Here is a 430228-nt window from a genome sequence, read left to right as displayed (position 1 = left end):
CATCAATGATCTTTTGCTCCTTACTTCTTTTCATCGTTTACTCCTTTTACCGTGTAAACTCATTCCAGGACAAGTCAATACACCTAATTATTCCAAAGTAGAGGATTCTCAACGCTCCATTCTGCCAATTCCGAAATCCCTAAATTCGAGTTCCAGACAAGTTTCAGACCCAATCATTCTGCCCATTCCCAAATTCCCCAAAACGGCGGAGCCCTCTTGAACGCCAAAGAATAAACCATCCTGAAATTCGAGTTCAGACATCCTGAAAATTCTCTAATTCTGTAAATTCTGATCTTACTGACAAAACACTGTCAGCACTTTACTGCAGAGTGTTGGGTATCTTTGTATATAATCCCAACACTTTTATTATGACACAATACAATAGCTACCTTCCGGGTGGCGAGCGCCCCTATGAAATTGAATTACTGCGCTCAATGATCCGTGGCGAAATTACCGAAGATGAAGCCTTTAAGCTGAAACGCGAACATGATGACGACCTGCACCCCAACACCGACGATGCTTTTATCAGTAAAACCGCTGCCGAGTGGCTAATACAACCTAAGGACCAGCCGCGCTACCAACGCCTGTTTGGCGAGTTTTGGCGCAAGGACGAACTATGCATTATGTTTGCCGATACCAACGTAGGCAAATCTATCCTGGCCGTACAAATAGGCGATGCCATTAGCGCCGGCAGGCACATAGGCAATTACACAACCACCAGGCAAGACGAAGCCGTGTTGTACTTCGACTTTGAACTTACCGCCCAGCAGTTTGCCGAACGCTACACCTACATTAACAATCGCTACGGTTTTGCACCCAACTTTCACCGCCTCATGATCAATCCCGATGCCGGGCGCGAACGCAAGTTTGCCAGCTTTCATGATTATATTATTAACGCCTTCGAGAACGTGCTGGTAAGCACCAACGCCAGCACCATTATTATTGATAACATTACCTGCCTGCGCACCAGTACCGAATCGGCAGCCGGGGCCGTAAAGCTGATGCAGAGCCTCAAGATGCTCCGGAGCAAATACAAACTATCCGTACTGGTGCTGGCCCATACGCCAAAGCGCAACGTGGCCCGGCCCATTACCCGTAACGATTTGCAGGGAAGCAAAATGCTGCTCAACTTTGCCGACAGCGCCTTTGCCATAGGCGAGAGCCAAACCACGCCCGGCCTGCGTTACCTCAAGCAAATAAAGCAGCGTACCGGCACACTTACCCACGGTGCCGATAACGTATGCCTGTGCCGCATACAAAAACACGACAACTTTTTAAAATTTGAATTTACCGGCGAAGGCACCGAAGCCGAACACCTGCTGCACTACACCGAGCAGCAGCGCAAAGCCACCGAAGACCGGATTATGCAACTGCACAACTCCGGCGTAACGCTCAGGAAGATAGCGGCACAAACCGGGCTATCGCATGCGTCGGTGGCAAGGATAGTGAGGAAGTTGGGGGAAACGGCGGGCGTTGCCAACTGATACCAATAAAGTTAAGCTAAAGTAGCTGATAACATCGTACGCAGCATACTTCTTCTTTGCCGAAAACTCAATCTGCATTACCAAAATTTATTTACTGATATTTACTCAGCTAGAATAGAGAGCGAATTATGTCGTTAAGTCAAATCCCTTTATATAATTTTTTCAACAAAGAGTTTTGTTCTGATCTGGAACATCATCTATCAAGAACGTTTGCAAGGTCTTCTGATAAAAGTGTCAGGTGGCTGTGGTGCGACGGGATCAAAATGCCCGAAGAAAACCAACTGTTTATGCAAAGGTTGATTAAAACGAAACAGGTAGAAACGGAAGCTTGGATAGGAATTACAGGGCAAGATATGTACAAAATGACCATAATACTGGGGCCATGTTCAGTTGCTAATATTATTGATGGACTTTCTTTTCATGATTGCATCCCAAGCGAAAAAACTTCGGACTGGATACAGGTTAGCATTACAGATAAGGAAATCGTTTTGCAACTAAATTAAACCAATTCATAACTTGCTAGCGCAAGTATGTAGCGTTGCTTAAAACGCGGCCTACTTGTATATCTTGATGTTTAAATTGTAAAAACACTATTTAGTTGATGGTATTACATTTACGCACAAGTACTCAACCCACATTCCTACGCTGCATACTTGCGCCAGCTAGGTATCTAGCACGTGCACCGCAAGCATGGCTCCTTACGGTAGTATACGCTACTTACCAGCCGTACCAAGACTAATACGCTTGCTGCAGCAAGTGTGCCCACATTGCTTCATTTTATATGCTAGGGGAAAAGAAACGTGTTGAATCCGGTAAAAAAAACTGAAGTTCGCGTCTGGGTTTTGAATAGCCGATATTGATGTAATTAGTCTTTTTAAAAACATATACAAATGAAGTGTCTTTCCCGTCTGCTGAAAAATGGATTTTGATCCTATCTTTTTTATAGCAGAAGGGTCCTCGTCTCGCCTCGATATATACACTTTGACTTGCATTACTTCTTCTATAATATACGATATCTTCATCAAATTGAAGCATTGTTTCTCCCTTAAAATCCCCATAAACGTTGACATAAATGGAACTTTCGTATGATTGCTTCGTGCTACACGAAACAATGAAAACCAACAATAGACTAATTAGCATTATTATCGTCTTTTGGTCGTACCCTGGGTAGTCCATATTGTTTATTTAGTTGATGATTGATAAGACTGTTAAGATGCCGCTACCGCAAGCGTCTCCGCTTGTAAGCCGCTGACAAGTGGCAAACACACGGGCTTACTAATTGCTATTTTGGCCAATTCTTTTGTTCGCTGTCTCGCTCTTTAAATGTACCAATCATTCGCTAATTTACAAGCGGCTACTTAGCACATGCACCACAAGCGAGGACGCTTGCGGGAAGGGACATAGGAATTGGTTTAATTACACGATAGGCAATTTTCACCTATATAGTTACAGATATTATGCAACGCCTCTTAAAATTCAGCGCTGATCAATCAAAAAGAGTCTTGTTCTTTCGCCTTGGGCTATTTTTAACTATGCTCCTATTTGGAATTACCGCGATTTATTTTGGGGATAGTGAATTCAACAAACGGGAACAATTTCTTGTTGATTTAGATCTTACCTTAAAACTTCAGGTTTCTAAAGTAACGCCTACAAATAATCATGGCTTCGGTGTTATGTACGGAAGCTTGCTGTCTTCAAACAAGCCGGGTTCATTTAACGTGATCTATAATAAAAGAGACACTTTCTGCAAAATCGAAGGAAAACGGATACTCATGATCACCGCTTTTGAACTGGTGCAACCAAATGATATATTGACCATAGATTCAAAAAAACTCAGATATCGAATATATCGAAACAACAAACTATATCTTGAAAATAAGCTAATCCTACCGGATAACTTTATGTTGTATCGTGATATTAAAACCAATGGATTGTTTGATCTTAATATTTACAAGAAACCTTATACATCAACATCCAAAAGCTTCAAACAAAGTGTAGAATGGTATAAAGCTGTATTATAAGATGAGAATAATTAGCTTACTTATATGTATTTGTTCAATATGGAGCTGCAGGTTTGACAGAGCTACAGATAAAAACCTGAAAGAAGCTCAGCACGAGATGAACATTTCGTTAGCAAAAAATAAAAGCCATTGCAAACTAAAAATAAGTTTCAACCTTAAAAAAATCAAGAGTGTTTACTACGATCCTAATGCACTAATTGCCCTCAATAAAGATGATCTTAGACATGACGGCTCTTTGATTACTCGATCAAAAAACCTCCAATCAATAAGTGGTCATCTGAAAAAAAATCACTTTGTAATAGAAAATGAAAATCTTCAAAGAAAAATCTTAGTTGTAGATTACGATATAGTTAAAGATAAAAAAAGAAGAAAATTTGAAGATAATTTTTTCGATACATTAGTTCATTTACGTTATCCTCCGCTTAAAAATTTCGTACTGGAAAACAATATTTTTAGTTTGGACGAATTAAGGGTTACAAAGCTGGACAGGAAGATTAGGATTATTTATGTCAGCAATGAAAATGAAGTAGGTCTTAAGAAATTATTGACATCTAACTGGATTTCACTTCCCTGATATATCGGTGATAAAACTTCATATTACAATATAAAGTACACAAGCCGGCACCGGTGCGCTAGCTAAGGGTGCCTCAACCATATATAATATTTCTGGCCTTTGTATTGTTTACCTATCACCATGAAAATAGATATCGAAGCAACTCCTGAACAAATCAGGAAAGTTATTGCACTGGCGGGAAACGATGAGTCTTTAACCTTAATAGTTCGCCAGCTTAATAACTTCCTGTTGAAAAGCGATGACAGCCAGGTTGATGAAGTGCCGCAAGAAGGAGATAACGAAATTATAAAGCGGGATGAGTAGGCAGATAAACACTGTCTACTCATTTTTTATGTAATTACCGTATACCGCGCTGTTGTAACCGGTCGGCAGGACCATAGTTTTCCTTACATCGGCTCGAAAATAGCCACCATCCCGTCACCGGATTTTAGCGTAACCTTGATCGTTTTATTCGAGGGCTGCCCTCCACCGTTTATTTTGCCTGCCAGCGTAGTATTCCCAAGCGACTTACAGCTGTAAGTTTTATTACCAAGAAAAGACAGTGGTACTGTTATATCTTTTGCCCGCTTGTTGTTTAGTATAGCCAAAAACCATTTTGTGCCACTTCGGCGGGTCAGTACGCACACTTCGCCAATGGCGCTTGGCTGCAACACTATTGTTTGGTCCCATACACTGGGTATAGCACGTACAAAGGGCAATGCTTCGCTTTTTAGCAAGTCGGCCGGGTCAACACCCAAACACAAAAAAGGCGATGTAAATGTCACCACTGAAGCAACCTGGTGCGCAAGCGTGGTATTCGATACAAACGTAGCCGTACTAAGCGGCGTATAATCACCGGGCCCGGCCAGGTAGCGGGTAAACGGGATAATGGTATTGTGGGTAGGCCAGTCGGTTTCGTCGCTGTACTCCAACCCTCGTACGGCTTCTCTTGTAAGCTCGTTAGGCCAGGTACGGCTTTGGCCAGACGGTTTACCTGCACCGTGAAAATCAATCATGAGTTTAAGCGTGGCGGCTTCTCTGCAAGCACGCTCGTAAAAAGCCATAACATCTTGGGATTCGCTGCTCATGAAATCAATCTTTACCCCAGCTACACCCATCTCGTGGCATTTGGTTAAGAATGTCTTAAGGTAAACCGAGTCCCTAAGTCCCGGTAAGCCATTGTTGTCCGGGTAGGCAGCCCAAACCCAGATCTTTACGTTTTTAGCCGCAGAGTAATCAACCAGATCTTTCAATATCTGCCATTGGTCTTTGCCTGGCTCGCGCCACTTTCCCCAGCCATCATCAACAAGATTGTAAGGGATGCCGCATTGTGCCGCCAGGTCAGAAAACTTGCGCATGTTCTCCGGGGTAACAGCGCGATTAGCCGTCATCCATGACCATACACTTTTACCAGGTTTTATCCAGCTCGTATTAAAACCCTGAGGGAACAATGTCGCGTCGGGCTTAGCAGATAAGCTGGCCACAATATCAGCGTTAACCAGCTCATTAAGGTTTTGCCCTATGCTGATCACCCGCCACGGTGTTTTGATATCGCCCTTTAGCGTTACGTTTCCGTCAAGAGCAGTATAAAACGAATTGGAACCACCAGCTACAAGGTGTGCGCCAGCAAAGTTGTTAATACCAGCCTCTGTAACGGATGCATAGCCGAGCTTTGAAGGCAGCACTAAAGTAAGCGGCATACCTATAGGTTGTCCTTTTTTGATGGCAGATGGTAGGCTCCTGATATACTCACCTTCATAGTTATGGATATCTCCCTGCCACCACACTGCAGACTGCGCAGGAACAGTAAACTCCGTTAAATCCCGGCTAACTTCTGCAATGCTGTTATGAGGAATATTGTACCGGAAAGCGACGCCATTATTAAACACCTGAACATCAACGGCCCAGTCAGCTTTGCTTTTATCATCGGACACAATCTTAATTGTTGATGAGTTTGCGTGGTGTTGAGCCAAGCTGTGTACACCCCGCCAGGCAAAGCTGTTTTTTATCAGGGTTATTTTTGACGGATACATCGCCTTGCTCTTTGTGTAAACACTACTATCTACCACCAAACCCATGGCGGATGGTTCAATAACAGCTTGTCCTTTAAACTGCACCTGGTAATACAATGCGCCACTACTGTTAAAAAACGTTGCAGTTACGTTATTATCGGGGCTCTTAATAGTAAAACGGGCCACCTGGGCGTGTATGTTGTATCCAGCTAAAGTGAAAGCAGCAATGAGTAGAGCGCGTTGCAGAAATGAGATCATAGTTATGTATAATGGCCCGTAAGATAAGTAAACGGGGGCTTGCTTGCTACATTTTTTAAAACCGAGAATTGATGTAGATATAGATTATTAAGTTGTATTAACAAGTACTATAATTGTGTATAAACCTGGCATCAATGGATAACGCAAAAGTTTTTAAAATGTCCTTTGCGGGAGTGTACCCGCACTACATTAACAAAGTAGAGAAGAAAGGCCGCACAAAGGAAGAGGCAGATGCGGTTATCTGCTGGCTAACGGGTTACAGCCAGCAACAGCTACAGCAGCAAATTGATGATAAATGCAGCTTGGAAGCCTTTTTTGCCGAGGCGCCTCAGCTACACCCAAATGCCTCAAAAATAACCGGCGTGATCTGCGGTTACCGTGTAGAAGGCATCGAAGATGAGCTGATGCAGAAGATACGCTATATGGATAAGCTGATAGACGAACTGGCAAAAGGTAAAGCTATGGACAAAATACTACGCAAATAAGCTGGCATCGCTTAATCCCAAATACCGTTCTGCTCGGTAAAAATAATCGGCTGGCCACCAGTCACCATTATAGTGTGCTCGTGCTGTGCAACAAACCCGCCGCGGTTGCCAATAAGTGTCCATCCATCGGCCTGTGTTTCAGCAATGGTCGACTTTGTTGAGATAAAAGTCTCAATTGCCACCACAGAATTCTTTTTGAAACGCGTAGTGTTATACCTGTCGCAGTAATTAGCAATCTCGTGTGGCTCTTCATGAAGGCTGCGGCCTACGCCGTGTCCTGTTAAGTTCTTTAATACGGTATATCCTGCCTTTTTAGCTTCGGTCTCTATAAGCTTGCCAATATCAGATATCCTTACCCCACCCTTAATGTTGCTGATGGCTTTTTTCAGTATCTCTTTAGATGCTTCTACCAGCTTGCCGTGACCATAAAGATCCTCACCTATCACAAATGAGCCACCGTTATCGGCCCAATAGCCGTTTAGCTCTGCAGATACGTCTATGTTCACCAGGTCACCTTCTTTGAGTATCCTATTGGCCGATGGTATGCCGTGCGCGGCTACTTCGTTAACGCTTATGCAGGTATACCCGGGAAAGTTGTAGGTAAGCAACGGTGCCGATGATGCGCCAAGTTCTGCCAGTAGTTTGCCGCCGTAGTCGTCAAGTTCCTTTGTAGACGTACCGGGTTTTGCATACTCCCGCATCTTTTTAAGCGTAATGGCAACCGCATCGCTGGCCTGCTGCATCCCGGTTCTTTCGTTTTCGGTGGATATAGACATGGTGAAACTTTTATCTGCCGTAAAATTAAGAATTTATACATCGGACTGCGTTTGCCGCATGTCAGATTCATCAGAAATGATATATTTGAAACAAACAACATCAACAATGGAAAGCAGTGCAAAACTTTTAGAGGACAGCCTTTTAGTAATATGGAACGACCGTGATCCGGAAAAAAGGCTTAAGGCAATGGCAGAGGTTTACGCTACAGACATTGTTTTCTATGAATCGAACGAAGGACCGGCAATTGAGGGCTGTGAGGCTATAAACGCACTAATAACTAAACTGCAGGAGCAATGGCCATTGGAGTTTAAATTTGAGCTGAGCAGGCCATCGCATGTTAACCACCAGGTGCAGCACATTACCTGGACGCTGGGCATCCCCGGCCAAACACCTGTAGCAACGGGTATGGACATCGCCATTGTCGAAAATTACCTGATAAAATCTTTACACTTATTGCTTGACGCTCCTGCTCAATAAGGCACCCTTAACTTTACTGCAATGCTTTCAGCGGCTTACCACCATTTTAAGGGCAGCTCTATTTCATTTACAGCCTTTACTACCAGGTTTGGTTTATAGGCGTAGGTAGAAAGAGTTTCTTCATCTGCCATGCCTGATAATACCAGGACAGTTTTAAAGCCCATATAAATACCACCTTTTATATCGGTCTCCATTGTGTCGCCAATTATGGTGGTCTGCGAGGGTGACAGTTGCATGTAAGCACTTGCAGAGCGCATCATTACCGGGCTTGGTTTACCTATAACAAAGGCTTCGCGGCCACTAGCCTCCTCTATCATGGCAGCGGTAGCTGCTATACCCAGGTTGTTCCACCCGGCTTTCCTTGGAGACGGATCGCGGTTAGTGGCAATAAATTTTGCACCCGCCAGGATCATATCAACAGCAGTATGCACCATCTGCAAAGTAAATTCGTGCCCTTCACCAAGAATAACAAAGTCCGGGTCTTTATCCACCAGCACTACTCCATTTTCTTCCAGGCTGGTTAGCAAGCCGCCTTCGCCCAGTACGTAAGCACTGCACCCTGGGTACTGATCTTTAAGAAAAGTACTGGTAGCCATAGCACTGTTGTAAATATGTTCTTCAGTTACCTCAATACCCAGCTTGCCCAGTTTCTCAACAGACTCTGTCCGCGTGCGCTGGCTATTATTAGACAGGAAAGTAAAAAGTACATCCTCCTCAAGCAGGCGTTTAATAAATTTATCCGCTCCTTCAATCAGCGTATCCCCGGCATATATAACGCCATCCATGTCAATCATTAACCCGTGTTTCATTCTTTGCTGATTTTGGCACAGCACTATAAAATGCTGTAGAAGTTACAACCAAAAGCTTTATTTATGGTTTTAGGTTTGGGCAGAAAGAAAGACTGTGGGAATGATCAGCAAGGCAATGCTAACAAAGTATAACCCGTCAAATCAGCTACTGAGTAAAAATTACATTACAATATGGCACACCTACATATAAAGCGCTTGTAAGTATTTAAGAACAATTTTTTTAAGATACCTTAGCTGTTACAATTTAAAGCTTTATATTTATTGCGTATAATGTACACAATGAATTATACCCAATTTAGAATTACCAATTAAACACTTTATATGAGATTGAAAATTACCCTTCTGCTTGCGCTATGCGTTGTGCTGTTCAACTTCAGCAAGATACCTGTTAAGCCGAGGATACTTGTTTTTACCAAAACTTCGGGTTACCACCACGAGTCTATTGCTGTTGGTGCCCCTGCTATTATGAAACTGGGCACCGAAAATGGCTTCCTGGTAGATACCACTTCTGACGCCGCTAAGATCACCGAGAGCAATCTGAGCAAATACAGCGCGTTGGTGTTCCTGAACACGACCGGTTCTATGCTCAACAACTACCAGCAGGCCGACTTGGAGCGCTACATGCAGGCGGGCGGCAACTTTGTTGGCGTACATGCCGCTGCAGATGCAGAGTACGACTGGAAGTATTATGGCCGCCTTGTTGGTGCTTACTTCCTGAGCCACCCGGAACAACAGGAAGCCAATTTAAAGATTGTAGACAAGAACCATCCGTCCACCAAAGGTATGCCTGATGTTTGGCGCCGTAAGGATGAGTGGTACAATTACAAAATGATCAGCAACAAAATACACGTGCTGGTTAAAATTGACGAGAGCAGCTACAAAGGCGGCGCTAACGGCGATAATCACCCGATGGCCTGGTACCAGAATTTTGAGAACGGTCGCTCTTTCTACACCGAAATGGGTCACACTAACGAATCATACAGCGACCCGGTTTATTTAAAGCACTTGCTGGGTGGCATACAATACGCTATTGGCGATAACAAAAAGCTGGACTACAGCAAAGCCACTACTGTACGTGTACCCGAGGAGAACCGTTTTGTAAAAACTCAACTAAACGAAGGTACCCTGTTCGAGCCGACCGAAATGTCAATACTGCCAAACCTGGACATATTGGTTGCCCAGCGCCGCGGCGAGCTTATGCTGTACAAGCACGATACTAAGAAGATGAAACAGGCCGGTTTCCTGGATGTATACTGGAAAACGCATACTAAAGGTGTTAACGCCGAAGAAGGTGTACTTGGCCTTAAAACAGACCCTGACTTTGCTAAAAACCACTGGGTTTATGTTTTCTACAGCCCATCAGACACATCAGTTAATCGCCTTTCACGCTTTACCATGACCGGCGACACCATTGATAATAAATCTGAGAAGGTGATCCTGCAGTTTTACTCACAACGCGAGATCTGCTGCCATACAGGTGGTTCTATAGCCTTTGGCCCAGACCGGACCCTGTTCCTATCTGCCGGAGATAATAGCACACCTTTTGACGAACCTGGTAAAAAAGCTTATAACACACACGCTTTTGCGCCGCTTGACGATCGTCCTGAATTCCTTAACCATGATGCACGCCGTTCTGCAGGTAATACTAATGACCTGCGAGGTAAAATTCTGAGGATAAAAGTAAAGGATGATGGAACATACAGCATCCCTGAAGGCAACTTATTTAAACCAGGTACTGAGAAAACCCGCCCGGAAATTTATGTAATGGGCGACCGTAATCCTTACCGTATATCTGTAGACCAAAAGAATGGTTTCCTGTACTGGGGTGAAGTTGGCCCCGATGCGCAGAACGACAGCCTGGAGACCCGCGGTCCACGCGGTTACGACGAGTTTAACCAGGCCCGTAAAGCTGGTTTCTTCGGCTGGCCATTGTTTGTGGGTAATAACTACCCTTATCGCCCGTATGATTATGCGACTGGCAAATCAGGTGCACCGTTTGACCCGATGCACCCTATTAATGATTCAAAAAACAATACTGGCTTAAGAGAACTGCCGCCAGCACAGCCGGCATTTATCTGGTACCCTTATGCTGCTTCTCCTGATTTTCCTCAGGTAGGTTCAGGTGGCCGTAATGCAATGGCAGGCCCGGCATATTATACAGACATGTTCCCGAAAGCAACACGCATGCCTGATTACTTCGACAAAAAAGTGGTTTTCTACGATTGGATACGCGGTTTCATTAAACTGCTTACCCTGCAGCCAAACGGCGATCTGGATAAAATGGAACCATTTATGGCCAACACTAAGTTCCATAATCCTATTGATATGGAGACTGGTCCGGATGGTAAAATATATGTACTGGAGTATGGCTCGGGCTGGTTTGCCAAAAACAAGGACGCCGGTATACTGCGTATAGATTACAATAGCGGAAACCGTGCGCCGGTTGTAGCTGCTGTAACATCGAGCAAAGGTTACGGCGCTGTACCACTTACTACCGTGCTTACCGTAAAGGCTACCGATCCTGAAAAGAACAAGATGAGCTACGTTTGGAACCTTGGTAACGGAGTAACTAAAACCACCACTTTACCAAAGCTTACTTATACTTTCACCAAAAAAGGCAACTATAATATATCTGTGGTAGCTAAGGACGAAGAAGGCGCTACAAGCGAATCAAAAACCGCTTCAATCCTTGCCGGCCAGGACTCTCCGGACATGAAAGCTAAAGTGGCCAACATTGCAGCTAACGCCGCAGGTAAAGCGCTGGTTATGTCGCTTGATTGCGCGGCATGCCATAAGGTAAACGAAAAATCTGTTGGGCCTGCTTTTACAGATGTTGCTAAAAAGTACCCTAACAACGCTGCTTCTACCGCTCACCTGATGAGGAAGATAGTAACCGGCGGACACGGTGTTTGGGGCGATGTTGATATGCCTGCACACCCTAACCTGAAACCTGCCGATACCAAAAAGATTGTGAACTGGATTTATTCACTTAAATAATAAAACTGTTTTCTTTGCAGCGGATATGACTAAACTCATATCCGCTTTTTATTTTTATGAAGAAAAAGATATTAGTGCTGTTTGCCCTATTGGCATCAATTAACCAGGCCTTCGCTCAACCCCGGATAAACTTTTCCGGCATTGTAACCGACACCCACGCAGCCCCCATCCAGGGAGCAAACGTAAACCTGCTGAATACCAATTACAGTACAGTTACCAATGTTAATGGCGCATTCCATTTCAATAACGTACCTGCAGGCACCTATACCTTGCATGTAAGCAGCGTAGCTTTTGCAGCGGTAAACCAAGCTGTAACCATTGCTGATGGAAGGCAATATACCAATATACAACTTGCTGAAGCCAGTAACCGCCTGGATGAAGTGGTAGTTACCGCGCAAAAGCGTGAGGAAGAAGTGCAGCAAGTACCATTTAGCATATCAACCCTTTCCGCCAAGCAGATTCAAGATTACCGTGTTTGGAATTTGAGGGATATAACAGCTATAGTGCCTAACCTGTACTCCTCAAACCCTGGCGATAACCGCAACGTTACCAGCATCAGGGGTGTGGCTACAACCTCCTATGATCCCGCCGTAGCTACTTATATCGACGGGGTTAACCAGTTTAGCCTGGACACTTATATACCGCAGTTGTTTGATGTGGAACGCATAGAAGTATTGCGCGGCCCGCAGGGGACATTATACGGGCGAAACGCAATGGGTGGTGTTATTAACGTTATCACCAAACAGCCAACCAATGAAACTACCGGCTTTGCCGAACTCAACTATGGTAGCTACGACCAGAAGCGCATCAGCCTTGGTATACGCACCCCTTTAGTCAAAGACAAACTGTACCTGGGTGTAGCGGGCTTGTACACCGGCTTTGATGGCTTTTACAACAACCTGTACAACAATACCAAACTGGACAAGCAGCACACCTTTATGGGTAATTATTACTTGAAGTACCTGGCCACGCAAAACTTCTCGCTAACGCTGAACGTGAAGAACTATGCTAACCGCAACAATGGCCCATTTGCATTGGCGTCTTCCCCTGCTGATGCATTAGCTACCCCGTTCCAGGTGAGCCAAAATGCAACCACTAAAATGGTTGACAACATCCTGAATGCGGCGTTAACTGCAAGCTACGCCGGTAAAGGATTTAACTTTACATCCAGCAGTGCTTACCAAAAAAACTACCGTTACTATACCGTTCCAATTGATGGTGATTTCTCTCCTGCTGATGCAGTCACTATCAACAATAATTACGGCCCTAAATTTAATAAGGTAGAAGTTGGCACGCAGGAATTCAGGTTTACCTCGCCTGCATCCGCTTCGAAAATTAGATGGACCACAGGACTATATGGATTTTATCGCTATGCGCCAACTAAGTCGGCCACGGGTTTTGGCGGCGATGCGGCTGTTAATACCAACATCGAACGAAATTACGGCTGGGCTGCTTACGCGCAGGCTACCTTTGTTATTGATCCAGAATGGGACGTCACTGCCGGCCTACGTTACGATTATGAGCACAAAAAGAGCCGTGTTGCAGGCCTATATATACCCGGTGGTTCAGACCCAATCGTATCACAAAACGATAGCTCGGCAGCGGCACACTTTAATGCTTTTTCGCCAAAGGTGAGCCTGGCTTATCATGCGTCTGAATCGAACAACGTATATGCCACTTACAGCAGGGGCTTCCGCGCGGGTGGCTTAAGCCAGTTAGGGGCAGATCAAACACAGCCACCATTATATGCCTTCAAACCAGAGTATAGCAACAACTTTGAAGTGGGGTCTAAGAACTCGTTGTTCAACAACAAATTGCGGGTTAATGTATCCCTGTTTTATATAGACATCAACAACGCGCAGGTGCCTACACTGATACTTCCGCAAGGCCTTACCGTTACGCGTAACGCAGGTAAACTGCATAGCAAAGGTGCGGAGGCTGAAGTTGCCGCAACTTTACTTAAGGGTTTAGACTTGTCCTATAACTTCGGCTACACTCACGCCCGCTACACCAACCTAAAAGTACCAAGCAATGGCGCTGTAGTGAACCTGAATGGTAACCACCAGGTTTACACTCCTGATATCACCAGCATGCTGGCTGCACAATATGCTTATGCTTTGGATAACAAGCAAACCAGGCTGATCCTCCGCGGCGAATGGCGCTACCTTGGCGATCAATACTTTGATTTGGCTAATCAGATAAAACAGGATGGCTATAGCACTTTCAATGCGCGTGTTGGCGTAAGTACAACGCGTTTTGACCTGTTTGTTTGGGGAAGCAACTTAAGCAACAAACACTATATTGATTATGCTTACGATTTCGGTGCCGCGCACCTGGGTAACCCAAGGGTATATGGTGCTACATTATCTACCAGGTTCTAAACCGGATTACAGTTAATAATAAGCAGATTTATAATCCCCATTGATAGCAATCGCCCCGGCTGTTTAGCCGGGGCGATTTGCGTTTGTTGCAAGACATTAATCCGTGCGTTAAATTAATTGTAAGGTATTTGCCACTTGCTGTACTAAGCGGTAAAACATCACAATAATGAAACTTACAAAAACAGGCTACACGCTGGGCGTAGTGGCAACCTCACTCATCCTGCTGTGGATTGGCATTTTTAAATTTACCGTTACGGAGGCAAACGCTATAATGCCTTTAGTTGAACACAGCTTTTTAATGAGCTGGTTGTATAAGGTGGCAACCGTACAAGCAGTATCTAACTTCATTGGGAGTTTTGAAATAGTCACAGGTGCTTTGCTCATCGCATCATTTTGGAATGATAAGCTGGGCAGCATTGCAGGATACCTTACGATAATAATCTTCGCGACAACTCTGAGCTTTTTATTTACCACTCCCGGTGTGTGGAAGATAGTTGAAGGCGTACCAACAACCGAGTTTTTCATTTTGAAAGACCTTGGCTACCTCGCTATGGGACTAATGGTCCTGGGGAAACATTCTGCTCATAGTAAAACCATTACCATTGCTTAAACGTAATTGAATCAAAGCCCTACATCCATTATGATAAAAACCGGATTACTAGTAAAGCTCGTGGCCAAGCCTGGTCATGAGTACGATCTGGCGCAGTTTTTAAAAAGTGCCCAGCCCCTTGCCGAAGATGAACCTGAAACCATTAACTGGTATGCCTACCGCGTTAGTGAAAGCGTATTTGGCATATTTGATACTTTCCCGGGCGACGAAGGCCGGCAGGCCCACCTGGCAGGTAAAATTGCCGCGGCCTTAATGGCCAAAGCTCCAGAACTGCTGGCACTGGAACCCTTGATAGAACATGTTGAGATACTGGCAAGTAAGTAACTTAATCACAAATGTTTTGAAAAGCCCTGTTTGTTGTGCAACCAGGGCTTTTTACGTAAAGAAAATTTAAATTTATCTTTTAAAATATCTTCCAAACTGATTATCAATACTTTGAAAGTTTTGCCCTTTTTACTTAATTTTACAAGTGAAAATAAACACCGAATCTTTATCACATGAAAAGAAAATTACTCTCTTGTATTCTTGCTATTGTTGCCGTCTCATTTCTTTATACTTCTTGTACAAAGGACCCAGTAGATTATGGCACCAGTAGTGTATCTTCCAAAGAAGTAAGTCAGCAAATTGCATTAAATCTGGCGCAAAGCCTTTACGGTGGCCTTGGCGGCTTTAGCTTAAACGATGGCTTAAGTCCGCAAATAAATGCAACTCCACCCAACCGTCCTAAAATACGAATCAATTCTGTAAACCCAGAGTGCGGCATGCAGGTGGATACTACGATGAGTTTTGATTTAAGTGTGGATACTCTTAAGATGACCGTTGGAGGCCGCTTTAAATACAGTACTATTTGCACCAATGATGAGCCAAGTGGGTTAAGTGCTTACGACAGCCTGCTGGTAGCCATGACCACTCCAAGCATGGAAGCAAAGTACAACTTACTGCAAAACGTCAATATGAGCAGTGTAAATCCTCAAAACCCGGATGCGAAACTAAGATTTAGCGGGATATTGAATACCAAAGCTAGTCTTCAGTATAAAACAGGATCAAAGCAAAAATTAACGACTTTGTTTAATTACAAGCTTGTTTCGTTGATTATAGACCCAACAAAAGACGGTGATGTCGAAAGCGGAACCGCAACATTTGAAACTACAGGCGATACCCCTCAAGGTAAATGGAACTACAAAGGCAGCATTGTGTTTTTAGGCAATCATAAGGTGAAGATCACTATTAACGGAATTGTTTACACTGTAGACATACAAACAGGCCAGATAGTGTAGTACAACAATAGAATATACATTGGCCTTTAAAGGCTGAGATCATATCTGGAGGCATTAAACTAAAAACGCCCCGCGAAAACCGCGGGGCGTTTTATCTGAACTAATGCTCATCCATCATTATTTCCAACCGCCCCCAAGGGAGCGATAAAGTTCAGACACAGCACTCAACTGTTCTCTTTTTACCGATGCAAGTTCCAGTTCGCTTTGCAGCACGTTGCCTTGCGCGGTTATTACTTCCAGGTAATTTGCCATACCGTTCCTGAATAAAAGGTTTGCATTGGTAGTTGCCTGCTGTAGTGTTTTCACACGATTTGCGGCAATTGCCTGCTGCTGCTTTAACTTTTCTATACGTACAAGCGCATCGCTCACTTCACCTACGGCGTTCAATACCGACTGGCGGAACTGCAATACTGTTCTCTCACGTTCAACCTTGGCAACCTCATACTGGGTGCGAAGCTGCTTGCGTGCAAATAGCGGCTGGGCAACACCGCCCACAACAGTACCGAACAAAGATGCCGGCACATTAAACCAGTTACTTGCCCGGAAAGAGTTTACACCACCCTGTGCTGTAATTGTAAGTGCCGGGTACATCTGCGCTTTGGTAATACCTACCTGTGCGTTGGCAATGGTAAGGGCCAGTTCAGAGCTTTTTACATCGGGCCTGCGGCTCACAATAGCCGATGGTAACCCTGCAGAAATGTTATCCGGAACCTGCTGATCGTTAAGCCTTGCAGTGCGTTCTACCTTATCTGGAAGCGCACCTGTGAGTATGCGTATGGCATTCTCCTGTATAGCTATGTTCTGCTCAAACTGCGGCACCAGCTGCTCTGCTGCCTGGCGCTGCGCCTCGGCTTGTTGTACAGCCAGTGAAGTTACTTGCCCAGCATCAAACTGCAGGCGTATGATACGCAGTGTACTGTCGTTTAAGGTAACATTCCTTTGTGCAATGTTTAGCTGCTCGTCCAGCATCAGCAGGTTGTAATAACCCTGTGATACGCTGGCAACAATATTTGTTTGTATTGCCTTTTTAGCTTCCGCGGTTTGCAGATAGGTTGCTAAGGCCGCGCGCTGTCGGTTTTTTATCTTACCCCAAATGTCAGCTTCCCATGAAAGAGCAAGGTTAGCATTGTAATCTTCAATATGCTTTGTGCCTACAAACTGGTTTAGGCTAAGGCCATTGAGGCTATTATCGCTGGGGCGGTTTGTTGATGCGGTAACATTAAGACCTACTGATGGCAAATAATTCCATTTTACCTGTTTAAAAAGCAGTTGTGCAGATTCAATATTCTTGACAGCGATCTGCATGTCGTAGTTCCTTGTAATGGCGCTATCTATAAGCTTTTGCAGGGTAGCATCAGCAAAAAAATTCTTCCATTCTATATCCGCAATGCTGGTGGTGTCTGCCGAGGTAGTAGCCGCAGCGTTCCTGAAGGAAGCAGGCAACTCTGGTTTAGGCGTATTGACATCTTTCGATACCGAACAGCCGGTAAGTACCACCAGTATTACTGCCAGCCTGTTTATTAACGTTTTCATTATTTTATACTTTTTCTGGTTATTACCAGCCCGCTTCAAGGAAGCACTTATACTGGATAACTGAGTTGTTTTAAATTGTTATGAATCCCTTGGTCCCGGCCCTCCCCTTTGCAGGGGCGAGCCGGAATCAGAGTCTTAAGCTAATTCTCCTTCTAATTGCTGTTGTTTCACGCCATGCTCGTCGCGGTGCCTGTCAAACGGGACACCGCTGATCTTCTCCTGCAAGTGCTGGAATATTACAAACAGAACCGGGATGATGAACAAGCCCAACAGTACCCCGGACACCATGCCGCCCGCAGCACCTATACTAATAGAGTGGTTACCCTGTGCAGACGGGCCAGTTGCAATACTCATTGGAAATAACCCGAACACGAATGCAAGCGATGTCATGATAATAGGGCGAAGCCTTAACCGGGCCGCTTCAATTGCTGCATTCACCAGGCTTAAACCTGAGCGCCTTTTCTGAACGGCAAACTCCACAATAAGGATGGCGTTCTTCGCCAGCAACCCGATAAGCATGATAAGCGCTACCTGTACGTATATGTTATTCTCGATACCGGTTAAGCCCAGTACAGCAAACACACCGAATATACCTGTAGGGATAGACAGGATAACCGCCAGTGGCAGGATGTAGCTTTCGTATTGTGCAGATAGTAAGAAGTACACAAATACCAAACACAACAAGAACACTACAGCTGATTGCCCGCCTGATGATATCTCTTCGCGGGTTTGGCCGGAAAATTCGTAAGTAAACCCGTCAGGTAATTGTTCCTTAGCAGTTTCCTCAATTGCCTTGATAGCATCACCAGAGCTGTACCCTGGTTTAGGAATAGCATTTACTTCGATAGAGTTAAACAGGTTATAACGTGAGGCGGTTTCGGAACCATATACACGGGTCAGTTTAACCAGTGTGTTGATCGGCACGCTTTCGCCTGCATTATTTTTAACAAAAACACGGTCGATTGTTGTAGGGTCGGTGCGGTCGGCAACGTCAGCCTGAACCACTACGCGGTAGTATTTACCAAAGCGGTTAAAGTCTGATGCTTGTGCCGTACCAAAGTAAGCCTGCATGGTAGAGAGGATGTCCTTCACGTTAACACCCAGCTGACTTGCCTTTTCATCATCAATCTGCAATTCCAGTTGCGGATAGTCTGCTTTGTACGACGTGAAAGCGTAGGCTACAGCAGGTTTCTGCATTAACTTTGCAATAAAGTTATTGGTGATACCGCTGAATTTATCCAGCTTTCCGTTTGTTTTATCCTGCAGTACCACATCAAGTGCTTCCACGTTGCTAAAGCCCGGAACAGTTGGAAAACTGAACACGAAGAACGTACCGCCGGGTACAGCGCCTAACTTTCCTCTAACAATATTCTGTATCTCGTCGATATTTTTAACATCTCCCCTTTCATCAGTAGGTTTTAACAAAAGGAATATAACACCTGCAGACGGGCTGCTTGATTGTGTTAGAAAGTTAAAGCCGGAAAGGGCGGTAACAAATCGTGCTGAAGGCAACGTTTTCAGCTGATCTTCTGCCTGTTTAAATATCTTGTTTGTACCGCTTAACGAAGTACCTGATGGTGTTGACACTGCAATAGCCACAAAACCTTGGTCTTCTGTAGGTATAAAGCCTGTTTTGGTTTTGTTAACCATAAATACGGTAGCAACAATTACCAGCGCCAGGCCTGCCATACTCACCCACTTATTGCGGATAAGCAGCTTTATACCATCTACATACTTGTTGGTCATGTAGTTAAAGCTCCCGTTAAAGCCAGCGTAGAACTTGTCTGCGAAGCCTTTCTTAGGTGCATCGTGTCCGTCAGCGGTGTGCTTGTTCTTCAAGAATAAAGCTGCAAGTGCAGGGCTTAAGGTTAAAGCATTAACAGCCGAAATAATGATGGCTATGGCCATAGTTAATGCGAACTGCCTGTAGAATATACCTGTAGAGCCGGTCATGAAGCTTACAGGCAAGAACACCGCCGCCATAACTAAGGTAATAGATATGATAGCGCCTGTAATCTCGTGCATAGCCTCTGTTGTAGCAGTTTTAGGGCTCAGGCTGGGATCATGTTCCATTTTGGCGTGTACGGCCTCGACCACCACAATGGCGTCATCCACCACAATACCAATAGCGAGTACGAGTGCAAACAACGTTAACAAGTTAACGGAGAACCCAAAAAGGTTCATGAAAAAGAACGTACCCACAATTGCCACCGGAACCGCAATGGCAGGAATAAGCGTGGAACGGAAATCCTGCAAGAAGATGAACACTACTATAAACACCAGGATAAAGGCTTCTACAAGTGTGTGTTCAACCTGGTTTATAGATTCGTCAAGATCCGTTTTTGTGCGATAGAACTGATTGTATTTGATGCCGGCAGGAAAGCTCTTTGAAGCTTTTTCCATCAGCTTATCAATTTGTATCTGGATTTCGTTGGCGTTTGAACCTGATAGCTGTATGATACCGATAATTACACCGTCGTGCCCGTTAAGGTTGCTATAGCTATTATATGAATAAGCGCCTAATTCAACACGAGCAACATCCTTTAGGTGCAGCACGCTTCCGTCTGCGTTAGCACGTATAGCAATGTTCTGGTATTCCTCAGGCTTGGTAAGTTTACCTTTATATTTAATAATGTATTCAAACGATTGATCGCTGCGTTCGCCAAAACGGCCCGGAGCTGCTTCCAGGTTTTTGTCCTGTATAGCGGCCATTACTTCTGCGGGAGTGATTTTGTATGCAGCCATCTGCGCCGGGCTAAGCCAAACACGCATGCTGTAATCCTTAACGCCGCCAAATACCTGTGCCGAACCAACGCCCGGGATACGTTTGATCTCCGGAACGATGTTGATCTGCGCGTAGTTGGCAACAAACGTTGCATCATATTTTTTAGGATCATCAGTATAGATAGCTAATGCACCAATAAAGCTATTTTGCTGTTTGGTGGTGGTAATACCATACTGTACAACTTCGGCAGGTAACTGGCTTGTTGCTTGTGATACACGGTTTTGCACGTTTACAGCGGCCTGATCCGGGTTGGTACCTTGTTTAAAGTACACCGTAATGGCCAGCGAGCCGTCGTTACTTGCCGTAGAAGTCATGTAGGTCATGTTCTCTACACCGTTAATAGCTTCTTCAAGAGAAGGTGTTACCGAACGTAATATCGTTTCGGCATTAGCGCCCGGGTATACAGCGGTAACTAACACAGCCGGAGGGGCGATGTTTGGAAAACGCTCCAGGGGCAACTTGGTTAGGCCGAGTATACCTACTATCACCAACAGGATAGAGATAACGGTTGATAGTACCGGCCTTTCTATGAATTTCTTAAACATGATTTTTGATATTGTAGAGCCAAGAATTAAGATGTAAGAACGAGGACGAGAGCTTATACCTCGTTATCTCCCCTCCTTATCCTGATCCTTGATTCCCTTTTTAAAGATTTCTGTTGTAGATCAAAGTTGCGAGTGTGTACTGTTAACTTTTATCCAAGCTTAGTTACTTGCAATGGCTTTTTCAGCTGCTACCGGCTCCGGTTTGATAACAGCACCTTCCTGCAGTTTGTCAATGCCGCTAAGTACTATCCGGTCACCTACTTTTATGCCGTCTTTAACCAAATAGTTGTTGCCGCTTTTGCCTTCAATAGTGATAGGTAATTTCTTCACCTTATTGCTATCTGCAACTGCCCAAACAAATACTTTGTCCTGCATTTCCACAGTAGCCGACTCAGGTACTATTAGTGCATTGGTGTGCTGAAGGCCTAACCTAACTTTGCCGGTGTTGCCACTGCGAAGTAAACCCTGCGGATTAGCAAAACTTGCGCGAACAGTTATTGCACCAGTAGTTTTATCAAACTGACCGTCAACAACATCAATCCGGCCTTCTTTAGCGTACTCGCTATTGTCAGACAACAGCAGTGTTACAGGAGGCAGGCGCTTAAGTTTAGCTGCTATAGTTTCGCCCGGATATTGGTCTTTAAAGTTTACAAAGTCCTTCTCTCCCAGCGAGAAATAAACGTGCACATCGTGAACGTCAGACAATTGGGTTAATGCCTCAACATCCTGAGGAGCAACAAGACTGCCCTGCTTTTTAATAAGACGACCAATGTAACCGCTTACAGGTGCTTTTATTAAGGTATACCCTAAGTTAATCTGCGCGGTAGATACATTTGCTCTTGCAGATTCAATGTTTGCCTTTGCTACCTGGTAAGCAGCTTTAGCGGTTTTAAGCTGATAGTCGGACACTACTTTATTAGCAACAAGCGGGGTAAGTTTATCAACCTCAAGCTGTGCATTAACAGCTGCAGCTTCTGCCGCGTGCAGGCTTGCTAATGCGTTGTTTAAAGCAGCGCGGTATGGCTGTTCGTTTATCTTAAATAATGATTGCCCGGCGTGTACAAATGCACCTTCGTCAACAAATACGCGGTCTAATGTGCCGCTTACCTGTGGGCGAACTTCTACGTTAACAGTTCCTTCGATAGATGCAGGGTACTCCTGGTAAGTAGTTTGGGTACCGGCTGTAATGCTGGTAACCGGTAATGATGGCGGAGGCGGGGCCTGCGCCGTTTCTGGCTTTGGCGAACAGCTAAATAAAGCTATCGCTATAATTGCAATTAAGATACTTTTCATGATGAGTAGTTTTGATGGTGAGCTAATAGGGTCTAGTGCTGCCCGAAGGCTGTTTATATATATAGAGTCGGTTGTTTTCATTTCAGTAGTGTTGCATTTATTACAGTGTCATTTATCGGCGCTGAATAACCCGGCTAATGACATTTACTGTATTTAAATGTTACAACATCGTTAAAGTATTTAACAGTGTTAGATTTGTTGACATTAATAAGGTAATAGTCTTCATTTTGTAATACATTCAAATATTAATCACTTTTATTATCAAATTTTGATTAACACTGTTAAATAATCTAACTGCGTTAATAATTTGATAAAAAAACTTACGGAGTGATAGACCGGATAATTCCGGTTATCGCATCGCGAAGTACTTGTTTGTTTATATCGTCACCGGAGTCGCGGTTCAGCAGGTTAATAGAAACCAACCCATGTACCACCGACCAAAAGGTGTAATATTTAGTACAGATGATGTCGGAGTCGAGATCATCAATCTTCATCAGTTCACCTATAGAACTGCTTATCAAATCCCACGGTAAAGAGGCTTCTTCAAGCTTGTTCACCATTTCGCAACTACAGGTAGTTGTAATGCCAAACATTACCTGGTACAACTCTTTATTAGCGAAAGCATAGTTCCAATAGGCAAGCCACATATCTTCCAGCTGTTTAGCCGGAGAGGTGTGCTTATCTTTAGCCTCCTGTAATTCACGAGCCAGTTTCAGATAACCCATTCGGGTTAGTTCTAACAGTATAGCTTCTTTACTAGCAAAGTACTCGTAAATAATAGGTGCGGTATATTCAATCAGATCAGCAATCTTACGCATGCTGAGTGCCTGCCAACCTTCCTCCTTCACAATACGTAAAGCAGCAGTCAGGATGTTACACCTGGTCTCTTCTTTTAAACGTAATATCCTGTCTTTACTTCCCATTGCTAAAACGCCGATAACTTATTTAACAGCGTTAAGCAAATGTACAGTGATAAATCAACGAGCGTATCATTAATTTGTCATTAACAGTAATAAATTGATTATTAATTGCTTATTGTGACTTCACAAGCTACATTCCAGCTGTAACTACTGGAAAGCATAGCTTTTACAAGCTAAAATCATGATAGAACCTGGCTTTAAAACTCCGGTAAATGTTATTTACGCATGAGCGGCAGCACAATTCTGCTTACAATAAGGTGTGCTACCAGCGATAAGGCAAACGTAAAAAGTAATATCATCCCTAATTTGGTAGCAGTGTTAAAGTAGTCCAGGAACCCCGAAATACCATGGCCGCTGTATAAAAAGGCCAGCAAAAACACACAGCCGCCAGTGAGCCACAGTGTAAGATGCGAATAGAAGTACCTGCGGGTGAGCAGTGCACCGCCTTTAAAAGAGATCAGTAAAAAAACCACATGCAGTACAAACAGTAATACCGCGGCAAATACAAGAACATACAACATAACTAAATCTTAAATGATCAACAACATAAGCTGAGCGTCAAAAACGCCGCTACGTGCATAAAAAAGGCTTCAGGTTAACTAATCAGATCAACAAATTTATAAAACTCATTCGTTTTTTGCCTGTTAGTTTATCATATTATACCGTTACCATTATGCCCGACATTGCCAAGCGCTTCCCGCAAAACCCTCTGTTATCGCCTTCGCACCTGAAACCCAGCCAGCAAGGCTTACATATTGCCTGTTTGCTAAACCCGGGCGTGTTTAGATATGAAGGTAAAACATGGTTACTGGTACGGGTTGCTGAACGGCCAGAGCAAACAGAGGTGCATGTATCCTTCCCTATATTAACAGACACCGGCGAAACTAAAATTATGGAGATCGCCTTGAACGATGCCGACCTTATTGCTACTGATGTACGGGTGGTACGTTATAAAGGTGTAGATTACCTGACTACTTTATCGCACTTGCGCTTGTTATGTAGCGACGATGGCGTAAACTTTCACGAGCCGGAGGGTTATAAATACCTGTACGGATTCGGGCCACTACAAACCTTTGGAATAGAGGATTGCCGTGTAACCACTATTGAAGGAAAGTTTTACCTGACCTTTACAGCCGTTAGCGACAGTGGTGTTGGTGTAGGGATGCGGACCACCACCGACTGGAAAGCGTTTGAAAGCCACGGCATGATACTGCCACCCCATAACAAAGACGTAGCAATATTCGAAGAAAAGATAAATGGTAAGTATTACGCCTTACACCGCCCAAGCAGTGTAGATATAGGTGGTAACTACATATGGCTGGCCGAATCTCCTGATGGTGTACATTGGGGAAATCATAAATGTATTGTAAAAACTCGCGAAGGTATGTGGGACCGTGCGCGGGTAGGCGGCGGATGTTCGCCTATAAAAACGGAAAAAGGCTGGCTGGAAATCTACCATGGTGCAAACTTTGAACACCAATACTGCCTTGGTGCTTTCCTGCTTGACCTTAATGATCCATCAAAGGTAATTGCCCGTACACAGGACCCGATTATGATCCCTTCGGAGCCGTACGAACTTACCGGATTTTTCGGCCATGTGGTATTTACCAATGGCCATATTGTGGAAGATGATGGCGATACCATTACCATGTACTATGGCGCAGCAGACGAGCATGTTTGCGGAGCACATCTTTCCATAAAGGAAATATTCACCGCTTTGGGTGTATAGCAAAAATCAAACAATTTTATAGCATGTGTGGTTAGCTATCTGAAACAAGAATAAATCACAATTATTATGAAAGGAATTTCTCCATGGGCTACCGTGGCCAGCAATATCTTTTCCGATACCAATTTAACTTTTATAGATACTAAGGCTTACGGGGAAACAGAATTTAGCATTTATTGCTCTACCGACTCGCTATGGTGTATTGCTACCTGGCCTAAAGGCGGCAAGATCGCTTTCCGCATGGCCTATGCACCTGATGGTGGAATTGAACTACGGGACAGCAAAGTTGATGGCAGTACTATTACTTATCACTTAAACTCGCTGATAGGCAGTTATAAAGTAACGGTGTCCTTCCCTACCCTGGCAACCGGTGGGGTCTTACACTATCAAACCAAACTTACACCAAAAACCGATTTGCTTATCCCCTACTGGCCAAGGGACATTGTTATTCCCGGTAAAGACGGCAAGCCTGAAAACACAGCTGGAAAAATACACATGAGCCAGGAAGGTACCCGTTCCGGCATGGTGTTCTTTAGCATGACGAAGCCAAAGGCAGGTTCGGTACTTTACCTACAAAATCTTACAGCGCTGGCAGATTACTGCCAGCAAACTGAAACATCTGCAGGCAACGTTGTTGGCGGCAACTGGCCCGAACTGGGTTTTGCGTTACCCCCCAGTACTGATAAGCAGCTTGCCAAGGGCAAAGAGGTTATATTATCCGACGCGTTTATAGCATTTAATCCTGATGTACCCGATGACGAGCCTGCTATGGTACGCTTGTTTTTGGACACACTTGCATTGGTGTATCTGCAATTACCAAAGCCGGGTACAGAATACCATAACTGGCCGGAAATACTGGACTTTGGCTTACGCGATCTGCTGCACAGCCCGGGATGTTGGTCGCAGGCTGACGGTCACCACTACTTTAACGCTTACGTAAGCGACTACACCACTCCGCCCGAAATAATGGTTCAGCTTGCCGTGTTGTTGCCGTTAATGGATTACGTAGAGTGGAGCGGTAAAACACTGGATGCAATAAAGGTAATCAAAGACGGCTTGCCTGCTTTTTATGACGATAAGCTTAAAACCATAATGAGGTGGCTGCCTGCCAACGTAGATCAGCTGGAAGGTGAAGAAGAGCAGAAAAAGCCTTTGGTGATGGATTCGTGGTACCTACATCACCCGCTTTTAAACCTTTCGCGGCTAGCGCTGACGGGTGACAAGGAAGCCGAACGCCTGTTTATGGGTTCAATAGATTATGCTATTAAGGTTGCTCACCATTTTAAATACCAGTGGCCGGTGTTTTACAAGATGGACACGCTGGAAGTATTAAAACCTGAAACCGAACCCGGCAAGGGCGGCGAAAAAGATGTACCGGGGCTTTATTGCCATGTGATGTTGCAGGCTTATGAACTAACTAAAGATAAAAATTACTTAAAAGAGGCCGAAACTGCCGTTAAAAAACTCCAGGGTCTTGGTTTCGAACTGTTCTACCAGGCCAACAATACCTCTTTTGGTGCCGGTGCCCTGCTTCGCTTATATAAAATAACAAAGGACAAAACATACCTCGACCTCAGTTACTTGTGCATTGCCAATGTATTACGCAACGTACAGCTATGGGATTGCAGTTACGGCAACGGCAAGTTCTTTTCATCGTTCTTTGCCATGTTCCCGTTACAAAATGCGCCATACACTGCGGTTTACGAAGAACAGGAGGTTTTCTGCGCTTTACATGATTTTCTCCGGCACGCCGAAGACGTGGAAGAACTATTACCTTCTATAAGACTCCTACTTGCAGAATACATTCGCTACCTGGTATCGCGGGCGGTGTATTATTATCCGCCAATGTTGCCCAAAGAGGTGCTTGCAGACAAGCCCAAAATAGGCGAACTGGCGCCTCACCTATGGATAGCGCTGGAGGATATGCAGGATGGATGGGAGAAATGCGGGCAGGTGGGCCAGGAGGTTTATGGTGCAGGTAATGCTTTCGGCATATTACCAAGGCATTACATAAGAGTGAAGGATGAAGATTTTATGATCTGTGTAGACTATCCTACTTCCGGTTTCTCGCCTGTTAAAAAGAACCCTGTTTCATTTACGGTTCTTGGTGATGAGCGGCTTACCTGCAGATTGATGATCATCAAAGGCGAAAAGAAGCTCCCTAAGTTAAGTGTCACCATCAAAGGTAAGAACCACGCGTTTGAAGGTAAACCAACTAAAGACGGCAACATAGAGTACCAAATACCGGGGAATACATCCTTAAAGATCTCCTGGTAGTAATTGCGTTATCAATTAACCTGCTCTGCATCAACAAGAGCAGGATTTTTTTTAATCCTTTGCGTAACCGAATGGTTTCATTAAATTTGAAACCATTCGGTTACGATATGAGAAGAGATGTTTTCCAGGCAATTGCCGACCCTACCCGGCGCGAGATTATAAATATGCTTGCAAACCAGCAACTTAACCTGAATGCTGTAGCAGAAAATTTTGATATCAGCAGGCCTGCTGTATCTAAGCATATCCGAATACTGACCGAATGCGGGCTTATCACCATTCAGCAGCAAGGCCGTGAACGCTATTGTAAAGCCAATCTAAAAAAATTGAAGCAGGTGGCTGACTGGGCCGGGCAGTATCGTAGCTTTTGGAACAGCAAACTTGACGCTCTTGAGAACTTTCTTAACGAAGAACAAACCAATAACCTATAACATGGAAACACAACCGTTAATTGTAGAACGCACCTTAGCTGCACCGATAAGCAAGGTATGGCAGGCACTTACCGATAATGAAAAAATGAAGAAGTGGTACTTTCAACTGGAAAACTTTGAGGCCCGTGTTGGTTTTGAGTTTGAGTTTGTGGGCCAGGGCCACAAGGGCGAAAAGTATTTACACAAGTGCAGGGTTACAGCAGTTGAGTTCGAGAAGAAGCTGAGTTATACCTGGGCATATGAAAATTATCCCGGTAATAGCGAGGTGAGCTTTGAGTTGTTTGCGGAGGGCGATAGCACGCTGGTGCGCATTACGCATACAGGTTTAGAAACTATGCCAGACAGCCCTGACTTTGCAATTTCAAGCTTTACTGAAGGTTGGACATACATTTTAGGAACAAGCCTGAAGAAATTTGTAGAAGAAGTTTAACTTGATTAGAAACAAAAAAGGCCCGCGCATTAAGCGCGGGCCTTTTTATATTTAATTAGTCGGCTAATTAGAACGGCCTTGTTGGCGGAGTTGACGGCGCTGTAGGGCTGCTCGGAGTAGTCGGACTCATTGGTGTTGTAGGTGTAGTCGGGCTAGTTGGTGAAGTTGGACTTGTAGGCAACGTCGGACTAGTAGGACTTGTTGGCGATGTTGGTGTCATCGGCCTGGTTGGTGTTGTTGGATTAGTAGGTGTTGTTGGATAGCTCGGGTTAGTAGGATTTGTCGGGCTATTCGGTATTGTTGGCGATGTTGGTGTAGTTGGCACCGGCGTACTTGGCATTGTAGGGCTTGTTGGAGACGTAGGCGTGGTTGGAGTAGTTGTACGCGTACGTTGTCTTGGTTTAACAGATGTATCACGTCTTGTTTGGGCTTCGGCTGCAGTTGCAAATGCTAATGCGAATACTGCTGCTACAATTATCTTTTTCATAATAGATGTGTTTTGGTGAATATTTATTAACTATAGGTATAAATACTGTGCCAAAAAACCACATCAATAAACTTATAATAAATTAAACACAAAGCGCCCGAACAAAGTCCAGGCGCTTCTTAGTTTTAAGTACGGCAATAATTTCTTACAGTGTAACTATAATTTCACCGTTAAAGGTTTGCCTTTATACACTACACTTTTTTCGTAAGTACGGGTTTCCCCGGCGTCTGAACCATGCGCACCCTTCACCATTACTATGTTAAAAGTATGCTGCTTAAGCATTCCCGAATAACTGCCGTTGGTAGCCGATATCCTTAACTGACGAAGCTTATCATTCCAGTTTAATGTAAAGGTAGCCCTGGCACCTTTTTCATAATTGTAATTTTCATTCTCGTCCTCGTACATCTTAAACTGGCCGTTCGCGCCAGGGTAAATACGCAGTTCAATTTTATCTGCAGGCTTCTCCGTCGCGTATTCCATAACCGGGCCCATCGGGATTATTGATCCTGCCCTTACATACAATGGCATGGTTGCCATAGGTACGTCAACGGTAAGTTTCTTGCCACCGTTAAGCACCTCTCCTGTCCAGAAATTGTACCAGCTGGCTCCAGCAGGCAGGTATACGTCACGCGTTTTTGCTTTTCCTGCCGCTCCTGTACCTGTATATAGCTGAGACGTTACCGGGTTCACCAGGAAAGCCGGGCCAAACATATATTGGTCTGGTATGCTGTACACGTTTGCATCCTTTTGAAAATCAAATGCCAGTGAACGCATCATGGTGTAGTTCTCCGTGTTCACCCTGCCGGCAAGAGAATAAATGTAAGGAAGCAAGCGGTAGCGCAGTTTATCGTATTTTAAAAGTATAGCACGTGTGTCTTCGTCCCAGTTCTTAGAGAAGATAGCGCGCTCGCCTTTGCCATGGATGCGGAAGATAGGTGAAAAAGCTCCAAACTGGAACCAACGGGTAAACAACTCGCGAAACTCTGGTTTTGACCAATCTGGCGCTGTCCAATGCCAATGGTAGCCACCAATGTCCGATGTCCAATACGGTATGCCCGATGCACAGGCGTTAATACCCTGCGGCACCTGGTTCTTCAAATTAGCAAAGGTACACTCAATATCTGACGACCACAGTGTAGAGGCATTGCGCTGTTCTCCGGCAAACGATTGCCTAACCAGGAAGAACGCCCTTTTACCGGGTATATCCCTGCGCCACCCCTCGTAAACACCTTTTGTATGCTGTAATGAGTAAGTGTTAAAGTAGTCAATGCCTTTGCCCGTGTAAAAGTTTGCTTTACGTCTCTCATCAAGCAAAGCGCCATTATCTGGTTCACACTGGTCAATCCACCATGCATCCCAGCCATAACGCTTAACAAGGCTGTCACGTGCCTGCTGCCAGTACAGTTCACGTGCTTTTGGATTATGCGCATCGTAGTAGGTATCAAAGGTATGTGTCACCACGTTGTCCCAGGTAATGCTGGTGAGTCCGCCTATCTTTTCCAACGCATCATAATTAGGTGTGCCCTTACCAAACACCGGCCAGATGGAGATCATGGCGTGCAAATTGGCTTTATGTAAAGAATCTACCAGCTGCTTTGGGTGTGGATAACGCTCCGGTTTCATTATGTGCGAGCCAATTGGCAATGGGTCCCAATAGTACCAATCCTGCACCAGTACATCTACCGGGATATGGTTTTTACGATAGTTATCTTTAACCGTTAGTATCTCCGCCTCGCTGAGGTACCTGTCCTGAGATTGAAATAAACCGTACGCCCATTTACCAAACATTGGGGCGCGACCGGTTGCCGTACGATAAAGATCGATAATGGTGTCGAATGAAGGGCCGTAAAAAAAGTAATAATTTACCTCTTTACCGCTTTCCGATACATATTTATACTGCGTGTTATTCGCTTCTGCCCCGTAGAAATTCGATGCCGAGTAATTATCCCACATCAGCCCGTACCCCTTAGTAGAAAGCATAACAGGGATAGCACCTGTAAGATATTTTATTGCCATATCCTGGTTGCGCCCCTTGTAGTTTATAGACAGGGAGTCCAGCGGGTGGCAACCCATTCCAAATAATGCCTCATCCGCCGGTGAGGTAAACTGGCTGGTACAGTTGTATGTGTTAATGCCTGCAATAGTTGCAGCGGCCATGCTCTTGTTGGTACCGGCTTCGGCGGCTATTACATTTCCTGCAGCATTGCAATAGGTTATGGCATTTGTAGTTTTATCAACCTTAATTTTGAGCCTGCTTGTACTAATAACAACCTGGTTGCCCATATCTGTGCTAGTAAATGCTCCGGGCTGATCCCATTTGTTATTCACCACCAGCGACTCCTTGTTTTCAAAGGCGTTCAGGATAGTATACTTCACCTGCACAATGTCGGCTTTGCAGATGTTAAGCTGCATTAACCCTTTGTCGAGTTTAAAGGTTATCCCTTTTGAAGTTTTTGTGTAAGAGAGCACTTTGGCCTTGCTCATAGCGGCCGTAAAAATGCAAAGGAGAAGGATAAAGGCTGTCTTTATCCCCCGGGCATGTAAACGCATAATTTAGTCTGTTTATAATTTCGTCTAAAGTTAAAAACCGCCGTTGTGGGACTAATGTGTCAAATGTACATTTTTATAAAAATAATGTTAACTATGTGTATTTAGCCGTAACTTTTACCGGCATTTTCTTGCCCCTCGTTATTGTTATGAGAAAAACGTTTACTCTTGTTCTTGTTGTTATTACTACAGCCTTCGCGCACGCGCAGGTTAAAATAACGTCCCTTTTGTGCGAAAACCGCGCTAATCCTATTGGCCTTGATAATACTGCTCCCCGATTCACCTGGGAGCTGGCGTCAGATAAACGGAACGTTACGCAAACTGCCTACCAGATACGGGTAAGCACGCATCCAAATTTTAGTAAAGCCGTTTGGAACTCCGGCAAGATCACCTCAGATTCATCTGTGCACGTTGCCTACAAAGGCAAGCCGCTAATGTCTCATACAAAGTATTACTGGCAGGTACGGGTGTGGGATAATCAAAAAAAAGCATCAGCCTGGAGCACCCCTGCTTATTGGATAACCGCGCTATTTAATAATAATGAATGGAAAGCTAAATGGATAGGTCCGGGTTTTAAAGAAGATACGTTAAGGGCTTCACCTATATTTAGAAAAACCTTTAACTCCAACAAAAAGGTGAGCTCGGCAATTGCCTTTATAACTGCACATGGGTTGTATGAAGCGCAGATCAATGGCAAGCGGGTTGGTGACGCTTACCTAACCCCGGGCTGGACTACCTACAACAAAAGATTGCAATACCAGGCTTATGACGTAACTAATATGCTGAACGAAGGAAACAATGTAATTGGCGTTACTTTGGGCAGTGGTTGGTACAGGGGAATAATTGGCTTTACTAATCACCTGAACATCTACGGGAAAGATATCGCTTTGCTGATGCAGCTGCACATTACCTATACTGATGGCTCGACAGAAATGGTAGTAAGCGACGAAAGCTGGAAATCATCTACAGGTGAGATTACTTATGCAGAAATTTACAACGGTGAGACCATAGATGCGCGAAAAGTAAAGAAAGGATGGACCACCGGCGGCTATCTGGATGCTGCCTGGAGCGGCGTGCAGGTGATGGATTTTGGTGTGAGCAACCTGCTGGCTACTTACAATGAGCCTGTACGTAAGCACGAGGTGTTTAAACCTGTCCGGGTCATAAAAACCAAAAAGAATGAGCACCTGGTTGATTTCGGACAGAACTTGGTGGGCTGGGTAAAAATTAAATTACATGGCAAAAAAGGGCAAACAGTAACCATATCTCATGCCGAAGTACTGGATAAAGATGGTGACTTCTACACTGAGAACCTGCGCTCGGCCAAAGCACAGGACACCTATATACTGAGCGGGCAGGGTGTAGAGGTATTCGAGCCGCATTTTACCTTTCATGGCTTCCAATACATAAAAGTAGAAGGCTATAATGGCGAACTTAACCCCGACGATTTTGAGGCAATCGCTCTGTACTCTGATATGCCTGCAACAGGAACGTTCACATCATCAAACGCGCTCATAAACCAATTACAGCATAACATCCAGTGGGGGCAAAAAGGCAATTTCCTGGATGTGCCTACTGACTGCCCGCAACGGGACGAGCGCCTTGGCTGGACAGGTGATGCCCAGGTATTTTCACGCACAGCATCGTTCAACATGAACGTGGACAACTTCTTTTCAAAATGGCTGAAGGATGTTGCCGCCGAGCAGGACAGCAAGGGCTCTGTGCCTTATGTAATTCCAAACGTACTAGGTGCTGGTGCTACCGGCAGCGCGGGATGGGGAGAAGCTGCTACCGTGGTTCCCTGGAATATGTATGTAGCCTACGGCGATAAACGCATCCTTAAAGATCAATATGCCAGTATGAAGGCTTGGGTAGATTACATGAAGAACCAGGCTAAGGACGACCTATGGAACACCGGCTCGCACTTTGGCGACTGGCTGTTCTACAGCCTGAATGACGATACCGATGGCTCTTCTGCAGTAACAGATAAATACCTGATAGCACAATGTTTTTACGCGTATTCCACGCAACTGCTTATTAACGCCGCACAGGTACTGGGCAAACAAGAAGACTACGAAAGCTATGGCAAGCTACTAAAGCGCGTTAAAGACGCTTTTGTAAAAGAGTACATTACCGCCAATGGTCGTATGGTATCGGGTACGCAAACAGCGTACGTGCTGGCACTGAATTTTGATATGCTGCCCGAAGAAATGCGCCCCCAGGCGGCTAAAAGGCTGGTGGACAATGTAAAGGCCTACGACAACCACTTAACTACCGGTTTCCTGGGTACGCCATACTTATGCCATGTACTAAGCAGGTTTGGCTATACCAGCGTAGCTTACCGCCTGCTGCTGCAGGATACCTATCCGTCATGGCTTTACCCTGTTAAGATGGGCGCCACAACCATCTGGGAAAGGTGGGATGGCATTAAGCCGGATAAAAGTTTTGAAACGCCAAGCATGAACTCTTTTAACCATTACTCCTACGGTGCAATTGGCGACTGGATGTACCGGGTAATGGTTGGACTGGACACATATAACGACGGACCAGGTTACCGGCATATAAAAATTATGCCTTACCCGGGCGGCGGCTTTATCAGCGCGAGCGCCAGTTTACAAACCTACTATGGAAAAGTAAGTTCCGGGTGGAAGATTGACTCGGGTACGCTGAGCCTTGATGTGGCAATACCGGTTAATACTACAGCCTCGGTGTATATACCTGCTAAAGATGCAACGGGTATCATAGCCGACGGCAAGCCGCTGCAAAATGGCAAGTCGTTTCAGCCAACCTACGGGAAGGAAAGCTATATTATGGTAGAACTAGGATCGGGCACGTACCATTTTGAGGCACCCGTGGCGGACCGTAAGCTGGCAGCAAATTGACAAGCTCCTGCTATAACCTTGCGCTGAATGATAAACCCACCATGCCGTTGCCAACTTGTGGCATAATTAGCGTGGTGCTTTTTGATTTATCGTCATGGAACAGCTTGTTTCTGAATAGCGGATAAAGGAAGTAAGCAGCCTTTGTGGACAGTATACCAAAACCGGCACCGGCTACGATATCGCTAAACCAGTGTTTGTGGTTGTATACACGCAGGATAGCCGTAGCGGAGGCAAACGTATAAGCGGTAATACCGTACCATGGAGATTTCTCTGCAAATTCCTGCGCCATAAACTCGGCTGCCACAAAGGCGCTGCCGGCGTGCCCGGACGGGAATGAAAGCCTGTCTGACCCATTCGGACGCAAACGGTCCGAGGAGCTTTTCAGGCCGAAAGTTGTTAAAGCAAATATCCCTTCAGACATGCCGAGTAATATTGACCTGTCTATAAAAGTATTCTTACCCTGTACACCTGCAAAGTTCAATCCGTAAGTAAGCACAATTGGCGCATACTGAAGAAAGTTTTCTACCGGGTACAATTTCCCCGGGTGATCCAGCTCCGCGTCACGATCAATACTGAAGTCGAGGTTACGTATTGGCTTCACGTAAAATGACAGCGCGCCGTAAGTAACAAACACGGCCGGCGGAATGTATGATTGCCAGGTGCTCTCCAGGTGGCGCACCGTATCCGGCAGTGCCGTTATCTTAGATGAATCGAGTTTGGCTGTATCTCTCTTTAGGGTGTCGGTAACCTGCGCGTTTACCGTTATCGAAATAAAACTTAGTAGTATTAATAGTATCCTTTTCAAAATATCTCCAGTTTACAAATTATTAACAGTACGATAATACAATTTTTTTGTTTGTCCCAATTGCTATTTAAAACCATTCTTGTTCAACAGCTTAGAGGCATTGGTTGTGCCTTTGCTTAAACCACAAGGCCGCTTTAACGCAATGAGAACGCACTTTCTTGCGTTTAAAAAGAAATAATACTAAACATTTCTTTACTGGTAAAGTTATTTACCCGGAGAGCAATCAAACCAACTATGCAGAAAACTATACTTATTTGTTAACCCTTTTAAATAAAACAGTAAATAAGCATTAGTATGAAAAGATCCATTGTAATGGCGTCAGCCTTATTCGTTTTAAGTTTAACGGCAAGCCAGGTATTTGCACAAACCACACAAGACACCACCAAGAAAACCACCACTACTACTACAACCACCACCACTACAGAAGGTGCGAGTGACGTAGTTGGCGCGCTTGCAAGTAATGCTGATTACAGTACAGCGCTGTCGCTGGTAAAAGCCGCAAAACTGGACTCCGTGCTTAAAGTAGGCGGCCCGTACACCATATTTGCACCTAATAATATCGCCTTCAGCAATTTGCCTGCAGGTAAGCTGGATAGTTTAGGTAAAGACCCTGCAAAACTTGCCACCCTGCTAAAGGGCCACGTAGTTACAGGTAAATACAGTAAAGCAGATATTATTAAAGCATTAACCGCCGGCAAGGGTAAGTTTACGCTCACTACGTTAGACGGGCAGCCGCTCACACTTTCACTTGCCGGCAGCAAACTGCAGCTTACCAACGCAGCTGGCAGTTCGGCCCAGGTAACCCTGTTTGACCTTATAGGCGCCAACGGCGTGGTAAACGGCCTTAACGGTATATTAATGCCGAAAGCCAAATAAAACCTTTTCTTTTAATTTCTGAAAATAGCGGTGGGTGTTAAACTCATCGCTATTTTTATGCTTTATCATTTCTTATGCCCGAAACTGAAGCTTTATATTGGATAGAACACCTAAACATGCAATCTCATCCCGAAGGAGGCTTTTATAAAGAAGTATTTCGCTCCCGGGAACAAGTTAACCGTATAGGGTCAACAGAAGTAAGACGGGCGTGTACTTCTATTTACTATCTTTTAGAAGGTGCGGACTTTTCAGGCTTTCACCATATCCAGTCCGATGAGGTCTGGTATTTCCACAAAGGTGTTCCCCTGGTAGTTCATGTGCTAACAGAAGATGGACGGCACCTACCAATGGAGCTATCCGATCTTCCGTCAGGGAACCTCTCGCTTGTTGTGCCCGCCGGGCGTTGGTTTGCCGCAGAAATACCATCAAAAACAGCTTATACATTAGTAAGCTGCGCCGTAGCGCCCGGATTTGAATTTAGCGAATTTGAAATGGCTGATAAAGCAACCATGCTGGCAACCTATCCCAATCATAGCGCTTTACTAAACCAACTTTGCCGTTAGTCCACGCGCATTTGTTGCTGCACATTTGCACTTCAAATGTTTATGATTAATTTGCCCCAATAAATCTATCTATAGTAACATTCATGAAAAGAAGGCAGTTTTTAAGTAACACAGCCATTGTAGGCGCAGGTGTTTTAACAAGTAAGTTTTCGTTTGCAGCAGCTCCGTTCCCTGTTGTGAGAGAAGCTGCGTCTAAACGCAACTTTACCAGCAAGTCGGTAGAACTGGCAATTTCCGAATTCTCCGCCAAGGTGAAAAATCCTGAACTGGCGTGGTTGTTTAACAACTGCTTCCCAAATACCCTGGATACTACCGTTACCTATAAAATGAACAATGGCCGGCCGGATACTTATGTTATCACCGGCGATATTGATGCGATGTGGCTGCGTGACAGTACCGCGCAGGTTTGGCCATACATAACTTTTATAAATAAAGACCCGGAATTAAAACAGTTGGTGGCAGGTGTAATTAACCGCCAGACAACCTGCATACTGCGCGACCCTTACGCCAACGCTTTTTATGACGACCCTAACAAAACAGGTGAGTGGAAGGACGATGTTACCGATATGAAACCAGGCCTTCATGAGCGCAAATGGGAGATTGATTCCCTCTGCTACCCTATTCGCCTGGCTTATCGCTACTGGAAGCTTACCGGCGATACTGCACCTTTTGACGCCAAATGGAAGAGCGCTATCCAAAGCACATTAAAAACTTTCAAAGAGCAGCAACGCAAAACCAACGATGGCCCCTACTCTTTTCAGCGAAAGACCTCATGGGCTACTGATGGTGTTCCAATGAATGGGTTTGGTTATCCTGTTAAGCCGGTTGGCCTTATTTGCTCATCATTCCGCCCGAGCGATGATGCTACCGTATACTCCTTCCTGGTACCATCAAACTTTTTTGCGGTTAGCAGCCTGAAGCAGGCATCTGAAATGGTAAAAACCATTCATAAAGATGCAGCCCTTGCTACACAATTATGGAACCTTGCTGCCGAAGTAAGTGCCGCGTTGCAAAAACATGCCATTATAAACCACCCTGAATACGGCCGTATATACGCCTACGAAGTAAACGGCTTTGGCAGCTTTAACCTTATGGATGATGCAAACGTACCCAGCTTGCTGGCAATGCCGTATCTCGGATCCGTAAAGAACACCGACCCGGTATATTTAAATACCCGTAAAATGCTGTTGTCGCTTAATAACCCTTTCTTCTTTAAGGGCAAGGCCGGCGAAGGTATTGGTGGCCCGCACGCGGGTAAAGATATGATATGGCCGATAAGCATTACCGTACGTGCATTAACCAGCACCAGCGATGCAGAGATTAAAGAATGTATAGAGTTGCTGCGTAAAACACATGCCGGAACCGGCTTTATGCATGAGTCGTTCCATAAAGACGACGCGAGCAAATTTACCCGCAAGTGGTTTGCCTGGGCCAATACGCTGTTTGGCGAATTGCTGTGGGAAACCTACAAAACCAAACCGGCGCTTTTAACATAAGGTGATAAGAAGAAATGAAAGAAAGCCGCTCCTCATGGAGCGGCTTTCTTTATGTTAGGCGTTACCGTACAACCAAAAAATCAAGCCCGATATAACGAGGGCTGCTATTATCAGCGTTATCATTGTATCCAGAAAAAGGCGCAACGTTTTCTTAGGCTGAGTTTCCCGCCGGTTTATAACAGGTAACACTTTGTACTTTATTACAAACAGTAGTAGTAAAGTTATTATGCTGATGAGGTAAAAATATTGCCGGAAATGTATAGAGCGGAACAGATCGTCCATAATAAAAATATGTTGCTGCTTTTTTTAACGTTTTGAGGCTACGTTTGTGTGTTCTAAGAAAACTCATGGAGCAGTTACTACCTAAACTAAGCTTTTTTTGATTTTTATAGTTTATTTAAACACAACGGCATAGGGTTTGTTACCTTATATGAAATCATCTACTAAAAAGTAACAGATATGAAAGATCAAGCAAAAATTATAGCAGCACTTTTAGTGGGTGCTGCGGCAGGTGCCGCTTTAGGCTTATTGTTGGCGCCAGAAAAAGGCGAAGAGTTAAGAGGCGACATCGCTGATTACGTTAACGACCTTATTGACGGTGCTAAAACAAAAGCGCAATCAACTGCAGACAACGTTAAAGAGTACAGCAGCACAGTTGTTGATTCTGTAAAGAATAAATACAACAGCCTGGTTGGCGAAGCTGGTAACGCTATTGACAGCGTACAGGGCAAAGCAGAAGATGCTGTAGCCGGTGCTAAAGAAAATGCAACTAACAAAGCAAAATCAACAGCTAACGACTGGAACAATTCTATCCAAAACGCTTAAGCTGATAGCTATACATAAAAAAGCCGCTCTATTTAGAGCGGCTTTTTTTATGTGCTGAATTTTACTTTTTAACCGACCACGTGTTATCGGCAGTGTTTGCGTCAACAAAGATGCCGGTATCAAGCTTTACCGATTTCAAGCTTTTGCCAGTGACAGCTTTAAAGGTAACCAATGTTTGTTTTTGGTTGGCCTCCCAAACTGCTGATGTCTGGTGGATTGTTTTGGTGCTGCCGTCAGTAAAAGTAAGTACCACATCAAACGGGATAGCAAAACCACCCGGATTGGTAACCGTTAGCGTATACCCATCTTTACCTGTTACGCCGCTTGCAATGGCAACATCGTTATAGTAGTTGGTAAAGAACCAGTTATTAAAAAACCAATTAAGGTTACGGCCTGAGATGTTGCTCATAGAGTTGAAGTAATCCCATGGGATTGGGTGCTTGCCGTGCCAGCGGTCCATGTAGCCGTGCAATGCTTTCTTAAACAAATCATCGCCAAGCATATCTTTTAACGCCAGGTAACTTAATGATGGTTTGCCATAAGCATTATTGCCGTAACCGGCTATTTGCTCGTTAGATGGCGTAATAACCGGAAGGTCTTCGGCAGTAGCCTTATCTCCTATCCAGCCGTTTATACGGAATTGCTTGTAGAAAGCCGACGCCTTTTCAGGGCCGTTTTCGGCAATACCGATCAAATACTCAAATGTGGTAGCCCAGCCTTCGTCCATAAATGCGTAGCGGCTTTCGTTTATACCCATGTAGAACGGGAACCAGGTGTGTGCTATCTCGTGATCCTGAACCAGTTGCGCAAAAGTAGCATCACCAAATTGGCTATCATTAACCATCATTGGGTACTCCATATCGGCAAAGCCTTTAAAGGCGGTCATCTTAGGGAAAGGGTAAGGTACGCCCGGCCAGTTGTTACTGAACCAGCCCAAGGCATTGCGGCCATATTGTACAGACTTTTTAAAATCTGTTGCTGCCAGTGGGTAAGCAGCCTGCATGCTAGAACGGCGACCGGTGTTTTTATCAACCACTACGCTGCCCGCATCCCAAATGTAGTGGTTGCTTATACCAACAGCCATATCGGTAATGTTCTCGGCCTTCCATATCCAGGTATTAGTAGCACCCTGTGCGGTAACCTTATTGGCGTTCAATTCGTCTAGCGTAGCTACATGTATGGTAGAGTCGCTGGTCATAGATGTTTGCAGGCGTTTAGCAAACTCCGGCTGTAAAACCTGTGTTGGGTTCTGTAACGTACCTGTGGCCCAAACAACAAAGTTTTTTGGTACGGTTACGCTTAAGGTATAATCATTAAAGTCGTTGTAAAATTCTTTTGAGTCTACAAAGTTCAGCCTATCCCAGCCGTTATAGTCGTCATAAACAGAAACGCGCGGGTAAAAATAAGCCAGGTAGAATGAAGTAGAATCTATCACGCCCTCACGGCCACTTTCCTTACTCAGGTCGTAGTGCCATGCAATGTTCATCGCTAATGATTCGTGCGGCATCAGCGGCTTAGGCAGGTTCACCATTTGGTTGGTAAGCGCATTAGTTTTGTTATTCCATGCCTTGTTCTGCCCACCAACTACAAAACTATCTATCTGTATACCTTCAGTAAGGTAATCAAGGCTGGCTGAACCATCACGCGGGGCACCAGGGCGGTGAATGTTCAGGATCAGTTTAAGATTGATACGTTTAAGTGTATCCGGGCTATTGTTTACGTAGGTGATCTGTTCGCTGCCTGTAACCCTGCGGTTGGGTGGCGCTACCGAAACTGATATATTGTAGCGGCCAGAGTTTTGCCAGTACTTGCTGCCCGGCTTGCCATCGGCAGAACGGGTGCCCTTTGCATACGCTTGTTTAATGTCTCTGGGCATGTAAAGGCTTTGTGCCTGTGTTTGCAGTAAGAATAAGGCGCTTAACGCTGTAAGCGCTATTTTTCTGATCATGTTAGCTAAGTTTTAGTGTGATACCTGGATGATTGAACGACAAATTTAACATTTTTGCCGAGCGTACATATGACCCTACAGGTAAACGAATTGTTACAAAAACCAATTGACATTAATTTGCTTACCACCGTTTTAATGGTGTTCTTTGTTTAAAGTTATTTTAGTAGGGGTATTAAATAACTGTACAAAGCCGGGCATTTTGCCTGGCTTTTGTTGTTTAAAATAATGGCTGCAGCTCTTGCTAACAACGCTGTAACAGGCATTTAAAATCTGTATTATCAGCCCAAAAATGGCGATTAAACTGTAACATGGTTTCTAAAAGTGTAACACGGTTTTATTCAAATAATTATCTATCAATAACTTAACTGTTTTTCGACCGAAAAAGTGTATCAGGTGTAACACGTTGTCGTGTTACAGTGTTACGGATATGCTTACCATTCTTTTGACAATACCCGGCAGCTATACCAGCCGGATATTGGTACCTTTGTTGCAGGTATATTACTATGAAATACAAGTTAGGCGACTTTGTGCGCTTTATAGATGAGAAGATGGAGGGTTACGTAACCCGCATTATTGATGAGCAGATGATTGGCGTTACCGGCGAGGATGATTTTGAGATCCCGGTGCTGGCAAGTAAGGTAACCTACATACACGGTCAAAAAACCGAAGTCGGCGATGAAGAACCAACCACCGATGTTCCGGTTGTGCCGGGTGAGTTCAAAAACAAAGGCGTATACCTTGCTGTAGTGGCAGATGCCAAAGCATCGTCGGTTGTGCACTTGTTCATCGTGAATGAAACATCGTATCAGTTGTTAACGTCGGTAAGTACGCAGCAACAGAAGCAATTTAAAGGTGAATTTGCGGGCATACTGGAGCCACGTTCGTTTGCTAAAGTATACTCCAACAAACTTGCAGACCTGCAGCTTTGGCCCAAGCTAATCTTCCAGGTGCTGTTTCATACTAAACAAGATCAGCCGGTGCTGGAGCCGCTCAACATCACAGAGCAATTTAAGGCTAAAGACTTTGCAGGTGCAAAAAAGACAGTTCCTTTTCTTAACCAGCAGGGGTGGCTTATACAGTTGGACGAGCCTGAGTTGGTGCTTGACGCTCAAAAGTTAAAGGAAAGCTTTTTTAAACCTGCAGAAGAAAAGCAGGAGGTTGCCAAACCTTCAGGAGAGATAGACCTTCATATTGAACGTCTGCGCGATGATCACCAATTCCTGAGCAGCAGTGAGATACTGAACATACAGGTAAGCCACTTTAAAAAGTCTTTAGAAGCGGCTGTAGTTCACCAAATGCCCGAGATCACTTTTATACACGGCACCGGCAATGGCATACTTAAGCACGAGCTGCACAAATTGCTTAGCAAGAACCAAAAGGTGCAAACCTTTCTAGATGCCCGCAAAGAGAAGTTTGGCTACGGCGCAACTAAGGTGATGCTTAAATAGTAACAGTTACAGGGTTTTGTACTGTTTGGAGGCATCATCCAGCACCAATATCCAGTCCTGCCCGTAACCGGTTGATGGCGGCACAAATTTGTTGTCCTTCTTATTGGATACCGGATCAAGTGCAATTACCTTTCCGCTGCGCGGATCGAACCAGCGCGCGTTTAGCTTGTCGCCTGAAACCTTGCCGGCAGAAACGGTAAACGGCTGCCCTGCTGCAGTATAAACATATATGTAGTCTTTGCCTCTTGTAGCTTGTATGCGATCTGCAGGACCCTTGTTGTTTTCTTTGATGGCGGATTGATCCGGCATTCTATCCAACATCGGGTGCGATTCCATCAGTTTTCGCACTAATTGCATTTGTTTTGCTCCGGGTAAATCCAACGCGTCGTACCAGTACAGGTGCGGTCCGTTAAGTGGAGCTACTTTAGAGTTATACATTTGCCACACATCATGACAGCCGTAAGTATGCCCGAATGCACCCGAGAACAGGTCCAGGTAAGCATACTTACGTACGTCATAAGCGCTGGAAGTACCCAGGTCTGCAACGTTAAAGCAGACAGGATGATCTTCATAAATAGGTTCGCCATCAAGTACCGGCCGTGCAGGTGTGGAATTGTATGACGCAAATATCCTGTCGTAAACCGGTGTATCACGGCAATGCCCGTTCTGGAACATGTTAAAGGCAAACCAGCTCTCAATACGGAACCATTCGGCTGAGCCCAGCTGATTCGGCTGGCAATGGTAGGTGATTATGGCTTTACCAGACGTTGCCTTCATAATAGCCTCTCCCATTGCACGCCAAACAGCCACGTCCGCTTTGCCGCGGGGCTGCCGATCTCCGCCTAGCACCCAAATGATATTACTATAACTCTTATACCTGTTAGCTAACCAGGTTGCATATACTTCGGCGTTGCCGGCTGTGAACACCTCCGGCCCTACTCCCCAACTGCTCTTGAATAGCTTATCGCCCCAGGTGGGCAGCAATGCTATGTTGATGCCGTATTCTTTTGCTTTGTTGATGATATAGTCGACATGCCCAAAATACTTTTTATTAGGCTTGGCAGGGTCGTTGTCGATCAGCGGTTTCTCACCATAAACATTTGGCGTATTCAGCCCGTCTAACTCGGCTAGTGCTACAGCCTGTACTACCGTAAATCCCTGCTCACTGCGGTGTTTCAGGTATTTGTCTGCCTCTTCCCTACTTAAACGGTGAAATAGCTCCCAAGCGGTATCTCCCAACCAAAAAAAGGGTTTGCCATCCTTCAATAAGTAATGTTTGTTTTCGCTGACTGTAAATTGAGCCCTTGATGAAACAACAAAAGCTAAAGCAAGGATCAACAACAAATATTTTTTCATAATCTACTTCTTATCAGGCAAGGCAAAAGCAACATAACTGTCACCAGAACGTGTACCCATTTTTCCGCCACCGCAGGCTATCACAATATATTGCTTATGGTTTACTTCGTATACAGATGGTGTTGCAAAGCCGGGTGCAGGTAAGGTTACCTCCCACAAAAGTTTCCCATTACGTTTATTAAAAGCCCTGAACTTGCCATCCTTGGTGGCGGCTATAAACAACAGCCCGCCTTTGGTAATTACCGATGCGCCATAGTTTTCTGTCCCTGATTGGATTTTCCCATGCGGAAACTCGGGGTCGTCCCCCAGTGGTTGCTGCCAAATGTACTTACCCGTATTCAGGTTAACCGCGCTCAAGGTGCCCCATGGTGGTGCAATTGCAGGCTTACCATCGGTAGTTACAAACTTATTGTAGCCCACAATAGAGTACGGCATTTTGTAAACATCGTCTGCTTTGTTCTCGTGATTCACGAAAGTTTTTGGCTGATCTTCTTTTATATTGAGCACAAAAGATGCAAGCGCCTTTCTTTCCTCGGGTTTCAACTGCCGAAAAGCAGGCATCATCCTCCTGCCCGATTGTACCAAGGTATCAAACCTGGCTGCGGTGTACTTCCTGTTTATACTGACCAGCGACGGAAACGTGCCCGAACCTTTCCGGTCTGCGCCGTGACAAGTCATACAATTAGCTCTGAATATCCGTTCGCCTGCCTGCAGGTTTGTTTCTTGCGCCGCGGCTTCATTTACTTTAGTTGCCTGTATTATCCATGCCATTTGGTTGGCATTCACATATAGCACACTGGTTTCCGGGTCATAAGAGGGACCGCCCCACTCGGCCCCGCCATCAAGACCGGGGAACACGATAGTTCCATTGAGAGATATAGAGTTAAATACGTTGCCATGATGATACTCCGCCAACGCTTTCTTTACTTTTTGCAAAGAACTATCCGGCAGGTACGGGTTTATGTCTTTTTCCGTCATGTTCTGCCTCATGAAAGATACAGGAATGGTAGGGATAGGCTGTGTTGGAGATAGTTTCTCGCCTACAAGATCTGTAGCTGTTGGCACCGGCGTTTCTTTTATTTCATAGACAGGCTTACCGGTAACCCTGTCAAAGGCAAAGATGAACCCGGTCTTGGTGGTTACCGCTACAGCATCTTGTCCTTTTATCTTAACCAGCATTGGCGGTGCAGGTATATCCTTATCCCATACATCATGATGTATATCCTGAAAGTGCCACTTTAATTTACCAGTATTGGCATCCAGCGCTAAAATGCAATCGGCGTACAGGTTATTGCCTAACCGTTTCCCACCGTAAAAATCGTAACTGGCAGATCCGGTGCAGCCGTACACAATACCCCTATCCTTATCCAGGCTAAAGCCTCCCCACGCATTCGCGCCACCTATAAACTTGTAGGCATTCTTGTCTTCCCAAGTCTCGAAACCAGGTTCGCCAGGGTAAGGTATGGTGTGGAATATCCACTTACGTTTACCGGTACGCACATCAAATCCGCGTATATGTCCCGGGGCCGCATGGGCGCCTTCGTCTACCCTTGTACCGGCAATCATTATGTCATTATAGATAATGGGCGGAGATGTGGCGGTTACAAAGAAGTCTTTTACATCCCTGTCCAGCCCGTCATGCAGGTCTATTTTCCCATTATCTCCAAAGCTTTTCACGGGTTTGCCGTTGAGAGCGCGAATTGCATATAGATAAGGGCCGGCTGTATAGAGTATTCGCTTATCGTCTCCATCTGCCCAGTAGGCTACACCACGGCAGTTATTCATAATAAAGAAGCTACGTTTATTGCTTTCCAGCGAATCGAAAGGGTTAAACTTCCATTTCTCCCGACCCGTTGCCGCATCAATAGCAAAAAGTTTCATTTGAGGTGTGGTGCCGTAAAGCACGCCATCAATGATAATAGGGTTACATTGTATTTGAGACTTATTTACTGTATCCGCATCCCTGGTGTGGTACTCCCATGCTATTGTAAGTTGCTTTACATTGGCGGTATCTACTTGCTTTAAGGATGTATAATGGATATTCTCGTTAGATCCGCGGTATTGCTGCCAGGTGGAATACTTATCCTCCCCTGAACAACCGGCAACTAACAGAACAACTGAGAATAGGCCATAGCTGATATACTTTTTCATGAGTTGTAATAATTGGTGCGGAAGCTTATAGCGTAAGCAAAATGCAAAAAAATCAGCAGTAATCAACCCTATGTTATAAAGTATAGCAGGCCGAAGTACTAAACCTTCAGCTCGTTAACATCACTTAATATAAAACAGTGTTCGTGTTTAGTCATGCCTGTTTTGGGGTAGTAATCAACAGCCTTGGGCGCGGCAAGCAGTATTAGCTTGGCAACGGGTGTATGAAGCTTCGTTTCTTTTATTAGCCTTATGCCAATCCCCTTGCGCTGGTAAAATTCATCAACCGCCAGATCGCTTAGATAAGTACAAAAAGAAAAATCAGTCAGCGAACGCGCTATTCCTACCAGCTTACCATCTATTCTAGCGGTGATGATCATGTTGGCGGTATCACACATCTGCTGTATGCGGGTTAAGTCATGCACAGGCCGCCGTTCCGCCAGGGTACTGCGTTGCAATACATCAATAAACTCCAGGGGGTCAAGGGTATGTTCGCGCTGGTAAACAATTTCGCCTGCAGCCATAACGATAGGTTATTTAGAGTTAAACGGTATAAATTCAGGGTAAACATAGAAAATTGTACAACATATAGTTAAAGTGAATGAAATAATATATAAAAATCTATTTTTTTGCAGGAGCTTGTATTTAGCTGTATTGTTTGCTTAATTTACCCTCGCAATGGCACAAATGCTTTCAAAACAGCTTTATGTTATTGTAATGCTTAACTGCGTACTTATTAATTAACCTAACCTTTAACACTTAATTCCCCCGAAATGAGCGAAGCAAATTACCCAACCGATGGACCTGATGGTACCATTCCTGTACAAGATGGTGTAAACTGGACAACAAACTGGAGAACTTACCTGGATCAATCAGACAATGATTTCCACATCCAGTACTTTAACATTCCTATTGTAGACTTCCAGAACATTTTAACGTTTAACCCTGGTGCGGAATCAGTAAGAGCGTACATTGGACTAACAGACCCAACCAACCCAATGACAGCAAAGCTTATTCTTGTACCTGTTGTCGACGGCCATGACGTTGTTGTTGTACATCCTTATTTGGGTGGTGGAGACGGACAAAGCAACATTTACGATATGACGCAGGCTTGCCCTCCTAATTGCCCGGCAAACGACAGCATTATGTATGCTTAATTTGCAAATTAACCGGTTTAAATTTATGAGCTTTAATATCTTTAAGGCTCATAAATTTCCATGCTACAAACAATTGAATTTTACACAGCTCCCTTTTATGTTTTTGCAGCGATAATACCCGGCATCACAACCTACAAACATCTGTTGCGCCCATATCGCATCATTTTTTGGTTTGCCCTTTTTAGCTTTGTAATTAATGGTACATCAATAATATGCTCGCAAGGTTTTCACCTGCGTACTACAGGCTTTATCCATTTATATACCGTTTTTGAGTTTATATTTCTGTCGGTTTACTTTGCAGAAATTTATGATCCAAAAAAACGGAATATCATTTATAGTCTGGCTACGCTTTTTGTATTGTTCTGCATTGCTAATACCCTTTTTTGGCAAAGCACCATGATCATGAATTCGTATACAAGGTCTGTAGGTGCTATCATTCTTATTGGGTATAGCCTTGTGTATTTTTTTAAACAGGATGTGCATGAGGAAACTACCGAATGGAGCAGCGAGGGGCTTAACTGGATTACAGCTGGCCTATTGCTCTACTATTCATGTTCCTTATTCATGTTCATCTTTTTTAACTACCTGCTTGTACCGAGTACTATCGTATCTATTATTTGGGATGTTCATAACCTTATTCTCTTGATCGAATATATTTTGTTCGCCATTAGTTTTTATAAATGCAGATCACGACAGATAACGCTTACATACTGATAGTACTTGGAATGTGCGGAACCTTTTTACTGGTTACTGCTTTCATTCTCTTCTCTGTACGCAATCAGAACCGTTTGTTAAAGCAGCGCCAGCGTTTTCAGCACGCCGAACTGGTGCATCAAAAAGAGCTGCTACGCGCTATTATTGAGTCGCAGGAAACAGAACGTAAACGCATAGGCCAAGACCTTCATGATGATGTAGGCACCACACTCTCCGGACTCCGATTGCTTATTGAAATGTTTAAGCCAACCGATAAAACGGACAACCATTACCTGGAATTTATAAGGTCAAGTAAAGCTACTATAGACAAGATAGTAACCGATGTGCGCAACATATCGCATAATTTATCCCCCGCAACTTTAGGGTACTATGGGCTTGCTGCAGCCATTGAAGAGCATATCGACGTTATCAATCAATCGGGAAAATTAGAAGTCATTGTAACTGATAATTCGGGAGAACTGCTTAACAATCTTGAACTAACAACAGCTACGGCACTATACCGTGTATTAGAAGAGCTGCTGAACAACACCATTAAACATTCGGGCGCCAGCAGGGCCGAAATAGAATTTACGAACGATGAAAATGGCTTGAGCATCAATTATACTGATGACGGTAAAGGTATAGCGCAGGCACAATCAACCTTAAAAAAGGGAATGGGGCTGCAAAATATAGAAAGCCGCTTACTAAATATTAATGCAGCATACTTGATAAGTACTGAACCCGGACAGGGATTTAACGTGCTGATGAAATGCCCGATAACACAGATTGACAAATGAACAAGATAAATGTTGCCATAGTTGATGATCAGAACCTTTTCCGGCAAAGCCTGGCATTGCTCATAAACTCGGTAGATGAGTTTAACCTGGTAAATGACAGTGCCGGCGGTCAGGACTTTTTAAATATACTTGCGTCAAAAACCATCCAGGTAGATGTAGCGATCATTGACATGGACATGCCGGGCATGAATGGCATACAGCTGAACAAAGCACTGCACGAATTGCATCCGGAAATAAGAGTGATTATCTTATCCGTACATGTTAGCGAGGCCTTAATATCACAAATGATAAATGCGGGGGCTGCGTCTTACCTTGCAAAAAACTGTGATAAAGATGAACTAATAACCGCTGTTACGCAGGTATATCAAAAGGGTTATTACTTTAACAACGAAGCACTAAAAGCCATAAGCAAAAGTGTGCATTACAGAAACACCCAAACCCTAATAAGTAACTTACCTGTTGAGCTCACTAAACGCGAAACAGAGATCTTGTTACTTATTTGCAATGAATACAGCAACGCAGAGATAGCTGACAAACTTTTTTTAAGCATACGTACTGTTGAAGGTCATCGTAATAATCTGTTAGCGAAAACAAACTGCCGAAACACTGCTGGTCTGGTGCTATTTGCAATAAAATACAACTTGCTAGACGTGCCGTTATGATAAGTGTACTTGTTCTTAAAACCACTAATAACGCGACACAATTACACATTGATTGCTGAACATTGCGGGTAAATACTGGTCGTTGATACATTGAGGATATAGATTTATCTGTCAAAAGTTATAACCATTTTTTAAAGCTGAACGTACAAATGGTTAAACTCCGTAGATATTGTATTTGCGTAAGCTTAAATGTAAGGCTCAAATGGACATCGTTTACATCAGCAATCAGGTAAAGTACGACGTACTTTCTGTCAGCGGGCAATCTGCTGCAAGAGCCTATAATTTAATGACCGATACCCCGCTTTATGCAATTGGTTACGAGAACAATGATGAACTGTGCAGGACGCTTGAAGTTAAACTGAGGCTTATTGCGGAAGAGTACCAGACCGGTAAAGACATAATGCCGGGAGCTGTTTCAAAAGATCTTACCGTAAAGCAGTGCATACAACTGGTAATTGTTTAGGCAATTTACCATATTCCACTAGACACGAAAACGAACTAGAATTTAAATACAACAACTACTACCTGGAGAAGTATATTACCATAAACACCTGCCAGCACATCGTCCATCATCACTCCGGTTCCGCCGGGAAGTGCTTCCATACGCCTTATAAATAGTGGTTTTACAATATCAAAAAAACGAAACAGTATTAACCCACCTAATAGCAAGTACAAGTTTGCAGGTATAAAAAGCATGGTGACCATCATGCCTGCTACTTCATCTATAACAACACGGTAGCTGTCTTTACCCCATTCAGGCTCAACCTTGTCACCAACATATATACCTAATAGCGTGACCAATAAAGTAGCTACAGGTAACGCCCAGGAAACGTTAAGCTGCCAAATGGCCCATATTAACGGGCAAGTAACAATGGCAGCGAGAGTGCCCCCACCCTTAATGTACCCAATGCCGAATATAGAAGCAATGATCTTGTTCACGATGCAATGTTAGCTTTTATCCAGAACATCTTCTGCCGCTTCGGCAACTTCAGGCTCGATAGTATGCTTTTTAGGAAAGTTAAATAGTACTGATGTTATAACCGGTATCAGGAATATGGCTACGGTAAATACCGATACGATAATGTCTGCGGTCTCACCTTCCATAAACTTAGCAACAGGGCTTTCCGGGAAAAAGTGCGTGTATAATGATGCGGTAAGCTTTATACCCAACACGCCTATTACAATGAAGGCAACAGTTTCCAGAAACGTAAACTTTTCCATTAGTTTGACAAAGGCCTGTGCAACAAAGCGCATCGCCAATATACCAATGAAAACGCCGGTGTAAATAAGAAACACATGATCTGTAAAGGCGACGGCTGCGAACACGTTGTCTATTGAAAAAGCCAGGTCCATCAACTCTACTAATGCAACAGTAGCCCAAAAAGTACCGAAAGTGCCCACCGTTGCTTTATAAAGCCAGTTCTTGCTTTTATCTATTTCCTCCTCTTCGCCTGCTGCTTTATCGGCCTTTCCTTTAAAATAATCAAAAGCCAGATAGATAAGGTATAGGCCTCCCAAGGGTTTAAGCCACCAAATTTTTACCAGCCATGCAGCTAAAAAGAGGCAGACGCCTCTTAGTACGTATGCACCTACTATACCATACTTAAGCGCCCTGCTCCGTTGTTCCTTAGGGAGATCTATCACCATTGTGGCAAGCACGGCTGCGTTGTCTACAGACAGCAGGCTTTCGATAACGATCAGGTTTAAGATTACCAGTAACCCGGCTTTAATATCCTCGCCCAATAGGGTATGTAAAATATCCATAACAGTTGCACTTGTTGTACCTGCAATTATAACAGAAAATAACTGATACAGTTGCTGGCAGTCGTATTTCTTTGATTAATAATATGGCCGTATGTTACAATCGTTCTTATTCCGGAAGTAGTTAAATGATATCCGTGTTCAACATTGCCTTAAGGATGTTGGCCTGCACATCAAAATTATTCATGTGCTGCAGAAAGTCTACATCGCTTATTTTCTTGTAATCTTCTTCCAGCAGCTGTAGTATTTCTGTAGGTAAATGGCTTTTTATAACCCCTGCGCTGCTTTGCAGGCGAACGTTTTTATCCAGCAGCTCCTGCATTATACGCTCCTTTTTAGATAGGGTGCTTTCCACTGAGATATTGCCTATTTTACTTAAATCGCAAAACAAGAAAATGTTGTTGGCCGGAGAATACAAGAATTGCTGGTCTACTGCTGCGAACTTGTATACTTCCAGCGTGATGTCGGCTGTGCGTAAACCTGCAAAAAACTCAATCTTGAAGTCGTACTTGCATAGGCGGCCAATCAGCTTTCGCTGTATGGTAGCATATTTATTCGCGTACAGCTCTGCAGGGTTGTATTGCAGAAGTTCCGCCAAGATTTCAGGAGATATCTCGGCGAAGTAATCCGCGGCGTAGCGGGAGCTAAACAAGTTAATGTTCTTAGCGAAAGGATAGTTATCCAGATTATTGGATAGAGATTCGTATAAGCTCCGTAACGACTGGCTCATTTTAAGTGCCTGCCGTTGCTTGTCGTTCTTAAAGCTGCTTTCGGTGAATGCCGTATCGTCCATCTGGTTGATCAGCTCATTATTAAGCCGAACCTCATCCATTAGCAGATCGGCATTCACCTCGTTGTGCTTCTTTACCCTTTTTAATAGCTCAATAAGCGAAGCTGTAAACTGTACGTGAAACAGCTCCAGCTTGTTTATGTCTAACTCCGGGTTGGTCGCAAACAGCTGATGTATAACCTGGGTGCGCAGGTAAATTTTGTAAATGATATCGTTATTAAAGAATACGGTAAGCAATTGCAGCTTGCTTATTACCCGGGTCGATTCATTTAGAATATTTACTCTGCTCTCATCCATCATTCACTTAACGCGTATTCGTCACATTTTTCTTTAACTCCGTTTCCAACGTTTGCAGTTCGGTGTTAAGTGTGCGGCGGTTTTGCGTACCCTCGTCATGTATACGCTTCACTTCTGTAAGTGTTTCTATTAGCGACTGCGTGGTACGTTTTAAAGTTTCTATCGAAACTACGGTTTTTTCGTTTTCGCGTGCCACGTCAATGCTGTTTTGTTTAAGCAGTTCAGCATTTTTTTGCAAAATGGTGTTTGTGGTTTCAGATATCTTCTTCTGCATTTCCACATTCTCCTTTTGCCTATGCAGCGCTACGGCAATGGTAAGCTGGTTTTTCCAGACAGGTATAGTAGTAGTAACTATAGACTGCGCTTTTTCAGCGATAGTTGTGTTGTTGTTCTGTACCACACGTATCTGCGCCAGCGATTGCAGCATTATAAATCTTACCACTTTCAGGTCGGCAAGGCGTTTGTCCAAACGGTTAACAAAATCGCGCAGGTCGGCAATTTCGTAATCCTGGTAGTCGTCCGGCTTGCCATCCATTACTGCCAGCTGTTCATTAAGCTCATTGTATTTAAGCTGACCCGAAATAATAAGCTCCTCCATCTGATGGATGTAAGTAACGTTACTATCAAACATAGTTTGCAGTGAAGCATTGTCCTTAAGGGAGTTTACCCGCCCGGCTTTTATCTTGGTAGTAATCTTATCAATGTTGTTTACCACAGTGTCGTACTTGGCAAACAACTTTTTAGTGTCCATTACTATTTTTTTCAGGAACGGAATACTTGATATGAAACGGGTGAACCCATTTTGGTTCAGCTCGTCTACATCAATATAGTTTAGCTCATTCAGCAGATCTGTTATTAATACACCAACCTCGCCCGAATTGTAAGTACGCACCGATGTTAGGAAAGTATTGCTATACCGCTCCATTGATGCCTGCACTTCTGTACCGAAGTTTAATACCGAGTTTACATCCTTAGGGTCAATAGCCTTCGCTATCTCTTTAAACTTTTGCTCCTCTTCGGGCTTTATATTAGTAAGGTCAACATTGCCCTGCTTATCTAATTTAACAGGAGCAGTGTTGCTTACCTCAGGTATATTAGCCATTATATCCGGAGAGTTCAGGCTCAGCTCGTTATTGCTTGGGTTGGTTTCCATTGCTTCGTTGTTTAATAACTATTAAAGATAGTTTTGTGTAACCGTGCGTACTGTTTCTTCCAGCTTACGGTCTTTGGTTGGCTCGCCAATTGCGTTAAACTTCCACTCGCCGTTCTTTTTATAGAACACGCCCATCACCATGCTTACGTGACCGGCAAAACCTGCACCATGCGCAATGTCGTACTTTGCAAATACTTCGTTCACGCGCTTAGGTGTACCTTCGTAAATGCGGATGGATGCAAATGGGATAGCACCAAAATCCTGTCCGCGAAAGCTGTTTAACACAAAGGCTACATAGCTTATTGATGGGTTGAGCCTTGCAAGATCAACAGTAATCACTTCATTATCCAATCCGTCGTCACCGCCCATGTCGCCGGTAAGGTCGTCACCACTATGGCGTACCGACTGATCCTTGGATTTAAGATTACCAAAATATACAACTTCCACCAACTTTTTATCCTGATCGTACAACGCGCAGCTTGCGTCAAGGTCTACTGCTTCTTTACTGCTGCCAAAGCCGAACAAGCCTTTCTTTTCGATAGCGCCCCAGTTAATGCCTACGCAAATATTTTGGAGCTTACTGCCATTTTCCTTTTCCAGGCTAATGCGCTGCCCTTTTTGAAGATTAATTGCCATTGTGTATAGTTTAGTTGTATTTGTTTAAATAATCCTGTAAACCACCCTTCATACCCGCACCTACTGCTTCAAATTTCCATTTACCGTCACGTTTGTAAATACGACCAAATTCCACAGCGGTCTCAATTGAAAAATCCTCTTCCAACTCGTATTTAAGCAGATCGGCACCTGTACCGCTATCAAATATGCGGATGAAAGAATTACGAACCTGCCCAAAGTTCTGGCGGCGGTTCTCGGCTTCATGAATAGTAACCACTACGGTAAGCTCTGTTACACGCGGATCAATTTTAGACAGATCTATCTTTATCTGCTCGTCGTCTCCGTCACCGGCACCGGTAAGGTTATCGCCAGTATGTTCAACAGCACCGTCAGGTGACACTGTATTGTTATAAAACACAAAAAATTCGTCGGCAACCAGTTTACGGTTATCGCCCATAACAAAAACAGAAGCATCAAGGTCAAATGCCGCACCTGTTGATGATGAGTTGGTGTCCCAACCTAGGCCTATAGTAAATTTAGGTGCGTCGATTGCTTCGCGTTGCCCTTTTTGAAGATTAATTGCCATATTGTATAAGTTTGTAATTGTCTAAAAATAAAAGTTTTTTAACAAAGTTGAGGTTTTGCTGATAAGCCGGAATGGTATGGTAACTGTTACCCAATGCCATGTTATAAAGTTCCTCCATAAAACTAACCGACTGCCCTTCAATAAATATGCAGAACTGGTCGTGATCATAATTTAGTATATATTTCACCAGCCTGGTATTAATACAAAACGCTGCGCTTTGTACAATATCCTCCAGGCTAAAAATGTTTTTTACAAAGTGGTAGTTAAGAAAATTCTCTACGTTTGGATGAATTGCTTTGTTAACAAGTTCGGCAAAGTAAAGCATGTAGATGTCATTATCTAAACCGTACTCTCCTACCATCTTCATGATCATCCGCTCGTGGCTACCCGTGATTTTGATGTCGTCTAGAAATATCAACGTTTTGCCAGTCAGGAAATGCTTATCGATATGGAACTGGTCGTTCCCAATCAGCTTTATCCGCTGTTCGGCATCCAGTTCGCCGTAATCTTCTTTGTAAGTAATTGTACGGTGTACCTTGGCCTCTTGCACCACAGGCAAATTATGCGCTGCGAGCCATTGGTTTACACGATACACAAACCAGGTTTTCATAGCAAAGGTAGCGGTGGGTATAAAAGAGTAAGGACTGGAAATAACTACAATTTGTTGATTGATGTGTCCTTTACCTAAGTGTTCTTTTATAAAGCCGTCGGCAAGCTGAGTGCCGAATGTTCTGGAAACAACGCCATCGCCGAATTTAAACCGGCTGTAGTCGTCAGCATTAAAGCCAAACGCCGCAGTATTGCTAATGTGGTGTAACGAATATGTAATTGTCATATTAGCTAAGCAGGTGTAGGATTGTTTTGTTATTTGAGTTGATGAGCAAGCTGTTAATGCCAAGCAAATCAGCAGGCTTTACGTCGTTCTTCGGGTTATCTCCGATATGAATTATACTTGTTAATGGCACCGACTTTCCGGCATTGCATATGTCAATATTCTTGAGCATTACAGTAAAAAACTCCGGATTTGGTTTGGAGAGCCCAGCCTCATCCGAGTACAACTGAAAGTCAAAAAAATCATTTAACCCGTACAAAGCCAATACTTTTCTCAATGTTTTACCGGTGATGTAACCTGTGTTGCTGAGCAAACTAAAAGTTGCCCCGCTATTTTGTTTTAGATGCAATAACGTGTCAATTGTTACATCGGAATACATCACGGGCGGATGGCTGAACAGCAGGTCGTCCATATCGGCCAGAACCTTTAATAGGTCCACATCATCCAAATCCAAATTACTATCATTAATAAAGTTGATAACCATCAGATACATCTCGTCGGCATCAATATTCTTTCCTGTCTTCTCGTTTACAGCGTTACACATCAGGTCCACTTGACGGAAGATGCCGGCTATTTCCTCCTCTGATTTATTATAACTATTGTAATGCTGATGAAAATACCTTGCACGGGCTGGCTTAAAAGCAGGGCTAGATTTAATAAGGGTCAGCCACAAATCGAAAGAATAATGCTGAAAATAAGGCATTGGCAATTAGTTGTTAATAGTTGTGATGTGATGGTAAAGTACTAACAAATAAGCGGAAAACGCCTTTAAGAGTGTTATTTGGAGATGAAGATATTGCAACCTGGCAATTAAGCCTTTTTGCTGCTGCAGCTTGGGCACAAGCCTGAAGCATAAATTGTAAAACCATCGGCTTGGAAACCGGCAGGTAACGTAATGCCGGGCAAGCTCATATCATTAAGGCAAAACACGCCTTTGCATACCTTGCAATTAAAATGAAGATGCTCATCGTGATGATGGTGTTCCTGGCAGCCTGAAGAGCAAACAGCGTAATTTGCTGTTCCGTTCAGGTCAAAAACTTTGTGAATAATGCCTTTCTCTTCGAACACGTTTAAGATACGGTAAAGCGTTACGCGGTCGATATCCTGCAGAACGCTTTCCAGCTCTGGTTGAGATGTTGCAGATTTTTTCCCATACATAGTGGACAGCACGTTTAGGCGGGCAGTTGTCTTCTTTAGCTGGTGCTTTTCCAGTAACTCTTCAAAGCGAGTTGTAGTACTTTTCCCTGCCATTAATGTGTATGTTTAACGTGAAGAAAGCTATCACTTGCCTGACAGGTACCCGCATACTTATAATTAATAAAGTGAGCAACTGCAATAGTAATTCCTCCCAGGGGTACAATAATGGCCTCCAGCGTACCCTTTGTAAAAAGGTGCCCTAAAATAATAACAACAAAGCCGGCAATTAACAATAAGACAGGAAGAATTTTATGATGTGAGCGGGAATAAGAACCGCCAATTGCCCATACACCCACTACCAATGCAAGCAAGATCATAGTCCATTCTACAACCGGATTAGCTAAGAACTCCATACCCATTAACGGTAAACTGGTAAATAATACCGGTACAGCAGCACAATGTATAGCGCAGAGTGTAGAAGCAGTCATCCCGATATGGTCGAGCTTACGGGAGGGTTTTGGCGGATTCATGAAACAAATATACAGCTAATGCAACTTTATTGCATTTAAGAAATGTAAAATAAACTGTTATTTGATGAGTTTAAATGCATCCTCTTCATTAATCCGGCTAAGAACCTCAAATTTCTTACCAGCCTGATCATTATAATTTTTAAAGAAATGTTCAATCTGATTCATAACTGCTTCAGACAAATGAAGAATGGATGTAACCTCTGCGAAAAGCTGTGACACTACTGGTACAGCCAAAAAACGATCGTTCCGTGTGGTTTTTCCGTCGCGCTCAGTCTGCTCCGCTTTAAGCGCGCCAATAATGCGGCAATCCATAGCACAACCCGGGAACCCGGTTATCTCAGATATCACAACAACATCAAGCGGATCACCGTCGCCACCTTTGGTGCCCGGGATAAATCCAAAATCAAACGGAAACACCATGCCCGCAGGCAGAATTTTCGCTAGCTTAAAACGATTCTCTTTAGGATCGTAATTAAATTTATGATTAGCCCCTCTCGGGCTTTCTACTATAACGGTAACTGGTTCCATTTTTTTAGCTTAATTTTTCTAGTAATAGTGTTGCAACTCTGTCTACCGTTTGCAATACAATATCTTCCTGGCTTCCCTCATAAAGCTCCCGCAACGCGTACGGTTGTCCATTTACAACAGCATGTATAAACATGGTACCTACCGGTTTCTCGTCGGTTTCGCTACCTCCCGGCATAGTAAGGCCGGTCACCCCTACCGTAACATCTACATCAAATAACCTGGGTAAACGCTCAGCTAGTTCTTTCGTAACTTCGGCCGACTCGGGGGTAAACTGCTCTACTACATCAGCAGGTACGCCTAACACCTTTTGCTTTATATCCGCATCGTAACACACGAGTCCTCCCTTCAGCATTTTTCCACAATCAGGCACCAGGGAAAACTCGGCAGATAAGCGCCCGGCGGTTGCGCTCTCGGCAAAAGCCATAGTAAGGCCTTTTTCTAACAATAATTTACTGCATTTAACTACAACGTCTGATGGCATATGTATAAGTTAATTAGTTCTACCCTTATTGTCCCAATGATCTTTTACTACTTCTCCACTTGAATTAAACACTAATCGTCTTGCAAAACGATCGCCCTTTATTTTACCGTTCTCATCCATTTTGCCAATAAACAACAGTATAGGCCGCCCGGCATCATCCGTTTTAAATCCGAGATCGTATCTTTTAAAAGAGGTTTGTACAAAGGTGTCCGGCTCGTAGTTTTTATTAAGGATTTTAAGTAATTGTTCACCTAATGTCATGTCGGGTCGCATTGATATTTATACAACCTATCCATTCTGTTTTTGTTTAAGATAAAAATATGTCTTATAATTTAACATCAACGCTAATCTTGGCTCCATTTAAAATAGGTGAACACAAAAAAAGCCGGAAATGACTTTCCGGCTTTTCGTTTGCGCTTGTAAAAATTAAAGCTGACTTGGGGCAAGCTCCAGGTGAAATTTCACTAAGTTATCTATAGGAGAACGAATGATGTTACCTACAGTCATGCCATTTTCGGTAACTACCTCTTCTAATACATTACGGAAATTGTAGCCAACAGAACCAATACAGTTGAAGGTATATTTTTTATAATCCGGGTAATGCGTAACCAGGTTTTTGAAGAAGTCTTCGAAAGATGTACGAACCAAGTTGCGTGAGTACTCTATGTTCACATTGTTATCATAAACAAACTTACTAAAGCTTGCGCAGAAGCGGTTTGCACGTGGTTGTGTATAAACAATTTCGTTGATATCATCCGGAGTGTATTTAAACTCTTCCCAAAACGCCTTACGTACAGCTTCGGGCATATATCCGCGTAGATAATCGATCAATAACTTTTTACCAATATAGCAACCGCTACCTTCATCACCTAAAATGTAAGCGCCGGAATCAATATTGTTAATTACCTCTTTACCATTATAAAGGCAAGTATTGGTGCCAGTGCCTAAAATAGCAGCAAAGCCTTCGGTGTTGCCAAGCAGTGCACGTGCAGCTGCAAGCAAGTCATGGCCAATGTTAACTTTAGACTTGGTGAATACAGCTTCCATCGCCTCTTTAACCAGCTGTCGCATTTCATCTGTACTGCAACCTGCACCGTAATAGTTAACTTCTGTTATTTTATCTTTCTCCAGGTCTGTCGGCAAGCTTTCCTTTAACGATTGTATTATATAGTCCTTAGGGGCGAAATACGGATTGTAACCTTCGGTGTTGAAATACACTTTCTTACCATCTTCAGTAACCAGGCACCAATTTGTTTTAGTTGAGCCACCGTCAGCAATTATGATCATATTTTTTTGTGAGATTTTAAAATTGGTTAAAAGTAGGATTAACTTATTGTAAAAAAAACACTTTGAAGTTCCAACCTTCTTTTTTGCAAATCAAATAGCAAAAGATGGTTTTAAATATGAGAACCAAAATGTTTTCCGATTTTTTATAAAATTTTCAAATCTGCAGTGTAGCATTTTTTTACTCACCTTTAATCAAGTGACTGCTTAAGCTCCTTAGGGAAACTAACACTACTATTATAAATAATTATTTTCAAGATATTAGCTGGGCATTATCGCAGCATAAAGTTTATTGTACTTGATAAAAAACTATTGGCGCTAAAACCTTATTTCCTATATTTGCGACGCAATTTATAAATGGTCTCATAGCTCAGCTGGATAGAGCAACAGATTTCTAATCTGTCGGTCTCAGGTTCGAATCCTGATGAGATCACCAACCAGGAAGTACCTGGACTCAAAGTCCTCTTAAATACAATTTAAGAGGACTTTTTTATTAATTATCTTTAAACAAGACTTCCTTCCCTTATAATTGAGTTTGAGCAATACCGCAATTACTAAACGGGATGCCCATTATGGTCAGACGCTTGTACCTACGAAAGAGAATAATTAACAAGTAACAGCGTGCGCTATTGTTCAGTTAGCGCCTTCCATATTACATCATAAACATCAACGGCAGTGACCATCTCCTGGTTAATTTTATTAGATGTAACCAGCACAGCTTTAAATTTGTCTTCAATATTCACTCTGCCATGCGATCCTTTGATCAGCGTAGCATCCAGCGGGATAACATCCATCACATAGCGGAAACCTAATTTTTTACGCAGCAATTTATAAGCCGCACGGCCTTTAGAGGTCATGAACATTTCTACAGGATCGTACCCAGGTTTTTTATGAATATCAACCATGCGGGCGTAGTCGGGTGCTACCGCATCGTCCAGCCAAAAATAGTAAGTGAACCAGCCGTCTTTATCGGCCATAACAACTAAGTCGCCGGCGCGTTCGTGGTCGATGTTGTAGTGTTTTTGTTCAGCACGGTCAAGCACCAGCTCCACTCCTTTTACCGACTTGATCAGGCCCTTCACCTTTTCAGTAACCGACGGATCATTGATATAGATATGGGCTATTTGGTGATCAGCTACAGCAAATGCTTTTGATGCGCCGGGATCCAATAGCTCCAAACCATTCTCCACACGGATGCCCAGCATATCGTTCTGACGCAAAAGACGATTCAAATGGATAGGGTTGCTTACCGGGGCGATGCCATATTCGGACAGCAGGATAATCTTTGCACCTTTACGCTCGTAAAAGGTCACCAGGTCTTTTACCACCTCATCTATCTGTTTCAGTTCAGGTGCGATCTTGGTCAGATCCGGACCAAATTTTTGAAGGCAATAATCGAGGTGCGGCAGGTAGATCAGCGTCAAGGTTGGGTTATGCTGATCATCAGTATACATGCCTGCATTAGCTATCCATCGCGTCGACTTGATATTTGCACCCGGTCCCCAAAACTGGAACAGCGGAAACTGGCCTAATTTATTTTGCAGTTCGTCACGCAATTCAGGCGGTTGCGAGTAGCAATCAGGCTGTTTACGCCCATCAGCCAGGTATTGCGGGCGTGGTGTTACCGAATAATCGGCCGTTGAATACATATTGTACCACCAGAACATTTTTGATGTAGTGAACGACGGATCCAGCGCTTTGGCTTTATCCCATATCTTATCGCCCTGAACCAGCTTGTTAGATTGCTTCCAGAACTTGATCTCGCTATCCGCGCGGTCATACCAACCATTGCCAACGATACCGTTCTCTGACGGCCACTTACCCGTTACGTAGGTCGATTGTACCGAAGTGGTCACGGCAGGTAATACCGGCTCAATAACGTTCAGGTTATTTTTGGCGATGTACGCGCTCAAAAAAGGAGTATGCTCGCCGATCACCGAGGTTGACAGGCCAACAATATCAATAACGACCGTTTTATTCATAGGTAGTAGATTTTATAGATTAAGCTGACCGATCACCCAGTTCAACTCGCGACTGATGGAGTTGGCCATCGGGATCTTCAGTTCTGCAGGTAATACGCCCCAGGTATAGGTTTCAGCCTCTAAATGGTTGGTAAATGGGTGCTCCTTCCAGATCGCCAATACCTCGCGGATATCGCTTTGGGTTGAATTAAGCAGTCCAAAGCTTTCTAAAAATATCGGCACGTGGAAGTGGGCGCGCCACTCCGCAGCATAGTCTTTCAATAACAGTGCATCCGGCAAATCTGGATAACGGGCTAACTGACCGTCAGGCAACCTTGCGATCACCTGGTGCAGGTAGGTCGGCTCGTCAAACTTAGCAAACTCGTCCAGTATGACCTGTTTGTTATCAGCATCAAAAGAAGCTTTTAAGGCCGCGCTGATCTGGATCTTACCTGTTTTGATACCTTTTGAAGCTAATTCGGCCACCACTTCCCTGTGCGGTTCGTAACCGATGGCAAAGTGGCAAACATCATAACACAGTTGGATGTGGCGTTTGATGATAGCCTCTGCGCCATCACCAAAATGCTCAGCACCTAATGGCAATAACACCTGCTCGTACCAATCGATAAACTCACGGCCGGTCTCTAAAATACCATCCGGTTCCGGTTCTATATCAAGATGCAGGGTGATACCGCTTTTTATGTAAATATCAATCAGTTGCTCGGCTATTGCCAGGATATTTTTTGTAGCGATCACCGTCGCCTCCTGCATTTCATCCGCGGTAGCGAACCAATGTTTGTAGCTCAGCGGCGAAGTGGATATACCACCCTCCATACCTTCAGGCAACAGCGCCGCTAATATGCCAAAGATGCGCTGGGTATAAGCCACACGGTCTACGGTCATCCAGTCCGGGGCATGTACCTGGTCTTTCACCACCGTATCGTGAAACCCGCCGTAGGGAAAACCATTCATGGTAAAGACATAAGCATCATTATCTACCAACCATCGTTTAAACTCCTGCAGGTTATCGCCCAGCAATATCTCAATACTTGCCTGGTTAGATAAACGTAGACCAATACCCATTGGCGCATCAGGTGAAACCTCGGATTTCGCTTGTGGAAAATTCTGTTTCAACGACCCGAAGTGAGCCGCCCAGCTCTCGCCCGGGTGGATATTGGTACAGTATGTTAGATGTGCATTATGAATCTGCATAGGCTTATTGTATTGGCTGATGCGTAGTGTTAGCTAATATGTGACCCGCTTCCTCTAATAAAATGGCATTCATCTCATGAACTTCTTCGCCTTTACCGATGGCACTTAGCAACATGATAGTCAACTGACCACCAAGGTGCTCTCTAAATTCTTCCAGACCTGCAAGTAAAGGGCTTCTGCCTTCGTTAACCTGCATCAATGGATGTGTCACCTCAAAACCTAGGGTGATCAACACGTCGATAACACGCTGACTATCTGCAGGTGTTAATCTACCTGATAATTGTGAGTAGACCGTATCCAATGCAATACCCATCGCAACAGCTTCGCCGTGTCTAACTTCGAAGTTGCTTAGGTATTCCAGCTTATGGGCACTCCAATGGCCGAAATCCAGAGGACGGGATGAGCCGCTCTCAAATGGGTCGGCGCCGGCAATGTGCTCCATGTGCAGTTTAGCGCAACGCCAGATCAGCTGGGCCATTACCATCATATCGCGCTGGGCCAATGCCAAGGCATGCTTTTCTATCCAGTTGAAAAAGTCAGCATCTTTAATCAGGGCTACCTTGATGGCTTCGGATATGCCCGAGCGCCAGTCGCGATCGTTTAATGTATGCAGGAATAACTCATCGTTAAACACCGCTACCGGTGGCGCGAAGGTACCCAGGAAATTCTTTTTATTAAAATAGTTGATACCGTTCTTAACGCCGATGCCGGAGTCATTCTGCGACAGCACGGTAGTCGGGATGCGGATGTGTTTGATACCGCGATGCGATACTGCGGCGGCATAACCCACCATGTCCAGCACCGATCCACCGCCAATAGCTGCAATGTATGAGTGGCGGTCAATACCGTAGGTATTTACAGCTTCAACCACTTTTTCAAAATATTGAATATCGTTCTTGACCTGTTCGCCACCGGCAACAATCAGAAAATCAGGTACTAATTTAACAGTTGTATGCGTGTCAAAATAGGTCTTGATATGCGATTTTAGTTGCGGGTGCGCCTCAGCCACACCGGCGTCGATCACAAAAAAGATCTTGCGCTGCGCGGCACTTTTTGCCTGCGATAAAAAATTGGCCAAGATGTTATTACCTACCTTAAAAAGGCCGGCTGTGAAAAACACGTTATATTTAAACTTTACAGTGAACGACTGTTGTAAATGCTCCATGAGGGGTAAGAAAACAAAAAATTAAAAGATCATGTGACGGCAAATATACGCGACAACCACATCGATAAAGGTAACAAACAGGCTATCAGCAGCGCCACATAAATGGTGCTGAAGGTAGCCGCCCAAGCCGAGTCCATCAATATCAATGATATCACCCCGGCCTTCACCGCGCCGCCGATATTCTTACCAATAGGCTCTTTAATGGCCTTTAGCAGCGGCTTGAAAATCATATATAAAAACGGAATAACGAATATGGCCGTCATTAACAAAGTATGATTTCGGAACCCAAAGTAGATGATAGTACCGGCTACTATGGCGTACAGCCCCGCGCCGATATACAGGTTTCGCCTGCTACCACCGTGCACCTCTCCCCTGCTTATCATCGTAATGCAGAAGATGTAGATAATAGGCACGATGGCCAACGGACACCATGTAAACAATAAGGACGGCATGATGCTGATACCAAGCATCAAATTAAATCCCCGGCAAAAGCCCATATTAAGCGGACCAAAGAATGGGTGATGCTTGCTGCTTTTGTTGTACAGTAAAGCAAAGAACGCAACGCCTACGGCAACGGCACCTGAAATATTGTTGCACACGAATGCTGCTGTGATACCCGCTACCAGCAACACCATACCTAAGGTGGATGCTTGCTTAACGGTGATAATACCGCTTGGGATAGCGCGCTCGGGACGCTCTACCTTATCCAGGTCGGCGTCAAATACATCATTAAAAACAATGCCACCCGCGTATAGGCAAGCGGTAGATAAACTCAATAATAAGACCTGCGGCAGATAGCCCTGCATGGTCAGCGTTCCCGGCTGAGTAAATACACCGGTGATGGCTATACCCGCCAGTACGTCGGCTACCGAGGTAACCACGTTGGCTGGGCGCATCATACGTAAATAACTAATCGCTTTCCCCAAAACTTAGCTTATGATGATGGACGACTTATCTATACGCGGTTGCTGACCACCACGCAAAATGCTGTTACCCGCAAACTTGGCACTCTGATCGATATTGACTCCGAAATCGGCCTCGTCTATCTGCCCGCTTTGTGCGAAGGCAGTGATGGCGTTATGGTAGGTCACCAGTTCGATATCGGCTTTGCTGATACCTTGTTGCTGCATCAGGGCGGCGGTTTTTGGTACGGCAAGCGGGTCGCTGATGCCCCAATCGGCCGCAGAGTTGATTATAATACGTTCTGAACCATATTGCTTCACGATCTCTACCATTCGTTGGTTTCCCATTTTAGTGAACGGATAAATAGTAAACGCAGCCCAAAAACCACGGTCCAGTACCTCTTTCACAGTCTCTTCGTTATTATGGTCAATGATCACCGAGTAAGCATCCATGCCTTGTTCTAAGGCGATATCCATACTGCGCTGGGTACCCCGTTTTTTATCGCGATGCGGAGTGTGTACCTGCACAGGTAACCCGGCCTCTTTAGCCAGGTCCAGTTGGGCACGGTAATATTTTTCTTCGGCAGCGGTTTGGTCGTCAAAGCCTATCTCACCCACACCAACTACGCCTTCTTTGTAGATAAATAAAGGTAACAGATCCATCACCTGCTCGGCAAGGGCTTCATTATTAGCCTCACGCGAGTTCAGTCCGATGGTGCAATAATGTTTGATGCCGAACTGCGACGAACGGAAACGCTCCCAACCGATCAGGCTGCTATAATAATCGCGGAAACTATCCAAGCCTGTACGCGGCTGACCTAACCAAAAGGCGGGCTCTATCAAAGCCACCACACCGGCATCGGCCATGGCCTGATAATCGTCGGTAGTGCGCGATGTCATGTGCACATGCGGGTCAAAAAACTTCATGCCTTTTACGGCGCTAATATCAAAGATCTCCGGCTTAGCGTCGGATGGGTAAGGCGGGTTCTCAAAAGAATGGCTGCAGCACATATCGTTCGGTATTTAAGAATTATCTCGGTTCTAATTTAAACTATATTGTTGTTTCAATTCGGCAATGGCAGCGGCACCAACTATGGGCTCGGAAAGTTGCCACAGTTCAGGTACTACGGTCCGGCCGGCAGCGCCACGTTCGCGGGCGTGGTCAAGCAAAATGCGCACCAATTCGACATTGTTGCGTTCGTGCAAACCGGTGATGTTTTCAAGGTTCTTCTCGGTAAAGATCGCTTTCATCACCAATTGGTTCCACGCCTCTTGTGATAGTTGTTCTGCTGGATACGGATTGCGATACATGATTGCTTCCAACACAAGGCCGATGTTACTACGGACACCTTCGGCACAACGCTTACCCCATAATTCGGGATAAGCCAATACCGGCAAGACAGAGTACAAGGCCACTAACTCGTTCATCTCGCCTGCTAAGAACAGGTTCTCTATCAATTTAATGTAACGGCCCTGATTAGTTGGGTCGGCTTGCGTCAGCAGATATACTCTACCTAAACGTTCAGCCGTCCACCCTTGGATATCAAAACCCGGGCGAATGGCATTTAACTCAGCGGCTTGTTCTGTACTAACCGACACAACAGCTTTACCTGTTTTACGCGGCATCATTACAAACGCAACGTTAAAAGCATTCGTGTTTTCGATATCGCCCTGCTTGTTTAACCATGCCCAAGCATCACCGGTAATATTTTGTTGTAAGATGACGCCAACCAATTCCTTTAACGCCTGTACATCGTATGCGAACATGTTTGCCTATGGTTTATCTATCACTCACTACAGTTGCCCTTAAGACATGTAGCGGTGTAAATGTAAACAATGCGCTTTATTCTGGCAGATTCGCAACAAGGAAATTACGATAACATTCATCGTTATTTTGTTTTCTTACTAACCGTCAACAAAAGTGTGACTACATCCTTTCCACTTTTTCTTATAGCCCGTCATCATCTCGCGGCGCAATGCTTTAGACAAGATTTACTAACTGTTGATGATTTTCCTGCTAACAAAGGAAAGATAATTCCTTTGTATCATAAAATTTACTTCATAAGCATAAATATTAATAACAAATGACACTCCGGAGTTTTTAAATAGATGTTTTTATGGATTTTTGCACGTTAATAGAATGTAAAGTTTGTTTGCATTTGTACTGAAGAAATGACTGGTTTAAATACGCTAGATGATAAAGACTTATTTGCCTTGCTGCAGCAAGGACGACTAGGCGCGTTTAAGGAAATTTATACCAGGTACTGGAAACAACTTTACTCAGAAGCTTACAAACGACTCCAGAACAGAGAATCAGCAGAGGAAATTGCACAGGAAATATTCACTACCTTGTGGCATAAACGTACTACTCTAAACATCAATCAAAATCTTGCCGGATATCTGTTCACATCGGTGACCAACATGGTAATTGATTATCATCGTAAAGAACTGGTGAGAGAGCGCTATAAATCGTCATTTCAACTAGCTTACAGTCAGGCTGATACATCAATGGAGGATGCATTGTTAGCTAAAGAACTACAGCAATCTATTGACCAGGAAGTAAACTCCCTGCCCGACAAATGCCGTTCGGTTTTCCAGCTTAGCCGGATAGAGCACAAAAGCAATAAAGAGATTGCCTCTGAACTGGGCATCTCGGAAAAAACGGTTGAAAACCATATCACCAAAGCCTTAAAGCACATTCGGCTGGGGTTGGGCCACTATGCATCGCTGCTGGCGATTTTCCTTTTAAAATAATTTGTAACTTTTTTTTCATATCAACGTAGGGGGAACGCCCTTCCTGTACGTCATTGTTTTTATAAGCCAAATTATACTCTATTCTTTTCATGAAGAAACCCATACCCATTGAGTTACTGGAAAAGTATTTGCGTGGCGACTGTTCCGAAGAGGAAACAGCGTTAGTTAAGCAATGGTACGCCTCTTTTGATAATGAATCAGGGTACCTGGATACGCTTGCTGCTACGGAACTGCAAAACTTAGAAGATAAGATTTACAGCCGCATACTGGCTAACATAGAAGTTCCTGATGCAGATAATGTTGTTGACTTACCAGCAAGACGCCCTGGCAAGTGGTATAAAGTAGCAGGTGCCGCGGCCGTATTGTTAATGATAAGTACCGCCGCACTACTTTACTTTAGGACGAACAGCAACATACCAACCACGCTGAATACTACTGCGGTGGAAACTATAGCTGTTACTAATAATTCTGACCATATATATAGATCTGTTCTGCCAGATAGCTCAACCGTTTGGTTAAACCCACACGCTACTTTACACTACCCTAAGGTTTTCAGTGCTAATGCACGCATGGTTAGCATGAGCGGCGAATGCTTTTTTGAGGTAACAAAGAACCCGGCCCGGCCCTTTATTATTACCGGTAACACAATAGTAACTAAGGTTTGGGGCACAAGCTTCCTGATAAGGGATAATGGCACCGGCGAAAAAGCAAATGTTTCTGTTGTTACAGGTAAGGTGTCGGTGAGCATTAAAGATCAGAACACAGGGAATTTGCTGAGCCTGAACAAAGGTGAGGTTATGTTATACCCACAGCAAAAAGCTACGTACCTGGCCAACACTCATGTACTAAGCCAGGAAAAAATGGTTGATAATTCAACGTTGAAAATATGGCAGCACGTAAGCCTCAACTTTGATAATAAGCCATTAAAAGACATCGTTAAAGTATTGAATAGCACCTTTGACGTGAGTATAAAAGTTACAAATGGTGAAATTAACAAGTACAAGCTCAATGCAGATCTATCGGGTCTTAACCTCCCTGAAATACTGGAAGCGTTAAGCAAATCGATGAATATAGATTACGCTGTAAAGAATAGCACAATAGAACTTAGCAAACCAATCAATTAGAACATTAAAACCAGTTATGATGACCAAAAATCCTACTTAAAAGAAAAAGTCCTAAATAAAAAAGCTTAGAAGTGTTGCGAGCACTCCTAAGCCTAAAATTCAGCCCGTTAGCAATCGACACCACCAAGTGGTGAAGGGGCGTTAATTGTTCCATTTTTTCAAAAGAAACAAATCAAATATAATGAAATTTCATTTACGAAACCCTATTCCCTGGTACCAAATCATGCGGATAACATTTATTCAAATCTTTCTCATGGCAGTATTGAGCAGCATGGCTTACTCAAACACCATCAATGCACAGAACGTGCTTGATAAGAAAGTGACGCTATCGTTAAGCAACATGACATTACAGGATGTGCTTAATTACTTGCAAAAAAACGACAATGTTAAATTTATATACAGCAACAACGCCATTAATGTAAACCAGCAGGTTACCGTTAACGCAGTTAATCAGCCGCTGAAAACCGTTTTAGACCAGGTATTAAAAACCAACGGCATCTCTTACGAAGTTTTAAAAGACCGTATAGTGCTGGGCAAAATGGCGGCGGCGGAAACAGTTGTTAACTATGCAGATGTTAAAGCTGCCACCCCGATTACTGGTAAAGTTGTTGATCAAAACGGGCAGGCTATTATCGGTGCCAGCGTTTTAGAAAAAGGCACTACCAACGGTATAACCACCGACATTAATGGTAACTTCAAACTTAACGTTGCCGGTCCTTCATCGGTGTTGGTTATTGCTTATATTGGTTTCAACAGCCAGGAGGTTGCAGTTGGCGATCAAACTGCTTTAACTATAACCCTTGTTGAAAATGTAAAAAGCCTAAACGAAGTAGTTGTAGTGGGTTACGGAACGCAAAAACGCGGCAGTGTAACCGGTGCTATCAGCAGCGTAAAAGCTGCCGACCTGCAAGACCAGCAGTTAACCCGTATTGATGATGCGCTTAAAGGCCGTACTGCAGGTGTAAACGTAGTACAAAGCTCAGGCGCTCCGGGCTCGGCCCCAACAGTACGTGTACGTGGTGTAACCTCTATAAACAATAGTAATCCGTTATACGTGATTGATGGTGTGGTAGTGGACGGTGGCCTGGACTTGGTGAACCCTAACGATGTGGAATCTATTGACGTGTTAAAAGACGCAGCTGCATCTATCTACGGTTCACGCGGATCGAACGGTGTTATTTTCATCACCACTAAAAAAGGTAAACAAGGCCCGCCGAAAGTATCTTATAACGGCTACGTAGGCTGGCAAGGCCCGGTAAGTAAACCTGAACTGGTTAATGCTACTCAATATGCTACCCTGAGGAATCAATCGCTAACTAACGATGGCAAGGCTGCCTTATTTGCCAACCCTTCGGCTTTCGGCACAGGTACAAACTGGCAAGACGAGATCTTCAGCAACAGTGCGATGATCCAAAACCATAACCTGGCGTTGAATGGTGCTAACGACAAGGCAAACTACTACACCTCATTTGGTTATTTAGACCAGAAAGGTATTGTAATGCCCGAGATATCAAATTACAAAAAATTCACCTTTACTGTTAACACCAGCTACAAGGCAAAAAAATGGTTAACCGTTGGCGAAAACTTTACCTACTCTTACGTAAGAAGCAGGAACAACCTGAATACCAACAGTGTATTCGGCGGTCCGTTAAGTTCAGCACTTAACCTTGATCCTATTACCCCTGTTACCATTAATGATATAAATGCACAGCCTAATGCCAGCACTTATATCAACAACTCTGCAAACATCATCCGGAACGCACAGGGTTTACCTTACGGTATATCCAACTACGTATCACAGGAGATCACCAATCCGTTAGCATACACACAAACCCAAAACGGAAATTATGGTTATGCAACCAACCTGTTGGGTAACGCTTTTGTTGAGGTTGAGCCGATTGCAGGCTTGAAACTCCGTTCACAGATAAGCGCTAAACAGGCTTACTATGGTAATGAGTCGTTCACGCCTATCTATTACCTGAACTCCAGCACAAGTAACTTGTCTAATACCTCTTTTTACCGCGAAAACGACAGGAACCTTTCATGGAATATTGATAACACTGCTACCTATTCGCGTGCTTTCGGCAAACACAACTTCACTGCCTTAATTGGTACAAGTGCCCAAAAACAAAGCGGATCGGGCATTGCAGGTACCTTCATAGGCTTGCCGGTAAATACTTTTGCAGAAGCATCTGCAAACTATACTTTAGCAAACGTTAATAAAATAGCAAATGGCTTTGATAACCAGCCTTATACACTGGCATCAACCTTTGCTAGGTTAACTTACGATTATGATGGCAAATGGCTGTTTACCGGTATTATACGTCGTGATGGTTCATCTAAATTCGGCAGCAACAACGTTTACGGCGTGTTCCCATCAGGACAGGTTGGTTATGTAATGTCGAAAGAAAGCTGGTTCCCACAAAACTCTTTCGTAAACTACTTTAAACTGCGTGGGTCTTACGGTGTAGTGGGTAATGAAATGTCGTTAAATCCGTTTCAATACACCGCGACTATTGGAAGCGGACGCAATTACATTTTTGGTAATCCTGAGACGGTGTATGTTGGCTACAGCCCTAATGCACCATCAAACCCGGATCTGCAATGGGAAGAAACCCGTTCTGCTAACATCGGTTTTGATGCAACCTTCCTTAACAATTTAACGGTAACCTTTGATATCTATCGTAAGCTAACAAAAGGCATGCTGCAAACTGTACAGCTACCTGCTTATGCTGGTTTTGCCGGTCAGCCTTCAGCGAACATTGGCGATATGGAGAACAAAGGTGTTGAGTTAAACCTGGGCTACAACAACAAAATTGGTCAGTTTAGCTACAACATCGGCGGTAACATCTCTTACAACCATAACGAAGTAACTTACCTGGGCAGCCAGATCAACTTCTTCACAGTAGGAAGCGTTCAGAGCTCAAACTATGAGATTGGACGTACGGCTGTTGGTCAGCCTGTTGGTGCTTTCTACGGTTTCCAGGAACTGGGCACATTTAAATCACAGGCAGAAGTTAATGCTTACACCTCATCAACAGGCGCTTTAATACAGCCAAATGCTAAAGCCGGTGATTTTAAATGGCAGGACGTTAACAATGACGGTAAAATTGACGCATCTGACCGTAAATACCTGGGTAATCCACTGCCTACTTTTACTTACGGTGTTAATTTAAGTGCTAACTACAAGAGCTTCGACCTAAGATTATTTGGCCAGGGTGTTTGGGGAAATAAAATTTACCAGGCATACCGCAGGTTAGATATCGCTTCCGCAAACTACCCGGTTGCTGCTTTAAATGCATGGTCTACAGAAAACCCTACCAGCAACTACCCTAGGCTGAGCGATGCAGACCCGAACAACAACTTCAAAAACCCATCAAACTTTTACCTGCAAAGCGGCGCTTACTTCCGTATTAAAACCCTGCAGGTAGGTTATTCTTTACCAAACACGTTTTTAAAGAAAGCTGATATACAAAGAGCAAGGATATTCCTGAGCAGCAACAACCTGGCTACTATAACCGGTTACAAAGGTTATGATCCCGAGATCAGCGGCGGTATAGACATGGGCATCTATCCTCAGGCACGCACATTTATGGTTGGTTTAGATATTACATTATAAACGGTACAATTATCATGAAGAAGAAACATTACATCATATCAGGAGCAGTATTGCTGGCAATAGGCATTACCGCATCCTGCAAAAAATCTTTCCTGGAACTTACGCCTAATGGCCAGTTCCTGGAAAGCAACTACTACGCAAATCCACAACAGGCATTAACTGCCCTGGTAGCGGCATACGACCCTATGGTCACTGAAACCGGTGGCTTGGACAATACTTATATAGACCCGCTTGGACCATTAAACTCTGCATCTGACGATTGTTTTGCAGGTGGCGGCGGCTCGTCGGATATACCCGCATGGCAGGCTATAAACAATTACACTATGGGGCCTTCCGTTGGTCCGCAGGGTGGGTTTTGGGCTACCAACTTTCAGGGTGTTAACCGTGCAGATGTGTTACTGGAGAAACTAGCTAAAGTACCCGGCCTTGACGAGTCTACCTTAAAAAGGTATACTGCAGAAGCACACTTCTTACGTGCGCATTATTATTTTGATCTGGTTCGTTTGTTTAAAAACGTGCCTTTGATATTAACATCGCTACAGGTAAATGACGTATACAAACAGCCGCAGGCCACTCCTGAAGCGGTGTACGCACAAATTGAAGCAGACCTTACAGCTGCTGTGAACGACTTACCAACCACGGTACCCGCAAGCGAAAATGGCCGCGTTACACAAGGTGCCGCAACTGCTTTGCTGGGTAAGGTTTACCTTTACGAAAAGAAATGGGCTCAGGCTGCTTCTACACTTGAAAAGGTGAACGGCACACCAGGTGGCACAAGCACCTACGGCTACAAGTTACAAACCAACTTTGGCGACATCTTTAGCCCTAAGAACAAATTTAATAGCGAGTCGATATTTGAGTTAGTACACTCTGGTATGCAAAACTACACTTGGAGCAACTGGAACCAATTTAAATCTAACGTTTACGTGCAGATGGTTGGTCCGCGTAGCTTTAACGGGCCGATTTACTATGCAGGTGGTTACGGATTTAATCCAATAACCCCACAGCTGGTTACTGCTATGAAAGGCGACCCACGTTACCCGTACACTATAGCTAATATTGATAGCTTAACAAAAGCTACCAAAACAAGCTATAACGAAAGCTACCAGGGTACAGGTTACTACATCGAGAAATATGCACCAAAGGTGGCTAACATTGTTACCACGGGTGTTACCGACCTTAACTGGCCAAACGATTACATTGAGATACGCCTTGCAGATACTTACCTGATGGAAGCTGAAGCTTTAGTACAGGCAGGTACCAACACCGGCCGTGCTGCTGACTTGTTGAATGCTGTACGAGCACGTGTTAAGCTTGCTCCGGTTGCCGCTACGCTGGATAACATTTATAAAGAGCGCCGCCTGGAACTTGCTACTGAAGGTCACCGCTGGTTTGACCTGGTTAGAACTGGTCAGGCGCCAACTGCCCTGGCATTTAAAGGTTTCAAAGCTGGTACAAACGAGATTTTACCTATTCCATTAACTGAAACACTTAACGGCACCCAGGTTAAACAAAACCCTGGTTACTAATTTAGAAAAGGGCTGCCGACATGTCCGGCAGCCCTTTTATTTCCCTTATCACACTAACACTGCTTGAATTAAATGGTATCTAAAAGAACATTACTTTTCCTGATGTTTTTGGCGGTGCCAGTTTGTGCAATATTAATCCAATGTTTAAGCAGCAAAGAGCAAAACGATCCAAGAGACCAGGTTTTCGCAGGATCTAAAACTTGTGAGAGCTGCCATAAGGCACAATACAACTCTTACCTGCATACTGCGCACTACCTCACCTCCCGACCTGCAGATATCAATAGCATACACGGTAGTTTTGCTGCCGGAAAAAACGTCTTCAGCTTTGGAAATGGCATGACGGTAGCTATGGAGCAGCGCAAAAACGGCTTATACCAGGCGGGTTACATTAACGGTAAACTTGCAGGTGCCGAAAGGTTTGATATTACCATTGGTGGTGTCAAAGCCGAAACTTATTTATACTGGAAAGGTAATCAACTCTTTCAATTGCCTATGTCTTACTTCAGCGCTTTGCACAGTTGGACGAACAGCCCTGGTTACGATACCGGCCGGATTAACTTTACCAGGCCTATTATCACCCGTTGTATGGAATGCCATAGTTCATACATAAAAGAAATACCTAATCAAAACCTCAGCCTCACTAATCGTGCGGTTGAGTATGATAAGGCCTCCTTAATAAGTGGAATAGACTGCGAACGCTGCCACGGGCCGGCGGCTAACCATGTAAATTTCCACACAGAATACCCGGAAGTTAAAGAAGGAAGGTACATTACTACTTATCAAAAATTAACTAGGCAACAAAAACTTGACGCCTGCGCGGTTTGCCACTCGGGTAATAAAGATGTTTTTACACGCTCCACCTTTACCTTTAAAATGGGCGACACGCTTGCTAAGTTTAAAGAACATAACTTCGGGCCTAAAAACACCAACCCGGCAACGCTGGATGTGCATGGCAATCAAAGCGATCTACTTGCTTCCAGCAAGTGCTTTGTGGCCAGCAATATGGATTGTAATACCTGCCACAACGTACACACAAAGGAAAGCGGCAACACACAAGTGTTTGTACAGCGCTGCCTTAGCTGCCATACATCGGCTAATCATAACGTGTGTAAGCTGGCACCAAAACTTGGTGATGCTTTGAAAACTAAATGCATCGACTGCCATATGCCGGCAAAGCCATCAAACCTGATACAGGTTGAAGGTAACAGCAAAAAACTGCAGGTACCGTACCTCGTGCGTACACACAGGATAGCCGTTTACCCTGAGGAAATAAAAAAGATTATGGCTTTTATAAACGGCCATTAAAGGTATCAGGTCTTATTGGTCCCTTGAGAAAGGACCAGCATGAGATTGACCTGATTTAGTTGAGCGCTCCGGGATGAGATCCGGAGCGTTTTTTTTAGCAAACTTTGCGCTTCAGGATAATTGAAGTTCCTTTTTTGTAGATACTTTTCCCCGCTTCCTGGGTTTCCGCCGTTTACCCAACCATATCATAAAGCCTGTGACAGGCAAACTGGTGCAAACAAGGCTTGCTATAAAAGCAAGTATCTGCGTGCCCAGGCCGTATATTCTCCCGGTGTGGATATCCTTATTAGAGTTGCGCCACTTTAAGCCTAACGGCTTTTGATTGTGTTCAAGCTGATCAAATTTTTTGCCTGTGCGGCTATCGTAATAGTAATAGCTGAGATTGCGCCGGCCGTCGCCAGGGTTCTTCAGGTAAACAAAGGACATTATTGTGGCTTCGCCTTTCTCTGGTAAACTGAGCCCGATAGTTTTGTAATTTCCTTTAACTTGCTGTTGTATATCGCTTATTATTGCGTCAAGGTGATTAGCACTTGTATCTGCGACGGTAAGCGCGGGTGCTTTGCGTATTAACTGAACAGGCTTTGCTGATCCAAGCACCTGGTATATCCCCTTCTCCCACCATTTAAAAGACCAGGTAAGGCCGGTAACGGCGATGATGATGGCAATAGGCAACACATAAAAGCCAAGGCTGTTGTGTAAGTCATAATTAACGCGCTTCCATTTGGCACCCCACTTTACTGACAAGTTCTTCTTGAGTTGGCGGTAGTTCTTTGGCAACCAAAGCATGAAACCTGTTATCATCATCAGCAAAAACAGCAATATGCACGAGCCTACTATTACACTGCCAACAGGCTTAACCAATAACAGCTGCCTGTGCAATTGCTCCACCACATTAAAGAACTCGTACCTAACGTCTATTGCTCCAAGCACCTTACCCGTGTAGGGATTCACGTAAATATCTGTACGATATTTAAACTGGCTAAAGTAGCTGAGATTAATATCCTTACGCTTGTTGATTTTTGTTGCCGAAAACACATAACTATTCCCTTCTTCATTAATCCGGATATCTGTTATGAGTCTACTTTCACCAACAGCCTGCTGAGCTGTTAATAACAATTGAGAAACCGGCCTTAAAGGGCCGGTTTCTTTAACATGGACAAGGTTATGGTGGAAAAGATCAAAAAGTTCATCTTCAAAAACAAGCACACATCCTGTAGCACCAACTATTACTACAACAATCCCGGTTACGAGCCCCACCCAAAGGTGGAGCCAGGCGGCTATTGCTTTTACCCGTTTCCAGATCATCTTGTTAGAAGTTATGGGTTAAGGTAATCAGGTAGTTTGACGGTGTACCGGGGAACAGCCTGATATAATCATATCCGCCCACCCACTGTTTCTTATTGGTGATATTGTTAGCGTTGAACTGGATCTGCGACCTGCCCCAGTTGTAATACAGTGCCGCATTCATCAGCGTATAAGATGGGATAGTCTGCGTTAAGCTGATGGATAAATTTCGTTTCTCCACGTAATTTGCTCCGAACCCTACCCCTAGCCCCGTTAGTGCGCCGTTGGGAAAATTATACCTGGTCCAAACGTTGGCTGAGTTTTTTGGTGCATTCGGTTTCTGCCTGCCAACCTCCGCAGGTGTGCCGCTTTCGGTAATTTTAGCATCATTATAGGCGTAAGATGCCAGGATGCTCCAGTTTGGTAATACTCGGCCGGTGATGTCAAACTCAAAGCCCCGTGAACGCTCCTTGCCCACAGGCCTTAGCAGATCGGGGTTGTTAGGATCATTTGCATTGTACAAGGTGTTCTTTTGCTCAATCTGGTAAATGGCAGTAGTAATACTCAACCTGTCATCAAACCAGCTGCTTTTTGCCCCGAACTCAACCATATTGCTGGTTACCGGGTCAAAAGGGCCACCTGCGTTAGGGTTGGCCAAATTTGCAGCAGTCTGTGGGTTGTAGCCCATTACGTACGAACTATATAGGTTAATGTTTTTGGTAGCCGTATAAACCAGGCCAAAACGCGGCAGCCGTGCACTTGAGTGGGTTTTTTTTTCGGTGGCAGTAGCATAGTTTACAAAATCGGTATAGTACTCGTACCGTACGCCTAATAAGGCCTGAAACCTGCCTAATTTTATTTGATCCTGTACATAACCGGCATTCAGATAATAATAGGTAGGCCCCAGCGTCGTCGGCGCAAAAAATGCTTTACTATCGTCCTGCAACCGCTGGGAATTTAAAGGATTACTCAGGTCAAAAGATGGTATGTTCGGTACAGGGTTGCCTTTGCTATCCCTCATGTACTTCAAGCTGTCTTTAACAACATAATTTGCAATGGTGCCCGTGTTTGCAGCATTTCGGTATCCTGACGCGGTGAGCTGCGAGGCGCCAACCGGCATTTTTTCGCTGCCGTAGTCATAGCCTGCAACAATCTTATGCTCCGCGGCACCTGTTTTCACCTGGTAGTTAAGATAGCCGCTCAGGTTATCTATATAACGCTTCCTTTTTCGTTGAAAAACCTGCATTGCCACCAGGTTGTGGATATCTGCACCTATTCTGTTCTTTGCATACGCGTTGGCGCTTCTGTGCTCATATAAATCTTCGGTATACCCGGTTTTTGAATAGGCCAGGTTAAAGCTCAGGTTATCATTAAACCGGTGATTTGCAGAAAGGGTGATGATGTATGTTTGCTCGTTTAAAAAGTCATTTGCAGTAGAGAGTGCCAGCGACTGCGGAGTTGAATAAAGGTCGTCGCCTATAACAGACTGCCCCCTGTCTAACCGAGAGCGGGAACTGTTGTACACCATATCAAAGTTGATGCGCGTCTTTTCAGATGCAACAAACGAAAGAGAAGGTGCAACAACAATATTTTTGTCAAACTGCAGATCGCGGAAAGAATTGGCATCTTCATAACCCAGGTTAAGACGATAAAGCAGTGAGCTGTCTTTAGATGCCGGACCGGTAAAATCTGCCAATCCGCGGAAGGTGTTAAAACTTCCTAACGACATGCTGATTGAACGCCGGGTCTCGTTCAATGGCTTTTTTGTTACCCTGTTTACTACGCCGCCCGGGCTCGCATTGCCGTACAAGGCTGATGACGGGCCTTTAAGAACCTCAACACGCTCGAGATAATTGGTAAGTGGCTGTTTCCAGAACCCGGTGCTGGTGCGCAAGCCGTTAACCAGTTGCGTATTGCTCTGGCCGTTAACCCTGAAGCCGCGGATGGTAAGATCATCATAAAATGTAAATTGGTTAACGCCGCTAAAATTTTTCACAACGTCTCCTACCCTGATGGCACCCTGGTCTGCCATTAGTTCTTTACTGGCGTAGGATACAGATTGCGGGAGGTCCTTAATGTCTGTTTCTGTTTTATTGCCGATAAAGGTTGATTTCGTTTTATAGGTCTTTTGCTTCCGGCCGGTAATTTCTACCTGTTGTAGCGAGGATGAATTTGCGGTGAGCGATGTGTTAAACTTAGCCGTACCGCCAGCCACAACAGTAATTTGCCTGGTAGCAGGGAGATAGCCTGTGAAAGTAACACGGATGCTGTAATTACCAGGGGTAACCTGCAAATGGTAAAAACCTTTAAGATTAGTAGCTGCGCTTATTGTTGTGCCTTCTACCAGCACGGTGCTGCCGGGCAGCGGTTCGCCCTTTTCGTCGGTTATGGTTCCACTGATAGTGGCTGTAGATTGTGAGAAAACCTTAAAGGAGATTAGACTAAAGATGAAAATAAGTAGAGATAAACGGATCATGGTATTGTATAGGGGTTAGATGATGTTATTGTCACCGCAAATCTATGTTTATTTAGACTAATTACAAATAATAATGAAAAGTAGCCCGTATGGCCTTTAAACCTAGATTTAAACAACAAAGGCGCCTTGCAAGGCGCCTTTGTAAAAATGTGAGTTATTACTTGTTGGTATAGTAAGTAATACCCGGGGCGTTGTAGTATATTTCCGGTGCACGGGTATTTGGATCGCTAAGCGGCAACTTAGGCCGGTCGCTTGCCTTTAGTACAATGCTGGTACCCGGTACAGCGTAGTCCGCAGCAAGACCACGGGCTATAACGGTATAATACCTGCCGGGTGCCAGAGGAATATCAGCAGTAATTGCTCCCAGCGTTGTAGTAGTTCCGCCTAAATACAGTTGTAATTTGTAGTTGGTAGTACTTGCTGCATTTACATCTACAGGTGTAAAATCGGTAACGGTGGTGTAGGTACCTGCACTAACAAGCTTTTTAGTTGTGGCAGTACCGCCCGAAAGAGTGAAAGTGCCATATACATCAAGTGCCGAGCCGTTAGGTATCATGTGCGCAAAGCGGATAAAAGCCTTGCTGGCAACAGGCGCCGGAAATTTGTCTTCTACTACCTTAACTGAAGTAGTACTACCTGTAGCACTTGGCAAGCCAATTAGGAAAGCCGAATAAGCCCCTCCGTCTGAAGTAGTTTGGTTCACCTCGCCTACTACTGTAGCGGGAGATACTGTTTGCCTGCTTTTTAATACAGGCGACGGGGTAGCGGTAGCAAATACAATATTGGTATTACCAGAGCTTACATTAAGGTAATTACTCCCGGGAAAAACAGATAAGTAAGGAAAACCCGTAGTGATTGAGGTGGGTACTTCTGCATCTGTAACCGAGTAAGTTGTTGAAGCCGAAACTTTGACGCCATTAATGCGCCCCTCAACCGCTGGTACGCCCGGTGCAACGTGTATTAACTTTATCTGTGCGCCGGTAACAGGTTCGCCGGGCTGTTTAATTGTTGTTTTGGTACAGCCTGTGATGGCCAAAAGCAAGCCGCAGGCAATATATAGTGTACTTTTCATTTAGATTGTTTTAAGGTAAAATAAACCACGGTTTTTTGGTGTGATAGTCCGGGTTAAGGGCCCCTATTTGTTGAAGAGCTGGTACGTTCCAGATGTATTCAGAGTTGTAACGCGGCCTTAACAGGTAAACCTGTTTGCCTGCATTATCGGGGTAAATAGTAGTAGGCTTTACATACCCCTGGAACACAGATGTATTGTATTCATACCTCCGCAGATCAGCCCACGCCTCTGGTGCGCCCCACACAAATAGCGAAATAAACTTTTGCTGCATTATATCACTAATTTGCAGCTGTCCGGCACTTTGACGAACAGATGGGCCAGCCATATATTTATCTATATTAGCCTGAGAGATATACTTTTGTGTACCTGTTAATGAGCTTGCAATTGGCGGGTTGCTCACAAAGTCTAAACTGGCGGCAATCCCCTTCTTGTAAGCTGCATAAGCACCTTCCGCATCTCCCTTTTTATATAATGCTTCTGCCACAAAAAACTGTACTTCAGGATAGGTCATCAGCACTCCGCGAGAGTTGTCGTTAAAGATGTACTTAGCAGCAGCTGTTGCGGCGTTTGCCGTAGTAGCCCCGGCCATTGCAGGTATAGAGGTGTTCGCGTCGGCTGTATTAGGGTCACCCAGCGGTGCTACAACGCCCCGGTAAGCACGGTCTTTACTCCTGCTCAGCAATAATGGTAGCCGCGGGTCGGCAAGTGTGTCCTGTGTTGCAGAACCTGCCAGAATACGACCGTCCAGCAGCTTAACCATAAAGTCCGACTGGCGAAAGCTAGGCAGGTTTGCACGTGTTGGTCCCCAAAAGTTAGCATCCCCGGATTGCGATCCGGTACATTGTACGCTTGCGTTATCGGCGTTGCTGGTAAATGAACTATCGGCATACATCTTAACCATATCCGGCTTAAAAGAGCTCTTATTGCTGATATGAAGCATGTTTTGCGCCAGTATAGCGTATACAAACTTTATCCACTTTTTGCGGTCACCATAGTACATATAATCACCTTTGGCCAGATCGGCACCTACGGTTTGCCCGTCGGTTTTTACTGCGAGGTTAAGGTAATTGAGTGCTAACTGGCAATCTTTAACCACTTCGGCGTATACAGCCTCAGGCGCATCATAGTTAAAGGTTAATTTGGTGGGGTCGTAAGCTTCTTTCACGATCATGTAATCATACTCATCCGATCCGTTCTGCCATCCCCATGCACGGAGGGCCCAGGCTACGCCAATGTAGTCGTACTTGTTTTTGGCTGTGGCATCCTGCAGCATAAGGCCAACGTTTTGACCAAGGCTAAAGTAAACAGTACGCCACATTTCGCCACCTGAGTCGCTGCCGGGAGCATATCCCTCCTGGTCCCATATGTTGTTAGCTGTAGGCGCCCCCCATATTTGCGAATATTGCCCAATGTAGCGGCTGTCATACCAGTTACCCCTTGCCATACCAGCAAGCATAGGCGGCAGTAAAGTGCTTGCATCTACACTGGTTGGCGCGTTAGGGTTATTATTTATATCGATATATTTTTTACAACTGCTTGCAAGGCTAAGCCCAATTAAAGCAGTGAAGGTGTATATTATTTTTTTCATGAGTTATAAGCTTATAGTTTCACCCTTAAACCAACAGAAATGGTGCGGGGCGTGGCTAGTGTACCATAATCAAAGCCGGCAGAGCCGGAACCCCTTGTGGAAGAGTTGTTACCGTTTACATCCGGGTCGGCGCCTGAATAGTTGGTGATAAGAAATACGTCCGTAGCTGTTAAGAATAAGCTTGCAGATTTAAATACCTTTTGACGGGACAGCACGTTTTGCGGCAGGTTATAGTTTAAAGTGACGTCACGCAGCCGTATCCAGTTAATATCATGTTCCACAAAGTCAGATTCGATAGCACCTGAGTAATAGGTATTTTGATAGTATGGTGTCACCTGTATAGTATTTACCGTAGGATTGTCGGTGTTCTCGTTACCATCTTTCAGCACCCCCGGTATAATGCGGGCCTGCATCCTGTCTTGCGTACGTGTACTTAAACCATAACGTGTCAGGAACAATTCATTACCGTTAAACACGTCCCCGCCTTTACGTATGTCCAACAGGAATGAAAGGCTCAAAGATTTATAATTGAATGTATTCCCCAAACCAATAGTAAAATCTGGCTGGCGGTCGCCAACGGTGACAAAGGCGTTGTTTGATACAGGCAACCCGCTGGATGGATCTACCAATATCTGTCCTTTGTTGTTGCGGGCATAGCTATAAGCGGCAATATTGGTAAGGCTGCTGCCCGGGAACAAACTGGCGCGTGCGTTGGCATACATCCACGTGTCGGAATTGTAATATTCCGGCAGGTTACCCAAGTTGATCACTTTGCCGCGATTAAGCGTAAAGTTTAAAAATGTATTCCAGGTGAAATTTGTGGTTTTAACGGGTATACCGGTTATTTGCGCTTCCACGCCACGGTTGCGGATCTCGCCGCCGTTAACCAGCTCCAGTATATAGCCCGATGCATAACTTATCCGCGGATCAAATATCTGGTCGGTTGCGCGGTATTGGTAAAAGCTAAAGTCGGTACCTAAACGGCCACCGAAGAACTGTAGTTCCGCGCCAAAATCAAGCTGATAATCTTTTTCAGGACGCAAGTTAGGGTTGTTACCGGTAACATCATATGCGAAACCGCCGCCTGTAGTTGCCTGCTGTATAACGCTGGACTTGATCTTGTAAGGCGCGTATGGGTCTTTACCTACACCTGCGTAGGAAAACCTTAACTTACCATAAGACAGCACCTTGTTGTTTTTAAGCCCCGGCAATTCGGTAAAGATGAAACCCGCGCCGAAGGAAGGATAAAAGAAGGTATTGTTATTAGTGCCTGACAGTCGTGAGGAGTAATCATTACGACCGGTAGCATTAATGGTGATCATCTCTTTATACACCACACCCAAACGGGCTATTTCTCCAATACGCCTGGTCTCAAAAAAGTTGCTTGAATTTCTTTGCGTAGTTGGTGTAGTATTATTAATAGTGTTAAAGTCCGGCTGCAGGAACTTCTCACCGTAGAAACCGTTTATTTGGTCGCGGTTGTCGTAAACCTCAGCACCCAGCGCAAGCGTTGTACGGAAATCGCCGAAATTCTTTTTCAACGTGGCGAATAACGACCCATTGGTAAGCAGATTGTTATCGTTGTAGTTATCTATAATACCACCTGTTGCTATACCGTTAGTAGACGCAAAGCTATTAAGCGGAGAGTTTTGGTACGACGAACTATACTGACTCAGCAGGTTGTTACCATTGGTGGTATAAAAATCCACGCCGACTAAAGCTCTTAAATTAATCCAACTAGCTGGATCGTAAGACAGATCTACATTGGCAACCATCCTGTTGGTTTTGTCGCGGCTGATGTTTTTGTTGGCATCCCACAGCGGATTGTCAAAATCTATTGTACCATCGGCAGTAACATTGGTAAGCTTTGGCGGCAACAAAGTACGGCGGCTACCATCCGGGTTGAGGTAGTTGCGCACATCATCATTAGTGGGCCAGGCCAGCGCGTTAATGTAAGTACCCGAGTTACCCTTGTTAAGCTTGCGGTTATCGATATTAAAATAGTTAAAACTGGCGCTGCTGGTTAGTTTTGGTGCCAGCTTTGCAGAACCGGCAAAGCGCAGGGATATCTTATCGTTGTAAGCTACCGGCAGCACACCACCTGTATGGCGATATTCGGCAGAAATGCGATAAGTTGCAGTTTCGTTACCGCCCTCCATTGCCAGGTTATGCTGTTGCGAAAAACCTGTTTGAAAAATGTTCTGCAAGTTATCATAGGTCTGTGTTCCCGGTGCGTATGCCGGTCCAAAGGCTGTTCTCACCAATGGATCCAGGTTACCCGACGATCCTGGCCCATAAATCTTCTGCACTGCCGGGAAACGGTAAGCATTAGAGAAACTAAAGTTATTATCGTATGTGAGCGCCCCGTTGCCGCTACGGCCCTTTTTGGTGGTAATAACAATAGCACCGCCTGCTGCATCTGAACCGTATACAGCGGCTGCATCAGCACCCTTTAGAACGGTAATAGTTTCAATGTCATCAGAGTTAATATCCGCTATGCGATTGGTGAAGTCCTGACGGCGGTTATCGCCGTTTGATGCCAGTGAGCTTTGACTTAAGGCGTCGTTGTTAACCCGTATACCATCTATTACAAACAAGGGCTGATTACTGTTGCCTATTGAGGTAATACCCCTCAACACAATAGAAGACGATGCACCCGGCTGGCCGCTGGTACTGGTGATGGTGGCACCCGCCACCCTGCCTTGTAAAGCGTTCACAAAGTTTTCACGTTGGGTAGCCTGCACGGCCGAACCCTTAATCACCTGTACCGATGATGTAAGGTCGCGTTTTTCCTGCTTTACACCAAAACCTGTGGTAATGACTACTTCCTGCAGGGTACGGGTATCAGCCTGCAACACCACGTTGATAACGCTTTCTGCGCCTACCACACGTTCTGCTGCTACTGTACCTAAAAAGGTGTATACCAGTGTTTGCCCTGTTGTGGCATTAATGCTGTACTTACCGTTGGCATCAGTTGCTACAGCGGTTGTTGTCCCCTTGATCTTAACCGTTGCGCCGGGGATAGTCTCGTTGTCGGCGGCAGAGGTTACTGTACCGGTTATTGTTTTGGTTTGCGCCATTACCTGCAGGGCACAACAATTAACCAACAGTAGAAGGATAAGTAGATGTTTCCTCATACAATTATTTTAAAATGTAAAATGATATAATTTGAAATATCAGGAAACTAATTTTAATTAGCAAATCACCAAACGCAAATTATTTTCATCACACTAAGATAAAGGCAAATAACATAGCAATGTATTAGGATTGTTACCGACGAGAACTGAGATTACATTTCGCGTCAAAATCAACAGCGGGAAGTAAATAAATATAGGTTGCAAGATTCTTGGTGCTCTGGGAATCATTATTAAAGGTGCCGAATAACACCGTCAAGTATGTTTTGCTTAACCGCAAAATCCTCCTTTTCTTTGTGATAATATTGTTCATGAAGTATTATATTTAGCTCTTCAATGCAAACGATATATCAAAAATCAACGCTGTTTCAACCTTATTTATCCCTTTTACGTAAGTACCCTGTAATTACCCGTTGATGATTAAAACCTTTACAAAACCTTTTATTTTCCGGCTGAGTATTTTTATGATTGTTGTCGCAGCTGTCGTCAGCTGCAATACTGACAGTGCCGACCATACCCGCAACCGCACTGTTTATATAAAAAAGGAAAACAACAAATACACGATGTACCGTAATGGTAAACCGTTCTTTGTAAAGGGAGCTTCGGGATTTACTAACCTAAAGGCGCTTTACGAAAGTGGCGGCAACACCATCCGCACATGGGATACGGCTAACCTAAAGCCTATATTGGATTCGGCACAAGCCAATCATCTTGCGGTAGTTGTTGGGCTCCCTTTGCCGCCCAGCGATGACATTTCGGGTTTTTATGGTGATGGCGCTAAGGTTAAGGCCAACTTACTAGCACTTACCAAGTTTGTAAACCGTTACAAAAATCATCCAGCTGTACTGGCCTGGTGCCTGGGCAACGAATTGGCTTTTCCGTTGAAACCAAATTATAATGCATTTTATACCACGTTTGGTGACCTGGTGAACACCTTTCACCGGATTGATCCTAACCACCCGGTTACTACTACGGTAATGTCGTTCCAAAAAAAGAATCTTACCAACATCAAGCTCAGGACCAATATCGACTTTGTTTCCTTTAACATTTTCGGGGCTATCGCTACCCTTAAGAAAAATCTGGATGATTTTAACTGGTTTTGGGACGGGCCGTTCCTGATTACCGAGTGGGGCGTTGAAGGACCGTGGGTATACCAAAGCCAAAACATCTGGGGTTCATACGTAGAAGATGCCAGTTCAAAGAAAGCGGAGCAGTACATGTCTATTTACAAAAATTACATGCCTGCAAATAATTCCAGGTTTTTGGGCTCCATGGTGTTTTACTGGGGCCAAAAGCAGGAGTTTACCCCAACCTGGTTCAGCTTATTTGACGAGCTTGGGTACAAAACTGAAGCTGTTAACGTAATGCAGAATATTTGGACGGGTAAAAAAGCTACAGCTCACGCACCCGACATTAAGTTTACGCTGGTAAATTATAAAGGCGCGCACGACAATATTCTTTTAAAAACAAATACCGAATATCCTGCCGCCGTTTATATAAATGGCACCAACAACGGCCACCTGAGCTACAAATGGAAACTGTACAAAGAAGACTGGTATAAGCCCAATAGAACTTTCAGAGAGGATAAGCCGATTGAGATAACGAACTCCATAAAAGGCTCTGGAGACGAGATCAGGTTCACCGCTCCATCGCAGGAAGGCCCTTACCGCTTATTTGTTTACGTTTATAATGAACGCGGCTATGTTGCTACATCAAATACCCCTTTTTACGTGCTGTCCAATCCATGAGTGTAAAGCCAGTTAAAAACCCGACGCGCCAGCAGCAAATTACATTACGGTTGATGATCGTGATGGGTTTTATATGCATGGGCTTTTTCATGGATAGCTTACTCAGGAATAAAGTTGTAGGTTATCGTCCGCTGTATTGGTTACTGATAACCACATTCGTTTATACCTTTTTTAAGATCCTTTACGAGTGGTATCACTACTGGGCAATTAAAGTACCGGTAACACCTCCAACCACCAGGCAATACACGGTAGACATTTTCACTACTTTTTTTAAGGGCGAACCTTATGAAATGATTATTGAAACGCTAACCGCTATACAAGCCATTACCTATCCGCACGAAACTTACTTATGCGATGAGGCTGACGACCAGTACCTAAAAGGCATTTGTAAAGAGCTGGGTGTTCACCACGTTACACGTACTATTAAGGTTGATGCTAAAGCAGGCAATATTAATAACGCTCTGCGCCAGTCTAAAGGTGAGTTGTGCGTTGTGCTGGATCCTGACCACGTACCGTTCCCGAACTTCCTTGACCCTATTGTGTCTCATTTTGACAACCCCGAGGTAGGGTATGTACAGGTGGTACAAGCTTACTATAACCAGGATACCGGCTGGATTGCTAAAGGCTCTGCACAGCAAACCTATCAGTTTTACGGGCCTATGATGATGTGCATGAACAGCTACGGTACCGTGCAGGCAATAGGTGCAAATTGTACCTTCAGGCGTACCGCGCTGGAATCAATTGGCGGGCACGCAGCAGGCTTGGCGGAAGATATGCACACCGCAATGCAGATGCACGCCAAAAACTGGAAATCTGTTTATGTACCCCAGGTACTTGCACGCGGCCTGGTGCCGGCCACTCTTTCCGCCTATTATAAACAGCAGATCAAATGGTCGCGCGGTGTGTTTGAGTTACTGGTGACATCTTATGTAAAGCTTTTCACCAAGTTTACCTGGCGGCAAAAGCTCCATTACGGGTTATTGCCGTTGTTCTACCTTTCCGGCTTCGTGTTTCTTATTAACTTCTGCATTCCGGTTATATCCCTCTTTGCCGATGTTTATCCGCTTAAGATAGATTTTTCTGATTTCCTTGTGATCAGCATACCCTTTATCACGTCGGTTGTGTTGATAAGGCACTACGTGCAGCAATGGGTGATGGAAGACGAAGAACGTGGCTTCCACATTGTTGGGGGGCTGCTGCTTATCGGTTCGTGGTGGGTGTTCATACTCGGTTTCCTCTATACCATCATCAGGAAAAATGTACCCTACATACCTACGCCCAAGGACATACGGGAAGAAAAGAACCTGGGTATTAACATGCCGAACATTGCTGTTATAGTAATATCAGTAGCGGCGATTTTCTACGGCCTGTATAACGATTGGAATCCTTTTACCTTTTTTATGGCCGGCATTGCCAGCCTTAACTGCCTGTTTATGGCTTTTATGCTCATGGCCAGTTCAGAGCTCAAGTTTAAGGAATACTCTAAGAACCACTACGTGGTATCAAGTACCTACAGCTACGTAAAGTACTTTAAAAAACGTTTCTGGTTATTGCGCAGGCAAATATACGCCGGTATAAGGCGGGTAAGCCTGTTGGTTACCGTGTTGGTTATATGCACCTGTATTTACATTGCAAAGCAGTCAGACGAGAACACCGTGCAGGTTTCTGCAACGCCGCCGGGCATCAAAATAAGCAAATCCTCCCCGGCGGACGGTAATACACTGCTCAATTACACCCACGTTGATAAAGCCGGAGTGCTGCGTGTTATGGGCCAGCAAAACAGCAAACCCGTTAACGCAACAGATACTCTTGCGGCAGACAACATTAATGTAGATTCGCTTATACAGGTAAACGCTGCAGCACGTACGCCTAAGTATTACCCCGAAACTAAGGGCGTAATTTATACCAAAGGGCAGTTCTGGTTTAAAAACCTTTTCCCCCTTAACAAGCAAACTATAGAGCGTGATTTTGACGAGATGAAGGTTGTAGGCGTAAATACGGTTAAAATTTACGGACCAAACATTTACGACCACATTACTTTTGATGTAGCACGGCAAAAAGGGGTAAAAATTGACTACAGTTTTTGGATCCCCTACCCTTCGGCATTTATATATGACACCAGCGTACTTGACGATCTGGAAAAAACAATAGTTAAGACCGTAAAGGATAACAAGGGTAATAAAGCCATTCACGCTTGGAACATAGGTAATAATGCTTTACAGCAGTTGACTGATTACTATGCAGCATCGCAATTGCCTTACGCCCAGTACAACTACATACTATGGGTTAAAAAACTGGTAAAATCCATTAAAGCGGCGGATAGCAGCCGGCCGGTTACTATAGATCTTACCGCTGGCCCTACCGTTGATGAATCTATGGCGGTAATGCATGCACAGGTGCCGGAGCTTGACGCGTTTGGTTTAATTGTAGGCGACAGGGCAGCTTTAACAAAGGTTAATACAAACTTAAAAGCACCGTATTTCTACAGCAGTTTAAACCCCAAAGCCATGCAAAGCCTTCCGCTACCTGCTGGTGGTGTGTTCTATGCCAACTGGCAGGACCAAAAAACAGCATCTATAGTAACGTTTGACGGGCTGAAGGACATTTGGGGGCGCAACAAGCCTTACTTAGGCCTGATAAGCGCCAGCTGGCACGGCGGTGTTGCCTACAAAGCCCTGCCACCTGTTAAAATACTGAGGCCGGCATTAACAGCAAAAGGCGGCAACAGCTTGCCGTACAACGCTATGGTTTATAGCGGAGATAAATGGAACTTAGCGGTAGACTCTGCCAGGAGTATGACCTTTGAGTGGTACCTGGTACGTACTAACGGCTGGGGTAAACCTGTGGACATACAGGAAGTGGGCAAAGGCCCGAGAGTATACGTAACCATACCATGGAATATGCAGTCGTACAGGCTTTACCTTATAGCAGCAAAAGGCAATGATATTGTTGATGCAAGCTCTATTCTGAACCTTCCGCTTAACGACGATATAAAAGCAGATAAGAAAAGTGAAAAATAAGGCAACCAGGTTTTACATTATTCTTGGCACCATTGCGGTTATTTTGATAGCAGCGTTTGTATTTGCAAGACCGTTAATTGGCTCTTACCTGGTTAACGATTGTTACAAAACTACGCAACCGGTAGTAGCCCTGTTTGACAGGAACAAGCCCGGTGAAAACCGGACGCTTGGTAATATTGAGCATTACGACGTAGTTTTAAAAAATACCGCATTTTGGTTTGACGACAAGCTGCTTAAAGAGGCTTTGACTAACCATGATGTGTTGATCACCATTGAAACCTGGCTTAAAGGCCCATCAGGCGACCGCAGTGTGCTTGACGCTGTGAACGAAGGAGATTTTGATGGTAAATTTACAAAGCTGGCCAGGCTGGTAGCAAAAAGCGGTCACCAGGTATACATACGCTGGGCGCCTGATATGGAAGTGAACGCGTATATCTATCCCTGGCAGCTCCATTCTTCTACCGACTATATTGCTGCCTTTAACCATGTAGCTAAGTTAATGAAGCAAGATGCTCCCAAAGTAAAAATTGTTTGGGGCCCATCCGGCTATCCGGGAGATACAGAATACTGGCCGGGCCTTGCTCATGTTGATTACGCGAGCATAACCCTTGGCAGCCCGTCGGAGTACAGCACAACCTCTTACCCCTTTGCTAAAACCATACCTGATATGCTAAAGGCAAAACTGCACAGGCTAAGGTTTTTAAATGTTCCGGTTTTAATAATTGGTGCCGATGATGGTGCAAAGGGGTATTTTAGGCAAGAATGGCTAACCAACCAGCTTGCGTATATGAACGAGTACGCTAATACGGTTTATTCGCCTGTAAACTACATCACCAAAGACCGCCCCAAGCCTAAGCGTACAACTTTGCAGATAGGAGCTTTTGACCCAAACCGCAAGCTCATTCATCAGAAGCAAATAACTATTGAGCACATTTTTGTAGACTTGGGTGATGTGCAACGGGGTACTTTCGAAAAAACCTTTATGGAGATTGTGAACCGCCACCGTGATGTAATAGTTACCATGGAGCCATGGCGAGACACTACCGGCAGAACAGATAGCGTGGTTACCAGCAGCATTCTGGCAGGCAAGTACGATAAGGTGATAAGGGAGCTGTTCAGGGTGCTGGCATTAACAAACCAGAAAGTATTACTACGGTGGATGCACGAAATGGAGATACCTATACACCGTTACGCCTGGCAAAGCCAGGATCCTGCTGAATATATAGAAGCCTACCGCTACTTTATGCTGTTTGAAGGAGGCCCGCCAAAAAATGTTAAGAAAGTTTGGGGCCCGGCAGGTGACAGGGGCTCAATAGATTTTTGGCCAGGAGATGACGTGGTAGACTTCATCAGCGTTGCTATCTACGGCCTGCCAGACAAGAACATTACCGACCCAAACAAACAGGAATCGTTCAGCAGCGCGTTCAACCGTAAATACTACCGGATGCGGTTTTCAGATAAGCCAATCTTCATTACTGAATTTGGTGTAAAAGGCCCCGAAGCATACCAGGACAAATGGCTGGCCGGTGCTGCTAAAACCATAAACGATAATCCTCATGTTTTTGGGGCATGCTACTTTAACCTGTATGACAACCCAAAAGCATGGGGTAAAATAAAGGCACCGGACTGGAGCATCTCAGCTCGTTCTATGGCTAAGTTTACAGCGCAGTTAAAAAATGTAGAGGTACGTTAATAAATAGCTTAATGTTATTTAACCTGCACTGTAGCAAACTGTTGTTATCTAACGTAATATCAGGAAAACCACTATTATGACGCGCACTGTTACAACCTTCCTTAAAGCTTTTACTGTGTTATGCATCTGCCTGTTTGCAGCATCCTGTAAAAAAGAAAACAGCAACCCGGTAAAATCCAGCGCCACTACGCTTGAAGGAACCTGGCTGAAAATTGATGAATTACCCGGGTCTACGATCACTAATCTGCAGTTTTACAGGGGTAATCAGTTTCAGATGATCTTTGTACAACTGGATGCAACACAACAGAGCAATACCCCAAAGTATCAGCTCAATTTAAGAGGAACCTACAAATTAGATGGTAATAAACTGGCTATAACAATTTCCCAAAAGATAGAAACTAACGGTACCAACACCCCTGTTGTAACTCCCTCAAGCGAGAAGGTTTTTGAGAACGCCACCTATAATGTAAGCGACTATACGCTCACCCTTAATTACACCACCTATCCTGCAGATGCTCCCGTAGCAACGCAAGCTAAGTTCAGGTTATTTATGCTGGATTGAAGTGGCGTAACACACACGTAGTTACAACTTCGTTCCCTTGATGAGCAGCACCGCCTTGATAGATTCTTCTTTCAGGTGCAGGAACTGTTTGCGTTCTTCATCACGCATAAAGTTTTCAAAGTCTGCTTCGGCAGGAAACTCTACCAGGTGGACTTCATAAGGCTTATCGATGCTTGTCTCGATGTACGATGCATGGTTTGGCCGTAAACGCATCAGCAGAGTGCCGTTATACTTTGCGATGATCGGGATGGCAACATCCTCAAACCGGTGAAAAACTTCCTCCTGCCCCGGCTTGATGTAAATGAGTTGAGTAATGTAGATCATGATTATCGTCCTAAAGCCTTATATTTGTATAAACTTTAGCGTGCTGACAAAGTTTCTTAAACCTCCTGAATAGATACAGCAATTACAGGTGATATCTTCCTAAATAGGTTGTATAATCTGCTTTAATAAAGATAGCGATGTTAATCCCGTTACACAAATTCCAAAAGGTAAACCACCTACTTAGTGTTCCGGAAAACGGCAAGAATGCAAAAAAATGTAATAGGTTGCTCTAATTAAAGTTTGTGCTTGCACAATCTTTATAACCTGCCGAAAAAAATGTGGTTTTTGAAGGTTTTTGCTCATGAAAACTTAAAGAGTTATCCTCTGTTGTTCCCGTATATTTATCACCATGAAAAGAATTCTCTTTACTATAATCATACTGGCTGGCCTTGCCGGCAAGGCATCCGCGCAAAACAGCTTTAATGCCGAAGAGTTCCAGGCTAACTTGGGTAAGACCAAGACCCTCTGTGATGTTGTATCATCCATTAAGATATTTAGCGACACCCTCACGCTTATTAACATGGGCGGCGACTACCCGCGCCAGAAGTACACAATAGCTGTAAAAGGCAACAAAATTGTGCTTGACTGGGCAAATCTAAAGGGAAAGCAGATGTGCGTTACCGGCGTATTAGAGATGCATAAAGGCAGGCCCGAGATAGTTGCTGCCCAACCCGGACAAATTGAATTTGGCGATTTGCCCAAGAAAACCAACAAGTAAATAGCTAATTATAAGCATTTTACTACTCAGTTGATCCGTTTGGATCTTCAATGGGCTTTAAAGGCTCCTGTGGGCCACCCTTCATTTTTCTAATGGTTTGCAGCGCCAGGATTACTTTATCGCCGTCTTTTACTTTCTTGCGGGCCAATGCTGATGTATCGGCGTTCTTATAGTAACTAACTATGCTCTTCTGCAGTTCAGGGGTGATATTCCTGTACTTTTGCTCCTGAAGCTTCACCAGCAAACGGTCGAAAGTATTGTCGGCAAGCGGGTACTCTCCTAAAGCAGTATTGTGACCTGTATCAAAGTCGATGTCAGGCAGCACAAGCGACTTACTATCTACTTTCTTCAATGCCAGATTATAGTTAACTATTATAGAATCAAAGCTTTGCGCGAATAACTTCTCGCCTTCTTTGCCAGGTGATACATATTTAAGCGTTTTGAGGGGGCCAATTTTAGGCAATATCCTAATGAAAAAGACAGCCAAACGGGCGAAGAATTTTGGCTGCTGCATATTCTTTCCATACTCCAGCCTGAAGCTCTTTTTGCTCATTTTATACTGAAACTTCTTCGCTGTCATGTCGGGGTTCATTTTCAATATCTCATCTTTATGCGATTTGAAAGCTGATTTTGTGAGCTTTGGAAAAAGGTTACGCACGCCCCATCTCAGGTTGTTTATACTGCCGTTTATATTCGAAAATATAGAGGTAAGTTCTTGTCCGTAAGTCTCGTAAAAAGCCCTTTCCAGCACCGGAACAGCAATATTGAAACCTACAAAGTCGTGATAGCCTTCACTTGTATAACTACCACGGCCGGTTTGCAGTACGTCATAAGAGAATTCCATACGACTATGTGATGTGTGATCTTCTGCGTAAGTTACCTCATTGCCAAACTTCTGCTTCAACTTAGGATATATTAGCGGGACATTGCGGTTTGTTGCCAGTGAATGTCCATATTTATCAGCCATATAGTGCGACATAGCACCCAACGCAAATGCATATTCATTAACATTTTGGGCATCTCGGATCAGCGCTTGTACAAAGTCACCGCTCCTTACGTAATGCAGCAGATCGGTAAAGAACGCGTTACCAAACGGCATATAGCCCATATCAGCAACCATTGCACCGCCGTAAGCATAAGAGTGAGCTTTCTTGATATCTGCATCTGTTATGTTGGGATACCTCTGCTTTAGCATAGGTACCATCGACGGCTGCCAAGAAGCATCTATAATCGCTTCATGAGCGAGTATCGAATAAGCCCCGGCGCTTAATGAGGTAAACATAAGTACCAGTGCAACAACAAGATTTCTAATAAGTGCGTATCGGCTCAATGGTTGGTTTTTAGAATTAAAGCATAAAACGACTATGTCCGCTAAAAGTTTTTGCAACTCTATAGCGGACCGGAGTAGCCGCTTGCCTACTAACGACGCTCGTTGTAAACGCCAAGTTCCGCTATAGATACCTGGTGGTCTGCTTTGTCAATCCAAACACGCACTTTATCCCCATACACCCTATCAAAGCGGTTCACCTTTACTCTGCTGCCGTTTTCTGCAGTTGGTACAGGCTTCCAAACACCATTTTGCAAGTACTCTATACGATAATTGGTTATGTTAGGTTTCTCTTCGGATATGACTACCGCGTTAAAGTCGGTGTTCTTACCAAAATCAACCTCGTACCATGGCTTTTCAACAGCAGAATTAGACGTCCAGGATGATTTAAAATCATCATCGTTAGCAAAATCCATAATGTTCATATCGTCGCTCCAACTAGAGTTTGTCGGCTTGTTTTTAGCCAGGTTGGTAGATGTAATGGGGGCTCCTGTAGGTGCAAGTTTAGGAGCCGGTCCGTCGTTCTTCCACAAGGCACCTATTTGTTTTAACGCTGTTAGAGCATTATCATCTATCAGGCCGTCTTTATTTGGCGCTACATTCAGTATAAAATTACAATCAACCTTGTTTAACGGGATTATGTCTTCACTAACCAGCTTGGCAGCGTCCTTTACAGGAGTAGTTGGGAAATCTGTCTTCCAAAACCAGGCGCTATTTATAGGCAGGCAGGCGAGTGCCGGCATCCTGTTGGTTTCTTTAGCAATCCGCTGCCCCGCACCCATCTCGTAGGTTTTAATATCGGTGTAAAACAAGCCTTCAGCCGGATATTTTGCACCGTTAAGGTCCATTATAACACATTCAGGCTGCAGCGACTTTACCAGGTGATATACATCTTCAAAGTTGATATCGTCATAAGAGATCCTTGACCACGGCGCATCCCAGCCATCAATTATCAATGCTTCTATTTTGCCGTATTTGGTAAGCAGCTCTGTTAATTGTGCTTTTACCATCTCGAAGTGTTTTGGCGTGATGCTGTTTGGCCTGAGCTTATGGTGAGTATCTAAGATACTGTAGTACAGCATAACCTTCAATCCATTAGCTCTGAACGCGTCGGTAAATTGTTTTACCACATCCTTTTTGTAAGGGCTATTCATCACGCTATAATCAGTTGTTTTCGTATCCCAAATACAAAAACCGCTATGGTGCTTTGTAGTAAGGCAACCATAACTCATGTTAGCAGATTTGGCTGCTTTAGCCCATTGGTTACAATCCAGCTTCTTAGGATTAAACAACGCAGGAGATGCTTCAGGATCAGGCCAGTCGGCATTGTTGTACGTAGGCATGTTAAAGTGGATAAACATACCAAAACGAAGGTCGACAAACCTTTGCTGCAGCTCTGTTAACGATTTGGTTTGTGCCCTAGCTGCTAAAGCAAAAACAAAGTAAAAGGAAATAATAGATAAAACGCGTCTCATGGTAAAAGGAAGTATATTAAACAAAAAAGGGCTTTTAAAGCCCCTGTTTATCGGTTTACTGAACCAAGTTCAGCTCATTTTGAAAAATCTTTGCGTACTTGCGCCGGTCGAATTTATAGAGCTTAGCCGCTCTGTATGATACGCCTTTCTGCTTCTCATCAAGTTCTTTAAGGAAACCATAGCTCAGCATCTTTTTACGAAAATTACGCTTATCCAGCTTTTTGTTGAGTACAGCCTCGTATAAAGATTGTAGTTGGGTTAGTGTAAACTTCTCAGGCAATAGCTCAAATGCAATTGGCTGATAATTTAACCTGCGGCGGATTTTATTGAACCCTGTATTAAATATCTCACTATGGTCGAAGGCTAATTTGGGCAGATCATTTACCGGGTGCCAAAACGCCGATTTTGCGTATTGCGTAACCGGCTTTAATTCTTTCTGGCCGTTTATGCGTATTAGTGCGTAGTAAGCAACGGTAATAACCCGGCCCTGTGGGTGCCTTTTTACTTCTCCAAACGTGTGAAATTGCTGCATATGCAAGTCCCGCAAGCCGGTAAGTTCGTAAAGTATACGCTCGGCTGCATCATCAATGCTTTCATCCTGCTCAACAATATAGCCCGGCAAGGCCAGCCAGTCCTTAAATGGTTCCTCATTACGTTCAATGAGTAATATTTTTAATTCTCCGGCCTCAAAGCCAAAAATTACGCAGTCGATAGAGAAAACCGAGTCAAATGTAGGTAACTTTACTTCCACCCTTAGTGTATTAAGTTAAAGGTTTAAATATATAGTCTTAAATCTTAATCCAAAAAAAAATAAAATAATTAATGGTGTGTAATTTTGACACCTTATATTCGTGCCACTAATTTTAATGTATACATATGCATAAAATTTCAAAGATCGGGGTGCTTACTTCGGGCGGCGACGCACCGGGAATGAACCCTTGCATCAGAGCGGTAGTTCGTACTGCCATTTATAACGGCCTGGACGTTGTTGGTATCAGGCAGGGTTACCAGGGCCTGATTGACAACAACATGTATGATATGAACACCCGTTCGGTAAGTAATATCCTGAACCTGGGTGGCACTATTTTAAAAACCGCACGTTGCCTTCCGTTCCGCAGTGATGAAGGAATGGAGTTGGCCTATAAAAACGCTAAAGAACGCGGCATTGATGCTCTTGTAGTAATTGGTGGCGATGGTACCTTTACCGGTGCGCTCCGCTTTTCTAAGAGATTCCCGGATATGGCTGTAATAGGTGTGCCCGGTACTATAGATAATGACCTGTACGGTTCCACTTACACCCTTGGTTTTGATACAGCCACAAATACGGTAATAGAAGCTATAGATAAGATACGTGATACCGCTGATGCGCACGATCGCTTATTTTTTATCGAAGTAATGGGCCGGGACTCAGGTGCTATCGCGTTACGTGCAGGTATTTCCTGCGGTGCAGAAGCAATACTACTGCCTGAGAGAGCTACGGCGATAGATGAACTTATAGAAAATCTAAAAGCAGGTCAGTTCAACAAAAAGTCTTCCAGTATAGTTATTGTTGCCGAAGGTGATAAAACCGGCGGTGTATATGACCTTGCCGAACGTGTTCGCGCTCAGGTTAAATTCTACGATATTAAGGTAACCATCCTCGGGCATTTACAGCGTGGTGGCAGCCCATCTGCGTTCGACAGGATATTAGGTAGCCGCTTAGGTTTTGCAGCAGTGAACGCTCTGCTTGCAGGTAAATCACAAATGATGGTTGGCCTGGAGGCAAACCACATTAAACTTACCAGCCTGGAGGAAGCGCTAAATCAACATACTTTTAAACTGGAAGAGGATTTGATGCAGATGTCAGAAATCCTATCAATATAAATGCTGGCAGTTGTATATAGCGGCTCTAACAATGCAGGTTGGCGATTAGCCGACAAGGAACGGACAATTGCATCTTTTAATACCAATGCAATAAACCCGTACTTTAACGACGAAAAGTACATACTGCAACTCCTTAACCGCAATATAACGCTCATTCATCATGCAGAGGAAATAAGGCGTATATACTTTTTTGGTGCAGGTGCATCTTCGCCCGAGCGGCAGCGGGTAGTTCATAACGCGCTTTCTTCATTTTTCAAATTTGCTAAGGTATCTGTAGAGCATGATATAGCCGCGGCAGCAATTGCCTGTTGTAAAAACAATCCGGGTATTGTAAGCATTTGCGCAAGTGGCAGCAACGCTGCATGGTACGACGGCAAAAAAGTAAAACCAAACAACTACGGATTGGGTTATATTTTAGCAGATGAAGGATCGGGCAACTGGCTCGGCCGGCAACTGATCAAAAGTTTTATGAACGAAACCCTTCCATCAAATCTCCGCAAGAAATTTGAACATAGTTACGATGCCGACCGTAAGACCTTACTGGAAAAAGTATACCGCCAAAAACAGCCCGCATTGTATTTAAGCTCGTTTTCTGAGTTTTACTTGCAAAATAAGGACGATGTTTATCTGCGCAATATCATTAAAACAGGTTTCACTAAGCTGATTAACACGTATTTGTTACCTTTGCAGAAAGAACATCTAGGGGCGCCTCTTCATTTCGCAGGATCGGTGGCGTTTAACTTTCAAGAGTACTTGAATGAATCTGCCGAAGCCGCCGGTATAACAATAGCAGGCATCATAAAAGAACCCATAAACAATTTGCTGACGTATTATTCAAATAAAAATTAATAAAATCATGAAAATAGGAATTAACGGCTTTGGCCGTATTGGCCGTTTAGCTTTCCGCGCTGCCATTGAAAGAGAAGGCGTTGAAGTAGTAGGTATTAACGACCTTGTTGAGCCGGATTACATGGCTTACATGCTAAAATACGATTCGACCCACGGTCAGTTCAAAGGCACTGTTGCTGTAGAAGGCGGCCACTTGGTAGTAAACGGTAAAACTATCCGTGTAACTGCTGAAAAGGACCCTGCGAACCTTAAATGGAGTGAAGTAGGTGCTGAAGTTATTATTGAATCAACCGGCTTGTTCCTTACTCAGGAAACAGCTCAAAAACATATTGATGCTGGTGCCAAGAAAGTAGTAATGAGCGCGCCTGCAAAAGATGATACCCCTACCTTTGTAATGGGTGTTAATCACAAACAATTAAAAGCAGATCAGAACATTGTTTCTAATGCTTCATGTACTACCAACTGTTTGGCACCTATTGCTAAAGTACTAAATGACAAGTTTGGTATTGAAGAAGGTTTAATGAGCACTATCCACGCGGTAACTGCTACTCAAAAAACAGTTGATGGCCCGTCTGCTAAAGATTGGAGAGGCGGCCGTGGTGCTTACCAGAACATCATCCCTTCATCTACCGGCGCTGCTAAAGCTGTTGGCTTGGTTCTTCCGGAACTTAAAGGCAAACTTACCGGTATGTCATTCCGTGTTCCGGTTGCTGACGTATCTGTAGTTGACTTAACAGTACGCCTTAAAACTGCAACTTCATATGATGCTGTTAAAGCTGCTATGAAAGAAGCTTCTGAAGGCGAATTAAAAGGTATTCTAGGTTATACCGAAGATGAAGTAGTATCAGAAGACTTTAAAGGCGATTCCCGCACTTCTATCTTCGATGCAAAAGCAGGTATCGCGCTGAACGAAAACTTTGTTAAGGTTGTATCTTGGTACGACAACGAATGGGGTTACTCAAACAAACTGATTGACCTTGTTCAGGAAATTGGTAAGTTGTAAATTGTACTAATGATAGATATCAAAGCCCTGCGGTGAACGCAGGGCTTTTTTGTTTTAGGCAAAACATCAATATTCTGAAAACATATAAGCTGCACATCTATTACTCATTTAAGCATACCGGAATGGCTCTTTACAATGCGCTGCTTACCAACGGATGTATGTTACGTGAAACAAGTGAATAAAAGAATTAAAATGAAGGAAATTGCCGACCGGTTTAGAATAGTAAACACCGAAAAGTTTTCGTTAGATAAGCTGGAAACTGACGAAACCGCAGGATTCAAAAAAGAAGAGTCTAAGGAGTTGCTAAGCGATCTGATTAAGCAAACTGCCATGCTTCAAACGGAGCTGTATGCGGCTAATAGCTATTCATTACTGGTGATTTTTCAGGCGATGGACGCTGCGGGTAAGGACAGTGCTATAGCACACACCATGTCTGGCTTAAATCCTCAAGGATGCCAGGTTTACAGTTTTAAACAGCCAACCAGCGAAGATTATGAGCATGATTTTTTGTGGCGGCATTACAAGGCCCTGCCCGAGCGCGGCCGTATAGGCATACACAACCGCTCGCATTACGAAAATGTGTTAGTTACAAAAGTGCACCCGGAGTTTATTCTGAAAGAGAACATCCCAGGTATTACAGATGTAAAAGATATTAAGAAAAGGTTTTGGGAGCAGCGATACGAAAGCATAAGAAACTTTGAAAAACACCTTAATGCAGAAGGCACAGTAATAATCAAGTTCTTTCTGCACCTTTCTAAAAAAGAACAAAAGAAACGTTTTCTAGCACGGATAGAAGATCCTGAAAAGAACTGGAAGTTTGCATTTGGCGACCTTTCGGAACGTAAGCACTGGGATGATTACATGGACGCTTATGAAAAAGCAATTAAAGAGACGAGCACAACTGACAGCCCCTGGTATGTGGTACCGGCAGATAAAAAGTGGTTTACACGGATAGCTGTCTCCTCTATTATCCTCGAGACACTAAAAGGATTAAAAATGCAATATCCTGAGCTGCCTAAAGAAGAAGCTGATAAAATTGCACAAGCTAAAGCTCAATTAGAAGCAGAGTAACGATCAGGAGCTTACATTAACTCCTGGTCGTTTTTTACATGCCACGTTTTATAAGCCATGTAAAACAACAGCACTGTTGGAATAATATAGAACAGCACACCTCTGCCATTTACGTCTCCAGAAGCGGTTATTAGCTCGTAAATAAGCAGTGAAAGTGCTGCAAAGCCACCTATCAGGTATAAATAAAAAAACTTTCCACTCATACGTTTATTCCGCTTTAATTGCTGCTTGTGTTTTCTTGAAGATAGAAACTGCCAATGGGGGAACATTTACATGCATAGAGTTTTCTTTTCCGTGCCACGCTTGAGCTTCAGAAACTATTGGCTCTGTATTGAGCGAACCACTGCCCCAGTAAGCTGTAGCATCTGAATTGAATATCTCGCTCCATGTGCCGCCTGCGGGCAGACCTATGCGGTAATTGCTTCGCGTTACAGGTGTCATATTCAGCACCACTACCAGGTCGTTTGCAGCGTCTACTCCTTTTCGTAAGTAAACAATTATTGAGTCTGCTAGATTACTGGCATCAATCCATTCAAAGCCTGTCCAGTCAAAAGCCCGTTCGTATAACGCCGGCTCAGACTTATAAAGGTGATTGATAGCTTTTACAGCTTCTTTAATACCATTGTGACTATCATACTGTAGTAAGTGCCAATCAAGCGATTGCTGGAAGTTCCACTCCGCGGTCTGACCAAACTCGCTGCCCATAAACAGTAATTTAGTGCCGGGATGTGTATACATAAAACTGTACATCAGCCGCAGGTTAGCGAAACGCTGCCAGTCGTCACCAGGCATCTTGCCCAGCATCGAGCCTTTACCGTATACTACCTCATCATGAGAGAAGGGCAACATAAAGTTTTCGGTAAATGCGTATACCAGGCTAAAGGTAAGCTTGTCCTGATGGTACTTGCGGTTAATAGGATCTTCCGCGAAGTAGTTGATGGTATCATGCATCCAGCCCATCATCCATTTCATACCGAAACCAAGCCCGCCGGTATAAACCGGCCTGCTAACGCCGCTGAAGGACGTCGATTCTTCAGCGATGGTTTGCACATCTGGGAAATTGCTGAATACTGTTGAATTAAGCTCCTTTAAAAAGGATATCGCTTCCAGATTTTCGTTGCCCCCAAATACGTTCGGTTCCCACTCACCATGCTTGCGGGAGTAATCCAGGTAAAGCATTGATGCCACTGCATCTACCCTTAAGCCATCCACATGGTAACGGTCCAGCCAGAATAATGCATTGCTGATGAGAAACGCTCTTACCTCATTACGGCCATAGTTGAAAATATATGACTTCCAGTCCGGGTGAAAACCTTTTCTTACATCTGCATGCTCATAAAGATGCGTGCCGTCAAAATTATATAGTGCATGGGCATCACCGGGGAAATGGGACGGAACCCAGTCTAGTATCACACCGATATCTGCTTTGTGTAGTTCCTCTATCAGGTACATCAGATCCTGTGGTGAACCGTAGCGGGATGATGCCGCAAAAAATCCGCTGATCTGGTAACCCCAACTTGGGTAGTACGGATGCTCCATTATTGGCATGAACTCTACATGTGTAAAGCCCATCTCTTTTATGTATGGCACCAGTTTTTCTGCAAGCTGCCGGTAGCTTAGGAACTCATCCGGACTTTCGGGACTACGCGCCCACGAGCCTACATGCATCTCGTAAACAGACCATGGTTTATCCAGCGCATTGTATTGGTAACGCTTAGCCATCCAATCCTGATCACTCCATTCGTAATAAGTATTTGAAACTATGGAAGCTGTATGCGGTGGTAATTCCCAACGAAGTGCGAAAGGGTCGCTCTTCTCCAGGTTCTCCCCTGTTGATGATTTTATAAAGTATTTGTATGTTTCGCCATTACCTACATTTGGGATCCAGCCCTCCCATATACCGGAAGCATCCCAACGGTAGTTAAGCGGATGTGATTCCCGGTTCCACCCGTTAAAGTTGCCAATTACCGATACATGCTGCGCGTTAGGTGCCCATACGGCAAAGTAAGTACCTGTGATGCCATTATGCTGCACTACATGCGATCCCAGCTTTTCATAAAGCTTAAAGTGCTTTCCCGACTTGAACAGGTCGATGTCGAAGTCAGTAAACCGGCTGTAGGGTTCAACAGAATTTAACCCTATTTGAGGCGATTCCGCAACAACATTCTCTGGTGCAGCCTTCGCCTTGCCGGTTGTTGCTTTCTTTGCAGGCTTTTTCACCTTTACTTCTTCAGATTCCGGCCAGCTCTCTTTCTCACTCTTCGGCTTTGGTTCTTTCTTAACCTTAATCGGCATCGATTCTTTCAATTCGTCGGAGGGTTTCTTAGTTTGCTTTGCCATGATCAGATGTAGCGGGCTGCGCCAGGTTAGTTGGTTGCAGGAAACGGTTCCTGTTTGTCAAATATATAATTATTGAACATACATTGGCTGTAGATGTTTCTGGTTATACAAAAAACCAAACGCTATAAGCCAAAGGCTCCTAAGCAAAAAGGTGCCGCAGGTGTCCCGCTTTGAGAGTGGGACACCCGGGACACCTAAAATAGATATAGTATTAAATGTCAGCTATTTACGCCAACAAAGCGGGACACCCCGGGACAGTACAAAAAGTTTAGATAAATCCCTCAAGCAATTGTCAACCAAACCAATAAACCTTTTTTAAGGGTTTTGAATTTTGAGAGCGGGTCACCCAAAGTGGGACACCCCCAGATAGTCATTCACTAATTTAAGTATATAATCAAGCTTTGTGTTTTGTAACAAGCATAATAACCTGATATTCAGTAAAGAAGCTTATATTAGTATAACTAAAACCTTACATATCATGACACAAAACACCAACAACAGGCAAAAGGAGAACAACAACGGCCTTGTTATCTCTTACCTCACTCAACGCAACCTTATCGGCCTTACTGGCATGCTTTTACCACTTGCATTGGCTATCGCACCCAAAAGAACTACGGCTTATTACGGCCTGGAACCATCCATCAGCGATTATTACTATACAGACCGCGGCGATATCCTTGTAGTTATCTTATGTGTCATCGGCGTGTTCCTGCTCACTTACAAAGGTTATAACAAGGTAGAGCGTGCGCTCACTATTTTGGCGGCCATATCCGGTATTGGTGTGGCATTTGTACCAACCCGGAAAACCTGTGCCGATTGCCTGCTTTCGGTGCATACCGATAACGGCGGCGTGTTCCCGACCATTGCTGGTACAGGCTGGCATTTCGCGTGTGCAGCTGTCTTCCTGCTATCACTTGCAGCTATGTCGTTATTCTTTTTCCGGCAAACAGATAGCCCCGAACAATTAAGAACATCGATTGGCCGGCGTACGCCAAAAGCGAACCGAAATCGCGTGTATATGGTTTGCGGCATTGTTATGGTGGTGAGTGTTGTTCTTTTGGGAGTTTATTTTGTTATTAAACCCGATGTAAATAACTTCCCCATAGTGTACACGTTTGAGACCATCGCCGTTGAGGCTTTTGGTATCTCCTGGATAACCAAAGGCGAAACATTGTGGCCGGATAAAGCATGAGCTTAGTACAAAGCTATAAGCCTTAGAAACAATAAGGCCCCTTACGGGGCCTTATATTATTTAAATATTTCTATCTGCTTGAAATTTTTGCTGAACTTAAACTCGTAAGTTTTATCAGCATTCACAGCTATCTCGGTTATCTCCTTATCATCTGCTATTATTTTGGTTGGAACAAATGGCAGGCCGTTCAGCTTAAAGTGATAGCCTTCGTACCGCGGCGTATACAAACCTTCCATGCTTTGCTTAATGGTAAGGGTATTGGCCGAACCTTTTACAATAAACTTCTTCTCCAGGTAGATGTCCTGCTCATAAGCAAATGTTTCGCCGTAATCTTCAAAAAGGAACGAGTTCACCTCATAATCGCTGTAATAAATATTCAGCTTAACTTCTTCTATCGGCCGTTCGGCGGTATGCTGCATTACAGGATATTCGGGTATAACTGATCCTGCTTTCACAAACAGCGGCATGATGTCTATTGGTGTAGCAACACTAACTTCCTGCCCACCTTCTACAGGTTCCAGGCTCCAGAAGTTGTACCAGGTACCTTTAGGCAGGTACACCTTGCGGCTTTGCTGACCAGGCTCTAATACGGGGCACACTAATATCTTATCGCCAAAGGAGAACTCATCCTGGCGGAAGTGGTTAGACACGGTTGCCTGATCATGCATTACAACCGGCCTCAGTATAGGGAAGCCGTAGCGATGATGCTCCCAAAATGCCGAATAAAGATAAGGCAGCAATCGATAACGTAATTCTATAAACTTGCGGTTTATGCTGGTAAACGGCTCGCCAAAGCTCCATGGCTCGCGTTCTTTTGTATCACCGGCAGAGTGTGCGCGCATAAAGGGCGAAAAAGTACCCATTTGTATCCAGCGGGTGAAAAGTTCACCATCGGGCTCGCCGCTAAAACCGCCGATATCCGTTCCGCAAAAAGAGATACCCGACACCGACAAACGCTGCAACTGAACGTTACCTATTTTAAGGTGTTCCCATGACGCCACGTTATCACCCGTCCATACAGATGAGTAACGCTGTACACCAGCGTATCCTGCACGGGTAATGGTGAATGGGCGCTTGTTCTTCATTTGCTTGCGTAGGCCCTCGTATGTGGCGCGCACCATTTGCATACCGTAAACGTTGTGCGCCTTACGATGGCTACCGCGATAGCCGTCATATTGATGGCGCACGTCGTCGGGGAAAGTGCCCGAACCAAACACCGCAGGCTCGTTCATATCGTTCCAAACGCCGGCTACACCAAGGTCTACCAGTTCATCAAACAGGTCTCCCCACCAGGCACGCACCTCGGGGTTCGTGAAATCAGGAAACTGGCAGCGGCCAGGCCATACATGGCCTTCCATAAAGTAATCATCGCTGCGGCGGCAGAAGTATTTCTTTTCCTTGCCTTCTTTAAACACCCAGTAATTGTCGTCGACACGAATTCCCGGATCTATGATCACTACCGTTTTAAAGCCATTAGCAGAAAGATCTTCCAGCAGCTTGCGCGGGTCAGGGAAATATTTTTTATTCCAGGTAAAGCAACGGTACCCGTCCATATAATCTATGTCGAGGTAAATGCTGTCACACGGGATCTTGTTTTTACGGAAGCCGTTGGCAATAACCCTAACTTTATTTTCCGGGTAATAGCTCCAGCGGCACTGGTGGTAACCCAACGCCCATAAAGGGGGCATGGGGTGTGTACCGGTAAGTATATGGTAGTTTTTTACCACGTCCATCATGTGCGGGCCGTGGATGTAGTAGTATTGTAACTCGCCGCCATCTGCCCAAAAGCTGGTTTTAGTAGTGTCTTCACCGCCAAAATCAAAATGCGCCTTAAATGTATTGTCGAAGAAAATACCATGGGCAATCCCCTCATTTACGCTGATGTAGAACGGTATAGAGCGGTAAAGGGGATCCTGGTTCCAGCTGTAAGAGTAAGCATCAGTATTCCAATTCTTAAGTCTTTTACCTCGCAAATTAAACTCCGTGGCTTTATCACCAAGGCCAAAAAAGCTTTCGTTAGTATCGCACTTTTTGGTGCAGAACACATAATAGCCCCCAAACTTGGTGTTCTCTTCCCAATGCATCGGCACAGCATCGGTACTGGTGACGTGATCATCCTTATCTGAGAAAGAGATAAAAAAGTCTTGTTTGCGTATGTGGCAGTTTATAGCTTCGGTAGATACCCTAAACTCTAAATCGCTCTCTGAAAGCTCAAATTTGACGGCTTTAGAAGGCAGTTCGGGCACAGCGTAAGAGAACTCCTCCAGGAAAACGCTGTGCGGTGCAAGACGAACCCTGATAATGTCTTTGGTAACAATAGTTACCTCAACACTTGCATCACCATCAGTAAATATAAACTTGTTGCCTTTTTGTTCGGCGTGATTGGGTACGCCAAGATATTTTTTAACGATGGGTTTAATGCCATCGGCAGGGTTATTAAGGTGGTGAAATTCTTCCTCGTCAACAACAATATCCTCAGTTACAAGAAGGCGCGCTGTTAACAACTCGGGATTAGGTACTTTTTCTTCCATGTGAAACTTCTATATCTGTGCTGCCTTGTTAATTATACTCAACAAAGCTCAAAATTCTTTTATCTGCAATAGTAATCAGCTAAATAACGATTTCTAAACCAATATTCAAGCGATAATTAAGCCAAAGTAGTTATACGGATGATTGTGCAAGAAGATTTACAATATTGATAATTGTTAAGGCGGGTGATATCCAGATTCATATTTGCTAAACCCGGCAAGACGATAGTATTCGGCATCGACTCTGCCCCATCCTTTAAAAATTTAACAGTAATGCAGAGGAAGCAGCAATGGAGACATTTATCCCCATAAATACGTTAGTTGTAGTAAAAGTTGCCCCGGTAAGCAGGTCCGTAAATACCTGATGGCCGCTAATGTTAATTTGTTCGAGCAAGTCATGAGGTAGTTGCACATCCAATTGGCGATCCTCCCTGTTAAAGTTGGCAACAACCATCACCCGCTGATTGCCGGTATACCTTAAATAGATGTAAAGCTTTGTATCAAACCTGGGCTGGCGTTCGTTAGCTATCATCAGCTCATAAAAATTACCTTTTGCAAAAACGCGGTTGTCTTTTACAGTATTAAGGAGCTTGCTGTAAAATGCCCGTAAGGATTTTTGATTTTCAGAAAGTCCCCTGCCATCAAATTTATCACCGTTTACCCATTTTTGAAGTTCCGGCATTCCCCAGTAGTCGAATATGGTGGTGCGGCCATCATCGCCGCTAAAACCACTTGCACCTTCCGCAGGTTCGCCTACCTCCTGGCCTGCATACACCATTAACGGCCCGGTTGATAAGGTGGCGCTCACCACCATCCCCGGTACTGCAAGCCACGGGTCGCCGCCAAAAAAGCGACTGGCAATTCGCTGCTCGTCGTGATTCTCCATAAAGCGGAGCATGTGCTCATCAATTCCCTTGGTATGGTTGTTCCAAACGTTGTTTATTTGCCAAGTGCTCGCGTCCCATTCATTGCAGGTCAAGCTCCGTATTGTATCATAGAGGCCAACTTTATCATACAGGTAATCAAAATGCCCGTTATGGATGTAATTGTAATATTGTCCTTTGTCGTAAGCTTCGCCAATGAATATTAAGTGTGGATATTCTTCCTTTAGCTTGGGGATGATCCACGACCAAAACTCAACCGGGACCATTTCAATCATATCGCACCGGAAACCATCTACACCCATTTGAACCCAATAGCTAAGAATATGGTGCATTTTGAGCCACAACGGGGTTGGCGCGGTAATATTGGTGCGAATACCGTCTGGGGTATACACGCCATAGTTTAACTTAACAGTCTCGAACCAATCGTTTATTCCTGGCGATGCGCTGAACACATCATTACCCGTGGCTTTTGCCGGGAATTCATCAAACTTGCCATCCTTTAAAGGCGAAATCAACTCATCTCCGCCGGGGTTATAACCCGCGGGTACATTAAAATGCTGACCAGGCAGGTAATAAAAATCATTCTCCGGCGAAAAGGCGATCGTTGTATCATCGTCTTCCCCGATGTCACGAACGCCATCGGGTTTCACATCAGATGCATAGGTGCGTGCTACGTGGTTAGGCACAAAGTCAATAATCACCTTAAGCCCGGCAGCATGCGTACGGCCTACCAACTCTTTAAATTCAGAAATGCGGAACTCCGGATCAACAGACAAATCAGTTGCTATATCATAATAGTCTTTGATTGCGTAAGGCGAACCTGCACGGCCTTTTACCACATCAGGATCGTCTGGGGTAATACCAAGCGCCGAATGATCCGTCATGGTGGCATGTTCAATTACGCCGGTATACCATACATGACTGAAACCCATTGCGGCAATTTCCTGCAATGCTTTATCGTTAATGTCGTTCAGTTTACCAACGCCGTTCTCCTCTACCGAACCGTAAAATTTATTGGTGGTATTGGTATTTGCAAACAGCCTTGGCAGTAACTGATAGATAATGAGTTTATGATGGGCAACCGAACTTTCCATTGGAAATTAATGCTTTTTAGGACTTATTTATTACAGAAGCATTTAGCGTGCAATGCTCATCTCTTTACCTGCCTCAATCATAACTTCTTTATTGTTCACTATCAGCTTCAATTGTTCTCCTGAAGCTTTAATGACTATAGCCTCCTCAGTTATGCGCACCTTCAACAACGCTCCCCTAAAACCAATTTGAAACGATAATGCTTTCCACTCAGCCGGAAGCAGCGGGTTAAAATGAAGCTGACCATCCTTCACCCGCATGCCACCAAAACCTTGTACAACCGACATCCAGGTGCCAGCCATTGAGGTGATATGGCAGCCATCTTCAGTATCGTTATTGTAATCGTCTATATCGAGCCTGGACGTACGAAGGTAAAACTGGTAGGCGCGCTCTACATCTCCAAGTTTTGCGGCCAATATAGAGTGTACACAAGGTGAAAGGGAGGACTCATGTACGGTCCTCGGTTCGTAAAAGTCGTAGTTGCGGCGGATGGTCTCCAGGTCGTAATCATTTTCAAAAAAGTAGAGCCCCTGCAATACGTCTGCCTGCTTTATAAATACAGAACGCAGGATCCGGTCCCAGCTCCATTTTTGCACCAGCGGGCGGTCGGCTGCGGGCAGGTCCTTAACCAGTATCTGCTCCTTATCTAAATACCCATCCTGCTGAAGGAATATGCCTAATTTATCATCTTTAGGAAAATACATTTTGGCTACAATGTCAGTGAATTTAGCTGACTCACTCTTCTCATTAAAGCTGATCCTATTGGCTAAGGCCTGGTATTTGGTGCCATCGGCTTGTTTTACTTTTCTGATAACCTCCAGTGTATACTTCATACACCAAACTGCAATGGTGCTGGTGTACCAGTTGTTGTTTACATTGTTCTCGTACTCATTTGGCCCGGTAACGCCCAGCATAACATACTGCTGCCTGCTTTCCGACCAGTTTACCCGCTGAGCCCAAAACCGGGATATAGCTATCAGAACTTCCAATCCGTAATCGGCCAGGTAAGCTTCGTCACCCGTGTACCGAACGTAGTCGTAAATGGCATAAGCTATAGCGCCATTTCGGTGTATTTCCTCGAAAGTTATTTCCCACTCGTTATGGCACTCAGTACCGTCCATGGTAACCATAGGGTACAGTGCCGCTCCATCTTTAAAGCCCAAAAGTTTAGCATTCTCAATAGCTTTGCCCAACTGCTTATACCGGTACAGCAGCAGGTTACGGGCCACCTTTTGCTCGGCTGTTGCCAGGTAAAACGGCACGCAATACGCTTCGGTATCCCAGTAAGTAGAGCCTCCATATTTTTCACCGGTAAAACCCTTAGGGCCAATATTCAGGCGGTCGTCCTCACCTGTATAGGTTTGGTTCAATTGGAATATGTTAAACCGGATGCCTTGTTGTGCAGCGGCATCACCTTCTATAACTATATCATTGTGCTTCCATTTCTCGGCCCATGCAGCTGCCTGCTCTTCAAGCATTTGATCGAAGCCTTTCGCGGCGATTGTATTCAGGCGTTCGTGAGCTTTAGATATTAGCTCTTCCGCCGGGTAATTCTGAGACGACACGTTGGTGGCGTACTTAATGAGCGAAATAGCCTCCCCTTGTTTAGCATCCAGGGTGATTTGTACTGCGGCGTACTTCTCTTTTAGGAGAGCTTCTGACTTAAAATTGGCAGGACTGCCATCCATCAACACGGTCACCTTCATTGCGGTGGCAACTTCAAAGCCGGTCTTTTTTGTGCGCAGCTGTACACAGGCCACATCATTTTCAGCTTGCTTGCTCACTTCATCCCAGAACTTCTCATCGTAGTTAGAGTCCTTATTTACAACATTTCCATCTATATACGGGGTAAAGGATACTTTTCCTTCAAAGTTAAGCGGGGTAATATTGTATTTAATGGCACCACATTCATCGTCGACCATGCTGCAAAAGCGAATAGCCTCTACCTGCACCTCTTTACCTAATGCTGTGCGAATTGTAAAATTGCGCTTCAGGTAACCTTCCCGCATATTCAATTCACGCGTAAAGCTAATCACCTCACATTTGGCAAGATCCAGTTGCTCTTCCTCGATAACCACATCTATTCCTATCCAATTTGCAGCGTTAAGCACCTTGGCGAAATATTCCGGGTAGCCATTTTTCCACCAGCCTACGCGGGTTTTATCCGGATAATAAACGCCTGCTACATAATTACCCTGCAGGGTTTTGCCGCTATAAGCCTCTTCGAAGTTGGCGCGCTGGCCCATACGGCCGTTACCTAAGCTAAATACACTCTCGGCAACTTCATTATATTTTGGATCGAAGCCATCTTCGATGATCTTCCACTCGTCTATCTTAAAATACTGTTTCATAACGCACGTTTATGCTAGCCTGCTAAATTAACAAAGGGGATTGTAATACCTGAACAGGAAAAGCTTTATTTATCCACGTCCGGGCTTGCAGCAAGGCGTTGATCTCTGTAGTTTGCTTGGCGCTTACATGAATCTTGCACTTTACAACTAATCGTTTTACCTTGCGGCACCTGCTATGAAAAATGATGTTCTTATAATTGGCGCTGGTGCCGCCGGGCTTATGGCTGCTCGTTTGCTGGCAGATGCCGGCAAAAAGGTAACGGTACTGGAAGCCAGAAACCGAACTGGTGGCCGCATCCATACGCTCGGAGATGAATCTTTTTTCAGGAATACGGAACTTGGTGCGGAGTTTATCCACGGGGACCTGCCTGTTACGCTAAGGCTGCTGAGAGAAGCTGTTATACCTTACCGCAGCGCTAATGCGGAGATGTGGCGTTCTGAGAACGGCGAGTTCCACAAAAACATCATGGTTATTGAAGACTGGGACCCATTAATAAACAAGTTGAACCAACTTCAAGAGGATACCAACATAGATGCCTTTCTACAAAAAGAATTTCCCACTGATAATTATCAAGAACTACGGGATGCCGTTTGGCAGTTCGTTTCCGGCTACGACACAGCTGATCCGCGTGATGCCAGCGCCTTTGCCCTCCGCAATGAGTGGCAAAATGAAAGTGAAAACGCACAACACCGCATAGAAGGTGGCTATTGCCACATGATAAGTTGGCTTGCGTCACAATGCAAAGCAAAAGGAGGCGAGGTTTTCCTAAATGCCGTTGTACACACCATTGAGTGGAGCGAAGGAAGTGTTAAAGCTACCACTACAACGGGCGAGACGTACGAAGCAGAAAAGGTCTTAATAGCTATGCCGCTCGGCGTGCTAAAAGCCTCAGCAGGGGAAACCGGAGCCGTGTCCTTTTCACCCGAAATACCTGATTATAGCCAGGCCATTCAACAGATAGGGTTCGGTTCAGTTATCAAGATATTATTTGAATTTAGCGAGCCGTTTTGGCTGGATAATAAATCAGCCCACCTTAATGGAAAAGAAGACGAGAAGATGGGCTACCTGTTCAGCAATGAAGAGATACCAACCTGGTGGACACAAGCACCAGATACATCTAACGTACTTACCGGATGGATTGGTGGCCCTGCTGCTGCCGAAAAGCTGCATCTTACAGATGATATGATCGCGGCTGAAGGCCTTCAATCGTTAGCAAACATCTTTAAACGTGACGTTACTGAACTGAAGAGCAAACTTGTTGCCCGGCGTATTATGAACTGGACGGCCGATCCTTTCACACGCGGGTCATACGCTTATGATACTGTTGAGACGCCAAATGCCCGTAAACTCCTTAATACACCAATAAGTGACACCGTGTATTTTTGCGGAGAATACCTGTATAGTGGCCCTGCGATGGGAACTGTAGAGGCAGCATTAAGCAGCGCAACACAGGCGGTGAAGGCGATGTTAACTCAATAATCAGACCGCTGCCTTCTTTTCTTCAGCAATTTCCAGATCATCTGCATCAGGTGTCATAGATTCCTGCTGCTGCACAGCCTTTGCTTCATACTGCAGATTGATATAGATGGGAAAATGATCTGAATTGAAATTGGAAAGCCTGCGCATTTTCTTCAGTTTAAGATCCGTAGAGATAAAGGCGTGATCTAACGGGAAACGCAGGAACGGGTAGTGCGCATGAAAAGAATTATAAAAGCCTCTGCCCCGTCTTGGGTCTATCAAACCGCTCATTTTTAAGAACAGTTCCGTGGTATAGCTCCAGGCTACATCATTCAGGTCACCGACCACAATAACCGGCAGTTGAGATGCCTTAGCCATGTCCGCAACTAATAGCAGCTCTTTATCCCGTTCGGTAGAGCGTGGATTTTCGTTAGGTACAGGTGGTGTTGGGTGCACGCAAAACAATTTGATTTTTTGTCCGCTTTTTAAAACTATTGTCGTGTGAATTGATGGTATATCATCCTCTACCAAAAACTTTACTTCAGGACTTTCCAAAGGCAGTTTAGAATACAATAACATTCCATAGGTATTTTCCAACGGCACTTTTACGTTGTACGGGTAAGTTTCGCCAAGTGTGGATGTTTGATTATCCCACCGCGCGTTGGTCTCCAGCAATAAAACCACGTCCGGATCATGCTTCGTTATTTCCAGCAGGCATCCAGTAGTATTTGTATTGTCCTCATAAACATTGGCAATCATTACACATACCGACTGATCGGGCACATCAGTTACAGCAGTTAGCACCTGCTTTTTGCCCAACGGTGTAAAAGGAAGTACCTGCAAGGCCAGATAAAGTATGTTGGCTCCCATCAGTATGACAACAATCAAGAAAACAACATCATTCCCATCGTAAAAGCCAACAATAAGAAGTAAGCAGATTACAGATAATACCAGTTTCTGTATGCGGGGATAATCAAAAATGCGGAAGATCCAGTATTGATGCTTGATTATAGACAATAACGTAAAAGACAATAACAACACTGCAAAAACAACCAAAAAGGCATTCATAAAGGCAAGGTATTAGAGCAATAAGGTACTTGTGTAGCTAACATGCATAAAGCAATTATACACACAATGGTTTTGAGAAAAGCACTTTAGTTAATATCTGTTCAGGTTAAGTGGATCTGTAAGCCTATGAAAGCGATGCTGATTTCTTTGATATCTCACTGCGTAAATTAGCACACCTGTAACATACGGTATGATTAAACAAACTAGCGCAAGTGGGTACATTAATGCTTTAAAGTATTCCGCATCAGCAGAAAAGAAAACAAGAAATACAAATAACAGTAACGAAAGTGGAAATATGATGAGCCCAATAGACAAACCTCCCTGCAAAAAGCAATATTTAAGCGGCCCTACTCTGCGCGCTACTTCCCAATTTTTTACGAAATCAATATTGCTCAGGTCTTCGTGAGTCAGCCCTTTTTGCTTTAAACCCTGTTGCGCCAATAACCTGTCTCTGTATTTAGAGCGAGTAGCGATAATGAAAATCACTATCCCAAAAAACTGTGTTGCATAAAAATCTCCCGGCGGCAATATAAGTCCTTCATATATGAACGACACAACGCCAAAGCCTATAAATACACCCAGCAAATTTGCCTTTAAATACCTTACTAACTTACCAAGCATTCTATCATGCCCCCTGTCCAGCTAACAAATACAATACTGCCATACGCACAGCCACTCCATTCTCCACCTGATCCAGGATAATAGACTGTTTGCTGTCTGCCACATCACTCGTGATCTCCACTCCTCTGTTGATAGGGCCAGGATGCATTACGGTTATTTCTTTGTCAAGGTTATCCAGTATCTGTTTGTTTAACCCGTAGAGCATGGTATATTCCCTTATTGTAGGAAAGTACTTGATGTCCTGGCGTTCCAGCTGTATACGGAGCATGTTGGCAACATCGCACCAGTTGAGTGCTTTCAGCAGATTATGTTCCACTTTAACACCCAAAGAACTAATGTACTTTGGGATAAGGGTTGTTGGCCCGCAAACCATTACTTCGGCACCAAGTTGCTTTAGACAAAGGATGTTAGATAAAGCAACCCGCGAGTGCAGTATATCACCAACAATAACCACCTTTTTGCCTTCAACATTCCCATAACGCTCGCGTATAGAGAAAGCGTCCAGTAACGCTTGGGTAGGATGCTCATGAGCACCATCACCTGCGTTTACTATTTGCGCTTTTACATGTTTTGACAGGAAAACACCGGCACCGGCATACGGGTGGCGCATCACCACCATATCCACCTTCATGGCCAGGATGTTGTTTACCGTATCCACCAGCGTTTCGCCTTTGCTTACTGATGACGAGGAAGCTGCAAAGTTTACAACGTCGGCAGAAAGTCTTTTCTCCGCTAGCTCAAAAGATAAGCGGGTGCGGGTAGAGTTCTCAAAAAAGATATTGGCAATGGTTACGTCCCTTAACGATGGAACCTTTTTTATAGGACGGTTAAGCACCGTTTTAAAGTTATCCGCGGTTTCAAATATCTCTTCAATATCTGCGCGGTTTAAATCTTTTATGCCAAGTAAATGCCGTGTGCTTAATGCCATTTTCTATTTCGCCTCTGATACTAATACAATCTTATCCTCGCCATCCGTCTCCTTCCAGCTTACTACTACTTTCTGCGATGCTATACTATCCACTTCTATACCCACATAGTTTGCAGATACGGGTATATGGCGCGAGTATCGCCTGTCTACCAGTGCAAGCAACTCCACTTTCTCGGGCCGACCAAAGGCTTGCATGGCGTCCATAGCGGCACGAATGGTACGGCCTGTCCACAGCACGTCGTCCATCATTATGACTCTTTTCCCTTCAATTATAAAGTCAATTTTGGTTTGATTGGGAACCAGTTGCTCACGGCGGCGAAAGTCGTCCCGATAAAAGGTAATGTCCAGGTCGCCCTGCTCTATTTTACTTTCGGGAAGTATCTTTCTTAACTCTTCGGCAACGCGGCGTGCAAGGTAAATGCCCCGTGGCTGTATGCCTATAAGTACAGAGCCAGAAAAGTCGTTATGATTTTCTATTAATTGACGACATAAACGCTGAATAGTGATCTGAAATTTTTGTCCGTCGAGCAGCGTCAGATTTTGCATCGTATGGGTGGATTTGGGCAAAGGTAATAATTTTGGCGGTTTGTTTAAATGAGCATTTGCAATACTAAAGCATAAGATTAAACTACTATAATATTTATAATTATCTTGAGCCTGTATTAACCATCACAATTTATAGTACCGATGAAAGTTTTTAGCAAACTATTTTTTACAGCAGCCTTTGCCTTAATAATATCATCACCTTCATTCGCCCAAACTGGTAATCAGGAGAGTTTACCAACAGATTACCTTCCGGCATCGTTCCATGCCGGCCGTCGACAGGCATTGAACGATGCCGCCGAACTCAGTTGCGGTTGTTTTTGCGTATCCCGAGCAGGTCTTTTCAAATGATGTGAACTACGTTTTTCACCAAAACCCGGACATGTACTATTTCTCGGGTTATAATGAGCCGAACTCTGTACTGCTTATTTTTAAAGATATGCAGACCGCCGGAGATAGCAGTTATAACGAATTGCTGTTTGTGCGCCGCCGCGATGCAGCCCGCGAACAATGGACGGGCAAACGCCTGGGTATTGAAGGCGCTAAAAGCAAGCTCGGCTTCAAACGCGCTTACGACAGCGAGACATTCTCATCATTCCCGCTTGATTTCAAAAAATACACTACCATTTTGTACGATGGATTACCGGACGACCTAGGTGCAGATGTATCAAAGGGGAGCTTGCGTGAGTTGGTAACAACGTTTAAAAATAAAGCCGGATTGAAAGACGTGGATAAAGCTTTGTCTGCAGATTTATCTTTTATTAACCAGCGTGCTAATCCGAAAAATATTGACCGGCTCGTAGCTTACTTAAAGAGCAAGCTTACACTCGACGCCTACAAGAACAACGAGCTTATACAGGAAATTTTGGCCAAGCCAGATTCGGCAACACTTATGGCCGTTAAAGCTAAAATTAGCGCAAACCTGGGTGGCATGAGTTTATTCGAAGCACTTACCACTGACCTTCGGGGTGTAAAAACGCCTGAAGAGCTGGCGCTGTTAAAAAAGTCGGTTGTGTTATCCAGCCTTGCTCATTTAGAAGCAATGCGCGCTGTAACACCAAAGACCAGTGAGCGTGAACTGGAAGGCATTATGCTGTATGTGCACAAACGTTATGGTGCTGAGGATGAAGGTTACCCGCCAATTGTAGGTGCTGGTGGTAACGGTTGTATACTGCACTATGAAGAGAATGCTGCAACAGAAGTAAAAAACCAGTTGGTGTTGATGGATGTAGGATCTGAATACCATGGCTACTCTGCTGATGTTACCAGAACCTTCCCTGCAAACGGCAAGTTTACAGAAGAGCAAAAAGCCATTTACCAGATAGTTTATGATGCACAGGAAGCAGTGTTTAAACTTTGCAAAGAAGGTGTGACGTATAGCAAATTAGAAGACGCAACGGTTGAGGTACTTACCGCCGGGCTAATAAAACTGGGTATTATAAAAGATGCTAAAGAACTGCGCAAGTACTACCCGCACGGAGTATCGCACCACCTGGGGCTTGATGTGCACGATAAAGGAGCTTACGGCGGCGACCTGATATCAGGAATGGTTATTACGGTGGAACCCGGCATCTACATCCCAGCCGGTAGCCCATGCGATAAGAAATGGTGGAACATTGGCGTACGAATTGAAGACGATGTACAAATAGGTAAAACTGGTGGCATAAATCTTTCTGCAGATGCGCCACGCAAATGGCAGGATGTGGAAAAAGCATGTGCGGAAAAGAGTATCTTCGACGCCGGCAAATTCCCTGCCTTAAAGTAATCTAACAACACTTAAAATAGTACTGTAATATTAAAGGCAGATGAGCTACATTTACGTAACTATCTGCCTAAATTATGCCTTGTTATAATTACAAGTATTTAAAAGCGCTTACCTTATGCCTGCTTTTATCCGTTAATCTTTTGTTCTGTAATTATTCCATTGCTCAAGACACTACCGGTCTGAAGCAAATTCTCAACCGTGCAGAGCAATATAGAGAGGCGTTCCCTTTTGAAAAGCTTTACCTCCAAACAGACCGGGAGCAATACACCGTTGGAGACACAGTATGGCTAAAGGCTTATTTATTCAACGCTGCAACTTACACCCCCTCGGCATTAAGCAGTAAGATCTATGTCGAATTAATAAACGATAGCAGTAACGTAGTTAACCGGTTTGCTCTCCCGTTAGCGTCAGGGTTTGGGTATGGACAGCTTATTTTAAATGATAAGCTGAAGGACGGCAACTATACTATCCGTGCTTATACCAATTGGTTGCAAAACTTCAGCTCCGAAGTATTTGCAAATAAACATATCGTTGTTCGTAATGTATATGCAACCGACCATTGGCTTATCAGCGAGGAGCATACAACTAAATCACAAAATGGCGAGAACATAGCTAATCTCGCCTTACACCTTACGGACCTTTCGAAAATGGCAGTTGCCTACCGCGATGTGGAATTACAGGTTACTAATGGTAAACGAAATTTATTTAAGTCAACGTTTACTACAAGCGACGGCGGCAACCTTAAAGCCACTATACTTCTGCCTGATGCGAAGGATGTGTCAAACCTGTCAATCATCCTTACCGATAAGATAACAAAAAAGAAACTTTCACTTCCTTTCAGCCCTGGTGGCCAATATCAGAAAATAGACCTGCAGTTTATGCCGGAAGGGGGCACAATCATCAGCGGTTTGCCTGTCCGTGTGGGGTTTAAAGCTGTTGCTGAAAACGGCTTGGGAATTGATATTCGCGGAAGTATTATAGATAACTTGGGGCAAGAAGTAAATACCTTTGCTGCTACCCATTTAGGAATGGGTTCTTTTATTTTAATACCTGAAGCAGGAAAAACATATTCAGCAAAATACAACCTTGGTGGTGTAAGCCATACCGTGCCATTACCGGTTGCTCAAACATCAGGTATCTCGTTGCGCGCAGACGCGCTTTCTTCTACTGATACGGTCTTTGTCGTAATGCGTGCCACTCCTGACATTGCTGCCGCTGACAAAAAATATAATCTGGTAGTGCATAGTGCAGATTTGGTTTACTACGGCTCGTTAATAAAGCTCAGCAATGGTTTTGCGCGTACTGCAATATCGAAAAAACTACTAAACTCGGGCATTGTAAGTATATCACTTTTGGACGGCAGCAAGCCTGTTGGTTCACGGCGGATATTTATTGATCATAACGATCGCCTGCAACTAAGCATTACCCCAGGTACACCTACTCCCGGCTTAAGGGATAGTGTGTCATTAACCGTAAACGTGTGCGATGCTGAAGGTAGGCCAGTGGTAGGCAGTTTTGGTGTGGCTGTAATTGACAACGCTCTTAATAAAACCAGCAACGGTGTAGACGATATCACCAGCAGGTTGCTGCTGTCGTCAGATCTATCGGGTTATGTTGAAGAAAGCAGCTGGTATTTTGCTAAAAATGATCCGGAACGAACGAAAGCATTAGATATACTAATGCTTTGCCAGGGCTGGCGTGGCTTTGATTGGTCGCTCGTTAACGCACCAATTGTGAAGCCACGCTTTGCTCCTGAAACCAGCGAGCAGCTTTCAGGTAATCTACGCGGATTATTTAAAAAGCCAATTAAAAAGGCCAAGGTAAAACTCTTCTCAATGAGTAAGAAATATGGGCTTATCCTGCAAGACACCACGAGTGACGACAAAGGTGAATTTCGATTTGACAACTTACCTGTACTTGATACCATTAATTACACTCTGCGGGTTGTAAAGGAAAAAGGCGGTGAATCTATTCCAAATATTAACTTAAATGAGTTTATCCCCGCAAAAATTGACAAGCAGTTTATCACATATGCTCCCTGGTATACAGTAGCAAATGACACCTCGCTCGCTGCTTATTTGAAAGGGCCTAAACCCGTCAGAACGTTACCCGGTATTAGCCCAGCAGATGTAAAAGGCCGATTACTTAACGAAGTGACCATAAAGGGTAAAAAAGCTTACATCAAATCGGGTAGATATTCTGGAAGCGAAATAAAACAGATCACTGAGGAAGAGTTGATCCAAGCCCAAAAAAGCACATTGTACGATATCCTGCTCTCAAAGGTAAAAAGATTAGGCGTAAGCAACCTTTACAGCGAAGGACCTTTTGGGCGCGCAGCTTTCCATCCTGATCCGGCTTTAGTTATCGGCTTACAACGAGTCGCCGACATTATTGTTGACGGACAAAGTAGTTTGGCAATGATGGGTTTATCTGAGGGGTTAGGGTTAGCAAATGAAATGCTTGATTTTTTAAAGTATATGAGTGCCGATGAAGTTAAAGACATTAGAGTTGCCGGTGACTTTGAATACTTTATTACTGTTACAACCCGCAGCGGCAATGGATATTTTACCCGCACTAACAACAACATTGTGCGGTACACGCCGGTACCATACTGCTTCCCTGCACAATTTTATCGCCCCCGTTATAAGCCAGCCGATACCGCTCCTCTTATAGCGCGCCCCACATTGCACTGGGAGCCGAACCTGATCACAGATAAAGATGGCAGTGCAACACTATCCTTTTACACTGCTGATAGGCCGGGTAAATACACCATCACAGTTGAAGGTGCAGATATGAATGGCAACTTCGGCAGCAAAACAAGCGAGATCGTTATCAAACGACAATAAGAATTAGAATCGCGCCGACCCTCTAAGTTGGCTAAAAGCCGAAGGCGTAAACAAAAAAAGCCGTAAAACTTGTCGCAATCATAATCTTCATAACATCATTAAATATGTTTAAGGGCGTTTGTTGCTTAAAGCGACTTATTTTAAAACACAAATAAGCGAAGCTACCCAATAGCGACATACACTCAGCGGCTTACCTTCGTTAGCAAGAGTTTGCGATAAAGCATAATTTCTTTCTTCAAAAAATATCGCGATCATAAAAACAAATATTGGTGATAACACCAATACTAAACATAAACGCCTAAGGATGTTTACAGTTACTCTATCATTCATAGCGATAAGATAGCACGTGAGCAATAAAAAAGCCCTTCCGGAAACCGGAAGGGCTTTGTATTAATTAAAATTCAGCTTAGTTAGCTTCTTCTTCAGTTTCTGATTTAGCAGCAGGTTTCTTACCTGCGGCTTTGCTTTCAGCACCTTCCATCTGCTCTTTTAACTGAGCAAGAACGCTAAGGTCGCCTAAAGTTGATTTCTCAACCGAATCTTTAACTTTCTTAACCGCATTTACAGCAGATTTTGCTTCTTTCTTACGGTTTTCGAAGTCCTGCATGCGGGCATCAGCGCGAGCCTCTTCCCAAATGCGTGAGTGTGAAATAACTATACGCTTGCTGTCTTTGTTAAATTCAATGATCTTGAACTCAGCAGTTTCTTCAGCTTTTACAGACTTGCCGTCCTCTTTAACCAGGTGTTTGGTTGGCGCAAAGCCTTCAACACCGTACGGTAAAGCAACGATAGCACCTTTGTCAGTTACTTTCAACACGGTACCTTCATGTATCGAATCAATAGTGAAGATAGTTTCGAAAGTATCCCAAGGGTTTTCTTCCAGCTGTTTGTGGCCTAAGCTTAATTTGCGGTTGTCGATATCAAGTTCCAGAACTACCACGTCTAACTTCTCACCTACTTTAGTGAACTCGTTAGGGTGGTTAACTTTCTTAGACCATGACAGATCAGATATGTGGATCAAACCATCAATTCCGTCTTCCAATTCAACAAACACACCAAAGTTGGTCATGTTTTTAACTGTAGCAACGTGCTTGGTGCCTATAGCGTATTTCTCGCCAGCGTTCTGCCATGGATCTGGAGTAAGCTGTTTAATACCTAAAGACATTTTACGCTCGTCACGGTCAAGTGTTAATACCTGAGCCTCAACTTCGTCACCAACTTTTAGGAATTCCTGTGGATTGCGAAGGTTTTGTGACCAAGACATTTCTGAAACGTGGATCAAACCTTCAACACCAGGGATGATTTCAAGGAACGCGCCGTAATCAGCAACAGTAACAATTTTACCTTTAACCTTGCTACCAACCTGAATGTCTTCAGAAAGGCTCTGCCAAGGATGTGGAGTAAGTTGTTTCAAGCCTAAAGCAATACGTTTTTTCTCGTCATCAAAATCAAGAACAACAACGTTGATCTTCTGATCTAATGCCAATACTTCACGTGGATGCTCTATGCGGCCCCAAGATATATCGGTAATGTGAAGTAAGCCGTCAACGCCACCAAGGTCGATGAATACACCAAAGTCGGTGATGTTTTTAACGGTACCTTCCAATACCTGGCCTTTTTCAAGTTTGGCCACAATTTCTGTTTTCTGGTTTTCAAGATCGTCTTCAATAAGCACTTTGTGCGATACCACAACGTTTTTAAACTCGTGGTTTATCTTAACAACTTTAAATTCCATTGTTTTACCAACGTACACATCGTAATCACGGATTGGCTTGATGTCTATCTGTGAACCTGGTAAGAAGGCTTCAACGCCCATAATATCAACAATAAGACCACCTTTGGTACGGCTTTTAACAAAGCCGGTAATGATCTCATCGTTATCCAGAGCTGAATTAATGCGCTCCCATGATTTTTGAGTTTTTGCACGTTTGCGTGAAAGCACCAACTGTCCGTTAGCATCTTCCTGCGACTCTACAAATACTTCAACAGTGTCACCGATCTTCAGATCTGGTGTATCACGGAATTCAGAAACTGATACTAAACCATCAGACTTAAAGCCAATGTTCAATACCACATCTTTGTTGTTGATGTTTACTACAGTACCGGTGATGATTTCGCCTTTAGTGATTGAGCTAAAAGTTCCATCATACATTTTTTCTAATTGCTCACGGTCGCTGTCGCTGTAGTTACCAAATTTTTTATCGTCAGCATCCCAGTCGAAATCTTCGCTTGGTGTAGCCGCAATTTTAGATTTGATCTCTTCAATAGAAATTGAATCAGCTTCTGATTCAACAGTTTCCTTTGAGGTTGCTTCAACTGTACCCAGTTCAGCTTCCTTCGCCTTTAATTCTTTTTCTGCTTCTTGTTTTTTTGCCATTAAATAATTTTACTCCTTTTTCCCAACACTTAATTGGGATTGCAAAGGTACGGATATAATTTTTATAGATAAAAATTAATTTACTGTTAATTATTGACTTTTAAGCTGTTTTGGAAACCAAACTGCCTGGTAAAAGCATTTTTAAATAAAAAGTTTCAGGATCATTCAGCACAGTATTAAACAAGCTTCATCTTTCTCTCTATCTCTTCATAAATACTCATAAAGCTGTTTAGTATGAACTCCCTATAAGCTAATATTACCTCTGTCATTGCTAACTCGTGTTCTGGCTTAAAAGGGTCGTGCCAAACACGCATGCAAATGCGCTTAAGTGCGTAGGTAACCTTGTCCAGGTGGACATAGGTACTAAGATAGCGGCTGCTTTTAAAGCTTTCGTAGAATTTAGAAAACACTGGCGGGTTTTTCATTCCGGCAAAGTCCAGAAACTCTGATATAACGCCCTTGTGACAATTATTCAGATGTCCATAAAAATCATCTACGTCAACCTCACCTGTTGTAAGCAGCAAATTATCCAGTATCAACTCTATAGCTATATGGCCCAGGAAAAACGGTTTAACCGGAGAACCCGACACTGCCGACGTTAACAGGTTTTTTAATGTATGTGAATGGTAAAGAAAGAATTCCGATGAGTGGAAAAACTTATCTACCAGCAAATGTTTGTTCCATCCGGCTATTATAGAATTTACTGCACCATCAGCATGCACTAATTTTTCCGGATGTAAAACAATGGACTTGTCAGCATTTTTTAACAAGTCTGGCAATACAGTACCCAGAGTAAAGTAGCAATCAGTTGTATCCCGGTCAAAATAATAATGCGACAGAAAATTCATAGATGCAGTTGTAATTACCTGTTTTCACAATAAACAAAAAAAATCCGATAAACTACAGCCATAAGCTAAGATATAACCACAATATCACGCTCTGTTTACATTTACAAAGCCATTTACTTGCCCGTACTCAACCAATTATTATTATATATTTGCCGTTTTAAGCAATACAAAGATGAATTTTGTAGAAGAACTACGCTGGCGCGGCATGCTGCACGACATAATGCCGGGCACCGAAGATATGTTGAATAAAGGTATGGCTTCGGGGTACATCGGCTTCGATCCAACCGCCGATTCGCTCCACGTGGGCAGCCTTGCCCAGATCATGACGCTTATACATTTTCAGCGTGCCGGGCACAAGCCATTTGCTCTAGTTGGCGGTGCTACCGGGATGGTTGGCGATCCATCGGGAAAATCTACAGAGCGTAACTTACTTTCTGAAGAAGATCTTCAACGTAATTTAGAGGGCATTCGGAATCAGTTGAAAAAGTTTTTGGACTTCAACAGCGGTGCGAATAGCGCAGAGATGGTAAATAACTACGATTGGTTCAAGAACTTTAACTTTCTGGAGTTCATTCGCGATGTGGGTAAACACATCACCGTGAATTACATGATGGCTAAAGATTCGGTAAAGAACCGCTTGAATGGCGAGACTGGTCAAGGGATGTCGTTCACTGAATTTTCTTACCAGCTAGTACAGGGTTACGATTTTTACTACTTGTGGAAGAACCATAATTGCTCGCTGCAAATGGGTGGTAGCGACCAATGGGGAAATATTGTTACAGGGACAGAGCTTATTCGCCGTAAAAGTACAGGCGGCGAAGCTTTTGCTTTAACCACCCAATTGATAAAAAAAGCAGATGGCACCAAGTTTGGTAAATCTGAAGGCGGCAATATTTGGTTGAATGCTGAAAAGACCTCTCCATACAAGTTTTACCAGTTTTGGCTAAACACCACCGACGACGATGCCAAAAGCTACATCAGGATATTTACTCTTTTCGAAAGAGACACCATAGAAACCATTGAAACAGAACATAACGCAGCTCCACACCTGCGCGTATTACAAAAGGCTTTAGCGAAAGATATTACTATACGTGTGCATGGCGAAACAGAGTTTATAAAAGCTATAAAGTCCACCGAGTTTTTCTTTGGCGGAACCGGAATAGAATTCCTGAACGAGCTAAGCCACAACGAGGTAATTGGCCTGTTTAGTGGCGTGCCTAATTGCACTATCAGCAAAGATGAATTGGCCGCCGGCATCAACGCTACCGATTTACTAGGTGGAAAAACCACAGTATTCCCATCTAAAACTGCAGCAAAGAAAGAAATTCAGGGTGGCGGGGTATCTATTAATCGTGAAAAGGTCGGCACGCCGGAAGATGTAATAACAACCGCACAACTCCTTAACAATAAATACTTGGTAGCACAAAAAGGTAAGAAAAATTACTTTTTGATAATTGCCGAATAATGTTGATGATGTGATAAAAAAGAAAGGCCCTTCAATATTGAAGGGCCTTTCTTTTTTATCAAGTTGTCGCGTTCTTAAACTTCTCAGAAGTCGCTTAATAACTCCAGCTTTTTGGAATTATATTCCTCCTGCGAGATTAAGCCGTTCTCGAACAACGTTTTCAAACGTTTTAGCTTTTCTGTCAACTCATCCTTTTTAGGTTCCTCTTGCACTACCGGCGCGGGAGTTGGTGTTGGTGCAACTACCGGATCTGGCGCGGCTACAGGCGGCTGTACGATTGGAGCTGTTGGCTGGTATGGCGCAGACGTAGTATGTGCTAAATCAAATGAACCAGATTCGGCACGCTTTTCTTCCAGTTCACGCTGACGTCGAAGTTCACGCTCGTTTTCCTTACGTTCCTGCGCATATTGGTAAAGTTTACGAGCCTGAACCTTTGGCAAGTAATCTACGCCCATTTCGGCACCGTTAACCGTTTTCGCACTGAATACTGCGCCTATAATTTCTTCTTTAGTGTAAACATCAACAATATCTTTCCATACGAAGTCTACAAACTTTATAGACAGACCGAGGTTTGCTGGGGTAAAGAAAAGTATACGTTTGTTGGTGAGCGCGATGCAATCCGGGAATAGATTTACAATCGGTTTTTTTTGTACTGCTATATACAATATCTCCTCGCCTGTTGTAAGCAGGTCAACCAAACGGCCGTAAATACGTTCAACAGCTTTGGGATCTTGTTCTTCTTTCAAAAATTTATCAATCATATCGTTGATGTTGTGATGGTTGCAAAATTAAAAATTTTTGCCATTGTAAATTAAAAAATAAGCAGCCCTGGTGTAACGTTATCCTACCAATAAATTACATCCCCTGATATCCGAATTGTCGAAACGGCCCAGCACTTCAAAAGAACCATCGGCGTAAACACGTCCTAAGTCCTGAGTGGCGATAAATGAGCAAGAGTTGATGTTGGCCAGGTCAATAATATTTATACCACCAGTTTTTTCACCTTCAATAAGCGTTAACGGGTCGTTAGTATCACGGGGTATAATCTTCATCCAGGGTGGACAATTGAATACTCCCTCGCCTTTTGAGTATGCCTGAGAAAGCAACTCGGTCATACCATATTCAGAATGTATGGTTTTTACCCCGAAGCCGCTGCAAAGAATTGTGTGAAGTTCTTCACGGATCATCTCTTTCCGCCTGCCCTTCATTCCGCCTGTTTCCATAACTATGAGTTCAGGAAAGTTAATGCTATGCTGTTCCACAAAATCAAGTAAGGCAAAGGTTACCCCTATTAACAGAGTTGGTTTTCCATCTGCTTGTTGCTTCTTTAAAATACTGTAAAGCTTATCATGATCATACAGGAAAAAGCCACTGTCCGGATTGCCTGATTGCTCTATAAGGTCTTTAGCCATGTAAATAAGCGAAGAGCCTTCACGCTCAAGGTATGAAGGCAGCAAGGCCAGAACAGTGTAGTTTTTCACATCACCATAAAATAACTTGAAGGCCCGACGAAAACTATCCTCATACCAGCTTACATCTGTTACCAGATGGGTACTGGTGATCATACCCGTTGTTCCGGAACTGGTAAACACAACTTCTTCTGTATTACTTCCCGTAACCACCCGTTGCGATTTAAAAAACTCTACCGGCACAAAAGGTATCTGTTCAACAGATGTTACACTAGCTGCGCTTCGGCCAATAGCTTTTACAAAGGTGTTGTAAATAGCATTATTAGTAAATTGATAATTAAACACCTGCAAGGCGGCAGCGTTAAACTGATCCTGATTTGTAATGGAGAATACCTGCTCTTTGGTTGGCTTTGTCATGCAGGGTCAAAGATAGCTTAATCACAAACTTCAGGATAACGCAGCTGTAAAATTTGGCCGCCATACGGCTGTTTTGAGGCTGCGGCAATAACATTATCTCTTTTTTTTAGTTATTTACTCATACTTACAACAAAATACATAACCCTAACTATTATGAAGATTACCAAATTTTTAAGCTTAACATTTCTGTTGAGCGCGTTTCTAATACTTACATCAGCAAAATCTACAGACGAGAAAGGCATTGAGAAACTACACGATGCAACCAACGTCCTTAAAGAATTTGGCAAAATGAAAGAGAGCATTCCCCGCCAGTTACTAGAGGAATATGAGGGTGTTGTTATTATTCCTAAACTAATTAATGCAGGCTTTGGTATCGGCGGCAAACGTGGTAACGGCGTAGCTATGGTGAAACTACCTGACGGTAAATGGAGTGACCCTGTATTTGTTACGTTAACTGGTGGCAGTATTGGTTTCCAGATAGGTGTGCAGTCGGTTGATCTGGTGCTGGTGTTCCGTAATAAGGGAGTACTTACAAAAGTTAAGAACGGCGACTTCACTATCGGTGGAGACATTTCCGCAGCCGCCGGCCCGGTTGGACGTAGTTCTACAGCCAGCACGGATTACAAACTACAAGCCGAGGTTTACTCTTACTCGCGCAGCAAAGGCCTTTTCGCAGGCGTCAGCGTGAACGGCTCAAACCTTGCAATTAATAAAAGTGCTAACTCTAAATTTTACGGCGAAGGCACCACATCCGGTGCAATATTCGAAAGATCAACAAGTAACGTACCGGCAGTATTGCAGTTGAAAGAAACGTTAACAGCATTTTAGTAGCATTCAAAACAAATGAAAAATGGCGCCGTTTGGCGCCATTTTCATTTGTTCAGGCTATTGATATTTGCTGCCTTTCTAACCAAAAAGCCCGACATCGCAGACATACCACCTGCCAAGCCTCCAATTAGGGCCGTTATTGCAAATAGCGCAACCACACTATAAGCGTGGAATAGTTGCGCCACCCTTACCGCTAATATGTGCTGATTAGGAAAGCTCGCCAGCATAGCCATCGCGAGCCAGGCTAATCCCATACCACAGAAACCCATCCAAAATGAATGGGAAGTATTCCTGCTTATAAACAATGCCACAATAAATGCCAGTATACAAGCAGTCCACCAAGGTAGTAAATAAGTAAGAATAAGCGTTGCCAGCAATATGATAGAGAACAGCATAACTATTTTTTTAAGATTAAAGTTGATTTGATACGGGATGATTTTTGTTTAGGCGACTGCAGGAAAAGCAATTCATTTAGTTTTCCATCCTTCCAGGTTTGCAGCATATCGTCATAGTAAAAGCTACCAGGGTTGCCTGATTGCCCGCCCGGAATAATACCGTAACCCTTTACTTCCGGCCCCATTTGTACAACCATACGCCAGGATGGGCCGTGCCCTTCTGTTAACGCATTTACGGTAGAACCGGTGCCCCCAATAGCGAAATTACCGGAGCCAAAGCCGGGCAGATTAGCTAAATGGCTTACTTCAAAGTGCTTAACTTTGCCCCACTGCCAATTACCCGGTGCACCATGTTGCTTCAGCAGTTCGTTAACCGTTGTGTTGAAGGTGCGGCTTAGCAGATCGGCCGCATTCTCTTTTATGGGTGTTCTGGTGTCATCAAACCAAACGGAATTAGGTGATTTTATCAGCAGCTCTTCAGTTTTGTCCATAGAAGGTAGTTGCATAACGCCTCCAAAGCTATCGCCCCATGTTTCTGAGTAAAACTTTGTCCACCAGACAGAAAACATTGATGCTCCTTCCGATCCAACATCAAAAAACTTATTCCAGCTTTTTAAAATATTGTAAGCTTTAAGTTGGTTGGCGTCAAGCTTTGTTATATCAAGCTGCCGTAACATGGCCGGAAGTATATCCTGTGCACGTATGCTATAGGTATCTGTTTGAAGTACCCGCATGCTGTCTATGGTAGCTTTCTGCATAACACTAAGACGGTCGTTGATGCGCTTGCCACGTTCGTAAGGTGCAAACTGCCAATTGATATAATACGGATAAGTAGGATCGGTAGAGGATTGGTTGGCCGAACTTACAAAACCCCTTGGCGGGTTCTTTACAGTTGGATTCTGATCATTAGGTATCCAACCATGCCATTCATTAGCTGGGTCACTACCGTCCATTATAAACTTGCCCTGGTCTTTATACTTCAACGGTAGTTTTCCGTTCGGAGTGATCGCTATGTCGTTATCCGCAGAAGCAAAAACAAAATTTTGTGCAGGTGCTGCATAGTAAGTCAGCGCTTCGCGATAGTCATTATAGTTCTTGCCGCGGTTAAGCAGGTAAAAAGCTTTAAGATCATCCGACTCGTCGTGCGCTATCCAACGTAGCGCATTGCCTACCGGGATGTTGTCACGACCTTTCTTTGCCATTGCTGCATTGTCATAAACAACAGGTCCAAACCTAGTGTAACGTACGGTGTCGACTACATCTGGTTGACCTTTTACTTTGATAACTTCTATCCTGTGGGCAACTTTGCTCCATTTGTTGTTATACCAGTATTCGCTACGCGATTCATCTTTAAACCTAAGCTGGTACCAGTCCAGTATATCAGCATCTACATTAGTTACCCCCCAGCTTATTTGCTGATTATAGCCGATAATTACGCCTGGTGCGCCTGGCAGGGTAGCTCCGTACACGTTTATACCTGGTGCAGATAGCTGCATTTGGTACCATATAGATGGAAAGGTTAAATTAAGATGCGGGTCATTAGCAAGAATAGGATAGCCGGATGCAGTTTTACTACCGCTAATAGCCCAATTGTTACTGCCAATTCCTTCAATTTTTTCTTTGACATGCATACCCTCAAGCATCTGCGCCTTGGACGCGGCTGGGGGCTGTGGAATGGGTAGCGGCTTAAAGTCCCACTTTGTACCTACAGGTATTATTGGACTTTCATGCATTGGAAAATCAGGAAAAAGATCGTTGGTTATTTTAGCGCCGAACTTATTTAGCACGTTGGTCATCGCAAGCTCGTTAGTGCCGCCTGCCAGTGTTTCAGACATCAGCTTGAGCAAAAATGCACAGTTTATCGGCTTCCAATCCTCGGGTTTATAATCAAGAAGTTTGTATTCTATTGGATAGTTCTTAGGAGACAAACTGTGCACGTAAGCGTTTATGCCGTCGGTGTAAGCTGTTATAACTTTACTAATCACCGGATCTTTCATCATGGCGTCAACGGCGTGCTCTGCACCATATACCATTCCCATGCGCCGGTGGTATCTGTCCACCTCCAGTGCTTTTGGCCCTACTACCTCAGACAGTCGGCCAGACGCACTGCGGGTTTGTATATCCAATTGCCACAACCTGTCTCGAGCGGTTAAGTAACCCTGCACAAAATAAAGGTCGTGATCGTTAGCAGCAAAAACGTGTGGGATGCGGTTTTCATCAAACTTTACGGTAACCTCCTCTTGTAATCCTTTCAGCTTAAGCTGTTTCGGAGCATCTGAATCTTTACTTTCAGCATTTGCCCAAAAGCCGCTGCCTGGGTTTAAAAAGTTCCCAATAGGTGGTACATCACCAAACTTGTGCTGTAGTGCCCATATTAGCGCAACTGTAATTATGCAGGAAAATACGGCCTTAAATATCTTCATAGAAAGGTTTATCTGGCACCAAGTTACCAAATCCACGGATATTATAAAGCAGGCTAAGGCTGGTAATGTTTTCGGCGTTTTTTGTAATGCCGTTTGGGTCTGTTGTGTCTTTGCGCACCGCTTTCTCATTTTTACGAAAGTTCCATGGCGGGGTAGGATTAGCGTCCTGCCACAGGCCTAGGCGGTTTTGCCGGGCAGACTGTTCCAACATGGCAAGCTCCATACTTTTAGAGTACGCACGGTACTGCCAGGCATAACCATTCTTCACAATGGAATAGTTAACGTTTGTTCCATCTTCCAACAACACTTGCCCTACTGTACGCCCGTAACGATCTTTGTTGTTTTCGACGAGTTTGACGTACTTTCCAAAGCAAAGATCGGACGTGAATTGCCTTGCCGCCTGACCAAATGCCTGGCTTTTTTCGGGGCAATCTATTTCCGCTAGCCGTACGGTTATGTTCTGATGGTCGGGAGACAGCAGCTCCATTGTATCACCGTCTTTTATCTTAACTACTTTATAAAGTGTTTCCTCCCGGCGGTTGCAAGCTGTAATTAGCAAAACAAGAAAAAGGCAGGAGATGAAGGCTTTCTTAAGCATGCCGCTAAAGTAAAAACTTGGATGGGAAATAAGTTAGCCCAACATCGATTAGTGTGTTACTTAAGTTACCTTGCAATTGAAACTAAACCCGATATTCGATAGTTATTAATGAAATTCAAATGAGCAAGTTCCCTATACCCGATAAAGTTTTATATGTGTGTACCGGCAGTAAGTGCGCTAAACGCGGCGGCAAGGATATGTTTAAAACTGCAAAGAAGTTTGCCAAGTACCACGGGCAGGATGTGGAAGTAATCCGTATAGAATGCACAGACCGGTGCGATTGGGCACCGGTCTGTAGTATATCTCCAGGTAATATCTGGTTAAAAGAATATTCCGAAAAGGATGTTTTAAAGCTATTAGAGAGATAATTAAGCTTCGCTGTCGTATTTTATCTTACCAACATGCTTATCAATTTCCCAACGGCCTGTACCTTCTTCGCCAATCACTTCAAATAATTCCAGAGCACGGCGGGCTTTGTATTCCTCCTCACGCTGCTCCTTTAAAAACCAGTTCAGGAATTCATTAGTTACAAAGTCCTGCTCTTTTAAGCAGCGTGCGTAGATGTTCTTAATGGACTGAGTAACACTAATCTCCTGATCTAAAGCATCCTCAAAAACCTCGCGGAAAGAGTTGTATTCTTGCTTTATGCCGCTAACATCCGGAGAGATAGCGTTGCCACCCATATCCAGGATGTATTTATAAAACTTAAGCTGATGCTCACGTTCTTCTTCAGATTGCTTAAAAAAGTATTCGGCAGAATAATCGAAACCATTACGGTTGCACCATGAAGCCATAGCCAGGTAAGCTGATGATGAATAGGCTTCTTTTTTAACTTGCTGATTTAGTAAAGCCTCAACTTCAGTAGAAATAAGGCTTTTTATGCGGATAAGATCTCTCATTACTGTTGCAATTATATGTTAATACTACGGCAACAAGCATGCCGATTTGTTAGGTACACAAGTATAACGTTATAAGTGCCGGGAAAGATTAAATAAAGACAATATGAATTCAGTCTAAATATCAGGCAACGCGATAAAGCACGTCGTGAATAATGTTGTTGAGCTGCAACATTACAAAGGTACCCTCAAGTATCTCCTTCAATGCGATAATCTGCAATAGCGAAAGCACATAGCAGTGATCACAAGCACAAATAAAGATAATCTCGACATCAGGGTCTTTACCGCTGTTGAGCAGACGGTCTTCTATATCTACGTGATAAACTGCTTTTTTTAGTTTAAGCAAGCAGCGATAATCAAACCTGGCAACCTTACCTGCAAAATCTACATACCAGCAGCGTTCTTCGTCGCACTGATATATAGCTCCTTTGGCTGTGCTGAACACATTGGCCCATGTAGGGGTAGCAGAAGTTTGTGTCGTTGTAACCATTAACAATGCAAATATGCTACTATTTATAATTAATCCAAATAGAAATGCGAAACTATTTAGAATAATTATTAACAAGTGAAGCAATACCTTTGTTGCCGTAAACTTTATAAACAGATGAAAGCCTGCATATTTGACCTCGACGGCGTGATAGTAGACACCGCCATATACCATTACCAAGCCTGGAAACGTCTTGCAAACGAAATGGGGTTCGACTTTACCGAAGAACAAAATGAACATCTAAAAGGTGTAAGCCGGATGGCTTCTCTTGAATACATTTTAAGCTGGGGCAATATTATTGATAAGACCGATGCTGAAAAAGTGGAAATGGCCACTCGTAAAAACGAGTGGTACAACGAAATGATAAACCAAATGACGCCTGCTGAAATATTACCAGGCGCACGGGAATTTGTACAAAGCTGCCGTGATGCCGGAATTAAAACAGCCATAGGCTCGGCAAGTAAAAATACCCCAACCATATTGAACAAACTACAGTTAGCGCAATTATTCGATGCAGTGGTTGACGGAAACAGTGTTACCAATCCTAAACCTGACCCTGAGGTGTTTCTAAAAGGTGCAATAGCACTTGGAGTTACGCCTGAAGATTGTGTGGTGTTTGAAGACGCTGTAGCCGGAGTGGAAGCTGCAAAGAATGGAGGAATGAAAGCTGTAGGTATCGGCTCAAAAGAGACTTTGAGCAAAGCCGACCTTGTAGTAAGCGGATTGGATAAGTTTTCACTCGAAATGCTTAACAACCTATAATATCAAAAATGTTTTGCTTGTGCTATTCTCAACATTTAGAATATTAAAACGAATTTGAAGCAATTTGATGATTAATTGTAAACTTGGATATAAATGCAGGGCACTTAAATGCTCACATTTATATCCAAGTTCTTTTTCTAGTGTCTTCTGTTTGCTTTTTCTATAGCCTTTACCGCATTTGCAACAAGCCTTTTCTGATCGGCGTCAAGCACGTTAATTTCGCTATCTCCATTAAAGCGGTAATAGATTCCGCCTACCGTGTGCTGCTTCGCTTCAAACTTTTTGTCGTTATCTTCAAACTCAAGGTACCCGCCCGGCGAAATGTGCTCTATGCCATCGTTTGTGGGATTAAATACAATTGTGCCGCTGTATTTAATTTTTTGATGATGGTTGTCATCATGTTCAACAATGGTGGTAGTGTGCCCATTTTTACAAGCAGCCACTGCAATCAGCATTATGCTGACTGTTATCATTTTAAGGTTTTTTACTACAGTTTTCATCTCTGATAAAATTATATTGAGACAAAAATAAACATTACATGGTATTATGCAATACATAGTACTATTTTTTATTTAATATTTCGCAAATATCCTCAATTACGCAGCTGTAAACATTAATTAACCTTTTTACCTTTATTCTCCAAAACCACTAACGGCCGGTACATGTCCCAGTTGGGCTTAAAGTTTTTTTGGTTGATAAGCCTGTCCGCATAAATAGAGAAATTACCTAGTACAATATCCTGGTCGCCGTCGTGATCTATGTCTGCCACTTCCATTGCTATCCACCGCCCGTATCTGTTTATAGGTATTTCATGTGCTTTAAACTTCCAGGTCGCTGTTTGTTCAAGATAAGTAAACCCCTCCTGAGGATGGTTTACAAAATCAGGGAAAAATGCAATTACTGCCATATCGCAATCACCATCGCCATCAAAGTCTGCCGACATCACCTTAGATGCACCATTAATGTGGTGGAAGTAGCTTTGTTTAAACTTCCAGTTGCCAAGGTTATTGAAGACGTAAACCCCATGATACGGTTTTAATATATTGGAGTAGTCATTGTTATCGCCGCAGGTATAAACAATGTCCTTCAATCCATCTTTATTCATATCAACCAACTGAAAGCTGTTGGTACCGTAAACCGGCGGAAAGTGAAGCAAATTTTGGGTAATAAATCCTCCTTTTTTGTTGTTCAGGAACATCCAAACACCTTCGTCTGCCTGAGCGAATAAACACATTACATCCGGCCAACCGTCATTATTAAAGTCCCCTACTTCAGCCTGTATTGCGCCGGGTACAGCTCTTATTACTATTTTTTTATAGCTGCTATTTCCCTTTTGTTGTAGCAAAAATAAAGCGCCCGTTGTATTACCGTATCCGCAAACAATATAATCCTGAAGTCCATCTTTGTTAAAGTCTGCTGATGCCGTAAATACCGGTCTAGGCAAGCTATCCATAAGTGTTTTCATTACAGGTTTGCTAGTTTTCAGATCGACACTCTCCAAGCTGCCTTTTAAATAATCATTAGGCGGTAGTACCCCCAAGCAGCTGAAAATTCCGGTATTCTCACCTTTCGGCAATCGATTAAATATCGCATCAGATACCGGGGACGGCATCTTTTTAACCAATTTAGCATTTAGCCCTGCATCCCACTTTAGCAGGTTATTGCCTGCATCGGCCGTGTAGATGAAACCATCATAAGGGTTCAGCTTTACCATCGTAGTCATCGCAGTAGCGCCTTTCCGGTTTGTTACAGGGGATAGTTTAAGCTTAAAATTCGCCCAATCAGTAACTGCGTCACGTGCAGGCATTGTGAGTTTGGTAGGCGCTACTTTCTGGTAATAAGTCATTATCCGCTGCCAATCGGCCATGCTTAATGCTGAGTGTTCGTCAGCATAATAGCCGCCCATTTCGCTTTGTATGCCTAGTTGTTTAGCCATTTGCGGCATTATACCCCTTTCCCAGGTAGATTTGTCAAGTAGTTGTGGGTCAGGATAGCGGTGGCAGCTGCCGCAGTACTTTTGCGAAAGCTGCTTGCCGGCAGTAATGTCTTCCGCAGGTGTATTAACATGTGGGTGGTTATCACAGCCGTTTAAAACAAATATAGCCGCCGTTACAACAGCGACTATACCCATAGCTAGTTTATTTGAAGTTAACTTTATACGCCCCATCCTTCAGTCCCGCCTGTTATTTATACAGGATTATTTTTTAATGTGATTCTCGAGTACAATAAACGGAGTATTCTCATCCCAATTGGGTGAAAAGTTTGGCTGAAATAAAAAACCACTTGCATAATTCCCCAGTAAAATATCCGGCTTACCATCACCATTCACGTCATTAACGTCCATAGCCATCCAACGCCCGTTCTTATTTACCGGTATAGCATGTGGCTTGAAATGCAGTCCTTTATCCTGCTCAAAATAAATAAACTCTTCGGCAGGATTATTTTTCATATCTGCAAAAAACGCTATAGTAGCAATGTCCAAATCTCCGTCGCCGTCAAAGTCGGCTGCTATTGCTTTGCTGCAGCCGTTTATAGGATAGAACCACTCTTGTTTAAAGTTAAAGCTACCAGTATTTTTATAAATGTAAACTCCATGATAAGGCTTTAAAATGCGAGAATCTCGAAAGTTATAACCACAGGTGTAAACCAGGTCAAGATCACCATCGTGGTCCAAATCCGCCAACTGGAAACTTGTCGAACCATTCACTGGCGGAAATTTAAGCAGCTCATGAGTATCAAACCCACGTTTTTTGTTGTTTAGGTACATGGCTAACCCTTCATCGTTTACACCATAAAGCACCATTAAATCTGTAAAACCGTCGTTGTTAAAGTCACCAGTAACTGCCTGCACCGCTCCCGGCCTTTCTGTTATTGCTGTTTGCTTATAGCTTTTTGTTTTTGGATCCTGCTTTAACACATATACGCCGCCTTTGAGATTACCCGGCGAGCATATGATGGTTTCTGCATTGCCATCCTTGTCGAGGTCGGCTGACAAAGTTTGTACCGGCCTTGGCAGTTCCGATTGCATTTGTGATGTTGTAAGTTTAGGGCCAAGATTTATTTTAAAAATACGCCCGTTGGGGAAGTCTATTGGGTCCAGCCTGCCAATACAGGAAGCAATAGCCTGCTTTACGCCCGCAGAGTCTGGAAGAAAGTTGAGGTTAACTGCCGCGGAGGGTAGGTTTATGCTCTTTGAAATTTTAAGCTGACTGTCCCACTCAGTTAACATGCCAGATACCACATCCCCACTGTAAATTTTGCCAGTTGCAGGATTAGCGGTGATCATGGTTGTAAAGCTGATATCGTTGCTACGTGCGGCTTTCCTAAGCGTAAAACCTGCCCAATCTTTAGAAAGGGCTACAGGTGCTTTTGCCGGCAGCAATGTGTCTGGCGCTAATTTCTTGTAATAACTTGCAATAGCTTGCCACTCCAATAAGGAAAGGCCGGTGGTGTCTCCTTCTTCCTTATAATAGTCCGCGCCGTAAGTTTTGATTGAAAAGTAACCTGCCATAGCTGGAAGGGTGTGCACGGTCCAAACATCTTTAGTTAGCGCATCTACCGGCACTAATGAGTGACAGCGGGTGCAATGCCGCTGAACTAAATGTTTGCCATCAGCTATTGTATCACCGGTAAGTTGAGTGGTATTGCTTGTTTTACCCCCGCAACCATAAATTAATGTACTTGCAGCAAGCGCCGCTCCGCCTAATAGTATAAAAGAAGAGTATAAGAACGCTTTTCTCATTTTTGATAAAAATATAACTGATTAGTTTTGCAGTTTCAGGGTATTCCAGATGTATTCGCCTATCTGCCGGCCTTGAGTGGCACCGGCATCTACACTAACTTTATAATGTATACCGCCGTAAAATCTACTGATAGACGTTTCATCAGATGCTTTTAAAAATGATTTAAAATGCCGCTGAAGGCCAATATAACGCAGGTCACTGGTGTCATCATACTCAAAGTTGTCACCAAATAGATGTGTAAGTATTACTGCTGAAGCAGCGCTGATGTCGCTGTGTCCGCTAGGATATTCCGGGAATGGCGGTGTTTGTAACAGTGGCAACCATTTTTGATCTATCTTGTCATTGATTACCGTTACTGGCCTAATGTATTGCGTGGTATACTTCACCTGCCATCCGCAAATAAATGCGTCAAACAAAGCTATAGAAGTTAGAGCATATGCCTGTGCGGTCTTAACCGCGTCAGCCTTGGTTTTTTTGCATGCAATAGCGGTAATTCCTATCCAGTGTCCACCAGGAGTTATCTTTTTGTTTACAAACATCATATGCCCGTTATGCTGTATAACAAAAGGATTATCATCCCAAAACTTGGCTATTTGTAGCTGATCGGCAGTAAGGTTCTTGCTTTGTTCGTAAACTTCCACATTTTGTTTAAAGTAAACGCTGTTACGATCTTCGCTGTATGCAGGGGGCGGAGGTAAAGCGAAGTCAGATGATGATTTTACAACAAATGTGTGCATTGTGCCCCAGCAATATTCTACGCCGTCCAAGTAGTCAGGCGCTGTTGGGCGCCATTTGCCATTATCGCTTGTACCCAAAAAACGGGGCTTACCGCGTGTTTGCGGATAATTATCTACTGCCGCACGTGCTAGTATTGCTTTTCCTATCTTTTCACCAAAATCTGCAGAACGGGCGTAAGTAGAGTCGTCCAAATTATCCTGGTACATCGCATATACTTTATCCTCGTACTTTTTTAGCGTATCAACAGAAAATGTAACCTTACGGGCCACTGTAAAAAAGGCCTTTGTAGCAGCTAACGTATAGTTGTACTTTTTCCCTTTTTGGGGCTGAGGCATTTTTTTGAAATTGTGTAGTTGGTCAGTTATCGAGTTGTATTTAGGATCAGCAAAACGCATTGCCTCATAAGCCGCTAAAGATGTATAGCCGTATATACGGGCCGCCACAGGCGGAGTAAAAACGTCGTAAATGATTACTTGCGTAAGCTGATCTACATTCTCGTGCAATACATCAGCATCTTTCTTTAATTTTATTTTGTCCTTTTTAACACAACTAAAAGAAAACAAACAAAGGGCAGCGGCAAATAATACTTTATAGAACTTCATCATCTCAACAGTTACAATTAATTGGTGGGTATATTTCTTTTATGACCGGCAATGTCTGTAATAATCACCTGAGCCATAGAACTGTCAATATTAAAAAATCTGCCCGACTGTGACAAGAAAGATTGACCGTTATAAAACTCTTGTTTGAACGTTTTGCCATTATTGTACCTTATTGTAGCGAACATATCACCCGGCTGCAAGGCAACGGCGCGTATTGTCCTCCTTAGCTGGAACAGCTTCATAGCATCTTTATATTGTGTGGCTGCAAGTAAATACCGCCCATTAGTGCCGCGAAGTTTTACGAGACCCTTACCGTTATTAGGAATGAACAAACCGCTTTGCTGTATAGTTAGAGGGTTAAAACCACCCTTGCCATCGCCTTTTAATATCAAACCGTTAAACGCATCGTACCTGCCAGTGGCTACTTCGGTACCATAGTCGTTACCGCTAAGGGCCGCATCCAAATTACCATCTCCATCAAAATCATCTATCACAATACCGCTTAACTGCGATAATTGTGCTTGCGCGGGCAAAGGCATCATTGTAAACTTACCTTTACCATCATTACGCATGTAGACAGATCTCAGCTCATTAGCTTTTAACCTCAAGGCGCCTTTCCGCATCTCCGGTGTAAGCACAGAATCCATAGTAGAAACTGCAAAGGACTTGTAGTTTTGATATTTCACACGCATGCTTATCATTTGCTTAACGATATCGTCCCGGGTAAGTGCCGGGTACTCCTGCATCTTTCCTTCTTTATCTTTCAGGAACAATGATGGGAAAGCGTCATAGCTATTGTTATTGTCAAAATCTTTAGCAGTGATATACACAGGATATTGGTCTGTAGCCTTGTAGAAAGTATTTGTACCTGTATTACCTACAATGTAGTCAATGTCTCCGTCATGGTCGAAATCACCACCGGCAATAGTGTTCCACCATCCCAGCTTACCAGCTACACCGGTTGCCTGAGTTTCATTTTTAAAAACACCACGATTGTTCTTCAGGAAAGTAACAGGCATCCATTCTCCGGTAAGTATTAGGTCGGGCCAACCATCATTGTCATAATCAGTAAATGTGGCATCGCAAACAAGCCCAATATTTTTTAGGTCTTTTGCCGCAGTTGGTGTAACGTCAGTAAATTTAATCTGACCGTTCTTACTATCGTTCCGCAGCACAAAGCTGGACACCGGCTTAGGATAGTTCCAAGGATCCACCCTGCCCGACACGAACAAGTCTGGTGAACCATCTTTGTTATAGTCTACTGATTTTACGCAAAGTTTGCTGGTAAAATTGGCCGGTAACGCATTTGGCTGTAGTATAAAGTTACCCTTTCCATCATTAGCATAAATCCTGTCCTGATAGGCTGACGAGTTAGGCTCATACTCGTACCCTCCGCTCGCCGCATAAAGATCAAGATCGCCGTCGCCGTCGGCATCAAATAGCAGCAGTCCTTCGTCCTTATATTTTATGGTTGATGCCGCTGTTGACGTTAAATTACGCTGTAGAAATTTGCCGGTAGCTTGCTGTAAAAACAGCTGAGCAGGATACTTTGATGTACCACCTACTACCATATCGTCAAACCCATTGCCATCCACATCACCTACTGCCACGGCAGGTGCATACTCGGACAGTTTATGAGGAATAAGTTTCTGTATGTTAAAATCAATGAAATCCTCTGACTGGTGAACATAGTTAATGCCGAGGGATTTAGTTACTTCCTCAAACAAAGACGTCTTGTTAACGCTTTGGCCTTCCAAAACATAGCTATCCTTTGCATCGTTAATATACACCTTAAGCAAGCTATTTGCTTTAACTTCTTTAAGAGTTTGCTTTCTTCCGTTCTGCCACCTGATAACCACAGAATCAAGAGTAGTAACATTACCCAGTCCAAAATGAGCAACATTTTGGATAGTGGAAAGATAGCCCCTGTATGGTGTATTTTCATATACCTGGTGCTTGCCATGGTCATAGTAAATATCTGCCCATGCACCTATGCCGTCACGATTTTGGGCACCACCGGTAAATTTTATTTGCAGATAATTGTTGTTGGGTTTGTCGCTATCGCGTGAAGTGTTACGATAAACAAACGCCTCATCATCAATATTATTAATGACCATGTCCATTGCACCATCATTATTTAAATCAGCGTAAGCAGCTCCATTTGAAAAAGATGGGATATCTAATCCCCAGTTTTTGGTTACATCTTCAAACCCAAGTTTACCGGTATTGTGGAACGCGTAATTCGCAATTTTTACAACTGGTATCTGATCCAAAACTTGTTTCTTGCTGGCTACTGCATACGATTCTTCCCGAAATGCAATAAAGTCGTGATCAGTAACGTCACGTGGGTAACCATTAGTTACTACAATATCTCTAAAACCGTCATTATCAAAATCGGTAATCATCGGCCCCCAACTCCAATCGGTTTGTGCCACCCCGCTAAAAAAAGACACCTCACTGAAGATCGGCGCGCCTATACTGTCGTTTTGACCCAAACGCGGACCCTGATTTAGCTGCAAGGTGTTATGATTATATTGATACTGGTAGTCGTAGCGATCAAAGTTTTGATAAAGCTGATACTGTAAAGGCGGCGAGAACATCTTTTTGCGGTAATTATCCTCGGGATCCATGTCCAGTTCAAATACATCTGCAAGGCCATCATTATTGATGTCCTGTATGTCTTGACCCATTGCACTCGTTGCAGTGTGCTTAAAATATTCTTTAGAACGATCAGTAAATGTGCCGTCGTGGTTGTTTATGTAGAGGATGTTGTTGGGCAGAAAATCGTTTGTAACGTAAATGTCTTTATAGCCGTCGCGGTTTATATCTACCGTACTGGCTGCGTGGCCATATCCTTCTATCAGGATACCTGCCTGTTGTGAAACGTCTTTGTAAACCGGGTGTTTCAATACCGGATTGTACTCATTTTGATAAAGCTTACCGGTGCTGCGCGCAGAGCCATCTTTAGCAAGCGTACGAAACGCACTTGTGTTATCAGTCGATTGTGCCTCGTTAACAGTAAGGTACATATCTAAATCGCCATCGTTGTCATAATCAAAAAACGATGCCATGGTAGAATGAACATTTATATTCAAACCGTAAGCTTCGGCGTCCTCTTTAAAGTGAGGAACACCCTGTTTATCTGGCCCCTGGTTAATGTAAAGCAGGTTCATTCGCTTTACAGGACTATTAAGTAACGTATTGCAGACGTAAATATCGGCTAGTCCATCGTTGTTAATGTCCACTATTGCAACTCCGCGACCCCATCCGCCTTTGCCACCTACACCGGCTTTAACCGTAACATCATCAAACTTCATATCGCCTTTATTAAGGTAAAGCTTGTTTGATACTGCATTGCCAATAAAATAAATATCCTGTTTACCGTCATTATTAAAATCGCCGATACCTACACCGCCACCGTTGTAGATATTTAACATATCAAGCGGATTTATCGAATCGTTTTCTACGATGAGGTTATTAAATTTTATCCCCGAATGGGAAGAGTCTACCCGTTGGAAGAGGGTATTTTTTTTACAGGAAATAAAAGCGAGTGGTAATACAAATAGCAACAGCAGCCTGCACGTTTTCATCAGATCAATACTACACAAATGTTGAATAAATAAAAAGAGGAGGAGGTAAAAACCCCCTCCTCTTCAAAGTAGCGTATTAGCTATTAATAGCCAGGATTTTGCTTGATAGCACCCTGGGTAACGTCGATCTGACCCTGTGGTATAGGGAACAACTCATTTTTACCTGCGGTGAATTTAGCTTGTTTAATAAGTTCGATAGGGAAATTTGGTACATGATTTTCGTGATCAAGATAAGCATTGATTTGGGCGGCCATAAAACCGTTACCCATTTGCCCACCAGTGATACCATCCCAACGTTGTAAGTCGAAGAAACGGTGACCTTCCATACCAAATTCTAACCTGCGCTCGAACTGAACATATTTACGTGCAGTAGCTTTGTCAGTGAAAGAACCTGCAGGATACAAACCTACCTTATAGTTAGCAGCAGGAGTGCTGGTGTAACCGCCTGTTGGCTTTGTATCGTCTACATAAGTATGTACCCAACCGGTAGCATCAGCTGCACGGGTGCGTATTTGGTTTACGTAAGCACGGGCGTTTTCTAACGATCCCACTTCCACTTCGCACTCTGCAGCCCACAGGATAACATCAGCAAAACGAATGATGTTGTAGCTGTTAGCAGTAGACTGGTTTGCAGCCCAACCGCCGTAAGTGTCGGAAGTTGATGCTTGTGCTGCTTGATAGTACACGTTTTTGATAGGGCTGTAAGGGCCACCGTCTTCTTGGTCACGAGCCCAGGCTTTTCCAGGGTGAATACCCCAGTCAAGATAAGGGATACCACGACGACCAATAGTCCAATCTATACGAGAGTCAAGCGTTTCAGTAGATGGTGTAAATGCAGCTGATGCATCTATACCCTGATCGTTTTTAAGATCAGTATTATTGTAAGTATCTACTAATGGCAAACCAGTTACCGGATCAGTTTTAAATGCGTTTGCAAGGCTGAATGACGGCTGGAAGAAACCGCAGCAAGTAGCAGGGCCACCTGATGGGAAGTTCAGCGTAGAACCAGCATTACCATTTAAGCCGTTAGCACCGTCTTTAACAGAAGTTTGTGCGACAAACACACCTTCAGGACCATTTTTTGTAGATGGGTTAAAGTTGTTTGCATACTTACCTAAAGCGTATTTGGCGCCACCGGCAGTTTTACCGTTTGCTATAACATCTTTCAAGATAGCGAGAGCCTCAGTATATTTATGATCATACATTAGCGCTTTCGCCTGGAAAGCTTTCGCAGCCCATTTGTTAGCACGGCCAACCTGTGGCTGTGTTTCTGGCAATACTGCTGCCGCTGCTGCAAAGTCCGCAGCTATTTTGTCCCATATAGGGCCCGGGTTGCCAATGTTATAATTACCATTATCATAAGTAACGGTTTCATCAGCATAAGGCACGTTGCGCCAAATTTTAGCCATTTCAAAGTGAAACATGGCACGTAAGAACTTTGCTTCGGCAGTAACTTGTGCAATATTGTCTGCAGATAATGAACCATCTTTCACCAATGGAATTTCGCGCAAAACGTCATTCGCACGCTGTACTCCGTTGAACATTACACGCCATTTTGGATCAAGGTAACCATTTGTGGCTGTAGGTGTGCGGCTTTCAATAGCAGCAGCATCTGGCTGGTCACCCGGAGTCGAGCCTTTGTGAGCGTCGTCAGCAGCAACACTACCATATATCCAGTTATCAGTACCTGTGCTCCAGGTTGCCCCTGGCTGACCGTTGTAGCTACCATCAACAAGCGCGTAAGCACCAATTAACAATCCATCAACACCGGCCTTATTTGCTAACACTGTGCTGTTCAGCGTGTTAGTAGGCGTCTTATCGAGAAACTTCTTGCACGACATAGAGAAGGCAAGGGTTGCAACAGACCCTATAATGATCAGTTTGTGATTAAATCTTTTCATCTTATAATGTTTTTACTTTCCGATAATTAAAATGTTAAACGAGCACCCAAAATAAATTTACGCTCGTTGTTAGGGTAGTTACCCTGGTCAATACCAGGAGCACTGCCACCATTAGCCTGTAATTCAGGATCCATGCCACTGTATTTAGTTACAGTGAACAAGTTGGTACCTTGTACATAAACATTTAGTTTGTCAACACCGATTGCTTTTAATTTAGCAGCACCGAAAGTATAACCTAACTGCATAACGCGGCATTTCAGGAATGAAGCATTTTCTACGTAGTAAGAGTTAGCTACACCGCTGGTGCTAAAATTGTTAACAGCCTCAGCTTTTGGAGCTGCAGGATTAAGGTTAGTTGGTGTCCAGGCGTTGTATAACAGATCGTTGCTTTTGTTACCTGTAAGTGAAGAGTAGAAGTTAGTCCAGTATTTAACATAGTTGAACGCTTCGTTACCTTGTGAACCGTAGAATACAGTGCTGAAATCGAAGCCTTTATAGTTAAGGCCCAAGTTCAAACCATATATGAAATCGGGGTTACCGCTACCATAGAAAGTACGGTCGTTATCGGTGATTTTTCCATCGCCGTCAACATCCTGATACTTGAAGCGGCCTGGGCCTGCACCGTCCTGAGTTGGAGATGATGTTACGTCGGCTGCATCTTTAAAGTAACCCACAACTTTATAGCCGTAGAACGAACCAATTGGCATGCCAACCTGTTGTTTAACTACTGCACCAAAACGTAGGAATACGTCTGTATAGTTGTTCTTCAGAGAAGTAATCTTGTTCTTAACAGAAGTGAAGTTAAGGCCAACGTTGAAAGAAAGATCGCTGGTGATTTTATCGCGATAGTTTACTGATATGTCTAAACCTTTGTTTTGAACTTCGCCTATGTTAACGAACGGAGCAGAACCACCACCTACAGTTGCAGGTAAGGTAACAGCAAATAACAAGTCAGAAGATGTTTTTTTGTAATACTCTGCTGTAACATCTAATTTATTAAAGAAAGTTGCATCAAAACCAAAGTTCATGATTTTGTCGGTTTCCCATGTTGTTGCAGTGTTACCCAATTGGCTGTTGAAGAAACCTTGAGTAATATTACTGTTTGAACCGTCAATAGCGTAAAATGAAGACGCCCTGTCTAAACCGAATAATGTAGCGGCGTTAGATCCAGGTACGTTTGCCTGAAAACCAGCTTCGCCATAGCTACCACGTAGTTTCAAATCATTAAGCCAGTTGATACCTTTCATGAAATCTTCCTGGCTGATTCTCCAGCCTAATGACACTGAAGGGAAGTAACCAACTCTTCTTCCTGGCGCAAATACAGAAGAAGCATCACGACGAAGAGTAGCACCTAAGATGTATTTAGAGTTATAAATATAATCTAAACGACCGAAGAATGATTGACCTGATGTTGGCTGCGCAAAGTAGCTGTAACGGTTGTTAACGTCGCTACCTGCACCAATATTTACGAAGTTAGGGTCAAGTGAAGGCAGTGTTGATACAGATGTACCAATGCCACGTCCTGAATATTGTTTCTGCTCGTAACCCACAAACAATTTCACATCGTGCTTGCCGAAAATCTGGCCATACTGGATAGTATTTGTCCAGTTGTAATAGTTGTTGTAACCCGCATTTTCAGAATAGCCGTTCTTATTTGCATGACCTTCGCCACTATCATAAGGCGTGTAGGTGATAGCGAAATTGTAGAAGTTGTCAATGTGTCCGCTAAATGCGGTACGTGCAGTAAAGTGTTTAAGGAAATCAGCCTCGGCAAACACTGTACCTTCAATGTTCCAGGTACGGTTTTCATTGTTACGCTGGCGGTACTGAGTTGCAACAGGGTTGGTTGCGTTACCCAAAGCAGTTGGACCTGCCCATGTACCGGCATATTGTACCCCTGAAATATCGTAAATAGGAATTTGCGGTTGCAGACGATAGCTCATAGAGATAGCGTTGCCTTCGTTTTGGTTGCCGCCTGGAATACCACCCTGACCATTAGGGCTTAGTGTGTAGAATAAAGTAGCATTTTCTCCTACCCGGATATGATCCTTGATGTTGAAGGTAGTGTTGATACGTGCCTGAGCGCGTTTAAAATAAGTGTAAATTAATGTACCCTGTTGGTTAAGATAGCCAAAAGATGCATAATAAGAGTTCTTGTCGTTTGCACCACTTGCAGAAATGGTGTGCGATTGAATAGGAGCGTTCTTGAAAATAGCGTGGAACCAATCGGTACCTTCGTTATTGTTGTATTGTTGTATTAAGTAGTCGTTACCAGGGTTAAACTCATCGTATTTATAACGAGAAGGGTCAACTGCCGGATTACCTGCCGCATAGTTGCCTTTTGTAACGCCGGGGCCTTGCACACCAAAGTCTGCGATTGCGCCGTTTGCAAGGAATAGCGGACTGTTTGGCTCAACTTGTTTAACTAAAGCAAGGTAATCTCTACCGTTTAATACGTTAAAAGGATTACCGCCTAGTGGCCTTTGAGTACCATAATAGCCATCGTAAGAAAAGGTTGACTTGCCAGCTTTACCTTTCTTAGTAGTAACCACAACAACACCGTTACCACCGCTTACACCGTAGATAGCTGCCGCGCCGGCATCTTTTAGTACGCTGATAGACTCGATATCATTTGGGTTTACGTTAGACAAGTTACCGCCTTGCACACCGTCGATAACGATAAGAGGCGATGAATTGCCGAAGTTTGATGTACCACGCACGGTGATTTGCGCGCCCGCGCCCGGAGAACCCTGAGTTAATACAGTAACACCAGAAGCCTGGCCCTGTAATAACTGATCAGAACTGGAAGCGGGTACTTTAATAGCGCTGGAAACATCTACTGTAGCTACCGAGCCCGAGATGTCCTTTTTACGCTGGGAGGTGTAGCCCGTTACAACAACTTCGTTCAGCGTGTTGTTACCTGCCACAAGCGTAACGTTAATGTTGTCGCTGGCACCAACGGCAACTTCCTGTGTTTGATATCCCAGATAAGAGATAACAAGCACGTCGCCCGACTTAACGCTTAATGTGAATTGTCCATTAACGTCGGTTTGCGTTCCGGTAGTTGTGCCCTTTACACGCACGGTGGCGCCAACTACGGGCAGCTTGTCATCGCTGCCTATAACACGGCCAGTGTGCTTTGTTTGAGCTGTAACTACCAATGAAGAAACCATGCAGCATAGTAGCAGACACAGTGCTCTTCCCTTTAGGAGTAAACTTTTAAACATGAGATTGAGATTTAGTTGATTAATATATTTGATTTAAGATCGTGTGGTCACTCCAGGAGCTGATTTTGGCAGCAAGGCACAGCAAGGCAAGAAAACTTTGCAGAATTTTCCTTCGAAAAAGGGGTGAGATGCCCTTTGATTGAAATGTAATCGAGAAAAGAAAATCGTAAAAGTTTTATCATATATCGTAAAACTGTTCTAAGCCTTTTATTCTGTACGTTTCTTGATAATCCGGTCAGGGTTATCTATTGTTTATAAAAAATCTAATACTTTTCTGTATCTGGAAAAGTTTATAATTGGTAATGCTCTAATATAAAGAGAGTGTACAGGTTACACAAGAATGATTTATAGAATTGTGAATTATTTATTTTTTTTCGACGTTCTACAACAATTTAATAATTTTTAAAAAGTTTGTTAAACCTATGGTAATCAATGATCGATTTATGTGAAAAATTCACAATGTAAAAATGTTGTTATAATAACACTTTTTAACTCCTCTAATCAAGTTTTTAGAAAACACCCATCACAAAATTGCAGTTTCCACTCGTTTTTTTTACTTCAAGCACTTTTTAGAAGCAACAACTATGTACACAAGATTATCATTTTGATAAGTTATTGTTAACATTTTTATTACTGCCATTCTCCAATATTTGGAGTGTATGATCGGATCATTAGGAGAAGCCAATCTAACAGTTATATAAATAAAATGTGCCACAGATTAGCTCAGCGGCACATAATTAACAATTTTGTATAACAAATATTTAGCTAATAAGCAGCTATTTCATCCACTGAATTTTTGCAGATTGTGTATCAGAAGAATTTGTACCCACCTCAATAGTAAACTCGCCAGGCTCCCAATCATATTTTAATTGTGTATTATAAAACTTAAGTAGTTCAGGGGTGATATTAAAGCTGACCTCTTTTTGTTGACCAGGTTGTAACATTATTTTCGAGAAGCCTTTAAGTTCTTTCACCGACCTTGAAATACTTGCCACAGGATCACCAATGTATAGTTGCACGGTTTCTTCTCCCGCATATTTACCTGTATTAGTCACTGTCACTGTTGCTTTCAAAGTCTCGTTGCCTTTCAACTTGGTTTTAGAAAGCTTAATACCACTATACTTAAAAGTTGTATAACTTAACCCATATCCAAACGGGTAGAGTGGATCGTTAGAAATATCAAGGTAGTTAGACTTAAATTTAGTGGGACCATCAGTATATGGACGACCGGTATTTTTATGGTTATAATATATAGGTATCTGTCCTACGCTGCGAGGGAACGTTGCGGTGATTTTACCCGAAGGATTGTAGTTGCCAAATAATACTTCACCAATGGCGTTACCTGCTTCAGTACCTGGTGCCCAAACATCCAGTATCGCGGCGGCATTCTCATTTTCCCAGGTAAGTGATAACGGTCGTCCGTTGAAAAGAATTATAACCATTGGCTTACCTGTTTTGGCCAAAGCTTTCAACATGTTTTTCTGGCTCTCAGGAATGTCGATATCAGAACGGCTTGATGATTCGCCGCTCATGCTTTGCGATTCGCCAACTACAGCAACAATGATATCTGATTTTTTTGCGGCCTTTACAGCTTCGTCTATCATATACTCCGGCGACCGGCTATCAAGGCTTACCATGCCCGGGCCAAAGTTAAGGCGTTTCATAAATGTTGTATCATCCGTAATATTTGAACCTTTTGCATAATTAATTTTTACGTTATCGCCAACGATGTGCTTGATGCCTTCCATTACACTTACAGATTTCTCCCACTCACCTGCAATCACCCATGTTCCGAGCATATCGCGTTTGTTATCGGCCAGCGGACCAACCAGCGCTATGCTACCGCCAGATTTTTTAAGCGGCAATACCTGATTAGTGTTCTTAAGCAACACAAAGGAATGTTCTGCAGCAATGCGGGCGGCTTTGCGGTTTTCTTCAGTAAATACATCACGTTTCTCACGTTCGGCATCTATTGATTTATATGGATTATCAAACAATCCCAACTTATACTTTGCCTCTAATACCCGGCGGCAGGCAAGGTCTATCTCCGCCTGTGTAACTTTACCCTGTTGAAGCGATTTCTTAAGCGTTGTAAGAAACCCCTCTCCTACCATATCCATGTCCAGACCAGCTTTAAGAGATAATGCCGAAACTGTTTGCAAATCACCCAGCCCATGGTTGCTAACTTCATTCACTGCAGTGTAGTCGCTCACAACGAAACCTTTAAAACCCCACTCCTTACGCAGCAAATCAGTAAGCAGCCACTTATTTGCTGTGGCGGGTACTCCATCTACTGTATTGAACGAGCTCATGAAACTGCCTGCGCCCGCATCAAGCGCTGCTTTATAAGGAGGCAAATAATCCTGGTACATACGAATGCGGCTCATGTCAACCGTATTGTATTCGCGGCCGGCCTCTGCACCGCCATAAAGTGCGAAGTGCTTTACGCAGGCCATTACAGCATCTGCATTTTTCATACTTGTACCCTGGTAACCTTTCACCATAGCAGCTGCAATTTTTCCGCCTAGGAAAGGGTCTTCTCCACTACCCTCAGATATACGTCCCCACCTTGCGTCGCGTGCAATATCAACCATAGGCGAAAATACCCAGTTTAAACCTTCGGCAGTGGCTTCTTTCGCTGCGATTTTTGCAGAATTCTGTATAAGGTCCATATCCCACGTGGCCGACATACCCAAGGGTATAGGGAATATGGTACGATGCCCATGTATCACGTCCAAGCCGAATATCAATGGTATATGCAACCGTGTTTTCTTAACAGCTTCATCTTGTGCCTTACGCACGTTGTCGGCACCGTACAAACCAAATATGCCACCTATGGATCCACTCACAATACCTTTATCTATACCATTGTTTGTTACGGAACCAGTGATAGCCATTCCACCTGTTACCAGGTTAAGCTGACCTATTTTTTCATCAATGGTCATCTTCTTCATCAGGCTAGTGACAAACGCATTCATTTTAGCGTCGTTTGCAGCAGTCTGCGCATTAGCTTTGCCCAATGGTAACATGAACAGTGTTACCGCCGAAATTTTAATGGATAGCCTTTTTATAGAGTTTTTCTTCATTGAGGATAACAAATTTGTACTGTTGCTAAACAGAAATTGAAAGCGTAATTTTTCGATGTCCTTGCCTAATGTTAAACTTATTAACTATAATTGGATATTAAACCAATGTAAACAAGGGTGTAATTGGCACACAATTGTAGATATTAAATTCAAACAATCAAAAGATTTTTTTGAACACTGTAAATGCTTACTAAAGAGGAACTGGAAGATTTTTCGGCACGTGCGAAGGAGATTTATTTAGACCACATATCTATTGATTGTGTAGTGTTTGGCTTTCATGAGGGACAAATGAAAGTTTTAATGCTAAAAAGCAAAAACGAAGAAGGTTGGCAACTTCCCGGAGGCTTTGTTGAACTGGACGAACATATAGATGTTGCTGCTACGCGTATTTTAGAAACACGTACCGGCCTACAAGACATATTCCTGAAACAGTTTCATGTATTTGGTGCAAACGACCGTAATAAACAGCATAATGAAATGTACGCTGACATTGTTCCTAAAGAAAGCAATTTTTTTGCCCACCGTTTTATTTCTATCGGCTATTACGCGTTGGTAGATTTCATGAACGTAAACCCTACGCCTGACGAGTTCTCTGACCTTTGCACCTGGCGCGACCTTAACGACCTACCCGTATTCCTGCTTGATCATGAACTGATATTTCGTACCGCTCTTGATACACTGCGGCTGCAACTCAGTTACCAGCCTATAGGGTATAACCTGATGCCTAAAGAGTTTACTATGCCCGAGCTGCAGAAATTGTACGAAACCATCCTTGATCAAAAGCTAGACAGACGCAACTTTCAGCGGCGTATGCTTGGCTTTGGCATCCTCAATAAGTTGGAACAAACCCGTAAAGGTGGCGCGCACAAAGCACCTTACCTATATTCTTTCGACTTAGAAAAGTACAAAGAAGCCTTGAAAGAAGGGCTGAAAAGCGGCTGGTGATAACGATTTTTTGCAATTACAACGTTTTAAATACCAACTACAAAGCAACAGAACGGCATAATTTGCCCCAAGCTTTAAAATGTTTTCGCTATCTTAACACCCATACATGCTACTGAACTATGAAATACAGGGGTGCTCTTATAGATACGTTGCTCATTGTACTGGGTATACTTTCGGCAGGGATGGGGTTGAAAGGGTTTCTGCTGCCCAGCCATTTTATTGATGGCGGCGTTACCGGGATCTCCATCCTACTATCCGACACTACTCACGTGCCGCTCTCCATTTTGATATTCGTGATAAACGTTCCTTTCCTTTTTCTTGGATATCGTAAGCTGGGTGCAGCATTTGCTATCAGGAGCGGGTTGGCGATAGCTGGCTTGTCCTTAGCCCTGGCATTTATGAAGTTCCCGGATGTAACACCAGACAAGCTCCTTACTGCAGTATTTGGTGGTCTGTTCATTGGCGCAGGTATAGGGATGGCCATTAGAGGTGGTGCGGTATTGGATGGTACCGAAATAGCAGCATTATTAGTAAGCAAGAAAGCTCAGATTGTCCGCGTTAGTGACGTTATCCTGATCTTGAACGTGGTGATATTTACTACTGCTGTTTTTATTTTGGGGGTTGAGGAAGGGCTATATTCCATCCTTACTTATTTATCAGCTTCTAAAATGATCGACTTTATATTGAACGGCTTAGAACAGTACACTGGTATTACCGTAGTATCCATTAAGGGCGGTCAGATCCGCGAAGCGATCACCCAAAATCTTGGTCGCGGCGTAACAGTTTACGAAGGCAGAAGTGGGTATGGAAAAGATGGGCATATTAACGAGCCCCGGGAAATAATTTTTACTGTAGCTACCCGGTTAGAAATCCCTCTTATTAAAAAAGAAATACTGCGGATAGATCCGGCTGCGTTTATAGTACAACAAAGCGTTGATGATACTACCGGCGGCTTGCTTAAGAAGAAAAAGCACTAACAAGGCCTGCAAAACATTTATTCCCCGGATTGTTCTCAATTCATATTTATTCGAGACACAATGCCGGAAGGACCGAGTATACTCATATTAAAAGAAGCTGTACAGCAGTTTAAAGGACGAAAGATTGTAGACGCCAGTTGCAATAATCGCATGCTAGATGCTACATTATTAAAAAATCAGACCATTACTGACCTCAAAAGCTGGGGCAAGCATTTTCTGATTTGCTTTCCAAACTTTACCGTTCGAATACACATGATGATGTTCGGCTCTTACCGTATCAATTCGCATACAGCAAAGCCTGCCCGTTTGCATCTGGAATTTGAGAACGGCACAGAATTAAACTTCTATGCCAGTCAGCTTAAGTTAATAGAGGAGCCGCTTGATGATGTTTACGACTGGCATGCCGACATCATGAGCCCCAAATGGAGCAGCAAAAAAGCCATTGCAAAAATGAGAGCGCTTCCGGAACTATTAATTTGCGATGCTCTGATGGACCAGCAGATATTTTCGGGTGTAGGTAATATCATAAAGAACGAAGTGCTGTTTACGGTTAAGGTACACCCAGAAAGTTTGGTAAGTTCTATTCCGGCTAAAAAGTTAAATGATATAATTAACGAAGCTATAAAGTACAGCTTTGAATTCTTTGAGCAAAGAAAGGCGGGAACGCTAAAAAAACATTGGCAAGCCTATAACAAAAAGGAGTGTCCGCGGGATAAAGTTCCGCTGCAAAAGCGAGATACCGGCCGTTCGCATCGTACAAGCTTCTTCTGTGACTTATGTATGAAGCAGTATCATTAACAAACCATAAAATCAAATTCCGTTGCTGATTGTTATCTAATAAAACAACTACTATGAAAACAATAACCATTGCAGGTGACCCTGCATCACTCGGTGCTGTATGGGTTCCTAAATCTGATATATTCCATGATCATGATGTGGTGAGAGTCGAATCATCGGACGGGCACGCTGCTGTAGAAAAAACCATTTTCAGGATTGTGGACGGTGGCGAAGACAAGTGGGAACTTCAGTTCGAATAATTATTAAACATCCTTTTTGCTAAAAATTTGTGCAATAAGTGGGGCAATTACTAAATTGTCCCATGCTTTTCACAGAAGACTTCTTGCACTACGTTTGGAAATTCCGACTGTTTAACAGGATCGGACTGTATACAACTGATGGTGAAGAAATTCAAATTTACTCTGCCGGATTGCACAACAAGCATGCAGGCGCTGATTTTCAGAACGCGCGTATACGCGTAGGAGATGAAACGTGGGCTGGAACAGTTGAAATACACATTAACTCTTCGGACTGGCACAAGCACGGCCACTCGACGGACGGAGCTTACGACAACGTTATTTTACATGTTGTATATAATCACGACACGCCCATAATACTACCTAATGGCAGGTTACTACCTACTTTAGAACTCAAAGACAGAATTCCTGGTGAACTTCATCATAGTTATCATAACCTGGTTTTTGGCAACAACATTGTTATACCTTGTGAGGGAAGCATCAAGCGGGTCGACCCGCTTACAATGCAAAACTGGTTAACCAGAATACTTGTTGAACGGTTAGAAAAGCGCGCTGAAGCAGTGACAGCCGCATTAGAAAAAAACCGGGGGGATTGGGAAGAAACATTCTACCAGTTCCTGGCTGCCAACTTTGGTTTTAAAACAAATGCATTACCGTTTGAACTTTTAGCCAAATCCCTCCCTCAAAATATACTGGCCAAGCACAAGAACAACCCAATGCAAATTGAGGCGCTGGTATTTGGCCAAGCGGGGTTATTAAAGGATGACCTTACCGATGGATACCCGGTAAAGCTTAGAACGGAATACGCCTATCTCCGCAAGAAATTTAATCTCACACCAATTGAAAGTCATCTATGGAAGTTTATGCGCATGCGACCGCAGAACTTCCCCACCATACGGCTTGCACAATTTGCCGTGCTGATAGTACGCAGCACCCATCTCTTTTCGCAGATACTGGAAACCAAAGAGGTAAAGAACCTCCGAGAGTTGTTCTTAGGGTTAGAAATTCATCAATACTGGACAGATCATTATCGGTTTGATAAACTCTCGCCACCTGCCACCAAACATTTGGGCAAGTCCACTGTTGATACATTGTTACTGAATACAGTTGCTTTGTTTTTGTTTGCTTACGGCAAATACACGCAACAGCAATTTTTTGTGAGCCGCGCCTTGAAGTTGCTGGAAAATATTCCGGCTGAGAATAACCACATTACAGCGGATTTTGCTAACTTAGGAGTGAACATTTTTACAGCTTTCGAGTCCCAGGCGCTACTCGAACTAAAAAATAGCTATTGTGATCATAAGAAATGCCTGCAATGCGGCGTTGGAATTAAAATCTTAAAACCCAGCTGATATGTTACAACGGATTATCACCTTTTTTGAGCGTTACTCTTTTGGAGTATGCACTTACCTGGGCGAGCGTTTTAACGTTTCTATCGCTAAGATTAGATTGTTTTTTATCTACTCGTCTTTTTTGGCGGTAGGTTTTCCACTTATGTTTTATTTCTTTGCAGGTATCGTTCTGGATATTCGCAACTATGTAAAGCGCAAAAGAAAACGTGCTTTAGACTGGTAGTTGCTACTCAAACAGGCCTTTATCTCTGTTTATGAACTGTGGCCGTGGCAAACTCAAGCCTAGTCGCTGATTTAGCTTATCTACTACATAGTCGCACAGCTCAGGACTGTACCTTTCATCGTGCTGGTGCATAAAGAACCACACAGAACGCAGGCCTTGCTCCTTCCATTGTATTATCCTTTCTACCCAATCATCACATCTTGCGTAATCTGTTGGATCCAGGCTGTTTCCTACGAAGCGGATAAAAGCATGAGGTGTAGGCAGCATCATGTGCACACAATCACGCCGACCGGACGCGTCTGTTATAACCGCACCAATGTTCAGTCTTTTAAATAAGCTAAATACCGCCTCTTTGTTGGCATCAACAGCAAACCAGTCTTTGTGCCTTAACTCTACAAACACTGGTATATCTGTAGGTAGTTGCTCCAGGTAGGCAGTAAGTTCTGGTAAGCTCTTCGGTGTATAGTTGTCGCTCAACTGCAAAAACAAAGGCCCTAGTTTATCACCAAAGGCCATTATGCCTTCGTAGTAGGCGGTGGTAACTTCTTCCGCGTTTTTTAAACGACGTATGTGGCTAATGCTTTGAGAGAACTTTGGACAGAAACGAAAGTCTGGATTAGTATCTGCTTTCTGTTTCCACTTGGTTATCGTTTCAGCAGGATAAACATTGTAAAATGTGGCATTTAGCTCTATACAGTTAAAATGCTTAACGTACTCATCTAAAAAGTTCGCGTCTTTAGTTTTGGGTGGGTATATTTTCCCTACCCACTCCTTGCGGCCCCATTTGGCACAACCGGCACGCACCTGTAAGGGTTCGACAGTACCAGTCTGTTGCAAAGTATCTGTTGTAAATTGCGGGTCAGGTGGCAGCGTAAAATCTACCAACTTTAGTTCATCGTCTGTAACACGGCCAAATTCCATTACTTTTCCTCTTCTTCTATTTTACGAATTATCTTTCGGGTGCTATCGAGAGTGATGTGATACTTATAGATAATCGCATTTATATAACCATCCCTATTAAGGAAATTATAGGTAAGCGGCATCTCCATTAACTGCTGAATGTTGTCCTTACCGTTTTTGATAACAAAATTATGATCAACATGATCCGCCAACTTTGCTTTAAAATCACCAAACAGATTAGTTGACGCAACAAGGCTCGGAATAGTTTGCTGATAAAGATTCACAATTTCAACTTGTAGGTCTTTATTTTCAATAACATCCAATTTGCCGGAAGCCTTGAGAGCTTCAAATCGCCCGCTTGATGGAACAAACCCTACAACATTGTACATGTAGTCAATCATGCGCGAAGCTGTGTCGGGGTTAAGTTGTTTGCCGCTATAAGCAGCGCGATAATAGGCGAAGGCATTTTTCATGTTTACGTAAGAGGCAGAATCTTCCTCAAGTTGCTTTTGATCTTCTTTCAGATCAGTTACAAGATTAGAAAGAAAATTATGCTCCAGCGTTTTTTCAGCGCTGTTTTCACGCCAGCGTTCCACTATTAAAGAAAGCGTTATTGCAAAAACAATAATTGCTATCTCCAGCAGGATGTCTTTAATTTTATGTTTGATATCATCATGCCCACGTGCAACCGTAATTATCTTCTTGGTATGTTTTGTTATTTCGTGCTCTGCCATAACGAGCTAAAATTAACAATAGTCGGCAATAAAAATGCGCGAACGTATAAACATTCACGCATTTAGATATTAGTGCATTCGGTTACAAGAACATACCGCCCGATGCTTCTATACGCTGGGCATTAATCCAGCGCGCATCCTCTGTGCACAGGAATGCTATTACAGGGCCAATATCATCTGGCTGACCCGGGCGGCCCAACGAGGTGATTGACGATATAAAATCGTGCATACCAGGGTGACTTCCAAAAGCCTCCTTGGTAAAGTCAGTTTCTACAATACCGGGTGCTACCAGGTTAGCTGCAATACCACGACTACCCAGTTCTTTGGCCAGGTACTTGGTAAATACTTCAATAGCGCCCTTCATAGAGGCATAAGCTGCATAGCCCGGAGTTGCAAAACGGGTAAGACCTGTAGAGATGTTTATAATGCGCCCGCCATCAGCTATAGTAGTAACCAGAGTTTGGGTTAAGAAGTAAACGCCTTTAAAATGGACATTAAACAAATTATCAAAATCCTCTTCGGTTGTTTTTGCAAAAGGTGATGCGGCATCTATGCCTGCGTTATTCACCAGAAAGTCGAACGTGTCCCTGCCCCATTTCTCTTGAAGCACCGCAGTCAGCCGCTTTTTAAAATCGGCGAAGGTTGCTACCTTTGATGTATCCAGCTGAAGCGCTGCCGCTGTCTGCCCGTTTGCAGATATCTGGTTTACCACTTCTTCTGCTTCTTCCTGCTTGCTGCGGTAAGTAAGTATTACGTCGATACCTTTAGCTGCCAAGTGCAAAGCAGCGTTTTTACCAAGGCCCCTGCTGCCGCCTGTTATCAATGCAATTTTTGTTGTAGTCATTTTTTATAATTTTAGATGTTGATACAAAGGTGCAACAAACTAAAACCAAAAAAATGGTGATAAGTTCCGATAAAATGGTGACAGTTTCAGTATTTTTTGCCGTATGGATGTGATGCATGTAATGAAGACCAGCAAGCTAAGGTTCACATCACCTCGGTAACTTCCGCCTCTAACACTTGCTCGCGGTATTGCTTAGGTGTGATGCCCGAAAAACGCTTGAAGAACTTGGTAAAGTTTGATGGATCGAACGTAAGCTTATATGCTACTTCTTTTATTGGGGTATGATTACGCAGCATTTCGCGGGCAATCTCCATTATGCGCTCTTCAATAAAAAAGCATGGATGCTTACCGGTAGCCAGCTTTATGGTATTACTAAGATGGGTTGGATGGATATGTAGCAGTTCCGCAAAGTCCCTTATCTCTAACATATCTGTCACCCGCTCATTCAGCACATCGTCCAGATGCTTGTCAATAGCTTTTAAATACTCCTGCGTTATTTCATGCTGGCGTGCAAATATCTTTTTTGGTAGCGGCTGCGGCATTATCAAATATAGTTAATTAGCCGTGTAGAGATGGCCGTATTAATATCTAAAATGTATTTACTCAAATAGTCCGGGTTTAAATTCAGGTTTCTTTCTTTTTTTGGAGGCTTGCTCATACGCGTATGCCATTGAGATCAGCTCGCCCTCTTTCCACGCAGTACTGAAGAACGATAAACCCATCGGCAGATCATGCCAGGCACCCATAGGCACCGTTATATGCGGATAACCCGCCATAGCTGCCGGGGTAGAAAAGGAGAACCCATTATCATAGTCGCCGTTCACCAAGTCAATACATACTGCAAAGCCATTGGTAGCCCCACATATAGCATCCAGCTTATTGTCAGCTAAAATGCTATCTATTGCATTGCGGCTTACACCGGTTGACTTCTTAAGCGCTTCCACGTATTCTTTACTGGTAAGATCGCCTTTAGCCTGAGCCATCTCCAGTGTTTCCTGTTGGAAAAATGGCATCGCCTTACCTTTGTTGGTGTTATTGTAAGCTATTACATCAGCAAGGTTTTTAACCGAAGCACCTGCTGTAGAAAGGTATTTGTTTAATCCGTCCTTAAACTCATAAAGCAGCACCTGGAACTCGGCACCATCTGCTGCTTTAAGTTTTTGGTAAAGCTCTACTTCTACCACCTCCGCACCTAATTTTTTCAATGTAGCTATTGCATCGTTAAGCAAAAATTCTAACCCCGGGTTTGCAGGGTGCTTTATTTTCTCTATGCCTATTCGTTTTCCCTTCAACCCGTTTACATCTAAATACTTTGTGTAATCCTTCTCTGGCTTGCTCTTTAAAGTGTAGCTGTCGTTGGGGTCAGCTCCTGCCATTATCCCAAGCAAAATAGCGGCATCCTTAACGGTACGGGTCATGGGTCCAGCTGTATCTTGCGTAATTGATATGGGGATAATACCGGTACGGCTAAGCAACCCAACTGTGGGCTTTATACCTACTAGTCCGTTTACTGAAGACGGGGATACCACAGATCCATCGGTTTCGGTACCTACTGCAACTGTACATAAGTTTGCGGAAGCGGCAGCACCCGAACCAGCGCTTGACCCGCTTGGGTTCCGGTCCAGCACATACGGATTTTTAGTTTGCCGTCCGCGGCTGCTCCAGCCACTGGTAGAATGTGTAGACCGGAAGTTTGCCCATTCGCTCAGGTTGGTCTTTCCAAGCAAAACCGCGCCTGCCTCTCTTAATTTATGCGCGATAAAAGCATCCTGCTTAGCGAAATGATCGCCCAATGCAAGCGAGCCTGCAGTGGTGTGCATATTATCCCCGGTATCAATATTGTCTTTAATCAGCACGGGTATGCCGTGTAGTGGCCCGCGCACTTTCCCGTTTTTACGTTCCTTGTCCATGGCATCGGCCATGTCTAATGCATTTTTGTTGACTTCAATTACTGCGTTCAGCTTCGGCCCGCTTTTATCTATCGCTTCAATCCTTTTCAGGTACAATTCGGTTATAGAGCGTGATGTATGACTGCCGCTCTGCATTTTATGCTGAAGATCATCGATGGTAGCTTCGTTCAGCTCAAAATCATCCGTGGTTGCAGCACCTGTTCCAGCCTGTTCTTTCGAGTCTTTAACAGTACTTGTGCATGATGCAGTTACCAGTGTACCTAAGGTGAGACCAGCCAATGATCCGGTCTTTAAGAAATTTCTTCGTTGCATAGAGTAAGGGGAGTAAATCCATCCTAATTTAGGAAAAGATTGAATTACATAGCAGATGCTAATGCTAATTAGCAGAAAATTCCATTTTTACAGGCGGAGGAATAACAAGGGCATTGTTATAGCTTGGAAGTAGCTTGAGCAGCACGTTATGGGGCATAGCGCCAACATCCATAAACGTCCACGATTTGCCATCGTTACCGCTAATGCCCAACAGCCATGTACGGCCGGTATATTTTCCTGCGGATGTGATAATAACAAGCTCTTCGGGCAGCAGGCAGTGCAGTTCATCACCCGCCTGGTAAAACTTACCCGGCATCCCTACCGACCCTTCAAAACTAAGCGCACCTTGCTTTTTCAGCGTCTCTATGCGGTCGGTAATAAGCTGCTGCATCTTCTCTTCCCCTCCTGATAGTGCAACTAAACGGGGATATGTGTACCTGATTACCGTTTGGTAATCTCCTTTAAAAGTGGCTTGAGCAAAAAGGTCCGCCTGTTGTTTAACAAGTGGATTGTCCTGGGCAAAAACCCACCCGGGCAACAATAAAAACAAAAGTAGTTGTAAATATAACCTCATGTAAGTTACTGCACAAACGGTTGTGTAGGCTCAGGTATTTTAAGGTTCTTATTAAAGTTTGGAAAAAGTTTGGGGATCGCAGCTATAGTATTTTTGTTGAGGTCTAGAAAAGTCCAGGTTTTACCGCGATTTTTACTAATTGCCAACAAGTTACTTTTAGTACGAATAGTACTTGCCCCAGCCTTCATGGTGATGTACTCGGGCACGAGGCAGTGTATTTCTGTACCTGCTTTGTAAAACGGCCCCGGTGAACCTACGCTCGCATCGCTAAAGCTTACGCCCTGCGCTTTCATCTGGCTCATACCTTTAGTCATCATTTGCAGCAACTTGGCCTTGCCGCCGCTCATTTGTACAACCTTAGGGTACATATAGTCAATCACGGTGCCATAGTTGCCATCAAGCACAGCTTTGGCTACAACTGCAGCTTGTTTCTTCACTACCGTTGTGTCCTGCGCGTAAAGCGTTGCCGGCAATAGCAGCAGCAACAATATCCTGAACTTCAGCTTCATCTCTTTTTGATCAATATTTCGTTTGCAAGTGTACCGGTACCATCAACCTTCCCGGTTATTTTAAGGCCAAGTATACGGCTTATCATGTTGTAAGCATCAACATTGGCAAAGGGTTGTATCTTAAGGTGCTTTTTAAATGCGGGGCCCCATGCGTAAAAGGTAGCATGCATATCCTTAACAACCGTTGGGTCGTAACCGTGCCAACCCGGGTTAATGGTTTTCTTATTATAAAGGTTAAACACCTTCGGCCAGTTAGGTATCAGCAAAATATCGCCTATGCGGTTATGCCAATCGTCTGTTGCACCGTAGTGAAACTTCGCAGGCATGTTAGTCTTTAAGTAAACTTTATAATCCTTTGCTTCTTTGGTAAGTTCATCAAAAGTACTTTTTATGGCTGTCTTATCTTTAGCGTAAAGCTCTACCAAAATACCATCGCCAGATACCTTAAACTTTGCGGTATCTATTGCGGCTGGTATGCCTATAGGGTTCTGATTGTCCACTTTGGTCATGCCATGGTCGGCAACAAAAACAAAGTTCACATCCAGCCCTGTTGTTTTTACCGCCTTGTACAACTCATTCACTGCTGAATCTACAAAATGCACCTCGTGCGCTGTTTCTGGGTCATCAGGACCTTTCAGGTGTGCGGCATGATCTACCTGCGGGAAGTAAAAAGTTATAAAATGCGGGCGTTCTGCAGGCGGTAGTTTAAGCCAGTTCACTAAAGCCTGTATACGGTTGTTTATATCTATTTTCTCGTTATAGATGTAATAGTAAGTAGGACGCGTATTTTTTATGGCTGATTCCGACGCTACCCAATAAAAACTTGCAGACAACATTTTTTGCTGCTCGGCTAATACCCACAGTGGTGTACCGCCGTACCAGCTCCCGTCAGCAACCTTTACTTTGTTGCTCATACTATAGCTATCATTACGATTGCGGTCGTAAAAGGTATTATTTACCAGGCCGGAGTGCGAAGGGTATAGTCCGCTTACCATGGCGTAGTGGTTAGGAAATGTCACCGAGGGATACGATGGAATCATAGAAGCTGCTTGCACGCCTTCAGCACGGAAACGTTTTAGGTTTACTGCATTATGTTTGTCCGTATAATCCCAACGAAAGCCGTCGGCAGAAATCAGGATAACGTAAGGTTTCTTTTGCTGAGCTGGACTGTTCTTACGCCCCGGAATGATCTTTTGAACGGTATCAACAATCGCAATAGATTGGCTAAATGCAATGCTGTAAAGGCAAATAAATGCGAATAAAAAGCTGAGTCTTTTCATGTACATGAGTATAGCTCCAAAATTAGGCAAACTGCATTAACATAATTGTACTATAACATTAATGTTGCTTAACGCCGAGAAAGGTGGGGCGCTGTTCACATTTTACCAATCTCTTGTACATTTCATACAATAACAGGTTGTTCTTATAAAGATGCCTTAAATTGGCTCTACTATGAAGAAGTGTGCGTTAATTGTATTCTGCTATATCACTATGTTAACTGCAGCTTGGGCTCAACCCAAGGCTTCGCCGGTCGCCTTAAACGGTTTCTTATCTGTTAAAGACGGCATTATAGTTAATAAGAATGGCCTGCCACCACAACTACGCGGTGTAAGCATGTCGTGGAGCCTTTGGCAAGGGGAAAAATACTATAACCCCGAGGTTGTTAACTGGCTGGCAAAAGATTTCAAAATATCCATCCTTAGAGCCGCAATGGGCGTACAACCGGCACATGGTTACCTCCAGGAGCCCGAGCGTCAAAAGAAAATGATAGTGGCGGTAATTGACGAAGCCATTAAAAAGGGCATATACGTGCTGATTGACTGGCACGATCATAATAGTCACCTGCACATTCCGCAGTCAAAAGCATTTTTTGCGGAGATGGCTAAGAAGTACGCAGGGGTACCAAATGTAATCTATGAGATATGGAACGAACCAGAGCGCATTGGCTGGGATACCGTTAAGAAATATGCCTTGCAAGTAATTCCTGAAATAAGAAAATACGACAAAAAGAACCTCATTATTGTCGGCAGCCCGCATTGGGACCAGGATGTGGATATTGCAGCAGCAGACCCCGTGACAGGATTTGATAATATTGCTTACTCCTTCCACTTCTACGCTTCGGACAAGAACCACCAGCAATTGCTGCGCGATAAGGCTGACAACGCGCTTAAAATGAAAATGCCCTTATTAGTTACCGAATGGGGTGTTGGTGAGGCGACCGGCAACGGACAGTTCAGCAAAAGTAAAACTAAGGTTTGGGTAGACTGGCTAGAGGCAAACAAATTAAGCTGGGCCAACTGGAACTTGACAGATAAGGATGAAACAACTGCTATACTAGAACCGGGCGCAACCGTTAATGGTGGCTGGAAAGAAGAGCAGCTTACCAATGCCGGCGCATATATTCGCTATAGATTAAGATTGCTCAACAAATAACATCTAAATACAATATATGTGTATCTTGTAAGTGCATGTATCAGCACGAAAACAGCTCATTTATATCCCTGCTCACAGCATTATTATTGCTTTGCACCAGCTGCTCGCATACCACTAAAGTATATACAAGCGATTGTAACGAAGAAGCTAAATTCAGGAAGGTAAAATTTGCCGACCTACTTCGCAACCCAATAGCGTACGACGGGCAGTATATCCAGATCTCCGGCCGCTTTGTTGGCACTCAACATATATCTGCACTACAGGCTGAAAATAGCGCAGAAGCTACAGAAAAGCAGGAATTATGGATCAATTTTACGCCTGATTGCCCGCTGGTACAAAAAGGCACCCATACTGGCTTTTTTGATAATGAGGAAGGCCACTACGCTTCAGTAAATAACCATTTGATGACCATCAAATGCCGGGTAGACGCGCATAAACGCGGATTACACAACGGCTTTGCGGCTATACTCAACAATATTAGCTATCTCGAACTTAAATAATAGCTAATAAAATTAGCATTTCTTAAAACAGCTTACGCTCTTTGCTTGTTGATATAATAAATTACAAGTTATGGCTACAGCAAACGATAATAAACAAAACGATGCAGCTAACGCATCAGCACCTAACAACGATCATTTAAAAGGTACAAACGCTATTAAGGATCCAGATGAATGGACTACCGGAGATGAGCCGATGACCGGTGCACAACAATCTTACCTGAAAACATTAAGCGACCAGGCAGGTGAAGAGATGGACGAGACGTTAAGTAAAGCAGACGCATCTAAAAAGATAGATGAGCTTCAGCACAAAACAGGTCGCGGTATTGAAGATTAGAACTCAAGTTTGAGGCCGTCATAAGCTAATTTGATGTTAGGCGGTAGTTCCTGCGAAACATCCTGATGACGACCAAGGCGGTGGCTAATGTGGGTAAAGTAAGTGGTCTCAGCACCCATTTCTTTCGCAAAAGCCACCGCTTCATCAAATGTAAAGTGCGAAATATGCCTTTCTTTCTGCAAGGCGTTAACCACTAGTATTTTAGCTCCTCTGATCTTTTTCCGCTCAGGTTCGGAAACTGTTTTGGCATCTGTGATGTACACCAGATCCTTTATCCTGAAGCCAAGTACCGGCAATTTATAGTGCATTACACGTATAGGCAACAGGTTAACGGATCCCACGCTGAAAGGCTCCATCCCAATCTGGTGCATATTAACCTGTGGTATTCCAGGATATCCTTTATTATCAAAGATGTACGGGAACTCCCTTGTTAATGCTTCCTGAACACGCGCTTCCGCATAAATATCTACAGCAGTGTTTTGCTTATAGTTAAACGCCCTGATATCATCCATACCGGCAACGTGGTCTTTATGCTCATGGGTGAAAACTATCGCATCCAGGTGTTTTACCCCGGCGCGCAGCATCTGGTACCTGAAATCAGGCCCGGAATCTATCGCGATTGTCTTATCCTCAGCCTCTATCAGTACGGACGTTCGCAGGCGTTTATCTTGCGTGTCAACAGAAGTACATACCTCGCATTCGCAGGCAATTACAGGTACGCCCTGCGAGGTTCCGGTGCCAAGGAAGGTAAATATCACAGTTGTAAAGTTGTTTGCTTTAGCTGGTGCAAGAATGCTGCCTGTTTTTCGTCCAGCAGGTGAATGTCGATTTCAAGGGTACGGGCCAGTTCAGCAACGGCAGCTATCCTGCTCTCCAGGTTGGCAAATTTATTTACCACCACCACCCTGCTGTTTTGTAACAGGCAGGCACCTGTTTTAAAATTCCCTTTTTCATAACGCACCCTGTACCCTGCCGTTTTTAGCAACAGTTCCAATTTTTCGAGCGTATGATTAGTAATGGTCAGCATCAGAGTTTTCAAAAATAGCATAACGCAAGCCTAATCAAACAGGTTTTTCAAAATACTATATCAAACCATATTCACTTACATCGGATTTTTAAAACCTTTACCATCTTTAATCAAGAGACACTTTTAGAAATAATTATTTTCTATCTTGCCTTTATAAACCACAACTACAAGCCTATTTTATTATGGATGCAAAAGCCGAGCGGTTCCTTTCCCTGGATGTGTTCCGCGGACTTACCATTTGTTTCATGATCATTGTTAACACGCCCGGCAGTGGCTCGGCGCCTTTTTCGCCGTTAGAACATGCTGCATGGTTCGGTTTCACGCCTACTGACCTGGTTTTTCCGTCATTTCTTTTTGCGGTAGGTAATGCCATGAGCTTTACATCAAAAAGGTTTGCGCAAATGACAACAAGCGCAGTGTTGGGCAGAATATTTAAACGTGCGGTTATCATTTTCCTGCTAGGCTACTTAATGTACTGGTTCCCGTTTTTTGAGCAGCACAATGGTGTTTGGGGCTTTAAGCCGTTTAGCCATACGCGTGTAATGGGTGTGCTGCAGCGAATTGCCTTGTGTTATCTGTTCGCCTCCATTATCGTTTACTTCGTTAAATCTTTCAGAACAGTTGTAGTAATCAGCATTTTATTATTGGTAGGCTACCAGGTTATTCTTCTTGCCTTCGGCGATCATGATGCTCCATATGGGATGCTTACCAATGCAGGCACCTATCTGGATAAATTTATCTTGGGCGACAATCACCTTTATCACGGCGAAGGGATGCCATTTGATCCTGAAGGGATACTCAGCACGCTGCCGGCGATAGTAAACGTTATTTGCGGCTATTACACTGGCAAATTCATTCAGCAAAAAGGAAAAGAGTACGAAGCACTTGCAAAAATGTTGTTAGTAGGCTGCTTGTTCATATTCATTGCTGTATGTTGGAACATGAGCTTCCCGATAGGAAAAAAACTTTGGACCAGCCCCTTCACCCTTCTTACCGTTGGGCTTGACCTGGTGATTATTTCCGCGCTTATTTACGCTGTTGAAGTTCGCAGTTGGAGGGCAGCCAATTGGCCTGCATTCTTTACCACGGTAGGTAAAAATCCGCTGGCCATTTATATTCTGTCAGAAATACTTATTATCGCTTTCTGGATGATTCCACTTGGCGGCAAAAGTTTTTTTGATACCGTAAACCATTCGTTTTATCAAGCTATAGCGCCAGGCCCGGTAGGTTCTTTATTGTTTGCTGTAAGCTATATGCTGGTTTGTTGGCTGGTTGGTAAATTGCTCGAGAAAAGGAATATTTATATAAGGGTTTAATATTACAGGAGCAATGCGAAAGGCCTTCATTTTACTAATAGCCGTTTTCTTAAGTGCTAAGGAAGCGCTGGCCCAAACGGATTCTGAGACATCAAATTTCTTGCGAACTATTGTCACTCAAAAAGATTTCCTTTATAGTGATGCTATAACTTCTTTTGAAGTGGGTGAGCTTAAAAGTGTGTTAGGTGAAAAGACTGGCAACCAGTCAGCGAATACAAATAAAATTCAGTTTACTAAAGCAGAACGAGCCTACATATTGTCAAAAGCTGAAGAACAAAAGTTGCTTAGATGGAAAAAAGACACCTTTAAAAAAGGTACAGCAATCAATGGTGATACGATCAATAAGATTTTCAATGATCAGAAACGAGGCTGGCCATATTTTTATAAAAAATATGGGAATCACTTTCTAACATTTTCAAAACCTATTTTTCTGCGCGGCAACACAGTATGTTTATTTTACTCATCAAACAATTGTGGAGACCTGTGCGGATCTGGAGGCTGGGGGGTTTACAAAAAAGAGAACGGTTCGTGGGTGAGGAAAGTGGTATTAAGTTTTTGGATTAGCTAAAAGCCACTAAAGAATCATTCACACTTTGGCATGCAATAACCAACGCCATGCCCATCGTGTTAGGCGGTTAAAACCGCCCCAACTGTCTACAAACTCAATAATGTGGCTTAGGCAGTTCTGAGTAAATTTGCTGCGGTAGTTGCGGGTTGCTTCTTTAAATACTGCATCAGCGTTGTTGATGCCTATACGTTCATATATCTCCTTACGAACGTACATCGTACGCACGAAGTAAATGTTCATCAATATTACAAAACTGTATAGCGTCTTCCGGATGTACCCGGCTTTTGCTGTATAGGTTTGCAGCAGGCCTTTTGTGAAGTGGATATGCCGGCCCTCCTCAATGTTATGCAACTCGAACACTTTCCGTAACACAACATAAATTTCCGGCGCTCGCCTGCTGTAATTGCCGTACATGTCGGTTATTAGTTCAACCGCCAGGCTACCCATAAAAAGGAAATCGGCAGGCAGGTAGTTGGTGCTGATTTTGCCAACAAACTGATGCATTTTTGTTGGCGGCAATGCTTTACCATTAAGCTGTATAATAGCTTGGGAAAACATCTCCTGGTGGCGATATTCTTCAATGATCTCACGAATGAGAAACCGGTGCTCAGGGCTATCTGGCGGCAACTGAAGCAGGTACCGTGTCATGAATACGCAAAACAATGCCTCTCCCCAACCATAGGAGTATAGTACCTGCACCGCCTCATGCCGGCCTAGGTCGATTTTCTGTTCCTGAGTTAAGATATTGTAAACAGGCAAGCCTTCTAAAGAGGTAAGCTTTTCGGGCAGGTACAGGTCAGTGGCTTTTGGCTGCTCCTTCCAGGGCACATAAGTCTCGGGCATTAACTGCCGTTCCTTGCTTATCCGTATCAGCCGCTCTATTTCTTCTGCCTGCATATATGTTTTCGTATCGTATAAATGAGCTGTTTAGCACACTGATAAGAAGGGCATGACTCTTGTACCTCGCTGCTGCTTTATCGTTATGCGGTAGCAAACAACTTTAATCCCCTTATCTAAGATCTACCAGCTCTGCACCCGGATGAGCTTTCTTGTCATAAGTAAAAGTTGCGTCTGTAACTTTTACCGGCGCGAAGGTTTTTAAAGTGTAAGTGTACCGGCTGCCGTTCTTATCAAAAATCATGGCGCTGTATAGTTGATTTTTCACTTTATCTATCATCAGCCTTACTTTAAAGAACGAGGCCTTTGCATCTTCCGGCGTAAGGTCTACCACCTGGTAAGTTTTACCGCCTGCTTTTTGTAAACCGGTATAAATGTATTTATACCCCTTCTCGTACATGGTAAATATCTTGGCGGGGTTAAAGCCTTCGTCGCTGTTGTCTGCGTTTGCCAGCTGTACTTCATTGGCATCTTTCAGGTATGTCCACTGGCTTTTACCATCACTTATGATCTCCTGAGTTACAGCATTTGTTTTGCCGGGCTGGTATATGATAACTTTGTACTTATTAGCTTTTGACCGCGCCACCAATGTACCGGTTTGCGTTTCTTTAACGTTTGCCTGCTGGTTGTCTACAAGCAAACTAAAGTCGGTTTTAACCGCGTCGTAGCTACGGTATTGCTTGCTTAGTTTATTCAGGATGGTTTTTGCGTCGCTGTCCTTTTGGGCGAAAACGGCAGTTGCCGAAAACAATAAGGCGAATATAAATAGTGCTGCTTTTTTCATAATTACTGCTTTACAAACCCGTAAATAGCCAATGGGTTTTATAATAGTTTAGATGACGGCCGCTCTAATTGGTTTAATCGCGAGGCTTCTGTAGTTCTTCCAGGTGGCGTTCTAGGCTGTATTCATCGGGGAAAAGCACATCACGAGCTTTGCTGCCTTCAAATGCTCCAACAATACCTGCTGCTTCCAGCTGATCTATAATGCGGCCGGCACGGTTGTAACCCAATTTCATTTTACGCTGTATAAGGGACGTAGAGCCTTGCTGGTGCAGCACAATAAGACGGGCTGCGTCTTCAAACATCGGGTCACGGTCATCTGGATCAAACTCTTTAGCGCTGCTTCCTGCTTCCCCGTCGCCAACATATTCAGGCAGGTACATTGCAGTTGCATAACCACGCTGATTACCTATGAATTCAGATATTTTTTCTACCTCGGGAGTATCCACAAAGGCGCACTGAAGACGTATAAGATCGCTTCCTGTAGACAGCAACATGTCCCCCCGTCCTATCAACTGATCTGCACCACCGGCATCTAAAATAGTACGGGAGTCGATCTTAGACAATACCCTAAAGGCAAGCCTTGCCGGGAAGTTGGCCTTGATGGTACCCGTGATAACGTTTACCGACGGACGCTGCGTAGCAATAACAAGGTGAATACCCACGGCACGTGCCAGCTGCGCTATACGTGCTATTGGCTGTTCTACCTCTTTACCGGCGGTCATCATCAAGTCGGCGAACTCATCTATTACCAATACTATAAACGGCAGGTAACGGTGCTTTTCAGGGTCGCTTATCTTACGGTTTACGAACTTGGTATTGTATTCGCGCAAGTTACGTACCTGGGCATCTTTCAGCAGGTCATAGCGCTGATCCATCTCGATACAGAGTGAATTTAGCGTATTTACCACCTTTTTAGTGTCGGTTATAATGGCATCTCCATCATCAGGCAGTTTGGCCAGAAAGTGTCTTTCTATTTTTCGGAACAGCGTAAGCTCCACCTTTTTGGGATCAACGAGTACAAATTTAAGTTCCGCAGGGTGTTTTTTGTAGAGCAGCGACACCAGTATCGCGTTTATACCAACAGATTTACCCTGACCTGTAGCACCGGCTACCAGCAAGTGCGGCATTTTGGCAAGGTCGGCAATAAATACTTCATTGGAAATGGTTTTACCCATTGCAATAGGCAGATCCATGGTATTGTTCTGCCATTTCTCGGTCGCGAGTACCGAACGCATAGACACCATCTCCGGATGTGAATTTGGAACCTCTATACCTATAGTTCCTTTTCCAGGCATTGGCGCAATAATACGGATACCCAAAGCGGCAAGACTCAACGCAATATCATCCTCCAGGTTCTTTATCTTAGAGATACGCACGCCCGGCGCCGGTATGATCTCGTATAAAGTAACTGTTGGACCAATGGTCGCCTTAATTTTATCAATCTCGATATTGTAATGATTAAGCGTCTCAACAATTTTGTTCTTGTTGGCCTCTAACTCATCAGTATTAACAGCGATCTTGTTAGAGCCGTAATTCTCCAGCAGGTCAAGCGTAGGGTATTTATAAGATGCTAATTCAAGCGTGTGATCATATGTGCCGAACTCATCAACCAGCGCCTTCGCTTTATCATCGTCGCTTTTCTCGATGTTCATTACTGGTGTGGGCCGTGCCACATCAATAGTAAGCGGTATCTCAGTTTCTTCTTCAGGTTCGCTTGGTGCGTATGGTTCAGGGGTGAGCACAACAGGCTCATGAATTATGGCATTTTGCACCAACGGTGCGGCAACAACCGGCTCTAAAGTCACGCTTTTCACGGCGTTTTCTGCGGCAACCTCGTTACGGGTGCGGCCATTACGTGGCCATTCTACCGGTAAAGATATCTCCTCCTCAACTAATTCAACAGGCTCCGGAGCAACACGATCGACATGATCCTCGTTGGTGCGTTCGCGGCGAGTGGGTAGTTTAAAATCTATGTTATAGGCGATGATAAGCACTGTTAAACCAGCAAATGCGAGTATGCCGCCGGTACCAGCGTGGCCAACCTGGGCACTAAGCAAACGATTGCTCCAATAACCAAATTCGCCTTCCAAGAAGTGCGGATAATCAATGATCATCCCGTGAATAAAGCCGATTGTTATAGATATAAAAACAATACCGAATAAGCAGTAAGCCAGCATTTTGGCAAGGGAGAACAAACGTATTTTAAACAGCAGCCTGAAACCAACTATAAAGAAAATAAATACAAAAATGAATGATGCTACGCCAAACCACTCAAAGATAAATTGATTTGCCAGCAGGGCGCCAAACTTACCCAGCCAATTATCTACTACGGGGCTGTTTACCCCGCTTTCCATTAGCTCTTTGGTGGTTTTAAACAAGTTGTGCCAGCCGCCGTTTGCAGGCGACACATAGCTTTGATCCTGCTCCCAGGTAAATAGGTAAGAGGTAAACGCGATAAGGAAAAACGCCGAAAGAACGATAAAGAATAAGCCAGTGATCTTTAAAACCCGTTCATCACGCAGCTGTCTGAAGGAAAACGCCTCCCGCTGAAGCCGCGAGGGCTTTGCTTTTTCGGCTTTACCGCCCTTAGTACGCGGTGCCTCTTCGTCTCTAAAACTATTTGTCCTGAACTGGTTTCCTTTTACTGGCATCCTTGCTGTATCTCCGGCTAATTTGCAAATATAAAGTTATCAAATAAAAGGTTTAATTTTTAATTTATATCTCGGTGTACATCAGTGTTTATCAATTTATTTGTGTGTTTTATTTCAACAAAACGAGCGTATAACTGCCGCCGTTGCAGGTTTATAAACCGGCAAAATGTTTATACCTTGCCAACCTATAAGCCATTATGAATACCTCAATCCCTCATCAGCACCTTACTACGGCAGCACGCATACGTTCTATTGTGGGCGGATCGCTGGGTAACCTGGTGGAGTGGTATGACTGGTATGTTTATTCCGCGTTCTCCCTTTATTTTGCAGATGCTTTTTTCCCATCAAGCAGCCAAACTGCCAAATTGCTTAATACAGCAGGCATATTCGCTATTGGTTTCCTGATGCGGCCAATAGGTGGCTGGCTGATGGGCACCTTTGCTGATAAAAAAGGCCGTAAAGCCGCGCTTACCTGGAGTGTACTGCTCATGAGCGCAGGATCGCTTATTATCGCAATAACACCTAACTTCAGCACTATTGGTGTTGCAGCACCACTACTGCTTGTACTTGCCCGCATAATACAGGGGCTTAGCGTTGGTGGCGAATACGGTACAAGCGCCACTTACCTGAGCGAAATGGCCGACAAAAAGCATCGCGGATTTTACTCCAGCTTTCAGTATGTAACACTTATTATGGGGCAGTTGCTGGCGCTTGGTGTGCTGGTATTGCTGCAGCGCGTGTTCATGACCGAAGAACAACTGCATACCTGGGGCTGGCGCATCCCATTTGCTATTGGTGCGGGTTTGGCGATCATTACCATGTACCTGCGCCGCAGCCTGCACGAGCCTGCCAGCTTTACTAACAAAGAGAATAAAGAAAAGCACGACCGAGGTACCATCAAGGCCTTACTGCAGCACCCTCGTGCTGTACTTACAGTTATAGGCCTAACACTTGGCGGCACCATTGCCTTTTACACTTTTACCACTTACATGCAAAAGTTCCTGGTGAATACCAGTGGTTTCAGCAAGAATACCGCTACCCTTATATCAACAATTACCCTCTTTGTATTTATGCTACTACAGCCGGTGTTTGGTATGCTGTCTGACAGGATTGGCCGCAAGCCGCTGCTTAATGCCTTTGGTATTTTAGGGACACTTACCACCGTACCCATTATGATGGCGCTGAGCCATACTAAAGACGAATGGACGGCCTTCTGGCTGATTATGCTGGCACTGCTGATTGTAAGTAATTACACCTCTATAAACGCTGTGGTTAAAGCCGAGCTATTCCCGGCGCATGTACGTGCACTGGGTGTGGGGCTGCCCTATGCCATAGCTGTTTCGGCATTTGGTGGTTCGGCGGAATATGTGGCATTACAGCTGAAGATATGGGGTCACCCCGAATGGTTTTACTGGTATGTTACGGTATGCATATTTGTATCACTGATCGTGTACATTACCATGCGCGACACGCATAAACATTCTAAGATAGAGGAGCACCCCAGTACAAACCCCCTCTAAATCTCCCCCTGAAAGGGGAGACTTGTTGTTTTGCATATAAAATTTTTAAAGCTCTCCCCTTCAGGGGAGGGTTGGGTGGGGTTATCTCCCCTTCAGGGCAGGGTTACGCGAGGTTTGTTACTTGGATACAAGTCCTGAAATCACATTAATGCTTAACGCCACAATTGCGGTGTTAAAGGCAAAGGATATAAGCCCGTGTGCCCACACCAGCCTGCGCAAACGGCGGGAGCTGATCTCGACGTCTGACACCTGGAACGTCATGCCTATTACAAAGGAAAAATACACAAAGTCGAGGTAGTCAGGCTCTTTTATATCACCGGGGAAGTCCAATCCGCCTGCAAGCGTTTTTTTGCCTTCTTCTGTAGAATAATACAGGTGCGCATACCGCATTGTATATACCGTGTGTACCAGCCACCAGGATACTACAACGGCACCCATGGCCAAAAAGATGTAAGCACCTACCGTCTCTTCCGACTGGCCTTTGGTCGACTTCAGTAAAAGGTACATAGCCACCAGGCTTACAAGCGAGGCACACATTACAAACAGGAAGATGAAATAACGGCTATTGTCTTCTATACTTGCCAGCTTACGAATATCCTTAGGGTGCGCCCACAGGATAACTATCCAATCGAGTACAATGATGCTTAATGCTATCGAGATCCAAACAATGAGGGTAACTGCCGGAACCGATGGTATATGCCTGGCAAGCAGGAATGCAATAACGCCGATTAGTAAGGACAGGTATAAACGATAATGCGCATCCAGGCGCAGCATAACATATTTTTTAGGATCGGAAACGGGTTTCATCTGATAAGTCTATGGTCTATAGACGAGGGAAAGGTCGGGAACTTATTTGAAGTATATACTATGCTGGCTGAGATTAAAAATCTTCTTCCACAATGTTGGCTACACGGCCCACTTGTCCGTCTTCCAACCGCACCTTAATGCCGCGGGAATGATACGTTGCGCTGGTGAGCAGGTCTTTTACCACGCCGCGTGTCAACTTTCCGCTCCGCTGATCTTTCTTGAGTATGATGTCTACCTCTAGTCCGGGATATATGTCTGCTCTGTTACGTCCGTGCATAATAATATTTTAGTCCGGAAGTCCGATAAGACCGATAGTCCGGAAGATGTTTTTTTGCTGGAAGTCCGGTTTACTTTTACTCTTTCGGACTTTCTGACTCACTAATCAACTTTGCAATAGCCTCATCAACCCTGGCAAAACCAAAGCTGCTGAGTACAACCCCCATTGCCGCGGTAATCTGCTCATTTTGCAAGTTACCTATGCTTCCTTCATGAGTATGGTTAACAGCTTTTTCAGGGTCGAAATTTCCCTGTTCAATATCAAGCCCTATTTGCTTGTAGGCATCGCGAAATGGAACACCGTTCAATACTGACTTATTCACCTCTTCTACGCTGAAAAGGTAAGCATACTTAGGATCGTCCAGGATATTCTTATTGACGCTGATGTTCTGCAGCATAAAGGTGGCCATCTCCAGACAGCTGAGCAGGTCGGTAAAGGCGGGGAACAATAGTTCTTTAAGCAATTGCAGTTCGCGATGGTAGCCCGATGGCAGGTTGGTGGTCATCAACGCAACATCATTTGGCAAAGCCTGCAGGCGGTTGCACTTGCCGCGCATAATTTCCCACACGTCCGGGTTCTTTTTATGTGGCATGATGCTGCTGCCCGTGGTCAGGTGCTCAGGGTAGCTTACAAAGGCAAAGTTCTGGCTTAGGTATAAGCACTGGTCCATAGCCATTTTAGCCAGCGTAGCCGCTATAGATGATAGCGCCTGCGCTATAATACGCTCCGTTTTACCCCTGCCCATCTGCGCGTAAACCACGTTGTGGTTCAGGCTCTCGAAGCCCAAAAGCTCTGTAGTAAGCGTCCTGTTCAGCGGGAACGACGAGCCGTATCCCGCGGCAGAACCCAACGGGTTTTTATTAGTGATCTTCCATGCGGCAAGCATCATCTCCAGGTCGTCCGCAAGGCTTTCGGCATAAGCGCCAAACCACAAACCAAATGAGGATGGCATAGCTACCTGCAAATGCGTGTAGCCAGGCAGCAACACTTTTTTATGCTCTTCGCTCAGGGCGATCAGCTGGCGAAACAATGTATCTGTTGCTTCTACCACGTCTTTTATCCTGCTGCGGAAGAAGAGTTTAAGGTCTACCAGAACCTGGTCATTACGGGACCGTCCGCTATGGATCTTCTTACCGGCATCTCCTATACGGCGGGTGAGCAGCATTTCTACCTGCGAGTGTACATCTTCTACCCCATCCTCAATGGTGAAGTTGTTATTTTGGATGTCGGCATAAATGGCTTTGAGCTCTTTTTGCACCAAGGCGAGGTCATCTGCGCTCATCAGGCCTATGCTCTCCAGCATGGTGGTATGAGCAAGTGAACCCAGCACATCAAAAGCGGCCATTTCACGATCAAGTTCGCGGTCGCGACCGACGGTGAAGGTTTCTACCAGTTGATTAACGTTGGTGGTTTTTTGCCAAAGCTTGCTCATGGTGCAAATATAGAATTAAATGGAATGTGGTAAGAACTATGTTACCTGAAGGCTCATTATCAAAGTCAGTAGTGATCGTTTGGCTTGTGCTTTTACTTTCTTTTTTTCCGCAAAAAAGAAAGTAACAAAGAAAAAACTCGCGGCTGTATAACAGGCTGTGCAAGGTAGTGTTTACCCGTTGCTTGTGCCACCCGCCTGTTCTAAGGCCGCAATATTCGGACTTCGATGGTCCTTCAGGCTCTGCAACTTAAGTACATTCATCACCACAATCATCCGTATAAAGCGCAGGGAACGACGAAAAACCGGGCCGGGGTAAAGGCCTGAGGGATGAAGGTTTTTTTCGTCTTGAACTTTTGCTTCTTTTCTTTCAAGAGAAAAGAAGTAGCCTCTGCGGCAATGAGCAGACAAGCAGTCAAGTCAGCACCTACTTTAAATTAAGAACAACCCGGTAGCCAATACCGTAACTAAACTGCTCAGATCAAACAATCTTTGAAAGCATGTTTATATACAACGCAATTCCCTCACCTATTTCATGAACATAGATAAACTCATCTGCCATGTGAGAGCGGGCGCTATCGCCGGGACCGATCTTGATTGAAGGAATGTCCAGCAGGGATTGATCTGAAGTTGTTGGTGAGCCATAAGTTTTGCGGCCCAGAGCTACACCTGCTTGTACAAACGGGTGATTCTTATCTATTGAAGATGGCTTAAGCCTGATGGAGCGTGGCTTTACATCGCATTGCACATGCTGACGGATGATCTCCAGTACTTCTTCATTACGGTAAGCGTCGGTAACGCGCACATCAACGGTAAAGGTGCAGGTGGCAGGTACTACATTGTGCTGAGAACCTGCGTTAATGATGGTGACCGACATCTTTATCGGACCAAAAACTTCCGACTCCTTAGGGAACCTGAAGTTGCGGAACCACTCGATGTCCGCCAAGGCTTTGTATATAGCATTCTCGCCTTCTTCGCGGGCAGCGTGTCCGGCTTTGCCGTGGGCGGTGCAATCCAGCACCATTAGTCCACGTTCGGCAATTGCAAGGTCCATCAATGTGGGTTCGCCTACTATACCAAACTCCAGCTTACCAAGTTCGGGAATAATCAGTTCCAATCCGTTAACACCTGATATTTCTTCCTCGGCAGTTGTTGCCAGGCAAAAGTTGTATTTAAGCCCTTCCTGCTCGTAATAGTACAGGAATACCGCGATGAGCGATACCAGGCAACCGCCTGCATCGTTACTGCCCAAACCATAAAGTTTGCCGTCTTCGGTTTTTGCGTCGTAAGGGTCGCGGGTGTAGCCGGAGTTGGGCTTTACGGTATCGTGGTGAGAGTTAAGCAGTATGGTTGGTTTTGCTGCATCAAAATGCTTGTTCCAGGCCCATATATTGTTGAGCTTACGATGGGTTTGCACATCATGCTGCTGCAGTACCTCTTCAATAAGATCAGCTGTGCGGTCTTCCTCTTTACTAAACGAGGGTATAGATATGAGTTGCTGAAGCAGCGTTATTGCCTGCTGCTGCAAAGTGGTTATATCGGCCATGATGTTTTGCACACGTTGCGGTGTCTGGCAAAATTACCTATTTTATGGCAGGTAGCAAATTAACCCGGTTTAGCTTAGTGTTAAATTATGCTGTTAAAACACACCAACGGCTACTAAATAGCCTCTATCCTACTAACACTAATTTCGACATCATACCGTTTTACATGCTGGTCATCTACAAACGAAATGGTATGCAGTTTCCCCTCCACGTAAACTGTTTGCCCTTGTTGCAACCTGATGTTTTTTAAAGCCTCGGGTATGTGTATGGTGTGGTACTCGTGATGCGGTATATTACCATCGCCGCGTTTTACATTTTCATGCGTAACCAGCGTAAAGTAAAGTTGTTCCTCGCCGCTCTTCTTCTGTTTATAAGGCTCCTTATATACCTCACCCAGCAGTATTGCCTTATTAACTCCGGTATTGCTCAGCATTGTGCGTTTGGGTGTCCCGTTTTCCTGTACTGCAGTGTTAACCATAACGGCAGGTATTAAATAAAACTTACGCTACCGCGATAGCGCTCTATATCTGTATCATGAAGGTTTATTAAGACTTCGGTATCATCTATACCGTCGGCCATTTGAAGCGGCTCGTGCATGATGCTAAAATAGGTATCGTACCCTGGCGGGAGCAGACGGGTAGTGGGCCGGGAACGCGTTGGCGTAAGCGTTATTTGTACTGAAGCGTTTTGCTTTTGAATGTTAATTGTTTTAGAAAGGCAGTATTTATAACCCTGCAGTACCAAATGCCTAACCAACGATCGGTTTAAGACAGCTTTCATAGAAGTAGTGTTTACTCCAAAGTTGCTTAAAAGAATATTGGACGAATGGGTATTAATACGTCTGAGCCAGCTGTATTAATACCCATTTAATTATTAATTACAGTAATTACGCCATGACTACAACAAATGGTGATTACCTTTTCTGCAATTTAATCAAGCAGAATAGGGTCCTCTTCATCACCTAAACTAAGATGTATCATGTCGCTGCCGGCAATACCCTCAATTGACCCTTTTATATGCGCTGCGTTAAGCAATACCTTTTCCAATTGCTTTTCACGGGCCTTCCACATCTTTTCCATAGCGTCACGCTCTTTTTGTATGGACAGACGCATGCCCATGTAACCTTCGCGTATGGCTTTCCATTGTTCAGAAAACTCGCTGCTGGTAAGGTAATCATATAGCAGGTGCATTTTGTCGCCCTTGTTGTGCTGCGCCTTAGCCATGTTGGCCAGCTTTACCACCCCATCCCTAAGGATGTATGATACCGCCTTCACTTCATCAAAGCTGCATATCCAAACCCCGTCGCGCTCGCCAAAACACTCCATACCTTTGGGGTAGCATTGGGTAACTATTACGGCAACATCCACATTCATGGCGCGCATGTCTTTCTTCAGCTTGTCTATCCAATCTCCGCCAAACGCGGTAGTACGTTTACTTTCATAAATAATCCTGCCGCACTCCTGCCCAAACTGGTTACGCACAGTTTGCACACAATCGGCTCCTCGCACGCCCTTACCAACCTCACTGATCACATCAAACGGAAAGTACTGTCGCAGCAGCTCTTCCAGTATTAATTCCTGCGCCTCGCCCTGCAACTGCATGGAGCCCTGTTCGGCACGGCGCTTCATTTCGTCAACCAGCCGCTTCTGGTCTTCCAGCTGCTTTTCCATTTCTTTCACCTTCAGCTGGTGCTCGGTATCTTTAATGGCGTAGCGCTCTGTTTCCTGTTTGCGTATCTGCTCGGCAAGTTCCGCACGCTGTTCTGCAAGTTTGCGCTGCAGGGCAAGTTCAAGTTCCTGCTCTTTTTGCTTCAGCACCTCTTCCCGCTGCATGTACTCCAGTTCTTTCTGGCGCGATTCCTTTAACTTTTCGGCACTGGCGTTAACCGAGTTCTGGAGCATGGTTATTTGGTTCTCAAAGTCGGTCGCTATGTTCTTACGCAGGTTTTCTTCTAATGAAGCCTGCAATTGTTTTTTTTCTTCTGTTATACGCTGTTCAAACAGTAACTGCTGTTGTTTTTCGCGGCTGGCAAATTCATCTTCCTTGCGGCGGTACTCGTCCTCCTTTTGCTTTTTAAAGTCGGCCATTTGTACACGCAACTGCTGCTTGTATTCTTCTGCCATCACCTCCTCTATCGGGAACCCATGCCCGCAGCTTGGGCACTTTACTTCTGTTGCCATAATTAATTTTAGTGGTACGAATTTCAGGATTTAGCGTGAATTTACGAATTATTACTTTGTCGCCTTCTCCACCATTGGCGTTATACCCTGACTTTATACAGTAAAACATTATTGCAGCACAGCACGTTAACAAGCAGGGAAACGCGGGAACGATAAGGGTCGGCCATAACCAAGGTTTTTTATTTGTTAATGTTTACAAACAAATTAGAATAGTAACGCTAGATTTGTCGCCCCTGGTTATCAGAAACATCTATCCAGATACTTTAATATATGATACAGCAGACATTATTTGAAGAGCTTTACAAGGATGCGTTTGATACCTTTAAGGCATTTGACGGGTTGATTGCGGTTGAAAGCGGCAGGGAACTGCACAAAGCTAAAATGCCTACTACCATATGGCAGATTATAAATCACCTAATAGCCTGGCACACTCACCAGATAAAAGTTTTGAAAGATCCTGCGCATAAAGCCGAGATTGACGAACTGGAGACCTGGATTGATGAAGAGCAAGCCAACAGCCAAAAAGAACTGGATAAAACCGTAGTTCTTTTTTACGACCTGCTGGATCAGGTAAAAAAACAAGCTAAAAAATTGAACCCCGAGGAAGAGCATTTTACCAGCAAAGTAAAGTTACTGCAGGAAATATCTACCCACCTGGCCTACCATGTTGGCGAGGTTGTACTCATCCGCCGCATGACCGGGAACTACCCAATGCCCCACCAAATGAAAGAGTTTTTAAACGGACACCACTACGCTAACGTTAACGCGTAGCAGGGAGTTGAAAACTCGTTGGCATTGCCTTTTTTTTGATGCCTTACTGCAATCAGCAGCTCCTTTTGCATTGAGTTGCATATGCTTCTGCGCAAATTTAAATTCACCTCCAAAAAATGTGGTTTTTGAAGGTTTTTGCTCGCGGCAAAATACCAAATTACGCGTAACAAAAGTAGCAGTGACAGCATCTTGTCACTAAAACTTCATCACCCGGCACTTTAACCAGGTGACAAAGTCTTCTTGTTAGTTATTGTATAGAGCTAAGTACTGATGCAAATTTAGTCTCGTAATCCTTCAGTTCGGCAGATAATTTTTTGGCTACAGCATCCTGGTGGGCGCGTATACTGGCCTCTACCAAACCGTTAAGTGCTTGTAAGCCAATATACACATCACGCTGATTAACCTTGTTGGCATCTGCAGTCATATTGTAGGCGTTATAATCCAGTTGATCGGTCAGGAAACTGTTAATATCATTAGTGATTTTATTAGCTAAACTAATGTCTCCCAGCCGATAAGCTAGTTCTACCATATACATTTTACGCTTGGCTATATCAATGTACGGATAAAGGTTTGGCAGTTCATCATCGCACTTATGCAATACTTTAATGGCCAAATCGCCGTGACCTTCCTTCTCCAATCCACGGGCCAGGTCAAGGAACGTTGTAAGCAGCACCGGGTAGAACATGTTACGCGATTCGTGATCTAAGTACCTGGCTGTCTTAAAATTACCATACTTAAATTTGGTCATCATATTATTGTACATCACCATAGTATTGGTTTTGCTTAATTGATCATGATTTGCAGTATCTGCTTTTAATGGCAGCAACCTATAGGTGAAGCCTTCCTTGTAAAGATATGGTTGTAAGCCGATTAGGTTTTCGCTACCCATGGTGGTAGTAAAGCATATCGGCCGTTTCCAGTTGTTGTGTGCAAGCATATCAAAAATGGCAAGGTTCTCCTTGGTAACATAATTGGAGGTGTACTTCCACTTCATTGTATCGGCGAGCAGCCCGCGTTGGTCAGGTGTTATTACCTTGTTTTTAAGTACATCATCCGGGTTAATACTCAGGCTGAAGTTCTTAGTTGGCAAATAGTTAACGTAATCTCCACCCTGGCTTTGGCCCTGCATGTTCCTGTCATCTGATGTCAGGAACTCAAATATGTCCTTTATTGGTGTGTAACCCGCTATTTTGCTGTCGCTATAATAGATTACGTCGCGTACGCCTTCTTTATACTTGTCATAAGGCATGGTGATAGGCAGCGGCGCGCTTTGGTTCATTGGCTTTTGCATCTGGCGGATGTACCAGTCGCCGGTGAACAGGCTCAGGTTAACTATTCTAACATCAGGCCGTATACCTTCAACTTCCTGGTCATACCACAACGAATAGGTATCATTGTCGCCATAGGTAAACAGTATAGCATTAGGCGGACAAGACATCAGGTAGTTATACGCCATATCATGCGGGGTAAGCTTGGTAGAACGGTCATGGCCGCGCCACTCTTTAAAGCCTATCAGCACAGGTGCTATCAGCAGGCAAATAATGGTGGCAACCAGCGCGGAAGTACGCGCATTTACCTTCTTTTTCATTAGATCGGCAATAGCAATTACCGACAGACCTATCCAAACTGCAAAGGCATAAAAGGAGCCCACATAAGAGTAATCGCGCTCACGGGGCTGTACACTTGGCTGATTAACATACAATACGACAGCTAATCCTGTAAAGAACCACAGTAAAGCTATTACCAGTGCATCGCGTTTTTTGCGGTTAACGTGGTATATCAAACCAACAATACCCAGCACGAACGGAATACCGTAAAGTGGGGTATAGCTTGGATCCTCAATAACAGATTTAGGCAGATGCCTCCCACCATCAAGCAAGCCGGTAGTCCAGTTACCGTCAATCGCTTCAGTGCTGGTTTGTCCGTCCTGGTCGTTATAGCGGCCTACAAAGTTCCACAGGAAATACCTGAAATACATCTGGTAAACTTGCCAGCTGGCCATCCACGCGAGATTATCCTTAAAGGTTGGCTTCTGAGTGTCGGCCATCTGCAACCAGCCGCGGTAAAATCCCACGTCGTTAGCATCGGTGCTGTACATGCGGGGGAATATGGTGGTATGGTCGTAAACATAGTTCGGGCGCTTACCGGCAACTTCGTACTTCTTCTCGCCTTTGCGATAAATAGTATTACCTTCTTTTTGGTCGACCACCTGGGCATCAAAATATGGCCCTGTAAGCAACGGGTTCTCTCCGTACTGGATACGATTGAGATAACCGTACATAATAAAAGGGTTATCCGGGTGCGAGTTGTTCAGGTTAGGATTTGCTGCCGCGCGGATAGGGATGTAAGCAAAACAACCGTAGCCAAAATAAATGAAAGCTACACATAGTAAAATAAGATTGAGTGCCGGTTTGCGCTTACGGATGCTGTATTGTATGCTGAATACAAGCGCTGCTACCAGCAATATTAGAAAGAAAATGGCGCCGACACCGAAACCCATTCCTAACGAATTCACAAAGAAAAAGTCGAAATAGGCAGCAAACTTAACTGTATAGCCACGGATGCCGTATTGCACCAGGCCGAGTATAACAACCCCTGTAAGAAAAGCCAAGATGGCACTTTTAGTATTGATATTTTTATACCTGCGGAAGTAATATACCAAAGCAATTGCTGGTATGGTAAGCAGGTTAAGCAAGTGAATACCTATGGATAAGCCGATTACATAAGCGATAAAAATGATCCACCTGTCGGCACCGGGCTCGTCTGCATGAGCTTCCCATTTCAATATTGCCCAGAAAACCACAGCTATACACAGCGAAGAAAGCGCGAAAACGATGGTTTCTACTGCAGAGAACCAAAAAGTATCTGTAAAAGCAAATGCCAATGCCCCTACCAAACCACTACCCATAATGGCAATGGTGTAAGCGTCGCCAAATTCATTCTTGCGCCCGGCCAATAGCTTTTTCGCCATAGCCGTAATAGTCCAGAAAAGGAACATTACCGTTGCAGCACTGGCTATTGCCGACATCATGTTGGTATAGAAAGGCACTTTAGCATTGTTTCCAAAGGATAGCAACGAAAACACCTTACCCAGCATGGCAAACATTGGATAACCCGGCTGGTGAGAAACCTGCAGGCGGAACGCGCAGGAAATAAACTCGCCACAGTCCCAAAAACTAACTGATGGCTCTAGTGTTAATGTGTAGGTGATTAAGGCTATAACAAAGCAAAGCCATCCTAAAAGGTTATTGATCTTATTGTACTGCATGAAATGATGAGGTGCTGATGAGCGGCGCAAATATCAGTAATTTTTATAACTTGTTTTGATTACCGCATGATGCGGGCCATCAATTTAACACAAATTAACTGTTAAAAGGTGCTTGTTATTAATCACCTTATTTCAATGTTACAATAAATTAGCTTTATTTTGTTGCGTATGCAAAAATACTTACCACAGGCTCCCGGCAGAGTTTTTATGATAGCCGTGTTGCTTATAAGCTTCGCAACTATCTCTAAAGCGCAATCGGTATACCTTCCACAGTCTTATCAGTTTTACCAGAAGTTTAATGGACAAGTATATTCTAAAAGTAACAAGCTGCATACATCTTTGCGCCCCTTTTTAATTGACAGCTCCCTTACCGGCAGGTATAATGAGTTAATGAGCATAGGGGTTGACAGCAGCAGAACCAGCTGGGTTGCACGAAAACTTTTTAATGAACACTTATTGGAAGTAAACACAAAGGATTACACCTTTTATGCCGACCTACTTACGGAGAATATCGGTGGCAAGGACTTTAAAGATAAAGCCCTTGGCTCAACGTTTAAACCAATCGGCTTTGGGCTTAAAACTCAATTGGGCATAAATACCCGCGGTTTCCAGGTTGGCGGTACCATCGGAACAAAATTCTCTTTTTATACAAGCGGGTACGAAAATCAGGGGGTGTTTGCCAATTACTACAGCAACTATGTTAATAGCACCGGCATGGTACCTGGACAGGCTTATGACCGTAGTTTCGGTAAAACACAAAAGGACTGGTCATACGCCACCGCTGTTTTATCGTACTCCCCAACTAATTACCTCAACATCACGCTAGGACAGGATAAAACCTTTATTGGCGATGGTTACCGTTCCCTCCTGCTGTCTGATTACTCGGCAAATCACCCGCTTTTGCGTGTAACTGCCGATTTAGGCCCAGTGCGCTACATGATGATGTGGACCTATCTGCAAGACATTAAAGCAACCAAGTTTGATGACCTGGGCAGCAACCGTCGCAAGTACGCCCTATATCATTATTTCGACTGGAATATCACCAACAGTGTATCAATGGGCTTGTTCCATGCGGTAGTAATGCCTGAAGCTGATGATCAGGGCAACCGTGTTGGCTTCTCCCCTAACTTCATCAATCCGTTGTTCTTCACGAGCAGTAATGAAAGAAGCTTGCCGACCAACTCACTGGTAGGCTATACCGTAAAATATAAATTCATTGATAAGAATGCCATTTACGGTCAGGCATTGCTTGATAATGTTAATGGGCAAAACACAAAGGCAAATAAAACCTATGGTTTGCAGGCAGGTATTCGTGGCGGCGATGTTGGTGGAATTAAAAACTTGAGCTACCTTTTTGAATATAACAGGGTAAAGCCATATACTTACAGCAGCTCTTACTCATTAAGCAGCTATACGTTTTATGGCGAGCCGTTGGCACACCCCCTTGGTGCAAACTTCCGTGAAGTAGTAGGTATTTTAAATTACTCAGTTGGAAGACTTGATTTCCAGGGACAGCTTAATTACGCTAAGTACGGCTTGGATGCAAATGGCGAGAACAACGGTAAGGATGTAAATTTCCCGTTCGCGGTAACTAACCCGAGTGGCAATGTTGGGCAGGGATTAGCTACCGATCTTTACTATGCCGAAGGCACAGTTTCATTGCTTATCAATCCCAAGTACAACTTACGTTTTGAACTTGGTGGTCTTTACCGCAATGAAAAAAATGCGCTTAGTGCCAACAAGAACGTATTGTTAACTTTTGGTTTGAGGAGCACCTTCAGGAACCTTTATCACGACTTTTAACGCTTCGCTAAACTAAAGCCTTTTGTAAGTGTTGATTGATAAACTACCACCATGCCCGAACTTCCAGACCTGCAAGCCTTCAGCCATAATCTTGAGAAAAAACTCTCCGGAAAGACGGTTAAAAACGTCATCGTTCACGTTTCACAGAAGCTAAACGTGAGTGAAAAAGAACTACACTCTGCACTTGCCAGCCATAAGTTGAACAAAGTTTACCGGGAGGGCAAAGAACTTCATCTTAAGTTTTCAAGCGGAGATGTTTTAGCGTTGCACCTTATGCTGCACGGCAAGCTGTTTTTGTTTGACGGCGAAAACGCAAACAAGTACCCGATACTGGAACTGCAATTTACTGATGGAAGCGGCCTTGTACTTACCGATTTCCAAAAAGCGGCAACCCCTACCCTAAACCCAGAAGAGAAAACAGCTCCTGATGCAATGGATGAAGCTGCCGGTTACAAGTACCTGAAGGAGAAACTGGGTAAAACAAAGACCATTGTTAAGACGGTACTGTTGGATCAAAAGGTCATTCGCGGTATTGGTAATGCCTATGCAGATGAAATTTTGTGGGATGCGCGTATATCCCCTTTTTCCCCGTCTAATAAAATACCTGATGTGAAGGTAAAAGATCTTGCAGCATCCATACGCAGTGTACTCACAAATGCCGAAAAGCAGATCATCCATTCAAACCCCGACATTATTAATGGCGAGGTCCGCGATTTTCTGAATATTCATAATCCCAAAAAGAAAGAAAGCCCCACTGGTGAACCCATTCACATAAAAGATGCCGCCAGAAAAACGTACTACACCGACGAACAGGAGCTTTATCAGTAATCTTGTACTTAAAAGCCTACATCAACTTAGCTTCAGTTAAACGGATACGCCATCTTTCATGCTTAATTCATTCTTTGTAGGTTAAATCAACCCAAGTTCACTATCGGGCATAGCTATTGCGTTTACCATGTAGTATATAATTATCAACACATATATTTTCACTACCATGGGAACTCTACAGCATATCCAGCACCAAATATCAGCTCTTAATGATCTGATCAAAACCAATAATGACCGTATCACAGGATACCAGAAAGCGGCCGAAGGCACCGAAGACGCAAGTCTTAAATCTGTTTTTGCAGGTTATGCCGATCAAAGCAGAGGCTACGTTAACGAGCTAAACGACTACGTTCATCAATTAGGCGGCGCCCCTACAGATGGCACCACGCTTTCAGGTAAGTTTTACCACACCTGGATAGATGTTAAGTCTGCCTTTACCAAAAAGGACAACTATTCTGTACTTTCTGATTGTGAATACGGCGAGGACGTTGCCAAAAGCTCGTACCGTAAAGCACTGGATGATAAAGAACTTATTTGGGAAGACGAAAAAGTTTTAACACTGCTTACCAGCCACATGGATGGGCTTAAGATAGCTCACGACGCAATTAAGGCGCTCCGCGATTCTGTTAAAGAACAAGAGGCATAACCACTTGATTGATATATAAAAAGAAAAGCCGGGCATTACTGTCCGGCTTTTCTTTTTGATGCTAAGGCTAAATATTATGGGGTTGGCGTAGCGACGGGAGTAGCCGACATTACGCTATCTACCACAAAAACGCTTACTCCCCTCCAGGGCAGGGTATGGTTATACTCTTTATAATGCAGCTCCAGCATGGCGCCGGCACTGTGGTTAAGTTTATCAGCAACTTTTTCATCAGTAACAGAAAACATAAATTCGTTCGATTGGATGTTTCCTTGTGTTTGCGTACGTATACCTGTTTGTATCAGGCGGCCTTCGTAAGTCTTAAATAGGTAGCCTTTCTTTACAAAATAATTCATGGTGCCGGCTTTAACGCCTTCGCCAAACACAAAGTAGTAGCGGTAGTATCCCACTACGGCAAGTACTGCTACTAACAACACTACTATAATTGTAATTACACGGCCTTTCATATATCCTGTCTTCAGTTGTTATGCTAACAAGGTGTATCGCTATAAGTTTATAAAATAATTGGTTAGGGACGGGAAGTCGTCAAACTTGAGATCGTAATCATCCGTTTCGCCGAAGCCATAACTTACAAATACGTAAGGTATTCCTGCAATACGGCTCTGCTCACCGTCGCCGGCTGTATCGCCCACGTAGTATGGGTTTTTTAGATCGTATTTGTCAACCAGCAACTTTATGTTGTGGTTTTTAGGCATGTAGTTAATACCATAGGCAATCTCATCAGTTATGTGTTGGTCGATACCGCTCCAGTCAATAAACTGGCGGATAACCCCTTTAGCACAGTTGCTCAATATAAATAGCTGGTACTTTTTAGCAAGTGCCTCCAGTCCTTCTATAACACCATCATAAAGAATACCACCCATCTGCGGAATAAGTATCTTCCGTTTTTCGTTTACCTGTGCATATATCTCCAACCTCTTTTCCGGCTCAAACTCAGGCATCATTACTTCTATCACCTTTTTACCTTCCCAGCCTACCATGCCGGCAAGTTGCTCACGGTTAATGGATTTATTTATACCTAGTTCTTCAAACATCACGTTCCACGAGTGCGCGTAGGTATCCACGGCATCCCAAAGGGTGCCGTCCATGTCAAAAATTAAGCTGTCAGGTTTCTGCATAATAATGGTGAATTTAAACAACATTGTGTGATATCCACTAAATTATTGCAATCAGTAAAAAATACCATAAATACACTATAAGCTACCATAGAAGAAGGTAAATGATGGGTATCTTTGTTTTATGAAGAAAGGCTTCCCGGTTGTTGATATTTGCACCCTGTCTGATCAGCAGCAGGATGATCTGCTTATCAGCCGGTTTGCGCCTTACCTTGAAAAACATCATAATCTGAGCCTGGCACACAAGCACAGCTTTTATCACGTGGTATTGTTTACCAAAGGCGGCGGTACACATGCCATAGATTTCAAAACCTTTTCAGTACAACCCTTTCAGATCTACTTTATGGTGCCTGGACAGGTGCATAGCTGGAGCTTTAAAGGTGCTGTAGATGGTTACATTATCAACTTTTCGGCATTGTTTTTTCAATCGTTTTTACTGCGGCCCGATTATCTGGATAGCCTGCCGTTCTTCAGCGGAAACCTTGATGATGAGGTAATAAACATACCTGCAGAACAACAACCTGCAGTAGAACGGATTTTTGAGCAGTTGATCACAGAAAACGAAAATGGAAGCAGGATGGGAAAAGATATGGTAAGAGCGCTTATGATGCAGTTGTTTATACTTGTTGCCCGCCAAAGCCAGCAGCAGAACAACTTACCCGCTCCTGGTTATAACTACACACTACTGCAAAGCTTTCGAAAGTTAATAGATCAGAATTACGCTACCTTAAAGCTGCCGAAAGACTATGCCGCGCTATTGTATATCACGCCCAATCATTTAAATGCATTGTGTAATGATATACTCGGAATATCGGCCGGTGAGGTAATACGCAACCGTGTAATACTCGAAGCAAAGCGCCTGCTGATTAACCTTGAACTGAATATCACGGCGATTGCAAATCAGCTAAACTTTGCCGATAACTCTTACTTCACAAAATTCTTTAAAAAATATACCGGTGTAACACCGGACGAATTCAGAAAAAACACCATCAATCATGGCAATCAATAATAATACCCCCGCAAGGCCGGAACCAGTTCTAAGTGCGTTTATTAAAGCTAAATGCCCAAGGTGCCGCAGAGGTGACATATTCTCCAGCCCCACCTACAGCTTGTCTGGCCAAAAAATGCATGAAACCTGCTCTCATTGCGGTTTACATTACGAGCGGGAGCCGGGATACTGGTATGTAGCCATGTTTGTAAGCTATGCATTTAACGTTGCCGAAATGGTTACTGTAGCTGTGGGCACTTACATTCTTACCGGCTCAAACTCCCCCTGGCTGTACGTGGGCCTGCTTTTAGGCATTATCTTTTTGCTATCGCCCTTTAACTACCGCTATTCAAGGGTTGCCCTGTTATATTGGCTTACTCCGGGCCTCAATTTCGAACCATGGAGAAGTGCCGACAAGCCGGAGAACGCGCAGCAGCATTAATCTTCGTCGGCAACTAAGCCGAACTGCGCAAAGTGATGGGTGAAGTGCTTGCTGTGCCAGTTTATCCATTCGGCATAGTTCATGGCACCAAATCCGCCGTGTATTTCTGTTATGCCTGGTGTACTAAAATGGTGGTGAAAATCTGTGAGTTCAATCAGCAGCTGTTTTTTTGCAGTTGCCAGGTCAGCATAACAGTATTCTCCAAGGGATGGTACTAACACCAAACCTTTGGGGATACGCAAAGGTGTAAAAATCCACTGCTGCTTGGCTGCTGCCGCGTCGGCTTCGGGTACATCCAGGGTAGGCGTCTTCTTGCCATTGGTATATTCCAGCTGGTCTACCAAATGTTCCACCATTTGTTGCGGAGTCATTTTACCCCATTGTGGTTTGCAATTTTCATTAAGGGAATTCAGCAACGCGCTTACCTGCGCGTAATCAGCAATATTTACACATGGAAACATCCCGGAATTTTTATACTGCCAAGTTAGTACTTAAAGTGGAGTTGCCGGTAAGCGCCTCTATTTTTTGCAGCAGGTCATTCATCTCAAAAGGCTTAGCCAGAAAATCGTCGGCACCGGCAGCAAAAGCGGATTCTTTTATACCGCGGCTGGCTGATATCATCAATATGGGGATGTTTTTTGTAACGTCCCTACTCTTCAACTGCTTGCATATTTCCCGCCCGTCTTCTCCGCTCATCCAAATATCCAACAGGAGTAGATCAGGCAAGTCATCTTTCAGATCGAGCACCGCTGCCCCATCTAACGTACTGGTAACTTTATATCCTTCAAATTCTAGCAGCATTTCCACAGCATCCACAATCCCCGGATCATCATCCGCTATCATTATATTCTTTTGCTTCATTATGTAATTTTGACCGGCTAAGTTCACTCTGGTTTAACTAATATCAGAACAATTTTCTAGTTTTTAAACAGCCTTGCCTTTTTAAACAATATCAAAAAGCAAGCCTTTCGTTATAGATAATGTAATCGCTTCATTTGGTGCACTTTCGGGCAGGTTAACTTACAAACCAGTGTATAATACCAGCCCCAAATCGGGGAAGCTCTAAACCTGTCTATCAAAATTTCTAAGCGAGTCAGCAGCTTTAATGTGGTCAAATTAAACGCGTAAATACACGTGCAATTTAAACCATGGTACCAGAAACCGTTCTATAATAAATACATCATCACCGGAAATTACACAAGTGACAACTTTTGAGTAATAGTTTTTTTACAGAGAAATAAATTATCCAACAATGGTTTATTTTTTAACTGTAGGCATACATTCAGCTAATTATCAAACATTTATAAAATATAGTGGTTTACAAGATTTAAAAATCGGTTGCCGATGGCCGCTTGTTGTCATAAGTTGGCTTTTGCCGAAGTATACTTCAGGTAAATTTTTATACTTTTATGAAAAACTATCTGATTAACCCCTCAATAAAATGAGTGATAAAAGAAATACAACAACAAGGTCTTATCCTACATTACCCAAATCACTCACCGGTATAACAGGATTGGACGAGATAACCGAAGGCGGTTTACCTACAGGCAGGCCCACACTAATATGCGGACAGGCCGGCTGTGGTAAAACGTTAATGTCCATAGAATTTATTGTAAGAGGCGCTGTGCAGTTTAATGAACCCGGCGTGTTCGTAGCCTTTGAAGAAAAAAGTGACGAATTAGCTATGAACGTGGCCTCGCTTGGGTTCGACTTAAAGAAGCTGCAGGACGAAAAAATGCTGCGCATAGACCATGTACATATTGACCGGGGCGAAATAGAGGAAACGGGAGAATATGACCTTGAAGGATTATTCATCCGCTTGGGTTACGCTATTGACAGCATTGGTGCAAAACGCGTAGTGCTGGATACATTGGAAAACCTTTTCTCGGGACTTACTAACCAGGGTGTGCTGCGTGCAGAAATACGCAGGCTTTTTACCTGGCTTAAAGATAAAGGTGTTACTGCCATTATCACCGGCGAACGCGGTGAGGGTGCCGCACTTACCCGCCAGGGGCTGGAAGAGTATGTAAGTGATTGCGTTATACTGCTGGATCATAGGGTTATTAACCAAATTTCTACCCGGCGGTTACGGATCATTAAATATCGTGGTACGGTACACGGCACCAACGAATATCCGTTTTTAATAGATGAAGAGGGCATATCTGTACTGCCGGTTACCTCGTTAACCTTATCTAAGCAGGTATCTACAGAACGGTTGTCAACGGGCATTCCGGCGCTGGATGAGATGCTTGGCGGCAAAGGTTTTTACAGGGGAGGCAGTACGCTGGTATCCGGTACAGCAGGCACTGGTAAAACCAGTATAGCAGGGTCATTTGCTAACGCAGCCTGCCAGCGCGGCGAAACATGCATTTACTTTGCCATGGAGGAGTCGCCTAACCAGATCATACGTAACCTGCAATCTATAGGTATAGACCTGCAAAAGCACGTCGAAAGTGGTATGCTGCACTTTAACGCATCGCGGCCAAACTTGTATGGGCTGGAGATGCATTTGGTTGCTATGCACAAGACAATCAAGAAGCTAAAGCCCGAAGTGGTGATAATAGATCCTATAACCAATTTTATTAATATAGGCTCTGTAAGCGAAGTTAAAAACATGCTGGTAAGGTTGATAGACTTTTTGCAGGACGAACAGATATCGGTAATGTTCACTGCACTGTCCTTAAACACTATAGTTAATGAACAAACCGACGAAGGCGTATCGTCGCTTGTTGATGCCTGGTTGCTGGTGCGTGATATAGAATTTAACGGGGAGCGCAACCGTGGTTTATATGTAATGAAATCGCGCGGGATGAAGCATTCTAACCAGGTGCGCGAATTTGTTATAACTGATAAAGGCCTCAACCTTATAGACGTTTACCTTGGACCGGATGGTGTACTTACAGGCTCGGCCCGCGCGCAGCAAATGCTGCTGGAACAAACCGGTGAAGCTATTCATTCGCAGGCCATGGGCCGTAAGGACAGGGAGATATTACGCAAACGAAAGGTATTAGAAGCTAAAATAGCCAGCCTGAATACAGAGTACGAGTCCGTTGAGGAAGAACTGAACAAGGTTTACCTGGAAGAAGCATTGAAGAAAGAGATTATTGAAAAAAACCGCGAAGAATTAACAAGGCTGAGAAGAGGTGACAGTGCTGAAGGGAAAAGCCCTGAGCAAAAATAACAACATGGAAGAACCACAAGTTGATAAAAAATGGGAATTAAGGCTTTATGTAGCCGGAAAGACCCCAAAATCTGTTACTGCGTTAACTAACCTTAAAAAATATTGCGAAGAGCATTTAAAAGATCAGTACCGCATTGAAGTGATTGACCTTCTAGAGCAACCGCAACTGGCTGAAGGAGACCAGATACTGGCTATACCAACCCTGGTAAGAAAGGTACCCGAGCCGATAAGAAAGATAATAGGTGACCTTAGTAACGAAGAAAAGGTACTTGTAGGATTAAACATTAGGCCGGCTTAATTGTATCATTAGTACATTATGGCCGGTCTGGATGAGTTTTTAGAGAATACCCCGTACGATAAGGACAATCCCGCCTATGTTTTACGGCTGTTTATTATTGGCGCATCGCCAAACTCTATTCGCGCTGTAGAAAATCTGACCGCCATTTGCGAAAAGCACCTCCAAAATAATTACCAGTTAGAGATAATAGATGTGCATCAGCAGCCCGAACTTGCTGTTGATGAAGATATAATAGCGTTACCTTTGCTTGTGAAAAAAGCACCCGGCACCGTTAGGCGCCTCATTGGTGATATGAGCAATACCAACAGAGTTTTAAAAGGCTTAGGCCTGCCGGAGATAAGCTAGCTATGCAGTCAACAGATCAAAATATTAGCTTGTTAAGCGAAATTGAGGAGCTGCGCCAGCAACTGGAAGAGGCTAATGACACCATTAATGCCATCCGGTCTGGCCAGGTGGATGCGCTGGTTATTAAAGACGATGAAGGCCACCAGCTGTATACGCTTAAAACGGCAGATCAAACCTATCGCGTGTTTATCGAAAAGATGAGCGAAGGCGCGGTTACGGTAAGCCGCGAAGGTATTATACTATATTGCAACACCCGTTTTGCGGAAATGATAAGCGTGCCGCTCGAAAAAACGATGGGGCTTGAGTTGCTATCTTTTGTACCTGAGGAATCTAAAGAGAAGCTTACCCAGGTACTTGAGAGTAGCTGGAAAGAAGATTGCCGGGAAGAAATTATCCTTAAAGATAACCGTGGTAAGGATATGCACTGCCTTTTTAGCTGTAACAATATTGAGCTGGACACCGGCCCGGCATTAAGTCTCATCATTACAGACCTGACCATACTTAAGAATACGGAGCACCAGCTTAAACAGCGAAACGATGAACTAGAGGAAGCGCGTGCAGTAACTGAAAAACTGAACGACTCCCTGGAAAGTACGGTAAAAGAACGCACCCACGATCTGCTAATAAGCCGCGAACACTTTAAGGTACTTACCAACAACATAACCCAGATGACATGGACAAACCTGCCTGACGGTAGCGTAAACTCCTATAATCAGCAATGGTATAAATATACAGGCACCAACTTTGAAACTGCCGGCGATTTTGGCTGGAAAGCTGTTATACATCCAGATGATCTTGCGGCTGTGCTGGCAAGGTTTGATTTTTCGCTGCAAACCGGTGTGCCTTACGAGCATGAGAACAGATACCGCAGGCATGATGGCGTTTACCGCTGGCACCTGAACAGGGCCAACCCGCTAAGGAACGATGAAGGAGAGATTATTTATTGGGTAGGTACTGCTACTGATATTGACGACCAGAAACAGGAAATGGAGCGTAAGGACGAGTTTATAGGTATTGCCAGCCATGAACTTAAAACCCCGCTTACCAGCCTCAAAGGGTACCTGCAATTGATTAGCGGCTATAAAAAAGATGAGTTGCCGGCGATTGTTAAAAACCATTTATCAAAAGCTACTGTTGCCGTAAATAAGCTACAAACGCTGGTAAGCGATCTGCTTGACGTAAGTAAGATAAAAGCAGGGAAACTGGAATATGCCAAAACAGCTGTCAGTATAAACGACATGGTGGCGCAATGCGTGGAGAATGCAAAGCACATTTACAGCACCTATGACTTCCAGACGGAGATAAGCGAGGATTATATTATTCAAGGTAATCAGGAGCGTCTGGAACAGGTTTTAATGAACCTGTTGAACAATGCCGTGAAGTATTCTCATGTTAACAAGCATATTGTAGTAAATACAAGCAGGCACCAGGGCATGGTACGTGTATCTGTTACCGATAACGGCATTGGCCTTTCGGCAGACCAAAAAGACCGCATCTTTGAACGATTTTATCGAGTGGAAGACAAAAAGAACATGACCAGCGGGTTGGGTATGGGCCTTTACATCTCAAAAGAAATAATTGCCAACCATGATGGCATTATAAGCGTAGAGAGCGAACCCAACCAGGGTGCAACCTTTTACTTTGAGTTGCCCATTGTTTCTGTTCCAAAGCAATAAGTTTGCTTATACCACCTTTTTTCGGATATTGCCAAAAGCGAAGAAGCTTAACTTCGTACCATCACAATGACGGAAGGACATGTATCATTAACTGTTAACAACGGAATTGCAACCGCAAGTTTCTACCACGTTGCGCAAAATTCGTTACCATCGGCTTTGTTAAGCCAGCTTACTGATGCTATAAACACAGCTGGCGCCAGCAAAGATGCCCGGGTAATAGTACTGAAAAGCGAAGGCGACCGCACTTTTTGCGCGGGAGCAAGTTTTGACGAATTGCTGCAGATAAAAGATAAACAAGCCGGTGCCAGGTTTTTTTCGGGCTTTTCCAACGTGATTAATGCCTGCCGTAAATCTCCCAAAATAGTAATTGCCCGTGTACAGGGGAAAGCTGTTGGTGGCGGAGTAGGCCTGACTGCTGCTGCAGATTATTGCCTGGCTACCGAAGCTGCAGCGGTAAAGCTGAGCGAATTGGCAATAGGCATAGGCCCGTTTGTTATATCACCTGCTGTACAGCGTAAAATAGGTTTGCAGGCGTTCTCGCAGCTAACCATCCGCGCCAGCGATTTCCAGTCGGCTGAATGGGCTATGCAGAAGGGATTGTACAATGAGCTATATGAGGATATTCCTACGCTGGACCAGGCGGTACTTGAGCTTGCACAAAAACTGGCATTGTACCACCCTGACGCGCTCACCGGGTTAAAAAAGATATTGTGGGAAGGCACAGAAGACTGGGATACATTGCTGGCAGAGCGGGCTGCAATAAGCGGAGAACTGGTGTTATCGGAGTTTACACAAGCAGCTCTTAACAGCTTTCTAAAAAAGTAGAAATTGGTAAACGATCATCAATCAACATACTCGATTACACCTGTATTAAAACAACACCTTCCAAATTTATTTTTATTTAGCACATAAAAACAGTGTGATTTTTGAAGGTTTATGAATGGTATTTATGCAAAAAACGGCCCTGATCATGCGATCAGGGCCGTTTTTTATTGAGGTATGTGTACTGATCTTTTAACTGTTCAAAAGCGTGTTAGTCAAAAAAAGCTGAACACTTTTGAACACCGGTAACAAATTACCACCTCCTGCCATAAGCGTGCCCACGACCCCTACCAGGGTGTCCGCGGAAGTAGCCTGGCCCATAAAAGCCCCTGCGGTAAGCCGGACGGTAATAAACCCTACGGTAAGCGGGACGATAATAAACCCTACGGTAAGCAGGGCGGGCATAGTATACCGGGCGTTCGTAAACTGGTGCAGGGTAATAATCTGGTTCATAAACCGGGTAACTGTTACCAATATGGATACTCGCACCCACCCTCACCTGAGCTGTTGCAAATTGTGCCGAAACGGTTAGCACCAGTGCGACAATCGAAAATTTAATTAGTTTCATGACTGAAATTTTAGTTACTAATTCTTGTTCGTTTGTAAGTATGACTAATTACTAACGCAAGGGTTTAAAAAAACATGCCAAAAGAAGCTTCAAATTTCCTCGTAAAGACGTAACTTACTGCGTAACAGCGAAATTTCCTGCTGCATTGAATCTAACTTTTCCAGCAGACTATCAATAGCTACCACACCCTGCGGGTTAATGTCCAGTTGAGTATGCAATCTTACCAACCGTTCAACCCGCTGAATTTGTACAGTTGGTATAAACGCGGTTTGGTCTACTAAAGTCACCTCAATTAAGCCTGCATCCATTAGGTGATCTATAAAGGTGTATTCAACTTTGTTATACACACAGAAATCTTGTATGCTTATCAAATCTCTTGTTTCCATAACAGTAATTATGATTGTGATAGCTCCTCAAACAGTTTTCTTTGCTGGTCGGTAAGGTTGGTTGGTATCTTTATATTATATGTCAGATATAAATCCCCGTATACTCCATCCTTCTTGTAAACAGGCATACCTTTGCCCTTCAGCTTTACTTTAGTGCCATTTTGCGTACCTGCAGCAACTTTCAACTTAACCTTACCTGTCAACGTATCTGCTGTAATTTCCCCACCCAGCACCGCTTTATAAAGATCGATGTCAATGGTGCGGTAAAGGTCGGCACCAACACGTTTGAAATCCGTGTCGTCTGCTACTGAGAAAGTAATATAAAGATCGCCTGCAGGTGCGCCGTTTGCACCCGGGCCACCATGTCCCGCAATTTTTATGGTTTGGCCATTCTCTATTCCGGCAGGGATGGTCAGCCTGATATTTTTTCCGTTTACGGTTAAGGTTTGTTTTTGAGATTCAAGCACATCCCGCATGTTGAGGTGTAACTCCGCATTAAGGTCCTGTCCGCGGTAAGCCGTTTGCCTCCTCCCGCCGGCTCCCCCAAACATCGATTGAAAGAAATCGGAGAAGTCACCGCCATCTCCTCCGCTAAAATCAAACCCGCTATAGTCGTTGCCTGCGGCACTTCCGTACCCGCCTCCTGAATTTCTGCGCTGACCGGCCTGCTGCTGCGCTTGCTCGTAAGCCTCGCCGTGCTGCCAGTTCTCGCCATACTTATCGTATTTTTTGCGCTTTTCAGGATCGCTAAGTACCTCGTTAGCTTCGTTTAGTTGCTGGAAGAGTTTGTTAGCCTCCGGGTTATCCGGATTTAGATCGGGATGGTTTTTACGGGCAAGTTTACGGTAGGCTTTCTTAATGTCCTCTTCGGATGCATTTTTTTCTACACCTAAAACTTTATAATAATCAATAAACGCCATGGAAGTGAAAATTATAAAATATTAAACCTTAGAATGCACAGTAAGTTTTTCACCGGATATATTAATCTGATGAAAACACTTACTCACACTATCTTATACTACTTATCCTGCGGTAACACAACCTCGAAATTGGCACCCTGGCCCGGCTGAGAGTAAATATGCATAGTACCTTTCAATGAATCAACAAGGTGCTTTACCAAAGCCAAACCGAAGCCATAACCGTGCTCGCCGCTTGTGCCATCGGTCGAAGTGGCCTTTCCGCTTAATATATTATCGATACCATCCTGGGTAAGTCCAATGCCTGTATCAGTTACGTTAACCTGCAAAAGGTTCTTGGTTTCCTCTATTTTAAGGCTGAGATCGACGGTTATTTTGCCGTTTGCAGGAGTAAACTTCATCGCGTTGGATATCATGTTACCTGTTATCTGCAACAATTTGTTTTTGCTAAAGGGTATAGTAGAGGAGTTTACCGATGTGTTAATTACAAAGTCGATGTTTTTAGTTATTGCTTGCGGAGTATAGAGTTTCTCTAACTTCTCTTTAAAAACCAGTAAATTAAACTGATCTGCCTGCAATGCGGCAGCCTTCGGCAGGTCTGTGCTCAGTATCTCGTCTGCTAGTTCCAGTAGAGATCGGCCGCTGCGCTGTATCAGGTTTATAAACTCCAGCACTTCGTCTATCTCGTTTTCCTGCCCTTGCTCACTTATTACCTGGGCAAGACCGATTATGCCACCCAACGGCCCACGGATATCATGCGCAACTTTCTTTTTGGTTTCGTTAGCCTCGTGCAGCTTGCTTTTAAGGCCTGAAATAACCTTATGGGCATTTAAGCGGCTCACAATTTCGCCGGCAATTATCTTAAGCAGTTCTATCTTTTCTGGCGATAGTGTTTTAAGATCCCTGTCCAGCACGCAAAGTGCACCAAGGTTATGGCCATCACTTGTTTTTAAAGGAATACCGAAGTAGTACCTTAACAAAGGGCCGTCTGTAACATAAAACTTATCGTTAAAACGCTCATCAGCCTTAAGATCCGGCACCTCAAACTGACCTTCGGGCACGGCTATAGTATACTGGCAAACTGAGTCCTCACGCGGCATCTGATCAATATCGAGCCCGTGATTAGTAACAGTCCATTGTGTAAAAGAGTCAATTAAGTTAACCAGCGAAATGGATGTTCCCGCGACCTTTGCTGCTAAAGTGGCGAGGTCTTTAAAGGTATCCTGAAAGCTGGTGTAATCAAGATCATAGTCGGACAGGCTTATAATCCTGTCCATTTCGTTGCTTGGGATCGGCGTAGCAGGCATTTGGTGTAAATTGGTATACGTACTAAGTACGTATTTTAATTGTTTATGGTTCAAGTTTTTTCGTCGAAAATTTAAATAAAGTGCTTTAATTTGGTTTAAAAGCAAGCGCTTCAAATTTTCAAAACCAATGGATAAAACTTTCAGTCTCGGGTATAAGCTTGTAAACGGCATCAAGATGTACTACGAGATACATGGTAGCGGGGGAGCACCGCTTGTGTTGGTACATGGCGGCGGGTCAACCATCTACACGACATTTGGGCGAATACTGCCGTTGCTAGCAATAAAAAGGCAGATTATAGCTGTGGAATTACAAGCTCACGGCCACACAAGTGACCGAGACGCACCCGAAACATTTGAGCAGGACGCTGATGATGTTGCCGAATTACTTAGAGAACTGGCCATTACCAAAGCAGACCTTTTTGGATTTAGCAACGGTGGCAGTACTGTTTTGCAAGTAGCTATACGACACCCGGAAGTGGTTAACAAAATTGTAGTTGCTTCAGCGTTTTACAAAAAGGACGGGATGTACCCCTGGTTTTGGGAGTTCATGAAAGACGCCAGTCTCGAATACATGCCTCAGCAGCTTCAGGAGGCATTTTTAGCTATAAATCCAAGCAGGGAAGCACTACTTAACATGCATGATAAGGATGCTAACCGCATGCGTAATTTTACCGATTGGCCGGACGAATACCTCCAAAACATACAAGTGCCTGCCCTGCTGTTGGCAGGTGATAAGGACGTGATGACACCCGAACACACCGTAGCTATGCACCGGCTGATACCTAACTCGCGACTGGTAATTTTACCAAGCGACCATGGCACCTACATAGGCGAAGTGATGACAGCCAATCCCGACAGCCCGCTGCCAAAGATAACAGCCGATCTTGTACTTGATTTTTTAGATTATTAATAATCAATAATATAGCTCAATAATACCTTCAGAAATCTTCACTTTCCACACTAAATTATAAAACGTAAAGGTGCAAAACGCTGGAGTAATTTAATTACAACTGAGTTTTGCACCTTCATTGTTTTTGCGGAATAATTACGATAAAAGCGCGGGTGTTAAACGGCCAGCTGCGGCTGTAGTCCGGTGGTAATGGCTAAGCGGTTCCAGCTATTGATGATAATAGCCGCCATGATCACTTGGGCAAGGTAACTTTCGCCCAGCACTTCTGCCGCTTTGTTATAAACTTCATCTTTAACGTGATTACTGATTAGCGTCACCTGTTCGGTGATGGCCAGGATAGTCTGCTCCTGCTCGTCGAAGAACGGGGTGTCTCTCCAGGCATTAAGCGCGTAGATGCGCTGCTCGGTCTCGCCTTCTTTGCGGGCATCACGAGTGTGCATGTCTATACAAAAAGCGCAGCCGTTTATTTGTGACGCGCGGATCTTTATCAACTCGCGGTGTTTACGGCTTATAGGGGTACTTTCTATATACTTTTCAAGCATTATCAGTGCCCGGTATCCTGCCGGCTCCACCTTGTCCATTTTTAATCTTTCCATTGTCTTAATGTTTTTTGTTAAGACAAAGTTGCGCATCAAACACCCCTTGAAAAATGAACTGAGTTTAAGAAAACACCAGGTTGGTTAATAATTTTAAACGGGCGGGATTAGACCTTCTTCGCCCTCAGCCTGCTTAAAAATTGAGGGGTAAAACCAAGGTATGATGCCAGCATGTACTGCGGGATGCGCTGTATAAAAGTGGGAAACAAATCAGAAAAATAGCGGTAACGCTCTTCATCCGTTTGATTAAAGATGAAACCTATACGCCGCTGTGCAGCCACAAACGACTTTTGCATCATCAGCCTAAAATAGGTTTCCAAAGCAGGCACCTCTTTAAATAGCTGCTCCCGATTGCGTTCTGGCAAAAGCAGCACTTCCGAGGGCTCTATGGTTTGTATATAGGTAGCAGAAGGCGTTTTGTTCAGCAGGCTTTCCTGGTCGGCTATCCACCAGCTTTCTAGTGCAAACTGTACTATTTGCTCGTTCAGTTTCGTATTTACATAGTATTGCCTCAGCAATCCGCTCAAGACAAAATAGTTTCCCTGGCAGTGTCTGCCGGGCTCCAGTATCATCGCCTTCTTTTTAAACTTCTTTAGCTCCAGTCTGCTGCATATCAGCGCCTCCTCATCGGGAGTGAGCTTAATGTAGCGTTTCATGTGGGCAATCAGTTCGGGGTACATGTAAGAGCTTTAACCGTTTACGGCAGTTTAAATGCAAACTTATAAACCACTTTATTTTTACCAGTTTGTACCTGCTCGTTAACTACAACGCCGTCAACTGCTTCGGAGGTTACCAGTTTACCAGTCGGATCAGATTTTGGCAATATTGCATTTACATGCATTTCTACAGCTTGTCCAGATGGTAGCTGTACAACTTTCTCCCATCTGCCGCTTGCGCTTTTTACGGTTTGGGTAGTGTTGTTCACGTCGGTATAACTTACATCTGCAGTAGCTCCCGGCGGAATTATAGTGGTATATGTTACGGTGTAGCTGCTCTTCCTGGCAATTTTAAGTTCGCCTTTGTTCATATCGTAAACGCTATAAGAGCAGCTGCTGATGAGCAAAGCAATTATGCTAAAGCAAAGAATGTTTTTCATAGCACTAAGTTAATATGGTACCTATTAAATTAAATACAGCTATTATAAAATAGCAATACGTCGCGGACCTGACAGATTATCTAGTAAGTACCGGCTTGGTTAAATTCCGCTTTCTCCTCATAAGTAAGAGAGGCGGCCTCCGCTACCTTTTCTTTAGTAGGACGTAAATAGATGAAGTATCCCATAATGAAAACAGATATAATGAGATAATATAACTCGCCTGTTAAGAAGAACACAACTATGGCAAATAAGGAAGGGCCTTCCAGCAAGGCGCACCTCACGATGTGCGCGCTTTGATAGATGCTCAGCTTTGGACCCAGCCCTTTTTTATCGCTTATGTTCTTCAGCATAGAGGTATACAGAAAATTGCTCATGAGAACACCAATCAATGCAAGTGCCGGAGCCAGGTACACAAAGGGGCTCTGCGTATCACGCACATTGATGATAATCTTAGGAGTGATAAGCACACACACCGCCGCAAATAGTACCTGTCCTGCAAGTAGCGCAAGGTGTATAATAACGAGTAGTTTGAATGACGTGGCGGGCGAATTACCGAAGTTTGTGTTAGCAGGCATGGCTAGGCTTAAGGTGCAAGATTAAAGATAAGAAAAAAATTGAAGAATTACCAGGACTTGCTAAGTAAGCAACGCCTGGTGATCTTTTAAATTCACTCCGGATAACTTAAGACGATAAGCCTCCTGTATCAGGTAAAAAATTTTGTCGGCGGCGGCCGCAATGGGAAGTCCCCGTTTACGAATATTAGACACACAATTGCGCGCATCATCTGTAAGCCCCGGTTTAGGGCTATATGTCAGATAAGCGCCCATGCTGTCCGCAGCGCTTAAGCCGGGCCGTTCGCCTATTAAAATTACGGACAACGTTGCACCCAGTTCTGCAGCAATGGTGTCTGCAATAGCTACCCTGGCCTGTTCAGCCAAGCACACCGGCGCTATTTTGTGACCTGCGGAAATTAGCTTAGGGATAAGCAACCCAAGCAGTGCTACCGCATTTTGATTGACAGCAGCGGCCGATAACCCGTCAGCTATGATAAAAACTATCCCGTTACCAGTTACCTGATCGGCAAGCCTGTTCATAGACGCTTCATCAGGCAGGCGGCCAAGATCCGGGCGTTGCAGGTATTGCTCCCTGTTGCCTGCAAGGCTGTGCAGTGGTAATACGGGCAGGTTAAGCTGAAGTAATTCATCATACAACCGCTCTGTTTCCAGTGCCGAGTACACCGCGTCGCGTGCATGCGCGTGCGCCAGCTTAAAGCGCAGGTATTGGTTGGTAGGGATACCGGCACCAACCAGGCCTAAGCCTATTCGTGCTTGTGTTAAGTGTTTCAAAGGCTCATCTTGATTACTTAACAGTTCATTTAAGTCAGCCATGGCACCTCCATTCTGTTTAAAAACTCCGTCCTGCCGCGGGTGGAAGGCCGGCCTTTATCATCTGTAATCCCCTGTTGCATCAACCATCCTCCAAATTCCGGTGCAGGCTTTAAGCCAAGCACCTGCCTCAGGTATAAAGCATCGTGAAATGATGTGGACTGATAATTCAGCATAATATCGTCGCTGCCGGGGATACCCATCACAAAGTTGCAGCCTGCAACACCCAATAAGGTGAGCAAGTTGTCCATATCGTCCTGGTCGGCCTCAGCGTGGTTGGTATAGCAAATATCTATTCCCATAGGCAGGCCCAGCAACTTGCCGCAAAGGTGGTCTTCCAATGCAGCGCGGGTTATCTGTTTACCATCGTACAGATACTCGGGGCCAATAAAACCTACAACTGAGTTTACCAGCAGCGGGCTAAACTGCTTGGCTACCGCATAGGCCCGGGCCTCGCAGGTTTGCTGATCTACCCCGTAGTGGGCATTTGCAGATAAGACGCTGCCCTGCCCTGTTTCAAAGTACATTACATTATTGCCAACAGCACCACGTTTAAGCGACAGCGTGGCTTCTTGAGCTTCACGAAGCAAGGCCAGAGAGACACCAAACGATGCGTTGGCTTTTTGCGTACCTGCTATGGATTGAAAGCAAAGGTCTACCGGTGCACCGCTATTGGCCAGTTGCAATGTGGTAGTTACATGACTTAAAACGCAGGATTGTGTGGGTATACTAAATTGCTGCCGCAGTCGATCCACCAGTTCCAGTATCTTTAAAACCGCTACAGGACTATCCGTTGCCGGGTTTATGCCGATACAGGCATCGCCACTACCCAGCAGCAGGCCGTCAATCAGGCTGGCGGCAATACCACGGGGGTTATCTGTAGGGTGGTTAGGCTGCAAGCGGGTTGCGAAACGGCCGTGAAGGCCTATGGTGTTGTTAAAACGGGTAACCACTTCGCATTTACGGGCTACGGCTATTAAGTCCTGGTTGCGCATGATCTTACTTACCGCCGCTACCATTTCCGGCGTGAGCGCGTTAGCTACACTTGCAAGCACCTTTGTGTCTGTCTCGTTAAGCAGGAGCCAATCGCGTAGGCTGCCGACAGTTAAGTGGCTAATTAAACTGAAAGCTTCTGCATCATGGCTGTCTACTATTAGCCGGGTTACATCATCCTCCTCGTAAGGAATTAACAACTCGGTAAGAAAATCTCTAAGTGGAACATCAGCCAGGGTTATTTGCGCGGCCACACGTTCTTCGTAACTCTGCGCTGCAAGGCCGGCCAAAACATCACCCGCACGGTACGGGGATGCTTTTGCCAGCAGTTCCCTTAAGCTGTTAAAGCTGTAAACCCGTCCTGATATGGTGTGCCGATACATTCCGGTGATTTGTTTGTTGTTAGTTATAGATGGGCGTGTTTAACATATCGTCATCTATTATTCTCGCCTTATGCTTGCCAGTAAGCATGAATAAACCTATAGTAACAGCAAGACCGGCAAAGAATAAAAGACTGATGAAAAAAGAATAATACATAATAGCTACCAGGCAAACTGCAGAAATAACCAGCGCTATGGCCGGGAAAGCGGGGTAAAATACAGCTGCAAAAGGCCGTTCCAGTTTTGGCTCGTTTTTACGGAGGATAAAAAGGCTGATCATGCTCATCATGTACATTACAATTGCACCCAGTACAGAAAGTATAATTATTTGCCCGGTAGTACCTGTGTACAAAGCCAAAAAGCTGATAGCACCGCCTGCGATTATTGCCCAGTGCGGCGTTTTAAACCTGTTGTTCACCGCCGCTAATCCTCGTGGCAGGTAGCCGCTGCGTGCCATGGCAAACACCTGCCTTGAAGATGCCAGTATAGTACCGTGTATAGATGCCACCAGGCCAAACAGACCAATGCTGGCAAAAATTTTGGTAAGCCCGCTGCCTTTGCCTAATACAATGCTGATGGCTTCCGGCAGTGGGTAGTCCAGTTTGCTTAGCCTGCGCCAGTCGGTAACGCCGCCCGTAAGTATCATCACACCTAAAGCTAAAAATACAAGCGTAGCCAGCGCGTATATGTAACCGCGCGGGATGTTGCGCCTGGGATCTTTTACCTCTTCGGCCACCATGGCAACACCTTCTATGGCCAGGTAAAACCACACGGCAAAAGGCAATGCGGCAAAAACCCCGCTCCATCCAAAAGGCATTGGGTTGCTTAAATAATTGTCCAATTTAAAATGCGGTCCAACCACTCCCATAAACAGCAGCAGCTCGGCCACAGCAAGAATTGTAATAAAAACAGAGAACACAGCCGATTCTTTAACCCCCGATATATTGAGCAGTATAAAAGCAACATTAAACGCTATAGCAGCCTGAAGTACACCGATATCCGGGTGCAGAAAATGAACATAGCTGCCCAGCGAAAACGCAATTGCCGGAGTAGCAAAAAGGAAATCGACGAGCGTAGCATAGCCGGCTATTAATCCCCCAAATGGCCCCATGGCCCTGTAGGCGTAAGCAAATGCACCGCCCGCGTGTGGTATAGATGTGGTAAGTTCGGTATAACTAAAGATGAAAGTAACGTACATTACCGTCACTACCAGCGTTGCTATCAAAAAGCCGATAGTGCCGGATACCTCCCAGCCCAGGTTCCAGCCGAAATACTCGCCGGAGATAACCAGCCCCACTGCAATAGCCCATAAGTGCACGGGCTTAAGTACCCGCTTAAGCTGTTTTGAATGTGTGTTTTCCAATACCGGCGTTTAGTGCCTTTAAGATAGCTATTAAGTTTGATTTTCAGGAAGTGCTTTTGAACCTCACGATCATTTTACAGCTGATGTTATCGTAATCTAATATTTAAATAACCATTACTTAATACTGTACGATTTTTTAACTTTGCACCCCTGATTAGTTACAGACAGATAGTGCCCCAACAACAAAAGCAGAGCATAAAAGAAAGATGGGTTGAAGCCATTCAATCGCCCGTAACCCGGCCAAAGCTGCTGGTGTCATCTGTAATCACCATTATAATACTGGCACTTATGCCGGTATTCTTTAATCATATTGAAAAACGGGATGGTACAGTATTGAACGACTGGTTGCTCGATTACCTGCCCGCGTACAATGTATCGTACTTCATCTTTGCTATTATATGGGGAATGGGCGCCCTTATTTTATACAGGGCCTTATACAATCCGCATATTTACATTCAGTATTCCTGGACGCTGATTTTTGTTAACCTGGCCCGCTTATTTACCATAACCGTATTCGCGCTAGACCCGCCTAAAGGCATGGTTCACCTTATAGATCCTATTACGGGTATATTCTACGGGAATAAAGTAATTACCAAGGATCTCTTCTTTAGCGGGCACACCTCTACTATGGTGCTCATCTTCCTATGTCTGCGTAAACGTACCGATAAGATAATTGCTTTTGCCGGCCTTATCGCCGTAATGGTGCTGCTGCTGATACAGCACATCCATTACACTATAGACGTGCTTGCCGCACCAATATTTGTGTATGCTATTTTCCTGGCAACCACACACATTCTCAAGCCGGATGAGGTTTAAAAATTTACAATAGCACTATTATCCATTATAGTGTTTAAAGCTTAAATTTATAGCCATATAAATCTGTAACCTGCTTACACAAACGGCTACTTTCATGATCAAAAAGCTAATACTTATTGCTGCGCTGTTCTTTGCCGCGCGAGCTAATGCCCAGCAGCAAACCCCACGGCAGCAGTTCCCGGGCTTGTTTGAGGCGGTACAATCGTCAGACATCTTTCCGGATAATAAAACCTTTGTGGATTGCACGCCTAAGTTCGAGCCATCGCAGATCATGAAATCGTATAACGAGCAAAAGGGAAAAGGCGGATTTAACCTGCGCGACTTTGTTTTGGCTAACTTTACCCCTCCTGCTTCTGCTACCCACGCCTTCCAAACCAATGTAGAAGAAGGCATCCGTAAACATATAGACACCCTGTGGCAGGTACTACAGCGGCAGCCCGATGCGGGTAAAAAGTTCTCCTCGCTGGCGGCGCTGCCTAACCCATACATTGTGCCAGGCGGCCGTTTCCGCGAGGTATACTATTGGGATTCGTACTTTACCATGCTGGGGCTGCAGCAAAGCCACCAGGAAAAGGTAATAAGCAATATGATAGAAAACTTTGCCTACCTGATAGATACCTACGGTTTTATCCCCAACGGCAACCGGGCCTACTACCTTACCCGCTCGCAGCCGCCGTTCTTCCCCATGATGGTGAGTTTGCTCGCCAAAAGCCAGGGCAATAAGGTGCTTGCAAAATATCAACCGCAGCTGGTAAAAGAATATAACTATTGGATGCAGGGTGGTGCCACACTGGCTAAAGGACAAGCCGTTCACCGCGCGGTGCGCATGCCGGATGGTACATTGCTTAACCGTTACTGGGATGAAAGCGACGAGCCGCGCGAAGAATCGTACATGAAAGACGTAAATGCAGCCAAGGAGACCCAACAGCAACTACCCGTGTTTTACCACCACATCCGCGCTGCCGCAGCTTCCGGTTGGGACTTCAGCAGCCGTTGGTTTGATGGATCGGCTAAGCTGAGCACTATACACACAACCGACCTGGTACCGGTAGACCTTAACTGTCTCATGTACAATATGGAGCTTACCATTGCGCGCGCTTACCAGGTAAAAGGCAATGGTGCCCTGTACAGGCTGTATACCGCAAAGGCACTTGCCCGCAAAAAGGCGATACTGAAATATTGCTGGGATGCAAAAGCCGGTTGGTTTGGCGATTATAACTGGACCAACAACACGCTAAGCACCATACCTACCCTGGCAGCGGTTTTCCCTCTGGAGTTTAAGATTGCCACGCCTGCGCAAGCACAAAAAATAGCCGACGGATTAAAGGCAAACTTTCTAAAACCTGGCGGACTGGTAACCACGCTAAACTTTAGCGGCCAGCAATGGGATGCACCTAACGGCTGGGCGCCTTTACAGTACATGGCTATAGACGGGCTGGAGAACTACAACTATCATGCGCTTGCAAAGGATATTGCCACCCGCTGGATGAACCTGAACGTGCGCGTGTTTAAACAAACAGGCAAACTGCTGGAAAAATACAACGTGGTTGACACCAGCCTTACCGCCGGTGGCGGCGAATACCCCTTACAGGACGGCTTCGGCTGGACCAACGGCGTATTGCTAAAACTGATGAACAGGTACGATTTTGAGGAGAAAAAAGGGGAATAAAACTAAGCAGAAAGGCAAAATTGACTTACCAAGGATTTAAATGAAAAGCTACGACCTGGTGATTTATAGCGAGTACAGCGCGTCCATCATGATGGATGGAGATATTTTTGCACTTAATCAACCTTTATGGGATAAGTTGTTTGCTAACTTGACATATGTGTTTGATCAGGCTTTATTTAGTGGTTATCTGGAGAACTTTATTACGGAAGACTTTGATAAAAACGTAAATTTTGTTGCGGAACACGTGTTTGTAAATGAACCTGGCCCCCGTCGCAAGCTCTTGTTCTAATTTAAGGAATCCAACTTAATGTTCAATAGAAACATCTTGCAAGATATCTGGGACTCGATTGAATTTCCCAGCATAATTTTTCTAGGTGATGCCGAAGATCAAGAAAATCTTGTAAGCGCTGTAGTTAAATATCAATGGACGGATTTGATTTTGGAAGCCGTGGACAACGTAATAATAATCTCGCGTATATACGAGCAGAATGTATTATGGATAAAAGGCAATGTGCCGTTGTTACCGTTTTTAAATGGCTATTTGGAAAGCGGTTATTTTGGGGAGAAAAAGGGTGAGTAAGATCTCAAAGAACACTAATAATTAAATAAGTACTAACAGAAGTGTAGTATGGAGGTGGTTAAATTAAAGCTTTTCGTAACGCATGTTTACACATTCACCGGCATAAAGTACCTCTATGCCCTAGGTGATATGTCATATGGAGAATGGTTGATTTACAAAAACAACAAACCGAGATACTACTTAGACGCCTTTGAAGACAATCTGTTGAATTTGGTAGAAGAAAGCAAAATGGCGCTCCCCGATTTCATAACGAGTAAGTTAAAGTTGATCGATAGGGAACTTAGTTTAAAGCCGCAAATCTTTGGTATAAGGTCAAGCCGAACCAAGGTCGAATGGGTTGAATTGGAAAAAATAAGATTGTAGCATTTTTTTATTTACTTAGATACAAGTTGCAAGTCCTGCTTCTGTGAGAACAACAGGGTTAAGTTGAGCATATTAAACCTCCAACTTGGGTATATACTAGCTATAAACCTGTTTTAGATAACACAATTAACATGGCTTTGGATTTTTACGAAATAAACGATACTAATAGAAAAAGTTTATTGTTTCAGATTAGCAATAAACAATTGGACTTGATTAACGATGTTTTTTGGGAGCTTAAAAAACTTATTGGTAATACATTCGATATCTATGTTTCCAACAGAATATACAAAAGCCATGCAGAGCTGTTGATATCGATAATTAAAAGGAAGATGAATAACACCAACGACGCAAGTCAGAAACAAACACTTATGTATATAATCACAGAGCTTTCGAAAGTAAAAGAGGGGTTCCTAGCTTTCGGAGATTGATTGCAAAATCGATTATCTTACTCAACAATGTGACCTTAGTGCTTATTACTTAGAGGACTTGCTTTTGACAAACAGTATAAATCACCAAAACAATTGATGTACATGTGAAGTACGATAATGCAGACTACTCTTTTTCGAATAAAAGTTGTATTAACAATAGAGAACCCAGCTTAACCTGCCCATGAGTTACAAGCTGATAGTAAAAGTTTATAACTTTGTGGCACCGCTCTAAGCGCGGGCAAACTAAATTGCCCGCAGCCGCGCTTATAATAAAACATAATGGCAGATCAGCTACAGAATAACAATACCGAAAAAACTAATCTGCACCCGCGCAACCTTCATCGCGGCAGGTACGATTTTAAAGAGCTGGTTAAAGCCCTCCCTGCATTACGTAATTTCATTATCGAGAACGAGCAAGGTGAGCCTACTGTTAACTTTACCAATCCCGAAGCGGTAAAAACCATTAACCAGGCGTTGTTGAAACAAAGCTATGGCATTGCTTCATGGGATATCCCCGAAGGATTTTTATGTCCCCCTATCCCGGGCCGCGCCGATTATATTCACTACATAGCCGATGTTTTAGCCGAAGATAACCAGGGCACAATACCAACAGGCAATAGTGTTAGAGTGCTGGATATTGGCGTTGGGGCAAATTGCATCTACCCGCTTATTGGTCACAAGGCTTATGGCTGGAGCTTTGTTGGCAGCGAAGCCGATTATATTGCCGCAGCATCGGCCAAAAAGATAGTTGAAACTAACGGCCTTAACAAGGCTATTGATATTCGCAAGCAAACATCGTACGCTCATATTTTTGAGGGCATTATACAACCCGGCGAAAAGTTCGACATCACCATATGTAATCCACCCTTCCATTCGTCTTCTAAAGAGGTGCAGGCAAAATCGCAACGTAAATGGGAGAAACTTGGACAGGATGCCGGCGCCGGCTTAAACTTTGGCGGCCGTAATAACGAGCTTTGGTGCGAGGGTGGCGAACCGCGTTTTCTGAACAAGATGATGAGCGAAAGCAAGCAGTTCTCCAAGTCATGTAAATGGTTCTCATCGCTAATATCCCAGAAGACAACACTCCCGGGCTGCTATAAGTCGCTAGACTATTTAGGTGCTGCAGAGGTAAAAACCATCAACATGTCGCAAGGGCAAAAAACCAGCCGTATATTGGTGTGGCGCTTTTAAACAGCTAAACTATCTCTGTTCATTTACAGTTTGTGACCAGCGGCCTGCAAATACATGGCACCGGTCTAAAGCATGCCATTGGACAAGAAAACCGGGAACGAACAAACCATTTCTTTTTTGTTAAAGATTGATAAGGCAAACGTTTTACCTTTAGGCTATAGCCCCGTTTAATGAACATCAAAAAAATTATTCCCAATTCAATTAAGCAGGAAAGTAAGTATTTACTTTACCGACTGCTTAAAATACCCTACAATAGATCCGAAGTTCCTGTTGAGATAACAGCGTTCTTACCCGCCGATAAACCTATTGACGTAATAGACGTAGGTGCATCAAAGGGGATTTTCATGCAGGCTATTGCTAACCATTACAAAATTAATAAAGCTGTTTTAGTTGAACCGCTTACCGACCTCAAAGTAATTTTAAACGATAAGTTTCGGGATAAGTCCCGTTTTGTGGTTGAAAGTGTTGCAGTATCTGATAAGTCCGGAAGTGTCGACTTTTATTTCTCAAAGGATGCGGATGTTTTAAGTTCGATACTCAAGATAAAAGACGAATATCATAATGATCAATACCTAACCAAGCCTACATTAATTACTGTTGAAACTGAAACACTGGATACGATTGCCAACCGGAACAACTTAAACGTTATAGACCTTCTTAAAATTGATGTGCAGGGCGTAGAACATTTAGTATTGATGTCGGGATTAAACACACTTAAAAGGACTAAACTGGTATATACCGAAATATCCTACAAGCCAATGTACGAGGGCTCTTCCACTTTCTTTGACTTGTTTAAGATTCTTACGGAATGCAATTTCAGGCTGGTAAATACTTCAAAGGGCTGGGTAAACCCCGATGGTGAAATAATACAGGGAGATGCGCTATTTGTCAATAACGCACTGTTATAAGTAGCTATTTACTTAAGAATCGTACCTTTTATTAAGCACTAAAAACCTATCTACTCTGCCAACTTGTTAAGGTTAATGCAGCGTTACTCAAACTAAATCTTGCATCAAATTTAACGGTAACACAAAGCTTAATTAACCATAGCAATCTAATTTGGCTTCTATGAATGCTATAAAGGTCGGCGTTACTTTTCTTATCTATTTAGTTAATGCACTACATGCAAATGCGCAGCCAAATCCCTTACCCAAACCAAGGCACCGTTTCACCGTAATTGCTCATCGCGGCGATCACGTTAAATACCCCGAGAATACACTGGCTGCGTACCAGGAGGCGATCAGGAACGGCGCGGATTACGTGGAGATAGACCTGCGCACCACTAAGGATAGCGCCCTGGTGAGCATGCACGATGGCAGCATCACCCGCATGACAGGTAAACCGGGGAACATAAAAGACCTTACATTAGATCAGGTAAAGGACCTGGCAATACGAAGTAAAGACTCTACCGACACTAACATCTATCGTGTACCAACATTTGAGGAGATCCTGAAAGCGTGTAAGAACAAAATTTACATTTACCTTGATTTTAAAGATGCATCCGCTGCCGCTACCTACAAGGATTTGCGCAAGTATGGTATGGAAAAGCAGGTGATTGTTTATATAAACAGCGCAAGTCAGTTTAAAGACTGGAGAACAGTTGCACCCACAATGCCACTGATGCTCAGCCTGCCTGGTAACGCCAAAGACGTAAATGCTGTTAAAACCTTTGTAGACCGATATCATCCTGACCTACTGGATGGGAACTGGAAAAGCTATAATGCTGACATTTTAAAATATCTCTCAGAAAGTAAATTACCTGCCTGGCCGGATATACAAAGTGCCGACGAGGACAAGCATTGGGATGAAGCATTGCCACTGGGCTTTACCGGCCTGCAAACTGACCATCCAGCGGCGCTTATTGCACATCTGAAAGAACTAGGCTTGCGTTAAAACGCGCAAGAACTTATTTGAATGCGGCAATACTATAGTAGTGTCTCACATCGACTACTTAAAACTGTATCACATCTGTTTTTTTCAAAAAAACTGTAACATGGTTTCAAAAACTGTAACATGAATTTTCGTTAATTAAAAGACATACAGCAATTTAAGTGTTTTTAGCACCAAAAAACTGTAACAGGTGTAACACCTTATCGTGTTACAGTGCACAGTGTCAAAAATTACTTTACCGAATACGTAGCTTTATTTACACCCACACCGGTGATCTTTAACGATTTCCAGTTGGATGGCAGCTTGCTCTTGATCTGTGTTATGCCCTGCGGTGTTATATCCAGTCCGCCAAAGCCCATCAGCATAGCTTGAATAATGCCGCCTGCACCTGTAGCAAAGTACGGGTTGGTACCACCCTTTGTTTCCGCTATTACCCGGAACGGTGGGTTAAGGTTAGGCTCGTAAGCATCTTTAAACCAATGGTAAGCCTTCTCTCCATTGCCCAGCCTTGCATACAACAGCGCAAACACCCCTTGCGTCATAGCAGGAGTACCTTCGTTAGGCACACGGCTTTCGTAGTACTCCAGGTCTTTCTTAATTTGCGCAGGATCGGTAATGGCCTTTAAAGGATAAGCCAGCAGGTTTACGTCTGCCTGTTTAATGCCTTCGCCTTTATACTGCGCGTGCTCCTGCGTTACACCGTTACTCATCTTAAGAATAGGAATGTTTTGCGCCACATGAGCCCAATCCGGATCGGCCTTTACGCCTAATATATTTGCAGCCGCAGTAGCATTCGTCAGGTTTGCTTTAGCAGCAGCATTTGTAAAAGCGTTATTGTCGATGTTCTCCGCCCATTCGTCTGCTGCTACCACATTCTTGATGTCGTAATGGCCGGCACCGTTACGCTCTACCCGGCTTGCCCAAAAATCCGCAGTGGCAGATAATAAAGGCCAACCCTTTTCACGTAACCACTGCTTGTCCTGCGTGACACAGTAGTAAGCCCATGCGGCGTTCGCCACGTCGGCACTTATATGGTGCTCAAACGGGCCGCTTAGTGCCCATACGGGCGTCTCCTCTACCCCGCTGTCAGCACTCTCCCAAGGGAACATCGCTCCTTTGTATCCATGCGAAAAGGCGTTCTTGCGGGCACTCTCCAGGCGCTCGAACCGGTACTCCACCATTGATTTCGCAATCTCCGGATGCAGCACCAGCATAGCCGGGAACATCCATAAGTCAGTATCCCAAAATACGTGTCCGTTGTAGCCCAGGCCCGACAAACCCATAGGCGACGGCGACAAGGCTGTTCCCTCGCGAGAGAACGAGTACAAGTGATATAGCATACTATGTACGTCCTGTTGTGCCTGGTCGTCACCTTCTATCTGTATGTCGCTTTTCCATAGCTCGTCCCAAGCTTTATTATGGAACTTAATCAACCGGTCTTTACCTTCCAGCAAAGCAAATATGGTCAGGCGCTCAGCTTCGTTCAGCGGATCAGGATGATGTGCCGAGGTGATGGAAGAACCGGTAACTCCGTAAGAGTAAGTCTGCCCTGCTCCTATCTGGTGGCTAAACTTCATCAGGTGCATGTTATTATCCCACATCTCGTGGATCACTCTTGGTTCCTGTCCGTGCGGTTCGTTAAACAGGAAAGATGTCGACGCACACAACTGCAGCTTACCGGTCGGGCTTTTAGCCGTTGAAGTAAGCAGACTGATGGTAACATGCGGACGATCTATCTCATTGTAATAATTCTCTACTTGTTTTAACGCGTCAGGAGCTTCCATCACGCTGGCTGCAGTAATGTTAATAGGCTTCTTAGCGGTTACCGCAACATCCATCAATACCGTAAAAGGTAGCTGCCGCAGTGAGTAATAGGTGTATTTGATTGTCGCTTTATCAGCATAATCAAAGCTGGTGGTCATGGCGGCGTGCTGCATGTCCAATTCCTGCTTAAAGTTGCTGACCATTTTTGCATCGAGCCGTCTGCCGTCTACCTCTAAATACATGTTTAGCAGGTTAAAGCTATTAAGGAAGTTGCTTACTCTACCCCGTCCATATAAATCATAAGCGCCTGCAAGCACCACATTTTTTACCTTGAACGGCTCCGGTGAGGATACAATGCCTATCATCCCGTTAGCTACCGTGATGCCGTAGTAATTCGCAGGATCTATCTTATCGGCCTTTATAATCCATGGACTAACATTTTGTGCAAACGTGTTTACAATTGAAACCATTGCAACCGTTAGCAGGAAAAGGGTTCTTTTCATCTATATGTCTTATTTGATCTTAAGCTTAAGTTTTTCTGTGACCAGGTCTCCTATTTTGCGACCTTGCATAGTGCCTACTATACAAGCATTTTTATAGTGAATACCGCCATAAACGCGCGACATAGCAGCTTCCTGCGCAGCATCTCTAAAAGATTTAAAGGTGCGAGGCGCGATCCCAAATTCCGATTCCGAAGAATCGCTGTAAATAATATTGTCGCCGAAGGTGCGGGTTAGCACCTCTGCAGCTGCAGCAGATATCACCGCGTGACCGCTAATGTATTCCGGAAAGGGCGGCGTTTGTATATACGGGCGCCACTCAGGGTCAAGCACTCTTGTTATTACCGTCTCCGGGCGAACGCTATTTGCCTTGTATTTAACGTACCAGCAATTTATAAAAGCGTCAAACAGGGCAATAGATGTTTCGGTGTAGGCAGCTACCGTGGTACCAAAATCGGCTTTCTTTATTTGCGAACCAATACCTGCAATGTTCATCCAGTGCCCTCCGGGCGAAAACTTCTTAGTGGCAAAAGACGCATGACCTATTACATTCAACTTAAAGGCGTTATCATCCCAAAAATCAGCCATGTGCTTTTGTTCCTCCGTAAGGCTGTCTCCCATGGCTTTTACCTCAATTACAGCTTTGTAAAAGGCGCTATTCTTATCAGCCATGTTATACGGTGGCGGCTCGGGCGAGGGTATTTGTGCAGCAGAATCAAGCACAAGCGGCCGTATCTCTCCCCAATGCGGTTCTAAAGCCTGAGCATACATAGGCGGAGTGGGTATCCAGCGCCCGTCTTTACGGGTAACCGTATACTTGCTGGCGCTACGGGTTTGGGCGTAATTGTCCTTTTTGCTCCAAGCCAAAATGTGCTTGGCTACTAGGTTTGAATATTCCACCGAATTATCGAATACATCAGACGGCATGCCGGCATCTTCCGCTTTTTTCTTTAGCTCATCTACGTAAGTCTCCATACTTCCTTCGGGGAAAGTAACGGCGTTTCCCACTACGCAAAAAGAGAGCAGCGAAGCAAACTGAAAATCAATTTCTTTATCGTTACCGGGTTTTGGTACTGTGGTAAGGTGCTTTATTTGGCCCGCCAGTGATCTGTAATGTTTAGGGTCACCAGCCGCTATCACTTCGTAGGCAGCTATATTGGCGTAAGCGTAATTTCGGGACGCTATTACCGGTGGAAAGTTATTTTCGAGAACAATATCGTTAAGCTTTTTTACAGTGGTACGGTAAAGCTCCGGATTGTGGGTGATTTTTTGATAATCGGCTTTTTTGCAAGAAGAAAAACAAATTACAGCAACTGCAAAAATCAACAGGAAACGGTTCATAGTCTAAATCAGTTTAAGAAAATACGCTGCTTCGGGAGGCTTGCGCTTATATTGGCTTTCTTTATTTCTGTATGCTAAGATAGGTTTTTTACCACATCTGCCTGCTAAAAACAGTTTGAATTTAACACAAACTAATATTTATTTTGCACAACATTTAAGAACGCGCTACTTGCGTCCAGGCTTTATAAAACCTTTTATGAAAAGACCCGCACTGTTGGTATTTGGTACGCTGTTAATTATCGTCGTTAGTATCTATTTTATCATACCTCAGTATATAACTGCCACTTCGGTAGTAAGCGTTGATGCCACAGACGTTAACGTTGCTCGTTTTTTGGTTGATCAGCACCAATGGCCAAAGTGGTGGCCGGGGAAAGTAGTGGCAGGAGACTCTGTTTATGAATTTAACGGCAACAAGATAACCATAACCAATGCCGCTGCCGGCTATGTTGATTGCGACGTAAACACCGGCAATGATGTGCTAAAGGGGAAAGTGAGCTACCAGGCTTCCGGCGAAGGTGCAACAAACATTACCTGGGAGGCTGCTAAGCAGAGCAGTTTGAATCCTATTACCCGTATTTCAGAATATTTCAGGATTAAAAAGGAGAATACTGAGTTAGAGAAGATACTTGAATCCTTTAAAAAATTTATCCAAACTGATGTGAATGTTTATGGCTTAAAAATTAAGTTGAGCAAAGTCAAAGACGGTACTATGCTCGCGACAAGTACATCTACAACAACCTACCCCAACATGGAGGTTATTTACAACTTAATAGACGGATTGCGCAAGCAAATCAGCGCAGCAGGTGCAAATGAGTCCAACAAACCGATGCTCAATATCAATCAGGTTGACGAGAAAGAGTACCATATAATGGTAGCGGTACCAATAAATAAAGAAATACAGCCTGACCAAAAATCAGTAATCAATAAAATGGTGGTTGGCGGCAACTTATTAGAGACCGAAGCAAAAGGTGGTCGCGGAGCGATAAACAATGCTTTTGCACAGCTAAAACGTTACCAGAAAGATCACGGGTTGATATCACCAGCAATGCCTTACGAAGTGATGATGAACAACCGCTTAATGGATAAAGACACTGCTAAGTGGGTTACAAAGGTTTATTGGCCAATATTTTAAGCTACTTGTTTATTATAACTATCCTGCCTTCGTAAGTTACCGTTATAAAAGCTTCACCCTTGCTGATTCTGATCTTTTGCGGAGCTGTGCATTCCTCAAAGTTACACAGAGGATTGACCCAATACTCCGGCTGTGAAAACTGCTTATCGGCCTTGTTGTAACGCGCTGTTACCAAACCTAACGCATCGTACTTACCTTCGTAAGGTACTACGCCCCAGAAGTTACCGTTTAATAATACCTCACCGGTTTTATCTAAAGAAGTAATAGAACGAACAGGTGCCTGCTGATATAGGTAAGGCAACTCTGCAGCAGTTTTAGCATGCATTACATCGCTTATGAAAACGCTGTTGAACTGGTTGGCTACAAGTTTCGAGTTCTCACTAAGTTTGTCCTTAAATACCTCATCTGTTGTTTTATCAGCCATTTTTTGAAAGCTTAGAAATTCTTTTTTCAAGTATGGCAGTTCCTGTTCCAAATCGTTCTTTGGTCGGAAAGGATAGTACTTTTCCTTATAGAAGTAAGATATAAGCAAATCATTTCTGCCATCGGCATCTACATCATCGTTGTAAGCATATACCGGATGATCTGGAGTTACATTGTACTTGCTGTTGTCGCCCCAGTTGCCACCGATAAAATCCATCTTGCCATCGCCGTCAACATCTGCAATGGCAGCACTTTGCCACCACCCCTTCATACCATCCAGCAAAGCAGATGAGAACTTCACCAGCTTTTTGTTCTTATTTAAGAATATCTGAACCGGGTTCCACTCAGAAGATACCACAATGTCCTGCCTGCCGTCCTTATCTACGTCAGCAGCTGTGACGCTGGTTATGTAGGGGATACGTGTAAGTTCCGGATAGTCCTTTTTTCCTGCAGGTGTAAAGTTTCCCTCTCCTTTACTTAACAACACAGCCGATTGTGCGGGCATGTTGTAATTATAAAAAGGTACTGCAGATGTAAGCAACAGGTCCTGCTTTCCATCGCCATTAAAGTCGTAGATAAATATCTTCGATACCAGTTGCTCTACCAACGGAAGTGCCTTATATTCAAACTTGAAGTTTCCCCGGTTGATGTATAAACGGGGCTGCATACGTTTGCCAGCCTCTGCAAAAGGATGATTGGCACTAAGCACCACCAGATCGGGCATGCCGTCTCCATTTACATCAGTCCACTGCGCCTGTGTATCGCCGTAAGCTTTGTGTGCGGTAAAGGCATCAACCATTACCTTAGTAAAGCCACCTGATTTATTGCCGCTTAAAATATACTTCTCCTCTCCTGCTATACTGCCGGTATAAATATCATCGTAGCCATCGTTATTTACGTCTGCCACTGCAACAGCAGGTGTATGTGGAAGGTAAGCATGAGGTATCAGGCCATAATAGTTAAAGTCAGGCGTCTCAAAGGGGGCAACCATAGCTACTGTGGCTGCTTTCACCGGTTTAAAGGTGAACTGTGCATTGCCTTTTATAAAACTATCTGTTACGGAAGCGATATCTGTCGGCGGGAAAACAGCAGCAGCATCGTACTTGATAATAGTTTTTTTATTAAGATTGAAGTTTTTAATGATTTGGTGATTGTTATTCGGCCACACAATGAGCAACTCTAATGCCTTGTCGCCCGGTGCAAAGGTAAAAGTAACATTATCGCCCTGTGTGCTTTCGTATGCGGTACTGGTTTGTATCTCCTGGTGATCTATTCCTTTAGCGGTTCGCAGGAAAAATTTGGTGCCGATACCATCCGGGTTTTGATTGGTAAAGTGAACGCTGACGTTAAGATACGCTGGCTTTTTGTCCTTTGCGTTTTCCATAGTCATGTTCTGATAAATAAATGCCGGAACATCCATGTTATTGGTCACCATATCCAGATCTCCGTCATTATCCAGATCTATCGCTACTGCGCCGGATGATATCGAAGTATCGCGCATATTATTACCTTCAGATATGTCGGTAAATTTCAATTTATCGCTGCCGCGGTAGAGGTAATTATGTACCTGGCCATTGGGCATCAGGTTTATCTTTTCCCTATCAAAGAAACGGCTGGTCTTAAAGTCTTTTACTACGTTGGGATCACCCAGGTACTTAAGGTAATCCATGTCGTTTAAACGTTTTTTTATGCCATTGCTAAAAAACATGTCCTTATGGCCGTCCATATCAAAATCCTGCACAAGCGGCGACCATGTCCAATCGGTAGCAGATACACCGGAGTAAAGGCTCAGGTCCACAAACTTAGTCCCATTACCAACATTCAGCTGCAAACAGTTTTTGGAATACTGATAATAATACCCTGCGCTTACTTCCTGGTTGTAAATGTCCAGCGGCTCATCGTTAATGGTAGATTTAAGCACCTTCATATCCTCCGGAAGCATATCGGTACTTATCACATCCAGATGCCCGTCTTTATTAACATCTACCAACGTATTTCCCATCGAGAATAAACTGGCGTGCCCAAACGCGCTCTTCATCTCTTCTTTAAAGGTGCCGTTCTTTTGATTTACGTAGTAATAGTCTTGTTCAAAAAAGTCGTTACTTACGTATATGTCGTCCCACCCATCGTTGTTCAGATCGCCAACGCTTAAGCCAAGGCCATAACCTATTGGTGCCGAGTAGATACCTGAACCTTCCGTAACATCTGTGAACCTCCCATTGTCGTTCCTGAACAGGTGATCGCCGGCATCATGATTGGTCTTAACTCTGAGTGTAGAGTCGCCATAAGTATCGTTGCTGTGTACCGATGATGTAAGCAGGAACATATCCAGGTCGCCATCCTTATCATAATCTAAAAAGCTTGCCTGTGTGCTAAACCCCGAAAAGTCTAACCCGTACTTTGCAGCAGATTCCGTAAAAGTAAGATCGTGATTATTTATGTATAACTGGTTCTTACCTTTAAATCCTTTGTAGTTTGATACAACGCAAACGTAAATATCTTTCCAGCCGTCGCCGTTGATATCTACAACGGTAACGCCGGTCTTCCAGTTGCCTTTACCTTGCAAGCCGGCTTTGTTTGTAATATCTTCAAATTTTAAATGGCCTTTATTAAGATATAGTTTGTTGTTTTCCTGGTTAGAAGAAAAGTAAAGGTCGGGTAAGCCGTCATTATTAAAATCAGCCGAAGCTACGCCTGCACCATTATAAAAGTAGAGGTAGTCCAGTATATTTACAGAATCGGTAGCAATGTTGCGATTTACAAAATCAACATGGCTGTCTTCTGTAGGTATAAGCCGAAATATCCCGTCGCCCGGCTTTTTCTTCTCGCATGAATTAAATAAAGCTATCCCAACCAGAACAGCCAGAAAAATCAGGGTGAAGCTTTTGTAAGTGGTAGTCCTAGGCATGGCAGCTTAACGTAATTTATAGGCTTTAAGCTTATCATCGTTTAAACCAAAAAGGAAATTCTTCTCGCCCCTACTGTTCTTTATCATGATTGATGACCGCACCTGACCGGAAAGATCCATCCCACTTTGCGATGGCGAAATATACGTAAATCCGCTTTTACTGTACTTATAAATTTGTCCGCGGCTGGCATCTAAACGGCCTACTTCAGGCTTAAAGCCATAAAAGTTGCCGCCCAGTATAATAGCGGGTATACCGCTCTTGTCAATATCATCACAAAGAATGGTGTTCACACTAGAAAGCTGGGCGTTATAAGGTAAGGGTTTAGCTGTAAAGTTATTCCCGTCGTTAAGGAATACTGTAGACGCCAGGTAATTCATTTCGTGAACTTCCGCACCTTGAAGGTCTTCATTTGTAAAGATTTCGTCAAACGGCTTACCGGCATAATCGGTGTACTTCAAGTATTTCTTTTTTAGTAACGGCATTTGCCCAACCAAGTCAGGCTTCATATGGAACACATAGTTTACGTGATCGCTTTTGTAAACTGAGGTGATGCACTCTTTAGTGCCGTTGTTATCAAAGTCCTTTACGTACACCTTCATAGGTTCCTTGGTAGTGGCTTTGAACTTTATATTAAGGCCAATGTTACCTGCAATAATGTCGGGCTTGCCATCGCCATTTACATCGGCAACCTGCAAACTGCTCCACCAGCCTTTGTATCTGTCAAGTTGTTTATCTTCAGTAAAGCTACCTCTGTTGTTCTTAAATATCTTTATACCCATCCAGTTGCCCGCAACCACCAGATCAGGGTACCCATTACCGTCTATATCGGCCCACTGCGCAGCCGTTACCATCCCCAATTTGGTGTCGGCACCTAACACTTTTGATGAAACATCCGTAAAGCGCCCAGTACCATCGTTATGGAAAACATATGATTTTGGATAAGCACCGTATGTTCCGGGTACACTCCTGCCGCCAACAAAAAGATCAGGGTGGCCGTCTTTATCATAATCACAGGCCATTATAACCGACGCGTTTACCGCGGCTGGTGTCATTTTTTGCCGGTTAAGCCGCAAATTACCTTTACCGTCGTTTTCGTAGAAGCGAGGGAAGTACACGGGCGTGCCGGCCTCATCTTCATTTCCGCCAACGCCTATAATCAGGTCCTGATCTCCGTCGCCGTCAAAATCTCCAAAGGCTGCACCTGCATTTTCCAGGTAGCTTTGTCTGCCAAGGTCATCGGGTATATACTGTTTGAATTTGCCTGTAGGCTGCTGCACGTAAATTGCTGCCGGACTATCTTTTGAAGAACCAAAATAAAAATCATCCAGGCCGTCGTTATTTATATCACCTTTGGCCATGTAGGGGTTTTCGGTCGACAGCATCTGGAGCATCAAACGCTCGTTGTCGAAATCGATAAATCCATTTTCCGTATGCGTAGGTACTGAATCGAAGAGTGTATTCTCATCGGCAACCATTAAGGTTTTAACTGGCTTTTTTGAATAGTTGTACTGTAAAGCAGCGTTCTTAATATTGTATGTAAGTACTTTATTAACTGCTACATTTTTATCCACCTGGTATTTGCCTCCAGGCCAAATTACTTGCACTGAATCGATTTTCTGCACTTTACCGAGCCCTATGGTAATCAAATTTGGCGAAGTGCTGCTCTGAAACCCGCGGGTAGGCTGCTGGTAATAAACTATCGACTGGTCTTTTGCAAATACTTTTACTGTCGCGCCAACTCCAAACCGGTTAAGTTGGTCGCCTTGCAACTTTAATTGTATGAAGTTGTTTTTCAACCCTTCGGCGTTGTTTTTATAGATATAAAGCGGGGAGTTTACATTATTAACAATTAAATCATTATCGCCATCGCCATCCAGATCGCCGTAAGCTGCGCCATTACTAAACGACGGTTTGTCAAGCCCGAACGCGGCTGTTTTGTTGGCAAATGTTAGGTTATGGTTGTTGCTGAAAGCGTAGTTCTCCAGAGGAGTTGATATCATTTTATTGGTGAAGTCTTTGTAGTCGAACTTCTTTTTCTCGGCTATTTTATCCATGTTCTCCCGATTGCCCAAAAACTCAATGTAATCCTGGTCGGTAAGGTCTTTATAAATGCCATTAGATACAAAAATGTCCTTCCAGCCATCGTTGTCCATATCAAAGAACAACGCACCCCAACTCCAATCGGTAGCTGCTACCCCGGCATTAAAAGCGATTTCGGAAAATGTACCATCACCATTGTTCAGCTGCAAGCAATTTTGCATGTACTGGTTAAAGTAGCCATCATGTTGCTTAAGTTTAATAACGTCGAAAGACTCAAACGAGGTCATCTGCTTAAGCCGCTTGTCACCCTCCGGCAACATTTCGGTTGTGAAAATATCCAAGTTACCATCGTTATTTATATCAGCAATGTCCGAGCCCATAGAGGCGAGGCTTAAATGCCCGGTTTCGTTCTGTATATCTTCCTTGTAAGTACCGTCCTTTTGATTGATGTATAAATAATCTCTCTCAAAAAAGTCGTTAGATACGTATATATCAGGGTAACCATCGTTGTTTACATCAGCTACAGACACCCCTAATCCAAACCCTATGTCACTAGAAAATATACCTGCATCTTTGGTAACATTGGTGAAGTGGCTATTATCATTCCGGTATAAATGGGCACCCCCAAGCGGGTCAACAACGGCTCGTAAATTTTTACTGAAGTCAAATGATCCTATCGGCCGGAAAGAATTGTTTAACACAAAGCAGTCCAGGTCCCCATCATTATCATAATCAAAAAATATGGCCTGGGTAGACAATCCATTATCAACTAAGCCGTACTTTTCAGCCTCTTCTTTAAATGTGCCGTTGTGTTGATTTATAAAAAGCTCGTTTCCCTTTCTATCTATAATGTTACCGCTGTGGCAAACATAAATATCCAGCCAACCGTCGCCATTAATGTCTACCATGGTTACACCCGTGCTCCAGTACTTTGTTCCTTTTACACCAGCTTTGTTGGTGATATCTTCAAACTTCCAGTTGCCTTTGTTGAGGTAAAGTTGGTTGCCGCCCTGGTTGGAAGTGAGGTATACGTCGTTTAAACCGTCATTGTTAATATCGCCGATAGCTACACCGCCTCCATTGTAATAGTTGCGAAAGGTAAATACGTTGGTCTTGTCCTGCTCATTGAGTTGATTAATAAAGTTTACGCCAAGCGAACTATTATCTTGTAAGGTAAACAAGGGATTATCGACACCATTTTTGTGGCATGAAAGGACAAAAAAGCTGCAAAGAAAAGCTACAATCAGGGGTATTCTCTTAAACATCACACGTTCAGAAAAAACAAACGTAGCGAATTTTACTTCGCTACGTTCAAAATCAAATATAACTAATTGTAAACTGTTTTAGTTATTAGTAACCTGGGTTTTGTTTCAGGTTAGGGTTAGTATCAACAGCACGCTGTGGTATAGGGTACAAAGTACGGGTTTTATCCGTTGCGTTAGGACGCTGATCTACCGGGTCGTTAAATTTCTCGAAACGGATAAGGTCATTCCTTCTCCAACCTTCCCAATACAACTCACGGCCGCGTTCTGCTAGCATTGCAGTAAGATCTACATTTGCCAGAGGTGTAGCACCACGAGGAGTACGTATAGCATTTACAATAGTTAAAGCAGTTTGACCATTTGGATCAGTTCCGCCGCGCAGGATCGCTTCTGCTTTCTCAAGTAATACATCAGCATAACGTAAAATCACATAGTCATTTGCTGAGTTATCATCGTTAACTGTGTTGTTTGCAGATGGCTGCGGGAAGTATTTAAATACACGGATACCCTGTGCTTCTGTAGAGAAGTTAAGATTAACCTCCGGTGTAAAAACAAGTGGTTTACCGCTGCGTTGTGTCAACGCCTTACCACCAGGACCAAATTGCTGACCTACGGCAAAACCTGCACGCAAACCAATTTTGTCTGTTAAGCCCGGATATGCAACACCACGGCGTTCGTCAGTTGCTTCAAATGAATTGTAGAAATCAGCAAGCGTTGTAAACCCGTTCCAGCCATCTGGTGTTTGGTTGTAATGCAAGCCCATTCTCCAACGGTTTTTAGCTGAAGCAGGTGCTGATGTTGTAGTGTTATTAAACCCAAAGATGTTGCCGTGAGATTGCTCAGTGTTGTCCCAGGCAAAATCCTGAAAATACTTACCGGCAGGCTCAAGCGTATAACCCGCTGCTGTAACTTTATTAGCATACTCAATAACCTTATCCATATCTGCCTTAGCAAATGTGAACGGTCCACCTACTGTAGATGAAGTATACACAGCCTTGTTTAGATAAACTTTGGCGAGTAATGCCTGAGCTGCAGCTTTGTTAGCAACGCCAATATTGGCAGATGTAGCAGGTAAGTTAGCTTCAGCAAACTCCAGATCCTTAATGATGAACGCGGTTGCTTCTGCGCGGTTCATTACTTTAGGGATATCTGATGTTGGCGCATTAGGGTCGCGGAATGGCTGTTGTCCATACAAGTCTACTACCTGGAACATAAAGTAAGCGCGAAGAAAACTTGCCTGACCTTTTATGTTCGGATCTGTAGCTTTGTCTACAACCTGTGTTGCACGAAATACACCAATATTTAACTGATCCCACGTATCGTTCACCTGGTTGTGTGTAGGTGTCCATGTATGGGTGTGCAGTTTACGCCAGGTACCAAAGTCACCCCAGTCGGTACCGCGGGTTGGTCCCATCATTTCGTCTGTTGGATGCTCTTGCAGTGCATAAGTATTTGCCTGGTCAGTCTGTCCGTATAATTGTGAATAAACACCACCCAGATCTGTCGATCCGGCAGCACCATCTGGTACTAGAGACTTTGAGCCATATAGCTTCTCGTCCAGTTTTGCGCAACCCGCGGCGGCTAAACAAACCAAACCGCAAATAGCTGCCTTTGAGATAATATTTTTAGTTTTCATAATGTTAGAAACTTGCGTTTAAGCCTAATGTGAATATGCGCGCTTTAGGGTATGATGTATAATCAATTCCTCTTGATGCTACGTCGTTCCTTTGTTTATCTGTGTTAATTTCAGGATCTAAACCGCTGTAGTTAGTAATCAGGAATAGATTTTGGCCAGTTACTGATATACGAAGGGTTTTAATCTTGCTTTCTTTCAGCGGGAAAGTATAACCAACACTTGCGTTGCTTAACCTCAAGAAATCACCTTTTTCCAGGAAGCGAGTTGAAACCTCACCTGAGTTTAACGGATTCTCGTTAGTTGCAGCTACATCCCTGGTTACGTTACGACCACTAACAAGGTTGCCTTTGTAGAAGAATGCATTTGCTGTGTTGTTGTATACATAGAAACCGGTTGCAGCATTCAGGAAGAAGCTCAGTGTCCAGTTCTTGTAAGCAAAGTTGTTTGTTAAACCCGCTGTAAATTTAGGGTTAGGGCTTCCCTGTAATGAAGAAACATCTAAACCTTGTGGATAAATACCGAAGCCGTTTGCATCAAGACCAGCGTAGTTAGGAACGTTAAAGGTGTAAAGTGGAACACCATTAGTAATTAGCTGTGCATAAGCACCTGAAAGACCCTGACCATCAATATTACCTGTTACGATATAGTTCTTGAAATTTTCAAGTGTGTTTTTGATGAAGGTCATGTTGTAAGATATATCCCAGGTAAAGTCTTTACCCTGGATAGCAGAATAGTTCAAGCCAACTTCGACACCTTCGTTGATTACGTTACCGTCAAGGTTTCTGTAAATTCTTGAAGAAAGAGCAGGTTGTGCAATATCCTGGAAGAACAACAAATCAGATACAGATTTGTGGAAATAATCAACAGATCCGTTTAAGCGGCCTTTAAGGATAGCAAAATCAATACCGGCGCCGTAGCTTGTATTTGCCTGCCATTTCAAGTCAGGGTTTGGCAAATATTGTTGCGGATTAGAGTTACCGTTGTAGTTAATTTGCCTGATTGCAAGTGATGCATAAGATGGGATTTCCTGGTTACCGGTTTTACCATAGTTTAATCTAAGGCTCAGGTCATCAAAGAAACCACCTTTAGGCATGAATGACTCGTTACTGATGCGCCATTTAGCAGCTAAGGCCGGGAAGTTACCATACTTGTGGTTAGGGCCAAAGCGGGTTGAACCGTCACGACGGATAGTACCTGTCAAGATGTAACGATCTTTATAAGAGTAGTTAACACGTGCAAAGTATGATTGCAGCCTGTAGCTTGAGCTATCACCTACCGGGTAAGCGAGGTGAGTTTTAAAATCATCATAATCTTTAACTAATACACCTGGTTGAGATGTACCAAAACCAAATTCGTTACGGTTAAAGTTTTTAAATGTTTGGTATGAGTAACCTACCAACGCAGTTAACGAGCTATTGTCTTTCCACTTTTTATCATAGTTAAGAGTGTGCTCTGTTGTATAGTTGGTTAACTCATTGTATTGATAAATAGCAGTACCATTGCCGGTTGGAGATGGGAAGTTTTGTTCCCTGATTCCAATTGCATCAGTATAGCCTACAACTTTAGGGTCATAGAAAGTTTTACGTAAACCTCTTGATATATCAGCTCCAAAATTGCCTTTGTAAGATAGGCCGTCAAATAATCTTAATGTAAGTGTAAGGTTATTTAAGTACCTGTTGATATTGTCTCTGTCGTCAATTTGGTCTAATAACGATACCGGGTTACGGAAGCTATTGCCATTTGGGTAACCATCGGTGTTGTAACCATTAAGGTTAAAATAACGGCCCTGATCATCGAATACAGGCGCAGTTGGGTTAAGTTGGATAGCTGCACCAATCAGGCTACCATTAAAGCCTGCGTTGTTGGTGATAGGCGCAAACTGGTCTTTCACATTAGAGTACGTTGATTGCAAATCAAATTTTAAACGCTCATGGAAGAAAGACTGAGATGCGTTGATACGAGCATTCAGACGTTTCAGAGCGGAGTTTTTAACAGTACCTTGTTGGTTATCATAACCTAACGACGCACGATAGTTGCCTGTATTGCTTGCACCACCAAAGCCAAGGTTATAGTTCTGTGATACCGCGCTACGGAATATTTGATCTTGCCAATCAGTGTTACCGCCGTAATCTACACCACCAGCGGCAACTGTACCTGCGTTAGCACCTACACTTGCAACTGCTGCAAGAAACTCATCACGGTTTAGCACATCATAACGCTTAGCTGTCGAAGCAACGCTTGTAGTGGCTGAAAATTGGATGCCCTGACCTTTACGACCTTTACGGGTTGTAATTAAAATTACACCATTTGCACCACGAGCACCATAAATAGCTGCTGAAGACGCATCTTTTAATACCGAAATATTCTCAATATCAGAAGGATTGATGAATGCAAGTGGGTTACGTGCAGATGAGTTACCAGCACCAACACCATAACCACCGCTTGTACCGCCGTTATCCAACGGGATTCCGTCAACTACGTACAATGGGTTATCGTTAGCACGAATTGAACCCGCACCCCTGATGTTGATTGTAGCACCTGCACCAGGCTCACCGCTTGATGGCGTTACTTGTACACCTGCTATACGGCCTTGTAATAATTGGTCTGGAGTAGCGATAACGCCCTTGTTAAAATCCTTAGGACTTAATGTTGCAACAGATCCGGTTGCATCCTTAACGCGCTGTGTACCGTAACCTATTACTACAACCTCATTAAGGGAAGTACTTGTAGATTCAAGGCTTACAGCTATTGACGTTTGTCCATCAATACTAACGGTTGCTTGCTTGTAGCCGATGTAAGAAAAAGTTAATGATGTAGTGCTTGCCGGTACTGATAATCGGAAAGTACCATCTACACTGGTTAAGGTGCCGCTGCCGCCGGCAGCGCCTACAGATACCCCTATCAAAGGCGACCCGTCCTTTTTGTCGGTTACTTTACCTGTTAGCACTTTGTTTTGAGCAAACGCGGGCTCAAAGAAGAGGCAGGTAAAAGCAAAAAAACATAGTGTGAGTAAGTGTTTAAATTGCATACTGTGTGGTTTAATTAAGATTGGTTATATAAGCTTTTATGCAGAATCTTTTTGCTGTCAAATGCAATGCATGTAGTGCACTACTATATGTACATAAAACAGATCCTGAACGTTGTTTAAAATTGGTTTATACGGCTAAAATGCCATTTGTGTAATGTACATCAACACCTCTCATTTGCTGAACTACCTTTACACCTATACAAATATGTGTGTACTAATTGTCAATCCCTACTCAATTACATCATTTTAGAAAAAATATAGAGTATATAAAAATGTAACCATTGTAAATCAGCAATTTAACTATTAAATACATGTTAAAAATATAACTGTTTTTTGGCTATAATTAGCATACTAAACCTCTGATAATTTAAATAGATCACTAAATTTCGCCCTACTAATTATTCAACCATATCCACAGCCTTGATATCCATTATATGTTGTTCAAATTGCTCAGGATTTTTAGACTTTGCTTTAATACGCATTTTATACACGTATATAGTATTTACAGAGTACTCAAGTATTTTGGCTATAGTTTCATTGTCATTGATCCCCATGCGGATAAGTGCAAAAATTCTAAGATCAGTATTGAGCACTTCATTTTCCTGCGGCCAAATCTGATCTTTCTCAGCAAATTGAGAATTAAATACCGACACAAAATTCGGGAATATCTTTAAGAAGATATGGTCAAAGCTGTGGTACAGCACCTGACGTTCATTCTTGATGTTTATATTGTTGATTATGGTTCTTATATCCTCGTACTTTTTTATCGACAACTTTGTGTCTACAGACATTTTTAGCTTTTCCAACTTCAGAATATACCCTGAAATAATTTTAAAGAACTGTCCTATATACTCTTCTTTGATGTGCGCATCTTCTGTTAGCTGGTAGTTTACTTGCTTCAACTGCACATTCTTATCTTCGATTATTTTTTCTTTATGTTTAAGCTTGGCTAGTTGCTTGTAAATCATTATCAGGAAAAGTATAACCAACGATGCCAATGCGGTTATAGCCAACAACAACATCAATATTCTTTGCTTTTCATGTTCCGAATGATCCAACTCTTCAGCAGCTACCAGCGGTAAAATTGCACCTATCTGTATCTTTCGTTGCCGGGCACCATAGAAGTCTGCATCTGCTTTAGCAAGTTTTACAAAAGCATACGCGTCTTTGGTATTACCTACTTTGTAAAGTTGTTCGGCAAGCGTAAACAAGGCTACCGTTTCTTTAGTAGAAGACTTTATATCAGCAATAGCAGAGCGTATCAGCAGACTAATTGCTTCATCTCGCCGGTTGATATTTAGGTAAGATATCGCCAACGAGCAATTTACCATTGCCCTCAAGTGCATTGATATAGGTTTACCGGAACTCAGCAAAAGTTTCAATTCGTTGTCGTGCGTTAGCGGTGCGCCGGATTGCGCACTTTTAAGCCCTGAAAAGTGGTACCAATCTACACTGCCTTTTTTAGTAAGCATTATAGCTGAGTCGATAAAGGCGTTACTGGCCTTCATATACCCTTGCATAAAATATTTATCGTTGTTATACTTAGCCAGATCACTATTACACCGATACATAATGAAATAGTACTCCATTTTGGCGCTATCACTTAACAGTTTCGGTTTTACTTTACTCATGCAGTCGAAAGTTTCCTTGAACATTCCGGACGAAAGCAAAATAAATCCAAGTTTAATCTGGCTGTAATAAGCGCGGGCCATGTCATTCATTTGCACGCTCAAGTTCTTCAGCTTATTTACATACACGTAAGCAGAATCGTACTGGTAAGACTTGTACTCATCATAAAGCTTAAGGCAGAGATCGTACTGACGGGTGTAATTAGTAGAGGCAGTAGCAACGCGCAATTGCTTTAGCTGCTGTATACGCTGGCGTTTTGCACCATCATAAACATCTTTTTTGCTTATTTCTGATTTGAGCTCCTCAAGCAAGTTTGCATTGTCTGCCGAGAAAACAGGCAGGGCAAAGCATACTAAAAAGATTGAAAGTAAAAGTAACTTCATAAATGTCTATGACGGCGATTAAAGTTAAGAAGTAAATCCTGATGAATAAATAGAGTAAACGGTGTTTGATCGTTTTTATCAAAGTGATGCTATCAAGCTCTTTTTATTCAAAGAGTAGTAAAATGGTATTAACCATTAATTCAAAATTGATAATTTAAAGTTCATTTGTATGCAAGCACAAAAGGCCTGCAGTAACCTGCAGGCCTTTTGTGCTCATAATTTAATATTTAATAGGCGACTGTAAAAAGTTCAGTTGAGTTTTTAATTGACATGATCTTAACCTTCTCCCCTTCTACCGGATTGGATAAACCTGTTGGATCGAAGCGTGAAATCGGCACCATAAGTATCGAAAGATCATCTGTAACCTTGCTATTCTTACCATTAAACTTAAAGGCGGTACTGCTAAAGCCATGCAGTACCAGCTTGATATTGCTAAACTTAGATTTAGCAGTACCTTCAACTTTACCGAAAGCAATTTCTCTTTTTGCGGCGTTATAGGTGATGTTGCGTTTATAAAAATCACCCTTTTCATAATCGTAACTCTCACCATCATCTTCGTAGTAAACAAACTTATTGTTTACAGCACCCTGGTAAACATGAATCGTCAAGGTATCAGTTGGCCGCTCAGCTGTTGTTTGTACCAGCGATTGCATAGGTACTATACTGCTTTCCTTAACAAAAACAGGCAGCTTGCTCATAGCTAATTCCGTTTTGACATAAGCATTTCCGTTTTGGATAGTACCGTTGTATAAATCATACCATTTACCTGCCGGAAAGTACATTCGCCCTATCTGCGTCTGGCTGTCAAAAGGGAATACCAAGAAGGCGTTGCCAAACATGTATTGGTTTTCGTAAGTGCTGTTATATACATTTTCATCATGCGTGTAATCGATAGCTAAGGAACGCATAACGGGCTGTCCACTCTCCTTTGCTTCGTAAAAAGTAGAATACAGGTACGGCAGCAACTTATAACGCAGGTTAATGTAGTTGCGGGTTATCTCCAGTACCTCCTCTCCGTAAGCCCACGGTTCTGAAGACTTAGTGTTAATTTGAGTATGGTTGCGCATATATGGGTTAAACGCCCCGATTTGCATCCAGCGGGCATAAAGATAAGGTGAGGCACCTCCCGTGAAACCACCTACATCCATCCCGGTGTAAGGCACTCCACTAAGCCCAAGGCTGTTCATCAGTCTGATGCCCGCCATCATGTGGCTGTCTTCTGCGCGATTGTCACCCGTCCATAATGCAGCATAACGTTGTAGTCCGGCATAACCAGACCGTGTAAGCACAAACGGACGTTTGTTCCCACCAAGGGCGGCTCGGTATCCCTCATAACTGCTGCGGATCATCTCCAGACCATAAACATTATGTATCTGCATGTGCGATGCTCCTTTCCCTTCAAAGTCGAAAAGAATATTGTCCGGCGCTTTTTGTCCCCAGGTAGAGAACTCGTTCATATCATTCCATATTCCGCTAATTCCATCTCCAGCGTAAACTTTCATCTCATTTGCCCACCAACTGCGTCCCTTTGCACTGGTAAAGTCGGGAAAGTGACACCATCCAGGCCACACCTGTCCTGTGTAGTAAGTACTATCAGGATATTTGGCAAATATATCTTCCTTAACCCCGCGGTCGTAAACACCATAGCCTTTCTCCTCCTTTACACCGGGATCAACAATTAGCGTCACTTTAAAGCCCATGTCCTTTAACTTTTTGGTCATGGCGGGCGGATCAGGAAAGCGGCTTTTGTCCCATGTGAACACCTTATATTTATCCATATAATGGATGTCCAGCGTTATACCATCAGCAGGAATCTTTTTTTCGCGTAAGGTATTGGCAATACGGAAAACTTCAGTGTCAGGATAGTAGCTGTATCGGTTTTGCTGATAACCCAAGCTCCAAAGTGGCGGCATTTTAATACGGCCTGTAAGCCACGTATAAGAAGTTATAATGTCACGTAAATGGGAGTTGTATATGAAATAATAATTCATCTCGCCACCTTTGGCCCCAAAAGATGAAAAACGATTATTGCTGGCACCGAAGTTAAAGTCGCTTTGATAAGTGTTATCAAAAAACAACCCATACTGTACATTGTGGTGAACGCCTATATAAAATGGAATGGTGGAGTACAACGGGTCCTGTCCAGCTGAATAACCAAATACGTCGCTGTTCCAGTTGGTATAAGCGTTGCCCTTTCGATCCAAGCCCCCGGTTTTTTCACCCAAGCCTATAAAGTGCTCTCCATCCTGCATTTTCTTGTAAGTGGCAACACTTTCACTCACCCATGCCGTTGTTAAGCCAGGCTCGTCCTGGTTAATAACTTCTCCTGTAGTGGTCATAAAGGTAATTTGCCAAGGATTTTTCTTAATATTTACTTTAAGGGAATCAGTGACGAGATTTATCTCGGCATCGTTTTGTGTTATTGATACTTTGGTAACCTGCGGCTTACTAATCACAGCGTAGGAGAAATCCTCTGCAAGTTGCTGTTTATCTACACGTACTCTAATGACACCGGGACTGTAAGCTGTAACTTTAACAAAAGCATTCTCTGTTCTTATGTCAAGCTCCTGATTGTTTATGGTAACGCCTGTAACTTTTCCAATTTTCTTTACCGGATTTTGAGAAAAGGTAAGTTGTGTTAATATAGAAAAGCATAACACCAGGTAAAGGCAACGTAGAGATATCTTCATTTATATGGTAAATAATTGTTTATAAAAGCAGTTGATCAGATGAGACAACATTAAAGCAATGAAAGTATAACACATACTTTGCTCCTGAAAGAAATCTAAGCTTATGAAGATTTTTTATAAACTAAAAACGCCCAAAACAAGCTGCTTTGGGCGTTTTTTCTATTCTATTCTAATGAAAAATATAGCTTGCTGATTTAATTATACAACTGAGAAAAGAGCTAATATTTGGCGAGCACAATAACCTTGTTGTTTATTGGCGCTATTCTTTCGTGCCCGTTTAAAAAACCAAGCCCTACTACAAACATAAAACCTGCAACCTTTCCGCCCATTTCTTGTATTAATTCGCTTGTAGCAGCAACAGTACCACCGGTAGCAAGCAAATCGTCGTGTATCAATATATGATCCCCGGCTTTAAAAGCATCCGTATGCAATTCGATAGTGGCAGTGCCATATTCTAACTCATACACCTTTTGCTTAACTGTATGAGGTAGTTTACCAGCCTTACGTACCGGCACAAAAGGTACACCTAATTTTTGAGCCAGATTAAGGCCAAACAAAAATCCACGGCTCTCAACACCAGCTACAGCATCAATGCGAATGCCTTTAACTTCTCTGACAAATGCATCAACTATATCACCGCACAAGCCGGGATCCTTTAAAATTGGGGTAATATCTTTGAAGACTATACCTGGCTTAGGAAAATCAGGAATATCACGAATTGCGGATTTAATTTGCTGCTCTATCATCAATAACTTAAATAAGGCTCAATTTTACGCAAAATTTCTTCAGTGAGAATAGGTATGTCTTTGAGGTCGTTAATAGATGCATAAGCTCCATGCTGATTGCGGTACTCTATTATCGCATTTACTTGCTTGTAATTCAGATAAGGCATTAGCCTAAGCTTATCAAAAGCTATTGTGTTGATGTTTATTTTACGAACCCGCGCAGCGTTCACAGTAAGTTGATCTTTAATTTCCAAGTACTTCAATTCGTCTATGCCTGTCACTTCCTTTAGCTGATTCTTATCAACAAATCCGCCTAAACGCTCACGATAGTAAACGATCCTCCTTGCAAATGCAGGTCCGATGCCACTTACGGCCGTAAGATGTGCGGAATCTGCTGAATTCAGTTCAAGAACTTTCACTCTGGCAGATTTATAGGAAGGAAGAACTATGTAAGGAGCTAAACGTTTAAAGTCTGCGTCGCTCAAACCGTAGATCTTCTTGAGGTCGTCGGCCTTGTAAAACCTGCCACCCTTTGCTTCATAGTTAGTTATGGTATTTACCTGCTTTTCGCTCAACCCCAGCGCCCGCCATTTTTCCGTAGAAAGGTGATTTGGGTTAAACTTGAAAAGTGTACCGGCACTATGCGTAGTTCCTTTAGTTACTTCAAAATTGTTTGCCTTGCTATTCTCTAATGCCGCAAGTGCTGCTTTAAATTCATTAGGGTTTATTGTGCTATCTTTGTGAAACCACTGATAAGTATACGGAGCGGCTAACACCAATATGATTAGTACAATTAGTACTATCATTCCGTTCCATTCTTTTTTGGTAAGTGACAACTGATCTTTTACCCGGGCTTTCATCGTTGGTTAATCACCGTTAAGGTAATAATTTTGATAACATTTAATCCGTTAAAAACAGGATGAAAATAATAACTACCGAAGAATTTGCAAAAGCAACTAAGCTAGATAAGCTGAAGATGCCTGGTTTAGCAGCACTGCTGATGGAGTTGATGAAAATTAACCAGGTTAATGATCTTTTTGCTCAAGCGCAGCCTAAACAAGGTCCCGAATTTGTAGATGCAATTTTAGAAGGCTGTGGTATTGAAATTGACTTTGACCAAAGTGAATTGAAACATATACCCAAAGAAGGGAGCTTTATTGCAATAGCTAACCACCCTTACGGCGGAATAGAAGGAATGGTACTACTAAAGATTCTTACCATGGCCCGACCAGACGCCAAGTTGATGGCTAATTTTCTTCTAAAAAAGATTCCTAATCTGGCCGACTACTTTATTGCTGTAAATCCGTTTGAAAACGTTGAACATTCATCAAGCATTAGTGGCCTAAAAAACACTTTAGAGTTGCTTGCAAACGGAACACCTATCGGCATTTTCCCGGCCGGCGAAGTTTCTACATTTAAGTTAGAGAAAAAGGAAGTAACAGACAGGTTGTGGCATCCTGTAGTGGGCAAGATCATCACAAAATCTAAAGTACCGGTAGTTCCTATTTACTTTCATGGCAACAACGGGTTGTTATTCAATCTGCTCAGCCTCATACACCCCGCCCTCCGCACTGCAAAATTGCCGTCGGAGTTATTTAATAAGCAAGGGCACACTATTAAACTGCGCATAGGTAAGCCAATTAAGGTTGAGGATATCCCAGATAATAACAACAGCGCTAAGGTGCTCAATTACCTGCGTGCAAAAACTTACGCTTTAGGTGCCGGCCTTGATGAAGAAAAACGGCTATTCAACCCGCGCAATATTTTTAAAATTAAGAAGCAGCCGCAGGAGATAGTACCCGAAACGGCAGCTGAGAAACTGGAGAAAGAAGTAGAGCCGTTACGGGAAAACTACCGTGTTTGGGTAGAGAAGAACTATGAGGTATTTATTACTCCTACGTCGCAAATTCCCTGTATTATCCGTGAGATTGGACGCCTAAGAGAAATCACTTTTCGTGAAGTAGGTGAAGGAACCAATAAAGAAACCGACCTGGACGAATACGATATCTACTATCACCACCTCTTTATTTGGGATACTGAAGCAAAGATGATAGTGGGAGCTTATAGAATTGGCTTGGGGGATGAAATCTTTTATAGCGTAGGCAAAAAGGGTTTCTATGTAAATGAGCTGTTCAAGTTGAAAGAACAGTTTACGCCTGTGCTGAAGAAAAGCCTGGAGCTTGGCCGTTCGTGGATACGCAAGGAATATCAGCTAAAACCACTGCCATTGTTCCTTCTTTGGAAGGCCATTCTGAAGTACGTAATTGATAACCCGAGATACCGTTATTTAATAGGTCCGGTTAGTATCAGCAATACATTCTCTAATTTTTCGAAGTCGCTAATTGTAGATTACATCAACCGTAACCACTTTGATCATGAAATGGCGCAATATGTAAAGCCAAGGAAGAAGTTTAAGGTCAATTTTGAGAATATTGATACCGATGTACTGCTTGCAGGCGGTGATAGCTTTAAAGGATTAGACAACCTGATATCAGAGGTGGAGACCCGAAACATGAAAGTTCCTGTATTGCTGCGGCAGTACATGCAATTGAACGCTAAGATCATCAGCTTTAATATCGACCCGAAGTTTGCCGATTGCTTAGATGGCTTTTTGGTGCTGGATCTTGAAAAGGTTCCTCAGGATATGTTGGAAAAGCTTGGCAAAAACCTTTAAGCTTTCAGCCGGGTAGTTAATATTTGCTTACACCAACCCGCGACATTAACTGATGTAGCACCCATAATGGTGCTATTAGGAATAGCTTTTTGTCTATTTGCCAGGAAGCCCGGCCTTCCTTTATACTACCCAAGTATTGGCCGAGTGCAGCCATAGCTATAATTACTGTTCCTGTCCAAATTAGTGGTAAGCCACCACTTTTATCCCAGTTTTGCAGCTGCATAACCAAGTAGCTAAATGCGAACATAATAAACAGCATGATATATGACAGCAGCGGAGATTGCTTTAGCACATAGTAAATCCAAAAGGCAATAACAAAGGATGCCCAATTAAAGTAGCCGTTGTAAGCCTTAAGAAAAGCAAGCTGCGGGAACGGGAACGCCCAGGTAAGTGTCAATACACCAAACACCATCAGAGGCACGCAAATAAAATGCAGTAGTCGGTTAGCTCTTTGCTTATGTGTAACATCAAACTGTCCAAAGTATGTTGTTAATGAGCGTTCATCAGCATTTTTGTCAACAAACGCTTGTTGCTTGTCGTGTTGTTTTCCCATAGAAACAAAAAAAGCCCCCTCCTGATTAAGAAGAGGGCTTATAGTATTAGTTAGTTATTTAGCAAATGCAACAGAGCGGGTTTCCCTTATAACGGTAACCTTTATCTGACCTGGATAGGTCATTTCTGTTTGTATACGATTAGATATGTCTGCAGCAAGCACTTCGCTTTGTGCATCGCTTATCTTTTCGCTTTCTACTACCACACGTAGTTCACGACCGGCCTGGATAGCAAAGGTCTTCTCAACGCCTGGGTATGATAATGCAAGCTCCTCAAGCTCTTTTAAGCGCTTGATGTAACTTTCTACCACTTCGCGGCGAGCACCCGGCCTTGCGCCTGATATAGCGTCACAAACCTGTATAATTGGCGACAACATAGAGGTCATCTCCACTTCATCGTGGTGAGCGCCTATCGCGTTACAAACCTCAGGATGTTCTTTATACTTTTCTGCAAGTTGCATACCCAGTATAGCGTGTGGAAGTTCCGGATTGTCATCAGGTACTTTACCTATATCATGCAGTAAGCCTGCGCGTTTTGCCAGTTTTACATTCAGTCCAAGTTCTGCAGCCATAGTAGCGCAGAAGTTTGCAACCTCGCGCGAGTGCTGTAGCAGGTTTTGTCCGTAAGATGACCGGTAACGCATACGGCCCACCATACGGATTAGTTCAGGATGAAGACCATTGATCCCCAGATCAATTACCGTACGCTCGCCTATTTCAACAATCTCTTCTTCTATCTGCTTTTTAGTTTTGGCAACTACCTCTTCAATACGCGCCGGGTGAATACGCCCGTCTGTTACCAAACGGTGCATAGCCAAACGGGCAATCTCACGACGAACCGGATCAAAGCCCGAAAGGATAATAGCCTCCGGGGTATCATCCACAATGATCTCGATACCTGTAGCAGCTTCAAGTGCACGAATGTTACGCCCTTCACGACCTATAATACGCCCTTTAATCTCGTCATTTTCTATGTTGAAGATTGATACAGTATTTTCAATAGCCGCTTCTGTAGCGGTCCGCTGAATAGTTTGAATTACTATCTTCTTAGCTTCTTTAGTAGCAGTAAGCTTAGCCTCGTCTACAATATCTTTAATTTGCGCCATGGCTTTGCTTCGTGCCTCTTCGCGCAAATTATCAATAAGCTGATTTTTCGCCTCCTCCGCAGATAAACCTGCAATAGTTTCTAACTCATGCACGTGCTGGTTTTTCAGGTGATCAACTTCTTCCTGCTTTTTAAGCAGTATGTCTGTTTGTGCTTCCAGCTTTTTACGCGCATTCTCCAGCTCATTCTCCTTGCGGTTCATGTTCTCGAGCTTTTGGTTGTAAGATTGCTCTTTTTGTTTGATGCCGTTCTCGCGTTGGTTAAGGGTATTGTTTTTTGAATTTACTTCCTGCTCATGCTCGGCTTTTAACTGCAGAAACTTTTCTTTAGCCTCTAGTAAACGGTTCTTTTTGAGTATTTCGGCGTTATTTTCGGCATCTTTAAGTATCTTCTTTACTTTGTTCTGAGCGTTTATCTCCTGATCTTTAAACAGCTTCCGTAGCAGGAACCGACCGATGACTATCCCCGTAGGGATGCCGACCAGCAGCCCGATAATAATGTACAATATGTTATTCATTCCTTTAGGTTATATAATAAAAAAACCGCAACTAAACTTCTAAGTGTTCATGTATTGTTAAAACTTCTGTAGGATTGTCGGGATCACGGGTTACCGTAAATACACGATCAACGCATGCCTCTTTGATCCTAAGATATTGAAGCGTTAAGTTTTTAATAGTGAAAACTTAAAATTTAACTGCGGTTAAATCTTAATGGCTCTGTTATGAACTTATAGCGAACAGACCAAAGCGAAAAGCATATTTAGGAGCTTTTGCTTTAAGCTTTCTGCTTTAAGCTTTGTTTTAAAGAACGTTATTGTTTAGAAAAAAAATCGTCCAGCATATGATCTAACTGATAAACCTTCTCTGCCACTTCAGTATCTTCTGTAGTGACTTTGCGGTCTGCCTTTAATGAGGATGTTGCATAATGCAACACACACATCGATAGCAGATCTTGTTTATCGCGAACCGCATAGTTCTCCTGATACTCCTTTATGCGGTCGTTAATCAGCTTTGCTGCCCGTCTTATAATCTCTTCCTCTTCCATGTTTACCTTTAAGGGGTAAACTCTGTCAGCAATATTTATTTTTATTGAGATTTCTCCCATTTGAGCTTTTCACTTTTTGTATTACTTCTTTAGCAATACAATACACTTATCTATTTCCTGCACAAAGTCGTTAATTTTTTGCTTAATGTCAACACTTTTTTCATTTGTTTCTGAAAACGACTTTGCCAGCTTCAATACACGAAGCTTCTCTTCCAGTTCTTTTGTTTTGTTTGTACTTACGTTTAGCGCAGTAGTAAGGGCTTCGCTCTCAAGTTTAAGCAGGTCATTTTCCTCCTGCAGCGCAGCACAAAGCTCAATTAACCTCTCGGTTTTATATACAACTTTACTTAATTGTTCTGCTGTTGAAGGCATCTTTTATTTAATTAATGAATTAGTGAGTTAGTGGGTCTAAACTAACTACTTCCTTATCTCCGCTCCTGCTTCTTTGCCTAAATTAAATATTAATTTTTGCATTGTTGAGTCAATAGCTTTATCGGTTAACGTTTTTTCGGTATCCTGCAAAATAAAGCTTAACGCGTAAGACTTCTTACCAGCGGGTAGTTTGTCACCCTGGTATACATCAAACACATTTACTTCTTTTATCAGCTTTTTGTCTGCTCGCCCCGCTATCTGTTTTAACTGGCCGAAGGTTACCGCAGCATCCACCAGCATGCTTAAGTCACGGCGTACGGCCGGGAACTTTGATACCTCCTGGTACACTATGTTGTTCTTTCGCACAAAGTTAAGCACCAGATCAAAGTTGAACTCGGCATAAAAAACTTCGTTGTTTACATCTGCCTTTTTAAGTGCCGATTGTGCTACCGAACCAAAACTTACCAGCACTTTGTTACCTCTGCTGTACTGCAAGCCATACGCAAAATTACCACTTGCATCCTCTACAGTGTAGTATGTAATGTTTAACTTCTTGAGCAAGCCATCAACAATCGCCTTAAGATTATAAAACGTTGCAGCTGTTGTTTTCTGGTTCCACTGCTCGGGCTTAGACGCCCCGGTCAGGAAAACCGAAAAACGTTGCGCTTCGTTGTATTTCTCTTCCGCGTAGCTGTAAATTTTACCGAACTCGTAAAGTTTTAAGTCTGCACTGCGGCGGTTCTGGTTATAAGCTATAGCTTCCAGTCCAGAGAACAGCATGGTTTGACGCATCGCGTCCAGGTCGCTGCTTAGCGGGTTAACGATCTTCACCGCACGATCAGGATCATCGGAATAGCTTAGTTTAGTAAGCGAGTTGTTCAGTATCTCGTTAAAACCATTGGCACTTAATATGTCAGATATATGGTTTTGAACAGTGTCCTTTTCTGGTCTTACCGAATTATTTAGCGATGCGCGGATTTGCGTAGGTATCTCGATATTGTTATAACCGTATAGGCGCAGAACTTCTTCTACAATATCAACCTCACGGGTAACATCTACACGGTATGGCGGTACCTGCAACGACAAACCTTTTTCGGTTTCGTTCTCAATTTTAATATCCAGACCGGTAAGAATACTTTTGATAGTATCGTTCCCGATAGCTTTACCAATTAGCCTGTCAATATTCTTGTAACTAACTTCTATATCGAACGGCAAGACCGGATTGGGGTAATGATCAAAAATGCTCGACGATACCACACCGCCTGCAACCTGCTGTATAAGCAAAGCGGCGCGTTTAAGTGCAAACACCGGCATATCCGGATCGGTACCGCGCTCAAAGCGGAAGGATGCATCAGTTTTCAAGCCGTGCCTTTTGGCTGTTTTACGTACCGACACTGCGTTGAAGTAGGCGCTTTCTAAAAATATGCTTGTGGTTGATGACGTAACACCGCTTTTGGCTCCGCCAAAAACACCTGCTATACACATTGCTTCTTCTACATTGCATATCATCAAATCGTCTGCGCTCAGCTTACGGTCAACGTCTTCCAGTGTTTTAAATACTGTGCCTTCGGCTACATTCTTAACAACTATCTTATTACCCGTTATAGCAGCTGCGTCAAATGCGTGTAGTGGCTGGCCGAGTTCATGTAAAACATAATTGGTGACATCCACCACGTTGTTAATGCTGCGCACACCAATAACAGCCAGGCGCTCCTTTAACCATTGCGGCGATTCTGCTACCTGCAAACCACTTAGCACCAAGCCAGCATAGCGGGGACTTGCCTGCTCGTTTTCTACAATCACCTGAATCGGACTATCGGTATTGTCTACCTTAAATGCCGACACATCCGGCTTTATCACGGGATGTCTAAGGAAAGCCGCAATATCGCGGGCAGTGCCCAAATGCGATGCAGCATCAGCACGGTTAGGCGTCAAACCTATCTCGTACATGTAATCATCATTCAGCTTAAAGTATTCTTTGGCAGCAGTGCCTACCGGCGCATCAGCATCCAGCACCATAATGCCAGCATGATCGATACCTAAGCCTATCTCATCCTCGGCACATATCATGCCTTCAGATACTTCACCGCGTATTTTGCTCTTGTTTATCTTGAACGGCTGGCCTACAGTAGGGTATACTGTGGTACCCACCGTAGCGACTACTACTTTTTGCCCGGCAGCCACGTTAGTGGCACCGCATACTATGCTAAGGGGTTCTACTCCGCCTACATCAACTTTGGTAAGGTGCAGGTGATCGCTGTTAGGATGGTCGGTACACTCCAGCACATAGCCAATTACAAGACCCTCTAAGCCGCCCGGTACAGCCTGAACTTTCTCCAGGTTTTCTACCTCAAGGCCGGTACCTGTAAGTATCTGCGATATTTCTTCAGGCGTTTTATCGGTATCAATAAATTCTTTTAGCCAGTTGTATGATATCTTCATTATCCGGCAAAGATAGGATTTGCCAGTGAGAGGTGAAAGGGCAAACAGGCTACGTTTGGGTGGAAAGCAAAAAGATGAAAGCATAGAGCGGAAAGCTTAAACACTTTCCCTGAAGGAGATTTGACAGGATCTTAGAATTACAGAATACCCACTCTTAAATCTTAATGTAATGATAAAGGCCCCAATAGGGGCCTGAATACTGCACTGCTTAACTAATTCTGACAATATTATTCGTCGTCGCTATTGTTACCATTTTCGCCCAAATTAAGGGTGTAAGATGGCTCGGCAGCGTCATAAGCCTGACTTGCTTGTGAAGTTTCATCTATTTCGCCAATTTCGTCGTTAGTTTCGTCGAAGCCGTTGCCATGCACATCCTGCTGGCTTGGTTGCTCATCGTTCTGGCCTAATTGGTCGTCCTGTTGTAACAGGTTATCGTCTTGTTCGTCTGGAGTTGCCATGGTAGTATGGTTTATGTTTATAGTGATAGAACGTTGTGAACATGCTGTTGTTTGAATTGATTAAATAATCATGCCTCTATGCAGCTAATCGCAATCTAACGTCAAAGCATTCCTTCATCGCCAAAGCTAAAGTAGCCATTATCAGTAATAATGAGATGGTCAAGCACATTTATATCCAGCAGTTTACCGGCTTCGGCTATTTTCTTTGTAAGGATGATATCTTCCCTGCTTGGCTTAATATTCCCTGATGGGTGGTTATGAATGAGTATCAAGCTGCTGGCCTGGTGCTGGATAGCAATGTGGTATATCACCCTCGGATCGGCCACGGTGCCGCTTAATCCGCCCTTACTAATCAGCTCCTTTGCAATAACCTTGGCAGATCGGCTGAGCAGCATAATCCAAAACTCTTCGTGATTGAGATCCATTAAGTGGCGACGCATGATATTGTAACCATCACGACTGCAGGTAACCTGGTCTGTGACTTTTATTTCCGTCTCGCCACGTCGCCGCCCTATTTCGAGGGCTGCAATAATGGAGATAGCCTTTGCCTCCCCCACTCCTTTAAACTTGCAAAGCTCGGCTATAGATGCCTTCCCAAGTTTGTTGAGGTCGTTGTCGTAATGGTGCAGTATTCGTTTGCTCAATTCAACCGCGGTTTCGTCACGGCTACCGCTGCCTATCAGTATAGCAATTAGTTCTGCATCAGTGAGCGCACGGCGTCCTTGCCCGCTTAGCTTCTCGCGGGGACGGTCTTCTTCGGCCCAGGACTTAATGCTTATTTTTTGCGTGTAGTCTTCCAACTGTCAGGCGTTTGGTTCGCCAATGTAGCAATTATCCCTAAAGAAGTAACTTAAATTAATGATCATCTGGTAGAAACAAACTGTTTCGGTTAAAGCGAAACACCCCGAAACAGCAAAACTAATTAAGTAATTGTAAATCAATAGATTATCTACTGAAGGTGAAACAGCCTGAAACAGCTCTAATTTAATACAACTACTTGTTATTTAACTGTTTACGATAAATTAGCGTTAGGTTGATTTTGCATTGAAGCACCCTGAAGTAATCCCAGGTGAAACACTTTTAAGGAAACGTAGCCGTTAAAAAATTAAACAAAAAAAGGGATAATGCGCTACATTATCCCTTCTAATATGGTGTATAAGCTATTAGCTTAAGCCGTTTACAAATTTTGTAAGCTTGCTCTTGTTGTTAGAAGCTTTGTTTTTGTGAATAACGTTCTTTTTAGCTAAACGATCCAGCATAGAGATCACTTTAGACAAAAGCGGAGTCGCGTCAGCCTTAGTAGTTGTGCCTCTTAATTTTTTTATTGCGTTCCTGGTGGTTTTAGCCTGGTACCTGTTGCGCAGACGCTTCGCAGCGTTTGCCCTAATCCTTTTAATTGATGATTTATGATTTGCCATCGTTACAGCTTGTTATTCTTTTTCTTGTATTTTTGAGGTTGCAAATATAGTGTTGTTTATTTTATTATGCAATAGTTTATGAAACTTTTAACAACACTTACAACATTATAAAACGCCTTGAACACCAGATACAAGCACCTGCTGCAAATATTGTATTAATTTAGCACTATAATCTTTCTCCCTTAACACTGACCTGAACGATGCGCCGCTTTCTTCCGTCCTTTTTCTTCGGCATTGGCATAATTGTACTTTGCAGTTCGTGGGGGTTCTATGCTCACAAACGCATCCACCGCACTGCAGTTTTCATGCTTCCTAAAGGTATGGCAGCATTTTACCGGGCGAACATCAACTACATAACCGAACATGCCATCAGCGCTGATAAAAAGCGCTATGTAGACAGCACCGAAGCGCCTCACCACTTTTTTGATGCCGACCATTATGGCAAGCGCCCATTTGGTTACGTCCCCCAGCATTGGATAGATGCCGCTGCAAAGTATTCGACAGATACGCTGAACAAGTACGGTACACTACCATGGGCCATAGCATCTAACTACTATTGGCTGGTAAAGGCTTTTAAACGGCACGATACAACAGCTATACTCACGCTATCTGCTAACCTTGGCCATTACGTGTCCGACGCGTACACGCCACTGCACCTAACCGAAAACTACGACGGGCAACTTACCGGACAAACCGGCCTGCATGGGCTATGGGAAAGCCGCCTGCCGGAATTATTTAGCGAGAGCTACAATTATAATGCAGGTAAAGCCAGGTACATCAATAACCCACTTTCCGAAGCTTTCAGGATCTGCCGTAGTTCTTATGTCAGCATAGATACCGTACTCCGGGTAGAACGGCTGTTGAGCAAGCAATTTACCGATGCAACCAAATACGCCAAGGAACAGCGCGGCACACGTATAGTGAAGGTATATTCGGTAGCTTACAGCAGCGCTTACCACAAATTGCTAAAAGGCATGGTGCAGCGCAAAATGCGGGCGTCGATAGCTAGTGTAGGCAGCTTCTGGTTTTCGGCCTGGGTAGACGCAGGGCAGCCGGACCTGAACAAACTTATTGCAACGCCTCTTTCGCTAGAACAAAAGCGAAAGCTGAATGAAGAGGATGCCCTGTATCGTAAGGGCAAAGTTGTTGCGTTGAGCAAATAACTACAATTGCGCCTCGTCCGGTTTTTTAGAGACCTTACTCTTAATGAAAGCTATTATTGGTGGCAATAATGATACTACAACAATGCCGATAGCTACTAAAGAGAAATTCTTCTTGAAAAAGGGCACATTGCCGAAAAGGTAGCCACCATAAAGGAAAAGTACTATCCAGGAAAGCCCGCCTATTACATTATAAACTGTATACCTGCCAAACGGCATTTTACCTATACCAGCAACAAACGGGGCTATAGTACGAATGATCGGCATGAAACGGCTAAAGATTACCGCCTTACCTCCATGCTTATCAAAGAAAGCTTTGGTTTGCAGATAATAGCTAAGCTTTAGGATCTTATTTTCTTCTTTGAACACTTTTGGCCCTAGGTAATTACCAAGCGCATAGTTTACACTGTTACCTGCAACGGCAGCAACAATTAATAACAGAGCAAGCAGGTGGATGTCCAGCCCTGACTGACCTCCTGCTATAAGCGCACCTGCCGCAAAAAGCAGCGAATCCCCGGGTAAAAAAGGAGTAACAACAAATCCAGTCTCGGCAAAAATGATGAAGAACAAGATGAGGTAAGTCCAGCTTTGGTATTGGCTGGTTATCTCTACCAGATGCTTATCAATATGTAGAATAAAGTCGATGAGGCTGTGTATCAGTTCCAAGGCTTGCGTGTTTTTGCCTCAAAAATAGCCAAATAAAGCGTATTTACAGCCGACTACTGATTTTTGTCGGGGATGGTGTTCAGGATTATACCCGCATTAAAGGTAGCGGTATCTGTTCTGTTGGGTAAGCCATAAGCATAAATCGTGTAAAGCTTGCCGTCCAACACTGTTGTGTTTCTCAATGTTGTAAGTACAGTTCCCGGTGTTGATGTAGCGGTTATTTTGAAGTTGTATGAACCCGCGGTAATTTCCTTGTAATCCGACACTTTCTTATAAGTGATGTTTTTGAAAGCCAACGTGTCATTGGCTGTTAAAGTTAGCCCTGCACTGCCTGGTGAAGCATTTACTAACCTTATTTTACTTCGACCAACCGCAGGTATAGCACCCGAATCGACCGTAAAAATGTAGGTGAGTGAGCTATCATTACGCAAGCCCGTTAAGAACCACGTATAGCGCACGTTTCGGTTCATGCGCTCTGCCAGGGTTAGCAAATTGCTTTGTATGGTATTGTTACTTACAGCAGGACGAATTTGCAAAGGCGTATCTGCAATATTCATCAGGAAGTAATTTGAAGCTGAAGGATACCTGTAAGTAGTGTTACCCTGCCTGATGAATTCTGCATATAAATACACAGGATTAATATTAGGGCTTACGTTAACAATATTCAAATAGGCGTTTGCAGTACCTACAGATGTGGTATTATCCTTCCCGCAAGACATTAATTGCGGCACTGCCAGTAAAGCACATATTGCCATACACAGATACTTAAAAATGCTACTATTTTTACTTGCCATGTTGCTCGTTATCTGTTCACTATCAGCCCGGTGCCAAATTTACGACCACCCGCACCCGTTATCGATCCCTTTGAAAATAAGGTATATACCCTGCTGCCAACAAGTGTTCGCGTGGTATCAGACAACGGCGTTGTAGAACCGCTTTTAAATACACGAATGCGCTTTAAACCTGTACTTACGGGCAAAAATACCGATGCTGATTGATACCCCCTAATCTTGAAATTTACCGTATCACCAATAAGTACATCAAGGTTTCCTGCGTCCGGGGAGGCATTAACAAACCTGATCTTTGCCCTTCCGGAGGTATCTGCCACCAGGGTATCCAGGGTAGTAAATATTGGCTTATCTGCTTGATTTGTAATAAATAACGAATAAACCTTTGAGGTATCCAGCGTTAAAGTTTGGGTAAATAGCACTTCAGATTTTCCGTACTTTTTAAACTGGTACTCCCGCTCGCCAAACTTCACCGTTAGGTACCCGGCTGAACCCAAAGGGTAAATAGATGATGTGGTATTTATACGGCTGCCGTTAGAGTACAGGTTCAACGTGTCAGCCGAGGCATTTATAACATTTACACTGGTCGTCAGCGATGATTCCTGGGATGGCGCGTCATCGTTCTTCTTGCAGGAAGCAATGACAAAAACCATCAAAAACCACACTAAAAAAACAGGCGCTTTAAAATTCATAGAATAAACAGATGCAATAATAACTGCTTTTTACGACGTTTGTTATAGTACCGGATATTTTATGACCCGGTGCCATTATCTCCCAACAAAAAACCGCCGGCTTTGAGGCCGGCGGTCGATATAATTTGTTGAATATCTTTATGCGTAGCTGTTCAGCATTACCGGCATCACCAGCATCAGCACATCTTCGTTCTCGTCGCCGCCTTGCGGTAATAATAAACCCGCGCGGTTTGGTGTAGACATTTCCAGTGACACCTCTTCTCCGCTCAGGTTCTTAAGCATCTCTATTAGGAAACGTGCATTGAAACCAATCTCCAGATCGTCTCCCTCATACTGGCAGCTTAAGCGCTCGTGCGCCTCGTTTGCAAAGTCAATGTCTTCTGATGATATGTTAAGCTCACTGCCGCTTATTTTCAGGCGTACCTGGTGAGTGGTCTTGTTAGCATAGATAGCTACGCGGTTCAGCGATCCCAGGAACGCCAATCGGTCGATGCTCAGCTTGTTCGGGTTTTCTTTAGGGATAACCGCTTCGTAATCCGGGTAGCGCTCGTCTATCAGGCGGCAAACAAGGTTAATATTGCCAAATTTAAAAAACGCACTGGTGTTGTTATATTCCACAGATACGTTCACATCATCAGCAGGCAATGCCGACTTCAGCAAGGTCAACGCTTTCTTTGGCAGTATGAAAGATGTTGTGCTTTCGGCCTTCGCATCTTTACGACGGTAGCGCACCAACTTATGTGCATCGGTAGCTACAAAAGTAAGGTGCTGGCTGCTTAGCTGGCAATAAACACCTGTCATGGCAGGGCGCAACTCATCGTTGCTAACCGCGAAAATGGTTTTGTTGATAGCCTCGCCTAGCACAGAAGCCGGCAGGTTAACAGATGATGCATTTTCTACCACAGGTATCTTTGGAAAATCTTCACCGTTCTCACCGCTGAGCTTGTATTTACCGTCTCCCGCGCTTATTTCTATCGCAAACGTTTTATCGTCTACCGAAAATGCCACCGGCTGTTCAGGTAACGATTTCAAGGTGTCCAGTAATATACGGGATGGTATGGCAATGCGGCCATTCTCCTTAGCTTCCACCTGTAAAGATGTGGTCATGCTGGTTTGGAGGTCGGTTGCAGAAATGGTTAAGTTACCGTCCTTTATCTCGAATAGAAAGTTTTCCAGTATAGGCAATACTGTGCTATTGCTTAAAGCGCCGCTAACCGACTGCAATTGCTTTAGTAATGTTGTGGTGGAAACTATAAATCTCATAATGGTTGTCTAGTTTATTCAACCAAAAGTATAAAATTTAATGGGCATACTTTCGCCTGCGGATATAATGTTGAAAAATAGCGAATATCAACACCAGGGCTATAGGAACAATATTATTGATGAGCTGCCACTGCAGTTTCTCACTCCTGATCCGTGCCCTGTCAAGCAATCTTATTTGTATCTCTTTGTTCCGTAACGATATCAGGCCCGAGTCGTCGGCCATAAAGTCGGCCATATTCAGCAGCAGGTTTTTATTACCGTAGGTTTGCCGGGTGTAATGGTCATAACCCAGCGGGTATGGCGAACCGTCTGCCCCTACCTGGTTGCGCAAAATATCACCATCGCTCAGCACAATCATTTTTGTAGGCTTGCTTTTATCCAGCACCTGTATCTTTTCGGTAATTCCCGCCGGCACTGGGCGGTTCAAAAAGTCAGATTTAAATTCGCCTTCTAAAAGTACGCCTGTAATTTTCTGCGGGCTCTGGAATTCTTTCGGATCTGGCTCCTGCTCCAGCGCGCGCAGAGACAACATGTGCGGCGTGCTTATTTTTTTGTTGTAGGGAGAAGTGTTGAGCAATACGGTCTTGTTAACGTCTTTTATATCCAAGACATCAATGGTGCTTGCAAACTGGCTGGTAATACCGTCCAGGTTTTTCACTATAGGATGCTTGCTTAGCGGCAGATACACCGGATTAAACAACCAATTTAACAACTGTATTTGCGGTTGACCGCCTGCGTTGCCTGTTGTAACCGGTATTTGCGATGAGTTTATATCGGCTATCAGGTCGTAGTTGATCCGGATACCGTAACTAAACAATTGATCATCCAGATTAAGCTGTTTATTAAACGCTAATTGTTCCCCGCCTTTTCCACGCAGGCTATCCAGCTCGGCACTTACCTGGTCTATGGCCCAAAGCACTTTACCACCATGCATAATGTACTGGTCTACCTTAAACTTTTCCAGTTCCGTGAAAGCTTTGTCGGGCTTGGCAATCACCAGCATGCCCAGTTTACGAAGGCTATCAAACGGTATAGTAGTCAGATTTACACGACCAACCAAATACCCATCAGCCAGTGAACGCATAGCGTCATTCAGCTGAAGGTCGTTCAATTCGTTATGTCCTTCGGTAAAACCTATCCGCTGCTTGCCGCCTGTTGTTACTTTTTTTATGGCTGATGTAAACGCGTATTCTAAATTCTGGATAGAGTTATTCAGTATCTCGTCTGGCGAAAGGTTCATGTTCGCCTGCGACTCAAGTAGCTTTACCGGCAGGCTTTTGCCATTGTAATTCACCAATGCAAACGGGAACATTATTTTTTGCTGTATCCCATCATCAGTTTTCACGCTCAGGTTTTGTGCCTCTATACCTTTTGCCTCAAGGTCCTCGTAAGTTTGTTTTTGCTGCTCCTGCGACTGCCCCTTCATAGGATCAACGAAGGCAAACTGGAGCCGGTCATGACTGTAAGCCTGCAGGTCGCTCAGCATGTCCCTTACTGATGTTTGGAGCCGCTTGATTCCTCCTGGAAAATTATCGCCCTGTAAGTAAACGGTGACATTAACATCAGCCGGCAAACTATCCAGCACCTTGCGGCTGATGGGTGATATGGTGAAGCGCTTTTCTTTAGTAAAATCAAATCGTGTAAAAAGCTTTCCGGATGAAAGTGCCAATGCAAACAGTACACCAAACGAACTGATAAACAAGGCGTTCGTAAGCTTCTTTTGCTGTTGCCTGTGCAATGCAACCAGCGTAAGCAACAAGAAAAAGCCAGACAGCACCAGGAAATAAACCAGGTCGCGGGTATCTAATACCCCACGACTTACCGACTCATAATGCTGTGTTATTCCCAAGGCTTGTATTCCCAGGTTCTGTAGAGACAATAACCCGCTAAGTGAATCGAAACCACTGTAAATAAAAAAACAAAGAAATACGGCTATAGTAAAGGCTATAACCTGGTTACGGGTTACGGAAGATGCGAACAACCCTATTGCTGTAAAGCAACACCCCAGCAGGAACAAGCCTATGTAAGACCCAATAACTGCACCGGTATCTATATTCCCCTGTGGTGCACCTAATGTTGATACACTGAAGTAATAAGTAAACGTGGGCAATAGCGCAAACAAAACTATGGCAACACCGGCAAGGTATTTACCAAGTACGATTTGCACAGCGGTAAGCGGGCGGGTAAGTAACAGCTCGAAGGTGCCCTCCCTGCGTTCCTCTGCCAGTGAGCGCATGGTAATTGCCGGAACCAGGAACATGAAAAGATACGGGGCTGTGCTAAAAAGGCTATCGAGCCCGGCATAGCCATAGGCAAGGATGCTGGTATCCGGAAAAACCCAAAGTAAAAGCCCGAGAACGAGCAGGAAAACACCAATGGTAACATAGGCTACCAGCGAGCTTAAATAAGTTGTGAGCTCTTTTTTAAATATTGGGAACACGTTTGTTTATAATAGCAAGCCGTAAAGTTACGCAGTTGCGGCTTATTAACGGCAGGCTTTTTTATTTACGGTGTGGTGTTTACTGGCGGAAAGAAGCAGGAATTACAACCAGTCGAAACGATAAGCAGCCCTTATGCCCAGTACCTTTATACGTGAGCTGCCCCAGTCTTCGTAACGCAGCGCAAAATCTATACTGCTGCGATTTTTCATAGGCATCATTAAACCAGGCCCAAGCGCTATAACTGCATATTTGCGTTTGGCGTAATTGGTTTCTATAGATATACCGCCTTCACCTTCAAAGTATAGGCCATCTCCAAGGAAGTATTTTACCCCGGCCTTTACAGGTATAAAAGCACCAGCTTTATTAGGGCCTTCCTCAGTACGATAAGCATCTCTAACACGAAGTATTTGGTATCCGCCGGTTGCTGTAACACTCAGGTTTTCACCTACAGGGTATTCTCCCTTGATAGAGGCACCTGCACCAACAGTAAAAAACTCGTTCCGGATAGCTACGGGCATGTCCAGGCCAATGCTGAAAGCTTTATTGTTGTCCTGTTGATACGTATAGTTTTGCGCTTGCACCGAGAAGCAAAAACAAAAACATGTAAAAAGAAGGGCTAAGATTTTTTTCATATTGACAACAAAGGGCTTATTTGGACGTAAACTTACGAAAATGATTGCATTGCTTTTATGATAATCAAAAAAAACGTCACCAGGCCAGGCGGTAGGCTACCCTCAGGGCAGTTTGTTTAAGCCGGCCGCTACCCCAGTTCTCGTATTTAAGGCCAACATCAAACCCTGTATGCTTACCGGTGGAGAACAGAAAACCGGGACCAACAGAAAAGGCAAAGAGTTTATCCTTGTTGTAATTGGTCTCTATCGCGGTTCCCGCCTCGCCTTCTAAATAAAAGCCTTCGGAAAGGTAATATTTTGCGCCCGCTTTTAATGGTATATAGCCGGAAGGGTCCTGCGATCTGGTGCTGCCTATAAGTGCACTTTTGTAGTAAAAGCTGGTGTAGCCGGCAGTAACAGTAAGGCTAACAGATTCGCTCAAAGGAACTTCGGCTTTACCGGAGCCGCCAAAACCAATGTTGTAAATACTGTTTGAAGGGAAACCTAAGTCAACCCCTACCCCAAACGCATTGGATGTAACCTTTTGCCCAAATACGGCAACGGAAAAGAAAATTAATATTAAGGGTAGACAGTACTTCATAGCTTACAAAAGATAATGAGCCAAAGTAATACTTTGCCGATACATCTTAAATATAAATTGAAGTAAAACAAACAGGCCGCCCTTTGAGGAGCGGCCTGTTTATATTGTATTTGGCTTAACTTAGAAGCTGATACCTAAACGAAGCGCAACCTGGCTGGTTGTACCGTTTTTTGACCAACCTTCATAACGAACGCCAACGTCAAAGCCGCCGTCGAAAGTGTAACCTAGACCGGGTGCGTAGGCAAAGCCTGTACCGCCGCCACTTTGTGTACTGAACACAGCGCCTAACTGACCTTCGCCATAAAAGCCCTGGTCGAAGTAATGTTTAATACCGGCTTTCAATGGAACAAAACCTGCGCCTTTTTCTCCTGATACAGCTTTTCCGAAATCATTATAAAAGAACCTTGTATAACCACCAGAAATGGTGAAGAAGGTACCTGTTGCAATTGGCAGATCATATTTCAGATCAAGGCCGCCTGCAAATGAGGAAACATCGTGCGCGCTACCAACAGGTAAACCCGCGTTTAAGCCTAAGCTAAATTTACCGGTTTCGCTGCTTGATTGTGCAAAACATGTGCCTGCTGCGCCTACTACAAACAGGATAGCAAATAGAATTTTTTTCATGATAATGGTTTTATGAATAATAAATATTTGTTCTGAAACAGCTTTATTAATCAATTGTTTTTTTACCGATTAATAAATAAACGACAGGGTACCGCTGTCAAACTGCATTCGGACCAATTGACGCAGAGGGGCACCATCATGTTACAGTACTCAACAAAAAACTTGAAATTAAAGTGCTAAATAACTGATTTTAAGACTTAATTATTCATCGCTATAGGGTTAGTAAGCTCTATAAAGATACTTTCCAGCGATTTATTTTGATTACCTGACCTGATATTACTTAAATTATCATCGGCGACTATTTGCCCCCTATTAATAATTATCACATGGCTGCACACTGCTTCCACCTCCTGCATGATATGGGTAGATAGTACTACTGTTTTGGTTTTACCCAAGTCGGTTATTAATTGCCGGATGCCTATAAGCTGGTTAGGATCTAGTCCGGAGGTGGGCTCATCTAATATTAGCACTTTAGGGTCATGCAATATAGCTTGTGCAAGGCCTACACGCTGCCGGTAGCCTTTTGATAGCTGTGCTATTTTCTTGTGCTGCTCCGGCCCCAGCCCGGTAAGCTCTATAACTTCGGCAATACGCTTTTGAGGATTGTGCAGCTGATGTATGCCTGCTGTAAATCCCAGTGCTTCCTTAACATACATCTCAGTATATAAAGGGTTACTTTCGGGTAAATAACCAATGTTCCTCTTCACCTCTAAAGGCTGTTGGCCAATGTCAAACCCGCATACAGATGCAGTGCCACTTGTTGGCGGTATAAAGCAGGTAAGCATTTTCATGGTGGTAGATTTTCCTGCACCATTCGGCCCTAAAAAACCAAGTACACCTGTATTGGCAGAAAACGACACGCCATTTACAGCTTTCTGATGTCCATAAATTTTAGTGAGTGTATCTACCTTAATGCTCATGACTTCAAAGTTAGCTTTTTAAACTAAACAGCATTCAGGGTTTTACCACATAAAACAGCTGATCAAACCTTGTACTTTTTTTTGTTACCGTAGAATTGGTGCCGCTTATAACTGTTGTTACCGAAGCCTTTTTGCCGTCTTTATACCTGTAAGTTAGCAATAAGGGCTGGTTGTGGTCTGCTGTTAGCTTTACATCGGTCAGCACAACTTCTTTCCTGTTGGACTTAAGCCAAAGCGATTTGTTTATCAGCGCTTTAGCTTGCATGTACTCGTTCAATGGCATAAAATAAAGCAGTTCCTCAGCCCCAGCTTTAAAGTATTGTACATAAACCGCACCCTGCTGATCAACGAGGCGGGCGTAGCTACCCGGCGTAATTGATTGTAAGGTAACAATGGTTTTCCCACCTTCTGTAGCTTTAACAAATGTTTCCGCTGTGGGATTGGCCCACAAATGCAGATAACTCCCAAAATCGCTCTTATTACTGTCTACAGGTAAGAGGATATACTTTTCACCTATTGTAGCCGAAAGTTCCCTTGGGTGGTAATTGGTAGCAACTTCTTTAACGCTTTGTGCACTCGCACCCGTCAGTGTAAATGCAAAAAGCATAACAGCAATCAATTTCTTCCACATATCTATTTTATAAAGCCGCATAAACATACCACATTAATAGTTATTTCATAAAAAACGCAGCTTTTAGCTTTGTGCCTAAATTGTATCTTTGCCGCACTATGAGTAATACCACCGAAGACATTTTTAAGAATGTTATTGCACATGCCAAGGAATATGGCTTTGTTTTTCCGTCCAGCGAGATCTATGATGGCCTCAGCGCCGTTTACGATTACGGCCAAAATGGTTCGGAATTAAAGAACAACCTGAAAACCTATTGGTGGAAGGCCATGGTGCAGATGAACGATAATATTGTTGGTATAGACTCCGCCATATTTATGCACCCTACCATCTGGAAAGCAAGCGGCCACGTAGACGGCTTTAGCGACCCGATGATTGATAATAAAGACAGCAAAAAACGTTACCGGGCAGACCAGTTACTGGAAGACCGCATAGCCAGTTTAGACGAAGAAGGCAAAACCAGTGAAGCAGAAGAGCTACAATTGGAAATGGACAACGCTTTAAAGGCCGAGAACCTTCCCCGTTTACGCGAACTTATAATTGAGCAGAATATCAAATGCCCTGTTAGCGGCACTGCCAACTGGACCGATGTACGCCAGTTTAACCTGATGTTCAGCACGCAGGTGGGCGCCATTGCTGATGAATCGGATACTATATACCTGCGCCCGGAAACGGCACAGGGTATTTTTGTTAATTACCTTAACGTTCAAAAATCCGGCAGGATGAAAATTCCGTTTGGTATTGCCCAAATTGGTAAGGCTTTCCGTAATGAGGTGATCGCTCGTCAGTTCATCATCCGTATGCGTGAGTTTGAGCAAATGGAGATGCAGTTTTTTGTTCGTCCGGGTACACAGCGCGAGTGGTTCGAAAAATGGAAAGAAACACGCCTGAAATGGCACCTTTCCCTTGGCACAGCTCCTGAAAAGTACCGCTACCACGAACATACCAAGCTGGCTCACTATGCCGATGCCGCGTATGATATAGAATTTAACTTTCCGTTTGGCTTTAAAGAGGTTGAAGGCATACACAGCCGTACTGACTTTGATTTGAGCCAGCACGAGAAGTTCTCACGCAAGAAGATGCAATACTTTGACCCGGAAGTTGACCCGGAAACAGGCAAACCTTACGGTAACTACGTGCCATACGTGATAGAGACCTCGATAGGCCTTGACCGTATGTTCCTGCTAACGCTGATCAACGCTTACGAAGAAGAAGATCTGAGCACCGAGGAAAGACAAGACAGCCGTACCGTGCTGCGCCTGCACCCTTGCCTTGCCCCTGTTAAGGCAGCCATTTTCCCGTTAACAAAGAAAGATGGCCTGCCGGAAAAAGCGCGCGAGATAATGGATAGCCTTAAACTCGATTTTAATTTGCAATACGAAGAAAAGGATGCTATCGGCAAGCGTTACCGCCGACAGGATGCAATCGGCACGCCTTTCTGTATTACGGTTGACCATCAAACATTAGAAGATAATACCGTTACCATCCGCCACCGCGATACCATGGCACAGGAACGTGTGCCTGCCGACCAGCTGGATAAGATTATCGGCGATCTGGTAAGCTGGAAGAACGTTTTATAGCAGCAGCTTTACTCCTGATATATTAAGGGCTTCCATTGGGGAGCCCTTTTTGTTTGTTCCGCATTTTCTTGAAAAGATGTATCTTTCGGCACCTAATTAATTTTATGAACAAAACCTTACTTATTACAATTTCCATTGTATTGAACTGCCTTTGGGCAACCGCTCAGGACGAACGCCCGGTAATAGAAGATTTCGCCAAAGGAATAAAGGATGTTAACACCATAGTGGTTAATGAAACCCTTAACGTACTACAAATAAACCTCGACAATGAAAAATTTGACCTCGTTGGCATTGACAATAAAATGCAGGAGAAATGGCGGGTCACCCTGGAAGGTTACGCGTTGGGAGCCGGCAAGTTCAAGAACAAAATAGTAGCCCTCGCATCAACCGACCACACTTTTTTCAAAGGCAGCAACAACATATTCAAAGCTTATTCGGTAGATCCTGCTAGTGGTAAGCTCCTGGTAGAAAAGGTGGTTTACGCCGGGAATAACGATTACATGAGCTATCCGCAAATGTCTACCGGTAAGGGCGACTTCTTTAAGATTGCGGTACGGCAAAGCGCTTTAAAACGAAAGTTGCACGTGGGCCTACCCGGTCCATTGGCTTTGTTTTCATTCAACTCTTTCGCCAAAGATTTTAATACCACTACAGACCTGCAGGTAGTAGACCTTGACGAACATCTGGAGCCGCTTAACAGCTTTAAACCTGCAATTTCAAACGGCAGCTTTGTAAGCTCTACCTGGAACAGCAAAGGCGATATGTTTATAGGTTGGTTTAATGGCCCTAGTATTGAAGTTTACAAATACGAAGCAGGCCAAACCTCACCATCTGCCCAGCTAACAGCAAGCGTATCATTTGAGGAAAGCAAAACCGCGGATTTGAGTAATACTATGAAATTTCTGCCATCAGAAAAGAGTGATATTCTTTACTATGCTACGTTGTATAAAAATGATGACAGCAAGGTTGAACTGGGTGTAGGCAAGCTGGACTTCAAAACAAACAAGAACTTGTTTGAGCCGGAAGTGTATGATAAGACTACCCTGAAAACAATAAAAAAGAACTTTATACCCGTAAATAAAGAACTAGACGATGTTGACATGGGGTATCCAAGTGGCCTGCGGTTAAGATTTATGGAAGAGGTAGAAGGAGAACTGGTGGTGGCACTATCCTCGCAATCGGCACTTGCAAGCCAAAACTCAACCTACCTTACAGAGAATGCACTTATTTTAAACGGTTACAATCCCGAACTCAGGTACACTTACCAGACAGTTTTACCAGCAGGCTATACGGTACACGTAAACTGGCTGCAAACCGGCCGCCATATTGTTAAGAATAAATTACACCTGGTGGCTAATAACCTTACGGGCATGCGTACTATGAAAGGGATGTATGGTGTACTTGATGTTAAGACAGGTAAATGGGACAAGATGGAAGCCCTATCTAAAAAGCACATTGACAAAACCGATTTTGTAGATGGCAGCTCGATATTGTGGTTTGGTAATGGATACGTAGTTCCCTATCTATCTTACAAAGGGCTTATGAGTGCAAAGCTTAATGTTAGTCTTCAACAAAACGAATATTGATAACTACTATTAATAATAAGCTTACAAATAGCTTATCTGCCGCTATGTAAACTCATTATAAACAGCAAAATATTAAGTATATTAATCTTTAACGATATATCTTTATCCCTCAAGTTTAATAATTGTTTGATATTGAAGCCGGCACTGATATTAGTTGTTGTTATAAACATAATTAGCACGCATGCGCTTGCCTACCAACCGGCTCAATCTGTTAATAAGCTTAAGGCCAAGTTGCTTGCTAAAGAACAGCAAACTGATACCGCTGCTGTAAACATCCTTAATACCATTGCTGAAGAGTTTTACGAAAGCGCGCCCGATAGTACAGTGCACTATGCAGAAAACGCACTTACAATTGCAAACAAACTCAACTATACCCGTGGTAAGGCTGATGCGTTTGTGCAGCTAGCTTCCGTTAACAACTTCCGGGGCCAATATGCTGCAGGTACAGGAAATTACAACAAAGCACTCCAACTTTACCTCTCGGATAAAAACCAACTTGGGGTAAGTAAAGCGTACATGGGCCTGGGCAGTATACAGGATTATCTTGGAAACTATACTGTGGCGCTGAATCTTTATGAAAAGGCTCTTGCCATACGCAAGCAGTTGGGCAATCAGCAGGAAGTTGCCAATAGCTATGCTATTATAGGCATTACTTATGATAATAAGGGGCAGTTCACAAAAGCGCTGGATAGTTATTTTAAGTCGTTGAGTATTGATCTAAAACTTAATAATCATCTCGCAGCTGCGGACAACTATTGCAATATAGGTGTGGTAATGCAGCACCTGGAGCTTTGGCAAAAAGCAATGGATTACTTCAACAAAGCAAATGCTTTGTGGCTGCGCCTGGAGGATAAACAGGGTATAAGTACCATTAGCCAGAACATTGGCGAGGTGCTCATGTCGCAAAAGAAGTATAATGAGGCAAATAGTTACTTTCAAAAGGCGCTTAAAGATTACCTGATCCTGGGCGACCAGGACGGCATAAGCCTGGTGTATTATGATCTCGGAATAGTGAATTATCATCTGCAAAAAACCGATTCGGCTATATTTTATCTCAAGAAGTCACTCGAGTCGGCAACTGCAAACAACATTCAGTATAACATGGCCTATGCTTACGGAGGTTTGGCGCTTGTTTACAACTTAGAAAAGAGATATTCCGAAGCATACGCTCATGCTGTTTCGGCTCAGAAACTTGCCGGCAAACTACAAAGCCTGAATACACAAGCTGATGCTACACTGCAGGTAAGCAACGCATTGGCCGGTTTAAAGCGATTTGATAAAGCTTACGAGCAGCACCGCCTTTATACAAGCCTGCGAGACAGCTTAAAAAACGATGAAACGCTGCAGAAATTCGCTTCTTACAACATGGCCATAGACTTTGAGAACAATCAAAGGAAAGCCGTGGCTAAAGAAGCTCAACTGGTAAAGAAAATAGAGCAGCAACGGGTTGCAAACACCATTTACGCAATAGTAATCGTGATTATTACCATTATGATGATCATCTATTATAATGCCAAACGTAAACAGCTAAAAGCAAATGCCATGCTCGCCGAAAAAAACAGGGAAGTGCTTGAGCAAGCAGAAGAACTTAACGGACTAAATACGCTTAAAGACAGGCTGATTAGCATACTGGCACATGACCTGCGTGCACCGCTTAGTACGCTAAGAGGAATGTTCGCGCTGCTTACCCAACATGATATTACCCCGGAGGAATTTGCCGAGATGGTCCCTTTAGTATCCGGCAAACTGGAACATACCTCCGATTTCCTGGACACCCTCCTATTTTGGATAAACAGCCAGGTGGATAACATTACGGATACAACCAAAAGCTTCTGTCTAAGCGATGTAGTGAAAGTTGAATTAGAGACTTTACAAGATCAGTTAAAGCAAAAAAACATAACCGCTATCAACTCTGTAACAACCGGGCACGTGGTTATGGCAGACCCTAATTCTATAAGGATAGTGGTACACAATTTTCTTACTAATTCTATCAAGTTCTCGCATGAGAACAGCTTAATAGAAATCAAGGCTCAGGTTGTAAACGGTGAGGTACTCTTTATGGTTAAGGACCATGGCATTGGAATGAGTAATGAGCAGTTAGGTAAACTGTTTAAGCGCAAAGTAGAAAGCCAACCCGGTACAAAAAATGAACGGGGTACCGGTATGGGCCTTATCTTCTGTAAGGATCTAGTCGAGAAGTATAACGGCCGGATATGGGCCAAAAGCGATCTGAATGCCGGCACTGAGTTGGGTTTTGCGCTCGCCTCTGCATCATTGGTGGTAGAGAGTTCACCTAAGCTCGTGTAAGTTACCCTTTTATAAACTTGCATTCGTACCAAAACAATTTTAGCCCTTATAGCCTTGTGTGTTAAGCTACCAGGCTACTCAAAATGGGAATTAAAATAAAGGATCAGCCTTTTTATATACAAAGCACAGCCGTACTATTTGGGCTCGTATTAGTTGTTTACGCATTAGCAACACTCAGCGAGATACTTATACCACTTGCATTTGCCGCATTCCTGGCGATACTGCTTAACCCACTTGCAAACCGTATGCAGAAATGGGGTGTTCCAAGGGTACTTTCAATTGTACTGGCATTGTCTGTAGCGTTTATTACTGTAGCTTTAGTATTTTATTTCCTATCTACCCAGATCATCCAGTTTGGAGATTCACTGCCTATGCTTAAGCAAAAGCTTGGCGAGGTCACCATTACTGTAAAGCAATGGGTAAATACCACCTTTGGCGTCCCTATAACCAAACAGGACCAAATGGTAAAGGAAGCACTAAACAACAGCCAGGCTATGTTAGGCAAAACTTTGGGCGGCTTGCTGGGAACACTTGCTATCGTATTCCTGTTGCCTGTTTACATCTTCTTCATGTTATTGTACAAAACCCTTATCCTTAATTTCCTATACGAGGTGTTTGCGGAAGAAAATTCTACAAAGGTGAGCGAAGTGCTTAAAGAAACAAAGGGCGCCATTCAAAGCTATATAGTTGGTCTGTTAATAGAAATGATAATTGTAGCTGCGATGAACTCGCTGGCACTGGTACTATTAGGTGTAAAGTATGGTATCCTGATAGGATGCATTGGTGCTATACTTAACCTTATCCCCTATTTGGGCGGGATCATAGCAATAGCATTACCGGTGTTAATGGCCACTGTTACCAAGGATGGCTTTTCAACACAGTTGGGTGTAATAGGTGCGTATATAGTTATTCAATTTATTGATAATAATATACTGGTACCGCGTATTGTATCATCTAAAGTGCAGATAAACGCGCTGATGTCTATTGTTGTAGTGCTGCTGGGCAATCAGCTATGGGGACTGTCGGGCATGTTCTTGTCAATTCCCTTTGTGGCTGTACTGAAAATAATATTCGACCGTATAGAGGAACTGAAACCATGGGGTAAACTTCTTGGTGATAACATCCCTACGCGGCACATGGGAGAAATGCTCAGAAACAGGTTAAAAAGAAAAGCTGTATTGCCACAAAATCAGCAGCCTTAAACAAAGATTAATAAAAAAGGCCCATAACATTATGGGCCTTTTTTATTAATGATAATAGTAATTAGTGACTGACAGGATTGTCTCCTTTGTTTAGCGTACCGTTGGTAAACAATAAAGGGTTCACCTTCTTAGTATCTCCCTGGTATACCCAAACAATATTACCTATGTACTTGCGAAAAGCATCACTCACCTGTGCCGTGGTGAGTTTTTTTACTTCATCAACAAGCGTTATCGAACGCATCCAGTTATTGTGCAGCACCTCGTTAGAAATAAGCGATGCAGCCTGTGCTTCGTTAGTTTCATTCTTATAATAAAAACCTGTCAGGTAAGTAACCTTCATATTTGCTACTTCATCATTAGCAAAGCCTTTTGATTTTATGCCATCTACCAGTTTATCAAATACGGCTATGTATTTGTCGGGCTGCGTAGTTGATACGGAAAATCTTGCTGTAGCGGTGGTGCCGGTACTGAACCAGGCCTGAGGAGCATACGACAGGCCATTGTTGGTGCGTATATCCAAAAAATGTTTATCAGCAAAAATGCGCATTGCTACATTAAAGGCGTTATAATCCGGTGTACCAGGTGCCGGGCCACTGGTAATACCTTCTACATAATTGGTTGCCAAATCACGTTTTTCAGACGAGAAGGTGTTTTTATAAACACGGAAAAACTCCTTCTTAGGTGTAAAAGGAGTGCCTTGTTTAACACCGGCCAGCATTGCAGCTACTTTAGCCTCTATATCTGCTTTTGGCAGGTCGGCCACAACAACAATCACCATTCTTGACCTGGTGAGTATTTTATTGTAATATGCCTTTGTTTCAGCAGCGGTAAGCGCCTGTAAGATAGCCACGGTACCGTCCGGGTCCTTAGCGTAGTCGCGTCCTTTAAATGCCACCTTATCGGCGTATTTATCTATAGCTGCATCAGGCTGCGCATCGTTAGATTTCAGGTTGTTTATGGCGTCCTGTTTTATCCGCTCAAACTCTTTGGGGTTAAAGGCCGGCTGTGTAATAGCTTCGGCATAAAGCGGCCAAACTGTATCAAAATCGCTTTTAATACAGTTCATACTAATCAAGGCATAATCTTTAGTATCATAACCATATACCTGTGCGCTTACTTTATCAAGCGCATTCTTAAAGGTATTTTTATCATGTTTTAGTGTTCCGCATTCGGTAAGTGCATTAATGGCCATAGATTCAATACCCATCTTTTCGGCAGGATAATTTTGCACGCCCCCCTTTATAGCGGTTTGTACCACCACAATATCGTTACCGCTTGGCTGTACAATAACCTTAACACCGCTGACTATGGTTTCATAAGGCTTATTTTGCGCCTTAGCAGTACCGGCGCCAATCATAGCTGCCATTGCCAGCAGCCCTAATAATTTTATCTTTTTCATGTCGTGTGTACTGTTAAGGGTTATTTAGCTTTAAAAAATGCATTTACATTGCTGGCTTTTGCCATTTCAGGATTGATAACCATACCTGCTACAAAAGGCTTGTTGGTTATGTAACCGTTAACATACTTAGCTATGTCAGCGCGGGTAACTTTCTGGTAATTATCAGTTAGGTTGGTACCATAATCAAGCGATGTACTGCACCACATAAAACTCAATTGACTTGGCAGGCTTGATGGCTTTTCCATTTCGCGGCTATGGTTACGCAGCAATATGGCTTTTGCATCAGTTAATTGTTCATCGGTATAGTAATCGGGTTTATTCCACTGGCTCACCTGGTTTGTAACTTCGGCATAACATTCTTTTAGCTTATTTGGGTTTGGCACCACAAATAAGGTTATAGCTCCTGTATAATGGCTGGTGGTATAGCTTACGCTGGCACTGGAAGCCAAACCTTTATCTACAAGGGCTTGCTGCAATTTTGAGGAGTTTAGTCCTAAAATGGTCGAGAATACATCCGCAGCTACAGTCGATGCCGAATCGGTAACGTAAGCTGGCCCTTGCCAGGCAACTTCCATGTAGGGTGTTTGCGCTATTGTGGTTTCTTTTACTATCCACTGGCTTTTATCGAGTGGTTTAAAGGGCGGTATTGGGTACTTTTCATGAGGGTTAAAGCCGCTGCTAGCCCAGTTGCCAAAAATGTCCTCCGCTTTCTTAAATGCGTCGTCATGCTTTACGTCGCCGCAGATGGTAAGCAAGCTATTATTGGGGAAGTAGTACTTGTCTTTGATAATCATCATCTTTTCAGGCGTAGCTGTGTTAATGATCTCGTGTACACCAATGGGCATTTTACGGGTGATCAGATCGCCCCAAAGGCCTTTGCTTACTTCATAGTACAGTTGAAAATACGGGCTGCTTTCTGCACGCTGAAACTCACCGTCAACCACGGGCCTCTCCTTTTTCATATCTTCTTCCCGGTATATAGGAAACCGGATTGCAGCGTTCATAAACTTAAGGCCTGCGTTCAGGCTGTCTTTATCGAAAGTAAAAAAATAGTTTACCCTCTCTACATCGGTAGTGCCGTTCCAAATGGCGCCAAGTTCCTGCGTACGCTTCAGGAACTTCTCCTGGTCAGGATAATCTTTATTGGCCTTAAAGAACATGTGCTCAAAAAGGTGAGAGAGGCCGCTATATTCAGGACCTTCGGTGTAAGCACCGTTCTTTACAGCAATTTCAATAGTAGCCAGTGGCACTTTGCTGTTCTCGATAACGACAACTTCAAGTCCGTTCGGCAATTTTTTCCAGAAATATCCCTGGGGGAGCTTCGGCTGGGCAACGGCACACACGGAACATAGGATTCCAACTGCGCCAGCGGTTAATAATTTGATAAGTTTGGCCATCATATCTATGGTTTGGTTTTCACCATAAATATAATTAGAAATATTTCAAAACGATGATTATAGTTGTTATTTGAACTGTATGACCACCTTTTTGTTGGACACGTTTTCCAGAAAGGGCTGGAAAATAAGCGAGGCATTTTTTTGAGCCTGTCCCAGCAGGTTCATCTGCCCGGCAGTTGTAAGCATCTTTTTCTCGGCTATTTTATATACGTCCTCTACCATATTCTTGGCTTTATTGGGGAACCAAACACCCGAAACATCATACACCCTTGATTTCTGATGATCAAGTTTTACATAGCAAATTTCCGGTTTTGGCAGTGTAACAGAAACACTGTCCTGGCCGTGCTGTACAATGTCAGCCTTTTTGACTTTTGTAAGATCTATACATGCGGTAACCTCGCCTACTGCAACAAACAATACACGCGAGTCTGGAAGGATGGTATGCAGTTCTTTTTTCTCTACTACATCTTTCATGGCGTATTTTACAAGTTCAAGTTTCCCCATTGATACTATGCGGGATACCATAATGTCTTCGGTCACTTCTGTCCTTGTTGTGGTAAACTGATGTTTGATGTAGAAAAACAGGAACACCAGGAAGCCGGTAATCACAAGGGCTACCAGCAAAGTAAGCGAAATGCGTGAACGGGAAGTGTTTAGCATGTTGATGGGTGTAATATAGCTACAACCAAAAACAGCAATGGTTTGTACCATTGCTGTTTACCGCTATATTATAGCTTTGTTCTTATTCAGAAGTTCTTTGAACTTACGCGTATGTAACGTTTAAAGTAATTGGCACGCTTAAAGCTTTAGACACTATACAGCCTGCTTTAGCACCTTCTGCTACTTCTTTAAATTTAGCTTCGTCAACACCGTCTATTACTGATGCTTTAAGCTCCAGGTGAATGCCTTTAATTTCCAGCGCTTGCATATCCAGATCAAGGATAGCATCAGTAGTAAGGTCGCCCGGTGTAATGCCTTGCTGTGTAAGCGCAGCGCCAACTGCCATTGTAAAGCAACCTGCATGAGCTGCAGCTATCAGTTCTTCGGGGTTAGTGCCAATGCCGTCGGCAAAGCGGGTTTTGAAAGAATATTGTGTTTTGTTAAGGATAGTGCTTTGAGTGGTTATCTCGCCCTTGCCTTCTTGCAGGGTGCCGTTCCAATGTGCATTTGCTGTACGTTTCATGGTATGTATTGTTATGAGTTTATGCTAAGTTAGTTATCTGCTTAAATAATTAAACAGGTAAGCTGATATTTAATCTGAAGTTTACATTCAGATGCAGTGCCGCATATAAGCTGACGATGTGATTACCATTTAGCCCGCTCGTATTGCAACGGCCACTTAATTTCCTGACCCAGTTGATGCGCAGCACGTAGAGGAAAATGCGGATCGCGAAGCAGTTCGCGTGCTAGAAATACCAGATCGGCCTGGCCGGTCGTGATAATGGCATCAGCCTGTTCAGGTGTTGTGATAAGCCCAACAGCGCCTGTTGGGATGCCTGCCTGCTCTTTAACAGCCTGTGCAAACCCTACTTGATAGCCTGGCTTTAAGGGGATACGAACCCCGGATACATTGCCACCGCTGGAGCAGTCGATAAGGTCTACGCCTTTATCTTTCAATATTTTGGCAAGCGCTACGGAATCGTCGATTGTCCACCCTCCTTCTGTCCACTCACTGGCAGAAATCCTTACAAACAGCGGGTATTCCTCCGGCCAAACTTCCTGCACTGCTTCAACTGTCTCCAACACAAAGCGTATCCTGTTCTCGAATGAGCCGCCATACTCATCTGTACGAAGGTTGCTTAGTGGCGACAAGAAGGCGTTTAACAAATAGCCATGTGCACCATGTAGTTCAATCACCTTAAACCCGGCTGCAAGCGCACGCACTGTTGCTGATTTAAAATCGTCTATTATCCTTGCTATTTCACGCTTGTCCAGTTCAACCGGCGGCTGCTCCGATGCAGAAAAAGCAATAGGGCTTGGGCCAAGTGTTTGCCAGCCATTTTCATGCTCTGCAGATATTTGTGCTCCGCCTGTCCACGGTTGCGCGTGGCTTGCTTTACGGCCGGCATGCGCCAGTTGAATGCCTGCTACTGCACCTTGATCCTCAATAAAATTGGTTATCTCTTTAAGCTTTGCAATGTGTTCGTCTTTCCATATTCCAAGATCGGCATAGGAAATACGCCCTTCGGGAGATACAGCTGTAGCTTCAGTAATAATTAACCCGGCTCCCCCAATTGCGCGGCTGCCCAGATGTACCAGGTGCCAGTTATTAGCAAAGCCATCAATGCTGGAGTACTGGCACATTGGCGACACTACTATCCGGTTACGCAATTCAATACTTTTGATTTTTAAGGGAGAGAAAAGATGCGGCATGTCAGATTGTTTTTTTTGCAAATATGAGAAGTAACAACCACAGCAGTCTCACGGTTTTGTAAAATAGGCCTGTGCAGCAGATTGCCGCATAAATGAACATTTTTTGGGTAATTTACTTACCTTGCCAACGCAGTTAATTCTTGTGTTCACCCCTGACAACCCAATAATTTGACTACTTACACTACACTTATTATACTCAGCGGCCTGGTAATCTTCAGCTACCTGTTTGACCTGATCGCAGGAAAAACCAAGATTCCATCAGTGATATTGCTGCTATTCCTGGGCATTGGCATTCGGCTGGTGGTAGATTATTTCCAATTGTTAAAGTTCAATTTTACACCGCTGCTACCTGCTTTAGGTACACTGGGGCTTATACTTATTGTATTTGAAGGGGCGCTAGAGCTTAAGTACACCAAAGATAAAAATGCTGTCATCAAACGATCTTTTATATCCGCGTTAAGCATACTGCTATTTACGGCACTGCTAATAACCGGGGCATTTTACTACATCACCGGCGAGAGCGTTTACAAATGTTTTATTAACGCTATACCCTTTTGCGTAGTTAGCTCAGCAATTGCAATTCCATCGGCTTCAGGGTTGGATAAAGACAAAAAGGAGTTTATCATTTACGAGTCCTCCTTCTCAGATATTCTTACGGTAGTATTGTTTAATTTCATGATCAGCAATACTCACATAAACTTTGGATCATTTGCCAAGTTGGGTGTAGAACTTACGCTGATATTGTTTGTCGCTGCGGGCTCGTGTCTGCTTTTGCTTTATCTGATTGGCAGGTTGAGCCATCATATCAAATCGTTCCTGGTTATCTCAATACTGATAATGGTTTACAGTATCGGGCAGTCGTTCCATTTGTCTTCCCTTATCATAGTGCTGGCACTGGGCTTATTCCTGAATAATGCGCGTCAGATAAACTTTAGCTGGTTTAACAGATTTTTCATCTATCCTAAGCTCGGATACGACATTAAGCAGCTGTTCCAATTATCCGCAGAAAGTGCATTTCTTATTCGCACCTTCTTCTTTATCATATTCGGCTATACTATGGATATCCTCCAATTACAGAACTGGACGGTACTGGTCAACGGAGGTATCGTACTACTATCTATCTACCTGGTGAGATTTTTATACATCAAACTGGCTTTAAAAACAAGCTTGATCCCGGAGCTGGTACTCATCCCCCGCGGATTGATAAGTGTATTGCTGTTCTATAATATCCCTGCTGATATTAAGCTACCTGAAATTGGTACAGGGTTACTATTCGTAGTGATATTAGGCACCAGCGTTATCATGAGCCTTGGGCTACTTGGCACCAGTCGGCCACCAAACACACAGGAGTTTCACGACGTTTAATTACCGGGGGTATTGTACTATCACGGGGTACCTAAAGCGACAGGCAGTATTTTCCCATTGAAAAAGCGTTGGCCCGTAAGCGCGAAATCGGCAATGTATTTACCCATTTCGAAAGCCATTACCGGCGACTCGTAACCCGGGAAAGCCTGCTCGAGCATTTCCGTTTGAGCTGAACCAAGCGCCAGGCAGTTCACCTTAATACCCTGGTCTGCTAACTCAAGCGCCAAACATTCGGTTAAGGTATGCAACGCGGCTTTACTGGCCGAGTAAGCAGCAAGCCCGGCGAACTTTGCGCTTCCCTGGAAACCGCCCATGCTGCCTATGTTCAAAATATGCGACCCATTTACCATCTGCGGCAATAAGCTTTGTATAATACGCACGTGGCCCAGATAGTTGCTTTGCAGCATTTCTACAAAGTCCATCTCCAGCAACTCGGCAAAAGGTTTATTGATGAGTACTCCCGCATTGTTGATGAGCGCATCAACACGCCCATCTAGGTTAGATGTGATGAACTGTATAAGGCCAGCGTAATCGTCATGCACAATGTCAAATGCTATTGCATACAATTCACAGTCGGGGTTCAGCCCTTTTGCAATCTCCAGCAAGCGCTCCAGCTTGTCCTGCGAACGGGCAAGCGCTATAACCTTGTGTTTGCCGGAGAGTACAAGCTCCAACACTGCTTCAAAACCAACACCACTGCTGGCACCTGTTATAATAATGTTCATCAGACTTAGTTCAAGACGAAAATATAATTTGTCAATCAAACCACCAACTTCTCTTCCACCGGATGTTTAATAAGGTATAACCCATCGGTGATCAGCTTTTTGTATTCCGGCTCGTTGGCTGCCTTATTTTCAAGAAACTGCCGGATTTCTGCTGCCAGCGCCGGTTCAACATCCTCATGATCTAAAAGCTCCAGTATTTCCAAAGCGCACAGCCAATCGTCGTGATGGTTCTTTTGCAACATGCGCCAAACATTACCCAGGTAACCCAGATCGCCACCCTTGTGCCTGCGGTTACGCACCTGCTGATAAAGGTTGTGCAACTCAATAGTACGTTGGTCATACATTGGATGGTGCGTGCTGGTGGCTGATTTGTAAACCACTTCCAGGAAAGCGTCTTTATCGGCAGCGCCGCAAAATACTGAGGTAATTTTATCGCCAACGGCCATATCATATATTCCCCATGATGGATCAAATAGTACATTACCAACGCTGTCTGTCACCGTACAATCGGTAAAGCTGATCAAGACAGTTTTTTGTTTTTCTGACAATATATCCTTTACGTTGCCTGTTACCGTAATACCGCTTTCAAATAACAATTGCGTTGATTCGCCTTTAATTAGCCCAAGCTTTTGAAGTTCTTCCCCACTTAAATCTTCTAAAGGCTTTTTATAACCTTTTAGCTTGCCTACAGGAGAACTAAAGCCATCCTTATGATAGCTTTTTCCATGGCCTTTTAGTTGTTTATTGTTTACTGACAATGCCGACGGACCAGCCGTCTTTGCAAAAAACACATCTCCGCTCCCATTCTCTTTAAACTCTTGGAAAGTTCCTGAAACCTGCAGGCCAGAGCTGTACACTGCCGTACAGGTATTCTTACTTTCAACCGCTTTGCTAAGCCCGTATGCACCACCGCGACGAAACGACATGGTATCGGCAAAGGTTTCCAGCACATCTATCAGGTTTTGAAAGGTTGGTGTTACAAAAAGCTGTGGCTGAGGTTTGGTGATGTCGTAAGCGTATTTTACCGCGTCGATAGTATAAGGGATCTTTTTCACTTCGGCCATCATGCAACTGGCACTTTCCCCTATGGATGACAGTAACCCTGCCCCGTATATCTTAGGATCATTCAGAGTACCTATTAAGCCGTACTCCACCGTCCACCAGTGCAACCGGCTCAGCAGCGCCATCTCAGATGGCTGGCCCATGTTTTCCTGCTGCCAGGCAACCCGCTCTTCCGCCCTTTTAAGTTCTTCGGCATCAGCATCAGGCATTTCTTTTAATATCGACAGTGCACGGATAGCTTCGTAAAGCTCAAAATCCTGCGCGCTAAACATCGCTTTTGCACCTATTGATCCAAAATAGCTCAGATACTCGTGGTAATCTTTATCGGCAATAATTGGCGCATGGCCTGCAGATTCATGAATGATGTCCGGCGCTGGGGTATACTCTATGTGATGAAGCTGTCTTATATCTGCCGCTATAACCAACACCCGGTAAGCCTGATACTCCATAAACGCAGCCGGGGGAATAAAACCATCTACTGTTACTGCACCCCAGCCTATTTTGCTTAAGGCGTTGTTCATTTCCTGCAGATCCGGGATCTTTTCTATGGTAAGCCCGGCTTTCTGCAAACCGGGAATGTATGGGTAATAAGCAACATCTTTTAAATAGCTGTAGTTCTGACGCATTACATAACGCCATACGGCGTGATCTACAGGCGTATAATGCTCATAATGCTGATCTACAATAAACTGCTTTAAATGCGCCGGAAGCGCTGCTACCTGCGGATTACCAAAATCGTTAAACCGGCTCATAAAAGAGGTATTAATTGGTGTTTAATAGAAAAACAACAAATAACCGATTATGATTTGATAGAATAAACTTTTAGAATATTATTCTATTTTCTTAATCCCCAACGGAATTAAATTCTGATTTTGGCAAACCCTCTTCAAGCCGGCTTGGCCTGATAACATAATAAACACCAAAAACAGCAACAATAATAGAAATAAGATAAAATGCCATAGGCAGGAACACTGCCAGGTCCATATCCATCGGGAAAACATGGCTAAGCTGTGCGAAAACAGTCTCTCGGATGCCGGCGCCGCCGACGCTTATAGGAATGATAGTGGCAAGCGCTGAGATAAGGAAAGACAATAAATAAGGCGAAAACTTACCGGTAAAACCCTGGCCAAAAAGGATGCATATAATTGCAATAACCTGTAGCGATTGTACACCTATAGCTTTTAAATGCCCTTCAAAAAAGTAGTGCGTATACTCCCTAAAAAATTTATAAGCAACAAAATAATATATAGCAGAAGCTGCAACAAAAATCCCTAACGGTATGCCTATATGGATGTCTATCTGCGGTATTAAAAAAATAAGTGCTACAGTAATAAGCCCTATTGCCCATAAGCCGCTTAACCTATCAAACATTATAGCCCAAAAAACTTTTTTCGCGGGCAATTTATAGGTTTTGTTGAGCAAATATATCTTGTAGCCGTCGCCGCCGATGCCGCCGGGCAGCAGGAAGTTGTAAAACAATCCCAACAGATAGAGCCTGAAATTAAACCGGGGATCAAGGTTGAGCTTAATAGATTTGAAGTAGCTGGAAAGCCGCCACGAAGAGATTACCATAGATGCAAAAAAGCTTACCAAGGCAGCAAGCATCCACCAATAATTGGCATGGAACAGGCGATATTTTACTTGCTTCAGCGGAACCTTACTGAACACATAATACAACAATACGGAAGTAACAGCAAATTTAAGTACCACTTTGGTCACGCTCCAGGCAGTGTCTTTCCAGGTTTTTGGTTGCAGCGCTTTCTCTGTTTCCTCAACCTCTGTTTCAGCTAGATCTTTCATGCGGCGCAAAGGTAATCATTAACGGCATCTACCGCAATGTGCTGTTTAATGTATGCTTTTCAATAAGCTATCTTGCTTAAGATCGTGCGCTAACTTTTTTGAAAAAAGCTGTGAACCGCGCAAATTCAGATGTTCGGCGTTGTAAAAATATTGCTTGTCAAAACTAATTTCATCAGCCGAGTAATCGTATAACGGTATATTATATTTAGCGCTAAAGCGCTTTATTAACTTAAACAACTCCGGCCTGTTAGCCAGATAGCGCTGTCCGCTAATGTATTCGGGAGTATAAACAAATATAACCTTGATACCATTCCGTTTACATTCCTGCAGGTACCTGTCAAACAAGTTTATGGCTTGTTTATCAAACTTAATATTGTACGTGCCTTTTATTGAGCCACCCTCGGCAAAGGCATCAACATATTCTGCTTCTATTCCCTGGTATCCGTTAATGCGGTCGGCTTTATTTGGGTACTTACCCGTTGATAAAGAAACAGCCAGGTGAATAGGAGCTGTTTTACCGTAGTAGCGTGCAAGCGGCAAATAATAATCAGCCTTGGTATAGCCCGCATAATTCATTGTGTGCTTAGCAACCAAGGTGTCCCATAACATAAAAGGCAGGAACTGATCCGGATCAAATAGATCGTCTCGCTTTTGAAAAGTCATAAAGTCGAGCGAGTGTATGATCACTTTAGGTTTCTTATTATATTTAAGCAAAAGGCGGTGGCGCAAGTATTGAATGTCGATTGGATAAGCGTTCAGACCGAAATTGTATGCCGATTGGTGCAATGAATCAGAAAGAATTGCAGGATCAATATGTACGAACGCGCGTGATGCACCGTATATCCAAACATTAGCGTTAATCCTACCCGCATATATTTCCTGCCATACCTGGCTTTCTCCTCTTTTAAGTTTGCGTAAGTTGGTTGATAAATAGATATCTACGGCGTAACACAGTAAAACAATGGGAGCTATAAACAACAAAAACTTTAATAGAAACCTCTTCATTAGAATTGAAAATAGATAAAGTTCTGCGCTAAGCCGGCAAACAGAAAGATAAGCACCAACGACCCATAATAAAAAGCCCATCGCACCGGTGCCGACCACCTGGGCACAAGTTTAGAAAGTGCATGTTCACCATCTTTACCTAGCCATTCCATTACAAGCAGGTAGCCGATGAATATAAAAGTATGCTGAACCAGGTTCATCTTATCGAATACGGGCGACGCAAACATACTTGCTGAGAATAACGACCGGTAAATGTCTCCAGCCTGCGCTACCGACTCACTACGAAAAAGCACAAAGCTTAGCATGACCAGGATAAAGGTTCCTGACATCGAAACAAACTCTTTAAACGTTGGCAGTAGCCTGCCTTTTGTAAGCTTTTTCTTTTTGTTAAAGCTACCCTTTAAGATAAGCGGGATGTAAAAGCACCCGTGTAAAAACCCGAACAGTACAAAGGTCCAGTTTGGGCCGTGCCAAATACCTATTAAGGTAAAGTTGATGAGTATGGCCAGGATAACGCCGGCTTTATCATAATCGCGCAGCCAGATGTTCAGTGGTGTAAAAACATATTCGGTAAGCCAGGTAGTGAGGGAGATGTGCCACTTCCTCCAAAATTCACCAATGTTCTGCGAAAAGAAAGGATAATCGAAATTACGGGTAATATTTATACCAAGCAGTTTAGCCAAGCCCATAGCCATATCTGAATAACCCGAAAAATCAGCATAGATCTGGATGGTATACAGGAATAAACTGATGATTATAGAACTTGCAGGTAGCGTATGGTACTTTGCAAAAACGCTGTCGGTAATCAGCGCGCAGTTATCCGCCACTACGGTCTTTTTAAACAATCCCCATAGTATCTGCCGCAAGCCATCTGTTGCCAACCCTGCGTCAAACACACGCTTCTTTTGTAATTGAGGTAACAAAAATCCGGCTTTATCTATCGGGCCAGACACCAGGCTAGGAAAAAAAGCGGCGAATGTAAAAAATGAAAGCCAATCTGTAGTAGGCTGTATTTTACGCTTATTTACATCAAAAAGATAACTTAATAACCGGAAGGTGTAAAAACTGATACCCAGTGGAAGGATGATATTAAGCGTATGCGTACTCCACTTAGAGTTAAAACCAGAAAATAAACTAGAAAACGAGCCAACAAAGAAGTTAGCATACTTAAAATACGCCAGCAAGCCTATAGAAGCAATAATGCCTAGATCAACAAGCAAGCGTCGCCTTTTTGGATCTTCTGTATTGCCGACGTAATAGCCAAGTGTATAATGCAACGCCGTAGAAAATATTAGCAGCCATAGTAACCGCCAGTCCCAATAACAATAGAACGCGTAGCTGGCCGTTAACAACACAACATTCTGCAAGCGGCCGCTTGTTTTAAATACAAACCAATAGAGCGTAAAAACAATAATAAAAAACGCCGCGAAGGCTTGTGAATTAAAAAGCATGTCTGCTGTAATTATACAAAGTTTTTAGCCGGGCAAATATGCCTTTGTTCATCTAAATAACATATCTTAAATGAGTGCCCCTAATCTCTGAAAATAACGGTATTTTTGCGGCAAATTTCTTAAACTATGGGAAAGGTAAAAGTAGGATTAGTGCAGATGAGTTGCACAGCAAACAAGCAGGAGAACCTGGACAAGGCTATTGCAAAGGTGCGTGAAGCTGCTGCACAAGGCGCGCAGATAGTTTGCCTGCAGGAGCTTTTTACGTCGTTATACTTTTGCGATGTAGAAGATTATAATAACTTTAAACTGGCTGAGCCTATTCCTGGCCCGTCGACCGACGCCTTGTCTGCCGTTGCTGCGGAATTGGGCGTGGTGATCATTGGTTCGCTGTTCGAGAAACGTGCTCAGGGTGTATATCATAACACCACCGCTGTACTTGACGCTGACGGTACCTACCTTGGCAAATACCGCAAGATGCACATCCCGGACGATCCTGGCTTTTACGAAAAATTCTACTTTACTCCCGGCGACCTTGGCTACAAGGTGTTTAAAACCAAATTTGCCACTATAGGTGTGCTTATTTGCTGGGACCAATGGTACCCGGAAGCTGCGCGTATTACTGCATTAATGGGTGCTGAAATATTGTTCTACCCTACAGCTATCGGCTGGGCATCCAGCCAGGACGATATTACCAATACCGAGCAATATAACGCATGGCAAACCATCCAGCGTTCGCATGCTGTTGCAAATGGCGTACACGTAGTAAGTGTGAACCGTTCAGGTGAAGAAGCAGGGCTGCACTTCTGGGGTGGATCGTTCGTTTCCAACCCGTTTGGTACGGTAATGTACCAGGCACCGCATCATGAAGAAGACATAAAGGTATTGGAACTGGATACTGATAAAAGCGATTACTACCGCAGTCACTGGCCGTTCCTTCGCGATCGTCGTATTGATTCTTATCAACCGATTACGAAACGACTACTCGACAACGACTAATTACCCTACGCGTCATTGCGAGGTACGAAGCAATCTCCCTCTAGAATACTGAAGAGCGTGATCTTGAGATTGCTTCGTACCTCGCAATGACGCATTTATATACCGTTCATGACTAACACTTCATCAAACATAAGCATGCCCGCTACTGACAGTCTTCACTTTCCTGCCGAATGGGCTCCACATACGGCTACCTGGCTTAGCTGGCCGCATAAAGAAGCATCATGGCCGGGCAAACTGGGCATGATCTACGGTAAGTATGCCGAATTTATCAAAGTGCTTACCGAAGGTGAGATCGTGCGAATTAACGTGATTGATGAGCAAATGGCCGCCTTTGCCAAACAGCAATTGCAGCTTGTCGGCGCAGACTTAAACAAAGTAGAGTTCTTTGAATTTCCTACCAATGATGCCTGGTGCCGCGATCACGGGCCTGCATTCCTGGTAAATTACGAAACTAAAGAAAAAGCCATAGTTGACTGGGGATACAATGCCTGGGGTGACAAGTATCCTCCGTATGATCTGGATGATGTGATCCCTACCCGTATAGCGCACCACTTTAACCTACCGGTATATAACCCGGGTATTGTTATGGAAGGCGGATCTGTCGACTTTAATGGAGCTGGAACCGTGCTTACTACAACGGCCTGCCTGCTTAACCCTAACCGCAACCCGCATCTTAACCAGGAGCAAATAGAAGGCTACCTGCGTAACTATTACGGCGTGGAGCAAGTACTTTGGCTGGGCGACGGCATCATCGGTGACGATACCGACGGCCATATAGACGATATTACCCGCTTTGTGAACCAGGACACTGTAGTTACTGTTGTGGAAGAGAATAAAAACGACGAAAACTATCACATACTGCAGGAAAACCTGCAAACGCTAAAGACAATGCGCTTGCTTAACGGCAAACAGCTAAATATTGTCGAGCTGCCAATGCCTGATCCTGTTATATACGATGACCAGCGTTTACCGGCATCATACGCCAACTTCTACATTGGCAATGCTGCGGTTGTTGTGCCTACCTACCGTTCTAAAAACGACGACAAAGCGCTGGACATCATCCAAAGCTGCTTTCCGGATAGGAAAGTTGTGGGGATTGACTCAACAGATATTATCTGGGGTTTGGGTAGCTTTCACTGCCTTAGCCAGCAGGAACCAGCGGTGTAAACCAGCTTCAAATTCCTCTTATAAATGGCGGCTGTTGCAAATGCAATAGCCGCCTTGTTTTTTCACCGACGTTTTCTCCCCCCTTACCGACTTCTTTAATTACATTGCCAGTAATCCGTTTGAGGATGCGTTAACTTACAATAGATTTGGTTAACAATAAAATTTACAAACATCATGTCCAACAATATAGATATCAAACCTAACAAAGCCAATGGCAAAGTTATGTTCGGAGCAATACTGCTCCTCGTAGGCGGCTTCCTTCTGCTTAAACAATTAGGCCTGTTCTTCCTGCCCGATTCATTAGATCTTTGGCCGCTGTGGCTTATATTCTGGGGCTTGGTAATTGGCGCCCGCAATAATTGGCAAAAAACATCATGGCTGGTATTAACTGGCTTGGGTACTATCTTCCTGTTAACCGAGAACCTGCACAACTCAAGCGGCGTTGTTTGGCCTTTAGCTTTCATCGGCCTGGGTATATGGATCATCATGAGGAAAAAGCATGATCACACCATTGTTAAAGATGCAGATTACTGGGACCGCAAGTACCGCACCGGCCCTTACGCTGAGAAACCGCTTGCTGATTTCGGCGACGCTACAACTGCAGAAGGCCCTGCGGCAGATGTTCCGCCGGTAGAGCCTGTAACAGGCGGCAGTGTGCCCCCACCATCATACGACGACGTACTGGATGCTACAGCCATATTTGGCGGGGTGAACAAAACCATATTCTCTAAGAACTTCCGCGGAGGTGATATCACCAACATCTTCGGTGGCAGCGAACTGGACTTTACCCATGCCGACATCAACGGCATGGTGTACATAGACATCACTCAGGTATTCGGTGGTACCAAGATCATCGTTCCGGCTAACTGGCAGGTAGTGTCAGACATCTCGGCCATCTTCGCCGGTACAGACGACAAACGCATTAAAAGCATGCGCCCTATCAATGCCGATAAGGTATTGGTGTTAAAAGGTGTATCGCTATTTGCAGGTGTAGAAATACGCAGTTATTAACTAAGCATAAACTATCAGTCACATAAAATTCTCGCTATTATGAATTGGTACGTAGCAAAATTAGTTTTCAGGGTGATAAGCGGCAGCGGTAACCACAACGCGCAGTTTGACGAGCAGTTGCGCCTGATAAATGCCGACACCGAATACCAGGCGTTTGAAAAAGCCAGCAACATTGGCCATGCCAATGAGGACAGCTTCCTGAACGCCCAAAAACAAACCGTGACGTGGCAGTTTATTGATGTTGCCGAACTCAACGCTATTGGTACACCAACAGATGGCGCCGAACTATACTACAATATACACGAAACACCCGACCCTGAACTGTACATTGCCTGGGCACACCATAAGTCGGCTTTGCTGGGCGTAAAAAATTAATACTTTAGTAAATACGTTTTGGCATCTACACAGCTATCACCAGGAAAACTATTCGGAGCGTTCGCCATCAGCGGGATTGTTTGGGCAGCCCTGCAAGCCTACATTCTGCATAGTTTTGGCTTTTTCTGGGTGGTTTCGGCCGCAGATGCCGGCCTTAGCGCTGTGCTGCTGTCTGTGGCTTGCTGGTTGATAAACAACAACCTGCGCTACTACCAGCCGGATAAGGGCAGCTACATTTACCTGCTGGTTTGGTGCGGTGCTCTCGCGTTTGGCTGTGCTACAGGCTGCCGTTATATTTTGCCGCTGTTTAACTTTGGCGGCGTTTATGATAATTTTTTGAAGCAGTCGCTGGTGATCCGTGTGTTTACTGATTTCCTGGCAATTGGCTGGATGGCCATGATCAGCGCGCTGTTCTACTCCCAACTCGACCAGAAAAGAACCGAGCAGCGCAAAACCGAAGCCGAAAAGCTTGCCCGCGATGCCGAATTGTATAATTTGCGCCAGCAACTGCAACCCCACTTTTTATTCAATAGTCTTAACTCCATTAACGCGCTTATCGGCTTTAAGCCCGAACTTGCCCGTAAAATGGTTCAGCAACTGTCAGACTTTCTTCGCGGTACCTTAAAGAAAGACGATAACCTGCTGGTGCCTTTGAGCGACGAACTTGCACACCTTAACTTATACCTTGACATTGAAAAGGTAAGGTTTGGCCACCGCCTGCAAACAGAGATCAGCTGCGACGGCAACTGCGAAGCTGCCCTGCTACCCTCCTTATTATTGCAGCCGCTGGTAGAGAACGCCATTAAGTTTGGCTTGTATGACACAACCGGTGAGGTAACCATTAGCCTGCGTGCCGAAATGGAAGATCAGTATCTGATGATCATGATACAAAACCCTTACGATGCCAAAACATCAAGGCCGCGCAAAGGCACCGGATTCGGCCTTAGCGGGGTGCAGAGGCGATTATATTTGATATTTGCGCGTAACGATTTGATGGAAACACACGCGAATGATGATATATTTACAACCATAATAAAAATACCGCAGCAATGACACGCGTTTTGATCATAGATGATGAGCCTCTGGCCCGGATGGTTGTACTGGAATACCTGCAGGACTTTAAAGATAAGATAGAAGTATTACAGGAATGCGGCGACGGCTTTGAAGGCCTAAAAGCTATACAGCAGCTACAGCCCGATCTCATCTTCCTGGACGTGCAGATGCCCAAAATAAATGGTTTTGAGATGCTGGAGCTGGTAGAGAACCCACCGGCAGTAATATTTGCCACAGCTTTTGATGAATACGCCATTAAAGCTTTTGAGGCACATGCGGTAGACTACCTGTTAAAGCCTTTCAGCAAGGAACGTTTTAACAAAGCCATAGAAAAGTTCCTGTCACAGGTAGCGGCAACACCGGGCGTTGTAAAACCAACGGCAAGCCTGCTTGAAGAAGCGGGTCAATCCCCTGCGCAGAACGAGCGTATTGTTGTAAAAACCGGCACCAAAGTGAAAATTATAGCCGTGCAGGATGTAGAGTACCTGCAGGCCGACGACGACTATGTAAGCGTAATAACAGCCGAGGGCGCCTTTCTTAAGAACAAAACCATGGCGTTTTTCGAAAAGACGCTCGACCCAAGGCAGTTTGTTCGTGTGCACCGCTCCTACATTATCGCTATACAGCAAATCACCCGTTTAGACCCTTACGAGAAAGACAGCCACCTGGCTATTCTTAAATCGGGCGCTAAGATCCCGGTGAGTAAAACGGGCTATGTTAAGCTGAAGCAGGTATTGGGAATATAGTTTTATGATCCGTGCCATTGTTGGTGTTGTCACCAACAATCTTCCGCAATGGATTGACACTAGCATCCCTGCATAAACACCAAGCCCGTTAAAGTTCACCCATATTGTAATTTTATTAAACGCAACTTTTGCAAAATAAAATTTGGATTAAAGCTTTCTGTGTAACTATCTTTATAGTTATAATGAAAGCCCGATGATTAAGCATTTAATCCTGTTTCTGTTTATAGTTGCTACCCCATTTTTTGAAAACATCCCTGATAGTAAACGCGCCAGCGATGCACGTGCTGCGGTGTGGCCCCGGCTGCAAAATCAGCTTAAGCTGCAAGGGTTCAACAGCAAGTACCGCGTTTACGTCCGCATTATTAAACAAATAGATTTATTGGAAGTATGGGTGAAGAAAGGCGACAAGTACGAGATGTTTAAACGCTACGATATTTGCTATTACTCCGGCGGACTGGGTACTAAAACAAAGGATAGGGATGGCAAAAGCCCCGAAGGGTTTTACACCATTAGTAAAAAGCAACTTAACCCTGTTAGTAACTACCACTTGTCCATTAATATTGGTTACCCAAATAAACTGGAACAGCAAAAAGGATATACCGGCAATGCTATTATGGTGCATGGCAGCTGCGCATCAATTGGCTGCTACGCCATGACCAACCCCTACATAGAGGAGATTTATACAATGGTTTACAAAGCACTGGAAGCCGGGCAGGACAAAGTACGGCTGGACATATTTCCTTTCAGAATGGACGAACAGCATATGAAATCCTTTGCTACGTCGCCCAATATACCTTTTTGGAAGACGATGAAACCCGGTTATGAAGCATTCGAAAAGAACCATATTTCACCGGAGTTTGATGTAGTGAACAAAGAATATAAATTTAAGAATTAGGAAGAGCTTATTACCTATAGCTGGTTTGTTGGTGACAACACCAACAAAGGCGGTAGAAATTCGTCATCCCGAACTCGTTTAGAAAACCCATCTAGTAAGCATTAGCCAGGCATATGAGATGCTGAAACAGCATGACGGTCGTGTCAAATATATCATCCCAAACTTTCGTTCTGCCATTGTTGGTGTTGTCACCAACAATTTAACTAGTAGCGGCAAATTATAGTTTAGTTCCGCAAAGCCAATATGGAGTAATCACTATTGCTTTTCGTTATCATATTGCCTAGTACGCCCAAACCGGTTACCTCCATTTCTACCAAATCGCCGGGTTGTAGCCATTGTGGCTGATAGTTGGGGTCGTTAAGCTTGCCTGTGCCATTCAGTTCCAAAAAGCAGCCGGTGCCTACCGTGCCAGATCCTATTACATCGCCGGGCAACACATCGCACCCGTAAGCGCAACGTTCAATTATTTCGGCAAAGGTCCAGTTCATATCAGCCATGCTCCCGCGGCTTACTTCTTTACCATTTACATGGCAAAGCATTTGCAAGTTGTAGGCATTGCCGGTATGGCCGGCAGGTGCGTCAATCTTGTAGGGCTCCAGTTCGTCCGGTGTTACCAGCCATGGCCCTATTACTGTTGCGAAATCCTTGCCTTTTGCGGGGCCAAGGTTCAGCTTCATTTCGTCCATCTGCAGCCTGCGCGCACTCATATCATTCATGATCATAAACCCGGCTATGTAGCTATCGGCATCTGCGGCCTTAATATTCCGCCCTTTTTTGTTGAGCACCACGGCAACTTCCAGTTCAAAATCAAGCTGCTCAAAGTGATCAGGCATACACTCCACCTCGCCCGGCCCTTGTACGCTGTTGTGATTGGTAAAATAAAAAACCGGGAACTGGTCAAACTCGGGTGCCATCTCCACGCCACGGTTACGGCGGGCAGTTTCTACATGCTGGCGAAAGGCGTAAGCATCCCTGCAGGAGGTTGGGTGCGGCACAGGTGCCAGCAATTCATAAAAAAGCTCCTCTTTTGCCTGCATCTTACCGGACCGTATATCCTCATTCACCCGTTTAGCATGTTCCATTAGTTCATCCCCACCCCACAAAAACTCACTCATACTATCCGGAACTAGTTTATCGCAGGAGTTAAGATTATAGATGTGCCCGTTGATGTACACACCTAAATGCTCTCGGTCTTCAGTTTTGTAGGATACCAGTTTCATAGATGAATTATTTAAGTTGCTTGCGTGTAATTCAAACATAAACATTTTACACTTGTTCAGGTAAATATTATGCTTGCATACTATTGTTATTCAGCATAGATTTGTTAAACCAATTATGAGCATCCGTAAAGAATTCTATTTCTCGCTTGGCCTTACGTCAATGAGTAATGCTTCATCGTTCCGCAATGCGGTGCTTGCCAAAATAGTGCTGGCACAGTATTAAGCTGCACGTCTTAAAGCGTTGCTAAGGCGGTGCGCCTAACGCTATTCCCCTGATTGTTTTTGCCGGGCTGCAGCAGATAATGCAGCAAACATTTTAGTCTTTTTATTTAAAATACAAGAGCTATGCCTATTTACCACAGCTTAGGTACTATTCCGCACAAACGGCATACCCAGTTTCGTAAGCCCGATGGCACGCTGTACGCCGAAGAACTGGTATCTACCGAAGGTTTCTCCAGCCTGTACTCGCTGGTGTACCACGCCTATCCGCCTACTATTGTAAAAGCGTTGGGCGAGCCGTACTCGGTAGAGCCAAAAATAGCACGCGAAAAGCACCTTAAACATACCAGCCTTATAGGCTTTAATATTGCACCGGCAGACGACTATCTGCAAAGCCGCAAACCCGTTTTAGTGAACAGCGATCTGCATATATCCCTTGCAGCGCCCCGCCAAAGCATGACGGACTACTTCTACAAGAACAGCCAGGCAGATGAGATAATATTCATCCACGTAGGATCGGGCACGTTAAAAACGGGCTTTGGTAAAATAAGGTTCCAGTATGGCGACTACCTGGTGGTGCCGCGCGGCACTATCTATCAGCTGGAATTTGACACGCCGGATAACCGCCTGTTCATAGTAGAAAGTTTTAGCCCTATACGTTCGCCCAAACGATATCGCAACCAGTATGGGCAGCTAATGGAGCACTCGCCTTACTGCGAGCGCGATATAAAACGGCCGACCGATCTGGAAACCCGCGACGAAAAGGGAGATTTTAAGATCCTGATAAAAAAGCAGGGGCTTATTTACCCGTATGTATACGGTACTCATCCGTTCGACTTTATAGGCTGGGACGGCTTTCATTACCCCTGGGCTTTTTCCATACATGATTTTGAGCCGATAACCGGCCGCGTTCACCAACCGCCGCCGGTACACCAAACTTTCGAAGGAAACAATTTTGTGATCTGCTCCTTTGTACCCCGCAAGTTCGATTACCATCCGTTATCTATACCGGCGCCTTACAACCATAGTAACGTAGACAGCGATGAGGTGCTATATTATGTTGATGGCGACTTTATGAGCCGCAAAAGCGTGGTTAAAGGCCAGATAACGCTGCACCCGGGCGGCATACCACACGGGCCTGCTCCGGGCTCTGTAGAGAAATCTATCGGCAAGGAATTCACCGACGAACTTGCCGTGATGATAGACCCCTTCCGCCCCCTGATGTTGACGGAAGACGCAATAAACATAGAGGACAACAATTATTATAAAAGCTGGATGGTTTAGGAGGAGAGAGTCAGGAATCAAGAAAGCAAGAGTCAGGAATCAGGAACCAAGAATCAAGACGAAAATGTCAGTCTGAGCTTGTCGAAGACTTAAAGTTGTGCTATCTCAAAACGGACATGTCAGTCTGAGCCTGTCGAAGACTTTAGAAGTGTGCTATAAAGACAAACATGTCAGTCTGAGCTTGTTGAAGACTTAGAAGCGTGCTACTAAGACAAACATGTCAGTCTGAGCTTGTCGAAGACCTTAAAATCCTGCTTACTAACTCAATGCTTCGACAAGCTCAGCATAACATATTGAAGCATATAACCCTAATAAAATGGAAACACTAACATTAGATAAAAAAGAAATAACAAGCGATTTTCTGCCACTTAACGGTACAGATTACGTAGAGTTTTACGTAGGCAACGCCAAGCAGGCGGCACACTATTACAAAACCGCGTTTGGTTACCAGGACCTTGCTTACGCAGGTCCGGAGACCGGCGTACGCGACCGTGCATCATATGTGCTGCAGCAGGGTAAGATACGCCTGGTGCTTACCACCCCGCTCCACTCGGACCATCCGATAGCCGACCACATTAAGAAACATGGCGATGGTGTGAAAGTACTTGCACTTTGGGTTGACGATGCGTTCGACGCCTTTCATCAGACCACCTCGCGCGGTGCCGAACCTTACCAGCACCCGCAGATAATACACGATGAGTATGGCGAAGTACGCACCAGCGGTATAAAACTTTACGGCGAAACGGTGCACCTGTTTATCGAACGTAAGAACTACAGCGGTGCATTTTTGCCCGGCTACAAGGAGCTAAAAACGAGCTATCATCCAACAGATACCGGCCTGCTTTATGTAGACCACTGCGTGGGCAACGTGGGATGGCATAAAATGAACCAATGGGTAAACTTCTACGAGGACATTATGGGTTTCCGTAACATCCTTACGTTTGATGATAAGACCATCTCTACCGAGTACTCTGCCCTGATGAGCAAGGTAATGAGCAATGGCAACGGGTATGTAAAGTTCCCGATAAACGAACCTGCGGAGGGTAAAAAGAAATCGCAGATAGAGGAATACCTGGAGTTTTACGAAGGCGAGGGTGTACAGCACCTGGCGCTGGCCACGCACGACATTGTTAAGACGGTGACTGATCTGCAGAGCCGCGGAGTTGAGTTCCTGACCGTGCCTACCACGTATTACGACGATCTGCTGGACCGCGTTGGCCACATAGATGAGGACCTGGAGCCGCTTAAGAAATTAGGCATACTGGTAGACCGCGACGAAGAAGGCTACCTGTTACAGATATTTACCAAACCCGTAGAAGACAGGCCAACACTTTTCTTCGAAATTATACAACGTAAGGGTGCCCGTTCATTTGGAGCAGGCAACTTCAAAGCCTTGTTCGAGGCGATAGAAAGAGAGCAGGAGATGAGGGGAAATCTCTAAGCACTCGTCTGTCAAAACCGGACAATTTGAACAGGCTGCTCCCCAAAGGACAGCCTGTTTCTTTTGGCATATTCAGCCAAACAACTATTTTCATTACTTCCAAAAAAACTTTTATTTTGTTGTTTTTTTAGTGTGGTTTTTGAAGATTGCTGCACAGATTTTCTGTCAAAAACAGCCTTTTTGATGCGATTAGCATAAGTTTATGACCAATTGCCGGGTTTAGGTGCAAGGGTGTTCAATAACGTTCGGGTCAAAAAAAGCTGAACACTTTTGAACACTTTAGCGCCTTGTAAACACTTTTACTATGCAACTGTTGTGAGGTGATATGAGCAACAAAGCTAACAGCAGATTTCAGCTTTTCCCTTACCTGGTGAGCCTTGCAATAACACTTGGTATAGGCATAGTAGCGTCCCTATTCACCAGGCCGGAGATCAAGGGCTGGTATGTAACGCTGGGCAAACCCGGCTTTACACCACCAAACTGGCTGTTCCCAGTAGCCTGGACAATACTGTACATACTTATTGCAACTGCCGCTTACCTGGTATGGAAAAGGCGCGATGCATCAAGTACTTACCGTACCGCAGCTGTGATATACACCGTACAGCTGGCACTTAACTTTTCATGGTCGTTAGTGTTCTTTGGCATGCACGAGATAGTAGGCGGCCTGGTAATAATCGCTTTATTGCTGATATTCATACTATTAAACACAACATGGTTTGCTAAGTTTAGCAAAACAGCTGCATGGCTGCTTGTACCTTATTTATTGTGGGTATGCTACGCAACCTTGTTAAACGCCAGCATACTAACGCTCAACAAGTGATTTAAAAATATTACTTTTATTGCACGCTCTTGTAATATGAAAAAACTGATACTTACCTGCTGCATTTGTTTATTCAGCATTGTTGCTGCGCTGGCAGATACTATTGCTATAAATCACTTTGTGGTTAAAGAGAACCCTTTTGCTAAGGACGAAATAGCCTTTGTTGCTGTAGATACTGCCACAAATATTCAGGAGAATGTTAATGGGGTTTTTAGCTTTACCATTAACGGCTTTGTTGAGCAGCTTAAGTTTGATAAAGGCACGGCGTTTTATCGCCACAAGCTGGAGAAATCAAGCTTTATTTACGCCCGCCACCAAAATGACAACGGCACCCACTCAATGCTCTACTATGTTTACCGCCACGACAGCAAGCTTACTCCTGTAAAAATAAGCTGGTTGGTATTAATAGGAATACCAGTAGGGTTGGTATTAATAGGCTATCTGTTCAAGCGGTTTATTATTATCGCTGTAATCATATTCCTGATCTTCCTGTACTTTAACTATCACAATAGCCTCCACCTTGGAACATACTTCCAAAGCATTATTGACGGTTTAAAAGGGATGTTTAGCAGTTAATTACCCGATTGTCGAACTAAAACGGCAGTCCTATGCCGAAATTAAGTTGCATGAAGTTGTAGCCCTCGCCGTTAGTTTGCTGATACGTTTTCTTGAAGTCGCCAGCCTTAAATAGCTCATTAGCATGCTTAATTAGCACCCATTGATCAGATCCGCGGAACTGCGGGTCCTTGAACTTGAACGCTGCATCTAACCGGAATATAAAGAAGCTAAGATCGAACCTTAATCCTGTACCAATACCAATAGCGGTTGATTGGAAAATGTTGTTGAATCTAAATTCGCCGTTAGGGTTTTCTTCTTCTTTATGCAGCCTCCAAACGTTTCCGGCATCCATAAATAAAGCTCCTTTTAGCTTTGTTCCGAAAAAGTTATCCAGCAATTTGTAGCGATATTCGGCATTAGCAATAATCTTTATTTCTCCAAACTGGTCGAGGTATTTTAGTCGCGTACGTGTGGTATCAGCGGCTCCGCCTACCCCATAGCTGGCGCGGTTAAACTGCCCAGGACCGAGCGTACGCGGCAACCATGCTCTAATATCATTAGCTCCGCCTGTATAAAAGTTCTTTTCAAAGATCAGTTGTTTACTGTTGCCGTATGGTACACCTATCCCAGGGTTTAACCTAAATACAAACTGGCGTTCGCCGCCCAGGCTTTTGTAAATGCGGAGATCTACCTCTGTTTTGATGTATTGCGAAAACGCATAGCCAAACATGGTACGCTGGCCCAGAGTATCCCGAGGTGTATTTAAAATTTTGCTAAGCAAATTGAGCGTGCCGCCACCCAAATCTAAACTTCCACGGAAATACAAGAAGTTCTCATAGCTGTTAAGCTTGATTGTGTTATACTGATAAGTATACTGGCTACCGGATGTAAAAGTGGTGCGACCAATAAGATAAACATATGAGTATCTATTTTGCCTCAACAACTCAGATTTTGCAACAGGGTCTATGCTACCGCTGGAGAATTCAATATTAATTGGAGTAATAGAATGTTGCTTTTTAGGCGTATCAAAAAAGTCGTAAGTAATCGAATTTATCCAGCTGTTACGCTTCACCAAGCCCTTTTGATAGAACAAGGAATAGTTAGTAGAGAATGTAGTATGGGGTACGGCAAATTTGGCCAGGTTCGGGAACTTAAACGGGGAAACAATCCTTGGGTAGCTCAAACTAACACCTGCCTTAAACTCCTGGTTTTGTATGCCTTGGTTATCACCGGCACTTCTGCCGCTGTCAAATAATACGCTCCAGTTAAGTTTTACCTGTAAAGCTGCTGCTTGCTTAAATAAGTTACGGTTGATAAAGGTATTACCAAGGTTGTAGCCGTATCGCCCGCCGCTGAACAGAAACTCCGCTTCTACACGGTCGCTCATCTTTTTTAGCGGTACAATGTTCAGCCTGGTGTCCAGGCGATTGGTGCTGTCAGGCAGTTTTTCGTAAGTAGGACTGGGCACATTCCTGAAAACATTAAGTTCCGACAGCCTTGTTGTGGTAAGTGTTTGCATGTCGATGTCAAACAACTTCCCTTTGAGCTGAAATATATAATCGGTAACGGTTTTCGGCTTGAATCTCCCGGAGTAGTCCACAAACCTAAATTGGGAATCCACCTGTATGGTATCAGCCTTCCCGTTTGTACGCCCGTTGCTACGTGCAATTGTAATAAGTGTATTGTTAATGGTATAGGTAGGATGTGCGGCCTTCCCTTCCGGATTATCTATAATCATTACCAGGTCTACAATGCTCTTACGGAAACTTGAGTCAGGCGTGTAGTTAATATACTGCCGATAAAAATCAAAGTATCCATTACGCTTCATCACCTGGAAGAACTGGTCACGGTCATACGCCAGGCTATCAGTGTCAAACCTGCTTCCGGCTTTCACATGCGAATAAGCACCTTTTGTGTTCCGGTATAGCTCACGAACTTTCGGATCTGCTATACTATCCTTATAGTTACGGATATGGAACAGCGGCCCTTCCGTAGCCGTAAATACCAGTTCGGCCTTTTGCCTTTTGATAATTATGGAGTCGGCAACTTTTGCCTGTAAATATCCCTTGTTTTGCAAAAAACGTTGCATCTGCACTCGGGAAAACTCAACCAGGTTACTATCTAAAATTGCGGGTGCCTCTCCTATGTTGCGCTTACCTTTCTTGCTAAAAGTGTAATAAAATTGGAGGTTAAGCCAGTTATTGGGCTGCTGTTCCTTGTCTACGTAGTTAAACGCTTCCTCTTTAAACTGGTAGTCTATACCGTTTAACGTAACCTTCCTAACAATAGATTGATTAGGTTTAATGCCACGGGTAACGCTACAACTTGAGATTATACCCACAAGAATACTTAATATTGCAACGCGGCAGCTTATGGATGATAAATATGCTTTCAAAATCTCAGATCAGTTTAGTAACGTCGTTACAACATAAAAAGTTTCGCAGGGAGCAGGGATTGTTTCTGGTGGAGGGCTACAAATCAATAATTGAATTTGCCGGCTCACCCTACCAAATCCACACTATCTACCATACGCCCGATGTTGGCCCAAAATTGCTCAATTTATCCCAAAATATAAACTTTCAGGAAATTTCAATAAACGAGCTGCAAAAAATAAGTGCACTGAAAACTCCTGCGGATGCACTTGCTACTGTTTATATGCCGCAAGATACAGATTTACATCAGGCTGATTTAAAAAACAAATTCACGCTTGTACTTGATGGCGTACAGGATCCGGGCAACATGGGCACCATTATTCGCACGGCGGATTGGTTCGGAATAAGTAGATTAATTTGCAGTGAAGATACGGTAGATGTTTATAACCCTAAGGTGGTACAAGCTACTATGGGTTCGCTTGCCAGGATGACGGTTAACTATACTGATCTAAGCACAATATTAACCAATAGCTTATTACCAGTCTATGGTGCATTATTGAACGGACAGAATATTTACCAGACGGATTTTGGCAGCGAAGGATTGATTGTAATGGGCAACGAAGGCAACGGTATACGGCCGGAGATTGAAAAACTAATCACCAAAGCGGTGACGATACCAAGGTTGGGTGGTGCCGAATCGCTTAACGTGGCAATAGCCTCCGCAATATTCTGTTCGGAAACAGCAGGAAAACTATCGAAATAAAAAATTGATTGGCAAATAATAATTACTATTTTTGCATTCCAAAAAAATGGTCGAATGGCCGAGTGGCTAGGCAGAGGTCTGCAAAACCTCCTACAGCGGTTCGAATCCGCTTTCGACCTCAGGGATAAAATTTTTAATATAAAAGACAATGGGCGTTACTCGTTTAAAAAGAAAAGATAGAAGGAATAAAACTTTCTCACGTTTAGAAGTTCAGTTTTTGAAATTAGCTACTAACATAGAGTTGGGCAGCCGTTCTGCTGAGAAAAAAGGCAACCAGATTGCCAAAAATAACGAAGCTTTAGCTAAAGCTGCTGCAGCTAACAACTAATATCCGTTTTACAATATTTCCAACGAAGGTGTTTCGCAAAGCGGGACGCCTTTTTTTGTTTGATCTGATTTGTACAACCTAACTTACATAACATGTGCTAACTACCTCTTACAGCCTGGCTTGGGTGTTCAAACGCTAGTTTAGGACTATTTGGCTTTCAGCAATGCTTTCAATATGCGTTTAATCAACCCCGGCCCTTCATAAATAAACCCGGTGTACAATTGCACTAATGATGCCCCTGCATTTAATTTCTCAATCGCATCCTCGGGTGAGTGAATGCCGCCTACTCCAATAATAGGAAACGCCCCGCCTGAAACTTTGTGCAGGTACGCAATTACTTCCGTAGACCGTTGGGTGAGCGGCTTACCGCTGAGGCCGCCGGTTTCATCTTTGTGGAGAGAAGTTAACCCTTCCCGTCTTATGGTGGTGTTGGTGGCAATTATACCAGCTATGCCGGTTTGTTTCACTATGTCGGCAATATCATCCAGTTGCGAATCGGTAAGGTCGGGAGCTATTTTCAGGAGGATGGGCCGGCTTATGCCATTTCTATTGTTTTTCTCCTGAAGGGTGTTGAGGATATGCATCAGCGGCTCTTTTTCCTGCAATTCGCGCAAGCCTGGGGTATTAGGCGAGCTTACGTTCACTACAAAGTAATCTACAACATCAAAAAGCCGGTCAAAGCATTTAATGTAATCGCGTACCGCATCTTCATTAGGTGTAACTTTGTTTTTGCCAATGTTACCACCAACTATCAAAGGTTGTTCCGTAGGTTTAAGGCTATTGCGATAAGCTGCAATACGTTGTGCTGCTACATCTACACCATGGTTGTTAAAGCCCATCCTGTTTATCAAAGCGGCATCGGTAGGCAAGCGAAACATGCGTGGTTTAGAATTGCCAGGCTGAGGAAGAGGTGTCACCGTACCAACCTCTATAAAGCCAAAACCCAGTGATCCCATTTCGGCTATCATTTCGGCATTCTTATCAAAACCTGCGGCTAACCCAACCGGGTTCTTAAATTTTAATCCGATGACCTCGCGCTCCAACCGAGCATCTTCAACGCTCCAAATACCTTTGCTAAGCGCTGTGCCACCGAGCATTTTGTTAAAGCGCTTTAAATTTCGAGTAACAAAATAATGAATGTTCTCCGGATCAAATTGAAACAATAACGGCTTTAGCAACTGGTACATGCCGCGAAATTACCGTTTTAATTTAAAGCTTTACATCGCTAAAAGAATATTGTATTTTGGGCTGCCAATACATCTTTAGCCAAATGAAAAACTTTATAGAGAACTCCCGCCGGAAATTTTTAAAGAACGCCACGTTAGGCACCATAGCCACGCTTACTATTCCGCAGATTGTAAGTGCTGCTACCGCTGCTGCGTCAATAAACAAAATTAAGATCAACGATAATGATGTTATTCTCTTCCAGGGAGATTCCATTACTGATTGGGGCCGGGACCACAACGCAACAGAACCAAATACCACTGGCATGCTGGGTACCAGTTATGCACTGCACGCTGCCGGCGAGTTGTTGCTGAAACACCCTCAAAAAAACCTTAAATTTTACAACCGCGGCGTAAGTGGCAATAAAGTGTTCCAAATGGCCGAGCGTTGGGAGGCCGAAGCACTCAACTTTAAGCCCAATATTGTGAGCATTCACATTGGGGTGAACGATTTTTGGCATACACTTACCAGCGGTTACAAAGGTACCATTGATACTTATGTTACCGACTATAAGGCACTGCTTGACCGTACACAAAAAGCTTTACCGGGTGTAAAATTCATCATAGGTGAACCTTTTGCCATAAAAGGGACCAAGTTTGTTGACGATAAATGGTACCCAACATTCGATCTTTTTCGCAAAGCTGCCAAAGACATTGCAGATCAGTACAATGCAGCGTTTGTTCCTCAGCAAGCCATTATAGATAAGGCACTGCAAAGCGCACCGGCATCTTACTGGAGCTTAGATGGTGTACACCCTAGCGTGGCCGGCAGCAGGCTGATGGCGCAGGGCTGGCTGGAAGCAGTGAAGTAAATACTTACTACAGCAAGTTGAACCCGGTACACGGTATTGTAATGCTATAATTTAGTTTGAAATAAATGAAAAAGGTCTTGTTGCTGCTATCATTAGTTTGCGTCACTTGCGGTGCTGTTGCGCAGGAACACTTTTCATTATCGGGTAAATTTGTAAACGTTCCTGCAAACGCGAATGTTGCCATAGCTTATACCTTACCAAATGGTAACCGCAAGGTTGATTCATGCATGTTGAACAATGGAGACTTCAATTTTTCAGGAATCTTTTCAGGCACCCAAATGATCTACATGACGACTTACACCGGCAAGTTTGAAATGGCAGGAGATGACCAGCCTAATGTAGTTAACATTTTTGTCGACCCGGGAAAAGTTGTGGTAGATGGCGACTTTAGAAACTTGAAAGGATTAACAGTAAACGGCTCGCACTCTCAAAAAGAATTTGAGTTGTTGGACGCCCGTTACAAAGCGATTCAAACCCGAGCTCAACCCGCTTTAGATGCGTACCGCAAATTGAATGAAGCTTATACATTTGCGAAAAAAGATAGTACACAGAAAAAGCTTCAAGACTCGCTGCAAAGCCAAATGCATTCAATTGAAAGTCAGTTTCAGCAGTTTAGCGATGAATTTACCAAAACAGGTATAAGTTTCATTAAAAACAATCCTAATTCATACATCAGTGCATTTCAACTTCTTGTTTATTCATCAAGATTACCTATTGATACCATCAAAAACTACTACGGGCACTTCACATCTCAAATAAAGAACAGCACTTACGGCAAAGAAATAAGAAAAAATATTGATGCTGCCGAAGCTTCGACAATAGGGAAACCAGCCTTTGCATTTGCAACAGTTGACATTAACGGAAAATCAATTGCACTAGCAGACTTTAAGAACAAATATGTATTGCTTGACTTTTGGGCTAGCTGGTGTGTTCCCTGCCGTGAAAGCACGCCACATCTTTTAGAAACTTATAAAAAATACCATAGCAAAGGTATGGAGGTGATTGCTATTGCTGATGATGACCGCACTCGTGGTGCCTGGAAGAAAGCCGTAGCCGCTGATGGCACTTTTGTATGGCACAATGTACTGCGCGGCATGGTAGTTACCAAAAAAGGAATGGATGTAACCAATTCAATTAGCGACAAGTATGGCGTTCAGGTTTTACCGACTAAGGTGCTTATTAATCCCGACGGAATAATAATTGGCAGATACCGCGGCGTTGAAGATGCTGCAGCGCTGGATAAAAAACTAGAAGAAGTACTGGGGAATTAATTAAGACAATTGAGCCGTAGGATTATTAAGCTTCTGTCACGGCAATTTACAAGTACAACAAGGTATAATCTCTAATTTGAGGCCTCGCTTCAAAATGGTATCTTTGCGCCCAAATGATCGCTATAAATAATCTTACGTTCGAGCTAGGTGCAAGGGCCTTATATGATGAAGCTAACTGGCATATTAAACCAGGTGAAAAAATAGGCCTGATAGGTGCCAACGGCACCGGTAAAACTACTCTGCTAAAAATGATAGTGGGTGAGTATACACCAACCTCGGGCACTATTTCAATGGCTAAGGACCTTACCATGGGTTATCTTAACCAGGATTTGCTCTCCTACTCGTCTGACAAGAACATTGTGCACGTTGCTATGGAGGCATTTGCACGCCAAAACCAGCTGCATGATGAGATAGAAACTTTATTGAACAAACTGGAAACTGATTATAGCGAAGACTTACTGAACAAACTTAGCGATAAGCAGCATGAGTTTGAACTTTTAGACGGCTACAACATTGAGTACAAAGCACATGAAATATTAGCGGGTCTTGGTTTTAGCGACGAGGAGCAAAAACGCAAGCTGAACACCTTTAGTGGTGGATGGCGCATGCGAGTAATGCTAGCTAAAATACTTTTGCAAGCACCGGACATTCTGCTGCTGGATGAGCCTACCAACCACTTGGACCTTCCTTCTATCCAATGGCTGGAAGATTACTTAAAGGCTTTCACCGGTGCCATCATCATCGTATCTCACGATAGGTGGTTCTTAGATAAAGTAATTAATCGTACTGTTGAAACACGTAAGGGTAAGTTGACCGTGTATGCGGGTAACTACAGCTTCTACCTGGAAGAAAAGGCGCAACGTGAAGAAATCCAGCGCGGTGAATTTAAAAATCAGCAATCTAAGATCAAGCAAGAAGAGCGCCTGATAGAACGGTTCCGTGCCAAAGCTTCAAAAGCAAAAATGGCACAATCGCGCATTAAGATGCTCGATAAGATGGAGCGTGTCGACGATGTGGATGATGATAACCCAACGGTTAACTTCAGCTTCCGCTTTTCAAAACAATCCGGCAGGCACGTGGTAACGCTGGAACACGTCTCTAAAAAATACCCGAACCTTGAAATTCTCGATAATACTGATGCGCTGATAGAAAAGGGCGACAAAATAGCGTTGATAGGTGCTAACGGTAAAGGTAAATCTACAGCGTTGCGCATTATAGCTAATGCCGACAAAGAATACACCGGCACCATGACCACAGGCCATAACGTGACCACCACGTTTTTTGCCCAGCACCAGTTGGAGTCGCTTCACCTGGAAAACCAGATTATACAAGAATTACAGGCATTTGCCCCTAAACATACTGATACCGAACTACGCACCATTTTAGGCTCGTTCCTGTTCACGGGTGATGATGTGTTTAAAAAAATTAGGGTACTATCGGGTGGTGAAAAGTCACGTGTAGCACTAGCTAAAGCATTGACCGCCGACGCAAACTTCCTTGTGCTGGATGAGCCAACCAACCACCTGGACATGCAATCGGTTAATATCCTTATACAAGCGCTGCAGCAATATGAAGGTACGCTTATAGTAGTATCGCACGACAGGTACTTCCTTGACAATGTAGCCAACAAAATTTGGTTTATTGAAGACAAAAAGATTAATCAATACCCGGGCACTTACCAGGAGTTTGATGAATGGTATTCTAAACGCAAGCTAGATCCTAAAGCAGCTCCCCTGCCCGCTCCTAAAAAGGAAGAGAAAAAACCTGAGCCTGTCAAATTGCCTCAGTCTGAAAACAAAACACAGCAGCTTAAAAAGCTAAACCAGGACCTTACCAAGCTCGAGGAAAACATTGCTTCGGCAGAGAAAGAGGTAAAGGAGATGGAAGCGCAGCTGGCCGATAACACCATATTTAACCAAACAGAAAGGCTTAAGCAGATAAACAACGCTTACCAGCTTAAAAAAATGGATCTAGGCGCTTTACAACAGAAGTGGGAAGTATTAGCCGACCAAATAATGGAATTGGAAAGCTAAGCCAACGGAGTTAAATAGCTGAGCAGTTAAAACGATGAGCACTACGAAAATACACCTATTATGGCAGACTCGCTGAATCACCGGCGAACCATACGTGGCGTTCACGTCTTTAACCCGTTAAGGTTAAGATTGGTAATGGCGTTACTCTTGCTTATAGCCTTTTTGCCAAGTTTAAGCTACGCACAATCGTTTACAAATACTGTATTTCGCGGAAGCATCAAAAGCGTAGAGTTTTACAATACTAAAAAGGTGGCTTCGTTTCCTGTAATTACCCTTGGCAGCGATGAACAGGTTCTTTTAGGTTTTGATGATCTGGCAGGTGGCAGCCGTAACTTTTATTACACTATAGAACATTGCGATGCCAACTGGAATTCGTCGCGCCTCTCCCCTGCTGAGTACCTCCAAAGCTTCATGGACGACCGGATACTAGACTATCGCTATTCATCTGCAACGTTTCAAAAGTATACCCACTACGAACTTAAACTACCTAACCAGAATATTGCGCCCAAGTTGCCCGGTAATTACATATTGAAGGTTTACGAAGATGGGGATCAAACCAAAATGGTACTAACGCGCCGATTATATGTGGTTGCCCAACGTGTTTCTGTGGGAGGTACGGTTGTATCATCAAACAACGTTGCAACCAGGCGTACCAACCAAAAGGTCAATTTTACAATTAGCTATGGTGGATTGAATGTACAAAACCCTAACACCGACATTAGGGTTTTTGTGATGCAAAACGCACGCCCGGAAACCGGCAGGATGAACAACATACCAACTTATGTTCGCGGTAATCAATTAATTTATAATGATGTAAATATAAATAATCTGCCGGGACGTAACGAGTTCAGGCACTTTGATACGCGGTCACTTAAATTAAACTCAGAACGCATATCCAAGATCTACCGCGACACTGCTAATACCGTTGTACTATTAGGCGACCCAAACCGTAACCTGCTGGATTACAGCTTATTGTATGATAACGATGGTAAATATTACATCATAAACCAGGACGGCCGTGATGCCCGCATAGATGCAGACTACGCACACATGTATTTTAACCTAGGCGCTAACAAAACGCCAGTTGAAGGGACACCATATATCATCGGACAATTTAATGATTACCGGCTGGACGAAACCAGCCGCCTGCAATACGACGACAGAGGCCGCTGGTACGCCAACTTACTTCTTAAGCAAGGCGTATATGATTATGCCTATGTTTGGATACCTAACGCTACCAAACAGCCGGACGATACCGCTTTAGAAGGAAACTACTTTGAAACCGAGAACGAGTATCAGTTGCTTGTATATTACCGCCCTGCTGGTGCGAGATGGGAGGAATTGGCCGGCTTTGCCCAAATAGCTACTGTAAGGCCCTAATAAGCTGCTTAAAAGCTATATTTGCGCCATGAAAGGAAAAGCGCCTCAGGAGTCGTACACCATTATGAATGAGCTGGTATTACCCAACGATACCAATACCCTAAATAATTTAATGGGCGGGCGCTTGCTGCACTGGATGGATATTGCAGCGGCTATATCTGCACAAAAACACTGTAACCGCATAGTGGTGACAGCGTCGGTTGACAATGTTTCTTTTCACCACCCTATTAAGCTTGGCGATGTAATAACCATTGAAGCTAAGGTGACGAGAGCTTTTAATACTTCTGTGGAAGTGCGTATGGATGTTTTTGCAGAAAACATACCATCAGGCACTAAAGTAAAAAGCAATGAGGCTTACTACACCTTTGTGGCACTTGACCAAAATGGCCGCACCATCCCGGTTCCGCCTCTTGAACCGCAAACTGCAGACGAGATTGAGCTGTTTGAGGGCGCACTCCGCCGCCGGCAGCTAAGGCTTATCCTGGGCGGTAAAATGAAACCAGACGACGCGACAGAATTAAAAGCGTTGTTTTTTGCTGCGCAGAAAAAGTAAAGTTGATACGTTATTTTTAAAGCAATTGATCAACTCGCTGCGAGTTCCAGCACACGATCAAATTCCTCGCGCTTTAAAGCCATTACAGACAAGCGGCCCTGACGCACCAAACCAATCTCTTTAAGTCGTGCATCAGCCTTAATCTCCTCCAGGGTTACGGGCCGTTTAAGGGTTTCTACCGGAACAAGGTCAACAACAACCCAGTTGGTGTCATCAGTAGTGGGATCCTGGTAGGCCTCTTTAACCACTTTAGCAATACCTACCACTGCTTTACCCTCGTTACTGTGATAGTACATCACCAGGTCGCCCTCTTTCATTTCCCGAAGGTTGTTACGTGCCTGGTAGTTGCGCACTCCATCCCAAAAGGTGCGGCCCTCCTGGTTAAACTTTTCCCAACTATATTTAAACGGTTCCGATTTTACGAGCCAATAGTTCATGATCTGAAATTATGAGCGTAAAAATGAGAAAAAGCAAACAGAACAGGAAACAGAAAGATGGTCTACTTAAGGTCTCGCTTTACAAATTTGTGATAAAGATATTCGGCATACCCTACGCTGACGTAATCAGGAAACTTCCAGGTTGGATAATATTTTCGTTGAATAAGCTTTAGGGTGCCGAAAACAACTACACCAAGAAACAACAAGCCGGCCAATGAGAGCAGTACAAGCCCAATTACAAAATAGGTATTCATTTACAATAGTTTGATAGTTATACGAACTCTTCCTACGTAAGTTGCAACACTTACATAAAAACGTACCGTTACATTGCTACTGTTAGTGGATTACCTTAAACATCAGCTCGCGCATTAGCTCTCCCGCACTAAGGTTTGCTTCTACTCCTTTGCTTTTAAGATCATACTCGCGCAGGTAGCTTATTACCTGGAACACCTTACCTAAACTATAGCCTCTTGCTGCCTGCTCGTAATCCTTCAAAAAATACGGGCTTACACCAAGTTCCCGTGCGAGGTTTTGTGGCGTCTTGTCTTTAACGTAATGATAAGCAAGTACCTTGCTGAAAAAGTTGTTGAGGTTACCCAGCACCAGTACTATCGGGTTTGCCTTGGGGTTGGCCTCAAAATAGTTTACTATCTGGTTTACCTTGTAGGCATCTTTTCTGGTAAGGGCAGACTGAAGCTCAAAAACATTATACTCTTTACTTATGCCAATGTTGTCCTGTATGTGCTTTAGGTTGATCTCTTCACCTTTAGGAATATTCAGCATCAACTTGTCTAGCTCATTGGCAATTTTAGAGAGATCGTTGCCCAGGTACTCTGCAAGCATCGCCGATGCCTGTTGGTTTACTTTGTACTGTTTTGCTTTAACATAGTCTTCTATCCAGCCGGGTATTTTACTATCGTATAAAGCTGACGACTCGAAGACAAGGCCATTTTTATCTATAGCCTTGTAAGTTTTTTTTCGCTTATCAAACTTGCCGTATTTATAACAAAACACAAGTATAGTGCTGGGTAATGGGTTTTCCAGGTAACTCAGTACAGGGTTTATGCCCTTTTTATCATCATCATCTTTGCCCCATTTCATATCCTGGGCCTCTTTAACCATTATTACCTGGTAGTCGCTCATCATGGGGTAACGCTTGGCAGCGTTTAATACCGTCATGATATCTGTATCCTTACCGTATAGTACAGTTTGATTGAACCCTTTCTCGGCATCTGTAAGCAGGTTATGTTCAATGTAATTACCTATAACATCAATAAAGTAAGGCTCCTCGCCATGGAGCAGGTAAATAGGTTTGAACTTTCGGTTCTTCAGATCTTTAAGTATTTCCGGCGCAGTCATGTAGTACGTCAAAAATAACGAGTTAGAAGTTAAAACCACATTAATGTGGAAAGTCTGTTGATATTGCATCCCGCTAATGCTGCTATTTCCCTTTTTTAGTTCCTACTTTTGATAAACCAAATGGAATTGCTGCAACCACTAAATTTACCTGCCTACCCTTTTAAACTTACCGAAGCAAACGGCCAGCTAACCCTATTTGATGAGTTAAGAAAGAGGAAAATAGTCCTTACACCCGAAGAATGGGTACGCCAACACTTCGTTCAATTCCTTATAAAGGAAAAACATTATCCCAAATCGTTGATCAAGCTGGAGGGCGGCTTGAAGTTGCATGGAATGGCTAAACGTACAGACATTGTGGTGCACAACTCCTCAGGTGAAAAGATATTATTGGTGGAGTGCAAAGCGCCGGCGATTAACATTAGCCAGGCCACCTTTGATCAGGCGGCACGGTATAACATGGTGCACAAGGTTAAGCTACTTGCTGTGAGTAATGGCTTACAGCATTACTATTGCCGCATAGACCATGAAAATAAGTCTTACACCTTTTTAGAGGAGTTGCCTTTTTATAACGGCTTATAGTAGTTAAACGGTTTTAGCAACCAGCGTTTGGATTTTCTCCATTAATTCATCGGGTTTAAACGGCTTGGCTACATAGTCGTTCATACCTGCGGCAGTCACCTGTTCTCTGATATCAAACAATGCAGACGCCGTTAACGCGATGATTGGAATATTGGCTTTAGCCGGATCAGGCATTTTACGAATTTCAATGGTAGCATCAAACCCGTTCATCACCGGCATTTGCAGGTCCATTAAAATGATGTCGAAATTACCATATTGAACAATCTCTACTGCGCGTTCTCCATTTTCGGCAATTGTAGGCACTATTTTCCATTTAGAAAATAGCTTTTTCATGAGCATTACATTCACTGGGTTATCCTCAGCAATCAATACCCGCAGGCTGGTAACATCACTAATATTATTATCAGCAGCGGTCAACTCACTCTGCCCGTTCTGCTTAACTTTTTGTACAGGTGCGGCCATTGCTTCTGTTGAGACAGGAAACTCCATGTTGAAGGAAAACTCAGACCCTTTGCCTACAACACTGTGTACATGCATTTGCAAGCCCTGCAGTTCAAGTAACCGTTTTACAATGGCAAGCCCCAAACCGGTGCCGCCATACTGACGGGTTGTGGTAATGGACTCCTGAGTAAATGGCTCAAATATATTTTCGAGATTATCTTTTTTTATACCGATACCCGTGTCTTTTACCGAGAACCCTACCGTGATCATGTTGTGGCGGTCTTCCAGGCACGTAGCACGCACACCTACACTTCCCTGGGCGGTAAATTTAATAGCATTGCTCACCAGGTTAAAAATTATCTGCGTTAACCGGGTGGGATCGCCAAAGATGATCTTTCGTTTTAAAGCACTATCAATGTCCAGCTTAAACAAAAGACCTTTTTCTTCCGCTTTGATTATTTGCCCCCCGCAGATGTTATGCATCAGTTCAACCAGGTTGAACTTTGTTTGTTCAAACACGATTTTACCAGACTCTATTTTATTAAAGTCGAGCACATCATTTACTATCGCGAGCAGGTTATTCGCGGAGAACTTTAGGATCTCTAAATTCTCAGCCTGGTCGTTCCGCGGATTATTCATCATAAGCAAGTTAGACATGCCTATTACTGCGTTAAGCGGTGTACGTATCTCATGCGACATGGTGCTTAGGAACTCTGATTGCACCTGCGACGACTTCTCGGCCTTTTCAATCGCTTTTTCAAACTTTATATTTAGTGCGGCTTGTTCTTCACCTGTATCTTTAAGCTGTTTTATATTCTTCAGAAAGGCCGTATAAAAGTGGCTCTGAATAAATATGATGAGTATGAAATTAGCAAAGACGCCGATGATGATGGTAGCCTGGTCAATTTTTTCAGGTTTAAAATCGATATTATAATTATGATCGTAAACCATTACCAGGAACAACAGTACAGGTAACAAGTTTAGCAGTGAGTAAAACATACCCCAATTAACACCCAGCATATAAAAGCTAAATACCACAACCAGTATAATCACCTGGATGATCATGATATTTACATCCTGAATGATAACGAATACCGTGGAGAGGTTTACAATGCTTGCCAGCACAAGCAGTATATGCGAAATTATACGCCAATCTGGCTTGTAGGTTAGGTATTTAAATAAAGCAGCTACAGCCACCATCAGCACACCAGAAGTAGTTGTAAGCAGCGGCAACCCTTGTAAATAAACGCTCAGGAACACAGTTCCCAAGGCTACAAAAATGAGCAGGAAACCGTAATAAAGCAGACGAATGCGAGCCTGATCGAGGATTGATAATTCCTTCGTTAGAATTTTATGGATAGAAAAATTGAAAAAGTCCACTTTCAGTTTAACAGGCCTAATTGATGTGCTATTAAGTTTTTTATCTAGAATAAAATATTGGTTGGTTAAAGTACACAATAAATTACATATAGGTTATAAACAACTTAAGCAGATGCAATTAGCCTGCCAACGCGCGCAGGTTATCTTCTATGATCTTCAGCTTTGCCTCTGCATCAGCTTTCTTTTTCATTTCGTTATCAATTATTTCGGGTTTTGCATTTGCCATAAAGCGCTCGTTGCCTAATTTTGCGCTTACCGACTTGAGAAAACCGTCCAAATAGGCTTTCTCTGCCTCCAGGCGCTCTTTCTCTGCCGCTACATCCACCTTCAAATTAAGCTCAACAAAGAATTCATCTGTGCCTGCAATAAAGTTAACCGCACCTGCAGGCGCATCAGTTACAATGCTGAAATTGTTGATGTTACCCAAATGGCAGATAACAGCCTCATACTTCTTGTAATCAATTCCCGAACTGGCTTTAATAGCAAGTGGCAAAGCTTCTTTAGGCGACAACTGTTTGGTGTTACGAATATTTCTGACCTGCGCAATAATCTGCTGAACTGTTATGATATCTGAGGTGAGTTGGGTATTTATTTGCCCGATGCTTGGCATTTGCGCAACAATGCAGCAATCCATTATATCCCGGGTACCAAATAGCTCGTCATGCCATAGTTCTTCTGTAAGGAAGGGCATATACGGATGCAGCACTTTCAATATATCAACAAAAAAGCCAATGGTAGCTTCGTAAGTAGCCTGATCAATGCTTTGCTTTTCTACACCCTGTTTAAAAATTGGCTTAACCATTTCCAGGTACCATGCGCAGAAATCATCCCACACAAGTTTATAAGTAGCCATCAGAGCCTCAGATAGGCGATACTGTTTAAAGTTATCTTCTATTTCAGTTAATGCCTGACTGAACCTGCTCCTGAACCATTCCACGGCTACCTGGTTGGTGTTAGGCAAATTCTCATCCGGTTGCCAGCCTTTTACCAGTTTAAAGGCATTCCATATCTTATTGGCAAAGTTACGGCCCTGCTCACAATAGCTCTCGTCGAACATAAGGTCGTTACCCGCAGGCGAGCATAGCAACATACCCACACGTACACCATCTGCACTATACTTTTCAATTAAATCAAGAGGATCCGGCGAGTTACCCAACGACTTGGACATTTTGCGCCCCTGCTTATCTCTAACAATACCAGTAAGATAAACATTTTTGAATGGCTCCTGTCCGCGCAGCTCATGCCCTGCCATGATCATCCTGGCCACCCAAAAGAATAATATCTCAGGAGCGGTTACCAGATCATTAGTTGGGTAGTAGTAGTTTATCTCGGCATTGTCGGGATTGCGTACCCCGTCAAAAACAGATATTGGCCACAACCACGATGAAAACCAGGTATCTACCACATCTTCGTCCTGGCGGAGGTCCTCAAGAGTTAGCTGCGGATTTTTGGTTAAGGTTTTAGCTTCCTCCAATGCCTCCTCTTTGGTTTTGCCAACCACTATTTGCCCGTTTGGTAAATAATAAGCGGGTATCTGCTGACCCCACCACAACTGCCGACTAATGTTCCAGTCGCGCACGTTCTCCATCCAGTGGCGGTAAGTATTTATAAATTTTTCGGGAATGAGCTTTACTTCACCGTTGAGCACATAATCCAATGCAGGCTGCGCCATTTCCTTCATCTTCAGGAACCATTGCATGCTCAACTTTGGCTCAATAACGGCGTTGGTGCGTTCAGAAAATCCTATCTGCGAGGTGTAGTCTTCCGTTTTCTCCAGCGATCCTGCCTCCTCTAATAACACCGCGATCTTCTTACGGGCGGCAAAGCGGTCTTCACCAACTAATATCTGCGCCTGTTCATTCAGCGTTCCGTTATCGTTTAGTATATCTATAACCGGCAGGTTGTGTCGCTGGCCAAGTTCATAGTCATTAAGGTCGTGCGCAGGAGTCACCTTTAAACAGCCGGTACCAAAGTCCATGGTTACATACTCGTCCAAAATAACCGGTATTTCCCGGCTAATAAGCGGGATATGCACTGTCTTACCATGCAAGTACGTGTAACGCTCGTCATTAGGGTTAACACAGATAGCTGCATCAGCCATAATGGTCTCCGGCCTTGTGGTCGCTACTATAAGGTGCTGTGCTGCCGGTGTATCGGGATTCACAACCTCGTATTTAATGTAGTAAAGCTTCTGGTTTACTTCTTTACGAATAACCTCTTCATCGCTAACGGCTGTATTTCCCTGCGGATCCCAATTTACCATGCGTACGCCGCGATAGATCAGGCCTTTTTTAAACAAGCGAATGAATATGTCCGTAACCGCTTCGCTCATGTCCTCATCCATCGTGAACTTGGTGCGTTCCCAGTCGCATGAGGCGCCCAGCGTTCTTAGCTGATCCAGGATTATGCCACCGTATTTCTCTTTCCATTCCCATGCATATTTTAAGAATTCTTCGCGGGTGAGGTCTTTTTTGTTGATTCCACGCTCTTTCAGCATGGCCACTACTTTTGCTTCGGTAGCAATGCTGGCATGATCCGTACCAGGCACCCAGCAGGCGTTTTTACCTGTCATACGGGCACGGCGGATAAGCACATCCTGAATGGTATTGTTAAGCATATGGCCCATGTGCAGCACACCGGTAACGTTTGGCGGAGGAATAACAATGGTATAAGGCTCGCGTTCGTCAGGCACAGAACGGAAGAAACCTTGTTCTAACCAGTAACTATACCATTTCTCTTCAGCTTCTTTGGGCGAATATGTCTTAGCAATGCTCATAGCGGGCAAAAATAAGTATTTGCGCCAAAATGCTCGGAGTTAATTACACATCGGGTTAATATCATGCACACAGGCAATTAAGAACGATTTTAGATTACACTTTAACGCAATAATAATGGGCTAAGCAAGTTTATACTATTATATCCGCAGCACCTGAATTATGAAAACAATACCAGTTAATCGTTTTCTTGCAGCAATGCTAAAGCTATCGCGCCTCTCCGTGGTACTAAGGTGGTTTAACAAATAATTTGCTTAGGGGCAGTCCCCGCATATTTACCGCCTACAGACATTCACTCACAAAAACCTTTGCTGCAAACCGCTATCTTTGCCCGGTATAGCTATGATAGTTCACCAGTTTTATGATAAGGGCCTGGCACATGCCTCCTACGCAGTGGTACGCAACGGCCGAATGATAGTGATTGATCCTGCACGCGATCCACAACCTTACTACGATTTTGCCGACACACACAACGCTACTATCCTGGGCGTTATAGAAACCCACCCGCATGCCGATTTTATAAGCTCGCACCTGGAGATACACGAAACTACAGGCGCCGTTATATATGCCAGCAAACTTGCAGGAGGTACTTACCCTCATGAAACTTTTGATGATGGTGATGTTGTGCAACTGGATGACATAAAGCTAAAAGCCATTAACACTCCCGGGCACTCACCTGATTCTATTTGCATATTGGTTGAGGATGAAACCGGGAAAGACACCACAATTTTTACGGGTGACACCCTTTTTGCAGGTGACGTTGGCCGACCGGACCTTAGGGAATCTACCGGTAAAATAACGGCTAAAAAGGAAGAGCTTGCGAGGCAAATGTACCACAGCACCCGCGAAAAGCTGATGAAATTACCTAAAGACATCACCGTTTTCCCGGCACATGGGCCAGGTTCGTTATGCGGCAAAAGCATGAGCCCCGACCTGCAAACCACTATAGGTAAAGAGTTAAGGGAGAATTACGCTTTGCAATTAATGGATGAGTTACAGTTTGTAAACACATTGCTTGCTGACCAGCCATTTATGCCCAAGTACTTTGGCTATAATGTAGAACTGAATAAAACAGGCGCACCTAAGTTTGCAGAAAGCATCAGCAAGGTACTAAAGGCAGATACGGTAACACTGGAAAAAGGCATCCTGGTAATTGATACCCGGCCAAACGAACTGTATAGCGCCGGCCATGCAGCGGGCAGCATCAACCTGCAAAACGGCGAAAAATTTGAGACGTGGCTGGGCTCTGTTGTTGGTCCTGATGAAGCTTTCTACTTAATATCGGCAACAGACGAAGAGCGTGATGCCGTTATCCGCAAAGCTGCAAAGATTGGCTACGAGAAAAACATCAAAGCTGCTTTGCTTTTTTTCGGCGACGATAAAACAGTTACTGCAACTTTCAATCCAGGGGAATTGCGCGGCAACGAAGAAAACTATACAATTGTCGATGTGCGCAACTGGGCTGAAATAAACTCAGGAAAAATATTTACTAATGCGCTTACCATACCACTGCCCGAACTAAGGGAACGCGTTAACGAGATACCTGCAGATAAACCGATAGTGGTGCATTGCGCAGCAGGGTACCGCTCAGCTGCTGCAGCCGGCATCATATCTGCAACCATAAAGGATGTACCGGTGTATGATCTGAGCGAAAGTATAAAGGACTTTACGCAAAAGCAGTAATCGAATTGTACTCTTCATAAGAAGTTCATGGTTAGTCATCATGGACTTTTTTGTTTGGTAATATTAACTATTTGCTATACTTGCACCATGTCTGACGACGCGGTTTTAAAAAGGATAAAAGTTATTGTTAAAGAGCATGGCGGCCAGTTGGCCCTTGCCAATGCAATCGGCGTAGACCAGGGTTTCATTAGCAAGGTTATTAACAAGAAGCAGGACATCAGCTATTACCTCATCAGCAAATTGTGTTTTCAGCTTAAATACTCACCGGAGTGGCTAATATTGGGTACCGGCGACAAAATGATCCACAAGCCTGATTCCGCCAAACTAATCACAGAGATACAAATGCTGCGTACCGAGGTGGACATTCTGCACGCTCGTATGCGCGCTTACGAACTGGAGATGCAGGAACTTAAAGAACATGGCTTGCAGCAAAGAGCTGTCTAACTGGCAAGCCTTGGTTTAATTTCCTATTTTGCGGCATCATGCTACCCCGAAGATCCATCCTGTCTGCAGGAGTAATAAATTACCTCATTTTTGCTGCCATCTGCTTAATATGGGGCAGTTCATTCATCCTGATGAAGCTTGGGCTATACGACGAAAGCAAACGGCCATTACTTACGGCATCTCAGGTGGCAGCCATACGCATTATAACTGCCGGACTAGTGCTTACCCCGGTGCTCATCAGGCACTATAAGAAGGTTCCGCGTAAACTATCGGGCTGGATGGTGTTGTCCGGATTTTTTGGAAGCTTTTTCCCGGCATTCTTATTCTGTATAGCCGAGACCAGGATAGACAGTTCGCTGGCCGGCACACTAAACTCCCTCACTCCTATTTTTGCTATCCTTTTAGGCTTTCTGTTCTTCGGTAATAAAATCCCGGTAAGCCAGGTTGTTGGCATTACCATTGGCTTCGGTGGTATTGTGCTGCTTTACTTTGTTCAAAAACATGCCGATGCCGGTCAGGTGAGCTATGCAAGCCTGGTTATACTGGCCACTTTGCTCTATGGCATTAATGTAGTTGTGGTGAAGCACTACCTCAGCAGCGTCAGCCCGCTGGTAATTACCGCGTTCTCGCTAGTGGTGGTTAGTGTCCCTTCTCTCGTGATCTTGTGGCAAACAGGCTTTTTCAACCTGCCGTTACATGAGCCCAGATATATAAGGGCGTGTGGAGCAGTTTGCACCCTGGGCATTTTAGGTACTGCAATAGCCTGGATGCTGTACTACATTCTTATACAGCGCACCAGCGTACTTTTCACGTCAACATCAAGCTACGGCGTGCCATTTGTTGCCTTCTTGTGGGGCTGGTATTATGGCGAAACCATTACCATTGGGCAGGTGGGCTGCTTGTTTGTTATTTTGGCAGGGGTCTATTTGACGCGTGTTAAGTTGAATACACTTTACAAAAAAGCTTCCTAGTCAAGTCTTCAATTACTCACCTTGCGCGTCAATCAGTGTTCTGCCGTAATTAACGTTTAATTAAAAACCTTTAGCTACACCCATTGTAATTAACTAAAGCTGTTATTGAACCATGGCACCAATCTTTTTTACTGTAGGGGCTGAGTTACCCATCATGATCATCCCTAATACGGACGCACACCTGGACGGGCATGCTGTGCTTACCTATACTTACAATATATACCGCGACTATGGGTTCGAGGATGCTGCCATGATCCATCTGAAAGAAAAAGAACTTATGCTCAACAAAAAGAAGAACCCAAACTATATGGGCTACATCACTTTTGAGGATCCCGGTAAACTGTTTACTTACACAGCCGATGGATCAGAAGAGCTCGACTCTGAAGAGGTTCAGGAGATAATAGAAAACATCTCTCACTATCGCGACCATCCCGGAATGTGGCAGATATAACATTGGGATCTGATCATGAAACACATCTTGTTCTTTGGCGACAGCTTAACCGCTGGCTACGGACTAGGCAACGCCTCAGCAGAATCTTTCCCGGCACTTATAAATAATAAGCTAAAGGCTGCCGGCCTGCAATACCGCATTACCAACGCGGGCGTAAGTGGCGACACTACAACCGGCGGACTAGCCCGCCTGGATTATTGGTTAGGCGGCGCCATAGATGTTTTTGTGCTGGAGCTTGGCATTAATGATATCCGGCGTGGTACTCCGCCACCTACTATAGAAAAAAACCTGCAGGCCATCATCAATAAAGTGAAAGCAAAATACCCGGAGGCAAAGCTGGTAATGCTGGGAATGGAGATCCCTCCTATTCTATTCGGCCCGGTTGCTGTACAATTCAACGCTATTTACCGCCGCCTTGCGGAAGCTAATGACATGGCATTGGTTCCCTTTCTGTTAACCGGCGTTATGGGGCAGCAACACTTAAATTTATGGGACAGGGTACACCCGTCCGCCGCCGGATATAAGGTTGTAGTTGAGACGGTTTGGTCCGTGTTAGGTCCATTGCTACAACGCGGTTAAATCTGTTTTACAAAGCCTTAACAATAAATGTTTTTTGGTTAGATTCGCTCTGTAATACCATCCTGTTTTAAAGCGCATTACACCGGCCGTAAAGCCCTTGTTTTGAGTTTGCCGGCATGGGTTAGCCCCTAATAAACGATGAGATTTAACTTCAGAACTACAGAATTAAAGGCGCTGGCCTATCGCCTCCTGCTTGGCTATATTTTCTATTTTATATGCCGTATACTGTTTTTTGCTTTTAATACCAACCTGTTTGCTGTAGAAAGCACCGCTACACTTGTAAAGCTTTGCTACTATGGATTAGCTTTTGACACTACGGCGCTGCTGTACATCAACATCCTGTTTATTGTACTAAGTATTTTACCGCTTACGGTAAACACCAGCAAAGGCTACCAAAAAGGGCTGGCGATACTATACTTCGTTACCAACTTTATCTTCTACGCAACCAACTTTGTAGACATCATATATTATCGTTTTAGCCAGGTAAGATCTACCCGGGCATCGCTTGATGTACTTACTAACGAGAGCAACAAGGCACTCTTATTGGTAAGTTTCATAACCGAATACTGGTACATAATAGTTATATACTTCCTTTGCTGCGCTTTATGGTACTGGCTTTATTATCGTGTTAAAGTAAAACCGGCTGTTACCGGGCCAAGGCTGGCATACTTCTCGTTTTCGGCCGCCGCGTTGTTAATTATCATGGCGCTTGCAGTGGGTGGTATAAGGGGCGATTTTAAGCATAGCACAAGGCCAATAAATATGGTAGATGCCTACAGGCATGTCACCGCGCCAAACCAGGGCGACATCGTATTAAACACGCCATTTGCTATTATACGTACACTCACTGCCAACAACTTTAAGGTACAGCACTGGACGGATGAAGCCTATATTGATGCCAACATTAAACCTATAAAGCAGTACAACAGCGTTCGCCCGGTTAAACCTAACGTGGTAGTCATTATACTGGAAAGCATGGCCCGTGAGTTTTGGGGCAGCATGAACCAGGACGCAGGTATACCGGGGTTTATTTCCTACACGCCCTTTTTAGATTCGCTCTCAAACCACAGCCTTATTTTCAACAATGGCTACGCCAACGGCAGGCAGTCTATACATGCCATGTCATCTATATTGGCAGGTATACCTTCTTTTCAAACGGCTTTTACTTCTTCGCCATACGCCAAGCAGCGCATACAATCCATCGTATCGGTATGCGACAGCATGAGGTACCAAACATCGTTCTTCCACGGGGCTGCCAATGGTTCCATGGGCTTCCAGGGATTTGCGAACATACTGGGCTTTAAAAAATATTATGGCCGTACAGAATACAACAACGAAAAGGATTTTGATGGCACCTGGGGTATATGGGATGAGCCCTTTTTGCAATACGTGGGTAAAACCATGGGCACGCAAAAACAGCCGTTCATGTCTACCGTGTTTACGCTCTCGTCGCACGAGCCCGATCGCATACCCGACAAGTACAAGGCCCGCTTTAAAGGTGGCCCGTTAACTATTGACAAATGCGTACAGTATACCGATAATGCTCTTCGACGGTTTTTTAACTATGCCAAAACACAGCCCTGGTTCAACAACACCGTTTTTGTAATTACGGCAGACCACACCAACGCCACCTACTACCCCGAATACAGTAAACCCGTAAACCGCTTTGCCATACCTATACTTTTTTACAGCGCTAATAAAGCATTTCAATTACAGGGCGTACGTACCGATCTTGCCTCGCAAATAGATATCTATCCCACACTGGTGGACTTGATTGGCTACAACAAACCGATCCGTTCCTGGGGAAGGAGCCTGGTAAGCAACCTGCCCACCGAAACACCCAGGGTAATAAATTCGCAGGGTAACTTATACCACTTTATGGAAGGCAACTATAACTACATTTTTGATGGGAAAGCTATTACCGGCATTTTTGCCGCTGATGATAAAGGCCTCACCAAAAACCTGATGACCAGCACGCCCAACCCTGAAATGAACAAAGGCATGACAGATTGCAAAGCCTTTATACAGGATTACGCAGATAAGATAGTGAATAAGAAGCTGTATAGGTAAGAGTACATTGGGTTAGTTGTTGGTGACAACACCAACAACGGGCAGCAACTGCTAAAATAGACACGAGTTTCAAGCAGGGCTGACGAAAAACCGGGCCGGGGTAAACGCCTGTGGGTGGAAGTTTTTTTTTGTCTTGATTTTTGGTTACTTTTTATCAAGAAAAAGTAACTAAGCCACCGCGGCAATGAGCAGACTACAACACATAATCGCACTAGCCCTGTAAGCGCCATAAACATACCTGAAAGCAGTGTAATGTATCAACGAACAAGTTCGGCATAATGCCAACTAGCCGCATGCTAAACTGCAACTCTTTCGTCACAAATATACCGCTCATCTATCCCCCATTCGCACATCCAAAGCAAAAGCCCTATCTTTGCACTCTTAAATAATTACCCTATGCTAAAAGGATTTTTTAATGTGCCGCCTGCTGTTAACGAGACCGTTTTAAACTACGGTCCGCGCAGTGTGGAACGTGCAGCGCTTAAGGCAGCTTTGGACGAAGCACGCGCTAAGCAAATAGATATACCCATGTACATTGGCGGCCAGGAAGTACGCACCGGCAAGCTAATGGAGCTTCGCCCGCCGCATGATCATAAGCACCTGCTGGGTACTTTCCATTACGGCGATAAAACTCATGTTACCGCCGCCATTGATGCTGCACTTGCAGCAAAGGCCGACTGGGAGAACCTGCCATGGGAACAACGCGCAGCCATATTCCTGAAGGCTGCCGAGTTGGTAGCTGGTCCGTACCGTTACAAGCTAAACGCGGCCACGATGCTGGGCCAAAGTAAGAACGCCTACCAGGCTGAAATTGACTCGGCTTGTGAGTTTATAGATTTCCTGCGCTTTAACGTGCAGTACATGACCGAGATTTACCAGCAGCAGCCACCCGTATCAGGCAAAGGTGTTTGGAACCGCGTAGAACAGCGTCCGCTGGAAGGCTTTGTATTCGCGCTTACGCCTTTCAACTTTACTGCCATTGCGGGCAACCTGCCTGCAAGCGCCGCCATGATGGGCAACGTAGTGGTTTGGAAACCGGCCGATACCCAGGTATACGCCGCTGCAGTTATAATGGAGATATTTAAAGAAGCCGGTGTGCCTGATGGGGTGATTAACCTGATTTATGCAGACGGACCGGAAGTTGGCGACGTGGTATTTAACCACCCTGATTTTGCAGGTATACACTTTACAGGTTCTACCAAGGTTTTCCAGCATATATGGCAAACCATTGGCACCAACATACATAAATACAAAACCTATCCACGCATTGTAGGCGAGACCGGTGGTAAAGACTTTGTGCTTGCCCACCCAAGCGCCAATGCCGATGCGGTTGCAGTAGCCCTGCTTCGCGGCGCGTTTGAGTACCAGGGACAAAAATGCTCTGCGGCTTCAAGGGCGTACATCCCGGCATCGCTTTGGCCTGCCGTGAAAGAACATGTGCAACGTGAGATGGCTACCTTTAAGATGGGCCCGGTTGAAGATTTTGAGAACTTCATCAACGCGGTTATCAGCGAAGTATCTTTCGATAAGCTGGCTAAATACATTGACGCGGCCAAGGCCGACGAAGGTGTTAAAGTGATTGCCGGTGGTAATTACGACAAGAGCCAGGGCTGGTTTGTAGAGCCAACCATACTGCAGGTGCAGGACCCTTACTACGTAACCATGTGCGAAGAACTGTTTGGCCCCGTTTTAACGGTTTACGTTTACGAGGACGAACAATGGGACGAGATACTGCAGACGATCGACAAAACATCTATATACGCGCTTACCGGCGCTATACTATCCCAGGACCGCTACGCTATCGCTGATGCTACCTACAAGCTGCGCAATGCTGCGGGTAACTTCTACATTAACGATAAGCCTACCGGTGCGGTTGTAGGCCAGCAGCCATTTGGCGGCGCCCGCGGCAGTGGTACCAACGATAAGGCAGGCTCCATGATCAATCTGCTACGTTGGGTGTCTCCGAGAACAATTAAAGAAACCTTTAATCCGCCTAAGGATTACAGGTACCCGTTCTTGACACCGGAGCGGTAACCCCCTCCGCCCCCTAAAAGGGGAACTTTAATATAACAGAAAAGGCTTCCTTATGGAAGCCTTTTCTGTTTGTCATTTACACCTGTAATAAAAAACGAGAATGCAAATTTATGTTGTAATTGCCTGTTTTTTTACTGCGGTTTTTGCAGGTTACTGAATAGAAACTGATCAAAAAACAGCCTTAACAATGCTTTTTTTAAAGCTTTTCGGCAAAAAAGATCAGGCGTTAAAAAAACCGTCAAAAGTGCCCGGCACAAAAAAACCTGAACGCTTTTGAACGTTTGGGCTATTTACCGCACAGCGCTAAACCTGAACACTTCGTCCATATTAGTGTTGTTGCTGGTGCTTACTTTCATGTCGTTAATAATACCAGTTGCCAGGCTGTATACCCAACCATGTACACTAAGCTCCTGGCCGTTTTGCCAAGCATTTTGTACAATAGAGGTTTTGCAAAGGTTGTTAACGTTCTCTATTACATTAAGCTCTACCAGGCGGTTACCACGCTCGGTTTCGTCTTCAATGGCATCCAGTTCGGCAGCATGCACACGGTAAACGTCCTTAATGTGGCGCAGCCAATTGTCAATCAGCCCGAATTGTTTGTTGGTCATGCTGGCTAGTACGCCGCCGCAACCATAATGGCCTGTTACGATAACATGCCTTACCTTTAATACGTTAACCGCGTAGTCAAGCACGCTTAGCATGTTCATGTCGGTGTGTATCACCATGTTGGCAATATTGCGATGCACGAATATCTCGCCCGGTTTGGTATTGGTGATCTGGTTAGCCGGTACGCGGCTGTCTGCGCAGCCTATCCAAAGTACAGGTGGTTTTTGGCCGTTAGCAAGAGTGGTAAAGTACTCAGGGTCTTCCTTAAGTGCGTTTTCCACAAACTGGCGGTTACCATCCAGTAAAGTTTCGTAAGTGATGTGACTAGTGTCGTGAATTAAGTTTTGAGCACACATGTTATTGTTTTTTAAAGGATTATCTAATTAACTGTTTTTGGGCTTATGTTAAGCTTCCAAACAGCTGCGAATTTAACATTAGTTATAAAATCCTGCTAAACAGGACTTCTAAAAAACCCGGCTGCATGGCCGCAGACCGGGCTATCAATCACAGAACACAACTAAAAAGTACCCAGGCCATGATTATTATCTTTCATAAACCAGTAACTATACCGCTACCGGTTGATCGGGTTGATACTTTAGTTCTTTAAAAGGCGGAATGTCATACTTTTCCTTAATGTCAAGCAGTTGTACTATTATGCCTTTTGTATAGGCATTGTGTTTAAAATTATGAATGATTTCCAACACGTCCGGATCAATGTAACGGGAGGCTGATCCGTCTATAATGACATCGGTGCCTGCCGGTAAGCTGGTAAGTGTTACCTGTATGGCAGCCTTGTTTAGGAATGACACTTCTTCTGCAAGCCTTATGCTGATGGTCTTCTTATCGCCATGTGATGTAATACGGTAGAAATATGGATTACGAAGATTTGTACGAAGTATATAAAATACACCTACAAGCATTCCTATACCTACCCCTATTAAAAGGTCGGTAAGAACAACAGCTACCAGGGTTACCACAAAAGGAATAAATTGATTTAACCCTTTATGCCACATGTGCTGGAAGAGACTGATCCGTGCCAGTTTATAACCTGTTACCAACAAGATAGCAGCAAGGCATGAAAGCGGGATATGGTTGATCAACCGCGGTATAAACAGCAACGACAGCAGCAGCAATATGCCATGTACAATTGCGCTTACCTTTGTACGGGCGCCGGAGTTAACATTTGCCGACGAGCGTACGATAACTGCTGTCATAGGTAAACCACCAAGCAAACCGCTCACTACATTGCCAGCCCCCTGAGCAAGCAGTTCGCGGTTCGTAGGTGATATTCTCTTTATAGGGTCTATTTTATCTACAGCTTCAAGGCTTAATAAAGTTTCCAAACTGGCAACAACAGCAATGGTGCCTGCCACTACCCAAACTTCTTTACGGCCAATAGCGCTAAAATCAGGGCCTTTAAACAAGCCGAAAAATTCACTCGCACCGCCAATTACAGGTATACTAACCATTTGCTTTTCCTGCAATGCCAGGCTCGTTCCGGCGAACACGGCAGACAGGATCACGCCTGCAATTACTACCAGCAGAGGTGCCGGCACCAGGGCTAACTTCTTAACCTTAGGCCAATAGATCATGAACGCAAGGCTCACCAGGCTGATGATCACTGCACCATAATTTATCTTGTTCAGCGCGCCAAGTACGCCGGAAAAGGTATTGTGGGTATCGGTTTGCTCGAAGCCCTCGTCACCCTCAAAGTCAGCATCATAGCCAACAGCATGCGGAAACTGCTTCATGATGAGGATAATGCCAATTGCGGCAAGCATACCTTCAATCACCGGCGACGGGAAATAATTGGCAATGGTACCTGCTTTTATAAGGCCAAGCAGCATTTGCAACACGCCTGCTATAACAAGCGCCAGCAGGAATACTTCAAAAGAGCCAAGCTTGGTTATACCGTTTAATACAATAACTGTAAGCCCGGCAGCAGGTCCGGCTACACTTAGTTGCGACCCACTTAAGGTACCAATAACAATACCGCCAATGATGCCGGCAAGTAGTCCCGAGAATAACGGCGCACCTGATGCCAGTGCAATTCCAAGGCACAATGGTAATGCTACCAAAAAGACAACCACGCTGGACGGCAGGTCCTTTTTAAGGTTTTTAGATAAGAAATACTTTTTTAAGTTGAGATCTTCTGAAGAGATCGCGCCCTTGTTAAGTTGCATATAGATAAAATAAATTAAAAATGGAAGATGGGCTGTGAAAGCCTGAAAGGGCACCAAAAAGCACATGGCATACCATGCCCCTACAGGTACAGCTAAGCTACCGGTATGCTAAAGCAAACCGGCAACAAGTAATTAAACGTTGGGCGGCGGAGTGGGTACAACAGGATGATATACCTGTGTGTAAAGAGAGTTTTCCTGATTGTGCAGGATATTGACTTCGACTATAAAAGGCCGAAAGATGGTAAAGTGCAGGCAGGTTTCGTCGAATGACTTCTTTTCTTTAAAGGTGTCCTTACTTGGATCTTCCTTCTCAGATTTGGTCTCATTCTCCAGCTGCATGATAACAGCACTTACCGTTTTGTTGTCGAGGCTTAAAAAAGCTGGCGCGATAGAGATGACCATCTTCGCGATGAAGATGCTCATAAACAGTACCACGACAGAAAGTTTTAAACCTTTACTTTTCATCCGCTGCAAATATAGTAACATAGGTTAAAGTAAAAAATGCTAAAAAGTGTTCTTACAATTAAATTACTAATTTTAACGCTCCTCAATAAACCGCTACAGTGAACAAAAAACTAGAAATACTTGAACAGAAGCGCCAAAAAGCGCTGGAGGGCGGCGGCAACGCCCGTATAGAAAGTCAGCATAAAAAAGGAAAACTAACCGCCCGCGAACGGCTCCATTTTCTGCTGGACGAAGGATCGTTCCAGGAAATTGGCATGCTGGTGTCGCACCGCTCTACTGATACCGGGATGGAAAAAGAGCAATATCCCGGAGATGGTGTAGTAACAGGCTATGGTACAATTAGCGGCCGCACCGTTTACGTGTTCTCTCAGGACTTCACCGTATTTGGCGGGTCGTTATCAGAAACGCACGCCGAAAAAATATGCCGTATAATGGACTTGGCTATTCAAAACGGTGCTCCCCTTATAGGTTTAAATGATTCCGGAGGAGCCCGTATACAAGAGGGTGTGGTATCGCTCGGCGGTTATGCGGATATATTCTATCGCAACACAATGGCCAGCGGCGTAGTGCCACAAATCTCAGCCATTATGGGACCCTGCGCAGGGGGTGCAGTGTACTCACCTGCTATAACCGACTTTATATTAATGGTAGAGCATACCAGCTATATGTTTGTCACCGGCCCTAACGTGGTTAAAACTGTAACACACGAGGTGGTAACTTCCGAAGAACTTGGTGGCGCACATACTCATGCTACTAAAAGCGGGGTAACGCATTTTGCCTGCGCTAACGAGATAGAGACCATAAAGCACATAAAACAGTTATTGAGCTACATGCCTCAAAATTGTGAGGACCGTGCACCATCCCTGCCTTACCAACCACAAAATGAAGTCCGTGCATCACTTACAAACATACTGCCGGAGAATGTTTCTCAGCCTTACGACATCCGCGAGATCATCAATGAGGTGATAGATGCGGGATCATTCATGGAAGTACATAAAGATTTTGCAGAGAACATTGTGGTAGGCTTTGCACGCCTGGCTGGTCGCAGTATAGGTATAGTCGCTAATCAGCCGGCATTTTTAGCTGGCGTGCTGGATATCAATTCTTCTACCAAGGGTGCGCGTTTTGTACGTTTCTGCGATAGTTTTAATATACCGCTGCTTGTTTTTGAAGATGTACCAGGATTTTTGCCAGGGACTGACCAGGAATGGAACGCTATTATTACCAACGGTGCCAAACTGCTTTATGCCTTCTGCGAAGCTACCGTGCCACGCATAACGGTAATCACTCGCAAAGCGTACGGCGGTGCTTATGATGTTATGAACTCCAAACACATTGGTGCCGACATGAACTACGCCTGGCCAAGTGCGGAGATAGCTGTTATGGGTGCCAAAGGGGCAGCCGAGATCATATTTAAACGCGAGATAACATCAGCAGAAGACCCGGAAGCAAAATGGCGAGAAAAGGAACAGCAGTATGCCGAGATATTTGCCAACCCCTACCGTGCAGCCGAACGTGGTTTTATTGATGAAGTAATTGCCCCTGCGGATACCCGCATAAAACTTATAAACGCCTTTAAGATGCTGGAGAACAAAGTGGTGAATAATCCAAGAAAAAAGCATGGGAATATACCGCTGTAGTAGTAGAATTTAGATTAAATTGCTATGCTTTCCATTGAACAAATAACCCCACACCTCACCTGGCAACTGCGGCGGGATATCCTTTATCCCGGCGAGTACAAGCATAACATGGAGATGGAGGAAGATAACCATGGGTATCACTTTGGCGCCTTTACAGATAATAAGCTGGTGGCGGTGGTATCATTGTTTAAACATGCCGGGGATTGGCAGTTCCGAAAATTTGCGGTAAGCGCCGATATGCAGAAGACAGGAGTAGGCACACAATTATTAAAATATATTACGAATTTTGTGGTGCAGGAACACTGCACCAGGCTATGGTGCAATGCCCGCTTGTCGGCCACAGGGTTTTATGAACGCTTTGGGTTTAGTCAGACCGGAGCCGTATTTAATAGGAAGGGTATAGACTACATTGTAATGGAGAAGATGCTTTCCTAAAATAAAAAGGTCGACTGCCTTGCGCCGTCGACCTTTCCTTAACTTAACTGATCTTATTTATTAACGGGGCAAAGTTGAGCTTTGCAGTGTTAAGCTATTATTAAATATTGCGTTAAATTTCCATAACGTTAATAAGGTTGTTACGCCTATTTAAACTGCTTTACTATATTTGTGCTTGGCCACCCTGGCCGCATACATATACAAATGGCTAAAAAGAAAACAGAAGTTGCGCAGAAACCTGCGATTGTTACAGAGAACTCTCTCGCGTTTTTCGAAAGATATATCAATAACCCTTCGCCTACCGGCTTTGAATGGAAGGGCCAGCAGATGTGGCTGGATTACATAACACCCTATATAGACGATTATTACGTTGATAACTATGGCACTGCTGTAGGCGTGATAAACCCTACTGCCGAGTACAAGGTAGTAATAGAGGCACATGCCGACGAGATATCTTGGTTTGTAAACTATATCACAAACGACGGCCTTATTTATGTTATCCGTAATGGGGGATCTGACCACCAGATCGCACCGTCTAAACGTGTGAATATATATACAGAGACAGGTGTTGTAAAAGCTGTTTTTGGATGGCCGGCAATTCACACCCGTTTGGGCGGCGAAAAAGAGGAAGCCCCGACGCTGAAGAATATTTTCCTGGATTGCGGCTGCACAAGCAAAGAAGAGGTAGAAAAGCTTGGCATCCACGTAGGTTGTGTAATTACCTATGAGGACGAGTTTATGGTTCTTAACGACCGTTATTACGTCGGCCGTGCGCTGGATAACCGCGCTGGAGGTTTCATGATAGCCGAGGTGGCACGCTTACTTAAAGAGAACAACATTAAGTTACCATTTGGCTTGTACGTTGTTAATGCTGTACAAGAGGAAATTGGCCTAAGGGGTGCCGAAATGATAGCGCACCGCATAAAGCCAAACGTGGCAATTGTTACCGATGTTACGCATGATACCAATACGCCGATGATCAACAAGATCACTCAGGGTGACCTCAGCTGCGGTAAAGGCCCGGTGATTTCATATGCACCCGCGGTACAAAATAACTTAAACAAGCTCCTGATTGAGTCGGCACAAAAAGCCGGCATTCCGTTCCAGCGCCAGGCATCATCACGCAGCACTGGTACAGATACTGATGCATTTGCTTACTCAAACGATGGCGTGCCATCGGCATTGATATCATTGCCGCTGCGTTACATGCACACCACCGTAGAAATGATCCACAAAGAAGATGTGGATAATGTGATACGATTGATCTATGAGTCACTGCTATCGATACAAGCAGGACAAGATTTCAGATATATAAAATAATAAAACAAACATTTGATACCGACCCCTACTTTAACAACAAAAGTCTACTAAAACTATGAAACCAACATTATTAATCCTGGCCGCAGGTATGGCCAGCCGTTATGGCAGCATGAAGCAGGTTGACGGCTTCGGTCCAAATGGCGAAACCATTATTGATTATTCTATTTACGATGCTATAAAAGCAGGTTTTGGAAAAATATCTTTCATCATCCGCGAAGAATTTCTTGATAACTTTAAAGGAATATTCGAGCCAAAGCTTGCCGGTAAAGTTGAAACTGATTACGTTTTCCAAAGCTACGACCTTACCCAGTTTGGTATTACCGAAGAAATTGAACGCGCTAAACCATGGGGAACCGCTCATGCTGTTTTAGCTGCACGCAACCAGGTAAACGAGCCTTTCTGCGTAATTAACGCCGACGACTTCTACGGCTTTGAAGCTTTCCAAAAGATGGCGGAGTTCCTGACCACTGAAGCTGCTGATGACAAGTACTCACTTATTGGCTACCAGGTAGACCGCACCCTTAGCGACCACGGATCAGTATCTCGCGGCGTGTGCCAGGTAGAAGACGGCAACATGGTAGCAATAAACGAACGCCTGAATGTTTATTTTAAAGAAGACAGATCGGTAGTTTACGAAGAAGGCGGGCAGGAATTCCCGTTATCAAGTGATACCCGTGTATCAATGAACTTTTGGGGTTTTACACCTGCGGTTTTCAAACAAAGCGAGCCAATGTTCAAAGCGTTTGTTGAAAAGAACAAGAGCAATCCTAAAGCGGAATTCTTTATCCCGCTGGTTGCCGACGAGTTGATTAAAAACGGCACAGCATCTTTCAAAGTTATCCCTACAGGTGCCAAATGGTTTGGCGTAACTTACAAAGAAGATAAGCCAATCGTTCAAAAAAATATTTCTGAACTGGTAGCTAACGGTACTTACCCTGCTAATTTGTGGGCGTAACACAAACGGCTTCCTAAAAGATCAGGATAAACCATAATTCAAAGGCCATGAAGCGCAGCTTCGTGGCCTTTCTTGTTTAAGTTCAATACCGCCATTATTCACTAATATTTTAGTTTAACCAGCAATAATACCTTCATATTTAATATATTTATTGCTTTAGTAACTATTATGAAAATCAAACTAACCCTTATCCTTTTGCTTGTCGGCGCCTACTCGGCCAGGCTGGCAGCACAAACCCAATACGCCTGGAAAACGGCCACTTCCGGAGGGTACACTTACAAGTACGTAACCGGGGACCCAACTCACTCCCGCTTTTACACGCTTAAGAACGGGCTTACCGTTATCCTGAGCCCTACTAACAAACAACCGCGCATACAGGCCTACATTGCCGTAAAAGCAGGCAGCAAGACAGATCCTGCCGATCATACCGGCCTTGCGCATTACCTGGAACACATGATGTTTAAAGGGACCGACAAATTTGGCTCGCTTAACTGGGCTAAAGAAAAGCCCTTGCTGGATAAAATAGATGACTTGTATGAACAATATAACTCTACTACAGACGAGGCTAAACGTAAAGAGATCTATAAAGAAATAGACAAAACTTCAGGCGAGGCCGCGAAATTTGCTATTGCTAATGAATACGATAAAATGATGGCCGCTATGGGCGGACAGGGCAGTAACGCGTTCACCTCGTTTGAGCAAACCGTTTACACCGAAGATATCCCAAGTTCAGCAGTAGATAAGTTCCTTACGCTGCAAGCGGAAAGGTTCCGCCAGCCCGTACTGCGCATTTTCCATACAGAACTGGAAGCCGTGTACGAGGAAAAGAACCGCGGACTGGATAACGACGGCCGCAAAGCGCAGGAAGCGATGTTCGAAGCATTGTTCCCTAACAACAACTATGGTAAGCAAACTACTATTGGTACTATTCAGCACCTCAAGAACCCCTCACTTAAAGCCATCCGCAAGTACTATTACGATTACTATGTACCCAACAATATGGGCGTGATCCTGGCCGGCGACTTCAACCCGGACGTGATGATCAAGAAAGTGGCCGAGCACTTTGGCTACATGAAGCCTAAAACCGTTCCTGCTTACACCTTCGCGCCCGAGGCTCCTATCACCAGCCCCGTTCAGCGGGAGGTTTACGGTCCTAACCCGGAGAACCTTACTATTGCTTACCGCTTCCCTGGCGCAAGCACGAGAGATGCACGTATGCTAAGCCTGGTTGGTTCTATCCTTACCAATGGCAAAGCCGGCTTGTTCGACCTTGATCTTACCAAAAAACAAAAGCTGCTGAGTGCATCTGCATTCCCATATATATTAAAAGATTATAGCGCGCTGATGCTGCGCGGCAACCCGGTTAAAGGGCAGTCTCTTGATGATGTGAAAGCACTTATGCTGGCCGAGATTGATAAGCTGAAGAAAGGCCAGTTCTCCGATGATTTGGTACAATCCATAGTAAACAACCAGAAAAAAGGAATTATTGAACAAAACGAAAGCTACGGTCAACGCGCAGGTAACCTGATGAACGATTTCACGTCGGGTATAGACTGGCGGGTAGACGTGGCTGGCATAAGCGAGCTGAGCAAAGTTACTAAAGCACAGGTTGTGGCCTTTGCCAACAAGTACCTAAACAATAACAATTACGTGATTGTGTACAAACGCCAGGGCGAAGATAAGAACGTAATTAAAGTAGAAAAACCACCTATTACGCCTGTGGAGGTGAACGCAGGTGAGCAGTCGGCCTTTGTAAAAACGATAAACGCTTTACCATCTAACCCTATTAAACCTTTGTTTTTGGATTACGATAAAGACATCCAACGTGCAAAGGCTGGCCCGGTTGATCTGCTATCGGTACAAAATAAAGACAACAGTATTTTCCGCCTGTACTACCGTTTTGATATGGGCAGCTGGAACAATAAGCTGCTGCCTTACGCTGCCTCCTACCTTCAGTTTTTAGGTACCGATAAAATGAGCTCGGAGGACATCAGCAAGGCATTTTACAAGCTGGCTTCTACCTTTAACATCAGCACCAGCAACGAATACACTACTGTTAACATAGGCGGTCTTCAGGAAAACTTTAATGCTACCGTAGCACTATTTGAGAACCTGCTGGCCAACTGCAAAGCAGATGAACCAGCACTTGCCAGCTACAAAGTCCGCCTGAAAAAGTCAAGAGAGAACGCCAAATTAAATAAGAGTGCCATTATGCAGGGCTTAGTTAATTATGCGCAATACGGCATCAATAACCCTTTCAATAATGTACTTACCGACGAAGAACTTGACAACATAAAAGCACAGGACCTGGTTGATATTTTACATAGCCTGGCCAATTACAAGCACATTGCCCTGTACTATGGCCCTCAAACAGCTGTACAAACAGGCGCAACGCTGGCTAAGCTGCACAAAGTGCCTGCAACTTTTACCGCTTACCCGCTTGCAAAGAAATTTACACGTGTGAAACCTGCAGAAAACCAGGTGCTTTTTGCCAATTACGACATGGTACAGGCCGAGATAAACTGGATACGCAACGAAGAACCCTACGATGCAGAAAAGACTGCCACGGCCGACCTGCTGAACAACTATTTCGGCGGGGGAATCAGTTCAATTGTATTCCAGAATATCCGCGAATCAAAGGCGCTGGCTTACTCTACCTATGCATACTATAGCCAGGCATCAAAGATGGGGCAAAATGATACGTTTGTGGCCTATGTGGGCACCCAAGCCGATAAGATGAACGATGCCATAAAGGCGATGAACGAGTTATTGAACAACATGCCTGAGTCTGAAAAGGGATTGCTTGCTGCGCGTGATAACGTTCGTAAATCTATTGAGACCGAACGCGTTACCCAGGACGATATCCTGTTTAATTACCTGGATGCGAAACAAAAAGGATTAAACTACGATATCCGGAAAAACACTTTTGCGGCAAGCAGTAAACTCAGCCTTGCCGATGTTAAAGCTTTTCACGATACAGAACTGAAGGATAAACCATACACTTATTGTATAGTTGCTTCAGAAAAAAGAGTGAGCGACGAAGACTTAAAAAAGTACGGAACGGTATCTAAGCCCGACCTCAAGACCATATTTGGTTATTAACCCTTTCAAAAAAGGCTGGTTTTGCAACCAGCCTTTTTTGTTTAACCCGCTAAACACCTGTTAACAAACCGTTTTTATTAATTTAATTTTTCCTTTATATTCGTTGCTTTAGCCCCTACAACCTACATCTCTACTGTGGAAACTGCTACTGTACAAACCATTCACTCGCGATGCCCAAAATGCGGCAAGCATTTTCATCATAAATTACACCGCAGTTGGGTGGTGAAAAACCTGCTTTGGTTTATGCCCTATCAAAAGTATTTCTGCGCTAATTGCAAAAAAGGCGTTTACATTCTCAAAAAGGATTAATATACCTCTTCTATGATGTTTGGTATAAGTATTGCTAACTGTGGATAGAATGTGTTAAAGACAACACAATAGCAGATACTTAACAACAAGAAAATGCGACGGATATTAGCGGTTGATGACGATAACGATATATTAGAAGTACTTCAGTTTATACTTGAGGACTCGGGCTACGAGGTAGAAACGCTTAGTGATGGCCGAAAATTAATGGATGTTATACAGGAAAAGCATCCTGACTTGATATTATTGGATATTATGTTAGGTAACATGGATGGCCGTGAACTATGCAAAGCCGTAAAGCAAAGTGAAGATACCTACGACATTCCTGTTATTTTAATATCTGCAAGCCATAACATTGCAACTCCACTAAACCAAGATGGTGCTCCAAATGATTTTATTGCAAAACCGTTTGACATCAATCACCTGCTCAATAAAATAAAAACTCACTTAAAAGCTGCCTGAGCGGTTACCGGCTTTACACCTAATTGCTGTAATTCCTTATCAATCCGGTTGTTCCATTGCTCTTGCTGCCAGTTATTACGGCTGTGTGCAGTTTCTCCATCATACTGTTTTTGCAGTGAATCGATCTCCCTTAACGCATCCAGGTAAGCAACATTTATAGGTCCATCATAATTACGTGGATCGTATTTTATGTTCAATAGATTTTGCCTGAAATGTTCGGCAACTAACTTTACGATATCAAAATGCCGCTGCTCGTGATTAAGCCCGTAATCGTCCATCGCCTCCGGCTTTGCCCAGCAGGCGCTTTTAACTGCGTAAACTTTTAGGTCAATCTTTATCTGGAAAATCCCTTTCACCAGTTTAACATCCTCGTTGTAGCCGAGGCTGGCAAATACTTCGGCACCATATTTATTATTTCGTGGCCTGTCCTTAAAATCTGCCCATTTTAACGGACGATCTATGTTGTAGTAGATGGTATCACCTTCGGTTTTCTCGGTGTAGTTGCTGAAAGAAATTTTAACTGCTTTAGCAAGTGCTATATTGTTGTTAACCTGGCTATCTATCCACTTATTAATGTAAATAAGGCTATTGTCTAATGCAGTCCGCAACAATGGCTCTGCTTGTTGTACACTACCCGCCTTGCGCTGATAGGTACTCTCCGCTTCATAGCTATCCAGCCGGGTAAATTCGTCATTATATACCAGCCCAAAATCAAGAGCGATACGCATCCTTCCCTGTGCCATTCCACTTGCTACCGGCTTTTCTGTCAGATCTATTGCCTTTATCCGGAGGGTTACAGCACGAAGGTTTTTATTTGAAGGCAAGCCGCCGATAAGGTAATTCTTAAGGGCAGCACTCCCACCTTTAATACTGGCAGTTACAACCTCTGGTGCTTTACCCGGCATGCCACCTGCCTGCACCAGTTTACCAATAATACCCGGGTTAGAGCGCTCGTCGATCACCGACGCTATGTAAAATTCTTTAGAGGATAAAGCGATATGTTGGTCTTGCAACTGCAGGTAAGCACCAGGCAGTGGCGCAGGTTTAAAGGCCATTAAACCGGCAATTAAAAAAGCCAGCAAAACAAGGTAAACAGTAGTTTTAAGAAAAGGTAATTTATTAAGGATCATTCCAAGCCAAAACGTATCAAGCTCACTGTTATTTTGTTGTCCTAGGTCGATTTACATACTCATGACCATTACGTTATAACAAATTGACAACGTGATTTACCGTACCAGATCAGGCTTAAAACGTTTAGCCAGTAAACCCGTGGCAAGATTTGTATCCACTTCGGCAACTATTACGCCTGCTTCTCCGTAAGGCTGGTAAGCTGCGCAGGTACCATCAGGAGCTACTATAGAACTAGCAGATTCCTGGTACTTCATTGCGTAACCTACGCTCGCAAAATAAATAGTGTTTTCCATGGCGCGCATCATCATGGCTTTCTCGTAATAAGGGTTTGTTTTCGCGCCCCATTCAGATAGCTGTATACCATCTATATTGCTGCCGGTAAAGTGCGGGTGAAAGACTACCTGGGCCCCGCGCGCTGCTGCCCACCTAACAGATTCGGGATAGCGGAAGCCTTCATGGCAAATCGTTATACCAAAGGTCAATCCGTCTATCTCAAAAAGCTGTCGCTGTGTGCCCGCCGTCCAGATAACATCCTCTGATGGGTCCAGTTGGTTTTTGGCCTGATACCCTAATATCTCGCCGGTACCGGATACTACATATGCTACATTTAACCTATCACCACCGCTAAACCAATCCATTGGGATGATAATAGCTATTTTGCTTTCGGCAGCAATTTCACAAACATCGTTTAGTGCGTCCTGCATGTTCTCCGGCGAACTCTTCTCTACTCCAAACTCAGGTATTGGATAGCCGGGTATAAACGACTCTGGGAAGCAAACAATACCGGCCCCCTTATTCGCAGCTTCGCTCGAAAACTCTTTAACCAGGCCTAAGCCATCTCGTATTGATTTAGGGAATGGCGGTGTCGCAAGTGCTATTTTCATCAGCTTAAATTATCGTTGCTATAAAGTTGCAAAAAACAGCACTTAAAAAATGCGATTTCTGCAGGTTTTCGCTTGTACTTATACACATGCCCATGTATTTACCAACAACCGCAAGCTAAGCAAAACTATAGTTGCTAATTTTAGTTTTCCACGGGGATACCACCCAGCTACCTTCTCCGTTTAAAAATAGTTCTTATTCACATTTGTTAATTACTAATGTGGATTGCATTTTTGCGGTTAAGCTATTTTCGCACCGTCGTTAGTACGTACTCTATGATAAAACTGAAATACTTCACCCTGGTTGCACCGGTGTTTCTTGCTCTTTCAGCGCAGGCGCAGCAGAACCCATCTTTCCACATCAACGAGGTTTATAACTCTGCTAATGAACTGCTTAGCAAGCAAAAATACGCGTCAGCCGCAGAGCAGTTCCGCCTGGTGGAGCGGTCGCGCTTAAAAACATCATCACAGGCAAAGTTTGAAACTGAGCTCTCTTTACTTAAAGAGAATGCACAATATTACGAGGCATTATGCGCGTTAGAACTGGGAAATGATGATGCCGAAAGCATGTTTTTACGCTTTATAAAAGAGCATCCCGAAAATCCACTTACCAAACTGGCGTTCTTCCAGATAGGCCGTTCTTACTCTAAACAGGAAAAATTTCAAGAGGCGCTAAACTGGTTTAACAAGGTGGATGCCGGTGACCTTAACGGCGCACAAAACACTGAGTACAAGTTTCGTAAGGGCTATGCTTATTTCATGCTTAATGACTATAGGAATGCCCAGGCACTGTTTGGCGAGGTAAAAAACAAACGCTCCCCTTTCCTGGACGATGCAACTTACTATTACGCTTACATTGCATACCTCAACAAAGATTACAATGTAGCGCTGGTAAACTTCGAAAAACTTAAGAATTCCAAAAAGTACGAAAACAGCTATCCTTACTACATCACAGCGGTTTATTTTCTGGATAAAAGGTACGACGATGTACTAAACTATGCCGTACCTATCCTGCAAACCACTAAGCAGCAGCATGAAACAGAGATGCTGCGCATAATAGGTGCTACCTACTTTGCGAAAGGAAATTTCGATAAGTCGGTAGAATATTACAGCCGCTTTCAGGATCAGGATCAAAATAAAACACAAAATACACAAGACAGCTACCAAATTGGCTATGCATATTACAAAGTTGGCAACTACGGTAAAGCAGCTGCCGAACTGGAAAAACTGGTTGCACAAAATGATAACTATAGCCAAAGCGGTAACTACACCCTTGGTGATGTTTTCCTGAAGATGAACAACAAGCAAAGTGCCCGCAACGCATTCTTTGCTGCATCAAGGTTAACGTATGACAAACAGCTACAGGAAGATGCACTGTATGAATATGCAAAACTTTCTTACGAGCTTGACTTTAATAACGAAGCGCTGACCGCCACCCGTACGTATCTAAAGAACTATCCACGATCCGGCCGTATCGACGAGGTGAAGACATTATTGGGCGAGGCTTTGCTGAACTCGCGTAACTATAAAGAAGCCGTAGAAATACTGGAGCCCATACCAAACAAATCTGCAAGTGCGCAGGAAGCTTATCAAAAGGTAGCTTACTATCGTGGCCTGGAATTTTACAATGAACGTGCTTTTGAGAACGCCATCGGCATCTTCTTACGCTCACTAAATTATCCGGTAGACAGCAAGATTAAAGCACTTACACACTATTGGATGGCCGAGGCTATGTATGAAGTTCGCAAGTATGGCGAGTCGGTAGACAACTTCCAGAAGTTTTTGGAGATGCCGGAGTCTAAACAGACCGACGTAGCTAACTTTGCTAATTACGCCCTTGCCTACGCCGCCTTTGGTGACGAACAATACGGCACAGCAGCCAAATACTTCGAACGCTTTTTACAGGGCGAACCAAGGGATAAAAACACTGAGAACGACGCGATCAGCCGCCTGGGTGACAGCTATTTTGTACTGAAAAGTTACGGCAACGCGCTAAATGCTTATGACAGGATCATAGCCCGCCAAAGCCAGGGACAGGACTACGCTTTGTTCCAGCGCGGTATCATACAGGGGTTGCAGGGCTCTCTTGATGCCAAGATCAGCACCTTAAATGATGTACTGAGCCGCTTCCCTAACTCTGACTATGCAGATGATGCCAGCTTTGAGATCGCTTACACTTATTTCCTAAAGAACAATGGCGATCGTGCCAAGGCAGACCTGCAGGCAATGATTCAAAAGTACCCGCGCAGCAGTTATGTGCCGCGTGCGCTTACTACTATTGGCTTGATTGATTACAACGCGGGACGGGATGACGAGGCCGTAAACTCCTTTAAAAAGGTGGTAGCCGATTACTCTTCAAGTGACGAAGCTAAGCAAGCGCTTAAACAGGTAGAAAAGATTTACACAGATAAAGGCGACGCCGCAACGTTTATCAATTACGCAGGCAGCACCGCCATTGGCAACTATTCCACTGCCGATCAGGAGAACATCATGTATGCAGCGGCAAATAACCTGTACCAGCGCGGCGAGTGGCAGGCCACTGTAAACGCGGTAAATGCTTACTTTGATAAGTTCCCGAACAAACAGATCTACGAGAAGGAGTCACGCTACATCCGTGCGCAATCATTGGCCAGCCTTGGTCGTAACGATGAAGCTGTTGTAGACTATAACGTGATCCTGAACGACTGGACAAGCGCTTACAGTGAGAAATCGCTTATTGCGATGGCAAAGCTTTACATGGGCCAGAAAAAGTATAATGACGCTATTGTGTTCCTGAAAAGGTTAGAGACCAACTCCGAGTACAAGGCAGATTACTCTTTTGCTATCAACAACCTGCTGTATGCTTACGGGCAGATAAACATGCCGGATGATATGCTCAAGTATGCAAATCTTATCCGTGACAACGAAAAATCGGCGCAGGAAGATGTGGCAAAAACAGGTGTTTACGCCGGTCGTGCCTACTTGATGAAAGCGGATACTGCATCAGCCATTACCGAGTTTAACTTTACTTTAAAAAACACCAAGAGCGTAGCAGCAGCCGAGGCCAAATACAACCTGGCTAACATAGAGTACCTCCGCGGCAAGTATAAAGCATCGCAAAAAACCTGCTTCGAGCTTACCAAGGAAATGCCAAACTATGACTATTGGGTAGCAAAAACCTACATTTTGCTTGCCGATAATTACGCTGCTCTTAAAGATACCTACCAGGCAAAAGCTACGCTGCAGAGTATAATTGAGAACTATAAGGGCAACGACGACATATTGCCTACCGCCAAACAAAAATTAGCCGCAATGATGCCGCAAAAAGCATCAAACTTAACGCCGGCGGCCGACAAACCTGCCGCTGCTGATACAACAGGAGTTAACAAAGAACAATAGAGAGACAAGCAATGAACACGAAATATATATACATACTGCTCACCTTGTTAATGGTAGGTTACTTTGCTCCTGCAAGCGCGCAAACAAAGAAACCAGCAACAAAAACAACGCAGAAACCCACAGCTAAACCGGCGAAGAAAACCGTTGCCAAAAAGCCGGCAAAAACAACTACCCAACAGAAAGCATCTGCCAAGAACCTTGGTGACGCGGCATCTACCGTAACTGCTGATACTACAAAAAGGGGCGGCAAAACAGACCCTGGGTCACCGGGAAACAGCGGACTTGCCGAAGAAATTGTAGTAACTACCGCCTACAAGCCCGTGTTAGCTGAAGCGGTAAAGATCCGCCGTAACCCGGACCTGGAAGAAGTATCGCCGTTTAAAGCACCTTTGGCTTACGCTCCTCTGGACAAAAAGTTGCAGCAGGATAACAACATTCGCCAGCTTGAGGCTATGAAACGCCCGGCCGAGCAGGACTCCGTACTACTTAACAACTATGTAAAGGTTGGCGCGGGCAGCAAGAAAACCACCTACGCCGAAGGTTACTTTGCAACCGGCCGCGACCAGGCATTACAGGCAGGTGGTTTTGTAAAGCATTTTGCACAAGCGGGTAGCCTTGATAAACAAAGCGAGATAAACGACGAGATAGGTGTGTTTGGTAAAAGTATCAATACGGAGAACACCATAACCGGGCGTATCAATTACAAACGCCGTGGGACGTATTTCTACGGGTTCGATCAGGATCAGCCGATACCTGCTCTGTTTGCACCAGAGAAACAAACGTTTAACACCATAAGCGGCGAAGCCGAATTGGCTAAGAACTACAAAGACGTAGAGAACGACTTTACCTACGCTGCTAAAATTAAGGGGTACATTTTCAGCAATGCTTTTAAGGCCCGCGAGAACAACCTTGTTTTGTCCGGATTTTTAAACCAGACAGTAAAACAATTTTATGCTGGTGTAAGCGCGTCTCTGGATCTTAACACGCAGAAAGACCTCAACTACGACTACTCAAACAACATAGTTCGTGCTAATCCTTACATCAAGTTCCAGGGCGAGAATTACAAGATTGATGGTGGTATCAACATCGTAAAAGAGTTTGGTTTATCATCCAGGTTCTTCATATTCCCGGCGGCTAAAATTGAGTTCCAGGTAGTACCGAAGTATGTACGCCTATTTGCTGAAGCCAAAGGAGACGTAAACCGCGCATCTATAAAAGAATATGCTGATGTTAATCCGTTTATAGATCAGAGCATCAACCTGCAGAACTCTGTAGACCAGCTTGATATTGCTGCGGGTTTAAAAGGCACACTGGCACCCGGCCTGAGCTTTAAGGCAACATTCTTCCGCAACAGCATCAAAAACATGGCTATGTTCGTGAGCCACTCTACTGCTCCGGGTAACAAGTTCCTGGTGGTGTATGACGGCGGGAAAACACGTGTAACCGGCTTTACCGGCGAACTGGACTTTAAAGCATCAGAAGATTTTGACCTTTTTGGCCGTGCCGAGTTCAAGGACTACAAAATGGCTACCGAAGCAAGGCCGTGGAACTTGCCTAAGTTCATGCTTACCGCAGGAACAACCATTCACATTACGGATAAAGTTGATATAAATGGCGCTTTGCTTTTCAGGGGATCAACTACAGACTGGCAGCTGGTAAACGGATCTACGCCTGCATCACCGGCTTACCGTACACTGCCTTCGTTTGCCGACCTGAGTGGTGGCGCGGCTTACAAGGTGAACAAAAAAATATCGGCGTTTGTACAAGTGAACAACATTCTTAATTCATCCAACCAGATCTGGCTTAACTATCCAAGTTATGGCCTTAATGTATTTGGCGGTGTTGCGTTTGCTTTCTAATGCAATTTTTGATGTTTTACAATAATCCGTACTTTTAGCGCATGGATGTAAGCAACTTCATAAGCGAGCTACTCGGTTTGCATGGCGACGTAAGCGTGCCCGGGCTTGGTTATTTTGCGCACACCCGTGTAAACGGCTATTACGACGATAAGGATGGTAAGTTTTATCCACCCGGCTACAGCGTGCAATTTGATCCGCAGTCGTTAGATGATGACAATACGCTTGCGCTGTACGTGGCCGAAAAGAAGAACATCTCCCTGGCATCGGCAAAATACTTTATCGAAAAGTTTGTTGCTTCTATAAAACAGCAAGCTGTACAAGGCGAAGTAGCCCTTGGCAGTTTGGGCTGGTTTTCGTCAAACAGGTACCAACTATCTTTCCGGCCAAACGTAGCTACCGGCAGCAGCCCTGAGTTTTTCGGTTATCCGGTTATATCGCTTCCAAAATTAGGAGATGCCGATACCACAGCTGTAGGTACCGGAACTCAACCACCTCCTATTGAAGAAGCAACACCAGATCCGGAATACCAGCCGCAGCCATATTATCCGCCTGCACTGGAGAATGAGCAGTACCAATCTGCAGAAAGTGAAGAAAGCTACCTGGTAGAACTTACAAATAAACGCCGCCGCAAAACCACATGGGTATTTGTAGTGCTTGCATTATTGTTAGCCGTTTTAACTGCATTCCTGGTGAACCGGTACGACCCTTCATCGTTCAATTTCTCCTCAGCACCTAAAAAGCCGGAAGCCAAACAACCGGCAGTGGTAATGCAAAATTTAGATAGCGCTGCCGCTAAGCCTAAGGCACCAGACACCACCGCGGCTAAACTACCGGATACTACAGCTAAAAAAACTGACACAGTAGCAAAACCAACCACAACACCGGCGACAGCAACCCCTGCACCAGTAGAAAATAGCCTCACTACCGTTAAAGATATTTCTACTATTGCCCGTTATGAAGTAATCGCCGGGTCGTTTAAAGATCTAAAGGAAGCTGCAGGCGCCATATTACAATTTAAAAAGGCCGGCCTTGATGCCAAGATAGTACCCGAAGCACCGGGCAAACGCATTAAGGTATCAGTAGGTACATTTGTTACCCGCGGGCAGGCCGAGGACAATAAAAGGCAACTCATCTCGTCTAAAAAGGTACCGGCCGATACTTATGTAATGCCAATAAATCCAAAAGAGACTACAATAAAGCGCTAAGTCGCTTAACTAACAATAATTCAGAAACAAACAGCAAATGACTTTATTCTTAGCCCAGGTTACAGATACCGCAACTAAATTAATAGATACCGCAAAACAAACCACCACTCAGCTTGCTACTGCCCCGGCAGACGACCTGCATTTTGGCGACCTGCTTATAAAAGGTGGCTGGGTGATGATCCCGATTGGCATACTGGCTGTATTAGGACTGGTGATATTTTTCGAGCGTTATTTTACAATACGCAAAGCATCTAAAGACGAAAGCCAGTTGATGGTGCAGGTACGCTCAAGCATTATGTCGGGCAATCTGGAGTCGGCAGTAGCAGTTTGCCGTAACAGCAACTCGCCACTAGGCCGTATGCTGCAAAAAGGTTTACTCCGAATCGGCCGGCCAATTAAAGATATAGAAGGCGCTATTGAAAACGTAGGCAAACTGGAAGTATCAAAGCTGGAGAAGAACATTGGTATACTGGGCATTGTGGCCGGTATAGCACCGATGTTCGGCTTCTTAGGTACCATCGCGGGTGTTATCAAGATCTTCTACGATATATCAAAAACAGATAACATCAGCATGGGCGTTATCTCTGGCGGTTTGTACGTAAAGATGGTAACTTCAGCAGCGGGCCTTTTTGTAGGTATTATTGCTTACGTGTGTTACCACGTGCTGAATATGATGGTAGATAAAGTGATCCTGAAACTGGAAACCGACGCTATCGAATTTATTGACCTGTTAGAGGAGCCAAGCAAATGAACCTGAGAAAAAGACAACGGGGCGCATCGGCAGAAGTACATACATCGGCCATGAACGATATTATGTTCTTTTTGCTGCTGTTCTTTCTTATCGCCTCTACGGTAACCAACCCTAACGTGGTAAAGCTGATGCTGCCAAAATCGTCCAGCGGACAGGCTGTATCTAAGAAAACCATCAACGTTTCTATAGACCAGAACCTCAATTACCAGGTGAATAAAAAGCCCGTTCCGTTAGATCAGCTGCGGGGCGCTTTAGAAGGTTATAAGAGCATGGCAAACGAACTTACTATAGTGCTGTTTGTAGAACATACTGTAGCTATAGAAAACGTTGTACAGGTAATGGACATAGCTAAAGATTTAAATATAAAAATGGTGCTGGCCACCCAGCCTAAAGGCAAATAACTAATAGTTGCAATGAGCGGCTGACAGTTTGCAATCAGCAAACTTTATTTGAAGCGAACATTACTAACTAAAACCGGGAACTGCATACCGAGAACTGAGAAACTGATGTACAGGGAAGAAAATAATTATCCAAAAGCGTTTGCTGCAACAGGCTTAGTCTTGGCGCTGGTGTTTGCCCTGTGCTATTTTATTGTTATACATACACCAGAGAAACAAGAAGACGGCACCGGCGGCATATTAGTAAATTACGGTACAGTTGACGAAGGTATGGGCAACGACTACATGAGCATTGAAGAACCCTCTGTAGCGGAAAATGCCAACCAAACCAAGCCCGACAAAGTAACAGATGCCCCTCCTACCGAGCAAAAGCAGGAAGTAGAAAGCAGCGACAAGGATGTGGTGACCCAAAATACCGAGGATGCTCCTGAAGTAGCAGCCAACTCCAAGGCACCCAGCAAAACCGTAGCCACGCAGGCAACTAAGCCGGTAACTGCGCCTACTGTTAACCAGAACGCGCTTTACAAGGGTAAAACTAACAATGGCACCGGCGAAGGTGATGGTACCGGATCTACCCCGGGCAACCAAGGTAAAACAACCGGAACCACACTCACCAATAACTATAACGGAACGGGCAGCGGTAACGGGGGTAATCTTAACCTCACCCAGCGCAGCTTTGTATCGTACCCCAAAGTAACCGACCCAAAACGCCAAAGCGGTAAGGTGGTAGTTGATATCCGGGTAGACAAAAATGGCGTGGTAATTTACGCCAATGCAGGTGCACGCGGCACAACCATTACCGACCCTGACCTGCTACAAAAATGTGAAGCAGCCTTGTTAAACTCCAGGTTCACTGCTTCAGAAACTGCGCCGGAAGCACAATCTGGCCAGATGACATTCGTATTTAAGGTGAACTAAACCGGGTGGCACTTGCGGTTGCAGTAGCAGTTTTTTTTATAGAAGTTTGCACAACAATCTCAACCGATGACAGGTAGCTTCAAAGACCTTAAGGTGTATCAATTGGCTTTTAAAGCCGCAACAACAATCTACCATTTAAGTAAACAGTTTCCAAAAGAAGAGACTTACTCACTTACTGATCAAATAAGACGTTCATCAAGGTCGGTGTGTGCGAACCTTGGAGAAGGTTACCGGAAAAGGTTGTATCCAAAACACTTTACATCAAAAATGACCGATGCAGATGGAGAAGCTACGGAAACATTGATCTGGTTAGATTTTGCTTTTGATGCCAAATACATAAGTATTGATGATCACACTAACTTATGCTCCACATACGCAGAAATTGGGCGTATGTTAAACTCTATGGCAAACAATCCGGACAAATTTGTTCCTAAAAATACTTAATTAAACTTGCAAGTGTATCTGCAATGGCTACTGCCACTGCAACTGCAACTGCAACTGCTTACCAAACTGCACATGGACTACAAAGGTACCCTCGACTTTCTTTATACCCAGCTGCCGATGTTTACACGGGTTGGTGCATCCGCTTTTAAAAAGGATTTAACCAACACCCTGGCGCTGTGTGACAGGCTAGATAATCCGCAGCACAAGTTCAAAAGCATACATGTAGGTGGTACCAACGGCAAGGGTTCTACTTCGCACATGCTGGCGGCTATCCTACAAACCGCCGGATACAAAACAGGACTTTATACATCTCCTCACCTGAAAGACTTTCGCGAACGCATCCGTGTGAACGGGCAAATGATAAGTGAGCAAACCGTAGTTGACTTTGTAGAACTTCACAGGCACGACTTTGAGGAAATAGAGCCTTCGTTCTTCGAAATGACTGTTGCCCTTGCCTTTGATGTATTTGCGAAGGAACAAGTGGACATTACCGTTGTTGAGGTTGGGCTGGGCGGCAGGTTAGATTCTACTAATATAATTATCCCAATACTTTCGGTGATCACCAACATTGGCTGGGATCATATGAATATGCTGGGCGATACCCTACAGCTGATTGCCGGCGAAAAAGCGGGCATCATAAAACCGGGAATACCAGTTGTGGTGGGCGAATACCAACCCGATGTAGCAGGTGTGTTTATGCACAAAGCGGAACAGCAAGGCAGTCGAATAGAATTTGCTTCCGAAGACTGGGAGATAGTTTCACAAAGCAGCAATACGGACAGCTTAAAAGTAGAAATACAAAAACAGGTACTGCCTACTTTTGCTTTTTCTGAAGACCCGGTATTGCACTTACAACTAGACCTTCCCGGCAGCTATCAGACGAAAAATTTAAAGACAGTATTATCTGCAGTTGAGGAATTGCGCGAACAAGGCTATAATATAACAGACGAGCATATTGCAACAGCCCTTAAACAAGTAAAAACCTTAACCGGGTTGCATGGCCGTTGGGAGGTATTAAGCACTTCGCCGCTTACTATATGCGATACGGGACACAATCCCGAAGGGGTACAGGAAGTACTAAAGAACATCGCTTCGGTAAAGTACAGCAAACTGCATTTTGTTATAGGTATGGTAAACGATAAGGACATTAGCAAGGTGCTGAATATGTTACCCGCAAATGCCACTTATTATTTCTGCAGGCCCGATATTCCCCGCGGACTGGAAGCGGAAAGCCTAAAGCAGCAGGCAAACGCAATAGGGTTAAACGGAGCCGTTTATGCTTCGGTGAAAGAAGCCGCTGCAGCAGCAAAGGTAGCTGCAGATAACAACGACCTCGTTTTTATTGGTGGCAGCACATTTGTAGTAGCTGAAGTTGTGTAATTTGTTAAAGTGTTTTACAGTTAATTCGCTGCACCATTATCAACTTTCAAAGATCAATTCGTGACTTATGGCTTTAAAAAAACACATCACTATAGTGTTGGTAATGTTGCTCTGTCAGGTTAGTTACAGCTGCCGGCCCCACCCCAAGCCTGAAGAAAAGCTATTGCAAACGAAAGCTGTCTTTAACGGAGCTAAAGAACCCGCAATGAACGACGAAAAGATGTTCAGGGTATCTCTGCGCCGGTTTAAACAAGCTGTTAAAACACATAACAAGCAAGAGTTGAAGCTTCTCTTTAATTTTCCACTGCAAACAAATCCGCAATGGACAAATGATGAAGTGCTAAATTCAAATGTAAATCCACAAACAGGCTTACTGACGGAATCAGAATTTATCTCTTTCTTTAACGATATTTTTACTACAGACGCTCTCCGGCTCATCCCCGTAAGCGACGAAAGTGACTTGTTGGAAATTGATAAGTCAACTCCCGAAAACTATTACAAGCAGCTAACGAAGGTTGCTGACGAAAACAGCACCTTATTTGAGTTAAATAAGCAGTACACCCAGGATAATGGCAAGGAAACCTCTTTCGGGTTTGTTTTTGGAAAGGTAAACGGAAGCTATAAAGTTGTTAGCTACTACAGACCCTGGCCTTTAAAGGATTAGTCCTGCTTAGTTATTACAATTAGTTATATGTTATTGGAGGATAAAATCTATTTTTACCTAAAACCAATTTAAAATGCCCTACCAACCATCTGCCGACAGATATAATAAAATGCGTTACCGCCGCTGCGGCAAAAGCGGTATAAAATTACCCGAGATATCACTTGGCCTTTGGCACAACTTCGGCCATGTAGATGTAATGGAGAACTTCCGCAAGATTTTGCACCTTGCCTTTGACAGTGGCATCACCCACTTTGATCTGGCTAACAATTATGGACCGCCGCCAGGCTCTGCCGAAACAAATTTCGGAAAGATCCTAAAGGAGGACTTTGCCGGCTATCGCGATGAAATGATCATTTCTACCAAAGCGGGTTACCACATGTGGGAAGGCCCTTACGGTGAGTGGGGTTCAAAAAAATATCTGGTCTCCAGCCTGGACCAAAGCCTTAAACGCATGGGGCTTGATTATGTGGACATATTTTACCACCACCGTCCTGATCCTGATACCCCGCTTGAAGAGACCATGAGCGCGCTCGACCTTATTGTAAGACAGGGAAAAGCATTGTACGCAGGTATATCTAACTACAACGCCGAAGAAGCGGACAAGGCCATTGCTATATTGAAAAAGCTAGGTACTCCTTGCCTCATCCATCAGCCAAAGTACTCGATGTTTGTGCGCGATCCGGAAGAGGGCCTGCTGGACGTACTTGGTCGGGATGGCGTTGGCTGCATTCCTTTTTCCCCATTAGCCCAAGGACTACTTACCAACAAATACCTGCATGGCATTCCGGAGGATTCGCGTGCGGCTAAGTCTACCGGTTTTCTGCAAGCAGACCAGGTAACGCCGGAAGCGATAGAAAAAGTGAAAAAACTGAATGTACTTGCAGAACAGCGCGGCCAAACACTTGCACAAATGGCTATAGCCTGGCTGTTAAAAGACGAGCGTGTAACATCGGTGCTCATCGGCGCCAGCAAACCCGCCCAGCTTGCGGATTCGCTGAAAGCGCTGGACAACACCGGCTTCTCGTCAGATGAGTTAAACAACATTGAAGACATACTTAAGTAGTGCATTATTGCACCCTAAAAAAAGCCTGCTTAAATAAGCAGGCTTTTTTTGTAGCCACTGTTTCGGTTACAGTGTTTCGCTTTTTAGCTGAAACCATCTTTAAGAACATAACTTATTGGAAATCAAACTAAAAAGAGTTTAACTCAAATCAGCATACTATTTCGGGTTGTTTCGCTTTACTTTATAAGTATTTCTATTATAGCCAGTTAACCAAAACAACTGTTTCGGGTGTTTCGCTTTTGCGAAACGAAACACTTTACACGCAAATAAGTGACGTTGCACTTTAACAATAATTAACATCCGGCATCTAACAGTTTTGGGGAATAAGCCCCAACTTAGCGCAAACAGCACAATTAATGAAGCACGCCCTACTCCTTAGTCTTTTTCTGGTGTTCACCTGCGGTTTATTCGCCCAAGATATTACCATAAGCGGTAACATCAGCAGCGAAGATGGTAAGCCTATCTCCTTCGCCACCGTGTACGTGAGGAATAGTACCAAAGGCACCTCTGCCAACAGCGAGGGCGAGTATACTATCAACTTAAAAGCCGGCAGCTATGACCTGTTTTATAAGGCCCTCGGTTACCGCCAAGAAACGCGCCATGTTGATGCGAAAACAAACCAAACAATTAATGTAACCCTGAAAGCTGAAGATTTTCAGCTTAAAGAAGTAGCCATACACGCCGGTGCCGAAGACCCGGCGTACGCCATTATTAGAAAAGCCATTAAGAAGCGCAAAGGGTATTTAAACGAAGTAAACGCCTATACAGCTGATGTGTATGTAAAAGGCTTACAAAAGATGCTGGCCGCACCTAAGAAATTCCTGGGCTTTGATGTACAGCGCGCAGCGAGAGAGAACGGACTGGATAGTAACCGCAGGGGCATTGTTTACCTGTCGGAATCGCAATCTAAACTAAGCTTTATGCAGCCGGACAACTATCATGAGGAGATGATATCTTCAAAAGTATCTGGGAGTAACCAGGCATTCAGCTTCAACCGGGCTAGTGACCTTCGTGTGAACTTCTACGATAACATGCAGGTTTGGGAAGGTTTAAGCAACCGGCCACTGATCTCCCCTATTGCTGATAACGCGCTATTCTATTACAAGTACAAATGGATGGGAATAGCTATAGAGAACGGCGAGACCATTAACAAAATACAGGTAACCCCCCGCCGCGGCTACGACCCTTGCTTTAGTGGTTACATTTACATTATTGAAGATAGCTGGCGGCTGCAGGCGTTATCACTATCCATTACCAAGAAAGCCAACATCAACTTTGTAGATACGTTGTCGGTAGATCAAACCTTCTTCCCGGTGAATAGTAAGGTTTGGATGCCCTCTACCATAAAGTTCGAATTTTCGGGCGGGTTGTTCGGCTTTCGTATTGGCGGGTACTTTATTTCGGTGTACAAGAATTATGATGTAAACCCGGTATTAGATAAAAAGCAGTTTAAAGAAGTGCTGCGTATCACCAAAGAGGTCAACAAAAAAGATTCTGCTTATTGGGACCAGGAACGCCCCATCCCGCTTACTAGTGAAGAAGTAACCGACTACCAAAAGAAAGCCATACTGGCAAAAAAGCGAGAGTCAAAGGAATACCTTGATTCTCTTGACAGGGAGCACAACAAGTTCGATCTTGGTGGTTTCCTCCTCAGCGGGTATTATCACAACAACCGCTACAAACATGAATCATTTAGGGTAAGTAGTCCGCTATTTGGCACTTCATACAATACTGTACAAGGCCTGGCGCTGGATTATAGCGCATCATACACTAAACAGATAGATAGCGCTAATAATAAATACTTCTCTGTTTACGGCAAAGCAGGCTATGGCTTTTCAAATAAGCTGGCTTACGGCTCTGTAGGTGTCGCGCTACCGGTAGGCAAGTTTATGCTAAATGTAACCGGAGGTTCCGAGGTGACGGACCTGAACAACCTGCATCCGGTAAGTAACCTGCTTAATACCGCTTATACACTGCTCAATCGTGAAAACCTTGAGAAGTTTTACCGCAGGCAGTTTGCACAGGTAAGCTTATCTACCCGGGTTGCAGGTGGCTGGAGCGCTCGCGGCTGGGCGGAATGGGCCGACCGTAAATGGCTGCCCAATACGGCAGATTATAGTCTTTTCCACCCAAAAGATCATGAATTCAGCTCCAACAACCCGCTAAACCCTGACCAGGACGCACCGCTGTTCGAGCAGAACCAATCGTTCAAGATCGGCTTCCGTACCAGTTATGATTTCAGTAATAAGTATGAGACTTACCCATCGGGCAAACGCTACCTTCCGTCGAAGTATCCTACTGTTGGCTTGAGCCTGGTGAAAGGAATAAAAGATGTACTAGGTTCTGATGTTGATTACACCTTGCTATCTGCAGATATCTCTAAGTCAAATATTCCGTTAGGATTTTACGGTAAAACATCTTTTTACATAGGTGCCGGCAAATTCTTTAATGCGAACAACCTGTTCTACACTGATTTCAAGCAGTTCAACGGCAACCAGGTGCTGGTTTATAATAGTGGCATCAACAGTTTTCTGCTGCTGAATTATTACCGCTACAGCACCGGCGACAAATACCTGGAGGGACACCTGGAACATAACTTCTCAGGCTTTATCACCAACAAAATACCTTTGTTACGTAAGCTGAAATTACAGGAGATACTTGATGTAAATTACCTGTACACGCCTACTCTTAAGCACTACACCGAGCTTGGTTTTGGCGTGCAGACCAATACCGGTATAAGGGTAATGTATGGAATGTCTTTCAACAACGGCAGCAAGGTGAACAACGCGTTAAGGATAGGATTGAGCTTTTGATCAAAAATCTGAAATCTCCTTTCTCTCATCTGCCGTTTGAATGCTATCTTTGCCCATGCAAGAAAAGATCCTCATTCTTGACTTCGGCTCACAATTCACACAACTTATCGCCCGCCGCGTCAGAGAATTAAATATTTACTGCGAGATACATCCATTTAACAAGTTTCCTGAAGTTGACGCAAGTGTAAAGGGTATTATCCTTTCTGGTAGTCCGTACTCAGTTCGCCAGGAGGATGCGCCGTTTTTTGAGTTTGCCCGCTATCACCAGCAACTGCCTATACTAGGTGTTTGTTACGGTGCGCAAAGCATTGCACATTTCAACGGCGGCGAGGTTATGGCATCCAGCACACGCGAATATGGCCGTGCTAATCTTGATTATATCAAGCAGGATAATGAGCTTTTCAAAAATGTACCAACAGGATCGCAGGTGTGGATGTCGCATGCTGATACAATCGCCCGAATTGCAGATGATTTTGAAATTATAGCCAGCACCGACAATGTAAAAGTTGCCGCGTTCCAGATCACCGGAACAAAAACCTACGGCATACAGTTCCACCCGGAAGTTACCCATAGTACCGATGGTAAGCAATTGCTGCAGAATTTCCTGGTAGACATCTGCGGGTGCGCCCAGGACTGGACACCGGATTCTTTCATAGAAACTACCATTGCCGAGCTGAAAGCTAAGCTGGGCGACGATAAAGTTGTATTAGGCCTTTCTGGCGGTGTAGATTCATCGGTTGCTGCAGTACTGCTTCACCATGCCATAGGTACTAACCTGCACTGTATATTTGTTGATAACGGACTGCTACGTAAGGATGAGTTTGAGTCGGTACTCGACTCGTACAAGCATATGGGCTTGAACATAAAGGGCATTGATGCTAAACAGCGCTTTTATGATGCGCTTGCCGGCTTAACCGATCCTGAGAAAAAACGTAAAGCAATCGGCCGGGTATTCATCGAGGTGTTTGATGACGCTGCTCACGAAGTACAGGGCGTAAGCTGGCTCGGCCAAGGCACTATATACCCGGACGTTATCGAGTCTGTTTCTGTTAAAGGGCCATCGGCTACTATCAAGTCTCACCACAATGTTGGCGGTCTGCCAGACTTTATGAAATTAAAGGTGGTTGAACCGCTGAACACATTATTTAAAGACGAAGTACGTAAGGTTGGCGCCGCTTTAGGCATCGACCCGAATATATTAGGGCGTCACCCCTTCCCAGGTCCAGGCTTAGCTATCAGGATATTAGGAGACATTACACCGGAGAAAGTTGATATTTTACAGCAGGCAGATGCGATTTATATCAACAATTTACGTACTGCAGGTGTTTACGATAAAGTTTGGCAGGCGGGTGCTATTTACTTGCCGGTACAATCGGTAGGTGTAATGGGCGATGAACGTACCTATGAGAACGTTATTTGCCTTCGCGCTGTGGAATCATTAGACGGGATGACGGCAGATTGGTGCCACCTGCCTTATGATCTGCTGGCTAAGATCTCAAACGAGATCATCAACAACGTAAAAGGAATTAACAGGGTAGTATATGACATCAGTTCGAAACCACCGGCCACTATTGAGTGGGAATAAGTGGTTTTTACTTTTCGCAATACTTTTAAGTGCGGCTTGCTCGCCCAAAGTGCGAACTGTACCCGTTGCCAAGAAGCCGGCCGAAAAGCCCGTAGACAAGCCCAAGCCCGTTGAAAAAGCAGTAGTAAAGGCGTCAGAAGCGAAAACGTCTGTCGTGTCGCTGATACTACCTTTGATGCTGGACAACGTACGCAACGGTTATTCTTCGGCAGACCTTAAAAAGGCCAACATGTCGGTAGAATATTATCAGGGTTTTAAGCTTGCTTTAGATTCATTGGCCAACCAGGGTGCAAATTTCAAACTGCAGGTTTACGACGGTAAAGATGGGGCTGCTATACACAGCCTTGTTGCTAATCCGCAATTAAAGGGGAGCGATCTTATTTTTGGCCCGGTATTTCCTGACGATTTGCGTCCTTTCTTAGCAACCTTCAATTACTCGCGTAAGCCAATTGTATCACCACTTTCGCCCGCGTCGCCTGCCCTGTTCAATAATCAGAACCTGGTTACCCTTACGCCCCCGCTGGAATATCATGCCAGAGGGGCAGCAACTTATGTAGCAGGTACATTAAAGCCGAAAAAGGTATTTATACTCAATTCAGGGTTTAGTGACGAAAAGCTGTACACATCGCCCTTCAAGCGTACAATAGATAGCCTGAGTAAGCGTAAGATACAAGTAGTGCCGTTTACAGTTGTCAGAGGGAACCTTACCCCGCTCGTTGCCAAGTTATCTGCTAAAGAACAAAACATATTTCTTGTGCCGTCCACCAAACAAGCGTTTCTGATGGTTACGCTAAAATCTCTGGACACGTTATCAAGAAAATATCCCGTTACACTGTTCGGTCATCCAAGTTGGGAAAAATTTGCCTTTTTAAAGGCCGGTTTGCTGCAGCGCCTCAATACGCACATTACAAGTTCCGACAAGGTAGATTACAAGTCGGTCGAAACAAATACGTTTATTCGTAATTATCGGCGAGCTTACCACACTGATCCGACTGATTTTGCTATTAAAGGCTTTGATGAAGGCTTTTACTTTGGGCAGTTACTGGCTCGTGAAGATGATAGCTTTCGCCGACCGGAACAAAACCTGTATAAAGGTCTACATAATAGCTTTGTTCTTGAGAAAAGGCCCGGTCTTGGCTGGATAAATACTCACGTAGATATACTACGCTATCAAAACTTTGAACTAAAGCTTGTACAATGAAAGCCGTAAACCAGCTTAAAACGTTTCAGCGCATTTTGGGTGAGTACCCGGCTGATACACCTTTAGGCAAGTTTTTACCTGGCTTTTATAGGCAGAACAAGCAAATGGGCTCTACTGACAGAAGAGTGGCCGGACGGCTTATCTATAACTACTTCCGGCTTGGAAAAGCACTTCCAAACTTAAATGCTGAAGACAGGTTGATGGTTGCCGAGTTCCTTTGCAATACGCAGACAAATTCATTTTTACAACACTTTAAACCTGACTGGGCTGCATGCATTGGGTTCAGCATTGAGGAGAAGATAACGCTTGTAAAAAGCCAGTACCCCGACTTTAAACTCGAAGATGTTTTCCCATGGTCTTCAAAGTTGTCTGCAGACATTGATCGCGAAGCCTTTTTCAAGTCGTTTTTTGTTCAGCCTGATCTTTATATCCGTGTGCAAAAGGGTTTTGAGGCGCAAGTAAAAACAGAGCTAACCAAGGCCGAAATATCATTTAAGGATGAAGGTAACAACTGCCTGTCCATGCCTAATGGCACACGGCTGGACGCTATCTTCCCAAAGCAACACTGGTTCGAGGTGCAGGACTACTCTTCCCAGCAAACCGCAAGTTTTTTCAAACCCGAAAAATGGGATAGCTGGTGGGATGCATGCGCAGCTTCCGGTGGGAAATCGTTATTACTGCACAGCCTGCAGCCGGATATAAAGTTAGTCGTATCAGACATTCGGGAATCTATTCTCGCTAACCTTGATGAGCGCTTCCAGCAAGCTGGCCTAAGGAAGTATCAGAAAAAGTTGATCGACCTTACCCAGGATAACGAGCAGGTACTATACAACTACGAGTTCGATGGCATCATACTAGATGCACCTTGCAGTGGCAGCGGTACCTGGGGCCGCACGCCGGAGATGATCAGTCAGTTTGATTACCAACGTGCAGAATTCTTTAAGCGGCTACAGCAAAGCATTATCCGCAACGTGGTAAAGCACCTCAAGCCCGGTAAACCCATTATCTACATCACCTGTTCGGCATTTAAAGCCGAGAACGAGGATGCTGTAACATTTATGACCAAAGAGTTGGGATTACAGCTGGAGGAAATGCAGGTCTTAAAAGGCTACGACCGAAAAGCAGATACCATGTTTGTAGCAAGGTTAACAGCAGCCGTCCCGCCTTCTTACGCTAACGAAGTACTGGAGTAGTAGTTTTTCACACAAGTTTGATGGTGATCTTAAATGTAGGCAAGTCACCCAGACTACAACCCGCTATTACTCCTGAACAGCTTTATCGCAATTGCCAATAATATCACGCCAAATGCTTTGCGGAGGATGTGCAGCCCGGTTTTGCCGAACAGGCGTTCCAGCCATTGTACATTTTTTAGCACCAGGTACACAAACATGGTATTGAGTATAATACCTACAATAATGTTCTGCGTTTGATATTGAGACTTAAGGGATAGCAAGGTGGTCATGGTACCCGCGCCTGCTATAAGCGGAAATGCCAGCGGAACAATAGACACCGATTCTGGAGCTTCTTCTTTAAAAAAGTTCACGCCCAACACCATTTCAAGTGCTATAATGAAAATTACGATAGAGCCTGCAATAGCAAACGAAGATATATCCAGCCCAATGATGGAAAGCAGTTCATCCCCTAAAAATAGAAAGGAGACCATAAGCACCAGGACTGCAATACTTGCCTTCTCCGATTCGATGTGACCGGCACGTTGCCGCAGCTGTATAATAACCGGTATTGCACCAAGTATATCAATAATAGCGAAGAGGATCATCGTAACCGATAAGATCTCTTTAAAAATGAAGTGTGGCATGGGCTAGCAATTTTATTCCTTCGCTTTCAGGCGAATACTGAACAAAAATGCAATTAAAATATATAATGATGCTAAAAAGAAAATACTATGTACCGAGATGGCAGTCACCAAGCCTGCACTTATTGGCCCAATCGTCTGCCCTATCGACGCATAAGACTGATTGATCCCCATAACCTCGCCCCTTTCACTATCATTGTTGTGGTCGGCTATAATGGCATTCAGCATCGGGTTTCGTAACCCGTTAAACAAGCCATAAATACCTATTCCTACAGCAAACAACACCAATCCTGTTGCAAACCCAGTCAGTATCATCATACCTAAACAAACGGCTGTAGATAGCACCAGAATAAGAGCCTGTGACGGAATTACTCTCTTAATCAGCGGCACTGCAAGCTGCATCAGGATACCGGTAACACCGAATCCCGCATAAAATAGTCCGATCTGTGTAGGGCTAATCTTTAGTACATCAACGGTAAAAGTTTGAAAGCCGATGATCATGGTAAACTGGGCCATTGTCAACAAGAAACCGACGAATATGGCAGTGCCTACCACCGGCTTCTTCAGCACTGTTATAAGTGATTTAAAATTGAATTTACCCGATGTACCTTCGCCTTTTTTATCATTGGTCTCACTGAGCAAAAAGATACTTAAGAGCGCGCCTATGAGTGCTATTGCAGCTGCAAAAAAGAATGGAACCGTAGGCCCCAGTTTACTTAACAAGCCCCCAATGGCGGGGCCTATCACAAACCCAAACCCGAAAGCAGAACTCAATATACCGAAGTTCTTGGCCCTTTCCTCTGGAGTTGATATATCAGATATCATTGCCTGTGCCACGGAGATGTTGCCGCCTGTTATACCGTCCAGAATGCGTGCTACAAATAGCATTATAATACTGTTTGCAAAGCCAAACAAGATAAACGAAGCACAGGTACCAACAAGGCTTATGGCCAGGATAGGTTTACGTCCCCATTTGTCTGACAATGTACCCAGCACAGGTGTAGCAAAGAACTGGGCAATAGAGAACGCAGCAGTTAGCAAGCCGATAGTTTGCTCCGTTACGCCAAACTTTTTACCATAGGTATAAAGTAACGGCACGATAATACCGAACCCCATAGAGTTAATAACGGATATAAATACGAGTATCCAAAGGGTGCGTTTGGAGTTCATCCCAAACAAAAGGGTTTAAAACAAAAAAGGTTCTGCATATGCAGAACCTTTTTACTATTGTAATTAAATAATTACCGTTTTTCGAAATCTGACGCAGTAGGCAGAATATCAGCGGCAGAACCCAGTTTACTGTTCTTCTTGCTATAACCGAAGTAGATAAGTAAACCTAGAACCATCCAAACTAAAGCGCTTAATTGAGTCTCGCTTGGCAAACCTACAATCATACCCGCGCATACGATCACGCCCAGGATCGGCACTAGTGGAACAAGTGGTGTTTTGAAAGGTCTTGGCAGATTAGGGTCAGTTTTACGTAGTAAAATCACCCCAACACAAACTAATATGAACGCAAATAATGTACCTATCGAAGTTAAATCGCCGGCAACGCTACCCGGAACAAACGCAGCAAACGCGCCAACAAATATGAAGAGGATCATGTTGCTCTTGTAAGGCGTTTTGAATTTAGGGTGAAGGTCTGAAAATATTTTTGGAAGCAAGCCGTCAGTTGACATGGTGTAAAATACCCTTGACTGACCCATAAGCATTACCAGGATAACTGAAGAAAAGCCTGCCAGAATAGCTACAGTTACCAATGTAGATAACCATCCATACCCGTGCATGTAGTGACTGATCGCATAAGCTACAGAAGCCTCTTTACCAGATTTCATGAAATCTGTGTACGGCGCAACACCTGTTAATACCCATGAAAACAATATATACAATATAGTACAAACCACTAAAGAACCTAATATACCTATTGGCATGTCACGTTTAGGGTTTTTTGCTTCCTGAGCTGCAGTTGATACGGCATCAAAACCAATGAAAGCAAAAAATACTACTCCGGCCCCGCTGATGATACCACCCCAGCCGTGATTGAAGAACGGAGCATATGAGTAGGCTTTCCCATCCTGCTGTATAATATCAGGAGCGTTAGCAGGAATCAGGTATGGTGTGTGGTTGGCCGGGTTGATGTACTGCCAGCCTATAGCGATAAACACCAGTACGATAGCAACCTTAATAAATACAATAATGCCATTAACTGTTGCAGATTCCTGCGTTCCTTTTATAAGTAAAAGGGATAGTATCACAAGTATTAACAAGGCAGGAAGGTTAGCAATACCATGTACGCTTTGCCCGTTTACCATTATAGATTCCATTGGGGAGTGACACCACTCGTAAGGTATGCCCCCGCCGAGAAGCTTATTGGCATATTCACTCCAACTTATGGCTACTGTTGCTGCACCGAGTGCATACTCCAATATCAATGCCCAGCCAATAATCCATGCAACTATCTCGCCCATTGTTGCATACGCGTAAGTGTAAGCACTACCGGCAATAGGGATGATAGAGGCAAATTCAGCGTAGCAAAGGCCTGCAAACGCGCAACCAATTGCTGCTACTATAAATGACAGTGTTACAGCAGAACCAGCGTGCTCACCCGCAGCAGCAGCAGTTCTTACAAACAAACCTGCACCAATGATTGCTCCAATACCCAACGCAATAAGGCTGCTCGCCCCAAGCGTACGTTTCAAGCTCCCTTCACCGTCAGCCGTATTGGTTAGTTGTTCAATAGACTTCTTTACGAATAACTTCATTTTAATTTTTATAAGATCAGTAATAGTTAAATCAGTAGTGCCAAACGTACTTAAATTTATTGAAAAGATAAAGAGCAGAATGTTATTTGGTTAGCTGCTTATACTGTAACTTTCCCGCTACGTACACGGGTCTTAAACAAAAAAACCTCCCGGTTAGTCGGGAGGCTCATAACGAAAAACTACAATTAAACTTTCTTATCTGTTTTGATCACATGCATATTCATCGATTGTACTTTCTCCTGCTTTTGCACACGTGAGTTGGTGTTATCAAAATTGTTCAGGTGCGGTGCGATGACCAGTGAAACAATGGACATCAGCTTAATAAGGATATTCATTGACGGGCCGGAAGTATCTTTAAAAGGATCGCCCACTGTATCACCTGTTACTGATGCTTTGTGCGGTTCAGACTTTTTGTAGTAGATCTCACCATTAATTTCCACACCTTTTTCAAAGGATTTCTTGGCGTTATCCCATGCACCGCCTGCGTTGCTCTGGAATATACCCATTAACACACCTGAAACGGTCACACCTGCCAGCAAGCCGCCCAAAACTTCAGGTCCGAAAAGGAAGCCGATAACTATCGGCGTGATCAAAGCAATTAAACCTGGCGCTACCATCTCGCGGATGGATGCTTTTGTAGATATAGCCACGCACTTTTCGTACTCAGGTTTTGCTTTGTACTCCATAATACCTGGTATCTCGCGAAACTGGCGGCGAACTTCTTCAACCATGGCCATAGCAGCACGGCCTACTGCAGAGATACACAGTGCCGAAAAGATAAACGGTATCATACCGCCTACAAACAAGCCGGCAAGCACGTTAGCTTTATAGATATCGATATGCTCTATACCTGCGACACCTACGAATGCAGCAAAAAGCGCAAGTGATGTTAGTGCAGCAGAAGCAATAGCAAAACCTTTACCTGTTGCAGCGGTAGTGTTACCCACGGCATCCAGATTATCTGTACGGTGACGAACCTCTTCAGGCAAACGGCTCATTTCGGCAATACCACCTGCATTATCTGCAATAGGGCCAAAAGCATCTATAGCCAACTGCATGGCTGTTGTTGCCATCATGCCAGCAGCTGCAATTGCTACACCGTACAGACCTGCAAAAAAGTAAGACCCGTAAATACCGGCAGCCAACACGATGATCGGCAGCACTGTAGATTCCATACCCACAGCTAAACCGCCAATAATGTTGGTTGCGTGGCCAGTGGCTGATTGCCTGATGATGCTCATTACAGGGCGTTTGCCCATAGCGGTGTAATACTCAGTGATGATAGACATTAACGTACCTACTACTAAGCCCACTAGGATAGACCCAAAAACACCATTTTTGGTAAACACCAGCGAGCCTGCTTTCACAGCATGGGTGGTGGCGTCCTCATCGCGTAGCATATGGAAACTGTCTGCAGGTAACATCCACTGCACTAAGAAATAAGTAGCAATAGCGGTAAGCACAATAGATGCCCAGTTGCCTAAGTTAAGCGCGCTCTGCACGCTATCTGTTTCTTTCTTAATTCTTACAAAAGCTGCACCTACAATTGAGAAGATGAGGCCTAAGCCGGCAATTACCATTGGTAACAACACAGGTGCGATGCCGCCAAAATTATCATGCGACACTATCTCGCGGCCCAAAACCATAGTAGCCAGCATTGTAGCAACGTAAGAGCCAAAAAGATCGGCACCCATACCTGCAACGTCGCCAACATTATCCCCTACGTTATCCGCAATGGTTGCAGGATTACGTACGTCGTCTTCAGGTATGCCTGCCTCTACCTTACCAACCAAGTCGGCACCTACGTCGGCAGCTTTGGTATATATACCACCGCCAACACGGGCAAACAATGCTATGGATTCGGCGCCCAGCGAGAAGCCGGCCAGCACATCAAGCGCTTTGGCCATTTCATCGCCATTTACAGAAGAGCCTGTCACATTTTTAACAAACATTGTATAAAATACAATGAACAGCGAGCCAAGCCCGATTATAGCTAAACCCGCCACACCTAAGCCCATTACAGTACCGCCTGTAAACGACACCTTAAGCGCCTGCGCCAGGCTGGTGCGCGCTGCCTGTGTGGTGCGCACGTTTGCCTTTGTCGCTATACGCATACCAATGTAGCCTGCAAATGCGGAAAGGAAGGCGCCTATGAGGAACGATATAGCAATTATCCAGCTTGAGTTTGTTACCGTAGTGCCAGACCATGCAAGTAATAGTGCTGCTACCACAACAAAGTAGCTTAATATCTTCCACTCTGCTCGCAGGAAAGCCATAGCGCCATCGGCAATGTAGCCCGACAGTAAGGTCATCTCCCCGTCGCCCGCGTCCTGCTTGGTGACCCAGCTGGCTTTAATTGCCATAACGAGGATTCCCACAAGGCCAAAAACGGGAATAAGGTAAATTAAGTAATTGTTCAAGAGATCCATATAATTTAGTTGGTTTATAAGTGAGCTAGCAAAAAAGGCCCTCAGGTGGCCGTAAATACAATTGGTTCGTGCAAAATAGTAAAATTTATTTCTTTACAATAGCCTGTCAATTATAAAGTTTTTGAATAGTTTAGTGAACTTAAACTAAACTGTTGATGGCAAACGACCCCTCAAATACCAAGTTAAAACATGAACTGACCCTGTTGGATGGTACCATGCTGGTAGCCGGATCAATGATTGGCTCCGGCATATTCATTGTGAGCGCCGACATCACCCGGCAGGTGGGTTCGGCAGGATGGCTCATCGCCGTTTGGCTTATTACCGGCTTTATGACGCTAACAGCAGCCTTAAGCTATGGGGAACTGAGCGCCATGTTCCCGAAAGCAGGCGGCCAGTATGTATATCTTAAAGAGAGCTACAATAAACTTGTTGCGTTCCTGTTTGGCTGGAGCTTTTTTGCAGTTATACAAACGGGGACAATCGCAGCAGTAGGTGTTGCATTCTCTAAATTTGCGGCTTATTTATACAAACCCCTGAGTGAAGACAACATCTTGTTTCAGCTGGGCTTTGTTAAGGTCAGCGCAGCGCAACTGGTTTCTATAGTTCTCATATTCTTTCTAACGTTTATAAATACAAGAGGTGTTAAGGGAGGCAAGCTAATACAAACTACTTTTACCTTAACTAAATTGCTTAGCCTCTTTGGTTTGATCTTGTTTGGCTTCCTCGCTTTTAAGAGCGACATATGGAATACCAACTGGACCAACGCCTGGGATCTGCACAAGCTTGCCAAAGACGGCACCACCAGCAACTATACCATGAGCGCGGCTCTGGGAGCAATTGCCATTTCAATGGTTGGTTCTATTTTTAGCAGCGATGCCTGGAACAATGTCACGTTTATTGCAGGCGAAATGCGTAACCCTAAACGGGACGTAGCGTTGAGCCTTTTCTTCGGTACTTTAATCGTTACCATTATTTATGTATCGGCTAACATTGTTTATACGGGTGTATTGTCCCTTCACGACATCGTTAATGCTGAAAAGGACCGCGTTGCTGTATCAGCATCATTCGTGATATTTGGTGCTAAGGGTGCATTGGTTATCGCCGTTATGATCATGATCTCAACTTTCGGATGTAACAACGGATTAATCCTGGCTGGCGCACGTGTTTACTATTCAATGGCTAAGGATGGTGTTTTCTTCAAGAAAACCGGCACTCTTAACAAATTTGGCGTGCCTGAGTTCGGGCTGTGGATACAAGCTGCTGTGGCATCTTTACTTTGCTTAAGCGGGCAGTACGGCAATTTACTAGATATGATATCTTTTGTTGTGGTGATCTTTTATGTGCTTACCATTATTGGCATCTACATCCTCAGGTCAAAACGCCCGGATATTGAACGACCTTACAAAGCATTTGGCTATCCGGTACTGCCGGCCATATATATTATTATGGGTATTGCATTTTGTGTATTGCTGCTGATATACCAACAGCCTTACCCTATTTACGGGTTGATAATTGTACTAATTGGTATTCCAATTTATTATATATCGCAGCGAAACGTTAAACCAGACCACGATCCTGTTGTTTAATATCGTAACAACATTACTCTCATGTAAAGACGCCTATACACCGGCATATAGCTGTGTAAGGCGTTTTTGCATGTTAATACATACCAAGTTTGAAAACACAAAACATAATCAAACAAGTACTGATAACTGGCTTGCTGGCATTTTCCGACCAGTTGCATGCGCAGTCTTTACAGCAAAAGCTGCAAACAGCTTTTAACAGGCTGCAACAGGACAGCCAATGTAAATACGCCTCGGTGTCACTTACCGTACTGGATGCAAAAACGGGCGAGCAGGTGTTTGCCGCTAATCCCGATATGGGACTTGCACCGGGTTCTACGCTCAAAACGGTGACAAGCATTACAGCTTTTTATGTATTGGGTAAAGACTTTCAGTTTCAAACGCAACTGGATTATACCGGCACGCTGGCAGCGGATGGTACCCTGAACGGCGACATTATTATAAAAGGCGGCGGCGACCCTACCTTGGGCAGCTGGCGTTATGCTACAACCAAAGAAGGCTATGTGCTGAATACTGTGGTAGAAGCCATAAAGAAAGCTGGAATAAAGAAAATAAACGGGAAGATCATCGGCGACGACGGTGCTTTCACCCATCAGTCGATACCTGATGGCTGGATCTGGCAGGACCTTGGCACTTACTATGGTGCAGGCATTGCAGGCCTTTGCTGGCGCGAAAACCAGTTTGACATTGCCCTTCGTACAGGAAGCGTGGGCAGCCCTGTAGGTGTTGCAGGCACCATCCCGGCAACTAATTACCTGCAGTACAAAAGCGAGCTGACCACCGGCGCTGCTAAAACAGGAGATCAGGCTTACCCTTACCTGCCGGGCTTTGGCAGCAAGGTAATGTACCTGCGTGGTACCTACGCAACTGACCAAACCAAGAAGCGCATTTCCGCTGCTATTCCTGATCCTGCTTATGATGCGGCGCTGAGGTTGAATGATACCTTGAAAAGCATTGGCATTAGTATCAGTAACGAACCGGCGTCATCAACGCAGCTAAGAGAAAAAAACCTTACGGTACCTGCATCAGCAACAGGTTTAACTACCATTAACTCACCGGAGCTAAGCAAAATAGTTTATTGGCTAAATCAAAAAAGTGTAAACCTGTATGCAGAACAGCTATTAGCTACTATCGCTTCAAAGTTGGGCAAGAGCCCAGCCACCAGCGACGGCGTAGATGCTATGCAGAACTTTTGGGAGGCAAAAGGAATAGACCACCGCAGCATGAACATTTACGATGGTAGCGGTCTTTCTCCTCAGGACAGGATCACCACCAGTACCATGGCACATATTTTACAGGTGGCGCACCAGGAAAAATGGTTTAGCGACTTTTACGAAAGCCTGCCAGTGTACAATGACATGAAGATGAAGAGTGGCAGCATCAGCGCTGTACAGGCTTACGCTGGCTTCCAGGCCAACAATGGTCGCCAGTTGTGCTTCTCTATCATGGTAAACAATTACAACGGCGCAGGCAGCGGTATAAGGGAGAAGATGTTCCGGGTGTTGGATGTACTAAAGGCCCCCTAACCCGCTGAAGGGGGAAGGAGCGACAAATGTGCGTACTGTAACACGAGAAAGTGTTACACCTGTTACACCTAAAAAGGGCTATATTTTCAAAAGTAATTGCAAAACAATAACTTACAAAATTTAGATGTTGCAACATGTTACAGTCTTGGTAACCATGTTACAGTTTTTTAGTAATTTTAAGCTGATGATACAGTCATAAAAGCGGTATTGACTGTGAGTTTCTCTTGTCTCAACTCCGCAACTTTCGGGTTTTAACGCCTTGCGACAAACCTACTTTTGTGTTATAAATCACGATCATGGAAACACAAAGCAACATCAATTTCGACCGCATTGCAGAGGCGATCAACTATATCAAACTTAACTTTAAAATGCAGCCTTCGCTGGAGGAGGTGGCAGAAAAAGTAAACCTTAGTCCGTTTCATTTTCAGCGCATGTTTACCGAATGGGCAGGCGTCAGTCCTAAAAAGTTTCTGCAATACCTCAGTATAGATCACGCCAAAGGCGTTCTAAAAGAGCAGCAGGCTACGCTGTTTGATGCAGCGTTTGAAACCGGCTTGTCTGGCACGGGCCGCCTGCACGACCTTTTTATTAATATTGAAGGCATGACCCCGGCCGAATACAAGAACGGCGGCAAAGCCTTATCTATAAACTTCAGCTATGCCGAAAGCCCCTTCGGCAACATCATTGTCGCATCCACTCCAAAAGGCATCTGCTACATGGCTTTTGCTGACGATAAAGATGAAGCCTTTGATCAGCTGTATAACCAATTTCCAAATGCGAGTTACCACCAGGTTGTAGATATGTCGCAGCAGAATGCGCTGTATATCTTTACCAGGGATTGGTCGCAGCTGGCATCTATCAAGCTCCATCTGAAAGGTACCAGTTTCCAGCTCAAAGTTTGGGAGACATTGCTCAAAATTCCAATGGGCGGCCTTGGCACCTATGGTTCTGTTGCCCACCAGGTGGCATTACCAACAGCAAGCAGGGCGGTAGGCAGTGCTATTGGCGCCAACCCTGTTGCGTTCCTGATACCCTGCCACCGCGTGATCCGTTCTACAGGAGAATCGGGCCAGTACCACTGGGGCGCAGGCAGAAAATCGGCCATTATAGGTTGGGAAGCAGCGAAGACTGATCATCTAACTACTGTATAATATGGATATCCCGAAAAAAGTACAGCAAACGAACTGGCAGTTAGTAACCGACAGCATGCACAACAAAGGCTATGCGGTAATAAGCGGCATTTTAGATGAGGCTGAATGCAAGCAATTGGTGAACCAGTACCCGGCAGAAGGTATTTACCGTAAAGCCATCCAGATGGAGCATCACGGCTACGGCCTTGGCCAGTACAAATACTACAGGTACCCGTTGCCGGCAGTGGTGCAGCAGCTAAGGGAACACGTTTACCCGCATATAGCCCCTATTGCAAACAAATGGATGGAGGTACTGGGTATTGAGAAAAACTTCCCACCTACATTAGCAGAACTAACAGCGCTCTGCAATGAACATGATCAAAACCGACCTACCCCTTTGATACTGAAGTACGGTGTTGGTGGGTATAATGCCTTACACCAAGACTTATACGGCGAGGTGTTTTTTCCGATGCAGATGGTAGCATGCCTCAATCAGCCAGGTGAAGATTACACCGGAGGCGAGTTTGTACTGGTAGAACAACGGCCGAGAATGCAGTCGAAAGCAATAGTCCTCAACCCCAACAAAGGCGATATACTGCTTTTCACAACCAACTTTCGCCCGGTTAAAGGCTCACGTGGTTATTACCGCGTTAACATGAGGCATGGCGTAAGTGAACTCACCTCCGGCGAACGGCACACGCTGGGCGTTATCTTTCATGATGCATCATGATGATGCACATTGATCTGGGAGACACCAGGTTCACAAGAGCAAAACGCATCAGGCAATTGCTCGATTCGAAAGACATAAAAATGGCCGGCAACCGCAAACTGAAGATCTATGGCACACTAAGTTGTGCCTCCGGTAAACTAATGAAAGCCGAGAACCGGGTGTTCTTTAAAGATAATTTGGAAGCTGTTGCAAACGGCTACCGGCCATGCGGGCACTGCCTGCGTGCAGCATACCACGCTTGGCGGCGCACCGGCACACAATGTTAACATAAGTTACAGCGTTACTTGTATATCTTTGTATCAGCAACAATGAAAAAAATTCTCACCCTGTTATTTGCTTTAAGTGTGCTTGCTACTGCTAAAGCGCAAACGGCCGACGATGTTTATAACGAGTACCTCGACTTTAACCTGGCCCGCTTGCAGGGTGAAATGGTAAAGGCTATGGATTTGGGAGAGAAGATTATACCGGATGCAGCCAAACTAACGGATAAGGCACGCATCAACTTCTACTATTCTATTGGTAAGTTGTATGAGGACGACAGCCAGTCTGTAAAGGCGCAGGCTTATTATGAGAAGGTAGCAGCGGCCGTGCCTAATTACTACGTTGTACAAAGAGCGCTTGGTTACATTTACGCCAAAAAAGCGGAAGACATCGCCGACCAATTGAACGCTGCTAAAAACAATGCCGCAGAGAATAAGCGGCTAACTGCTTTATACACCTCGGCGGTTAAAAAAGCCCTGCCTTACCTGGAAAAAGCCCAGGCCTGCGACCCGGATGAGGATACGCTAAAGCGTATAAAGGTTTTCTACAAAAACATTAACGATGCCCAGGGTACAGCCGGTTTAAACACCCGCCTTGCTGCACTATCTAAAAACTGCATTGATCTGCTGGACGATAAATAGTTAAAAGTTGAGCGCTTTACCCTGCCTTGGATAGATCAGGTTCATCTGCCTTTCTTCGTTGGCATAGTTGAGTTGAGTTTTAATTTTGGTGATGGTTTTGTACGGAGGTTTAAGGTGCGTAATCACCACGTTTAATCCTTTAAGCGGCGTGCCGGATATACGGGCTAACTCATCCAGTTCGTTCATCAGCAAACGCGGGGTTAAATGCCCAAATAGCGTTTTATCCGGCTGCTCGTTAGGGAAGCTTACTTCTATCATTATAGCTTTAAGCTTTCCGGCTTTTACCAGTGGCGCTACAGCTTCCCACAAGTGCTGCAGGTTTTGGCTTTTTTCAATCTCATCGGCACCGGTGTCGCCTAAATAAAGCAAATAATCATCATTGTTGCGCACCAAAAAAGCAGTACTTGTTAAATTGGAGTGTGCCAGCGGAAATGCTTTTACCTGCATAGTGGTGTTGGCGGCAGGTAGTTCTGCCCCGGGCTCCATTGGCACATAGTGGTATTTTTTAAGCTGTGGTTTCTCGCCATCATCAGCAAAATTCGCCCAGCTTTCCCAACTGAAATAGTGCTTTTTAATTGTTTCCAGCGTGCTGGCTAAACCGTAGATATTTTTGGAGCTATCCTCAGGCGAGTTGATGATCATACCGGCGAGATGATCAAGGTGACCGTGGGAAATAAAGTACCCCTGTATATAATCTTTAAGCACCTTTTCGCCGCGTAAATCAAAAGCTTTGTTCTTAACAGCCTCTTCTATTCCCGCGTGCAGGGTACCGGCATCCAGGCAAATGTATTTGTCTGATCCTGCCGGCGCTACCATATACGCGGACAGGTTGCGTTCATCTATACCGCCCAAAACACCAAGCGGCACCACCCTGAATGATGTACCCGACGAAACTTCTTGAGTAACCGCCCTGGTGCGTGCCTTCTTTTTACGATGCTGCGCGTTTGCAAACATTGGCAACAGTAATATAAGTAATGGTATAACAAACCTGCGTGAGTTCATGAGCATTAATGTATGTGTCCAAAAATAACGATCAATTTTACAGAACCGCACATTTGTATTTACTTTGCTGTTATGAAAACCAGTCAAATTGCCGCTAAAGCTGTGGTACGTGTATTTTTTGCCCTGCTGCTGCTAGCCATGGTAATGTTTTTAAACGGCGACCGCACCAAATTACAGCACATTTACCTGGCGCCAAAACACCTGTATACCCTGGCGGCGCCGCTATTACTTATTATCGGTTTTATTACGCTATTGGTGCTGTGCTCTATTAGAAAGTACACCAAACCCGACCTGAACTGGCTGTTGGTGGTAAACACTGTAGTGTTGTTGGTATACCTGGGCACACTATTTTTTGCAGTACAAAAGTTGCTTGCGTAAGGTTACTCTGTTTTCATTTTCTTCTCGGCGGACTTCTTGTACTCGTAATCGCCGCCCATCAGGTAACCCCATGGTTTAAGGATATCTACACGATCAAATATAATTTTGAATATTGCTATCACAGGGATAGAAAGAAACATACCCGACAGCCCCCAAAGCATCTCGCCAAGAATGATGCCCATAAAAGTGATCAGCGCGTTTAACCGCACTTTAGAGCCTACTATCGCGGGGAGTAGAAAATTAGCGTCTACAGCATGTATCCCTATTACACTAATGCCAACGGCAAGTGTATTGCCCAATGTACCGGTTGCGAACGTAATAAGGCAGCTTAACAGCAATGCGGAAAATATGCCCAGATAAGGGATAATGTTGAACAGGCCAACTATGAGCCCCAGCAAGGCAGCATATTTTATCCCGATGATCCAAAAGGCAGTTACGGCAACTGCAGAAACAATTATCATCTCCAGCAGCAACCCCGTGATGTACTGGCGCAGTATCTTTTGCACGTTTTCCACTATATCTACTACCACGTGCGAATCATCATCCTCGAAAACTGCTATTACAAACCGGAAAAGCAAACGCCTGTAAAACAGTATAAAGAAGGTGAAGATCATGATGAAAACATAGAACAGCACCAGTGACGATACTGCACCAAAGGTAGTGCCGAGCACAGCACCACCGGAAGCTAATATCTTTTGGGTGCCGGTATGAATATAATCCAGCTGCTTTGTGGTGTTGATATGGAAAGCCTGCTGCACCCACTCCTGCAGGTCGTACAAGGATTGATCTACCTGTTTCTTCAGCATTGGCCAGTCGCTCGCCAGGTTAGATACCTGCGCGCCAACCAGGTACAATATACCGGCTATAAAGCTTACAAAAAGGATAATGGCAATAAAGGAGGATGCGCTGCGCGGCAGCCTGAGCTTACGTTCCAGAAAGTTAGATATAGGCAGCAGTAACACGGCAAACAAAAAACCGAACAACAATGGGTCGAGCAGTTCCTTGGCTATAATAACCAGGTAACCCATTATACAGAAACCTATAAGCACAAGTGCCAGACGTTCGTAAAAGGGGGCAATAATTTTTTTAACGGGCATAAGCAGGGGTGAAATATATATGAACGTTTAACTTAGCACATAATACGCATTTTGTGGTAAGTATATTAACAAATACTCAACGCGCTATACTAACCGCAAAACCTAAAATAGGTTGTAACTATTCTTAATTGATTTTCGACTTAAGAGGAAAAGCACACTAGCGCGCTTAAATTGCATCTATTGTCAGCAAACATCTAACAATATGACCGGACCAAACCCCGATACCCGTTATCCTTTACAGCCCTACCAGAACCTGGTGTTCCTGAAGAATTTTATTACCCGCCCTAATATTTTAGTAGGCGATTATACCTACTATGATGACTTTGATAACCCGGCCGACTTTGAGAAGAACGTGCTCTATCATTTCGACTTTGTTGGCGACAAGCTGATCATTGGAAAATTTTGCGCCATTGCCTCCGACGTGAAGTTTATTATGAACGGCGCTAATCACGAAACATCGCCGATATCAACTTTTCCCTTCGCTATATTCAGGAACGGCTGGGAGAAGATAAGCGAAGGAGTTGATATAGCTGAGAAATACCCAACCAAAGGGATACAGTTATTGGCAACGATGTATGGATAGGTTACAATGCTACCATTATGCCGGGTGTAAAGATTGGCAACGGTGCTATTATAGCCTCTAAAGCAGTTGTTACCAAAGATGTACCTGCGTATGCCATTGTAGGTGGCAACCCTGCGCAAGTTATACGCAAACGCTTTGATGATGAGCGGATAGCCCGGTTGGAGAAAATTGCATGGTGGGATTGGAGTGCAGAAAAGATAACAGCAAACCTGCTGCTTATTAACTCTGGTGATATTGACGCGCTGGAGAAAGCCGCAACCTAAATTGGCAGGCAGTTTGTATGGTTAACATTAACTAATACATACTACCATGGCAAAGTATTCAAAAAAAGCAAGCGAGAAAGTGGAAGAAACCATGCACGAAATGAAAGAAGGCAAACTGAAAAGCGGCAGCGGTAAAAAGGTAACGAGCAAAAAACAGGCAGTAGCAATCGGTTTGTCGGAAGCGCGTAAAGAAGGGGCGAAAGTGCCTAAAAAGAAAGATTGATAATGAACACTACAATTTACCGCAGATGGTGCCTGAACCGTTTGCGGTAAAATACTATTCCGTATAAAATGCAGCGGCTATCCAGTCGTTAAGTTCTCCTTTTTTCTCCAGCTGAATCAAATTTTCAACGTCTTCATCCTTTCGCTTTCTAGGCTCACTATTGTACTTATCAATAAGTGCTTTCAAGGCAGTTACATTAGCAGAATTCAAGTCGAAATCATGCTTGTGCTGTAGAGAATACTTCGAGAACTGCGCCATGTATATAAAACCAAGCTGCGGGTTGCGATCAGACAGGCTCATAACAGCCTCTGTAAGTTTGATAGTAACAGCAGGCGACCCTTTCGCCCATTTTAACAGGAACTGCGTGGCCGCATCCATTTTCTGCGGCGACGACGACCATGGCGTTTGCTGCAGCCAGTCCGCGGTTTTAATTATTTCGGGTTCGTACCGCTCGTAATCAGCATCTGTTTTAAGCACATAGTCTTTGGGCACCTCATAGCTTTGGGCTAAGGCCATTGCCGATGCAAACATCAGAAAAAACAAAAAGCCGGTTACCTTATACATGCAGTAGTTTTAACGCTAAGATACTCATTGATTGCTATTTGATGGTGAAAGAATCTATAATTTTCATCAGCACCACAGCTTCATCAATTGTACAAGGATTTGGCCCCTCGTCTTTGAAGAAGGCAACTATCTTCTCAATCATCGGCTGCTGTATATGTTCAGGATGCGTGAAGTTGATGGTTTCTTCACCTGCATCAGTTTTGACATTCACCCAGGTACCAAAAAACGGGAACGTTATTTTTCCCTTAGTACCAACAATCTCGCAGGTATCCACCATTTCACTTTCGGCAACGTTAAAAGCCCAGTTGCCGTTTACTACAATGCCGTTTTTGAACACGATTGTACCGCTTACATTATCATCCGCAGGGCTCATGTTTGCCTGGTTTAGGCTGTACCCTGTATAATGTACAGGTTCGCCAAAGAAGTACAGCATCAGATCCAGTTGGTGCGGTGCAAGATCATGAAAGTATCCCCCGCCGGAAATTTCCGGGTCTAGCCGCCAGTTGGTGCCCGGGTATGTTGGAACCCTGGGCTCGCGGTTTTGCCACATGCGTATCTGCACGTTACGTACTTCGCCTACTGTATTATTCTCAAGCAACTGCCTTACATGCAAAAACATGGGCAAGGCGCGGCGGTAGTGTGCAACAGTTAGCTTAGCACCACTGTCGTGCACGGCCTGCGCCATAGCTTCGGCTTCAGCAGCATTGCGGGTTACAGGTTTTTCCACGTAAACATTTAACCCTTTTGCAATAGCACGTTTGGCATACTTCAGGTGCGATGATGGCGGAGTAGCTATAGATACAGCGTTCACCTCGGCATCTGTAAGTAACTGTTCGGCATCACTGTACCACCTCGGCACGTTGTGCCTGCGAGCGTAATCAGCTGCCTTTTCCGCATCCCGGCGCATTACGGCTACCAGGCTGCTATCCGCTATTTTGTTGTAAGCCTGGCCACTTTTACGTTCGGTAACGTCGCCACAGCCGATAATGCCCCAGTTAATTGCACTCATTTTGATATATTAGTTGATCATGGCCAGCAACTCTTCATCGCTGATGATCGGTATTTTTAATTTTGTTGCTTTTTCCAATTTCGACGGGCCCATGTTGTCGCCCGCTACCAGGTAGCTGAGTTTTGCCGAAATGCTGCTGAGTATCTTGCCGCCATTCTGCTCGATAATATCTTTGAGCTCATCGCGTGAATACTTATCGAATGTTCCGGAGATTATAAAGTTCTGCCCGGAGAGTTTATCGCTTGCAAGTGAAACCTCTTTTTCTTCTGCAATAAGCTGTAATCCCGCCGCCCGAAGCTTTTCTATTTCGTCACGATGGGTGTCATCCGCCAGGTAATTAAATAGACTTTCCGCAATCCGGCCGCCTATCTCTTCGGCTGCGGTAAGCTCCTCAACCGAAGCGGCCATTAACTTATCTATGGTTTTAAAATGTGCTACCAGCTTTTTGGCAACAGTTTCTCCCACAAAGCGAATCCCCATGCCGAACAGTACTTTTTCAAAGGGCTGTTGTTTAGAGCGTTCGATACCGTCAAGCATGTTGTTTATCGACTTCTCGCCGAAACGCTCCAGTCCTTTAAGGTCGTCACGTTTATCCTTTAAAGTATAAAGATCACTGATGTGCCTGATGAAGCCTTTTGTATAAAGCATGTCAATGGTCTCGTCACCAAGCCCATCAATATTCATCGCCTTACGCCCAATAAAATGCTGCATTTTACCTATGATCTGCGGAGGGCAGCCTTCATCATTAGGACAGTAATATGCCGCTTCTCCTTCTTGCCTAAGTAGCTCAGTATGACAGGCAGGGCAATGAGTAATATAATAAATTGGCTTTGCATCCGGCTTTCGTTTATCCAGGTTTACGCTGATGATTTTTGGAATGATCTCCCCGCCCTTTTCAACATAAACCGTGTCGTGCTCATGCAACTGCAAGCGTATAGTTATCTCATCGGCATTATGCAGCGTTGCACGCTTTACCGTTGTGCCAGCCAGCAGCACTGGTTTTAAGTTAGCCACCGGGACAACAGCACCTGTACGACCTACCTGGTAGGTAACCGCCAGAAGTTCGGTCTCTACTCTCTCAGCTTTAAACTTATAGGATATAGCCCAGCGAGGTGACTTAGAGGTAAAGCCCAACTCTTGATGCTGAGAGTAGTTATTTACTTTGACAACAATACCGTCAATATCGTAGCTTAAGTTATGCCGTTCTGTATCCCAGTGTTTAATGAACTCCAGTACACCGCTAATGTCATTTACTAATCGGCTATGGTCATCTACATGGAACCCCCACTCCCTTACTGCCTCGAGGCTTTTCCAATGCGTTTTAAAGAGCAATTTTTCGGTATATAGGCCATATAGAAAGCAGTCCAGCGGTCGACGGGCAACTTCTGCAGAGTCCTGAAGTTTCATGGTGCCGGAGGCAAAGTTGCGCGGATTAGCATAAGGCACCTCGCCATTGTCTATACGCTCTTTGTTCAGCCTCTCAAACGCTTTCAGGTGCATGAAAACCTCACCCCGAATCTCGAAAAGGTCTGGGTAGTTCCCCTTCGCAAGTTTTTTTGGAATGCTGTGGATGGTGCGTACGTTGGTGGTCACCTCGTCGCCCTGGGTGCCATCACCGCGGGTAACTGCACGAGCCAATGCACCGTTTTCATAGGTAAGGCTCATGGACAGGCCGTCGAACTTAAGTTCGCATACGTATTCAAAATTGTCTCCTATAGCCTTGCGAATACGCTGATCAAAATCAATCAGCTCCTGTTCGTTATAAGTATTCCCTAACGAGAGCATGGGCCAGCGATGCTTTACCGTAACAAACTCTTTGGTAATGTCGCCACCTACCTTTTGTGTAGGTGAATCCGGGTCGGCAAAGTCAGGAAATTGCTTTTCCAGTTCGCTTAGTTGCTTAAGTTTTTGATCGAAATCAAAATCGGCAATGGTGGGCATAGCCAGCACGTAGTAGTTGTAATTGTGCTGTTTAAGTTCGGCGGTTAGCGACTGTATCTTCTCTTTGGCTTCGGTAGGCGACATGGTAGCGAAGATAATTTTTTTGCCTGAATACTGCGTTACCCGTGTTTTACAAATAAAATCAGTAATAAAGATGAACTCAATATTTTACAGTAACTACCACGGGGTAATGATCTGAAGGTACCCGACCATGGTATGTATTTGTCAGGATTCCATAACGTAGTACCTTGAACTGTTTAGTCACAAAGATGTGATCGATCCGCTTATCGCCTGCTGTAGTTGCATCAAAGGAGTTAAAAGTATTGCTAGGCGCAAGCCTTACGGGGGATAGCACATAGGAGTCCTTTAGCACACCCGAGTTGTTGATTACCGCGTAACTGTCTGATGTTTGATCTACATTGAAATCGCCGGTAAGTATCACCGGCATGTTGGCCGGCATTTCCTTTATTTTTTGTAGGATCAGTTTAGAACTTTCGCTTCTTGCAATCACGCCAACGTGATCCATATGCAGGTTGAACATGTAAAAGGTAAAACCAGATTTTATTTCTTTGAACTGCACCCAGGTACAAATCCGTGGTAGTGCAGCGTCCCAGCCCTTGTTGGGTTTATCAGTTATGGTTGATAGCCAGAAATTACCGCTTTTAAGCACCTTAAATTTGCTGGCTTTGTAGAATATGGCAGAATGTTCGCCGCCGTGCTTCCCATCATCACGACCTGCCCCTATCCATTTGTAGCCTGGCAAACTATCGCTCAGTTCATTCAATTGATGGTACTTGAGCTCCTGGGTACCAAAAGCATCCAGATCCTGAAACTGAATTAACTTTGCCGCCCAGGGAAAACGCTGCCCCCAACCGTTACCAGCAGTAGAGTCGCCAGCGTTGGAGTAACGAAGATTGTAAGTGCCGATACTCAGTTGGCGCGATTGCCCTAAAACGCTTCCGGCAGCTATAAGCAATGCAAAAAAGACTATTATAAATTTCATAGCTAATAAGTGTAATTGTTTAAACAAAGTATGTCGCGTTTAAACAACGCCTTCCCTTTTCCGTACAAACCATTCGGTGCTCAGGAAGATTAGTAACAGGCCAAATATCCACTTCAGGTCTATCATGTCGCTGTAGTGCTTATCCTCATAAACAACCGTTTTGATGTTTTCGTTTTTGCGGATGAGATCAGCAAGCTTGCTTATTTCTGATGGATAAAGCATCTGCCCACCCGAACGCCTCGATATGGTGCGCAACAGCTGGTGGTTAGCAGCACTTTGCCGGGCCTCCAGGTTCAGTGGTCTGATATTGATCTGCCCGTGGGCGATCAACTGTTGCTTTCCGTTTTTGGCCGTAGCCGTATAGCTGTACTCGCCAACCGGCAAGGCGCCCGCGTTTAGTTGGTAGCTCTGGCCACTACGAGTGAACAAAAAGCTATAACTCTTGCCCGTTCCGCTCTTCAAATTAATACTCACATCAGGTGTGTTCACCAGCTCAAGCGCATCGTTATAGAGCTCAGCGTTTAGCAAAACGTTCTCGCCTTCATCAAACACGGTTTTGGCCGGATACACCCTAAAACGTTCCCGGTTACCATTTGCTGTAATATATTGCACCGCCTGGCCAAATAACTCTTCCATAGCGTGGTGATTACCATACTCTCGGTACTCTGCCAGTTGCCAGCGCCACAGGCCTTCACCTGCCAGGGCTGCGGTGCGTCTACCGCCTTCGTCGCTAAAAGCCAGCAACGGATATCCGGCAGCAACGTTGCCTATCTTTTGTTTAAGCAATACGTTTGCGTTACCTATAGTTTCATAGCTTCCGTATGCTGTTAATAGCGGCGGTAATTTAGCTAGCTTGTTTTGGCTGGAATCTGATAATGTAAATGCTGTAAACGATGGTACCGGCTGTGCAAACACTTCCTGCTCGTCGTCACGGGAGGCTTTTATACGAATGATCTTCTGCGCGTTATTAAACGCCCCAACGTCGCCTTGCGCACCTGATATAAACCATAACGGCATCCTGGCAGACAGCAGGTTTTGTGCTTTACTGTAACCCGCTGCGGATAACTGGTAAAGAATAGCCAGGTTTTGGTCTGCGGCTTTTACATTGCCGAGTTCATCAACCAGCACGGCTCTTACCTCGAAGTTTTTATTTGCCTCGATGGATTGTGTTATAGCGCTTACGTCAGGGTGCGGCCCTTCATACACCAGCAGCACTTTTTGCCGGGCATCCAGCACCTCCACGTAAAATGTTTCCGTATTGTTTTGTACGGATAGCTCGTTCTTTACCGGTGCTATGCTTACCGTATACTTTCTGATGCCTTTTTTATCGGCATTTAGTTTTAGCGGGATGACCTTCTTGAATGTAGCAGACGTCACCGCAATGGCTTGTGATGCTACCTGCCGGCCGTCTTCAGTAACCGTGAGGCGCATCTGTTCCCCGTTGCTTTGGTAGGCTTCGGCAAGTATCTCCACCTCAAAGTCATTGCCGAGGAAAGCCGTTTTGTTGTAAGTAACATTACCAAGAAGCAAGTCGCGGCGGGGTGTGGTGTCGCCAAGGGCTATGGTGTAGATACTGCTTTTTATGTTGCGGGCTTCGTACTGCGGATCGGCACCAAGATTATAAAGGCCATCTGTAGCCAGTACCATCGCGCCCACATTTTGGTTCGTGAACTGATCATTCAGCTGGTGTAGCGCGCTGGAGATATCCGTCTGTTTACCGTTGTAGGTATTGGAAAGGCTATCGTGCAGGCTCTTGTCAAAGCTAAACTCATGTACCTCGTAATCGTTACCAAGCTGCTTTTTAAGGGAACTTAATGCGGAGGAAGGTAACGATGATGCTTTACCAAAGAGCTTTATGGATTCTGACCTATCCTGCACAACCAGTATTACCGGCTTTTGTGGCTTGTAACTTACCGAGCGGATGAGCGGCGACACCAGCAGCAATCCCAGGCAAGTAACCACAATTGCCCTCACTGCAAACAATCCATACTGTGCGCCAGGTGCAAGCGTTACCGGCTGACGGTACATTAACCACGCGTAAGCCAAGCCAAGCAACACGCAGGCAGGCACCCACCAGCCCGAAGCAGCACCCCAGGTAACAGAAAATAACAAATGACAGACGTAAGCCGGATTGTGCGTAAAGCCCATTATTAAACCTTACCCGCAATTTGCGAATTTATTGTGAGCGCACGAACATAATTTTCTGTCGCAAAGTGTACAAGTGTTTCGCTTTGCAAAACCGAAACACCCGGAACAGCTAAAAAAGCTATATGCTTGTTTAACATTATGTTGCAAAAAAAAACGAAACAACCCGAAACAGTCGCCATACTTTAGCAACAACATGCAACTTACTGAAAGTTAGATACATGGAAAAGAGTATGCTATTTTGAAGCATCCATGCGAAACACCCCCAGCGAAACACTTTTAGCAATAATACCAAGCCGTATTGTATTAGAGGGTATCACATTATAGCTTAACAATGCTGATGCGAACCGGCCCTTTTATATGATCCACATCTACCGGTTTCCCTTTTTGGGTGATGATCACCTCACCAGTTTTGTGCAGTTCGATAGCAGCATTGCGCACTTCCTGCATGTGATTTCTCCAGTCATCAGGAAACAATTGCCGAGCTATTTCCGAAGGGCAGGTGCTTTTGTCGGGGCCACGTTCGGCGGCTTTGGTGAGGATGGTGTTGGAGATGTTCAATTAAACTTGTTTACTACCATGAACAACCACCCGTCGTACTGTCTTGTTTTAGTACCCCAGCCTAATACTAAAGTGAGTGCATGCAGCTCCAAGTTATTCTTTTCAGTGTATAACAATACCTTCCAATGATGATGACCGCCAGTGATGTACTTTTTCTTTTTCCGCAAAAGAAAAAGTACCAAAAAGAAAACTCGCGGCTGTGCCAGCTTGCTTTAAAGTTTCTGCTGCTGCAATGCACTGCTAACCGCAACCTGCCAAGGCCGCATGAATAATAATATGTTCTGTTCGTCGCTACAGGTCCTTCTTCACAACAAAAAAGCCAAAAGCCCTTTCTCAGAACTTTGGCTTTTCGCTTTAAGTTTTATGCTTTCTTATAGCATTCCGCCGTCTACAGGGATTACCTGTCCGGTGATGTAAGCTGCCATGTCTGATGCCAGGAAAACGCAGGCATTTGCCACGTCTTCAGTTTCGCCAGCACGTTTTAGCGGGATAGCTGCTGCCCAGCCTTCTACTACTTTAGGATCCAGCACTTCGGTCATCTCCGTACGGATAAAGCCTGGTGCAACCACGTTGGTGCGGATATTACGTGAGCCTAATTCTTTTGCTACCGATTTAGAGAACCCGATGATACCTGCTTTTGACGCTGCATAGTTGGCCTGCCCTGCATTACCCTGCACACCCACAACCGAACTCATGTTAATGAACACACCCTTGCGTGCTTTCATCATGATCTTGGAAGCTGCCTTGGTTACGTTGAATATCGATTTTAAGTTCACGTCCAATACTTCATCCCATTGGTCTTCGGTCATGCGCATCAGCAGTCCGTCTTTAGTTATACCGGCATTGTTAACTACAATATCCAGCTTGCCAAAATCAGCAACAATATCATTTATCAGTTTTTCGGCTTCGTCAAACTTAGAGGCATCGCTACGGTAACCTTTAATTGTGGTACCATGTGCCTGCAGTTCCTGCTCCAGCGCCTGCCCTTTTTCTACCGACGACAGGTAAGTAAAAGCTACGTTTGCGCCATGTTCGGCAAATTTCTCCGCTATTTTGCGGCCTATTCCTTTAGATGCGCCAGTAATCAGCGCGGTTTTTCCTTCTAATAATTTCATAATCTAAGCTATGTTTTTTGGACGCCGTGAAGGTAATGATTAAGTGGGAAAGACGGAAAAACTCTGTATACTACTACGCTGTTCCCTACCTTCAAAAATGAAAAGTAAGGAACAAGTTGCCTGATATTGCATTAAACCCCTGAATGGTAGACCCGCCTTCGCGCGAGTTATAACTAGCGCCGGTGATACCCAACCCATAGCGGCCCTCGGCACCAATGCTCATGTTGCTGCCAACTGCGCAGTTAAAACCCAGTTTGGGGCCAAAATAACTGACACTGGTGTTCCCGGAAACCGACACGTAACTGCCCGAACCATCTGATGCGGACAAGTCAAATTTGGTAAGTACAAACCCGCCATTTACACCTGCATACACATCAACAAGGCCAGTTAGCGGCACTTCGTAGGCAATGCCTAAATAAAAGCCTGTGCCCTGGTAATTGCTGTATTTAGTCACCACATCTTCAAAGCCCTCTTCAGATTCTGTAAACTCGGCTTGTTTTGGTTTATAGGACCGGTAGTCTATAGTTCCGGAGTATACCACATTGCCCATGCGCCGGGTAACTGTAGCACCAAAAGTTGGGGCCGCCTTATAAAAATCCCCAACATCGCCCCGAGGGGTTTCGTAACCTGCATTGAGTGATATTCCCCAGCCATCGCTTCGCTCTACGCCGCCGCTGTTGTGGTTGCTGCCGCCCAGCATATCACCATCGGCACCAATACCGGGTGTATGGCGGCGCTGCGCGTTGGCGGGCGACCAGGTAAAAACAACTAAAATAAAAAGCGTAAATACGGTGGCGAATGCCAGCCTTTGGGGAGAATTAGGGCGCATTGGGTTGATAAGGAATAGTTTACGCTACTAAGATAATATAATTTCCTTATCCGATAAAATTTTGTGTGTTGGTCTTAAGTAAGATGTTCTTAGTCGACAGTAGCAAGGCGTACAGGTCTTCGCCGTGCTCAGACTGATAAGGGTGATTGGCTGGTCATCAACAGTGTCATGGTGAGCCGGTCGAACTATTGAAAGCTGTATAGTCTTCGACAAGCTCAGTCTGACAGAATTAAACATCCCTTACCCAGGGTTCTTCGCCGGTGAAGTGTATAGTGGCCGCTTGCTCGTCTACTTTAAAATCCCAGCTAATGGTGTCTTTGGCGTTGTTATGTACATCTGAACAGGTATAGTGAAAGTGCAGGCTGAACCGCGCGCGAAAAGAGCCGGACTTCTTTACAGGATCGAACTTTGCGTCTATCAACTCCAGCTGGGTTACTACCGGTGAGCCGCCGTCTTTGTTATGGTAAGCCTCTAGTGCACGGGTGAGGGTGGCGTAATTAGCGCTGGCTTTATCATTGAAGATGTTTTGCAGGAAATCTGCAACGAAAACGCTGCCGCTCAACAGTTCGCCAACAGGTGTATGTAACTGAAATTCTTCTCTCATTGGGAATATTGGAAGCAAAAATAATTTTTTGTTGACGACGACAGACAAAATGAGTTCGACATTTGACGTTTAAGCATAGTTGTGAGATTGCTTCGTTCCTCGCAATGACGGATTGGATTTTCTGTAGTATTTTGGAACTCTACAAGCTCTCCTGATACTCCTGCTGCAGTTCCAACAGGCATTTTGCACACAGGCAGCCTTCATACAGTTCGCTTACGTACTGCACTTCGTTAATGGTTAGCTGCACTTTGCTGCACTGGCATTTGGTGTAAGAGTTGGCCTTACATTCAAAGCTGTCATTACAGCGATCACAGCGGATGATCTCGTGTTTTATCATTTGTTAGTAGTCCGCAAGTCGGTAAAGTCAGTAAGTCCGGATTACGGATCAGCTACCGGCCAGCTCTGACAAGTACAAAGGTCTTAAACAAAACGGCAAGCCTTATCATACAAACGTAAAAGGCCGGGGAACTTGTGGTTCCCCGGCCTTTTATTGTCTTGTGGTAAGTTATACTTCAGTTTTCGCAGCAACCGGTTTTTCCGGCTCGCCGTTTTGCGAATCTTTAAATTCTTTCATGCCTTTACCAAGGCCTTTCATTAGTTCCGGGATCTTTTTCCCGCCAAATAGTAGTACTATCGCTAGTATGATCAGTATGATCTCCGGTGCTCCTAAGCCCATAATATTGGTATTTAATTGTTTAATGTATATACGTAATAAAAGATACTTTGGTCTTACAAAATCATCTTTTATTAAAGGTAGGTATTTTATACAATATACCAGCCCATGAACTGTAACCTTTTAGTTATTGTTCATGGGCTGGTATAATGTAGTACTAACTTATCTTGCCTATAGACCGGTTATGCCGAGCAGGTTACACAACCTTCTTCCATTGAGCAGGTTGGGCCGGCAGGTACATCCTCGCTGCTGTTGTCTGCAACAACTTCCGGAATAACGGCTTCCATGTTTTTACCACCCTGGTTCTCAACCGTAAACTTAACCGCTTGCGATGCCGCTTGTGTACGCAGATAGTACATGCCTGTTTTAAGGCCCTTCTTCCATGCGTAGAAGTGCATTGAGGTAAGCTTGCTTGCGTTTGGCGAGTTGATGAACAGGTTAAGCGATTGCGACTGGCAAATGTACGCGCCCCTGTCTGCAGCCATATCAATGATGTTACGCATCTTGATCTCCCAAACAGTTTTGTACAGCTCTTTAATATCAGCAGGTATCTCGGCAATGTCCTGGATAGAACCGTTGGCAGAAATGATTCTGTCTTTCATGGCAGGCGTCCACAGGTTACGGTTAACCAGATCGCGCAGCAGGTGCTTATTCACGATCACAAACTCTCCACTTAGTACACGGCGGGTGTAAATGTTTGAGGTATATGGTTCAAAGCACTCGTTGTTACCCAATATCTGCGAGGTTGACGCGGTAGGCATAGGCGCTACCAGCAGGGAGTTACGCACACCATGGTTCATTACATCAAGGCGCAGGTTTTCCCAATCCCAACGGCCGCTTTCCGGTTTAACGTTCCAAAGGTCAAACTGGAACTGGCCTTTTGATAACGGTGATCCTTTAAAGGTTTCGTAAGCGCCATCTTTTATAGCCAGGTCCTTAGAAGCCGTCATGGCAGCAAAGTAAATGGTCTCGAAGATGTCTTTGTTCAGCTGTTTAGCTTCTTCGCTCTCGAATGGCATACGCAGCAGGATGAACGCATCGGCTAAACCCTGTACACCTAAGCCTATTGGGCGATGGCGCAGGTTGCTGTAACGTGCCTCTTCTACCGGATAATAGTTATGATCAATGATCTTGTTCAGGTTCAAAGTAGCCTGGTAGGTTACTTCGTACAATTTCTGGTGGTCAAACTCACCGTTGATCACGTAGCGTGGCAAGGCAAGCGATGCCAGATTGCAAACCGCAACTTCTTTATCTGAAGTGTACTCGATAATCTCGGTGCAAAGGTTTGAGCTTTTTATAGTACCCAGGTTTTGCTGGTTAGATTTAGCGTTAGCCGCATCCTTGTACAACAGGTAAGGTGTACCGGTTTCTACCTGGCTATCCAGTACTGCAAACCAAAGTTCCTGTGCTTTAATGGTTTTACGGGCACGGCCTTCACGCTCGTATTTGGTGTATAAAGCTTCAAACTCGTCGCTGTGGCAGTCGGCCAGGCCGGGTGCTTCATGCGGGCAGAACAGGCTCCAGTCCTCATTAGCTTCAACACGTTTCATGAACAGGTCGCTTACCCAAAGTGCATAGAACAAATCGCGGGCGCGCATTTCTTCTTTACCGTGGTTCTTACGCAGATCAAGGAACTCGAAGATATCTGCATGCCATGGCTCCAGGTAAATAGCGAAAGCGCCTTTACGTTTGCCGCCGCCCTGGTCTACATAACGGGCAGTGTCGTTAAACACCTTCAGCATTGGTATGATACCGTTGCTGGTACCGTTTGTACCGCTGATGTATGAACCTGTTGCACGCACATTGTGGATGCTGAGGCCGATACCGCCGGCGCTTTGAGAGATCTTGGCAGTTTGCTTAAGGGTATCGTAGATGCCTTCGATGCTGTCGTCCTTCATGGTTAACAGGAAGCATGATGACATTTGTGGTTTTGGAGTACCTGCGTTGAACAAGGTAGGTGTAGCATGTGTAAACCAGCGCTCGCTCATCAGGTTGTAGGTTTTGATAGCGCTCTCGATATCATGCTTGTGGATACCAACCGATACACGCATGAACAGGTGCTGAGGGCGCTCGGCAATTTTACCGTCTATCTTCAGCAGGTATGATTTTTCAAGAGTCTTGAAACCGAAGTAATCGAAACCGAAGTCGCGGTCATAAATAATGCTGCTATCCAGTATATCTGCATTATCGCGGATGATCTCGTATACATCATCAGCTAATAACGCTGCATTTTTGCCTGTTTTTTTGTCAACGTACTCGTACATACGTTTCATTGTTTCTGAAAACGACTTTGTGGTGTTCTTATGCAGGTTGCTTACCGCTATACGCGATGCCAGCAAAGCATAGTCAGGGTGCTTGGTAGTTAACGATGCCGCTGTTTCTGCTGCAAGGTTATCCAGCTCTGATGTGGTTACACCATCAAATAAACCCTCAATAACCTTTTTGGCCACATCAATAGGGTCCACCAGGTTAAAGCCATAACACAGTTTTTCAATTCGCGCGGTGATCTTGTCGAATTTTACCGTTTCTTTTCTGCCGTCTCTTTTTATTACGTACATTTTTTGTTGGTAGTTAAGTAGTTAGTGTAAAGTGTGGGGAAGCTTTAACCAACAGTATTAAATTAATTAGGGTTATATAGTTAGGGTACTTTTGATCGGTTTAGAAATCCTCGTCAAGCGAGAAGGCTTTTGTTTCAGGTGAATTCATTACGCCGCTTTTCTGGTAATCGCCAACGCGTTTTTCAAAAAAGTTGGTTTTACCCTGCAGGCTTATCATCTCCATAAAATCGAACGGGTTTGTAGCGTTGTATACTTTATCGTAACCAAGTTCGCCCAGCCACCTATCTGCAACAAACTCAATATACTGGCTCATCAGCTTAGCATTCATGCCTATTAAACTAACCGGCAGCGCTTCGCTAACAAATTCTTTTTCTATTTCTACCGCATCGGTAATAATCTTGGTAGCTGCTTCTTTGCTCAATTTATTATCCAGCATTTTGTACAGCAGGCACGCGAATTCGCAGTGTGAACCTTCATCACGGGAGATCAGCTCGTTACTGAAGGTAAGGCCCGGCATCAAACCACGTTTTTTAAGCCAGAATATAGAGCAGAAGCTACCTGAAAAGAAGATACCTTCTACTGCTGCAAATGCTACTAAACGCTCGGCAAAAGTACCGTTGTTTATCCAGCGTAGTGCCCACTCGGCCTTTTTACCTACACAAGGCACGGTATCAATAGCATGGAACAGGCGGTCTTTTTCAGCCGGATCTTTAATGTAAGTATCAATTAACAGCGCATAGGTTTCTGAGTGGATATTCTCCATCATGATCTGGAAACCGTAAAAACAACGTGCTTCCGGCAGCTGCACCTCGCTCATGAAATTTATGGCAAGGTTCTCGTTCACTATACCATCACTCGCGGCAAAAAACGCCAGGATGTGCGATATAAAATGCTTTTCGCCTGCGTTAAGGCTTTCCCAATGCTTAATGTCGTCAGACAGGTCTATTTCTTCCGCGGTCCAGAAGCTGGCTTCCGCTTTTTTGTACATCTCCCAAATAGCGGGGTATTTAATAGGCAGGATAACAAAGCGGTCTTTGTTCTCTTTAAGCAGTAATTCAGTTTCCTCTTGCATCGTCCTCTTTAATTTATTGTCGTTTATGCTTTATTATCCCGTTCTCTCTTCGCTTATAGCTGCACTGTGTACCACAAGTTTGCAGACGAGTGTGCCTCACGAGTTTTTTAAATGGCCGAAGCCGTTATTACCCGCCCCAAAAAGCATCCTCACTAATCCCCTGCTATTAAACTTTATTTTAATACACACAGCCCATGCTCAGCATGGTGTTTCCTTGTTGTTTGACGAAGATAGAGCCGCCAAACGGATAGCGTTGAAAGAACTTATGCTTCAAAGATAGGGCATGAGTTTATAGGACGTTAGTTGAAGTTTTTAACATCACCTGTAAGTTATAAACAAAGCAAAATAAATTTGGAAGTTAGCGATGAATATGCTGCTGTTTCAATCACATGAACATCAGCTGTTTAACTATTTATTGAGTTGTGTTAACACAAACAAGACAACATAACATTTACCTAATATACAGGTGATGTTTACTTTACTTTTCACAGACAAAAACCACCTGTAGAACGGCTTGTAAACACTGGTTTTTGGCCAAAAACAGACCCGATTTTAAATGGGTTTTCGGAGCTTTGAAGGTTATGCAGAGAGATTGTGGAAAACAAAAATTCCGATCTTTTTTCAAGACCGGAATTCCTGTTTATCGTCAATAATTATTGGGCATCTGCAACCGGCACAAACTTCATCGAGATGGAGTTTACACAGTGGCGGGTGTTCTTGGGTGTCATGTACTCGCCCTGGAAAACATGGCCCAGGTGCGCACCGCAATTGGCGCAAAGTATTTCGGTACGGCGGCCGTCTGCATCCGTTTCCCAACGTACTGCGCCTTCTATCTCATCGTCAAAACTTGGCCAGCCGCAAAACGATTCAAACTTATCTTCGCTGCGGTATAGCGGAGCATCACAGCGCTTGCATACATATAAACCCTGCGCTTTATTGTTTAACAGTTCGCCGGTGAATGGCCGCTCGGTACCTTTGTATAGTATTACCCTTTCTTCGTCGGGAGTTAACTGATTATAATTCATTTTTTATTTTTTGATTAGATGATGTTAATGATTCTATCAATTGACCACTTGGCCTTAGACTGCGACCTGATTGACAATCCTTTTCACATAAATATACGACAAATTGCACGGTTTTTTTGTTTGTACAGGGATGTTTACACGGGTTTGACCGAGCGAAATTAAAAACTTTATAGCTAAATTGCTATTTGATAATAAACTGCTGTTTTAATGTATCTGCTTTCTGTTCTTACGTTTTTTATGCTGTGTGGCACCCCAACTGCGGAGGCCAGTAAACTAACTGTTGCTACTAAGACGAACAGCATAGATACCTCCAGGTACGCTATCCTGAAATTTCATAAAGGCCGCGACAGCTTTCTGTTCGACAGTACGTATACTGCCGCGAACACTACCGAGGACGACATCAAAAAAATTGAAAAGATAATTAAGGTGACCGTTGCAGAGTATAACGAACGTCTCTTGAAAAACACGGGGAGTAAAGCAACAAAGGCCGGCCTTATCTATAAGCCAGACAAATACTATAAACAGATTATTTGTGTAATTAACTCCAAAGGCGAGAAAACCGTTTGGGTGAACTGCTTTTGCACCCCTCACGAAAAACGGTACTGGCACAAAGGCGTTATAATGGTGCTAGACGGTGGCCCATGTTTCTTCAACATAAAGATAAACCTGGTGACCAATACTGTGATGGATTTGCAAGTGAATGGAGTAGCTTAACCCCCCAGCTCCCTAAAGAGGAACAGAATTAAGCTATCGGGTTGCGTAATACACTCTGCTGTATACTTAATTTACCCTTTCAGAGAGTTTGGATATCCAAGTGATACTCCTGTATTAAGGGCGGGTTCTCCGGTGTGAGGGTAAAGCTTACGCGAATGCTGGCCTTCTCCCCTTTTATAATAAAATATCCACGTAGCTGGTTCTCGGCAACAACATCGCCGATACTAATAATCTTCCCGGCCTTGGCGAAAGCTTCATCCGCAGCGATCTTCAGCTTATCCGGAAAGTAATCCATAAAAAAGTTGTCAGCAAAAATGCCGCTTGTTTTGGCAGTGTTCCAGTCTGCTATCACTTTTAGTAGTTCTAACTTGCGCTGCTCCAGAATATTCGATGCTGGCACAACCCGGGGCCGGATGCCCGAGAGTACCAGCATGGTATCCAGCACGGCATTGTTTATCAGGGCAGTACGGGCGTAGGTTAAGTTTGCAAATACAACCACGCCCACACCATACTCGGGCATTACGTTCCATTGGCTGCCAAAGCCGGGTAAACCGCCGGTGTGCCCCACGTAAATACGATTATCGCAGTCTTTCATCCACCTTAAACCATACGCATAAGCGGTAACATTGGGGCAAGGCCTGCCCGTAGGAGTTTTAGCGTTGGCTGTTAAATAATTCATATCCCAGGGGTACTGCATTTCACGTACGGAACTCCGCTTTACCGGGCCACCTTCGGCATCATCACGAACGGGCCATGCATTTAAGTGCACAGCCATGTACTTACTAAAATCTTCAATAGTTGTTATTAGCCCACCCATAGCGCCATAAGAACCATCGTGCAGCAGCGGCTGCTCTACCCATCTATCATCCAACCAGCGGTAGCCATGTGCCAACTTATTGGCGGGTACGGCGGTATATTCCCAGTAGGTGTGCGTCATGCCTAAAGGCTTTAGAATATTATCGGTGATAAATTGCTGATACGTTTTTCCGCTTACCTTTTTTATGATGTAGCCCAGTGTGGCAAAACCAAGGTTACTGTATTCGTAACCGGTACCCGGGTTGGTAGAAAAAGCAACTCCCTTCCGGTAAATAGCTAAAAGCTCCTCATCGGTATCGGCAAGCCGGCGGTCGCCCCAGGGGTTATCTTCCGGGAAGCCTGCAGTATGCGTAAGCAATTGACGGATGGTAATAGCGGTAGCATCTTTCGTGAGGTACTTAGTCCTTTTCATCTCCGGAATGTACAGGTAAGCCGGATCATCAAGCTTTAGCTTTCCGGCATCGCGCAGCTTGAGGATGGCCATTGCGGTAAGGCTCTTGGTCATAGATGCTATGCGGAAATCAGAAGAGGCATCTGCCGTTATCTTCTTATCTATATTGATGTAACCAATGCCGCCGCTGTGCACCAGTTTGCCGTCGACCACAATGCCATACGCCAGCCCCGGCCAATGGTTCTTGTCCGCGTAATCTTTATATAGCTGGTCTATAACCGGGTAAGTTGCCTTTATCTTTTTTAGCCTGTCCGCATCTGTAAACGTTGCAGGTTTGTATTGTGCATAGGCTGTGGATGCCGTTAAAAGAAGAAGGTAGAGAAGTTTGCGCATCGTCTGAATCAGAATTTCCGGAATTTAAGAATTTTCAGGATGAATATCCAATGATCGCAACTTATATGGTAATTGTAGTTAGGGAATGCAGGCATTTGCAATTAGCCTTGTCCATAAGTAGTTGTTACGCTCATCTTGACAACTCTGGTTCTCCCTTCAGGGGGTTAGGGGGCTGGCCTATAGCTTCTCCAGCGCGTAAATCACTTCTTCAGGCGTATCTACCACGCTCACTATTTTACCCTGCTTATTGATGATGAAGTGTGTTGGAAAAGCATCTACATTTAATTTCTTTTTGATGTAAGCGTGCTGATCTGCCACTATCGCGTAGTTAAATGGCTTTCGTTTTAAGAATGACTGCAATTTGGCTTTGCTGTCGGGAGCCAGCGCTACAAAAACCACATCCTTTCGATTTTTGTATTTGGCCACCAGTTCATTCAGGGCAGGCATTTCCTTTTCACAGGTGGCACATCCTATAAACCAGCAATTGATCACCAGGGTTTTACCTTTAAGTGTAGCAGCGTTGTATCTATGCCCCTGTATGTCGGTAAAGTTGTAATCAGGAAGCTGCTTACCTTCTCGCCGGTAATTATCATACAATACCACACTCCAACCGTGTATGTACTGCCCCATCTCCTTAGCCTGGCCGGCGTTCATTTTGTAAAGCTTGTACTGCCATTGTTTGCCATCAGCAACCAATCTTACCGGAAGGTATGATCCGGTGGTGAGCACTTTGAGAAAGTCGCCCTTGCTCATAGGCTTCATGGCTGCGTTATACGTAACAATATCCTGCGACAGCTTCATGTGGTTGCTTACATACTGAAAAAAGTTGTCATAGTTTTTCAGGATAAAAGCAGGTTCCTGCACAGGCTTACCAGGTATAGTAACACCTGCGAAGCAGGATAACTGTACCAGTACCACAATTATTAAGGTAAGCAGCTTTTTCATACAGAATAGTTTGTCGCTACAATATACAACAATGCTGCGCGCAAATTATTCCTTTTTTGCAGTAGCAACTAAAGCAATACCTCCTATAAGTAGTATCCCGCCAAGGTATGGTGGCCAGTTTACGGATTTTTGTTTATCTGCTGAAACTTGTATTGGCCCGGCATCAACAATTTTTTCCTTTTTGGTGTAAGTAAAACCTGTCCAAACCAGCATTACAATGCCGAGGATAATAAGTACGATTCCGATGGTTCTGTTCATGATTGATGGGCTAAAAAGTTTATAATTTAAGTATGGCTATTCTTATAGTTGAACAAGAATACTTTTCGGGGCAAATTGTTTTATAAATGAATTAACAACATGTTAAATCCGGCCAGTCTCCATAACATCTGTATTATGAAAATTCCAGTCCTCTACATCAATTACTCCGGGTACGGTTTGATAATGGCCATCATCGTTAGGGCACTTTACCACGTACAAAGCCTGGTCTGTAAGAAAAATTATTGGCGCTGCTCCGCAATGTTTGCAAACCTTGCAATTAAGCGACTGCGGCATATTTAAGAAACCTCTCATAACAATTTGTTATTGGTGATCAGGTTTCTGACGGCTTAAAACAGCAATAGTTTAACTATAAGTAAATTTACAAAACAAATTTGAAAAGAAACGACCGCTCGATTAGCCGCATTTATTGTTGATCATGTGGAAATCATAATCGTTTTCATACAAAACGGAGTTATGAATATTCCAGTCCTCAATATCAATAATACCCGGCGCAGTAGTGTAATGAGCATCATCATTCGGGCACTTTACCACGTAACCCTCCAGCCCAACGTTTGATATGATAGGCCGGGCACCGCACTCGCGGCATTTCTTACAATAGATAGATTTTGGAATAGTTACGTACCCCTTCATACCCGTACATACGCAGGCGGCACTCTCACTGGTTGTAGTAAAAAGAAAAATTATTAGCGACTAATTTATTTCATGTCGTTGATCTCGATCAAATAGCCGTCAGGATCACGAATGTACACCTGGTTTACGCCATCCACACGACGTTCTACTTTGCCTACTTCACCTTTCCAATTGCTGTACTCTATCTTCATGGCGTTAAGCTTATCTATAAAAGTAGCAATAGATGGCACCTTAAAGCACAAATGCACGCCACGGGGGTAATCAGCCTTAGGGCAATTGCCTTGTATAATATGCATCTGCAAGTTGGGGCCAATGCTGTACCAGGTATGCACGGTATCTTTAAACGGGTTAGCAATAATCTTTAACCCCAACACAGTAGTATAGAATTTGTTACTGGTTTTAAGATCTGCCGAACACAAAGCGGTATGATCTAAGGTAGCTTGCGCACGGGTTATAAACGGCAGGCACAGCAGCGCGCAGGTAATAATTGCTTTTACCGATTTAGCTGGTAAGCTTTTAAAATTGAAATTAAGCATAATTGGTTTTTGTAACAGCTAAAGATACATTGTGCTACTGCCACCACATAATTTTATTTGTAACAATTGCGCTTGCACTTATTTACAACTTAAGCGCTTACCTACTCCGATCTTACCTGATGGCCGTTTTGTAACAACCATGTGACCACCACATCTCGCCATTAAACTTTGCCTTTCTGCACAAGTTTAACTTATAAAGCAACACAAATTATAAAGCTTATGAAAAAGGAAATAATAAGGTTAGTGGCACTTTTGGTATTTGGTGCCGCAGCTATAACAGGTTGTTCGATAGAAAATCAGGGTCGCCGCGGATACAGGTACAATCACGACCGCCACTACAGGGATCGCAACCACAATTATGATCGCAACAATAACTACGACCGCGACCATAGTTACCATAATGGATACTAAACAAACATCATTATTAACACTTAAAATTCACACACCATGAAATATCTTAAAGTTTTTGCAATAGCAATAATAACCATGTTCGCCGTAGAAGGCGCTAAAGCCCAAGTAGCCGTACATGCCCGTATTGGCGCACCGGTACGCAGCCGTACAGTCGTAGTAGAGCGGCCGGTATATCACCGCCCTTATTACCGCCGCGCTGTTGCAGTGCGCCCGGTATACCATCGTCCTTACCGCCGGACTGTAGTGGTTGAAAGACCGGCTTACCGCCGCCATGTAGTTTACAATCGCCCTTACGCTAAACGCGTAGTGGTTAGGAGATACTAAATAGAGCGGCTTTTTATAAAGTCTCACTTAAACAAAAAGGCCTCCCGGATTGCGGAAGGCCTTTTTGTTTTTATTTAGTTACCAGTACCCAGTCTACATAAACGTTGGCTTTGCCGGCCTTTATCTTGTCTACGGATGATTGCGACAAGCCGTAATACGGCTCCTTAACTTTATTTACGCCGGCAGGGTACCCGCCGCCAATGGCATAGTTCAGGATCAGGAACTTAGGGTTATCAAACGACCATTTGCCATATTTCTCTACCATAGCCCTGGTTACAGTATAGGTTACTTTGCCATCAACCTTAAAAGTGAGGCTACTCTCCCGCCAGTCTACAGTATATACATGCCATTGGGTAACATCTGTCCCTTTAGGGAATGTATTGCGATATACAAGTGGTGTGTTACCAAAGTAACCAGGCCCGTGCAGCGCGTTGCTGGTCCAGGTGCTGTCGCCAACGGTTTCCATAATATCTATCTCGCCGCAATCAGGCCATTTACCTTTTCCAAGCGCCCAGAAAGCCGGCCATAAACCTTCGCCACCGGCTATCTTCATTCTTGCAGAGAATGTTCCGTAAGTAAACATCATCTTATCGCGGGTATTAATCCTGCCCGAAACGAAGTCGTACTTTTTACCTTCTTTGCTGGTATGTCCGGGCTTGAAAACCGGTTTAAGCACCAGTGCACCGTGGGTGGCGCCAATAGCTTTCCCATCTACCATGTAAATAGTGGCGGCCGAATCTATATACGCCTGCTGCTCGTCGTTAACGGTATGGCCTGTCACCTCTACGTTCCATTTGGTACGGTCGAGGGTGCTTTTATTGAAGTCCTCAAAATAAATAGTGTCCTGCCTGCCTTGCTGTGCCAGCGCGGCACCGCACATCAATAAAACGGCAGATATACTTAATACTGGAATTTTCATGGAGTTTTTAAATGGTGGCTAAAAGTACAACTTGTCGAGGCAAATTCAACGTAAATACATCGTTACTAATTTCATCTATATAATAGGCTGGCAGCCTTATTGCTTTTTTACACCGCAATTACGTTTACTTATATATCTTGCCACATTAGTATTAAATACCATGCATAAAGGCGGTTTTCTAAATATATTCTTAATTATAGCGGCAATAACGCTGCTTATGGACTGGTACGTGATACACGGCCTTCGCACTTTAGTTGCCGACTGGCAGTCGCGTCCGTTGCGCTTACTCGTTTTATGGGGATATGCTGTAATTTCCATTGGAGTGACCGTAGTATTCATGATTGGTTTTAAAAGCTACGGTACAGCCCAGGGCATGACACCATTTCACGAGTGGATGCTGAGCCTGCTGCTTACATTTTTCATCACAAAGGTTTTATTCCTGATCATCATTTCATTGGGAGATTTGGGGCGTTTTATTTACGGCATCACCGATAATGTGATGCATGATAAACCCGAAGGCACTAACGAGCCCTTCTTCCCTGCGCGGAGAAAGTTTATTACCGAAATTGCTTTATTAGTAGCAGCTGTGCCGTTCACCGGCTTTTTATACGCTATGTTCCGTGGAAAGTACGACTATAAGGTACACCGCACAACCATAGTTTACGACGAGTTGCCTGAGGCTTTTCACAACTTTACTATTACCCAGTTGTCAGATATTCACTCGGGCAGCTTTGATAATGTAAATGCCATGCAGAAAGGCATCGACCTGGCTAAGGCACAGAAGTCGGACTTGTTTGTATTTACCGGCGACCTGGTGAACAACGCCGCATGGGAAATAGAACAGTACATCGACAGGTTCGGGCAGATAAAAGCACCGTTTGGGCAATTCTCTATCCTTGGCAATCATGACTACGGCGATTACATACAATGGAACAGTGAAGCAGAAAAGCGTGCCAACCTTGACAAATTAAAGCAACACCACGCCGAACTTGGTTACAAGCTGATGCTGGACGAAAACGTTGTGCTGGAAAAGAATGGCCAAAAGATCTCGCTTATAGGCGTGCAGAACTGGGGACGCGATTTTATTAAAGTAGGTGATCTTAATAAAGCTTTAAAGGGTGTGGACAAGGATGCCTTTAAGATTCTCCTCTCTCACGACCCAACGCACTGGGAAGAGCAGGTGCGCTACCATACTACCGACATTCACCTTACGCTTTCGGGACACACACATGGTGCGCAGTTTGGTATAGAAACAGCAGGTTTAAAATGGAGCCCCGTTAAGAACCGCTACCTGGACTGGGCCGGGCTAATTAATACAGGCAACAGGCATTTGTATGTAAACCGAGGATTTGGGTTCCTGGCTTTTAGCGGCAGGCTGGGCATATGGCCTGAGATAACTGTTATTACCCTCAAGAAAAGGGGCATGGCCTAACCAAAGCAAACAATCATCTTTTTTAACCCTTATATCTGTATGGATAACAAAAAGATTGGCACCGGCAAAGCCGAAGCCGCGCATCATACCTCCCACAATGCAGTAGAAGTAATGAAGCCGTTTGTGACCTTCGGGGTAAAAGCTTTAGGTTTGCTGGCCACCGCGCTGGTGCATATTGTAAAGAATGTACCCAAGCCAGACAGCCACAAAACTGGGAGCAACAATAAGGTGATTAAAATTTAATTGCTCTTACAATAAACTTAAGACAGCCATTTACCAAATTCGAGGTATTTGGCTATCCTTATGGCTACTTTGTCGCCGGCTTTGTACTTGCCGCGCACGTAATTGAAAACGCGCAAGGTAACCTCATCTTTTTCAATCACCAGTTCTTCGTAAAAACCTTTAAAAAGCACCTGCTTTACTGTCCACTTTTTACGGAGGCCCACGCCGCCAATTTCAATATCTTCCGCATAGATTACTACTGTAGCCCGCTTGGATTTGATGCCGCAAACGGTAGCTTCTTCAGCGCTTAGTTGGGTGCAGGCCACCAGAATATTTGCAGTATACAACAGCCTTGGGGTGTTATACAACTTTTCGGGCGTACCGTGTTCTACTATCTCCCCTTCTTTTATAACAATCAGTTCATCCGCCATGGAGAGCAGTTCGGCCGGGTCATGCGATACCAGCAGAACGGTAATGCCCCACTCCTTTACTATCTGGCGCATATCATGCTGAAGGTCCTCGCGATAGCTGGCATCTACCTGGTTAAAGGGCTCATCCAGCATTAAAACCTCAGGTTTATTTATCAACGCCCTGGCAATGGTTACGCGCTGCTTCTCGCCACCGCTCAGTTTACCAAAGGGTTGTTCTTTAAGGTCATATATACCCAGCAGGTTTAGCGCCTGGGTAGCTTTTTGTACACGGTAGTTTTGGTCTTCGCTGTGCAGCCCGTCGCAAACGCTGTCCCACACCGTGTGCTTTAGGTTCATTTCGCGGTTGTCCTGGCTCACCATCGCAATTGTGGTATGCTCGGGCTTAATCCCCTGGCTGCGTAAAGGCAATGGATTGCCTTTGTAGTATACCTCACCGCCATCTGGTTTAGTTTCGCCGCTCAGCAATTTCAGCAAAGTAGTTTTGCCGCTGCCGCTTTCGCCCACAATGGCGGTTATCTTGCCTTTAGGCACCTGTATGGTGATATTATTTACCCCGGTAGACTTATCCCCAAAATAATTTTTGGTAATGTTTATGGTCTCTAATATCAGTTCATGGCTCATGTGCGGCTAGGGGTTTGCTGTACCCAAACCTAATTTATAAAAACCGCCCCGCCAAAAAAAGTTACAAGTTGTAGTAGCAGCATACGCTTATAGAGAATTGCACTTAATCATAATTTCTTTATAGTTTAGCTAACACTTAAGTTAAGCTATTTGAACAGGATACAATCTTCTACCGGAGAGTTTTTACTCGGCATAAGCCAAATGCAGCAAGAGGTACTGTGCACACCCGTGCAGTACCCCGAGTATACCATCTTTTTTATTGAAGAAGGCAGCGGAATATTTCATGCCGACTTTGGTGCATTCCCTTTCAAGAACCCTGTGTTGCTATTTGCAACACCGCTGCAAACCTTGTTTATAGCCGACTGCAACCTGCCGCAATGTACGGCATTGCAGTTCCACAGCGATTTTTACTGTATAGAATATCACCGTAAAGAAGTAGCGTGTAATGGTTTGTTATTTAACAACGTCTATCTCGATCCCGTTATAAGGCTTACCGCTAAAGAACAGGAACAGTTCGCCTCTATATTAAACGATATAGCGGAAGAAACCGCCCAGCCGTCGCCATCAGAGATTGTGCTCCGCTCTTACCTGCAGTTGTTGCTGGCTAAATCAAGCAACATAAAATTAAAAGCAATCAGCGAACAAACAGATCGCCCACAAACGGACGAACAGATGGAAAAGTTCCGGCAGCTGCTTGATCAGCATTACCTCACACTACACAAACCGTCGGACTATGCAGCGCTGCTGAATATGTCTGCAGATAACTTTACAAGGCGCTGCAATAAATACTTCAAAAAAAGCCCAAGCGAGCTTATTCAGGAGCGCCTGGTACTGGAGGCGAAAAAGCAATTGCACCTAACCCGCCAAAGCATTAAGGAAATTGCCCACAATCTTAAGTTCCAGGATGAGTTTTACTTCAGCCGTTTCTTTAAAAAAGTAACCAAGGTGTCTCCGCAGTCGTTTCGCGACCAAACGGGCATCTCTATCGTGGCGGATTTGTCCAAGCATTAGCCTTTTTCGTCCATGTTACAGGGGCGGCCCTTGCTGTAGTTTTGATAAAAAAACAACAGCATGAAAACTCAGATCATCTCCTTTATAGCCCGGTTGGATAGCATTGGTAAAAAAGTTATTCGTTTTGGTATAGTAATCGTTTTCCTTTGGATAGGCGTCTTAAAATTTTTCACCTATGAGGCCGATGGCATTGTACCCTTTATTGCCAACAGCCCTGCCATGTCTTTTTTCTATAATCACGGCAGCGAATACAAGCACCATCAAAATAAAGAAGGCGAACTTATCCCCGCAAATCATCAGTGGCATATCCAAAACAATACCTATGGCTTTGCAGCAGGCTTAGGCATATTCCTGATAGCCGTAGGTATTATGGTAGCACTGCATAAAGTGGCACCACTACTAAGTATGGCCGGCAGTATACTGGTATTTATCATGACACTGGGCACCCTATCCTTTCTGATAACCACACCGGAAAGCTGGGTACCTCACCTTACCGACGCGCAGTGGGGCTTTCCTTATCTATCTGCCAAAGGCCGGCTGGTTATTAAAGACCTGGTGATACTTGGCGGCGCAATTATTACCATGAGCCAGTCCGCGCAGCTATACCTCAGCCGCAAAAACTCTTAAGCTTTAACAATTAAAATTAATAATATCATGAAAACTATAACCGTTCCTGCCAGAGAGCAGGTTAGTAACCAATCACAATTGTTGTTTGACCAAATACAAAAGAAAATGGGCAAGGTGCCTAACCTGTACGCTACTATCGGCTACTCGGCCAACGCACTTAAGGCCATGCTTGACTTTGACGCTACCTTAAGCAACCAGAGCGCATTCACCGCTAAAGAACGCGAGGCCGTTAATCTGGTTGTTTCGCAGGTAAATTTGTGTAAATATTGTTTGGCCGCGCACACTACGCTTGCGCAGTTAAGAGGCTTTAACAAAGATGAAACGCTCACCGTAAGGAAAGGGCATGCAAGTGATGCCAAACTTGATGCCGTTATACAGCTGGCACAATCCATTGCCGAAAACAAGGGAAAAGCAGAGCCTGCCGTACTTGAACAGTTTTTTGCAATCGGCTATAATGAGTCAGCGTTAATAGAGCTTATAGGCCTTATTACATTAAGAACGTTCACCAATTACGTTTACAGTAATACCGACATCCCGATTGACTTCCCTATTGCCGACGAACTGAATTAATTTATCCTAAGCGCCGGTCATTTAAATAAATCGCAATAAAGTCCGGCTACTTAATGTAGGCGGACTTATTTTTTAGTAGTTACATTGGCAATCAAGTTGTTTATGGCGAGGCTTTTTCTTATATTAGTGTTTCTTAACGCCACCCCCGGGGCAAACAGGCATAATTACCCTGTACACTAAACTGTTTTCGTTAATAAAAACATAAATCATGAAACGCAATTTATTTATCAGGTCGTTAGCTACTGCCGGGGCATGCGCTGCAGTACCGTTCTATAGCATTGGCAGCACACTTAAAAAGTTTAGGCAAAAAACCGGCTTTAAGGTAGATGCCGCCAAAGACGAATTTGAACATCCCATTAACCTGTTCGAGGGAGATACATTTTTCACCAAGGTATCCTCAAAGATACCGACGGCGATTTGTATGTATATGAATCTGCCAGGGTAAAAAAAGGCGGCCCAAACCTGCACAAGCACTATAACCAGGATGAATGGTGGTATATACTGGAAGGAGAATTTATAATAAAGGTTGGCGAAACGGTTTATAATACAAAGCCAGGGGACAGCGTATTTGGCCCGCGGGGAGTACCACATACTTTTTCTAAGATTGGCGAAGGAACCGGAAGAATGATCACCACTTTTCAACCCGCAGGTAAAATGGAAGAATGCTTTCAGGCCATAAGTGCAGGCGCTATGAAGGGCAAGACAGAAGCAGAACAAGACCAGTTCAGGAAAGACCACGGTTTTGAACGCGTAGGCCCCGCATTGGACTACTTTAAGAAACTGTAACAGAAACTAACTGAGCCGCCCTACTACTTGTAATGAACGTTTGTAAAATTTGAAAACAAACGGATGTTTGGTGCCCGGTATATAGCAGATTAATCTTTATCTACCCTTACCGTTTCCATCGCAGTAAGTTCGACAGTAAGGTTTACTGACCTTCCGTTGGCTGCCCTGGTGCGGTGCAGCATGTTTTTGGGTACGGTTACCATTTGTCCTTTATCAAGCTCTAAGGTGCCTTCCTCCAGGTCAAGCAGCAAGGTGCCTTCTACCACCATGAATGTTTCGTCGGAATTAGGGTGATAATGCCAGTAGAAATCGCCCGTCATGATGCTCATGCGTATCACATGATCATTAAGATGGGTAAGTGGAAAGTTTCGATAGTTTTCAGATGTGGTACCGGTGAGTTTGTTGATGTCGGTAATGTCTGTTATCGATAAAGGCATAAGTTGTGTTAGCTTTCTGTATATAAAGGAGGTTTGATGTTATATTGTTTGCTATTGGTAACGACAGCATTCTGAATGATTCGATAGGCTCACCGGACACTTCACCACTTGTCAGTCTGAGCTTGTCGAAGACCGGAACGCATTACCAATGATTCGACGGGCTCACCATAACAAGCTAGGTTTAGTGGCATAAAAAATCCCGATCAGTTTGATCGGGATCTAATATATTATCCTGTTCCCCCTTCAGGGGGTTAGGGGGTTTACTTAGCTAATTCTTCTGCCATAGCAGCGCCAATTTCAGCAGGAGATTCTACTACGCGGATACCGCACTCACGCATGATCTTCATTTTGGCAGCAGCAGTATCATCGGCACCGCCAACAATAGCACCCGCGTGGCCCATACGGCGTCCCGGAGGCGCTGTTTGGCCGGCAATGAAACCTACAACAGGTTTAGTGCCATTTTCTTTTATCCAATGTGCAGCATCAGCTTCCATGTTACCGCCTATTTCGCCTATCATGATAATACCGTGGGTGTCCGGATCTTCCATCAAAAGCTTAACAGCTTCTTTGGTTGGCGTACCAATAATTGGGTCGCCGCCTATACCAATAGCAGTTGTAATTCCTAAACCGGCTTTTACCACCTGGTCTACCGCTTCGTAAGTAAGCGTACCTGATTTAGACACCACACCAACATTACCTTTTTTGAAGATAAAGCCTGGCATAATACCAATCTTGCTTTCGTCGGCAGTAATAATGCCCGGGCAGTTAGGGCCTATCAGGCGGCTGTCCTTATCGGCAAGGTATTCCTTAACCTGTATCATATCCTTTGTAGGGATACCTTCGGTAATACAAACTATAACTTTAATGCCGGCTTCAGCGGCTTCCATAATGGCGTCTGCAGCAAATGCAGGCGGAACGAAGATGATAGATACATCGGCACCTGTCTCAGTTACCGCGTCTTTTACCGTGTTGAAAACAGGCCTGTCCAGGTGTTTCTGGCCGCCTTTACCCGGGGTAACACCGCCAACAAGCTGTGTACCATATTCTATCATTTGGGTAGCGTGGTAGGTACCCTCGTTACCTGTAAAACCCTGTACTATTACTTTAGAATCTTTGTTTACGAGAACGCTCATTGGCTTTTGATTTTTGTATGGCAAAGCTAAAGTTATTGCCCTTAAAGTCAAATTAAATTTTAAGCCTCAAAGCAGGGATGTGCTCTTTATTTACATTAAGGTTAGGGAACGCTACTGAAATGGGCGCAGCCAGCGCGTTTACCAACAGCAGCAACAATAAAGGTATGATAAACAAACCTGCTAACGACAAAAATAAAAGTGCTGCCATTACCCGGTAAAGCCGGGATCTTGGCCTTGGTTTAAAGGCAGAAACAGGTTTCATATATACAGATAAATAGGTTTACCGGGGCTGGTGTATGTTAAACGGCTAATCTGCCGTATTTGTTTCTTACCAACAATCAAAAGTTATCAACTTGTTAAACAATGTTAAACAAAATGGTTGTTTACATACCAGCAGTTAATTTTACAGTGTATGAAATACCTGTTGGTGCTGATATGTTTAACGGTTTGCCTGAATGTTAAAAGCCAGACCTTGACAGGACGGCTGATTGACCAGGAAACACGTTTACCACTAAAATATATTTTTGTTACCTCTTCGTTGGGTGGTGAGTTCACAGACGAAGGCGGTAATTTCACGGTCAAAGTACGTAACTTTTCTGATACAGTACATATAAATACAATGGGTTATGAAAGTTTTAATCTACCAGCCGTGCTATGGGGCGGTTTCAGGAGGGTAATACAACTTAAGCCTAAGCCCATTGGCCTGAACGAAGTAAAAATAATGGCAAAGCGTAACTACTTAAAAGACTCGGTAAGCTTGAGAAAGGAGTTTGCAAAAGAATTTGGCTACGCGGGCCCAAAGTTGATGGATGTATTAAGGCCTACAAGCAGCAATGTGCCCTTCGCCTTTGCAACGGTTGATCTACTAAGCTTATTTGGAGCGCTTACAAAAAATAAAACTGCGCAAAGCAGGTTACAAAAGCACTTGCTGAAAGATGAACAGGCCCGGCATATCGACAGGCGTTTTAATCAGGGTATGGTGACCCGCATCACCAACCTGCAGGGCGACTCACTTGAGAATTTCCTTTCCGGGTACCGGCCTTCATCTGCCCTACTGGACAAGCTAAGCGACTACGACCTCATCCTTTACGTACGCAAAAGCGCGGCAGAATTCCGCTCCGGCAAAGGGAAAAATCAGGAAAATATTTTTACAAAAAATAACTGATTGAATTCCCGTTTTCAGACCTAAAAAAAGTGTGGTTTCTGCAGATTTTTGTCTGTATAACAAGCTAGAAACTGCGTTATTTAACGGCTTTTCAGGTTTTGGCAATTTCCGGTGGGCAAAACTCATTTTCACTTTTTGCGACCACGATTGTCGCAATACCGTTGCCGATAACATTGGTAATTGCCCGTGCCTCCGACATGAAACGGTCCACGCCGAGAAGTATGGCCACGCCCTCAACCGGTATCACTTTTATAGCTGCCAGGGTTGATGTTAGCACTATAAAACCGCTCCCGGTAACCCCAGCAGCGCCTTTTGAGGTTACCATAAGTATACCAATTATGGTAAGCTGCTGTGCGAGAGAAAGGTCTATCCTGAACACCTGAGCCAGGAATATAGTTGACATAGACAGATATATGGTGGTGCCGTCCAGGTTGAAAGAATACCCGGCAGGTATAACCAACCCCACAACCGACCTTGAACAGCCAAATTTCTCCAGTTTTTCCATCATTCCCGGCAGCGCAGACTCAGATGATGAGGTGCCTAAAACGATAAGTATTTCCTCCTTAATATGCTTTAAATAAGACCATAAACTTAATTTGTAAAGGTAGCAGATAACATTCAGCACTACAAAAATGAACAACAGCATAGTAAGGTAAACTGATGCCATCAATAATGCCAGGGGCTTTAAAGTAGCTAATCCGTAAGTACTTATGGTGTAAGCCATGCCTCCGAAAGCGCCGATGGGTGCTACGCGCATGACTATCTTCATGATGTTAAAGAACACTTTGGAAAGCTTGTCAAACGTACTGATAAGCGACTGGCCAGCAGCACCCATCCTGCTCAAACCAAAGCCAAATAGAATAGCAAAGAACAGTATTTGCAGGATGTCACCTTCGGCGAAGGCTTTAAAAAGATTACCAGGTACTATGTGGGCGAAAAACTCGCCCCATTTCATCTCGGCGGCCGCTTTTTCATAGCCGGCCAACTTTGCGGCATCTACAGTGTGGTGGGTGTTTATGAAATTTGCTCCGGGTTTGATAATATTTGCAACAGTTACCCCTATCACCAGTGCAAGGGTGGTCACTAACTCAAAGTACAACAGCGCCTTACCACCTACACGGCCTACCTTTTTCATATCGTTCATACCGGCTATGCCAAGCACAATGGTGAAGAAGATTATAGGCGCAATCAGCATGGTAATCAGGCTGATAAAGGTTTTACTGATCAGTTGTGCTGTTGGGCCAATATTAGGTACAAACAATCCCGCCAGTATACCAAGCACAATAGCCAGAAGTACCTGGAGGGTAAGATTACCAAAGATGCGTTTCATGTAAAACAAGTATACGACTTTGCTATTGCATAGCACCCAAATGAGTGGAATTGCAAGCAAAAACCACACTAAATCGCACTAAAAAGATTTGTAAAGACGAGTGTAGAATTAAATTTTACCGGTTATGCCATTATACATCATCTGGGCAGCCAATACGGTTACCACAACGGCAAATACCCAGCGTAGCCAGCCTGATGATTTGGTATGCACCAATATTTTTGATCCGCTTAAGGCACCCAACAATACACCGATAACTACCGGCATAGACAGGCCTGGGTCTATGTACCCCCTTTGCAAATAAACTACAGCACTGGCTGCGGCAGTTACACCTATCATGAAATTGCTGGTAGTAGTAGATACCTTAAAGGGTATTTTCATGATGGTATCCATGGCAATTACCTTTAGCGCGCCCGACCCGATGCCGAGCAATCCGGAGATTACGCCGGCAAACAACATCATGAAAAAACCACCGCCTACCCGCGTTACACCATATTTAACATCAGTTCCGCTTCCGTCGGGATAACTGCCATAGAGCTTAAGTTTTTCCGCCAGGAAACTTGGCTTTTCAGTAACGCTTTCCGCTTTTTTACGGAGCGACATGATCGCAGAAAAGGTAAGTATCACACCAAATAAAATGGCAATGTATTGAGTTGGTACATAAACAGCTAGCAAAGCACCGGCAAGGGCGCCAATAGTAGTGGCAATCTCCAGGAACATGCCCAGTCGTATATTGGTTATCCCCTCTTTAACATAGGCCGCCGCCGAACCTGATGACGTTGCAATTACCGACACCAGCGAAGCACCTATAGCGTAATGAATATCAACCTTCAATAATAGAGTAAGCAACGGTATGATCACCACCCCTCCACCAAGCCCGGTTAGCGACCCCAGCAAACCTGCTACGTAGGAGCCAATTAAAATAATAAGCGTGAATAGAATTACCGACATCCGAAGGTATAATGGTGAACGGCGTAAAAGTAAGATAAGTTTTTTAGATTAGACTTCAAACAGGCTAAACTGTAATATCTTTGAAGCGCTTATGGGTTACAAGAGTTTACAAGCCTGCATCGCCGATCTCGAAAAACACGGACACCTTATCCGCATAAAGGAAGAGGTAGACCCGCATTTGCAAATGGCCGCTATCCACCTCCGCGTGTACGAGCATGAGGGGCCTGCCTTATTGTTTGAAAATGTAAAAGGGAGTAAATTCCCGGCGCTCTCTAATCTTTTCGGCACGCTGGATCGCTCAAAATTTATTTTCAGGGATACGCTTGAGAAGATACAAACACTCGTAGATATCAAGAACGACCCTATAAAGGCTGTCCGAAATCCATTTAAATACGCTAATACTGCACTTACAGCAATATCTGCGTTGCCATTAAAACTGGGCAGCAGTGCCATTTGCAATTTTGAACGTACAACTATAGGCGAGTTGCCACAGGTGGTGAACTGGCCAATGGACGGCGGACCATTCGTGACTATGCCGCAGGTATATACTGAAGATATCGACAAGCCGGGTATTATGAATGCTAACCTTGGCATGTACCGCATCCAATTCGGCGGAAACGATTACGTGCAGGATAAAGAAATAGGGCTCCATTATCAGCTTCACCGGGGTATCGGCGTGCACCAAACCAAGGCAAATGCAAAAGGCCAACCATTAAAGGTGAGCATTTTTGTAGGTGGGCCTCCTTCTCATCCGGTAGCTGCGGTGATGCCTCTTCCTGAAGGTCTTTCGGAAATGACGTTTGCGGGAGCCTTGGGTAACCGCAGGTTCAGGTATTTTTATGATAACGAAGGCTTTTGTGTATCGGCCGATGCCGACTTTGTGATCACAGGTACGGTTATGCCGATGGAAAATAAACCGGAAGGGCCTTTTGGCGACCACCTGGGCTACTATAGCCTGAAGCACCCGTTCCCGCTTATGAAGGTGCACAATGTTTATCATCGTAAAAATGCTGTATGGTCATTTACAGTGGTAGGCCGACCGCCACAGGAGGACACGAGTTTTGGCGCGCTTATACACGAAATTACCGGCAGCGCATTACCAAAAGAAATTCCAGGCCTTCACGCTGTTAACGCGGTCGACGCGGCTGGTGTACACCCACTGCTGTTTGCCATCGGCAGCGAACGTTACACGCCCTATGTAAGCGGACGGCAACCTCAGGAGATTATAACCATTGCAAATCATATCCTTGGCAAGGGACAGCTAAGCCTGGCCAAATACTTGTTTATAGCAGCTAAGGAAGATGATCCTGCATTGAATGTAAATGATATAGAAGGCTTTTTAAAGCATATCCTGCAGCGGATAGACCTGACCCGCGACCTGCATTTCCATACCCGTACCACTATTGATACCCTCGACTATAGTGGCGACGGGCTTAACAGCGGTAGCAAGGTAGCCATTACAGTTGCCGGTGAAATAAAACGGGAGTTGTGGAATGAATTGCCACCTGCCTTTAATTTGCCACGGCCTTTTACAACATACAAAATGGCCATGCCTGGCGTATTAGCTGTTGAGCTGCCAAAAAATATAAGGAGCAGCGATATGGAGCTGATGCTGGAGATTTTACAGGAACATTTAGGCAAAGCAGAACTAAACGGGCTACCGCTGATTGTGTTATGTGATGATGCTGCATTTACCGCGCAAAATATAAACAACCTGGTATGGGTAACCTTCACCCGCAGCAATCCATCACATGATATATACGGCATCAACAGTTTTACCGAACACAAGCACTGGGGATGTCACGGTCCGCTGATCATAGATGCACGGATAAAGCCGCAACATGCGCCTGTGCTGGAACGCGACCCTGCTACCGAAAAGCTAGTGGATGAAATGGGCAAAAAAGGTGGCGCACTGCACGGTGTTATATAAAATTAGCCCATATTAGTCATCCTGCTTAAAAGCATTAGTTCAGCTTGCCCACATCACATAGTAATCAACTAAATTATTATCTTAGCGTCCTTTTAAATAATTGGTAGATGAACATATTTTACGGAACGGGGGTGGCCATAGTAACCCCTTTTCAGGCTGATGGGCAAGTTGATTTTGATGCCTTGGGCAGGATTATCGAACACCTTATTAGCGGCGGAGTGGAGTACATAGTATCCCTGGGTACTACAGGCGAGAGCGCTACTTTAAGCAAAGACGAAAAGAAGCAGGTGTGGGAGTTCACAGCCAAAACCGTAAATAAACGCGTTGCACTTGTAGCCGGCATTGGCGGCAATAATACAGCAGAAACTGTTGCCGAGTTTAAAGCGTTCAACATTGACGGATATGATGCTATTTTGTCTGCCAGTCCGCACTATAACAAACCTACACAAGAAGGTATATATCAGCATTACAAGGCTTTGACTGAGGTATCACCGCTGCCCATTATACTTTATAATGTACCAAGCCGTACCGGCAGCAGTGTATCTGCCGAAACTACTGTTAGGCTTGCAAAGGATTTCAAAAACATCATTGCCATTAAGGAAGCTTCCGGTAATTTCGATCTGCTGAACCAACTAATGAGGGACAAACCAGAAGACTTTTTAGTGATCTCCGGCGATGACCCTATCACGCTGCAGATGATGGCGATGGGCGCTGTTGGTGTAATATCGGTAACTGGTAACGCCTTGCCAAAGAAGGTGTCAAGCATGGTTCGTACCTGCTTAACGGGTGACTATAAGGCTGCACATGCTGCACATTACGACCTTATTGAATTTACTCGGCTGATGTTTACTGAAGGAAGCCCTGCAGGTGTAAAGTCCGCTTTAAAAACGCTTGGCATTGCCGGCGACACTGTACGCCTGCCCCTGGTTGGTGTTAGCGACACAACTGCTCAAAACATCAAAAAACAAATTGAACTTATAGGTTAATACCAACCCTGGTAGTAACAAAACAAAAAACCCGGCTTGGTTAGACCGGGTTTTTTGCTATTGAAGTAAACGATGTTGCTTCGGAATAATTACGCTTGGTTTTTAGACTCTTGTATCTCAAGACGGATAGCCTGAGCTAAATTTTTAAGGTCCTGCATGCCTTTACGAACACGTGTACCAGCAGCGCTGTTTCCCTTGTTATAAAATTTGTCGGCATCGGCTTCTAGAGATGCAACCAGTTCTTTTACTTCAGTAAATTTTTTCATTGTGAAACTCCTTTAAATTTTGAGGTTTATTGTTTTAATTAAAGCTAATCTAAAGGCTTTTTTTTTAAATAAAAATTTTTCGACCACAAAAATAGTGGCTTTAAAATGGTTTTTATCAACATTTTCCGCAGTTGAAAGACTTAGAAAGCAACTGCAATTTGAGCTACAAATTTTATCTACTTAAATATACCTCAAGTGAGTTTACAAAAATTAAATCACGAGAAAATATATTTACTTATGGTTGTAAAGAAAACTTATAAGCATTTTATTGCCGCACAAGCAACAAAAAAGCCGTGCAACAATGCACGGCTAAATTTTTAGTATTGAAGACTGATTTAATTGCAAACTATGCAATCGCCATCTTCTTTTCTCTGTAAAAACCGGCCTTAAGCTTGCCTGCAACTTCGCTGAAAGCGCTGAGGGTGCGTTCTACATCTTCCAGGGTATGCATTGCTGTAGGTATCAGGCGCAGTTCTATCAACCCTTTAGGTATTACCGGGTAAACTACTATAGAACAAAATATGCTGTAGTTTTCGCGCAGGTCCATTGTTAGGCTCGTCGCTTCGTTAAGGTCGCCCTTAAGGAACACCGGCGTAACCATTGTATCAGTTATACCAATATCAAAGCCATGTTCTACCAGTCCATTCTGTAAAGCTTTCGCAATCTCCCACAACTTTTCGCGAAGTTCGGGTTTTGATTTTAACAGCTCAAAACGCTTCTTCAATCCAAGCACCATAGGCATTGGCAGGGCCTTCGCAAATGTTTGCGAACGCATGTTGTATCGTAAGTAGTTGATGATCTCCTGGTCAGATGCTACAAAAGCACCTATGCCCGCCATTGATTTTGCAAAGGTGCCGAAGTACACATCCACACCTTCAATACAATCCTGTGCTTCGTGAGTGCCTGCACCCGTTGCACCCATAGTGCCAAAACCATGCGCGTCATCAATCAGCAAACGGAAATTGTATTTATCTTTTAACTTAATGATCTCTTTTAGCTTGCCCATTGCTCCGGACATACCAAATACACCTTCAGTAATTACCAGGATAGCACCACCGGATTGTTCAACCAGCTTAGTTGCCCGCTCCAGCTGCTTTTCACAGCTCTGTATATCGTTGTGCTGGTAAACAAAGCGTTTACCCATGTGCAACCTTACACCGTCAATAATGCAGGCGTGCGATTCGCCATCATAAACAATAACGTCGTTACGGTCAACAAGCGCATCTATAATAGACACCATTCCCTGGTAACCGTAATTCAATAAAAATGCGGCATCTTTACCAACAAATTCCGCAAGGCCATTCTCCAGTTCCTCATGGTGCCTGGTGTTGCCAGACATCATACGGGCACCCATAGGGTAAGCCATGCCGTAGTCTGCAGCAGCCTGCGCGTCTGCCTCACGAACCTCTGGATGGTTGGCTAATCCGAGATAGTTATTTAAACTCCAAACCAGGTGCTCTTTGCCATTAAACATCATGTGCGGATGTATCTCTCCCTCCAGCCGCGGAAACGAAAAGTAACCGTGCGACCATTTCTGATGCTGCCCTATTGGGCCACCCATAGTTTTGTTTATTTTTTCAAAAAGATCCAAAATGATGTTCCCTTAAAAATGATTAATGTGCAAATATAACCCTTACAACGGGTGTTCTCAAACGTTATTACTTTTTATAATAGTTTATAACCAAACGCCATTAGCTATATAACAAAAAAGGGGGCACGAAACCGCGCCCCCATAATTTATAGATTGTAGCCCATGGCAACAGACTAATCTACATTATCGTGCAGGAACGAATTGTTGTTCTTGATTTCTGCTTTGCCATCACTGTCAGGCATCAGCGAGAAACGGGATACCTGGCTCTCGTCGCTTGCTGGTGTTTGCTGCAAAGCAACTTCTTTACGCTTATATGCTGGCACATTTTCCAGTTCCTGTATATTTCCGTTACGCAGTTTCATGCTTAGATCTTTTAAACGCATGATACGTTCACGCGACCTGCGAAGCTGCTCCTCTATTGATTCGTCCGTTTTGTTTTCGTCAGCACCAACAACAGGTTCTGGCTCTGGCTCTGGTTCAGGCTGCTTTGGCTCTGCAACAGGTGCAAAGTTCATTACAGTTTCAGTTACCTTAAAGGTAAATCCGCTTTCTTCCGGCTCCTCTTCAACAGGTGCCTCCTCTTCCGTAAGGTTAAACCTGATTACTTCATTTTGGTCAGCTTTGTCCTGCTCTTCTGCTTTTGCAAAAAGGTCTAACAGCGCAGTTTGCTTAGGCATCTCCTTTTTGATAAAAGGTTGATCCATTGCGTCTGCTTCAACTTTTACTGGGTTGATGAACTCGTTCACCGGTTTTACCAGCGGCGCGTTCTCAGGTATCAGCATAGAAACAACTTTCTTATTGCTGTGCTCTTTATCGCGCTCATCCTTAGTTTGGAAACCAGTAGCAATTATGGTTACAGAAAGATGGTCACCCATGTTCTCATCCTTACAGTTACCCCATATCAGGTCTGCGGCTAAACCGGCTTCTTCCTGTATATAGTCGGTGATCACTGTAACTTCGTCCATAGTTACCTCTTTCTCACCAGAGCTGATGTTCAGCAATATGTAGCGGGCACCTTCAATTTCGTTATCTTTCAATAACGGAGATGAAAGCGCACCTTCTACAGCCTTAAGCGCGCGGTTCTCACCTTCGGCGCTGCAGCTGCCCATTATACAAACACCGCTATCTTTCATTACGGTGCGCACATCCTTAAAGTCGACGTTTATATAGCCTGGCAGCGTAATGATCTCGGCAATGCCCTTTGCGGCAGTGGTCAAAATATCATCAGCCTGCGCAAATGCCGAGCTCATGGTAAGGTTACCAAATATCTGGCGCAGGCGGTCGTTTGATATCACCAGGAACGAATCAACGTATTTACGTAACTCTTCCATACCTTCTTCGGCCTGCATACGGCGACGTTTACCTTCAAAAGAAAACGGCGTAGTGATAATGCCTACTGTAAGTATATCCAGTTCGCGCGCAGCCTTTGCTATGATAGGGCTTGCGCCTGTACCGGTACCACCACCCATACCTGCTGTAATGAACAGCATTTTAGTGTTGGAGCCTAGCATCAGCTTTATATCATCAATATTCTCTATAGCCGAATTTTTGCCCACTTCGGGTATCGAGCCCGCGCCCATACCTTCTGTTAAACTCGCACCCAGCTGCACCTTGTTTGGTATTGGGCTAAGCTCCAGCGCCTGGGCATCGGTATTACAAATAATAAAGTCGACACCCTTAATGCCCTGCCTGTACATGTGGTTTACTGCGTTCCCGCCACCACCGCCAACACCAATAACTTTGATGATTGCCGATTTTTCCTTTAACATCTCAAACTGCATAATCCTTGTTTTTCAGCTATTTGTGGTTTGATGATTTGATAGATTTTCTTATCGTAATATTAGGATATTTTCCACATGGTTTATCCACATTTGTGCATATGTGGATAATTTAATTATTGTGAATAAATATTAACCCCGCCCTACTTCAAGAAATCTTCGTCCTTTATATCATCCTTTATAAACTTCTTTCCCGACTCTAATATTTTACCCAAGAGGCCAAATTTACGGTCATCGGTATACTTGGCTTTCTCTATTTTGGCGGCAACTGGTGCTGTTTGTACAACACCATCGTACTCCATCTTTTGTATGCCCTTAATCAATAAGCCGATACCTGTAGCAAACGTAGGGCTTTGCAGCTCTTCGTAAATTGTCTTAGGCAATACCTCATTTTTAGCAAGGTGCTCGTTAGGGTACCCAATGCGACAGTCAAGGCCGGTTACATACTCAATTAATTGAGTAAGGTGCTTTAACTGCGCACCACCGCCGGTTACCACAATACCGCCGATCAGCTTTTTCTCGTATCCTGAAGATTTAATTTCATAGTACACATGTTCTATGATTTCTTCCATGCGCGCCTGTATTACAAACGCCAGGTTCTTCACAGATATTTCCTTCGGCTCACGGCCGCGTAATCCCGGTACGCATACAATCTCGTTTTCTTTATTCTCTTCTGCCAATGCCGAACCGAACCTTACCTTAAGCTGCTCAGCAATGTTGCGCATTACAGAGCAACCCTCACGGATATCTTCTGTTACGCTGTTACCACCAAACGGAATAACCGCAGTATGGCGAATGATACCTTCGTGAAAAATAGCAACGTCTGTTGTACCACCGCCGATATCCACCAATACTACACCAGCTTCCTTCTCTTCATCACTTAATACCGACTCTGATGAGGCTAACGGCTCCAGTATAAGCTCCTGGCTTTCCAGCCCGGCTTTGTTAACACATTTTACTATATTCTTTATAGCGGTAACCTGGCCGGAGATGATGTGGAAGTTGGCTTCCAAACGCACACCTGCCATGCCTATCGGATCTTTAACACCCGGTTCATTATCTACTGTAAACTCCTGCGGCAGCACATGGATGATCTCTTCACCCGGAGGCATTACCAGATTATACATGTCTTCTACCAGCTTATCTATATCCTTACGGCCAATCTCGGTGTTAAGGTCCTTACGGGTGATAAGGCCGCGGTGCTGCAAGCTTTTAATGTGCTGACCAGCTATACCAACGTTTACAATTCGCACCTCTACATTTGATTGTGTACCCGCTACATCTACTGCCTGCGTAATACCCTGCACGGTTTTGTCGATGTTTGATACCATCCCGCGTGTAACACCCGCCGATTCGGCTTTTCCTATGCCTAATACCTCAATTTTGCCGTTCTTACTACGGCGGCCAACAATTGCGCAGATTTTGGTGGTGCCAATATCCAGCCCAACTACAATTGGCGAACTCTTTTCCTGTGTCGAACTCTTGTCCATATAAATAAGATTTTAAGTAGATGTCTTTTTAGTCGTTTTTTTTGCGCCTTGCTTTACTGCCTTGGTAACTGCCGGCTTTGCAGTTAGTTTAGTTGCTTTAGCTTTTTCAGGCTGCTTTTTAGCTGCGGCTTTAACAACCGCTGGTTTAGTCAGTTTAGCTACTGATTTACTATTGCTTGTTGTTGTAGTAGCTGCTACTTTGTGTACTACAGGTTTACTTTCCGCAGTTTGCTTTTTCACTTCTGGTTTGGCAACATTGCTACTAACCAGGGCCAGTGTAACCGAATCTGTTGATGCAGCACTGCCAGCCATTACATTGCGTATAGAATCGGCAGTTGCTTTGCGCGCCGCTTCTTTTTTCGCCATTGCTAACGAGTCCAGCAAGGTTTGGTTTTTTACGCCGATCACCTGGTTGGTATATTTAATGTTGATCTGCTTGTAAGCATCCCATCCTACCAACGGCACCGCTTGTTTGTAAAACGCTTTCAGATTATTAAAACGAACATCGAGAGAATCGGCATTGCCCAGCAATATGCGCTGATTACCCACTCTGGGCACTAATTCTATTTCGTGATCCTGGTTAACGTATATCTGTGCTATTTGTGCGTCCCAAAGTGAATCTTTTCTGATGAAATCTGCCGTAGCAAATATCTGCTTAGCCAAACCAGTGTGCAATGAATCTACCTTATTAGCAAATAGCTCGTCTATGTACCCGTTAGCGGCAATTACACGTGCTGTGAAGCTTTGCGATAACGGCATTTTTAATCCATGCTGATCTATATAGAAATCCTGGTCAAACCGGTTCATTACGCGCAGGATTGGTTGGCGCTGGCTAACTTCTACCTGTATCACTCCATCCATATCCACGTATACTTTAGCAAACTCCACAAAAGGGTTATTTTTAAGCCTTTCTTCCAACGCGTGAATATCTATTGCTTCTATACGGCGGCCAATCAGCGTATGGCTATCCATTTCCAGGATATTGTCCACTTCCTGCCTGTCTATAAAGTAATGGCTGCCGGGTATATATACCTTAATGGCCTTGCACACCACTTCAGATTTTTTTACCTCGATGAAACTCATAAGCACCACCAACCCGGCTAAGCTGATAGTCCAGCCCAAACCAATAAGCAGTGGTTTCCAAATGCGTTTCTTAAACATTTTCTAATACATTTTTAAGTGGTTGAACAAGCTGGTCTATATCGCCTGCTCCTACGGTTAAAAGTAGCTCAGGTTTCTCAAACCGCACAATATCAATAGCTTCTTGTTTTCCACATTTTCGTTTACCCGGCAATTTCATCCTGTCCAGCAACATATCGCTGGTTACACCTGGTAGGGGCAACTCCCTTGCAGGATAAATATCAAGTAACAGTAACTCATCCGCCATATCCAATACCTCAGCAAAGCCGTCAGCAAAATCACGCGTCCTGGTAAACAGGTGTGGCTGGAAAATTACCGTCAATTTCTTCTGCGGGAACAGCTTTTTTACAGACGATATGGCAGCTCTTAACTCTTCAGGATGATGTGCGTAATCATCTATATAAATGTGCTTTTCAGTTCTAACTATATATTCAAACCTGCGCTTAATGCCTTTAAATGAACCTAGAGCCAGTTTGATCGCATCTGCAGAAATATCTAGCCTTAATGTAGCAGCTATAGCAGCTACGGCATTTTCCACGTTATGAATTCCGGCTATGCCCATCTTAATATCAGGGATGTAAACGCCTGCACTACTAAAATCAAAGTAAAAGCTGCCGTCCTCAATCCGGATGTTGGTTCCGTTAGCATCGGCATTTGTATCAATGCCATAGGTGTAGCCGCCATCCAGTGGCAAGCCTTTTTTACGGATGAGCACGCCACCCTCTTTAATCTGCGAAGCAAACAACCTGAACGACTCCTCCAATTGCGAATGATCTCCATAGATATCAAGGTGATCGGCATCCATTGAGGTGATCACTGTAGTGTCAGGATTGAGCGTCAGGAACGATCTATCGTACTCATCAGCTTCAACCACTACGATATCGTTGTTACCGTACAGCACATTAGTATTATAGTTGGATGATATGCCTCCAAGAAATGCGGAACAATCCTTGCCGGAGTCTTTCAAAATATGGGCGATCATGCCCGATGTGGTCGTTTTTCCATGGGTACCCGCAACCGCAATAGTGAACATCCCACGGCTGATAATGCCTAAAACCTGAGACCGCTTTTGCAGATCGAAACCGTTACTTCGGAAGTAGTTTAATATTGCCGAATCCTGAGGAATAGCAGGTGTAAAAATTATTAGCGTACCATCGCAGGGCTTTTGAAAACTCATTGGTATCCAGTCTACCCTATCTTCAAATATCACCCGTATTCCTTCGTTATGCAACGCATCCGTCAGCGGGGTACTTGTTTTATCATATCCACATACAACCGCACCTAAATGATGAAAATAGCGCGCAAGGCCACTCATGCCTATGCCGCCAATCCCTACCAGGTATACACGTTGTATGTTCTTTAATTCCATTTTACTCGTTTAAAAAAGGCTAGCCCCGCCACAGCGGAGTTAGCCAGATTCAATTGTTGTTTGTTATTTGGATAACTTCTTTCGCAATTACATCATCGGCGTCCGGCATAGCCAGCTTACCTATGTTATCGCTTAATTTCTTTTGTAAATCTTTATCGTTTAAAAGTTCAATCGCCTTGTCAATCAGTTGTGCTTCGGCATCGCGGTCGGCAACTAATAAAGCTGCGTTCTCCTGTACCAATGCAAGTGCGTTCTTGGTTTGATGATCTTCGGATACGTTTGGCGATGGCACCAGTATAACGGGTTTCTTTATTACGCAAAGCTCTGCTATGGTACCGGCTCCGGCACGTGAAATAATCACGTCCGCAGCAGCATAAGCCAGGTCCATGCGATTTAGAAACTCCACGACCGCTATGTTCGGGTGGATGTCCTTACCCAATTGCTCCAGTATGCTCTTATAATAGAACTTACCTGTTTGCCAGATCACCTGCACATCGGCCTTAACAATCTTATCCAACGCAGCCAGTACACTGTTATTAAGCGTACGTGCGCCAAGGCTCCCGCCAGTAATTAGTATAGTTTTTTTCAGGTTTGATAGCTTGTAGAGCTCCAATCCCTCTTTATGCTTACCCTCAATGTTTACCGAGTCTTTACGAATAGGATTACCTGTTTTAATAATTCGCTCAGCAGGAAAGAACTTAGCCATACCGTCGAAAGCAACGCATATCCTTTTAGCTTTCTTCCCTAACCATTTATTGGTAATACCCGCATATGAGTTTTGCTCCTGTATGAGGGTTGGAACTCCCAGCAATGATGCAGCATACAATAGTGGCCCCGATGCATATCCTCCAACTCCAACGCAAGCATCCGGTTTAAAATCCTTTATGATCTTTACTGCCTTAAGCACACTGCCGACCAGCCTAATCGGAAACATGATGTTTTTGAGAATAGATTTACGTTGAATACCCTGTATGTCTAAACCGATGATTTTGTAACCTGCAGCCGGCACTTTTTCAATCTCCATACGCCCGGTTGCGCCAACAAATAATATCTCCGTGGCAGGATCAATCTTCTTTAGCGCATTGGCAATAGAAATAGCCGGGAAGATATGGCCACCCGTACCGCCGCCGCTGATGATAACACGCAGCGCAGCTTTCCTTCCGGTTGCGGAGAGATTTTGATTGCTTTTGTTGCTACCTTGTGTTTTCATCTATTGCTCGTATCTTCTAAATTATTTTGTATTCAATTAGTAGCCGGGGGTATTATGCCTCCCGAATCTCTCCTACAACAACTTTCCTTGGTTCGTCAATATCCCTGCTAACAGAGAGTATAATACCAAATGCCACACTTGTGAACAATATGGATGTACCACCCATACTAACCAATGGCAATGGCACGCCAGTTACTGGACCTAAACCTACAGCTACAGCCATATTGGCAAACGCCTGAATGGTCAAGCTAAAACTTAAACCCGCCGCCAGCAATGCGCCGAAAGCCTTAGGCGCTTTTGTTACTATCTTGATACATCTGTATAGTAGAAACAGGTAAATACCCACCAGCATAAAGCCGCCAATCAGTCCATATTCCTCAACAATGGTTGCGTATATAAAATCTGAATATGGGTGAGGAAGGTAGTTACGCTCGGTACTGTTACCCGGGCCCTTTCCCACAAAGCCTCCGGTAGCAATAGCTATTTTAGAGTGATCGCTTTGGAATGACTTATCAGGATTGGCTTTTTCGGGATGCATAAAGGCCTGTATACGCGACACGTAAGTAGCACGCCTTGGGCCTAAAAATATTACCCCGGCAAGCAACACCATACCCGCTAGGCACACTACGGATATTTGTTTAATGCTAATACGCCCAATAATTAACAGCAGTATACTTACACCAAACAGCATGAGTGCCGTTGATAAGTTTGCAAGTGCAATAAGTATAAACACCAGGCATACCGACCCCATGATAGGGATGAATGACTGTTTTACATCCTTGATGTTTTCCTGCTTACGCGATAAGGTACGCGCCAGGTAAGTTATTAACGCCAGCTTAGCTAAGTCAGAGGTTTGGAAGGTTAAGCCAGTACCCGGGATGGCTATCCAGCGACTTGCATCGTTCACGTGGCTACCAAATACAAGCGTATAAAGCAGCAGCGGTATAGTGATGATCATTAATAACTTCGATATTCCGGCATACCAACGGTAGTCTAATCGGTGGGAAATATACATAAGCGCCAAACCACCAAACAACATGAACATATGCTTCATGAGGTAAGACTCGGCACCTGTATTGTGCTTATAAGCAATGGTGCCGGTTGAGCTATACACCGCCAGCAGAGATATCAACGATAGCAGTATGACTATAAGCCATATCCACCTGTCGCCTTTTACATTTTTTAATATCTGATCCATCCCTTTGTTAATTGACTAATATTATTAAAGCTCTTTAACTGCTTCTTTAAACTGCCTGCCCCTGTCTTCGTAGTTTTTGAACAAATCAAAACTCGCGCATGCTGGTGACAGCAGAACAGTATCCCCTTTAGCTGCCAGATGATACGCGACCTGCGCTGCTTCAGATGCAGATGATGTATTTACAATAACTTCTACGTCATCCTCAAAAGCATCATGAATACGCTTATTATCTTTACCAAGGCATACAATAGCTTTCACCTTTTGCTTTACTAAGTCGCGCAGCATAGCGTAGTCATTCCCTTTATCTACACCACCAAGGATAAGCACAACATCTGTAGTCATACTTTCAAGCGCGTACCAGGTGCTGTTCACGTTGGTAGCTTTACTATCATTAATAAAGCTAATGCCTGATATTTTAGCCACGAACTCCAGCCTGTGTTCAATGCTCTGGAAATTGCCCATGCTCTCTCTAATCGTTTCGTTGCGCAACTCTAGTACTTTCGCAACAATGCCCGAAGCCATTGAGTTGTAAAGGTTGTGCTTTCCCTGCAGGGCCAGTTCGGTAATCGACATTTGGAAATGTTGTTGATGTAGATTTATGACAATATTGTCGTTTTCGAGATATGCTCCCGGTTCTATTTTCTTATTTATTGAGAAAGGCAGCTGCTGTGCAGCTATTGCTTTTCCCTCCATTATTTTAATTGTTTCAGCATCGTCTGCACAATAGATGTAAACGTCTTCGGCACTCTGGTTTTGCGTTATCCTGAATTTAGATGCGGCATAGTTCTCCAGTTTATAGTCGTAGCGGTCCAGGTGGTCGGGTGTGATATTCAACAACACCGCTATGTTAGCTCTGAACTTGTACATATTGTCCAGCATAAAGCTGCTTATTTCCAGTACGTAGTAATCGTATGTATCGGTAGCTACCTGGTAGGCAAAGCTTTTACCAATGTTACCAGCCAAACCAACATTCAATCCAGCGTTTTTAAGAATGTGGTAAACCAGGCTGGTAGTAGTTGTTTTTCCGTTTGAGCCCGTGATGCATATCATTTTTGCATCTGTGTAACGACCAGCAAACTCTATCTCCGATATTACCGGCGTGTTTTGTGCAAGCAGTTGCTTAACGACAGGCACTTTGTCCGGAATTCCAGGACTTTTAACAACTTCATCTGCGTTCAGTATCAACTCGTAGGTATGGCCGTTCTCCTCAAAGTTTATAGCCCAATCCTGCAATTGCTTTTTATAGTTATCCGCAATAGGACCAAAATCAGAAACAAACACTTCGTAACCTTTCTGTTGAGCAAGGTATGCAGCACCAACACCACTCTCACCCGCGCCGAGAATAGCAATTCTCGCTCCGTCCACCCTTTTTTGGGCGAAATCCTGTTGAGCTGAACTGCTTGGTTGTGTAGACATTGTTTCTTATTCTATCTGTTGTTATATTCTCTGGTACTCACTCGGGACTGTTTATCTCAATTTCAATGTTATCACGGTGATGATGGCCAGCATAATACAAATGATGTAAAAGCGGGTAACTATCTTAGACTCGTGAAAGCCCTTTTTTTGATAATGGTGATGAAGCGGCGCCATCAGGAAAACACGCCGCCCTTCGCCAAAGCGCTTTTTAGTCCACTTGAACCATCCTACCTGTATCATTACCGAAAAATTTTCTACAACAAAAATTCCGCAGAGTACCGGTATCATCAGCTCCTTGCGAATCATAATTGCAAAAACTGCTATTATCCCTCCTATTGCCAAACTGCCGGTGTCACCCATGAAAACCTGTGCGGGGTAAGAGTTGTACCACAAGAAGCCTACACACGCACCTACAAACGCACCTGCAAAAATCACAAGCTCTGCAGAGTTTGGTATGTACATAATGTTCAGGTAATCGGCTATTAGAGTATTGCCCGATACGTATGCCAAAATAGCCAGCGTAAGCCCTATAATGGCTGATGTACCTGTCGCCAGGCCATCTATACCGTCCGTAATGTTGGCACCATTAGATATAAAGGTGATGATGATTATGGTAAAAAACATGAATACTACCAGTGCATAATGCTCGTAACCCTTACCCAAAAACTTAAGCACCTTACCGTAATCAAACTCGTTATTCTTATAGAAAGGCATTGTTGTTTTGGTAGACTTAATGTCCTGTGTATATACAGGTTTATCCCCCCGCATATGAAAACGAACAGGGACATCATACTTCACCGGTAACTGCACTTCCTGGCGGATGAGGATATTGCTGTTGAAATACATTGTAAACCCAATAAACAGCGCAAGACCAACCTGCCCGGTTATCTTAAAACGGCCTGCCAACCCTTCTTTGTTCTTTTTAAAAACCTTTATGTAATCATCCAAAAAGCCAATTGCACCCAGCCAAACCGTTGTAACCAGCATCATGATAATGTAAATGTTATCCAGCTGTGCAAAAAGCAACGTTGGTATTAGTATACCCAAAAGGATGATAACACCACCCATTGTTGGAGTGCCGGATTTTTGCATCTGGCCTTCCAGACCAAGATTGCGTACGGTTTCGCCAACTTGTTTAAAGCGGAGATAATCAATTAACCTTCTGCCATAAACAGTAGTAACCAACAAGGAAACAATAACAGCCATCGCCATACGGAACGTGAGGTATTGGAATACCCCCGCGCCCGGGATACTGTAATTTTTGTTTAAGTAGTTAAACAGGTAATATAGCATTGGCTAATTTGCTATGCAGATGCGCCAAGCGCACCTTGCAGATCTGTATAAATTTGGTTAATTGGTTATTCGTTTATTATTACTCTTATCACTCGCACTTAAATCATGTCTTTAAACTGGTTCTCCAGTTCTTCCATATCGTCGAAATGGTTTTTTACCCCATTTACTTCCTGGTACTTCTCGTGACCCTTTCCTGCCAGGAGGATGATATCTCCCGGCTGCGCCAGCATACACGCAGTTCTTATTGCTTCTCTCCGGTCAGCTATGCTCAATGTATTTCTTTTAAAAGCCGGATCAATACCAGCTTCCATATCTTTAATAATCTGCGCCGGGTCTTCGGTCCGAGGGTTATCTGATGTCAGGATCACCTTGTCGCTCCATTCAGTTGCAACCTTTGCCATAACAGGACGCTTGGTTTTATCCCTGTCACCGCCGCAACCGATAACTGTTATTACTTTCTCTTTGCCTTTACGGATATCATGAACAGTGCTTAACACGTTTTGTACAGCATCCGGGGTATGGGCATAATCAACAATGCCGATCACTTTATTAGGTGCCACAATGTACTCGAACCTGCCTTCTGCACCAGTCAGCTTGCTTAAGCTGATAAGCACTTTAGACCTATCCTGCTCCAGCAGCATTGCCGCAGCGTAAACCGCCAGTAGATTGTATGCGTTGAAAGTACCAACCAGTTTGAACCAAACTTCTTCGTTATCAATATTCAGCAAAAGGCCGCCAAACTGGTTTTCAATAATACGGGCACGATAGTCGGCCATACTCTTGAGACCATAGCTCTTTTTATGTGCTGATGTGTTTTGTAGCATCACGCTACCATTCTTGTCATCACCGTTAGTTAACGCAAATGCGCTTTTAGGCAAGCCATCAAAGAAGGCCTTTTTGGCTTTCAAATAGCTTTCGAACGTTTTGTGATAGTCGAGATGATCGTGCGTAAGATTGGTGAATATTCCCCCCGAAAACCGTAAACCTTCTATCCTGTGTTGCGCAACAGCATGGGAGCTAACCTCCATAAAGCAGTAGTCGCAGCCCTCATCTACCATATCCGCCAGTAGCTTATTAAGCACTACAGGGTCCGGTGTAGTATGGGTAGACGGGATAATACGTCCGTTAACCTGGTTCTCAACAGTAGATAATAAACCGCACTTATACCCCATATCTCTAAACAGCTTATACAGCAGCGTTGCTACGGTAGTTTTGCCATTGGTGCCGGTTACGCCAACCAGTTTGAGATTACTGGACGGGTTTTCATAAAAGTTAGCAGCGATAGTACCCAGAGCTTTGGCAGAATTAGCAACCATCAAAAAATCTGCTTCCTGTGCGGTATGTGCCGGAAGGTCTTCGCAAATAACTGCTACTGCACCTTGCTTTACGGCTTGTTCTATATAGTCATGGCCGTCCACCGCGGTGCCTTTAAGCGCCACAAACAAGCAGCCCGGCTCCACCTTACGTGAATCAAAAACCACTGCAGATATCTCTACATCCGCACTTCCCTGCAGCTCGGTAAAAGCTACTCCTTCCAGTATGTCGCTTAAATATCTCATTGCAGTTCTATTATTATTTTTGATCCGCGTGGTATCTGGCTGCCGCCAGTAACCGATTGTGTACTTACACTGCCGCTGCCTTTTACGGCCACCTTATAACCCGCATTGCCCAAAACGTAAAGGGCATCGCTCAACCCCATCCCAACAACATTTGGAACGGTCCCCGCTTTTACCCTGTTTTCTTCAAAGGCAATGCCGCTACTGGTATCAATGCCATTTGCTGCAGCGTTTGTAGAGGCATATAAAGGCTTTACCCCTAGCTTTTGATAAACCTGTTTAAGCGCCTTTAGATTGCCATGCTTGTACTGCGGTAAAGTTGTATTACCTACATACCGTACCGGTGGGTGCTCTATACCCAGGCTGCTTGCATAAACCTTCTCGCATATTTCCTTAAACGCAGGCCCTGCTGTAGAAGCAGCATAATAGCCGTTCTTAGGATCGTTTATTACCACGATAAGCGAGTACTTAGGGTTATCTGCCGGGAAATAACCGCAGAAAGATGATTGATATTGCTTCTTCCCTTTATAGCCGTTGCGGCCGTCGGCAACTTGTGCGGTACCGGTTTTTCCGGCTATTTTGAACATTTCACTCTTTACGTTAGTTTTACCGGTACCCTCACTTACCACACCTTCTAACATTTCCTGCATTTTCTTCAGCGTCACGTCTGAACAAATTTTGTCGTTGATAACATGCGCCTGAAAGCGTTCTACAGTGTTACCAAGCCTTCTGATCTCCTTCACAAAAATTGGTGATACGTATTTACCATTGTTGGCAACCGCATTATAGAACGACAGCATTTTAAGCGGTGTTAATTGCATCTCATAACCATATGCCATTTGCGGAAGGGTCATGTATTTGTTCCAGCTTGCATTTTTCGGATTCTTCACAACCGGTTGAGCTTCGCCCGGTATTTGCAAACCAAACTTTTCATTCAGGTGCCAATCGTATAAATGGTTGGTGAATTTAGCCTGATTGTTGGTGTAGTAACGATTTACCAGTGATGCCACAGCCGCGTTTGACGATTCTTCGAATGCCTTTTTCACCGTAACTGTACCTATACTGCCGTGCGAATCTTTGATGATATGGCTATTACCCGGTATTTTGTAATTTTCGGTACTTACCAGGTTATTAGTGTCAATCATCTTATCTTCCAACAAAGCCATGTAAGACACTACTTTGAATGTAGAACCGGGATCCTGATTACCTGCAATAGCGTAGTTAAACTTTTCTTTAAAACTACCATCGGGCATTTTGGTATAATTAGCCATTGCGCGGATCTCGCCCGTAGCTACTTCCATCAAAATAACAGTACCATGATCGGCGTTGCTTTTAATAAGTTGTTTCTCCAACGCGCTTTGAGCAATATCCTGGAAGTTAATATTAATGGTGGAAATAATGTCAGCCCCCTCTTTAGGAGCAACCTCTTCTTCATCATTAACCGGTATCCAAACACCGCCTGCAAGTCTTTGCTCAAGGCGTTTTCCACTTTCGCCATTTATATAACTTGCAAATGAACCCTCAAGGCCAACCGCATTTCTTACGTTTTCATTCTTGTATCCTATGGTACGTGCAGCGAGCGAACGAAACGGCAGTATACGCTTATTTTGAGCTACCACTATTAACCCGCCTTTGTACTTACCCAGGTTAAAAACAGGAAACTTCCTGATTTCCTTAAGCTGCTTGTAAGTAACCTTACGTCTAACCAACTGGTAACGGGATCCTTCTTTACGTGCTTCACGGAAAATACGTGAGTACTCGCGCGCTGGTCTGTCGCCAAAATACTGCGACATTTTCATGGCCAAAGAATCTATCTTTTCGTCAAATGCTTTATCATCGGCAATGCCGCCAGCAAGCATATCCATATGTAATTCATATTCAGGAACCGATGTTGCAAGTAAAGCCCCATCATCAGAAAAGATGTTACCTCTTGCTGCTTCAATAGTGCGGTAGCGGGTAGACATCTGCTGAGCCATACTCTTCCACTTTTCGCCCTGTGCAAGCTGCACCCGGCATAATTGAAAAACTACCGCCGCTGCAAAAAGCAGGATCAACCCGAAAGCGAGATAAACCCTTAGTAATATATTGGTCCTGATACTCATTGCTGCCCACCCTCCTTTACTACTATTTTTTGTGGCGGCTGCTCAGATGCCCTTATACCCAAAGTATCTGCACGTTTAGCTACCTCAGTCAAAGTGCTTTTAAATGCAAGTTCAGCCTTGGTGCTTTTATATTCCCAGCTCAATTCTTTAACTTCTTTACCTATTTTATCAATATCCCGCACAGTGTTATCGGCCATGTGCCTGTTACCTATGTAAAGCATGCCCAATAACACCAGGAACAGCACAAACGGCAAAGCACGGGTAGCATCATCTGTAGTAATGACCCCGTTCTTCAAAAACTGAGTAATAAAGTTGTCCGGAATTTCCCTTACAGGCTTCTCCTCAACTACCAGCTCCTTTTCAGCTTCTTCTTCCTGAATTTCTGTGCGTAAACGGTTCATTTCTTTACAGCTATTCTGAGTTTTGCACTGCGTGCCCTGTTATTGTTTTGTATCTCGTCTGCAGTTGCAGTTATTGCGCCGCGGCTTACCGCGTCAAACGGCTTGTTATCGTTACCATAAAGGTCCTTTTCCACCTCACCACTGAACTTTCCCTTTGCTATAAAATTCTTCACCAGCCTGTCTTCAAGTGAGTGGTAACTCATCACTACCAACCTGCCACCTACAGCTAATACCTCTGCTGACTGCATCAGGAAGTCTTTCAACGCTTCCAACTCCTGGTTAACCTCGATGCGAAGCGCCTGAAATACCTGCGCCAGGTATTTGTTCTCTTTTCCGCGAGGGATAAGGTTTTGGATTGCATTCTTCAGATCAGCAACGGTGTTTATAGGCCCGTTTAACCTGGCTGTTACTATTGTTTTTGCAAGTGATTTAGCATTCTGGATTTCACCGTACATCCCAAAAATGCGGTGAAGATCAGCTTCGCTATAATTATTAACTACTTCCTTAGCGCTAAGCTCCGACGACTGGTTCATGCGCATATCAAGCTCAGCATCAAAGCGGATAGAGAAACCACGCTCGGCCTGGTCAAACTGATAGGATGACACTCCCAAATCAGCCAGTATACCGTCAACCGGTATAGCATTATGCAGGCGACTAAAGTTTTTCAGGTACCTGAAATTCTGATCTATAAAAGTGAATCTACTGTCGTCAATTTTATTCTGCTGCGCGTCGGCATCCTGGTCAAACGCCAGCAATTGGCCATCATCACCCAGGTGCTTAAGTATTTCACGCGAATGACCACCTCCACCGAAAGTAACATCAACGTAGGTACCGCCGGGCTTTATGTTTAAAGCCTCAATACATTCGTTCAGCATAACAGGGGTATGATAATTACTCATTTACCCTCCTTTTATTACCCATTACTTCCTCGGCCAGTTCAGCAAAATTTTCAGGCTCGTTCGCTATCATCGCTCTGTGCGCTTTCAGATCCCAAACCTCTATTTTATTCAGCATACAGGTAAGCACTACATCTCCTGTAATACCGGCGTGCTCCATCAGGTTTTTTGGCAGGTTTATCCGCCCTGCACCATCCGGAACCATGGTGGTTGCCCCACCGGTAAAATATCTTACAAACTGAATGCTTTTTCTATCGTATTCATTAAGTTTGCTCAGTTCGTCCAATCGTTTGTCCCACTCTTTTTTGGTATAAATTACAAGGTAATTCTCGAGCCCGCGGTTGATCACAAGACCCTCAGCATCAGCCTCTGGAAGCTGCTTCTTGAGGCCTGCAGGGATCATCATCCGCCCCTTGGCATCTAGTTTACACTCGTATTCACCGGTTAAGTAGGACATTCTTAATGGTCGACAATTTTTGTAACGTAAAAGTAAATTACTTTTCCCACTTTCTAACACTTTTTACCACCAAAAAGTTTTCAACACTTTTATGGCCTGAAAGCCTGTGACTTAAGGTCAATAATTATAGCTTTACCGCCAATGATTTTACCCCCTTTTAAGTGATGATTATTGTAATACAGTGTACCGATCAAATAGGGCTTGTAGCTGCCATTTCCGCACTGCTTGCAGAAAAAAAGATGAACATAACAGCCATGCAGGAGCATGTTGACAATGTAGAAAAGCTATTCTTTATGAGGCTTGAAGTTGATGGAACAACGGTAGATCAATCAATATACAAAGATCTGGAGCAAATACTCCCCCAAGGTGCTGTTATTAAGATAGACCCGGGCACAGCAAAAAAGATTGTTGTATTAGTTACAAAAGAATATCATTGCCTTGCGGACATATTGATACGCAACCATTTCAATACCCTTAGTGCTGTAGTACAATGCGTGGTTGGCAACCATATGATCCTTAAAGACATTTGCGACAGATTTGATATTCCATTTCACTATGTTCCGTTCGAAGGAGACGCTGTTGATTTCGAAAATAGGCTACTGAACACTGTTGAGTCCTATGAATTTGATTACCTCGTCCTGGCTAAATTCATGCGGATACTGTCAGCCTCATTCGTAGAACGTTTTACCCGAAGGATTGTCAACATCCATCATTCATTTCTGCCCGCATTTGCAGGGGCCAGCCCCTACAGGCAGGCCTATGAGCGCGGCGTAAAGCTGATTGGTGCGACCGCTCATTACGTTACAAATGAGTTGGACGAAGGGCCGATTATTGCCCAGCAGATTATACCGGCTGGCCACTCCTTCACCGTAGCAGATATGGTAAAAGCCGGTCAGGAAATTGAAACCGCCGTATTGGCGAGAGCTTTGAAACTGGTATTCGACGACCGCGTGTTCGTATTTAAAAACAAAACGGTGGTATTAGAATAATCAGCACCCTGCAAGATTCAGCCTACTACCAAATGGATTTCAATGGAGTGATGCTGACCTTGTTTACCACTGAACCTTTCGCAGTTTGAATACTGATGTGATTGTATGGCTTAGTCGCAAAGAATATGCTGGCTAAATTACTTAACCCACCATCTGCAAACATTTCTACAGAAGTTCCGTCCACAACAACATCTACATCTAACGTTTCTTGACCAGAGAACCTGGGAACATATGCCAGTTTGCTAAAATTCTTGTTAAAATCAGTTTTACCAGATTTATCCCGCTCAATAAAGTAGCGATCACTTTTTTTATTGTAGCCTATTAACAGCGATTCACCTGCATCGTTAAATAGGTTAATAAACAAGTCTTCTTTGGCAGCAGAAAGCTTTAATCGATAATATGAAGGCATCTTAATAAACGATGCCACATCTCGGCCTTTTGCTAGTACTGCAGACGGAATATCGATCGATTTTAATGCAATGCCCGCCATTTCTTTTGCCGGCGTAGAGGTAAGGTATATTTCACTATCTACCTGTTTTAACCCAAGTTCGCGGGGAATTGTCATAGTACTACGCCAGGTACTTGCGGGCACCTGGTTAGCGTACTCCCAATTGCTCATCCACCCCAGGAATATACGCCTGTTGCCTGTATTACTCCAGGTTATGCCCGCATACTCATCCGGCCCAAAGTCCGCCCACTTTACGTTTTCGTTCATTGGAGTGAACGTTTTGCCGTTAAAATCGCCGATAAAGTATTGTGTAGCCGAACCGCCGTTCGGCCCGCCGGGATTAATGTTGACAATGAGCACCCAGTGTTGTTTGCCGTTGAGCGTCATCGGGAAAAGATCCGGGCACTCCCAAACACCGCCATGTGCACCCAAGTGTTCACCAAATTCGCTTTCCTTTTTCCATGTTTTAAGGTTGGGCGAAGAGTAAAACGTTATCCGATCTTTAGTCGCCAGCGTCATTACCCATTTATGCTGAGGCGCGTACCAGTAAACCTTCGGGTCGCGAAAGTCTTTTATTCCGGGGTTCTTTAAAACCGGGTTACCTGCGTATTTAGTCCACGTTTTACCCTCATCCAGACTGTAGGCTATACTTTGGTTCTGGAAGTTATCTTTACCGGCCTTTTCACCTATAGGGTCATGATGCGTAAATATTGCTACCATTGGCACCTTGCCGTTTTTACCAAAACCAGATGTGTTATTTACATCAATCACCGCGCTGCCGCTGAAGATATACCCGAGTTTATCCGGATAAAGCGCAATTTTCTGCTCTTTCCAGTGGATCATATCTTTACTGGTAGCATGGCCCCAGTGCATGGGCCCCCACACTATGCCATCTGGATAATGCTGATAAAACAAGTGATATACACCTTTATAGTACACCATGCCATTAGGATCGTTCATCCATCCGGACTTTGGCGAAAAGTGGATCTGCGGGCGGTATTGTTCGTGATATAACTTTCCTGCTTTTTGGGCAAATGTATTAGCAGCTACAAGCAGCGCAAAAAATGGCAACAGGCATTTATATTTCATAACGGTTTGTTGGTTATTGGTAAAACTACATTATGCGCGGCAAAAAACATCATAGCGCAACTACTTTAATACGCCTGATCGGCAACGGGTGTTTCGTTTCGCATAAGCGAAACACCCGAAACAGCAATTTCAGATAAGATGCTGTACTACAGATACATCCAAATTAAAGCGAAACAACCCGAAACAGTCTGGAAATTGACGTCTAAATACCATGTCATTGACAATCAACTGGTTATATCTGAATTCGGTTTCATGAGCGCCAAACCGAAACACTTTAGGTGAAACACTTTTGATGAGCAGTGTAAACGGGATTACACTTAATAAGCCATCACAAATAAAACGCGATAAGCATTTATCTTTAAAGATTTCACGCTTATGCCGGTTCGTTACAATATCTGGTTAAACTCCAGCCGCTCACCGTCAGGACCTGTTATATTGAAATACTTGCAGCCCCGACCCCAAAATTGTAAAAAGACAGGTTCAGGTTCTATGATGTTAAAGCCTGCCTCTTTAATGGAGTGATAAGCAACTTCAATATCATCTACATCAAAAGCCACATGGTCGATATGGCCGTTGCCCCGGGAACGTATCTCGCTCAATCCACTCTCCGGCAGCTCGTAAAGTTCCATCATCATTTTGTCGCATTGCATCATTACGCAAGTGCCCGGCTCGCCTTTTTCATCAAAGCTTGCCTGCATTACGTTTTTAAAACCGAGCCTTTCATAAAACGCCTGCGAGCGCTTGAGGTCAGTCACAGGTATGCCGATATGCTGAATTGCTTTAATTTTAATATCTAAGCTTCCCAAATCATTAATTGATTAAAGTTTATAATACAAGGGAACTGTTAAAGTTCGCCCTCATCATCACTATACTTCTCAGTTATTCTTTTAACGCCGATATCCTGCATATTTCTACAAGTCTGCGCTATGTTTTTGTCATTCCATCCAAGCTCACCGGGCGTTAAAATACCAACGGTTTTTTGGGCAATATCTATTATACAAACTTTGGGACGGTTATCGTAAAAAAACCTTGCCCCTGGAATCTCGATATATTTCGTTTACGGTAAGTAAAGTGTACATCAGCGGCATGGTATTGCTCCTTCATCACTTTGCCAAAAGCATTCTTATTAACAAATTCAATTGTCTTTGTTTCGTTATCTATGTTAATGACTTTCGTTTCATACGACGTCAATCGCCTGTACATTACTGCAACTACAATAAAAGCAGCAAACAAGAGGAACAAAATCATACCGACTTTTAAGCACTATTACAGCATAATTAATTTACAACACCCTTACCCTTAAATAGCTTGGATTAGACTTAGAGGTATACACCCGGTGCCTTGCCTTCTTAAAGTCGGTGTCTTTAGCTTTCATGATGTCCTGGAATTGCTGGGTGTTCCTATCTATCAGCGGGAACCAGGTGCTCTGGATCTGTATCATAATGCGGTGGCCCTTTTTAAAGGTATGCAGCACATCCTGCAGCTCCCAGTTCACAGCGGTTACCTTGCCTGGCACAAATGGCTCGGGTTTTTCAAAGCTGTTGCGGTATTTACCGCGAATAGGTTCGCTGCGTACCATCTGCTCGTAACCGGCCATTTTCACCTCTTTACCTGTAAACTGGTTGTTGGTAGCCGTATCCGGGTACACATCAAGCACTTTAACAACCAGGTCTGCATCTGTACCGGTGGTAGAAAATTTAATGTTTGCCCAAATATTGCCTGCCAGGGTAACATCCTTATCCAGCACATCTGTTTTGTAGGTAAGCACATCAGGCCGTTTCTCGGCAAAGCGCTGGTCGGCAGTCATGTACTCTCTTGTCATATCGAAATCTGTACCGGCGATAAACGGAACCGGGTTCATCGGGTCAGATACATATTCTTTGTAGTCGACCATGGTGTTAGCCGGCGCAAAGAAGGACAGCTTACCGCCGGGCAGCAGGTACAGTTTCTGTTCCTTTGCTTCAACCGGCGGCCATTGCTTGTAGGCTTTCCACTGGTTTTCGCCAGTTTGGAAAGTGGAGACCTTTGGCAGGTCCAGCGGTGTACCCTTAAGGTAATGGCTAAAAAATGCGAATTCTATTTTATCGCGATAGAACGGACCTGTCGGGCCGCCAAAACTTACATCTCCTAAATGGTCGCCGTTACCACGTGCCCAACCGCCGTGCACCCATGGCCCCATAGCAAAGTAAACCGGAGTATTCGGATTTTTCTGAGCTAAGGTTTTGTAAGTGTTTATGGCGCCATAAAGGTCTTCAGCATCATACCAACCGCCGGTAACCAGCGTAGGTGTTTTAATGTCGTGCAGGTGGGTAAGCACGTTACGGTCTTTCCAATGCTGATCGTAATTAGGGTGATCCATCATCTCGTTCCATAAACGGATGGTGTCTTTAAAATACTTATCATTAGTATTCTTCATGGAACCCATGTCCATAAAGAACTTGTAACCATCGTTTGTACCGGGATCAAACCTGCCGCCGCGGCGCTGGGTAGGTTTATCGTCCTGTCGGTTTGTAAAGCCCGGGTAAAAGCCAAAGTTAGCCACCAGGAAAAACGCGCCGTTATGAAATGCATCATCACGCCATAAATCGGCAATAGGTGCCTGCGGCGATGCTGCCGCTAACGCGGGGTGCCGGCTTAATAAGGCTGTAGTGGTGTAAAAGCCTGGATAAGATATGCCCCAAACACCTACTTTGCCATTATTGTTAGGCACGTTCTTAAGCAGCCAATCAATCGTGTCGTAAGTATCGGTACCCTCATCAACATCCTTGTTGGTTTTGTGCTGCTCCAGTTCGGGCGTCATTTCCTCGTAAATGCCTTCGCTCATCCAGCGGCCACGCACGTCCTGGTAAACAAAAATGTAGCCATCATGCAGGAACGCGGGCGACGGGCCAAGGCTGCCCTTGTACTTATCGGGTCCGTATGGCGCCACACTGTAGCAGGTACGGTCCATCATAAAAGGATACTTCTTTGATTGATCTTTAGGGACGTAAACCGATGTGAATAGCTTTTTGCCATCGCGCATGGGTATCTGGTACTCGTATTTGGTGTAGTTATCTTTTATGTAAGCGGCATCGCCTTGTGCGCAGGAATAAAGCGCGAAAACAAGCATGCAGCAGGTGAAGAATAATGTCCTTTTCATTGGTTGGTTTTAGTGCTTAAAAGTAGCTGATTTTGTTGAATAAAAACCAGCATGTTGGGTTTGGCGGAGAGCGCAACAAGCTTTTTACAGAAACTGCTATTACCGGTCTTGCTACTACTTTATAATGTATGATCTACCTAGCGGCTTACAAATAAAAAGTACGGACCCTGATCGCCTATGCTTCTCCGTTTTATCTGCCAGCCTTGTGCTGCATAAAAGTCACAAGCGTTTTGGTTCATTTCCAGACACTTTAAACTAAACGGCTTGGGCGAAGCTTGCAGGGCTGTATTCAACAAGGCTTTACCAATGCCCTGCTTTGAAAAAGCCTGGTACACGTACAGGTGGTGGACAAAGGTATCTTCCATTGAAAAAGCTACGAAACCTACAATAATACCCCCAACTTCCGCAACAAATATTCGTTCGCCAACGGTATCCTTTTCAAAATCGTTCAGTTTAAACATCCGGGTATTTAGCCAGCTAAAGGTACTTACGCGACAGTCGAGGTACAAGGACTTTACCGCTTGCTTGTCAGCTTCAACAAACTCGCGTATAGTTGCGGGGCTTATTTCCATTTCCAGTTAGGTTCATGGGTAACCAATATATCAGGATTTTGCATTACGGACATAACATCGTCTACAAAGGTTGGGGTGGCTACGCTTGTTTTAGGAATAACCAGGCCGTCGCCGCTTTTGAGCCTGATAAAGTAATGGCTGGCAATCTCGTTTACTTCTGCCACCTCTCCGGTGTTTATCTTGCTTTCACCTGTAACATCGCGGGTTTCTATATAGTCCGGCCCAAATTTCAATACTGACTCTTTGCCGATCTTATAAGCCATTTTATCCCTAACAAATTTCCGATAGTTCTTTTTGTAGCTGTATCGTTGCAGCAGCGGATAAAACAACAAACTTATTAATCCGGCTGCAAAAAAATAATAGCTGTAAAAGCTATCACTTTTATTTATCAGCGCTGCTCCTATAACAAGCAGCAAGCCCGATATAGTTAGCCAGGCCTTACGCCGGGTACCTTGCGCGCGCTTACTTTTTGATGCCGAATACAGCAGGTAAATTAAATAGTCCTCTTCAGTTAAAACGATTGTAATAGTCATGCAAGCTTTTGGTCAGAGATAAAAAAAGAGCAGCAAATAAGAAAGCCCCTACGCGGGGCTTCTTTATAAATGATGCTTATGCTATTCGTTAATAGCTTTAACGCCCGGCAATTCTTTCCCTTCCATGTATTCCAGCAGTGCACCACCGCCGGTTGATACGTAACTTACGTCTTCGGTCATGTCAAACTTAGCAACTGCCGCGGCAGAATCGCCGCCGCCTATCAGCGAGAAGGCACCGTTGTCAGTAGCCTTTGCTACAGCCTCGGCAATCGCTTTAGTACCTACCAGAAACTTCTCCATTTCAAATACACCCATCGGGCCGTTCCATAAAATGGTTTTAGATTCTTCTACTACCTTGCTGAACAAAGCAACAGTTTCAGGGCCAATATCCAGCCCCATCCAGCCATCAGGTATCTGGCCTGTTTTGGCGGTGTTTGTGTTGGCATTGTTATTAAAATCATCGGCAATAACATTATCTACCGGCAATAAAAGGTTCACACCTTTTTCTTTAGCCTTTTGTTTAAGGCTTGTAGCGAGGTCAAGCTTATCTGCCTCTACCAATGATGTACCTATGTTGCCGCCATCAGCCTTGGCAAATGTATAAGCCATACCACCGCCAATAATAAGGTTATCAACTTTATCCAACAGCTTTTCAATTAGCAAGATCTTGTCAGATACCTTTGATCCACCCATAATAGCAGTGAATGGTTTTGCAGCGCCGTTCAATATCTTCTCTGCATTGGTAAGTTCGGCTGCCATCAGGTAACCGAAGTATTTAGCGTTGGGGAAGAACTGTGCTATGATAGCAGTTGATGCATGCGCGCGGTGTGCTGTACCAAAAGCGTCATTCACGTATATATCACCAAGCTTTGACAGTTTCTCGGCAAAATCTTTATCGCCCTTTTCCTCTTCTTTGTAGAAACGCAGGTTTTCCAGCAATAAAATTTCGCCTTTGTCCAGCGCTTTTGCTTTCTCTATAGCTTGTTCGCCAACGCAGTCATCAGCAAACTCTACTTGCTGGCCCAAAAGGTCAGACAGGTGTGGTACAATGTGTTTTAAAGAATATTTATCAGTAGGACCGTCTTTTGGTCTGCCCAGGTGCGACATCAATATTACAGCACCGCCATCCTTTAGTATCTTCTTTATGGTTGGCAAAGCGGCGGTCATGCGGTTATCATCGGTAATGTTAAAATCGCCGTCCAGCGGAACGTTGAAGTCTACCCGGATAAGCGCTTTTTTACCGTTGAAGGTTATCTGATCAATGGTTTTCATATTGTTAAATGTAAATTGATGAATGGGCGGCAAATTGTACAAATTTATTCTAAAACCCAACCCTAAATTCAAAAAGCAGCGGTGTTTGGCTTAAAATTTCATTGTATTTTAACATACATTACATAGTGCGGCCCAATGCCCGGCACCTCAAACTCCGGCGAGATGATCTCGAACCCCGTTCCCATATAAAACTTCACGGCTACCTTGCGCGCATTACACCACAGGTAATTTACTTTTTGGCCCCTAAGGTAAGTAATGGCAAAGTTAACCAGCATGTTTCCGTATCCTTTACCACGATGCGCAGGTGCGGTTGCCATACCGCGCAACTGGTAAGCTTTCCCATCATAACCTTTATACCCTACCGGGTGAAAAGATGCCACACAAACCAACTCTTCACCCACAAAATACCCAAGATGGAATGATCCTTCGGCATCATCATTTTCAAACCGGCATTCGTCAAGCGTAAGCCGCCCATCGCGCAATACCTCGTTGCGTAATGGCAAAACATCATTGGCTGTAACAAACCTTATCATGTCACAAAGATGGAAAAGATTCTACAGTTTGGGGTCTAATTACCCTATACTAAAGCACCTATACACACAACTTTGCTTAATTATATTAAAAGTAACACGACCAGACTACCTATAACCACCGGATAACCGGCGCAAACGGGGCATGCCTATTGCCTTTATAGATATAAATCTACCAAGAAAATGAAAAACATAATTGTAATTCTATTTATTTCTGCAGCTTTAGTAAGCTGCCAAAAGTTTACAGATGTAAACCCCAATGTGCCGAAAGATAATACAAGCATTAAAACCCCAACAGGCGTTTTAACACCTATTAAACTGGATATAGCCGATCAGGTAGTGTATACCAGCGTGAGCCATGATACTCTTTATTTAAAGTATACCGAGACAGTTACTTTTATATTGAACCCAGACGATTATAAAAAATCTTCAGCAGTACGATTTAAGGAAGATTTTTCTAAGTCAATACTTGCTAACTATAGCTTCACCAATGTTAACAATGGCCAGATATCAACCGATTATCTGCACGACAATTTGAATAATGTTACGCTTAAATCTGCCTCAACAGTAACTATTGAGGGAGTTAAGTATACAAAGTTGGTGCTAGAGCGAGACATAAAATTTTCAAAGGCTTACAAGCAAACCGGCCTTGCCTCTGAAGCGCAAAAGAACGTTTTAACGAAAACCGCTGATGTAATAAGCTTTTCGTCTTACTACTATATTAACAACAAAAACTCTGATGTTACTCAAGCCATAGCAAAGGTCATTTACAAGTAACCCTTTGTGCTAGTTAAGGCGGGATATTTTTTCTACCAGATCTGCCAAACGGCTAGAGTAGCCCATCTCGTTATCATACCAGCCAACAACCTTAACCAGCCCGCCAACAATGGAAGTTAACTGCGCATCAAAAATGCAGCTATGCGGGTTGTCCAATATGTCGGTGGAAACAATAGGGTCTTCGGTGTATTCTAAAACGTTCTCCATCGGCCCATTGGCAGCTGCCTTAAAGGCTTTGTTAATCTCTTCAACTGTCGGGAGCTTTTTCAAGCTGCAGGTAAAGTCAGTAAGAGAGCCGTTCAGCACCGGCACGCGTATGCCTGCACCACCAAGATGCCCATCCAAATGAGGAAATATAGCGGTAATAGCTTTAGCGGCACCGGTTGTAGTAGGGATGATAGAGGCCGATGCGGCCCTTGCACGGCGAAGGTCCTTATGAGGCGCATCATGCAGGTTCTGGTCGCCAGTCATGGAGTGTACCGTGGTGATATAGCCATCGGTAATGCCCCAGTTATCGTCTAGTATCTTCACCATCGCAGCAACATTGTTGGTGGTACAAGATGCATTCGACAATATGGGCGACCGCAGGTCTACCTCATCATCATTAACGCCCAGCACAACGGTAGGTACAGTTTTATTTGATGGCGGAGCGGAAATAATTACCTGCCTGGCACCAGCTGCAAGGTGCTTTGCAGCGCCCTCTTCGGAGATAAACTTACCTGTAGATTCTATTACCAGGTCAATCTCCAGTTCTTTCCATGGTAAGTTTTGCGGATCTTTCTCCTGGTATGTTCTTATCGCGAGATCGTTTATGAACAGGTGCCCCTCACCTGCGCTTACCGCACCCTTAAACCCGCGGTGTACAGAATCGTACTTGAACAGGTGCGCCAGGGTTTGCGTATCTGCCAGATCGTTAACGGCTACAACTTCTATATTGCTGCGGGTTAGGATGGTACGTAAAAATATACGCCCTATACGGCCAAACCCATTTATTGCTATCCTCATGACTTAAAATCAGGATGCAAAATTAGAAAATATAGATTAGAATAGCTTATAGAGCTTAGGCGAACAAAAAGCGGATAGTAAAGCGTTCCCTTTCGCGGCAACGCAGGCAAAAGGTAATGCCCCAGTTAAATAACAGCGAGATGCCAAATATTACGCCCATTAAAGCAAAGTTGCCAATGAAACTAAACCTCAGCACCATTACTATGGTAATAATATTAATGCATGCCAATATAAAGGTAGTTTGCAAATGGTTAAACCCAAGCCTAAGCATACGATGGTGAATGTGGTTGCGATCGGCACCGAAAGGAGATGTACCCTTAGCAATGCGTAAGATAAACACTCTCAAAGTATCAAAAATAGGCCCGATAAGAATAGCGAAAGCAACTGCAGGGGCAGAATATATAGCAGGGGAATTATTAGCGGTAAATTTATTGGCCTCTATAAACTGTAGCGCCATTACAGCCGATATCAAACCGATGAGCAATGAGCCCGTATCGCCCATGAATATTTTAGCGGGCGTAATATTGAACCGGAGAAAACCAATTACTGCCCCAACAATTGCGAGGGAAATGGCTGCCAGTTCGTAATGCTTCATGTAGACAAAGAGGATAGTAAACGTTCCGTTTACTATTACACAGGTAGTGCCGGCAAGTCCGTCTATGCCATCTATAAGATTGAATGCATTAACGATGAGCATGATAAACAATATAGATATGGCGGCGCTTTCGAAGTAGCTGAGGTCATATACCCCAAAAACGCCGTAAAGGCTGGTTAAGCGGATATCGCCAAGCAACACCAACAGGGCACCTACGAAAAACTGGATAACGAATTTTGTGCTGGGATTAACACCGGATAGATCGTCCTTCAAGCCCATTGCAAAAAGGATGATACTTGACGTAAGGATATAGGTTAGCGGAACGCTTTTATCAACCATGCTGAAAATAAGCAGTGTAAGATTAAAGCTGGCAAAAATAGCTACCCCTCCAAGCCTGGGTATACCATGGTCATGCTGCTTGCGGAAATGGCCAACATCATCATAAAGGTGACGGGTGCGTGCAACATGTAAAATTGATGGGATGGAGAGTAATGTTGTCAGAATTGAAAACACTACTATACAGAGATAGTATAAATAATGAATATTAAAATATTCGGGCATAAAATATAAAAGTTAGGGGATCTTGTTATATCTCTGTTTCATCGCAAATATAATTATATTAATTTGGATTTAAAAAAATTGCCGCAGTTTTGTTGTTCTTTTAAGAACTAAAGCCAACAAGCTGTATCTCAGCTTGTTTCTAGTCATTGCTTTATAATCCAATACCAACACTTTCAATCGTTGCAGCAATGAAGCGTTACTAATGCCCCCTACCAACATATAGATAAATACCCTTGGTATATATGTAATACTTATTTGCTTTAAATGAACAAACCGCAGCATTAATTCATAATCCGCTGCTGACCCAAAACGCTGATCGTAATTACCATAAATAGAATAAAGCTGTCTTTTGCAATAGAAAGTGGGATGCGGCGGCATCCATCCTTTGTTAAACAACCCTTGGACGTATTCTCCGGATTTCCATTTACGAAAAACTTCGCCATTAAGTTTCAAATAAGTTAAATCCGCATAAATGGCATCTGAATAAGTGTTTTCAAATGTATGAGCTATATCTGCGAGAACATTTCCATCAGCAAAAACATCGTCGGCATTTAGCATTCCTATAACATCGCCAGTCGCCAGTGCAATCCCCTTGTTCATGGCGTCGTATATACCACCGTCCGGCTCAGATACCACAATGCTGATATGCTCGCTGTATCGGTTTACAATAGCCATGGTACCATCAGTAGAAGCACCATCTATGATGATATATTCGATATTTGGATACCGCTGAACCAAAACGGACTTAATAGCACGCTCAACAGTATCTTCGGCGTTAAAACAAACGGTAACAACGGTAATCTTTATTTGATGCACGGTTAAAATTAAATTTTTCAACCGTAAAAACGTATTTTTGAATTCGCTGACTCATAACTAGCAGCAAGCTTTATGCGTTTTAGATATTCTTTTTACGTTTTATCTGTACTATTTTTTTGTGTCTCCTGCTCTTACCGGCAAAGTCAGGCTTTGTTTGAAAACAAAGGTGCTACTACTGTTTTACGCGACACATCTGCTGCAAGCAACTTTCCTGTTAAGAGTACCTATCGTATACAACCCCGAGACATTTTACAAATAAGGAACCTTCAAAACATAAAGTATATAGTAGACGATGTGGCCCAAAGCTCGTCTGGCGTATCAGGTAGCGGCACCGCAGGCCAGGGCCAAACGTTTGAAGTTGATGAAGACGGAACGGTTGCGCTACCAGCAATTGGGCATATAGCAGTAAGTGGCCTTACCCGCGTAGAGGCTACCCGTAAAATTGAAAGCCTTTATCGTAAGGAACTTTTAAAAGATCCTATTATTGAGCTTAAGATTACTAATCTTAAGGTAACCATTTTTGGTGAGAGCGTGGCCCAAGGAAACTTCCCGTTATTAAAAGATAATACCACTTTGGTGGAAATGATTGGCCAGGCCGGTGGACTGACTAAAAGCGCGAATGAGAAAAATGTCAAGATTATACGAGGAACGGGTACAAACAAAAGCGTTACCGAAATAGACCTTAGCGATATACGCTCCATATCAGACCCAAGAGCGATATTACAAAATGGCGATATCATTTACATTGCACAAAATAAACGCGCAATACGCAGCGATAAATTGCAGAATATAAATACTTACGCGCAGCCAGTTACCTTATTACTAAGTACAGCTTTAATTATCTATTCGCTGAGCCGGCAATAAATGGAAGAGACCAATAATATAACGCAACGACTGCCTAACCAGGAAATAGACTACTTTAAAATTGGCAGGATACTTATAAGCCGTTGGTACTGGGTGGTGGGATCTTTGGCGGTTTTTACCATATGGTCTTACGTGTACCTATGGTATACGCCTAAAATTTATTCTACCGCCGGCACCATGAAACTGGAGGACCGTAAATCTGAAATAGGCGACCTGGCAAATGTGGTTTCGGCTTCTGACAGGGGGCAGTCAAGAATACAAAGCGAGACATCTGTACTGCAAAGTCATGACGTGATCCTGAATGCTGTTACCGATTTGAACTACCCCGTAAGCTTTTACGTAGAAGGGCGTGTGCGCACCAGCGAGCTTTACCCCCAAAAACCGCTTACAATAGATAAGATACAGTTTGACAGTCTCAACTTCTTCAGAGATATTATTACGTTTAAGCCTGTAAATCGTACATCATACAACTTAAATTACAAGCTCAACGGGAAAGAGGCATCTGCCAATTACAATTATAATACGCCGGTAACGGTTGGGCCAACTACATTTAGTATAAAGTATCCGGATAACATCAATAAAAACTCGGTGCTGCTGTTTAAATTTAATGCGCCTGAGGACTTTGTAGGTCGGGTTCGCGGTGGATTACGTGCAAGCGAAACAGTAAAGAACTCTAACATCCTTTCCGTACAGATGACTGATGCTAATCCGCAATTCGCTGCAGATGTACTGAATGCGGTAATGAAGGAGTACCTTATATACGATCGCAACCGTAAAACGCAGTCAGCTTCGCAAATGATCAACTTTATAGATGATCAGCTAAAGTATTTGTCAAGTGAAGTAAAAGGCTCAGAAAAATCCATCCAATCCTTTAAGCAAAAGAACAGGCTAATGGAAGTAAGCGCCGCCGCTGACGCAGCGCTGGACAAGGCTAAAGACCTGGAGTCGCAACAAGCTGTACTTAAGCTTCAATTACTGGCCATAAACGAGACCAAGGAAAACATCAGTAAAGAGAAGAACAATGTAAACCTCAACTTCGACGCAGGAAGCGGACAGGTTGATCCCAATTTGCTAACGTTAATTAGCAAGCTTGATGGTTTGCTTAACCAGCGTACCGACCTCCTGAAAACGTATAATTATAATTCACAACCGGTACAAGATATAAACAAGGCAATTCTGCAGGTAAAGAATACTGCTATAAACAGCTTAAACTCTGCTTATAATACTGTTAAAAGAAATCTTGATTTTATAGCATCGCAACTGGGCCAGGTAAACCAGCAAATATCCGTGCTACCCGGTGCAGAACGCGACTTGGTAAGCCTCCGCCGTGATTTTGAGATAAACGAAAAGGTTTACTCCTTTTTATCCGAAAAGAAGCTGGAAGCCCAGATCAGCCGTTCCGGCATCTTACCGGGTGCAACTATAATTGAACAAGCGCAGCCGAACTACTCACCGGTATCGCCTAACGAGCATGATATACATCGCACAGCCATCATCTTCGGATTGGCAGTTGGGTTAGGGCTCATTGTTCTTATCCGAGTGTTAAATCCATACATATACGATAAGGAGACTATAGAAAGCCTCACAACCATTCCTATTATTGGTGTTATAAGAAAATTCCCGTCTACGTTAGATGAAGACAACATCCAGGTTCTAGCCATAAATCGCCCAAAGTCGATATTTGCTGAATCTGTGCGGTCAGTAAGAACCAACTTAAACTTTATTGCTGCGGAAAAAGACAGTAAAGTTATCTGTATTACGTCAGAAGTGGCAGGAGAGGGCAAGTCTTTTGTGGCAACCAACCTGGCAAGCACACTTTCATTAATTGATAAAAAGGTAATATTGATAGGTGCCGATCTGAGGCGTTCCAAACTGCACAAAACCTTTAAGGTACCCAATGAAAAGGGATTAAGTAATTACCTTTCACATCAAACTACACTGGACGAGATCATCCTACATTCGGAGCAGGATAATCTTGATTTCATTGTGTCGGGCCCGGTTCCGCCAAATCCGTCAGAACTCTTGCATACTCAACAACTGAGAGACATGATCGATCTGCTTAAAACCAGGTACGATGTGATAATGGTAGACACAGCACCTATTGGCCTGGTGTCTGACGCGATACCAATTATAAGAATCAGTGATATAAACATCTTTGTTATTCGTTCGGGTAAGTCAAAATACTACGCTGCTACTGTACCACAACGGATAGCACAGGAGTACCACTTAGATAATACCGTGATAGTTTTAAATGCCTTCGAAGAAGATTTATTGCATTCGAGATACTACACAACCAAATTTACAGGTGATTATAGTACCAGGTACTATTATTACTCAGACTATAGCAGCGGGTACCAGGCATCCGGCTATTATGTGGATGACGAGAAAAAGAAGTGGTGGGACTTTAAACACTGGTTTAAGTAGATCTTCTTTACCATATGGCTATAAATACCGATGCGGGCGTGTTGAAATGGTACCCGGTATACACACATCCTAGGGCCGAGAAAAAAGCTTTCAGCGCTCTGGTAGATAAGGGAATAGAGGCTTACCTGCCGCTGCAAAAGAAGTTGAAACAATGGAGCGACAGAAAGAAGTGGGTAGAGGAGCCACTTTTAAAATCCTACATCTTTGTGCGGATAACCAATAACCACCAAGCCGATGTTTTGATGAGCCGCGGCATTGCGAGGTTTATCTATTTCTCAGGCAAAGTAGCAACTATGCCCGACAGGCAAATAGAGGAACTTAAGTTATTAATGGCAAGCTCTCTGGACCTGGAAATAACTGAAGAGGATTTACAGCCTGGGGAAAAAATTAAAGTAAAGGCCGGGCCTTTAAAAGGCTTAACCGGCGAAATTATATCCTACCGTTCGCAAAAACAGTTATTATTACGGTTAGAAGGTATTGGCTGCTCCATTATAGTTAATGTTGCGGCCGCTTTTATTAACAGGCTATAGCTGTTTTTGAAATACTATTCAATTAGTTTTAACTAATTGAATTTCAATAAGTTACTAATACATAGTGTGACTTACGGGGCGAAGCTATGGAGAAACCGCAAACATGTGCAGGATAGCAGGACTAATAGCTGAAGGGCTTAATCAGTCGCAAATAAGGGCTTCTGTGACGGCTATGTGTAATACTATGCAGCATGGCGGTCCGGACGATGAGGGGATATATGAAGATGAGAGCGCAGGCTTGGCTTTCGGGCACCGAAGGCTGTCTATTATTGATTTAAGCAAAAATGGCCATCAACCTATGACAGACCCGCATAATAGGGTTTGGATTACATTTAATGGCGAAATATACAATTATCGCGAGTTAAGGGCAAATCTGGAACGGTCGGGAGTAACCTTTAATACACAAACAGACACAGAAGTACTAATACAAGTTTATTGTAAATGGGGAACATCCGGATTCAATAAACTACGAGGAATTTTTGCTTTTGCCCTGTACGATTCGGTGAAATTTGAGACCTACCTTGTACGCGATTCCAGTGGTGTAAAACCACTGTATTACTCATCAAATAGGCAGCGCCTTGCATTTGCATCAGAGATCAAAGCGTTTAAAGCTGCAGGCATTGCCACACAACCAAATACGGTTTGGCCTGTTTTATTGTTAGCTTACGGCCATATTCCTGAGCCACAAACCACACTGAAAGACGTATACAGCTTGCCCAAAGGACATTACTTGTGCAGGAACAAAAACGGAATTGTTAAACTTGAGAAATATACGTGTGAAGTAATTAGCGACCAGATTTCAACTATCAACGACGCAGAAGATGGTATACGGCAATTGCTTAATGCTTCGGTAAAAAGACAATTATTATCAGACGCCCCAATCGGTGTTTTCCTGAGCGGTGGAATAGACTCATCTATCCTGTCATTGCTGGCCAATGAAGAAGGGGGTGAACAGCTTAAAACGATCTCCATTTTCTTTAATGAAAAACAATACAACGAACGGAAGTATCAAAATGCAGTACTGAAAAAAATAGCCGGTAATAACAACACGCACCTGGTAACCGAAAAAGATTTCAGCAAGCATTTCCCCGATATACTTACCGCTATGGATATGCCTACTACTGATGGTATAAATAGCTGGTTCATAAGCAAATATGCCCATGATACCGGTTTAAAGGCTGTACTATCAGGTATTGGGGCGGATGAACTTTTTGGAGGGTACCCATCGTTCAAAAGAATTCGTTTCATTAAGCAATTAAGACGATTTCAAGCCTCACTGTTGCTAAAAACGAGTCGCCTTAGCATTGGCAATTTTAAACGGTTGTCATATCTTGCTTATGATCATTCGGCAGCAGATTACCTTTTCTTACGCGGACTTTACACCATCAGTGATATAGCGCTGATATTGAATATAAATCAGGCTGAGGTAAGTCAGATCCTCTTTGATCAGAATACTAATTCACGATCCGGAAATTACGATAAACTACATGCCGCCTGGTACGAAACAAACATGTACATGCAAAATCAGCTACTACGCGATACTGATGTAATGAGCATGTGCCATGGGCTTGAAGTAAGAGTTCCGTTTTTAGACGAAGATTTACAGGCTTTCACATCCAATATTGACCCGGCGATACGATTTGAAAAAGGCCGGCCAAAACAGCTGTTAATTGATAGTTTTAAAGACATCTTGCCTCAAGCTGTGTGGAACAGGCCCAAAATGGGCTTTACTTTTCCGCTTCAGCAATGGATGAAAAACAATCCGGATGTGGTTAACACCGGGAGATACAAAGGAAGCTTTGCTAAGACAACAATAGAAGGTTTTAAATCAGGTAAAACTCATTGGTCACAAGCATTTGCGCTTTACCAGGTACAAGCTAATGTCTAAGAAAGTGATCTTATTAAGCCTGCAAACTTTCTGCGCCACCGGTGGCATACAAAAAATGACACGTACGATGGCGCACTCCCTTCAGCAAATCTGCGTAGAAAAAGGATGGAAGTTAAGGCTACTATCCCTTTATGATTCTGATTACGACCTGCAGCAACAATACATAAAGGCAGAAAACTTCAGGGGATTTCAAAAAAATAAATTTGGCTTTATTTTAAGTATTCTATCAACCGTAAACAATGGTGATACGCTTATCCTCAGTCACGTAAACTTTGCAATAATTGGCTTGTTGATTAAAATTTTTAAGCCTAAAGCCGATGTCTGGCTTATTGCACATGGTATTGAAGTTTGGCGGCCGTTTTCTGCCCAACGCAAATTATTTCTTAAATACTGTGATAAAATTGTTAGTGTAAGCGAGTACACACAAAACGAAATGATAAAACGGCATAACGTTGATCCGTTGAAGTGTGTTGTTCTCAACAATGCTATAGACTCTTTTATAAACATCCCTAAAGAGATTTCTAAACCCCAAAACCTACTTGGCCGATATCGCATTAACAAGCAAACACCAGTTGTATTTACGCTAACCCGCCTGGCATCCAGTGAAAAATATAAAGGTTACGATACTTTGATTGCCACTATAGGTAAGTTAAAGGCGAAGTTCCCTGATGTTAGATACATTCTTTCAGGCAAGTACGACCAAAAAGAAGGGCAGCGGGTAAAGGACCTTATTGCAGAGCACGGTGTTATGGATAATGTTATACTTACCGGCTTTATTGATGAGCGTGAGCTGGCAGACCATTTCCTGCTTGCAGATCTGTTTGTGCTGCCCAGCAAGAAAGAAGGATTTGGAATAGTATTTATAGAAGCACTTGCCTGCGGCCTGCCTGTAATTTGCGGCAATGCAGATGGCAGCGTAGATGCCGTCCGGAATGGGGAGCTAGGTATAGCCATAAATCCCGATAACCCCGAAGAATTAGAATTAGAGATTTCAAAATATCTTTCAAATCCGCTGAATACCAACGAGCGAAAGGCATTGCAGCAGAAATGCCTGCAATACTTCAGCGAAGACGCGTATAGAAAAAAGCTGCAAACCTTGTTAGCTCGTTAACCTAACTATTCTCATAAATGCCTCCGGTAATAAAGGTCAAAAACTTATCTAAAGCATATCAACTGGGTACATTTGGTACAGGCACCATATCGCGTGATCTGGAGCGTTATTGGGCGCGTATTCGAGGTAAAGATGATCCCTTTCTTAAAATTGGAGAAGTAAACGACCGCACCACCAAAGGTCAAAGCGATATGGTGTGGAGCCTTAAAGATCTGAACTTTAACATAGAACAAGGGGATGCTGTAGGCATTATCGGCCGTAATGGGGCTGGTAAGAGCACCTTGCTAAAAATATTAAGCCGCATCACCTCTCCCACTACTGGTACGGTAAAGGTAAAAGGAAGAGTAGCCAGCTTACTTGAGGTAGGCACGGGCTTTCATCCCGAATTAAGCGGAAGGGAGAACATATACCTCAACGGTGCTATACTGGGTATGCGTAAAGCCGAGATCAAGCGAAAGTTTGACGAGATAGTAGACTTTGCAGGTGTTGAGCGCTATATAGATACACCTGTAAAACGTTACTCATCAGGAATGTACGTGCGCCTGGCATTTGCTGTAGCCGCTCACCTTGAATCAGAGATACTGGTGATTGATGAGGTACTTGCAGTAGGCGACGCGGAATTTCAGAAAAAATGCCTTGGAAAGATGGGTGATGTAAGCCGCGGAGAGGGCCGTACGGTGCTATTTGTTTCTCACAACATGGGCAGCATACTACAGCTATGCAACACCAGTATGCTACTCAACAACGGCAAAATCATGTTTATTGGCTCTACTGAGGCAACTGTTAAAACTTACATGAGCAGCGCCAT

General features: G+C 44.1%; 381 protein-coding genes, 2 tRNA genes and 1 pseudogene (1 of these 384 cut by a window edge). 168 read left to right on the top strand and 216 right to left on the bottom strand.

Annotated features, from left to right (window positions below; translation table 11 throughout):
- The first annotated feature begins 368 nt into the window (after positions 1 to 368).
- From AC59GT_RS05550 to AC59GT_RS05530, 5 genes are all read left to right on the top strand, one after another.
- Positions 369 to 1484: an AAA family ATPase gene (locus AC59GT_RS05550; RefSeq protein WP_497236705.1), complete on the top strand. Its 1116-nt coding sequence runs from the start codon at positions 369 to 371 to the stop codon at positions 1482 to 1484.
- Between the two features lie 263 nt (positions 1485 to 1747).
- Positions 1748 to 1987 (top strand): hypothetical protein, encoded by a 240-nt coding sequence (locus AC59GT_RS05545; RefSeq protein WP_497236704.1) that lies wholly within the window; start codon positions 1748 to 1750, stop codon positions 1985 to 1987.
- Positions 1988 to 2941: 954 nt separating this feature from the next.
- A complete protein-coding gene (locus tag AC59GT_RS05540) occupies positions 2942 to 3505 on the top strand; it encodes a hypothetical protein (protein WP_497236703.1) in 564 nt (187 codons plus the stop codon).
- Position 3506: 1 nt separating this feature from the next.
- The gene (locus AC59GT_RS05535; protein WP_497236702.1) at positions 3507 to 4079 is read left to right on the top strand and encodes a hypothetical protein; all 573 of its coding nucleotides are present in this window, start codon (positions 3507 to 3509) and stop codon (positions 4077 to 4079) included.
- A gap of 120 nt (positions 4080 to 4199) precedes the next feature.
- A complete protein-coding gene (locus AC59GT_RS05530; protein ID WP_497236701.1) occupies positions 4200 to 4382 on the top strand; it encodes a hypothetical protein in 183 nt (60 codons plus the stop codon).
- Positions 4383 to 4465: 83 nt separating this feature from the next.
- On the opposite strand, the gene AC59GT_RS05525 is transcribed toward AC59GT_RS05530, so the two are convergent.
- Positions 4466 to 6328 carry a glycoside hydrolase family 97 protein gene (locus AC59GT_RS05525; protein ID WP_497236700.1) on the bottom strand — a complete coding sequence of 621 codons (1863 nt, stop codon included), beginning with the start codon at positions 6326 to 6328 and terminating at the stop codon, positions 4466 to 4468.
- 134 nt (positions 6329 to 6462) lie between these two features.
- Here AC59GT_RS05525 and AC59GT_RS05520 point away from each other — a divergent pair, with 134 nt between their 5' ends.
- Positions 6463 to 6813, top strand: a complete 351-nt coding sequence (locus AC59GT_RS05520) for a DUF2200 domain-containing protein (protein ID WP_497236699.1) — start codon at positions 6463 to 6465, stop codon at positions 6811 to 6813.
- Between the two features lie 11 nt (positions 6814 to 6824).
- Here the strand turns inward: AC59GT_RS05520 and map are convergent, their stop codons facing one another.
- Positions 6825 to 7589: a type I methionyl aminopeptidase gene (gene map / locus AC59GT_RS05515; protein ID WP_497236698.1), complete on the bottom strand. Its 765-nt coding sequence runs from the start codon at positions 7587 to 7589 to the stop codon at positions 6825 to 6827.
- A 106-nt stretch (positions 7590 to 7695) separates the two neighbouring features.
- Between map and AC59GT_RS05510 the strand changes: the two genes are divergently transcribed.
- A complete protein-coding gene (locus AC59GT_RS05510) occupies positions 7696 to 8067 on the top strand; it encodes a nuclear transport factor 2 family protein (protein ID WP_497236697.1) in 372 nt (123 codons plus the stop codon).
- Between the two features lie 35 nt (positions 8068 to 8102).
- Here AC59GT_RS05510 and AC59GT_RS05505 read toward each other — a convergent pair whose 3' ends face one another.
- A complete protein-coding gene (locus tag AC59GT_RS05505) occupies positions 8103 to 8876 on the bottom strand; it encodes an HAD-IIA family hydrolase (protein WP_497236696.1) in 774 nt (257 codons plus the stop codon).
- Positions 8877 to 9197: 321 nt separating this feature from the next.
- Here AC59GT_RS05505 and AC59GT_RS05500 point away from each other — a divergent pair, with 321 nt between their 5' ends.
- The 5 genes from AC59GT_RS05500 to AC59GT_RS05480 all read left to right on the top strand — a co-directional run bounded on the left by AC59GT_RS05500 (position 9198) and on the right by AC59GT_RS05480 (position 16141).
- Entirely contained in the window at positions 9198 to 11873 is a 2676-nt protein-coding gene (locus AC59GT_RS05500) for a ThuA domain-containing protein (protein WP_497236695.1), read from the top strand.
- 56 nt (positions 11874 to 11929) lie between these two features.
- Positions 11930 to 14254, top strand: coding sequence for a TonB-dependent receptor (locus AC59GT_RS05495; RefSeq protein WP_497236694.1), 2325 nt, complete (start codon positions 11930 to 11932; stop codon positions 14252 to 14254).
- 166 nt (positions 14255 to 14420) lie between these two features.
- Complete coding sequence (locus AC59GT_RS05490; RefSeq protein ID WP_497236693.1) at positions 14421 to 14864, top strand: DUF417 family protein; 444 nt, start codon at positions 14421 to 14423, stop codon at positions 14862 to 14864.
- Between the two features lie 30 nt (positions 14865 to 14894).
- Complete coding sequence (locus tag AC59GT_RS05485; protein ID WP_117380999.1) at positions 14895 to 15188, top strand: putative quinol monooxygenase; 294 nt, start codon at positions 14895 to 14897, stop codon at positions 15186 to 15188.
- Between the two features lie 173 nt (positions 15189 to 15361).
- The gene (locus AC59GT_RS05480) at positions 15362 to 16141 is read left to right on the top strand and encodes a hypothetical protein (RefSeq protein WP_497236692.1); all 780 of its coding nucleotides are present in this window, start codon (positions 15362 to 15364) and stop codon (positions 16139 to 16141) included.
- A gap of 117 nt (positions 16142 to 16258) precedes the next feature.
- Here AC59GT_RS05480 and AC59GT_RS05475 read toward each other — a convergent pair whose 3' ends face one another.
- The 5 genes from AC59GT_RS05475 to AC59GT_RS05455 all read right to left on the bottom strand — a co-directional run bounded on the left by AC59GT_RS05475 (position 16259) and on the right by AC59GT_RS05455 (position 23738).
- A complete protein-coding gene (locus AC59GT_RS05475; RefSeq protein ID WP_497236691.1) occupies positions 16259 to 17674 on the bottom strand; it encodes an efflux transporter outer membrane subunit in 1416 nt (471 codons plus the stop codon).
- A gap of 135 nt (positions 17675 to 17809) precedes the next feature.
- Positions 17810 to 21004: an efflux RND transporter permease subunit gene (locus tag AC59GT_RS05470; protein WP_497236690.1), complete on the bottom strand. Its 3195-nt coding sequence runs from the start codon at positions 21002 to 21004 to the stop codon at positions 17810 to 17812.
- A 159-nt stretch (positions 21005 to 21163) separates the two neighbouring features.
- On the bottom strand, positions 21164 to 22297 hold the full coding sequence (locus AC59GT_RS05465; protein WP_117380996.1) for an efflux RND transporter periplasmic adaptor subunit: 1134 nt from the start codon (positions 22295 to 22297) through the stop codon (positions 21164 to 21166).
- Positions 22298 to 22617: 320 nt separating this feature from the next.
- Positions 22618 to 23220 carry a TetR/AcrR family transcriptional regulator gene (locus tag AC59GT_RS05460; protein ID WP_497236689.1) on the bottom strand — a complete coding sequence of 201 codons (603 nt, stop codon included), beginning with the start codon at positions 23218 to 23220 and terminating at the stop codon, positions 22618 to 22620.
- A gap of 212 nt (positions 23221 to 23432) precedes the next feature.
- Positions 23433 to 23738 (bottom strand): hypothetical protein, encoded by a 306-nt coding sequence (locus AC59GT_RS05455; protein ID WP_497236688.1) that lies wholly within the window; start codon positions 23736 to 23738, stop codon positions 23433 to 23435.
- Between the two features lie 152 nt (positions 23739 to 23890).
- Between AC59GT_RS05455 and AC59GT_RS05450 the strand changes: the two genes are divergently transcribed.
- The 4 genes from AC59GT_RS05450 (at position 23891) to AC59GT_RS05435 (ending at position 28078) form a co-directional block, all read left to right on the top strand.
- Positions 23891 to 24946, top strand: a complete 1056-nt coding sequence (locus AC59GT_RS05450; protein WP_497236687.1) for a glycoside hydrolase family 130 protein — start codon at positions 23891 to 23893, stop codon at positions 24944 to 24946.
- A gap of 66 nt (positions 24947 to 25012) precedes the next feature.
- A complete protein-coding gene (locus AC59GT_RS05445) occupies positions 25013 to 27220 on the top strand; it encodes a hypothetical protein (protein ID WP_497236686.1) in 2208 nt (735 codons plus the stop codon).
- A gap of 107 nt (positions 27221 to 27327) precedes the next feature.
- Entirely contained in the window at positions 27328 to 27648 is a 321-nt protein-coding gene (locus tag AC59GT_RS05440; RefSeq protein ID WP_497236685.1) for an ArsR/SmtB family transcription factor, read from the top strand.
- Position 27649: 1 nt separating this feature from the next.
- The gene (locus tag AC59GT_RS05435; RefSeq protein WP_497236684.1) at positions 27650 to 28078 is read left to right on the top strand and encodes an SRPBCC family protein; all 429 of its coding nucleotides are present in this window, start codon (positions 27650 to 27652) and stop codon (positions 28076 to 28078) included.
- Positions 28079 to 28145: 67 nt separating this feature from the next.
- Here the strand turns inward: AC59GT_RS05435 and AC59GT_RS05430 are convergent, their stop codons facing one another.
- Both AC59GT_RS05430 and AC59GT_RS05425 read right to left on the bottom strand, forming a co-directional pair.
- A complete protein-coding gene (locus AC59GT_RS05430) occupies positions 28146 to 28565 on the bottom strand; it encodes a hypothetical protein (RefSeq protein WP_497236683.1) in 420 nt (139 codons plus the stop codon).
- Between the two features lie 156 nt (positions 28566 to 28721).
- Positions 28722 to 31049: a glycoside hydrolase family 31 protein gene (locus AC59GT_RS05425; protein ID WP_497236682.1), complete on the bottom strand. Its 2328-nt coding sequence runs from the start codon at positions 31047 to 31049 to the stop codon at positions 28722 to 28724.
- Positions 31050 to 31261: 212 nt separating this feature from the next.
- Between AC59GT_RS05425 and AC59GT_RS05420 the strand changes: the two genes are divergently transcribed.
- Entirely contained in the window at positions 31262 to 33994 is a 2733-nt protein-coding gene (locus tag AC59GT_RS05420) for a family 78 glycoside hydrolase catalytic domain (RefSeq protein WP_497236681.1), read from the top strand.
- Between the two features lie 10 nt (positions 33995 to 34004).
- On the opposite strand, the gene AC59GT_RS05415 is transcribed toward AC59GT_RS05420, so the two are convergent.
- The gene (locus tag AC59GT_RS05415; protein WP_497236680.1) at positions 34005 to 34799 is read right to left on the bottom strand and encodes a phosphatase PAP2 family protein; all 795 of its coding nucleotides are present in this window, start codon (positions 34797 to 34799) and stop codon (positions 34005 to 34007) included.
- Positions 34800 to 35093: 294 nt separating this feature from the next.
- Between AC59GT_RS05415 and AC59GT_RS05410 the strand changes: the two genes are divergently transcribed.
- The 4 genes from AC59GT_RS05410 to AC59GT_RS05395 all read left to right on the top strand — a co-directional run bounded on the left by AC59GT_RS05410 (position 35094) and on the right by AC59GT_RS05395 (position 38559).
- On the top strand, positions 35094 to 35675 hold the full coding sequence (locus AC59GT_RS05410) for a fasciclin domain-containing protein (RefSeq protein WP_497236679.1): 582 nt from the start codon (positions 35094 to 35096) through the stop codon (positions 35673 to 35675).
- Positions 35676 to 35749: 74 nt separating this feature from the next.
- Positions 35750 to 36238: a cupin domain-containing protein gene (locus AC59GT_RS05405; protein ID WP_497236678.1), complete on the top strand. Its 489-nt coding sequence runs from the start codon at positions 35750 to 35752 to the stop codon at positions 36236 to 36238.
- Between the two features lie 83 nt (positions 36239 to 36321).
- Positions 36322 to 37734, top strand: coding sequence for a glycoside hydrolase family 125 protein (locus tag AC59GT_RS05400; protein ID WP_497236677.1), 1413 nt, complete (start codon positions 36322 to 36324; stop codon positions 37732 to 37734).
- 459 nt (positions 37735 to 38193) lie between these two features.
- The gene (locus tag AC59GT_RS05395) at positions 38194 to 38559 is read left to right on the top strand and encodes a YtxH domain-containing protein (RefSeq protein ID WP_117380982.1); all 366 of its coding nucleotides are present in this window, start codon (positions 38194 to 38196) and stop codon (positions 38557 to 38559) included.
- Positions 38560 to 38620: 61 nt separating this feature from the next.
- Here the strand turns inward: AC59GT_RS05395 and AC59GT_RS05390 are convergent, their stop codons facing one another.
- Complete coding sequence (locus AC59GT_RS05390; RefSeq protein WP_497236676.1) at positions 38621 to 40507, bottom strand: M1 family metallopeptidase; 1887 nt, start codon at positions 40505 to 40507, stop codon at positions 38621 to 38623.
- Positions 40508 to 41010: 503 nt separating this feature from the next.
- Here AC59GT_RS05390 and AC59GT_RS05385 point away from each other — a divergent pair.
- Positions 41011 to 41955, top strand: a complete 945-nt coding sequence (locus tag AC59GT_RS05385; protein WP_497236675.1) for a Smr/MutS family protein — start codon at positions 41011 to 41013, stop codon at positions 41953 to 41955.
- Positions 41956 to 41961: 6 nt separating this feature from the next.
- Here AC59GT_RS05385 and AC59GT_RS05380 read toward each other — a convergent pair whose 3' ends face one another.
- The 3 genes from AC59GT_RS05380 to AC59GT_RS05370 form a co-directional block, all read right to left on the bottom strand.
- Positions 41962 to 43311: a glycoside hydrolase family 140 protein gene (locus AC59GT_RS05380; protein ID WP_497236674.1), complete on the bottom strand. Its 1350-nt coding sequence runs from the start codon at positions 43309 to 43311 to the stop codon at positions 41962 to 41964.
- Positions 43312 to 43314: 3 nt separating this feature from the next.
- Positions 43315 to 45462 carry an outer membrane protein assembly factor BamB family protein gene (locus AC59GT_RS05375; protein ID WP_497236673.1) on the bottom strand — a complete coding sequence of 716 codons (2148 nt, stop codon included), beginning with the start codon at positions 45460 to 45462 and terminating at the stop codon, positions 43315 to 43317.
- A 98-nt stretch (positions 45463 to 45560) separates the two neighbouring features.
- Entirely contained in the window at positions 45561 to 45983 is a 423-nt protein-coding gene (locus AC59GT_RS05370) for a GNAT family N-acetyltransferase (RefSeq protein ID WP_497236672.1), read from the bottom strand.
- Between the two features lie 249 nt (positions 45984 to 46232).
- Between AC59GT_RS05370 and AC59GT_RS05365 the strand changes: the two genes are divergently transcribed.
- The 5 genes from AC59GT_RS05365 to AC59GT_RS05345 all read left to right on the top strand — a co-directional run bounded on the left by AC59GT_RS05365 (position 46233) and on the right by AC59GT_RS05345 (position 49231).
- Positions 46233 to 46616 (top strand): hypothetical protein, encoded by a 384-nt coding sequence (locus tag AC59GT_RS05365; RefSeq protein ID WP_497236671.1) that lies wholly within the window; start codon positions 46233 to 46235, stop codon positions 46614 to 46616.
- Positions 46617 to 46676: 60 nt separating this feature from the next.
- Positions 46677 to 47330 (top strand): hypothetical protein, encoded by a 654-nt coding sequence (locus AC59GT_RS05360; RefSeq protein ID WP_497236670.1) that lies wholly within the window; start codon positions 46677 to 46679, stop codon positions 47328 to 47330.
- Positions 47297 to 48106, top strand: coding sequence for a sensor histidine kinase (locus AC59GT_RS05355; protein WP_497236669.1), 810 nt, complete (start codon positions 47297 to 47299; stop codon positions 48104 to 48106). Before AC59GT_RS05360 ends, AC59GT_RS05355 begins: the two co-directional genes overlap by 34 nt.
- The gene (locus tag AC59GT_RS05350) at positions 48103 to 48768 is read left to right on the top strand and encodes a response regulator transcription factor (RefSeq protein ID WP_497236668.1); all 666 of its coding nucleotides are present in this window, start codon (positions 48103 to 48105) and stop codon (positions 48766 to 48768) included. The genes AC59GT_RS05355 and AC59GT_RS05350 overlap by 4 nt, the downstream gene beginning before the upstream one ends.
- Positions 48769 to 48970: 202 nt before the next feature.
- Positions 48971 to 49231 (top strand): hypothetical protein, encoded by a 261-nt coding sequence (locus AC59GT_RS05345; protein ID WP_497236667.1) that lies wholly within the window; start codon positions 48971 to 48973, stop codon positions 49229 to 49231.
- Between the two features lie 35 nt (positions 49232 to 49266).
- Here AC59GT_RS05345 and AC59GT_RS05340 read toward each other — a convergent pair whose 3' ends face one another.
- From AC59GT_RS05340 to AC59GT_RS05275, 14 genes are all read right to left on the bottom strand, one after another.
- On the bottom strand, positions 49267 to 49707 hold the full coding sequence (locus tag AC59GT_RS05340) for a phosphatidylglycerophosphatase A family protein (RefSeq protein ID WP_497236666.1): 441 nt from the start codon (positions 49705 to 49707) through the stop codon (positions 49267 to 49269).
- Positions 49708 to 49716: 9 nt separating this feature from the next.
- On the bottom strand, positions 49717 to 50532 hold the full coding sequence (locus AC59GT_RS05335; protein WP_497236665.1) for a TerC family protein: 816 nt from the start codon (positions 50530 to 50532) through the stop codon (positions 49717 to 49719).
- Between the two features lie 121 nt (positions 50533 to 50653).
- Complete coding sequence (locus AC59GT_RS05330) at positions 50654 to 51619, bottom strand: hypothetical protein (RefSeq protein ID WP_497236664.1); 966 nt, start codon at positions 51617 to 51619, stop codon at positions 50654 to 50656.
- Positions 51620 to 51623: 4 nt separating this feature from the next.
- The gene (locus tag AC59GT_RS05325; protein ID WP_497236663.1) at positions 51624 to 52769 is read right to left on the bottom strand and encodes a toxic anion resistance protein; all 1146 of its coding nucleotides are present in this window, start codon (positions 52767 to 52769) and stop codon (positions 51624 to 51626) included.
- A gap of 21 nt (positions 52770 to 52790) precedes the next feature.
- Positions 52791 to 53405, bottom strand: coding sequence for a TerD family protein (locus AC59GT_RS05320; RefSeq protein ID WP_497236662.1), 615 nt, complete (start codon positions 53403 to 53405; stop codon positions 52791 to 52793).
- Between the two features lie 10 nt (positions 53406 to 53415).
- Positions 53416 to 53970, bottom strand: a complete 555-nt coding sequence (locus AC59GT_RS05315; RefSeq protein WP_497236661.1) for a TerD family protein — start codon at positions 53968 to 53970, stop codon at positions 53416 to 53418.
- Entirely contained in the window at positions 53960 to 54805 is an 846-nt protein-coding gene (locus tag AC59GT_RS05310; protein ID WP_497236660.1) for a phosphoribosyltransferase family protein, read from the bottom strand. The genes AC59GT_RS05315 and AC59GT_RS05310 overlap by 11 nt, the downstream gene beginning before the upstream one ends.
- 1 nt (position 54806) lies before the next feature.
- Positions 54807 to 55505: an HAD family hydrolase gene (locus AC59GT_RS05305; RefSeq protein ID WP_497236659.1), complete on the bottom strand. Its 699-nt coding sequence runs from the start codon at positions 55503 to 55505 to the stop codon at positions 54807 to 54809.
- A gap of 107 nt (positions 55506 to 55612) precedes the next feature.
- The gene (locus AC59GT_RS05300) at positions 55613 to 56053 is read right to left on the bottom strand and encodes a Fur family transcriptional regulator (protein WP_497236658.1); all 441 of its coding nucleotides are present in this window, start codon (positions 56051 to 56053) and stop codon (positions 55613 to 55615) included.
- On the bottom strand, positions 56053 to 56469 hold the full coding sequence (locus AC59GT_RS05295) for a MerC domain-containing protein (RefSeq protein WP_497236657.1): 417 nt from the start codon (positions 56467 to 56469) through the stop codon (positions 56053 to 56055). The genes AC59GT_RS05300 and AC59GT_RS05295 overlap by 1 nt, the downstream gene beginning before the upstream one ends.
- 57 nt (positions 56470 to 56526) lie before the next feature.
- Positions 56527 to 56997, bottom strand: a complete 471-nt coding sequence (locus AC59GT_RS05290) for an inorganic diphosphatase (RefSeq protein ID WP_497236656.1) — start codon at positions 56995 to 56997, stop codon at positions 56527 to 56529.
- A 4-nt stretch (positions 56998 to 57001) separates the two neighbouring features.
- Positions 57002 to 57478: a CinA family protein gene (locus AC59GT_RS05285; RefSeq protein ID WP_497236655.1), complete on the bottom strand. Its 477-nt coding sequence runs from the start codon at positions 57476 to 57478 to the stop codon at positions 57002 to 57004.
- Between the two features lie 9 nt (positions 57479 to 57487).
- Positions 57488 to 57739: a hypothetical protein gene (locus tag AC59GT_RS05280; protein ID WP_497236654.1), complete on the bottom strand. Its 252-nt coding sequence runs from the start codon at positions 57737 to 57739 to the stop codon at positions 57488 to 57490.
- 165 nt (positions 57740 to 57904) lie between these two features.
- The gene (locus AC59GT_RS05275; protein ID WP_497236653.1) at positions 57905 to 58765 is read right to left on the bottom strand and encodes an N-acetylglucosamine kinase; all 861 of its coding nucleotides are present in this window, start codon (positions 58763 to 58765) and stop codon (positions 57905 to 57907) included.
- 356 nt (positions 58766 to 59121) lie between these two features.
- Here AC59GT_RS05275 and AC59GT_RS05270 point away from each other — a divergent pair.
- Positions 59122 to 59198: transfer RNA gene (locus AC59GT_RS05270), tRNA-Arg, on the top strand.
- Between the two features lie 190 nt (positions 59199 to 59388).
- Here the strand turns inward: AC59GT_RS05270 and AC59GT_RS05265 are convergent.
- The 6 genes from AC59GT_RS05265 to AC59GT_RS05240 are packed head-to-tail and all read right to left on the bottom strand — an operon-like array spanning position 59389 to position 65769.
- Positions 59389 to 60744, bottom strand: coding sequence for an alkaline phosphatase family protein (locus tag AC59GT_RS05265; RefSeq protein WP_497236652.1), 1356 nt, complete (start codon positions 60742 to 60744; stop codon positions 59389 to 59391).
- A gap of 12 nt (positions 60745 to 60756) precedes the next feature.
- Positions 60757 to 61935: a metabolite traffic protein EboE gene (gene eboE / locus AC59GT_RS05260; RefSeq protein ID WP_497236651.1), complete on the bottom strand. Its 1179-nt coding sequence runs from the start codon at positions 61933 to 61935 to the stop codon at positions 60757 to 60759.
- A gap of 4 nt (positions 61936 to 61939) precedes the next feature.
- Complete coding sequence (locus tag AC59GT_RS05255) at positions 61940 to 63100, bottom strand: 3-dehydroquinate synthase (protein ID WP_497236650.1); 1161 nt, start codon at positions 63098 to 63100, stop codon at positions 61940 to 61942.
- A gap of 29 nt (positions 63101 to 63129) precedes the next feature.
- Positions 63130 to 63999 (bottom strand): UbiA-like protein EboC, encoded by an 870-nt coding sequence (gene eboC / locus AC59GT_RS05250; RefSeq protein ID WP_497236649.1) that lies wholly within the window; start codon positions 63997 to 63999, stop codon positions 63130 to 63132.
- A 30-nt stretch (positions 64000 to 64029) separates the two neighbouring features.
- Positions 64030 to 65013 (bottom strand): TatD family hydrolase, encoded by a 984-nt coding sequence (locus AC59GT_RS05245; protein ID WP_497236648.1) that lies wholly within the window; start codon positions 65011 to 65013, stop codon positions 64030 to 64032.
- A gap of 30 nt (positions 65014 to 65043) precedes the next feature.
- Complete coding sequence (locus AC59GT_RS05240) at positions 65044 to 65769, bottom strand: EboA domain-containing protein (protein ID WP_497236647.1); 726 nt, start codon at positions 65767 to 65769, stop codon at positions 65044 to 65046.
- A gap of 405 nt (positions 65770 to 66174) precedes the next feature.
- Between AC59GT_RS05240 and AC59GT_RS05235 the strand changes: the two genes are divergently transcribed.
- The 5 genes from AC59GT_RS05235 to AC59GT_RS05215 all read left to right on the top strand — a co-directional run bounded on the left by AC59GT_RS05235 (position 66175) and on the right by AC59GT_RS05215 (position 74333).
- On the top strand, positions 66175 to 66756 hold the full coding sequence (locus AC59GT_RS05235; protein WP_497236646.1) for an RNA polymerase sigma-70 factor: 582 nt from the start codon (positions 66175 to 66177) through the stop codon (positions 66754 to 66756).
- 89 nt (positions 66757 to 66845) lie between these two features.
- A complete protein-coding gene (locus AC59GT_RS05230; protein ID WP_497236645.1) occupies positions 66846 to 67880 on the top strand; it encodes a FecR family protein in 1035 nt (344 codons plus the stop codon).
- A 253-nt stretch (positions 67881 to 68133) separates the two neighbouring features.
- Complete coding sequence (locus AC59GT_RS05225; protein WP_497236644.1) at positions 68134 to 71499, top strand: TonB-dependent receptor; 3366 nt, start codon at positions 68134 to 68136, stop codon at positions 71497 to 71499.
- Between the two features lie 14 nt (positions 71500 to 71513).
- Positions 71514 to 73028 (top strand): RagB/SusD family nutrient uptake outer membrane protein, encoded by a 1515-nt coding sequence (locus tag AC59GT_RS05220; protein ID WP_497236643.1) that lies wholly within the window; start codon positions 71514 to 71516, stop codon positions 73026 to 73028.
- 72 nt (positions 73029 to 73100) lie between these two features.
- Entirely contained in the window at positions 73101 to 74333 is a 1233-nt protein-coding gene (locus AC59GT_RS05215; RefSeq protein ID WP_497236642.1) for a multiheme c-type cytochrome, read from the top strand.
- 111 nt (positions 74334 to 74444) lie between these two features.
- Here AC59GT_RS05215 and AC59GT_RS05210 read toward each other — a convergent pair whose 3' ends face one another.
- From AC59GT_RS05210 to AC59GT_RS05190, 5 genes are all read right to left on the bottom strand, one after another.
- Positions 74445 to 75638: a PepSY-associated TM helix domain-containing protein gene (locus AC59GT_RS05210; RefSeq protein WP_497236641.1), complete on the bottom strand. Its 1194-nt coding sequence runs from the start codon at positions 75636 to 75638 to the stop codon at positions 74445 to 74447.
- Positions 75639 to 75642: 4 nt separating this feature from the next.
- Positions 75643 to 78093 carry a TonB-dependent siderophore receptor gene (locus AC59GT_RS05205; protein ID WP_497236640.1) on the bottom strand — a complete coding sequence of 817 codons (2451 nt, stop codon included), beginning with the start codon at positions 78091 to 78093 and terminating at the stop codon, positions 75643 to 75645.
- A gap of 157 nt (positions 78094 to 78250) precedes the next feature.
- Complete coding sequence (locus tag AC59GT_RS05200) at positions 78251 to 79165, bottom strand: DUF4397 domain-containing protein (RefSeq protein WP_497236639.1); 915 nt, start codon at positions 79163 to 79165, stop codon at positions 78251 to 78253.
- 10 nt (positions 79166 to 79175) lie between these two features.
- Positions 79176 to 80753, bottom strand: coding sequence for a SusD/RagB family nutrient-binding outer membrane lipoprotein (locus AC59GT_RS05195; protein ID WP_497236638.1), 1578 nt, complete (start codon positions 80751 to 80753; stop codon positions 79176 to 79178).
- An 11-nt stretch (positions 80754 to 80764) separates the two neighbouring features.
- Entirely contained in the window at positions 80765 to 83890 is a 3126-nt protein-coding gene (locus tag AC59GT_RS05190; protein ID WP_497236637.1) for a SusC/RagA family TonB-linked outer membrane protein, read from the bottom strand.
- Between the two features lie 461 nt (positions 83891 to 84351).
- Here AC59GT_RS05190 and AC59GT_RS05185 point away from each other — a divergent pair, with 461 nt between their 5' ends.
- From AC59GT_RS05185 to AC59GT_RS05170, 4 genes are all read left to right on the top strand, one after another.
- Positions 84352 to 85635: a glycoside hydrolase family 2 TIM barrel-domain containing protein gene (locus tag AC59GT_RS05185; RefSeq protein WP_497236636.1), complete on the top strand. Its 1284-nt coding sequence runs from the start codon at positions 84352 to 84354 to the stop codon at positions 85633 to 85635.
- Complete coding sequence (locus AC59GT_RS05180; RefSeq protein WP_497236635.1) at positions 85632 to 88655, top strand: glycosyltransferase family 2 protein; 3024 nt, start codon at positions 85632 to 85634, stop codon at positions 88653 to 88655. Before AC59GT_RS05185 ends, AC59GT_RS05180 begins: the two co-directional genes overlap by 4 nt.
- Positions 88645 to 90348: a glycoside hydrolase family 26 protein gene (locus tag AC59GT_RS05175; RefSeq protein ID WP_497236634.1), complete on the top strand. Its 1704-nt coding sequence runs from the start codon at positions 88645 to 88647 to the stop codon at positions 90346 to 90348. Before AC59GT_RS05180 ends, AC59GT_RS05175 begins: the two co-directional genes overlap by 11 nt.
- 76 nt (positions 90349 to 90424) lie before the next feature.
- Complete coding sequence (locus AC59GT_RS05170; RefSeq protein ID WP_497236633.1) at positions 90425 to 90910, top strand: hypothetical protein; 486 nt, start codon at positions 90425 to 90427, stop codon at positions 90908 to 90910.
- Between the two features lie 21 nt (positions 90911 to 90931).
- Here AC59GT_RS05170 and AC59GT_RS05165 read toward each other — a convergent pair whose 3' ends face one another.
- A complete protein-coding gene (locus AC59GT_RS05165; RefSeq protein ID WP_117385032.1) occupies positions 90932 to 91234 on the bottom strand; it encodes a DUF1330 domain-containing protein in 303 nt (100 codons plus the stop codon).
- Positions 91235 to 91583: 349 nt separating this feature from the next.
- Between AC59GT_RS05165 and AC59GT_RS05160 the strand changes: the two genes are divergently transcribed.
- The gene (locus AC59GT_RS05160; RefSeq protein ID WP_497236632.1) at positions 91584 to 91952 is read left to right on the top strand and encodes a hypothetical protein; all 369 of its coding nucleotides are present in this window, start codon (positions 91584 to 91586) and stop codon (positions 91950 to 91952) included.
- A gap of 22 nt (positions 91953 to 91974) precedes the next feature.
- Here AC59GT_RS05160 and AC59GT_RS05155 read toward each other — a convergent pair whose 3' ends face one another.
- From AC59GT_RS05155 to AC59GT_RS05145, 3 genes are all read right to left on the bottom strand, one after another.
- Positions 91975 to 93234, bottom strand: a complete 1260-nt coding sequence (locus AC59GT_RS05155) for a zinc dependent phospholipase C family protein (RefSeq protein WP_497236631.1) — start codon at positions 93232 to 93234, stop codon at positions 91975 to 91977.
- Positions 93235 to 93371: 137 nt separating this feature from the next.
- Entirely contained in the window at positions 93372 to 94754 is a 1383-nt protein-coding gene (locus AC59GT_RS05150; RefSeq protein ID WP_497236630.1) for an alpha-L-fucosidase, read from the bottom strand.
- A gap of 55 nt (positions 94755 to 94809) precedes the next feature.
- On the bottom strand, positions 94810 to 95505 hold the full coding sequence (locus AC59GT_RS05145) for an NUDIX hydrolase (RefSeq protein ID WP_117385028.1): 696 nt from the start codon (positions 95503 to 95505) through the stop codon (positions 94810 to 94812).
- Between the two features lie 125 nt (positions 95506 to 95630).
- On the opposite strand from AC59GT_RS05145, the gene pfkA reads away from it, so the two are divergent.
- From pfkA to AC59GT_RS05125, 4 genes are all read left to right on the top strand, one after another.
- The gene (gene pfkA, locus AC59GT_RS05140) at positions 95631 to 96617 is read left to right on the top strand and encodes a 6-phosphofructokinase (protein WP_117385027.1); all 987 of its coding nucleotides are present in this window, start codon (positions 95631 to 95633) and stop codon (positions 96615 to 96617) included.
- Positions 96618 to 97466 (top strand): hypothetical protein, encoded by an 849-nt coding sequence (locus tag AC59GT_RS05135; RefSeq protein WP_497236629.1) that lies wholly within the window; start codon positions 96618 to 96620, stop codon positions 97464 to 97466.
- A gap of 7 nt (positions 97467 to 97473) precedes the next feature.
- The gene (gene gap / locus AC59GT_RS05130) at positions 97474 to 98469 is read left to right on the top strand and encodes a type I glyceraldehyde-3-phosphate dehydrogenase (protein ID WP_117385025.1); all 996 of its coding nucleotides are present in this window, start codon (positions 97474 to 97476) and stop codon (positions 98467 to 98469) included.
- Between the two features lie 192 nt (positions 98470 to 98661).
- Positions 98662 to 99540, top strand: coding sequence for a polyphosphate kinase 2 family protein (locus AC59GT_RS05125; protein WP_497236628.1), 879 nt, complete (start codon positions 98662 to 98664; stop codon positions 99538 to 99540).
- An 11-nt stretch (positions 99541 to 99551) separates the two neighbouring features.
- Here AC59GT_RS05125 and AC59GT_RS05120 read toward each other — a convergent pair whose 3' ends face one another.
- Both AC59GT_RS05120 and glgB read right to left on the bottom strand, forming a co-directional pair.
- A complete protein-coding gene (locus tag AC59GT_RS05120; protein WP_497236627.1) occupies positions 99552 to 99743 on the bottom strand; it encodes a hypothetical protein in 192 nt (63 codons plus the stop codon).
- Positions 99744 to 99747: 4 nt separating this feature from the next.
- Positions 99748 to 101880 (bottom strand): 1,4-alpha-glucan branching protein GlgB, encoded by a 2133-nt coding sequence (gene glgB, locus AC59GT_RS05115; RefSeq protein WP_497236626.1) that lies wholly within the window; start codon positions 101878 to 101880, stop codon positions 99748 to 99750.
- Between the two features lie 478 nt (positions 101881 to 102358).
- Between glgB and AC59GT_RS05110 the strand changes: the two genes are divergently transcribed.
- On the top strand, positions 102359 to 103072 hold the full coding sequence (locus tag AC59GT_RS05110) for a hypothetical protein (protein WP_497236625.1): 714 nt from the start codon (positions 102359 to 102361) through the stop codon (positions 103070 to 103072).
- 56 nt (positions 103073 to 103128) lie between these two features.
- Here AC59GT_RS05110 and AC59GT_RS05105 read toward each other — a convergent pair whose 3' ends face one another.
- The 3 genes from AC59GT_RS05105 to AC59GT_RS05095 all read right to left on the bottom strand — a co-directional run bounded on the left by AC59GT_RS05105 (position 103129) and on the right by AC59GT_RS05095 (position 109927).
- Entirely contained in the window at positions 103129 to 105603 is a 2475-nt protein-coding gene (locus AC59GT_RS05105) for a glycoside hydrolase family 31 protein (protein ID WP_497236624.1), read from the bottom strand.
- Between the two features lie 253 nt (positions 105604 to 105856).
- Positions 105857 to 107578: an alpha-amylase family glycosyl hydrolase gene (locus tag AC59GT_RS05100; RefSeq protein WP_497236623.1), complete on the bottom strand. Its 1722-nt coding sequence runs from the start codon at positions 107576 to 107578 to the stop codon at positions 105857 to 105859.
- A 42-nt stretch (positions 107579 to 107620) separates the two neighbouring features.
- The gene (locus AC59GT_RS05095) at positions 107621 to 109927 is read right to left on the bottom strand and encodes a glycoside hydrolase family 65 protein (protein WP_497236622.1); all 2307 of its coding nucleotides are present in this window, start codon (positions 109925 to 109927) and stop codon (positions 107621 to 107623) included.
- Positions 109928 to 110102: 175 nt separating this feature from the next.
- Between AC59GT_RS05095 and AC59GT_RS05090 the strand changes: the two genes are divergently transcribed.
- Positions 110103 to 111407, top strand: coding sequence for a flavin monoamine oxidase family protein (locus tag AC59GT_RS05090; RefSeq protein WP_497236621.1), 1305 nt, complete (start codon positions 110103 to 110105; stop codon positions 111405 to 111407).
- Here AC59GT_RS05090 and AC59GT_RS05085 read toward each other — a convergent pair whose 3' ends face one another.
- The 4 genes from AC59GT_RS05085 to pyrR form a co-directional block, all read right to left on the bottom strand.
- Positions 111408 to 112454, bottom strand: a complete 1047-nt coding sequence (locus AC59GT_RS05085; protein ID WP_497236620.1) for an endonuclease/exonuclease/phosphatase family protein — start codon at positions 112452 to 112454, stop codon at positions 111408 to 111410.
- Between the two features lie 90 nt (positions 112455 to 112544).
- Positions 112545 to 113075 carry a hypothetical protein gene (locus AC59GT_RS05080; RefSeq protein ID WP_497236619.1) on the bottom strand — a complete coding sequence of 177 codons (531 nt, stop codon included), beginning with the start codon at positions 113073 to 113075 and terminating at the stop codon, positions 112545 to 112547.
- Between the two features lie 4 nt (positions 113076 to 113079).
- Positions 113080 to 114003: an aspartate carbamoyltransferase catalytic subunit gene (locus AC59GT_RS05075; protein ID WP_497236618.1), complete on the bottom strand. Its 924-nt coding sequence runs from the start codon at positions 114001 to 114003 to the stop codon at positions 113080 to 113082.
- Between the two features lie 3 nt (positions 114004 to 114006).
- Entirely contained in the window at positions 114007 to 114549 is a 543-nt protein-coding gene (gene pyrR, locus AC59GT_RS05070; RefSeq protein WP_117385013.1) for a bifunctional pyr operon transcriptional regulator/uracil phosphoribosyltransferase PyrR, read from the bottom strand.
- A 289-nt stretch (positions 114550 to 114838) separates the two neighbouring features.
- On the opposite strand from pyrR, the gene AC59GT_RS05065 reads away from it, so the two are divergent.
- Together AC59GT_RS05065 and AC59GT_RS05060 are read left to right on the top strand one after the other, a co-directional pair.
- Positions 114839 to 116311: an aminopeptidase P family protein gene (locus AC59GT_RS05065; RefSeq protein ID WP_497236617.1), complete on the top strand. Its 1473-nt coding sequence runs from the start codon at positions 114839 to 114841 to the stop codon at positions 116309 to 116311.
- A 74-nt stretch (positions 116312 to 116385) separates the two neighbouring features.
- Positions 116386 to 119157 carry a hypothetical protein gene (locus tag AC59GT_RS05060; RefSeq protein WP_497236616.1) on the top strand — a complete coding sequence of 924 codons (2772 nt, stop codon included), beginning with the start codon at positions 116386 to 116388 and terminating at the stop codon, positions 119155 to 119157.
- Between the two features lie 406 nt (positions 119158 to 119563).
- Here the strand turns inward: AC59GT_RS05060 and rpsA are convergent, their stop codons facing one another.
- The gene (gene rpsA, locus AC59GT_RS05055; RefSeq protein WP_117385009.1) at positions 119564 to 121534 is read right to left on the bottom strand and encodes a 30S ribosomal protein S1; all 1971 of its coding nucleotides are present in this window, start codon (positions 121532 to 121534) and stop codon (positions 119564 to 119566) included.
- Positions 121535 to 121710: 176 nt separating this feature from the next.
- Positions 121711 to 122382: an ACP phosphodiesterase gene (locus AC59GT_RS05050; RefSeq protein ID WP_497236615.1), complete on the bottom strand. Its 672-nt coding sequence runs from the start codon at positions 122380 to 122382 to the stop codon at positions 121711 to 121713.
- A gap of 172 nt (positions 122383 to 122554) precedes the next feature.
- On the opposite strand from AC59GT_RS05050, the gene tyrS reads away from it, so the two are divergent.
- Positions 122555 to 123847, top strand: a complete 1293-nt coding sequence (gene tyrS, locus AC59GT_RS05045; RefSeq protein WP_497236614.1) for a tyrosine--tRNA ligase — start codon at positions 122555 to 122557, stop codon at positions 123845 to 123847.
- Positions 123848 to 123930: 83 nt separating this feature from the next.
- Here tyrS and AC59GT_RS05040 read toward each other — a convergent pair whose 3' ends face one another.
- A complete protein-coding gene (locus AC59GT_RS05040; protein WP_497236613.1) occupies positions 123931 to 124608 on the bottom strand; it encodes a PH domain-containing protein in 678 nt (225 codons plus the stop codon).
- A 78-nt stretch (positions 124609 to 124686) separates the two neighbouring features.
- Positions 124687 to 125673, bottom strand: a complete 987-nt coding sequence (locus AC59GT_RS05035; protein WP_497236612.1) for an acyl transferase — start codon at positions 125671 to 125673, stop codon at positions 124687 to 124689.
- A 153-nt stretch (positions 125674 to 125826) separates the two neighbouring features.
- Here AC59GT_RS05035 and AC59GT_RS05030 point away from each other — a divergent pair, with 153 nt between their 5' ends.
- A complete protein-coding gene (locus AC59GT_RS05030; protein WP_497236611.1) occupies positions 125827 to 126501 on the top strand; it encodes a lipid-binding SYLF domain-containing protein in 675 nt (224 codons plus the stop codon).
- 44 nt (positions 126502 to 126545) lie between these two features.
- On the opposite strand, the gene AC59GT_RS05025 is transcribed toward AC59GT_RS05030, so the two are convergent.
- From AC59GT_RS05025 to AC59GT_RS05015, 3 genes are read right to left on the bottom strand one after another with little or no spacing between them, the layout of a single operon-like run.
- Positions 126546 to 126896: a hypothetical protein gene (locus AC59GT_RS05025; RefSeq protein ID WP_497236610.1), complete on the bottom strand. Its 351-nt coding sequence runs from the start codon at positions 126894 to 126896 to the stop codon at positions 126546 to 126548.
- A 2-nt stretch (positions 126897 to 126898) separates the two neighbouring features.
- Positions 126899 to 129319 (bottom strand): penicillin acylase family protein, encoded by a 2421-nt coding sequence (locus AC59GT_RS05020; protein ID WP_497236609.1) that lies wholly within the window; start codon positions 129317 to 129319, stop codon positions 126899 to 126901.
- The gene (locus AC59GT_RS05015; protein WP_497236608.1) at positions 129306 to 129917 is read right to left on the bottom strand and encodes a thermonuclease family protein; all 612 of its coding nucleotides are present in this window, start codon (positions 129915 to 129917) and stop codon (positions 129306 to 129308) included. The genes AC59GT_RS05020 and AC59GT_RS05015 overlap by 14 nt, the downstream gene beginning before the upstream one ends.
- Positions 129918 to 130036: 119 nt before the next feature.
- On the opposite strand from AC59GT_RS05015, the gene AC59GT_RS05010 reads away from it, so the two are divergent.
- Entirely contained in the window at positions 130037 to 130285 is a 249-nt protein-coding gene (locus AC59GT_RS05010; RefSeq protein WP_497236607.1) for a (2Fe-2S) ferredoxin domain-containing protein, read from the top strand.
- On the opposite strand, the gene AC59GT_RS05005 is transcribed toward AC59GT_RS05010, so the two are convergent.
- Positions 130286 to 130816 (bottom strand): ferritin, encoded by a 531-nt coding sequence (locus AC59GT_RS05005; protein WP_117384998.1) that lies wholly within the window; start codon positions 130814 to 130816, stop codon positions 130286 to 130288.
- A 121-nt stretch (positions 130817 to 130937) separates the two neighbouring features.
- Positions 130938 to 131303, bottom strand: a complete 366-nt coding sequence (locus AC59GT_RS05000) for a hypothetical protein (protein ID WP_497236606.1) — start codon at positions 131301 to 131303, stop codon at positions 130938 to 130940.
- Between the two features lie 114 nt (positions 131304 to 131417).
- Here AC59GT_RS05000 and pgmB point away from each other — a divergent pair, with 114 nt between their 5' ends.
- Positions 131418 to 132062, top strand: a complete 645-nt coding sequence (gene pgmB / locus AC59GT_RS04995) for a beta-phosphoglucomutase (RefSeq protein ID WP_497236605.1) — start codon at positions 131418 to 131420, stop codon at positions 132060 to 132062.
- Between the two features lie 137 nt (positions 132063 to 132199).
- Here the strand turns inward: pgmB and AC59GT_RS04990 are convergent, their stop codons facing one another.
- The 8 genes from AC59GT_RS04990 to bglX all read right to left on the bottom strand — a co-directional run bounded on the left by AC59GT_RS04990 (position 132200) and on the right by bglX (position 148949).
- On the bottom strand, positions 132200 to 132562 hold the full coding sequence (locus AC59GT_RS04990) for a hypothetical protein (protein ID WP_497236604.1): 363 nt from the start codon (positions 132560 to 132562) through the stop codon (positions 132200 to 132202).
- A gap of 113 nt (positions 132563 to 132675) precedes the next feature.
- Entirely contained in the window at positions 132676 to 134193 is a 1518-nt protein-coding gene (locus tag AC59GT_RS04985; RefSeq protein WP_497236603.1) for an FG-GAP repeat domain-containing protein, read from the bottom strand.
- Positions 134194 to 134259: 66 nt separating this feature from the next.
- Complete coding sequence (locus AC59GT_RS04980; RefSeq protein ID WP_497236602.1) at positions 134260 to 135804, bottom strand: FG-GAP repeat domain-containing protein; 1545 nt, start codon at positions 135802 to 135804, stop codon at positions 134260 to 134262.
- A gap of 21 nt (positions 135805 to 135825) precedes the next feature.
- Entirely contained in the window at positions 135826 to 137148 is a 1323-nt protein-coding gene (locus AC59GT_RS04975; RefSeq protein WP_497236601.1) for a vanadium-dependent haloperoxidase, read from the bottom strand.
- Positions 137149 to 137162: 14 nt separating this feature from the next.
- Positions 137163 to 140582 (bottom strand): VCBS repeat-containing protein, encoded by a 3420-nt coding sequence (locus tag AC59GT_RS04970; RefSeq protein WP_497236600.1) that lies wholly within the window; start codon positions 140580 to 140582, stop codon positions 137163 to 137165.
- 236 nt (positions 140583 to 140818) lie between these two features.
- A complete protein-coding gene (locus tag AC59GT_RS04965; protein WP_497236599.1) occupies positions 140819 to 142636 on the bottom strand; it encodes a RagB/SusD family nutrient uptake outer membrane protein in 1818 nt (605 codons plus the stop codon).
- Between the two features lie 26 nt (positions 142637 to 142662).
- Positions 142663 to 145809, bottom strand: coding sequence for a SusC/RagA family TonB-linked outer membrane protein (locus AC59GT_RS04960; protein WP_117384989.1), 3147 nt, complete (start codon positions 145807 to 145809; stop codon positions 142663 to 142665).
- Between the two features lie 830 nt (positions 145810 to 146639).
- Positions 146640 to 148949 carry a beta-glucosidase BglX gene (gene bglX / locus AC59GT_RS04955; protein ID WP_497236598.1) on the bottom strand — a complete coding sequence of 770 codons (2310 nt, stop codon included), beginning with the start codon at positions 148947 to 148949 and terminating at the stop codon, positions 146640 to 146642.
- Between the two features lie 183 nt (positions 148950 to 149132).
- On the opposite strand from bglX, the gene AC59GT_RS04950 reads away from it, so the two are divergent.
- The 6 genes from AC59GT_RS04950 to AC59GT_RS04925 all read left to right on the top strand — a co-directional run bounded on the left by AC59GT_RS04950 (position 149133) and on the right by AC59GT_RS04925 (position 153480).
- Positions 149133 to 149894: an NUDIX hydrolase gene (locus tag AC59GT_RS04950; RefSeq protein ID WP_497236597.1), complete on the top strand. Its 762-nt coding sequence runs from the start codon at positions 149133 to 149135 to the stop codon at positions 149892 to 149894.
- Between the two features lie 119 nt (positions 149895 to 150013).
- Positions 150014 to 150871, top strand: a complete 858-nt coding sequence (locus AC59GT_RS04945; RefSeq protein WP_497236596.1) for a YitT family protein — start codon at positions 150014 to 150016, stop codon at positions 150869 to 150871.
- Positions 150872 to 150931: 60 nt separating this feature from the next.
- Positions 150932 to 151669: a DNA-formamidopyrimidine glycosylase family protein gene (locus tag AC59GT_RS04940; RefSeq protein WP_497236595.1), complete on the top strand. Its 738-nt coding sequence runs from the start codon at positions 150932 to 150934 to the stop codon at positions 151667 to 151669.
- Positions 151670 to 151722: 53 nt separating this feature from the next.
- On the top strand, positions 151723 to 151908 hold the full coding sequence (locus tag AC59GT_RS04935) for a hypothetical protein (RefSeq protein ID WP_497236594.1): 186 nt from the start codon (positions 151723 to 151725) through the stop codon (positions 151906 to 151908).
- A gap of 62 nt (positions 151909 to 151970) precedes the next feature.
- Positions 151971 to 153257, top strand: coding sequence for a DUF2851 family protein (locus tag AC59GT_RS04930; protein WP_497236593.1), 1287 nt, complete (start codon positions 151971 to 151973; stop codon positions 153255 to 153257).
- 1 nt (position 153258) lies between these two features.
- On the top strand, positions 153259 to 153480 hold the full coding sequence (locus AC59GT_RS04925; RefSeq protein ID WP_117384982.1) for a PspC domain-containing protein: 222 nt from the start codon (positions 153259 to 153261) through the stop codon (positions 153478 to 153480).
- Positions 153481 to 153483: 3 nt separating this feature from the next.
- Here the strand turns inward: AC59GT_RS04925 and AC59GT_RS04920 are convergent, their stop codons facing one another.
- The 8 genes from AC59GT_RS04920 to AC59GT_RS04885 all read right to left on the bottom strand — a co-directional run bounded on the left by AC59GT_RS04920 (position 153484) and on the right by AC59GT_RS04885 (position 160543).
- Entirely contained in the window at positions 153484 to 154401 is a 918-nt protein-coding gene (locus AC59GT_RS04920) for a DUF72 domain-containing protein (RefSeq protein WP_497236592.1), read from the bottom strand.
- A complete protein-coding gene (locus tag AC59GT_RS04915; protein ID WP_497236591.1) occupies positions 154401 to 155114 on the bottom strand; it encodes a hypothetical protein in 714 nt (237 codons plus the stop codon). Before AC59GT_RS04915 ends, AC59GT_RS04920 begins: the two co-directional genes overlap by 1 nt.
- 82 nt (positions 155115 to 155196) lie before the next feature.
- The gene (locus tag AC59GT_RS04910; protein WP_497236590.1) at positions 155197 to 155958 is read right to left on the bottom strand and encodes an SDR family oxidoreductase; all 762 of its coding nucleotides are present in this window, start codon (positions 155956 to 155958) and stop codon (positions 155197 to 155199) included.
- Positions 155959 to 156101: 143 nt separating this feature from the next.
- The gene (locus tag AC59GT_RS04905; RefSeq protein WP_497236589.1) at positions 156102 to 156500 is read right to left on the bottom strand and encodes a helix-turn-helix domain-containing protein; all 399 of its coding nucleotides are present in this window, start codon (positions 156498 to 156500) and stop codon (positions 156102 to 156104) included.
- Positions 156501 to 156557: 57 nt separating this feature from the next.
- On the bottom strand, positions 156558 to 158180 hold the full coding sequence (locus AC59GT_RS04900) for an amidase (protein ID WP_497236588.1): 1623 nt from the start codon (positions 158178 to 158180) through the stop codon (positions 156558 to 156560).
- A gap of 64 nt (positions 158181 to 158244) precedes the next feature.
- Positions 158245 to 158754, bottom strand: coding sequence for a hypothetical protein (locus AC59GT_RS04895; RefSeq protein ID WP_497236587.1), 510 nt, complete (start codon positions 158752 to 158754; stop codon positions 158245 to 158247).
- A 5-nt stretch (positions 158755 to 158759) separates the two neighbouring features.
- Positions 158760 to 159263, bottom strand: a complete 504-nt coding sequence (locus AC59GT_RS04890; RefSeq protein ID WP_497236586.1) for a hypothetical protein — start codon at positions 159261 to 159263, stop codon at positions 158760 to 158762.
- Positions 159260 to 160543, bottom strand: coding sequence for an alkaline phosphatase family protein (locus AC59GT_RS04885; protein ID WP_497236585.1), 1284 nt, complete (start codon positions 160541 to 160543; stop codon positions 159260 to 159262). Before AC59GT_RS04885 ends, AC59GT_RS04890 begins: the two co-directional genes overlap by 4 nt.
- A 211-nt stretch (positions 160544 to 160754) precedes the next feature.
- Here AC59GT_RS04885 and AC59GT_RS04880 point away from each other — a divergent pair, with 211 nt between their 5' ends.
- The 3 genes from AC59GT_RS04880 to AC59GT_RS04870 all read left to right on the top strand — a co-directional run bounded on the left by AC59GT_RS04880 (position 160755) and on the right by AC59GT_RS04870 (position 162530).
- Positions 160755 to 161696 carry a glycoside hydrolase family 5 protein gene (locus tag AC59GT_RS04880; RefSeq protein WP_497236584.1) on the top strand — a complete coding sequence of 314 codons (942 nt, stop codon included), beginning with the start codon at positions 160755 to 160757 and terminating at the stop codon, positions 161694 to 161696.
- A gap of 35 nt (positions 161697 to 161731) precedes the next feature.
- Positions 161732 to 162196, top strand: coding sequence for a hypothetical protein (locus AC59GT_RS04875; RefSeq protein WP_497236583.1), 465 nt, complete (start codon positions 161732 to 161734; stop codon positions 162194 to 162196).
- Between the two features lie 70 nt (positions 162197 to 162266).
- Positions 162267 to 162530, top strand: coding sequence for a DUF3072 domain-containing protein (locus AC59GT_RS04870; RefSeq protein ID WP_497236582.1), 264 nt, complete (start codon positions 162267 to 162269; stop codon positions 162528 to 162530).
- Here the strand turns inward: AC59GT_RS04870 and AC59GT_RS04865 are convergent.
- Positions 162527 to 163288 (bottom strand): MBL fold metallo-hydrolase, encoded by a 762-nt coding sequence (locus AC59GT_RS04865; protein ID WP_497236581.1) that lies wholly within the window; start codon positions 163286 to 163288, stop codon positions 162527 to 162529. The genes AC59GT_RS04870 and AC59GT_RS04865 overlap by 4 nt on opposite strands.
- Entirely contained in the window at positions 163285 to 163557 is a 273-nt protein-coding gene (locus AC59GT_RS04860) for a hypothetical protein (RefSeq protein ID WP_497236580.1), read from the bottom strand. The genes AC59GT_RS04865 and AC59GT_RS04860 overlap by 4 nt, the downstream gene beginning before the upstream one ends.
- Positions 163558 to 163739: 182 nt before the next feature.
- On the opposite strand from AC59GT_RS04860, the gene AC59GT_RS04855 reads away from it, so the two are divergent.
- The gene (locus AC59GT_RS04855; protein ID WP_497236579.1) at positions 163740 to 164873 is read left to right on the top strand and encodes an acyltransferase family protein; all 1134 of its coding nucleotides are present in this window, start codon (positions 163740 to 163742) and stop codon (positions 164871 to 164873) included.
- A 13-nt stretch (positions 164874 to 164886) separates the two neighbouring features.
- Positions 164887 to 165441 (top strand): hypothetical protein, encoded by a 555-nt coding sequence (locus AC59GT_RS04850; protein ID WP_497236578.1) that lies wholly within the window; start codon positions 164887 to 164889, stop codon positions 165439 to 165441.
- An 18-nt stretch (positions 165442 to 165459) separates the two neighbouring features.
- Here the strand turns inward: AC59GT_RS04850 and AC59GT_RS04845 are convergent, their stop codons facing one another.
- The 3 genes from AC59GT_RS04845 to AC59GT_RS04835 form a co-directional block, all read right to left on the bottom strand.
- A complete protein-coding gene (locus AC59GT_RS04845) occupies positions 165460 to 166338 on the bottom strand; it encodes a diiron oxygenase (RefSeq protein ID WP_497236577.1) in 879 nt (292 codons plus the stop codon).
- Between the two features lie 112 nt (positions 166339 to 166450).
- On the bottom strand, positions 166451 to 167122 hold the full coding sequence (gene lolA1 / locus AC59GT_RS04840) for an outer membrane lipoprotein periplasmic chaperone LolA1 (RefSeq protein WP_497236576.1): 672 nt from the start codon (positions 167120 to 167122) through the stop codon (positions 166451 to 166453).
- A 73-nt stretch (positions 167123 to 167195) separates the two neighbouring features.
- On the bottom strand, positions 167196 to 169772 hold the full coding sequence (locus tag AC59GT_RS04835; RefSeq protein ID WP_497236575.1) for an FtsK/SpoIIIE family DNA translocase: 2577 nt from the start codon (positions 169770 to 169772) through the stop codon (positions 167196 to 167198).
- A 197-nt stretch (positions 169773 to 169969) separates the two neighbouring features.
- On the opposite strand from AC59GT_RS04835, the gene AC59GT_RS04830 reads away from it, so the two are divergent.
- Positions 169970 to 171292 carry an MFS transporter gene (locus AC59GT_RS04830; protein ID WP_497236574.1) on the top strand — a complete coding sequence of 441 codons (1323 nt, stop codon included), beginning with the start codon at positions 169970 to 169972 and terminating at the stop codon, positions 171290 to 171292.
- A 117-nt stretch (positions 171293 to 171409) separates the two neighbouring features.
- Here the strand turns inward: AC59GT_RS04830 and AC59GT_RS04825 are convergent, their stop codons facing one another.
- The 7 genes from AC59GT_RS04825 to AC59GT_RS04795 form a co-directional block, all read right to left on the bottom strand.
- Positions 171410 to 172099: a DUF1345 domain-containing protein gene (locus AC59GT_RS04825; protein ID WP_497236573.1), complete on the bottom strand. Its 690-nt coding sequence runs from the start codon at positions 172097 to 172099 to the stop codon at positions 171410 to 171412.
- Between the two features lie 73 nt (positions 172100 to 172172).
- The gene (locus AC59GT_RS04820; protein WP_117384038.1) at positions 172173 to 172376 is read right to left on the bottom strand and encodes a YwbE family protein; all 204 of its coding nucleotides are present in this window, start codon (positions 172374 to 172376) and stop codon (positions 172173 to 172175) included.
- Positions 172377 to 172452: 76 nt separating this feature from the next.
- Positions 172453 to 173808: an argininosuccinate lyase gene (gene argH, locus AC59GT_RS04815; protein ID WP_497236572.1), complete on the bottom strand. Its 1356-nt coding sequence runs from the start codon at positions 173806 to 173808 to the stop codon at positions 172453 to 172455.
- Between the two features lie 478 nt (positions 173809 to 174286).
- Positions 174287 to 175351, bottom strand: a complete 1065-nt coding sequence (locus AC59GT_RS04810) for a M20 family metallo-hydrolase (protein WP_497236571.1) — start codon at positions 175349 to 175351, stop codon at positions 174287 to 174289.
- 113 nt (positions 175352 to 175464) lie between these two features.
- Positions 175465 to 175827, bottom strand: a complete 363-nt coding sequence (locus AC59GT_RS04805) for a single-stranded DNA-binding protein (RefSeq protein WP_497236570.1) — start codon at positions 175825 to 175827, stop codon at positions 175465 to 175467.
- An 11-nt stretch (positions 175828 to 175838) separates the two neighbouring features.
- On the bottom strand, positions 175839 to 176129 hold the full coding sequence (locus AC59GT_RS04800; protein ID WP_117384042.1) for a hypothetical protein: 291 nt from the start codon (positions 176127 to 176129) through the stop codon (positions 175839 to 175841).
- A 149-nt stretch (positions 176130 to 176278) separates the two neighbouring features.
- A complete protein-coding gene (locus tag AC59GT_RS04795; RefSeq protein ID WP_497236569.1) occupies positions 176279 to 177529 on the bottom strand; it encodes a DUF2130 domain-containing protein in 1251 nt (416 codons plus the stop codon).
- A gap of 270 nt (positions 177530 to 177799) precedes the next feature.
- On the opposite strand from AC59GT_RS04795, the gene AC59GT_RS04790 reads away from it, so the two are divergent.
- Positions 177800 to 178300, top strand: a complete 501-nt coding sequence (locus AC59GT_RS04790) for a hypothetical protein (RefSeq protein WP_497236568.1) — start codon at positions 177800 to 177802, stop codon at positions 178298 to 178300.
- Between the two features lie 247 nt (positions 178301 to 178547).
- On the opposite strand, the gene AC59GT_RS04785 is transcribed toward AC59GT_RS04790, so the two are convergent.
- Positions 178548 to 181598 carry a glycosyltransferase family 117 protein gene (locus AC59GT_RS04785; protein ID WP_497236567.1) on the bottom strand — a complete coding sequence of 1017 codons (3051 nt, stop codon included), beginning with the start codon at positions 181596 to 181598 and terminating at the stop codon, positions 178548 to 178550.
- Positions 181599 to 181736: 138 nt separating this feature from the next.
- Between AC59GT_RS04785 and AC59GT_RS04780 the strand changes: the two genes are divergently transcribed.
- The 3 genes from AC59GT_RS04780 (at position 181737) to AC59GT_RS04770 (ending at position 184845) form a co-directional block, all read left to right on the top strand.
- Entirely contained in the window at positions 181737 to 183371 is a 1635-nt protein-coding gene (locus AC59GT_RS04780) for a gliding motility protein RemB (protein ID WP_497236566.1), read from the top strand.
- 51 nt (positions 183372 to 183422) lie between these two features.
- Positions 183423 to 184199, top strand: coding sequence for a DNA-formamidopyrimidine glycosylase family protein (locus tag AC59GT_RS04775; RefSeq protein ID WP_497236565.1), 777 nt, complete (start codon positions 183423 to 183425; stop codon positions 184197 to 184199).
- A 166-nt stretch (positions 184200 to 184365) separates the two neighbouring features.
- On the top strand, positions 184366 to 184845 hold the full coding sequence (locus tag AC59GT_RS04770) for a ferritin-like domain-containing protein (protein WP_497236564.1): 480 nt from the start codon (positions 184366 to 184368) through the stop codon (positions 184843 to 184845).
- A 74-nt stretch (positions 184846 to 184919) separates the two neighbouring features.
- On the opposite strand, the gene AC59GT_RS04765 is transcribed toward AC59GT_RS04770, so the two are convergent.
- Positions 184920 to 185309, bottom strand: a complete 390-nt coding sequence (locus AC59GT_RS04765) for a hypothetical protein (protein ID WP_497236563.1) — start codon at positions 185307 to 185309, stop codon at positions 184920 to 184922.
- Positions 185310 to 185348: 39 nt separating this feature from the next.
- Positions 185349 to 185981 (bottom strand): HAD family hydrolase, encoded by a 633-nt coding sequence (locus AC59GT_RS04760; RefSeq protein WP_497236562.1) that lies wholly within the window; start codon positions 185979 to 185981, stop codon positions 185349 to 185351.
- 121 nt (positions 185982 to 186102) lie between these two features.
- Here AC59GT_RS04760 and AC59GT_RS04755 point away from each other — a divergent pair, with 121 nt between their 5' ends.
- Both AC59GT_RS04755 and AC59GT_RS04750 read left to right on the top strand, forming a co-directional pair.
- Entirely contained in the window at positions 186103 to 186987 is an 885-nt protein-coding gene (locus AC59GT_RS04755; protein WP_497236561.1) for a helix-turn-helix domain-containing protein, read from the top strand.
- Positions 186974 to 187408 carry a DUF983 domain-containing protein gene (locus AC59GT_RS04750; protein WP_497236560.1) on the top strand — a complete coding sequence of 145 codons (435 nt, stop codon included), beginning with the start codon at positions 186974 to 186976 and terminating at the stop codon, positions 187406 to 187408. Before AC59GT_RS04755 ends, AC59GT_RS04750 begins: the two co-directional genes overlap by 14 nt.
- Here AC59GT_RS04750 and AC59GT_RS04745 read toward each other — a convergent pair.
- Both AC59GT_RS04745 and AC59GT_RS04740 read right to left on the bottom strand, forming a co-directional pair.
- Positions 187405 to 187869: a hypothetical protein gene (locus AC59GT_RS04745; RefSeq protein WP_497236559.1), complete on the bottom strand. Its 465-nt coding sequence runs from the start codon at positions 187867 to 187869 to the stop codon at positions 187405 to 187407. The genes AC59GT_RS04750 and AC59GT_RS04745 overlap by 4 nt on opposite strands.
- Before the next feature lie 10 nt (positions 187870 to 187879).
- Positions 187880 to 188269: a response regulator transcription factor gene (locus AC59GT_RS04740; RefSeq protein ID WP_497236558.1), complete on the bottom strand. Its 390-nt coding sequence runs from the start codon at positions 188267 to 188269 to the stop codon at positions 187880 to 187882.
- Positions 188270 to 188849: 580 nt separating this feature from the next.
- On the opposite strand from AC59GT_RS04740, the gene kaiC reads away from it, so the two are divergent.
- From kaiC to AC59GT_RS04715, 5 genes are all read left to right on the top strand, one after another.
- Positions 188850 to 190589, top strand: a complete 1740-nt coding sequence (gene kaiC / locus AC59GT_RS04735; protein ID WP_117384056.1) for a circadian clock protein KaiC — start codon at positions 188850 to 188852, stop codon at positions 190587 to 190589.
- Positions 190590 to 190593: 4 nt separating this feature from the next.
- A complete protein-coding gene (locus tag AC59GT_RS04730; protein WP_117384057.1) occupies positions 190594 to 190887 on the top strand; it encodes a circadian clock KaiB family protein in 294 nt (97 codons plus the stop codon).
- Positions 190888 to 190905: 18 nt separating this feature from the next.
- On the top strand, positions 190906 to 191232 hold the full coding sequence (locus tag AC59GT_RS04725; protein WP_497236557.1) for a circadian clock KaiB family protein: 327 nt from the start codon (positions 190906 to 190908) through the stop codon (positions 191230 to 191232).
- A 2-nt stretch (positions 191233 to 191234) separates the two neighbouring features.
- Positions 191235 to 192908, top strand: a complete 1674-nt coding sequence (locus AC59GT_RS04720; RefSeq protein ID WP_497236556.1) for a PAS domain-containing sensor histidine kinase — start codon at positions 191235 to 191237, stop codon at positions 192906 to 192908.
- A gap of 66 nt (positions 192909 to 192974) precedes the next feature.
- Positions 192975 to 193733 (top strand): enoyl-CoA hydratase/isomerase family protein, encoded by a 759-nt coding sequence (locus AC59GT_RS04715; protein WP_497236555.1) that lies wholly within the window; start codon positions 192975 to 192977, stop codon positions 193731 to 193733.
- Between the two features lie 250 nt (positions 193734 to 193983).
- Here the strand turns inward: AC59GT_RS04715 and AC59GT_RS04710 are convergent, their stop codons facing one another.
- The 4 genes from AC59GT_RS04710 to AC59GT_RS04695 form a co-directional block, all read right to left on the bottom strand.
- Complete coding sequence (locus AC59GT_RS04710; protein ID WP_497236554.1) at positions 193984 to 194298, bottom strand: hypothetical protein; 315 nt, start codon at positions 194296 to 194298, stop codon at positions 193984 to 193986.
- Positions 194299 to 194387: 89 nt separating this feature from the next.
- Positions 194388 to 194684, bottom strand: a complete 297-nt coding sequence (locus tag AC59GT_RS04705) for a chaperone modulator CbpM (RefSeq protein ID WP_497236553.1) — start codon at positions 194682 to 194684, stop codon at positions 194388 to 194390.
- Between the two features lie 8 nt (positions 194685 to 194692).
- The gene (locus AC59GT_RS04700; RefSeq protein ID WP_497236552.1) at positions 194693 to 195604 is read right to left on the bottom strand and encodes a DnaJ C-terminal domain-containing protein; all 912 of its coding nucleotides are present in this window, start codon (positions 195602 to 195604) and stop codon (positions 194693 to 194695) included.
- 98 nt (positions 195605 to 195702) lie between these two features.
- The gene (locus tag AC59GT_RS04695; RefSeq protein ID WP_497236551.1) at positions 195703 to 196908 is read right to left on the bottom strand and encodes a GAF domain-containing sensor histidine kinase; all 1206 of its coding nucleotides are present in this window, start codon (positions 196906 to 196908) and stop codon (positions 195703 to 195705) included.
- Positions 196909 to 197035: 127 nt separating this feature from the next.
- Between AC59GT_RS04695 and AC59GT_RS04690 the strand changes: the two genes are divergently transcribed.
- Entirely contained in the window at positions 197036 to 197818 is a 783-nt protein-coding gene (locus AC59GT_RS04690) for an alpha/beta fold hydrolase (protein WP_497236550.1), read from the top strand.
- Between the two features lie 155 nt (positions 197819 to 197973).
- Here the strand turns inward: AC59GT_RS04690 and AC59GT_RS04685 are convergent, their stop codons facing one another.
- The 7 genes from AC59GT_RS04685 to eat all read right to left on the bottom strand — a co-directional run bounded on the left by AC59GT_RS04685 (position 197974) and on the right by eat (position 203631).
- The gene (locus AC59GT_RS04685) at positions 197974 to 198414 is read right to left on the bottom strand and encodes a carboxymuconolactone decarboxylase family protein (protein WP_497236549.1); all 441 of its coding nucleotides are present in this window, start codon (positions 198412 to 198414) and stop codon (positions 197974 to 197976) included.
- Between the two features lie 107 nt (positions 198415 to 198521).
- Complete coding sequence (locus tag AC59GT_RS04680; RefSeq protein WP_497236548.1) at positions 198522 to 199094, bottom strand: Crp/Fnr family transcriptional regulator; 573 nt, start codon at positions 199092 to 199094, stop codon at positions 198522 to 198524.
- A 17-nt stretch (positions 199095 to 199111) separates the two neighbouring features.
- Positions 199112 to 199510: an MmpS family transport accessory protein gene (locus AC59GT_RS04675; protein WP_497236547.1), complete on the bottom strand. Its 399-nt coding sequence runs from the start codon at positions 199508 to 199510 to the stop codon at positions 199112 to 199114.
- 80 nt (positions 199511 to 199590) lie between these two features.
- The gene (locus AC59GT_RS04670; RefSeq protein ID WP_497236546.1) at positions 199591 to 200085 is read right to left on the bottom strand and encodes a hypothetical protein; all 495 of its coding nucleotides are present in this window, start codon (positions 200083 to 200085) and stop codon (positions 199591 to 199593) included.
- 60 nt (positions 200086 to 200145) lie between these two features.
- Complete coding sequence (eutC, locus tag AC59GT_RS04665; RefSeq protein WP_497236545.1) at positions 200146 to 200898, bottom strand: ethanolamine ammonia-lyase subunit EutC; 753 nt, start codon at positions 200896 to 200898, stop codon at positions 200146 to 200148.
- A complete protein-coding gene (locus tag AC59GT_RS04660) occupies positions 200886 to 202271 on the bottom strand; it encodes an ethanolamine ammonia-lyase subunit EutB (RefSeq protein WP_497236544.1) in 1386 nt (461 codons plus the stop codon). The genes eutC and AC59GT_RS04660 overlap by 13 nt, the downstream gene beginning before the upstream one ends.
- Before the next feature lie 19 nt (positions 202272 to 202290).
- Positions 202291 to 203631 (bottom strand): ethanolamine permease, encoded by a 1341-nt coding sequence (eat, locus tag AC59GT_RS04655; RefSeq protein WP_497236543.1) that lies wholly within the window; start codon positions 203629 to 203631, stop codon positions 202291 to 202293.
- Between the two features lie 171 nt (positions 203632 to 203802).
- Here eat and AC59GT_RS04650 point away from each other — a divergent pair, with 171 nt between their 5' ends.
- From AC59GT_RS04650 to AC59GT_RS04620, 7 genes are all read left to right on the top strand, one after another.
- On the top strand, positions 203803 to 204447 hold the full coding sequence (locus tag AC59GT_RS04650; RefSeq protein WP_497236542.1) for a phosphatase PAP2-related protein: 645 nt from the start codon (positions 203803 to 203805) through the stop codon (positions 204445 to 204447).
- Positions 204448 to 204541: 94 nt separating this feature from the next.
- Positions 204542 to 206116, top strand: a complete 1575-nt coding sequence (gene treA / locus AC59GT_RS04645; protein WP_497236541.1) for an alpha,alpha-trehalase TreA — start codon at positions 204542 to 204544, stop codon at positions 206114 to 206116.
- Positions 206117 to 206156: 40 nt separating this feature from the next.
- Positions 206157 to 206405, top strand: coding sequence for a hypothetical protein (locus AC59GT_RS04640; RefSeq protein ID WP_497236540.1), 249 nt, complete (start codon positions 206157 to 206159; stop codon positions 206403 to 206405).
- Between the two features lie 18 nt (positions 206406 to 206423).
- Positions 206424 to 206696 (top strand): hypothetical protein, encoded by a 273-nt coding sequence (locus AC59GT_RS04635; protein WP_497236539.1) that lies wholly within the window; start codon positions 206424 to 206426, stop codon positions 206694 to 206696.
- A 1070-nt stretch (positions 206697 to 207766) separates the two neighbouring features.
- Positions 207767 to 208678: a 23S rRNA (adenine(1618)-N(6))-methyltransferase RlmF gene (gene rlmF, locus AC59GT_RS04630; protein ID WP_497236538.1), complete on the top strand. Its 912-nt coding sequence runs from the start codon at positions 207767 to 207769 to the stop codon at positions 208676 to 208678.
- Positions 208679 to 208848: 170 nt separating this feature from the next.
- Complete coding sequence (locus AC59GT_RS04625; protein ID WP_497236537.1) at positions 208849 to 209586, top strand: FkbM family methyltransferase; 738 nt, start codon at positions 208849 to 208851, stop codon at positions 209584 to 209586.
- A 160-nt stretch (positions 209587 to 209746) separates the two neighbouring features.
- Complete coding sequence (locus tag AC59GT_RS04620; RefSeq protein ID WP_497236536.1) at positions 209747 to 210571, top strand: glycerophosphodiester phosphodiesterase family protein; 825 nt, start codon at positions 209747 to 209749, stop codon at positions 210569 to 210571.
- Positions 210572 to 210798: 227 nt separating this feature from the next.
- Here the strand turns inward: AC59GT_RS04620 and AC59GT_RS04615 are convergent, their stop codons facing one another.
- The gene (locus tag AC59GT_RS04615; protein ID WP_497236535.1) at positions 210799 to 212835 is read right to left on the bottom strand and encodes a kojibiose hydrolase; all 2037 of its coding nucleotides are present in this window, start codon (positions 212833 to 212835) and stop codon (positions 210799 to 210801) included.
- Between the two features lie 9 nt (positions 212836 to 212844).
- Positions 212845 to 214173, bottom strand: a complete 1329-nt coding sequence (locus AC59GT_RS04610) for a vanadium-dependent haloperoxidase (RefSeq protein ID WP_497236534.1) — start codon at positions 214171 to 214173, stop codon at positions 212845 to 212847.
- A 196-nt stretch (positions 214174 to 214369) separates the two neighbouring features.
- Here AC59GT_RS04610 and AC59GT_RS04605 point away from each other — a divergent pair, with 196 nt between their 5' ends.
- Positions 214370 to 215305: a GyrI-like domain-containing protein gene (locus AC59GT_RS04605; RefSeq protein WP_497236533.1), complete on the top strand. Its 936-nt coding sequence runs from the start codon at positions 214370 to 214372 to the stop codon at positions 215303 to 215305.
- 1 nt (position 215306) lies between these two features.
- Here the strand turns inward: AC59GT_RS04605 and AC59GT_RS04600 are convergent, their stop codons facing one another.
- From AC59GT_RS04600 to AC59GT_RS04565, 8 genes are all read right to left on the bottom strand, one after another.
- Positions 215307 to 218636, bottom strand: coding sequence for an FG-GAP repeat domain-containing protein (locus AC59GT_RS04600; protein WP_497236532.1), 3330 nt, complete (start codon positions 218634 to 218636; stop codon positions 215307 to 215309).
- Positions 218637 to 218642: 6 nt separating this feature from the next.
- Positions 218643 to 221858 carry a VCBS repeat-containing protein gene (locus AC59GT_RS04595; protein ID WP_497236531.1) on the bottom strand — a complete coding sequence of 1072 codons (3216 nt, stop codon included), beginning with the start codon at positions 221856 to 221858 and terminating at the stop codon, positions 218643 to 218645.
- A 169-nt stretch (positions 221859 to 222027) separates the two neighbouring features.
- Positions 222028 to 223575, bottom strand: coding sequence for a RagB/SusD family nutrient uptake outer membrane protein (locus tag AC59GT_RS04590; protein ID WP_117384083.1), 1548 nt, complete (start codon positions 223573 to 223575; stop codon positions 222028 to 222030).
- Positions 223576 to 223579: 4 nt separating this feature from the next.
- The gene (locus AC59GT_RS04585; RefSeq protein ID WP_497236530.1) at positions 223580 to 226603 is read right to left on the bottom strand and encodes a SusC/RagA family TonB-linked outer membrane protein; all 3024 of its coding nucleotides are present in this window, start codon (positions 226601 to 226603) and stop codon (positions 223580 to 223582) included.
- Between the two features lie 398 nt (positions 226604 to 227001).
- Positions 227002 to 228615, bottom strand: a complete 1614-nt coding sequence (gene susR / locus AC59GT_RS04580) for a SusR family glycan utilization regulator (protein WP_497236529.1) — start codon at positions 228613 to 228615, stop codon at positions 227002 to 227004.
- A gap of 227 nt (positions 228616 to 228842) precedes the next feature.
- Positions 228843 to 231305: a glycoside hydrolase family 31 protein gene (locus tag AC59GT_RS04575; RefSeq protein WP_497236528.1), complete on the bottom strand. Its 2463-nt coding sequence runs from the start codon at positions 231303 to 231305 to the stop codon at positions 228843 to 228845.
- A 218-nt stretch (positions 231306 to 231523) separates the two neighbouring features.
- Complete coding sequence (locus tag AC59GT_RS04570; RefSeq protein WP_497236527.1) at positions 231524 to 232051, bottom strand: adenine phosphoribosyltransferase; 528 nt, start codon at positions 232049 to 232051, stop codon at positions 231524 to 231526.
- The gene (locus AC59GT_RS04565) at positions 232051 to 232890 is read right to left on the bottom strand and encodes a ComEA family DNA-binding protein (RefSeq protein WP_497236526.1); all 840 of its coding nucleotides are present in this window, start codon (positions 232888 to 232890) and stop codon (positions 232051 to 232053) included. The genes AC59GT_RS04570 and AC59GT_RS04565 overlap by 1 nt, the downstream gene beginning before the upstream one ends.
- A gap of 59 nt (positions 232891 to 232949) precedes the next feature.
- Between AC59GT_RS04565 and AC59GT_RS04560 the strand changes: the two genes are divergently transcribed.
- On the top strand, positions 232950 to 234704 hold the full coding sequence (locus tag AC59GT_RS04560; protein WP_117384089.1) for a bifunctional lysophospholipid acyltransferase family protein/GNAT family N-acetyltransferase: 1755 nt from the start codon (positions 232950 to 232952) through the stop codon (positions 234702 to 234704).
- A gap of 16 nt (positions 234705 to 234720) precedes the next feature.
- Here AC59GT_RS04560 and AC59GT_RS04555 read toward each other — a convergent pair whose 3' ends face one another.
- The 8 genes from AC59GT_RS04555 to rpsT form a co-directional block, all read right to left on the bottom strand.
- The gene (locus tag AC59GT_RS04555; protein ID WP_497236525.1) at positions 234721 to 235257 is read right to left on the bottom strand and encodes a DUF962 domain-containing protein; all 537 of its coding nucleotides are present in this window, start codon (positions 235255 to 235257) and stop codon (positions 234721 to 234723) included.
- 54 nt (positions 235258 to 235311) lie between these two features.
- Positions 235312 to 236877, bottom strand: coding sequence for a ribonuclease Y (gene rny, locus AC59GT_RS04550; RefSeq protein ID WP_497236524.1), 1566 nt, complete (start codon positions 236875 to 236877; stop codon positions 235312 to 235314).
- A 293-nt stretch (positions 236878 to 237170) separates the two neighbouring features.
- Complete coding sequence (locus AC59GT_RS04545; protein WP_117384092.1) at positions 237171 to 237464, bottom strand: cell division protein ZapA; 294 nt, start codon at positions 237462 to 237464, stop codon at positions 237171 to 237173.
- Between the two features lie 21 nt (positions 237465 to 237485).
- Positions 237486 to 237776: a hypothetical protein gene (locus AC59GT_RS04540; protein ID WP_117384093.1), complete on the bottom strand. Its 291-nt coding sequence runs from the start codon at positions 237774 to 237776 to the stop codon at positions 237486 to 237488.
- A gap of 45 nt (positions 237777 to 237821) precedes the next feature.
- Positions 237822 to 240218, bottom strand: a complete 2397-nt coding sequence (gene pheT, locus AC59GT_RS04535) for a phenylalanine--tRNA ligase subunit beta (RefSeq protein WP_497236523.1) — start codon at positions 240216 to 240218, stop codon at positions 237822 to 237824.
- A gap of 227 nt (positions 240219 to 240445) precedes the next feature.
- A complete protein-coding gene (locus AC59GT_RS04530) occupies positions 240446 to 240676 on the bottom strand; it encodes a hypothetical protein (RefSeq protein ID WP_497236522.1) in 231 nt (76 codons plus the stop codon).
- 101 nt (positions 240677 to 240777) lie between these two features.
- Positions 240778 to 241476 carry a RadC family protein gene (radC, locus tag AC59GT_RS04525; RefSeq protein ID WP_497236521.1) on the bottom strand — a complete coding sequence of 233 codons (699 nt, stop codon included), beginning with the start codon at positions 241474 to 241476 and terminating at the stop codon, positions 240778 to 240780.
- 363 nt (positions 241477 to 241839) lie between these two features.
- Positions 241840 to 242094 (bottom strand): 30S ribosomal protein S20, encoded by a 255-nt coding sequence (rpsT, locus tag AC59GT_RS04520; RefSeq protein ID WP_117384097.1) that lies wholly within the window; start codon positions 242092 to 242094, stop codon positions 241840 to 241842.
- Positions 242095 to 242294: 200 nt separating this feature from the next.
- Between rpsT and AC59GT_RS04515 the strand changes: the two genes are divergently transcribed.
- A complete protein-coding gene (locus AC59GT_RS04515; RefSeq protein ID WP_497236520.1) occupies positions 242295 to 243257 on the top strand; it encodes a zinc dependent phospholipase C family protein in 963 nt (320 codons plus the stop codon).
- On the opposite strand, the gene AC59GT_RS04510 is transcribed toward AC59GT_RS04515, so the two are convergent.
- From AC59GT_RS04510 to AC59GT_RS04465, 10 genes are all read right to left on the bottom strand, one after another.
- Positions 243258 to 243920 carry a DedA family protein gene (locus tag AC59GT_RS04510; protein WP_497236519.1) on the bottom strand — a complete coding sequence of 221 codons (663 nt, stop codon included), beginning with the start codon at positions 243918 to 243920 and terminating at the stop codon, positions 243258 to 243260.
- A gap of 53 nt (positions 243921 to 243973) precedes the next feature.
- Positions 243974 to 244714, bottom strand: coding sequence for a DUF4397 domain-containing protein (locus tag AC59GT_RS04505; RefSeq protein ID WP_497236518.1), 741 nt, complete (start codon positions 244712 to 244714; stop codon positions 243974 to 243976).
- Between the two features lie 8 nt (positions 244715 to 244722).
- Entirely contained in the window at positions 244723 to 245400 is a 678-nt protein-coding gene (locus AC59GT_RS04500; protein WP_497236517.1) for a DUF4397 domain-containing protein, read from the bottom strand.
- A gap of 138 nt (positions 245401 to 245538) precedes the next feature.
- A complete protein-coding gene (gene dnaN, locus AC59GT_RS04495) occupies positions 245539 to 246663 on the bottom strand; it encodes a DNA polymerase III subunit beta (protein ID WP_117384102.1) in 1125 nt (374 codons plus the stop codon).
- A gap of 37 nt (positions 246664 to 246700) precedes the next feature.
- Complete coding sequence (gene gldG, locus AC59GT_RS04490; RefSeq protein ID WP_497236516.1) at positions 246701 to 249103, bottom strand: gliding motility-associated ABC transporter substrate-binding protein GldG; 2403 nt, start codon at positions 249101 to 249103, stop codon at positions 246701 to 246703.
- A gap of 102 nt (positions 249104 to 249205) precedes the next feature.
- Positions 249206 to 249736 (bottom strand): hypothetical protein, encoded by a 531-nt coding sequence (locus tag AC59GT_RS04485; protein WP_497236515.1) that lies wholly within the window; start codon positions 249734 to 249736, stop codon positions 249206 to 249208.
- 76 nt (positions 249737 to 249812) lie between these two features.
- Positions 249813 to 250316, bottom strand: coding sequence for a hypothetical protein (locus AC59GT_RS04480; protein ID WP_497236514.1), 504 nt, complete (start codon positions 250314 to 250316; stop codon positions 249813 to 249815).
- A 120-nt stretch (positions 250317 to 250436) separates the two neighbouring features.
- The gene (locus tag AC59GT_RS04475; RefSeq protein ID WP_497236513.1) at positions 250437 to 250940 is read right to left on the bottom strand and encodes a hypothetical protein; all 504 of its coding nucleotides are present in this window, start codon (positions 250938 to 250940) and stop codon (positions 250437 to 250439) included.
- A 197-nt stretch (positions 250941 to 251137) separates the two neighbouring features.
- Positions 251138 to 251860, bottom strand: a complete 723-nt coding sequence (locus AC59GT_RS04470) for an ATP-binding cassette domain-containing protein (RefSeq protein ID WP_497236512.1) — start codon at positions 251858 to 251860, stop codon at positions 251138 to 251140.
- 34 nt (positions 251861 to 251894) lie between these two features.
- Positions 251895 to 252491 (bottom strand): hypothetical protein, encoded by a 597-nt coding sequence (locus AC59GT_RS04465; RefSeq protein ID WP_497236511.1) that lies wholly within the window; start codon positions 252489 to 252491, stop codon positions 251895 to 251897.
- Between the two features lie 98 nt (positions 252492 to 252589).
- Here AC59GT_RS04465 and AC59GT_RS04460 point away from each other — a divergent pair, with 98 nt between their 5' ends.
- The 4 genes from AC59GT_RS04460 (at position 252590) to AC59GT_RS04445 (ending at position 259163) form a co-directional block, all read left to right on the top strand.
- Positions 252590 to 254068: a glycine--tRNA ligase gene (locus AC59GT_RS04460; protein ID WP_497236510.1), complete on the top strand. Its 1479-nt coding sequence runs from the start codon at positions 252590 to 252592 to the stop codon at positions 254066 to 254068.
- A 104-nt stretch (positions 254069 to 254172) separates the two neighbouring features.
- Complete coding sequence (locus AC59GT_RS04455) at positions 254173 to 255654, top strand: hypothetical protein (RefSeq protein ID WP_497236509.1); 1482 nt, start codon at positions 254173 to 254175, stop codon at positions 255652 to 255654.
- Between the two features lie 132 nt (positions 255655 to 255786).
- A complete protein-coding gene (locus tag AC59GT_RS04450) occupies positions 255787 to 257961 on the top strand; it encodes a tetratricopeptide repeat-containing sensor histidine kinase (protein WP_497236508.1) in 2175 nt (724 codons plus the stop codon).
- A gap of 83 nt (positions 257962 to 258044) precedes the next feature.
- Positions 258045 to 259163: an AI-2E family transporter gene (locus AC59GT_RS04445; RefSeq protein WP_497236507.1), complete on the top strand. Its 1119-nt coding sequence runs from the start codon at positions 258045 to 258047 to the stop codon at positions 259161 to 259163.
- Between the two features lie 61 nt (positions 259164 to 259224).
- Here AC59GT_RS04445 and AC59GT_RS04440 read toward each other — a convergent pair whose 3' ends face one another.
- The 5 genes from AC59GT_RS04440 to namA all read right to left on the bottom strand — a co-directional run bounded on the left by AC59GT_RS04440 (position 259225) and on the right by namA (position 264332).
- On the bottom strand, positions 259225 to 260562 hold the full coding sequence (locus AC59GT_RS04440; protein WP_497236506.1) for a M16 family metallopeptidase: 1338 nt from the start codon (positions 260560 to 260562) through the stop codon (positions 259225 to 259227).
- A 20-nt stretch (positions 260563 to 260582) separates the two neighbouring features.
- Positions 260583 to 261962 (bottom strand): M16 family metallopeptidase, encoded by a 1380-nt coding sequence (locus tag AC59GT_RS04435; protein WP_497236505.1) that lies wholly within the window; start codon positions 261960 to 261962, stop codon positions 260583 to 260585.
- 63 nt (positions 261963 to 262025) lie between these two features.
- Positions 262026 to 262670, bottom strand: coding sequence for a DUF4230 domain-containing protein (locus AC59GT_RS04430; protein WP_497236504.1), 645 nt, complete (start codon positions 262668 to 262670; stop codon positions 262026 to 262028).
- Positions 262671 to 262722: 52 nt separating this feature from the next.
- Positions 262723 to 263142: an OsmC family protein gene (locus AC59GT_RS04425; RefSeq protein WP_117384113.1), complete on the bottom strand. Its 420-nt coding sequence runs from the start codon at positions 263140 to 263142 to the stop codon at positions 262723 to 262725.
- A 122-nt stretch (positions 263143 to 263264) separates the two neighbouring features.
- Positions 263265 to 264332, bottom strand: a complete 1068-nt coding sequence (namA, locus tag AC59GT_RS04420) for an NADPH dehydrogenase NamA (protein WP_497236503.1) — start codon at positions 264330 to 264332, stop codon at positions 263265 to 263267.
- 168 nt (positions 264333 to 264500) lie between these two features.
- On the opposite strand from namA, the gene AC59GT_RS04415 reads away from it, so the two are divergent.
- Positions 264501 to 265697, top strand: a complete 1197-nt coding sequence (locus tag AC59GT_RS04415; RefSeq protein WP_497236502.1) for a cation:proton antiporter domain-containing protein — start codon at positions 264501 to 264503, stop codon at positions 265695 to 265697.
- Positions 265698 to 265717: 20 nt separating this feature from the next.
- Here the strand turns inward: AC59GT_RS04415 and AC59GT_RS04410 are convergent, their stop codons facing one another.
- From AC59GT_RS04410 to AC59GT_RS04390, 5 genes are all read right to left on the bottom strand, one after another.
- Positions 265718 to 266422, bottom strand: a complete 705-nt coding sequence (locus AC59GT_RS04410; protein ID WP_497236501.1) for an SDR family NAD(P)-dependent oxidoreductase — start codon at positions 266420 to 266422, stop codon at positions 265718 to 265720.
- 35 nt (positions 266423 to 266457) lie between these two features.
- Entirely contained in the window at positions 266458 to 268236 is a 1779-nt protein-coding gene (locus AC59GT_RS04405) for an aromatic amino acid hydroxylase (protein WP_497236500.1), read from the bottom strand.
- A 91-nt stretch (positions 268237 to 268327) separates the two neighbouring features.
- Positions 268328 to 269284 (bottom strand): lysylphosphatidylglycerol synthase transmembrane domain-containing protein, encoded by a 957-nt coding sequence (locus AC59GT_RS04400; RefSeq protein ID WP_497236499.1) that lies wholly within the window; start codon positions 269282 to 269284, stop codon positions 268328 to 268330.
- 45 nt (positions 269285 to 269329) lie between these two features.
- Positions 269330 to 270289 (bottom strand): hypothetical protein, encoded by a 960-nt coding sequence (locus AC59GT_RS04395; RefSeq protein WP_497236498.1) that lies wholly within the window; start codon positions 270287 to 270289, stop codon positions 269330 to 269332.
- Entirely contained in the window at positions 270289 to 271740 is a 1452-nt protein-coding gene (locus AC59GT_RS04390) for an MBOAT family O-acyltransferase (RefSeq protein WP_497236497.1), read from the bottom strand. The genes AC59GT_RS04395 and AC59GT_RS04390 overlap by 1 nt, the downstream gene beginning before the upstream one ends.
- Positions 271741 to 271866: 126 nt before the next feature.
- Between AC59GT_RS04390 and AC59GT_RS04385 the strand changes: the two genes are divergently transcribed.
- The 7 genes from AC59GT_RS04385 to AC59GT_RS04355 all read left to right on the top strand — a co-directional run bounded on the left by AC59GT_RS04385 (position 271867) and on the right by AC59GT_RS04355 (position 277983).
- On the top strand, positions 271867 to 272736 hold the full coding sequence (locus AC59GT_RS04385; protein ID WP_497236496.1) for a carbon-nitrogen hydrolase: 870 nt from the start codon (positions 271867 to 271869) through the stop codon (positions 272734 to 272736).
- A gap of 108 nt (positions 272737 to 272844) precedes the next feature.
- Entirely contained in the window at positions 272845 to 273903 is a 1059-nt protein-coding gene (locus AC59GT_RS04380) for an agmatine deiminase family protein (RefSeq protein ID WP_497236495.1), read from the top strand.
- Between the two features lie 174 nt (positions 273904 to 274077).
- Positions 274078 to 274914, top strand: a complete 837-nt coding sequence (locus tag AC59GT_RS04375) for a LiaF transmembrane domain-containing protein (protein ID WP_497236494.1) — start codon at positions 274078 to 274080, stop codon at positions 274912 to 274914.
- 39 nt (positions 274915 to 274953) lie between these two features.
- Positions 274954 to 275289: a DUF4288 domain-containing protein gene (locus AC59GT_RS04370; RefSeq protein WP_497236493.1), complete on the top strand. Its 336-nt coding sequence runs from the start codon at positions 274954 to 274956 to the stop codon at positions 275287 to 275289.
- A gap of 18 nt (positions 275290 to 275307) precedes the next feature.
- Positions 275308 to 276342: a sensor histidine kinase gene (locus AC59GT_RS04365; protein WP_497236492.1), complete on the top strand. Its 1035-nt coding sequence runs from the start codon at positions 275308 to 275310 to the stop codon at positions 276340 to 276342.
- Entirely contained in the window at positions 276339 to 277088 is a 750-nt protein-coding gene (locus AC59GT_RS04360; RefSeq protein WP_497236491.1) for a LytR/AlgR family response regulator transcription factor, read from the top strand. Before AC59GT_RS04365 ends, AC59GT_RS04360 begins: the two co-directional genes overlap by 4 nt.
- Before the next feature lie 193 nt (positions 277089 to 277281).
- Positions 277282 to 277983 carry a L,D-transpeptidase family protein gene (locus tag AC59GT_RS04355; protein ID WP_497236490.1) on the top strand — a complete coding sequence of 234 codons (702 nt, stop codon included), beginning with the start codon at positions 277282 to 277284 and terminating at the stop codon, positions 277981 to 277983.
- 224 nt (positions 277984 to 278207) lie between these two features.
- Here the strand turns inward: AC59GT_RS04355 and AC59GT_RS04350 are convergent, their stop codons facing one another.
- Positions 278208 to 279203 (bottom strand): fumarylacetoacetate hydrolase family protein, encoded by a 996-nt coding sequence (locus AC59GT_RS04350; protein ID WP_497236489.1) that lies wholly within the window; start codon positions 279201 to 279203, stop codon positions 278208 to 278210.
- 345 nt (positions 279204 to 279548) lie between these two features.
- Here AC59GT_RS04350 and AC59GT_RS04345 point away from each other — a divergent pair, with 345 nt between their 5' ends.
- The 4 genes from AC59GT_RS04345 to AC59GT_RS04330 all read left to right on the top strand — a co-directional run bounded on the left by AC59GT_RS04345 (position 279549) and on the right by AC59GT_RS04330 (position 283543).
- Positions 279549 to 280706, top strand: a complete 1158-nt coding sequence (locus AC59GT_RS04345; RefSeq protein ID WP_497236488.1) for a homogentisate 1,2-dioxygenase — start codon at positions 279549 to 279551, stop codon at positions 280704 to 280706.
- Between the two features lie 316 nt (positions 280707 to 281022).
- Complete coding sequence (gene hppD, locus AC59GT_RS04340) at positions 281023 to 282147, top strand: 4-hydroxyphenylpyruvate dioxygenase (RefSeq protein ID WP_497236487.1); 1125 nt, start codon at positions 281023 to 281025, stop codon at positions 282145 to 282147.
- 325 nt (positions 282148 to 282472) lie between these two features.
- Complete coding sequence (locus AC59GT_RS04335; RefSeq protein ID WP_497236486.1) at positions 282473 to 282967, top strand: TspO/MBR family protein; 495 nt, start codon at positions 282473 to 282475, stop codon at positions 282965 to 282967.
- Positions 282968 to 283003: 36 nt separating this feature from the next.
- Positions 283004 to 283543 carry a hypothetical protein gene (locus AC59GT_RS04330; RefSeq protein ID WP_497236485.1) on the top strand — a complete coding sequence of 180 codons (540 nt, stop codon included), beginning with the start codon at positions 283004 to 283006 and terminating at the stop codon, positions 283541 to 283543.
- Positions 283544 to 283559: 16 nt separating this feature from the next.
- On the opposite strand, the gene tamL is transcribed toward AC59GT_RS04330, so the two are convergent.
- Positions 283560 to 285866, bottom strand: coding sequence for a translocation and assembly module lipoprotein TamL (gene tamL / locus AC59GT_RS04325; RefSeq protein WP_497236484.1), 2307 nt, complete (start codon positions 285864 to 285866; stop codon positions 283560 to 283562).
- A gap of 44 nt (positions 285867 to 285910) precedes the next feature.
- On the opposite strand from tamL, the gene AC59GT_RS04320 reads away from it, so the two are divergent.
- The 3 genes from AC59GT_RS04320 (at position 285911) to AC59GT_RS04310 (ending at position 286988) form a co-directional block, all read left to right on the top strand.
- Positions 285911 to 286660 carry a TrmH family RNA methyltransferase gene (locus AC59GT_RS04320; RefSeq protein WP_497236483.1) on the top strand — a complete coding sequence of 250 codons (750 nt, stop codon included), beginning with the start codon at positions 285911 to 285913 and terminating at the stop codon, positions 286658 to 286660.
- 48 nt (positions 286661 to 286708) lie between these two features.
- Positions 286709 to 286779 (top strand) — tRNA-Cys (locus AC59GT_RS04315).
- Positions 286780 to 286808: 29 nt separating this feature from the next.
- A complete protein-coding gene (locus tag AC59GT_RS04310; protein ID WP_117384131.1) occupies positions 286809 to 286988 on the top strand; it encodes a spore protein in 180 nt (59 codons plus the stop codon).
- A gap of 146 nt (positions 286989 to 287134) precedes the next feature.
- Here the strand turns inward: AC59GT_RS04310 and AC59GT_RS04305 are convergent, their stop codons facing one another.
- Positions 287135 to 288175 (bottom strand): quinone-dependent dihydroorotate dehydrogenase, encoded by a 1041-nt coding sequence (locus AC59GT_RS04305; protein ID WP_497236482.1) that lies wholly within the window; start codon positions 288173 to 288175, stop codon positions 287135 to 287137.
- A gap of 83 nt (positions 288176 to 288258) precedes the next feature.
- Here AC59GT_RS04305 and AC59GT_RS04300 point away from each other — a divergent pair, with 83 nt between their 5' ends.
- The 5 genes from AC59GT_RS04300 to AC59GT_RS04280 all read left to right on the top strand — a co-directional run bounded on the left by AC59GT_RS04300 (position 288259) and on the right by AC59GT_RS04280 (position 294260).
- Positions 288259 to 289023: an SGNH/GDSL hydrolase family protein gene (locus AC59GT_RS04300; protein ID WP_497236481.1), complete on the top strand. Its 765-nt coding sequence runs from the start codon at positions 288259 to 288261 to the stop codon at positions 289021 to 289023.
- A 65-nt stretch (positions 289024 to 289088) separates the two neighbouring features.
- Positions 289089 to 290294 (top strand): redoxin family protein, encoded by a 1206-nt coding sequence (locus tag AC59GT_RS04295; protein WP_497236480.1) that lies wholly within the window; start codon positions 289089 to 289091, stop codon positions 290292 to 290294.
- A 113-nt stretch (positions 290295 to 290407) separates the two neighbouring features.
- On the top strand, positions 290408 to 292327 hold the full coding sequence (locus AC59GT_RS04290) for an ABC-F family ATP-binding cassette domain-containing protein (protein ID WP_497236479.1): 1920 nt from the start codon (positions 290408 to 290410) through the stop codon (positions 292325 to 292327).
- 60 nt (positions 292328 to 292387) lie between these two features.
- On the top strand, positions 292388 to 293707 hold the full coding sequence (locus AC59GT_RS04285; RefSeq protein ID WP_497236478.1) for a type IX secretion system plug protein: 1320 nt from the start codon (positions 292388 to 292390) through the stop codon (positions 293705 to 293707).
- A gap of 28 nt (positions 293708 to 293735) precedes the next feature.
- Positions 293736 to 294260 carry an acyl-CoA thioesterase gene (locus tag AC59GT_RS04280; RefSeq protein ID WP_117384136.1) on the top strand — a complete coding sequence of 175 codons (525 nt, stop codon included), beginning with the start codon at positions 293736 to 293738 and terminating at the stop codon, positions 294258 to 294260.
- Positions 294261 to 294289: 29 nt separating this feature from the next.
- Here AC59GT_RS04280 and AC59GT_RS04275 read toward each other — a convergent pair whose 3' ends face one another.
- From AC59GT_RS04275 to holA, 3 genes are all read right to left on the bottom strand, one after another.
- The gene (locus AC59GT_RS04275; RefSeq protein ID WP_497236477.1) at positions 294290 to 294697 is read right to left on the bottom strand and encodes an EVE domain-containing protein; all 408 of its coding nucleotides are present in this window, start codon (positions 294695 to 294697) and stop codon (positions 294290 to 294292) included.
- A gap of 62 nt (positions 294698 to 294759) precedes the next feature.
- Positions 294760 to 294951 carry a hypothetical protein gene (locus AC59GT_RS04270; RefSeq protein WP_497236476.1) on the bottom strand — a complete coding sequence of 64 codons (192 nt, stop codon included), beginning with the start codon at positions 294949 to 294951 and terminating at the stop codon, positions 294760 to 294762.
- A gap of 82 nt (positions 294952 to 295033) precedes the next feature.
- Complete coding sequence (gene holA, locus AC59GT_RS04265; RefSeq protein ID WP_497236708.1) at positions 295034 to 296056, bottom strand: DNA polymerase III subunit delta; 1023 nt, start codon at positions 296054 to 296056, stop codon at positions 295034 to 295036.
- Positions 296057 to 296176: 120 nt separating this feature from the next.
- Between holA and AC59GT_RS04260 the strand changes: the two genes are divergently transcribed.
- A complete protein-coding gene (locus tag AC59GT_RS04260) occupies positions 296177 to 296635 on the top strand; it encodes a type I restriction enzyme HsdR N-terminal domain-containing protein (RefSeq protein ID WP_497236475.1) in 459 nt (152 codons plus the stop codon).
- Between the two features lie 3 nt (positions 296636 to 296638).
- On the opposite strand, the gene AC59GT_RS04255 is transcribed toward AC59GT_RS04260, so the two are convergent.
- Both AC59GT_RS04255 and AC59GT_RS04250 read right to left on the bottom strand, forming a co-directional pair.
- The gene (locus AC59GT_RS04255) at positions 296639 to 298456 is read right to left on the bottom strand and encodes an ATP-binding protein (protein ID WP_497236474.1); all 1818 of its coding nucleotides are present in this window, start codon (positions 298454 to 298456) and stop codon (positions 296639 to 296641) included.
- 118 nt (positions 298457 to 298574) lie between these two features.
- Positions 298575 to 301232 (bottom strand): valine--tRNA ligase, encoded by a 2658-nt coding sequence (locus tag AC59GT_RS04250; RefSeq protein WP_497236473.1) that lies wholly within the window; start codon positions 301230 to 301232, stop codon positions 298575 to 298577.
- Positions 301233 to 301572: 340 nt separating this feature from the next.
- On the opposite strand from AC59GT_RS04250, the gene AC59GT_RS04245 reads away from it, so the two are divergent.
- The 7 genes from AC59GT_RS04245 to pruA all read left to right on the top strand — a co-directional run bounded on the left by AC59GT_RS04245 (position 301573) and on the right by pruA (position 309462).
- Complete coding sequence (locus AC59GT_RS04245) at positions 301573 to 302913, top strand: rhodanese-like domain-containing protein (RefSeq protein ID WP_497236472.1); 1341 nt, start codon at positions 301573 to 301575, stop codon at positions 302911 to 302913.
- A gap of 87 nt (positions 302914 to 303000) precedes the next feature.
- Positions 303001 to 303357 carry a helix-turn-helix domain-containing protein gene (locus AC59GT_RS04240; RefSeq protein ID WP_117384143.1) on the top strand — a complete coding sequence of 119 codons (357 nt, stop codon included), beginning with the start codon at positions 303001 to 303003 and terminating at the stop codon, positions 303355 to 303357.
- A gap of 38 nt (positions 303358 to 303395) precedes the next feature.
- Positions 303396 to 304328: a DMT family transporter gene (locus AC59GT_RS04235; RefSeq protein ID WP_497236471.1), complete on the top strand. Its 933-nt coding sequence runs from the start codon at positions 303396 to 303398 to the stop codon at positions 304326 to 304328.
- 112 nt (positions 304329 to 304440) lie between these two features.
- Positions 304441 to 304779 (top strand): hypothetical protein, encoded by a 339-nt coding sequence (locus AC59GT_RS04230; protein WP_497236470.1) that lies wholly within the window; start codon positions 304441 to 304443, stop codon positions 304777 to 304779.
- A 15-nt stretch (positions 304780 to 304794) separates the two neighbouring features.
- Positions 304795 to 305358 carry an arylesterase gene (locus AC59GT_RS04225; RefSeq protein WP_497236469.1) on the top strand — a complete coding sequence of 188 codons (564 nt, stop codon included), beginning with the start codon at positions 304795 to 304797 and terminating at the stop codon, positions 305356 to 305358.
- Positions 305359 to 305496: 138 nt separating this feature from the next.
- Positions 305497 to 307428 (top strand): LTA synthase family protein, encoded by a 1932-nt coding sequence (locus AC59GT_RS04220; RefSeq protein ID WP_497236468.1) that lies wholly within the window; start codon positions 305497 to 305499, stop codon positions 307426 to 307428.
- Between the two features lie 396 nt (positions 307429 to 307824).
- Positions 307825 to 309462 carry an L-glutamate gamma-semialdehyde dehydrogenase gene (pruA, locus tag AC59GT_RS04215; RefSeq protein WP_497236467.1) on the top strand — a complete coding sequence of 546 codons (1638 nt, stop codon included), beginning with the start codon at positions 307825 to 307827 and terminating at the stop codon, positions 309460 to 309462.
- Between the two features lie 290 nt (positions 309463 to 309752).
- On the opposite strand, the gene can is transcribed toward pruA, so the two are convergent.
- The 3 genes from can to AC59GT_RS04200 form a co-directional block, all read right to left on the bottom strand.
- Positions 309753 to 310424: a carbonate dehydratase gene (gene can / locus AC59GT_RS04210; protein WP_497236466.1), complete on the bottom strand. Its 672-nt coding sequence runs from the start codon at positions 310422 to 310424 to the stop codon at positions 309753 to 309755.
- A gap of 207 nt (positions 310425 to 310631) precedes the next feature.
- Complete coding sequence (locus tag AC59GT_RS04205) at positions 310632 to 312251, bottom strand: SulP family inorganic anion transporter (RefSeq protein ID WP_497236465.1); 1620 nt, start codon at positions 312249 to 312251, stop codon at positions 310632 to 310634.
- Between the two features lie 132 nt (positions 312252 to 312383).
- On the bottom strand, positions 312384 to 312716 hold the full coding sequence (locus AC59GT_RS04200) for a hypothetical protein (RefSeq protein ID WP_497236464.1): 333 nt from the start codon (positions 312714 to 312716) through the stop codon (positions 312384 to 312386).
- 98 nt (positions 312717 to 312814) lie between these two features.
- On the opposite strand from AC59GT_RS04200, the gene AC59GT_RS04195 reads away from it, so the two are divergent.
- The 7 genes from AC59GT_RS04195 to AC59GT_RS04165 all read left to right on the top strand — a co-directional run bounded on the left by AC59GT_RS04195 (position 312815) and on the right by AC59GT_RS04165 (position 320936).
- Positions 312815 to 314356 carry an acyl-CoA carboxylase subunit beta gene (locus AC59GT_RS04195; RefSeq protein WP_497236463.1) on the top strand — a complete coding sequence of 514 codons (1542 nt, stop codon included), beginning with the start codon at positions 312815 to 312817 and terminating at the stop codon, positions 314354 to 314356.
- A gap of 24 nt (positions 314357 to 314380) precedes the next feature.
- The gene (locus AC59GT_RS04190; protein ID WP_497236462.1) at positions 314381 to 314791 is read left to right on the top strand and encodes a GNAT family N-acetyltransferase; all 411 of its coding nucleotides are present in this window, start codon (positions 314381 to 314383) and stop codon (positions 314789 to 314791) included.
- 204 nt (positions 314792 to 314995) lie between these two features.
- Complete coding sequence (locus AC59GT_RS04185) at positions 314996 to 316111, top strand: M42 family metallopeptidase (RefSeq protein ID WP_497236461.1); 1116 nt, start codon at positions 314996 to 314998, stop codon at positions 316109 to 316111.
- A gap of 55 nt (positions 316112 to 316166) precedes the next feature.
- On the top strand, positions 316167 to 317066 hold the full coding sequence (locus AC59GT_RS04180) for a nucleotidyltransferase family protein (RefSeq protein ID WP_497236460.1): 900 nt from the start codon (positions 316167 to 316169) through the stop codon (positions 317064 to 317066).
- Positions 317067 to 317234: 168 nt separating this feature from the next.
- Entirely contained in the window at positions 317235 to 320168 is a 2934-nt protein-coding gene (locus AC59GT_RS04175; protein ID WP_497236459.1) for a M16 family metallopeptidase, read from the top strand.
- 135 nt (positions 320169 to 320303) lie between these two features.
- The gene (locus tag AC59GT_RS04170) at positions 320304 to 320477 is read left to right on the top strand and encodes a hypothetical protein (RefSeq protein ID WP_497236458.1); all 174 of its coding nucleotides are present in this window, start codon (positions 320304 to 320306) and stop codon (positions 320475 to 320477) included.
- 93 nt (positions 320478 to 320570) lie between these two features.
- A complete protein-coding gene (locus AC59GT_RS04165; protein WP_497236457.1) occupies positions 320571 to 320936 on the top strand; it encodes a response regulator in 366 nt (121 codons plus the stop codon).
- Here the strand turns inward: AC59GT_RS04165 and AC59GT_RS04160 are convergent.
- Entirely contained in the window at positions 320918 to 322066 is a 1149-nt protein-coding gene (locus AC59GT_RS04160; protein WP_497236456.1) for a hypothetical protein, read from the bottom strand. The two genes, AC59GT_RS04165 and AC59GT_RS04160, sit on opposite strands and share 19 nt — an antisense overlap.
- A gap of 96 nt (positions 322067 to 322162) precedes the next feature.
- Complete coding sequence (locus AC59GT_RS04155; protein ID WP_497236455.1) at positions 322163 to 322951, bottom strand: carbon-nitrogen hydrolase family protein; 789 nt, start codon at positions 322949 to 322951, stop codon at positions 322163 to 322165.
- A 273-nt stretch (positions 322952 to 323224) separates the two neighbouring features.
- Here AC59GT_RS04155 and AC59GT_RS04150 point away from each other — a divergent pair, with 273 nt between their 5' ends.
- From AC59GT_RS04150 to AC59GT_RS04085, 14 genes are all read left to right on the top strand, one after another.
- Complete coding sequence (locus AC59GT_RS04150; protein WP_497236454.1) at positions 323225 to 326326, top strand: tetratricopeptide repeat protein; 3102 nt, start codon at positions 323225 to 323227, stop codon at positions 326324 to 326326.
- Between the two features lie 11 nt (positions 326327 to 326337).
- Entirely contained in the window at positions 326338 to 328185 is a 1848-nt protein-coding gene (locus AC59GT_RS04145) for a hypothetical protein (protein ID WP_497236453.1), read from the top strand.
- Positions 328186 to 328226: 41 nt separating this feature from the next.
- Complete coding sequence (locus AC59GT_RS04140) at positions 328227 to 329390, top strand: HU domain-containing protein (RefSeq protein WP_497236452.1); 1164 nt, start codon at positions 328227 to 328229, stop codon at positions 329388 to 329390.
- Positions 329391 to 329427: 37 nt separating this feature from the next.
- Positions 329428 to 330141, top strand: coding sequence for a MotA/TolQ/ExbB proton channel family protein (locus AC59GT_RS04135; protein ID WP_117384163.1), 714 nt, complete (start codon positions 329428 to 329430; stop codon positions 330139 to 330141).
- Positions 330138 to 330542: an ExbD/TolR family protein gene (locus tag AC59GT_RS04130; RefSeq protein WP_117384164.1), complete on the top strand. Its 405-nt coding sequence runs from the start codon at positions 330138 to 330140 to the stop codon at positions 330540 to 330542. Before AC59GT_RS04135 ends, AC59GT_RS04130 begins: the two co-directional genes overlap by 4 nt.
- 105 nt (positions 330543 to 330647) lie before the next feature.
- The gene (locus AC59GT_RS04125) at positions 330648 to 331457 is read left to right on the top strand and encodes an energy transducer TonB (protein WP_117384402.1); all 810 of its coding nucleotides are present in this window, start codon (positions 330648 to 330650) and stop codon (positions 331455 to 331457) included.
- Positions 331458 to 331523: 66 nt separating this feature from the next.
- Entirely contained in the window at positions 331524 to 331901 is a 378-nt protein-coding gene (locus tag AC59GT_RS04120; RefSeq protein ID WP_497236451.1) for a four helix bundle protein, read from the top strand.
- 72 nt (positions 331902 to 331973) lie between these two features.
- Entirely contained in the window at positions 331974 to 333281 is a 1308-nt protein-coding gene (locus AC59GT_RS04115) for a bifunctional folylpolyglutamate synthase/dihydrofolate synthase (RefSeq protein ID WP_497236707.1), read from the top strand.
- A 67-nt stretch (positions 333282 to 333348) separates the two neighbouring features.
- Positions 333349 to 333945: a hypothetical protein gene (locus AC59GT_RS04110; RefSeq protein ID WP_497236450.1), complete on the top strand. Its 597-nt coding sequence runs from the start codon at positions 333349 to 333351 to the stop codon at positions 333943 to 333945.
- A 73-nt stretch (positions 333946 to 334018) separates the two neighbouring features.
- Positions 334019 to 335008, top strand: a complete 990-nt coding sequence (mgrA, locus tag AC59GT_RS04105; protein WP_497236449.1) for an L-glyceraldehyde 3-phosphate reductase — start codon at positions 334019 to 334021, stop codon at positions 335006 to 335008.
- A 356-nt stretch (positions 335009 to 335364) separates the two neighbouring features.
- Positions 335365 to 337821: a DUF5686 and carboxypeptidase regulatory-like domain-containing protein gene (locus AC59GT_RS04100; RefSeq protein WP_497236448.1), complete on the top strand. Its 2457-nt coding sequence runs from the start codon at positions 335365 to 335367 to the stop codon at positions 337819 to 337821.
- A 55-nt stretch (positions 337822 to 337876) separates the two neighbouring features.
- Positions 337877 to 339406: a glutamine-hydrolyzing GMP synthase gene (guaA, locus tag AC59GT_RS04095; RefSeq protein ID WP_497236447.1), complete on the top strand. Its 1530-nt coding sequence runs from the start codon at positions 337877 to 337879 to the stop codon at positions 339404 to 339406.
- A complete protein-coding gene (locus AC59GT_RS04090) occupies positions 339363 to 340607 on the top strand; it encodes a type 1 periplasmic-binding domain-containing protein (RefSeq protein WP_497236446.1) in 1245 nt (414 codons plus the stop codon). Before guaA ends, AC59GT_RS04090 begins: the two co-directional genes overlap by 44 nt.
- Complete coding sequence (locus AC59GT_RS04085; RefSeq protein WP_497236445.1) at positions 340604 to 341800, top strand: RsmB/NOP family class I SAM-dependent RNA methyltransferase; 1197 nt, start codon at positions 340604 to 340606, stop codon at positions 341798 to 341800. Before AC59GT_RS04090 ends, AC59GT_RS04085 begins: the two co-directional genes overlap by 4 nt.
- 53 nt (positions 341801 to 341853) lie before the next feature.
- Here AC59GT_RS04085 and AC59GT_RS04080 read toward each other — a convergent pair whose 3' ends face one another.
- The 4 genes from AC59GT_RS04080 to AC59GT_RS04065 all read right to left on the bottom strand — a co-directional run bounded on the left by AC59GT_RS04080 (position 341854) and on the right by AC59GT_RS04065 (position 347611).
- Entirely contained in the window at positions 341854 to 342423 is a 570-nt protein-coding gene (locus AC59GT_RS04080) for a MarC family protein (protein WP_117384172.1), read from the bottom strand.
- A gap of 12 nt (positions 342424 to 342435) precedes the next feature.
- The gene (locus AC59GT_RS04075) at positions 342436 to 343590 is read right to left on the bottom strand and encodes an MFS transporter (RefSeq protein ID WP_497236444.1); all 1155 of its coding nucleotides are present in this window, start codon (positions 343588 to 343590) and stop codon (positions 342436 to 342438) included.
- A 71-nt stretch (positions 343591 to 343661) separates the two neighbouring features.
- On the bottom strand, positions 343662 to 345182 hold the full coding sequence (locus tag AC59GT_RS04070) for an amino acid permease (protein ID WP_497236443.1): 1521 nt from the start codon (positions 345180 to 345182) through the stop codon (positions 343662 to 343664).
- Between the two features lie 185 nt (positions 345183 to 345367).
- Positions 345368 to 347611 carry a sodium-translocating pyrophosphatase gene (locus tag AC59GT_RS04065; protein WP_497236442.1) on the bottom strand — a complete coding sequence of 748 codons (2244 nt, stop codon included), beginning with the start codon at positions 347609 to 347611 and terminating at the stop codon, positions 345368 to 345370.
- A gap of 155 nt (positions 347612 to 347766) precedes the next feature.
- Between AC59GT_RS04065 and AC59GT_RS04060 the strand changes: the two genes are divergently transcribed.
- From AC59GT_RS04060 to AC59GT_RS04035, 6 genes are all read left to right on the top strand, one after another.
- On the top strand, positions 347767 to 349197 hold the full coding sequence (locus AC59GT_RS04060; protein WP_497236441.1) for an APC family permease: 1431 nt from the start codon (positions 347767 to 347769) through the stop codon (positions 349195 to 349197).
- 89 nt (positions 349198 to 349286) lie between these two features.
- The gene (gene dacB, locus AC59GT_RS04055) at positions 349287 to 350720 is read left to right on the top strand and encodes a D-alanyl-D-alanine carboxypeptidase/D-alanyl-D-alanine endopeptidase (protein ID WP_497236440.1); all 1434 of its coding nucleotides are present in this window, start codon (positions 349287 to 349289) and stop codon (positions 350718 to 350720) included.
- 296 nt (positions 350721 to 351016) lie between these two features.
- Positions 351017 to 351871, top strand: a complete 855-nt coding sequence (locus AC59GT_RS04050) for a bifunctional helix-turn-helix domain-containing protein/methylated-DNA--[protein]-cysteine S-methyltransferase (RefSeq protein ID WP_497236439.1) — start codon at positions 351017 to 351019, stop codon at positions 351869 to 351871.
- 1 nt (position 351872) lies between these two features.
- A complete protein-coding gene (locus AC59GT_RS04045; RefSeq protein ID WP_497236438.1) occupies positions 351873 to 352580 on the top strand; it encodes a 2OG-Fe(II) oxygenase in 708 nt (235 codons plus the stop codon).
- A complete protein-coding gene (locus AC59GT_RS04040) occupies positions 352577 to 352846 on the top strand; it encodes an Ada metal-binding domain-containing protein (protein ID WP_497236437.1) in 270 nt (89 codons plus the stop codon). The genes AC59GT_RS04045 and AC59GT_RS04040 overlap by 4 nt, the downstream gene beginning before the upstream one ends.
- Before the next feature lie 42 nt (positions 352847 to 352888).
- The gene (locus AC59GT_RS04035) at positions 352889 to 353482 is read left to right on the top strand and encodes a tetratricopeptide repeat protein (RefSeq protein ID WP_497236436.1); all 594 of its coding nucleotides are present in this window, start codon (positions 352889 to 352891) and stop codon (positions 353480 to 353482) included.
- On the opposite strand, the gene AC59GT_RS04030 is transcribed toward AC59GT_RS04035, so the two are convergent.
- The gene (locus AC59GT_RS04030; protein WP_497236435.1) at positions 353483 to 354484 is read right to left on the bottom strand and encodes an MBL fold metallo-hydrolase; all 1002 of its coding nucleotides are present in this window, start codon (positions 354482 to 354484) and stop codon (positions 353483 to 353485) included.
- 72 nt (positions 354485 to 354556) lie between these two features.
- Here AC59GT_RS04030 and AC59GT_RS04025 point away from each other — a divergent pair, with 72 nt between their 5' ends.
- Positions 354557 to 354862: a hypothetical protein gene (locus AC59GT_RS04025; RefSeq protein WP_497236434.1), complete on the top strand. Its 306-nt coding sequence runs from the start codon at positions 354557 to 354559 to the stop codon at positions 354860 to 354862.
- A 2-nt stretch (positions 354863 to 354864) separates the two neighbouring features.
- Here AC59GT_RS04025 and AC59GT_RS04020 read toward each other — a convergent pair whose 3' ends face one another.
- On the bottom strand, positions 354865 to 355959 hold the full coding sequence (locus tag AC59GT_RS04020) for an AI-2E family transporter (RefSeq protein WP_497236433.1): 1095 nt from the start codon (positions 355957 to 355959) through the stop codon (positions 354865 to 354867).
- Positions 355960 to 356161: 202 nt separating this feature from the next.
- On the opposite strand from AC59GT_RS04020, the pseudogene AC59GT_RS04015 reads away from it, so the two are divergent.
- Both AC59GT_RS04015 and AC59GT_RS04010 read left to right on the top strand, forming a co-directional pair.
- Positions 356162 to 356805, top strand: a pseudogene (locus AC59GT_RS04015) (CatB-related O-acetyltransferase).
- A 46-nt stretch (positions 356806 to 356851) separates the two neighbouring features.
- Positions 356852 to 357028, top strand: coding sequence for a DUF6496 domain-containing protein (locus AC59GT_RS04010; protein ID WP_165852094.1), 177 nt, complete (start codon positions 356852 to 356854; stop codon positions 357026 to 357028).
- 54 nt (positions 357029 to 357082) lie between these two features.
- On the opposite strand, the gene AC59GT_RS04005 is transcribed toward AC59GT_RS04010, so the two are convergent.
- From AC59GT_RS04005 to AC59GT_RS03980, 6 genes are all read right to left on the bottom strand, one after another.
- On the bottom strand, positions 357083 to 357592 hold the full coding sequence (locus AC59GT_RS04005) for a hypothetical protein (RefSeq protein ID WP_497236432.1): 510 nt from the start codon (positions 357590 to 357592) through the stop codon (positions 357083 to 357085).
- A gap of 34 nt (positions 357593 to 357626) precedes the next feature.
- Positions 357627 to 358601, bottom strand: a complete 975-nt coding sequence (locus AC59GT_RS04000) for a Gfo/Idh/MocA family protein (protein ID WP_497236431.1) — start codon at positions 358599 to 358601, stop codon at positions 357627 to 357629.
- Between the two features lie 9 nt (positions 358602 to 358610).
- Entirely contained in the window at positions 358611 to 360626 is a 2016-nt protein-coding gene (gene ligA / locus AC59GT_RS03995) for an NAD-dependent DNA ligase LigA (protein WP_497236430.1), read from the bottom strand.
- Positions 360627 to 360702: 76 nt separating this feature from the next.
- Positions 360703 to 361545 (bottom strand): endonuclease/exonuclease/phosphatase family protein, encoded by an 843-nt coding sequence (locus AC59GT_RS03990; protein WP_497236429.1) that lies wholly within the window; start codon positions 361543 to 361545, stop codon positions 360703 to 360705.
- A 39-nt stretch (positions 361546 to 361584) separates the two neighbouring features.
- On the bottom strand, positions 361585 to 363693 hold the full coding sequence (locus tag AC59GT_RS03985) for a hypothetical protein (RefSeq protein WP_497236428.1): 2109 nt from the start codon (positions 363691 to 363693) through the stop codon (positions 361585 to 361587).
- A gap of 318 nt (positions 363694 to 364011) precedes the next feature.
- The gene (locus AC59GT_RS03980) at positions 364012 to 364251 is read right to left on the bottom strand and encodes a DUF3253 domain-containing protein (RefSeq protein ID WP_497236427.1); all 240 of its coding nucleotides are present in this window, start codon (positions 364249 to 364251) and stop codon (positions 364012 to 364014) included.
- A 125-nt stretch (positions 364252 to 364376) separates the two neighbouring features.
- On the opposite strand from AC59GT_RS03980, the gene AC59GT_RS03975 reads away from it, so the two are divergent.
- The gene (locus AC59GT_RS03975; protein WP_497236426.1) at positions 364377 to 364523 is read left to right on the top strand and encodes a hypothetical protein; all 147 of its coding nucleotides are present in this window, start codon (positions 364377 to 364379) and stop codon (positions 364521 to 364523) included.
- Between the two features lie 99 nt (positions 364524 to 364622).
- Here the strand turns inward: AC59GT_RS03975 and fabG are convergent, their stop codons facing one another.
- The 8 genes from fabG to AC59GT_RS03935 all read right to left on the bottom strand — a co-directional run bounded on the left by fabG (position 364623) and on the right by AC59GT_RS03935 (position 372127).
- Positions 364623 to 365366 carry a 3-oxoacyl-[acyl-carrier-protein] reductase gene (fabG, locus tag AC59GT_RS03970; RefSeq protein WP_497236425.1) on the bottom strand — a complete coding sequence of 248 codons (744 nt, stop codon included), beginning with the start codon at positions 365364 to 365366 and terminating at the stop codon, positions 364623 to 364625.
- Positions 365367 to 365457: 91 nt separating this feature from the next.
- Positions 365458 to 366195, bottom strand: a complete 738-nt coding sequence (locus AC59GT_RS03965) for a hypothetical protein (RefSeq protein ID WP_497236424.1) — start codon at positions 366193 to 366195, stop codon at positions 365458 to 365460.
- Between the two features lie 229 nt (positions 366196 to 366424).
- Positions 366425 to 366799: a hypothetical protein gene (locus AC59GT_RS03960; protein ID WP_497236423.1), complete on the bottom strand. Its 375-nt coding sequence runs from the start codon at positions 366797 to 366799 to the stop codon at positions 366425 to 366427.
- 139 nt (positions 366800 to 366938) lie between these two features.
- Positions 366939 to 367136, bottom strand: a complete 198-nt coding sequence (locus AC59GT_RS03955; RefSeq protein ID WP_497236422.1) for a cysteine-rich CWC family protein — start codon at positions 367134 to 367136, stop codon at positions 366939 to 366941.
- Between the two features lie 168 nt (positions 367137 to 367304).
- Positions 367305 to 367475 (bottom strand): twin-arginine translocase TatA/TatE family subunit, encoded by a 171-nt coding sequence (tatA, locus tag AC59GT_RS03950; RefSeq protein WP_117384197.1) that lies wholly within the window; start codon positions 367473 to 367475, stop codon positions 367305 to 367307.
- A gap of 179 nt (positions 367476 to 367654) precedes the next feature.
- Complete coding sequence (locus AC59GT_RS03945) at positions 367655 to 370030, bottom strand: ribonucleoside-diphosphate reductase subunit alpha (RefSeq protein WP_497236421.1); 2376 nt, start codon at positions 370028 to 370030, stop codon at positions 367655 to 367657.
- A 100-nt stretch (positions 370031 to 370130) separates the two neighbouring features.
- Entirely contained in the window at positions 370131 to 371102 is a 972-nt protein-coding gene (locus AC59GT_RS03940; RefSeq protein ID WP_497236420.1) for a ribonucleoside-diphosphate reductase small subunit, read from the bottom strand.
- A gap of 653 nt (positions 371103 to 371755) precedes the next feature.
- Positions 371756 to 372127 (bottom strand): methionine-R-sulfoxide reductase, encoded by a 372-nt coding sequence (locus AC59GT_RS03935; RefSeq protein ID WP_117384200.1) that lies wholly within the window; start codon positions 372125 to 372127, stop codon positions 371756 to 371758.
- A gap of 207 nt (positions 372128 to 372334) precedes the next feature.
- On the opposite strand from AC59GT_RS03935, the gene AC59GT_RS03930 reads away from it, so the two are divergent.
- Entirely contained in the window at positions 372335 to 372841 is a 507-nt protein-coding gene (locus AC59GT_RS03930) for a hypothetical protein (protein ID WP_497236419.1), read from the top strand.
- 79 nt (positions 372842 to 372920) lie between these two features.
- Here AC59GT_RS03930 and AC59GT_RS03925 read toward each other — a convergent pair whose 3' ends face one another.
- From AC59GT_RS03925 to AC59GT_RS03900, 6 genes are all read right to left on the bottom strand, one after another.
- Positions 372921 to 374441 carry a serine hydrolase domain-containing protein gene (locus tag AC59GT_RS03925; protein WP_497236418.1) on the bottom strand — a complete coding sequence of 507 codons (1521 nt, stop codon included), beginning with the start codon at positions 374439 to 374441 and terminating at the stop codon, positions 372921 to 372923.
- Positions 374442 to 374618: 177 nt separating this feature from the next.
- Positions 374619 to 375386 carry a TlpA family protein disulfide reductase gene (locus AC59GT_RS03920; RefSeq protein WP_497236417.1) on the bottom strand — a complete coding sequence of 256 codons (768 nt, stop codon included), beginning with the start codon at positions 375384 to 375386 and terminating at the stop codon, positions 374619 to 374621.
- Between the two features lie 45 nt (positions 375387 to 375431).
- On the bottom strand, positions 375432 to 375644 hold the full coding sequence (locus AC59GT_RS03915) for a hypothetical protein (RefSeq protein ID WP_497236416.1): 213 nt from the start codon (positions 375642 to 375644) through the stop codon (positions 375432 to 375434).
- Positions 375645 to 375746: 102 nt separating this feature from the next.
- Positions 375747 to 375956, bottom strand: a complete 210-nt coding sequence (locus tag AC59GT_RS03910; RefSeq protein WP_497236415.1) for a hypothetical protein — start codon at positions 375954 to 375956, stop codon at positions 375747 to 375749.
- Between the two features lie 102 nt (positions 375957 to 376058).
- Entirely contained in the window at positions 376059 to 376295 is a 237-nt protein-coding gene (locus tag AC59GT_RS03905; RefSeq protein ID WP_497236414.1) for a hypothetical protein, read from the bottom strand.
- A gap of 65 nt (positions 376296 to 376360) precedes the next feature.
- Entirely contained in the window at positions 376361 to 376831 is a 471-nt protein-coding gene (locus AC59GT_RS03900; protein WP_497236413.1) for a VOC family protein, read from the bottom strand.
- 219 nt (positions 376832 to 377050) lie between these two features.
- Here AC59GT_RS03900 and AC59GT_RS03895 point away from each other — a divergent pair, with 219 nt between their 5' ends.
- Together AC59GT_RS03895 and AC59GT_RS03890 are read left to right on the top strand one after the other, a co-directional pair.
- The gene (locus tag AC59GT_RS03895; protein WP_497236412.1) at positions 377051 to 377242 is read left to right on the top strand and encodes a hypothetical protein; all 192 of its coding nucleotides are present in this window, start codon (positions 377051 to 377053) and stop codon (positions 377240 to 377242) included.
- 36 nt (positions 377243 to 377278) lie between these two features.
- A complete protein-coding gene (locus AC59GT_RS03890; RefSeq protein ID WP_497236411.1) occupies positions 377279 to 377566 on the top strand; it encodes a hypothetical protein in 288 nt (95 codons plus the stop codon).
- A gap of 70 nt (positions 377567 to 377636) precedes the next feature.
- Here AC59GT_RS03890 and AC59GT_RS03885 read toward each other — a convergent pair whose 3' ends face one another.
- Complete coding sequence (locus AC59GT_RS03885; protein WP_497236410.1) at positions 377637 to 378485, bottom strand: glycoside hydrolase family 16 protein; 849 nt, start codon at positions 378483 to 378485, stop codon at positions 377637 to 377639.
- 160 nt (positions 378486 to 378645) lie between these two features.
- Here AC59GT_RS03885 and AC59GT_RS03880 point away from each other — a divergent pair, with 160 nt between their 5' ends.
- The gene (locus tag AC59GT_RS03880; RefSeq protein ID WP_497236409.1) at positions 378646 to 379917 is read left to right on the top strand and encodes a metallophosphoesterase; all 1272 of its coding nucleotides are present in this window, start codon (positions 378646 to 378648) and stop codon (positions 379915 to 379917) included.
- Positions 379918 to 379956: 39 nt separating this feature from the next.
- Entirely contained in the window at positions 379957 to 380160 is a 204-nt protein-coding gene (locus AC59GT_RS03875; RefSeq protein ID WP_497236408.1) for a hypothetical protein, read from the top strand.
- Positions 380161 to 380177: 17 nt separating this feature from the next.
- Here the strand turns inward: AC59GT_RS03875 and AC59GT_RS03870 are convergent, their stop codons facing one another.
- A complete protein-coding gene (locus AC59GT_RS03870) occupies positions 380178 to 381191 on the bottom strand; it encodes an ABC transporter ATP-binding protein (protein WP_497236407.1) in 1014 nt (337 codons plus the stop codon).
- Positions 381192 to 381341: 150 nt separating this feature from the next.
- Here AC59GT_RS03870 and AC59GT_RS03865 point away from each other — a divergent pair, with 150 nt between their 5' ends.
- The 5 genes from AC59GT_RS03865 to AC59GT_RS03845 all read left to right on the top strand — a co-directional run bounded on the left by AC59GT_RS03865 (position 381342) and on the right by AC59GT_RS03845 (position 384185).
- Positions 381342 to 382202 (top strand): helix-turn-helix domain-containing protein, encoded by an 861-nt coding sequence (locus AC59GT_RS03865; protein WP_497236406.1) that lies wholly within the window; start codon positions 381342 to 381344, stop codon positions 382200 to 382202.
- Positions 382203 to 382262: 60 nt separating this feature from the next.
- Positions 382263 to 382829, top strand: a complete 567-nt coding sequence (locus AC59GT_RS03860) for a DUF417 family protein (RefSeq protein WP_497236405.1) — start codon at positions 382263 to 382265, stop codon at positions 382827 to 382829.
- 27 nt (positions 382830 to 382856) lie between these two features.
- The gene (locus AC59GT_RS03855) at positions 382857 to 383399 is read left to right on the top strand and encodes a carboxymuconolactone decarboxylase family protein (protein ID WP_497236404.1); all 543 of its coding nucleotides are present in this window, start codon (positions 382857 to 382859) and stop codon (positions 383397 to 383399) included.
- A 208-nt stretch (positions 383400 to 383607) separates the two neighbouring features.
- Positions 383608 to 383844 carry a hypothetical protein gene (locus tag AC59GT_RS03850; RefSeq protein WP_497236403.1) on the top strand — a complete coding sequence of 79 codons (237 nt, stop codon included), beginning with the start codon at positions 383608 to 383610 and terminating at the stop codon, positions 383842 to 383844.
- Positions 383817 to 384185 (top strand): cupin domain-containing protein, encoded by a 369-nt coding sequence (locus AC59GT_RS03845; protein WP_497236402.1) that lies wholly within the window; start codon positions 383817 to 383819, stop codon positions 384183 to 384185. The genes AC59GT_RS03850 and AC59GT_RS03845 overlap by 28 nt, the downstream gene beginning before the upstream one ends.
- A gap of 89 nt (positions 384186 to 384274) precedes the next feature.
- Here AC59GT_RS03845 and AC59GT_RS03840 read toward each other — a convergent pair whose 3' ends face one another.
- The 3 genes from AC59GT_RS03840 to AC59GT_RS03830 form a co-directional block, all read right to left on the bottom strand.
- Positions 384275 to 384622, bottom strand: coding sequence for a cupin domain-containing protein (locus tag AC59GT_RS03840; protein WP_497236401.1), 348 nt, complete (start codon positions 384620 to 384622; stop codon positions 384275 to 384277).
- 260 nt (positions 384623 to 384882) lie between these two features.
- Positions 384883 to 385755, bottom strand: coding sequence for a succinate--CoA ligase subunit alpha (sucD, locus tag AC59GT_RS03835; RefSeq protein WP_117384217.1), 873 nt, complete (start codon positions 385753 to 385755; stop codon positions 384883 to 384885).
- A gap of 52 nt (positions 385756 to 385807) precedes the next feature.
- The gene (locus AC59GT_RS03830; RefSeq protein ID WP_497236400.1) at positions 385808 to 386017 is read right to left on the bottom strand and encodes a hypothetical protein; all 210 of its coding nucleotides are present in this window, start codon (positions 386015 to 386017) and stop codon (positions 385808 to 385810) included.
- A gap of 150 nt (positions 386018 to 386167) precedes the next feature.
- On the opposite strand from AC59GT_RS03830, the gene AC59GT_RS03825 reads away from it, so the two are divergent.
- Entirely contained in the window at positions 386168 to 386920 is a 753-nt protein-coding gene (locus AC59GT_RS03825) for a peptidase associated/transthyretin-like domain-containing protein (RefSeq protein ID WP_497236399.1), read from the top strand.
- Between the two features lie 91 nt (positions 386921 to 387011).
- On the opposite strand, the gene dctA is transcribed toward AC59GT_RS03825, so the two are convergent.
- The gene (gene dctA, locus AC59GT_RS03820; protein ID WP_497236398.1) at positions 387012 to 388250 is read right to left on the bottom strand and encodes a C4-dicarboxylate transporter DctA; all 1239 of its coding nucleotides are present in this window, start codon (positions 388248 to 388250) and stop codon (positions 387012 to 387014) included.
- 108 nt (positions 388251 to 388358) lie between these two features.
- Positions 388359 to 389198 (bottom strand): sulfite exporter TauE/SafE family protein, encoded by an 840-nt coding sequence (locus AC59GT_RS03815; RefSeq protein WP_497236397.1) that lies wholly within the window; start codon positions 389196 to 389198, stop codon positions 388359 to 388361.
- A gap of 91 nt (positions 389199 to 389289) precedes the next feature.
- Here AC59GT_RS03815 and AC59GT_RS03810 point away from each other — a divergent pair, with 91 nt between their 5' ends.
- Positions 389290 to 391128 carry a UbiD family decarboxylase gene (locus tag AC59GT_RS03810; RefSeq protein WP_497236396.1) on the top strand — a complete coding sequence of 613 codons (1839 nt, stop codon included), beginning with the start codon at positions 389290 to 389292 and terminating at the stop codon, positions 391126 to 391128.
- 107 nt (positions 391129 to 391235) lie between these two features.
- The gene (gene dapA, locus AC59GT_RS03805) at positions 391236 to 392114 is read left to right on the top strand and encodes a 4-hydroxy-tetrahydrodipicolinate synthase (RefSeq protein ID WP_497236395.1); all 879 of its coding nucleotides are present in this window, start codon (positions 391236 to 391238) and stop codon (positions 392112 to 392114) included.
- An 89-nt stretch (positions 392115 to 392203) separates the two neighbouring features.
- Here dapA and AC59GT_RS03800 read toward each other — a convergent pair whose 3' ends face one another.
- The 15 genes from AC59GT_RS03800 to mraZ form a co-directional block, all read right to left on the bottom strand.
- Positions 392204 to 392380, bottom strand: coding sequence for a BF3379 family histone-like protein (locus tag AC59GT_RS03800; protein ID WP_117384223.1), 177 nt, complete (start codon positions 392378 to 392380; stop codon positions 392204 to 392206).
- Positions 392381 to 392726: 346 nt separating this feature from the next.
- Entirely contained in the window at positions 392727 to 393971 is a 1245-nt protein-coding gene (locus tag AC59GT_RS03795) for an aminotransferase class I/II-fold pyridoxal phosphate-dependent enzyme (protein WP_497236394.1), read from the bottom strand.
- A gap of 173 nt (positions 393972 to 394144) precedes the next feature.
- Positions 394145 to 395752 (bottom strand): cell division protein FtsZ, encoded by a 1608-nt coding sequence (gene ftsZ, locus AC59GT_RS03790; protein WP_497236393.1) that lies wholly within the window; start codon positions 395750 to 395752, stop codon positions 394145 to 394147.
- Positions 395753 to 395892: 140 nt separating this feature from the next.
- Positions 395893 to 397239 (bottom strand): cell division protein FtsA, encoded by a 1347-nt coding sequence (ftsA, locus tag AC59GT_RS03785; RefSeq protein ID WP_205771917.1) that lies wholly within the window; start codon positions 397237 to 397239, stop codon positions 395893 to 395895.
- A 12-nt stretch (positions 397240 to 397251) separates the two neighbouring features.
- Positions 397252 to 398400 carry a POTRA-like domain-containing protein gene (locus tag AC59GT_RS03780; protein ID WP_497236392.1) on the bottom strand — a complete coding sequence of 383 codons (1149 nt, stop codon included), beginning with the start codon at positions 398398 to 398400 and terminating at the stop codon, positions 397252 to 397254.
- Entirely contained in the window at positions 398393 to 399748 is a 1356-nt protein-coding gene (murC, locus tag AC59GT_RS03775; RefSeq protein WP_497236391.1) for a UDP-N-acetylmuramate--L-alanine ligase, read from the bottom strand. Before murC ends, AC59GT_RS03780 begins: the two co-directional genes overlap by 8 nt.
- Positions 399749 to 399797: 49 nt before the next feature.
- Positions 399798 to 400958, bottom strand: a complete 1161-nt coding sequence (gene murG, locus AC59GT_RS03770; RefSeq protein ID WP_497236390.1) for an undecaprenyldiphospho-muramoylpentapeptide beta-N-acetylglucosaminyltransferase — start codon at positions 400956 to 400958, stop codon at positions 399798 to 399800.
- A 52-nt stretch (positions 400959 to 401010) separates the two neighbouring features.
- Positions 401011 to 402156, bottom strand: coding sequence for an FtsW/RodA/SpoVE family cell cycle protein (locus AC59GT_RS03765; protein ID WP_117384229.1), 1146 nt, complete (start codon positions 402154 to 402156; stop codon positions 401011 to 401013).
- Positions 402157 to 402180: 24 nt separating this feature from the next.
- Positions 402181 to 403572, bottom strand: coding sequence for a UDP-N-acetylmuramoyl-L-alanine--D-glutamate ligase (gene murD, locus AC59GT_RS03760; protein WP_497236389.1), 1392 nt, complete (start codon positions 403570 to 403572; stop codon positions 402181 to 402183).
- Between the two features lie 51 nt (positions 403573 to 403623).
- Positions 403624 to 404865 carry a phospho-N-acetylmuramoyl-pentapeptide-transferase gene (gene mraY, locus AC59GT_RS03755; RefSeq protein ID WP_497236388.1) on the bottom strand — a complete coding sequence of 414 codons (1242 nt, stop codon included), beginning with the start codon at positions 404863 to 404865 and terminating at the stop codon, positions 403624 to 403626.
- A gap of 98 nt (positions 404866 to 404963) precedes the next feature.
- Entirely contained in the window at positions 404964 to 406424 is a 1461-nt protein-coding gene (locus AC59GT_RS03750) for a UDP-N-acetylmuramoyl-L-alanyl-D-glutamate--2,6-diaminopimelate ligase (RefSeq protein ID WP_497236387.1), read from the bottom strand.
- On the bottom strand, positions 406421 to 408523 hold the full coding sequence (locus AC59GT_RS03745) for a penicillin-binding protein (protein WP_117384233.1): 2103 nt from the start codon (positions 408521 to 408523) through the stop codon (positions 406421 to 406423). Before AC59GT_RS03745 ends, AC59GT_RS03750 begins: the two co-directional genes overlap by 4 nt.
- Entirely contained in the window at positions 408520 to 408924 is a 405-nt protein-coding gene (locus tag AC59GT_RS03740) for an FtsL-like putative cell division protein (protein WP_497236386.1), read from the bottom strand. The genes AC59GT_RS03745 and AC59GT_RS03740 overlap by 4 nt, the downstream gene beginning before the upstream one ends.
- On the bottom strand, positions 408921 to 409823 hold the full coding sequence (rsmH, locus tag AC59GT_RS03735; RefSeq protein ID WP_497236385.1) for a 16S rRNA (cytosine(1402)-N(4))-methyltransferase RsmH: 903 nt from the start codon (positions 409821 to 409823) through the stop codon (positions 408921 to 408923). Before rsmH ends, AC59GT_RS03740 begins: the two co-directional genes overlap by 4 nt.
- A complete protein-coding gene (gene mraZ, locus AC59GT_RS03730) occupies positions 409816 to 410277 on the bottom strand; it encodes a division/cell wall cluster transcriptional repressor MraZ (RefSeq protein ID WP_497236384.1) in 462 nt (153 codons plus the stop codon). Before mraZ ends, rsmH begins: the two co-directional genes overlap by 8 nt.
- Positions 410278 to 410441: 164 nt before the next feature.
- On the opposite strand from mraZ, the gene purU reads away from it, so the two are divergent.
- Complete coding sequence (gene purU / locus AC59GT_RS03725) at positions 410442 to 411266, top strand: formyltetrahydrofolate deformylase (RefSeq protein WP_497236383.1); 825 nt, start codon at positions 410442 to 410444, stop codon at positions 411264 to 411266.
- A 25-nt stretch (positions 411267 to 411291) separates the two neighbouring features.
- Here purU and AC59GT_RS03720 read toward each other — a convergent pair whose 3' ends face one another.
- The 8 genes from AC59GT_RS03720 to AC59GT_RS03685 all read right to left on the bottom strand — a co-directional run bounded on the left by AC59GT_RS03720 (position 411292) and on the right by AC59GT_RS03685 (position 418852).
- Positions 411292 to 412803, bottom strand: coding sequence for a glycoside hydrolase family 32 protein (locus tag AC59GT_RS03720; protein ID WP_497236382.1), 1512 nt, complete (start codon positions 412801 to 412803; stop codon positions 411292 to 411294).
- A 386-nt stretch (positions 412804 to 413189) separates the two neighbouring features.
- Complete coding sequence (locus AC59GT_RS03715) at positions 413190 to 413609, bottom strand: VOC family protein (RefSeq protein ID WP_497236381.1); 420 nt, start codon at positions 413607 to 413609, stop codon at positions 413190 to 413192.
- Positions 413610 to 413796: 187 nt separating this feature from the next.
- Positions 413797 to 414051: a hypothetical protein gene (locus AC59GT_RS03710; RefSeq protein ID WP_497236380.1), complete on the bottom strand. Its 255-nt coding sequence runs from the start codon at positions 414049 to 414051 to the stop codon at positions 413797 to 413799.
- Between the two features lie 34 nt (positions 414052 to 414085).
- Positions 414086 to 415942, bottom strand: coding sequence for a CocE/NonD family hydrolase (locus tag AC59GT_RS03705; RefSeq protein ID WP_497236379.1), 1857 nt, complete (start codon positions 415940 to 415942; stop codon positions 414086 to 414088).
- Positions 415943 to 416079: 137 nt separating this feature from the next.
- Complete coding sequence (locus tag AC59GT_RS03700) at positions 416080 to 416514, bottom strand: GNAT family N-acetyltransferase (protein WP_497236378.1); 435 nt, start codon at positions 416512 to 416514, stop codon at positions 416080 to 416082.
- Positions 416505 to 417047: a YcxB family protein gene (locus tag AC59GT_RS03695; protein WP_497236377.1), complete on the bottom strand. Its 543-nt coding sequence runs from the start codon at positions 417045 to 417047 to the stop codon at positions 416505 to 416507. The genes AC59GT_RS03700 and AC59GT_RS03695 overlap by 10 nt, the downstream gene beginning before the upstream one ends.
- 81 nt (positions 417048 to 417128) lie before the next feature.
- Positions 417129 to 418319 (bottom strand): phosphoglycerate kinase, encoded by a 1191-nt coding sequence (locus tag AC59GT_RS03690; protein WP_497236376.1) that lies wholly within the window; start codon positions 418317 to 418319, stop codon positions 417129 to 417131.
- Between the two features lie 98 nt (positions 418320 to 418417).
- Positions 418418 to 418852: a GNAT family N-acetyltransferase gene (locus AC59GT_RS03685; protein WP_497236375.1), complete on the bottom strand. Its 435-nt coding sequence runs from the start codon at positions 418850 to 418852 to the stop codon at positions 418418 to 418420.
- Between the two features lie 180 nt (positions 418853 to 419032).
- Between AC59GT_RS03685 and AC59GT_RS03680 the strand changes: the two genes are divergently transcribed.
- The gene (locus AC59GT_RS03680; protein ID WP_497236374.1) at positions 419033 to 419626 is read left to right on the top strand and encodes a hypothetical protein; all 594 of its coding nucleotides are present in this window, start codon (positions 419033 to 419035) and stop codon (positions 419624 to 419626) included.
- A 9-nt stretch (positions 419627 to 419635) separates the two neighbouring features.
- On the opposite strand, the gene gap (AC59GT_RS03675) is transcribed toward AC59GT_RS03680, so the two are convergent.
- The 3 genes from gap (AC59GT_RS03675) to AC59GT_RS03665 all read right to left on the bottom strand — a co-directional run bounded on the left by gap (AC59GT_RS03675) (position 419636) and on the right by AC59GT_RS03665 (position 422624).
- Positions 419636 to 420631 carry a type I glyceraldehyde-3-phosphate dehydrogenase gene (gap, locus tag AC59GT_RS03675; RefSeq protein ID WP_497236373.1) on the bottom strand — a complete coding sequence of 332 codons (996 nt, stop codon included), beginning with the start codon at positions 420629 to 420631 and terminating at the stop codon, positions 419636 to 419638.
- 55 nt (positions 420632 to 420686) lie between these two features.
- The gene (locus AC59GT_RS03670; RefSeq protein WP_497236372.1) at positions 420687 to 421739 is read right to left on the bottom strand and encodes an MraY family glycosyltransferase; all 1053 of its coding nucleotides are present in this window, start codon (positions 421737 to 421739) and stop codon (positions 420687 to 420689) included.
- A 117-nt stretch (positions 421740 to 421856) separates the two neighbouring features.
- Entirely contained in the window at positions 421857 to 422624 is a 768-nt protein-coding gene (locus tag AC59GT_RS03665) for a glycosyltransferase family 2 protein (protein ID WP_497236371.1), read from the bottom strand.
- Positions 422625 to 422675: 51 nt separating this feature from the next.
- On the opposite strand from AC59GT_RS03665, the gene AC59GT_RS03660 reads away from it, so the two are divergent.
- The 6 genes from AC59GT_RS03660 to AC59GT_RS03635 form a co-directional block, all read left to right on the top strand.
- Positions 422676 to 423467, top strand: coding sequence for a polysaccharide biosynthesis/export family protein (locus tag AC59GT_RS03660; RefSeq protein WP_497236370.1), 792 nt, complete (start codon positions 422676 to 422678; stop codon positions 423465 to 423467).
- Positions 423468 to 425891, top strand: coding sequence for a GumC family protein (locus AC59GT_RS03655; RefSeq protein WP_497236369.1), 2424 nt, complete (start codon positions 423468 to 423470; stop codon positions 425889 to 425891). It abuts the gene before it with no gap.
- 14 nt (positions 425892 to 425905) lie between these two features.
- Positions 425906 to 426421: a UpxY family transcription antiterminator gene (locus AC59GT_RS03650; RefSeq protein WP_497236368.1), complete on the top strand. Its 516-nt coding sequence runs from the start codon at positions 425906 to 425908 to the stop codon at positions 426419 to 426421.
- A 103-nt stretch (positions 426422 to 426524) separates the two neighbouring features.
- Complete coding sequence (asnB, locus tag AC59GT_RS03645; RefSeq protein ID WP_497236367.1) at positions 426525 to 428309, top strand: asparagine synthase (glutamine-hydrolyzing); 1785 nt, start codon at positions 426525 to 426527, stop codon at positions 428307 to 428309.
- Positions 428302 to 429420 (top strand): glycosyltransferase family 4 protein, encoded by a 1119-nt coding sequence (locus AC59GT_RS03640; RefSeq protein WP_497236366.1) that lies wholly within the window; start codon positions 428302 to 428304, stop codon positions 429418 to 429420. The genes asnB and AC59GT_RS03640 overlap by 8 nt, the downstream gene beginning before the upstream one ends.
- A gap of 17 nt (positions 429421 to 429437) precedes the next feature.
- Positions 429438 to 430228, top strand: the 5' portion of a protein-coding gene (locus AC59GT_RS03635; protein ID WP_497236365.1) for an ABC transporter ATP-binding protein. Its footprint extends 484 nt past the window's final position; only the first 791 of its 1275 coding nucleotides appear in the window; it begins with the start codon at positions 429438 to 429440; its stop codon lies beyond the right edge, outside the window.

Source organism: Mucilaginibacter sp. 320_HR (genome assembly GCF_059691875.1).
Note: the sequence above shows the minus strand (reverse complement) of the source record. Positions and strands in the feature narration are given on the sequence as shown.

Excerpts from the sequence above, each read along its gene's own strand:
- AC59GT_RS05550 (WP_497236705.1), top strand. The coding sequence starts at position 369 with ATGACACAATACAATAGCTACCTTCCGGGTGGCGAGCGCCCCTATGAA.
- AC59GT_RS05545 (WP_497236704.1), top strand. The coding sequence starts at position 1,748 with ATGCCCGAAGAAAACCAACTGTTTATGCAAAGGTTGATTAAAACGAAA.
- AC59GT_RS05540 (WP_497236703.1), top strand. The coding sequence starts at position 2,942 with ATGCAACGCCTCTTAAAATTCAGCGCTGATCAATCAAAAAGAGTCTTG.
- AC59GT_RS05535 (WP_497236702.1), top strand. The coding sequence starts at position 3,507 with ATGAGAATAATTAGCTTACTTATATGTATTTGTTCAATATGGAGCTGC.
- AC59GT_RS05530 (WP_497236701.1), top strand. The coding sequence starts at position 4,200 with ATGAAAATAGATATCGAAGCAACTCCTGAACAAATCAGGAAAGTTATT.
- AC59GT_RS05525 (WP_497236700.1), bottom strand. The coding sequence starts at position 6,328 with ATGATCTCATTTCTGCAACGCGCTCTACTCATTGCTGCTTTCACTTTA.
- AC59GT_RS05520 (WP_497236699.1), top strand. The coding sequence starts at position 6,463 with ATGGATAACGCAAAAGTTTTTAAAATGTCCTTTGCGGGAGTGTACCCG.
- map (WP_497236698.1), bottom strand. The coding sequence starts at position 7,589 with ATGTCTATATCCACCGAAAACGAAAGAACCGGGATGCAGCAGGCCAGC.
- AC59GT_RS05510 (WP_497236697.1), top strand. The coding sequence starts at position 7,696 with ATGGAAAGCAGTGCAAAACTTTTAGAGGACAGCCTTTTAGTAATATGG.
- AC59GT_RS05505 (WP_497236696.1), bottom strand. The coding sequence starts at position 8,876 with ATGAAACACGGGTTAATGATTGACATGGATGGCGTTATATATGCCGGG.
- AC59GT_RS05500 (WP_497236695.1), top strand. The coding sequence starts at position 9,198 with ATGAGATTGAAAATTACCCTTCTGCTTGCGCTATGCGTTGTGCTGTTC.
- AC59GT_RS05495 (WP_497236694.1), top strand. The coding sequence starts at position 11,930 with ATGAAGAAAAAGATATTAGTGCTGTTTGCCCTATTGGCATCAATTAAC.
- AC59GT_RS05490 (WP_497236693.1), top strand. The coding sequence starts at position 14,421 with ATGAAACTTACAAAAACAGGCTACACGCTGGGCGTAGTGGCAACCTCA.
- AC59GT_RS05485 (WP_117380999.1), top strand. The coding sequence starts at position 14,895 with ATGATAAAAACCGGATTACTAGTAAAGCTCGTGGCCAAGCCTGGTCAT.
- AC59GT_RS05480 (WP_497236692.1), top strand. The coding sequence starts at position 15,362 with ATGAAAAGAAAATTACTCTCTTGTATTCTTGCTATTGTTGCCGTCTCA.
- AC59GT_RS05475 (WP_497236691.1), bottom strand. The coding sequence starts at position 17,674 with ATGAAAACGTTAATAAACAGGCTGGCAGTAATACTGGTGGTACTTACC.
- AC59GT_RS05470 (WP_497236690.1), bottom strand. The coding sequence starts at position 21,004 with ATGTTTAAGAAATTCATAGAAAGGCCGGTACTATCAACCGTTATCTCT.
- AC59GT_RS05465 (WP_117380996.1), bottom strand. The coding sequence starts at position 22,297 with ATGAAAAGTATCTTAATTGCAATTATAGCGATAGCTTTATTTAGCTGT.
- AC59GT_RS05460 (WP_497236689.1), bottom strand. The coding sequence starts at position 23,220 with ATGGGAAGTAAAGACAGGATATTACGTTTAAAAGAAGAGACCAGGTGT.
- AC59GT_RS05455 (WP_497236688.1), bottom strand. The coding sequence starts at position 23,738 with ATGTTGTATGTTCTTGTATTTGCCGCGGTATTACTGTTTGTACTGCAT.
- AC59GT_RS05450 (WP_497236687.1), top strand. The coding sequence starts at position 23,891 with ATGCCCGACATTGCCAAGCGCTTCCCGCAAAACCCTCTGTTATCGCCT.
- AC59GT_RS05445 (WP_497236686.1), top strand. The coding sequence starts at position 25,013 with ATGAAAGGAATTTCTCCATGGGCTACCGTGGCCAGCAATATCTTTTCC.
- AC59GT_RS05440 (WP_497236685.1), top strand. The coding sequence starts at position 27,328 with ATGAGAAGAGATGTTTTCCAGGCAATTGCCGACCCTACCCGGCGCGAG.
- AC59GT_RS05435 (WP_497236684.1), top strand. The coding sequence starts at position 27,650 with ATGGAAACACAACCGTTAATTGTAGAACGCACCTTAGCTGCACCGATA.
- AC59GT_RS05430 (WP_497236683.1), bottom strand. The coding sequence starts at position 28,565 with ATGAAAAAGATAATTGTAGCAGCAGTATTCGCATTAGCATTTGCAACT.
- AC59GT_RS05425 (WP_497236682.1), bottom strand. The coding sequence starts at position 31,049 with ATGAGCAAGGCCAAAGTGCTCTCTTACACAAAAACTTCAAAAGGGATA.
- AC59GT_RS05420 (WP_497236681.1), top strand. The coding sequence starts at position 31,262 with ATGAGAAAAACGTTTACTCTTGTTCTTGTTGTTATTACTACAGCCTTC.
- AC59GT_RS05410 (WP_497236679.1), top strand. The coding sequence starts at position 35,094 with ATGAAAAGATCCATTGTAATGGCGTCAGCCTTATTCGTTTTAAGTTTA.
- AC59GT_RS05405 (WP_497236678.1), top strand. The coding sequence starts at position 35,750 with ATGCCCGAAACTGAAGCTTTATATTGGATAGAACACCTAAACATGCAA.
- AC59GT_RS05400 (WP_497236677.1), top strand. The coding sequence starts at position 36,322 with ATGAAAAGAAGGCAGTTTTTAAGTAACACAGCCATTGTAGGCGCAGGT.
- AC59GT_RS05395 (WP_117380982.1), top strand. The coding sequence starts at position 38,194 with ATGAAAGATCAAGCAAAAATTATAGCAGCACTTTTAGTGGGTGCTGCG.
- AC59GT_RS05390 (WP_497236676.1), bottom strand. The coding sequence starts at position 40,507 with ATGATCAGAAAAATAGCGCTTACAGCGTTAAGCGCCTTATTCTTACTG.
- AC59GT_RS05385 (WP_497236675.1), top strand. The coding sequence starts at position 41,011 with ATGAAATACAAGTTAGGCGACTTTGTGCGCTTTATAGATGAGAAGATG.
- AC59GT_RS05380 (WP_497236674.1), bottom strand. The coding sequence starts at position 43,311 with ATGAAAAAATATTTGTTGTTGATCCTTGCTTTAGCTTTTGTTGTTTCA.
- AC59GT_RS05375 (WP_497236673.1), bottom strand. The coding sequence starts at position 45,462 with ATGAAAAAGTATATCAGCTATGGCCTATTCTCAGTTGTTCTGTTAGTT.
- AC59GT_RS05370 (WP_497236672.1), bottom strand. The coding sequence starts at position 45,983 with ATGGCTGCAGGCGAAATTGTTTACCAGCGCGAACATACCCTTGACCCC.
- AC59GT_RS05365 (WP_497236671.1), top strand. The coding sequence starts at position 46,233 with ATGAGCGAAGCAAATTACCCAACCGATGGACCTGATGGTACCATTCCT.
- AC59GT_RS05360 (WP_497236670.1), top strand. The coding sequence starts at position 46,677 with ATGCTACAAACAATTGAATTTTACACAGCTCCCTTTTATGTTTTTGCA.
- AC59GT_RS05355 (WP_497236669.1), top strand. The coding sequence starts at position 47,297 with ATGCAGATCACGACAGATAACGCTTACATACTGATAGTACTTGGAATG.
- AC59GT_RS05350 (WP_497236668.1), top strand. The coding sequence starts at position 48,103 with ATGAACAAGATAAATGTTGCCATAGTTGATGATCAGAACCTTTTCCGG.
- AC59GT_RS05345 (WP_497236667.1), top strand. The coding sequence starts at position 48,971 with ATGGACATCGTTTACATCAGCAATCAGGTAAAGTACGACGTACTTTCT.
- AC59GT_RS05335 (WP_497236665.1), bottom strand. The coding sequence starts at position 50,532 with ATGGATATTTTACATACCCTATTGGGCGAGGATATTAAAGCCGGGTTA.
- AC59GT_RS05330 (WP_497236664.1), bottom strand. The coding sequence starts at position 51,619 with ATGATGGATGAGAGCAGAGTAAATATTCTAAATGAATCGACCCGGGTA.
- AC59GT_RS05325 (WP_497236663.1), bottom strand. The coding sequence starts at position 52,769 with ATGGAAACCAACCCAAGCAATAACGAGCTGAGCCTGAACTCTCCGGAT.
- AC59GT_RS05320 (WP_497236662.1), bottom strand. The coding sequence starts at position 53,405 with ATGGCAATTAATCTTCAAAAAGGGCAGCGCATTAGCCTGGAAAAGGAA.
- AC59GT_RS05315 (WP_497236661.1), bottom strand. The coding sequence starts at position 53,970 with ATGGCAATTAATCTTCAAAAAGGGCAACGCGAAGCAATCGACGCACCT.
- AC59GT_RS05310 (WP_497236660.1), bottom strand. The coding sequence starts at position 54,805 with ATGACAATTACATATTCGTTACACCACATTAGCAATACTGCGGCGTTT.
- AC59GT_RS05305 (WP_497236659.1), bottom strand. The coding sequence starts at position 55,505 with ATGCCTTATTTTCAGCATTATTCTTTCGATTTGTGGCTGACCCTTATT.
- AC59GT_RS05300 (WP_497236658.1), bottom strand. The coding sequence starts at position 56,053 with ATGGCAGGGAAAAGTACTACAACTCGCTTTGAAGAGTTACTGGAAAAG.
- AC59GT_RS05295 (WP_497236657.1), bottom strand. The coding sequence starts at position 56,469 with ATGAATCCGCCAAAACCCTCCCGTAAGCTCGACCATATCGGGATGACT.
- AC59GT_RS05290 (WP_497236656.1), bottom strand. The coding sequence starts at position 56,997 with ATGGAACCAGTTACCGTTATAGTAGAAAGCCCGAGAGGGGCTAATCAT.
- AC59GT_RS05285 (WP_497236655.1), bottom strand. The coding sequence starts at position 57,478 with ATGCCATCAGACGTTGTAGTTAAATGCAGTAAATTATTGTTAGAAAAA.
- AC59GT_RS05280 (WP_497236654.1), bottom strand. The coding sequence starts at position 57,739 with ATGACATTAGGTGAACAATTACTTAAAATCCTTAATAAAAACTACGAG.
- AC59GT_RS05275 (WP_497236653.1), bottom strand. The coding sequence starts at position 58,765 with ATGATCATAATTGCTGACGGTGGCTCAACTAAAACAAATTGGTGCCTG.
- AC59GT_RS05265 (WP_497236652.1), bottom strand. The coding sequence starts at position 60,744 with ATGAATAAAACGGTCGTTATTGATATTGTTGGCCTGTCAACCTCGGTG.
- eboE (WP_497236651.1), bottom strand. The coding sequence starts at position 61,935 with ATGCAGATTCATAATGCACATCTAACATACTGTACCAATATCCACCCG.
- AC59GT_RS05255 (WP_497236650.1), bottom strand. The coding sequence starts at position 63,100 with ATGGAGCATTTACAACAGTCGTTCACTGTAAAGTTTAAATATAACGTG.
- eboC (WP_497236649.1), bottom strand. The coding sequence starts at position 63,999 with ATGATGCGCCCAGCCAACGTGGTTACCTCGGTAGCCGACGTACTGGCG.
- AC59GT_RS05245 (WP_497236648.1), bottom strand. The coding sequence starts at position 65,013 with ATGTGCTGCAGCCATTCTTTTGAGAACCCGCCTTACCCATCCGACGCT.
- AC59GT_RS05240 (WP_497236647.1), bottom strand. The coding sequence starts at position 65,769 with ATGTTCGCATACGATGTACAGGCGTTAAAGGAATTGGTTGGCGTCATC.
- AC59GT_RS05235 (WP_497236646.1), top strand. The coding sequence starts at position 66,175 with ATGACTGGTTTAAATACGCTAGATGATAAAGACTTATTTGCCTTGCTG.
- AC59GT_RS05230 (WP_497236645.1), top strand. The coding sequence starts at position 66,846 with ATGAAGAAACCCATACCCATTGAGTTACTGGAAAAGTATTTGCGTGGC.
- AC59GT_RS05225 (WP_497236644.1), top strand. The coding sequence starts at position 68,134 with ATGGCAGTATTGAGCAGCATGGCTTACTCAAACACCATCAATGCACAG.
- AC59GT_RS05220 (WP_497236643.1), top strand. The coding sequence starts at position 71,514 with ATGAAGAAGAAACATTACATCATATCAGGAGCAGTATTGCTGGCAATA.
- AC59GT_RS05215 (WP_497236642.1), top strand. The coding sequence starts at position 73,101 with ATGGTATCTAAAAGAACATTACTTTTCCTGATGTTTTTGGCGGTGCCA.
- AC59GT_RS05210 (WP_497236641.1), bottom strand. The coding sequence starts at position 75,638 with ATGATCTGGAAACGGGTAAAAGCAATAGCCGCCTGGCTCCACCTTTGG.
- AC59GT_RS05205 (WP_497236640.1), bottom strand. The coding sequence starts at position 78,093 with ATGATCCGTTTATCTCTACTTATTTTCATCTTTAGTCTAATCTCCTTT.
- AC59GT_RS05200 (WP_497236639.1), bottom strand. The coding sequence starts at position 79,165 with ATGAAAAGTACACTATATATTGCCTGCGGCTTGCTTTTGGCCATCACA.
- AC59GT_RS05195 (WP_497236638.1), bottom strand. The coding sequence starts at position 80,753 with ATGAAAAAAATAATATACACCTTCACTGCTTTAATTGGGCTTAGCCTT.
- AC59GT_RS05190 (WP_497236637.1), bottom strand. The coding sequence starts at position 83,890 with ATGAGGAAACATCTACTTATCCTTCTACTGTTGGTTAATTGTTGTGCC.
- AC59GT_RS05185 (WP_497236636.1), top strand. The coding sequence starts at position 84,352 with ATGATTGTTGTCGCAGCTGTCGTCAGCTGCAATACTGACAGTGCCGAC.
- AC59GT_RS05180 (WP_497236635.1), top strand. The coding sequence starts at position 85,632 with ATGAGTGTAAAGCCAGTTAAAAACCCGACGCGCCAGCAGCAAATTACA.
- AC59GT_RS05170 (WP_497236633.1), top strand. The coding sequence starts at position 90,425 with ATGACGCGCACTGTTACAACCTTCCTTAAAGCTTTTACTGTGTTATGC.
- AC59GT_RS05165 (WP_117385032.1), bottom strand. The coding sequence starts at position 91,234 with ATGATCTACATTACTCAACTCATTTACATCAAGCCGGGGCAGGAGGAA.
- AC59GT_RS05160 (WP_497236632.1), top strand. The coding sequence starts at position 91,584 with ATGAAAAGAATTCTCTTTACTATAATCATACTGGCTGGCCTTGCCGGC.
- AC59GT_RS05155 (WP_497236631.1), bottom strand. The coding sequence starts at position 93,234 with ATGTTTACCTCATTAAGCGCCGGGGCTTATTCGATACTCGCTCATGAA.
- AC59GT_RS05150 (WP_497236630.1), bottom strand. The coding sequence starts at position 94,754 with ATGAGACGCGTTTTATCTATTATTTCCTTTTACTTTGTTTTTGCTTTA.
- pfkA (WP_117385027.1), top strand. The coding sequence starts at position 95,631 with ATGCATAAAATTTCAAAGATCGGGGTGCTTACTTCGGGCGGCGACGCA.
- AC59GT_RS05135 (WP_497236629.1), top strand. The coding sequence starts at position 96,618 with ATGCTGGCAGTTGTATATAGCGGCTCTAACAATGCAGGTTGGCGATTA.
- gap (WP_117385025.1), top strand. The coding sequence starts at position 97,474 with ATGAAAATAGGAATTAACGGCTTTGGCCGTATTGGCCGTTTAGCTTTC.
- AC59GT_RS05125 (WP_497236628.1), top strand. The coding sequence starts at position 98,662 with ATGAAGGAAATTGCCGACCGGTTTAGAATAGTAAACACCGAAAAGTTT.
- AC59GT_RS05120 (WP_497236627.1), bottom strand. The coding sequence starts at position 99,743 with ATGAGTGGAAAGTTTTTTTATTTATACCTGATAGGTGGCTTTGCAGCA.
- glgB (WP_497236626.1), bottom strand. The coding sequence starts at position 101,880 with ATGGCAAAGCAAACTAAGAAACCCTCCGACGAATTGAAAGAATCGATG.
- AC59GT_RS05110 (WP_497236625.1), top strand. The coding sequence starts at position 102,359 with ATGACACAAAACACCAACAACAGGCAAAAGGAGAACAACAACGGCCTT.
- AC59GT_RS05105 (WP_497236624.1), bottom strand. The coding sequence starts at position 105,603 with ATGGAAGAAAAAGTACCTAATCCCGAGTTGTTAACAGCGCGCCTTCTT.
- AC59GT_RS05100 (WP_497236623.1), bottom strand. The coding sequence starts at position 107,578 with ATGGAAAGTTCGGTTGCCCATCATAAACTCATTATCTATCAGTTACTG.
- AC59GT_RS05095 (WP_497236622.1), bottom strand. The coding sequence starts at position 109,927 with ATGAAACAGTATTTTAAGATAGACGAGTGGAAGATCATCGAAGATGGC.
- AC59GT_RS05090 (WP_497236621.1), top strand. The coding sequence starts at position 110,103 with ATGAAAAATGATGTTCTTATAATTGGCGCTGGTGCCGCCGGGCTTATG.
- AC59GT_RS05085 (WP_497236620.1), bottom strand. The coding sequence starts at position 112,454 with ATGAATGCCTTTTTGGTTGTTTTTGCAGTGTTGTTATTGTCTTTTACG.
- AC59GT_RS05080 (WP_497236619.1), bottom strand. The coding sequence starts at position 113,075 with ATGCTTGGTAAGTTAGTAAGGTATTTAAAGGCAAATTTGCTGGGTGTA.
- AC59GT_RS05075 (WP_497236618.1), bottom strand. The coding sequence starts at position 114,003 with ATGGCATTAAGCACACGGCATTTACTTGGCATAAAAGATTTAAACCGC.
- pyrR (WP_117385013.1), bottom strand. The coding sequence starts at position 114,549 with ATGCAAAATCTGACGCTGCTCGACGGACAAAAATTTCAGATCACTATT.
- AC59GT_RS05065 (WP_497236617.1), top strand. The coding sequence starts at position 114,839 with ATGCCGCCGAACTCAGTTGCGGTTGTTTTTGCGTATCCCGAGCAGGTC.
- AC59GT_RS05060 (WP_497236616.1), top strand. The coding sequence starts at position 116,386 with ATGCCTTGTTATAATTACAAGTATTTAAAAGCGCTTACCTTATGCCTG.
- rpsA (WP_117385009.1), bottom strand. The coding sequence starts at position 121,534 with ATGGCAAAAAAACAAGAAGCAGAAAAAGAATTAAAGGCGAAGGAAGCT.
- AC59GT_RS05050 (WP_497236615.1), bottom strand. The coding sequence starts at position 122,382 with ATGAATTTTCTGTCGCATTATTATTTTGACCGGGATACAACTGATTGC.
- tyrS (WP_497236614.1), top strand. The coding sequence starts at position 122,555 with ATGAATTTTGTAGAAGAACTACGCTGGCGCGGCATGCTGCACGACATA.
- AC59GT_RS05040 (WP_497236613.1), bottom strand. The coding sequence starts at position 124,608 with ATGATTGATAAATTTTTGAAAGAAGAACAAGATCCCAAAGCTGTTGAA.
- AC59GT_RS05035 (WP_497236612.1), bottom strand. The coding sequence starts at position 125,673 with ATGACAAAGCCAACCAAAGAGCAGGTATTCTCCATTACAAATCAGGAT.
- AC59GT_RS05030 (WP_497236611.1), top strand. The coding sequence starts at position 125,827 with ATGAAGATTACCAAATTTTTAAGCTTAACATTTCTGTTGAGCGCGTTT.
- AC59GT_RS05025 (WP_497236610.1), bottom strand. The coding sequence starts at position 126,896 with ATGCTGTTCTCTATCATATTGCTGGCAACGCTTATTCTTACTTATTTA.
- AC59GT_RS05020 (WP_497236609.1), bottom strand. The coding sequence starts at position 129,319 with ATGAAGATATTTAAGGCCGTATTTTCCTGCATAATTACAGTTGCGCTA.
- AC59GT_RS05015 (WP_497236608.1), bottom strand. The coding sequence starts at position 129,917 with ATGCTTAAGAAAGCCTTCATCTCCTGCCTTTTTCTTGTTTTGCTAATT.
- AC59GT_RS05010 (WP_497236607.1), top strand. The coding sequence starts at position 130,037 with ATGAGCAAGTTCCCTATACCCGATAAAGTTTTATATGTGTGTACCGGC.
- AC59GT_RS05005 (WP_117384998.1), bottom strand. The coding sequence starts at position 130,816 with ATGAGAGATCTTATCCGCATAAAAAGCCTTATTTCTACTGAAGTTGAG.
- AC59GT_RS05000 (WP_497236606.1), bottom strand. The coding sequence starts at position 131,303 with ATGGTTACAACGACACAAACTTCTGCTACCCCTACATGGGCCAATGTG.
- pgmB (WP_497236605.1), top strand. The coding sequence starts at position 131,418 with ATGAAAGCCTGCATATTTGACCTCGACGGCGTGATAGTAGACACCGCC.
- AC59GT_RS04990 (WP_497236604.1), bottom strand. The coding sequence starts at position 132,562 with ATGAAAACTGTAGTAAAAAACCTTAAAATGATAACAGTCAGCATAATG.
- AC59GT_RS04985 (WP_497236603.1), bottom strand. The coding sequence starts at position 134,193 with ATGGGTATAGTCGCTGTTGTAACGGCGGCTATATTTGTTTTAAACGGC.
- AC59GT_RS04980 (WP_497236602.1), bottom strand. The coding sequence starts at position 135,804 with ATGAGAAAAGCGTTCTTATACTCTTCTTTTATACTATTAGGCGGAGCG.
- AC59GT_RS04975 (WP_497236601.1), bottom strand. The coding sequence starts at position 137,148 with ATGATGAAGTTCTATAAAGTATTATTTGCCGCTGCCCTTTGTTTGTTT.
- AC59GT_RS04970 (WP_497236600.1), bottom strand. The coding sequence starts at position 140,582 with ATGTTAAATATCTACAACGGTGGCGGTGTAGGTATCGGCGATTTTAAT.
- AC59GT_RS04965 (WP_497236599.1), bottom strand. The coding sequence starts at position 142,636 with ATGAAAAGATTTAATCACAAACTGATCATTATAGGGTCTGTTGCAACC.
- AC59GT_RS04960 (WP_117384989.1), bottom strand. The coding sequence starts at position 145,809 with ATGGTTTCTTCATTGGTAGTTACAGCTCAAACAAAGCACACTGGCCGT.
- bglX (WP_497236598.1), bottom strand. The coding sequence starts at position 148,949 with ATGAAGAAAAACTCTATAAAAAGGCTATCCATTAAAATTTCGGCGGTA.
- AC59GT_RS04950 (WP_497236597.1), top strand. The coding sequence starts at position 149,133 with ATGCTTACTAAAGAGGAACTGGAAGATTTTTCGGCACGTGCGAAGGAG.
- AC59GT_RS04945 (WP_497236596.1), top strand. The coding sequence starts at position 150,014 with ATGAAATACAGGGGTGCTCTTATAGATACGTTGCTCATTGTACTGGGT.
- AC59GT_RS04940 (WP_497236595.1), top strand. The coding sequence starts at position 150,932 with ATGCCGGAAGGACCGAGTATACTCATATTAAAAGAAGCTGTACAGCAG.
- AC59GT_RS04935 (WP_497236594.1), top strand. The coding sequence starts at position 151,723 with ATGAAAACAATAACCATTGCAGGTGACCCTGCATCACTCGGTGCTGTA.
- AC59GT_RS04930 (WP_497236593.1), top strand. The coding sequence starts at position 151,971 with ATGCTTTTCACAGAAGACTTCTTGCACTACGTTTGGAAATTCCGACTG.
- AC59GT_RS04925 (WP_117384982.1), top strand. The coding sequence starts at position 153,259 with ATGTTACAACGGATTATCACCTTTTTTGAGCGTTACTCTTTTGGAGTA.
- AC59GT_RS04920 (WP_497236592.1), bottom strand. The coding sequence starts at position 154,401 with ATGGAATTTGGCCGTGTTACAGACGATGAACTAAAGTTGGTAGATTTT.
- AC59GT_RS04915 (WP_497236591.1), bottom strand. The coding sequence starts at position 155,114 with ATGGCAGAGCACGAAATAACAAAACATACCAAGAAGATAATTACGGTT.
- AC59GT_RS04910 (WP_497236590.1), bottom strand. The coding sequence starts at position 155,958 with ATGACTACAACAAAAATTGCATTGATAACAGGCGGCAGCAGGGGCCTT.
- AC59GT_RS04905 (WP_497236589.1), bottom strand. The coding sequence starts at position 156,500 with ATGCCGCAGCCGCTACCAAAAAAGATATTTGCACGCCAGCATGAAATA.
- AC59GT_RS04900 (WP_497236588.1), bottom strand. The coding sequence starts at position 158,180 with ATGCAACGAAGAAATTTCTTAAAGACCGGATCATTGGCTGGTCTCACC.
- AC59GT_RS04895 (WP_497236587.1), bottom strand. The coding sequence starts at position 158,754 with ATGAGGTTATATTTACAACTACTTTTGTTTTTATTGTTGCCCGGGTGG.
- AC59GT_RS04890 (WP_497236586.1), bottom strand. The coding sequence starts at position 159,263 with ATGAAGCTGAAGTTCAGGATATTGTTGCTGCTGCTATTGCCGGCAACG.
- AC59GT_RS04885 (WP_497236585.1), bottom strand. The coding sequence starts at position 160,543 with ATGAAAAGACTCAGCTTTTTATTCGCATTTATTTGCCTTTACAGCATT.
- AC59GT_RS04880 (WP_497236584.1), top strand. The coding sequence starts at position 160,755 with ATGTTAACTGCAGCTTGGGCTCAACCCAAGGCTTCGCCGGTCGCCTTA.
- AC59GT_RS04875 (WP_497236583.1), top strand. The coding sequence starts at position 161,732 with ATGTATCAGCACGAAAACAGCTCATTTATATCCCTGCTCACAGCATTA.
- AC59GT_RS04870 (WP_497236582.1), top strand. The coding sequence starts at position 162,267 with ATGGCTACAGCAAACGATAATAAACAAAACGATGCAGCTAACGCATCA.
- AC59GT_RS04860 (WP_497236580.1), bottom strand. The coding sequence starts at position 163,557 with ATGCTGACCATTACTAATCATACGCTCGAAAAATTGGAACTGTTGCTA.
- AC59GT_RS04855 (WP_497236579.1), top strand. The coding sequence starts at position 163,740 with ATGGATGCAAAAGCCGAGCGGTTCCTTTCCCTGGATGTGTTCCGCGGA.
- AC59GT_RS04850 (WP_497236578.1), top strand. The coding sequence starts at position 164,887 with ATGCGAAAGGCCTTCATTTTACTAATAGCCGTTTTCTTAAGTGCTAAG.
- AC59GT_RS04845 (WP_497236577.1), bottom strand. The coding sequence starts at position 166,338 with ATGCAGGCAGAAGAAATAGAGCGGCTGATACGGATAAGCAAGGAACGG.
- lolA1 (WP_497236576.1), bottom strand. The coding sequence starts at position 167,122 with ATGAAAAAAGCAGCACTATTTATATTCGCCTTATTGTTTTCGGCAACT.
- AC59GT_RS04835 (WP_497236575.1), bottom strand. The coding sequence starts at position 169,772 with ATGCCAGTAAAAGGAAACCAGTTCAGGACAAATAGTTTTAGAGACGAA.
- AC59GT_RS04830 (WP_497236574.1), top strand. The coding sequence starts at position 169,970 with ATGAATACCTCAATCCCTCATCAGCACCTTACTACGGCAGCACGCATA.
- AC59GT_RS04825 (WP_497236573.1), bottom strand. The coding sequence starts at position 172,099 with ATGAAACCCGTTTCCGATCCTAAAAAATATGTTATGCTGCGCCTGGAT.
- AC59GT_RS04820 (WP_117384038.1), bottom strand. The coding sequence starts at position 172,376 with ATGCACGGACGTAACAGAGCAGACATATATCCCGGACTAGAGGTAGAC.
- argH (WP_497236572.1), bottom strand. The coding sequence starts at position 173,808 with ATGAGCAAGCTTTGGCAAAAAACCACCAACGTTAATCAACTGGTAGAA.
- AC59GT_RS04810 (WP_497236571.1), bottom strand. The coding sequence starts at position 175,351 with ATGGCCGATATAACCACTTTGCAGCAGCAGGCAATAACGCTGCTTCAG.
- AC59GT_RS04805 (WP_497236570.1), bottom strand. The coding sequence starts at position 175,827 with ATGGTTAACACTGCAGTACAGGAAAACGGGACACCCAAACGCACAATG.
- AC59GT_RS04800 (WP_117384042.1), bottom strand. The coding sequence starts at position 176,129 with ATGAAAGCTGTCTTAAACCGATCGTTGGTTAGGCATTTGGTACTGCAG.
- AC59GT_RS04795 (WP_497236569.1), bottom strand. The coding sequence starts at position 177,529 with ATGGCAACAGAAGTAAAGTGCCCAAGCTGCGGGCATGGGTTCCCGATA.
- AC59GT_RS04790 (WP_497236568.1), top strand. The coding sequence starts at position 177,800 with ATGATACAGCAGACATTATTTGAAGAGCTTTACAAGGATGCGTTTGAT.
- AC59GT_RS04780 (WP_497236566.1), top strand. The coding sequence starts at position 181,737 with ATGCAAAAATACTTACCACAGGCTCCCGGCAGAGTTTTTATGATAGCC.
- AC59GT_RS04775 (WP_497236565.1), top strand. The coding sequence starts at position 183,423 with ATGCCCGAACTTCCAGACCTGCAAGCCTTCAGCCATAATCTTGAGAAA.
- AC59GT_RS04770 (WP_497236564.1), top strand. The coding sequence starts at position 184,366 with ATGGGAACTCTACAGCATATCCAGCACCAAATATCAGCTCTTAATGAT.
- AC59GT_RS04765 (WP_497236563.1), bottom strand. The coding sequence starts at position 185,309 with ATGAAAGGCCGTGTAATTACAATTATAGTAGTGTTGTTAGTAGCAGTA.
- AC59GT_RS04760 (WP_497236562.1), bottom strand. The coding sequence starts at position 185,981 with ATGCAGAAACCTGACAGCTTAATTTTTGACATGGACGGCACCCTTTGG.
- AC59GT_RS04755 (WP_497236561.1), top strand. The coding sequence starts at position 186,103 with ATGAAGAAAGGCTTCCCGGTTGTTGATATTTGCACCCTGTCTGATCAG.
- AC59GT_RS04750 (WP_497236560.1), top strand. The coding sequence starts at position 186,974 with ATGGCAATCAATAATAATACCCCCGCAAGGCCGGAACCAGTTCTAAGT.
- AC59GT_RS04745 (WP_497236559.1), bottom strand. The coding sequence starts at position 187,869 with ATGTTTCCATGTGTAAATATTGCTGATTACGCGCAGGTAAGCGCGTTG.
- AC59GT_RS04740 (WP_497236558.1), bottom strand. The coding sequence starts at position 188,269 with ATGAAGCAAAAGAATATAATGATAGCGGATGATGATCCGGGGATTGTG.
- kaiC (WP_117384056.1), top strand. The coding sequence starts at position 188,850 with ATGAGTGATAAAAGAAATACAACAACAAGGTCTTATCCTACATTACCC.
- AC59GT_RS04730 (WP_117384057.1), top strand. The coding sequence starts at position 190,594 with ATGGAAGAACCACAAGTTGATAAAAAATGGGAATTAAGGCTTTATGTA.
- AC59GT_RS04725 (WP_497236557.1), top strand. The coding sequence starts at position 190,906 with ATGGCCGGTCTGGATGAGTTTTTAGAGAATACCCCGTACGATAAGGAC.
- AC59GT_RS04720 (WP_497236556.1), top strand. The coding sequence starts at position 191,235 with ATGCAGTCAACAGATCAAAATATTAGCTTGTTAAGCGAAATTGAGGAG.
- AC59GT_RS04715 (WP_497236555.1), top strand. The coding sequence starts at position 192,975 with ATGACGGAAGGACATGTATCATTAACTGTTAACAACGGAATTGCAACC.
- AC59GT_RS04710 (WP_497236554.1), bottom strand. The coding sequence starts at position 194,298 with ATGAAACTAATTAAATTTTCGATTGTCGCACTGGTGCTAACCGTTTCG.
- AC59GT_RS04705 (WP_497236553.1), bottom strand. The coding sequence starts at position 194,684 with ATGGAAACAAGAGATTTGATAAGCATACAAGATTTCTGTGTGTATAAC.
- AC59GT_RS04700 (WP_497236552.1), bottom strand. The coding sequence starts at position 195,604 with ATGGCGTTTATTGATTATTATAAAGTTTTAGGTGTAGAAAAAAATGCA.
- AC59GT_RS04695 (WP_497236551.1), bottom strand. The coding sequence starts at position 196,908 with ATGCCTGCTACGCCGATCCCAAGCAACGAAATGGACAGGATTATAAGC.
- AC59GT_RS04690 (WP_497236550.1), top strand. The coding sequence starts at position 197,036 with ATGGATAAAACTTTCAGTCTCGGGTATAAGCTTGTAAACGGCATCAAG.
- AC59GT_RS04685 (WP_497236549.1), bottom strand. The coding sequence starts at position 198,414 with ATGGAAAGATTAAAAATGGACAAGGTGGAGCCGGCAGGATACCGGGCA.
- AC59GT_RS04680 (WP_497236548.1), bottom strand. The coding sequence starts at position 199,094 with ATGTACCCCGAACTGATTGCCCACATGAAACGCTACATTAAGCTCACT.
- AC59GT_RS04675 (WP_497236547.1), bottom strand. The coding sequence starts at position 199,510 with ATGAAAAACATTCTTTGCTTTAGCATAATTGCTTTGCTCATCAGCAGC.
- AC59GT_RS04670 (WP_497236546.1), bottom strand. The coding sequence starts at position 200,085 with ATGCCTGCTAACACAAACTTCGGTAATTCGCCCGCCACGTCATTCAAA.
- eutC (WP_497236545.1), bottom strand. The coding sequence starts at position 200,898 with ATGGCTGACTTAAATGAACTGTTAAGTAATCAAGATGAGCCTTTGAAA.
- AC59GT_RS04660 (WP_497236544.1), bottom strand. The coding sequence starts at position 202,271 with ATGTATCGGCACACCATATCAGGACGGGTTTACAGCTTTAACAGCTTA.
- treA (WP_497236541.1), top strand. The coding sequence starts at position 204,542 with ATGATCAAAAAGCTAATACTTATTGCTGCGCTGTTCTTTGCCGCGCGA.
- AC59GT_RS04640 (WP_497236540.1), top strand. The coding sequence starts at position 206,157 with ATGAAAAGCTACGACCTGGTGATTTATAGCGAGTACAGCGCGTCCATC.
- AC59GT_RS04635 (WP_497236539.1), top strand. The coding sequence starts at position 206,424 with ATGTTCAATAGAAACATCTTGCAAGATATCTGGGACTCGATTGAATTT.
- rlmF (WP_497236538.1), top strand. The coding sequence starts at position 207,767 with ATGGCAGATCAGCTACAGAATAACAATACCGAAAAAACTAATCTGCAC.
- AC59GT_RS04625 (WP_497236537.1), top strand. The coding sequence starts at position 208,849 with ATGAACATCAAAAAAATTATTCCCAATTCAATTAAGCAGGAAAGTAAG.
- AC59GT_RS04620 (WP_497236536.1), top strand. The coding sequence starts at position 209,747 with ATGAATGCTATAAAGGTCGGCGTTACTTTTCTTATCTATTTAGTTAAT.
- AC59GT_RS04615 (WP_497236535.1), bottom strand. The coding sequence starts at position 212,835 with ATGAAAAGAACCCTTTTCCTGCTAACGGTTGCAATGGTTTCAATTGTA.
- AC59GT_RS04610 (WP_497236534.1), bottom strand. The coding sequence starts at position 214,173 with ATGAACCGTTTCCTGTTGATTTTTGCAGTTGCTGTAATTTGTTTTTCT.
- AC59GT_RS04605 (WP_497236533.1), top strand. The coding sequence starts at position 214,370 with ATGAAAAGACCCGCACTGTTGGTATTTGGTACGCTGTTAATTATCGTC.
- AC59GT_RS04600 (WP_497236532.1), bottom strand. The coding sequence starts at position 218,636 with ATGCCTAGGACTACCACTTACAAAAGCTTCACCCTGATTTTTCTGGCT.
- AC59GT_RS04590 (WP_117384083.1), bottom strand. The coding sequence starts at position 223,575 with ATGAAAACTAAAAATATTATCTCAAAGGCAGCTATTTGCGGTTTGGTT.
- AC59GT_RS04585 (WP_497236530.1), bottom strand. The coding sequence starts at position 226,603 with ATGCAATTTAAACACTTACTCACACTATGTTTTTTTGCTTTTACCTGC.
- susR (WP_497236529.1), bottom strand. The coding sequence starts at position 228,615 with ATGAAGTTACTTTTACTTTCAATCTTTTTAGTATGCTTTGCCCTGCCT.
- AC59GT_RS04575 (WP_497236528.1), bottom strand. The coding sequence starts at position 231,305 with ATGAAGATATCTCTACGTTGCCTTTACCTGGTGTTATGCTTTTCTATA.
- AC59GT_RS04570 (WP_497236527.1), bottom strand. The coding sequence starts at position 232,051 with ATGATAGAGCAGCAAATTAAATCCGCAATTCGTGATATTCCTGATTTT.
- AC59GT_RS04565 (WP_497236526.1), bottom strand. The coding sequence starts at position 232,890 with ATGAAAGCCCGGGTAAAAGATCAGTTGTCACTTACCAAAAAAGAATGG.
- AC59GT_RS04560 (WP_117384089.1), top strand. The coding sequence starts at position 232,950 with ATGAAAATAATAACTACCGAAGAATTTGCAAAAGCAACTAAGCTAGAT.
- AC59GT_RS04555 (WP_497236525.1), bottom strand. The coding sequence starts at position 235,257 with ATGGGAAAACAACACGACAAGCAACAAGCGTTTGTTGACAAAAATGCT.
- rny (WP_497236524.1), bottom strand. The coding sequence starts at position 236,877 with ATGAATAACATATTGTACATTATTATCGGGCTGCTGGTCGGCATCCCT.
- AC59GT_RS04545 (WP_117384092.1), bottom strand. The coding sequence starts at position 237,464 with ATGGGAGAAATCTCAATAAAAATAAATATTGCTGACAGAGTTTACCCC.
- AC59GT_RS04540 (WP_117384093.1), bottom strand. The coding sequence starts at position 237,776 with ATGCCTTCAACAGCAGAACAATTAAGTAAAGTTGTATATAAAACCGAG.
- pheT (WP_497236523.1), bottom strand. The coding sequence starts at position 240,218 with ATGAAGATATCATACAACTGGCTAAAAGAATTTATTGATACCGATAAA.
- AC59GT_RS04530 (WP_497236522.1), bottom strand. The coding sequence starts at position 240,676 with ATGGCAACTCCAGACGAACAAGACGATAACCTGTTACAACAGGACGAC.
- rpsT (WP_117384097.1), bottom strand. The coding sequence starts at position 242,094 with ATGGCAAATCATAAATCATCAATTAAAAGGATTAGGGCAAACGCTGCG.
- AC59GT_RS04515 (WP_497236520.1), top strand. The coding sequence starts at position 242,295 with ATGCGCCGCTTTCTTCCGTCCTTTTTCTTCGGCATTGGCATAATTGTA.
- AC59GT_RS04505 (WP_497236518.1), bottom strand. The coding sequence starts at position 244,714 with ATGGCAAGTAAAAATAGTAGCATTTTTAAGTATCTGTGTATGGCAATA.
- AC59GT_RS04500 (WP_497236517.1), bottom strand. The coding sequence starts at position 245,400 with ATGAATTTTAAAGCGCCTGTTTTTTTAGTGTGGTTTTTGATGGTTTTT.
- dnaN (WP_117384102.1), bottom strand. The coding sequence starts at position 246,663 with ATGAGATTTATAGTTTCCACCACAACATTACTAAAGCAATTGCAGTCG.
- AC59GT_RS04485 (WP_497236515.1), bottom strand. The coding sequence starts at position 249,736 with ATGAAAAAAATCTTAGCCCTTCTTTTTACATGTTTTTGTTTTTGCTTC.
- AC59GT_RS04480 (WP_497236514.1), bottom strand. The coding sequence starts at position 250,316 with ATGAAGTACTGTCTACCCTTAATATTAATTTTCTTTTCCGTTGCCGTA.
- AC59GT_RS04475 (WP_497236513.1), bottom strand. The coding sequence starts at position 250,940 with ATGAAAAAAATTCTATTTGCTATCCTGTTTGTAGTAGGCGCAGCAGGC.
- AC59GT_RS04470 (WP_497236512.1), bottom strand. The coding sequence starts at position 251,860 with ATGAGCATTAAGGTAGATACACTCACTAAAATTTATGGACATCAGAAA.
- AC59GT_RS04465 (WP_497236511.1), bottom strand. The coding sequence starts at position 252,491 with ATGTGGAAGAAATTGATTGCTGTTATGCTTTTTGCATTTACACTGACG.
- AC59GT_RS04460 (WP_497236510.1), top strand. The coding sequence starts at position 252,590 with ATGAGTAATACCACCGAAGACATTTTTAAGAATGTTATTGCACATGCC.
- AC59GT_RS04455 (WP_497236509.1), top strand. The coding sequence starts at position 254,173 with ATGAACAAAACCTTACTTATTACAATTTCCATTGTATTGAACTGCCTT.
- AC59GT_RS04445 (WP_497236507.1), top strand. The coding sequence starts at position 258,045 with ATGGGAATTAAAATAAAGGATCAGCCTTTTTATATACAAAGCACAGCC.
- AC59GT_RS04440 (WP_497236506.1), bottom strand. The coding sequence starts at position 260,562 with ATGAAAAAGATAAAATTATTAGGGCTGCTGGCAATGGCAGCTATGATT.
- AC59GT_RS04435 (WP_497236505.1), bottom strand. The coding sequence starts at position 261,962 with ATGATGGCCAAACTTATCAAATTATTAACCGCTGGCGCAGTTGGAATC.
- AC59GT_RS04430 (WP_497236504.1), bottom strand. The coding sequence starts at position 262,670 with ATGGTACAAACCATTGCTGTTTTTGGTTGTAGCTATATTACACCCATC.
- AC59GT_RS04425 (WP_117384113.1), bottom strand. The coding sequence starts at position 263,142 with ATGAAACGTACAGCAAATGCACATTGGAACGGCACCCTGCAAGAAGGC.
- namA (WP_497236503.1), bottom strand. The coding sequence starts at position 264,332 with ATGCCGCATCTTTTCTCTCCCTTAAAAATCAAAAGTATTGAATTGCGT.
- AC59GT_RS04410 (WP_497236501.1), bottom strand. The coding sequence starts at position 266,422 with ATGAACATTATTATAACAGGTGCCAGCAGTGGTGTTGGTTTTGAAGCA.
- AC59GT_RS04405 (WP_497236500.1), bottom strand. The coding sequence starts at position 268,236 with ATGAGCCGGTTTAACGATTTTGGTAATCCGCAGGTAGCAGCGCTTCCG.
- AC59GT_RS04400 (WP_497236499.1), bottom strand. The coding sequence starts at position 269,284 with ATGAAAGATCTAGCTGAAACAGAGGTTGAGGAAACAGAGAAAGCGCTG.
- AC59GT_RS04395 (WP_497236498.1), bottom strand. The coding sequence starts at position 270,289 with ATGAAGAGGTTTCTATTAAAGTTTTTGTTGTTTATAGCTCCCATTGTT.
- AC59GT_RS04390 (WP_497236497.1), bottom strand. The coding sequence starts at position 271,740 with ATGCTTTTTAATTCACAAGCCTTCGCGGCGTTTTTTATTATTGTTTTT.
- AC59GT_RS04385 (WP_497236496.1), top strand. The coding sequence starts at position 271,867 with ATGGGAAAGGTAAAAGTAGGATTAGTGCAGATGAGTTGCACAGCAAAC.
- AC59GT_RS04380 (WP_497236495.1), top strand. The coding sequence starts at position 272,845 with ATGACTAACACTTCATCAAACATAAGCATGCCCGCTACTGACAGTCTT.
- AC59GT_RS04375 (WP_497236494.1), top strand. The coding sequence starts at position 274,078 with ATGTCCAACAATATAGATATCAAACCTAACAAAGCCAATGGCAAAGTT.
- AC59GT_RS04370 (WP_497236493.1), top strand. The coding sequence starts at position 274,954 with ATGAATTGGTACGTAGCAAAATTAGTTTTCAGGGTGATAAGCGGCAGC.
- AC59GT_RS04360 (WP_497236491.1), top strand. The coding sequence starts at position 276,339 with ATGACACGCGTTTTGATCATAGATGATGAGCCTCTGGCCCGGATGGTT.
- AC59GT_RS04355 (WP_497236490.1), top strand. The coding sequence starts at position 277,282 with ATGATTAAGCATTTAATCCTGTTTCTGTTTATAGTTGCTACCCCATTT.
- AC59GT_RS04350 (WP_497236489.1), bottom strand. The coding sequence starts at position 279,203 with ATGAAACTGGTATCCTACAAAACTGAAGACCGAGAGCATTTAGGTGTG.
- AC59GT_RS04345 (WP_497236488.1), top strand. The coding sequence starts at position 279,549 with ATGCCTATTTACCACAGCTTAGGTACTATTCCGCACAAACGGCATACC.
- hppD (WP_497236487.1), top strand. The coding sequence starts at position 281,023 with ATGGAAACACTAACATTAGATAAAAAAGAAATAACAAGCGATTTTCTG.
- AC59GT_RS04335 (WP_497236486.1), top strand. The coding sequence starts at position 282,473 with ATGAGCAACAAAGCTAACAGCAGATTTCAGCTTTTCCCTTACCTGGTG.
- AC59GT_RS04330 (WP_497236485.1), top strand. The coding sequence starts at position 283,004 with ATGAAAAAACTGATACTTACCTGCTGCATTTGTTTATTCAGCATTGTT.
- AC59GT_RS04320 (WP_497236483.1), top strand. The coding sequence starts at position 285,911 with ATGCTTTCAAAATCTCAGATCAGTTTAGTAACGTCGTTACAACATAAA.
- AC59GT_RS04310 (WP_117384131.1), top strand. The coding sequence starts at position 286,809 with ATGGGCGTTACTCGTTTAAAAAGAAAAGATAGAAGGAATAAAACTTTC.
- AC59GT_RS04305 (WP_497236482.1), bottom strand. The coding sequence starts at position 288,175 with ATGTACCAGTTGCTAAAGCCGTTATTGTTTCAATTTGATCCGGAGAAC.
- AC59GT_RS04300 (WP_497236481.1), top strand. The coding sequence starts at position 288,259 with ATGAAAAACTTTATAGAGAACTCCCGCCGGAAATTTTTAAAGAACGCC.
- AC59GT_RS04295 (WP_497236480.1), top strand. The coding sequence starts at position 289,089 with ATGAAAAAGGTCTTGTTGCTGCTATCATTAGTTTGCGTCACTTGCGGT.
- AC59GT_RS04290 (WP_497236479.1), top strand. The coding sequence starts at position 290,408 with ATGATCGCTATAAATAATCTTACGTTCGAGCTAGGTGCAAGGGCCTTA.
- AC59GT_RS04285 (WP_497236478.1), top strand. The coding sequence starts at position 292,388 with ATGGCAGACTCGCTGAATCACCGGCGAACCATACGTGGCGTTCACGTC.
- AC59GT_RS04280 (WP_117384136.1), top strand. The coding sequence starts at position 293,736 with ATGAAAGGAAAAGCGCCTCAGGAGTCGTACACCATTATGAATGAGCTG.
- AC59GT_RS04275 (WP_497236477.1), bottom strand. The coding sequence starts at position 294,697 with ATGAACTATTGGCTCGTAAAATCGGAACCGTTTAAATATAGTTGGGAA.
- AC59GT_RS04270 (WP_497236476.1), bottom strand. The coding sequence starts at position 294,951 with ATGAATACCTATTTTGTAATTGGGCTTGTACTGCTCTCATTGGCCGGC.
- holA (WP_497236708.1), bottom strand. The coding sequence starts at position 296,056 with ATGACTGCGCCGGAAATACTTAAAGATCTGAAGAACCGAAAGTTCAAA.
- AC59GT_RS04260 (WP_497236475.1), top strand. The coding sequence starts at position 296,177 with ATGGAATTGCTGCAACCACTAAATTTACCTGCCTACCCTTTTAAACTT.
- AC59GT_RS04250 (WP_497236473.1), bottom strand. The coding sequence starts at position 301,232 with ATGAGCATTGCTAAGACATATTCGCCCAAAGAAGCTGAAGAGAAATGG.
- AC59GT_RS04245 (WP_497236472.1), top strand. The coding sequence starts at position 301,573 with ATGATAGTTCACCAGTTTTATGATAAGGGCCTGGCACATGCCTCCTAC.
- AC59GT_RS04240 (WP_117384143.1), top strand. The coding sequence starts at position 303,001 with ATGTCTGACGACGCGGTTTTAAAAAGGATAAAAGTTATTGTTAAAGAG.
- AC59GT_RS04235 (WP_497236471.1), top strand. The coding sequence starts at position 303,396 with ATGCTACCCCGAAGATCCATCCTGTCTGCAGGAGTAATAAATTACCTC.
- AC59GT_RS04230 (WP_497236470.1), top strand. The coding sequence starts at position 304,441 with ATGGCACCAATCTTTTTTACTGTAGGGGCTGAGTTACCCATCATGATC.
- AC59GT_RS04225 (WP_497236469.1), top strand. The coding sequence starts at position 304,795 with ATGAAACACATCTTGTTCTTTGGCGACAGCTTAACCGCTGGCTACGGA.
- AC59GT_RS04220 (WP_497236468.1), top strand. The coding sequence starts at position 305,497 with ATGAGATTTAACTTCAGAACTACAGAATTAAAGGCGCTGGCCTATCGC.
- pruA (WP_497236467.1), top strand. The coding sequence starts at position 307,825 with ATGCTAAAAGGATTTTTTAATGTGCCGCCTGCTGTTAACGAGACCGTT.
- can (WP_497236466.1), bottom strand. The coding sequence starts at position 310,424 with ATGTGTGCTCAAAACTTAATTCACGACACTAGTCACATCACTTACGAA.
- AC59GT_RS04205 (WP_497236465.1), bottom strand. The coding sequence starts at position 312,251 with ATGCAACTTAACAAGGGCGCGATCTCTTCAGAAGATCTCAACTTAAAA.
- AC59GT_RS04200 (WP_497236464.1), bottom strand. The coding sequence starts at position 312,716 with ATGAAAAGTAAAGGTTTAAAACTTTCTGTCGTGGTACTGTTTATGAGC.
- AC59GT_RS04190 (WP_497236462.1), top strand. The coding sequence starts at position 314,381 with ATGCTTTCCATTGAACAAATAACCCCACACCTCACCTGGCAACTGCGG.
- AC59GT_RS04185 (WP_497236461.1), top strand. The coding sequence starts at position 314,996 with ATGGCTAAAAAGAAAACAGAAGTTGCGCAGAAACCTGCGATTGTTACA.
- AC59GT_RS04180 (WP_497236460.1), top strand. The coding sequence starts at position 316,167 with ATGAAACCAACATTATTAATCCTGGCCGCAGGTATGGCCAGCCGTTAT.
- AC59GT_RS04175 (WP_497236459.1), top strand. The coding sequence starts at position 317,235 with ATGAAAATCAAACTAACCCTTATCCTTTTGCTTGTCGGCGCCTACTCG.
- AC59GT_RS04165 (WP_497236457.1), top strand. The coding sequence starts at position 320,571 with ATGCGACGGATATTAGCGGTTGATGACGATAACGATATATTAGAAGTA.
- AC59GT_RS04160 (WP_497236456.1), bottom strand. The coding sequence starts at position 322,066 with ATGATCCTTAATAAATTACCTTTTCTTAAAACTACTGTTTACCTTGTT.
- AC59GT_RS04155 (WP_497236455.1), bottom strand. The coding sequence starts at position 322,951 with ATGAAAATAGCACTTGCGACACCGCCATTCCCTAAATCAATACGAGAT.
- AC59GT_RS04150 (WP_497236454.1), top strand. The coding sequence starts at position 323,225 with ATGATAAAACTGAAATACTTCACCCTGGTTGCACCGGTGTTTCTTGCT.
- AC59GT_RS04145 (WP_497236453.1), top strand. The coding sequence starts at position 326,338 with ATGAACACGAAATATATATACATACTGCTCACCTTGTTAATGGTAGGT.
- AC59GT_RS04140 (WP_497236452.1), top strand. The coding sequence starts at position 328,227 with ATGGATGTAAGCAACTTCATAAGCGAGCTACTCGGTTTGCATGGCGAC.
- AC59GT_RS04135 (WP_117384163.1), top strand. The coding sequence starts at position 329,428 with ATGACTTTATTCTTAGCCCAGGTTACAGATACCGCAACTAAATTAATA.
- AC59GT_RS04130 (WP_117384164.1), top strand. The coding sequence starts at position 330,138 with ATGAACCTGAGAAAAAGACAACGGGGCGCATCGGCAGAAGTACATACA.
- AC59GT_RS04125 (WP_117384402.1), top strand. The coding sequence starts at position 330,648 with ATGTACAGGGAAGAAAATAATTATCCAAAAGCGTTTGCTGCAACAGGC.
- AC59GT_RS04120 (WP_497236451.1), top strand. The coding sequence starts at position 331,524 with ATGACAGGTAGCTTCAAAGACCTTAAGGTGTATCAATTGGCTTTTAAA.
- AC59GT_RS04115 (WP_497236707.1), top strand. The coding sequence starts at position 331,974 with ATGGACTACAAAGGTACCCTCGACTTTCTTTATACCCAGCTGCCGATG.
- AC59GT_RS04110 (WP_497236450.1), top strand. The coding sequence starts at position 333,349 with ATGGCTTTAAAAAAACACATCACTATAGTGTTGGTAATGTTGCTCTGT.
- mgrA (WP_497236449.1), top strand. The coding sequence starts at position 334,019 with ATGCCCTACCAACCATCTGCCGACAGATATAATAAAATGCGTTACCGC.
- AC59GT_RS04100 (WP_497236448.1), top strand. The coding sequence starts at position 335,365 with ATGAAGCACGCCCTACTCCTTAGTCTTTTTCTGGTGTTCACCTGCGGT.
- guaA (WP_497236447.1), top strand. The coding sequence starts at position 337,877 with ATGCAAGAAAAGATCCTCATTCTTGACTTCGGCTCACAATTCACACAA.
- AC59GT_RS04090 (WP_497236446.1), top strand. The coding sequence starts at position 339,363 with ATGACATCAGTTCGAAACCACCGGCCACTATTGAGTGGGAATAAGTGG.
- AC59GT_RS04085 (WP_497236445.1), top strand. The coding sequence starts at position 340,604 with ATGAAAGCCGTAAACCAGCTTAAAACGTTTCAGCGCATTTTGGGTGAG.
- AC59GT_RS04080 (WP_117384172.1), bottom strand. The coding sequence starts at position 342,423 with ATGCCACACTTCATTTTTAAAGAGATCTTATCGGTTACGATGATCCTC.
- AC59GT_RS04075 (WP_497236444.1), bottom strand. The coding sequence starts at position 343,590 with ATGAACTCCAAACGCACCCTTTGGATACTCGTATTTATATCCGTTATT.
- AC59GT_RS04070 (WP_497236443.1), bottom strand. The coding sequence starts at position 345,182 with ATGAAGTTATTCGTAAAGAAGTCTATTGAACAACTAACCAATACGGCT.
- AC59GT_RS04065 (WP_497236442.1), bottom strand. The coding sequence starts at position 347,611 with ATGGATCTCTTGAACAATTACTTAATTTACCTTATTCCCGTTTTTGGC.
- AC59GT_RS04060 (WP_497236441.1), top strand. The coding sequence starts at position 347,767 with ATGGCAAACGACCCCTCAAATACCAAGTTAAAACATGAACTGACCCTG.
- AC59GT_RS04050 (WP_497236439.1), top strand. The coding sequence starts at position 351,017 with ATGGAAACACAAAGCAACATCAATTTCGACCGCATTGCAGAGGCGATC.
- AC59GT_RS04045 (WP_497236438.1), top strand. The coding sequence starts at position 351,873 with ATGGATATCCCGAAAAAAGTACAGCAAACGAACTGGCAGTTAGTAACC.
- AC59GT_RS04040 (WP_497236437.1), top strand. The coding sequence starts at position 352,577 with ATGATGATGCACATTGATCTGGGAGACACCAGGTTCACAAGAGCAAAA.
- AC59GT_RS04035 (WP_497236436.1), top strand. The coding sequence starts at position 352,889 with ATGAAAAAAATTCTCACCCTGTTATTTGCTTTAAGTGTGCTTGCTACT.
- AC59GT_RS04030 (WP_497236435.1), bottom strand. The coding sequence starts at position 354,484 with ATGAACTCACGCAGGTTTGTTATACCATTACTTATATTACTGTTGCCA.
- AC59GT_RS04025 (WP_497236434.1), top strand. The coding sequence starts at position 354,557 with ATGAAAACCAGTCAAATTGCCGCTAAAGCTGTGGTACGTGTATTTTTT.
- AC59GT_RS04020 (WP_497236433.1), bottom strand. The coding sequence starts at position 355,959 with ATGCCCGTTAAAAAAATTATTGCCCCCTTTTACGAACGTCTGGCACTT.
- AC59GT_RS04010 (WP_165852094.1), top strand. The coding sequence starts at position 356,852 with ATGGCAAAGTATTCAAAAAAAGCAAGCGAGAAAGTGGAAGAAACCATG.
- AC59GT_RS04005 (WP_497236432.1), bottom strand. The coding sequence starts at position 357,592 with ATGTATAAGGTAACCGGCTTTTTGTTTTTTCTGATGTTTGCATCGGCA.
- AC59GT_RS04000 (WP_497236431.1), bottom strand. The coding sequence starts at position 358,601 with ATGAGTGCAATTAACTGGGGCATTATCGGCTGTGGCGACGTTACCGAA.
- ligA (WP_497236430.1), bottom strand. The coding sequence starts at position 360,626 with ATGTCGCCTACCGAAGCCAAAGAGAAGATACAGTCGCTAACCGCCGAA.
- AC59GT_RS03990 (WP_497236429.1), bottom strand. The coding sequence starts at position 361,545 with ATGAAATTTATAATAGTCTTTTTTGCATTGCTTATAGCTGCCGGAAGC.
- AC59GT_RS03985 (WP_497236428.1), bottom strand. The coding sequence starts at position 363,693 with ATGGGCTTTACGCACAATCCGGCTTACGTCTGTCATTTGTTATTTTCT.
- AC59GT_RS03975 (WP_497236426.1), top strand. The coding sequence starts at position 364,377 with ATGATGATGACCGCCAGTGATGTACTTTTTCTTTTTCCGCAAAAGAAA.
- fabG (WP_497236425.1), bottom strand. The coding sequence starts at position 365,366 with ATGAAATTATTAGAAGGAAAAACCGCGCTGATTACTGGCGCATCTAAA.
- AC59GT_RS03965 (WP_497236424.1), bottom strand. The coding sequence starts at position 366,195 with ATGCGCCCTAATTCTCCCCAAAGGCTGGCATTCGCCACCGTATTTACG.
- AC59GT_RS03960 (WP_497236423.1), bottom strand. The coding sequence starts at position 366,799 with ATGAGAGAAGAATTTCAGTTACATACACCTGTTGGCGAACTGTTGAGC.
- AC59GT_RS03955 (WP_497236422.1), bottom strand. The coding sequence starts at position 367,136 with ATGATAAAACACGAGATCATCCGCTGTGATCGCTGTAATGACAGCTTT.
- tatA (WP_117384197.1), bottom strand. The coding sequence starts at position 367,475 with ATGGGCTTAGGAGCACCGGAGATCATACTGATCATACTAGCGATAGTA.
- AC59GT_RS03945 (WP_497236421.1), bottom strand. The coding sequence starts at position 370,030 with ATGTACGTAATAAAAAGAGACGGCAGAAAAGAAACGGTAAAATTCGAC.
- AC59GT_RS03940 (WP_497236420.1), bottom strand. The coding sequence starts at position 371,102 with ATGCAAGAGGAAACTGAATTACTGCTTAAAGAGAACAAAGACCGCTTT.
- AC59GT_RS03935 (WP_117384200.1), bottom strand. The coding sequence starts at position 372,127 with ATGAATTATAATCAGTTAACTCCCGACGAAGAAAGGGTAATACTATAC.
- AC59GT_RS03930 (WP_497236419.1), top strand. The coding sequence starts at position 372,335 with ATGTATCTGCTTTCTGTTCTTACGTTTTTTATGCTGTGTGGCACCCCA.
- AC59GT_RS03925 (WP_497236418.1), bottom strand. The coding sequence starts at position 374,441 with ATGCGCAAACTTCTCTACCTTCTTCTTTTAACGGCATCCACAGCCTAT.
- AC59GT_RS03920 (WP_497236417.1), bottom strand. The coding sequence starts at position 375,386 with ATGAAAAAGCTGCTTACCTTAATAATTGTGGTACTGGTACAGTTATCC.
- AC59GT_RS03915 (WP_497236416.1), bottom strand. The coding sequence starts at position 375,644 with ATGAACAGAACCATCGGAATCGTACTTATTATCCTCGGCATTGTAATG.
- AC59GT_RS03910 (WP_497236415.1), bottom strand. The coding sequence starts at position 375,956 with ATGAGAGGTTTCTTAAATATGCCGCAGTCGCTTAATTGCAAGGTTTGC.
- AC59GT_RS03905 (WP_497236414.1), bottom strand. The coding sequence starts at position 376,295 with ATGAAGGGGTACGTAACTATTCCAAAATCTATCTATTGTAAGAAATGC.
- AC59GT_RS03900 (WP_497236413.1), bottom strand. The coding sequence starts at position 376,831 with ATGCTTAATTTCAATTTTAAAAGCTTACCAGCTAAATCGGTAAAAGCA.
- AC59GT_RS03895 (WP_497236412.1), top strand. The coding sequence starts at position 377,051 with ATGAAAAAGGAAATAATAAGGTTAGTGGCACTTTTGGTATTTGGTGCC.
- AC59GT_RS03890 (WP_497236411.1), top strand. The coding sequence starts at position 377,279 with ATGAAATATCTTAAAGTTTTTGCAATAGCAATAATAACCATGTTCGCC.
- AC59GT_RS03885 (WP_497236410.1), bottom strand. The coding sequence starts at position 378,485 with ATGAAAATTCCAGTATTAAGTATATCTGCCGTTTTATTGATGTGCGGT.
- AC59GT_RS03880 (WP_497236409.1), top strand. The coding sequence starts at position 378,646 with ATGCATAAAGGCGGTTTTCTAAATATATTCTTAATTATAGCGGCAATA.
- AC59GT_RS03875 (WP_497236408.1), top strand. The coding sequence starts at position 379,957 with ATGGATAACAAAAAGATTGGCACCGGCAAAGCCGAAGCCGCGCATCAT.
- AC59GT_RS03870 (WP_497236407.1), bottom strand. The coding sequence starts at position 381,191 with ATGAGCCATGAACTGATATTAGAGACCATAAACATTACCAAAAATTAT.
- AC59GT_RS03860 (WP_497236405.1), top strand. The coding sequence starts at position 382,263 with ATGAAAACTCAGATCATCTCCTTTATAGCCCGGTTGGATAGCATTGGT.
- AC59GT_RS03855 (WP_497236404.1), top strand. The coding sequence starts at position 382,857 with ATGAAAACTATAACCGTTCCTGCCAGAGAGCAGGTTAGTAACCAATCA.
- AC59GT_RS03850 (WP_497236403.1), top strand. The coding sequence starts at position 383,608 with ATGAAACGCAATTTATTTATCAGGTCGTTAGCTACTGCCGGGGCATGC.
- AC59GT_RS03840 (WP_497236401.1), bottom strand. The coding sequence starts at position 384,622 with ATGCCTTTATCGATAACAGACATTACCGACATCAACAAACTCACCGGT.
- sucD (WP_117384217.1), bottom strand. The coding sequence starts at position 385,755 with ATGAGCGTTCTCGTAAACAAAGATTCTAAAGTAATAGTACAGGGTTTT.
- AC59GT_RS03830 (WP_497236400.1), bottom strand. The coding sequence starts at position 386,017 with ATGAAACCTGTTTCTGCCTTTAAACCAAGGCCAAGATCCCGGCTTTAC.
- AC59GT_RS03825 (WP_497236399.1), top strand. The coding sequence starts at position 386,168 with ATGAAATACCTGTTGGTGCTGATATGTTTAACGGTTTGCCTGAATGTT.
- dctA (WP_497236398.1), bottom strand. The coding sequence starts at position 388,250 with ATGAAACGCATCTTTGGTAATCTTACCCTCCAGGTACTTCTGGCTATT.
- AC59GT_RS03815 (WP_497236397.1), bottom strand. The coding sequence starts at position 389,198 with ATGTCGGTAATTCTATTCACGCTTATTATTTTAATTGGCTCCTACGTA.
- AC59GT_RS03810 (WP_497236396.1), top strand. The coding sequence starts at position 389,290 with ATGGGTTACAAGAGTTTACAAGCCTGCATCGCCGATCTCGAAAAACAC.
- dapA (WP_497236395.1), top strand. The coding sequence starts at position 391,236 with ATGAACATATTTTACGGAACGGGGGTGGCCATAGTAACCCCTTTTCAG.
- AC59GT_RS03800 (WP_117384223.1), bottom strand. The coding sequence starts at position 392,380 with ATGAAAAAATTTACTGAAGTAAAAGAACTGGTTGCATCTCTAGAAGCC.
- ftsZ (WP_497236393.1), bottom strand. The coding sequence starts at position 395,752 with ATGCAGTTTGAGATGTTAAAGGAAAAATCGGCAATCATCAAAGTTATT.
- ftsA (WP_205771917.1), bottom strand. The coding sequence starts at position 397,239 with ATGGACAAGAGTTCGACACAGGAAAAGAGTTCGCCAATTGTAGTTGGG.
- AC59GT_RS03780 (WP_497236392.1), bottom strand. The coding sequence starts at position 398,400 with ATGTTTAAGAAACGCATTTGGAAACCACTGCTTATTGGTTTGGGCTGG.
- murC (WP_497236391.1), bottom strand. The coding sequence starts at position 399,748 with ATGGAATTAAAGAACATACAACGTGTATACCTGGTAGGGATTGGCGGC.
- murG (WP_497236390.1), bottom strand. The coding sequence starts at position 400,958 with ATGAAAACACAAGGTAGCAACAAAAGCAATCAAAATCTCTCCGCAACC.
- AC59GT_RS03765 (WP_117384229.1), bottom strand. The coding sequence starts at position 402,156 with ATGGATCAGATATTAAAAAATGTAAAAGGCGACAGGTGGATATGGCTT.
- murD (WP_497236389.1), bottom strand. The coding sequence starts at position 403,572 with ATGTCTACACAACCAAGCAGTTCAGCTCAACAGGATTTCGCCCAAAAA.
- mraY (WP_497236388.1), bottom strand. The coding sequence starts at position 404,865 with ATGCTATATTACCTGTTTAACTACTTAAACAAAAATTACAGTATCCCG.
- AC59GT_RS03750 (WP_497236387.1), bottom strand. The coding sequence starts at position 406,424 with ATGAGATATTTAAGCGACATACTGGAAGGAGTAGCTTTTACCGAGCTG.
- AC59GT_RS03745 (WP_117384233.1), bottom strand. The coding sequence starts at position 408,523 with ATGAGTATCAGGACCAATATATTACTAAGGGTTTATCTCGCTTTCGGG.
- AC59GT_RS03740 (WP_497236386.1), bottom strand. The coding sequence starts at position 408,924 with ATGAACCGTTTACGCACAGAAATTCAGGAAGAAGAAGCTGAAAAGGAG.
- rsmH (WP_497236385.1), bottom strand. The coding sequence starts at position 409,823 with ATGAGTAATTATCATACCCCTGTTATGCTGAACGAATGTATTGAGGCT.
- mraZ (WP_497236384.1), bottom strand. The coding sequence starts at position 410,277 with ATGTCCTACTTAACCGGTGAATACGAGTGTAAACTAGATGCCAAGGGG.
- purU (WP_497236383.1), top strand. The coding sequence starts at position 410,442 with ATGATTATTGTAATACAGTGTACCGATCAAATAGGGCTTGTAGCTGCC.
- AC59GT_RS03720 (WP_497236382.1), bottom strand. The coding sequence starts at position 412,803 with ATGAAATATAAATGCCTGTTGCCATTTTTTGCGCTGCTTGTAGCTGCT.
- AC59GT_RS03710 (WP_497236380.1), bottom strand. The coding sequence starts at position 414,051 with ATGATTTTGTTCCTCTTGTTTGCTGCTTTTATTGTAGTTGCAGTAATG.
- AC59GT_RS03705 (WP_497236379.1), bottom strand. The coding sequence starts at position 415,942 with ATGAAAAGGACATTATTCTTCACCTGCTGCATGCTTGTTTTCGCGCTT.
- AC59GT_RS03700 (WP_497236378.1), bottom strand. The coding sequence starts at position 416,514 with ATGGAAATAAGCCCCGCAACTATACGCGAGTTTGTTGAAGCTGACAAG.
- AC59GT_RS03695 (WP_497236377.1), bottom strand. The coding sequence starts at position 417,047 with ATGACTATTACAATCGTTTTAACTGAAGAGGACTATTTAATTTACCTG.
- AC59GT_RS03690 (WP_497236376.1), bottom strand. The coding sequence starts at position 418,319 with ATGAAAACCATTGATCAGATAACCTTCAACGGTAAAAAAGCGCTTATC.
- AC59GT_RS03685 (WP_497236375.1), bottom strand. The coding sequence starts at position 418,852 with ATGATAAGGTTTGTTACAGCCAATGATGTTTTGCCATTACGCAACGAG.
- AC59GT_RS03680 (WP_497236374.1), top strand. The coding sequence starts at position 419,033 with ATGAAAAACATAATTGTAATTCTATTTATTTCTGCAGCTTTAGTAAGC.
- gap (WP_497236373.1), bottom strand. The coding sequence starts at position 420,631 with ATGAGGATAGCAATAAATGGGTTTGGCCGTATAGGGCGTATATTTTTA.
- AC59GT_RS03660 (WP_497236370.1), top strand. The coding sequence starts at position 422,676 with ATGCGTTTTAGATATTCTTTTTACGTTTTATCTGTACTATTTTTTTGT.
- AC59GT_RS03655 (WP_497236369.1), top strand. The coding sequence starts at position 423,468 with ATGGAAGAGACCAATAATATAACGCAACGACTGCCTAACCAGGAAATA.
- AC59GT_RS03650 (WP_497236368.1), top strand. The coding sequence starts at position 425,906 with ATGGCTATAAATACCGATGCGGGCGTGTTGAAATGGTACCCGGTATAC.
- asnB (WP_497236367.1), top strand. The coding sequence starts at position 426,525 with ATGTGCAGGATAGCAGGACTAATAGCTGAAGGGCTTAATCAGTCGCAA.
- AC59GT_RS03640 (WP_497236366.1), top strand. The coding sequence starts at position 428,302 with ATGTCTAAGAAAGTGATCTTATTAAGCCTGCAAACTTTCTGCGCCACC.